372 protein-coding genes, 1 tRNA gene, 1 other RNA gene, 3 pseudogenes and 1 riboswitch (1 of these 378 cut by a window edge) are annotated in these 461,373 nt (G+C 41.4%); of the genes and pseudogenes, 177 read left to right on the top strand and 200 right to left on the bottom strand.

What is annotated here, in order from left to right; genetic code table 11:
* The 4 genes from BW976_RS00275 to BW976_RS00295 all read right to left on the bottom strand — a co-directional run.
* Nucleotides 1-1,115: the start of a TonB-dependent receptor plug domain-containing protein gene (locus BW976_RS00275; protein WP_139332144.1), read on the bottom strand. It extends 1,180 nt beyond the left edge of the window; the window shows 1,115 of its 2,295 coding nt (coding positions 1-1,115); the start codon lies at nucleotides 1,113-1,115; the stop codon falls past the left edge of the window.
* A gap of 280 nt (nucleotides 1,116-1,395) precedes the next feature.
* The gene (locus tag BW976_RS00280; protein WP_076369260.1) at nucleotides 1,396-2,427 is read right to left on the bottom strand and encodes a FecR family protein; all 1,032 of its coding nucleotides are present in this window, start codon (nucleotides 2,425-2,427) and stop codon (nucleotides 1,396-1,398) included.
* Between the two features lie 13 nt (nucleotides 2,428-2,440).
* Complete coding sequence (locus tag BW976_RS00285) at nucleotides 2,441-3,034, bottom strand: RNA polymerase sigma-70 factor (protein WP_076369262.1); 594 nt, start codon at nucleotides 3,032-3,034, stop codon at nucleotides 2,441-2,443.
* A gap of 1,541 nt (nucleotides 3,035-4,575) precedes the next feature.
* Nucleotides 4,576-6,978, bottom strand: coding sequence for a TonB-dependent receptor (locus BW976_RS00295; RefSeq protein ID WP_084192053.1), 2,403 nt, complete (start codon nucleotides 6,976-6,978; stop codon nucleotides 4,576-4,578).
* 345 nt (nucleotides 6,979-7,323) lie between these two features.
* Between BW976_RS00295 and BW976_RS00300 the strand changes: the two genes are divergently transcribed.
* From BW976_RS00300 to BW976_RS00310, 3 genes are all read left to right on the top strand, one after another.
* Entirely contained in the window at nucleotides 7,324-10,050 is a 2,727-nt protein-coding gene (locus BW976_RS00300) for a TonB-dependent receptor (RefSeq protein WP_076369268.1), read from the top strand.
* 13 nt (nucleotides 10,051-10,063) lie between these two features.
* Nucleotides 10,064-11,269: a right-handed parallel beta-helix repeat-containing protein gene (locus BW976_RS00305; RefSeq protein WP_175614001.1), complete on the top strand. Its 1,206-nt coding sequence runs from the start codon at nucleotides 10,064-10,066 to the stop codon at nucleotides 11,267-11,269.
* Between the two features lie 90 nt (nucleotides 11,270-11,359).
* Nucleotides 11,360-14,098, top strand: a complete 2,739-nt coding sequence (locus BW976_RS00310) for a bifunctional YncE family protein/alkaline phosphatase family protein (RefSeq protein WP_076369272.1) — start codon at nucleotides 11,360-11,362, stop codon at nucleotides 14,096-14,098.
* Between the two features lies 1 nt (nucleotide 14,099).
* Here the strand turns inward: BW976_RS00310 and BW976_RS00315 are convergent, their stop codons facing one another.
* Nucleotides 14,100-14,723, bottom strand: a complete 624-nt coding sequence (locus tag BW976_RS00315) for an outer membrane beta-barrel protein (RefSeq protein ID WP_076369274.1) — start codon at nucleotides 14,721-14,723, stop codon at nucleotides 14,100-14,102.
* A 474-nt stretch (nucleotides 14,724-15,197) separates the two neighbouring features.
* Between BW976_RS00315 and BW976_RS00320 the strand changes: the two genes are divergently transcribed.
* Nucleotides 15,198-15,503, top strand: a complete 306-nt coding sequence (locus BW976_RS00320) for a TonB-dependent receptor (protein WP_076369276.1) — start codon at nucleotides 15,198-15,200, stop codon at nucleotides 15,501-15,503.
* Nucleotides 15,504-15,591: 88 nt separating this feature from the next.
* Here BW976_RS00320 and BW976_RS00325 read toward each other — a convergent pair whose 3' ends face one another.
* Both BW976_RS00325 and BW976_RS00330 read right to left on the bottom strand, forming a co-directional pair.
* A complete protein-coding gene (locus BW976_RS00325; RefSeq protein ID WP_221283236.1) occupies nucleotides 15,592-15,975 on the bottom strand; it encodes a fatty acid desaturase in 384 nt (127 codons plus the stop codon).
* Between the two features lie 147 nt (nucleotides 15,976-16,122).
* Nucleotides 16,123-16,314 (bottom strand): helix-turn-helix domain-containing protein, encoded by a 192-nt coding sequence (locus BW976_RS00330; RefSeq protein WP_139332145.1) that lies wholly within the window; start codon nucleotides 16,312-16,314, stop codon nucleotides 16,123-16,125.
* Nucleotides 16,315-16,803: 489 nt separating this feature from the next.
* On the opposite strand from BW976_RS00330, the gene BW976_RS00335 reads away from it, so the two are divergent.
* Genes BW976_RS00335 through BW976_RS00355 form a run of 5 tightly spaced genes read left to right on the top strand, consistent with a single transcriptional unit; the run spans nucleotide 16,804 to nucleotide 20,088 of the window.
* Entirely contained in the window at nucleotides 16,804-17,229 is a 426-nt protein-coding gene (locus tag BW976_RS00335) for a QcrA and Rieske domain-containing protein (protein ID WP_076369280.1), read from the top strand.
* Between the two features lie 11 nt (nucleotides 17,230-17,240).
* Entirely contained in the window at nucleotides 17,241-17,678 is a 438-nt protein-coding gene (locus tag BW976_RS00340; protein ID WP_076369282.1) for a thioredoxin family protein, read from the top strand.
* Entirely contained in the window at nucleotides 17,665-18,621 is a 957-nt protein-coding gene (locus BW976_RS00345; protein ID WP_076369284.1) for an FAD:protein FMN transferase, read from the top strand. Before BW976_RS00340 ends, BW976_RS00345 begins: the two co-directional genes overlap by 14 nt.
* Nucleotides 18,622-18,624: 3 nt before the next feature.
* Nucleotides 18,625-18,852: a DUF4266 domain-containing protein gene (locus BW976_RS00350; protein ID WP_076369286.1), complete on the top strand. Its 228-nt coding sequence runs from the start codon at nucleotides 18,625-18,627 to the stop codon at nucleotides 18,850-18,852.
* 15 nt (nucleotides 18,853-18,867) lie between these two features.
* The gene (locus tag BW976_RS00355; RefSeq protein ID WP_076369288.1) at nucleotides 18,868-20,088 is read left to right on the top strand and encodes a DUF3570 domain-containing protein; all 1,221 of its coding nucleotides are present in this window, start codon (nucleotides 18,868-18,870) and stop codon (nucleotides 20,086-20,088) included.
* A gap of 69 nt (nucleotides 20,089-20,157) precedes the next feature.
* Here the strand turns inward: BW976_RS00355 and BW976_RS00360 are convergent, their stop codons facing one another.
* Nucleotides 20,158-20,835 (bottom strand): cytochrome b/b6 domain-containing protein, encoded by a 678-nt coding sequence (locus tag BW976_RS00360; RefSeq protein ID WP_076369290.1) that lies wholly within the window; start codon nucleotides 20,833-20,835, stop codon nucleotides 20,158-20,160.
* Nucleotides 20,836-21,011: 176 nt separating this feature from the next.
* On the opposite strand from BW976_RS00360, the gene BW976_RS00365 reads away from it, so the two are divergent.
* From BW976_RS00365 to BW976_RS00375, 3 genes are all read left to right on the top strand, one after another.
* On the top strand, nucleotides 21,012-21,686 hold the full coding sequence (locus tag BW976_RS00365) for a response regulator transcription factor (protein WP_076370557.1): 675 nt from the start codon (nucleotides 21,012-21,014) through the stop codon (nucleotides 21,684-21,686).
* Nucleotides 21,686-22,936, top strand: coding sequence for a sensor histidine kinase (locus BW976_RS00370; protein WP_076369292.1), 1,251 nt, complete (start codon nucleotides 21,686-21,688; stop codon nucleotides 22,934-22,936). The genes BW976_RS00365 and BW976_RS00370 overlap by 1 nt, the downstream gene beginning before the upstream one ends.
* Nucleotides 22,937-23,086: 150 nt before the next feature.
* Complete coding sequence (locus tag BW976_RS00375; RefSeq protein ID WP_076369294.1) at nucleotides 23,087-23,845, top strand: hypothetical protein; 759 nt, start codon at nucleotides 23,087-23,089, stop codon at nucleotides 23,843-23,845.
* Nucleotides 23,846-23,872: 27 nt separating this feature from the next.
* Here the strand turns inward: BW976_RS00375 and BW976_RS29960 are convergent.
* Nucleotides 23,873-25,258 (bottom strand): annotated as a pseudogene (locus BW976_RS29960) (outer membrane beta-barrel family protein).
* Here BW976_RS29960 and BW976_RS29965 point away from each other — a divergent pair.
* Nucleotides 25,203-25,334: a two-component regulator propeller domain-containing protein gene (locus BW976_RS29965; protein ID WP_394333008.1), complete on the top strand. Its 132-nt coding sequence runs from the start codon at nucleotides 25,203-25,205 to the stop codon at nucleotides 25,332-25,334. The pseudogene BW976_RS29960 and the gene BW976_RS29965 sit on opposite strands and share 56 nt — an antisense overlap.
* Nucleotides 25,335-25,614: 280 nt before the next feature.
* On the opposite strand, the gene BW976_RS00390 is transcribed toward BW976_RS29965, so the two are convergent.
* The 5 genes from BW976_RS00390 to map all read right to left on the bottom strand — a co-directional run bounded on the left by BW976_RS00390 (nucleotide 25,615) and on the right by map (nucleotide 28,211).
* Nucleotides 25,615-25,824, bottom strand: coding sequence for a TonB-dependent receptor plug domain-containing protein (locus tag BW976_RS00390; protein ID WP_245834585.1), 210 nt, complete (start codon nucleotides 25,822-25,824; stop codon nucleotides 25,615-25,617).
* A 106-nt stretch (nucleotides 25,825-25,930) separates the two neighbouring features.
* Nucleotides 25,931-26,551: a dihydrofolate reductase family protein gene (locus BW976_RS00395; protein ID WP_076369300.1), complete on the bottom strand. Its 621-nt coding sequence runs from the start codon at nucleotides 26,549-26,551 to the stop codon at nucleotides 25,931-25,933.
* Between the two features lie 25 nt (nucleotides 26,552-26,576).
* Nucleotides 26,577-26,777 (bottom strand): dihydrofolate reductase family protein, encoded by a 201-nt coding sequence (locus BW976_RS00400; protein WP_076369302.1) that lies wholly within the window; start codon nucleotides 26,775-26,777, stop codon nucleotides 26,577-26,579.
* A 199-nt stretch (nucleotides 26,778-26,976) separates the two neighbouring features.
* A complete protein-coding gene (locus tag BW976_RS00405) occupies nucleotides 26,977-27,333 on the bottom strand; it encodes a nuclear transport factor 2 family protein (RefSeq protein WP_076369304.1) in 357 nt (118 codons plus the stop codon).
* 116 nt (nucleotides 27,334-27,449) lie between these two features.
* Nucleotides 27,450-28,211, bottom strand: a complete 762-nt coding sequence (gene map / locus BW976_RS00410) for a type I methionyl aminopeptidase (RefSeq protein ID WP_076369306.1) — start codon at nucleotides 28,209-28,211, stop codon at nucleotides 27,450-27,452.
* Between the two features lie 94 nt (nucleotides 28,212-28,305).
* Here map and BW976_RS00415 point away from each other — a divergent pair, with 94 nt between their 5' ends.
* A complete protein-coding gene (locus BW976_RS00415) occupies nucleotides 28,306-29,157 on the top strand; it encodes a helix-turn-helix domain-containing protein (RefSeq protein ID WP_076369308.1) in 852 nt (283 codons plus the stop codon).
* A gap of 27 nt (nucleotides 29,158-29,184) precedes the next feature.
* On the opposite strand, the gene BW976_RS00420 is transcribed toward BW976_RS00415, so the two are convergent.
* From BW976_RS00420 to BW976_RS00465, 10 genes are all read right to left on the bottom strand, one after another.
* The gene (locus BW976_RS00420; RefSeq protein ID WP_139332146.1) at nucleotides 29,185-31,572 is read right to left on the bottom strand and encodes an alpha-L-rhamnosidase-related protein; all 2,388 of its coding nucleotides are present in this window, start codon (nucleotides 31,570-31,572) and stop codon (nucleotides 29,185-29,187) included.
* A gap of 141 nt (nucleotides 31,573-31,713) precedes the next feature.
* On the bottom strand, nucleotides 31,714-33,420 hold the full coding sequence (locus tag BW976_RS00425) for a hypothetical protein (protein ID WP_076369312.1): 1,707 nt from the start codon (nucleotides 33,418-33,420) through the stop codon (nucleotides 31,714-31,716).
* Between the two features lie 162 nt (nucleotides 33,421-33,582).
* Nucleotides 33,583-34,992: an APC family permease gene (locus BW976_RS00430; RefSeq protein ID WP_076369314.1), complete on the bottom strand. Its 1,410-nt coding sequence runs from the start codon at nucleotides 34,990-34,992 to the stop codon at nucleotides 33,583-33,585.
* A 50-nt stretch (nucleotides 34,993-35,042) separates the two neighbouring features.
* Nucleotides 35,043-36,836 (bottom strand): DUF885 family protein, encoded by a 1,794-nt coding sequence (locus BW976_RS00435; RefSeq protein WP_245834586.1) that lies wholly within the window; start codon nucleotides 36,834-36,836, stop codon nucleotides 35,043-35,045.
* Nucleotides 36,837-36,887: 51 nt separating this feature from the next.
* Nucleotides 36,888-37,790: an AraC family transcriptional regulator gene (locus BW976_RS00440; RefSeq protein ID WP_076369316.1), complete on the bottom strand. Its 903-nt coding sequence runs from the start codon at nucleotides 37,788-37,790 to the stop codon at nucleotides 36,888-36,890.
* Nucleotides 37,791-38,086: 296 nt separating this feature from the next.
* Nucleotides 38,087-39,328 (bottom strand): NAD(P)/FAD-dependent oxidoreductase, encoded by a 1,242-nt coding sequence (locus BW976_RS00445; protein ID WP_076369318.1) that lies wholly within the window; start codon nucleotides 39,326-39,328, stop codon nucleotides 38,087-38,089.
* 48 nt (nucleotides 39,329-39,376) lie between these two features.
* Complete coding sequence (locus BW976_RS00450) at nucleotides 39,377-40,378, bottom strand: 4-hydroxyproline epimerase (RefSeq protein ID WP_076369320.1); 1,002 nt, start codon at nucleotides 40,376-40,378, stop codon at nucleotides 39,377-39,379.
* An 8-nt stretch (nucleotides 40,379-40,386) separates the two neighbouring features.
* Nucleotides 40,387-41,325 (bottom strand): dihydrodipicolinate synthase family protein, encoded by a 939-nt coding sequence (locus BW976_RS00455; protein WP_076369322.1) that lies wholly within the window; start codon nucleotides 41,323-41,325, stop codon nucleotides 40,387-40,389.
* 531 nt (nucleotides 41,326-41,856) lie between these two features.
* On the bottom strand, nucleotides 41,857-43,242 hold the full coding sequence (locus BW976_RS00460; protein WP_076369324.1) for a SusD/RagB family nutrient-binding outer membrane lipoprotein: 1,386 nt from the start codon (nucleotides 43,240-43,242) through the stop codon (nucleotides 41,857-41,859).
* A 26-nt stretch (nucleotides 43,243-43,268) separates the two neighbouring features.
* Nucleotides 43,269-46,304 (bottom strand): SusC/RagA family TonB-linked outer membrane protein, encoded by a 3,036-nt coding sequence (locus BW976_RS00465; protein ID WP_076369326.1) that lies wholly within the window; start codon nucleotides 46,302-46,304, stop codon nucleotides 43,269-43,271.
* Nucleotides 46,305-46,627: 323 nt separating this feature from the next.
* Here BW976_RS00465 and BW976_RS00470 point away from each other — a divergent pair, with 323 nt between their 5' ends.
* The 3 genes from BW976_RS00470 (at nucleotide 46,628) to BW976_RS00480 (ending at nucleotide 53,069) form a co-directional block, all read left to right on the top strand.
* Entirely contained in the window at nucleotides 46,628-49,021 is a 2,394-nt protein-coding gene (locus BW976_RS00470; protein WP_084191987.1) for a glycoside hydrolase family 127 protein, read from the top strand.
* Between the two features lie 26 nt (nucleotides 49,022-49,047).
* Complete coding sequence (locus BW976_RS00475; RefSeq protein ID WP_076369328.1) at nucleotides 49,048-51,450, top strand: glycoside hydrolase family 127 protein; 2,403 nt, start codon at nucleotides 49,048-49,050, stop codon at nucleotides 51,448-51,450.
* A gap of 68 nt (nucleotides 51,451-51,518) precedes the next feature.
* On the top strand, nucleotides 51,519-53,069 hold the full coding sequence (locus BW976_RS00480; RefSeq protein ID WP_076369330.1) for an MFS transporter: 1,551 nt from the start codon (nucleotides 51,519-51,521) through the stop codon (nucleotides 53,067-53,069).
* Here the strand turns inward: BW976_RS00480 and BW976_RS00485 are convergent.
* Both BW976_RS00485 and BW976_RS00490 read right to left on the bottom strand, forming a co-directional pair.
* A complete protein-coding gene (locus tag BW976_RS00485) occupies nucleotides 53,066-55,639 on the bottom strand; it encodes a M1 family metallopeptidase (RefSeq protein WP_076369332.1) in 2,574 nt (857 codons plus the stop codon). The two genes, BW976_RS00480 and BW976_RS00485, sit on opposite strands and share 4 nt — an antisense overlap.
* Nucleotides 55,640-55,703: 64 nt before the next feature.
* Complete coding sequence (locus tag BW976_RS00490) at nucleotides 55,704-56,558, bottom strand: LysR family transcriptional regulator (protein ID WP_076369334.1); 855 nt, start codon at nucleotides 56,556-56,558, stop codon at nucleotides 55,704-55,706.
* Between the two features lie 179 nt (nucleotides 56,559-56,737).
* Here BW976_RS00490 and BW976_RS00495 point away from each other — a divergent pair, with 179 nt between their 5' ends.
* A complete protein-coding gene (locus BW976_RS00495) occupies nucleotides 56,738-57,607 on the top strand; it encodes an alpha/beta fold hydrolase (protein WP_076370563.1) in 870 nt (289 codons plus the stop codon).
* A gap of 66 nt (nucleotides 57,608-57,673) precedes the next feature.
* Here BW976_RS00495 and BW976_RS00500 read toward each other — a convergent pair whose 3' ends face one another.
* Nucleotides 57,674-58,732, bottom strand: coding sequence for a proline iminopeptidase-family hydrolase (locus BW976_RS00500; RefSeq protein ID WP_076369336.1), 1,059 nt, complete (start codon nucleotides 58,730-58,732; stop codon nucleotides 57,674-57,676).
* Nucleotides 58,733-58,746: 14 nt separating this feature from the next.
* On the opposite strand from BW976_RS00500, the gene BW976_RS00505 reads away from it, so the two are divergent.
* From BW976_RS00505 to BW976_RS00515, 3 genes are all read left to right on the top strand, one after another.
* Nucleotides 58,747-59,202, top strand: coding sequence for a hypothetical protein (locus BW976_RS00505; protein WP_076369338.1), 456 nt, complete (start codon nucleotides 58,747-58,749; stop codon nucleotides 59,200-59,202).
* Between the two features lie 218 nt (nucleotides 59,203-59,420).
* Nucleotides 59,421-59,906, top strand: coding sequence for a VOC family protein (locus BW976_RS00510; protein ID WP_076369340.1), 486 nt, complete (start codon nucleotides 59,421-59,423; stop codon nucleotides 59,904-59,906).
* Nucleotides 59,907-59,935: 29 nt separating this feature from the next.
* Nucleotides 59,936-60,322, top strand: a complete 387-nt coding sequence (locus tag BW976_RS00515) for an iron chaperone (protein WP_076369342.1) — start codon at nucleotides 59,936-59,938, stop codon at nucleotides 60,320-60,322.
* A 27-nt stretch (nucleotides 60,323-60,349) separates the two neighbouring features.
* On the opposite strand, the gene BW976_RS00520 is transcribed toward BW976_RS00515, so the two are convergent.
* The 3 genes from BW976_RS00520 to BW976_RS00530 all read right to left on the bottom strand — a co-directional run bounded on the left by BW976_RS00520 (nucleotide 60,350) and on the right by BW976_RS00530 (nucleotide 62,962).
* A complete protein-coding gene (locus BW976_RS00520; RefSeq protein ID WP_084191988.1) occupies nucleotides 60,350-60,736 on the bottom strand; it encodes a cupredoxin domain-containing protein in 387 nt (128 codons plus the stop codon).
* A gap of 105 nt (nucleotides 60,737-60,841) precedes the next feature.
* Entirely contained in the window at nucleotides 60,842-61,138 is a 297-nt protein-coding gene (locus BW976_RS00525) for a hypothetical protein (RefSeq protein WP_076369344.1), read from the bottom strand.
* A 48-nt stretch (nucleotides 61,139-61,186) separates the two neighbouring features.
* The gene (locus tag BW976_RS00530) at nucleotides 61,187-62,962 is read right to left on the bottom strand and encodes a glycoside hydrolase family 9 protein (RefSeq protein WP_084191989.1); all 1,776 of its coding nucleotides are present in this window, start codon (nucleotides 62,960-62,962) and stop codon (nucleotides 61,187-61,189) included.
* Between the two features lie 403 nt (nucleotides 62,963-63,365).
* Between BW976_RS00530 and BW976_RS00535 the strand changes: the two genes are divergently transcribed.
* Entirely contained in the window at nucleotides 63,366-63,707 is a 342-nt protein-coding gene (locus BW976_RS00535) for a hypothetical protein (protein ID WP_076369346.1), read from the top strand.
* A 35-nt stretch (nucleotides 63,708-63,742) separates the two neighbouring features.
* Here the strand turns inward: BW976_RS00535 and BW976_RS00540 are convergent, their stop codons facing one another.
* Nucleotides 63,743-65,461, bottom strand: a complete 1,719-nt coding sequence (locus BW976_RS00540; RefSeq protein WP_076369348.1) for a beta-N-acetylhexosaminidase — start codon at nucleotides 65,459-65,461, stop codon at nucleotides 63,743-63,745.
* Between the two features lie 476 nt (nucleotides 65,462-65,937).
* On the opposite strand from BW976_RS00540, the gene BW976_RS00545 reads away from it, so the two are divergent.
* A complete protein-coding gene (locus BW976_RS00545) occupies nucleotides 65,938-67,107 on the top strand; it encodes an alginate lyase family protein (protein ID WP_084191990.1) in 1,170 nt (389 codons plus the stop codon).
* Nucleotides 67,108-67,184: 77 nt separating this feature from the next.
* Here the strand turns inward: BW976_RS00545 and BW976_RS00550 are convergent, their stop codons facing one another.
* The 6 genes from BW976_RS00550 to BW976_RS00575 all read right to left on the bottom strand — a co-directional run bounded on the left by BW976_RS00550 (nucleotide 67,185) and on the right by BW976_RS00575 (nucleotide 75,999).
* Nucleotides 67,185-68,606: a TolC family protein gene (locus BW976_RS00550; protein ID WP_076369350.1), complete on the bottom strand. Its 1,422-nt coding sequence runs from the start codon at nucleotides 68,604-68,606 to the stop codon at nucleotides 67,185-67,187.
* A gap of 27 nt (nucleotides 68,607-68,633) precedes the next feature.
* Nucleotides 68,634-71,831, bottom strand: coding sequence for an efflux RND transporter permease subunit (locus tag BW976_RS00555; protein WP_076369352.1), 3,198 nt, complete (start codon nucleotides 71,829-71,831; stop codon nucleotides 68,634-68,636).
* A gap of 24 nt (nucleotides 71,832-71,855) precedes the next feature.
* Nucleotides 71,856-72,998: an efflux RND transporter periplasmic adaptor subunit gene (locus tag BW976_RS00560; RefSeq protein WP_076369354.1), complete on the bottom strand. Its 1,143-nt coding sequence runs from the start codon at nucleotides 72,996-72,998 to the stop codon at nucleotides 71,856-71,858.
* Between the two features lie 292 nt (nucleotides 72,999-73,290).
* Nucleotides 73,291-73,896: a TetR/AcrR family transcriptional regulator gene (locus tag BW976_RS00565; RefSeq protein WP_076369356.1), complete on the bottom strand. Its 606-nt coding sequence runs from the start codon at nucleotides 73,894-73,896 to the stop codon at nucleotides 73,291-73,293.
* A gap of 191 nt (nucleotides 73,897-74,087) precedes the next feature.
* Nucleotides 74,088-74,612, bottom strand: coding sequence for a DinB family protein (locus BW976_RS00570; RefSeq protein ID WP_076370571.1), 525 nt, complete (start codon nucleotides 74,610-74,612; stop codon nucleotides 74,088-74,090).
* Between the two features lie 175 nt (nucleotides 74,613-74,787).
* Nucleotides 74,788-75,999 (bottom strand): MFS transporter, encoded by a 1,212-nt coding sequence (locus BW976_RS00575; RefSeq protein WP_076369358.1) that lies wholly within the window; start codon nucleotides 75,997-75,999, stop codon nucleotides 74,788-74,790.
* Between the two features lie 159 nt (nucleotides 76,000-76,158).
* Here BW976_RS00575 and BW976_RS00580 point away from each other — a divergent pair, with 159 nt between their 5' ends.
* Nucleotides 76,159-77,319 (top strand): putative sensor domain DACNV-containing protein, encoded by a 1,161-nt coding sequence (locus BW976_RS00580; protein WP_245834587.1) that lies wholly within the window; start codon nucleotides 76,159-76,161, stop codon nucleotides 77,317-77,319.
* A gap of 289 nt (nucleotides 77,320-77,608) precedes the next feature.
* On the opposite strand, the gene BW976_RS29170 is transcribed toward BW976_RS00580, so the two are convergent.
* From BW976_RS29170 to BW976_RS00620, 8 genes are all read right to left on the bottom strand, one after another.
* The gene (locus tag BW976_RS29170; RefSeq protein ID WP_175614003.1) at nucleotides 77,609-78,265 is read right to left on the bottom strand and encodes a hypothetical protein; all 657 of its coding nucleotides are present in this window, start codon (nucleotides 78,263-78,265) and stop codon (nucleotides 77,609-77,611) included.
* Between the two features lie 163 nt (nucleotides 78,266-78,428).
* Nucleotides 78,429-81,017, bottom strand: a complete 2,589-nt coding sequence (locus BW976_RS00590) for a BamA/TamA family outer membrane protein (RefSeq protein ID WP_076369360.1) — start codon at nucleotides 81,015-81,017, stop codon at nucleotides 78,429-78,431.
* 51 nt (nucleotides 81,018-81,068) lie between these two features.
* Nucleotides 81,069-83,423, bottom strand: coding sequence for a hypothetical protein (locus BW976_RS00595; protein WP_076369362.1), 2,355 nt, complete (start codon nucleotides 83,421-83,423; stop codon nucleotides 81,069-81,071).
* Between the two features lie 224 nt (nucleotides 83,424-83,647).
* Nucleotides 83,648-84,271 (bottom strand): phosphatase PAP2 family protein, encoded by a 624-nt coding sequence (locus BW976_RS00600; RefSeq protein WP_076369364.1) that lies wholly within the window; start codon nucleotides 84,269-84,271, stop codon nucleotides 83,648-83,650.
* Nucleotides 84,272-84,274: 3 nt separating this feature from the next.
* On the bottom strand, nucleotides 84,275-85,144 hold the full coding sequence (locus BW976_RS00605; RefSeq protein WP_076370575.1) for an SdiA-regulated domain-containing protein: 870 nt from the start codon (nucleotides 85,142-85,144) through the stop codon (nucleotides 84,275-84,277).
* Nucleotides 85,145-85,154: 10 nt separating this feature from the next.
* Entirely contained in the window at nucleotides 85,155-87,200 is a 2,046-nt protein-coding gene (gene ppk1, locus BW976_RS00610) for a polyphosphate kinase 1 (RefSeq protein WP_076369366.1), read from the bottom strand.
* A 38-nt stretch (nucleotides 87,201-87,238) separates the two neighbouring features.
* Complete coding sequence (locus BW976_RS00615; protein WP_076369368.1) at nucleotides 87,239-88,498, bottom strand: Pycsar system effector family protein; 1,260 nt, start codon at nucleotides 88,496-88,498, stop codon at nucleotides 87,239-87,241.
* Between the two features lie 464 nt (nucleotides 88,499-88,962).
* Complete coding sequence (locus BW976_RS00620; protein WP_076369370.1) at nucleotides 88,963-91,980, bottom strand: glycosyltransferase family 117 protein; 3,018 nt, start codon at nucleotides 91,978-91,980, stop codon at nucleotides 88,963-88,965.
* A gap of 546 nt (nucleotides 91,981-92,526) precedes the next feature.
* Here BW976_RS00620 and BW976_RS00625 point away from each other — a divergent pair.
* On the top strand, nucleotides 92,527-93,969 hold the full coding sequence (locus BW976_RS00625) for a gliding motility protein RemB (protein WP_245834588.1): 1,443 nt from the start codon (nucleotides 92,527-92,529) through the stop codon (nucleotides 93,967-93,969).
* A gap of 112 nt (nucleotides 93,970-94,081) precedes the next feature.
* On the opposite strand, the gene BW976_RS00630 is transcribed toward BW976_RS00625, so the two are convergent.
* From BW976_RS00630 to BW976_RS00670, 9 genes are all read right to left on the bottom strand, one after another.
* Nucleotides 94,082-96,211 carry a hybrid sensor histidine kinase/response regulator gene (locus BW976_RS00630; RefSeq protein ID WP_076369374.1) on the bottom strand — a complete coding sequence of 710 codons (2,130 nt, stop codon included), beginning with the start codon at nucleotides 96,209-96,211 and terminating at the stop codon, nucleotides 94,082-94,084.
* 266 nt (nucleotides 96,212-96,477) lie between these two features.
* Nucleotides 96,478-97,185: an aquaporin Z gene (gene aqpZ, locus BW976_RS00635; RefSeq protein WP_076369376.1), complete on the bottom strand. Its 708-nt coding sequence runs from the start codon at nucleotides 97,183-97,185 to the stop codon at nucleotides 96,478-96,480.
* A gap of 353 nt (nucleotides 97,186-97,538) precedes the next feature.
* On the bottom strand, nucleotides 97,539-98,525 hold the full coding sequence (locus tag BW976_RS00640) for a helix-turn-helix transcriptional regulator (RefSeq protein WP_076370577.1): 987 nt from the start codon (nucleotides 98,523-98,525) through the stop codon (nucleotides 97,539-97,541).
* Nucleotides 98,526-98,600: 75 nt separating this feature from the next.
* Nucleotides 98,601-99,557 (bottom strand): hypothetical protein, encoded by a 957-nt coding sequence (locus BW976_RS00645; protein WP_076369378.1) that lies wholly within the window; start codon nucleotides 99,555-99,557, stop codon nucleotides 98,601-98,603.
* A 76-nt stretch (nucleotides 99,558-99,633) separates the two neighbouring features.
* Nucleotides 99,634-100,254 (bottom strand): hypothetical protein, encoded by a 621-nt coding sequence (locus BW976_RS00650; protein ID WP_076369380.1) that lies wholly within the window; start codon nucleotides 100,252-100,254, stop codon nucleotides 99,634-99,636.
* An 82-nt stretch (nucleotides 100,255-100,336) separates the two neighbouring features.
* Nucleotides 100,337-101,293 carry a hypothetical protein gene (locus tag BW976_RS00655; RefSeq protein WP_076369382.1) on the bottom strand — a complete coding sequence of 319 codons (957 nt, stop codon included), beginning with the start codon at nucleotides 101,291-101,293 and terminating at the stop codon, nucleotides 100,337-100,339.
* A 16-nt stretch (nucleotides 101,294-101,309) separates the two neighbouring features.
* A complete protein-coding gene (locus BW976_RS00660) occupies nucleotides 101,310-102,056 on the bottom strand; it encodes an HmuY family protein (protein WP_076369384.1) in 747 nt (248 codons plus the stop codon).
* Between the two features lie 30 nt (nucleotides 102,057-102,086).
* Nucleotides 102,087-102,752 (bottom strand): HmuY family protein, encoded by a 666-nt coding sequence (locus BW976_RS00665; RefSeq protein ID WP_245834589.1) that lies wholly within the window; start codon nucleotides 102,750-102,752, stop codon nucleotides 102,087-102,089.
* A 12-nt stretch (nucleotides 102,753-102,764) separates the two neighbouring features.
* Nucleotides 102,765-105,113, bottom strand: coding sequence for a TonB-dependent receptor (locus BW976_RS00670; RefSeq protein WP_084191992.1), 2,349 nt, complete (start codon nucleotides 105,111-105,113; stop codon nucleotides 102,765-102,767).
* A 334-nt stretch (nucleotides 105,114-105,447) separates the two neighbouring features.
* On the opposite strand from BW976_RS00670, the gene BW976_RS00675 reads away from it, so the two are divergent.
* From BW976_RS00675 to BW976_RS00695, 5 genes are read left to right on the top strand one after another with little or no spacing between them, the layout of a single operon-like run.
* A complete protein-coding gene (locus BW976_RS00675) occupies nucleotides 105,448-105,999 on the top strand; it encodes an HmuY family protein (protein WP_076369386.1) in 552 nt (183 codons plus the stop codon).
* A 17-nt stretch (nucleotides 106,000-106,016) separates the two neighbouring features.
* Complete coding sequence (locus BW976_RS00680; protein ID WP_076369388.1) at nucleotides 106,017-106,850, top strand: heme/hemin ABC transporter substrate-binding protein; 834 nt, start codon at nucleotides 106,017-106,019, stop codon at nucleotides 106,848-106,850.
* Nucleotides 106,851-106,869: 19 nt separating this feature from the next.
* Nucleotides 106,870-107,913, top strand: coding sequence for a FecCD family ABC transporter permease (locus BW976_RS00685; protein WP_076369390.1), 1,044 nt, complete (start codon nucleotides 106,870-106,872; stop codon nucleotides 107,911-107,913).
* A 2-nt stretch (nucleotides 107,914-107,915) separates the two neighbouring features.
* Nucleotides 107,916-108,725, top strand: coding sequence for a heme ABC transporter ATP-binding protein (locus BW976_RS00690; RefSeq protein WP_076369392.1), 810 nt, complete (start codon nucleotides 107,916-107,918; stop codon nucleotides 108,723-108,725).
* A gap of 2 nt (nucleotides 108,726-108,727) precedes the next feature.
* Nucleotides 108,728-109,753, top strand: coding sequence for a hemin-degrading factor (locus tag BW976_RS00695; protein ID WP_076369394.1), 1,026 nt, complete (start codon nucleotides 108,728-108,730; stop codon nucleotides 109,751-109,753).
* 335 nt (nucleotides 109,754-110,088) lie between these two features.
* Here BW976_RS00695 and BW976_RS00700 read toward each other — a convergent pair whose 3' ends face one another.
* From BW976_RS00700 to BW976_RS00710, 3 genes are all read right to left on the bottom strand, one after another.
* The gene (locus tag BW976_RS00700) at nucleotides 110,089-111,567 is read right to left on the bottom strand and encodes an amino acid permease (protein ID WP_076369396.1); all 1,479 of its coding nucleotides are present in this window, start codon (nucleotides 111,565-111,567) and stop codon (nucleotides 110,089-110,091) included.
* Between the two features lie 531 nt (nucleotides 111,568-112,098).
* On the bottom strand, nucleotides 112,099-113,787 hold the full coding sequence (locus BW976_RS00705; RefSeq protein ID WP_076369398.1) for a sodium:solute symporter family transporter: 1,689 nt from the start codon (nucleotides 113,785-113,787) through the stop codon (nucleotides 112,099-112,101).
* 151 nt (nucleotides 113,788-113,938) lie between these two features.
* A complete protein-coding gene (locus BW976_RS00710; RefSeq protein WP_076369400.1) occupies nucleotides 113,939-114,820 on the bottom strand; it encodes an inositol oxygenase family protein in 882 nt (293 codons plus the stop codon).
* A gap of 272 nt (nucleotides 114,821-115,092) precedes the next feature.
* Between BW976_RS00710 and BW976_RS00715 the strand changes: the two genes are divergently transcribed.
* Nucleotides 115,093-116,127: a LacI family DNA-binding transcriptional regulator gene (locus tag BW976_RS00715; protein WP_076369402.1), complete on the top strand. Its 1,035-nt coding sequence runs from the start codon at nucleotides 115,093-115,095 to the stop codon at nucleotides 116,125-116,127.
* Between the two features lie 16 nt (nucleotides 116,128-116,143).
* Here BW976_RS00715 and BW976_RS00720 read toward each other — a convergent pair whose 3' ends face one another.
* Nucleotides 116,144-118,429 carry a GH92 family glycosyl hydrolase gene (locus BW976_RS00720; protein ID WP_076369404.1) on the bottom strand — a complete coding sequence of 762 codons (2,286 nt, stop codon included), beginning with the start codon at nucleotides 118,427-118,429 and terminating at the stop codon, nucleotides 116,144-116,146.
* 625 nt (nucleotides 118,430-119,054) lie between these two features.
* On the opposite strand from BW976_RS00720, the gene BW976_RS00725 reads away from it, so the two are divergent.
* The 17 genes from BW976_RS00725 (at nucleotide 119,055) to BW976_RS00805 (ending at nucleotide 148,413) form a co-directional block, all read left to right on the top strand.
* A complete protein-coding gene (locus tag BW976_RS00725; protein ID WP_076369406.1) occupies nucleotides 119,055-119,483 on the top strand; it encodes a hypothetical protein in 429 nt (142 codons plus the stop codon).
* A gap of 536 nt (nucleotides 119,484-120,019) precedes the next feature.
* Nucleotides 120,020-121,243, top strand: a complete 1,224-nt coding sequence (locus tag BW976_RS00730; RefSeq protein ID WP_139332148.1) for an O-antigen ligase family protein — start codon at nucleotides 120,020-120,022, stop codon at nucleotides 121,241-121,243.
* A gap of 70 nt (nucleotides 121,244-121,313) precedes the next feature.
* On the top strand, nucleotides 121,314-121,814 hold the full coding sequence (locus BW976_RS00735) for a hypothetical protein (protein WP_076369410.1): 501 nt from the start codon (nucleotides 121,314-121,316) through the stop codon (nucleotides 121,812-121,814).
* A gap of 20 nt (nucleotides 121,815-121,834) precedes the next feature.
* Complete coding sequence (locus BW976_RS00740; RefSeq protein WP_076369412.1) at nucleotides 121,835-122,203, top strand: hypothetical protein; 369 nt, start codon at nucleotides 121,835-121,837, stop codon at nucleotides 122,201-122,203.
* 340 nt (nucleotides 122,204-122,543) lie between these two features.
* A riboswitch (SAM riboswitch) is annotated at nucleotides 122,544-122,653 on the top strand.
* Nucleotides 122,654-122,775: 122 nt separating this feature from the next.
* Entirely contained in the window at nucleotides 122,776-123,345 is a 570-nt protein-coding gene (locus BW976_RS00745; RefSeq protein ID WP_076369414.1) for a TlpA family protein disulfide reductase, read from the top strand.
* A 378-nt stretch (nucleotides 123,346-123,723) separates the two neighbouring features.
* Complete coding sequence (locus tag BW976_RS00750; RefSeq protein ID WP_076369416.1) at nucleotides 123,724-126,906, top strand: SusC/RagA family TonB-linked outer membrane protein; 3,183 nt, start codon at nucleotides 123,724-123,726, stop codon at nucleotides 126,904-126,906.
* 5 nt (nucleotides 126,907-126,911) lie between these two features.
* The gene (locus BW976_RS00755) at nucleotides 126,912-128,351 is read left to right on the top strand and encodes a SusD/RagB family nutrient-binding outer membrane lipoprotein (RefSeq protein WP_076369418.1); all 1,440 of its coding nucleotides are present in this window, start codon (nucleotides 126,912-126,914) and stop codon (nucleotides 128,349-128,351) included.
* 831 nt (nucleotides 128,352-129,182) lie between these two features.
* A complete protein-coding gene (locus BW976_RS00760) occupies nucleotides 129,183-136,226 on the top strand; it encodes a type I polyketide synthase (RefSeq protein WP_076369420.1) in 7,044 nt (2,347 codons plus the stop codon).
* Between the two features lie 27 nt (nucleotides 136,227-136,253).
* Nucleotides 136,254-140,537 carry a type I polyketide synthase gene (locus tag BW976_RS00765; protein ID WP_076369422.1) on the top strand — a complete coding sequence of 1,428 codons (4,284 nt, stop codon included), beginning with the start codon at nucleotides 136,254-136,256 and terminating at the stop codon, nucleotides 140,535-140,537.
* Nucleotides 140,525-140,824 (top strand): acyl carrier protein, encoded by a 300-nt coding sequence (locus BW976_RS00770; protein ID WP_076369424.1) that lies wholly within the window; start codon nucleotides 140,525-140,527, stop codon nucleotides 140,822-140,824. Before BW976_RS00765 ends, BW976_RS00770 begins: the two co-directional genes overlap by 13 nt.
* Entirely contained in the window at nucleotides 140,815-141,576 is a 762-nt protein-coding gene (locus tag BW976_RS00775) for an alpha/beta fold hydrolase (protein ID WP_076369426.1), read from the top strand. Before BW976_RS00770 ends, BW976_RS00775 begins: the two co-directional genes overlap by 10 nt.
* 28 nt (nucleotides 141,577-141,604) lie before the next feature.
* The gene (locus BW976_RS00780) at nucleotides 141,605-142,810 is read left to right on the top strand and encodes a nucleotide disphospho-sugar-binding domain-containing protein (RefSeq protein ID WP_076369428.1); all 1,206 of its coding nucleotides are present in this window, start codon (nucleotides 141,605-141,607) and stop codon (nucleotides 142,808-142,810) included.
* 20 nt (nucleotides 142,811-142,830) lie between these two features.
* A complete protein-coding gene (locus BW976_RS00785; RefSeq protein ID WP_076369430.1) occupies nucleotides 142,831-144,036 on the top strand; it encodes a glycosyltransferase in 1,206 nt (401 codons plus the stop codon).
* A 34-nt stretch (nucleotides 144,037-144,070) separates the two neighbouring features.
* The gene (locus tag BW976_RS00790; RefSeq protein WP_076369432.1) at nucleotides 144,071-145,354 is read left to right on the top strand and encodes a condensation domain-containing protein; all 1,284 of its coding nucleotides are present in this window, start codon (nucleotides 144,071-144,073) and stop codon (nucleotides 145,352-145,354) included.
* Nucleotides 145,351-146,631 (top strand): condensation domain-containing protein, encoded by a 1,281-nt coding sequence (locus tag BW976_RS00795; protein WP_076369434.1) that lies wholly within the window; start codon nucleotides 145,351-145,353, stop codon nucleotides 146,629-146,631. The genes BW976_RS00790 and BW976_RS00795 overlap by 4 nt, the downstream gene beginning before the upstream one ends.
* Nucleotides 146,628-147,899, top strand: coding sequence for a phthiocerol/phthiodiolone dimycocerosyl transferase family protein (locus BW976_RS00800; protein ID WP_076369436.1), 1,272 nt, complete (start codon nucleotides 146,628-146,630; stop codon nucleotides 147,897-147,899). Before BW976_RS00795 ends, BW976_RS00800 begins: the two co-directional genes overlap by 4 nt.
* On the top strand, nucleotides 147,892-148,413 hold the full coding sequence (locus tag BW976_RS00805; RefSeq protein ID WP_076369438.1) for a hypothetical protein: 522 nt from the start codon (nucleotides 147,892-147,894) through the stop codon (nucleotides 148,411-148,413). The genes BW976_RS00800 and BW976_RS00805 overlap by 8 nt, the downstream gene beginning before the upstream one ends.
* A gap of 6 nt (nucleotides 148,414-148,419) precedes the next feature.
* On the opposite strand, the gene BW976_RS00810 is transcribed toward BW976_RS00805, so the two are convergent.
* The 11 genes from BW976_RS00810 to BW976_RS00860 form a co-directional block, all read right to left on the bottom strand.
* Complete coding sequence (locus BW976_RS00810) at nucleotides 148,420-151,713, bottom strand: GH92 family glycosyl hydrolase (protein WP_084191993.1); 3,294 nt, start codon at nucleotides 151,711-151,713, stop codon at nucleotides 148,420-148,422.
* An 8-nt stretch (nucleotides 151,714-151,721) separates the two neighbouring features.
* Complete coding sequence (locus BW976_RS00815; RefSeq protein ID WP_076369442.1) at nucleotides 151,722-152,849, bottom strand: acyltransferase family protein; 1,128 nt, start codon at nucleotides 152,847-152,849, stop codon at nucleotides 151,722-151,724.
* Nucleotides 152,850-152,864: 15 nt separating this feature from the next.
* A complete protein-coding gene (locus tag BW976_RS00820) occupies nucleotides 152,865-155,744 on the bottom strand; it encodes a beta-galactosidase (protein ID WP_076369444.1) in 2,880 nt (959 codons plus the stop codon).
* A gap of 62 nt (nucleotides 155,745-155,806) precedes the next feature.
* Nucleotides 155,807-158,011 (bottom strand): alpha-N-acetylglucosaminidase, encoded by a 2,205-nt coding sequence (locus BW976_RS00825; RefSeq protein ID WP_076369446.1) that lies wholly within the window; start codon nucleotides 158,009-158,011, stop codon nucleotides 155,807-155,809.
* Between the two features lie 136 nt (nucleotides 158,012-158,147).
* A complete protein-coding gene (locus BW976_RS00830) occupies nucleotides 158,148-159,623 on the bottom strand; it encodes a RagB/SusD family nutrient uptake outer membrane protein (protein WP_076369448.1) in 1,476 nt (491 codons plus the stop codon).
* 4 nt (nucleotides 159,624-159,627) lie between these two features.
* On the bottom strand, nucleotides 159,628-162,930 hold the full coding sequence (locus tag BW976_RS00835) for a TonB-dependent receptor (RefSeq protein ID WP_076370583.1): 3,303 nt from the start codon (nucleotides 162,928-162,930) through the stop codon (nucleotides 159,628-159,630).
* Nucleotides 162,931-163,181: 251 nt separating this feature from the next.
* A complete protein-coding gene (locus BW976_RS00840; protein WP_084191996.1) occupies nucleotides 163,182-164,273 on the bottom strand; it encodes a FecR family protein in 1,092 nt (363 codons plus the stop codon).
* A 93-nt stretch (nucleotides 164,274-164,366) separates the two neighbouring features.
* Nucleotides 164,367-164,906: an RNA polymerase sigma factor gene (locus tag BW976_RS00845; RefSeq protein ID WP_076369452.1), complete on the bottom strand. Its 540-nt coding sequence runs from the start codon at nucleotides 164,904-164,906 to the stop codon at nucleotides 164,367-164,369.
* 138 nt (nucleotides 164,907-165,044) lie between these two features.
* Nucleotides 165,045-165,773 (bottom strand): esterase family protein, encoded by a 729-nt coding sequence (locus BW976_RS00850; protein ID WP_076369454.1) that lies wholly within the window; start codon nucleotides 165,771-165,773, stop codon nucleotides 165,045-165,047.
* A gap of 32 nt (nucleotides 165,774-165,805) precedes the next feature.
* Nucleotides 165,806-166,417 (bottom strand): GDSL-type esterase/lipase family protein, encoded by a 612-nt coding sequence (locus BW976_RS00855; protein ID WP_076369456.1) that lies wholly within the window; start codon nucleotides 166,415-166,417, stop codon nucleotides 165,806-165,808.
* Nucleotides 166,418-166,536: 119 nt separating this feature from the next.
* Entirely contained in the window at nucleotides 166,537-167,625 is a 1,089-nt protein-coding gene (locus BW976_RS00860) for a phosphatidylinositol-specific phospholipase C1-like protein (protein ID WP_076369458.1), read from the bottom strand.
* 231 nt (nucleotides 167,626-167,856) lie between these two features.
* Between BW976_RS00860 and BW976_RS00865 the strand changes: the two genes are divergently transcribed.
* Nucleotides 167,857-168,735 carry a nucleoside phosphorylase gene (locus BW976_RS00865; protein ID WP_076369460.1) on the top strand — a complete coding sequence of 293 codons (879 nt, stop codon included), beginning with the start codon at nucleotides 167,857-167,859 and terminating at the stop codon, nucleotides 168,733-168,735.
* A gap of 29 nt (nucleotides 168,736-168,764) precedes the next feature.
* Here the strand turns inward: BW976_RS00865 and BW976_RS00870 are convergent, their stop codons facing one another.
* Nucleotides 168,765-169,394, bottom strand: coding sequence for an HAD family hydrolase (locus BW976_RS00870; protein ID WP_139332150.1), 630 nt, complete (start codon nucleotides 169,392-169,394; stop codon nucleotides 168,765-168,767).
* A 64-nt stretch (nucleotides 169,395-169,458) separates the two neighbouring features.
* Between BW976_RS00870 and BW976_RS00875 the strand changes: the two genes are divergently transcribed.
* Together BW976_RS00875 and BW976_RS00880 are read left to right on the top strand one after the other, a co-directional pair.
* Nucleotides 169,459-169,532: transfer RNA gene (locus BW976_RS00875), tRNA-Ile, on the top strand.
* A gap of 189 nt (nucleotides 169,533-169,721) precedes the next feature.
* The gene (locus tag BW976_RS00880) at nucleotides 169,722-170,867 is read left to right on the top strand and encodes a TIR domain-containing protein (RefSeq protein ID WP_076369464.1); all 1,146 of its coding nucleotides are present in this window, start codon (nucleotides 169,722-169,724) and stop codon (nucleotides 170,865-170,867) included.
* On the opposite strand, the gene BW976_RS00885 is transcribed toward BW976_RS00880, so the two are convergent.
* The 4 genes from BW976_RS00885 to BW976_RS00900 form a co-directional block, all read right to left on the bottom strand.
* The gene (locus tag BW976_RS00885; protein ID WP_175614004.1) at nucleotides 170,857-171,933 is read right to left on the bottom strand and encodes a TIR domain-containing protein; all 1,077 of its coding nucleotides are present in this window, start codon (nucleotides 171,931-171,933) and stop codon (nucleotides 170,857-170,859) included. The genes BW976_RS00880 and BW976_RS00885 overlap by 11 nt on opposite strands.
* 315 nt (nucleotides 171,934-172,248) lie before the next feature.
* The gene (locus BW976_RS00890) at nucleotides 172,249-173,679 is read right to left on the bottom strand and encodes an arabinose isomerase (RefSeq protein WP_076369468.1); all 1,431 of its coding nucleotides are present in this window, start codon (nucleotides 173,677-173,679) and stop codon (nucleotides 172,249-172,251) included.
* Nucleotides 173,680-173,719: 40 nt separating this feature from the next.
* Entirely contained in the window at nucleotides 173,720-176,683 is a 2,964-nt protein-coding gene (locus tag BW976_RS00895) for a glycosyl hydrolase (protein WP_245834590.1), read from the bottom strand.
* A gap of 57 nt (nucleotides 176,684-176,740) precedes the next feature.
* Nucleotides 176,741-178,213, bottom strand: coding sequence for a GH39 family glycosyl hydrolase (locus tag BW976_RS00900; RefSeq protein WP_217696189.1), 1,473 nt, complete (start codon nucleotides 178,211-178,213; stop codon nucleotides 176,741-176,743).
* A 341-nt stretch (nucleotides 178,214-178,554) separates the two neighbouring features.
* On the opposite strand from BW976_RS00900, the gene BW976_RS00905 reads away from it, so the two are divergent.
* Both BW976_RS00905 and BW976_RS00910 read left to right on the top strand, forming a co-directional pair.
* Nucleotides 178,555-179,442, top strand: coding sequence for an AraC family transcriptional regulator (locus BW976_RS00905; RefSeq protein ID WP_076369474.1), 888 nt, complete (start codon nucleotides 178,555-178,557; stop codon nucleotides 179,440-179,442).
* Between the two features lie 9 nt (nucleotides 179,443-179,451).
* On the top strand, nucleotides 179,452-180,981 hold the full coding sequence (locus BW976_RS00910; RefSeq protein ID WP_076369476.1) for a glycoside hydrolase family 32 protein: 1,530 nt from the start codon (nucleotides 179,452-179,454) through the stop codon (nucleotides 180,979-180,981).
* Nucleotides 180,982-181,053: 72 nt separating this feature from the next.
* On the opposite strand, the gene BW976_RS00915 is transcribed toward BW976_RS00910, so the two are convergent.
* The 4 genes from BW976_RS00915 to BW976_RS00930 form a co-directional block, all read right to left on the bottom strand.
* Nucleotides 181,054-184,110, bottom strand: a complete 3,057-nt coding sequence (locus tag BW976_RS00915; RefSeq protein WP_076369478.1) for an efflux RND transporter permease subunit — start codon at nucleotides 184,108-184,110, stop codon at nucleotides 181,054-181,056.
* Nucleotides 184,107-185,183, bottom strand: coding sequence for an efflux RND transporter periplasmic adaptor subunit (locus BW976_RS00920; protein WP_076369480.1), 1,077 nt, complete (start codon nucleotides 185,181-185,183; stop codon nucleotides 184,107-184,109). Before BW976_RS00920 ends, BW976_RS00915 begins: the two co-directional genes overlap by 4 nt.
* A gap of 5 nt (nucleotides 185,184-185,188) precedes the next feature.
* Nucleotides 185,189-186,574 (bottom strand): TolC family protein, encoded by a 1,386-nt coding sequence (locus BW976_RS00925; RefSeq protein ID WP_076369482.1) that lies wholly within the window; start codon nucleotides 186,572-186,574, stop codon nucleotides 185,189-185,191.
* Between the two features lie 142 nt (nucleotides 186,575-186,716).
* Nucleotides 186,717-187,328 carry a TetR/AcrR family transcriptional regulator gene (locus tag BW976_RS00930; RefSeq protein ID WP_076369484.1) on the bottom strand — a complete coding sequence of 204 codons (612 nt, stop codon included), beginning with the start codon at nucleotides 187,326-187,328 and terminating at the stop codon, nucleotides 186,717-186,719.
* 445 nt (nucleotides 187,329-187,773) lie between these two features.
* Here BW976_RS00930 and BW976_RS00935 point away from each other — a divergent pair, with 445 nt between their 5' ends.
* The 13 genes from BW976_RS00935 to BW976_RS00995 all read left to right on the top strand — a co-directional run bounded on the left by BW976_RS00935 (nucleotide 187,774) and on the right by BW976_RS00995 (nucleotide 205,068).
* The gene (locus tag BW976_RS00935; protein WP_076369486.1) at nucleotides 187,774-188,361 is read left to right on the top strand and encodes an RNA polymerase sigma-70 factor; all 588 of its coding nucleotides are present in this window, start codon (nucleotides 187,774-187,776) and stop codon (nucleotides 188,359-188,361) included.
* Nucleotides 188,362-188,467: 106 nt separating this feature from the next.
* The gene (locus BW976_RS00940) at nucleotides 188,468-189,610 is read left to right on the top strand and encodes a FecR family protein (protein ID WP_076369488.1); all 1,143 of its coding nucleotides are present in this window, start codon (nucleotides 188,468-188,470) and stop codon (nucleotides 189,608-189,610) included.
* Between the two features lie 228 nt (nucleotides 189,611-189,838).
* On the top strand, nucleotides 189,839-193,321 hold the full coding sequence (locus BW976_RS00945; RefSeq protein WP_084191998.1) for a TonB-dependent receptor: 3,483 nt from the start codon (nucleotides 189,839-189,841) through the stop codon (nucleotides 193,319-193,321).
* Nucleotides 193,322-193,345: 24 nt separating this feature from the next.
* A complete protein-coding gene (locus BW976_RS00950; RefSeq protein ID WP_076369492.1) occupies nucleotides 193,346-195,256 on the top strand; it encodes a RagB/SusD family nutrient uptake outer membrane protein in 1,911 nt (636 codons plus the stop codon).
* 36 nt (nucleotides 195,257-195,292) lie between these two features.
* Nucleotides 195,293-196,522 carry a DUF5000 domain-containing lipoprotein gene (locus BW976_RS00955; protein WP_076369494.1) on the top strand — a complete coding sequence of 410 codons (1,230 nt, stop codon included), beginning with the start codon at nucleotides 195,293-195,295 and terminating at the stop codon, nucleotides 196,520-196,522.
* A 28-nt stretch (nucleotides 196,523-196,550) separates the two neighbouring features.
* The gene (locus BW976_RS00960) at nucleotides 196,551-197,777 is read left to right on the top strand and encodes a DUF4998 domain-containing protein (protein ID WP_076369496.1); all 1,227 of its coding nucleotides are present in this window, start codon (nucleotides 196,551-196,553) and stop codon (nucleotides 197,775-197,777) included.
* Between the two features lie 342 nt (nucleotides 197,778-198,119).
* Complete coding sequence (locus BW976_RS00965) at nucleotides 198,120-198,485, top strand: transmembrane 220 family protein (protein ID WP_076369498.1); 366 nt, start codon at nucleotides 198,120-198,122, stop codon at nucleotides 198,483-198,485.
* 55 nt (nucleotides 198,486-198,540) lie between these two features.
* Nucleotides 198,541-199,407: an EboA domain-containing protein gene (locus tag BW976_RS00970; protein ID WP_076369500.1), complete on the top strand. Its 867-nt coding sequence runs from the start codon at nucleotides 198,541-198,543 to the stop codon at nucleotides 199,405-199,407.
* A 10-nt stretch (nucleotides 199,408-199,417) separates the two neighbouring features.
* Complete coding sequence (locus BW976_RS00975; RefSeq protein ID WP_076369502.1) at nucleotides 199,418-200,404, top strand: TatD family hydrolase; 987 nt, start codon at nucleotides 199,418-199,420, stop codon at nucleotides 200,402-200,404.
* A gap of 1 nt (nucleotide 200,405) precedes the next feature.
* On the top strand, nucleotides 200,406-201,290 hold the full coding sequence (gene eboC / locus BW976_RS00980; RefSeq protein ID WP_245834591.1) for a UbiA-like protein EboC: 885 nt from the start codon (nucleotides 200,406-200,408) through the stop codon (nucleotides 201,288-201,290).
* A gap of 42 nt (nucleotides 201,291-201,332) precedes the next feature.
* On the top strand, nucleotides 201,333-202,517 hold the full coding sequence (locus BW976_RS00985) for a 3-dehydroquinate synthase (protein WP_076369506.1): 1,185 nt from the start codon (nucleotides 201,333-201,335) through the stop codon (nucleotides 202,515-202,517).
* Nucleotides 202,514-203,725: a metabolite traffic protein EboE gene (gene eboE, locus BW976_RS00990; protein WP_076369508.1), complete on the top strand. Its 1,212-nt coding sequence runs from the start codon at nucleotides 202,514-202,516 to the stop codon at nucleotides 203,723-203,725. The genes BW976_RS00985 and eboE overlap by 4 nt, the downstream gene beginning before the upstream one ends.
* The gene (locus BW976_RS00995; RefSeq protein ID WP_076369510.1) at nucleotides 203,722-205,068 is read left to right on the top strand and encodes an alkaline phosphatase family protein; all 1,347 of its coding nucleotides are present in this window, start codon (nucleotides 203,722-203,724) and stop codon (nucleotides 205,066-205,068) included. The genes eboE and BW976_RS00995 overlap by 4 nt, the downstream gene beginning before the upstream one ends.
* 213 nt (nucleotides 205,069-205,281) lie before the next feature.
* Here the strand turns inward: BW976_RS00995 and BW976_RS01000 are convergent, their stop codons facing one another.
* Together BW976_RS01000 and BW976_RS01005 are read right to left on the bottom strand one after the other, a co-directional pair.
* Nucleotides 205,282-206,667, bottom strand: coding sequence for a DNA/RNA non-specific endonuclease (locus BW976_RS01000; RefSeq protein ID WP_076369512.1), 1,386 nt, complete (start codon nucleotides 206,665-206,667; stop codon nucleotides 205,282-205,284).
* Between the two features lie 389 nt (nucleotides 206,668-207,056).
* Complete coding sequence (locus BW976_RS01005; RefSeq protein WP_076369514.1) at nucleotides 207,057-208,259, bottom strand: proline dehydrogenase family protein; 1,203 nt, start codon at nucleotides 208,257-208,259, stop codon at nucleotides 207,057-207,059.
* Between the two features lie 58 nt (nucleotides 208,260-208,317).
* Between BW976_RS01005 and BW976_RS01010 the strand changes: the two genes are divergently transcribed.
* The 10 genes from BW976_RS01010 to BW976_RS01055 all read left to right on the top strand — a co-directional run bounded on the left by BW976_RS01010 (nucleotide 208,318) and on the right by BW976_RS01055 (nucleotide 217,751).
* Nucleotides 208,318-208,524 carry an RNA-binding S4 domain-containing protein gene (locus tag BW976_RS01010; RefSeq protein WP_076369516.1) on the top strand — a complete coding sequence of 69 codons (207 nt, stop codon included), beginning with the start codon at nucleotides 208,318-208,320 and terminating at the stop codon, nucleotides 208,522-208,524.
* 2 nt (nucleotides 208,525-208,526) lie between these two features.
* Nucleotides 208,527-209,585 carry a 3-dehydroquinate synthase gene (gene aroB / locus BW976_RS01015; protein ID WP_076369518.1) on the top strand — a complete coding sequence of 353 codons (1,059 nt, stop codon included), beginning with the start codon at nucleotides 208,527-208,529 and terminating at the stop codon, nucleotides 209,583-209,585.
* 1 nt (nucleotide 209,586) lies between these two features.
* Nucleotides 209,587-210,510 carry a sterol desaturase family protein gene (locus BW976_RS01020; RefSeq protein ID WP_076369520.1) on the top strand — a complete coding sequence of 308 codons (924 nt, stop codon included), beginning with the start codon at nucleotides 209,587-209,589 and terminating at the stop codon, nucleotides 210,508-210,510.
* A 71-nt stretch (nucleotides 210,511-210,581) separates the two neighbouring features.
* On the top strand, nucleotides 210,582-210,917 hold the full coding sequence (locus BW976_RS01025; RefSeq protein WP_076369522.1) for a hypothetical protein: 336 nt from the start codon (nucleotides 210,582-210,584) through the stop codon (nucleotides 210,915-210,917).
* 72 nt (nucleotides 210,918-210,989) lie between these two features.
* Entirely contained in the window at nucleotides 210,990-211,451 is a 462-nt protein-coding gene (locus tag BW976_RS01030) for a PH domain-containing protein (protein ID WP_076369524.1), read from the top strand.
* Nucleotides 211,452-211,713: 262 nt separating this feature from the next.
* Entirely contained in the window at nucleotides 211,714-212,616 is a 903-nt protein-coding gene (locus tag BW976_RS01035) for a prephenate dehydratase (protein ID WP_084192001.1), read from the top strand.
* Nucleotides 212,617-212,702: 86 nt separating this feature from the next.
* Nucleotides 212,703-213,830: a chorismate mutase gene (locus BW976_RS01040; RefSeq protein WP_076369526.1), complete on the top strand. Its 1,128-nt coding sequence runs from the start codon at nucleotides 212,703-212,705 to the stop codon at nucleotides 213,828-213,830.
* A gap of 9 nt (nucleotides 213,831-213,839) precedes the next feature.
* Nucleotides 213,840-215,132, top strand: coding sequence for a 3-phosphoshikimate 1-carboxyvinyltransferase (aroA, locus tag BW976_RS01045; RefSeq protein WP_394333009.1), 1,293 nt, complete (start codon nucleotides 213,840-213,842; stop codon nucleotides 215,130-215,132).
* 173 nt (nucleotides 215,133-215,305) lie between these two features.
* Nucleotides 215,306-216,400 (top strand): chorismate synthase, encoded by a 1,095-nt coding sequence (aroC, locus tag BW976_RS01050; RefSeq protein WP_076369531.1) that lies wholly within the window; start codon nucleotides 215,306-215,308, stop codon nucleotides 216,398-216,400.
* 115 nt (nucleotides 216,401-216,515) lie between these two features.
* Nucleotides 216,516-217,751 (top strand): MFS transporter, encoded by a 1,236-nt coding sequence (locus tag BW976_RS01055; protein WP_076369533.1) that lies wholly within the window; start codon nucleotides 216,516-216,518, stop codon nucleotides 217,749-217,751.
* On the opposite strand, the gene BW976_RS01060 is transcribed toward BW976_RS01055, so the two are convergent.
* Both BW976_RS01060 and BW976_RS01065 read right to left on the bottom strand, forming a co-directional pair.
* Nucleotides 217,748-218,266, bottom strand: coding sequence for a DinB family protein (locus BW976_RS01060; RefSeq protein WP_139332151.1), 519 nt, complete (start codon nucleotides 218,264-218,266; stop codon nucleotides 217,748-217,750). The two genes, BW976_RS01055 and BW976_RS01060, sit on opposite strands and share 4 nt — an antisense overlap.
* Nucleotides 218,267-218,659: 393 nt before the next feature.
* Nucleotides 218,660-220,171, bottom strand: a complete 1,512-nt coding sequence (locus BW976_RS01065) for an alpha/beta hydrolase-fold protein (protein WP_076369537.1) — start codon at nucleotides 220,169-220,171, stop codon at nucleotides 218,660-218,662.
* A gap of 935 nt (nucleotides 220,172-221,106) precedes the next feature.
* Between BW976_RS01065 and BW976_RS01070 the strand changes: the two genes are divergently transcribed.
* Nucleotides 221,107-222,687 carry a L,D-transpeptidase family protein gene (locus tag BW976_RS01070; RefSeq protein WP_076370585.1) on the top strand — a complete coding sequence of 527 codons (1,581 nt, stop codon included), beginning with the start codon at nucleotides 221,107-221,109 and terminating at the stop codon, nucleotides 222,685-222,687.
* A 124-nt stretch (nucleotides 222,688-222,811) separates the two neighbouring features.
* Here BW976_RS01070 and BW976_RS01075 read toward each other — a convergent pair whose 3' ends face one another.
* From BW976_RS01075 to BW976_RS01085, 3 genes are all read right to left on the bottom strand, one after another.
* Entirely contained in the window at nucleotides 222,812-223,597 is a 786-nt protein-coding gene (locus BW976_RS01075; protein WP_076369539.1) for a murein L,D-transpeptidase catalytic domain family protein, read from the bottom strand.
* Between the two features lie 403 nt (nucleotides 223,598-224,000).
* Nucleotides 224,001-224,582, bottom strand: a complete 582-nt coding sequence (locus BW976_RS01080; protein ID WP_076369541.1) for a nitroreductase family protein — start codon at nucleotides 224,580-224,582, stop codon at nucleotides 224,001-224,003.
* A gap of 287 nt (nucleotides 224,583-224,869) precedes the next feature.
* Entirely contained in the window at nucleotides 224,870-227,302 is a 2,433-nt protein-coding gene (locus BW976_RS01085; protein ID WP_076369543.1) for an alpha-ketoacid dehydrogenase subunit alpha/beta, read from the bottom strand.
* Nucleotides 227,303-227,460: 158 nt separating this feature from the next.
* Between BW976_RS01085 and BW976_RS01090 the strand changes: the two genes are divergently transcribed.
* Nucleotides 227,461-227,859: a DUF1573 domain-containing protein gene (locus tag BW976_RS01090; protein WP_076370587.1), complete on the top strand. Its 399-nt coding sequence runs from the start codon at nucleotides 227,461-227,463 to the stop codon at nucleotides 227,857-227,859.
* A gap of 134 nt (nucleotides 227,860-227,993) precedes the next feature.
* Entirely contained in the window at nucleotides 227,994-229,220 is a 1,227-nt protein-coding gene (locus BW976_RS01095) for a pyridoxal phosphate-dependent aminotransferase (RefSeq protein ID WP_076369545.1), read from the top strand.
* A gap of 141 nt (nucleotides 229,221-229,361) precedes the next feature.
* On the opposite strand, the gene BW976_RS01100 is transcribed toward BW976_RS01095, so the two are convergent.
* Complete coding sequence (locus BW976_RS01100) at nucleotides 229,362-230,282, bottom strand: NADP-dependent oxidoreductase (protein WP_076370589.1); 921 nt, start codon at nucleotides 230,280-230,282, stop codon at nucleotides 229,362-229,364.
* Nucleotides 230,283-230,545: 263 nt separating this feature from the next.
* Between BW976_RS01100 and BW976_RS01105 the strand changes: the two genes are divergently transcribed.
* The 4 genes from BW976_RS01105 to BW976_RS01120 all read left to right on the top strand — a co-directional run bounded on the left by BW976_RS01105 (nucleotide 230,546) and on the right by BW976_RS01120 (nucleotide 235,723).
* Entirely contained in the window at nucleotides 230,546-232,945 is a 2,400-nt protein-coding gene (locus tag BW976_RS01105; protein WP_076369547.1) for an ABC transporter permease, read from the top strand.
* 96 nt (nucleotides 232,946-233,041) lie between these two features.
* Nucleotides 233,042-234,025, top strand: a complete 984-nt coding sequence (locus tag BW976_RS01110) for a helix-turn-helix transcriptional regulator (protein WP_076369549.1) — start codon at nucleotides 233,042-233,044, stop codon at nucleotides 234,023-234,025.
* A gap of 90 nt (nucleotides 234,026-234,115) precedes the next feature.
* The gene (locus tag BW976_RS01115; protein WP_076370591.1) at nucleotides 234,116-235,180 is read left to right on the top strand and encodes an alkene reductase; all 1,065 of its coding nucleotides are present in this window, start codon (nucleotides 234,116-234,118) and stop codon (nucleotides 235,178-235,180) included.
* 51 nt (nucleotides 235,181-235,231) lie between these two features.
* A complete protein-coding gene (locus BW976_RS01120; protein WP_076369551.1) occupies nucleotides 235,232-235,723 on the top strand; it encodes a cupin domain-containing protein in 492 nt (163 codons plus the stop codon).
* 61 nt (nucleotides 235,724-235,784) lie between these two features.
* Here BW976_RS01120 and BW976_RS01125 read toward each other — a convergent pair whose 3' ends face one another.
* The gene (locus BW976_RS01125) at nucleotides 235,785-236,537 is read right to left on the bottom strand and encodes an SDR family NAD(P)-dependent oxidoreductase (protein ID WP_076369553.1); all 753 of its coding nucleotides are present in this window, start codon (nucleotides 236,535-236,537) and stop codon (nucleotides 235,785-235,787) included.
* Nucleotides 236,538-236,646: 109 nt separating this feature from the next.
* Between BW976_RS01125 and BW976_RS01130 the strand changes: the two genes are divergently transcribed.
* The 3 genes from BW976_RS01130 to ssrA all read left to right on the top strand — a co-directional run bounded on the left by BW976_RS01130 (nucleotide 236,647) and on the right by ssrA (nucleotide 238,634).
* A complete protein-coding gene (locus BW976_RS01130) occupies nucleotides 236,647-237,009 on the top strand; it encodes a winged helix-turn-helix transcriptional regulator (RefSeq protein ID WP_076369555.1) in 363 nt (120 codons plus the stop codon).
* 105 nt (nucleotides 237,010-237,114) lie between these two features.
* Nucleotides 237,115-238,176: an acyltransferase gene (locus BW976_RS01135; protein ID WP_076369557.1), complete on the top strand. Its 1,062-nt coding sequence runs from the start codon at nucleotides 237,115-237,117 to the stop codon at nucleotides 238,174-238,176.
* Nucleotides 238,177-238,265: 89 nt separating this feature from the next.
* Nucleotides 238,266-238,634: a transfer-messenger RNA gene (gene ssrA, locus BW976_RS01140) on the top strand.
* Between the two features lie 722 nt (nucleotides 238,635-239,356).
* Here ssrA and BW976_RS29970 read toward each other — a convergent pair.
* The 4 genes and pseudogenes from BW976_RS29970 to cysM form a co-directional block, all read right to left on the bottom strand.
* Nucleotides 239,357-240,145 (bottom strand): annotated as a pseudogene (locus BW976_RS29970) (recombinase family protein); the annotation flags it as partial.
* Nucleotides 240,129-240,329, bottom strand: a complete 201-nt coding sequence (locus BW976_RS01155; RefSeq protein ID WP_076369559.1) for a hypothetical protein — start codon at nucleotides 240,327-240,329, stop codon at nucleotides 240,129-240,131. The gene BW976_RS01155 and the pseudogene BW976_RS29970, both read right to left, overlap by 17 nt.
* A gap of 490 nt (nucleotides 240,330-240,819) precedes the next feature.
* Nucleotides 240,820-241,095 (bottom strand): PH domain-containing protein, encoded by a 276-nt coding sequence (locus tag BW976_RS01165; protein WP_076369563.1) that lies wholly within the window; start codon nucleotides 241,093-241,095, stop codon nucleotides 240,820-240,822.
* Nucleotides 241,096-241,291: 196 nt separating this feature from the next.
* Complete coding sequence (cysM, locus tag BW976_RS01170) at nucleotides 241,292-242,173, bottom strand: cysteine synthase CysM (RefSeq protein ID WP_076369565.1); 882 nt, start codon at nucleotides 242,171-242,173, stop codon at nucleotides 241,292-241,294.
* A gap of 212 nt (nucleotides 242,174-242,385) precedes the next feature.
* On the opposite strand from cysM, the gene BW976_RS01175 reads away from it, so the two are divergent.
* Nucleotides 242,386-243,816 carry an aminotransferase-like domain-containing protein gene (locus BW976_RS01175; RefSeq protein ID WP_076369567.1) on the top strand — a complete coding sequence of 477 codons (1,431 nt, stop codon included), beginning with the start codon at nucleotides 242,386-242,388 and terminating at the stop codon, nucleotides 243,814-243,816.
* Between the two features lie 49 nt (nucleotides 243,817-243,865).
* Here the strand turns inward: BW976_RS01175 and BW976_RS01180 are convergent, their stop codons facing one another.
* The 28 genes from BW976_RS01180 to BW976_RS01315 form a co-directional block, all read right to left on the bottom strand.
* The gene (locus tag BW976_RS01180; protein WP_076369569.1) at nucleotides 243,866-244,489 is read right to left on the bottom strand and encodes a hypothetical protein; all 624 of its coding nucleotides are present in this window, start codon (nucleotides 244,487-244,489) and stop codon (nucleotides 243,866-243,868) included.
* Between the two features lie 2 nt (nucleotides 244,490-244,491).
* Nucleotides 244,492-245,265: a DUF4099 domain-containing protein gene (locus tag BW976_RS01185; RefSeq protein ID WP_076369571.1), complete on the bottom strand. Its 774-nt coding sequence runs from the start codon at nucleotides 245,263-245,265 to the stop codon at nucleotides 244,492-244,494.
* Nucleotides 245,266-246,444, bottom strand: coding sequence for a zincin-like metallopeptidase domain-containing protein (locus BW976_RS01190; protein ID WP_076369573.1), 1,179 nt, complete (start codon nucleotides 246,442-246,444; stop codon nucleotides 245,266-245,268).
* A complete protein-coding gene (locus BW976_RS01195; protein WP_076369575.1) occupies nucleotides 246,347-246,865 on the bottom strand; it encodes a M23 family metallopeptidase in 519 nt (172 codons plus the stop codon). The genes BW976_RS01190 and BW976_RS01195 overlap by 98 nt, the downstream gene beginning before the upstream one ends.
* The gene (locus BW976_RS01200) at nucleotides 246,862-247,269 is read right to left on the bottom strand and encodes a hypothetical protein (RefSeq protein ID WP_076369577.1); all 408 of its coding nucleotides are present in this window, start codon (nucleotides 247,267-247,269) and stop codon (nucleotides 246,862-246,864) included. Before BW976_RS01200 ends, BW976_RS01195 begins: the two co-directional genes overlap by 4 nt.
* Nucleotides 247,270-247,735: 466 nt before the next feature.
* On the bottom strand, nucleotides 247,736-248,155 hold the full coding sequence (locus tag BW976_RS01205; RefSeq protein ID WP_076369579.1) for a hypothetical protein: 420 nt from the start codon (nucleotides 248,153-248,155) through the stop codon (nucleotides 247,736-247,738).
* Nucleotides 248,155-250,152, bottom strand: coding sequence for a type IV secretion system DNA-binding domain-containing protein (locus tag BW976_RS01210; RefSeq protein WP_076369581.1), 1,998 nt, complete (start codon nucleotides 250,150-250,152; stop codon nucleotides 248,155-248,157). The genes BW976_RS01205 and BW976_RS01210 overlap by 1 nt, the downstream gene beginning before the upstream one ends.
* Before the next feature lie 59 nt (nucleotides 250,153-250,211).
* Nucleotides 250,212-255,647, bottom strand: a complete 5,436-nt coding sequence (locus BW976_RS01215) for a helicase-related protein (protein WP_245834592.1) — start codon at nucleotides 255,645-255,647, stop codon at nucleotides 250,212-250,214.
* A gap of 25 nt (nucleotides 255,648-255,672) precedes the next feature.
* Nucleotides 255,673-255,927, bottom strand: coding sequence for a hypothetical protein (locus BW976_RS01220; RefSeq protein ID WP_139332152.1), 255 nt, complete (start codon nucleotides 255,925-255,927; stop codon nucleotides 255,673-255,675).
* Nucleotides 255,905-256,699, bottom strand: a complete 795-nt coding sequence (locus BW976_RS01225) for a DUF4138 domain-containing protein (protein WP_076370593.1) — start codon at nucleotides 256,697-256,699, stop codon at nucleotides 255,905-255,907. The genes BW976_RS01220 and BW976_RS01225 overlap by 23 nt, the downstream gene beginning before the upstream one ends.
* Before the next feature lie 51 nt (nucleotides 256,700-256,750).
* Nucleotides 256,751-257,932 (bottom strand): conjugative transposon protein TraM, encoded by a 1,182-nt coding sequence (gene traM, locus BW976_RS01230; protein WP_076369587.1) that lies wholly within the window; start codon nucleotides 257,930-257,932, stop codon nucleotides 256,751-256,753.
* Between the two features lie 6 nt (nucleotides 257,933-257,938).
* Nucleotides 257,939-258,352, bottom strand: a complete 414-nt coding sequence (locus tag BW976_RS01235) for a hypothetical protein (protein ID WP_076369589.1) — start codon at nucleotides 258,350-258,352, stop codon at nucleotides 257,939-257,941.
* A complete protein-coding gene (traK, locus tag BW976_RS01240) occupies nucleotides 258,330-258,944 on the bottom strand; it encodes a conjugative transposon protein TraK (RefSeq protein WP_076370595.1) in 615 nt (204 codons plus the stop codon). The genes BW976_RS01235 and traK overlap by 23 nt, the downstream gene beginning before the upstream one ends.
* 82 nt (nucleotides 258,945-259,026) lie before the next feature.
* Nucleotides 259,027-260,184 (bottom strand): TraJ family protein, encoded by a 1,158-nt coding sequence (locus BW976_RS01245; RefSeq protein WP_076369591.1) that lies wholly within the window; start codon nucleotides 260,182-260,184, stop codon nucleotides 259,027-259,029.
* Complete coding sequence (locus BW976_RS01250; RefSeq protein ID WP_076369593.1) at nucleotides 260,181-260,963, bottom strand: hypothetical protein; 783 nt, start codon at nucleotides 260,961-260,963, stop codon at nucleotides 260,181-260,183. The genes BW976_RS01245 and BW976_RS01250 overlap by 4 nt, the downstream gene beginning before the upstream one ends.
* A gap of 61 nt (nucleotides 260,964-261,024) precedes the next feature.
* Nucleotides 261,025-261,687 (bottom strand): hypothetical protein, encoded by a 663-nt coding sequence (locus BW976_RS01255; RefSeq protein ID WP_076369595.1) that lies wholly within the window; start codon nucleotides 261,685-261,687, stop codon nucleotides 261,025-261,027.
* Nucleotides 261,684-262,355 carry a hypothetical protein gene (locus tag BW976_RS01260; protein ID WP_076369597.1) on the bottom strand — a complete coding sequence of 224 codons (672 nt, stop codon included), beginning with the start codon at nucleotides 262,353-262,355 and terminating at the stop codon, nucleotides 261,684-261,686. Before BW976_RS01260 ends, BW976_RS01255 begins: the two co-directional genes overlap by 4 nt.
* The gene (locus tag BW976_RS01265) at nucleotides 262,352-263,029 is read right to left on the bottom strand and encodes a hypothetical protein (RefSeq protein ID WP_076369599.1); all 678 of its coding nucleotides are present in this window, start codon (nucleotides 263,027-263,029) and stop codon (nucleotides 262,352-262,354) included. Before BW976_RS01265 ends, BW976_RS01260 begins: the two co-directional genes overlap by 4 nt.
* Nucleotides 263,026-265,452 (bottom strand): TraG family conjugative transposon ATPase, encoded by a 2,427-nt coding sequence (locus BW976_RS01270; RefSeq protein ID WP_076369601.1) that lies wholly within the window; start codon nucleotides 265,450-265,452, stop codon nucleotides 263,026-263,028. The genes BW976_RS01265 and BW976_RS01270 overlap by 4 nt, the downstream gene beginning before the upstream one ends.
* The gene (locus BW976_RS01275; protein ID WP_076369603.1) at nucleotides 265,430-265,726 is read right to left on the bottom strand and encodes a plasmid transfer protein; all 297 of its coding nucleotides are present in this window, start codon (nucleotides 265,724-265,726) and stop codon (nucleotides 265,430-265,432) included. The genes BW976_RS01270 and BW976_RS01275 overlap by 23 nt, the downstream gene beginning before the upstream one ends.
* Before the next feature lies 1 nt (nucleotide 265,727).
* Nucleotides 265,728-266,033 (bottom strand): DUF4134 domain-containing protein, encoded by a 306-nt coding sequence (locus BW976_RS01280; protein WP_076369605.1) that lies wholly within the window; start codon nucleotides 266,031-266,033, stop codon nucleotides 265,728-265,730.
* Between the two features lie 224 nt (nucleotides 266,034-266,257).
* Entirely contained in the window at nucleotides 266,258-266,548 is a 291-nt protein-coding gene (locus BW976_RS01285; RefSeq protein WP_076369607.1) for a DUF4134 family protein, read from the bottom strand.
* Between the two features lie 3 nt (nucleotides 266,549-266,551).
* Nucleotides 266,552-266,836 carry a hypothetical protein gene (locus BW976_RS01290; RefSeq protein ID WP_076369609.1) on the bottom strand — a complete coding sequence of 95 codons (285 nt, stop codon included), beginning with the start codon at nucleotides 266,834-266,836 and terminating at the stop codon, nucleotides 266,552-266,554.
* Nucleotides 266,833-267,183: a hypothetical protein gene (locus tag BW976_RS01295; protein ID WP_139332154.1), complete on the bottom strand. Its 351-nt coding sequence runs from the start codon at nucleotides 267,181-267,183 to the stop codon at nucleotides 266,833-266,835. The genes BW976_RS01290 and BW976_RS01295 overlap by 4 nt, the downstream gene beginning before the upstream one ends.
* Nucleotides 267,180-267,806 carry a ParA family protein gene (locus BW976_RS01300; RefSeq protein WP_076369613.1) on the bottom strand — a complete coding sequence of 209 codons (627 nt, stop codon included), beginning with the start codon at nucleotides 267,804-267,806 and terminating at the stop codon, nucleotides 267,180-267,182. The genes BW976_RS01295 and BW976_RS01300 overlap by 4 nt, the downstream gene beginning before the upstream one ends.
* A gap of 20 nt (nucleotides 267,807-267,826) precedes the next feature.
* Nucleotides 267,827-268,819, bottom strand: a complete 993-nt coding sequence (locus tag BW976_RS01305) for a relaxase/mobilization nuclease domain-containing protein (protein WP_076369615.1) — start codon at nucleotides 268,817-268,819, stop codon at nucleotides 267,827-267,829.
* Between the two features lie 264 nt (nucleotides 268,820-269,083).
* Nucleotides 269,084-269,605, bottom strand: coding sequence for a plasmid mobilization protein (locus BW976_RS01310; protein ID WP_245834593.1), 522 nt, complete (start codon nucleotides 269,603-269,605; stop codon nucleotides 269,084-269,086).
* Between the two features lie 80 nt (nucleotides 269,606-269,685).
* A complete protein-coding gene (locus BW976_RS01315; protein WP_076369619.1) occupies nucleotides 269,686-270,627 on the bottom strand; it encodes a hypothetical protein in 942 nt (313 codons plus the stop codon).
* 1,355 nt (nucleotides 270,628-271,982) lie between these two features.
* Between BW976_RS01315 and BW976_RS29975 the strand changes: the two genes are divergently transcribed.
* On the top strand, nucleotides 271,983-272,399 hold the full coding sequence (locus BW976_RS29975) for a MauE/DoxX family redox-associated membrane protein (RefSeq protein WP_084192003.1): 417 nt from the start codon (nucleotides 271,983-271,985) through the stop codon (nucleotides 272,397-272,399).
* On the top strand, nucleotides 272,396-272,701 hold the full coding sequence (locus BW976_RS01325) for a hypothetical protein (RefSeq protein WP_076369623.1): 306 nt from the start codon (nucleotides 272,396-272,398) through the stop codon (nucleotides 272,699-272,701). The genes BW976_RS29975 and BW976_RS01325 overlap by 4 nt, the downstream gene beginning before the upstream one ends.
* Nucleotides 272,702-272,723: 22 nt before the next feature.
* On the opposite strand, the gene BW976_RS01330 is transcribed toward BW976_RS01325, so the two are convergent.
* From BW976_RS01330 to BW976_RS01360, 7 genes are all read right to left on the bottom strand, one after another.
* Nucleotides 272,724-274,103 carry a TlpA family protein disulfide reductase gene (locus tag BW976_RS01330; protein ID WP_076369625.1) on the bottom strand — a complete coding sequence of 460 codons (1,380 nt, stop codon included), beginning with the start codon at nucleotides 274,101-274,103 and terminating at the stop codon, nucleotides 272,724-272,726.
* 30 nt (nucleotides 274,104-274,133) lie between these two features.
* Nucleotides 274,134-275,531 (bottom strand): RagB/SusD family nutrient uptake outer membrane protein, encoded by a 1,398-nt coding sequence (locus tag BW976_RS01335; RefSeq protein ID WP_084192004.1) that lies wholly within the window; start codon nucleotides 275,529-275,531, stop codon nucleotides 274,134-274,136.
* 14 nt (nucleotides 275,532-275,545) lie between these two features.
* Nucleotides 275,546-279,088 (bottom strand): SusC/RagA family TonB-linked outer membrane protein, encoded by a 3,543-nt coding sequence (locus BW976_RS01340; RefSeq protein ID WP_076369627.1) that lies wholly within the window; start codon nucleotides 279,086-279,088, stop codon nucleotides 275,546-275,548.
* A gap of 173 nt (nucleotides 279,089-279,261) precedes the next feature.
* On the bottom strand, nucleotides 279,262-280,308 hold the full coding sequence (locus BW976_RS01345) for a FecR family protein (RefSeq protein ID WP_076369629.1): 1,047 nt from the start codon (nucleotides 280,306-280,308) through the stop codon (nucleotides 279,262-279,264).
* 293 nt (nucleotides 280,309-280,601) lie between these two features.
* A complete protein-coding gene (locus BW976_RS01350) occupies nucleotides 280,602-281,210 on the bottom strand; it encodes an alpha-ketoglutarate-dependent dioxygenase AlkB family protein (RefSeq protein WP_076369631.1) in 609 nt (202 codons plus the stop codon).
* A 3-nt stretch (nucleotides 281,211-281,213) separates the two neighbouring features.
* Nucleotides 281,214-281,708 carry a helix-hairpin-helix domain-containing protein gene (locus BW976_RS01355; protein ID WP_076369633.1) on the bottom strand — a complete coding sequence of 165 codons (495 nt, stop codon included), beginning with the start codon at nucleotides 281,706-281,708 and terminating at the stop codon, nucleotides 281,214-281,216.
* Nucleotides 281,705-282,016 (bottom strand): hypothetical protein, encoded by a 312-nt coding sequence (locus tag BW976_RS01360; RefSeq protein ID WP_076369635.1) that lies wholly within the window; start codon nucleotides 282,014-282,016, stop codon nucleotides 281,705-281,707. The genes BW976_RS01355 and BW976_RS01360 overlap by 4 nt, the downstream gene beginning before the upstream one ends.
* A gap of 44 nt (nucleotides 282,017-282,060) precedes the next feature.
* Here BW976_RS01360 and BW976_RS01365 point away from each other — a divergent pair, with 44 nt between their 5' ends.
* From BW976_RS01365 to BW976_RS01375, 3 genes are read left to right on the top strand one after another with little or no spacing between them, the layout of a single operon-like run.
* A complete protein-coding gene (locus BW976_RS01365; RefSeq protein WP_076369637.1) occupies nucleotides 282,061-282,783 on the top strand; it encodes an ImuA family protein in 723 nt (240 codons plus the stop codon).
* An 18-nt stretch (nucleotides 282,784-282,801) separates the two neighbouring features.
* Nucleotides 282,802-284,283: a Y-family DNA polymerase gene (locus BW976_RS01370; protein WP_245834594.1), complete on the top strand. Its 1,482-nt coding sequence runs from the start codon at nucleotides 282,802-282,804 to the stop codon at nucleotides 284,281-284,283.
* Between the two features lie 12 nt (nucleotides 284,284-284,295).
* Nucleotides 284,296-287,502 (top strand): error-prone DNA polymerase, encoded by a 3,207-nt coding sequence (locus BW976_RS01375; RefSeq protein WP_076369641.1) that lies wholly within the window; start codon nucleotides 284,296-284,298, stop codon nucleotides 287,500-287,502.
* Nucleotides 287,503-287,504: 2 nt separating this feature from the next.
* Here BW976_RS01375 and BW976_RS01380 read toward each other — a convergent pair whose 3' ends face one another.
* Nucleotides 287,505-287,741 carry a KTSC domain-containing protein gene (locus BW976_RS01380; RefSeq protein ID WP_076369643.1) on the bottom strand — a complete coding sequence of 79 codons (237 nt, stop codon included), beginning with the start codon at nucleotides 287,739-287,741 and terminating at the stop codon, nucleotides 287,505-287,507.
* A 3-nt stretch (nucleotides 287,742-287,744) separates the two neighbouring features.
* Nucleotides 287,745-287,933 (bottom strand): DUF2188 domain-containing protein, encoded by a 189-nt coding sequence (locus BW976_RS01385; RefSeq protein ID WP_076369645.1) that lies wholly within the window; start codon nucleotides 287,931-287,933, stop codon nucleotides 287,745-287,747.
* A gap of 221 nt (nucleotides 287,934-288,154) precedes the next feature.
* Here BW976_RS01385 and BW976_RS01390 point away from each other — a divergent pair, with 221 nt between their 5' ends.
* The 3 genes from BW976_RS01390 to BW976_RS01405 all read left to right on the top strand — a co-directional run bounded on the left by BW976_RS01390 (nucleotide 288,155) and on the right by BW976_RS01405 (nucleotide 290,473).
* Nucleotides 288,155-288,349, top strand: a complete 195-nt coding sequence (locus BW976_RS01390; RefSeq protein ID WP_076369647.1) for a hypothetical protein — start codon at nucleotides 288,155-288,157, stop codon at nucleotides 288,347-288,349.
* A 4-nt stretch (nucleotides 288,350-288,353) separates the two neighbouring features.
* On the top strand, nucleotides 288,354-289,142 hold the full coding sequence (xth, locus tag BW976_RS01395; protein ID WP_076369649.1) for an exodeoxyribonuclease III: 789 nt from the start codon (nucleotides 288,354-288,356) through the stop codon (nucleotides 289,140-289,142).
* 374 nt (nucleotides 289,143-289,516) lie between these two features.
* Complete coding sequence (locus BW976_RS01405; RefSeq protein WP_076369653.1) at nucleotides 289,517-290,473, top strand: NADP-dependent oxidoreductase; 957 nt, start codon at nucleotides 289,517-289,519, stop codon at nucleotides 290,471-290,473.
* A 263-nt stretch (nucleotides 290,474-290,736) separates the two neighbouring features.
* On the opposite strand, the gene BW976_RS01410 is transcribed toward BW976_RS01405, so the two are convergent.
* The 7 genes from BW976_RS01410 to BW976_RS01445 all read right to left on the bottom strand — a co-directional run bounded on the left by BW976_RS01410 (nucleotide 290,737) and on the right by BW976_RS01445 (nucleotide 299,566).
* Entirely contained in the window at nucleotides 290,737-291,465 is a 729-nt protein-coding gene (locus BW976_RS01410) for a DUF72 domain-containing protein (protein ID WP_076369655.1), read from the bottom strand.
* 1 nt (nucleotide 291,466) lies between these two features.
* Entirely contained in the window at nucleotides 291,467-291,838 is a 372-nt protein-coding gene (locus BW976_RS01415; RefSeq protein WP_076369657.1) for a TraR/DksA family transcriptional regulator, read from the bottom strand.
* Nucleotides 291,839-292,013: 175 nt separating this feature from the next.
* Nucleotides 292,014-293,120 (bottom strand): DUF748 domain-containing protein, encoded by a 1,107-nt coding sequence (locus BW976_RS01425; RefSeq protein ID WP_076369661.1) that lies wholly within the window; start codon nucleotides 293,118-293,120, stop codon nucleotides 292,014-292,016.
* Nucleotides 293,121-293,891, bottom strand: coding sequence for a non-homologous end joining protein Ku (ku, locus tag BW976_RS01430; RefSeq protein WP_076369663.1), 771 nt, complete (start codon nucleotides 293,889-293,891; stop codon nucleotides 293,121-293,123).
* Complete coding sequence (locus BW976_RS01435; protein WP_076370599.1) at nucleotides 293,888-294,160, bottom strand: hypothetical protein; 273 nt, start codon at nucleotides 294,158-294,160, stop codon at nucleotides 293,888-293,890. The genes ku and BW976_RS01435 overlap by 4 nt, the downstream gene beginning before the upstream one ends.
* A 130-nt stretch (nucleotides 294,161-294,290) precedes the next feature.
* The gene (locus tag BW976_RS01440) at nucleotides 294,291-297,143 is read right to left on the bottom strand and encodes a PAS domain S-box protein (RefSeq protein WP_076369665.1); all 2,853 of its coding nucleotides are present in this window, start codon (nucleotides 297,141-297,143) and stop codon (nucleotides 294,291-294,293) included.
* 35 nt (nucleotides 297,144-297,178) lie between these two features.
* Nucleotides 297,179-299,566 (bottom strand): PAS domain-containing sensor histidine kinase, encoded by a 2,388-nt coding sequence (locus tag BW976_RS01445; protein ID WP_076369667.1) that lies wholly within the window; start codon nucleotides 299,564-299,566, stop codon nucleotides 297,179-297,181.
* Between the two features lie 503 nt (nucleotides 299,567-300,069).
* Between BW976_RS01445 and BW976_RS01450 the strand changes: the two genes are divergently transcribed.
* Nucleotides 300,070-302,118, top strand: a complete 2,049-nt coding sequence (locus BW976_RS01450) for an alkaline phosphatase D family protein (RefSeq protein WP_076369669.1) — start codon at nucleotides 300,070-300,072, stop codon at nucleotides 302,116-302,118.
* 151 nt (nucleotides 302,119-302,269) lie between these two features.
* Here the strand turns inward: BW976_RS01450 and BW976_RS01455 are convergent, their stop codons facing one another.
* The 8 genes from BW976_RS01455 to BW976_RS01495 all read right to left on the bottom strand — a co-directional run bounded on the left by BW976_RS01455 (nucleotide 302,270) and on the right by BW976_RS01495 (nucleotide 306,989).
* Entirely contained in the window at nucleotides 302,270-302,728 is a 459-nt protein-coding gene (locus BW976_RS01455; protein WP_245834595.1) for a hypothetical protein, read from the bottom strand.
* Between the two features lie 159 nt (nucleotides 302,729-302,887).
* Nucleotides 302,888-303,691: a cupin domain-containing protein gene (locus BW976_RS01460; RefSeq protein ID WP_217696190.1), complete on the bottom strand. Its 804-nt coding sequence runs from the start codon at nucleotides 303,689-303,691 to the stop codon at nucleotides 302,888-302,890.
* A 52-nt stretch (nucleotides 303,692-303,743) separates the two neighbouring features.
* Complete coding sequence (locus BW976_RS01465; RefSeq protein ID WP_084192006.1) at nucleotides 303,744-304,394, bottom strand: GMC family oxidoreductase; 651 nt, start codon at nucleotides 304,392-304,394, stop codon at nucleotides 303,744-303,746.
* A gap of 3 nt (nucleotides 304,395-304,397) precedes the next feature.
* Nucleotides 304,398-304,589, bottom strand: a complete 192-nt coding sequence (locus tag BW976_RS29980) for a GMC family oxidoreductase N-terminal domain-containing protein (protein WP_076369673.1) — start codon at nucleotides 304,587-304,589, stop codon at nucleotides 304,398-304,400.
* A 228-nt stretch (nucleotides 304,590-304,817) separates the two neighbouring features.
* Nucleotides 304,818-305,252 (bottom strand): carboxymuconolactone decarboxylase family protein, encoded by a 435-nt coding sequence (locus BW976_RS01475; protein ID WP_076369675.1) that lies wholly within the window; start codon nucleotides 305,250-305,252, stop codon nucleotides 304,818-304,820.
* 30 nt (nucleotides 305,253-305,282) lie between these two features.
* Entirely contained in the window at nucleotides 305,283-305,756 is a 474-nt protein-coding gene (locus BW976_RS01480; protein WP_139332156.1) for a nuclear transport factor 2 family protein, read from the bottom strand.
* Between the two features lie 345 nt (nucleotides 305,757-306,101).
* Nucleotides 306,102-306,392, bottom strand: coding sequence for a hypothetical protein (locus BW976_RS01490; RefSeq protein ID WP_139332157.1), 291 nt, complete (start codon nucleotides 306,390-306,392; stop codon nucleotides 306,102-306,104).
* A gap of 156 nt (nucleotides 306,393-306,548) precedes the next feature.
* Nucleotides 306,549-306,989 carry a DoxX family protein gene (locus BW976_RS01495; protein WP_076369683.1) on the bottom strand — a complete coding sequence of 147 codons (441 nt, stop codon included), beginning with the start codon at nucleotides 306,987-306,989 and terminating at the stop codon, nucleotides 306,549-306,551.
* A 422-nt stretch (nucleotides 306,990-307,411) separates the two neighbouring features.
* Between BW976_RS01495 and BW976_RS28835 the strand changes: the two genes are divergently transcribed.
* Nucleotides 307,412-307,651: a hypothetical protein gene (locus BW976_RS28835; RefSeq protein WP_084192007.1), complete on the top strand. Its 240-nt coding sequence runs from the start codon at nucleotides 307,412-307,414 to the stop codon at nucleotides 307,649-307,651.
* Nucleotides 307,652-307,747: 96 nt separating this feature from the next.
* On the opposite strand, the gene pdxR is transcribed toward BW976_RS28835, so the two are convergent.
* A complete protein-coding gene (pdxR, locus tag BW976_RS01505; RefSeq protein ID WP_175614005.1) occupies nucleotides 307,748-309,226 on the bottom strand; it encodes a MocR-like pyridoxine biosynthesis transcription factor PdxR in 1,479 nt (492 codons plus the stop codon).
* A gap of 69 nt (nucleotides 309,227-309,295) precedes the next feature.
* On the opposite strand from pdxR, the gene BW976_RS01510 reads away from it, so the two are divergent.
* The 11 genes from BW976_RS01510 (at nucleotide 309,296) to BW976_RS01565 (ending at nucleotide 319,154) form a co-directional block, all read left to right on the top strand.
* Entirely contained in the window at nucleotides 309,296-309,964 is a 669-nt protein-coding gene (locus tag BW976_RS01510) for an FMN-dependent NADH-azoreductase (protein WP_076369685.1), read from the top strand.
* Complete coding sequence (locus tag BW976_RS01515) at nucleotides 309,961-310,860, top strand: EamA family transporter (RefSeq protein WP_076369687.1); 900 nt, start codon at nucleotides 309,961-309,963, stop codon at nucleotides 310,858-310,860. Before BW976_RS01510 ends, BW976_RS01515 begins: the two co-directional genes overlap by 4 nt.
* Nucleotides 310,861-310,960: 100 nt before the next feature.
* Nucleotides 310,961-311,434: a hypothetical protein gene (locus BW976_RS01520; protein ID WP_076369689.1), complete on the top strand. Its 474-nt coding sequence runs from the start codon at nucleotides 310,961-310,963 to the stop codon at nucleotides 311,432-311,434.
* A gap of 371 nt (nucleotides 311,435-311,805) precedes the next feature.
* Nucleotides 311,806-312,726 carry a helix-turn-helix domain-containing protein gene (locus BW976_RS01525; RefSeq protein ID WP_076369691.1) on the top strand — a complete coding sequence of 307 codons (921 nt, stop codon included), beginning with the start codon at nucleotides 311,806-311,808 and terminating at the stop codon, nucleotides 312,724-312,726.
* Nucleotides 312,727-312,889: 163 nt separating this feature from the next.
* Nucleotides 312,890-313,897: an aldo/keto reductase gene (locus BW976_RS01535; RefSeq protein WP_076369695.1), complete on the top strand. Its 1,008-nt coding sequence runs from the start codon at nucleotides 312,890-312,892 to the stop codon at nucleotides 313,895-313,897.
* A 243-nt stretch (nucleotides 313,898-314,140) separates the two neighbouring features.
* Nucleotides 314,141-314,998, top strand: a complete 858-nt coding sequence (locus BW976_RS01540) for an SDR family oxidoreductase (protein ID WP_076369697.1) — start codon at nucleotides 314,141-314,143, stop codon at nucleotides 314,996-314,998.
* A 66-nt stretch (nucleotides 314,999-315,064) separates the two neighbouring features.
* Entirely contained in the window at nucleotides 315,065-315,697 is a 633-nt protein-coding gene (locus BW976_RS01545) for a nitroreductase family protein (protein ID WP_076369699.1), read from the top strand.
* 21 nt (nucleotides 315,698-315,718) lie between these two features.
* A complete protein-coding gene (locus BW976_RS01550; RefSeq protein WP_076369701.1) occupies nucleotides 315,719-316,714 on the top strand; it encodes a VOC family protein in 996 nt (331 codons plus the stop codon).
* A 62-nt stretch (nucleotides 316,715-316,776) separates the two neighbouring features.
* Nucleotides 316,777-317,820 carry an alpha/beta fold hydrolase gene (locus BW976_RS01555; RefSeq protein ID WP_084192009.1) on the top strand — a complete coding sequence of 348 codons (1,044 nt, stop codon included), beginning with the start codon at nucleotides 316,777-316,779 and terminating at the stop codon, nucleotides 317,818-317,820.
* Nucleotides 317,821-317,852: 32 nt separating this feature from the next.
* Entirely contained in the window at nucleotides 317,853-318,431 is a 579-nt protein-coding gene (locus BW976_RS01560; RefSeq protein WP_076369705.1) for a Crp/Fnr family transcriptional regulator, read from the top strand.
* A gap of 213 nt (nucleotides 318,432-318,644) precedes the next feature.
* Entirely contained in the window at nucleotides 318,645-319,154 is a 510-nt protein-coding gene (locus tag BW976_RS01565) for a DinB family protein (RefSeq protein ID WP_076369707.1), read from the top strand.
* Nucleotides 319,155-319,174: 20 nt separating this feature from the next.
* On the opposite strand, the gene BW976_RS01570 is transcribed toward BW976_RS01565, so the two are convergent.
* Entirely contained in the window at nucleotides 319,175-319,855 is a 681-nt protein-coding gene (locus tag BW976_RS01570) for a response regulator transcription factor (protein ID WP_217696191.1), read from the bottom strand.
* 2 nt (nucleotides 319,856-319,857) lie between these two features.
* Complete coding sequence (locus tag BW976_RS01575) at nucleotides 319,858-321,309, bottom strand: sensor histidine kinase (protein WP_076369711.1); 1,452 nt, start codon at nucleotides 321,307-321,309, stop codon at nucleotides 319,858-319,860.
* A gap of 122 nt (nucleotides 321,310-321,431) precedes the next feature.
* On the opposite strand from BW976_RS01575, the gene BW976_RS01580 reads away from it, so the two are divergent.
* Nucleotides 321,432-323,816: a TonB-dependent receptor gene (locus tag BW976_RS01580; protein ID WP_175614006.1), complete on the top strand. Its 2,385-nt coding sequence runs from the start codon at nucleotides 321,432-321,434 to the stop codon at nucleotides 323,814-323,816.
* Between the two features lie 53 nt (nucleotides 323,817-323,869).
* Here the strand turns inward: BW976_RS01580 and BW976_RS29175 are convergent, their stop codons facing one another.
* On the bottom strand, nucleotides 323,870-324,031 hold the full coding sequence (locus tag BW976_RS29175; protein WP_175614007.1) for a hypothetical protein: 162 nt from the start codon (nucleotides 324,029-324,031) through the stop codon (nucleotides 323,870-323,872).
* 198 nt (nucleotides 324,032-324,229) lie between these two features.
* A complete protein-coding gene (locus tag BW976_RS01585) occupies nucleotides 324,230-324,862 on the bottom strand; it encodes an RNA polymerase sigma factor (protein WP_245834596.1) in 633 nt (210 codons plus the stop codon).
* Nucleotides 324,863-325,272: 410 nt separating this feature from the next.
* Between BW976_RS01585 and BW976_RS01590 the strand changes: the two genes are divergently transcribed.
* From BW976_RS01590 to BW976_RS01620, 7 genes are all read left to right on the top strand, one after another.
* Nucleotides 325,273-325,485, top strand: coding sequence for a helix-turn-helix transcriptional regulator (locus BW976_RS01590; protein WP_076369717.1), 213 nt, complete (start codon nucleotides 325,273-325,275; stop codon nucleotides 325,483-325,485).
* Between the two features lie 157 nt (nucleotides 325,486-325,642).
* Nucleotides 325,643-327,370 (top strand): hypothetical protein, encoded by a 1,728-nt coding sequence (locus BW976_RS01595; RefSeq protein WP_076369719.1) that lies wholly within the window; start codon nucleotides 325,643-325,645, stop codon nucleotides 327,368-327,370.
* A gap of 251 nt (nucleotides 327,371-327,621) precedes the next feature.
* Nucleotides 327,622-328,434 carry a carboxypeptidase-like regulatory domain-containing protein gene (locus BW976_RS01600; RefSeq protein ID WP_076369721.1) on the top strand — a complete coding sequence of 271 codons (813 nt, stop codon included), beginning with the start codon at nucleotides 327,622-327,624 and terminating at the stop codon, nucleotides 328,432-328,434.
* Nucleotides 328,431-330,512 (top strand): tetratricopeptide repeat protein, encoded by a 2,082-nt coding sequence (locus BW976_RS01605; RefSeq protein WP_076369723.1) that lies wholly within the window; start codon nucleotides 328,431-328,433, stop codon nucleotides 330,510-330,512. Before BW976_RS01600 ends, BW976_RS01605 begins: the two co-directional genes overlap by 4 nt.
* A 124-nt stretch (nucleotides 330,513-330,636) precedes the next feature.
* Nucleotides 330,637-331,209, top strand: coding sequence for a hypothetical protein (locus BW976_RS01610; RefSeq protein WP_076369725.1), 573 nt, complete (start codon nucleotides 330,637-330,639; stop codon nucleotides 331,207-331,209).
* A 64-nt stretch (nucleotides 331,210-331,273) separates the two neighbouring features.
* Nucleotides 331,274-331,501: a hypothetical protein gene (locus BW976_RS01615; protein WP_076369727.1), complete on the top strand. Its 228-nt coding sequence runs from the start codon at nucleotides 331,274-331,276 to the stop codon at nucleotides 331,499-331,501.
* Nucleotides 331,502-331,654: 153 nt separating this feature from the next.
* Nucleotides 331,655-332,923, top strand: coding sequence for an Hsp70 family protein (locus tag BW976_RS01620; RefSeq protein ID WP_076369729.1), 1,269 nt, complete (start codon nucleotides 331,655-331,657; stop codon nucleotides 332,921-332,923).
* Between the two features lie 15 nt (nucleotides 332,924-332,938).
* Here BW976_RS01620 and BW976_RS01625 read toward each other — a convergent pair whose 3' ends face one another.
* The 3 genes from BW976_RS01625 to BW976_RS01635 all read right to left on the bottom strand — a co-directional run bounded on the left by BW976_RS01625 (nucleotide 332,939) and on the right by BW976_RS01635 (nucleotide 335,301).
* Nucleotides 332,939-333,394 (bottom strand): cupin domain-containing protein, encoded by a 456-nt coding sequence (locus BW976_RS01625; protein ID WP_076369731.1) that lies wholly within the window; start codon nucleotides 333,392-333,394, stop codon nucleotides 332,939-332,941.
* Nucleotides 333,395-333,410: 16 nt separating this feature from the next.
* Nucleotides 333,411-334,346, bottom strand: coding sequence for an alpha/beta fold hydrolase (locus tag BW976_RS01630; RefSeq protein ID WP_084192010.1), 936 nt, complete (start codon nucleotides 334,344-334,346; stop codon nucleotides 333,411-333,413).
* A gap of 109 nt (nucleotides 334,347-334,455) precedes the next feature.
* Nucleotides 334,456-335,301, bottom strand: a complete 846-nt coding sequence (locus BW976_RS01635; protein ID WP_076369733.1) for a methylated-DNA--[protein]-cysteine S-methyltransferase — start codon at nucleotides 335,299-335,301, stop codon at nucleotides 334,456-334,458.
* A gap of 200 nt (nucleotides 335,302-335,501) precedes the next feature.
* Here BW976_RS01635 and BW976_RS01640 point away from each other — a divergent pair, with 200 nt between their 5' ends.
* Nucleotides 335,502-338,549 carry a lantibiotic dehydratase gene (locus tag BW976_RS01640; RefSeq protein ID WP_076369735.1) on the top strand — a complete coding sequence of 1,016 codons (3,048 nt, stop codon included), beginning with the start codon at nucleotides 335,502-335,504 and terminating at the stop codon, nucleotides 338,547-338,549.
* Here BW976_RS01640 and BW976_RS01645 read toward each other — a convergent pair.
* Nucleotides 338,546-339,277 carry a LytR/AlgR family response regulator transcription factor gene (locus BW976_RS01645; protein ID WP_076369737.1) on the bottom strand — a complete coding sequence of 244 codons (732 nt, stop codon included), beginning with the start codon at nucleotides 339,275-339,277 and terminating at the stop codon, nucleotides 338,546-338,548. The genes BW976_RS01640 and BW976_RS01645 overlap by 4 nt on opposite strands.
* Complete coding sequence (locus BW976_RS01650) at nucleotides 339,274-340,371, bottom strand: sensor histidine kinase (RefSeq protein ID WP_139332159.1); 1,098 nt, start codon at nucleotides 340,369-340,371, stop codon at nucleotides 339,274-339,276. Before BW976_RS01650 ends, BW976_RS01645 begins: the two co-directional genes overlap by 4 nt.
* 92 nt (nucleotides 340,372-340,463) lie before the next feature.
* Between BW976_RS01650 and BW976_RS01655 the strand changes: the two genes are divergently transcribed.
* The 3 genes from BW976_RS01655 (at nucleotide 340,464) to BW976_RS01665 (ending at nucleotide 343,224) form a co-directional block, all read left to right on the top strand.
* Nucleotides 340,464-340,655 (top strand): hypothetical protein, encoded by a 192-nt coding sequence (locus BW976_RS01655; protein WP_076369741.1) that lies wholly within the window; start codon nucleotides 340,464-340,466, stop codon nucleotides 340,653-340,655.
* A gap of 21 nt (nucleotides 340,656-340,676) precedes the next feature.
* A complete protein-coding gene (locus BW976_RS01660) occupies nucleotides 340,677-341,849 on the top strand; it encodes a hypothetical protein (RefSeq protein ID WP_076369743.1) in 1,173 nt (390 codons plus the stop codon).
* Between the two features lie 193 nt (nucleotides 341,850-342,042).
* Entirely contained in the window at nucleotides 342,043-343,224 is a 1,182-nt protein-coding gene (locus BW976_RS01665) for a hypothetical protein (RefSeq protein WP_076369745.1), read from the top strand.
* A gap of 6 nt (nucleotides 343,225-343,230) precedes the next feature.
* On the opposite strand, the gene BW976_RS01670 is transcribed toward BW976_RS01665, so the two are convergent.
* The gene (locus tag BW976_RS01670) at nucleotides 343,231-343,458 is read right to left on the bottom strand and encodes a hypothetical protein (RefSeq protein ID WP_076369747.1); all 228 of its coding nucleotides are present in this window, start codon (nucleotides 343,456-343,458) and stop codon (nucleotides 343,231-343,233) included.
* A 281-nt stretch (nucleotides 343,459-343,739) separates the two neighbouring features.
* Here BW976_RS01670 and BW976_RS01675 point away from each other — a divergent pair, with 281 nt between their 5' ends.
* From BW976_RS01675 to BW976_RS29180, 3 genes are all read left to right on the top strand, one after another.
* The gene (locus BW976_RS01675) at nucleotides 343,740-344,207 is read left to right on the top strand and encodes a ferritin-like domain-containing protein (protein WP_245834597.1); all 468 of its coding nucleotides are present in this window, start codon (nucleotides 343,740-343,742) and stop codon (nucleotides 344,205-344,207) included.
* A gap of 86 nt (nucleotides 344,208-344,293) precedes the next feature.
* Complete coding sequence (locus tag BW976_RS01680; RefSeq protein WP_076370608.1) at nucleotides 344,294-345,289, top strand: SDR family oxidoreductase; 996 nt, start codon at nucleotides 344,294-344,296, stop codon at nucleotides 345,287-345,289.
* Between the two features lie 293 nt (nucleotides 345,290-345,582).
* A complete protein-coding gene (locus tag BW976_RS29180) occupies nucleotides 345,583-345,744 on the top strand; it encodes a hypothetical protein (protein ID WP_175614008.1) in 162 nt (53 codons plus the stop codon).
* Nucleotides 345,745-346,043: 299 nt separating this feature from the next.
* Here BW976_RS29180 and BW976_RS01685 read toward each other — a convergent pair whose 3' ends face one another.
* The 9 genes from BW976_RS01685 to BW976_RS01725 are packed head-to-tail and all read right to left on the bottom strand — an operon-like array spanning nucleotide 346,044 to nucleotide 351,453.
* Entirely contained in the window at nucleotides 346,044-346,226 is a 183-nt protein-coding gene (locus tag BW976_RS01685) for a hypothetical protein (RefSeq protein WP_076369749.1), read from the bottom strand.
* Nucleotides 346,227-346,237: 11 nt separating this feature from the next.
* Nucleotides 346,238-347,041 (bottom strand): PRTRC system ThiF family protein, encoded by an 804-nt coding sequence (locus BW976_RS01690; protein ID WP_076369751.1) that lies wholly within the window; start codon nucleotides 347,039-347,041, stop codon nucleotides 346,238-346,240.
* On the bottom strand, nucleotides 347,038-347,754 hold the full coding sequence (locus tag BW976_RS01695; RefSeq protein ID WP_076369753.1) for a PRTRC system protein B: 717 nt from the start codon (nucleotides 347,752-347,754) through the stop codon (nucleotides 347,038-347,040). Before BW976_RS01695 ends, BW976_RS01690 begins: the two co-directional genes overlap by 4 nt.
* A complete protein-coding gene (locus BW976_RS01700; protein ID WP_139332161.1) occupies nucleotides 347,751-348,833 on the bottom strand; it encodes a hypothetical protein in 1,083 nt (360 codons plus the stop codon). Before BW976_RS01700 ends, BW976_RS01695 begins: the two co-directional genes overlap by 4 nt.
* 55 nt (nucleotides 348,834-348,888) lie before the next feature.
* Entirely contained in the window at nucleotides 348,889-349,104 is a 216-nt protein-coding gene (locus tag BW976_RS01705; RefSeq protein WP_076369757.1) for a PRTRC system protein C, read from the bottom strand.
* 20 nt (nucleotides 349,105-349,124) lie between these two features.
* Entirely contained in the window at nucleotides 349,125-349,691 is a 567-nt protein-coding gene (locus tag BW976_RS01710) for a PRTRC system protein E (RefSeq protein ID WP_076369759.1), read from the bottom strand.
* A 5-nt stretch (nucleotides 349,692-349,696) separates the two neighbouring features.
* Entirely contained in the window at nucleotides 349,697-349,942 is a 246-nt protein-coding gene (locus tag BW976_RS01715) for a hypothetical protein (RefSeq protein ID WP_076369761.1), read from the bottom strand.
* 12 nt (nucleotides 349,943-349,954) lie between these two features.
* On the bottom strand, nucleotides 349,955-350,332 hold the full coding sequence (locus BW976_RS01720; protein ID WP_076369763.1) for a hypothetical protein: 378 nt from the start codon (nucleotides 350,330-350,332) through the stop codon (nucleotides 349,955-349,957).
* A gap of 50 nt (nucleotides 350,333-350,382) precedes the next feature.
* Complete coding sequence (locus BW976_RS01725; protein WP_076369765.1) at nucleotides 350,383-351,453, bottom strand: DUF932 domain-containing protein; 1,071 nt, start codon at nucleotides 351,451-351,453, stop codon at nucleotides 350,383-350,385.
* 540 nt (nucleotides 351,454-351,993) lie between these two features.
* On the opposite strand from BW976_RS01725, the gene BW976_RS01730 reads away from it, so the two are divergent.
* A complete protein-coding gene (locus BW976_RS01730; RefSeq protein WP_139332162.1) occupies nucleotides 351,994-352,311 on the top strand; it encodes a hypothetical protein in 318 nt (105 codons plus the stop codon).
* 159 nt (nucleotides 352,312-352,470) lie between these two features.
* Here BW976_RS01730 and BW976_RS01735 read toward each other — a convergent pair whose 3' ends face one another.
* From BW976_RS01735 to BW976_RS01755, 5 genes are all read right to left on the bottom strand, one after another.
* On the bottom strand, nucleotides 352,471-353,937 hold the full coding sequence (locus BW976_RS01735; RefSeq protein WP_076369769.1) for a sensor histidine kinase: 1,467 nt from the start codon (nucleotides 353,935-353,937) through the stop codon (nucleotides 352,471-352,473).
* 17 nt (nucleotides 353,938-353,954) lie between these two features.
* The gene (locus BW976_RS01740; RefSeq protein WP_076369771.1) at nucleotides 353,955-354,746 is read right to left on the bottom strand and encodes an alpha/beta fold hydrolase; all 792 of its coding nucleotides are present in this window, start codon (nucleotides 354,744-354,746) and stop codon (nucleotides 353,955-353,957) included.
* Between the two features lie 266 nt (nucleotides 354,747-355,012).
* Nucleotides 355,013-356,281, bottom strand: a complete 1,269-nt coding sequence (locus tag BW976_RS01745; protein WP_084192011.1) for a DUF2252 domain-containing protein — start codon at nucleotides 356,279-356,281, stop codon at nucleotides 355,013-355,015.
* On the bottom strand, nucleotides 356,223-356,681 hold the full coding sequence (locus BW976_RS01750; protein WP_076369775.1) for a low affinity iron permease family protein: 459 nt from the start codon (nucleotides 356,679-356,681) through the stop codon (nucleotides 356,223-356,225). The genes BW976_RS01745 and BW976_RS01750 overlap by 59 nt, the downstream gene beginning before the upstream one ends.
* 4 nt (nucleotides 356,682-356,685) lie before the next feature.
* A complete protein-coding gene (locus tag BW976_RS01755) occupies nucleotides 356,686-358,896 on the bottom strand; it encodes a hypothetical protein (RefSeq protein WP_076369777.1) in 2,211 nt (736 codons plus the stop codon).
* A gap of 198 nt (nucleotides 358,897-359,094) precedes the next feature.
* Here BW976_RS01755 and BW976_RS01760 point away from each other — a divergent pair, with 198 nt between their 5' ends.
* The 4 genes from BW976_RS01760 to BW976_RS28965 are packed head-to-tail and all read left to right on the top strand — an operon-like array spanning nucleotide 359,095 to nucleotide 361,582.
* Nucleotides 359,095-360,036 (top strand): manganese catalase family protein, encoded by a 942-nt coding sequence (locus tag BW976_RS01760; protein WP_076369779.1) that lies wholly within the window; start codon nucleotides 359,095-359,097, stop codon nucleotides 360,034-360,036.
* Complete coding sequence (locus BW976_RS28960) at nucleotides 360,006-360,203, top strand: hypothetical protein (protein ID WP_139332163.1); 198 nt, start codon at nucleotides 360,006-360,008, stop codon at nucleotides 360,201-360,203. Before BW976_RS01760 ends, BW976_RS28960 begins: the two co-directional genes overlap by 31 nt.
* Nucleotides 360,204-360,237: 34 nt before the next feature.
* The gene (locus BW976_RS29770) at nucleotides 360,238-361,401 is read left to right on the top strand and encodes a DUF892 family protein (protein WP_245834598.1); all 1,164 of its coding nucleotides are present in this window, start codon (nucleotides 360,238-360,240) and stop codon (nucleotides 361,399-361,401) included.
* Nucleotides 361,402-361,423: 22 nt separating this feature from the next.
* Nucleotides 361,424-361,582: a lmo0937 family membrane protein gene (locus tag BW976_RS28965; protein ID WP_139332164.1), complete on the top strand. Its 159-nt coding sequence runs from the start codon at nucleotides 361,424-361,426 to the stop codon at nucleotides 361,580-361,582.
* Nucleotides 361,583-361,628: 46 nt separating this feature from the next.
* On the opposite strand, the gene BW976_RS01775 is transcribed toward BW976_RS28965, so the two are convergent.
* Nucleotides 361,629-362,633, bottom strand: a complete 1,005-nt coding sequence (locus tag BW976_RS01775; protein ID WP_317042912.1) for a glycoside hydrolase family 130 protein — start codon at nucleotides 362,631-362,633, stop codon at nucleotides 361,629-361,631.
* Between the two features lie 270 nt (nucleotides 362,634-362,903).
* Nucleotides 362,904-363,410, bottom strand: coding sequence for a DUF892 family protein (locus BW976_RS01780; RefSeq protein ID WP_076369783.1), 507 nt, complete (start codon nucleotides 363,408-363,410; stop codon nucleotides 362,904-362,906).
* 86 nt (nucleotides 363,411-363,496) lie between these two features.
* On the opposite strand from BW976_RS01780, the gene BW976_RS01785 reads away from it, so the two are divergent.
* The 10 genes from BW976_RS01785 to BW976_RS01830 all read left to right on the top strand — a co-directional run bounded on the left by BW976_RS01785 (nucleotide 363,497) and on the right by BW976_RS01830 (nucleotide 377,792).
* The gene (locus BW976_RS01785; protein ID WP_076369784.1) at nucleotides 363,497-363,829 is read left to right on the top strand and encodes a hypothetical protein; all 333 of its coding nucleotides are present in this window, start codon (nucleotides 363,497-363,499) and stop codon (nucleotides 363,827-363,829) included.
* A 127-nt stretch (nucleotides 363,830-363,956) separates the two neighbouring features.
* Nucleotides 363,957-365,402 (top strand): SDR family oxidoreductase, encoded by a 1,446-nt coding sequence (locus BW976_RS01790; RefSeq protein WP_076369786.1) that lies wholly within the window; start codon nucleotides 363,957-363,959, stop codon nucleotides 365,400-365,402.
* 98 nt (nucleotides 365,403-365,500) lie between these two features.
* Nucleotides 365,501-367,201, top strand: coding sequence for an FAD/NAD(P)-binding protein (locus tag BW976_RS01795; protein WP_076369788.1), 1,701 nt, complete (start codon nucleotides 365,501-365,503; stop codon nucleotides 367,199-367,201).
* A gap of 1 nt (nucleotide 367,202) precedes the next feature.
* On the top strand, nucleotides 367,203-367,760 hold the full coding sequence (locus BW976_RS01800; RefSeq protein ID WP_076369790.1) for a DUF1543 domain-containing protein: 558 nt from the start codon (nucleotides 367,203-367,205) through the stop codon (nucleotides 367,758-367,760).
* Complete coding sequence (locus BW976_RS01805; protein ID WP_076369792.1) at nucleotides 367,757-368,296, top strand: hypothetical protein; 540 nt, start codon at nucleotides 367,757-367,759, stop codon at nucleotides 368,294-368,296. The genes BW976_RS01800 and BW976_RS01805 overlap by 4 nt, the downstream gene beginning before the upstream one ends.
* A 559-nt stretch (nucleotides 368,297-368,855) precedes the next feature.
* A complete protein-coding gene (locus BW976_RS01810; RefSeq protein ID WP_084192012.1) occupies nucleotides 368,856-371,204 on the top strand; it encodes a PAS domain S-box protein in 2,349 nt (782 codons plus the stop codon).
* A gap of 547 nt (nucleotides 371,205-371,751) precedes the next feature.
* A complete protein-coding gene (ligD, locus tag BW976_RS01820; protein ID WP_076369798.1) occupies nucleotides 371,752-374,508 on the top strand; it encodes a DNA ligase D in 2,757 nt (918 codons plus the stop codon).
* Between the two features lie 195 nt (nucleotides 374,509-374,703).
* Entirely contained in the window at nucleotides 374,704-374,862 is a 159-nt protein-coding gene (locus BW976_RS28970) for a lmo0937 family membrane protein (RefSeq protein WP_139332165.1), read from the top strand.
* Between the two features lie 345 nt (nucleotides 374,863-375,207).
* The gene (locus BW976_RS01825) at nucleotides 375,208-376,503 is read left to right on the top strand and encodes an NRAMP family divalent metal transporter (protein ID WP_076369800.1); all 1,296 of its coding nucleotides are present in this window, start codon (nucleotides 375,208-375,210) and stop codon (nucleotides 376,501-376,503) included.
* Between the two features lie 32 nt (nucleotides 376,504-376,535).
* Nucleotides 376,536-377,792 (top strand): TolC family protein, encoded by a 1,257-nt coding sequence (locus BW976_RS01830; RefSeq protein WP_076369802.1) that lies wholly within the window; start codon nucleotides 376,536-376,538, stop codon nucleotides 377,790-377,792.
* Between the two features lie 108 nt (nucleotides 377,793-377,900).
* Here BW976_RS01830 and BW976_RS01835 read toward each other — a convergent pair whose 3' ends face one another.
* Complete coding sequence (locus BW976_RS01835) at nucleotides 377,901-378,260, bottom strand: response regulator (RefSeq protein WP_076369804.1); 360 nt, start codon at nucleotides 378,258-378,260, stop codon at nucleotides 377,901-377,903.
* A 101-nt stretch (nucleotides 378,261-378,361) separates the two neighbouring features.
* On the opposite strand from BW976_RS01835, the gene glgX reads away from it, so the two are divergent.
* The 15 genes from glgX (at nucleotide 378,362) to BW976_RS01910 (ending at nucleotide 394,159) form a co-directional block, all read left to right on the top strand.
* Nucleotides 378,362-380,491 carry a glycogen debranching protein GlgX gene (gene glgX / locus BW976_RS01840; RefSeq protein WP_076369806.1) on the top strand — a complete coding sequence of 710 codons (2,130 nt, stop codon included), beginning with the start codon at nucleotides 378,362-378,364 and terminating at the stop codon, nucleotides 380,489-380,491.
* Nucleotides 380,484-382,229, top strand: coding sequence for a malto-oligosyltrehalose trehalohydrolase (gene treZ, locus BW976_RS01845; protein WP_076369808.1), 1,746 nt, complete (start codon nucleotides 380,484-380,486; stop codon nucleotides 382,227-382,229). The genes glgX and treZ overlap by 8 nt, the downstream gene beginning before the upstream one ends.
* A complete protein-coding gene (gene treY, locus BW976_RS01850; protein WP_076369810.1) occupies nucleotides 382,222-386,112 on the top strand; it encodes a malto-oligosyltrehalose synthase in 3,891 nt (1,296 codons plus the stop codon). Before treZ ends, treY begins: the two co-directional genes overlap by 8 nt.
* Nucleotides 386,113-386,199: 87 nt before the next feature.
* Nucleotides 386,200-387,000: a hypothetical protein gene (locus BW976_RS01855; RefSeq protein WP_076369812.1), complete on the top strand. Its 801-nt coding sequence runs from the start codon at nucleotides 386,200-386,202 to the stop codon at nucleotides 386,998-387,000.
* A gap of 239 nt (nucleotides 387,001-387,239) precedes the next feature.
* Entirely contained in the window at nucleotides 387,240-387,416 is a 177-nt protein-coding gene (locus tag BW976_RS01860) for a histone H1 (RefSeq protein WP_076369814.1), read from the top strand.
* Nucleotides 387,417-387,618: 202 nt separating this feature from the next.
* Complete coding sequence (locus BW976_RS01865; RefSeq protein WP_076369816.1) at nucleotides 387,619-388,053, top strand: YybH family protein; 435 nt, start codon at nucleotides 387,619-387,621, stop codon at nucleotides 388,051-388,053.
* A gap of 179 nt (nucleotides 388,054-388,232) precedes the next feature.
* The gene (locus BW976_RS01870; protein ID WP_175614009.1) at nucleotides 388,233-389,339 is read left to right on the top strand and encodes a S1/P1 nuclease; all 1,107 of its coding nucleotides are present in this window, start codon (nucleotides 388,233-388,235) and stop codon (nucleotides 389,337-389,339) included.
* A gap of 204 nt (nucleotides 389,340-389,543) precedes the next feature.
* Nucleotides 389,544-389,786: a hypothetical protein gene (locus BW976_RS01875; protein ID WP_076369820.1), complete on the top strand. Its 243-nt coding sequence runs from the start codon at nucleotides 389,544-389,546 to the stop codon at nucleotides 389,784-389,786.
* Between the two features lie 123 nt (nucleotides 389,787-389,909).
* Complete coding sequence (locus BW976_RS01880) at nucleotides 389,910-391,106, top strand: winged helix-turn-helix domain-containing protein (protein ID WP_076369822.1); 1,197 nt, start codon at nucleotides 389,910-389,912, stop codon at nucleotides 391,104-391,106.
* A 286-nt stretch (nucleotides 391,107-391,392) separates the two neighbouring features.
* Nucleotides 391,393-391,560 (top strand): hypothetical protein, encoded by a 168-nt coding sequence (locus BW976_RS29185; protein WP_175614010.1) that lies wholly within the window; start codon nucleotides 391,393-391,395, stop codon nucleotides 391,558-391,560.
* A gap of 74 nt (nucleotides 391,561-391,634) precedes the next feature.
* A complete protein-coding gene (locus BW976_RS01890; RefSeq protein ID WP_076369826.1) occupies nucleotides 391,635-391,898 on the top strand; it encodes a hypothetical protein in 264 nt (87 codons plus the stop codon).
* Nucleotides 391,899-391,983: 85 nt separating this feature from the next.
* Nucleotides 391,984-392,541, top strand: coding sequence for a YciE/YciF ferroxidase family protein (locus tag BW976_RS01895; RefSeq protein ID WP_076369828.1), 558 nt, complete (start codon nucleotides 391,984-391,986; stop codon nucleotides 392,539-392,541).
* Between the two features lie 66 nt (nucleotides 392,542-392,607).
* A complete protein-coding gene (locus tag BW976_RS01900; protein WP_076369831.1) occupies nucleotides 392,608-393,111 on the top strand; it encodes a DUF892 family protein in 504 nt (167 codons plus the stop codon).
* Between the two features lie 320 nt (nucleotides 393,112-393,431).
* Nucleotides 393,432-393,866: a response regulator gene (locus BW976_RS01905; protein WP_076369833.1), complete on the top strand. Its 435-nt coding sequence runs from the start codon at nucleotides 393,432-393,434 to the stop codon at nucleotides 393,864-393,866.
* Nucleotides 393,867-393,877: 11 nt separating this feature from the next.
* Complete coding sequence (locus tag BW976_RS01910) at nucleotides 393,878-394,159, top strand: circadian clock KaiB family protein (protein WP_076369835.1); 282 nt, start codon at nucleotides 393,878-393,880, stop codon at nucleotides 394,157-394,159.
* Here the strand turns inward: BW976_RS01910 and BW976_RS01915 are convergent, their stop codons facing one another.
* From BW976_RS01915 to BW976_RS01935, 5 genes and pseudogenes are all read right to left on the bottom strand, one after another.
* Complete coding sequence (locus BW976_RS01915) at nucleotides 394,160-394,738, bottom strand: response regulator (RefSeq protein WP_175614011.1); 579 nt, start codon at nucleotides 394,736-394,738, stop codon at nucleotides 394,160-394,162.
* Nucleotides 394,735-395,064: an ATP-binding protein gene (locus BW976_RS29985; RefSeq protein WP_084192013.1), complete on the bottom strand. Its 330-nt coding sequence runs from the start codon at nucleotides 395,062-395,064 to the stop codon at nucleotides 394,735-394,737. The genes BW976_RS01915 and BW976_RS29985 overlap by 4 nt, the downstream gene beginning before the upstream one ends.
* A gap of 86 nt (nucleotides 395,065-395,150) precedes the next feature.
* A pseudogene (locus BW976_RS01925) lies at nucleotides 395,151-395,405 on the bottom strand (inorganic diphosphatase); the annotation flags it as partial.
* A 599-nt stretch (nucleotides 395,406-396,004) separates the two neighbouring features.
* Entirely contained in the window at nucleotides 396,005-396,439 is a 435-nt protein-coding gene (locus tag BW976_RS01930) for a hypothetical protein (protein WP_076369843.1), read from the bottom strand.
* 14 nt (nucleotides 396,440-396,453) lie between these two features.
* A complete protein-coding gene (locus tag BW976_RS01935) occupies nucleotides 396,454-396,729 on the bottom strand; it encodes a VapE domain-containing protein (RefSeq protein ID WP_084192015.1) in 276 nt (91 codons plus the stop codon).
* 273 nt (nucleotides 396,730-397,002) lie between these two features.
* Here BW976_RS01935 and BW976_RS01940 point away from each other — a divergent pair, with 273 nt between their 5' ends.
* The 3 genes from BW976_RS01940 (at nucleotide 397,003) to BW976_RS29190 (ending at nucleotide 399,261) form a co-directional block, all read left to right on the top strand.
* The gene (locus tag BW976_RS01940; protein WP_245834600.1) at nucleotides 397,003-397,848 is read left to right on the top strand and encodes an AraC family transcriptional regulator; all 846 of its coding nucleotides are present in this window, start codon (nucleotides 397,003-397,005) and stop codon (nucleotides 397,846-397,848) included.
* Nucleotides 397,849-397,926: 78 nt separating this feature from the next.
* Nucleotides 397,927-399,051 carry an FAD-dependent monooxygenase gene (locus tag BW976_RS01945; RefSeq protein WP_076369849.1) on the top strand — a complete coding sequence of 375 codons (1,125 nt, stop codon included), beginning with the start codon at nucleotides 397,927-397,929 and terminating at the stop codon, nucleotides 399,049-399,051.
* A gap of 42 nt (nucleotides 399,052-399,093) precedes the next feature.
* The gene (locus tag BW976_RS29190) at nucleotides 399,094-399,261 is read left to right on the top strand and encodes a hypothetical protein (protein ID WP_175614012.1); all 168 of its coding nucleotides are present in this window, start codon (nucleotides 399,094-399,096) and stop codon (nucleotides 399,259-399,261) included.
* Between the two features lie 772 nt (nucleotides 399,262-400,033).
* Here the strand turns inward: BW976_RS29190 and BW976_RS01955 are convergent.
* The gene (locus BW976_RS01955) at nucleotides 400,034-402,487 is read right to left on the bottom strand and encodes an ATP-binding protein (protein WP_076369851.1); all 2,454 of its coding nucleotides are present in this window, start codon (nucleotides 402,485-402,487) and stop codon (nucleotides 400,034-400,036) included.
* The gene (locus BW976_RS01960; protein WP_076369853.1) at nucleotides 402,484-402,675 is read right to left on the bottom strand and encodes a hypothetical protein; all 192 of its coding nucleotides are present in this window, start codon (nucleotides 402,673-402,675) and stop codon (nucleotides 402,484-402,486) included. Before BW976_RS01960 ends, BW976_RS01955 begins: the two co-directional genes overlap by 4 nt.
* Before the next feature lie 145 nt (nucleotides 402,676-402,820).
* Here BW976_RS01960 and BW976_RS01965 point away from each other — a divergent pair, with 145 nt between their 5' ends.
* Nucleotides 402,821-405,670: a hypothetical protein gene (locus BW976_RS01965; protein ID WP_076369855.1), complete on the top strand. Its 2,850-nt coding sequence runs from the start codon at nucleotides 402,821-402,823 to the stop codon at nucleotides 405,668-405,670.
* Nucleotides 405,671-405,699: 29 nt separating this feature from the next.
* Here BW976_RS01965 and BW976_RS01970 read toward each other — a convergent pair whose 3' ends face one another.
* The gene (locus BW976_RS01970; protein ID WP_076369857.1) at nucleotides 405,700-407,157 is read right to left on the bottom strand and encodes a hypothetical protein; all 1,458 of its coding nucleotides are present in this window, start codon (nucleotides 407,155-407,157) and stop codon (nucleotides 405,700-405,702) included.
* 166 nt (nucleotides 407,158-407,323) lie between these two features.
* Between BW976_RS01970 and BW976_RS01975 the strand changes: the two genes are divergently transcribed.
* The gene (locus BW976_RS01975; protein ID WP_076369859.1) at nucleotides 407,324-408,181 is read left to right on the top strand and encodes a Swt1 family HEPN domain-containing protein; all 858 of its coding nucleotides are present in this window, start codon (nucleotides 407,324-407,326) and stop codon (nucleotides 408,179-408,181) included.
* A 115-nt stretch (nucleotides 408,182-408,296) separates the two neighbouring features.
* Nucleotides 408,297-408,713: a hypothetical protein gene (locus BW976_RS01980; protein WP_076369861.1), complete on the top strand. Its 417-nt coding sequence runs from the start codon at nucleotides 408,297-408,299 to the stop codon at nucleotides 408,711-408,713.
* Here BW976_RS01980 and BW976_RS01985 read toward each other — a convergent pair.
* A complete protein-coding gene (locus tag BW976_RS01985) occupies nucleotides 408,680-411,106 on the bottom strand; it encodes a hypothetical protein (protein WP_076369863.1) in 2,427 nt (808 codons plus the stop codon). The two genes, BW976_RS01980 and BW976_RS01985, sit on opposite strands and share 34 nt — an antisense overlap.
* Before the next feature lie 566 nt (nucleotides 411,107-411,672).
* On the opposite strand from BW976_RS01985, the gene BW976_RS01990 reads away from it, so the two are divergent.
* Entirely contained in the window at nucleotides 411,673-415,410 is a 3,738-nt protein-coding gene (locus BW976_RS01990) for a hypothetical protein (protein ID WP_139332166.1), read from the top strand.
* 75 nt (nucleotides 415,411-415,485) lie between these two features.
* Here BW976_RS01990 and BW976_RS01995 read toward each other — a convergent pair whose 3' ends face one another.
* From BW976_RS01995 to BW976_RS02020, 6 genes are all read right to left on the bottom strand, one after another.
* Nucleotides 415,486-415,800, bottom strand: a complete 315-nt coding sequence (locus BW976_RS01995; RefSeq protein WP_076369867.1) for a hypothetical protein — start codon at nucleotides 415,798-415,800, stop codon at nucleotides 415,486-415,488.
* Nucleotides 415,797-416,393 (bottom strand): recombinase family protein, encoded by a 597-nt coding sequence (locus BW976_RS02000; RefSeq protein WP_076369869.1) that lies wholly within the window; start codon nucleotides 416,391-416,393, stop codon nucleotides 415,797-415,799. The genes BW976_RS01995 and BW976_RS02000 overlap by 4 nt, the downstream gene beginning before the upstream one ends.
* A 159-nt stretch (nucleotides 416,394-416,552) precedes the next feature.
* Nucleotides 416,553-417,206, bottom strand: coding sequence for a recombinase family protein (locus tag BW976_RS02005; protein WP_076369871.1), 654 nt, complete (start codon nucleotides 417,204-417,206; stop codon nucleotides 416,553-416,555).
* Nucleotides 417,206-418,030: an AAA family ATPase gene (locus BW976_RS02010; protein WP_076369873.1), complete on the bottom strand. Its 825-nt coding sequence runs from the start codon at nucleotides 418,028-418,030 to the stop codon at nucleotides 417,206-417,208. The genes BW976_RS02005 and BW976_RS02010 overlap by 1 nt, the downstream gene beginning before the upstream one ends.
* The gene (locus BW976_RS02015) at nucleotides 418,023-419,456 is read right to left on the bottom strand and encodes a Mu transposase C-terminal domain-containing protein (RefSeq protein ID WP_076369875.1); all 1,434 of its coding nucleotides are present in this window, start codon (nucleotides 419,454-419,456) and stop codon (nucleotides 418,023-418,025) included. The genes BW976_RS02010 and BW976_RS02015 overlap by 8 nt, the downstream gene beginning before the upstream one ends.
* A gap of 47 nt (nucleotides 419,457-419,503) precedes the next feature.
* Nucleotides 419,504-419,824: a hypothetical protein gene (locus BW976_RS02020; protein WP_076369877.1), complete on the bottom strand. Its 321-nt coding sequence runs from the start codon at nucleotides 419,822-419,824 to the stop codon at nucleotides 419,504-419,506.
* A 203-nt stretch (nucleotides 419,825-420,027) separates the two neighbouring features.
* Between BW976_RS02020 and BW976_RS02025 the strand changes: the two genes are divergently transcribed.
* Nucleotides 420,028-420,642 (top strand): recombinase family protein, encoded by a 615-nt coding sequence (locus tag BW976_RS02025; RefSeq protein ID WP_076369879.1) that lies wholly within the window; start codon nucleotides 420,028-420,030, stop codon nucleotides 420,640-420,642.
* A gap of 167 nt (nucleotides 420,643-420,809) precedes the next feature.
* Nucleotides 420,810-422,540 carry an O-antigen ligase family protein gene (locus BW976_RS02030; protein ID WP_175614013.1) on the top strand — a complete coding sequence of 577 codons (1,731 nt, stop codon included), beginning with the start codon at nucleotides 420,810-420,812 and terminating at the stop codon, nucleotides 422,538-422,540.
* A 261-nt stretch (nucleotides 422,541-422,801) separates the two neighbouring features.
* Here BW976_RS02030 and BW976_RS02035 read toward each other — a convergent pair whose 3' ends face one another.
* Complete coding sequence (locus tag BW976_RS02035) at nucleotides 422,802-424,058, bottom strand: hypothetical protein (RefSeq protein ID WP_076369883.1); 1,257 nt, start codon at nucleotides 424,056-424,058, stop codon at nucleotides 422,802-422,804.
* Between the two features lie 261 nt (nucleotides 424,059-424,319).
* Here BW976_RS02035 and BW976_RS02040 point away from each other — a divergent pair, with 261 nt between their 5' ends.
* On the top strand, nucleotides 424,320-425,927 hold the full coding sequence (locus tag BW976_RS02040; protein WP_175614014.1) for a dienelactone hydrolase family protein: 1,608 nt from the start codon (nucleotides 424,320-424,322) through the stop codon (nucleotides 425,925-425,927).
* A gap of 104 nt (nucleotides 425,928-426,031) precedes the next feature.
* Here the strand turns inward: BW976_RS02040 and BW976_RS02045 are convergent, their stop codons facing one another.
* Together BW976_RS02045 and BW976_RS02055 are read right to left on the bottom strand one after the other, a co-directional pair.
* Entirely contained in the window at nucleotides 426,032-427,030 is a 999-nt protein-coding gene (locus BW976_RS02045; protein WP_175614015.1) for a glycosyl hydrolase family 18 protein, read from the bottom strand.
* A gap of 897 nt (nucleotides 427,031-427,927) precedes the next feature.
* Nucleotides 427,928-428,290: a helix-turn-helix domain-containing protein gene (locus BW976_RS02055; RefSeq protein ID WP_076369890.1), complete on the bottom strand. Its 363-nt coding sequence runs from the start codon at nucleotides 428,288-428,290 to the stop codon at nucleotides 427,928-427,930.
* 155 nt (nucleotides 428,291-428,445) lie between these two features.
* On the opposite strand from BW976_RS02055, the gene BW976_RS02060 reads away from it, so the two are divergent.
* The 9 genes from BW976_RS02060 to BW976_RS02100 all read left to right on the top strand — a co-directional run bounded on the left by BW976_RS02060 (nucleotide 428,446) and on the right by BW976_RS02100 (nucleotide 439,484).
* Nucleotides 428,446-430,500, top strand: coding sequence for a Mu transposase C-terminal domain-containing protein (locus BW976_RS02060; protein ID WP_175614016.1), 2,055 nt, complete (start codon nucleotides 428,446-428,448; stop codon nucleotides 430,498-430,500).
* A complete protein-coding gene (locus tag BW976_RS02065) occupies nucleotides 430,500-431,258 on the top strand; it encodes an AAA family ATPase (RefSeq protein WP_076369893.1) in 759 nt (252 codons plus the stop codon). The genes BW976_RS02060 and BW976_RS02065 overlap by 1 nt, the downstream gene beginning before the upstream one ends.
* A 518-nt stretch (nucleotides 431,259-431,776) precedes the next feature.
* Nucleotides 431,777-432,946, top strand: a complete 1,170-nt coding sequence (locus BW976_RS02070; RefSeq protein ID WP_076369895.1) for a polysaccharide deacetylase family protein — start codon at nucleotides 431,777-431,779, stop codon at nucleotides 432,944-432,946.
* A 95-nt stretch (nucleotides 432,947-433,041) separates the two neighbouring features.
* Nucleotides 433,042-433,896 carry a helix-turn-helix domain-containing protein gene (locus BW976_RS02075; protein ID WP_076369897.1) on the top strand — a complete coding sequence of 285 codons (855 nt, stop codon included), beginning with the start codon at nucleotides 433,042-433,044 and terminating at the stop codon, nucleotides 433,894-433,896.
* A gap of 83 nt (nucleotides 433,897-433,979) precedes the next feature.
* Complete coding sequence (locus tag BW976_RS02080; RefSeq protein WP_076369899.1) at nucleotides 433,980-434,672, top strand: hypothetical protein; 693 nt, start codon at nucleotides 433,980-433,982, stop codon at nucleotides 434,670-434,672.
* A gap of 39 nt (nucleotides 434,673-434,711) precedes the next feature.
* Nucleotides 434,712-436,271, top strand: a complete 1,560-nt coding sequence (locus BW976_RS02085; RefSeq protein WP_076369901.1) for a DHA2 family efflux MFS transporter permease subunit — start codon at nucleotides 434,712-434,714, stop codon at nucleotides 436,269-436,271.
* Nucleotides 436,272-436,317: 46 nt separating this feature from the next.
* Complete coding sequence (locus BW976_RS02090) at nucleotides 436,318-437,142, top strand: siderophore-interacting protein (RefSeq protein WP_076369903.1); 825 nt, start codon at nucleotides 436,318-436,320, stop codon at nucleotides 437,140-437,142.
* Nucleotides 437,143-437,728: 586 nt separating this feature from the next.
* Nucleotides 437,729-438,604 (top strand): AraC family transcriptional regulator, encoded by an 876-nt coding sequence (locus BW976_RS02095; protein ID WP_084192019.1) that lies wholly within the window; start codon nucleotides 437,729-437,731, stop codon nucleotides 438,602-438,604.
* 118 nt (nucleotides 438,605-438,722) lie between these two features.
* Entirely contained in the window at nucleotides 438,723-439,484 is a 762-nt protein-coding gene (locus BW976_RS02100) for an SDR family NAD(P)-dependent oxidoreductase (RefSeq protein WP_076369905.1), read from the top strand.
* Nucleotides 439,485-439,866: 382 nt separating this feature from the next.
* Here BW976_RS02100 and BW976_RS02105 read toward each other — a convergent pair whose 3' ends face one another.
* Nucleotides 439,867-440,820, bottom strand: coding sequence for a helix-turn-helix transcriptional regulator (locus tag BW976_RS02105; protein ID WP_076369907.1), 954 nt, complete (start codon nucleotides 440,818-440,820; stop codon nucleotides 439,867-439,869).
* Nucleotides 440,821-440,939: 119 nt separating this feature from the next.
* On the opposite strand from BW976_RS02105, the gene BW976_RS02110 reads away from it, so the two are divergent.
* Nucleotides 440,940-441,836, top strand: a complete 897-nt coding sequence (locus tag BW976_RS02110; protein ID WP_076369909.1) for an ankyrin repeat domain-containing protein — start codon at nucleotides 440,940-440,942, stop codon at nucleotides 441,834-441,836.
* A 242-nt stretch (nucleotides 441,837-442,078) separates the two neighbouring features.
* Here the strand turns inward: BW976_RS02110 and BW976_RS02115 are convergent, their stop codons facing one another.
* The 3 genes from BW976_RS02115 to BW976_RS02125 all read right to left on the bottom strand — a co-directional run bounded on the left by BW976_RS02115 (nucleotide 442,079) and on the right by BW976_RS02125 (nucleotide 444,292).
* Complete coding sequence (locus tag BW976_RS02115; RefSeq protein ID WP_139332168.1) at nucleotides 442,079-442,552, bottom strand: hypothetical protein; 474 nt, start codon at nucleotides 442,550-442,552, stop codon at nucleotides 442,079-442,081.
* Between the two features lie 157 nt (nucleotides 442,553-442,709).
* Nucleotides 442,710-443,342, bottom strand: coding sequence for an NAD(P)-dependent oxidoreductase (locus tag BW976_RS02120; protein WP_076369913.1), 633 nt, complete (start codon nucleotides 443,340-443,342; stop codon nucleotides 442,710-442,712).
* A gap of 86 nt (nucleotides 443,343-443,428) precedes the next feature.
* Nucleotides 443,429-444,292: a helix-turn-helix domain-containing protein gene (locus BW976_RS02125; RefSeq protein WP_139332169.1), complete on the bottom strand. Its 864-nt coding sequence runs from the start codon at nucleotides 444,290-444,292 to the stop codon at nucleotides 443,429-443,431.
* A 336-nt stretch (nucleotides 444,293-444,628) separates the two neighbouring features.
* Here BW976_RS02125 and BW976_RS02130 point away from each other — a divergent pair, with 336 nt between their 5' ends.
* Nucleotides 444,629-447,112 (top strand): alpha-L-rhamnosidase C-terminal domain-containing protein, encoded by a 2,484-nt coding sequence (locus BW976_RS02130; protein ID WP_084192020.1) that lies wholly within the window; start codon nucleotides 444,629-444,631, stop codon nucleotides 447,110-447,112.
* A gap of 110 nt (nucleotides 447,113-447,222) precedes the next feature.
* On the opposite strand, the gene BW976_RS02135 is transcribed toward BW976_RS02130, so the two are convergent.
* The 6 genes from BW976_RS02135 to BW976_RS02160 all read right to left on the bottom strand — a co-directional run bounded on the left by BW976_RS02135 (nucleotide 447,223) and on the right by BW976_RS02160 (nucleotide 457,606).
* Entirely contained in the window at nucleotides 447,223-448,041 is an 819-nt protein-coding gene (locus BW976_RS02135) for a sugar phosphate isomerase/epimerase family protein (protein WP_076369919.1), read from the bottom strand.
* 47 nt (nucleotides 448,042-448,088) lie between these two features.
* Complete coding sequence (locus tag BW976_RS02140) at nucleotides 448,089-450,476, bottom strand: alpha-L-rhamnosidase-related protein (RefSeq protein WP_245834601.1); 2,388 nt, start codon at nucleotides 450,474-450,476, stop codon at nucleotides 448,089-448,091.
* A 155-nt stretch (nucleotides 450,477-450,631) separates the two neighbouring features.
* The gene (locus BW976_RS02145) at nucleotides 450,632-451,444 is read right to left on the bottom strand and encodes a phytanoyl-CoA dioxygenase family protein (protein WP_076369923.1); all 813 of its coding nucleotides are present in this window, start codon (nucleotides 451,442-451,444) and stop codon (nucleotides 450,632-450,634) included.
* A gap of 304 nt (nucleotides 451,445-451,748) precedes the next feature.
* Nucleotides 451,749-452,909 carry a glycoside hydrolase family protein gene (locus tag BW976_RS02150; RefSeq protein WP_175614017.1) on the bottom strand — a complete coding sequence of 387 codons (1,161 nt, stop codon included), beginning with the start codon at nucleotides 452,907-452,909 and terminating at the stop codon, nucleotides 451,749-451,751.
* Nucleotides 452,910-452,950: 41 nt separating this feature from the next.
* On the bottom strand, nucleotides 452,951-454,495 hold the full coding sequence (locus BW976_RS02155; RefSeq protein WP_076369925.1) for a RagB/SusD family nutrient uptake outer membrane protein: 1,545 nt from the start codon (nucleotides 454,493-454,495) through the stop codon (nucleotides 452,951-452,953).
* Nucleotides 454,496-454,519: 24 nt separating this feature from the next.
* Entirely contained in the window at nucleotides 454,520-457,606 is a 3,087-nt protein-coding gene (locus BW976_RS02160; RefSeq protein WP_076369927.1) for a SusC/RagA family TonB-linked outer membrane protein, read from the bottom strand.
* Between the two features lie 683 nt (nucleotides 457,607-458,289).
* Between BW976_RS02160 and BW976_RS29195 the strand changes: the two genes are divergently transcribed.
* Nucleotides 458,290-458,448, top strand: coding sequence for a hypothetical protein (locus BW976_RS29195; protein WP_175614018.1), 159 nt, complete (start codon nucleotides 458,290-458,292; stop codon nucleotides 458,446-458,448).
* 66 nt (nucleotides 458,449-458,514) lie between these two features.
* Here the strand turns inward: BW976_RS29195 and BW976_RS02165 are convergent, their stop codons facing one another.
* Nucleotides 458,515-459,438, bottom strand: coding sequence for a helix-turn-helix domain-containing protein (locus tag BW976_RS02165; RefSeq protein WP_139332170.1), 924 nt, complete (start codon nucleotides 459,436-459,438; stop codon nucleotides 458,515-458,517).
* A gap of 379 nt (nucleotides 459,439-459,817) precedes the next feature.
* On the opposite strand from BW976_RS02165, the gene BW976_RS02170 reads away from it, so the two are divergent.
* On the top strand, nucleotides 459,818-460,360 hold the full coding sequence (locus tag BW976_RS02170) for a VOC family protein (protein WP_076369931.1): 543 nt from the start codon (nucleotides 459,818-459,820) through the stop codon (nucleotides 460,358-460,360).
* A gap of 318 nt (nucleotides 460,361-460,678) precedes the next feature.
* The gene (locus tag BW976_RS02175; protein ID WP_076370616.1) at nucleotides 460,679-461,242 is read left to right on the top strand and encodes a Crp/Fnr family transcriptional regulator; all 564 of its coding nucleotides are present in this window, start codon (nucleotides 460,679-460,681) and stop codon (nucleotides 461,240-461,242) included.
* Nucleotides 461,243-461,373: the final 131 nt, after the last annotated feature.

The raw sequence follows: 461,373 nt of genomic DNA on the forward strand, positions 1-461,373 counted from the left end.
ATCCCTGTGATCCATTGAGATTTTGCATCAGACTGATCCGCATCAATGTTGAGCTGGTTAGAATAATTACTATATAAAACGGACAGATTTAAAAATAGCCGGCTATTAAATAAATGGTTCCACCTAAATGTGGCAATTTTATTTCCCCAGGAATTATCATAATTATCAAAAGCCCGAAGTTTATCAAACCCATAATATCCTGATAGATATATTTTATTATTGGTATTAAGTTGATAATTTAGCTTAAGGTTAAAATCAGAATAATTTGCGTTATAAGGAAACGGGGCAAACGCTTTTAATAAATTAGTAAAGCCTTTTCTAAAAGTAAAAAGGTATGAACCTTTATCGGATACAAGTGGACCTTCTACTGCGAGCCTTGCAGACAACATACTTAAACCTCCTTTAACATGGAAAGTTTTATTATCTCCGTTTTGCATTACGTTATCAATAACGGATGATAAACGCCCCCCGAAATTTGCTGGAATTTCATTTTGATAAATTTGTACCTGGTTAATTGCATCCGGATTAAATATAGAAACCAAGCCAAATAAATGCGCAGGATTATAAACAGGCGCTTCATCCAGAAGAATTAAATTTTGATCTTTATCGCCCCCTCTTACAAATAAACTGCTGCTGCCTTCGGCTATGGTTTGGATACCATTCAATAACTGAACAGATTTGATTAGATCAGGTTCGCCTCCTTCTGATAAATGGCTCCAAATAATATCCTGATTTAACGAGCTACCGGCAACAGGATTCACAAACAGATCATTATTTTTCGCTGCTACCTTTACTTCTTTTAAAGTATCTGTTTGTTTCTCCAATAAGATATTAACAGCCATCGACTGCCTGACATTGAAAACAATTTCCTTCTTTTTATATCCTAAATGAGAAATATGTAGGGTATCATTTCCACCAGGTAACTCCAAAGCAAAATAGCCGTAATTATTTGAGGAAGTAAGGTGTTTTGAGGAGTTAAAGATAGAACCGCCGATAATATACTCACCAGTTTCTGCATCTTTAATAAAGCCTCCTATTACGAAAAGAATCTTTTTTTTTGCAGCAATAACAATAACGTTTGAGGTAAGGTGGTACTCAAGAGGGCTGTCTTTCAATATGAAATTTAAAACTTCATAAATTTGAGCCCCATTGAACCGATGGGTTATTTTTATGTTTTGAGGTATTATCCCAGGATCAAAAGAAAGGTTGATTTTTTTTTCAACTATTAATCTGGTAAGCGCATCACTTATAGAGCTTCTTTCAAAAGTTATATTTAAATTATTCGTTTGCCCATATAGAGGCAGTTTAAACAAAAGACTAAAGATCAGAATAAATCTGAACCATAGTTGTTTTTTAAAATAGCAATAAAGATGGGGCTGCACTTTAATTAATACATCAGATTTTTTTGCTCGTCAAATAATAAATTCCGTTTTTATTTTCAAAATCTATATTCAAGGACCCACTAATTACTTTAAGAGCATCCTCAATTGACTCATTGTTAAATGAAGCAGTCAATTCCTTGTTTTCCAAATCCTTGTCTGATAAACAAATACGGATCTCGTAAGCGTTTTGTAACTGCTCAACAACTTTTTCTAAGGGGCATTTTATAAATCTAAACTTTTTGTCAAGCCAGGAAGTGGTATTTAAGTCCTTCTGGGGAACCACCTGTATGTTTTTTGAAAAGACATTATAGATCGCTTCCTGATTTGCCATTAGTTTAATTGAATCTTTATCCGTTTTTTCTGAGAGGGCTACCTCTCCTGAAATAACGGAAACAACAGTAGCTAATTTCCCATTTCTAATATTAAATATAGTGCCAATATCCCTAATTTTCAAAACACCCGAATAAACCACAAACGGATATTTTTCATTATGAATTACTTCAAACAAAGCTTCACCCTTAACAAGTTTTAATTCTCTGGACAGAGAGAAAGCTTTTTTGGAATAGCTAACTTCAGAATTGCTGTTTAACTGAACCTTGCTCCCATCAGGTAAAACTATTTTCAGATGTTGGTTTACTTTTGTTTGAAGAATAGTAATATCATTATTCCTGGAACGCCACATTACCAGAACAATACTTAGAGCTACCACTAATGTTGCAGCGATAGAGGCAATCCAAAACGTATGGTTATGTTTTGCCGAGTATAAATTTCCGTTATTGTGGTTAGTTAAAGTTACTACTTTTCTATCTTCCGATAACTTTTTAAATCTCACCCATGATTCATCTGTATTTAAACGATTTTGATGAGCCAATGAATCCAAATCATGATTGATGGCAACAATTTCGTTATAAAGTTTTACATTTTCGGCCGACAATGCTAACCAGGCATCAAGCTCCTGCATCTCACCAGGCGAAAGTGAATTGCTAAAACTGTTTACGATCAGTTCATATGGAGTGCTATCAAAATTATTTTCCATCATCTGCATATATGACTGTAAATCATTCAAAAAGTACTATAATAAAAATCAAAATCCAGGCTTTACTTGAATTTATAAATTCTCTGATTTTTTTATATCCATAGGTTAAATGGTTTTTGACAGTTTTTATAGAGATATTTAGGGTATCTGCTATCTCTTGCTGTTTAAGTTTATCATATTTACTCATTAGCAATACTTTCTTACAAATTGGCGGTAATTGTTCTACCGCTTTTTCTACCAGTTTTAAACGATTTTCCAGTTCATCAAAATTATTTTCTTCCCACTCTATCGTTTCGGAATTTTCGAGAAATGTTTTCTGTAGTGAGACTGTTCTCTTCGACTTTTTGATAAAATCAAGTGATGCATTAACTACCGAACGGAACAGATATGCTTCGATATTTTTTATAGAAGATAGTAATTCCAAATTATCCCAGATTTTAAGAAAGGTATCATGAACAATTTCTTCTGACTGTTCATGATCATTAGTATACCTAAAAGATACCAAATGCAATTTTTTATAATTTGATTTATAGAAATGCTCAAAAGACGATATGTCTTCCTTGTAAATACCATCGTATTTAGTTGAAGTGTTATCATCCTTATTTTTTACAATCATATAAACGGCTAAGAAAGCACTCTGGGGTTTTAATTGAATTAAAACGCAAATGTACTGTAGAATAATATTTTACTATAATAAATATTTTTTAAATATCTATATGACTAAAATTAGCTGCCCCCGTCTCAACGAAAAAACGGAAGGAAAAAACTTCATTTTAAAAGATAGGGGCAAGTATGATGGGATCACTACTGATTCTATTATTTATATATAACGCCTGTTCTGAAGGCAAAATACCCGATATAATAAACGCAATCAAACACATCTTGGCGAGTAGGAAAACGCTGATCTTACTAAAGTAATCGCAGCGGATAAAAATGCTGATCGAAAAAAGGCAGGACTCGGTATTGAGAATTAATGAAAAACAGGCGATCCTATCCATTAATTATGAGGCTAAAAATACGCTAAGGCCGGGCGACAAGTCGGTCATTCATCAATCTGCTTTGGACATTTGTTGCAAATGATACTGGGAGATATCCCTTGTTTAAAATCGCTTCCTTCTAAGTCACAACATCGCCGACAAGAAACCTAGCGTCAACCCTAAAACCACATACAGTCAGCAGATAATATCTCCATAATAGGAGCCGATATGTAAATTATAAATGTACCCACTTAAGGCCTGTTAAAACTCAAAACAGTAAAATCTCTCCCCCTATTTTATAAAGCCCTTAACTTTCAAATCTTGGATTATGGGCTCTATAAGCCGTAGAAAGCTCTCTAAGTGTTCAAAGTATTCCCGCTCAGGGATACGGATAGAAAAAAAAACAATTTAACACACTGTAAATAAGACAGTTAAATAGTTTTTTTTTGTTAAAACTCTTCTTATTGCAACTAAAGCCTGTATTTGTATCAATATTCTATTATTTAATAAAACACAAACTACTGATAATCAACATGTTAAAAAGAAAACAGATTCGACTCCGCTTAGGGGAATTGGCAATCATAAATTTACAATAATCTTATTTACAGCAAGTTATATATTTCATCATTTTAGTCTACAAAGAAATTAAGGGTCATTCGATTGTAAAATTGAACAACAATAAACCCATAAGACTATTTATTAAGTTGACTGGTGATTGTCTATTGATTACTTGCAATAGCCCGGGTAAACAAAAGAATATTCTGATTGATTGTGGCTATCCTAACATTTACCGGGAGTATTTGTTGCCGAAATTGCGTAAGGTAAGTTTGCGTGGCGCGCAGATTGACCTGTTTATTGTGACACTTATCGATGTCGATCATATTCCAATAGGGCTACTTCGGCTTTTAAAGCATCTAATTTTACATCAATATTTAAGCTGGACGCGAACTTTTCTTTATAAATCTCTTTTAGACGGTCCCTTATCAATTCTTCTCCGATACTCTCAATTACTTGAAGACATAGAGTCGGTGTCCAGTATCTTTCTCCCCGCCTATCTTCATTAGCAGTTCTTTGTACAAATACCATTCTTAAGTCTGACTTTGAAATTTAATTGGGATCGGATAAAAAACAAAAGCCCTGCTCTTTGACAAGAACAGGGCTTAAATTGATCAGGGCTAATTTAAAATTTATAGGCCAGTGTTGTCAAAAACTGACGCGGCGCAATTGGTGTGATACTGTAATTATCATGAATCAGATAATTGAGTGTATTGGTAATATTGGACACCTGCGCCAGTAAAGATAATTTTTTATAAGTATAACCGGCCGAAAGGTCAAGCGTAGCATAGCCACCTACCGGCAACAAACGGCTATATGCCTGGTTTTGACCAACTACGTTATTGTAGCCCGCTAAACGGGATCCCGTATAAAAAGCTGAGGCGCCAACCTTAAATCCTCTGAGTGATGAATTACTAAATGTGTAAAAAATGCTGGCATTTGCGGTATGCTTAGGGTTAATTACTAAAGGCTCGCCTTCAATATTAGAACCTTTTAAACCAGATGTTTTGGTATACCTCGCATTGTTATACGCGTAACCAGCAATAAAATAAAAGTTTTTGCTAAGGTTACCCGTAACATCAACTTCTACACCGTCACTGGTAGTTTGTCCGCTAAATGTTTTTATAGTGTTATCACTGTTAACAGTTACACCATCAGCCTTGAAAGGTGCTACCACAGCCAGGTTGTTATTAACAATGCGGTAGATACTGAAGTTGGCAGATAACTTTCCGTTAAAGAATTCATTTTTTACCCCGGCTTCATACTGATCCAATGTAGACGGTTTTAGGCCCTGGCCTGTACTTACATCAGTACCTGTGTTTACAATAAAATTGTTGCTGTAGCTAGCATAAATAGATGTTGTTGTTACCGGTTGGTAGATCAATGATGCTTTTGGCGAATAGGCACGATCATATCGTGTGGCCGCAACACCCAATCCATTGGTACCTTTTTGAAGATAATTAATATTTGTTTGATTGGTTTGCTGCCACGACCAGCGTACACCAGCCAATACTTTGAATTTATCTGTTAAACTAACTAGATCCTGCACATAAGCACCAAAGCGATAGACTGGTGCTGTGGTACGGTTCGTGTCAACTGCATTCGGGATATCGGTACGCTGGGTATATTTGTTCAAATCTATTGTATTGATCTTGTCATAAACATAACTGCTGATGTTTTGGCCATTGATGCTATAACCGTTCGTCACATTAACAACCTTAGCGGCATCACTACCTATCAAAATCTGATGACCGATACTGCCTGTTTTAAATTTTCCGGTCAGGTTTAATTGGGCCGTATAATCTCCCTCATGAGTGTTGGCGCGCGCCAAGCCCCGGTTCCATTCACCGGTGGCACTTACACTATTTGGCAGGCTCGATTGATAGGAATCAATATTGGTTCCTTGTGCAGAGGTGATGAGATTTAATTTCCAGCTATCGTTGATGGTATGATTGATGGTCAGGGAGCTGGAATACTGGTTCATGTGGCTATAAGCCCAGGAAGTATTGATAAACTGTGAGCGCGGTACCATTGTCGGGATGGCCTGCCCGTTATTCAGCGAACCAATACCCCAGTCTGGGGTAAGGTTTGATTTTAAATAATCTCCCTCCAGGATAATGGTGGTACTTTTTCCTAAATTATACAATAAGGAAGGATTCACATAGGTACGTTCTGTTTTTACCCCATTGCGATAGCTGCCTGCATTTTCATAGGTTGCAATAGTACGGAAAGCCAGGTCTTTGGATAGCGGTCCGTAAACGTCTACAGTAGGTTTATAATAGTTATAGCTGCCATAACGCATAGATACTTCTCCACCAGTTTCAAACTGAGGTTTTTTGGTTATCATATTGATGATCAATCCACCTGAAACATTACCATACATCAAGGCTGAGCTGCCTTTAAGTACTTCAACAGATTCCAGCGTACTTGCCTCCGGGAAACCGGCGGTGTTTACCAATACCCCATTTTTAAAAATGCTGCCTGCACCGCCGGTGATACCGATACTATAGCCGCGAGCCGTGAAAGTTTCACCTACTCCGCCCCGGGTCTGGGTCAAAGTAACTCCACTAACATTCCGTACAGCATCACCCAGCCGGTTGATCTGCTGATCTGCTATTACGGTACTGCTCACTACGCCTGTGCTTTGCGGCAAATCGAACGGGCGGATACCAGATTTATTTAGTGATACCGGGCGGTTATTTAATGTTTTACCCGAGGTAATACTTACTTCCTTTAATTGAGCGGAACTCTCTGCCAAATTAAAATCCGTATTACTGGTTTTACTTGCGCTAACAACTACTTCCCGGCTTGCCCCGGCAGTACCTACGAGGGTCACTTGCAAAGAATAGGTCCCTGCCGGAATATTTTGAAGGATATAAGTACCGTTTTCATTGGTCAGGGTAGTTTTATGTAATGACACCAGGGTTACGGCGACACCCGGGGCCGGCTTGCCATCGGTAGTTTTAATGATTCCCGAAATTTTACCGACAAGTGTTTGCGCATAAGTCACAGCCAGATTACAGGACATGCATAAAAGTAAAAGGCTAATTTTTTTAAAGTAAGTTTGCGTCATTATATTTATTTAGATTGATTCTAATTTTCGGCAAATATAACAACACGGGTGATTTTTACAATTATTTAGACTAAGTTTAATTAAGAACAAATCCAATAGACCAGTCAATCCTACCGGTGAAGGGAATGCTATCCAGGTTAAATTATTCCCTCATTAATCACCGAATAATTGTCTTTATCCCCTTTCCAGAACTCAAATATTAAATTTTGATTACCAATAAGTTAACATTTAAATTACTGTAGTTTATTCAGCATTTCTCCCAAATTGGCCAAGTGATTTGCAAAAAAATCACTTGAACATATGAGGAATAAACTTTACCTGATTGTTGTTTTTCTTTTTCTTTCTTCCGTAGCCGCGGCCCAAAATGCTACTATGAAGGGACAAATAATGGATGAAAACACCAAAGAACCACTAAGCGGTGCCTATGTGCACTTTGATGGTATAAAAGGGGGATCAATTACCGATGCTTTTGGACATTACCAGATCAGCGGTGTATCACCGGGATCCTATAAAGTCAAAGTAAAATACATTGGTTACAAGGATTATGAGCAGCATATTGAGCTTTCTGCAGGGCAAACGCTGACTTTAAATATGCCGCTTACCGAAAAAACCGAATCACTAAAAGCGATAAGTGTGTATGCCAAAGCTAACGCGGAATCTGAATCGTCTTCCCGTCGTTCGGAGAAAAACGCGGGTAATATTACCAATGTAATTTCGGCACAAGCCATGCAAAGATCGCCGGATATTAATGCAGCTAATGCACTGCAACGGGTTTCGGCAGTAACCATTCAGCGAAACAGTGGTTCTGATGAAGCATATGCCATTATCAGAGGGTTGGAGCCACGCTATAATAATACGTTAATTAACGGTGTAAAAGTTACTAGTCCGGACCCTATATCTAGATTTGTATCGCTGAGCATAGTCCCCTCAGATCTTTTGGAGAAAATTGAGGTTAGTAAAACCTTAACCCCGGATATGGAAGGCGATGCCATAGGCGGCACTGTGAATCTTGTGTTTAAAGATGCGCCAGAGTACGAATATTTTACTGCTAATGGCGCTATTGGTTATAGCGCTCTATTTTTCAACAGGAAATTTGATGATTTTGATCACGGTGCCGTTCAAAAACAAAGTCCGGCTGATAGATTTGGTTCATCTTATAAAGCAAATCCTGGTAATTTCTCCAGAGCTAATCTGGACTTTAAAAAGAAGAATGCACCCCTAACCTCATTATTAGGTTTCACTTATGGCCGAAGATTCCTAAAGAATAAATTGGGTTTTATTATTGCTGATAGCTATCAGAACCAGTATTATGGTACCAATTCACAGTTTAATATTGCTCAATTGGATACACGTCCCGGGAAAAATTTCCAGCCCGTAATATCTGATGTAGCGAATCGCACCTACTCTACCCAACAACTGAACAATGGTTTGTCAGCTCACCTAGATTACCAAGTTGATGACAAAAATAAGATAAGCCTGGATAATGTTTTCCTATATACCCATATCGCTCAGACCCGATTGAGTATTGATACTTCTATTCTAGGTGGTAATGGAGGGAGATTAGGGCCGGGTACGGGAACCGTGTTTAATGATAACCGGTCAAATATTCAGAATCAATATGTAGAGAACTTGAAATTGAACGGCAAACATGTGCTTTCAAAACATTTTCTTTTTGACTGGACAGGCGTTTATTCCAACGCCACACAAAATGCACCAGACCGGGCAGATATATCCATCAATCACCTGATCAATCCGGATTTGACCAGTACACCTGATTACTTCGATAATATTTCCAGGATATGGCAAAAAAGTGGCAATAAGGATCTGAGCGCGATGGCCAATCTGAGTTATAAAACGGCACTGGGAGAAAAAAGTTCTGTTGAACTGAAGGCCGGAGGTTTGTACAGGCACAGTACCCGATATAACACGCAAAACGAATATACCTTAAGACCAACTCCTACGGCAAATGGTGTAAAAAGCCCTTTTACAGATATTTATGCTGCTGACTGGCTGGTATATGATGTAACCGGCTCCTTAACAAGCGATAAGGCCAACTATACCGCTTATGAAAACATTACTGCCGGGTATGGAGAATTTAAGTTAACACTTGAACAATTGGATATAACCGGCGGTGTACGTATTGAAGGAACGGAGCAAGGATATGATACACATCCGGTAGTTTTAGATATCAGGAGTAATGCAAAAAAAACATATACCGATGTTTTGCCTAGCTTAAATTTGAAGTACAAACTAAACGACAAAGCAAACCTAAGGGCATCTTACTTTAAGTCCATTGCTCGCCCTGCATTATATGAGCTGGTACCTACCCCTACCTTTGGCGAAAGCACTGATGTTACCGGTAATCCTTACGTACAACATACTGAGGCTGATAATTATGACTTGCGATATGAGCTATATCCGGGTAAGGAAGAACAGTTTTTTGTGGGCGGTTTTTATAAAAACATTAAAAATCCAATAGAGTTTGCCCTAAATGCCCTTTCCGGCGGTCAGCTTAACACCTCACCACAAAACTTCGGGACTGCTAAAGTTGCCGGCGCAGAGGTTGTATACAGCAGGTATTTTGGTGATGTTGGGGTATCCGGTAATTATACCTATACTTATTCTAATATCAATACCACCAAGATCTACACTTCTACCGATGCGTCTGGTGTTACCACTTCAGTACCCAAGTTACAAAGCAGGCCACTACAAGGCCAGACCGGAGATGTGGTTAATCTTTCCTTACTATATAAAAATGACAAGCAAAAAGCATTTGTGCAATTAGCTTATACCTATACCAGTAAAACCCTCGACCTGGTTTATGGCAATTACGGTTATGATTATTATCAGCAGCCGCAGTCTTTTTTAGCCTTATCTGGAGAAAAACAAGTGAGCAAACATTTTGTACTCATCGCAAAAGTCAATAACTTATTAAATACACCAACTACCATTAAGATCAGCAACCTGATACAATCCAGAGATGTATCCAATGTGAGCTTTAATGTTGGTTTCCGTTACGCACGCTAAGCATAAAATCAAAATGAAAAAAAGATATCATTATTTGTTAATAGTTGGCTATTTGCTAACCATTATATTGAATTCCTGCAAAAAACAGGAAGTAACCACATTTACTAAGATCAAGATTCCTGCCTCCAGTCCAATTGCCCCCGGCAATATCAGTGGTTTTGTTAAAGGGACTTTATTAACGGGCGAAACTTACACGGTAACTGGTGATGTAACTGTTAAAAAAGGTGATACACTGGCCTCGCAGCCGGGAGCCATCGTTATTGTTAAAAATAATGCACAATTCACTATCCAGGGTGTATTACAATTACTGGGTAGCAAGGATCAGCCTATATTTTTCAATTCTGATCTAAACAAACCCGGCACCTGGGGCGGTTTTCAGGCGGATAGTGCACAAGCCATCACCATTAAATGGACACACATAGATAATACCGGGGGACCGGACGCTTCAGGAAGTGCCAGAAGAACCATCGTTGTTAACAATGCTATCCCCGTTGATATTGAAGATTCCTGGTTTACCAATGGACAGGATGACCTGATGGGACTTTTCCACGCCACTGTAACCATACTCAGAAATACCATTAGCTCATCAGGAAGTACTGATGGCGAGGGCATCAACTTAAAGTCAGGCGCTAAAGGAGTTGTAGCCTATAATGTGGTATTCAGTCAGGCGGGTAGTGGCATTAAGCTGGAAACCAGCGCCAGCATCCCATTCCCGCAAACAGAGGTGGATGTTTATAATAATACCCTGGTATCTAACGGGTGGCGAAGGGGTTCTGCCGAACCGGGGCGTGCCGTTTCTGTTGGAGTTAATGCTATCGGGCATATTTATAATAATATCATCGTTAATTGTTATCATGGTATTGAGCTGTTCAATGATGGCGATCTGGTGCATACCACTTATGGAAATAACCTATTTTACGCTACTGTTGATACCTATGCTGATTTGGTTGACCCATCACAGAAGATCAATATCAGGGATAATTTTTACCCGGCATCCGGCTTGGGTAAACCACAACCTACAGATCTCATTTCAAAAAAAATAGGTAATTATGATCCCTTGTTTATGAAGTTTGACGGTACAGTTGCTGCACCAAACGGTTATCCTAATACGAACGATTTTCGCTTACAAAGCTCCTCACCGGCTTTTAGCGCAGGGAATACCAAATACAACCTTGATCTGGGGGCCTATACCTCTGATGGTAAAGGCAATCAACACTAAGTAACAATGACGATTTATTTGGCATTCTTTAAGTTTTAATTTAAGCTAATACCATAATTTTACTTCACAGTAAAATCAGTACTGTAACTTATGATTAGAAAATACTTTTTGTTCGGCATGCCAACCGTTGGTTTGTTTATTTCGCTTATGGCGTGTCACCGTTTAAACAGTAATAAACAGTCTGCCGGAAATGAGCAGGTTAATATGCATAGCGCCTATGATGATAGTACGCTTAATCGTAGTATACTGCCTGTTTTAATGCCCTACAACAGGATTATTGACCCAGCAGGTAAAGTAATAGCTTTTGGCGACGCCGATGATGAAAATCACAGCATGGATGTACGCCTTATACCCGGCAGCAGGCTTATTGCTGTAGAAGACAGGTATGGGATAACGCTTATTGATACCGTTGTAAAAAAGGTTGTCACCCGGTGGACCTACAAGCAGAGTACACAGTACAGAGGACTTACAAGCACCTATTCGGGTTTGAAGGTTTTAAAGACTGATAATCAGACACAGATTTTTTGGAGCGCGGCGGCAGGTAAGGGTAAAGATTCTAAATCGTACGTTTTTCAGGCCATTTGGGATGGCGAAAAGATCAGCATTAAAAATACTTTCAGTTTCAAGGCCGAGGGGGAATCGCCATTAGCATTGCCAAATGATCTGGCTATCAATAATGAAAACGGAACCAACTATTTATACGTGGTTCTAAACGGTAATAATCAGTTAGTAAAAATTGACCTGACAACCAATAAAACTGTCTGGACAAAAGCCACAGGTGTAGCTCCTTACGGCATTGTAATAGCTAAAAATAAAGCTTTTGTTACCAATTGGGCCGGTCCCGAAGCAGTGGATACTATAAACCGGGAAACAGCAGGCGTGCCTTACGGTAAAACCTATATTGATCCAAAAACCGGGGCAACCGCACAAGGTACCGTTATGGTAATGGATTTGAATAAAGGCAATATTATTAAAGAGATACCCGTTGGATTACATCCCAACGCAATCATTAGCAGTACCGATGAAGCTTTTGTATATGTTGCCAACGGAAACAGCGATATAGTTTCGGTTATATCCGCAAATTCCCTTCAAAATGTCGACGCCATAGATATAAAATTAAATCCTGGCAAAAAAAGCTATATAGGTGATACGCCAAATGCCCTGGCTATAAATACCGATGGCACGGTTCTATATGTGGCTAACGGTTTGGATAATGCGGTAGCTGTGGTAAAACTTGGTTCAAAAGCAGCAAATAAAACATCTGGTAAAAGTGAAGTAAAGGGATTTATCCCAACTGAGGCTTATCCGGGAGGCCTTGCCGTTGATGGCAATACCTTATTTGTAACCAACCTGGAAGGCGAAGGCTCACGTATTAGCAGCAAGGAAATTGGACAAACAGGTTTAGGCGGTGAAGTGGCAGAGAACGGCCCCGCAGCATATAACTCTCACCATCAAAAGGCTACGGTTTCTATTATCAATATTCCTGATGCTAATCAGCTACAACAATATACAAAAAAGGTACAGAACCTTAACCTGAGCTTCAGACAGCAAATAGCCAACCTACTGCCGCGTAAAAATGTCCCCCCCCGCCCAATACCTGAGCGTATTGGGGAGCCCTCGGTGTTTAACCATGTGCTGTATATTATAAAGGAGAACCGGACTTATGATCAGGTTTTGGGTGATATGCCCGAGGGCAACGGAGCTAAATCTTTATGTATTTATGGCGATAGCGTTACCCCAAATCAACATAATCTTGCACGGAATTTTTTACTGCTTGATAATTATTATGTATCGGGGAAATGTTCGGCCGAAGGGCATCAATGGACCGATGCTGCTATGGTTACCGATTATGTCGAAAAAAGTGTACGATCATGGTTCAGGAGTTACCCGCACGTGCAGGAAGATGCATTGGTTTATGACGGTAATGGCTTTATCTGGAACAACGCCGCCGATCATGGTAAAACGGTTAGGATATATGGTGAGGCCTGCGCAGTTCATTTTGACAATAAGTTAAGCTGGACAAATATTTATGATAATTATAAAGCCGGTAAACCCTTCGTGTTTAACAATACGAGCACCATATCGCGGGTTAGGCCTATGCTATCGCAAAACTATCCGGGCTCTGATGAACATAAGATCAATGAGCAACTCAGGGCAACCGCCTTTATTAAAGAGTTGAATGAGTATGAAAAAAAGCCAGGCGACCAATTACCCGAGCTGATGGTTATGGCTCTGTCGGCTGATCATACTGTAGGTACGAGGCCAGGCTACCCAACACCAAACGCAATGGTAGCTGATAACGATCTTGCTCTTGGCCGCATTGTTGAGGCTGTATCCAAAAGTCGTTTCTGGAAAAACACGGTGATATTTGTTACTGAAGATGATTCACAGGCGGGGTGGGATCATGTATCTGCCTACCGTACCACGGGCTTTGTGATCAGCCCGTATAGCCGGTTAAAAAGCAAAGTGAGTAAAAACTATAACCAAACATGTATAGTACGTTCTATCGAGCAGATACTGGGTTTACCGCCCATGAATATTATTGATGCAACAGCATTGCCCATGTTTGATTGTTTTACCAATAAACCCGCTCATTATACCTATCAAAGCCTCCCTAACCTCATCCCCTTAAATAATATCAATCCTAAATTAGCTGCGCTTAAAGGTGCTGCCCTGCATTTTGCGCAACTATCCTCCAAAACCGAGTATGATCATATTGATGGTGGAAATGATGATGTAATGAACAGGATATTATGGTATGCGGCGAAAGGAAAGAAAGTATACCCTGCTAAACTTGCCGGTAAGGATACAGATGATGATAAAGAATAGATTAAAACAAAGTTGTTGTAAAGCCTATATTGAAATTTAAACTACTTGGGTTAAGTAATTTGTAGCTTCCATGTGGAGAGAGATAAAAATAAGAGGATTCAAGTGTTAAGGCAAAATGTTCTGCCAGGTAATACTCTATCCCATAGGTGAGTTTTATACTTAAATGGCGGCGACTGATCTGATCTATACTTATGGTTTCGGGGTTAAAATTAACCCGGTCATAACTATTGATAGCCAACCCGGGTTGCAAAATACCAAACATTTTGATGCCCCCTACTTTACGACGATAACCTAAGCCTAGAGAAAAGATATCTGCGGACAGTTTTCCGGTATTTACATTGGTGGGCGAATTGGAATAAACCTGCTGATAATGATTGTGAACAGCATCATAGTTAAATCTAAAAAATAAGGCATTCCCGTTAACCGGTCTGTATTCCAATGCGGTTGTCAGTAACGTACCGTTTTTTAAGTGAAGTCGGGAGTCATCAAACGGCAGGTTCAGCCCGATGGAGCCTGGGAAATAAATTCTGGAGGTAACGCTTTCTGTCTGCGCGTAACTCCTGCTACCAATTCCAGACAGCAACAATAACACGATGACTTGAATAAGCAATCGGGCTAATTTCATCTTTAACGAACCGGGCCAAAGAACCATTACTTACACTCCAGTTTTATGAATCAGCTCATTATCGGCAAATAACACCTTACTGATCCAAAGGGGAATAATAATCAGCTTTAAATAAGCAAGTTGAACAATATCCTGGTGTTTAGAGATCGTTGAAAGAACCGTCATTGATTAAATTGGATTAATGTTAAGCAACAGGCATGGATATCGTCATTGAAATTAATTTATCAATTCAATGACGATATCTTAATGTAACAAACATATAGACAGATTCTGAGCAAAAGTTGAATTACCCCGGCTTTCTAACACTTTAATTTCATAGTTCGAAAATTACTCCATATAAAACCAGCAGCTATCGGCACTCAAGATGATTGATGTTAACAATTTATTATCAATTATAACTTATTCGTGGCTCTTCATTCAGCACTATTTTCATTTAAAGCATTTTAAACACAGCCTTTAACACCTAAAAACCAATTGAGCTTTGATGTAACCTATGAGATTGAGGGCAGTTTCCGTTTTGGTGCCGAGAGTTTTTATACCGGGCCGCAATTGTTAAGCGATGATACCACACTAAAGGGCTATGCAACCTTTGGTTTATTAGTTCAAAAAATATGGAAACACATGGATGTTTTTATCAATGCCGAGAACCTTACAGATCAAAGGCAGACCCGCTGGGGGAATATTTATACGGGGAGCATTACTAAGCCAAACTTCAGGGACATTTACGCGCCATTCGATGGAGTGGTCGTCAATGCCGGGATCAGGATTAAATACTGCTGAATTGATTACTAACTACATTTATACATTTGAAGTTAAATTTTCAAATTTTTTAATCTGAGATTTATTGTTTTGCTCTATCGAGGTTATATTATTGTTTTGCAAATTCAAAACGCTGAACCCTTCCCTTTAAAAACGTTATTATTTCTTTATCTGAATCAAAACAATCGCCAATATTTACAAAATACTTTGCCAAAAGATCATAGCGTTTAATCAACAAATAGAACGAAACTTCGATAAAATCAATCTTATAAAAAACGACTGCATTGTTTATACTGTAATTTATAATGGTATGCTGAAAATATGCAGGATGTTCTGTCCAGTGTAAATTCTGCTTTAAATGATGAGAAATATGGTACCCATCATTCCAGCATTGCCAATTGTATTTTGAATTTATACAGGTAATACTATTCTTATAGGAGTTGCCATGATCAAACGGATCTATAAAGGCATGTTGTGCCCAATTGCCAAACATGGCAACAAACCGATAGATATTATTTCATTATAAAATCTTCGCAGGTCTGAGGAATCAGAATGAGGTGAGAGTTTATATCATCAATAGAAGACCATAATTCGACTTTTGTTCTATTATATTTCTAAAACTCGGTTTGTTTTGATCTGATTAAACATTGAGACAAGCCCGGTAAAAATGCTTATTATAGCCAACAGATCTTTTTTCAACCAAGCCAGCTTCAACCAGCTTTTTTAATTTGGTATTAAAGGAACTGATACTCAATTCATACCCTTTAAATCTCATTCCAAACCAAAGTGTTTCCGCGTCTTCCTCGGCTGAAAGGCCTTTTATATAGGACATGATCTGATCAGTTATCCGGTTATAGTTTTCCTCTTGTTTAGTGATTCGGGATTTGGAGGATCTATATTGCGGTTGATTGACCATCTGATTCTTTTTACTTACCTGCACAGTGACGAATTTTTTGAGGCCACCCTAAGTTAGCTTCCAAATTTGAAGCAAATCTGTAGTTTACAAATTGACTAATTAAACGACGATCAGATCCATGTGTTTTTGAAATACTAAATGGCAGCTAAGACCCAACGATGTCATGTTAATACACTTTCTAATAGCAATACATTAAAAACAAGTCTGTTAAAATCTGTTAAATGGCTTCAATTTCATGTCAACTACAGAATCTACTGATAATATTGCTGCTGAATCAATACTACTCATACGATTAGCATGGTGTTTATCCATACTAATGTGCTTTCGCTTTGGTCTGTACTTAATTAAGTTATTTGGAGGATTAAGCTATACTATACAGGTTTCTACAATACTAAATTTTCAATTATGGATAGAAAAGAATTTCTTTCAGCTATCGGACTTACTGCTGCATCTTTCGCATTGATCAATTGTGCAGGATGCTCCAAAAAATCTGACAATGGCACTTCCGGCGTAAACGGCCCTTCAGACATAAATTTTACACTTGACCTTACTATATCAGCTAATGCTGCATTGTTGACAAATGGGGGCTATTTGGCATCTAACGGTGTTATTGTTGCCAAAACAACTGCAGGTACTTATGTCGCTGTTCAGCAATCCTGTACTCACCAGAGTTATCCATTGATTTATCAAGGCAGTAACCAGCAGTTTTACTGTAATAACCACGGCTCAGCTTTTACAGAAGCAGGTGTTGTTAAAAATTCGCCTGCAAACCGTAACCTAACTGTATATCAAACTACATTAACCGGATCATCACTGAGGGTGTTCTCTTAAAAGTAATAAAAATGAAATTATTAACAATTTTTCTTTTCTTATTTACAACCAGCCCTGTCACATGGCTCGATGATTTCAATAAAGCACAAACTGAGGCAGCAGCAGCACATAAGCTGATCCTTGTGAATTTCTCCGGATCTGACTGGTGCGGCCCATGCATACGGTTGAGAAAGGAAATTCTGGAATCAGAAAAATTCAATGACTTTGCTACAGATCACCTGGTGTTGGTTCGTGCCGATTTCCCCCGGCAAAAGAAAAATCAGCTGAGCAAAGAACAGGTAAAACTGAATGAAGCCCTGGCGGATAAATACAATCCCGATGGCAAGTTTCCATTTACCCTGCTGGTTAATGAGCATGGTAAAGTACTAAAAGAATGGGATGGCTATCCTGATGAATCTCCAGATCAGTTTATTAACCAGATCAAACCTTTTGCAAATGCCAACCATTGAAACGATAGAAAAAGCACAAACCGTGCACAAGCGAATCTTAAAGCTGATGGGAAACCGGTTCGAGATCAGCGTGGTTAGTGATCATATAGATTGGGCTGATAGCCGTATTGACTTAGCAGTTGCCGAGATCCGCCGAATCGAAAAGTTGCTAACGACCTTCAGCGACGATAGCCAAATCAACCAGATCAATGCAGCTGCAGGTATCAGGCCGATAAAGGTTGACCTCGAAGTTTACCAACTAATCGAACGTTCCCTTAAAATATCAGAACTGACCCAGGGTGCATTCGATATTACGTACGGTTCAATAGATAAAAGCCTCTGGAACTTCGACGTCAATATGAAAGCCTTACCTGATGCTGAAACCGCACTTAAATCCGTTGGACTGATCAATTATAGAAATGTTATTCTTGATCCTGCTAACGTAACGGTTTTCCTAAAGGAAAAAGGTATGCGCATTGGCTTTGGTGGTATCGGAAAAGGTTATGCGGCCGACCGTGCTAAAATTGTGTTGCAACAAAATGGCGTAGGCAGCGGGATCGTGAATGCGGCCGGTGATTTAATCACTTGGGGAACTCAGCCCAACAGTCATCCCTGGACGATAGCTATTGCGGACCCGGATAAGCAAATGACGCCGTTTTCTACGCTTAATATCAGCAATATGGCTATCGCTACATCTGGTAACTATGAAAAATATGCCATTATCAACGGCAAAAAATATTCCCATACTATCGACCCTAAAACCGGCCTGCCAGTAGGCGGGATCAAAAGCGTAAGCATCATTTGTCCCAGCGCCGAGTTTGCTGATGCCATGGCCACTTCTGTAACAGTTATGGGTATCCGTGTTGGGCTCGATTTGGTGAACCAATTACAACAGATAGCGTGCGTCATTATTGATGATGATAACCGGCTTTACACCTCCAGAAACATTAACGTTAAAAATTAACAAATGAAAAAACCACTCCTGATTAAATTATTGCTGGTCGGCAGTATACCGGCGCTTGGATTAAGCTCATGCTCTTCAGTAAAGGCCTATCAAAAGAACAGGTTGAACGACGCCGAAATGGAGTTATCTGCCCGAAAGTCACAGAAGTTTGAGCAAAGCTTTCAGCTGTACCGTGAAGGTGCTTCGGGAGCTAATGGCGGAAAAAGCGGTGGTGGCTGTGGATGTAACTAAAGGCGGGTTACTGATATGAGAAAAATATATTTATGTGTTGCCGCTCTATATTTAGGGATCGTCGCTTCGCATGCGCAAACCAAAGCCTTGCCGGTTAAGGATAGTAGCAATTACGAAACACGGAAGCTTAAAATTGAAGAGATCAACATTATTTCGGCTTATTACCACCAAAATGGCAACAATTCTGCAGTAACAGGAGGCATCGGCACCGAAAACCTAACTGATTTTGCCAATACGTTTGACTTGCAACTTTCAAAATATGGTGCCAGTGGTAAAAAGCACACCTTTACCTTTGAACTGGGTGTGGATCATTATACTTCGGCATCATCGGATAAGATCGACCCGAACAGTATCTCCTCTGCCTCCAGGCAGGACACCCGTGTCTATCCATCCTTGAACTGGACGGTTTCGAATGACAAAACCGGCAATGCTTTCGGGCTAACAGGATCTTATTCGCATGAGTTCGATTATCAGTCTTTCGGCGGAGGAATAAATCTTATACGGGTATCTAAAGATAAGAATACCCAGTTTGATTTTAAGGGAATGGTTTTCCTGGATACCTGGAAAGTAATTTTGCCGGTTGAACTACGACCGCCAGGGTACGGTTCTGGATCAAATAAGGATGATAGACCTGTGGACCATAGTCCGCGCAATTCATTCAGTACTTCTTTTTCTCTTTCGCAGGTACTTACCACGCGATTGCAGGCCTTACTGATCATCGAGCCCTCCTACCAGCATGGTTTACTGGCCACTAAATACCAGCGCGATTATTTTACTGATGGATCTGAACGGGTAGAAAACCTGCCGGGCAGTCGGTATAAGCTTCCTATTGCGGTGCGGTTTAACTACTTTCTGGATGATCATTTCGTGATCAGGACATTTTACCGGTATTACATGGATAACTGGGGCATCCGGGCACATACTGCCGAAGTTGAAATACCCGTTAAGCTGACTTCATTTGTATCGGTGAGCCCCTATTATCGATATAACAATCAGCAGGGTACACGCTATTTTGCTACTTATGGACAACATAAGCCTACGGATACGTATTACACCAGTGATTATGATCTGTCTACCTTACATAGCAATTTTGTGGGGGCCAATATCAGACTATCCCCTCCTACTGGAGTATTTGGCTGGCAGCATTTCAATTCACTGGAAATCAGGGCCGGCCATTATATGCGTTCCACCGGCCTGAATTCGAACATTATAACCCTGGCCATGAAATTTAAATAGTTAGTTTAGCGATGCTCTGGTAGTTAACCTGAGCATCGCTTTCTTGCTAAACTTATGATCGGGAAATAATCACTCATGATCGCTTCCGCCGTTAATCATGTCAGATACAATTCCTTGACTATCCTTACGTTCCGCTAAAAAAACACCGGCAAGGTGAACCACAATAAAAGCAAGGATCAGGTACATACAAAAGCCATGAACATATTTAACGCTATGCCTGATAGATTTGAAAGGTGCTAACAGATCTTCAAAGGCCAAAAACAAACCGGTTACAGCCATAACCATGAGCAAAATATAAAACACAGCATAAATAGCTTTTACGGTAAACTCGTGTTTGGCCACCTCTCGGTTCTTTTTCATGGTTTGAAATTGCCGGTAAGCGCTTTTCATTTTACGAATGAACTTTTGATCAGCCAGTTGAAAAAACTCAAGAGCTAAGCGGAATAAAAGCAGACCAACTAATACATACCCAAAATAGATGTGTATTTTCCAGACGCTATCGCCAAGCGCGTGTGCAACTGAACCAGCCTGCTCATCGCTAACCGTGGCACCGGCATTCTTTAATTCAGTTTTGACCAAAGCCGATACAGGCCTTTCATTGATAATGGTTGAATTGATCAATACTGTAAGTAGTGAACCGCTGATAACGATGGTATTTGCCCAGTGCCATATACGTAGCGAGGTCGAATATTTTTTAATATGCCCCTGGTACCCTACATCCTGACGAACTGGTTCTATTGTTGCCATATTGGTTTTAAATTAGTGAGGTTGGGTTGTGCTTTTTTCAATTGCTTGTAAATTATCACAAGAAAATGAAGTAAATCTGTAGTTGCTATAGTGCTTTCCAATTTATAAAACAGTAAACCTTGTAAGCTTCAGGTTATCTTCAATTTTGATGTTTACATTTGAATAAAAAGCAAGTATTGAAAATACTGGTAATAGAAGACGAGCAAAGTTTACGTGAAAATATCACAAACTATTTAAACGTGGATGGTAATATCTGCGAGAGTTGTGGTGCCCTGAATCCGGCTTTGCAAAAACTATCAGACTATGATTATGATTGTGTTTTGCTGGATATAGGGTTACCTGACGGAGAAGGTTTCGGTGTTTTGGAGTACCTGCGAACCAATCATAAGAATGAAGCGGTCTTGATTATTTCTGCAAGAAATTCCTTGGATGATAAACTAAAGGGACTGAATGTTGGCGCTGATGATTATCTGACCAAGCCATTTCACTTAGCTGAGCTCAAGGCACGCCTGGCAGCCGTTTACCGCAGAAAGGCTTTAAATACTAATAATAAGCTGTTATTTAACGAGATTGCCATCGATCTATTGGGCCGAACGGTTGAAGTTAACGAAACCGCTATTATCTTAACCAGGAAGGAATATGATATGTTATTGTACTTTATTGCCAACAAGGGTAAAGTTATCTCCAAAAATGCCATTGCCGAGCACCTATGGGGCGATGAGATGGATATGCACGATAACTTCGATTTTATTTATACCCACATTAAAAATTTGCGTAGGAAACTACTCGACGCAGGGGGTAAAGACTATTTAACTTCCATTTATGGGCTTGGTTATAAATTTACAGGTTAATGAAATTATCTGAACATTATACCAGAACGAGTATTTATAGCACCTTAATGGTCTTATTAGCGGGGGCTGTTATCTATTACTTTGCTATCAAATACATTGCCCAGCAACAACTGGACCGTGGTCTGCAGCAACAATTAACAGAAGCGGAGGAGTATGTACGAAGCAGCAATCAGGATCCACAGCAATATGACCTCGACAAAGATCACGCGGTATTTATCAAAACTAATCAGTGGCAATTACAGAAGCGTTTTTTTGATACTACCTATTTTAACCCAAAAGAACAGCGGAAAGAGGCTGGGCGTGCGGTTGAAGATCTGGTTAAGTTAAAGGATACGGGTTACAAAGTTATCATCACTATCTCTAGAGCTGGGCAAAAATATCTCATAGAGGTTATTACCATTATTACACTGGCTTTGCTGGCAGGTTTGCTATCGGTACTTTTTATCAGTAATAAATATTTTCTCAATGGCCTTTGGAAACCATTTCAACTAACATTAAAGGAAATAAAGCAATTCAACATCGCTGATGTTGACCAGTTTAAGGGTAAACCGAGTAAAGTGGATGAGTTTGCTGAACTTAACAAAGCTATCCGGGAGATGTCCTTGCGGGTAACACATGATTACCTGAACCTGAAGCAATTTACCGAGAATGCCTCGCATGAAATGATGACTCCATTGGCTGTAGTGACCACAAAGTTGGATACGCTGATCCAGGATGAAACATTAAGTGCCGAACAATTAGCGCAGATCACGGACATCTACAGCTCGATCAATAAATCCAGCCGCCTTAATCAATCGTTGTTATTACTGGCCAAACTGGAAAATAAACTGATCGCTGATGAAATACCAATTAGCCTTGACACTGTGTTATCTGAAAAAATGCTGCAATTTCAGGAACTGATGCAAACTAAAGACCTTTCGTTTAAACATAACCTGCAGGCTAAGCAAGTGTTGGCCAGCAAGTACCTGATCGATATTTTATTAAATAATCTGTTCAGCAATGCGATCAGACACAATAGCTCTGGCGGCGTAATTATTATCGAATTGAACGGAGAGCAATTATCGATTAAGAATACCGGCACCACCCATTCGTTAGATGAACAAATGATCTTTGAGCGTTTTCAAAAGGGCAAAGATTCACAAGGCACTGGACTCGGATTAACATTGGTTAAAAATATTTGTCAGCATTACGGGTATATAATTCATTATTATTATGAATCGGGATGGCACACGTTTACTCTGAAATTTTAACAAACTTTATTCAATCGGCGGTAATAATGTTCCTGTTTTGTCACTTTTTTTATACAATTAAAATTTAGCGGTCAACTTCAAGTTTGCTTCAGATTACAGCTATAGTTTTAAAGCGAATGTGATTTACATGAGTTTTAAAGCCGAATATCAATGATATATATATGCTTGCTGATTCTTGCCCTTTCTTCTCTTAATCTTAAAGCACAGGATAATTATGAGATTCAGGTTTATGGTTCTGAAACAGTTGAAAAAGGGAAAACCATGGTTGAACTACACAGTAATTTCACATTAAATGGAAGTAAGACAGTCACTAATGGTGAGCTTGCGACAAACCATGTAGAACATGAAACGATTGAGATAACCCATGGCTGGACAACATGGTTCGAGACCGGCTTCTATTTTTTTAATTCCATAGGTGATGCTGGCAGAACGGCCTATGTTGGTTCACATATCAGACCAAGGGTCGCTGCACCACAGAGTTGGAACTGGCCCGTGGGTGTGAGTATTTCAACTGAATTTGGTTTTCAGAAAAGTGCATTTTCAGCCAATACAAGTACGCTCGAGATAAGGCCTATCGTTGATAAAAAATGGAATAAGCTATATATTTCTGTTAATCCAACGCTGGAGAAAAGCTTCAAGGGGCCAGATGAGAACAGAGGATTTACCTTTTCACCCAATGTTAAAGGCAGCTATGACGTAACCAAAGTTGTTGCACTTGGATTAGAATATTATGGAAGTACCGGTCCCTTTTTCCATTATGATGCTTTCCGGCAACAGGATCATCAATTATTTGCAGCGACGGATCTGAACTTTGATCCTAAATGGGAATTTAACGGCGGTATAGGATATGGTTTTACACAAAATGCAGATAAGGCCATTATCAAAATCATTATAGGCAGGAGGTTTTAAACTGGATACAACTTTACACATTCAGGGTCAGTTACCGGTGCGTTTCTGTTCATCTGAAGAACCGGAGTCGATATGCACCTTGTTGGTCTTCCCGGGTCCGAAACGGCAGGAAAAATTAAGGCTGATGTATCGCGAATAATCCCTGAAATAAGAATATTGATACAATACGAGATTCCGATCAATCCCGTAATGAGCTTCGCTTTGCAAGATGTTATTGGCATTGAGTGAAAGGGATGCTTTTTTGTCAAACAGTTGCCGCTTGATTCCTATGCTCAAGCTAGAATAGGCCCCGAAAGTGGAGTTGACATATTGCCGCTTGGAACTGTATTCAAAGTCACATTCCGCCCACAGGAGTTCATTGAGCTGAAAACTATTATTGGCGGTCAGGTCTATAGAAGCCAGACCGGAATTATTTAAACTATAGCCCCGGGCCTGCCCGGTAAAAGCATTTTAATAAATGGAAACCGTATTGTCGGTTGTCCACCAGCTGGTTATTTTTTTGGTATAAACGAGATCAATATCCCAGGCGCGCGCACCTTGTATATTGATCGGCCTTCGAGTGAGCGTGGTTTGATTGCTGTCCACGAAAGGCAGGGTCCGGATATAGTCTTTATAAATATCATAATTCAGGGTTATGATGAATGTACTTTGCCAAGCCTAGGATAGTTCCCCGTGTCAGGAGGTCTGAGGTCGGAGATGGGGATTGCCCAGGAAAAACAGCATAGCTGTCTGCGGCCTACGGAAAGGTACCAGTTCATGATAATCCGGCCGTTCCGTTCTTCTGCCCAGGCGCAAGACCAGGGTATTTTTTTCATTCAGCTTTTCGTTAAGGAACACGGTCGGAAACAACTGTAAATAGTTCTGATTAATAGACCTACCTGATTGCTGATCATTTCCTTTGGTAACCGTTTGCTCCGCACGCAAACCGGCCTGTAGCGTTAGTTTGCTATAGGTTTGGTTTAGATTAACATAGACTGCATTGATATTTTCGGAGTTGACCGTGTAATCACTTTGCGAAGGATCCGTAATGCTTTGGCCGCCGGTTTGGTTATAATAGATGTTGTCATTAATAACTTTCACATAACTGGATTTGAGGCCCGCTTCGAAACTGCTTTTGTTTTTCAATGGCCGTGTATAATCCACTTTGGTTCCATAAATATCCAGCTGTCTATGTTGTCTTAACAAGACATCGGTTTCACTGAGAAAGTTATTATTGAAATCTTCAAGGGTGTTAAAATTATACTGTAAAGGAAAGTTACGGTATTCCGAATGGTCGGCATCGATATTGATGGACCGACCTGCTGTATCCAGCTGAGGGAGAAGCTGAATACCTGTCGTGTAATTGAAGGGATTATCCTTGAACAAAGAGGTAATTACCTCCCACGGACCTAACAACACCACTCGCAATATCATACAAGATAGAAAGGGCAACATTTGGATTGCTGCATTTGACGGTATTTTTCGATACGATGGAAAATCATATTACTAATATTACCAGTAAAGTAAGTTCGGAATACTTCTTTTCTGTTTTAGAAGATAGGTCGTTATGATGGAAATACTATTACTGACTTTAAAGGGAAACAGGATCGCAAATAATTTGTATAGCTAATAACTTAATTAGCGGCTATGAAACACTTTAATACCTTAAGACAGCAATTCGCTTTAAATCGTCCATAAATTGGTTCGATATTAGTACGGCTTGTGTACATACCGGTTCTATTTATAACCCATAATAACTTGATTATTATGGGTTTATTTTTTTATTAAATTCATAAGACTGCGCAATGACTGCTAAAGTCATTTATTACTAAAATTACCACACCCCCAAATGCGTTACACCCGTATAGCGTTCCCCGCGGCCCTCGTAATATCTCGATACTTTGTATGTCATTAAACAAGGGTGGCGCGGAAAAATAATAAAATTGATAAACACCATCTATATAAGTGGCTATGGCCTGCTCGTTGGAAAAACCTATCACCCCGCAATGTTCAGATTTTGAAAACCGTCAGCTGAATTTGGCAAAAATGTTCCATTAACCCCCGTCAGCCCCCGTTGCGGCAATGTCTTGTTAGCGATAGTTGTTATTATTTCTTCGTCAATTTGTATCTTAAGTGTGTTGTTAAGTCTGATGGTATTACTTCTACAATCTGAAGATCATATTTGTCTTTGTCAATGCCGTCGAAGAGCCGAATACCACTTCCTAAAAAAACGGGAGAAATGTGAATAAAAAATTCGTCCACAAGACCTGCATTGAGATATTGTTGAATAGTATCCGCACCACCTTGTATTCTTATGTCCTTTCCTTTGGCAGATTGCCTTGCTTTTTCTAATGCGCTTTTTATTCCGTCATTGATGAAATAAAAAGTTGTTGTCCCCTTTTGAACCCAAGGTTCCCGTTTTTCGTGTGTTAGAACATAAACATCTGTTTTGTATAAATCTTCTTCCCAATGAACTTCACCCTCTTCAAACATTCGTTTTCCCATAATGTAAGAACCTGTTCTTGCAAACACATCATCAATTAATTTACTATCTGCGCCGTATTCTTCACCGCCTTCCATATTGATGTGTTTCCAAAATGCTTTTTGTTTAAACATCCACATGTGGATTTTTGGAGAAACGCCTCCCATTGGGTTGCTTGGGCTTCTGTTATCGCCGGCGAAAAAGCCATCAAGAGATATCCCGCTGTCAAAGATAATTTTGTTCATAATTTTTATTTATTGTTTGTCAAATTTAATTTTTGTCTGTTGGTTTGATCGTTAGCCCTGTCGCCGACTTTACCGATTTCACTTGTAATTTCTCTTGCTGGTTAATACCATCAAACAACTGTCTACCTTCTCCTTCAACTATCGGATGAACCACAAAATGATAGAATTGAGTATGGTCGCAGTGGCCATCTAAGGTTGTGTTGGTTGCGTAAATTACATTTCTCATTTAATTGGTTTTGATTTTCTGATCCGGTTTATGTGAACCTCAAAATTAAAATATTTCATCCATCGTGGCCAGGGTTATCCGCGACAAAAAAAGGGGGTGTTTACGTCAAAAGCTCTATCGTCAAATTAGTGATAAATGGAGGACTTTGTTGTTGATGTAAGGTAACAACGCCGATCATAGCTGAATCTTCCTCAAGTTTTCACCTTGACTTGTTCTCGATGACGAAAGCTTTTAATTCGGCCATCTTACCATCTCGAAAACGCCAGACATCACAATATAAATAATCAACCATTTTCCCGTCTTCGTCCTTCATACTGATTTTGCCGAGTGCTGTAACAAGCTCCCCTTCGGCGATTAAGTTTTCTACCATGAACTTCGGCGCCTCCATGTATGCTATTGCCATATATTGCCGAACGGCTTCTTTCCCCCGTAGGGTCTTGTCGCCTACAAATATCCATTCTGTATCGTCGGTGCAAAAAGACAGAAAACCCTCATAGTCACCTTCTGTGATAGCTGCATTTGCCTTTTCCAGTATTGTTTTATTATTCGAGTTCATGTAGAATTTCTAATTTTATATTTACCATTAATACTTTTTAAAACGTTCAGGAATAGTAAAAGGTGTTTAAAGGTTCTTTTGTTTTTGGTAATTTTTAATATTGCTTAGTTGCCAGTTCATATCCCATTCCTCGCCGTCAAAATCATGGGCTTACCAGACGTTATCAATATGGTGTGTTCGTGCTGGGCTACAAATCCACCTCTATTACCAACAAACGCCCAACCATCTGAAGCTGTTTCAATAAATGCCGACTTGGTTGAAATAAATGTTTCTATAGCAACAACAGAATCCTTTCTAAATCGCCTGATTTTATCAAAACGATCGTAATAATTCATTATCCCACTGGGCTCTTCATGTAAGCTTCGCCCAACCCCATGCCCACCTAAATCCCTGATAACAACATATCCCGCCTTTTTGGCTTTGGTTTCTATCAGTTTTCCAATATCAGAAATTCTTACTCCCCCGCTAATGTGCGAAATTGCATCCAATAATATTTCTTTGGAAGTATCAATCAAATGTTGTAAACCCTGAATATCTTCTCCAACAACAAATGAGCATCCATTGTCAGACCAAAAACCATCCAGCTCTGCGGATACATCGATATTAATGAGGTCTCCATTTCTCAGAATGACTTTGTCTGAAGGAATGCCATGAGCAAACTCGTTATTGACGCTGATACAGCTATAGCCGGGGAAGCCATAGGTTTCGAACGGGGCAGACTTTGCACCAAGACTCTCTAACAGTTGTCTTCCGTATTCGTCTATACCTTTTGTAGACATGCCTATTTGTGTAAAGGCTTTCATTTTCTGTAAGGTAAGCGCAACAGCCTCACTTACTCTCTTTATGCCTTGCAGCTCTTCTTCCGTTTTTACAACCATGATGCAAAGTTCGGGCTCTTTAAACTATGCTCATAGTAAATATTAGACATAGGTATTATTCGCCGACCATTAATATTTCCCGTAAATTTGCGACATGCCAATAAATTATCTGAAAAAGATACAATTAGGGGAATTTAACGCAGATGGTTATAGAATTAGTCCCGCGACCGAGCTTGAATCTGTGGTCGAAGGCTTTTATATTTTCGCCAGAGACCCCATGGATAATACACATCTTATTTTCAATGATGGGTTTCCCGTGCTTGTATTTTTGCAAAATCGCGAAGATACCGTAATGGTAACAGGACAAAGCAACGCATTTGAAATTAAAGCGGCATGGGCAAGCGCCGGCTCCATTAAGAATATTTATGTAAAATACAATAATAATACCGACCCGATTTTTATAGTTCGTTTCTATCCGGGTGCTTTCTACCGGTTGTTTGGTTTAGACGCTCTATATTTTAGATATAACCCAGTTGCCCCATTTGAATACATTGCCAGGAACAATAACTTTAGTATAAAAGGGTTTTTCGAGCACAATTCTATTGAAGAAAAGGTAGCATTTGTAGAAACATATGTTCAGCATTCTTTTACGGAGATCGATACTCCTGAAACCTTACATAAAACATTGAATTATATCCATAAAATAAAAGGGAAAAGTACTGTACGAAATGTGACCCATGATGCTGGCGTAAACTATAAGTGGCTGGAAAGAAGCTTTGTGCAACATATTGGACTTTTGCCCAAAGAGTACATTCAACTCCAACGTTTTATTCATGCTTACCTGGAATTGGTTGGAAATGAGGATGTCAATTTGATGCGAATCGCCATATCAAACGGATACTATGATGCAAACCACTTTCTAAAAGATTTTAAGGCCTATACCGGAAAAACACCATTGGAGTACCTGAAGTTTCAATCACATGCTGATCTCCGTCAAATAAGTTAAACATGAGCTTGTGTTAGTAACGATTCACTACTCCTCATCAACATTAATTTTCTCCTTCAAATGCAACGCCTTGTAATGCACCAGCAACTCCCCTTTACTATTACTGCTTACTTTTTGTAAAAAACGCCCATTAACAGATATCTTATACTGAGTATTAGAGCTTAGTTCACTGATAAGGTAAGCTAGCGGTGTAGCAGATGACTTGGTTATGCTTTGCTCCCATTCCATTTTCTTTTGCCCCCAGTTATTGAATTTTAATGTTAAGGGTTTATCTGTTGTAACTTGCAGAGCAGCGTGCGGATTGCTGCCATTAAAATAGTACAACTGATTGGCGGTTGCGTTAAAACCAAAACTTTTAGGACTAATCACTTTAAATGTTTTGTTGGATATTGAATAATTGTCATTATCAAGGTTTATGATTAAGCGCTGCCCCCTGAAATTATATTTCAGTTCGGTACCTGCAAGTTCTGGTGTGATATGAGGATCGAGGTAAAAGCGGTTATATAGAGGATTTACCCCATATACAGCCTGATACAAACCTACGATGGACAAGCTATTGCCTGATAAAATATCATCGCCCCGGCCATCCTGTTTCAAACGACCGTATCGCTGGTAGGCTAACCCATCTTTACCGTATTGCTCCAATACATTTTTGACATACTTAACTGCGATAGCGGGATCATAACTGGCGTAAGCTTTAACTCCTAAAGCGCCCCATGATAAAAACAGGTCGCCGTTTTCATATTCAGGAAAAGGGTACTGATATTCTTTCCCTTCAGCTGGAGTATATGAGGTCATGGCTAATGGCCAGAAGAAAAGTTTTTCATGCCTCATTTGTGCCTCTATATTATCCAGAATAAGCTTTTGCCGGGTTTGATCTTCGCAAATACCATAGGCAATGGCCATAAAATTAACCGGGGTAACCATATTACGGCCATGTATGGAATTGTCCTTATCCCGCCAGTGAACGTAACATTTCTTTTCTTCATCCCAAAAACCACCCTCACTGGTGGGTTTATTGAAGCTTACTTTGAGTTTTGATGCGAAGGCTTCGTATTGGTCGGCTTTAGCAGTATTGTGAAGCAAACGTTCTACTGCGGCCCATTTTACCAGGGCATGATAAAGTTTGGCATTCACAAAGGCATTTTCATAGGATGCCCAAATGATATCAATCCAATCGCTGCTGTGTTTTTGCCCTGTAAAATCGGTCATCATTTCAACCAGGCCATTACCATTGCTATCTCTTTTCAGGATCCAATCTAAAGCTTTTTCGCAGGAAAGCTGGTGTGTTTTCACCCATTTCTCATCGCCAGTCATATCATATAATTCGGCCACATTGGTTACTAAATCTGGGTTCGAATCCATGAGTATACCCCATTGGGCCTCATAAAAACCCTCTTTGTTCCATTGGCCCGGCATCGCGTCTTCATTGGTGTAGGCCCAACGTGGATAAACGCGCCCATCTGGCTTTATGGCGTGATCCCGATAAAAATCAAGACAGCTTTTATATCCATTCAAATAATTGGGATCGTTAATACCTAGGCCTAACTGAGCAATATATTGCTCGTGTAAACATATTGGGCCATAAGGCGTTGCCCAGCTATTGCCTCCAAAATGGAGAGAATCAATAACACCAATGCGGGCTATGGTACCCAATACGGCACTCACCTGACCTGCGTTTACACCAACTAACTTACCCCGGCCATATTTTTCCTGATAATCAAAATAACTAAACGTTAAACTCTGCGTGCTTTTACCACCGCTTATATTAAAAGGTGCCCATACATCCGTACCTTTCCTGATAAACCGCCGCCGGTTGGTGCCACTGTCTAAGCGTGGTAACATTTCCTGGTCGGCAACAGTAATTGTATAAGCCATCTGGTCTTCATTCGTACGGGTATACTTCATTGCCACTTCTTTATCAGGTGCGTCAACCGTAATATTTAACCCATTATTGGTTTTACGGTTCCAGAAGCTTGAAGACCGCGTGTGAACGCCATATGTACATAGTTTCTCATTAAACAGGTAAAACCAAGCAATACCACCATAGCCTTGATAAGCCCCCTCCCAGGTGTTAATTCGATCAAAATTAATAACGGGCATAGCGGCTTCCTCTACCTTTACTGCTTTGGAAAAAGATCTTTCTATACGCCACTTAATTCCTTCTTTCTGCTTCAGGAAGGTCCAATTTTCATTAATAGTCAGCTCTTTATCACCATAGCTGATTCTGCTGATCTGAATACCGTCCGGGATACTCGATAATATGGGTTTACCTTTCAACTGCAGGGAAGAATAAGTAATACTGCCCACCTTAACCGATGTAAAGGCCCCGTCCGTTCCACTAACCACCTTCTGCCCATTAACTATAAGCGAAGTAATACTGGCTTTGTTCCCGTAGTTAACTACCATCGACATATGAGAACTAGTTATAGTGATCGATTTATCATCATTAAGTCTCGTTTTCGATATGCCGTTGATAAACGAAAAAAGGAACAGGAAATAAATAAAAATAGTATATACTTTTTTTATAAACATAAACAGCTATGGTTTTAAAATTCAAGGCTTTTTGATGGCGGAAAGATCAAACAGGATAGTATTTATTTGTGGTTTTAAGCGGAATAAAATCCCGTTACCTGGCTCTGAAAAATTACCTTTGATCGATCTAAAAATGTAATCCATACCTTCAAAACGACACGTAATCTGCTTATCGGTGATTTTTTCAAAAGGCAGTTTCGCATCAGCAGCGGTAGTCATATCAAAATACCAGGTATAAGCATGGTCGCTGACTAAAGTCATTTTCAATTCCTTTTCATCCATATCCATTTCAAAAGATCCTTTAACAGACATTAACGGCCAGGATACATGTAAGTGACCGGGTTGAGTTTGACTGTATACCGGATCTTTTCCTTTTACCAATACTTCCTGACCATCAATCAACACTTTTAACCTTAAACCAGCTATTTGATTGGGCTTACTCCAAATATAACCATCTATAACGGGTAAGGTAAAAAAGGAACACTCATTAGATGTTGCTACCTCATTGGTATAAACAGAAGGAAAACTTTCATCAAAAAGGTGAAGATCACGGATACGGAGATTGCCGTTTTCCCATAGCAGGTTGATCCGATAAAAACGACTATCGAACCACACTGTTTTCAAATCGCTTCCCTCGATATCCTTACTTACAGCGAATGAAGTAGCCGGGGTAACTTTATATTTCTCTTTAAACCAGCGCCCGGATGCTTCCATAGTTTCCACCCTGATCTTATGCTCGTCTCTTAGCTTTGCCAGCAAAGGCATCTGAATTTCAAAACCTTTAGCCATAGCATCCCAGGTAAAGGAATTTTCCTGACCCGCCTGTGTATAATTAAACCCAAGACATTTATCCTCCGTAAACGATTTTAAAAACCAGTTTACCCAAGTAGAATCACCACCTCCGAATTTATAAACAGGCTCCAGGGTTACCACTCCCTGGCGCGTCGTTCCCAAACCATTATCATACTGACGTATAGGATCGGATCCAAGCATCCGGAAGATGGGTACCGGAATTTGATTCTTTTCGTTTTGTGCCGGCATATAAGAGTTGATCTTACTCGGGTAATAGGCCTGGTTCCAATACCCCCCCCACAAGGTATAGCCATCTGTACCGTATTGATCCTTGCAATTACTGGAGGCTACAATATGGTACTTTTGATACATATAATTCAGGCTATAGCTATCTATAAACCAGGAACCAACCGATTTAGGATAATATCCAAAGATCCCTTTAAATTCGGTCATGTATACATCAATCAGCTTTACACGTTCTTTTGGCGTGTAACCTGTAGAGAAACCAATATTAGCACGCCAGTCCCAGGGATATCGTCCGCGCCACTGCAACCCAGCCTTCTCTACCTGGGGTTGTGGAATTTCCCACCAGGCCCCTATCTCAAAAGAATCACGAGGTAAGGTCTTCAGTAATTTTTGATATCTCGGGTCAATAAGAGCGTCATATTGCAATAAAAAGGTGCCCCCGAGCTTATACTTTTTCATGATCTCCGCCTGCTTAACCACAGTCTGATATAGTACATCCTCGGTAATTGCTGCATCGCGGGGTTCCAATAAACGTATAAAATTGACGATATTGACAATCCTGGGCGTTGGCTGATCTTTCAGAGGTGCCTTTTCTTGTTTGGTCTGACTTTGAAATGAGCTTAACATGCAAACGCACACCAGTCCTATTATGATAGATCCTCCAAAAACTTTGCTGATTTTATTTTTCATTAAGATAGATTACGGGATAGCGATGGAAGCCATTTTTATTGCGCTATCTTAAAAAAAGATACTGGCTAACTTCATCGCATAGTGTTTATAATGGTTCAGGCTAATGTAATCATAGCTCAAGCATCCACTATCCCTGTCTGTCTTTTTGAGTAATCTGATAAGTCAAATCGTTCTCTGCTTACTAGCACCAATAAAATAATATACGGGTATACCGGCAAGCGCGATGATCAGTCCCGGCCAGGTGTATTGAGGTTTGTATTTAATAAGCAGCAGGCAGAACGCCAACCCCATGATCATGTAAATAAAAGGTAAAACGGGGTATCCAAAAGCCTTATATGGCCGTTCGGCATAGGGCATTTTTTTGCGTAATATAAATATACCGCCGATGGTCAGCACATAAAAAACAACCACCACAAATGATATCATATCCAACAGATCGCCATATTTACCACTCAGACTCCATAAACAAGCAAAAATGCATTGCAGCCATAAGCCAAATCCAGGGACTGCATTTTTATTAAGTGTACCTACCTGCTTAAAAAACAACCCATCTTTAGCCATTGAATAGTACACACGAGCACCGGACATAATGAGGCCATTATTGCAGCCAAAGGTGGATACCATGATCAGTAAGGCTATAATTATGGTACCCGAACTTCCAAATATCTCTTGTGATGCGGTAACACCCACCCTATCCTTTTCTGCCACAGCTATATCATGCAGCGACAATACGCCGGTATACATGATATTGGTTAAAATGTATATCACCGTAACAATGAGTGTACCCAAGGCAAGACTTAAGCCAATGTTTCTTTTAGGATTTTTTATTTCGCCGGCAATAAAAGTTACGTTATTCCAGGAATCACTACTGAATATCGAGCCAACCATGGCTGAGGCGATGGCACCCAGCGCGGCTATAATGGTATAGGATGCTATAGATCCATCAGGTTTTAAACGGTGTATGCTCCAGGCATTATGCCAGTTGCTGCTCCATACAGAAGCCTTTAATGCAAACAAGCCAAAAACAATCAAACCCAGTAAACTAAGCAATTTGGCCATAGTGAATATGGTTTGTACTATTTTACCACTATTGATTCCCCGGGTATTGATATAGGTTAATAATAGAATAACCACAATAGAAAGTAATTGAGCAGGTGATATAGTTATAAAACCAAGATCAATGGCAACCAGATCTTCACTGATCTGCGGCAGCAAATAGGCTGTAAATTTTGCGAAGGCAACACCAACGGCTGCTATAGTTGCAGTTTGTATCACCGTAAAAAAACTCCACCCATATAAAAAACCAACTAAGGGGCTATAAGCTTCTTTTAAATAAACATACTGGCCACCGGCCCTGGGGAACATCGCACTTAATTCGCCATAGCTTAGTGCCGCTGTAAGTGTCATAAAACCGGTGATGAGCCAAACCAATATCAACCAGCCTGCACTGCCCACGTTACGGGTAATATCTGCGCTTACAATAAAAATGCCTGAACCTATCATGCTGCCGGCTACCAGCATGGTAGCATCAATCAGTCTTAACGACGGTTTAAATGAGGTGCTGTTATCCATATAACTAAATGATTAGGGCATTAATGGGGAATGATTAAATAATAACAGCCTTATTTATTAAAGTCATAAAATTTCCAGCTGGTGGTAAAATCCTTACTTAAAGGCTGATTAGTTAACGTAGCTCTTAACATTTCAACAGGAATAAGATTTTCTTTGATAGCCGCGTCATGAAATTGCTTGTAGGTCATTTTACCGCTATCCACCATCTCTTTTTTAAGCTCCATGAGCTGTAGGCCACCTAACAAATAAGCTACCTGGTAAAGCGGACTATAATCGCCCTTAAATGATCGCCGTACTTCACCTTCGGCGTTGGCCCTTTCATGTCCAACTCTATCCACTAAAAAGTCAATACATTGTTGCGGTGTCCAGTTCCCTAAATGATAATTGAGGGAAAATATGATCCGTGCACAACGGTGCATACGCCAAAACAACATACCAACCCGTTCTTCGGGTGTTTTAGCGAAGCCCTTATCATAAAGCAGCAGTTCCCAGTATAGTGCCCAGCCTTCGATAGCAAAAGGGGTGGTAAAATCCTGACGGTATGATTTGTATCGGCTGTTCATAAAATATTGAAGATTATGGCCAGGAATAAGTTCATGCTGTACCGTACCCCTTGAAAAATAGGGATTGTTACCCCGCATACTCATTAACCTGTCCTGTAGCTGCATGGTGTTTGTGGGGTAAGAAATACTGATCTCTTTCCCACCTGTGAAAAACGGGTTTACCAACTGCCGTTCGGGCGACATCATTACCATTCCCCAAGTTTCCTCGGCAAGCGGAGGTATGGTGATCAAATCGCGTTCTTTAATAAAACTAATGGCATCATTATATAGCTTCACAATTAACGCTGGTTGATGCCCCACAGGTACATAACTGTTTTTTACCTTTTCCAGCGCCTTTTTCCAGTCGTTACCAAAACCCATTTCCTGAGATGCCTTGAGCATTTCCTTATCGCACCAGGCAAACTCTTTGTTAGCCAGCTTGATAAGTTCCTCCGGAGTATAAGGAATCATCTCAGCTTGTAACTGATTAATTAGCTCCTGCCTGCCAATTGGCACACCTTTTATGCCACTACCATCTGCTTTTTGAGTAGTGTTAATTTTGCCTTTACTTATAGCAAGGTCACTATACTTTTGTAATGCTTTATCCAGAACTTTGTAGGGCTCGGGTACCCACCAGGTAAAATTAGGATCGTAGGTGTTGTAAAAATTATAGAAATCCTTTAACCTGCCTTTTAAACCCAATAATGCATCCCGGGTCATTTTTGCCAGGGGCATGTCTAAACCCTGAAGATTATGATATGTAGAAGAATCTGTTTTTAGTTCTTTTAGAATAGTATTAAGTTCATCAGCTACCTTTTCCCCTTCCAGATATGTGCCGCGACGTCGTTTTTGTTCCAGTGCATATATCCCATCAGCAAACGAAATATATTTTGTGATCTGCTTATACTGTTCATCCTCTTTTTTTAAACCAAGCAATTCAAAATTTATCTTCTTTTTAAGCAGTATATAATCAACCTTACCATATATACTCAGTGCAGAAAATTCAGTTTTATCAAGCTGTTTTAAATAATCGTTATTAACTTCTGTCAATCTTTTCCGCTGCTCGGGTGAATTGAGCACATCCATTTTATACTGATATTCGGCATGCTCATTAACATTATATGGTGAATAGAAATCTTTAATAGCACTAATATCCTGGCCATACCGGGTGATCAAACCGGCCGTTTCGCTGGTTTGTTCATAAAGAATATTTGGTGTTTGCGCCTTACCTTTGAAGGCATATATGGTTAAAGAAAATGTAATTAGGAGTGTGAAATAGCCTTTAGATGGAGTTGTAAACACTATGTTTTTTATTAAAGGGTAAAGTGAACGCAAATTTTTCTCCAACTATTTTTAACTGGCAACCCTGTTCAGGTTTACCAAATTATTGTTGTAAGTATCCAGGTAACCACGTGGGGAGCTGCCAATAACGTACTTAAAAACCCGGTTAAAATTGGTAATGCTGTTAAACCCGCATTTATAGGCAATGGAGTTGATACTTTCAAATTTATGGGCGATCAGTTTTTTACAGGCTTCGTTGATCCTGATCTCATTTAGAAATGAAATAAAAGTATGACCGGTGTGCTTTTTAAAATAGCGGCAAAATGATTCAGGAGTCATATAAGCAACTTTGGCCACATCCTCCAGCGTAATAGGATCGCTGTAATGCCGCATAATAAAATTATAGATCTTTCCTATACGTATACCCTCATTTTCGGTAATGCCCGGAAGATTACCGTATGTCGATAATGGATCTAATTTATCTTTTAAATTAGTTAGTCCCTTAAGCAGGTATAAAAATTGCACCAGCTGATCAGAACCTGAAGCACTTTTTAAGGTGGTCATTATTTGTGATATTTCACCAGCACTACCATCTGGAACTTTAAATCCTTGCTGGTGCTGCTGCATAAATATCCTGCCCTGAGTCATCTCCGGCAGATCAAAAAAGGGAGCCAAGGTACCCTCCGGATCAAAAAATATAGTTAAAGCCTCTACTTGTTTATTGGTATTATGTGCAAAATACTCCGGGTTACTTTTAAATACATGCGGCAAATTTGATCCTAAAAAAAACACATCTCCAGCCGAATAATCATGCATATTGTTTCCAGCTATCAAAGTTCCCTCACCTTGCCTTATCCAGGTGATCTGGATTTCTTTATGCCTGTGCAGATATGGATAATGATGAGGTAGACAAACTTTTTCCACTATCACACTTTTATCATGTGGCAGCGGGATGGTAAATTGTAAAACTTTCATCTTGATATGAGTTAATTCTTCCTGAATTTACATTTACTTAACTTAAAAAACTAATAATTGAGTAAAACAGGATAATATCCGGTTACTATTTGCTAATTTATTGTGATAGGCCGGTAAAAATTGCTTTGAAAACTGATAGTCAATTCGCTTTTTATTGTTAAATAAACAATTTTAAAATATACAATTATGAATATCAAATACGTCTATTTATAATTGTTTACTGAACAATTATAAATAGACGTATAACGGATACTTTGTCAATAAAAGTATAAATAGTGTGAGATTGTTGGATCTGCCTATCGGTCAGGAGCAAACTCATTGATATTAATGGATGTTGGTTTGCCCGAAATAACTTCGGTCACCAATAAACCTGTGGCCGCACCCAAACTTAAGCCCATCATACCATGCCCAGTGGCTATAGTAAGGTTGGAATATTTATTACTCCTGCCTATATAAGGCAATCCATCGGCAGATGATGGTCTGAAACCAAACCATATATCTTTTTGCTGGGGAACAACTGGTTTAAGTCCGGGAAAGTATTTCGGTACGGATTCTACTATACCTTTTACCCTGTTCATATTTACCCGGTTATTGATCCGGTCAAGCTCCATTGTTCCTCCGTAACGCAAACCTCCGTTCATGGGTGTAATGGCAACCCTGGCTTCGGCCAGCAAAGCGGGGATCTGCATGATTTCGGCATTATCCTGAACATTAAAGGAGTAGCCCTTGCCTGGCATCAGCAAAATTTTCAATCCTAATAATTTGCCGATTGATGGTGACCATGAGCCACCTGCCACGACATATTCATCTGCGGTAAATTCTTCCCAGGATGACCATACCCGGCTTACTTTACCGTTTGAAGTTTCAATTTTTGTAACCTCTTTATTAGTGACCAGGTTAACGCCCACAGCCCGTAAATATTTAAGCAAAGCAGTCATCAACTTATTGGGCGAAAGATGCGCATCGCAAGCGTAATGTACGGCGCCTAATACATCCAGGTTAAGTTTGGGTTGCAGCTTCATACAATCAGCCGGGCTAAGCACCTTCATATCCAATCCCAATTGTCGCCCTTTTTCGGCCATGTGAGCTTCTTCCTCTCCGGCCTTTTCGGTTTTATAAAACATCAGGATGCCCTTTTCAACCAGATCAAATTCAAAATCGGGCTCTTTGCTCAACTCCTGATAAAGCTTCTTACTAAGCAGCGAAAGTTCGGTTAAAGGAATAGCCGACTTTTCTACATGCGCGGCATTAGCCTTTTTCAGAAATTTAAGCCCCCATGATATTAATTCCGGATTTAGCGAGGGTTTCACATAAAACGGACTTTTGCTGCTAAACATCCAACGGATACCCTGACTTACCATGCCCGGCGTAGCTAAGGGTATAAAATGACTTGGTACAATCATACCGGCATTTCCGTGGGAGCAATTGTCGGTCATATCCCCTTTATCAATCACGGTAACCTGGTGCCCGGCTTTATGTAAATAATAAGCAGAACTCAAGCCAACGATCCCACCGCCAATAATCAGCACTCTAGCCATAATTGTATTTTGAACTATTGAAATATTTGATTTTAGAAATGAAACAGGTTATATCACCTGGAAACCGTGTGCGTAAGGATCATCATCATCTATCTTGATGGTATTGTAGCCATAAACTTTGGCCCAACCTTCCACACTCGGAATTATGGCATCTATATCATTGATCTTAACCACCTCTTCCACCCTGCCTGTAAATTTACTACCGATGATACTTTCATGTATAAATGGCTCACCAACCTGCAGTTTTCCCTTGGCATGCCATTGCGCCATACGGGCAGACGTACCAGTGCCGCAAGGCGATCTGTCGATAGCCTTATCGCCATAAAATACGGCATTTCTGGCTGTAGCATCATCTGATAATGTAGCCCCGGCCCAAAGGATATGCGTACAGGTATTTATGGTAGGATCCTGCGGATGGATAAACTCATATTTTTCATTAATGCGTTTGCGTAACACCTGACTCCAGGCAATCAATTGCCCGGCAGTATAATGTTCGATCCCTCCGAAATTGGGTTGCGGATCAACTATAGCGTAATAATTTCCGCCGTAGGAAACATCAATAGTGAGCATACCTAAATCAGGACACTCTACCTGTAAATCTGTTGCTGCAAGATACGCAGCCACATTTTTGAGCTTTACCGAAGTAACCTTTTTGCCCTCCTGTTTATATTCAATTAAAACCAGTCCCGCGGGTGCTTCCATTCGGATAATGCCGGGTACTTTGGGTTGTATCAGCCCTTCTTCTACAGCAATAGTGATGGTTCCAATGGTACCATGCCCGCACATAGGCAAACATCCGCTGGTTTCAATAAACAAAACCGCCACATCGTTTTCCGGATCATGAGGTGGGTAAAGGATACTGCCCGACATCATATCATGCCCCCTTGGCTCAAACATTAAGCCCGTCCTGATCCAATCATACTCCTTTAAAAAATGCTGGCGTTTTTGGCTCATGTTGTCGCCTTTCAGGGTCGGGCCTCCCCCAGCCACCAATCTTACGGGGTTGCCACAGGTATGCGCGTCTATACAGAAAAAAGTTTTACTGGCCATATATTGTATTATAATGCAACCTCAGTTAACTTACCCCAGCTGCCTACTGGCAATACCGGACGAACAGCCAATGCGTCGCTGATAATCTTTTGAACTTTTTCACGTTCTGCACCCACTAAAGGTAAACGTGGGGCACGCACATTTTCGGTACCTATGCCGGTAGCTACTTCTGCCAATTTAATGTATTGTACCAATTTAGGATGGATATCCAACTCCAGCACCGGTAAAAACCAACGGTAAATAGCCAATGCTTCATCATATCTTTTAGCCTTAACCAAACGGTATATAGCCACAGTTTCTTTAGGGAAAGCATCAACCAACCCGGCTACCCAGCCATCGGCACCCATCACTAAGCTCTCCATAGCTAAAGGGTCAACCCCTGTTAGTATTTTAAACCTGTCGCCAAAGCGGTTAATCATCCGGGTAACATTTGACACATCACGGGTTGATTCCTTTACTGCCTGTATATTATCATAGGCTGCAAGCTGCTCAAACATATTCAACGTGATCTCCACCTTGTAATCAACAGGGTTATTGTAGATCATGATAGGTAACTCTGTGCTTTTAGCAATGGTAGTGATATAGGTTATAGTTTCGCGCTCTTCACTGTTGTAACGCATTGGTGGCAATAACATTAAGCCATCCGCGCCATTGTCTAATGCTTTTTGTGCGCATATAACGGCAGCTTTGGTTGTTTGCTCCGCGATATTCAATATTACAGGTACTTTTCCATCTACAAAAGCTACGGTGTGGGCAAGCAGGGCATATTTTTCCTGGTCGCTTAACACACTTGCTTCACCTAAAGATCCGCCCAGTATAAAACCGTCAACACCGGCTTCCAGTTGAGCATTTAAGTTAATATCAAAAGCTTCAAAATCCAGTTCATCATTATCGGTAAACTTGGTAGTTACAGCGGGTAGTACGCCCTTCCAATCAAAAGTTATCATTTCTAAATGTTTTTTACAAAATTAGCCCGGCATCCCATATTAATAAGCCATTAATTTAACAGGTACTAACCATATTTTATCCAACAAAACCATTTTTAATACACACACCATGATAAATCATGATGCAAAAAACTTTTTAAACCTTAAATTTTAACAAATTTCTGATCGAAAACAGGGTAAAAACAGCTCAAAACTGTTCGAAAAACATCGATTTTAACACTTTTTAACAAATTTTAACGCGGTTTTAATATGTTTTTTTTACTTTAAAAAGTATTAAATTACTGATAATCATATAATTAAATAAAAAAAGACCTATTTTGAGACCTTTTTAATCTGAACTAAAACGGCCCGGTTGCATTTTTATATACAACCGGGCCGTTATCTATACAAATATACTAAATTAATTAGCAAGATTCAAGTAACAACAAAACGCAGATGACTCACCCGATCTGCGCTTAGCTGGATCACCCACTCTCCGGTTACGCCGCAAAGAGTGCCTTCAAAAACGGCAAGACCTATTGCCTTACCCTTTTATTGCGCATCCCACCAAACCCTATCCGTTAGTTTGGCGCTTTGCTGCGGTTGTGGGTTTGAAATAATTTCGGTTTGCGGATATAATACTCTTCTCGGAATAGTAGAAAGCGCGTTTGGTACCGCTGGCAATACCGGGAACCCTGTACGCCTGAAATCGGTAAAGTTTTCCAGTGAAAGGAAATTCGCTATCCCTTTTTCTTCGATGATCAGCTGCTCCGCATTAGCGTTAGTCAATGGCCTTGAAGCGATATAGGTATTCGCGTTAGCCGTGCTCACCCCCAATTTTGTCATGTGCGATGATATGGCGCTTTGATAAATGGACTGCGCACTGCTAAAACCAGAAAGTATGAGCGTGGCTTCGGCTTTTATAAACAAGGCTTCGGAGTAATTTACAATATAATTGCTTGCCCCGGTAGCGCCGTAAAAACTTCCCGGGCGCGAGTATTCTTCCAGCTGGCCAATAGTGTTTAACCCTTGATCTAACCCGGTATACAAGCCGGTGGCAGTTGCAGGGGCAACCATAATGGTTAAACGCGGATCATTACGTGTTTTAAAACCATTAACCGCGGTGCTGGCCATTACAATAGTGCTGGCTGATATAAAATTCTGTTGCCACGGATTTTCTGCACCGGCAGCGCCACCGTAGGCCATTTTAAAATCATCATCATTTGATTGCATTCCGTTTTGAAGCGCTGTAAGGGCTAATTGTGCCTGTGTGGCAGCCGTATATCCTGCCGCTTTGGTCAGGTGCATATAATAACGGGCTTTTAAAGTATAAGCCAGCTTTGTCCATTTACTCATATCGCCTGCATAAAAGAAATCATCTCCACCCGGAGTTATAGTGCCGTTTTTGGCAATGTCGGCAATACCTCCATCCAGCAAGCTTTGTATGGTAGTATAAATATCTTTTTGGGCATCATATACGGGTGTAAAATTAGCAGTTCCCTTAAAAGCCTGCGAGTACGGAATATCACCCCACAGATCTGTTCCGGTGCCCAGGCAATAGGCGGTTAAAATTTTGGCAATACCGGCATAGTTTGTTTTTCCATCGGCAACGGCCTTTGCATTTAGCGTTACCAGGTTATTTAAACAGATCACATAAAGCGTCCTCCAGTCATCATTCATATCGGTATTATACATTAAATAAGTGCCTGCATTAGGCGCAACCTGATTTAGCGCCGCCACCTGCATATATTCCTGTACAATTACAGCTACATTGCCTGCATATAATTTTGATGATAATGCTACTTCAAGCGGGGCAAGTATCTGGGGCTCGGCCACATCAAGGGGCTGATTGGGGTTGGTATTTACGTCAATATATTTTTTACAACCTGAAACACTTATCAGGATACATGACATTAAAATCATTGATATTTTTTTCATGATATTTTTTAATTGATAAATGATGATTAAAGGGTAAGCTTCATGCTAAAATCGATAGACCTGGATGTGGGTACAGAAAAGGAATAAATACCCTGCGAACCATTTGATGAACCGAACGAACTTACTTCAGGGTCGCCGCCGGTAAAGTGTGGCGCGTATATCCACAGGTTACGCCCGGTTACGCTAAAATTAACGGTTTTGAAAGGACTCCCTCTCAACCATGATGGTTTTACGGTATAACCCAGACTTACATTTCTTAATTTGATATAGGTGCCGTCCTGTATTACAGATTCGGTTATACCATTTATACGTTGATAATAAGCTTGTCCGTTAACAGCAGTAGTATTAGGTTGCCCGGTTGCTTCGCTAATTCCCGGAACCACCCGCAGCCCCCTGTTTTCAGTTACTTTAGGCGTTCCGTAAAAATATCCGTAACCATCCACATTGTTCTGGATATCGCCGCCTTTTTTCACATCAAAGAAAAAGCTAAAATTAAACTGTTTGTATTTGAGGTTATTGGCAACTCCACCTGTCCAATCAGGGTTAATATTGCCTATAATACCTTGTGTATCATCGGCATAAGGCAATCCGCTGGCATCAATTAATAACTTACCCTCTGCATTGCGTGCATAGCGTGTACCATATATGGTTCCATAAGGCTGACCTACAATAATTGTAGTAAAAGTATTTCCAATCTGTTGCAAATCGCCATCAATTGCCAGAACCTTATTCCGGATACGGCTGTAGTTGATGGTCATGTTCCAGGTAAAGTCCTTTGTTTTTACCGGCACCACGTTCAATAATAGTTCAATACCTCGGTTTTGCATTATTCCGGTGTTTACAGTAGTACCGTCATAACCTGTTGATGGTGCAATACTCACTCCCGGAATCAAACCATCCTTTGTTTTTTTGGCAAAATAAGAAGCTTCTAAACTTATCCTGTTATTAAAAAAACCGGTCTCAAACCCTGCTTCAAATTCATTTATCCGCTCATTTTTTAAATTAGGATTACCCAGCGTAGGGCTCAGTAAAAATCCTGCCTGGCCGTTGTAAGGGAATGAAATATTACGAATAATGTTATCTTTACTTTGAGTAAGATACGGAGTAGTAAGTGAATAAGGAACCACATTACTGCCGCCAACCGTAGCATAGGATATTCTGAATTTACCCAGGTTCATGATATCCTGAAATTCTTTGGAGAAAAACTCAGAGAATATAAAACTGGTTGCTACAGACCCATAAGGGTAAAAATTATGCGCTGTTGATAGTACAGAGCTTCCGTCATACCTGCCGGTTAAAGACAGGATCAGGAATTTTTTATACTCAATATTTGACTGAGCGTAAAAGCCGACCCTTCGTGTATTGTATTGATTTTCAATAAAAGTGACAGTCGAAGCCGAGCTGATATTATTAAGATCCGCTACAGAAAGCCCAACACCATTGGCATAAGCGGTTTCTGAATATTGAGAATAAATATTGTTCCCGATAACGCCATCAATATTAAAATCACCAAACTGATGATTAGCGCTTACGATCAAGTCGTTATTAAATTGCCTGAAATTGGTATTATTAACTACAATACGACCGGTAGGATTAGATACTGACTGGGCCGATTCATGATATCTATCCTGTTCGGTATATACATCAGCGCCAAATCTTTCAGTTACGGTAAGCCATTTTAATGGTTTATAATCGGCCGTAAAGGTTGGCAAAAAACGGTTTACACCTGATTTATTAGAAATATTATCCAATACCCAGTAAGGATTGTTTCTGGAATAACGATACAAGCGCTGGGTGCCATCTGCATTTTCATAAGGTAGCAGGTTGTATGATATCGGGGCTGTAAAAATAGTCCATACAGGGCTCTCTAAAGCATAACCTTCGGGCAAGCGGTTATTTTGCGAATTGGTATAATTTAACTGGAATGTTGTAGTTAAATTTGGAAGGATCTGAGCGCTGTATTTGGCAAATACGGCGTTCCGCAGAAACTTGGTAGTTGGCACCGTACCCTGCTGATTAAAATTAGAATAAGATATATAGTAGTTAGAAGCAGCCCCGCCACCGTTTATACTAAACACATTATTGTAGGTATGCCCGGTTTTAAAAAACAAATCGGACTGGTTGTACTTTTTTGCCGGCTGACCATTTATTTTTAAGGTATCCATCAATGGGCCCCAGGAAGTGCTGGTTTTCATATCATCGCCATTATAATAAATACCATTTGTACCCTGGGCATATTTGCTTTGTATTTGCGGCAGCAGCGGGTTTTCGAAGGAGAAATCAGAAGTAAAATTAATGGTCGGTTTTTTATTGGTTGAGCCGGTTTTGGTAGTAATGATAATAACACCATTTGCACCCAACGAACCATATAAAGCCGTAGCCGCGGCACCTTTTAACACGTTGATATTTTCAATTATGGAAGGGTCAATGTCGGCTACCCTGCTGGAACCAGGCCCTGAATTGAGGTTCCCGGTTTCACTGTTATCGATCGGGATACCGTCAACAACCATTAAAGCATCATTGTTTCCGTAAAACGATGATGCACCACGAACAACTATACGCGTTGAACTACCTGGGCTGCCAGATGAGCTGGTGATCTGTACACCGGATACTTTTCCGGCTATATCATTAACCAGGTTAGGATCTTTGCCCTGCACCAGGTCGGTACCTTTGATCTCCTGGCTGCTGTAGGTTAATACTTTTTTGTCGCGCTTAATTCCCAACGCGGTAACCACTACTTCGCCAAGTGTTTTATTGTCTTCTGCTAAAACAATATTAACCTGATTAGTATTGGCTACCTTAACATCTTTCGCGGTAAAACCAATAGCTGATACACTGAGAATAACAGGAGCATTGCCATCAATAGTAAATATACCCTCGGCATTGGTGATAGTGCCTTTATGAGTACCTTTTATTTTAACAGATGCGCCTGGTATAGACAGGCCTTTTTCGTCTGATACCTTCCCTTTTAATGTAATTATTTGCGCACTGGCATTATAACCAAACACAAAAATGCCTAAAAAGAGCAAAATAAGCCTTTTGAGTAATCGTTTTAGCTTCATAAATTAATTCTTGGGGGTTAAAAAATTATTACTTAAGTCTGATTTCTTCAGATTATGTAAAAATATTTACCCCAATAGTTAATTTTTTAGCAAAAATTCACCACAACTACCCGCATATTACCATCATTTCAATAAACAACTATAAAAATTATAAAATTTCATTAAAATAACAACACATATTAACTAACTCCCTAAATACACACCCTATTATTGATCGAGACTCGTAAAGTAACAGTATAGTAACCCAAACCAGTTAAAATCCGGTTATCACCAGCAAAATATCATCAATAATTATTCATGATATTCGGGTAACTTTACGCTATATGTTTAATTGTTATAATCACACGAAATCTGCTGCTTTATTAATAAAATGGGGTTTATCCTTTCTCATTTGCTTTACGGCAGTAATAAGCGTACAGGCACAATCATATGTACCCGAATGGAAGGATAGCCGGATAAAAGTAAAATCGGATATAGCGATACAAGCCTATTCATTTGATTTAAAAGAGGTTCAACTACTGGAAAGTCCTTTTAAACAGGCGATGCAGGTTGATGCCGCATATTTATTATCTATTGAGCCCGATCGTTTGCTATCCGGGTTTCGCTCCCACTCCGGCTTAAAACCTAAGGGTAAACTGTACGAAGGCTGGGAATCATCCGGTTTAGCAGGCCACACGCTGGGGCATTATTTGTCGGCCATTTCCCTGCATTATGCTTCGACCCGGGAACCAGAATTTTTAAAACGAATAAACTATATAGTTGCAGAACTTAATGAATGCCAGCTGGCGCGTAAAACAGGTTACGTTGGCGCTATCCCGAAAGAAGATACAATATGGGCCGAAGTTGCCAAAGGCGATATCCGATCCAGGGGTTTTGATTTAAATGGTGGCTGGTCGCCCTGGTACACTGTGCATAAAGTGATGGCCGGGCTTTTGGATGCCTATTTATATGGTCATAATACCCAGGCGCTTAAAATATGCCAGGGCATGGCCAACTGGACGGGCGAAACTATTAAAAACCTGGACGATGATCAGCTACAGAAAATGTTATTGTGCGAATATGGCGGTATGCCAGAAACCCTTACCAATTTATATGCTATAACCGGCAACAAGAAATACCTTGATCTGTCTTACAAATTTTATGATAAGCGAATTTTAGATCCACTGGCTCAAAAACAAGATATTTTACCGGGCAAGCACTCCAATACCCAAATACCTAAAATAATTGCCAGCGCCCGACGGTATGAACTTACCGGTGATAAAAAAGACCAAACCATTGCCAATTTCTTTTGGGAAATCATTACAGACCACCACTCCTATGCCACCGGAGGAAACAGTAATTATGAATACCTGAGCGAACCGGATAAACTAAACGATAGACTGACAGACAATACCACTGAAACCTGCAATACTTATAATATGCTTAAACTCACCAGGCATTTATTCGCGGTTGCACCGTCAGCGGCATTGATGGATTATTACGAGAAGGCCCTGTATAACCACATCCTCGCTTCGCAAAACCATGCAGATGGCATGATGTGTTACTTTGTATCGTTAAGAATGGGTGGCAAAAAAGAGTATAGTACTCCCTTTGACACCTTTACTTGTTGTGTTGGCTCGGGTATGGAAAATCATGTAAAATATAACGAAAGCATCTACTTCAGGGGTGCCGATGGTAGTCTTTATATTAACTTATTTATCCCGTCGGTATTAAACTGGAAAGAGAAAGGCGTTACCGTTAAACAAGAAAGCAATTTACCCGCAAGCGATCATATTACTTTTACTGTTAACGCAATCAAACCCACCATTTTTGCTATCCGTATCCGTAAACCTAAATGGAGCGGTAATGCAAACATCCGCATCAATGGTAAGCTACAGCAACTTAAGCCTGATATGCAAGGCTATTTTGTTTTAACCCACAAATGGGGCAAAAACGATAAAATAGAACTGAATACCCCTGAAAATATCTATACGGAAGCGATGCCCGATAACGCGAACCGGCGCGCCATATTTTATGGCCCGGTATTGTTAGCTGGTATCTTAGGAAATACCGAGCCCGATCCGCTGAAAGGTGTGCCCGTTTTTGTGACCAACGAAACCAACCCCAATAACTGGTTGCAAATGGTTGATAAAAAACAGCTGAATTTTCGCACGGTAAATATTTCACGCCCTGATGAGGTTAAACTGATCCCTTTTAATCAAACCAAAAACGAATACTATTCGGTTTACTGGGACGTATTTACGCCTGAAGCATGGGCCGTTCAGCAAAAAGCCTATGACGAACAAAAGAAAAAACAACAGGAACTGGAAGCCCGCACCACTGATATTTTACGCGTAGGTGAAATGCAGCCTGAACGCGATCATAATTTCAGTGGTGAAAATGCCACTACCGGCGAAGACCATCAGAAAAAATGGCGATCGACCGAAAACGGCGGATATCTTTTATATGAAATGAAGGTGGATGCCAACACCCAAAATACGCTAATCAATACCTATTGGGGAATGGACAATCGGGGTCGCACTTTTGACATTTTGATTGACGGCGTGAAACTAGCCACAGAGGATCTGAACCAGTATAAAGAAAGCCGTTTTTATGATATCAGCTACATCATTCCTATAGAGTTAACCAAAGGCAAACAAAAGGTAACTATTAAGCTATTGCCCAAAAAAGATAATAGCGCGGGTCCGGTTTATGGCAGCAGGATGGTAAAAAATTAAATAATCAAAAAGAAGAAACTAAGCATATGATCAATAAAAGAAAAGCGGCCTGCGTGTTATCATTATTCATGATGGCATTTACAGGTCAGCTATTTTCGCAACAAAAAGATTATCCTATACAGCCAGTGTCGTTTACCAGTGTTCACGTGAACGATAATTTCTGGCAGCCAAAAATGGAAGTTAATGCCAATGTTACCATCCCTTATGTATTGGCGCAATGCAAGGCTAACGGTCGCATGGACAACTTTTTAAGAGCCGCCAAAAAATTGGATGGCGATAAGCTAAGCGAATTTCCTTTCGATGATACCGATGTGTATAAGGCCATTGAAGGAGCCTCCTACTCCATGCAAAACAAAGCCAATCCTACGCTGGATAAATATATTGATACACTGATCAGTGTGATAGGCGCAGCCCAGGAACCGGATGGTTACCTGTACACCTTTCGTACGGTAAATGCAAAAAAACCGCATGAATGGATTGGCGCCAAACGCTGGGTACAAGAGGAAGTACTGAGCCATGAGCTGTATGATTGCGGGCATTTGTACGAAGCCGCCGTTGCCCATTACCAGGCCACAGGTAAACGAACATTGCTTAATATCGCCATAAAAAATGCCGATCTGCTGGTTAAGGTTTTCGGTCCGGGTAAACTGGAGGAATATCCCGGCCACCAGATCGTAGAGATCGGCTTATCAAAAATGTACCGGGTTACCGGCAACAAACAATACTTGGATCTGGCTAAATTTTTCCTGGATGTACGCGGTCCTAAAGGCGATGCTTACAACCAGGCTGATAAAAAAGTGGTCGACCAGCATGAAGCAGAAGGGCATGCGGTAAGGGCAGCTTATATGTATACAGGCATGGCAGATATTGCCGCACTAACCGGCGATACCAAATATTTAGCCGCTATTGATGATATATGGGGCGATGTGGTTAACAAAAAACTCTATATCACGGGTGGTATAGGTGCAACCGGTAATGGCGAGGCTTTTGGGGATGCTTACCAGCTGCCAAATATGTCGGCTTATGCAGAAACCTGCGCGGCCATTGGTAATGTGTACTGGAACAACCGGATGTTTTTGCTGCACGGAGATTCAAAATATATTGATGTATTGGAACGAACGCTTTACAATGGCCTGCTTTCGGGTGTTTCTTTAAGTGGCGACCGTTTCTTTTATCCCAATCCGCTGGCATCAATGTCACAGCACCAGCGTAGCGCCTGGATCAGCTGTGCCTGTTGTATCAGCAACATGACCCGCTTTTTACCATCGTTGCCGGGCTATGTTTATGCCAAAAACAAAAACGACCTGTATATCAACCTGTTCATGGGCAATTCCAGCAATATTAAACTGGCTTCGGGCAATGTGAACATCATACAGACAACCGATTATCCATGGAAAGGTAAAGTTGATATTACGGTTAATCCTGAGAAAAGCCTTGATTTTACCTTAAGGATACGCATACCGGGTTGGGCTAAACAGGAGCCGGTACCGGGTAACCTATACACCTTTATGGATAAAAAAGTATTGCCGGTTATGTTATCCATCAATGGCCAACCGCAATCATTTATTACCGAAAAAGGCTATGCCGTATTAAAACGAACCTGGAAAAAAGGCGATCAGGTTTCTCTTTTGTTACCGATGAAAACCGAAAAAGTATTAGCAAATCCATTAGTTAAGGATGATAAAAATCGCTTTGCATTTGAACGAGGCCCGGTTGTTTACTGTTTGGAAGGCCCTGATAATAAGGACAGCCTGGTGCAAAATATCATGGTTGACACAAACGCCATTGCCAACGCAAATTATCGTGCCGATTTGCTCAACGGCGTTGATGTAATAAGCGCGGCAGGCAAAAGCACCAAGCGCCAGTTAAACAGCGATCAACTGATTGAAGCCAACCAGCAGGTAAAAGCCATCCCTTACTATGCCTGGGCAAACCGTGGGCCAAGTGAAATGACCGTATGGATTCCTTACGAAGCTTCGGCTGCGCGGCCCAAACCTGCGCCAACTATAGCAAGTACCAGTAAGGTAACATCATCATTAAAAAACACAAAAATGTATGCGGCCATCAAAGATCAGTATGAACCCGCCGACTCTAAGGATGCCAGTTACCCTTACCTGCATTGGTGGCCAGCCAAAAACACCGGCGAATATGTTCAATATGATTTTGATACCGCACACACGGTTGGCGAATCAAAAGTTTACTGGTTTGATGATGGCCCATGGGGCGGCTGTCGTATACCTGCATCATACAAAATATTGTATCTGAAAGATGGTCAATGGGTGCCGGTAAAAAACACGATACCGTATATCATTAGTAAAGACAGCTTTAATACGGTGACTTTTGAACCGGTGAACACCACCGCTTTACGAATGGAAATTCAGCTGCCAGTAGATAATTCTTCCGGTATACATGAGTGGGTTGTTAAATAGCAGCAAAAAGCCCTTAGCACATATACTAAGGGCTTTTTTATTTATTACATTTACATATAACCTATTTTATGGCAACAGTAGCATTAGGCAGTTCTGCCGGTAAATGGATCATGGTTTCCTCCATCATGGCCTCGGCTATGGCTTTTATTGACAGCACGGCACTTAATGTAGTGTTGCCATCACTGCAACAAAGCCTGAATGCCACAGGCACCGACTTATTTTGGATACTGAATGCTTATCTGTTGATGTTGGCCGCCCTGATCATGATAGGCGGCGCTCTGGGCGACAAACTTGGCCGGAAAAAGATCTTTATGACCGGTATCTTTATTTTCATTGTGGGTTCTGCAACCTGCGGCTTTGCTCCCGATGTTAAATTATTGATTGCATGCAGGATGTTACAGGGCATCGGCGGCGCACTGATGATACCTGGTAGTTTGTCCCTGATCTCCTCATCTATTAACGAAAAAGAGCGTGGTAAAGCCATTGGCACCTGGTCGGCCTTTACTACGGTGGTTACTTTAGGCGGCCCTGTTTTAGGAGGCGCTTTTGGCGATGCCGGTTTGTGGCGTTATATATTTTTCATCAACGTTCCGATAGGTATAGTAGCACTTTTTATCCTTTGGTTTAAGATAAAAGAGAGTCGGGACGAAACAAACACTCAGACTATCGATTTTCCCGGGGCTATTTCAATTGCGCTTGGTTTGGCAGCGCTTACTTTTGGCTTTTTGCGCGTACCGGCAGTTGGATTTGGTCATTGGCAGGTATATACTTCGTTAACAACAGGCATAGTGCTATTGACCGTTTTCATCCTTATCGAAAGCAAAAGCACCCACCCTATGATGCCTTTAACGCTATTTAGAAACATGACTTTCAGTGGCGTTAACCTGCTTACTTTTTTCCTGTATGCCGGGCTCAGCGCAGCTATGCTGTTTCTTCCCTTAAACCTGGTACAGATACAGGGTTATAGCCAGTTACAATCAGGTCTTACTTTTTTACCATTTACCATATTGATGATCGGCATGGCCCGTTTTGCAGGAGGCATGGCAGATAAGCATGGCCCCAGATTATTATTGATAAGCGGCCCTGCAACTGCTGGTATTGGCTTACTGATCTTATCTTTTGTTAAACAAACTAATGGCCCGGCAGATTACTGGACTACCTTTTTTCCGGGTATTATTGTTTTCGGTACCGGTATTGCATTCACGGTGGCGCCACTTACAGCCGCGGTGATGGGTTCGGTAAGTGATCATTTTTCGGGAACCGCTTCCGGCGTGAACAATGCCCTTTCGCGTATTGCCAATGTTTTCGCCAATGCTATTTTAGGGGCTTTGGCGGTTTTATTTTTCACAGGGGCACTGCAACAGGACATTCAGAACATCCCTTTAAATGAAAAACAAAAACAAACGGTGATGGCACAAGCCACTAACCTAGGCGATGCCAAAGTACCCGCAGATTTTAACACTCATAATCAGCAGATTATTAAAAAGCTGTACCATTCTGGCTTCATCAGCGTTTATGCCCGGGTAATGCAACTATCTGCTTTGCTTGCTTTTTTAGGCGCGTTGATGTCGTTCCTGTTTATTAAAAACAGTATGGTAAAAAAGGAGACGTCCTCCTAATTTAACAGCTTTTGCGCCCTGAATAAGTTGTCGGTATTCTGCAGTATTTTAGCTTTGAGTTTTGGATTGTAATGAGGATGTGTATTTAAAAAGTCATTAACAACTTTGGCAGCTTGCTTATCCTGATAGTAACCAAAAACAGCCTGCAACCATGATTGTGGGAAGAAAATATCACCTGTTTTCTGTATCTCCTCCACCATCTCCAAGCTTTTTGCCAGATATTTCTCAGATGTTTTTTGCCTTAAGGGGTGATGTAAATAAACCAATGCCGTGGTTACCCATGCTTCTTTTTGCCTGTTCTTCACCTCTTGCAAACTGTTAAAAAACGCGTCCCGCTCCTGTTCATTCAATGATAGGGCCGGCATTAAAAACTCCAGTCGCTTTTTACGATCGGCATTGGCTATTCTTGTTTCCTGCATCTGCAATACGCCTGTCGCCGAATCGCTTTTTAATGCGATACTCAGTGCCAGGGAGGTGTAATCATCCTCATTTAATTTGACACCTAATGGTGGTTTTTGCAGCTGCCAGATGGTGTAGATATTCTTTTTGGCTGCATCCGTTAAATAAACATCCTGATACGCCCTGAAAAGCACTTTTTTATTATTAGGCTTATCCTGTTGCTGCAATGCCGACCATAAACCCTCCTCCAATTCGGCAGCCATAGCATTGCGATCTGCAGGCGCGATAAACTCCCAGTAAATATTGCCGATATAACCGGTTAGCAATCTCAAATTAGTTTCTTCCTTTTCTAAAGTTAATCCTTTCGAAAAGATGCTCAGCAACTCTTGCGGTTTAAAGTAACGGCCTGCTAACATGTTTTCATAAGCCGAAATATAAAGCGAGGCCCTTTGTAAAGGATTATTGATCCGGAATAAACTATCCGTGCTCCCCTTATCTACCGGGAACAAACCATACCCTATCCCATTTGAATTAAAAACCATGTATAATGGTTTATCAAGGCCCACGACTTCTTTCAGGTCAATACTGGGCCCTTTCATATTCACAGTGATATTTTTAGTGTAAGATGGATAAACCATGGTTATATTGAACGATTGTGGCCAAACCCGCATGGCTCCAAATTCCGGATGCTGCGTTATCTTAAAATCGCTGATCTTATTTCCCGTATAACTTACCTTTTCGTCAAATACCGGTCGGCCGGGTTGGTTCACCCACACTTTATTCCAGGTGTACAGATCTGTTGTGGTGTGTTTGCTCAGAATAGCAATCAAATCATTCCAGGTAGCGTTGCCATAAGCGTATTTTTTCAGATACTCTTGTATCCCTTGTCTGAATTTTTCTTTTCCCATCAACAGCTCCAACTGCTGCATCATAATGGGTGCTTTGTGATAAATGATATTACCATATAGTGAACCGGCATCTTTCAGATTATCCAGTTCCTGCCGTATGGGATTGGCACCTTGTGTACGGTCGATACTATAAGCCGCAGGGTAATGATCCTGTAGGAATTTCAGATCAAAAGTTTCGCTGCCCATCAGCTTTTCGGTTATTTTATCGGCCATAAAATTGGCAAACACCTCTTTCATCCATACATCATTGAACCACTGCATAGTTACCATATCGCCAAACCACATATGCGCGGTTTCATGCGAGAACAGGTTCGACCGGGATATGATCATATCTTTGGTGGCACCATCATCCAGAAATACCGCTGAAGCTTTATACTGTACCTCGCCCGGGTGCTCCATACCGCCAAACTGAAAATCGGGTATAGCTATAAAGCCTATTTTCTGAAATGGGAACGGAATACCCGTCCACTGTTGCAAAAAGTCGATAGCATCTTTATGTGCTGTAAAAGTTGGATTAATACTTAATTTAGTTTTGGTAGTATCTGTTTCGCGGTATAAAAATTCTGCCTTTCTATTTCCCACAAGCTGTTTAACAGAATTGAATTTGCCGGCCGCAAATGAAAATAAATAAGTACTCAGCTTGTCCGACTTATTAAATCTGTAAGTTGTTCTGCCGCCCTGGCTTATAGAATCGGCAATAGCTACGTTGGCCAACGCCCTCCATCCAGCCTGTACGGTGAGCGTGAGCAGGTAGTTGGCTTTCAGATCAGGCTGATCAAAGCAGGCAAAAACCGTGCGAGCCCTATCGGGTACAAACAAGGCGTATAAATAATCGTCGTTACGGTTCAGCGACTGATCGCCAGTAGTAAATTGAAGCGAAATTGTATTTTTACCTACACGCAGAAATCCAGGTGCTATCAGCAAATGTTCCTGCTCCCATTTTACAGGGACCTGCTTGTTATTCACCTGTATAGCATGAACTTTACCCGGACTTTGTTTCAGATCAAGCTGTAAGGGTTGATCGTTATGCTTTAAAACCAGGCTGATTGATTCCTTCGCCTCAATACCTTTATTTTTATCGGCAGGGATATCAAAATTAAGGGTGTATTGAATGTCACTGATCACCGAGTGCCTGTACCGGGCCAACGCCAACGATACACCAGGTTCAATTGCCGGGGCACTTATTTGAGCATAAGCTGTTACCGCATTAAAAATTACTAAAAATAAGATGATACCGCGTGTGTATATTTTTTTAAAGACCATAGGGATACATAACAGCCCGAAAGCAGGATCATCAAATTTATAAAAATGAACTTACTGTTCGCTATCAAAACAAGCTCATAAATACTTTCATGGCATTTGATTGCGGCAAGTCATTTCGATAAGCCATCAATGTGGTTAATACACCCGCTTCGCCCTCAATCCGATACGTTTTTAATTTCCGGTTATAATACATCTGGCTGAACAGATCCTCGGGCATTATGGTTATACCTATTCCGGCTTCCACAAAATTCACTATTCCTTCCAAAGTGTTCATTACGGTACACTGATAGTTAAAGATACCCTGATTTTTTAACCAGTCCTCCAGTTTGGGGCGATAGCTACAACCAACATCAAAAACAACAATTTTAATCTGACCTTTTTTAATATACTCCGACAGATCGGGATAATTTGCCGCGGTAGCGATAGCCAGTTTTTCTTCTTTGATGAGATGTACACCCAACTCTGGCGCAGTAATGGGAGCAGCTACAAAAGCGGCATCAAGTCGGTAGTTCAACACATCGTTAATCAGATTATTAGAGTTATCGGCCTTAAAGCTCAACATCACATCGGGGTACTTATCGGTAAACTCCTGTATTACTCCAGGTACTTTGAGCGCCATGGTGGTTTCAATACAGCCAATTTTAAGTGAGCCTGACAATTTATGAACATCTGATAGTTCCTTTTTTAAAGTTTCAGTAAGATGATTCAGCCTTTTACAGTACTGTATAAATATCTCTCCTGCCGATGTGAGTTCTACCGTGCGGGATGTTCTTTTAAACAACTGCACATTAAACTCCTCCTCCAGACTTTTTATACGCGCCGTTACGTTCGACTGAACTGTAAACATGGCTTCGGCAGCTTTGGTAAAATTACCATGAGTAGCCACCGCCTCAAATATTTTAAGATCATTACTATTCATAAATCACTTTTTATGATGTTTTATATTATTATTAATCGTTTTTAACAATCAAATATAGAATATAAATTTGATCTATGAAATCAATCACACAAACAAAATGGCAGTTCATATTACTGCTTTTCCTGGCCGGAATTTCATCCGTGTATGCCCAACAAATTAATTCTACAAAAAATAATCAAATGAAAACCACAGCAATCCACTACAACAAGGTTAAAGTAAACGACCTGAATATTTTTTACCGTGAGGCCGGTCCTAAAGAAGCTCCGGTGATCCTGCTGCTGCACGGATATCCCACTTCCTCATTTATGTTTCGTAAACTGATACCTATACTGGCCACCCAATATCATGTAATAGCGCCCGATCTGCCCGGCTTTGGTTTTTCAGATGCCCCCGATCCTAAAATCTATAGTTATACTTTTGATAACCTGGCCAAAGCGATGCAGGGCTTTATTGATAATTTAAAGCTCAAACGCTTCGCGGTTTATATCTTTGATTATGGCGCTCCTACCGGTCTGCGCCTGGCGCTGGCTAATCCCGAAAAAATAACAGGCATCATATCACAAAACGGTAATGCCTACGAGGAAGGATTAAGCACTGCGTGGAACCCGATACAGAAAGCATGGAACGATCCATCTCAGGTGAACCGCGATGCATTGAAAAGCTTTGTATCCTTGGATATGGTTAAGTTCCAATATGAAACCGGCGTGACTGATAAATCACTGATCGAACCAGAAGCTTATATATTAGATAAACACATTCTTGACCTGCCTGGTCATGTGGAAATTCAGGTAGACCTGATGGTTGATTACAAAAGCAATGTGTTGTTGTACCCCAAATTCCAGGCCTATTTCAGGGATAAAAAACCAAAGTTACTGGCTGTATGGGGTAAAAACGACCCTTTCTTTTTACCCGCCGGTGCCGAAGCCTATAAAAGAGATAACCCGAACGCAAAGGTAAAGTTTTATGATACAGGCCATTTTGCACTGGAAACCCATGCACAGGAAATTGGCGCCGATATTTTGGAATTTATGAAGGATCTGCCTAAGTAAGCTTAAGTCTGTTACAAAAACAAAAGGCCCGGCATGGTATACCGGGCTTTTTGTTTTTGATCAAGATTACAGCTTCATTTTCTTCTCGCCATCATCCACACCTTCAATAAATTTTATTAAACCGTTCATATAAGTTTGCTGATCATCATACATACTCATGTGACTGCCATTGGCGCAGTATAGGTAACTGCCATTTTGAAACTGAGTAGCCATCCACTGCATATGTGCGGGATCCATGGTATCGTATTTTGCTCCTATACTTAATGTCGGAACCGAAATTTTGGGAAGATCAGCCTTACGATCCCATTTCAGTAATTTGCCGGCAATGCCAAACTCACTCGGGCCCTGCATAGTTACATATAACGATTGATTGATCTTGTTGAAAGCCCGTAAAAGAGGCTCGGGCCATTGTTCAAACGGAAAACGGCATATGTGCTTTGAGTAATAATTGGGTATCAGTAACTGCATATACTCTGGGTTTTCAAAATCGCCTTTGGCTTCAATCGCTCTGATACGGGCCAGCACCTTGGGGTCTAATTGCTTAGCCAAAACGCTATCGGCATATTTCCCATAATCGGGGCAGCTGGCCATCATGTTAGAGATGATAAGCCCTTTTAAATTCTGCTGATATTTAAATGCGTATTCCAAGGCGAGGATACCACCCCATGAGTGGCCCAACAGGTAAAAATTGTCCTTATCTAGTTTAAGTGCCTGCCTTACCTGCTCCACCTCTTCTACATAACGGGGCAAACTCCACATAGCTGTATCTTTAGGATTGTCGGAATTTCCGGTGCCCAGTTGATCGTAATAGATGAGTTCAATACCCTCGGCCGGTAAAAAACTTTCCATGCATTCAAAATACTCATGGGTAGCGCCTGGCCCCCCGTTCAACAGTAACACTTTAATTTTAGGGTTATTACCTATTTTCTTTGTCCATACGTTAAACTTTCCTTTTGGCGTACTGATGGAAACCACTTGTACCCCGCCTAATTGTACACCTTTTGTGGTATCTTTTAAAAAGGAATGCAGGCTTAATTCGGTCTTCTGCGCAGCATTCGGGTCTTTGCATGCTGCTAACCAGGTAAGCGCAACAAAAAAAACGATCCTTAATTGTTTTATTTTCATAGTAAGTATTTGATATGACAGCAGGGTATAATCAATTGTACTATTTGTTATTTTTGAGTACTATCAATTGTATTATTTATTATTTAAAAGCAATAACCTATAAACGTTATAGTTATTATGGCTATTGTACAAAACCAGTAATATATTTTGATAAAGATTATTTCGCCATTCGTATTTTAAGCAAAGTGCTGTTGGTTGATTGCATTAAAGTTTATACATTTGCTGCATTACAGTTTCACATCAAAAACATGAAAAGAATATTAGGGCTTTTAATCACAACAATAGGCATATTAATAGTGGGCGGATTTTTCGTTTTCACACCAAATCATGCGTTTAACCCAGCTGATTCTGTCAGTGGAGTTCAGGCATCTGCTGGCATCGTTTACGGCGGATTTATCACCTTTGGTGTTGGTATGGTTATCTTTATATCAACTTTGCCATTCGCCGGAGAAAAATCAAGAAACTCTTAATTGATATAAATTCTTTTTCGCTATACAAAGGGCGGTCTGTTAACAGACCGCCCTTTGCTTTTTAAGACTATTCCCCAACCTTATTTCGCGTTACGCAATTGCCCCCGCATATTGTCACACTCACCCCCTTTTTTAATGTAATGACTTCAGGTAACTTTGATATAACAAAACAAACTAGTAGCGTAAATCACATTAAAACAAATTAAGGAGAATATATTATGCAAAAGATTACAACATGCCTTTGGTTCGACGGTAAGGACGGTAGAGTTCAGGAGGCCATCGATTTTTATACTTCGATATTCAAAAATTCAAAAATTTTAGACATCACCTATTATGGTGAAGGCCATCCACAATTGAAAGGACAGATCCTGGTTGCGAGATTTGTATTGGATGGTCAGGAACTCATGATACTGAATGGTGGCCCGGGGTTTCCATTCACTGAAGCGATATCACTATCGGTTGATTGCAAAACGCAGGAAGAGATCAATTTTTACTGGAACGCTCTACTTGCCGACGGCGGGAAAGAGAATCAGTGCGGCTGGCTGAAAGACAAATTTGGCTTATCATGGCAGGTAGCCACATCAGAAATAGAGCAAATGCTGAAAGACAAGGACACTAAAAAAGCAAACAATGTAATGATGGCTATGATGCAAATGGTTAAAATTGATATTCAGACATTGAGAGATGCATACATGCAAGCCTAGTTGATATCAATTCATTATATTTATCTGATATGAGAGGCTCAGATTTTCCGCCACCACGCAATGCCGATGAATATATTGCGCAGCAACCAGCATCATTCAGGCCTACGTTAAAAGAGTTGAGGCATATTATATTAACTACTGCTCCGCAGGCAACAGAAGTGATAAGCTACCAGTTGCCTTGTTACAAGTATCATTATATGCTGGTGGGGATTGGGGCAAATAAAAAATACTGTAGTTTTTATACCATGAGCCCCAGTTTGGTAAAGTCAATGAAAGAGGAACTTAAAGACGTCAAGGTATCAGGCTCTACACTACATTTTGCGCCGGGTGAATCCTTGCCTGTTGAACTTATCAAAAAGATCATATCAGAAAGAATGATGCAGAACGAAATGCTTGCTTTCTCCAGAAAAAAATAATTGAACACCGTTTTTAAAAAACGGTGTTCAATTATTTTTTTCAGTCACAACCACTTTGGCGGGCACCATCATAGAATGAATCATACAATGATAGGTATAGGTACCCGCTTTAGTAAACTTAAAAGTGTAAGTCTGGTTTTGCTGAATATTGCCGCTATCGAATGCACCAGAACCGTCTGTTACCGTGTGCGTCGAAACATCTTTGTTTGTCCAGGTTACTGATCCACCGGTTTTAAGGTTCAACACAGCTGGCGAAAAAGCAAAGCTTGCTATGGTTGCACTACCATCAACTACCGGTGTATCTCCATTTTTTGAAGTAGGGTTGTTGGTGTTTGATGACGATGTGCTTTTCCCGCAAGCAGTAAATAAAAGGACGCCTGCAAAAGCAATAAGTGTAATTTTGATAATTTTCATGATTTGGTTTTTTTATGTGCTGGAGTGATATATACCATACACGTATTAAAAAGCAAATCGGTTGTCTCAAGTGAGGCAACTATCGTATAGCAAATCAGAGTACTCTTAATGCGTTTTAGATTGATACTCTTTATTTGCCATTTCTAGGCTACCTTTTTCATTTACAGCATAATTTGAAATGGCTTTAGTCTGTACCGATTGATCGTCTTTATTTTCTCTTCTTTTTGGCCCTCGTAATGGTATTATTAAAATGCATAGAAAAATAAAAACCTTAATTATAGCTACCAACATAATCAGAAATTTTTGCAGCAATGATATAGCCACATTTACAATAGGATAAAGCACATGATTGGTTGAGCTTTGCAGATATTTAGCACATGGTTGATTAATCCTGGCTAACAAAGGCTAAGATAAAGAAATGATGAATAAATTAAAAATTTTGCCTAATTGTTATTCGGGCTGGGCCATAGCAGTGATAGCTTGTAGGAACCATGCCGCATGGGGCAACCATTGTTCTGTCCATCGCCATTCGTTGCCCTTGTCTTCGGTTTTAAAATCAATGCTGCTTCCATCGGGATTACCTTCTTTACCGGTAATGCCATTAGATATCCCGCCTTTGCCTGATCCGTGACCAAAGCTTGAGCTCATGTAAGGCACATTGTTTTTGCCAAACTGGTACATAAAACACACGGAATATGGGTTGCAGCCCAATATCCACGATAACTGATCGGATGCATAAACAGCAAGATCTTTTTTTACGCCCCAGCCACCTTTTTGCGGGTAAACCAAACGGCCTCCTACTATCGCAGCCGTAGCTAACGACCCCAACCGGGCGTTTTCACCCTGCCACCACCAGCCCGTTTCATTTTCATGAGGGATAAAAAAGCCATCTTTTATTTGATCGCGCAGGCGGAAGGTTTGCCTGGCATAACCAAAGGGATTACTCACCTCATTTGTTACCCTTAGGTTATAATCAAGTGCCTTTTTAATAACGGTTAACGCTGCAGCTCTTTCATTTTGCTCTTTTTCTTTACTTAAATACCGGCACAAAGCAATAATAGGTAATCCGGCATCAGACGCATGCCAGAACGGACGTCCCTGATCATTACTGATAAAGTAACCAGCGGAACTCATCCGTTTCTCGATATTTTGGGCCCGTTTGCGGGCTTCATCCTGATAAAACGAGCTATCGGTAGCTATCCAAAGTTCGGTTGCTGCCATTAAGGCACAATAATCGTCTATGATATTTTCTTTACCGTCATCGTCATATTTGGTATTATTAAGGAGCAGATGGGCATAAGCACGCTTAGCTGCGACAAGATACTCGGCCGATTTATAATCCCCATCCTTTTTCAAAGTCGATATACGGGCCAGAGCTGCTATTCCCATCCCACCACCTTCGCGAAAAGCGCATTGATATTCGTCCGTTGTAACACTGTTTGCTCTTAGCCCTACTATCCGGCGGGCTTTGGGATCTTTACTGAAATAGCTAAAAACGGTCATATAAAAATAACCTTCTTTGGATAACGAACGCATAATATAATCGCCGCCCCATAAAGCCTCATTGGTCATGCTATCATCGGCATGAAGCTGATGCAGTAAACCCGGTATAGTTTGCACCGCGTTAATCATTGACCACGTTACCAGCGGAATTTGCTGTGGCGACATATAATTAGCATAAGCCAGGTGCGAAAAATATTTACTTACATCTCCAGAAGCATCGCACCAGCCTCCACGCACATCTGCAGTTTTGTTGCTTCCATAAAGTATTACAGCCTTATCAACATCAAGTTCGGTAGGTGTATTGGCCCGTTGCTTATTATAATAACTAATGATAGATGGAATCGTATTCACTGCAAGTGCATTCTCGCTTACCTCAAAACCATCAGAAAGATAAGGCTTGCCGTTAAGGTTTATGCTTAGTTTATAGTTACCACTTTGTTTAAAGGATGAAAAATCCGCCTGATAAAAAAAGGCGTTCTTAACCCAATCATTAATTTGTTCGGGGCCTTTTAGCGTACCTGTAAAAACGAATTTCCCCGAGGAATTGATCAAATTAAATGATAACCCGCTTAATTTAATATCATTACGGATAACCGCCATTTTTGCTCCCCGAATATCAAAAGCAACCTGGTTAATATAAATTACAGGGGCTGCTTGAGTAATAAAAGCAAGCATAATGGAAAAACAGGTCAGGAATGTTTTGAGTTTAGAGGTGCGGTTCATTTTTTCTGCTAACAAAATTTATATGTGCAAATTACTAATTAATATTCCGCTGGTTTTAATGAGCTCTTTTAAATAGATGTTTGTTTGACCCTATATTACCTCTACAGTACACTATTAACAATTGCAAAACTCATCAAACAACTTATCATCCTCAATTTTCTTCATGAGAAATATTTGGACGGAAGTTTATTGAATAACATAGCCCCTTTACACATTAATTTACTTAGCTTTGAACAATCATGCGGTAACATTATGGAGAGCCTGCAGCTCACGGTTACTTTTAATTTAACAAACAATAGTTTTCAATAAATAGGATCAGGAAATATTGCCGGTTCTTATAATCGTTTTAATGCCCTTGTAGAATAATACCTCACAAGGGTTTCATTTTTTATAGAAGCATAGTATGGAAGAAAGAAAGTTTTTAGCTACCTGGCAAAGGTATATGCCGGTTATTCGTTTGCATTTGAAAAAGAGCCTGAATGAGGATCAGCAGTTTAAATTGAATATAACAGATTTTGAATCGGCTGGTGGCCGCAGTAAAACAGGATATACCTTTAACATCAGTATGGAAAATGGTAAAGTGACCAATAACATCAGCGGCTCACCTGTAGCGCGTGACTTGTACGAAGCTATCCGGACCGACGAAGCCGTAAAAGCTTTATTGCTGGATAAAAATGTTAAAATAAGTGTAGGCAAATCATTTATGCTCACCATAAAAACAACCCATCTTTCTACTTACAGATAGGTTTTAGAATATAAGAAAAGGAAATAACCCGTAGGTTATTTCCTTTTTTTATGAGGTCTTTTTGAGCTTTTGTGACCCTTTTTAGAGCTTGTATGTTTCTTTCGGCTTATTTTTCCATGTCCCCGTTTTGAAGTATGGCGAACATATGATCGCGCTTTAACCGGTTTAATACGAGGAACAAAATCAACAACCTCCGGATGGAAAGATGGATCAAAGGGGTTATAATAATAAATACCGGCAGCGTCGTAATTTTTAAAATCGGCTTTTAATTTATCGGTAAATGCCAGTTCATTCTTTTGTTCTGCTGAAGTCCATGCAGCCTCGGCCAGCCCTGCTATACGCGGAAACAGCATAAAATCAAGGCGTTTTTCTGATTCTATCCTTTCTGTCCAGAGATTAGCCTGTATCCCTACAATAAGTTTCGAATTCAGTTCCTCAGCGGACACTTGTCTGTCTGGAAAATTATAAACATCTGTTACTCTGTTTAATACGCCATTCCAATTTCTGCCGGCCACAAGCCCAGTATCCTGCAAAAAATCAAAGTAAAGCGGCAAACGCGGGCAAAGCACCACCTGGTAATTTTTTTGAAGCGCCAGATGCAGCTGGCCAGGAAGGTTTTGCCTCCACCAAAAAATGATCGTTTTATCAGGGGGTAAATTTCCACCGGTGGCTTCATCCCATGCCAGTATTTTACTATTCAGACTGGTAACGGTATCCGCCATCCGTTTAAAGAAGTACTGCTCCAGCTGGTTAACACCATCAAAATTCTTTTTTTGCATCATACGGGCAATAGCCGTATCCAAGGACCAGGCCTTAACACCATAAGCAACTTCATCCCCACCTAAATGGATCATGTGTGCCGGAAATAATGAATTGGTTTCTTTGATGATATCGGCCAGGTATTGATAAGTTTTTTCATTGGCCGGGTTGAAAGTAAAATTGGGATAACCGGCAACACTTCCACCTGAAAATTCCGGATAAGCTTTATTTGCGGCTGTTGCATGACCCGGCATGTCAATTTCTGGTATTACCGTGATAAACCGTTGTACTGCGTAAGCTACAATGTCGTGGATATCATCCTGTGTATAGTATTTGGCTTCCACAGATGTATCGCTGTAATTGCCTATACCTCCTATGGTTGCCAGTTTAGGATATTTTTTGATCTCGATGCGCCAGCCCTGAACATCGGTCAGGTGCCAGTGAAACTTATTCAATTTATAATAAGCCATCCAGTCAAGCAATTGTTTTACCTTTTGTTTGCCAAAAAAATGCCTTGACTCATCGAGCATAAGGCCTCGCCATTGATAACGTGGTGCATCCGCTATTCTGCAGTCTTGCAAACATAAATTATTGTCATTATCTGCCTGCTGATCCTTTATAAGCTGCAATAATGATATTAATCCATAAAAAATACCCTCTTTATTTGATGCCGAAACAGTAATATGTTCTGCTGCTATGTTTAATGTGTAAGCACCTGTTATTGATGATGAGCTAGTTAATACCAGATCAATCAAGCTTCCGGAACCTGTACTATTTTGTACAAGAGCAATACCTTTCGCTTTATATACTTCTTTCTGAAAATAAGTAACTAAGGCCAGCAACGTAGTATCATTAGTGCCAATAGTGGTGCGGTTATTCAAATAAAATTGACCAACTCCCCTGCTAACCGACTGTGGTTGTGGGATAATGTTTAAGTTTTGGGCTTTTACGCAAACAGAAAATAAAAGAAGTGCTGCTAATAGTTTAAATTTCATTCAATAAAAGTTCAAATCAATGCGGGTGCCGCTATGATAGCAAAAATATGGCTATTTCAAGGTAATTTATTTGCAATAAGTTAAAATCGGTAATATAATCGGGGTTTATGTAATTAAGCTGCCAGTTCCTTCTGAGCAACCACACCCCATATATTTTTCGTATTATATAATAATATTTCGCAGTCAATAAATACACTAACTACAGCCTAAATATGCCCCCAACAAATACACTATCCATAGGGGTACTTATAGATAAATTCAACTTTTTTATAGCTAAACCGCAAACGTTTTCGTAAATAAATCACTCATCAACAGCTTGTTGTAACATATATATCATATAGATTTGAGTCACCAATATTTACCGAATAATAATAATTTTTCAATAAAAATACTGAACGGAGCCCCTGCAATTTCCGAACAGGATTATTATGCTCTTTTGCAAACCATTTAATAAACCATATACTAAATTTCAAATTATGAAAAACAAGAAAATCAGCTCTATGCTGATCGCCATCGGCATGGTTGCTGGAAGTATATTTTTGTACCAATGTAAAAAATCATCAAATCCGGAAAATGTGGCATCCGACAATCCTGCTAGTTCCGGAAAGCTGTCAACATCAGCAGTAACTACCTTTGTGCATCCCGGCGTATTAAACACACAAGCCAGCTTAGATCTGATTGGTGGCCAGGTAAATGGAGGCGATGCAACCCGTACAGCCTCCTACCAAAAAGTACTGGATTACATTAACAGCCATTCCTATCCTACCTCGTTTCCATCTACAGTAGTGGTAGGATCAAACGGAGCTACTACCCCGTCCAAAGATCAGATCCGTAAAGATGCCGAACTGGCATATGCAACAGCTTTGCGCTGGGCCAAAACAGGCACAGCCAGCTATGCGCAGCAAACCATCGCTATCTTGAATGGCTGGTCATACAATTTTCAAGGTTATGGCTTAAAGGATTCCTCCACCAATCCTAATCAGCCAGATTTGGAAGCTTCATGGACAACGCCAAGCTTTGTGGCCGCGGCTGAGATCATCAGGTATTACAAAGTTAACGGAGTAGGTTCGGGTTGGTCGGCTGCGGATATTAACCAATTCAGTAGTTTTCTGAATCTGGTTAAAAATAATTATATTAACAACACCCCTACCACGTACAATAACAACTGGGATGCCTCGGCAGGATATGCAAAAATGGCTATTGGTGTATTTTTGAACAGCGCTACTGTATTTCAAAATGGTGAAGATATGATCAAAAACTATCTGCCTATAGTTATACAAAGCGATGGTACACTCCCTGAATTATGCGACAGGCAAGATTGTGTTCATTACCAGTACACTTTAACTGCATTGGCATATGCAGCTCAGATTGCCGAAATCCAAGGCGATAACTCCATCTGGACAGCCAACTCAAGCAGGATCAGTGCAGGATATGATTTTATGAGGAAAGCTTACAATCAATCTACAGGCTGTAATTACTGTACAGTTAACAGCCCCGTATTTCCCGGAACAGAGGTTGCTTATAATCAATATAATACCGCTAACTTAAAATCATTAAGAGAGATTAATCCGCCAAATGGTGTACCTAATGATAATACCTTTTTAGGATTTACAAGCTATACACATTTCAATGTATCCGGCTTATAAAAAATAAGCTTTAAAGCAAAAAAGCGGCCCTGTAATATTACAGGGCCGCTTTGCATATATATGGGGTGGAGTTATTTTTATTTCCAGCCACCGCCAACGGAGCGGTATAGGTCTGATACAGCGTTTAAACGTGCATTCTTTACGGTTGCCAGATCAAGCTCACTTTGCAATACATTGCTTTGAGCAGTGATCACTTCCAGGTAAGTAGCCTGTCCGTTTCTGAATAATAAGTTGGCATTGCTGGTAGCTTTTTGTAAAGTACTAACACGGTCAGCAATAATGCCTTGCTGTGTTTTCAGCTTTTCAATCTTCACTAAAGCGTCAGATACTTCACCAACAGCATTTAAAACAGACTGCCTGAACTGTAAAACAGTTTTTTCGCGATCAACCAGTGCAACCTTGTACTGGGTTTTCAATTGTCTATGCTGAAACAATGGTTGAGCTACAGCACCGGCTACAGTACCGAACAAAGAAGCTGGGATAGTAAACCAGTTGCTTGCTCTGAAGGTATTTAAACCACCTGTTCCGGTAATAGTTAACGATGGATACATGTTAGCCTGTGCTATGCCTACGTTTGCATTAGCAATAGTTAAGGCTAACTCCGCGCTTTTCACATCCGGTCTGTGGCTTACTACTACAGATGGTACGCCTGCTGATAGATTTTCAGGTATAGCTACCTCTTCTAAACGAACGGTACGTTCAATCCTGTCAGGAAGTGAGCCAGTTAGTATTTTTATGGCATTCTCCTGAATAGCGATATTCTGTTCAAACCCCGGAACCAACTGAGCTGCAGCTAAGCGCTGAGCATCAGCCTGTTGCACAGCTAATAATGTAGTTTGACCTGCATCAAATTGTAAACGGATAATACGCAAAGTACTGTCATTAAGCCTTACATTCTTTTGTGCTATAGCTAGCTGATCATCCAGCATCAATAAATTATAATAACCTTGTGATACACTGGCTACTATGTTAGTTTGGAGCAATTTTTTAGCTTCGGCTGTTTGAAGGTACGATGCCAGCGCCGATCTGCTTTGATTGCGGATCTTGCCCCAGATATCGGCTTCCCAGGTCAGTGCAAGGTTAGCATTGTAATCCTCGATGTGTTTGCTGCCAATATTGTATTGGGTTAAACTTAAACCGGTAACACTGTTATTTGAAGGACGGTTGGTATTAGCCGTTACGTTCAGGTTAAGCTCAGGAACATAGTTCCATTTTACCTGTTTAAACAGTAACTGTGATGCTTCGATGTTTTTAACAGCGATCTGCATATCGTAATTTTTAGCGATAGCGCTATCAATTAATTTTTGCAGCGTAACATCTGTAAAAAAACTCTTCCATTGAACATCAGCAATACTGCTGGTATCACTGGTGTTAGCTGCATTTCTGAAATTAGCAGGCAGCTCTGCTTTTGGAGTGGCCACATCCTTTGATACTTTACAGGCGCTTATAAAGGCAGCCATCAGTATTAAAAAGGAGTATGGATTTATATATCGTTTCATTTTCTTTTAATTTTTAGCTATGCCTGATTAATTTTTAGCCAGTTCAAAGTCTGTTACATGAACATCTTTACCATTAGTATTCGATGGCGCTTTTGGTGTTCCTGAAACTTTTTCCTGCAAGTATTGGAATATCACAAACAGTACCGGTATGATGAATAAACCCAGGATTACGCCTGAAAGCATACCACCTGCTGCACCTATACTGATGGAGTGGTTACCTTGTGCAGATGGCCCTGTAGCGATACTCATCGGGAACAAACCGAATACGAATGCGAGTGATGTCATGATGATTGGCCTTATCCTTAACCTGGCTGCTTCTATAGCTGAATCAACCAAAGTATGACCTGCTCTTCGTCGTTGTACCGCATATTCCACAATAAGAATGGCGTTTTTGGCTAACAGACCAATGAGCATGATCAGGGCTACCTGTACATAGATGTTGTTTTCAATACCGGTTAAACCTAATACCACAAACACACCAAATATACCTGTAGGGATGGAAAGTATTACCGCCAATGGCAAAATGTAACTTTCATACTGTGCTGATAATAAGAAATATACAAATATCAAACAAAGCATAAATATCACAGCCGATTGCCCGCCTGAGGAAATTTCCTCACGTGTTTGGCCAGAGAACTCATAAGCATAGCCATTTGGCAATTGTTCTTTAGCTGTTTCCTCTATTGCCTTAATAGCATCACCTGAGCTGTAACCTGGTTTAGGAATAGCCTGAACCTCTATAGAGTTAAACAGGTTGTAACGTGAAGCAGTTTCTGAACCATAAACACGGGTTAGTTTAACGAGTGTGTTAATAGGCACAGTTTCTCCTGCCTTGTTTTTAACAAATACACGATCAATAGATGTAGGGTCGGTCCTATCGGCAATATCAGCCTGAACTATCACACGGTAGTATTTACCAAAGCGGTTAAAGTCTGAAGCTTGCGCAGTACCAAAGTAAGCCTGCATTGTTGCTAAAATGTCTCTGACACTTACGCCTAATTGATTAGCCTTTTCATCATCAACTTCTAACTGTAATTGAGGATAATTGGCTTTATAAGAAGTAAAGGCATAAGCAACTGCCGGTTTTGCCATTAGCTTTCCTATAAAGTTATTGGCTACGCCGCTAAATTTATCTAACCTGCCATTGGTTCTATCCTGGAGCTGTACGTCCAATGCTTCTACGTTACTAAATCCAGGAACAGTTGGAAAGCTGAACACGAAGAAGGTACCGCTTGGTATGCCAGCTAATTTCCCTCTTATTATATTTTGTATATCATCAATATTCTTAACGGCGCCCCTGTCTTTATTAGGTTTTAACAACAGGAAGATCTGACCCGCTGATGGGCTGTTGGATAGTGTTAAAAAGTTAAAGCCAGACAACGCCATCACAAATCTTGCTGATGGTAAAGCTCTCAACTCTTTTTCGGCCTGGTTAATTATTTTACTGGTATTGGCTAATGAAGTTCCGGATGGCGATGAGACAGCGATAGCCACAAAGCCCTGATCCTCAGTTGGAATAAAGCCTGTTTTTGTTTTGTTCACCAGGTAAACTGTAGCAACAATTATTAATGCAAGCCCAGCCATACTGATCCATTTATTACGGATAAGAATTTTTAAGGCCCCAACGTACCTGGTGGTCATATAATTAAACCCTCCATTAAAGCCTGCGTAAAATTTATCAACAAAGCTTTGCTTAGGTGCTTCGTGGCCATCTGCAGTATGCTTATTCTTTAAAAATAAAGCAGCCAGGGCAGGACTTAAAGTTAAGGCGTTAACAGCCGAAATAATGATGGCTATAGACATTGTTAAGGCAAACTGCCTGTAAAATATACCTGTTGAACCTGTCATGAAACTAACCGGTAAAAACACCGCCGCCATAACCAATGTAATAGATATAATCGCACCGCTAATTTCGTGCATAGCCTCGGTAGTTGCCTCTTTCGGGGTAAGACTCGGGTCGTGCTCCATTTTGGCATGCACCGCCTCCACTACCACAATCGCGTCATCCACCACAATACCGATGGCTAATACGAGGGCGAACAAGGTTAAAAGGTTAACAGAGAAACCGAAAAGGTTCATGAAGAAGAAGGTACCAATAATGGCCACCGGAACCGCTATGGCCGGTATCAATGTTGACCTGAAATCTTGCAGGAATATAAATACTACGATAAATACCAGTATAAAAGCCTCTACCAATGTATGCTCCACCTGGTCAATTGATTCATCAAGGTCGGTTTTGGTACGATAAAATTGATTGTATTTGATACCTACCGGGAAATCCTTTGATAGCTTTACCATCAACTTATCAATGGCAATCTGGATTTCGTTGGCGTTTGAGCCCGACAATTGTATAATACCAATAGTAATACCTTCGTATCCGTTTAAACGGTTCACACTGCTATAGCTATAAGCGCCCAGTTCAACACGAGCTACATCTTTTAAACGTAACACAGAACCATCTGCATTTGCACGGATAGCAATATTTTGATACTCCTCTGGCGTAGTAAGCTTACCTTTATATTTAATTACATATTCAAATGCTTCATTACTTCGCTCCCCTAACCTACCAGGCGCTGCTTCCAGGTTTTTGTCCTGTATGGCGGTCATTACTTCAGCGGGAGTAATTTTGTAAGTAGCCAACTGAGTAGGATTTAACCAAACACGCATGGAGTAATCCTTAATACCACCAAATACACTGGCAGAACCAACACCCGGAATACGTTTGATTTCGGGAATGATATTGATCTGTGCATAGTTGTTTACAAAAGTCGCGTCGTATTTTTTAGGATCTTCTGAGTAAATACCCATAGCTCCAATAAAGCTATTTTGCTGTTTGGTAGTAGTTATACCATATTGTACAACTTCTGCAGGTAACTGGCTTGTTGCTTGTGAAACACGGTTTTGAACGTTCACCGCCGCCTGATCGGGGTTGGTGCCTTGTTGAAAGTAAACCGTGATACCCAATGTACCGTCATTACTGGCAGTGGAAGTCATGTAGGTCATGTTTTCCACACCATTAATTGCTTCTTCCAATGACGGAGTCACGGAACGTAAAATAGTCTCGGCATTAGCGCCCGGATAAACAGCTGAAACCAATACCGACGGAGGTGCGATATTCGGAAACCGCTCTAAGGGCAATTTTGTTAAACCAAGCACACCAACGATCACCAATAATATGGAGATAACTGTTGAGAGTACTGGTCTTTCTATAAATTTCTGAAACATGACTTTAAAGTTTAAGTGTATGTATTATTTTTTTGTTACAGCGGCGTCAGCTACTTTACCTGTAGCCTTTTGAGGTTGGATCACCATACCCTCCTGTAATTTATCAACACCGCTTAACACAATCTGGTCGCCTACTTTTACGCCGTCTTTAACCAGGTAATTGTCGCCGTTTTTACCAACAATATTAATTTCCTGTTTTTTCACCTTGCTGCTATCACCCAGGGTAAATACAAATACCTTATCCTGCATATCAACAGTTGCTGATTCAGGTATTATTAAAGCATCTTTATGTTCCAGGCTCAAGCGAACTTTACCGGTGTTACCAGAGCGTAACAAACCTTGCTGGTTAGCAAAAGTTGCACGAACGGTAATAGCGCCGGTGTTTTTATCAAACTGGCCGTCGATCATATCTATTTTACCTTGTTTAGCATACTCAGTACCGTCTGCCAATAATAAAGATACTGCCGGCAGTTGTTTTAGTTTATCGCCCAGGGTTTGACCAGGATATTGCTCTTTAAAGTTTACAAAATCTTTCTCGCCTAATGAGAAATAAACGTGTACCTCATGTACGTCTGATAGTTGAGTAAGTGCATCAACATCTGTTGGGGCTACTAAACTTCCTTGTTTTTTAATTAACCTGCCAATGTAACCACTTACTGGCGCTTTGATCAGGGTATAACCCAAATTGATCTGAGCGGTTGATATGTTTGCCTTAGCTTGTTCAATGTTTGCTTTCGCAACCTGATTGGTGGCTTTAGCTGTTTTTAACTGATAGTCAGAAACTACTTTGTTTTCAACTAATGGAGTTAACTTATCAATTTCCAGTTGTGAATTAAGCTGGGTTGCTTCGGCAGCATGTAAAGCGGCAATCGCGTTATTTAAAGCTGCGCGGTAAGGTTGCTCGTTAATTTTAAAGATTGGCTGGCCTGCGCTTACAAAAGCGCCTTCGTCAACAAATACTTTATCTAAAGCACCACTTACTTGTGGACGTATCTCTACATTAATAGTACCTTCTATTGATGCAGGGTATTCCTGGTAAGTAGTTTGTGTGCCTGCTGTAACAGCGGCTACGGGTAAAGATGGCGGTGGTGGAGCCTGCTGTGTTTGAGGCTTTGAAGAACAACCATATAATGAAAGTGCTAAAAGCGCTAAAATGAAACTTTTCATAAATAATTAATTTTTGATGATGATAAATGATAGAGATTGAAATGACCTAATGGTCTGCATATATGTTGATTGAGTTATGTTCATGTGTATATGATCTTGTTGTATGCAGCTAACGCCCCTGGTAAGCTGTGCTTGTTTTAACAGTTTTAAGCTTCTTAATGCTGTTAATGAGTAATAGGTAAAAGTTGATGTCCATGATTGTATATATTTATGTGCTTGATGGATAGATGTTTAAACTTTATATGTTTAACAGTGTTAAATAATTTAACACTGTTTTAATATGGGCAAATTTTTAAACCCTTTCTATTGATTTAATGATTGTTCCAATGGCATCTTTTAATACTTGTTGGTTCATTTCATCAGAGTAACCTCTACGCAGGATATTAATTGATATTAATCCGTGTACTACAGACCAAAAGGTATAATACTTTAAACAGACCATATCCTTGGTTGGGTGTTCAATGTGCATGAGTTCAATAATAGCCTGACTGAATTCATTGTACGGCCCTTCTGATTCTTCGAGAGTTGCCACCATATCGCAGCAGCAATTCATTTCTACCCCGAACATCAGTTGATAAAGCTCCTTATTCTCCATTGCGAAATCCCAATAAGCCAACCACATGGCCTCTAACTGTTTTGCCGGCAATTCATGTTTGGCTCTCACCTCTTGTAAGTCACGGGTTAGTATCAGGTAACCTTTCCGGGTAAGCTCTAACAGGATAGCTTCTTTGTTGGCAAAATATTCATATATAATAGGCGCAGTGTATTCAATCACATCGGCAATTTTACGCATGCTCAAAGCTTGCCAACCCTCCTCTTTTACAATCTGGAGAGAAGCATCCAGAATATTAATCCTGGTTTCTTCTTTTAAGCGTTGTATCCGTTCTTTGCTTGCCACTTTTTTACTTAATTAAATTATTTAACAGTGTTAAATGATTTTACAAAAACAACCGGGTTTTATTTCAGTTCCCGGTTTTTTCTAACGACTGTTAATTCATTTAACAGCGTTAGGCAAAAGTATAAAGGATCTAAACTTTATTTACCATCCTTTTGTCAAATTCATTTCATTGAATTGTCACGTAAATCGCTTTATACGTTTGTTTTACTCAATAGGTAAACCAACTGCCCTAAATGATATCCCTGGTGAATGGTTCTGTTAATCAGAATATTCAGTTTGTTACGATGTGGCTCTCGCTCAAAATCATCAACTGATATAGCACTATGTTTGGCGAACCAGGCTTCTGCCGGTAATGCTTCCATCTGTTGTTTAAGCAGTGTGTTCACATTAGTCCAGTAAGATTTCAGTTCTACTATAGATGGTCTTTCGAGCTCTGCGGCTTCCGGATTTTTCACAAACAGATTATCCAGCTCAGGATGGAGCCTTTCACCCAGTTCCAGGTAAGTGAACATACCATCGCTAACGGCGGTGAGATGCCCCAGCAGATACACGCCGCTGTTACGACCGGGTGCTGTTTGCGCCGCCAGTTGCTCGTCGGTTAATTTATCCAATAAAGTGTTGAGTCGGGTATTTTGCAGTTCCCAGTTAGATATAGCTACTTTAATTGCTGTGTTCAGCAGTGATAGCGCATTGGTTTCGGTTATAATATTGCTCATGTTGTGGTGGTTTTTGATGATTAAAAGCCTAGTGTTTTTTACCGGACTTTTAATTTGATACAATTATAATTCAAATCCATATTTTTTGGCCCATCTATCTTTGATCTCAGCACGAGATTTTACAAACTCATGATCTGTTCCCTGGGCCACGGCATCCAGCGGAAAGCGCAATGGATTATTGGACAACCTCAGCTTCGGTTTGTGGTTTGAGTTTTGATACCATAACAATGATCAACGCTCCGAAACCCGCCACTATGCCAAAAGCCCAGCGCAACCCTGCCGCCTGTGCTATAAAACCAACCGCCGGCGGTATAATCAAAAAGCCAAGATAACCTACGGTTGATATGGCAGCTAATGCCTGCCCGCTATTCATACTTTGCGATTTGCCTGCCATACTAAATACCAAAGGCACCACACAGGATACCCCCATCCCCACCATAGCATAACCTATATATACTGTATAATTATGTGGTAAAAGAACAGAAAAAAGCAACCCGGCCAATATTAAAATACCACTAAAACTAAGCACCTTCTTTATACCTGCGGATGCCACCAGCTTATCACCCGTAAAACGCCCGATGGTCATGGACACCATATATATTACAAATGCAGCCGTTGCTGCTGATTTTGAGGCATGGAGTACTTTTTGAAAGTAAATGCCGCTCCAATCGTACATGGTATTTTCACAGGCCATGGATGCGAAGCAGATCAGTGAGAATTTGATCAGGTGCTTATCGGGCAAAGTAAAAACCGACCGGTTGATTTTATTAACGGGCTTTTCATAGTAAGCATGGGGATAAAAGATCAGTGTTATAATGATCATGCTTATCCCTACAAACAGTAAATGGTAAGATGGGGCTACATTAAAAGATACCATCAAATATCCTACAGCCGCACCTGCAAAACCGGCCATACTCCAGATACCATGAAATGTAACCATGATAGACCGGTCATAAAAGCCCTGTATGCTCACAGCCTGTGCATTTACCGATAGATTAAATATATTACGTGCCGAGCCAAAGAAAAACAACAATACTACCAATTGCCATACATAAGCTGTAAAACCTGGTAAGCAAAGTAAAAGGTTAAAAGTAATAGCTCCCACCAACATAATGCTCCGGCTGCTGAAATGCTTTAACATTTTTGCGGTTATGGGTATGGTAAGCATCAAACCAATAGGCAATGCAAATAATACCGCACCTAACTGTCCCTCATTAAGATGTAATTGTTGCTGTATGGATGGTATGCGTGAAGCCCAGGATGAGTAGCCAAACCCCGAAATAAAAAAGAATACCCCGCAGGCCATTCGTAATTTCAATTTCCCGCGAGCTGTAACCTGATCCATACCTGTATTAAAGGGGCAAAAATATAGATAATTTACAAGCATGAGGTAATATTACCAGCTTATTAATATACTCTGATAATCATGCGCTTTGTATAATACCGTAATAAGTTTATCCGTCAAATGCAATTTTGACCTATTTGTTTGTGTCAGCAGGTAAATAGCATTATTTTTGGTAACACAACAAGCATTCTATTAAAAAAAATGAAAACCAGCAGCATGTCCACTGAACCTACTTATAAAGCTGCCCGGGTTGTAGCACCTTCGGTTGAAAGACATTTTAAATATTTTCATTCATTGGTTAACACCGAGGTTGATGCCAATGTTGTCGCCCCTACTCCTGATATTAGTATCATTGAAAATATAATTGATATAGCCTTTTGGGCAAGCTTGCGCCGGGAAGAAGGATATTCGCCCAAGTTTACGTTGGCATTTTTACCTCCTGAAAGCGCTGGGCAACCTTTGTTGTTTGGTCACAAGATACCGCTTGCCCCAAATATTCTCACCAAATTCGCCTCCGCTGTTCAGCAGCCAGGCATACATTTAGGGGTATGGGTTGAAGACGGCGAACTTTATCTTTGGGGCACTACGCTGGCCATACCCGCTTATTGCTTTGTATTGGAAGTGATAGAACCGGGGCTGTTGGTGATCAAGCACCGCAGGGTTGACGGTTTTGGCAAATTTGTGAACATCGTTATATTAAAAGGTGATGACATTAAGGTAGTAGATGAACAAGGCTCAACCCTTTCCGACTGCCCTACCATCCTCACTTCCATGCTTGATTTTACACTACCATCCTCCTGGAACGATCCGGTGAATGTACTTGTACAATTGGCGGCTTCTATGCAGGCACATCGTCGTGGTGGAATCTTATTGGTAGTTCCTTCAGGAAATGATGACTGGAAGGAATCGATCATTACACCGATATCTTATCCGGTATCCCCAGCTTTTTCTGGACTAACCGACCTCATGATACATGAGGGGATAGAAAAATACCACACCTCCTGGCAGGAAAAACTGCGCCGGGCTGTAGATACCATCGGTGGACTAACCTCTATAGACGGAGCAACAGTAATAAACGACAAGCATGAGTTGTTGGCCTTTGGCGCTAAGATTGGCCGGTCCTCTAAAAGCGTTCGTGTTGAGGAGATTATCGTTACCGAACCTGTAGTTGGTTGCTCTACTCAAATAATCCACCCGGCACAAAATGGTGGTACGCGGCATTTATCAGCAGCTCAATTTGTATTTGATCAAAAGGATGCTATAGCCCTTGTAGCTTCTCAGGATGGCCGGTTTACCGTTTTTGCTTGGTCGCCGGTGGTGAATATGGTTCATGCGCATCAGATAGATATTCTTTTACTCTGAGCTTTTAGGCGAAAGACTTACGAGGTTTTAAAAACTAAGTCTTAAAATCACTTTATTACTCAAAAAGTGGGCTTACATGGTTTACACTTTTTATGGTTCAAATTGACTTAAATTATTGATAATAAATAATTTAAGTCAATTTTATGCAAAAATCATGTAAACCCACTTTTTGTATAAATATTACGGGTTAAGCGTCAATTTAGTAGTTGGCACAACTTAGTACGTACGCCTATATAACATAGAGAAGTATTAGTAAGCAAATAAAAGCTTACACCATTCTTCAAGGATTTTAATTAAGATGAAGCGCTTTCTTAACCGCCATCAAATCCTTTGTATTTACTTTTAAAGCAGAAACTGTTATAACTGACGAAGCCGGAACCAAAACTATTTGAACATCAAACTTTAACTGTAAAATAAATTCCTTATCTGGATCCTCAATATGCATCCTTACACCTTGTTTTTCGGTTGTAAAGTAAACGTTGTTATAATACGCAATTAGCGGATTAGTATTGCCATTAGCTGGATACCATATACCTGCTTTGTCTAAAGGATTTCTAAAATAAGTAAAAATCAGCCCGCCATTATACGCTTTCTTATATGCAGAGTCGGGAAGAGTAAACAATTTGCTATATTGATAATATAATTCACTCCTGATAGCTAACGTAGTTGTATCAACTGATTGGTTTAAGAAAATATAACTTGATACGTTAGCATTGCCTGTGGCACCAGTTGCTCCGGTAGCACCTGTGGCACCCGTGGATCCTGTTGCCCCGGTAGCACCTGTAGATCCTGTTTCCCCTGTAGCGCCTGTTGCACCTGTAGCCCCAGTTGCACCTGTTACTCCAGTGTCCCCTTTAGCTCCAGTTGGCCCCAGTGCCCCGTCTTTTCCGCAAGACTGTAATAGTAATACCGCAAATAATAAATAAAGAATAGATTTTAATTTCATGTGATAAATTTTCGGCAATTATAAGCAAACTGAGTGGGATATTTTTGCTATAAAATCCGAATATTATACAGGCAATTTTTTTTTATAATAAGTATAAAAATGGCAATACTGCTCTACCTATTTGAGGTTTTTCAAGCTTATGCAAATTGAATTTGGCCAATCATCAAAATCTGAATCCTATAGATATATAAGGCAGCGCCCCTTCTTTAGAGAAACCAACCACCCCCTCAATTAATACCAACTGAGCAGGTATCAGATAGATACCTCCGCCGTAGCCATCATGCCATTGATCAGATGATTCGCCAGGTTGCCAAACGCGTCCTACATCATTAAAGCCGATGATACCTAAAGAGCCCGGTAAAAGATATGAGCTAAAGTCGAGCACTTTCAAACGTAATTCCAGGTTATTGTAAGCAATGGTTTTGCCCGTGAACCTATTGGTATGAAATCCTCTGAAATTTTGCGCCCCTCCCAGTTTCATCAACTGAAAATAAGCTGCATCGCCTACCGTAGTACCCAATCCTGTACGGTTAGCTATTACTAAAACAGAATCCCTATCAGGGTTTAAATAAAAGCTAAACTCAGAAAGGACTTGTCCGTAGGTATTATGACTACCGGAGCCACCGCCCGAGAATCCACTGATAGTTGTATTCCATAATACACCCTGGGTAGGTATAATCAATTTGTTACGCGTATCCAGTTTGGCATTTGCTATTACTCCTCCGTAAACTTTGGTTCCGAATACCTTTTCATTTGGGTATGCTTGATTATAATCATTCAAAAAACGCCCATCGTTGTTTGATGCCTGACTATTATAAAACTGCCCGGCTATACCCGCGCTTATATTCCAGTTACCATAAGTGTGATGTAAAGAAACATCGCCGGTAACATAATCATACCGGTTACGATAATAGGATATTTGATGATCTCCTTTATTTTCAAAAACCGTATTGTTGCCTATTCCAAAGAAGTTACTGAGGTTATTTGGCCCCCTCGACAATATATTAATACCAAAATCATTATTACCAATCAGCTTTTTCCACTCAGCTACGTAGGTGAACAATAACGACTTTCGCTCGAGCGAGTAATTGGTTAAAAATTCTTCCCTGAAGGAATAAGGTTCTTTCCGGAAACCATGTTTTTCATAGGAAAAACCGCCAATAAGCAGTATACCGATATCGTTACTGTAATTAGCTAAAATAATAGGTTCAAAACGGTCAAATTTATAGCTGGTTTTATCGTAGCTGTTTACCGTGGTATCAGTAGAGGTTTTATTTTTTGCCTGGGATGGTGGTGGCAGCTTATTCTGCTGATCGGAACGATCATAGATGTATAGATTGCGTTTATTGTGCAAACTATCATTCACCGCAAAACTATCCATTCCATCCCCCCCAACCATACGCACTTTTATGGGCGAAGGTTGGCTACCGGTAACCGAAAAAACATCATCACCAGCAAAACCATAAAGCCTAACTTCTTTGGTTACAGCGGGTGTAAATGAACGGTGATAGGTTACCTTATCAATGCTGCCATATTTTTTAATCTTATTAACAGTTACAGTTAAATCGCCATTTGACTCATTATGAATAGTGAATTGATCTGTTTTATCACTTGCCGGGATCTCTACCTCGCGCGATATAAAACGATAATATTCGAGCGCTTGTTTAGCAAGCCCGTTCCGGCGTGCTATCATCTTGTTGGCTATCTCCTTACCCGAAAGCTGATAAATGGTATCGGGCATCAATTTCATAGCCTTGTTGATCAGCTCATCGGTCAATTTAGATTGCACAAAGCCAATCTGTTTCTTCCAATCATCCTCACTCAACTGGTTTAAGAAGTAACGGTCGAAATAACGGGCATTAAAATTCCAGCCGTTGATATCCCTGATCTCATTGCTATAACCCTGAAACTTTGATTTTAACCATTGATGGGCCACTATCCAGGGTAATACACCTGATGTTTTGTAATAAACCTGGTCGCGGTCGCGCGGTACGGGTTCATAAACAGTTTCGTGCTTGCCATCTATTTTTTCCCAACGCCATTGATCCTCGTGCCTGTCCCAATCACCCAGGAGCATATCCAGTAGGCGTGCCCGTAAAACCGTTTTTTCATCAACCCGGTTATCGTTATCCTCCTGCAACTTTCGCTGCACTTTTGGGGTATTGTCGGTTTTGTCGGCATCAAGAGGTTCCCGCTCTTCAAATAAAAAAACCTGGTTGGCAAAATCCTTCCGGTAATCACCCAGAGCGGGATCATTCGGCACATAAACAATTTTAGGATTAGAATGCGCGACACCTAATGCCTGGGCTAGCGGCGGCACTGTAAGCGCCGAAAACGGATGTGCCGCTGATACCTGATCCTGCAATATATCCTTAGCAACCGTGGGCCTAAGATCTACCGGTAAGCCCTTTTCGGGATATTTTTGAATAGTTCGTAAAACCCATTGTTGACCGGTAGGATCCTGCAAACGCAATGACTTGGTTTGCTGCCCACCACCCTTTTGCAGGATTTTCAAACCACCTTTTTCTGTAGAAATATGAAATACAGGTAGCTTAACCGGTGCGGCCCAAAGCTTCCGGTAACTTTCGCCCAGGAAAAACCGGTGTGTTTTGCTTACATCATTATAGGTAGGCTCAATAGCCAGTTTTACACTATCGCCCGTAACCTGTGCTTTTAAACTTTCTGAGCCTAACAGAAAAACTCCCGTTAAAAACAGGAATATTAATTTAAACACGTTTTTAGCAGGCGGCATGATATGGTTTTATTTAGCAATAGTAGAACCATTGCATATTACAAAATAGTTTTATTTTTCTAAAGCTATTTCGTAATTAACACCAACCCTAAGCGCTTTTAAGCCGGTAACACCTTGTAATTCTTCCAATTCAAGCTGCTCCAGATCATCCAGTAAAATGTTCTCTTCCTGTAAGTATTTAATGTACTCCATGTATTCGGCCGCTTCTGTCTGGTTAAAATAAACCATGGCAATTTTACCAGGTTGAGTTAGTCGTTCAATGGTTCCGGCTATTAAAACTTTATCAATGCGTTTTTTCACCACCTCGTACCGGATATTATAGGCACCTTCTACATCGAAACGCCTTTCATCGTTCCTGAAACTAATGTCTATAGGGTTTGAGTGTATAAATATCAACTGTGTGGTTTGTAATGGTCTTGAAAGTTGATCGGTTAATCCATATGCAAGCCTGGCAATTTCGGCCATTGATTTAAGCTGCCACAAGCGAATGTTCTTCAAATACAACACATCAAACATCTTTTCCGGCGCTATGGATTGCCCTATATAAATATCATATTCCACCCCATCAGTGCGAAATTTTTCAAAATAGCATGGATATGATCCCTGTACTTCTTCCTGTGCCTGTTCCAGGTAGTGATTGATGGAAGTATTGATGAGCTGCATAGATGCCTCCAGGTTACGTCTGTTGGTGTATGACAAACCATTCTCTTCGCTCAAAGAATCAAAATAACGGTCGATCACTTCTTTTTCATTAGGATAATTTTTCCGGAAATGGTCAAGAAAGGGGTTTACCTCATCCTGTAGAAAACCATCCAGCATTAACTCGTCATTTGTGGTTATAAAGCCGTTCACTTTCTCCAACCACTCCTCGCATTTATAAATCATCCTGTCGGTCAATGTAAGATGGATATGTTTTTTTAATACCGTAAGCGTTTCCATAATAATGGTGAGCAGGGATTTTAGATCTTCCTGCAAAGCACTATTACGCTCGATGGTGGAATTACGAATATCCACAGCACCAAATAAAGGATACACATCCTCAAAAACTATGGTCTCAATTTCCTGATTCTTCTTTTTCCGGTTACTTTTTCGCAGATAATTCCAGGCAACCTCGTTAAATTTCCATTGAACAGATGGTTGCAGCGAGGTAAATTTATCTTTGATGATAGTTTCTATACGAAAGGTGAACTGATCTATACTGTTTTGCAGCAACTGAGCCACCAACGGAATAGCAGCTTGCAATTTTGACAACAACTTTTCATAAAACACGATCTCCTGATAAGAATATACTTCCATAATACCGGCTATCTCTTTATTGTAATAAACCGGAAAAATACCATACGATTTAATACCCGCCTGTTTTAAAACATTAAGAAAGGGATGTTTAGATATCTTTTCGTCAGTAAGTGATCTGAAAAATACAGGTTTCGGATTAAGCTTATAATCATTGGTAATAGCATAAAATGTTTCTTCAGCCAGGTTAAACTCCTTTGCAGATGAAATGAGCACGCTTTGCGAACATTCATTGGTATCAAATATCAACTTGTCATTAACCGTTAAAAAGGGCAATAAGCCAAATTCAATAGCCGGGTTTTCAGAAAGCGTTTTAAGCGAGTCAATAATCAAATCGTACTGATCGGTTTCATTATTGGAATGATTAACCAGCTCATTACGGATGCTTTCTATAGCATGAGGCAGTGTTATATCCGTAAGGGTTATCACGGTAAAGCCCTCAAACTTAAAATTGGAGAGCGGCAGTATATCTTCTAAAACATCTATTCCTTCATAATTATTAATATAAGGCTCAATGATATCAAAATTAATCTCAGGCAAGTCACCAACCAATTTTATATTAACAAACTGCGTGCTGGTCTGGATGTTATAGTACCTTGAAAGCCCGGTTCCGGGATCGGAGTAAGCGAATAGGAGTTCATTTTTTGATACCGTTGAAAAGCCATATAAGCGCTCCAGTATCAGGTTATATATAAACCGTTTTTGCCGCTGGCTAAACAGTTCACCCTGGCTCATATTTACCGCATGCAAACCTGAATGGTGGCTGGAATGGAAATCAAAAAAAGCGTCGGTACTAAAGAATATTTTTTCGGGTACGGGTGTGCTCAAAGCCCAAAAAAATTCTTTTTCATTTAAAATAGGTGGTGTAAGTATACTGTAGATCAGTTCGAGCATTTCCCGATACTTTTCAGCATCTTCGGGGTGCATATTCAGATCAATACAGGTGTCTTTTTCGAATTTGTCTAATACATACCGGTAAAACTCGCTTTTAAGTGTTTTTTCGGTTTGTACGCGCTCCTTCAAATGCTCCACGAATGGATTAAATGACAGGCAGGTATCTACCTGGCATAAAAAACAGTCATCCTTATTTATATTTAAAACTTCGGTGTGCATTATCGTTATAAAATTACCCTGTTAAAAATCTAAAAACTGTTGAAAGATACGGGTACTGCCCTTCTTCAGTTTGGCTGGTTATTCTTTTTGTTGGCGCAGTTTTGCCACAATGTCTATAAATACATTTGCCTTATCAAAGTTATAACTATCAATGGCTTTTGTAAGTAACAGATTTGTAATTAAACAACTGGTATTGAACTCACTATCAAAACCAAAGTATTAATTTAGTCATATTTTTTAGGTTTCTGATACTGCTTAAACAGCTTTTGATTAAACCAACGTCCTGCATACGCCGAACCAATACCCACCGCTGCCCCAGCCAGTACATCGGTAGGATAATGTTTACCCAAATACATCCTCGAATAAGCTACAGATGAGGCCCAAGCGTAAGCTGGTATCGTTACATACCATTTTTTATATTGCATAGACAATGTTGTTGCCGTTGCGAAAGCCAAACTAGTATGCCCAGATGGGAACGACTGGTTATGGGTAGGACTATTAACAAATATTTCATCAGGGTACCTGTCAGCTGGGCGGGTACGGTTAACGCTTATTTTTATAAGCTGGGTAACCAGCACACTTGCGCCCAAATTGATAAAAGTTTCGGTAGCATTTTGTTTTACTGCGGCATTATTACTTGCCAAACCATAAATTAAAGTACCAAACGAAGCAGCCCCAGCAACATAATATGCCGAATTACTGGTATTGCGCCAATAAAGAGAGGTTGGATATCTTGGATTAATACTTTTTAAAATATCAACATCCAAATTTTGTGCTAAACTGCGGCCAGGATTTATAAAGACAAAGAGCCATATAAAAAACAGGAAAAGCCTTTTGTCTTTTATCATTAATTACTTTGTATAGTTAAATTTCAATACGTTGCCTGCGCTAACCAAGTCGCCCTCGTTTGATATATACAGATTGTTGCGATCATCAAACGCAATACCTTCAGGCTGATTAAATAACTTCGGATTGAGGGGATAAACGTTTTTAACATTCCACGCAGCATCGGTAACCACCAGCACTTTATTAACAGATGACAGAACATACCATTCGTTTGTATTTAAGTTTTTAGCCAGGGCAGATGGGCGAAATGCGCCTTTCTTTTTACCGGTTAGCTGCTGCTCGATAGTTTTAACATTTATACTAAAACCACCGGCAGGTTTAGTAGTTCCATCACTTTGCAGTTGTAAAATATAGCCACTGCTTACCTTACGCTTATCATCATCACAATTTTTACAGAGTATGTATAGGCGATTTGTTTTCTCATCAGCATACATGCCTTCGTATTCTCCGGCTGGTATCAGGTCTTTTATTTTTTTAACATCCGGAATCACTTTATTTCGCACCTGATTAAAAGGAAAGGTGAACAATGTGCCGTCACTCCGTAATATGATCATGTAATTATTACAGATAGCAATATCTTCATAATCGCCAGATTTGGCGAAACGGCTTTCATTTACCTTTTTATCGCCCAATTTTAAATAATACACGTTTCCATTCTCATCCTCCTCTGCATATAACGAATCACTTTTACCATGCCTAAAAGCAATCCCTGATATCTCTGTTAAATTAATGGGCATGTTATATTTTACCGGTTTACTCAAATCGTAGCCTTTGGGATTTACTATAGCTTCTGGTTTACTAGCGCAGGACATGCCTAAAAATACCGCAGAACTGGCAAACACCATCATGATCAAAGCAACAATCTTTCCCTTCATGTTGTTGTTTTTAAGCTTTCTCATCAATTTTGTGCTGTAAAAGTTCATATATACCCCGCTGTGATTGTATCAGGGGCTCATGATTTGCAATGCTTATGTTTTGCAAATCTTCATTGAGCATCACTGCCTGCACGTTATCATTTAATTGCAGGTCGATGATCTGCATGATCTCGGCCCTGATAACCGGATCATAAACCGGGAAACATACCTCAATACGTCTGTAAATATTCCGGTTCATCCAATCGGCAGAGCCCAGGAAAACCTCGTGTTTGTTATTGTTATGGAAAATAAATATCCGCCCATGTTCCAGGTAACGATCAACAATACGGCGTACCGTAATGTTTTCACTCATCCCTTCAACGCCTGGTATAATACAGCAAATACTGCGTACAATAAGCGATATTTTCACACCGGCCTGTGATGCCTCATATAATTTGGAGATCAATATACGCTCTTCCAGGTTATTTAGCTTGATGGTGATAGCACCCTGCAAACCTTTCTTAACATGATTAATCTCCCGGTCAATCAGCTCGATAAAGCGTTCCTGTAAATTAAACTGGGCTACCAACAGATGTTTAAAATCGATAGGATAACCTTCGGATGTTTTTGCTTTTTTACCCAGGAACATAAACAACAACTCCATTTCACGCAATAAGGCTGGGTTGGCAGTCATTAAAATATGATCGGTATAAAAGGCCGCGGTGCTTTCGTTAAAGTTACCGGTGGCCAGCAGACCCGCGTATTTAATCCGGCCGTCCACCGATCTTTTGACCAAAGCGATTTTAGCATGAACTTTTAACGCCTTGTCACTATAGATAATCTCCACGCCGGCAGCCTTCATTTTTTTGGCCCATTTGATATTGTTGGCCTCATCAAACCGGGCTTTAAGCTCCACCATTACTCTCACTTTTTTTCCATTGCAAGCCGCACTGATCAAGGCGTTTACAATACGTGAATCACTGGCTACCCGGTACAGGGTAACTGATATTTCCTGTACGTCCTTATCAATGGCTGCCTCGTTAAAAAAGCGAAGTATATTATTATACGATTGATAAGGCGCGTGAAAGATATGGTCATGATCTGCAATATGATCAAACAACGATTCCTTATCAATCAAACCTGCATTGACGATCGGTGGCCACGGGGTATAACGTAAACCAGGCAAACTAACAGGCAGCCCCATCAAATCCTTCAAATTATGGTATACGCCCCCCTCAACCACGCTTGAACCCTGCAAACCCAACTTTTCGGTTATGGAATGCAGCGTACGCAATGGGATGCCAGGCTGATGTAAAAAGCGCGTGGCCATGCCCATATCCCTTTTGAGTAACTGTTTTTCGATCTGTTCAGACAGGTCGCCATGATACTCGTCCTTTAGGTCGAGCTCAGCATCACGGGTTATTTTGAAGCTATAACACCCGCTTACTTTCTCGTTAGTGAACAGCCTGTCAAGATTATATCTGATAATATCATCCAGAAATATAATATACTGCTGATCATCTGCCTGTACGCTATAAAAACGGGGCAGTTGATTGGAGGGTATATTAAGCAGTATTGTTTTTTCCTTTTCACCCTTTACATCCAAGGTAATTAAAAAATACAGACGATTGTTTTCGGGGAAAAACTTTTTACCTGTCTCGGAAAGATCAACGGGCTGCAAAAAAGCCATCACCTGGCTAAAAAAGTAATCGGTTACTTTATCCTGAACCACTGCGGGAAACGGTTCATTGAACAGCAGATTTACCTTATTTTGTTTTAGTAAAGGAATAAGTCTGCCGGTAAATACTTGTCCAAACTTTTGTTGCTGCCGTTCAATTAATTGCTGAGCCTCCAGTAAAACGTCTTCTTTTTCGTGTGTAGCACCTTTAGCCAGCTTGTTAACAGCCAGTATAACAGGCATCCTTACCCGGTAAAACTCATCCAGGTTAGAAGAAAATATCGAAAGGAAATTCACTCTTTCCATTACAGGCAACTCTTCCTTTTCGGCCTCTAATAAGATGCGTTCGTTAAATAGCAGCCAACTCAGGTCCCTGTCAAAAAATGAGTAATGATCCATAAAAGCAGAAATTTTGTTTAGCGTGATACGGTTTACTCTTATAACATTGATGAAATAGCGTATGCTATAACAGAAATAATAAGCCCGAACATGAATATATTGTAGGATGCCCTCAGTAACCTGTATTTTTTACCTAAAACAACTCCCTGAGAATAATTATCACGAATAAGGCTACCGTACAGAAAATCCTTATCGTCCATCATTTTTTCCATGCCTTCACTGTATTGCTCAAACGGCATCCGGTAAAAGTTTCCAAAAAAGAGCAGGTTTACGCTTTTCTTTTCAATGTCATCATGCGTAAACACTCCGCCTGGTATTGACGGCCGGGTGGCCAATATCGAGAATATCATGGTGAGCAAACTTACACTAAGCAGCATAAAAGTAGGTATAAGCAGGTTGGAATGCTCATCAAGCTTACGCAAAACCAAACTGATAATAGCCGATAAAATAATAGAGTTTACGGTGATCATAATATGCGCCTTGTTATCGGCCATATTACTTAAGCGCTGATGGTTGGATGAACTTATGCGAAACATGGTTTCAATTCCCTTTTCTGGCTTTTCATCCTTGTCTTTCTCTTTATGCTTTTTATCATGATGATCATGTTCATCTTTATCAGCTTTTACAATGGCTATATCTGTGTGGCCAGTTTCGGTTACCTCTTTTTCTTCAGCTTTTTCCTTTTTTTCGGCTTTTTCTTCCACATCGGTTTGTTTGTCTTTTAATTTAGCCAGGTTCTTTTCCTTTTGGTCATTAAGCAGCAGGCGGCAGTAATCGGTAAAATAATGATGCGATTCTAATAGCGCAATATTACCGATCCGCCAGGTTTCTTTATCAATTTCAACGTGTCTGCAGGCTTCCAGCTCCTTGCGCATCATCTTGCTTTTTTCCCTAAAATCATCTGTGCCCAGGTGAAACAAATCAGCATCGCACAAAATTTCTTCCAGCAGATTGGTTGGTTTTTGGGGCATTTCGGTAGCCATGATACAGGTATTTACCCTATCAATTACCGCGTTATCTACTTTTTTTTGTTTCAAGAAATGGGTTGCATTCTCGCTGCTTTTTACCTCATGGTTGCTTTTATCCACAAAGTAGCCGGTATCATGAAACCATGCTGCAGAAAGTACTATAAAAAATTCCTCGTCAGACAGTTGATAATGATTAGCAATCTGTGTAGCAGCGGCAACTACGTCTTTGGTATGTTTAAGATTATGATATGCAAGTTCGGGATCATGGTGCACATCAAAATATGATATGACTTCATGTTTTACCTCTTCTAACAACTGTTGAAATTTCATGATAGCTTTTTATGGTTAAAGTAATCAAATTTATTTTAAAAATTAATATTTCCAACAGGCTGTTAAATGTTCCCGAGATATTATTTGATGCACCGGTCTGAAAACTTTTTAAACCTCAAATTTTAACACTTTTTTAGTTAAAACAGGATAAAAATGACCGTTTTTTATCCGTTTTAACAAAGTTTTAACGCCATTTTAACACTTTTTAACAAATCTTTGACGGGTTTTGAAAGGTTTAAAAAGTATTAAATAATTGACAATCAAATAACTACATAACAAACGGTCGATTTTTAGGCTATTTCATCTCTTAACAAAACGGCCTTGTTTTCTTTTTACCAGAAAACAAGGCCGTTGTAGTTACAAATATACTAAAATAAATAGCCATATAAAACACCCGGTTAGTGTAGAAAATAAAAAAGCCATCTCATAAAATAAGATGGCTTTTTGGGTATAGATGAATTATACTATTGTCCGCTACCCAAGATTGGGGCAAACTTTTTCATATAATCATTTAACTGTGCCGTTACCTTTTTATTGATATCGGCCTGTTTGTTTTCTTTGGTAAAATCGGCTATGCCGTTTAGCAATTGCAAACTGATCTGCACATCGCGCATGTTTACGCTGCTTGAATTATCTCCCAGTAAGTGATAGTTGTAATCCAATTGATCGGTAACGTAATCATCAATGCTGTTGGTAAGTCTTTTACCTAAAACCACGTCATTAAGTTGAAATGCCAGCTGAGCCAGGAATAATTTACGACCGGCTACATCAATATATGGTGTAATATCGGGCATTTCCTGATCATATTTATGCAGCGCTTTCAAAGCCAGATCATTATGACCTTCCTGCATCAGGTTTTGTATCAGATCGATAAATGTAGAGGCCATTACCGGATAAAACATTGATGTTGACTCATGATCCAGATAACGGGCATTTTTAAAGTTGCCGAATTTAAATTTGTTCATGATGTTGTTATACATCACCATGGTATTGGTTTTGCCTAGTTGATCGCGTTTGGTGGTATCTTTTTGAAAAGGGATCAGGTGGTAGGTAAAGCCTTCTTTATACAAATAGGGCTGTAAACCAATCAGGTTGTCGTTACCAATGGTCGTGGTAAAACAAATTGGCCTTTTCCAATGGTTGTGGGCCAAAATATCCAGCATCGCCAGGTTATCTTTAGTGACGTAGTTTGATGTAAATTTCCAGTCCATCACTTTGGCTAGCCTATCTTTTTGATCAGCAGAAACCACACCATTTTTTATTACCTCATCAGGATCAATGGTAATTTTAAAGTTTTTGGTTGGCAAATAATTACCCCAGTCGCCACTTTGATATTGTACCTGCGTAGCCCGGTTATCTGAGGATATAAAATCAAATACCTCTTTTACTTCTACCGGACCGGCTATTTTCTGGTCGTTATAATAAATAACGTCCCTCACCCCTTCCTTATATTTATCATAAGGCATGGTGATAGGCAATGGTTCTGATTGATTCATTTTTCCCTGCATCTGGCGGATGTACCAGTCGCCGGTAAATAAGCTCAGGTTAACGATACGTACATCCGGACGTATGCCTTCTACCTCCTGATCGTACCATAACGAGTAGGTATCATTATCGCCATAAGTAAATAATATGGCATTTGGCGGGCACGATATCAGGTAATTATAAGCCATATCATGCGCGGTCCATTTGGTGGAGCGGTCATGATCTTTCCATTCTTTGCTGGCCAGTAATACCGGAGCCAGCAATAAACAGATTACGGTTGACCCGATAGCCGCGGTATTGGCATTGATGTATTTACGTGCAAATTCGGCAATGGCAATAACGCCCAGGCCTATCCAAATGGCAAAAGCATAAAAGGAACCTACGTATGAATAATCACGCTCACGGGGCTGTATGGATGGCTGATTAACGTACAGCACAATAGCAAGCCCTGTAAAGAAGAATAGCAGCAATACAATAAGCGCGTCTTTCTTTTTGCGGTTAAGGTGATAAAAAGCACCTATTAAACCAATAAGAAGCGGAAGGGCATATAGCGGCGTATAAGTTGTTCCTTTAGTTATTGATTTGGGTAAGTTTTTATCAAAAAGACCGGTAGTCCAATTACCGTCGATACCAACCATACTGGTTTGTCCATCGGCATCATTGGTACGACCTACAAAGTTCCACAGGAAATAGCGCCAGTACATCTGGTACATTTGCCAGGTGGCCATAAATTTCAGGTTATCACCAAAACCCGGCGCCTGGCCATCAGGAATACGCAGCCATTCTTTATAGAACTGAACATCATTTGCTTCGGTGCTGTACATACGCGGGAATGGCGTAGTATGGCTGTATTCGGTCTCGATCTTTTTACCGGCATTCTCATACTGAGTTTTTCCTTTGCGGTAAATGATGCTGCCTTCTTTTTGATCGGTAACGGTAGCATCGTAATAAGGGCCGCTCAATAAAGGAGTTTCGCCATATTGGATACGATTTAAGTACCCGTAAAGTGTAAAAGCGTTATCGGGGTGTGAGTTATTCAAATCGGGGTTTGCACTGGCCCTAATGGGTATATAGGCAAAAGCGGCATAACCCAGGTAAATAAAGGCAACACATAATAAAGCCAGGTTAAGCGTTGGCTTTTTAGTGCGGATACTATATATAATGCCACCTACAAGTGCCACAACAATTAATAATATAAAGAAAAACGCACCGCTGCCGAAACCTAATCCAAGTGAGTTTACAAAGAAAAGGTCAAAATAGGCCGCAAATTTTATAGTATATCCCCTGATGCCGTATTGTACCAGCCCCAGGATAACAACACCTGCTAAAAATGCCAGAATACCATTTTTAACAGTAATATTTTTGCTCCTGCGGAAGAAATACACCATGGCGATAGCCGGAATGGTTAACAAATTAAGCAAGTGGATACCAATAGATAAGCCTATTACATAAGCTATAAAAACCAGCCATTTATCGGCTCCTTTTTCATCGGCATGGGCATCCCATTTTAATATGGCCCAAAATACAATGGCGGTACACAGGGATGATAAGGCGAATACAATCGTTTCAACCGCCGAAAACCAAAAGGTATCGGTATAGGTAAAGGCCAACGCACCAACCAGGCCCGCACCCATAATCAGGATCAGGTTTGATTGCTCAACCACATCATCGCGTTTATTTAAAAGCATTTTTTTGGCCAGAGCAGTTATCGTCCAAAACAGGAACATGATAGTTGCTCCGCTGGCTACTGCCGAGCCTAAATTGGTAAAATAAGGCACCTTGGTATTATCGCCAAATGATAACAAGGAAAATAATTTACCCAGCATGGCAAAGACAGGGTACCCTGGTTGATGGGCTACCTGCAAACGATAGGCACAAGAAATAAATTCGCCACAATCCCAAAAACTTACGGAGGGCTCCAATGTTAAAATGTAGGTCACAGAAGCTATAACAAAGCAAAGCCAGCCTAAAAGATTATTGATTTTTTTGTATTGCATTTAATATGTAGTATGGGTTTTTAGCGCGCGCAAATATCAGGATTTTTATAGCTTATTAAAAAAAAACAATTCCGTGCCATCAAATTTAACATAAATTAACTTTTACAATCAACACAGCAAAGATTTTAATAAGAGGGAGCAAGGTTTTGGGGAGCAAGGATTCTTTCTTTGTCTCTTCAATATTTGCTCTTTGTTCGCAAAATCCTTGTTTGTTATTTCGGGCTTGCTCCAACAATCTTTATGCTAAAAATCAAAGCTCAATTATTAATATATCACTTTATCAAAACAAATAAGATATTATTTCCTTAGTCAATAAGTTCATCCAATTTTCATGTTAATATAAATAATGCTTACTTTGTAGCGATGCAAAAACTCTACTTCTTTCAATCAATAAAATTATTTTTGTTAGCGGGGATCCTCCTCCTTTCAGTTCAGATAAGTAATGCACAATCTGTTTATCTGCCACAATCCTATTTGCTTTATCAAAAATTCAATGGTGATATATATAGTACAAAAAGTTCGTTTCACACGTCTTTACGCCCTTTTTTGATTGACAGTCTGATCAACCACACCTATGATTCTGTGATGAATGTAGGTGTAAGTGATCAACGTAAAACATGGTTTAGCCGTAAGTTGTTTAATGAACACCTGTTTGATGTACAAACAAAAGATTATACTTTTTACGGGGATGTTATAGCAGATTTGCAGCTTGGAAGAGATTTTACTGCTAAACGATCAACCTATTTAAATGCCCGTGGATTCCAGTTTGGCGGCACGGTAGGTACTAAATTCTCGTTTTACACCAGTGGATTTGAAGACCAGGCCAAGTTTCCGGATTATTATAACGACGTTGTAAACACAAATGGTTTTATACCCGGCCAGGCTTACGCCCGTCATTACAATGGCCAGAAACAAGACTCCCAGGATTGGTCGTACGTTACTGCAATAGCTTCTTACACACCTATAAAACAGTTAAATATTACTCTGGGCCAGGATAAAATGTTTGTGGGCGATGGCTACAGGTCCTTACTACTCTCAGATTATGCCGCGAATATGCCTTTGCTAAGGATCACCGCCAACCTTGGGAGAGTACAGTATATGATGGCCTGGGCATATCTCGAAGATTTGCAGGCACCAAAATTTGACCAACTGGGAAGTAACAGGCGAAAATGGGCCCTGTTTCATTATGTAGACTGGAACGTGAGCAACCGCGTATCATTGGGTTTCTTCAACGCGCTGATTACGCCAGAAGCCGATGCACAGGGAAACAGACGAGGTTTTGATGTAAACTTTATCAATCCCCTGGTATTCTCCAGCGCCTTAGGGTCATCAGGATCTCCTAAGGACAATGTATTTATGGGCTTTACAGGTAAATATAAAATATTTGATAAAACAGCCATTTATGGTCAGTTAATGCTCGACAGATTTAAATTCAACAACTTCTTTTCGGGCAATAACCTTGATAATACCAATGGCGTACAATTGGGTATACGCGGGGCCGACATATTTAAGGTTAACCGTTTGAATTATCTTTTTGAGTTTAATACTGTAAAACCAAATACCTACACCAATACCAATACGCTTAATAATTATACCTTTTTTGGCGATCCTCTTGCTCATCCTTTTGGGGCCAATTTCAGGGAATTTTTGGGTATCATCAATTACTCTATTGGCCGGTTCGATTTTCAGGGCCAGCTTGATTATGGTAAATACGGACTTGATGCCAACGCAACAGACAACAACGGAAAGTTACTAACCAAACCATATCCGGTTAACCCTAACCCAACTCCGGTTATTGGTCAGGGCATCAGCACACAGCTTTACTATGGCGAAGGTACGGTATCGTTTCTGGTAAACCCTAAAACAAATCTCCGCATTGAAATCGGTGGCCTGTACAGACAGGAAAAGAATGCACTAAATGATAACAAAACTACCCTAATTACATTTGGGGTAAAAAGCGGCTTCCGGAATTTATACCACGACTTTTAGTATCAAGTAGCTAGTATTAAGTATCGCGACAAAATACCAGCAAGTCGAAAATCTTTATACTTGATACTTGATACTTGATACTTGATACTAGCTACTTGATACTAACTAAAATTCACAATTTCAACGCGTTAATGATCTGCCGCACCAACTCAGCTTCTGCAAATGGCTTGGTCACAAAACCCGAAAATCCCTTTTTCGATAGTGTTTCAGCATCCGATGGTTTTGAAGTACCGCTGATGGCGATAACAGGTACTTGATTTAACGGAGCTTTTAATTGCCTGATAGCTGCAATAAGTTCGTGGCCATCCATGGTAGGCATCTGAATATCGGTTAATATAACAGTGATGGTTTCTTTGCTCAGGATATCTAACGCGGCCCCTCCGTTATTAGCCTGGTAAAATTCAATGTTCCACTTGCTGGTCATCATTTTCAGGAACATCAAACTTAGCTCATTATCGTCTACAGCAAGGATACTGATGCCGTTAAGTAACGATAGCGGATCATCTATTTTTTGTTTGTCAATAGCAACGCTGCCTGCTTCATAAGGTATATAAAAACTAAATGTGCTCCCTTTGCCAGCAACACTTTTTACACTGATCTGCCCATTTTGCAATTGAAGCAGTTGTTTACAGATATACAGCCCAAGTCCTGTTCCGGTTTGACCTTTTGCCGAGCTGGTTTGATAATATTTAGAAAAAAGATTGGCCTGTTGTTCAGTACTAATACCGGCACCTGTATCGGTAATATCAACCACCAGCATGCTTTCCTTATTTACCGATACCAGGGAAGCTTTTACCGTAACACCACCTGTATTGGTATACTTAATAGCGTTGCTCAGCAAGTTAACCATCACCTGTTTAAGTCTGAAGCTGTCGCCTAAAACCAGAGCGCTCTTATCGCCTTCAAAATGATATTCCAGGCTGAGTTTCTTTTTAGTTGCGCTAAACTCCATGCTTTCTATCACCTCTTTCAATACAAAATCGGCATTGAAAGGATCACGGTTGATCTTAAACTCGCTGTTCTCCATTTTAGCGGCATCAAGCGTATCATTCAACGTGCGTAACAACATATCTGAAGATAACCTGATAGAACCCAGCATATCTGCCTGCCGCGGTGACAAATTAGTTTGGCTGAATATATACAGAAAGCCTTTTATAGCAGTAAGCGGATTTCGAATTTCATGGCTCATGTGTTGCAGCAGATCCATCTTTTGCTGGGCAATAGTAACCGACCGTTCATTTTCCTGTCGCAACAAGGTTTCTGATACCCCCAGTTTAAGTATAAATACAATAAGTAACGCGGCAAATATCAACACCAGGAACAGGGCAGCCAGATAAAAATTGTTTATTAACCGGGTGGTTTCCTGGTAGCTCTTAAATGTCATCCCTTTAAACTCATTGGCGATGTTGTAATTAATGTCCTTTACGCCGTTTATAATATTTTCGAGCTCATTACGGATACGGATATTCAGGGTTGTTAAATCTTTTTGTGTAGCCAGCAGTTTAATGTTCCGTTCCTGTAGTTGTTTTAGTTTTTGATTATAATTTCTTTTATCCTGATAAGCTACCTTGCGGGTGGCCGAGTCAACCAACAGGTTTGTACGACTGTGGTTAACCACGATAATACTAGAGGAAGTAGTACCATTTTTATTAACAATGGCGTCTTTTATCCGCCCGAAAAGCCCCTTCTTTTTGCCTAAAATGTCTTTTTTTATAGTATCTGTTTTGTTTTCAATATTCTTTTTCCGGGCTCCGTTATCCATACTGATGCTAACCGGATTTTTACCAGCGACTTCATTAAAATCAGCGTAAACGGTAAGCAGGGAGTCGAAATTATGTTTGAGCTCATATAATTTGCCCGATAATTCTAACTTTTTAACGTGCCAGTACAATACCTTCTGATGCTGTTCTTCGGTTAAACCCGGCATATTGGCATGATCCTTCAGCAGCGTATCAATCAAGTTAAATGCCTCTGATAATTTACTTTTATAAGCCTTACTTTTTTCATCGTCGGTACTTAACAGCGATTCCTGAAAATCATCCTCGGCCTCATGCAATAATAATAAGGCCTGCTGCGGTTTTGATTGATCGTATTCAACGTCATGAGCTAATTTGGAAAGATCCTGTAATTTATTGGAGATAGAATTACGTACAAAAAGTGCTATGATAGCCAGGATAATGATCAATGCCAAAAACGCCAGCATGATCTTCCTCGTGATTTTTTGAGTATATGTAGATTTCATTAAAGCGAAAAGCTAAGCAACTATGATGCCGATATTTAATTGGCAAAATTAAAAGCAATAATAGCATTTATTAAAGCCCTGAGACATATATTTTTAACCTAATGTGAGAATAAGTTTAAAATATAAATAATTAAATAAAAATATAGCTCATAAACGAAAATCCGGAGGGGTGCAATGATAGCCATGCATGACCGATATATATGGTAAAAGGTAATTCTATAGAACCAGGTCAAACAGGAATATTCCTGCTGACCCAGTTGTGTATTTTATTTTCTTTCTAATAAGAGGCGCCATACTGCGGCGCTTAATACGGCACCTAATATAGGCGCCACAATAAATAACCATAATTGGCTGATGGCGGCCCCACCTACCAGCAATGCCGGGCCAATACTACGCGCAGGGTTTACAGATACCCCAGTAACCATGATACCAACTATATGAATAAGCACCAGACTTAAACCTATTGACAAGCCGGCGAAACCACCATGTATATTTTTGGTAGATGTTGAACCAAAAATTACCAGCAGGAAGATAAAGGTAAAAACAGTTTCGGCAATAAAGCCGGATACTAAATTGTAATGACCTGGCGAAAAAGCATCATAACCATTTTGCCCTAAACCATTAGCTGCTACACTATACCCATCTTTCCCTGATGCTATGAGCAATAAGATACCAGCACCGGCAATAGCGCCCAACACCTGGGCAATAATGTAAATAACAGCTTCATTTGCTTTCATACGGCCGGCAACAACCATACCTATAGAAATGGCCGGATTAATATGGCAACCTGATATATGACCAATAGCATAAGCCATTGCCACAACCGATAAACCAAAAGCAAAAGAGATACCCAACAAACCAACACCACTTGTGCCATTGGCACCCGCAATTACCGCGCTGCCACAGCCCATCAAAACCAATACCAGTGTGCCGAAAAATTCGGCAGAAAATTTTGAAAAAGTGCTTGTTTCCATGTGAATTATAAATTAGGTTAAAGGATCAGGTAAATAACAACTAAACTGCAACCTGGGTTTAATTATAATAACCTGTGCATAGTTATTATAAAGCTACGCATTGTTATATTGCAAATCCGCATCAAATAAAATAAGTTTTAAATTAAATGTTTAATAGTCAACCAAACTCCGAAGGTGTAAAAGCACCATCTCATCGTCATCAATAATCATGCAATCAATCGACATAGGCTTCTGAATATAAGCTAATCAAGGCAAAAGTCAGGCCATGGTGTAACAGGTTAATAATAGACTACGGGAATAAAAATACGGGTATTTTATTCCTCATAGCGTTACAAAGAACAGCAAAAACCTATTTAACTTCTAATCTCACTAGGCAGTATCCCAAAATATTTTTTGAAGGCTTCTGACAGGTGCGACTGGTGTTTAAAACCAACCTCATAAGTTACCTCTCTGATGGTCATTTTTTGATCAACAAGCAGGTGCCGGGCGCGTTCCATCTTTAACCTGGTAACATAACCATAAATGGTTGTGCCGAAATAAGCTTTAAAACCACGTTTTAATTTAAACTCATTAAGAGATACCATGCGTGATAAAACCGGCAGCACAGGCGGATTGGCAAAATCCTGATCTAAAATATCCCGGGCTTGTTCTATTTTTTCCTGTTCAAGATTGGTATACTTTCGCACTTCATCGTGCTGGTCATTCTGCAATTGTTCCATCTGGAGCATCAGTAACTCTAATATTTTTGATTCGGTATGCAAGCGTTTGAGTTCGCCGGCCCGTTTGCACTCTACAATATCGTTGATGGTTTGTTTCATTTCGTGCGACACCAGCAAGTCCTGCGCCGATATGGAAGTATATTTTCCATTCTTAATCTCCTGTACAAAGTCAGCATGCAACAACGAATCCTGATTAATGAGGTGAAAATAATATTCTTTTGATAACACTATCAGAAAGTAGTTGTAAACCACATCGGGTTGCAATTCATATCTACCAGACAGCGAGGGTATATAGCGAATATTATGCCTTGCTCCTCCCCGCATTTTTTTTGTACGCTGTTTATCATCCATCGTCTGCTTTTGCTCATAAAATATAAACTGCGAGGTTACTGTTTCACCCTCAATTTCGAAAAGAATGCTGGCTGGTTCGTTGAATTGCATATGCACGTTCATCAGGAACAAACCACCCGAACTGATCATATGATTTGAAAACTGGTTTACGGGAGGCCGTTTAATGGTCATACTTTTTTCGGCCAACGGCGTTTGCACGTTATAGCTGTCGGGCAGTTCTTCTATAAACAACCAATCTTCAAAACCTTCTATTTTTGATTTAATATGCATCTGGTAATTTAACTTTATAGCCCGCATCCCAAAAGATGCAGGCTATGTTTTCATAGATATATGTAGGTGTTGTGTTTATTCTGTAACCTGAACCCCATCGCCCCAGCGATCGACAGAGCCGTAACTATTTCCGGATTTATCAAAAATATTGATGCTCTGGATATTAAGCAGCGGGAAATCTGCTGGAATATGTGCGCGAATACCAGTATCCGTTATGGTAATGTCAAATGAGTAGTTTTTGCCATCGGCGCTATTATATACGGATGCTTTACTGTCTAATATATTTTTATAATACTTTGATGAACCATCGGCGCTTGTAATAAGCAGGTCCTGCCCACGCTTTACCGTTTTTATATTCTCCGGAATGGCCAGGATCAGGTAAGGGATATCAATATGAAATGGCCCTTTTATTACCGCCTGTCCGTTTGTAACCAGTTTTATTTTATAATTACCGGTGTCAACCGACAAGGGTAAATTAGCAACCAGGTGGGTGGCTGTAAAAGTGGTAAATGAAGCACCTGATATTTTTATTTCTTTATTGTTTTTATCAATCAGTGATAATTGGGTACGACTGGTATCCGGAACCAGGTATTCACCCGATAGATTTACGTACGACCATACTCGGATGGCTGGATCGACATCAAAAACCGGCTGCGGGTTATTGAGCATAGGTTTAAGCGTATATGTTTTCACGCTGCCGTCCTGCGCTTTTACTTTAAATGTAGTGCTGTTTTTAAATGCCACTTTAGTGCCCGAGGCCGGCTCAACAACAGCCTGATCAGATACTGTTATTTGCGGAGTAATAAAATCGGGCACGGCCTGAAACGGGGGATAATACACGATGATATCATTACCGAGTATGGTTGCTTTAAGGCTTACACCTGTAGCATCCTGTATGGTAAACTGCTCAATTTCGTTGTAAGGGTATTTTACATATTCCTTTTTACAGGAAGATACCGCCAAAACTGCAATAACCAATAATATGGAGAAAATACGGGTAATGCCGGGCCTTCCGGATTTAAAGTAGATCATTATTCAAATTTTATTTTAACGGATCTGCATCCTGGTAAAACAGGTAAGCCCTGTTGGACTTACCTGAATAATTGTATTATAAATTGTTGATAATACCTGTTTTAATGGTATATACACCTCTGTTATTAGTAGCAGTACCCTGGCCAACAGCGCCGGTAAACTGAATTACATAATTAACATTGGTAGTAGTATTGGTAACTAATAAATAGAAGCCAGAGATTGGCGTAACACCACCCGGAACTACATAATTATACCAGCCGTTTGGTGTAGTGCCACCAGTATTTTGACCAACGCTGGCAACAGCAGCGGCCGTAAAATCACTGATTTTTAAAGCTGAAAAAGTAGCAGAAGTGTTATACAGGTATTTAAGTGAGTAACCTGTTGGAACTTTCACAACAGAGTTATTAGTGCTGGTGAAAAGTACGTTGGCACCAACGGTATTGCTGGTAGTATCCTGCGCACCGGTAGCTAAATTTACATATACGGTACCAAAAACAGCCGGACCCGAAGCCGGGTTACCCCATCTGCCGGTTATAGTATAAGTATTGCTGCTGGGTACAGCGCTTACAGACAGTTTTGAATCGGCAGAAGAGCTTTGCAGTTTAGTGCTGTTGTCTTTAGTGCAAGAAACTGCAAGGATAGCAACGGCTGCAATAGCCGCTGTTGATTTGATTACTTTTAGAAAATTCTTTTTCATGAGATAATGTTAAATTAGATTGTGAATTAAATTATTGATTTATGTTAGTCGCTTCGTACGCAAGCGGGATAACCAGATGGTATTATTTAGCCGTTACAGTGAGCGCGCCAGTTCTGTTCACGGTAGGCCAGCCCTCAAATTCAAAACTGTAATTAGCCGTGTAGTAATAAACCCCTACCGGAAAATTATCCGGTATTTTCAAGGTCATGTCTGTAAAAGTGGAGCTTTGTATAGCCAAGCTATAGATTACGCCATTCACCTTAACCGATGCCGATTTTAAACCCACAAACACACTGTTAAATGCAGTAAAGCTTATGGTGCCTCCTTGCTTGGCCTCGCGGACAGGTATCAGCAGGTTGGGTTGTTGATATACAACATGCACGGGTTCCGTTATTTGTGCGGAATGCCCCTGGAAGGTGACTTTAACCTTGTAGTAGCCCGTATCAATATCACTCGGTAAAAGGATATTGTTGAGTACATAGTCATTATCTGATGGCATCAACGTTAGCGGTGATCCTTTGGGATATGTTACCGTTTTACCTGTTTTTTGATTGGTAAGATCGACCTGAACTTCGGCTCCGTTGCGGCTTTCAAAACTTCCCAATATCGGTGGCAATGCCAGTGGCGGCGAAGCTTCTACGTTTTGATTAAATGCCCAACGTACAGTTAACGAAGGTATATTTTGCTGGATAATCTTAAGTTTGTAGGTATTGGTGCTTCCGTCTTTAGCTTTTACAGTATAAGTAACGTTTTGCGCATCAACAGATACCGGTATCACTTTTTCAACGATAGCAGCTCCATCTGATACACTTATCTGTGGATCTATCACGGCAAGACTATAGTAAAACGGCACGTAAACGGTAATTGATTTTTCTACCTGGTCTATGGCGCCATAAATAACCGTATCAGTAAGGTTAACTACTTTATATTCTGTGATCTTGTTTTGGGGTTGTGCGGGCAACTCAATCGTTTTTTTGCACGAAGCGATAGAAACGGCAAGTAAAATGGCAATAAAAAATTGTAAGGGTTTTAAATTCATCGGGGTAGATATGTAATTATTTGATCTCAAATTTGGTACTGCCTTTTGGAACGATCACATACTCAAATGTGAAATACATGTGCGGCGTATCGCGGAACCATTTATCGGCCGTAAAAGCGTCTTTATAACAACTGATCATTTTGATCTTAGCATAGTTACCCGCGGCTGTGCGGACTACCAATGTGCGCGATTCGGGCATGGCGTAAGCCACATGCTGTTTGTTGTAGCTGCCATCGCCCCTGATGGTTCCTCCAAAATCATATAGATACCAGCCAGTACCTTCGCCAAAAGCGCCCAGATCATCGGTACCAAAGGTTTTTGAAGTCGAAAACTCAGTATCGGCAGGCACATTGGTTACCGCCTCAAACGGTTGCTTTAAAATGATGATCCCACCTACCGAATTGGAACTATAGCCCGGGTTAGCCTGATCTTTGCCGTTATTGCTGCCTATAAAGCTGTCATATAAACTGGAGAAATTTATATCCCAACGGGCTGTTTTTTGATACGATGACGGTTCCTGTTCTTTATTTTCCAGGCTAAAATATATGGGCGGCAGTTCTGTTGTAGGGTTGCTGTCGTCCGACTGGACGTATAGGTTTTCAACCCGCTGTAGTTTATAAAATGGTACAGATCCGGTTTGTACAGGTGTATCTGGTTTGGGATCTGGCGCAGGGTCGTTGCTTTTTGAACAGGAACTAAAAAGCATACCGGCAATAGTAAGCACGCCAAGCCATTTAGTCAGATTATTGGTTATAGATCGCATGATAATATATAAGTTGGTGTATTTATTTAATTAGTCTTTGGTTGACAGGTTGCGGCTTCCATCCTGCTGTACAAAATATCTGAAGGTGAAGTATGGGGCAGGCCAGTTCAGATCTGTCACTACTGCCGGGGCTCCTTTATACATGCTCACCATTTCGAGTTTAGCAAACTTGCCATCAGCAGTAACCAAAACATACGTCCGGTTCTTTACCGGAACGGCCAGGTGGGTTTTCAGATCGTAGAAGTACCACCCATTGCCGCTACCACTATCCCAGCCGGTAGCTGTAATACCGTTTATAGCAAACTCATCATCGGCGGGAGCCTGAGTAACCTGGTCATAAGCTTTGTTTACCGCAACCATCTTACCTTTTCCTGTACCTCCAAAACCATAGCTGGCGTCATTGGTACCGCTATTAATAGATACATAAGAGTTGTATTCTTTGGCGAATGCGATATCCCATTGGGAGGTTTTCTTTTGGCCGCTATCTATCTTGGCATTGGTGCTAAAACTGAAATAAAATGTTTTGAAACCAGTGCTGATGGTTTTACCAACATCGCCGGGCAAATCATTTACTACGGTGCTTTTTCCATCCTGTAGCTGGGGCTTTACCTGATCCTTTGTACAAGAGCTGATTAATAAAGTTGAGGTAACTGCAATAAGGAGCGTTTTGAAGTAATTATATTTCATCGTTTTCATAAATCTTTGTTGTTAGAAAAACCGGTAATTAAATCCAGCCAGTATCATTCTGCCGGGTTGACCGGGCATCAGCATATCCCTGTAGTTGAGTATATTGTCGGCAGTAAGCTGTACGGCAAAGTGTTTATTAAGGAATGTTTTTTGCACCGATGCATTAAAGAGGAAAAAACCATTCACATAAGTATCATAAGGGTCAAGGAAACCATTTGACCGGTTTGATTCCTGAAAGCCGTATTTACCGCGATAGTTTACCCTGAACGTTCCCGTAATACCCTTAGGTTCATATTCATAACTGAACCTGATATTGGCCATATGGCGCGAACGATTGGTTAGTCCGAAATAATCAGAAACTTTGGAGCGGCGGTCTGTGCCCAGGTTAGGATCGTATACTTTGGCATAGTTTCCTGTACCAGCCTTTATCGAATCGATAACACCCCTGTCTTTGGCATAAAGCAATTGGTATCCGCCTGCAATGGTTAAACCTTTGGCAGCTATCCAGCTAAAACCAACATCCAACCCGGAAAGAAATGCTTTATCAATGTTGAAGTAGGAAAATACCTGCTGCCCTCCTTTTTTGGACGCCACCTGATCGGTATTGATGAAATTATGAACGTTATTATAAAAGCCGTTTACATCAATTTTAAAGGAAGAAGTAGGTGTTAAGGTAAAACCTGCGCTATATGACACTGAACGCTCTGGTTTTAATGTACTCACTTTGGAAGCATTTGGAAACACAGAGGAGATTTCGCCGGCATCCTGCAGTTTTTTTAGCTCTGCCGCAAATTGTTCGGTGCCCAATACGGTATAACCGCCACCTGCAAAATTGGTAAACACTAAATATAACTGCCCGAAGTCCGGTGTTTTAAATCCTGTTGCCACGGCTGCTTTTAAAACCAGCATTTTTACAGGTTGATAATTGATACCAAAGCTTGGCGTAAGGCTGCTGCCGTAGCGACTATGGTGCTCTACCCGGAAACCACCGATCATGCCTACCTTGTCAGATACCTTCCAATCGCCCTGGCTGTAAAAGAAAGAGTTTTGTTGATGTTTGCCACCCTGGTAAGCATCGTTATCCATTGTTTCATACTGAGTACCGATACCGCTGGTAACCACCAGGGAATTAAACCATGTTTTTGAGGCCTGTACCTCGCCCCGGTGCAGGTATTGTACAAAATTATTGCCTGGTATTACCTCGTTGGAAGTAAGATCAGTAATGTTTTGCCCGGTAGAATAACGGGTAAGATAGTATTGCGATTTAATTCGCAAACCGCTGCTTAAATTGGTATTCAGTACCGCCGATCCGTTCAAATCATCCTCGTCCAGGATATCCTTTGTGGGGCTACCTGTATAAGATTTATCATTTATCGAATGGCGGGATGCAAACCGACCGGTAAAGTTGAGGGTGTTAACCGTACTCAGCATATACTTTGCTCGCCCCTGAAGGGTATAGCTGGTATATGGTGGTACGGTTTTGCCCTCTGATAGATAAGGATTTGAGTTAAAGCCATCAGTACGGTAATAATTTCCGGCGATATATCCTGAACCTTTACCATTGGCAAAGGGGCTTTCGCCTTCCAGGTTTGCATCAAGCGTATTAAAGGTTCCATATCGTACACCGGCCATGCCCTGGCTTCGCGATACGTGCTGGCGCGTTACAATATTAACTACGCCAGCCATCGCATCGCTACCAAATAAACATGAAGAAGCTCCTTTGATGATCTCGATCCTTTCGATATTGGCCACGGTAATGCGCGACAGATCAAAATTGCCCGAGTTACGGCCAGTCATCGGTTGACCGTCTATCAGTATCATCGTATAACCACTGTCAAAGCCCTGCATCTGCAAACCAATGGCCCTTGCTCCTGAGCCAATATCGTTCACAATGGCCAAACCGGTTTGTTCTTTCAACACCTCATCCAAACGCCTGCTACCCATTTGCTCAATTTGCTTACGCGTGATGATCATAGATGGCATCGGCGTACGTTGAAGATCGATGAGGTTATCCGGATTATATTTTTTTGTATTGACGTTTACCTCATTGAGCATATTCATATCAGCTTCTATCCTGATAGGTAAAACCAAATGTTCATTTGATTTTATAGTAGCCTTTACCACTACAGATTTGTAACCAATAGCATTTACCCTGATATGATAAGCACCGGCAGCTATATTGTTTATAGTGTATTGCCCTTTTTCGGTAGATGCACCACCCTGCCCGGTTTGTATAATAGTAACCGCTGCGCCTGCTACCGCATTGCCTTTATCATCGGTAACCGTACCCTGCATTTGGGCGGATGATGATTGAGCTTGGATATTGTTAAAGTGCAGCAACATGACGAGTAGTGGTAAAAAGTATTTCATTAAAGGATCTAAGATTTCTTATTTTTAACCAGTCTAAATAAGAACAAGACAAAAGTGCTTAGTTTATTTGATACTTTATTACCGGAATCCGGATTATTTTTTACGACTTTGGGACTATTATTTCGGTAATTATATTAACAGGCGGGCATATTGTTGATCGAAATAAGTAGCTCAATTCCATACAATACATATCAAAAAAGTTAATAATCAAATATTTAAATAAATATCACTACCTTATAATCCCCGGTATTAACCTCAAATTGTAAAGAGCCCGATTTCATAAATAAGCATCATCTTATTTGGAATAATTATAAATAAGAGGTTCATTTGTGTTATGGAAAACAACACGCCCCGCAGGAACATTTTTGTCCTGATTTTAACTATACTATTATATAGCGGTCATTTAATGGCGCAAACCAGCTCCGGAGAATTTAAAATGGTAAATGACCTGGATGCAGTTAAGCAGAAGACCTATTTCAGCTTTGATAAAGGCCAACGGGTTGAAAGCGCAGATACGACCGGTAAAGACTGGGATCTCGTTTTTGCGCGTACAGTGATCTTAGTAAATAGTGGCACCAGCGGCACCGGAAATACAACCGCCCAACTGTTAAAGGATACCTCTTTTGATAAGATTCAAAAAGCTCCGACAAGCGGATACCTGGAGGATAGCCAGAAAACAAAAGCTATAGCCTGGGGCAGCAATAATGGATGGTATACTTATGATATGAGCAACCACAGCATCACGCCCATACCCGGTCGTATCATTATTGTACATACAAGTTCCGGAAAGTATGCTAAAGTGGAGATACTGAACTATTACAAAAATGGTGATGGCGATTCGGGCTATTACACTTTCAAATACGCTTTTATTGAGCCGGGAAATTAATTGTAAAACACAGACACATGAAAAGATCTTTTTATTTCCTGTTATTTATAGTGGGGTTTATATTGCATTCAAAAGCACAGGCACAGCCTAAGCGAATTGTCACTCTAAATGGCGCTTTAACTGAAACTGTGGATGCGCTTGGCTTGGGCAAAAATATTGTTGCCGTTGATGTCACCAGCACTTATCCTGCTTATGTGAATACTTTGCCCAAGGTAAGTAAAAACCGCTCCGTATCAGCCGAGGGGCTGATATCCTTTAATCCGGATGTTGTATTGGCCCCGGAGGGTTCGGTATCCAAAGAAATTGAATCACAAATTAATGCTGCGGGCATCAAATTGGTACGTATAAAGCAGGTTTTCACTATTGATGGCACCTATCAGTTTATAAGGGATGTTGCTGCAGCAGTAAACGCTACAACAAAAGGCGATGCATTGATTAAACAAACCAAAGATAAGGTGGCTAAAGCTCTTGCATTGGTAAAGCAACAGCCTAAAAACACCAAAGTGCTGTTTATTTATGCCCGTGGCCCCGGAGTTATGATGGTGGCAGGCAAAAACACGCATATCGACGCGATCATTAGCCTTGCCGGCGGTAAAAACGCCGTAAATTCATTTAACGATTTTAAGCCCTACACTACCGAAGCGCTTGTGGAAGCTAATCCCGATGTCATCCTGATGTTTGACTTTGGGTTTAGCAGCCTTGGTGGAATGGATAATATCCTGAAAATTCCGGGTATGGCACAAACCAATGCGGGCAAAAATAAACGTATTGTACAAATGGATGCCGATCTGCTCATCAATTTCAGTACCAGGCTTGACCAGGCCATTTTACAATTACACAGCAAAATTTAGTGTTAAATTATTTAAGTACATGCCCAAGGGACTCATATATATTATCTTATCTGTCTGCATAGTAATTGCAGGTATCGTTTCAGTCGGGTTGGGTGCAGTACACATCCCCCCGGGAGAAGTGTTTCTGTTGATCATGGGTAAACTGGGCATTTATCATATGCAACAGGTTAATGAACAACACAACGTTATTATTTTTATTGTACGGCTCCCCCGCTTGTTGCTGGCCATATTGGTTGGTGCAGCGCTCGGTATTTCCGGGGCGGCTATACAAGGAATTTTCCGGAATCCATTAGCCGAACCAGGACTTATCGGTATATCTGCCGGGGCAACATTGATGGCCGTAGCCATTATAGGTTTGGAGGCTACTTTATTAACCAGTTTAAGTAATCTTTTTGGCTACTATCTTTTGGCATTCGGCGCATTTGTTGGAGCAGGCATCACGGCATTGCTTATTTACCAAATATCAAAGCATAACGGTAAACCCAATGTAGCCACCATGTTACTGGCCGGTATCGCTATCAATGCACTTGCAGGAGCGCTTACCGGGCTAATCACTTATTTAGCCAGCGAACAACAACTACGCAATATTACCTTTTGGATGCTGGGTAGTTTAGGTGGTGCCACCTGGCAAACAGTAACCTGCCTGGCCCCCTTTGTACTGATCCCGGTTATCCTGCTACCAGCATCGGGCAAGGCGCTTAATGCCTTTGCCCTGGGCGAAATGCAGGCCGGCCACCTGGGGCTTGATGTAAACAGAACCAAGCTCAGGGTGATCCTATTATCAACTATGGCTATTGGAGCATCGGTTTCGCTTACCGGTATTATTAATTTCATGGGCTTGTTAGTGCCACACATCATACGCCTGGTAATGGGTGTAGATAATAAACATGTTATCCCTGCCTCTGCATTACTTGGGGCACTGATACTGATCATAGCTGATATCATAGCCAGAACGTTGATAGCGCCCATTGAATTACCTATTGGTGTGATCACAGCACTAATTGGCGCACCGGTATTTCTGTATATACTCATCAGGGATAAACGAAAATTAACCCTTGCCTAAGTATGCTGACTGTTAACAATGTAACCTACCAAATTGGGCAAACCAAACTACTGAAAGATATATCCTTCAGTATAAAACCAGGTGAAATGGTAGCCATACTGGGCGCAAATGGCGCGGGTAAATCAACTCTGCTGAAAATACTTTCAGGCACAAACAAGCCTGAAAGCGGTTCGGTATCGCTTCATGGGAGAGCTTTAAATACCTACACACAGCTCGAACTTGCCCACCAGCGAACCGTATTAACACAGCAAAATGTAGTGAGTCTGCCATTTTTAGTAAAGGAAATTGTGATGATGGGGCGTTATCCGCATTATCAACATAGTCCGGCTGCAAAAGATTTTCAAATTGCACAAACCGCCATGGAGGCAACAGGGGTGCAAACATTTGCCGAACGATCATACCCTACCCTCTCCGGCGGTGAGCAACAGCGTGTACAGCTGGCCCGGGCGCTGGCCCAGGTATGGGAACAACCTCATGCCTTACTGCTGATGGACGAGCCAGTGGCAGGTATGGATATATTGTATCAGCAGCAAACACTGGCCATTTTAAGATCAATGGCGCAAAAGAAATTCATCGTAGTAAGCGTGCTACACGATATGAACCTGGCCGCACAATATGCCGATCGCATCATCATGATGAAACGTGGCCGAAAATGGTATGATGGCACACCGGCCGAAGTATTGAACCCAAAATCGGTTTATGAAATATTTGAAATTGAGGCCGATGTATTTACCAACCCGTCTACTTTAAAACAGATAATTATGCCCCACGAAATAACATTTGAACAAAATAAAACATCTTTAAAACTATAAATATGGAAACATTAACTAACACATTAAAAACGAGATATCAGGAATATAAACTGGCTAATCCTAAAAGACGTATCCGGGAAATAGCAGATGATCTGATGGTAAGCGAAGCTGAGTTACTGGCTACAGGACTTGGTGAAACCGTAACATTACTCAAAAAAGATTTTGAGAACATCCTGCAACAGGTAAATAGTCTGGGTTATGTAATGGCTCTTACCCGGAACGAATATTGTGTAAGCGAACGTAAAGGTGTTTACCAAAACATCTCTTTTACCCCGCACGCCGGTTTAGTGTTTGGCGAAGATATTGACCTGCGTTTGTTTTTGCAACAATGGCATTTGGGGTTCGCAGTAAAAGAAAACGGTCGCGAAAGCCTGCAGTTTTTTGATAAACAAGGTGTTGCCATACATAAAATATATCTGACTGATACCAGCAACAAAGCTGCCTATGATCGACTGGTATTACAATTCCAGGATACCGATAACCACGAAATTATTGTAGATACGTCAGAAAAGCCGGCATCTGCAGAATTACCTGATACTGCTATTGAAACCGTCGCGTTTCAGGGTGCCTGGAAAGCTATGCAGGATAGCCACGAGTTTTTTGGTTTATTGAGAAAATTTAAACTCAGCCGCACCCAGGCATTACGCCTGGCTCCTGCCGGATATGCCAAAAAGGTTGATCTGCAATCATTCCAAACTATTGCCGAAACATGCTCAGGGCAGCAGATACCTGTTATGATATTTGTAGGTAATAAAGGCTGCATCCAGATCCATAGTGGTAACATAACCAAATTGGTACCTATGGGGCCGTGGTTCAATGTACTTGATCCGGAATTCAACCTGCACCTGCGCGAAGATTTTGTAGCCGAGGTATGGCATGTCATTAAACCTTCAACAGATGGCGACGTAAATTCCATTGAATTGTATGATGCTGATGGAGAAATGATACTGCAAATGTTCGGTAAGCGCAAACCGGGCATTCCCGAACTAACAGAATGGCGCGAGCTGGTAAATCACACCTGTAAATAATATACCTGTGAAAAGCAAAAGAGGCTGTATCATAAATCATGATCAGCCTCTTTTTTATTTGATCAATCCGGATACTCCATCACGAATTGATGTATAGTCTTGGGTTGGATTGACTTCATTAACAAAAGTGGGTTTACATGGTTTACACTTTTCATGGTTAACATTGACTTAAATAATTGATTATCAATAAATTATTTAAATTTTTAAAGAAAATATGTAAACCCAACTTTGTATGAATATTATCGGCTAAATTTCAATTCATCGGTGACACAACACCAAGAGTGGTCAATTTGATTTATGATACAGCCTCTTTTGCTTTAATACTTTTTGGACCTTTATAAATCGGGGTTTAAAGGCTCTTTACCATTGTTCAAAATACCATTACGTATCACAGAATGCTTTTTACTGTAAGTAAAATAAACTACCAAACCTATCAGCATCCAAACTGCTAAGCGTATCCAGGTATCAAGCGGTAACGATACCATCATTAAAACACAAATAACAATACCAGCAATCGGTACAAAAGGTACCCAGGGTGTTCTGAAAGGCCGCGGAGTAGTTGGATCTGATTTTCGCATCACCATTACCCCGATACAAACCAGCACAAAGGCAAATAATGTACCTATTGATACCATTTCGCCCACCACCCTTACAGGTACAAAAGCGGCAAATAAACTTACAAATACCGCAAATAATAAATTGGATTTATAAGGGGTTTGAAATTTTTTGTGAACCGTTGCAAACGTTTTAGGTATTAATCCATCCTTTGCCATGGTATAAAATATACGGGATTGACCCATCAAAAACACCAGTATTACAGAGGTGTAACCTGCCAATATAGCCACTATGATAGACTGCTGTAACCAGGCATAAGGTGTTTTGGCGATAGCTACAGCAACGGGTGCTGCACTATCTTTAAACTCCTTGTAATTGGCAACACCCGTCATTACATGCGAAAACAGCACATACAATATGGTACATACCACAAGAGAACCAATGATTCCTATCGGCATTCCGCGTTTAGGGTCTTTTGCTTCCTGGGCAGCGGTCGAAACTGCATCAAAGCCAATAAAGGCAAAGAATACCACACCGGCGCCCCGAAGCACACCCGACCAGCCGAACTCTCCGAATTTTCCTGTATTTGCAGGAATGTACGGCGTATGGTTAGCCGGATTAATAAAGGCCCAGCCAACGGCTATAAAAACCAATACCACAGCAACTTTAAGCACAACCAAAAAATTATTGACAAAAGCCGATTCTCTTGTACCGCGAATCAGTAATAATGATAAGCATACAATGATAAATACAGCCGGAAGATTCATGATACCATGAATCACAGTACCATCGGCAAGCGTGGCGCTTTCCCAGGGCGACCTGGTAAATTGAGGCGGTATTTCCCAATTAAAATAATGCAAAAACTTGGTTAAATACTGCGACCAGCTGATGGACACCGTTGCAGCGCCTAATGCATATTCCAGTACCAGGTCCCACCCAATTATCCAGGCTGTAAACTCGCCCATTGTTGCATAGGAGTAAGTATAAGCAGAACCTGCGATAGGGATCATACTCGCAAATTCGGCATAACATAGTCCTGCAAATGCACAACCAATGGCACCTATGATAAAGGATATAGTAACAGCCGGCCCAGCATTATTGGCGGCAGCCAACCCGGTAAGTGAAAATAATCCGGCACCAATTATTGCGCCGATTCCCATGGTAACCAGGTTAAAGCTACTTAAAGTGCGCTTTAACGTACCTGCACCTGTTTCCGAGGCTTCTTTTAGTAATACATCTAATGGTTTCTTAAATCTCATAAAGCTTAAATAAAATTGTCTTCAATTGTTAATTGTTTGTTCTTAAACGCAATTAAATTTATTGGAATTTGAAGCGCCGAATATAATAATATGATAGCTAAGTATTTCTAACAAAATGGTTTAAATATATCAAATCACGGTTTTCCGTTAGGTAGTGGCCTACTCCGGACAAGGCAGCGTATCGAAAACTAAAAAGAGATTGTCTTATTAGTAAAATCGAGGCTCTGAGAATCATATATACGAAAACGCTCTCCACCACCTATTCGAAGAAATCAAAGAAAAAGAGGCTGTTCCCATACTTATGAGACAGCTTCATGGCGAAATTTAGTTCCAGTCCAATAATGCTAAATATTCTAATAAACAGGCTGTCATCGAACGAGGGCCGAGGAGAAAATGTCTTCTGAGCGAAGCAAAAAATCTTATACAGCCTGAAATATTCGCCTTCAGTCACGTGTAAGATTTCACTTTCGCCAACTATGCTCCAGATGCTTCGGCTCTAAAGGAAATTACATTTTTTTACGGTTGTCTCCCCTACCAGAACCTCACGTAAATAGCTGATAACAGTATCAATATCACCGCTATCAGCATAACCGACGAAGGCTTTAATTTAAACATGGTTCTTTCAATGGTGATAGCTTTGGCATTGATCACCTGTCCTCTAAGACTAATGCCCACCATAACCAGGCAGGTAATCAGGAACGACCAGCTCAGGGAGATAAAGAATGGGATTTCATATTGCCCTGATGCGTTATGAAACGCCGAATACAATATAGTTTCTGGCCCGAGTAACTGAACGGCAAACTGGTTGAAAAATACAGAAGAGGCAAACCCTATCAATATTCCAACAACAGCAGCTTCGGCAGTGGTTCTTTTCCAGAACATACCCAGCAGGAAAGTTGCCAATACCCCCGGACTTACAAAGCTTGAATATTTCTGTACAAAAGTATATCCGCCTGCGCTACCAATACCTAAAACATCGTTCCAGGTAAACATCACAGCTATTAGCAAACTCATTAAAATGGCAATTCTGCCAGTCCAAACCATACTGCGCTCACTGGCATCTTTCTTCATATATTTTTTGTAGATATCCAGCGTAAAAATGGTAGCGATACTATTCACCTTACCAGCCAACGAAGCTACGATGGCAGCCGTTAATACCGCTAATGACAAGCCTTTTAAACCCGATGGTAAAAAGGACAACATAGCCGAATAAGCTCCATCCTTACCCCCGGCTAATTGCTGCAGGTGGCCATTTTTGTACAGCACAAAAGCTACAATACCCGGCAGCATTACAATTACCGGCATCAGTATTTTTAGTAAACTGGCAAATAAGATACCAGTACGAGCTGTGGTGATATTAGCACCCAGGGCTCTTTGAGTGATATACTGGTTACAGCCCCAATAATTTAAATTGCTGATCCATTGCCCTGAAACATACATGGCAAAACCCGGCAAAATCAGGTATTTGGCTATGGTTTCTGAGGAAGCGCCAGCTGTTGGTTTTTTAAATATGAGGTGAAAGTGGTCGGGCGCGTTTTTTAGCAGCAAGTTAAAGCCCGTAAGCGCATTGGTACCAAAGCCGAATTTCTCGCTTACGATGGTTAATGACAAGTACGTAATAGCCAATCCACCAATAATGAGTACGCCTACCTGTATAACATCGGTATAACCCACTACCTGCATACCACCCAGGGCAATAATAACCCCGAATATAGCCAAGCCTATCATGATCTGGTGAAAATACTCACCACCCAGCAATCCGTTGATAGCTAAGGCGCCAAGGAATAATATGGCGGTAAGGTTAATAAATACATATAAAAGCAGCCAGAAAATCGACATCACCAGTGCTACTCCGCCGTTATACCTATCCTGCAGGAACTGCGGCATGGTGAATATCTTATTCTTAATATAAATCGGCATAAAAAACACGGCCACAATGATCAGCGCTGCTGCACCAACCCATTCATAAACAGCTACGGCTATCCCGGCAAAAAAGCCGTCGCCACTCATACCGATAAACTGCTCTGCCGAAATATTGGAGGCTATAATGGAGGCACCTATAGCCCACCAGGTGAGTGATCCTTCGGCCAGAAAAAAGCTATGTGAGCTATTATTGGTTTCTTTTTTACGGCGATTATAAATGTAGTATCCGTAACTGGCAACTATGATAAAATAGAAGAAAAAGACCAACAGATCGGCCGTAGAAATGTGTTTCAGCATGAGTATTTTTTTGCAATAGGATATTTAGGCCGGTAATTTTTCGGGGCCGGTTCAATTTTTCAAATCTATGAAATAAAATGAATTGACATAACCGCCGGTGATATAACGCCACCAGCGGTTATGTTAATGGGGTATTGGTAGAAAAACCCGCTTAGAATTTCAGCGTTGCCGGTAAATATTTGGCAACCAGATCTTCATAGTACGGGCGCAATTTTTTCCAATCCGGTGGCACGGGGCTCTTGGAATAAAGATCATATGGATTGAACAGATCAACAGATTTAAATAACTGGTGATCATGCGGGGTCATTAAATGGCTGTAAGCATTTTCCCTGTGCTGCGGATAAAATGAGTGATAACGAAGCATGTACAACGCCTGCTCAGGCAGGTAAGGCTTCATGATATGATAAATATACTCATCGTGTCCCCAGGTCATGTGTACGTTTTCTAAACCGCAATTTGGCTCATAAACACCATATTTAGTGTTGTAACGAGGATCATGATGATCGGGGTTTTGATCAAAATATTCCGAGTATACGATCTTGTCAGAAAAAGCGCAACCTACCGGGTAGCTATCACCAACCACTGCCCATTGAGGTTCGCCGAAAAGGCATAACACTTTGCCCAAGTCATGGAATAAGCCAGTGAGTACCATCCAATCCGGACGGCCATCTGCACGAATAGCTTCTGATGTTTGTAACAGGTGTTGTAACTGATCCAGATCGGTATCCGGATCGGAGTCATCAACCAGTTGGTTTAAAAAATCAAATGCTTCCCAAACTGTCATCTCCTGTTTATCAAACGACAGATATTGCTGTTTCTTTTGCAGCACAAAATCATAAGTTTGGTTGATGTGCTGTAAGCGGTAAAACTCCCTTACGCTATCTTTTGTAGTAGCCTCGTAGTCGCGATATGCTTGCGTATCCCGGCCGGCGGCTATCGCATCAGCATCGGGGTAACGAACTAATAAATCATCTTCCCATTCTTCTATGGAATTTAGAGGGCCCTGTTCGGGCGTTCCGATTATCTTGCTCATGATGTTATAATTTAAAAGGAAATATAATTGGTAAACAATCCTTTATAGCTGGTTTTTATAGCTGTGTTATACAAATTTGTCCATTTTTAAAATCAGATTTATCAAAAACGCCGTATTTATTTGCTTAAACGTTTACTTAAACTGTATAAATGACAGCTAAGTTATCACCACTTATTTTAAACGCTATTTTTATTACCTTGCTAAACTTTTTTATAGTTTAGCGATAAAAATCAATTAACAGATAGTTAAAATTCCGAAAAACCAATTCCCCAATGGCCGAAGCAAAAAGCAACAAAGTAAACATGAAAACACTAGCTAAGGTGTTAAATGTATCTATTGCAACTATATCAAAGGCACTCAGGGACAGTCATGACATTGGTGAGGAAACCAAACAAAGGGTTATAGAAACCGCCAAATTGCTGCACTATGTACCCAATCCTTATGCCAGCAGTCTCCGGAAGCGATCAAGCAATACTATTGCTATTATCATCCCCGAAATTGCTGATAGCTTTTTTAGCCAGGCCATCAATGGTATCGAGAGCATTGTTGGCCAGGAAAAATATCATGCGCTCATCTATTTAACTCACGACAGTTACGAGCGTGAAGCACAGATGTTTAACGACCTGAGCAGCGGCCGGGTAGATGGGGTACTAATGTCTGTGGCCAGCAATACTAAAGATATCAAGCATATACAAGAATTACAGCAAGCTGGAGTACCCATTGTTTTTTTCGACCGGGTTTGTGAAGATATCCCAACCGCCAAGATCAAAACCGACGATTTCAACAGCGCTTATATGGCCACCAAACACCTGCTTGAACGGGGTTGTAAAAACATATCATTGGTTACTATTGAAGGCTACCCCTTCATTTTGCAGGCCCGTGAAGGCGGATACAAAAAAGCGCTGGCCGAATATCAGATCAAACATCAGGAGCAAAACGTAATCAGCTGTTCCAATAAGTACAACCAGGAAAACATAGCATTTCTAAAAGAACATATCGCCAAAATTAAACCAGACGGTATTATTGCCACGGTTGAGCATTTGGCTACCACCACTTACCTGGCTTGTGAGGAGTTGAAAATGAATATTCCTAATGATGTCAAAGTGGTTTGTTTTACCAACCAGATCACCGCGGCCATATTGAACCCACCACTCACTACAGTTTTACAACCAGCATATGATATGGGCCGCAAAGCCGCCGAACTTTTATTTGGTCATCTGGCGGGGAAGCCTATCCAGTTGGAAAAGGAAAATATTACGCTGCCCTCCAAACTGGTAGTCAGGGACTCCACCCGAGCCACTGACTAACCAGATTTTCAATTTCTTATAATTTCTGCGGTTTATCGGTCATGGTGAACGCCAGCGTTCCGCCTTCGCTGATTTCTTTGTGCGAAATGGTATAATTCTTTATTGGTGTACCGTTAAAGCTTACTGATTTCACATATTTATTTTTAGCTGAAAGACCTGTGGCTTTAATGATCAGCTTTTTGCTGTGCTGCAGATTCAGTACTATGTATGGGAACTGCGGCGCGCCAATGCTGTAAACGCCTGATGCAGGGGCAACCGGGTAAAAACCCATCACATTGAAAATGTACCATGCCGAAGTCTGGCCGCAGTCATCATTTCCGTTGATGCCGATGGCCGCGTTCCTGAAGTTTTGTGTTGAAGTATGCTCGCGCACCAACTCCTGTGTTCTCCAGGGCATGCCACAATAGTTAAACAGGTACAGGTAATGATGACCTGGTTCATTATCCGCTTGATAGTGGCCGCCGCTAAAATTCTGGCTTAACTTATCAGCAAAGGCCTTTTCACCACCCATTAATTTGATCATCCCTGGTATATCATGCATGGCGCCGAAGGTATAGGTCCACTTGGTACCTTCGGTGAACCCAGAATCTGGTTTGGCCGAAAAATGCCCGTCTGAATTACGTGGAGCCATAAAACCGGTTGCTTTATTATATACGTTCGCGTAGTTTTTGCTCCAGGCGGTCAACTGTTTATAGTCATCTTCCTTACCCAAGCCTTTGGCCACCTGGGCCACGCAATAATCGTCGATAGAATACTCGATGGTGCGTGAAACAGATTCCCGGGTCTTGTCTACAGGTATATAGCCCAGTTTATGGTAGTTGGTTAAACCGCCGCGAGCTTCAAAGCTTGTCCACGGGTCACGGTCGCCCCAGCGTTTGTGGGTATCGCCATCCGGGGCATTGTAGGAGTCTTTATGCAGGGCTTCGTAAGCCAGTTTGGTATCAAAACCACGGAAACCTTTTACATAGGCATCAGCCACAACAGCATCGCCATGAGTGCCTATCATAATATTGGTATAGGTTGGATTTGGCCACATCGGCATCCAGCCACCCTCCTGGTACATTTGCAGCAGCGATTGCACTATGCCATCAACCCTCTGCGGTTGGGTAAGGGTTAGCAGCGGATGCAGTGCCCTGAAGGTATCCCACAATGAATAATCATTGTATGATTCGCCTTTGTGCACCTTATCATCAAAAGCGCTGTAGTATTTACCATACTCAGAAAACTGCCTCGGAAACAGTAGCGTATGGAATAATGCGGTGTAGAAGATCGTTCTCTGATCTTTGCTTACCCCACTTACCTGTATCACTTTTAAGGCCTGTTGCCATTGTTCGCGCGTGTTTTTTACAACCCGGTCAAAGTCCCAGTCAGGGATCTCCTTTTTAAGGTTTTCCCGTGCCTGCTCAATACTGATAAATGAGGTAGCTACTAAAACCCTCACCTCGTCATTGGCTTTGGTACGGAAGGATATAAATGCCCCCATGCGGGTACCATATTGCTCGTGACTGTCTTTGTTGATCACCTGCTTATCCCAGGTGCCATATTTTTTGATCTGCTTGTTAAATTTGATCACAAAATACCCTTTAAAATTCTTTAATTCAGGACCTAACTGGGCTGATTGCCTGTCGGGGTTATAGCCTGTTATTTCATTATTTATGGTGTCTACGTGTACATAGCCTTTTAGCTTTTTGATCCTCTCTGTATAGTCATTGGCCCAGTCCTTTAAATCGGGATTCAGGTTGATGCCCTGGATAATGATATGAGCCTGATCTGCCTTGGGGAAAGTAAACCGGAACATACCACAGGTATTAGCACCCGCGATTTCGGCTTTGATCTTTTCGGTACCGGTAATTTTCAGTTTTACCGAATAATAGTAGGGCTTGGATACTTCATCCTTATGGCTGAAAGAAAGCACACGTTCCTTAGGTAAAACACGCAGTTTACCAACCTGCGGCATCACCGAAACATAGCCATAATCACCCATCCAAACCGTGGGCTGGTGACTGGCCGTGAACCCAATAACCCGGCTATCCTCATAGTGATAAACCATATAGCTCATTTTGTTTTCGCGGGTTTGGGCTACAAAATTGGTCATGGCAAAGGGTACGTTTACGCAGGGCATGGTGCCACCACCGCCGTTGCCTTCCTCAAAATTCTTGGCAAAACCTTTTAGAGAAGTGCCTATTAGTGGATCAACATAATCAACCTCATCCAATTGCTTTTTGGCGGTGGTTTGGGCGAAATTATCCGCGTAAAAAAAAGTTAGTAAGCCTAACAGACAAATACTCCGTTTTAATTGCATAGTGAACAGAAGGTATAATTGGTGAATGACCTGCTTACAGATCGAAAACAAATCTCTTATTTTTAAGGTCATATTTCTCAAAACGTTTGAATTATTTACTTAATCGTTTTCACTGATTTTTTGTTTAACAACAATCATCAGCCACTTCATCTGCCCTGTATAAAACTTTTTAAACCTTAAATTTTAACATTTTTCTGCTCAAAAACGAGGTAAAAACAGCTTAAAATCGATCGAAAAACCCTCATTTTAACACTTTTTAACAAATTTAAACATGATTTTGGCGAGTTTTAAAGAGTTTAAAAAGTATTAAATAATTGACATTCAAATAACTACATACCATACAGCCGATTTTTGGCATGGTTTTGTTCTTAACCAAACGGCCCGGTTCCCTGCAAAAGAGAACCGGGCCGTTGCCTGATACACAAATATACAAAAACCATCTTGGTTCATCAAAAGAGATCAGTATTGTTCAATTAAACGTCCTTGCGGGAACTTAGTTGACAAAGAAAATAGAAACCCGGGAAATTATAATTTAAACTTTGCTACGATATAAAGAACTATAAATTGGAATAATAATTTATAGTTCTTTATATATCATATATTTAAAAAATATATCTCATCTAACATGAAAAATTCATACTCATTATTTACCTTCTTAATTTTATTTATAACCAGTTCGTGTCATAGCCATAATACGGCAAATGTTGATATAACTGAAAAACTTAGATCGTCTCCGACTTTCAACAAATATTTAGAGTTAAATATTCACTTGGCTAATGGCCTTAAAAATGGAACCTATAATTATGCGCATTTAAACAAAACGTATATAAGAGATCATAATGCTGATTTTGTGGACAAACTACCCGCAGATCAATTATATACCATTTACGCGAGTGCCGGAATGACAAATACCAAAGATTATATTGATACACAAATTAGCCTTAATAAATATTACGAACAACTGATGAAAGAATATCCGGAGTTGTTAGGGTTAAGTATAAAAGACCGTGTGAAACTTTTTAAAAAGGTAAGAATCCTGGAAAAGAATAAATAAAGTAGAGCTTCATGCAAACTCAGAATTGGAGTTCTTTCATATATCACTCGTGCATTCGTTTTATTCTATACTTATATTTAATAAACAATACGGTTTTTATCGTTTTTGCAGATCAATTTGATATAAGAAAATATTATTTTTCAGAGATTAAAATCATTGCATTTAACCTCATTTCATCCTCGATCTTATATCTCATAATAATTTTAAAAGGCAAACAATTATCTTTTAAAATCACCTACAAAGCCATTGCTACAGTATGTATAATTTTACTGTTGTTATTACATTCTTTACAGGACCATACATTTACCAATAATTGGATACTCTTTTATATCCTGTTTTCCAACATCATATTTATGTTGTTGATCAGTAGTGATCATATTAATTACCATAAAAGAAAAGCGATCAACATTGGCATCGGAATTATTTTAATTACTCTTGTGTTCGCTGTTGTTCATAATCAGGATCGGCTATTTATCGAAACATTCTCCAACAAGATCATTTTTAATAATTACCTGTGTCTGATATCAGTTATATTGGTGTCTAATAACTTAAAAACTGGTTCTGCATTAGTCAAATGCATAATAGCTCTTTTCATTTTATGCGCTACAGGCTTTTCCTTCTATAGTAATGCGCGCAGTGCGTTAATTATATACTTTTTCTTAATTGTATTTACTCTCTACAACAACTTTTCCTTAAAAACTAAGGCATTAAGGTTCATATTGCCTGCTTTTATCGGTTTATTCATTTTTATCGCCATAGTGGACAAAAAGGCCTCAACAGAAGGTCGATTATTTATTCTGAAAAATGCCTTAAAACTCAGTGGCGATAATTTTTTTCAAGGAGTTGGGTTTAACAAATTTCAATCTGTATATAACCAGGAGCAGGCAAGGTACTTTTACCATTCGAAGGGAACAGGCAGGGAAAAGTTTTTAGCAGGAAACGTTTATGTTTGTAATAATGAACTTATACAAATGCTTGTTGAATTGGGATTTCCGGTCACTGCCCTTATTTTATTGCTGGTTATTTTGACATTGTATTATTTAAAATGTTTTACTTTACGTAAGGAATATCTTCCCAACCAACTATTATATTTTTCTATTTTTTTCTTTTGCATAATATCCTCGCCACTAAGAGTCCCCGTATTCCTCATATCGATTTTTACTTTTACTGGTTATTTTTCAGACGACTTCACCAAACAAATCCCGGATTCCTATTCGCACATTGTAAAATTCACCTTGTTAATTATTGTTCCAATAAGCATTACATACATGTTGATCAGCGGATATGGAAGATTTAAAATACTGGAAAAATGGAAGTTGGTAGATGAAAATAATATTATGGTTTTTGAACGAGCTCCTTTTTATGATCAGATTTATCCGGATTTATATTGGAATCGTTTCTTCTTACTTAATTATATAACTGTATTAAATGAAAATCAGAAATACCCCCAATCTCTGGCAGTTATTAATAAGCTATTAGAAATAAGAACAAATACCACTTTAATATTGCGCAAAGCTCATATTCAAGAGAATCTTTACAATTATAAAGCCGCTTTGGATGACATGCAATTAGCGATAAATATTGCACCTAATCGTTTTTTGTCAAAATATGAACTTTTGAAATTGTATCTAAAGTTAAAGGATACAACAAAGGCACAAGTTATTGCCCGGGAAATTGCTGATCAAAAGGTAAAAATATTAAGTGATACGATCAGGGCTATAAAAGACAGTAGTAATATTTTATTAAATAGAACTAATTAATTGTTTTTTAATTAATTAGTTCTATTTAATATATATATATATATTTGAGAATAATCCATAACTCTAATATATGAAAAGAAAATACCTTTATTTTTGCATTATTATCTGTGGGTTTTCCTTATCCTGTACCAAGGATAAAGGCACATCCGCAAAGGTTTCTATTTCCAGTCAGCTGGATAACTCGGCAACATTTAAAAAATACATGACTTATGAATCGAGTTTGGAAACGGGTTTGGTAATTGACAAGTATAATATGTCAAATGTAGACTTTAAATACATATCCTCACATGTTAAAGGTGTACACTCACATCAGGGATTAATCGATGTTTATACAAAAGCAGGAATGGATAATGCCGCTGATTACCTGGCCAATTCCCTTAAATCAAATCTTTATTATTTGAAGCTAAAAGCTGAAGTAAGCGATGTGAGTACCTTAAACTCACGTGATTTTGCTACACTCTCTCATAAAGTTTATTACGAGGATATGCATGTGAAAAAGTTGGATTATGTTAACCTTAAAGAACAACGCAGGGTTATCAGATTGAACAGGTTAAACTTGAAAAATAATTGATTTAAAATGAATTTATTAACATGAAAAAAATAATTGCATTAGCATTATTGGGCTTTTTACTGCTTTCAACAAGAACAATTGCTCAGAATTGCACTACCGCTTGCCAAAACCAATTCCAAACTGCCGCCTATCAATTGGGGCTTCAATACCAGGCAGACCGTAATGACTGTATATCGAGCAGTATGCCTGCGGATGCTGCGGCTGAGATGGCCGAAGGTATCACAGAAGAAGGTGGTGATGGTAATTCAACAGGCTCTGGTGATTATGCAGCCGACGAATGGGATGCTGCTATTGAAGATTGCCAAACAGGCGCGGGTTACTCCTTCGATGATCAATTTAGTTATCTTGAAGATCAGCAAGAGGTTTGTAACGCCCAGTGTCCTCACTGATAAAAGACAAGTAGTCAAATGATCATTAACAGATGATTTGAAATTTTTATAACATAAATATAGTAAGCAAATGGACACAACTATTTGCTTATTTTTTTAACATGCACCTGGTAGTTTTATATTAGTATTGGATTTTAAGTCCGTTTAGATTTGAATTTCCGATATTCTATCATCCTCAAAAAAGCCAACCACATTTCCTTAGTTTAAATAGATTATCTCTCCACCCTTTTGCCACCAAATTGTAAGAAATAAGCGAAAATCATTAAATAAATATAATGTCTATGGATTTAATAGAATTATTTATATGTTTGCACCCGAAATCGTTCTTTATTTCATTTTTTAATTATCCAGAAAGACTGAGGGAAAGGCCCTGTGATGTCTTAGCAACCTGTACAGATTGTTATAAAGGTGCTAATTCCTATCTGTAATTACTTGCAGAAAAGATAATGATACGTCCACATAATTACAGCTATAAGCTGTTCCCGATATTCTCTCCTATTCTTTCTGTTTAATTGAATATGTTATTTTTTTATCGCCGGCTTATTTATAGCTAGCCCTATTTAGCTAATTCAATGAACAACAAATTTTTACTTATAGTTTATCTTTTCCTGTTCACCGGCGTTGCTGCCCGTGCACAATCGGCGCAGGCTGTTGACTCAGCTAATATCGACCGTGGCTACCTGGTTAAAGTTGGCGAACAGGCTCCCGATGATTTTGAATTGGTACTCACCAACGGTACCAAAACAACCTTAAAGCAGTTACGCGGCAAAATAGTGATACTACAGTTTACTGCCAGCTGGTGCAGCGTGTGCCGTCAGGAAATGCCCCATTTACAAAAAGACATCTGGGAAACCTACAAAAACAAAGGCCTGGTATTAATTGGTGTCGACCGTGATGAGCCACTGAACAAAGTGCAGAAATTTCACCAGGATATGAAGATCACCTATGATCTGGCGCTTGATCCCGGTGCAGGTATTTTTGGAAAATTTGCCAATAAAAAGAGTGGTGTTACCCGCAACGTGGTCATCAACCGTGATGGCCGCATAGTGTATCTCACCCGCCTGTATGATCAGCAGGAATTTGCATCCATGGTTAAGGCGGTCGACGCTTTGGTGAACAATAAAACCGCATCTATAAACTAACATAATAATAAAATAACTATCCCCAATCTTGTTATAACACATTGCTATATCGATTTAACCAACAATCACCACGCACATGAAAACAAATTACATATCCTTAAACAACATTTCTATTTTGAACATTTACGTTTTAACATCTTCTTCTATCATGAATACCCCTACATTATCTATGCAAAATAGGTGTTGCTGCTGCTAATACGCAGCGTTGTTTAGGTCGGTCAGGCTTTTGTCTCAGGCAACACAGCACAATCCAACAATCAAAAATTTTACAGTTTAACGGAATAGTATTATCCGCCCGGATCGTCTGATCTGCGGATGGTTAGAGCCTTTCATTTTCCGGGTACTGTATGGTATCGTTAACATTCACAATCAATTACCATGTTTAAAAATTACAAACTATTACTGGCAATACTATTGCGTTTTATCATCATCCAAACGGTTGCGGCGCAATCTGTTAAAATAAGCGGGGTGGTAACCGCCAAGTCAGATGGGCTCCCTTTGCCCGGCGTAAGTGTTTCTGTTAAAGGAACAACCAATGGCGTACAAACCAGCAGCGATGGCAAGTTTAGCCTAAGCGCGAAAGTGAACGATGTGATCAGAGTAACTTACATCGGTTTTACCACTAAAGAAATACCGGTTACCGGGGCCGATGCATCGCTCCATATTATACTGGACGAGCAGGCCAACGCCTTGAACGAGGTTGTGGTCACCGCACTCAATATCTCAAAGGATAAAAAATCACTAGGCTATGCCGTTCAGGGTTTAAAATCAAAAGATATATCGGAGGCTAAGGAAACCAACCTGGTGAACGCGCTGGCCGGTAAAATAGCAGGTGTAAACGTAACCAACAGCCAGGGCGATATGGGTTCATCCCGTATCATTATCCGGGGCGAAACCTCCGTAGCCGGGAATAATCAGCCGCTGTTTGTGGTTGATGGTTTACCTGTTGATAATACCCAGCAATTGGGTGTGGGTGGTTCAAGAGATTTTGCCAACCCTATTTCGGATATCAATTCCGAGGATATTGAATCCATTTCGGTGCTCAAAGGGCCAAATGCAGCAGCTCTTTATGGTTCACGTGCAGCGGCAGGTGTTATCCTCATCAAAACCAAAACCGGCAAAGGTGCCAAAGGTCTGGGTGTTACCATTAATTCAAACACCTCGTTTTCCAACTTATTGGGTCTGCCCAAATATCAAAATGAATACGGACAGGGCTCCAACGGTAAATTTAGCTATGTAGATGGTAAAGGCGGCGGCGTTAATGATGGTGTTGACGAAAGCTGGGGCCCGGCATTAAATGGTCAGCTGATACCTCAATTTAACTCCAACGGCACACCCGTACCATTTATAGCACACCCCGATAATGTGAAAGATTTCTTTTTAACGGGTGTTACCCTTAATAATGGCATATCATTGGCCAGCTCGGGCGATAAATATGATTTCCGCCTGTCATACAATAACCTGCATCAAACGGGTGTAATTCCCAATACCGAGCAGGGTCGTAATTCATTTTTATTGAATGCCACCTATAAAATTACACCGAAGTTAACCTTAACTACCATAGCCAACTATATCCGGGACGATGCCGATAATTTACCCGGCGCGGGCGGTAAACGAGCTACCAGTACCATGCTGCAGTTTACCTGGTTTGGTCGTCAGGTTGATATCAGCCAGTTAAAAAACTATCGCGATGCCAATGGCAACACTTTTAACTGGAATAATAGTTACTACAGCAACCCTTACTTTCAGGCTTATGAAAATACAGTGGGCCAAACCCGCAACCGTTTTATTGGTAGCGCGGAGTTAAACTATAAAATTATCGATGGCCTGTCGGCGAATTTCCGTACCGGTACCGATTATTATAATGATCGCCGTAAAATCAGGATAGCTTATGGCACCAACGGTACGCCATTTGGTTCGTACGAAGAGGATGCTTATGATTTTTCCGAAACCAATACCGAAGGCAGATTGCAATACACCAAAAAGCTGAATGACGATTTTTCGCTCGACGCATTAATCGGTGGTAACATCCGTGCCAATTCCTTAGAGAATAACGACCAGAAAGCGCCTAAACTGGCGGTAAGCGGCTTATATACTTTAAGCAATTCACGCGATCCGCTCATATCGTCAAACACTTTCAGTAAATATAAAACATACAGCTATTTTGCGTCCGGACAAATTGGTTTCAGGAACTATGCATTTATCAATGTTACGGCCCGTAATGATTGGTCGTCTACCCTTCCGGCATCCAGCTTATCTTATTTTTATCCTTCTGTTAATGGCAGTTTGGTATTATCCGAAGCACTGGATATTAAGAGTGACATATTAAGCTATTTAAAACTACGCGGCGGATGGTCAAAAGTGGGTAAGGCAACCGATCCGTATCAGTTGATCAACACCTATGATTTTACTGCTCCGTTTAATGCGAACCCGCAACAAAGCGCAAACAACGTAGATCTGAATCCTAATTTAAAACCAGAAACCACCACCTCGGCCGAAGCAGGCTTTGAACTGGGCTTTTTTAACGACAGGATCCGTTTAGACGCGAGCGTTTATAACACCAACAGTAATAACCAGATATTAAAAGTTAACGTAAGCCCAACCACGGGATATAACCAAAAACTCATCAACGGAGGTACTATTAATAACAAAGGCTTAGAGGTACAATTAGGTTTGACGCCGGTAAAACTGAAAGATTTTAGCTGGGATATCAATGTAAATTACTCCCGCAATAAGAGCAAAGTGGTTTCGCTGGATAAAGAAGGCCGCCTGCAAAGTTATATCTTAGGATCTGACGGTACAGTACAGGTACTGGCCGCAGTTGGGCAACCTTATGGCGCTATTTACGGTAATGCGTTTCAGCGCAATGCCAGCGGCCAGGTAGTTGTAAATGCCGACGGAACACCTGCCATTAACCCAACTATACAGTACCTGGGCAAGTTTACACCAAACTGGTTAGGTAGCATCAATAACAGCTTTACTTACAAAGGCATTAACTTAAGCGTTTTGATCGACGCGCACATTGGCGGCTCTATTTACTCAGGCACCAACAGTACAGGCACTTACACCGGTATACTAGCATCTACCTTGCCGGGTCGTGGTACGGCTAACGGAGGCATAAGCTATTATTACCCGGGCAACAATACCTCAGCGCCTGCGGTTCAAATTAGCGGCAATGCCCCGGCTGGCGTGGCAGTGTATAATGATGGTATCATTTACAACGGCGTAAAAGCCGATGGCAGTAAAAACACCACCATTTTATCGGCACAATCTTACTATAAATCGTTAACCAATGCCGATGAGCCATTTGTTTACAGCGCTACCTATATCAAATTAAGGGAAATAAAACTGGGGTATACCGTACCTCAAAAATGGGCCCGTAGCATTGGCTTCCAGGGGGCATCGTTCGCAGTTGTAGGTCGTAACCTGCTCATCATCCACAAAAACGCGCCAAATATCGATCCGGAAACCGCTTTTAATACGGGCAACGGACAAGGGCTGGAAGATTTAACCCTCCCTACTGTAAGGAACATTGGTTTTAATATTAACCTTAAATTTTAATTATCATGAAACTTAAATATACATCCATCATATTATCAGGCACGTTATTATTGTTATTGGCATCGTGCAAAAAAGAACTGGTAAAAGTTAACGTAAACCCTAATGCCACCCAAAACCCACAGCCTGATTACCTGCTTACAGGGGTTATTAAAAATATGGCCGATACTTACTGGGGTGTAGAAGACAACATGGGTTCAAGCTTGCTTTTTGTACAAAACTGGTCCAAAATACAATATACAGATCCCGACCGTTATATATTCACCAACGCATCTTTTCAGGGCTTATGGACAACTGCTTATACCAAAGGGGTTATCAATTTGAACCAGATTATTAAGCTGGCCGATGCTCAAGCCAATCCCAATTACAAAGGTGTTGCTTTGGTATTGCGCTCATGGGTATTTACCCTGTTGACCGATCAATATGGCGATGTACCTTATAAGCAATCCATCAACATTGATCAGTACCTTACTCCGGCATACGATGCACAAAGAGATGTTTATTTTGCCTTGCTTGATGATCTGAAAGCAGCACAATCTTCTCTTGATCCATCAGGTAAAGCCATTTTAGGCGATGCGATATACAGTGGCAACATTGCCTCATGGAAAAAGTTCGCCAATTCGCTGCGTTTGCGTATAGCGCTTCGTATTGCTGATCGTGAACCCGATAAAGCTAAACAGGTATTGGCCGATATCCAAGCCGAAGGCAGCGGATATATCAGCTCCAACAGCGAGATAGCACAATTGGTTTATGTTGATTCACCAAATCAAAACCCTATCAGCAATTTGTTTGATACCCGGGACGATTACCGGATCAGTAAAACTATAGTTGATCAGTTATTTGCCCTTAATGATCCGCGGTTGCCTGTTTATGCCACTCCAACCCAGGATGCAACTCCGCAAACCTATGTGGGCGTACCCAACGGTTTACTGGTTGGTGATGCAAGCAGTTTAGGTCTTACTAAAACATCAAAACCAGGCGCCTATTTCCGGGCACCGCATGCTCCAGCAGTAATTATCAGTTATGCCGAAGTATTGTTTGACCAGGCAGAGGCCGTAGCACGCGGTTTTATAGCTGGTAATGCAGCCGATTTCTATAATCAGGCGGTTACAGCCTCACTACAGCAATATGGAATCGGCAACACCGCCATTTCAACATACATTAATTCCGCAGCGGTTAAATATGATGCTTCGAATTACAAAAAGTCTATAGGCAACCAAAAATGGATAGCTTTATTTGGCCAGGGGCTGGAAGCCTTTGCCGAATGGCGCCGCTTAGATTACCCGCAGCTACAGCCCGCCGTTGCCGGCACCTTAAACGGAAAAATACCTGTACGGTTCATTTACCCCGGAACCGAACAATCGCTCAATGGCGCAAGCTATAAAGCAGCCGTTGCCAACCAAGGCGCCGATGTACTCACCACCAAACTGTGGTTTGATGTAAACTAACAATACCATCCATCAACAACAAAGGCCGCTTTATGCGGCCTTTGTTGTTGATGGATATCTGGTTTAAAGCAGCATCAAGGAGCTTGTCGACTACAAAAACTCCGATCCGGCATAGCTTAAATCATCAAATCAGAATAAAAAGCAGAGCTAATAGCTCTAAAAAAACTCTTCATTAACCGGATTTTGACAAATACTTACACATTAGTTTATTTTTTTAGCACCAGAGGCAATATAAATTTCAAATAGTACCACAAATAACTTTTGTAAGCCCTTAATTGTTATTATATCTGAAACCCCTGATGTTCAAATATTTGCTAAATGAGCGCTATAGTACTAAATATTAAATAATTGAATATCAACAATTTAATAAAATAATTTTTTATATTTAAACCAACCCTTCCAAAGTAAATCCTGCTTTAAATAAACATTAACAAATTGGTCAAAATTGTACCCAATAAAGATATTTAACTCAAGAGAATCTATTTTTTAACCAATAATTATCATTATTATTTACGGTAAATCATTTAACCTCAATGATAAACAACATAATATTAGGTTGTTAACATATGTTTAAGGACCATTTTTTCATTTTGTTCTTTTTTTGTTCATTGTATTCACTGTGCATAAATATAAAAATATAGTGGTATTATTGTATAATTAATAAGATTAAGATGTCTTTGTTGTTAAATTATTACTTTTTGATTAAAGTATAAGATTGATTTATTATTTTCATCTGCCATAATATTTAGTGTTCTCTATATCCTCATCTGGGATTTGTATGGTAGTTTTTGCAGATAGCCATCTATTTTAACATTTTATCTACCCTATATCATGAAAAAACGTGCAATAATTGGATTAACCCCCTTCGAAAAACCCGATGTATCGCTTGCACTTGATCTGCATCACGCGGGAGCTTTTCCTGTATTGAGTCTCGGGCTCAATAAAACCCTCGCCGAAGAAGCGCTTGAAAGCTTAGTAAGCCGTAGCTCAATCGATTTTGGAGTTTGTTTTGCGGGAATTGATATCAGCGATATCAAACTGCCCGAACAGGTGAGCATGATCATCGTGCCATTCGGAGTAAAGATCAAACAGCCCAAAAACACCCAGCTTATTTATCAGGTAAATGACCTTGCTTCTGCAAAACTGGCTAAAGCCCAGGGCGCTGATGGCATCATCATTAAAGGTAACGAGGGCGCTGGCAATGTGGCTTATGAATCTTCATACATATTATTCCAGCGCGTTATACAGGAGGTAAAAGACATCCCGGTTTGGGTACAGGGTGGCGTAGGCATTCATACTGCAGCAGCATTATCTGCGCAAGGAGCAGCTGGTATCGTACTTGACAGCCAATTGGCCTTGTTTCCGGAATGCTCGGCACCAAAAGAATTGAAGGAACTTTGCACCAAATTAAGCGGTACCGAAACCAAACTGATCGACAACTGCAGGGTGTTGGTTCGTCCAAACTCCCCTGCCCTGCCAGAAAACACTACTTATAACGATCTTAAAGCTTATTTCACCGATCTTAATCCGGAGAAAAGCTATATCCCCATGGGGCAGGACATTGCCTTGGCTACCGATTTGGTTAACCGGTACAAAAAATTGGACAAACTGGTATTTGGCATCAAAGAAGCCATGTACGGTCACCTGAACCAGGCACGTGCGTTAAACGTGATCAGACCAAATAATGCTTTAGCAAAAGATCTTAACATCACCTACCCTATTGCCCAGGGCCCAATGACCCGCGTAAGCGATGTAGCTCCCTTTGCCGATGCTGTAGCAGAAGCCGGTGCTTTATCGTTCATCGCGTTATCATTATTAAAAGGGCCGCGCGCCAAAGAACTGGTGATGGATACCAAAAAACTCGCCGGTAAAAAAACCTGGGGTGTAGGGATCCTTGGTTTTGCACCGCAGGAACTGCGCGATGAGCAAATGCAATACATCCTGGAAGCAAAACCACCTGTGGTACTGATTGCCGGTGGTAGGCCATCACAGGCTAAACCGCTTGAAAAAGTGGGTATAAAAACATTTTTACATGTTCCGTCGGTTTCCTTGCTGGACATGTTTTTGAAAGAAGGCGCCCGCCGCTTTGTTTTTGAAGGCCGTGAATGCGGTGGTCACGTTGGCCCCCTATCCAGCATGGTACTTTGGGAAAAACAAATTGAACGCCTGTTAAAAGAAGATAAGCCCGAGGAGATCAGCGTATTTTTTGCCGGTGGTATACATGATGCTTTTTCATCTGCTTTTATAGCGGTAATGGCGGCACCATTAGCGGCCAAAGGCGTAAAAGTAGGTGTACTAATGGGTACTGCTTACTTATATACTAAAGAAGCGGTTATTACCGGTGCCATACAGGATAAATTCCAGGAGCAGGCTATGCAGGCTAAGGATACCGTGTTGCTGGAAACAGCACCGGGTCATGAAACCCGTTGTCTGAATACCGCATTCGCCGATTTCTTTAGTACAGAGAAAGCCAAATTACAAAAAGCTGGTATCGACAAAAAAGAAATCTGGGAGAAACTGGAAAGCCTTAACGTTGGCAGGTTGCGTATAGCCGCCAAAGGTATTGAACGCCGCGGTGACGAATTGGTAACTATCGACGAAGCCGACCAGCTAAACCTGGGCATGTATATGATTGGTCAGGTGGCGGTAATGCACAACAAAGTTATTTCCCTGCTGGAACTGCACCAGGATGTTGCCGAAAACAATTATCAGCATATCTTGAGCGCGGCTTTACCTGCCGCCCCAGAGTCAACCGAGCGTTCGCTTGACGTGGCTATCGTGGGTATGGCTTGTATCTTCCCCGAAGCAAAAAATATTGAAGAATACTGGCGCAATATTATCTTAGGAAAAGATTGCGTTACCGAAGTACCCGATGAGCGCTGGAATAAAGCATTATATTACGATCCTGCATCTACCGCAGACGACATGTCGCACTCCAAATGGGGCGGCTTTATTCCAAAGATCGATTTTGATCCGCTTGAATTTGGGATACCACCGCAGTCACTAGCCGCCATTGAGCCAACACAACTGTTAACCTTACTGGTTGCTAAACAAGCTATGGAAAACGCCGGTTATAGCAACGGTAATTTCGACCGTGATAATGTATCCGTGATTATCGGCGCCGAAGGTGGCAACGATTTGGCCAACAGTTATAGTTTCAGAGGATATTACAAACAGGTATTCGGCGAAATCCCGCCTGAAGTGGACGCTGCTCTGCCAAAAACCACTGAAGATTCCTTCCCGGGTATTCTGGCTAATGTAATTTCTGGCCGTGTCACCAACCGGATGGATTTTGGTGGTCGTAACTTTACAGTAGATGCCGCCTGTGCATCGTCATTAGCTGCCATTGATTTGGCTTGCCAGGAATTGTTCCTTGAAAAATCAGACATGGTACTGGCCGGCGGCGCTGATTTGCACAACGGTATTAATGATTACCTGATGTTCTCAAGCACCCATGCCCTATCGCGCAAAGGTCGCTGCGCCACATTTGATGGTGAAGCTGATGGTATTGCTTTAGGCGAAGGTGTAGCCATGATCGTGCTGAAAAGACATGAAGATGCCCTGCGCGATGGTGACCGCGTTTATGCCGTGATCAAAGGCGTTGGCGGATCAAGCGATGGCAAAGCACTAGGCTTAACCGCTCCCCGCAAAATCGGGCAGGTTCGTGCACTGGAACGTGCTTACGAACAAGCCGGCATCACCCCGTCATTATTAGGATTGGTTGAAGCGCACGGTACAGGTACCGTGGTTGGCGATAAAACTGAATTAAGCGCGTTGACAGACATGCTGAATCAATCAGGCGCCCTGGCAGGTCAAACACACCTGGGCTCGGTAAAAACACAGATCGGACATACCAAGTGCGCCGCTGGTTTAGCCGGATTGATCAAAGCTTCCTTAGCGGTTTATCATGGTATAAAACCACCAACCATACATTTAAAAACACCAAACGGATTTTACAATCCCGAGACCAGTCCGTTCGCTTTCCATACCGAAGCCGGTTTATGGATGGATGATAAACGTTACGCAGGTGTGAGTGCCTTCGGTTTTGGCGGAACCAACTTCCACGCCGTAATTGAAAGCAGCGGCCCTTCATCGGTGCAAAACCCGGTGTTAACATCATGGCCATCGGAGCTTTTTGTTTTCCGGGGTGATACTTATGATGAAGCCAAAACAAAACTGAACTCAGTAAAAGCTTTACTGGAGATCAATGGCAATATTAACCTGAGAGACATCGCTTTCAGCCTCGCGACAGCCAATACCAAACCGGTACAACTAAGTATTGTTGCGGATAATGCCGACGATCTGATGATGAAGGTTGAACTAGCCCTCTCCGGCATCGAAAGCAAAGACACCTATATTGTTAAAAAGCAGGAAGGTAAAGTAGCGTTCATGTTCCCGGGACAGGGAAGTCAGCGCATCAATATGGCCCGCGATCTGTTCGTGGTATTCCCGGCCATGCGTACTTTGCTGAAACAATACCCTGAATATGAAAAAGTACTGTTCCCGAATGCCGCATTTGATCCGGAATTGGTAAAAGACCAAAAAGAAGCTATCAAAGATACCCGCATGGCACAACCATTACTGGGTATTGTTGACCTGGCTTTGGCCAACTTCCTGAAAAACATGGGTATTGAACCCGATATGGTTGCAGGTCACAGCTATGGCGAGTTGCCGGCCCTGTGTTTTGCCGGTGCTTTCGACGAAAGCGAATTGGTAAACCTGAGCGCCAAACGTGCGCAATCTATTTTAGATGCCGTTGTTGATGGCGATGCCGGTGCTATGATAGCCGTAAATGCTACACAGGACGAACTACAAAAGATCATTTCGGGCTTAAAAGATGTTTACCCGGTTAATTATAACTCTCCGTTACAATGTGTATTAGCGGGCACTACTCCTGCCATACATAACTTAATGGAAACACTTAAAACGGCAAAAATATCAGCCAGGAAACTAGAAGTTGCCTGCGCGTTCCATAGCCCGCTGGTAGCCAGATCAAAAGAACTGTATACTGAAGTAATTGCCGGGGTAAACTTTAACGACCTCAATCTGCCGGTATGGTCAAACACCACCGCAGCAGCATACCCTGTTAAAGCAAACGAAATAAAAGAACGCCTGACAGACCACCTGGTAAAACCGGTAAAATTTGTGGAAGAAGTACAGCAAATGTATGCCGCAGGTGCCCGGATATTTATTGAAGTTGGCCCGGGAAAAGTATTAACCGGCTTAACCAAAGCCTGCCTGGGTAAAGATGAAGTATTGTTATTTGCCGAAGATAACAGCCGCAACAAACTCACCCACCTGCTTTGTATGCTGGCCGACTATATGGCCACAGGCCGTAACATCCATATTGAAAAACTATTTGAAGGCCGTGATGCTAAATTGTTAAATCTGGACGAACCAGCTTTATACAAAAAAAGCGCCGCTGTTTGGTACGTAAATGGTCAGCAAGCTATTCCGGCTAATGGAAAGCTGCCCGCAAACGGTGCCCTGCCTATCACTGAACCTATTAAAATGAAAAACAACGAAGTACGAACTGAAACGCACACTATCGTAAATTCAGGTGCTGAATTGATGATGCAGGAATACCTGAACAGCATGAAAATGCTGATACAGGCCCAGAGAGATGTAATGATGTCCTTTTTAGGGCAAAACCCGGGCAGCCCAATGGCTTACCAACAGGCACCGCAATATCAGCAACAAGCTTATGTTCAGCAACCTATCCCGGTAGCAGCTCCCGTTGAAGTTAAACAGGAAGTGAAAGCCATCGCACAACCGGCTGCAGCACCAGTTGCCGTACAAAAAGATGTTAAACAGGTATTATTACAGGTAGTAAGCGATAAAACCGGTTACCCGCAGGATATGCTAGGTATGGAGATGGACCTGGAAGCCGATCTGAGCATAGACTCCATTAAACGGGTGGAGATCATCGGTACTTTACGCACCGAACTGGGCGGTTTTAGCCATGGCGACAAGAGCGAAGATACCATGATGGAGCAACTGGCCGGTATTAAAACCCTGAGCGGTTTGGTAAGCTGGATCAACGAAAATACAGCGCAAACTACCACGGTTGCGCCTGCCACAGTTAACATAGAAGTCAACGTACAGGCTACTACAAAAGCAAAATTTTCATTAGAAGATTTGAAAGCGGCTATATTATCCGTAGTAAGCGAAAAAACGGGCTATCCGCAGGAAATGCTGGGCATGGATCTGGACATGGAAGCCGATCTGAGCATCGACTCGATCAAACGCATGGAGATCATTGGCGATCTGAAACTGCAAATAGGTTTTGGAAAAGCAAATGAGCAGGCAGATGATATGATGGAAAAACTGGCAGCTATTAAAACATTGAACGGCTTAGCCAATTGGATAGCTGAAATAGAAGCAGAAACCACTGGTTTGGTTACCGAAGCCAAAAAACTCATAGAAGAACCAGTTGCCGAAACAACAACTGATGAAACGCTGTCGCGCCTGCGTTTTGAGCTTACTCCTACCAAAGCATCAACCGCAGAAGATGCTATTATCAAAGGGCAACGCTTTGCTATCACCGACGACGGCGGCATACAAGCCATCAAGATCAAGCATTTACTGGAACAACGCGGCGCTATAGCCGACATTGTATATGCCGGCGGAAACCTGCAAGGCTACCAGGGTTTGATCATCCTCAATATGTTTGCCTCGCAAAAAACAGTGGGTATCATTGACCATTTCGCATTGATCAAGAAACTTGATTTTGAAACCGTAAAATGGGTTTATATCATATCAGATACCATGTTGCATCTGAATGAATTTGAAGACATCAGCCTATTAAGGCGTTACCAGGGCTATCCGGGTTTCTTCAAAAGCCTCGATCGTGAATTTGAAGATACTAAATGTCGCGTAGTAAGCTTAGGCACTCCGATGACGGCGGAAGAAATAGCCGATATCACATTAAAAGAACTCCTTAATCCCGATAAACCATCGGAAGTGATCTACCAGGGTCATCAAAGACATATAATGGAACTGATACCTTCACAGCTGATCACCGGTTTGGAAGAATCACACATTAAATTGGATAAAAAATCGGTTGTGATCGTATTCGGCGGAGCGCAGGGCATCACTTCCGAATTGATGATCCACTTTGCTAAGGATTATCCTTGTACTTATATCCTGGTAGGCCGCTCTGCCGATCCAAGAAAAGCGGGGGCAAGTGCTGCCGATTCACTGGAATCAAAAGACGAGATCCGCGCTTATGTGATCAAACAGGGTGTTATTAAAAAACCTGCCGAAATTGAACAGGAAACTGCCCGCATCTACAAAAACAACCAGGTAATGCGCACCATTGCTCAAATGGAAGCAGGCGGTTCAACCGTAGTATATAAATCACTTGACCTATGCGACGAGCCTCGCTTAAGCAGCTTTATTGATGATACTTATGAAATATATGGCCGTATAGATGGCGTAGTACATGGTGCCGGTTTATTGGAAGATAAACTATTCCAAAGCAAAACACCGGAATCGTTTGGCCGCGTTTTCGATACTAAGGTAAAACCATTGCGTATCCTGGCTGAGCAGCTACGTCCTGAAACACAGTTTGTAATCCTGTTCTCGAGCATTGCATCGGTTTATGGTAACCGCGGACAAACAGATTATGCCGCTGCCAACAGTGTACTGGACAAATACGCCTGGGCATTGAACAAACGCATCAATGGTAAAGTAATGTCTATTAACTGGGGTCCGTGGAAAGGCGCCGGCATGGTATCGCCAACCCTCGAAAAAGAATATGAACGCCGTGGTATAGCATTAATACCGTTGCAACATGGCCGCGAGATATTTTTAAATGAATTAAAATACGGCAAAGAAAGCCAGGTATTAATTATGGCAGGCAACAATTGGTAATTATACATCAGCCAAACCATTCCACACATGAAGAAAACCGATGTAGCAGTAATAGGGATGTCATGCATTTTTCCGGGAGCGGGCGATGTTGAAACCTTCTGGCAAAATATAATTAACAAAGTTGATTCCACTCAAATAGTGCCACCGGATCGGATAGATCCGGTGCATTTTAGTAAAGGGGAAGCGGCTGTGGATCGTTTTTACTGCAACCGTGGCGGTTTTATACCCGACTATGAATTTGATCCGCGTCGTTTTGGAATCCTGCCCGTAGCTGTTGAAGGTACAGAGCCGGATCATTTGCTGACACTTGACTTGGCCTATAAGGCCCTCGAAGACGCCGGCGTATTTGCTAAAAACATTACGCTCGATAAAACGGGTATCATTATTGGTAAAGGTAATTATACCGGCCCTGGTGCAACCCGGGCCATTGAAATAGTGCGCACCGGCGAACAGATCGCCTCCTTACTTAAAGAGATTCTGCCCGGTTTGGGCGATGCCGAAATAGAAAAAGTAAAACAGGAATTTCAATTGCGTAAAGGACGCTTCAGCGCCGATACGGCTATGGGGTTAATCCCCAACCTGGTGGCATCATTGGTGGCTAACCGCTTAAACCTCGGCGGCGTGGCATTCACCCTGGATGCAGCCTGCGCCAGCTCGCTGATCGCTATTGACCATGGTGTACAGGAGCTGAACAGTGGTCGTTGCGATATGATCATAGCCGGAGGTGTACACACCGGTCAAAATGCCGCTTTCTGGAGTATATTTTCGCAATTGGGAGCTCTATCCCGCCAGGAAAAAATAAAACCTTTTGACGTAGCAGCCGATGGCCTGATTATTGGCGAAGGCTGTGGCTTTGTGGTTTTAAAACGCCTGGAAGATGCCATAAACGATAAAGACAAAATTTACGCCGTTATAAAAGGCGTTGGTGTAAGCAGCGATGGCAGCGGCACCAGCGTGATGAGTCCGGCGGTAAAAGGTCAGCTTAAAGCTATTGAGCAAGCCTGGGAAAACGCAGGTGTACCCACAGATAGAATTGGTTACCTGGAAGCACACGGTACAGGTACCCCACTGGGCGACAAGATCGAACTGCAAACCCTGGCCCAGTTTTTTGGTCACCATCCCGAACTGCCAGATGCGGGTATAGGATCGGTAAAATCAAACATTGGTCATGCCATGCCGGCAGCGGGTATAGCAGGTTTCATTAAAACCTGCCTGGCATTATATCATGATACTTTGCCACCCACCCTGCATTGCGAAACGCCACTGGCCCAAATGGAAAAAACCAGGTTCTCGCCTGTACAAGCATCACGTAGCTGGTCGGCATCAGGTTTGCCTAAATTTGCCGGTGTAAACGCCTTTGGCTTTGGTGGTATTAACGCTCATGTGGTATTAGAAGGCTTTAACGCTCCTAAAAAAGATGAAGTATTATTACTTGCCCGTGAAAGCCACGAAGCATTGATTACCGCGTTGGAGACAGGAGATTTTAGGGAAGGAAAAGGCAACTTCCGCATAGCCTTGTTTGACCCAACACCCGAAAGAATAAAAAAAGCAACCAAGATAGCCGCCAAAAATAATCCCTGGCGCAATAAACAAGATATTTGGTACACCAACGCCCCATTGCTTAACGATGGCGGTAAAGTAGCCTTCGTATTCCCTGGTTTGGATGGCCTGGCAGGCGGTGAGGTTTCTACCGTATCCAATTATTTTAACATCGCACCGGATAATGACACTAAAGCTGACGGCCTGTTGAGCGAAGCACTGGGCATACTGAACAAAAGCAGTATCCTGGATTCCGCACTTAAACAGTTAGGTGTAAAATCAGACATGAACGCCGGGCACAGCCTGGGCGAATGGCTGGCAGCACGTTCATCTGAACTGGCCGAGGAAAGCTCGGTACTGGAACTGCTGGATGTATTGAATCCCGAAACATTTGAGTTGAAAGATTCTCGCTTTATAGCGGTGGGTTGCGGTATTAATCAGCTGGAGCCTATCATGGCCGGCATTAAAGATGTATACCTATCGAACGATAATTGCCCACAACAAGTGATCCTTTGTGGCAGCAAACCCGCGCTTGACGAGCTGGTACCCATATTAAAAGCTAAACAGATATTTCACCAGATACTGCCTTTTCAATCGGGATTCCATTCCCCTTTTGTGGCTGACAAACTGGATCTGATATTGGACGGGATGCGCAATATGCAGTTCCGCAAAACAACTACGCCGCTATGGTCGGCCACTACATTGGAGCTTTATCCTGAGGGTTTTGAAGCTATCAGGCAACTAAGCGCTGAACACCTGATCAAACCGGTTCGTTTCCGTGAGCTTACCGAAAAACTTTACAGCGAAGGCGCCCGTGTTTTTATACAAGTTGGCTCTGGCGGCCTTATCGGTTTTATCGACGATACTTTAAAAGGCAAAGGTTTTAGCACCATAGCATCAAACGTACCTACACGTCCTGGTTTAAACCAGCTGCAACGGGTATTGGCAGCGCTATTTGTGGAAGGCAAAGAAGTTGCGCTTGACTTTATGGGTCGTCAAAAGAAATCTTCGCCAGCTGCAACAAAAGGTATCAAACTGGAATTAGGATCACCTATTGTACATAACCTGGCTGGATTAAAAAATCTTGCCCAAGTTAAACAACAGGTACCTGTAAATCATGAAGCAATGCTGGTTGACGTTGCCGATCCAATCATGCGGGCTTTCAGCGAAAACGTGGCCGAAATGGTCAGCATTCAGAATGAGATGATGCAGTTTTTCCAAAACAGGCCTGCACAACCTGTGGTGAGAACAACCACATCGATACCTGTTCAGGCACCACCTCCACCTGTAGCGCCTCCACAAACGATAACTAATGCTCCTGCAAAAAGGGTTCCTTTTTCTAAACAGTTGGATGTTAGTTTGGATAATTGCCCTTATTTGATTGACCACTCCCTGCTGCGTCAGCCCAAAGGCTGGCATAGTGTGGCGGATATGGATCCGGTGATACCAATGACCATGATATTTGAAATGTTTGGCGAAATAGCTGCCGAACAGTCGCCCGGCGAACAGGTGCAAAAGATTATGAACATTAAGGTGTTCCAGTGGATGAACGTGGTAAAACCATTCCGTGAAACCGTTACCGGCGAATGGAAAGATCAGCAACGCGTTTACCTCGATCTGGATAAATTCGCCAATGCCGAAGTTCAGCTGGCCCGCGAGCTCAGCCCGGCACCAGACAGGCGTTTTGATGTTGGCGAACTGCTGGATATTCAGCGCACCGCCGAGCAGATCTATGATGCGCATATGTTCCATGGCCCGCGCTACCAGGGTATTCGCTCTTTAACGGCCGTAGGCAAAAAAGGCATTACCGGTATTATTGAAGGCGACGCTGGTAAAGGCTCTCTGCTGGATAATGCCGGGCAGCTATTCGGCTTATGGCTGCAATTAACATTGACTAAAGACCGTATCGCGTTCCCTGTAAAAATCCAGGAGATCGAGTTCTTTGAACCAATGGAAGACCAAAAAGGTCAATTTGAGTGTACCTGTGTATTGACAGAGCTGAATGATGAATTTGCCACTGCTGATTTCGTGATGAAACGCAACGGTAAGATCTGGGCCATTATTTCTGGCTGGCAAAACCGCCGTCTGGAAATTGATGAACCGCTTTGGAACGTATCCATGTCGCCATTGCATAACCGTTTATCGGAAGAAATCGCGCCCGGTATATTTATGTTCCATCAGGCTTACTCACGTGTGGTATCCTGGGATTTTATCCTGAAACGCTATTTTAACCAGGCCGAGAAAAAGCACCATAACACCCTGATGCCCAATAAGCGGAAGATTTGGATGATCAGCCGTGTGGCTGTAAAAGATGCAGTCAGGAACCTGCTCAATAAACAAAAACAACAGGCCTGCTACCCTATCACCTTTGAAATAAAGGCCGATGAGTTGGGTAAACCATATCCAAGCGGTGGTTTGGCAGATGGTATCCATATTTCCATCGCTCATAAAGGTACTGATGCGGTGGGTATCGCTCAATATGACAAACCTGTAGGTATCGACATAGAGACTATAGAAGATCGCGGTGCTGGCTTTTTTGATATGGTGTTTACCGATGCAGAAACAGCTTTGTTAAAGGATAAGGATAAAGCCGAATGGTCAACCCGTTTTTGGGTAGCAAAAGAAGCTTACGGCAAGTACCTGGGCAAAGGCTTGCAGGGTAATCCCAAAGCATACGTGGTTCAGGAGATCAAAGGTGATGAACTGCGCATTAATGACATTTATATCAAGACACTAAAACATAAAAACTACATAATCGGATGGACACAGTAGCATCAACAACAAAAATGAACCGGGACGAAATATTTGATCTGATGAAACAATTCATCACCGAAGTTATAGGTGAAGAATTTGTAGAGGAAATGGATATCACCCCCGAAAGTTCTTTCACTAAAGACCTTGAAATGGACAGCATCGAGATTGTATCCTTTTCCGAAAAAATAAAAGCCCATTTTGGCGACCAGATCGATTTTACCGGCTGGCTGTCATCCATGGATCTTGATCAGCTCATCAATCTGAACTTAGGTATGATCATTAATTACATTTACGAATGCCAGTAATCAAAGTAAATAACAGGGATGTACATATCCAGGAACTGAACAAAGGCGCGGCCGAAACCGTGCTGATGATTCATGGTATGTTCAGCAACCTGTCTGTTTATTATTTTAATATAGCCCCCATTCTGGCCGAGCATTTCCACGTGGTGATGTACGATCTGAAAAGCCATGGCATGAGCGAACGTACCCTGCACGGATATGACCTCAACAGCATGACTGATGATCTGAACGCCCTGATGGAAGCATTGTACTTAAATTCGGTGCATTTGGCCGGCTATAGCTTTGGTGGATTAATCGCCTTGAAAATGGCATTGCGTTTTCCTGATAAAGTAAAAAAACTGGTGGTTATTGAGGCGCCTGATCCAAAGGATGAGAAAGCACGCGGTATTATTGACGATTACAGTCGCGAGTTTTTGGAGCACTATGTGGAGAATTTCACCGATACCACCAAAGTAAAAATGGGTAAACGACAGATGGAACGTAACCACCGGATGTACGAGTACTTGTTTTATCAAACCAGCATCAAAAGTGATATGATAGCCGAAAAGGATTTCCTCGACGAGCCGCAGATCACCCTTTTGAACAAGGAAACGCTACTGCTTTACGGAGCAGACTCCAACTGCCTGGAAACCGGCAAAGAGCTCAATGAAAAAATAAAAACGTCAGAGCTTACCCCTGTGCCTGGCGACCATAACATACCAATACAAGAACCTGTATTGATTGCTAATATGATCAATACATTTTTCATGAACTAAAACCTTACCCGCGAAAAACATTTACCCTATGGCAAAGTTTGTATTTATTGTACCTCCTTTAACCGGGCATATCAACCCCACTTTAAGCATGGGCGCTGTTTTATTGGAACGCGGCCACCGGGTAGGTTGGATAACGCTCGACGAATCATTAGCTGCTAAACTTCCCACGGGTGGTGAACTGCTGCACATCAGCTATGATGAGAATGACGAACAAAAACAGGAAAGTGAACAATACCTGGATATCATCACCAAAAAAATAGTTTACGGTATCGATAGTCTTAAATTCCTGTATGAAGAAGTGTTGATTCCCCTTAATCGTCATAGCTATGATGGCATTATCCATTTGCTCGATCAATTTGAACCAGACCTGGTGATCACCGACCACCAGATGTTTGCGGGTGCTATTGCAGCGTTGAACAAAAACCTACCCTATGCCACATCAGTAACTGCACCTGCTGCTATCAAAGTAATGGAGGAACTGCCTAAAGTGCATGAATGGGAAATGAATCAGGTAATAGGCTTACAGCGGGAGTTTGGGGTTGATGCTACCACCCCCATAGTTTGTTCTGATCTGTTAACTATGGTATTAACCTCACAGGCCTTTTTTGGCGATATGGAGCTGACACCAAATTTCCGTTTTACCGGACCTGTAATTAATCGCCCGACTACCAAAACGGCCTTTGATTGGGATAAGCTGAAAGAAAGCAGCAGTCCTAAAATACTGATAAGCATCGGCACTACTTTTGACCACGAGCATAAAAAGAGCTTCTTTACAAAAGTAGTTGAAGCTTTCGGCGACCAAGATATTACCGCCGTAGTGGTTTCTGATCCCGATCTGTTTGATCAATGGCCTGCCAACTTTATTGTGCAGCGCCATGTGCCCCAGCTTGATCTGCTACCCCATTTAGACGCCGTAGTTTGCCATGGTGGTCATAATACCGTTTGCGAAACCCTATCTAATGGCTTACCTATGGTGGTGATCCCGATTGCCTATGATCAATCACATGTGGCTGGTCGTGTAGTGCGTACGGGCGCAGGTGAGCGTTTGAACTTTAACCGATTTAAGGCCCATCACCTGAAAGAAGCCGTTAACACCGTATTGAATAACCCTGCTTATAAAGAATCCGCAGAAGTGATCAAACAATCATTCCTGGAGGCCGGCGGCACAGCAACCGCAGCCGACCTGCTGGAGCAGATCGCCTCAAAACAATCTTTGGAAGTACTAAAAAACTAACAATATCATCATCTACTACCATGGCAAAATTTTTATTTGTTGTTCCTCCATTTTTCGGGCATATCAGTCCAACATTAAGTATCGGTGCAAGCCTTATTGCCCGCGGTCACGAAGTAAAATGGCTGGGTATTACACCACTTGCCGATAAGCATATCCCAGCAGGCGGCGAGTTCATATACCCTGCTGCCGAACTGGAACAACACCAGGACGAAATAAACCGTATCCTGAAACGTCAGGACGATGGCCCGGCTTGTTCGGGTCCGGAGGTGATGAAATTAGCTTTGGAGGAAACCTATGTGCCTTTTGCCCGCATCATGATGCCGGGGCTAAGCAACTTTGTGGATGCCTGGAAACCAGATGTAATCATTAATGATTGTATCACCTTTGCCGGTGCCTTATGTGCACACATCAAGGGTATCCCATCGGTAACAACTACACCTGTACCGCCGGATGTTATGGGTGACACTGCCAACAGCGCTCCTAAAATTTTTGAATGGCAGCAAAACCTGGTAAAAGGCTTGCAACAGGAGTTTGGTGTTTATGGTGATGAAATCGTTATCCACTCGCATAAACTCAATATGGTATTTACTTCACAGGCTTTTGCCGGTTTTGATGAAGTATCGCCGCATATGAAATTCGTGGGCCCGGTAAAAGGCCGGCCAAACAACGCTGCTTTCGATTGGGAAAGGCTGGCCAAGGCTACTACCCCAAAGGTTTTTGTATCTCTGGGTACATTACTGGTTGACATCCGCAAGGAATTTTTCCAGAAACTGATAACCGCTTTTGCGGATCAGCCGGTAACCATAGTAGCGGCCACCAATCCTGATATTTTTGAGGTATGGCCCGATAACTTTATCGTAAACGGTTTTGTGCCTCAAACCGAACTGATGCCACATATAGACGCGGTGATATGCCATGGTGGCTTCAACACCGTAAATGATACATTTATCAACGGACTGCCTATGCTGATCACCCCTATCGCTTATGATCATTTTCACACCGCAAAACTGATCGAAAACTCAGGTGCTGGTGTTAGCATACGGTACAAACGTTTGCGCATAGCTGATCTGCGTGATACTGTTTTTGAGCTATTACAGAATCCGAAATATCGGGAGGCTGCCATAAAGGTAAATGAAACCTTTGTAGCCGCCGGTGGTAATGATAAGGCCGTACAATTATTGGAAGATTTTGCTGCCGCAGAATCTGTCCTGGCGCCTTTGAACTAACCACCAACCTAAACCTTTGACCAATTTATTGCCTATGAGAAGAAAGTTACTTTTGATTGAACGCGTTATGCATGGAGATGGGAACTACGTATTTAACGCGCTTTTACCGGTACGAGTACGCGGTAATTTTTCAGAAACAGACATCCGGCTGGCGCTGGTAAGTCTGCAAAAAACACACGCCATGCTGAATGCAGTGGTACAAAATGATAAAAATGGCGAGCCCTGGTTTGTAGTTAATAACGAACGCCCGGTTAATATCCCAATACGTATTATGGAACGTATAGATAATAATAATTGGCAAACAGAATCGGTAAAAGAGTGGTCGGTACCTTTTAAAAGTTACCAGGAGCCACTGATGCGCCTGGTATGGATCAAGGGCGAACCGGTTTCAGAGCTTTTGCTGGTGATGCACCATTGTCTTTTTGATGGCCGTTCGGCATTGGTTATGCTCGAAGAATTTTTACAATTTCTGGATGATCCTGATGCCCGCATCGCTGTTGAAGTACCCATAGCTGATATTGGCGATATTGTTCCGCCAACGATGCTGAATAACAAGATACACCAGTTTATGGCCAAATTGCTATTTGGTATGGCTTCAATAGCCTTGTCGCTCATACCATCTAAAGACAAACCAGTAGAGAAAAAAAAGGATTTTCTGATCCATTGGCGGCTTGATCAGGAGCTTAGCTTGGCGCTGCTGGCCTGCTGTAAAGCCGAAAATATTAAGGTAAACACCATCATGTGTGCCATTCTTTTAGATGCCTTTAAACAAGTTCTGCCGAACAAAGCGCTTAATAAGATCATGTGCCCGGTTGATATCCGCAATTTTAACCCGCAGATAAAAAAGAACAATATTTTTGCCTTTCCTTTAATGATATTGGTAACAGCTTTTCCGGGTCTTGATTTTTTCAGCAACGCGCGGGCTATGCAAAAGGACATCGAACACAAGATGGCTAAACTTGATCCGTATAAACTCATCATGTTGTTAGAAGCTGCTCACGGGTCATTGCGTAAAATAATCCGATTCTTACGAAACCAGAAAGCAAATAAGGATTGTATGTTTTCTAACCTGGGTAAATTGGACATTCAACAACATTATAAACATTTTGAGGTAGAAACTATATTTAGCCCATCGGTTATGGTACCAGAAGGACACGCTACCGCGTTTACAACAACCACTTATGGCGGAGAAATGGATTTTTCCTTCATCAGCAATGAAGGAAGCCTGACATATGAGGATGCAATGGCTATCAAGGATAAAATGATGGAAACTATTTCGACATTAACCGGGACAACAGAAAAACTGAGTGTGGCATGAGAAGAAAACTATTATTTGGCGAAAGAATGTTACACGGCGACGGCACGCTGCCTTTTAACGGCGTGATACCGTTTAGACTACGTGGCGTTTTTGCAGAGACCGACCTGCAATATGCCTTAGGAAAGATACAGGAAAAGCACCCCTGGCTAAATGCCTTTGTGCAGAATGATGATAAAAACAGGCCCTGGTTTGTTATCGATGAAACAAAAGCGATTAAGATCCCTGTAAGAACGGTAAACCGGTTAAGTGATAATGATTGGCAAATAGAATCGCACAGGGAGTTGCTTACACCATTTGATACAGCTATAGGTCCTCTTTTACGCGTGGTATGGATAAAGGATGAGACTGTATCTGATATGATCATTACCATCCATCATTGTTTATGCGATGGCGGTTCGGTCATGAGCATATTAGCTGAATTGCTGCAGCTTTTGGATGATCCAGGCGCTGATATTGGCAAAGAAGATCCGATAAAGGGTGTGGAAGATATTATTCCACCGGCTATTTTAAACAACAAAACGAAACGAATAAAGGCTAAATTGATTGGAGGCCTGGCTGCGGTAGTGCTAAAACTGATGCCGGTAAAGAAAAATCCGGTCGATAGGAAAAGAGATTACCTGATCCACTGGAAGTTTGATGAAAGCCTGAGTAAAGACCTGATCGTTTATTGTAAATCGGCGGGCATTACGGTAAATACCATGTTATGTGGTGTGCTGTTAAGTGCTTTTAAACAGGTAAGGAAAGATCAGGCGCATAACAAGGTATCGTGCCCGGTTGATATCCGGAGATTTGCCCCCGAAATTAAGAAAGACCAGCTATTTGCGTTTGGTTTGATGATAGTGGTTTCGGCACATGCCGGTCTGGATTTTTTAGATAACGTTAAAGCCATGCAAAAGGATGTTGATCAAAAATCGGCTAAGCTCGATCCTTATGCTACCATGATGATGATGGAATCGGCACACTCCGCGATGGATAATTTCACCAATTTGCTAAAAAACGGCAAGTCAACTAACGATTGCATGTTCTCTAACCTGGGCAAAATAGACATCCCGCATCAATACCGTTCGTTCGAACTGGAAACTATATTCAGTCCGGCGGTGATCGGTCCGCTGGGCAACACCACTACCATGGTAACCTCCACCTATCGCGGCCAGATGGACTTTTCGTTTATTGCCAGTGAAGGGTTTATTCCTTATGAAGATGCCCTGGCTATAAAAGATAAAATAATATCAATGATCAAAGAACAGATTAGTAATATAGCGGTAGCCGTAGCATGAAAAGAAAACTAATGATGGTGGAAAGAATTATGCACGTAGACGCTTCTACGCCGCTTAATTGTGTATTTACAGTCAAAATAGTCGGGAGCATTAACCCGGAAAATCTTCATATCGCCTTAACTAAGGTTCAGCAAAAGCATCCGTTATTAAGGGTACGTATAGATGAGGAGCAGGAAGGCGGCCCCTATTTTATTACCAATAAGCATGTACGGTCAATCCCGATACGCATCACCGAGCGACTTACCGATGATGATTGGCTAAAAGAATCGAAAACGGAATGGTATAAGTTATTTGACGGCGACAATGTACCTTTAGCCCGTGTAGTTTGGATAAGATCGGCATCAGTGTCAGAACTATTGCTGGTAATGCCGCATTGTGTTTGTGATGGCGGCACCTGTGCAGCATTGCTTGGCGAGATACTGAGTTTACTGGATAACCCGGAGCAGGAATTGGATACTTATACGTCATTCAATTCAGTACAGGAATTAATGCCAGAAAGCTTTGATATTGCCAAAAACAAACGCAAAGGCCGGATATACTCGTTTTTGGGTAGATTATTCTTTCTACTTAAAAGTACCCGGAACAAATTTGGAAGCGGCCGAAACTATGCCATCCACTGGAAATTGGATGAAGAACAAACCGTTGCCATAGCCGAAACCTCTAAAAATGCGGGCACTACGATACATGCGGTTTTATGTGTTGCCTTCTTAAAGGCCTTTCAGGAAGTGAGAGGTGTTAAAGCTAGAGGAAAGGTGATCAGCCCGGTAGATATCAGGCGCTTTATCCCTGCCATAAAACCGGATACTATGTTTGCCTTTGCACCTATTGTGGAACTGACCCTTGATAAAGATCATAACAAAGGTTTTTGGGAACAGGCACGCAAAATAAAAACCGATCTGACGGCCAAAATTGAAACCATGAACGCCTATGAAATGTTGTGGATGGGCGAATACATGCACAAAACAGTAAAGCGAATGATTGGTTTTTTAAAGACTACAGATGGCTCGCATGATGTTACCTTGTCAAACATGGGCAGGTTAACTATTCCTGAAAAGTACAACTCATTTGAGGTAGAAACTATTTATAGCCCAACCGTTGCTTTCCCCTGGCGCAACCCGAATACATTGGTGGCAACTACTTTTAAAAACAGGATGGATTTCACCTTCATGTCAAACGATAATTTCCTTGAAGAAGCCGAAGCTTTAAAAATTAAAGCCGCTGCAATGGAACTATTGTTTGCCAACTTACAGCAATTATCGCATGCCTGATAAACCTATACATAAAACAACCTTAAGACGATTTGCGCAAAAAAAGCTGCTGCAATACATTATCCCTAATATTTTTTTCAATACCATTATTGCCTATGCAAGCTTCGCTAAATTAGGGTATACCCATTTGTTTGAGGGAGAACAAAGCCTGGCCAGGCTTACGCTGCCAATGTCGTTATTTCTACCCTTTATACTCACACTGGATATACTCAAAAAAACGATACTAGCTGTTGAACAAGGGGCACTTGACCTGGCTATCAGTGATGATCTGAACAAAAATAGGTTTGCTATGCAAACAGCTATCATCAATGGTGTTGGGACGTTATTGATTGTTTTGGCCATGATGTTTACCGCACAACTAAGTTTACCAGCCCACTATAAATTCAATGGGCCAATAATGGCTTATCTGGATGGCTTACTGGCCGCAGCATACTCCATTATCTTCACTTATTTCCCGATCAGGAAACTAAAAAAGTATATGTCTAAACAAACCAAAGTTCCGGTATCTGCTTAAAGCGTATTACTTTCCGGGTTGGTTTTTATAATTGCTTTGCTCTTTATTAAAAACATCCTGGATTTCAACAGCTGATAATGGCTGGGCATAAACTTTGATCCCGTCCATATAACCATGAAATATTCTTTCTGAAGGAAACTCTTCGTTACGCCCTATCTGCCATTTATTTGCTACAGACAGGTTCACCAGTCCTTCTACCATCGATGTACCCGCTAATTGACCATCGATATAAACAGACAGCACATTACCATTACAAACACCGGCTATATGGTGCCAGTTTTGTTTCCAGTTGGCAGGAAGGTTTACGGTACAATCGCCCCGCCCCCAGCCGCCGGCAAAAAAGGTCAAGGCTTTATTATCGTTCATCTGCAAAACATGCGTATCGCCTTTGGTAAGCATATCAACCAATCCGGTTTCTTTTCCTTCGGGATAAACCCAGGTCATCATGGTAATAGTTTGCCCAAGCTCATCCAGACTGGGTGCATTAGGAACTTCTACAAAACAATGATCGCCTAGTAATATTCGTTTCCCATTTTCAACAGTTATGGATCGAATAATATACCCATCATTACCAAATCCAGACTTATCGGCAATAAGTTGGTCGCTGTCATTTGTTGTAAGTGAAAGATTAAGCAACAACGAGCCTACACTATCACTAAATACTTTATATACAGATTTTATATCATTCACTATTAAATATTTAACACCATTTACTTTATCCCTAAATGAGTGAGACAATGCTTTACTTTCACCCGGAGATAATTGTACATGATCGGTATACAAAAGGGAATCGTTCAGCTTTACTGGTATAACAAATGTCTGATTTTTACCTGCCAAGTTTTTCACTGTACAGTTTATTTGCTGCTCCCAGCCACGACGTATTAATGGCTTAGAGGTGAATCCGGATATTTCAAAAGGATGTAATACAGGTTGCACAGGATCAGTAACTTCAACAGTATTATTACCTGCACTATCTAGCCCTACTCTTACTTTCCCCAGTCGATATAATCTACAGCTGATAGAATCGGTAATTGTGCTCCCTTGCGGAATAAGATAGTTTCCGCTGGCGACCACTTTTGCATTAGCATATATTCTTATATTCTTTGTGCCTGTCGAACCTGTGTTTTGCGCTGTAAATCGCAGCCACAATTGTTCATTCGGCTCTACCTTGTTTTTTTGCAGGCTATAATTAGTCACTCTTATATCCGATGGGGTTTTGGTTTCGGATAGGGATACAGGATCTTTATCAACTGGCCAGTTGTTGTGATGAGCGTTATTGGTCATCGTAAACTGCATCATTCCGCCCCCAGCAATAGTTGAATGAGGCAGAACCAACTGTTCATAGTCCTTGCCATTAACAATTAATGAACTTACGTATTTGTTCTCTGCCGACTGGTTTTTAGCCTGAATCGTCCATGTTTTATGATTAGCCAAATGCAATGTTACCAATTGAAACAAAGGTGCCCCGATAGCATATTCTGGCTTACCTGGGCTGACCGGAAAAATCCCCAGCGCATTGAATATATAAGCACTTGACATCGCCCCCAGATCATCATTGCCGGGCAAACCATCTGGTTGATTTTTATATCGCGACAGCATAATGTTCCTGCACCATGCCTGCGTAAGATCTGGCCTGCCCGCTGCATTAAACAAATAAGGAACGTGTATAACCGTTTCATTATCAAATAATATAACATCGTTTCTTAAAGCAGAATCTAAACGATTAGCAAAAGCATTATTCCCCCCCATCAGGTTTACCAGGTCTTTGGCATTGTGAGGTACAAAATAGGAATATACCCACTTGTCGCCTTCTTTATAGCCAGACATGCCCGGGTTCAGCTTAAAATCATTTCCGGATCGGGGCAACATAAACAAATCATTCGGGTGAAACAGATTCCGGTAATTGAAACTCCTTTGCTGTAAAAGCTGATAATCTGCATCATTATGCATCACCTGTTTAGCATACTGCGATAGTGCCCAGTCATCATAGGCATACTCTACCGTACGGGTTACCGATTCCGAGTTGGTATAAGGCACATAGCCCATCCGGTGATAAATGCTTATATCTTTCTGCACAAAAGGCGAATCGACAATATTGCTTTTCATGGCTTTATAAGCCAATCCTTTATCAAAGCCGGTAATACCTTTTAAATAAGCATCTACGATAATAGGTATAGCATGATTACCGGTCATACTTTCTGTAGGTAAATGACCTGTTTGCTTATAAATATCCAGCATGGATAAAATAATATCATTCTGTTTTTCAGGATATAGTAAACTTAACAGCGGATGCAGTGACCGGAACGTATCCCACGGAGAAAACCCGCCATATTGATATTTACCCAAAGTATGATAAACAATACCATCCTCTCCCCGATAATTACCGTCCACATCAGAAATTACCCAAGGAATTAATAGCGAATGATAAAGGGCAGTATAAAAGACGGCTTTATTGGCCTCGCTGTTATCCGTAATATCAACGGCAGAGAGTTGTTTGGCCCAATCATTACCTGTGCGCGCGACAAAAGCATTAAAGTTTAATTTAGCTATTTCTTTATCGATATTGCTTTGCGCCCCTGTAAAGCTTACGGTAGATGTACTCAGCTTTAACTCAATAACCTTTGCTGTTGAAGCAGTTTTAAACGTAAACAGGTAACCATCTTTCACGTTTTTCTTTCCAGTAAAAGCTTCGCTAAAATTGATCACCGTATTCAGCGCAGAACCATGTATCACTTTTCCGGAAACAATGGTAATATCTCCTGCATTACCTATATAAACCTGGGCCTTTGTTTTAGCTGAGAATACAAAACGCAGTATTCCTGTGCGGATAGAAGTGCTTGCTTCAGTTACGATGTTATTATCCGTAAATTTTACCCGGTAGTATCCTGGTCGCGCTATCTCATTCTGATGCGAAAAACGGTTTTTATTTATGCCGGGTTCAAAAACTTGCCCAGCAGCAACCGGCATAATGAATAAACGCCCTGATGAACCTTCAGGAAAACCGCTATGATGGCCAAAACAGCTGAAATAATAAATAGATGAATCGGCATAGTTATACCCTCTTGCGCCTGTAATTCGTGTTTCTGGACTAATCTGAATAAAACCCGATGGCGCTACTGCACCGGGATATGTACCACCATCGCCACCCCAATGGGTAAGTACACCGCTTTTGGTAGTTCCGATGAATGGATTTACATATGATAGGTTTGATCGGTTTTGTGCATTTATGTTAGAGGTGATCGCAAGTGATAACAGCAACAGTCCGACAGTCTTTTTAATTAAGAAAGATGTTTTATGCATACAGAAACTTATATTTTGATATAGACCTTTCTTTTATCCATCATATAACCTACCAGCCAGCAAAACATCATATAACAGATTGCAAAAACCAGTGTACCAAATGCTCCTGGGAATAGCGGTTGGTAAAATACCTGGTTTATCCAATCATAAAAACTCAGGTTTGGCTTTACCCAAACGGTCGAAATAATAGTAAGTAGCAACTCCGACAACAGGTATATCGCCAGCGAGTTTCGACCAAAAACCAGGAAAAAGTTAGTACTTCGTTTGATGTTCTTTATTTCTATAGCGTAGATCAGTACGCCAATAATCACGAGATCAATACCGATAGTAAGAAGCGTAAATGTGCTTGTCCATAACTTTTTTGCCAGCGGAAAAAACTGGGCCCAAAACAGCGCTATACCAATCAAACAAACCCCTGCTATCAATAATTTAGCTACCGACTCATAGTTACGACCCTTGCGCTGTATATAGGCTCCGGCCAGATAACCGGCTATTACATTCACAATAGCGGGTAAAGTACTCAGCAGTCCTTCAGGATCAAAAGCTATTGGGCCGCCTTTGTCGTGGTATAAATGTGCGTTACCCATGATCAAAATGTCCAAACGAGTACCTGCATTACCTAACATAGTTAACTCCTTTCCTGGCTCGCCAAGCAATAGCAAAAACACCCAATATCCTAACAAAAGCAAAACAGAGATAATAACAGCTATGCGTTTTGAGCAATAATGTACAATCAACGAACCAAAAAAGTAACAAAGCGCAATACGCTGCAATACCCCCATAATACGGGTACTCCCTAGTGGATTAAATCCCCACCCTCCAGCTTCGCGGTGAAAGAAAGGGAACCAGTACATCAGGTAGCCCAGTAAAAATATGATCAGCGTGCGTTTGCCTATCTTACGAAGGAAAGCGCTATTGCTTTCAAACTTATTTTTAGAAAAGCTTAGCGCGTTTCCTACTGCGAAAAGAAAAGAAGGAAAAACCAGGTCGGTTGGTGTAAAACCAAACCAGGCGGCATGATCTAATGGTGCCCATTGCACCGCACCCGAACCGGGGGCGTTTACAATAATCATGAAACATATAGTCATGCCCCTGAAAATATCGAGTGTTATAAACCTGTCTTTTGCTAAAGCCATATCTCTTAATTTTTATTATAATTTCCCTTGAAGCGTATAGGTTACTCTACCTGCCCCTTTTTCTGATCTGATACCCACCTTATCGGGCCGGTTACCATTTTCGTCATAAATTACCACATGGTTTATACCTGTTTTTAACCAGCACTCGGGTATATACATGCCAATGTTACCAACCTTTTCGGGATATCGCCCCAGGTTATGACCATTCACCCAAACCGAACCGTAGCTTAAGCCATCTGTATGAACCCTCCATATCAAATGCTTACCCGGTGATTGCGGCACGGTAAATTGCGACCGGAAAAACTGCGGTCCCGCAAATGAGGTTTTAGGTGCTAATTTATTCCAGCCATCAGCAGCGTCCGGATTACCAGGACCACCAAACATTTTCCAGTTATTTAGTACTATCCCATCACCTATGCTGTTGATTTTTACAGGTTGATCTATCCCTCCTTCATTGGAATAATTTTCGATGAACAAGGTAACTACTATTGATTTTTGAAGCGTAGTGGCATCATTAACTTCTACAGCAAAAGGTGAGTTCCAGCCTTTATGCTGTGCAACCTGTTTGCCATTAATAAACACAGTAGCGTCTTCGTCGACACTTCTGAAATTGATCATGAGCTTAGATGGATTGCCTTCCTGAACCGGGATAATAGTTTGAAACCAGCCGAAACCCTCCTGCTTGTTAAATACATCGTCGCCAATTTTATACTTTTTCCAGGTGGTGGTGTCAAATACCGGGATATTGTTTTTTACGTCGACAGCTTTTTCGGCTTTAGTAAAATACCAGTTAGTGGTCGTAGAAATAAACGGACCGCCTTTTTTCAATTGAACCTGACCAGATAAACCTTTTTTATCTACATAGGTAATCGCTCCTACGTAGGCAGCCAATTTATCGCGGCCCTCATGCGCGGTAAATACCGCCAGTGTATGCTTCCCCTTTTCCATATCGAACGTTACTTCACCATCCCGGACTTTCCATTGGGTTGCTTTCTTACCGTCAATAAACGCTGTAGCACGATCTCCGCCGTCAACCTGCATGGTATACTTTCCTGATGATGGAACATTCAGTGTGGTACGATACCAGGCATCGGCTGTCAGGTTATCATCAGCGCCCATTTGTTGGGGATCGGCAGAACTAAACCAGTTGGAATCGTCATAAGCTGGTGCCGCATAAACAGAAGCATTTTTGTTCTGCCATGGAGATAAAGTTATAGTAGAAGCAAACTTATTACTCAACTGATATACATAAGTTAACACAGTAGATTTATTCTCCAGATACAAGTGTATTGAGCCATCTTTTTTTGCCATCAGCGGATATTCGCCTTTTGCCGACAGCTGCGTTTTTTGCAAGCTAAGATCTGCAAGATACGATGTACCGCTCACGATAACAGGAATCGCTGATCCTTGTACTTCAGTTACCCAGGTTTTATCCATGGTGGATGCATCTCCTACTAAAATCCGGACACGCTGGCCCGACACTTCAAAAGTATATTCGGTCAAGCTTCCGGCTTGTACAGCCGCCGCAAGGCTGATACTACCATCGGTTATTTTAAATGATTTAGCTCCTTGTGCAGCAGTTGGCATACCATTTACCTTGAAATATAAAAGTGCCATATTTTCTTTACTGGCTTCCACGAATATAGTTGTGGTATTACCTTGTTTAACCATGCCGTAAACTTGGGTAAGTGCCCAGTTAAGCGTTATCACATTATTGATGGTATAGTTATGTACCAGCGGGTAGATCTCGTCTGGGGCAATAGTTATATCAGTTACCAGTATATCGTTTCCAGCCTTAACCCTGGCTTTTATTGCTTTTTTTGTCGGATTATCTAAAAATACGAGATCACCAATATCGGCCGACCTTGCTGTTACTCTTAGATTGCTATCTACAGCAATATCTTTATAAGCGGCAGTAGCATCGGTACAATTCTCCAATACATCCTGAAAGCTACGGGCAAACAGGGCCGCATGTTTAAAACCGTAATATATAGGTCGCAAATCTCCGGCTTGGCCAACAGCCGAACCATAATCGTAAGATGCCGCGTCCTCGTCATTATTGGTATAACCAAAATTTGATCCGCCATGAGCCATGTAATAGTTATATCCACCACCACCATGCGCTATTATTTTCCAGGTACGCCGGGCATATACCGCAGAATCAGTGAGCTTTGCCCCATACTGGGAGTACCATACACTCCAAAACTCGGTAGAAAACCAGGGATTAGGACGTTTTGGGTCATCCAAAGTGCCATCACCTGCAGGGTCGCTGGCATGGTGCAAGCCGCTAAAAAAGTACGGCACCTGCAAACCTAAACTCAGCGCTTTGCTTTGCAAGTGCTTAAAATAATTATCGGGCACTATTGTTCCCCAACCATTATTATGCTCGTTCTCCAGTTGCACCATGATTACCGGACCACCTTTATTAATTTGCTGATTAAAAACTATCGGCAATAATTTATCAAAAAAACGGTCGACGTATTTTTCGAACTCTTCGTTATCCTCTCGTACGCGTAAGCCGGGCTTAAATTTCAACCACAGCGGATAGCCGCCCAGATCCCATTCGGCACAGTAATATGGACCTACTCTAACAATGGCATACATATTCAAGTCCTTAACTATAGTTAAGAACGCATTCAGGTCATGGTCGCCACTGAAGTTAAATTTACCTTCCAATGGTTCGTGAAAATTCCACATGGTATATACTTCCACGCAATTGAAACCGCCGCGCTTTAACCGCAATAGGCGATCGTACCACAGTTGCCGGGGTATGCGCGCATATTCCAATCCAGCCGAAGCGATGAAAGTACGTTTACCATTTATTAAAAAGCCTTTGCTATCAAAATTGATAAATGGTTTGACTACTTCGTGAGTTGGGAATATGTGATCGTTCATAGCCTGCCCATAGCCTCTGTTACAACAAAGTGCGAGTAATAATATAAAGTAAATACGCATCATCACTTTTGAATATATGCTTGTTGAATGGGGGTATGATATTTTCCAAATAACTGTTTTGAAAGGTCAACGCTGTTACCTTTGGTAGCATCAGAATAGGAGTTATCATGCTTATTTACCCATTGCCATTCCCAGTCCTTCACTTGTTTATCAAAAGCAGGTTCGTCAAATGGAGCACCTGAGATTAGAGATTTATTTAACTGGTCAAGAAACAGTTCCCAACGGGGTTTGTAATATCCTTTGATTAAGCCAGCCCATTGACGGTTGGAATATTCTCTTAAGCCACTCTCCTTATCACCCCAAAGGGTAACCAGGTCACGGGCATTAAACTCATACAGGTTCTTTTCTTTTTCGGTGATACCATTGACTCTTGCTTCAGTGATCCATTTGCCCAACAGGAAATCTTTACGGGTGCTTAACAGCGCATCCATATCATCCATGAGTTGTAAAAACTGGGTACTGTATAATTTAAAGTTGGCTTTATCCTTGCTTTGATATGCAGCAACCATTTGCTGCTGTAGCGGACTCGCATAGTTTGCCAGTACCTGACGGGTTATATCAGCCAGATCATACTGAAAGCCGTCACTTTGCTTCAGGCTGTCGGTAGCATTTATAAACAGGCCCCAGGCTTTAAGTAATTGCGCAGGATCATAATCCACTTTGGTTAACACCCTGTCGATAGTCCTTTTAAAAGTTGGACGGGCTACTATGATAGATTCAGGGCCGCCTTCGGTTAAGCCGCCGGAATATACGGTGTTTAATAAAATATGCCACGCTTCATTTACTTGAGTGTTGTTTTGGCCATAACGTCTTTGCGCGTAATTGACAAGCCATTTATCTACATCAATCGGGGTATCATTCCATACATTCTCCAGCATAAGGGCAAACAGTGCTGGATTTTGCTCAATACCTTCAGGGGTGATGCCTATACCACGCATATTTTTTGATTCGGGGTCATGCAGGGCTATAGCCGGATCGGCGGCTACGTGGCGCATTCTGCCGAACAGGCTAATATTACCGCCAAAGTTTTGCAGCATGCTCCAGATCCAGGGTTTGCCGTAGTAGGCCTCGGTACGGTTCCAAACCGGGTGGGCGTCGCTGTAGAGATCCAATACGATCATTTGTTCGTTAGGCACGGCGTTTAGCAGCGCCTTGATCTGCTGTGGTTGCCAGAATTTATTATTATAATGGAACATCCAGCCTTGCATCACCCAAATTGCTTTGGGATCAGCTGCGGCCATGGAATTAAAAACCTTTTTGCTCATGCCGTCCAGGTAAGTAGAGTCATTGGTTGGCGGCACGTTTTCATTAAAAGTATCGGCAGAGTACAGGTGATCTGTACCAAACTCTTTGGTTTGCGCCTCTATATATTTTTTACCGATGGTTTCAAACATCGGATCGTCGGGGTCAAGGATATATACATCCGGAAAACCGGCATCCCAATTGGTCTTTTTAATCTTAGCACCAGGGAACTTATCTTTAAATGATGGCGGCACATGCCCTGTAAATGAAGACAATACAGGTTTCATACCAAAGGAACGCTCACGCTCCAATATCTTTTTTTGCAGTTCTTTGTGAGTATCCATCCAATGCTGTGGCAGTGGACCACCCCAGGCATCAATGTTACCCATCCAGAACCAGGCGAAATACGCAGGGCCGCTAAAAAACTCATCTAGTTGTTTATCCGTAAAACCCATGCTTTTGTATACGTTTTGCCAAACGGCTTCTTCGCCGGTAATAGCCAATGGCAAATTAATGCCATTTAGAGCCATCCAATCAATTTCTCTTTGCCAACGGTCCCAATCCCACCAGGCCATGGAATAATTGTAAGTACAATAGTTTAAATAATAGCGATACTGGTAAGGTGTAGTTTTATGCACCAAGCTTTTTACCATAGGCAAAGTTGCCGGAAGGTTAAGATTGATGCCATTCCAGCTGATATCGCAAAGACAGTACTTTTTAAGATAGTAATTTAATGCTGAGGCTATGGATAAACCATTATTCCCTCTCAATACTATTTTACCGCTCCTGCTGTCAAGTTCAAAAACATCTTTACCATTTTGCTGTGGGATAGCTTCTATTGTAAACGAACTGCTTTTACCGGGGATGACCCGCTCAATAAAGGCGTATGAGGCCTTTTGATCAACCTGGGCACTGGCTTTTAAGCCAAATGCTATAACAACAAGTACAAGTAAATGCTTTCTCATTTAATAATTTTATGGAATAGTTATGAAGATATTAAAGTAAGTGTAACCACTTCATTATAAAACACCGGTAATCAGAACAAAGTATTCTGTAAAAGAATTTCTTACCCTGATTACCGGAAATTTATTTTATCATCTTTTAAAAGTTAGGGTTTTGTATCAAAACTCCCTTACTCTTATCAATTTCAACCTGCGGAAGCGGGAAATAATAATTTTTAGGACGAATAAATATGACATTCTTAGATTGATCTATCGGCGCTTTAGAAACAGAAAGATTGTATATCGCAGCAATATCTACGATTTTGTCTTTATCCCAACGCATCAGATCCTGATGACGCTCACCCTCACCTGCCAATTCCATACGACGCTCATGGATCAACTCTTTCATACCTGCACCAGCAACTGGTTTTAATAAAGGCGAAGCCCTATGCCTGATCTGATTAATCAACGCGTCGCCAGCCCCTACTCCTTGTGTACGAATAAGGGCCTCTGCTACTAACAGGTAGGTATCTGCCGAACGCATTAACGGTACCGCAAAAGTGTGATCGACACCACCACCTGCACTTGCGGAGTTAAATACCGCGTATTTACGGAAAACGTAACCCGTTGCAGACAGATCTGATGTAAAGGTAGTAAGTCCCTTACCATCGCCGATATCTATCTGATCACCAACGCTTAAAAGAGTGGCTGCTTTACGCGAGTCATTAGCTTCAAACTCATCGGCAAGCCCTTGCAATGGCTGACTAAAGCCGTAGCCGCCCCACGGTCTTGGAATGTAATACACCGTAAAATCATTCTGCACTACGTTTTGTACTGCCTGGATAGAGAAAAGCAACTCTGTACTATTTTCATTGGCGCGGGTAAAATTATCCTGATAATTAGCAGCCAGCGCATAATGACTATTTGAAATCACCTGCTGTCCAGTCGCTATCGCTTCAGGGAATTTTTCCCAATACATGTATAGTTTAGTTAATAATCCAAGGGCGGTTCCTTTGCTTACACGACCACGGTCTGTTGGGCCATAGCTTTCAGGAAGTAAAGAGACAGCCTGTTTTAAGTCAGACTCAATTTGTTTCCGCACATCTTCTATTGGAGATTTTGGAACGTTAAATAGTTGCTTAGTATAATCATCTTCGGTAATGATAGGCACATCACCATGGATCACCATTAAGCGCCAATAACCAAAAGCCCTTAGAAAATAAGCCTCGCCCATGCTACGTGATTTAACATCAGCAGAGATAGCGGTGATCTTAGGTATATTGATAATACAGTTGGTAGAACGGTTTATTTCTTCGTACCTCCATTTATAAGGATACCTTATGGCTGCGTTTGAGGCGTCATAAGTTAAGTTTTCTATCGCTTCATCTTCACCGTGATCGCCCGAACGCCAGTAATCATCAGACGGAACATCAAAGGTGGTTTCAGCATGACCTATATAGTCTTCCTCCTCCAACAAGCTGTAAATTCCTGATACTGCATTAACAGCATCAACCTCGTTTCTGAAATAATTATCAGAAGTATAAACACCCTGCTGTTTTAAATCAAGCGCTTTTTTGCAGGCACTGTTACACAGTACCAAAGCAAGAAGTGTGTATAATGTTATTTTTGATTTCATGATGTTATAATTTAGCTGTTAAACCAAATGTGATAGTCCTGAGCGACGGATATTGGGCCACGTCTACTCCCCTTTGCTCGTTACCATCCGTATAACCCAGCTCTGGTGTATAACCTTTGTATTTAGTGATGATGAATACATTTTGACCCGAAGCATAAATCCTTAAGCTGCTTAATGCTGCCTTTTTAGCCCATACTGCGGGTAAAGTGTATCCTAATGTTACATTTTTAAGGCTGAAGTAATTCCCACTTTCCACAAACAGGTCAGACGTGCGGTAGTTATCATTGCTACGGTCTAATGTCATCCGTGGGATGGTATTACTGGTTCCAGGGCCTGTCCATCTGCCCATATCCTCCGCATAAAGGTTAAACGGATAAGTTGGATCAATTCCCTGCATTCTATCGGCATTGTATAAACTAACACCAAATACGCCGGTAAAATTTGCAGACAGATCAAACCCTTTATAAGATATGCTTGCCTGTAAGCCGGCGGTAACGTTAGGATTAGGATTGCCCAGATAAGTTCTGTCGTTACCATCAATTACGCCATCCCCATTTATATCTACAAATCTTACATCACCAGGCTTAATACTACTCTTGCGTGGATCGTTCTTCAGGTAAGGGTCATTGTCAATCTGGGCTTGGGTTTGGTATAAACCATTGGTTTTCCAGCCATAAAAAGAAGCAATAGGCTGTCCTTCATAGGTTCTGGAAATTTCCTGGCTCGAACGCCCGTAAACAACAGAGCCAATAAATGCTCCTGCTCCATAAAGTTTGGTAACCCTATTTTTAATGAAGGAGGCATTTGCACCTATGGAGTATTTTACTTTGTTACCGCCCTGATAGTTAACATCTACCTCAATACCGTGATTGTTCATAGTAGCTATGTTTTTATCGGGAATAGTTACACTTCCAACGGTAGATACTTCCGAGGACGGAACCAGCATATCTTTGGTGTTTTTATTGAAATAAGTTACCGTAGTGTTTAGTCTGTTATTTAAAAACCCGGCTTCTAAACTAATATTGGTCATTGCAGCCCGCTCCCAGGTAATATCTGGATTAGCCAGATTGGTAACAGCGGAGCCACTTACACCAGTACCACCAAAAGCATAACCGCCATTTTCATAAGTACTGCCAACCTTTATTAAGGCTAAATATTGAAAAGGGTTAACATTTTGATTACCTAATTCGCCATAACCACCTGTTAATTTTAAATTGCTTATCCAGCTGATATTTTTAATAAACTCTTCGTTTGATAATCTCCAGCCCAATGAAAATGCAGGGAAATAACCCCATTGTTTACCCGGAGCAAACTTTGATGATCCATCGGCACGAAAAGTTACCGTGGCCAGAAATCTGCCATCATAATCGTAAAACAACCTTGCAAAACCAGATTGTAGTGATGACGGAGCCGCCAAGACATTTGAATTAAACTGGCTATTCCCCTGATTTAACACCCTTTGATCGGGTGAAGTATCATCATAACCTAACCTATAGGCCGTAAAACCATAGTTTTTAAAGTTTTGATAAGAATAACCACCGGTAAATGTAACATGGCTCTTACCAAATACTTTATCATAAGTAAGAAAGGACTCCAACAATTGTGATGACAATTCACCTTCAGTTTCTGTTAATTGCGATGTGGTATTTTGTCTGGCCTGATTAACATCGGCTATGTTAAAATTGTAGCCGCGGGTTATAGTACCATCAAAAGCATAATTAACACGCAATTTCAAGTCCTTAGTGAATGAAACCTCTGCAAAAGCATTAGCCAATGCTCTGTATTTCTTGTTGAAGCGGTCTGCCTCTTGAATGGTGGCATATGGGCTGTTTACATCTCCCAACTGGTTTGCAAATGCTTTTGAGGTGCCGTAAGTGCCATCGGGGTTAACTAAAGGGATAGCGGGATTAAAACGTAGCGCTGAAAAAATCAATCCGGTTTGGGAGTCGTTGTTATTAAATCCATTGTTATCGGCATAAGTTAACTGGATATTTTCGCCCAATTTAAGCCATGGCTTTATTTTATGTTCTGAATTGATGCGGGTACTAAAACGCTTAAAATTGGTTTTATCTATAATACCATCTTCATTATAAAGAGAAGTTGAAAAGTAATAGTTTGACTGATCGTTACCTCCTTGTATGTTGATATCACCATTGGTTACGTGCCCGGTTTTCATAATGGCCCGTTGCCAATCTGTTCGCTGGGTAGCATAATACGGGTTATTCCATGGAGTGTCAATCGCGACGCCGTCGTTGGTATAACGTTCCCTTTTCAGTTGATACAATTGCGGAGCAGTTAACAGATCAATGTATTTGGTTGAATTAGAAAAACCGCTGTAAAAGTTAAAGGAAGTTGACAGTTTTTGGCTGTATGACCCTTTTTTAGTAGTGATCAAAACAACACCATTAGCAGCCCGGGTACCATAAATAGCACTTGATGAAGCATCTTTTAAAATGTCCATAGAGGCGATATCATTCGGGTTAAGGTCACTAAGAGCACTGGGATCACTAGTAGCAACCCCATCAATTACTATTAACGGATCGGCATTATTAATAGTACCTGTACCACGAATACGGATACTTGGGGCTGCGCCCGGCGAGCCATCGTTACGAACAATACTTACACCACTGGCCCGGCCATCTATTGCTTGAGCAGCGCTGCTTACTGGTAAATTTTGAAGATCAGCGCCTTTAACACTGGCCACAGAACCGGTAATATCAATTTTTTTACTGGTGCCATAACCAACTACAACAACCTCATTCAAAGCTGATGGCAAGGCATCCATCGTAATAGTTAAACTATGATTGCCTGCAATAGACACTATTTTTTTGGCATAACCGATATAGGTTAACTCCAAAGTACCATCGTCTGGCGCATTAATACTGAATGTACCATTAACATCCGTAGTGATACCCACATTGGTGCCTTGTAGTTTAACGCTTACACCTATCAAAGGTTCGCCTGTTTTATCAACCACTTTACCTTTAATGATAGCCTGACGACCCGCATCTTCCTGGTTAGATATGATCACTACATGATCGTCAGCCATTTTGTAAGAAAGTTTATTATCTATAAGGCTGCTTAATATCTGACCGATAGTAGCATCCTTCACATCCAGATCAACCTTGCCCAATTTTTTGATGGAGGCGTAGTTGTAAAAGAAACGATAATCACTTTGTTTTTGAATTTTGGTTAATATGCTGCTTACTTCGGTTTGCTTAATACTGAGTGTAAACTTTTGTTGAGAATACACCGTGGCCGAAACTTGCATACATGTAACCAGCATAAGAAGGAAAACTGCTTTCATCAGCAAAATAACTTTTAGACATACGGGGGCACCCTGAAGCGGAAATACCCTTCTTGTTTTTTTCATTACATTTGTTTTGAAAATTAATGGATAGAGTAAGCACTGTGTTACAACACCTTACTCTTGTTAATAAAAATCCGATTTGTTTTTACAGGGAGGAGTGCCAGCTCTTCCCTTGTTTATTGTGGATGTCAGGAATCTGATAAGTAATGTTTCAATGTCATACGCGTTAGTTTTAGGGGTTAGTTAAATTAATTTTGTTTCTCTTTTTTCGACAGATAAACTGTATTTCCGTCCATGCGATAATTGAACGGAGTTGTTACTTCTATGATCCGAAGAGCATCTTGCAATGACTCTTTATCCAACAGACCACTTATTTGCTCGGTTTCGAGCGCCTGGTTTTCAAATACAATCTGCACATTATATTTCCGTTCTATTTGTTTAGCAACATCTTCAAATAGTTCATTGGTAAATAATATCCGGTTATCAAGCCACGCGGTTTCTTTGATCTCATCGGCTTTAACGGCGGGCAAGGTAATTACCTGGTATTCTATTTTTGCTTCTTTAATACCGGCAGCCTGTGAATGGGTTTGAAGTTGATTGTTAGCCACTAATAGCTTTTCGTTAGGTAATAATACGATATCTTTTTCCGGATTATTTTCCAATTCAACTTGTACCTTACCTTTGAACAAAGTAGTTTCGATATTTCTGTCGTTATTATATGCTTTAACATTAAATACTGTTCCGAGTACTTTTACAGTCAATTTATGGGTATGTACCAGGAAAGGCCTTTTGGCATTGTGCGTTACTTCAAAAAAACCTTCGCCGGTAAGACTAACATCTCTGGTATTTTTTGCAAATGTTTCGGGATAGGTTAGTGTACTTCCGGCATTCAGCATTACTTTAGTTCCATCGGGCATGACCAACTTTCGGGTTGTTCCATAAGGAACCCTGACTTCGTGCATAACCAACCTGGTGGCTTGATCTGCTCGTCGCAGTTTCCATGTATACAATAAACCACCTGCTATACCTAATACCAAGACAGCGGCAGCTGCCCATTGCCAGTTAAATAAAGACTTTACCTTGTTGCTATCATTAAAAGTACTTGAATTTTCGTCAGAGCCTTTTATTTTATACCAAAGCTCCTCAAGCTTTGTACTGATATCTTTTTGCTTTACTGCGTCGGGTTGCTTTACATTGCCTTTTAAGGCTGCAGTAACCTGGTGCATCTTTTTTGATTCTGGAAATTGCTCAAGAAACGTATTAAGTTCGGCTAATTCTTCTGTAGTGGCGGTTTTGCCCATACTTTTAGCCATTAACTCTATAAATCTGGATTTGCCCATAATAATTGTATACCCTCTAAGGACACACAACTATTGTTTTTTCTTAAAAGAAATTAAAAAAAATTTAAAATAGATTTATCTGATGCCGGCATTTTATTTTCCGGTAAGCGCATCATCCAATTTTTTAAGGGCAATGGCCAACTGAGCGAAAACGGTTTTATTAGAGAGACCGAGAATAGCAGCCACTTCATTACAAGAGAGATCGTCCTCCTTAACCATTTTAAATATTAATTTGCAACGAGGGGGTAACAGGTTAACTGCGTTCAAAACCCTTACCTCCAATTCTTTGCTAATGAGCAAGTGAGAAGGATCAACAGATAACTGAAAATAATAGGTTTCAGTAAGCTGAAGCTCCTTAATTTTTTGGCTAGATGTGTTTCGTAAATGGTTCAGGCAGGCGTTTTTTATCAGTACATATAAGTAAACCTGCAAATTCCTTATTTTATATAGACTCTCACGTCCCATCCATATTTTCAGAAACGCATCATTTACAATCTCCTGCGCCACTTCTCTGTCGCCTAAGAAAGAATAGGCAAACTTATTGAGCCTGGGTTCATGCAATTCGTAAAGCCCACTAAATGCTGCCTCATCACCATCAATCTGAATACGACGAATATGTTCCTGTGTACTCACAACGGACGACGTTTACTAACAGCCTAAATTAATTAAGAAATACCTTGATAGGCAAATGTGTAAATTTATTACAACATAATAGAGTATTATATTGGCATATTTATACATTTAATGCAGTACGGCCCAGTTTTACCTACCTTATAAGTAATTGATTACCATTTGCCGCCACGCACGAGCCTGGTGGGCTTCGTTGTCCCAGAGATACAATGAATTATTAATGCCTTTCTCCGTTAATAAATGACTTAATGTGTAGTTGTTATCCAATAAAACATCCTCCTTCCCTACTGCCAAAACTATACACAGTTGTCTTAGCATTTCCAATTTACTTTCATCTGTTAAATTAGGAATATATTGTAATGGCATGTTAAAATAAACATTCTCATCCCAATAGCCCTCTAACAAATCTTCATAATGTCCTATTTTAGTTGCAAGATCATACCTGCCACTCATGCCAACTACTTTATTAAATATACCGGGATGCCTTAATGATATGTTTACCGCATGATAAGCTCCCAAACTACAACCCGCCGCAATTTTAAATGAGTTGGGGTTTTTAATATCTATATATGGCACAACTTCTTCGAGGATGTACTGCTCATATTGTATATGCCTTAATATTTTTACCGAAGGGTGAAACCATGAGCTATAAAAGCTTTCCGTATCGCAGCTATCAACACAATAAACCTGAATATATCCGTTTTCGATTTTATGACGCAGTGACTCGATTACACGCCAGTTTTCGTAATCATAAAACCGGCCCATTCTTGCAGGGAAAAACAGAACAGAGGCGCCGCTATAGCCAAATATCAGCATCTCCATATTTCTCTGAAGAACCGGGCTATACCATCGCGTGTATTCTCTGTTCATACTATATGCAAGATGCCTCTATGTTATGATATTTATATTAATTCTGCATGAAAGTTCTCCGAAAGGCGGGCGTAAATAGCTTGTTTCCACAGAGCATACCCCTTTTTACTTAGATGAAGGCCATCTGCCTGAAAGTATTCTTTATCAGGATATCCATCCTTATTCAGCATCTTATTATATATATTGATGAATTTCCAGTTATCATCCCGTTTGATAATCTCATTCTCAATAATATTATTGGTATATCTAAGCGAATTAATGAGATCCCAGCGTGCTATACTGGGTTTTATGGATACATAATAACAAGGAATAGCATCAAATCTTTGCGCTATCTGATTAGCGAGTTGTTCAAAAAAAATAAATATTTCTTCGGGATGTCTTCCATCGCCCAGGTCATTATCACCTGCGTATACAACAATAGATTTAGCATCATAAGGAGCAACGATACGATCAAAAAACCAGGAGCAGGCAGCAAGTGTTGAACCGCCAAAACCCAAATTAGCCGGCTTAAATGGCTTAAAATCGTCAAATAACGTATCCCATAACCTTATCGACGAGCTTCCATAAAACAGCGTTGATGGTTCATATATCAACTTCAACCTTTCTTTCTCAAGTCCTTTAACCTCTTCTTCGTACCAATACATACACTTAGCTATAATATAGGGATAAAAGTATAAAATTACAGCTAAATGCCAAGATATGCCGGAACATTGCACCTCATTTATTATTTCGAGCAGAGTAAAGTGGTCATTATAATCCCCCTTTACTTTCCTGTACCATTGTTCAGGGTATTATTGAATGCAGGGTTTAATCGAAAATATTTACTTCCTTCTTCAAAATTCACCACGTAATCAGATTTAAAATGGGTGCTCTTTAAATAATAATCAGTAGTTATAATTTGCGCCCCGGAATTGCAGGCCGCAATAAAATCAGTTTTATCATTTGTACGGGCCTGCTCAGTATCCGAGTCGGCACGGGTACGGATGATGTAGCCTTTTTTAACCAAGTCTTTTATTTCAGGATCCTTAGGATTATTTCTGATCATCATGGCAGCCTCAGGATTGCCGGGATCTGTATTAGTAAATAAAACCCGGCCCTTTAAGGATGGATGGCCTTTGATATATAAATCCCTGTCTTCCTTGGTATTATCCATTATAAATACAAATTTACCACGTGCTGCTTTTAATTTTGGCCAGTTGCCATGCAATACCGCGCTTTCCAATGTCGCGTATTTACCTCTGATCATGTCTGGAGTTATCAGGCTATTCCCTAAACCATCCCGAATATTTTTATCCAACTCATCAAGGGTTTGTTCTGTGAACTTTTCCGGAGCAGTTCGGTTCGGATCTTTTGGGGTTTCATCCTTAGGTTCCAAAGTTATAAAGATTGGGTTATGATCAGGATGAGCATCCGACCATGTTTTTAGCTGTTTTAAACCATCTTTAAAAGTTAAACAATGACTGCGAAAATCAAGATCAATGATATGAAATACCTTAAAGCCGGGTTGTTTCATTTCACTTTCGGGATCAAACGGCGGTTGATCTTTCACCCAATCCAAACCCTTCGGGTGTGCATACTTACCGCCTTTTGAATCAGCGTAAACATCAATTTCTAAATTTAAAAGCCCCATGTTCAATTGATCTGATAAACCAATGTGCTCGTAATCGATCTTTTCTGCTGCTTCGGGATTTTGTTTTTGAAAAGCCTTAAACAGGGTTGGATAAATAGCTTCTTTATAGCTATTATGCGATCCTATTACCTGTATTTTATTCATAGGCACATTGTCATCACCATCACTCCACTGGCGCAGAGGTAAAATCAATATCAAAAGTACACTTAATAGGGTTTTCATATTTATTACAGAGTTGTTATTTGCTTTAGCAATTTACGATGATATACTTTATTAAGGTAGTATAACCCAAGTTAAAAATTACACCAAAATTGCTCCTCTTATATTTCATTTAGATTAACTGTTCATTAACAATAATAATAACTAAAGGTTGTGGGATGTGATATTAACCTCGGCACTATAACGCCCTACTGATTTTATTTAATTAATTTTAAACAACCAATAACAAACCGAGTGGAAAGAATTTCAGAAACCGATCTTATTTTAAATGATGATGGTAGTATTTACCATTTAAACCTCCTTCCGGAAGACATAAGCGACACCATTATTTTAGTTGGCGACCCCGATAGAGTGCCCAAGGTTAGTCGTTTTTTTGACACTATAGAATTTAAAAAAGGTAAGCGTGAGTTTATTACCCATACGGGTCGCATTGGAAGCAAACGTCTTACGGTTATTTCAACAGGTATAGGTACCGATAATATAGACATAGTTTTAAATGAACTGGATGCTCTTGTAAATATTGATCTTAGAACACGTTCTATTCATCCTCAACTTCGCAGTATCGATATTATTCGTATCGGTACTTCCGGCGCAGTACAACCAGATATTCCTATTGATAGTCTGTTGATATCATCCGGTGCTTTTGGTTTTGACGTGCTTATGCATTTTTATGAACACCAGCTAAATGAGAAAGATGGACAGCTTTTACAAGAATTTCATAAACATACAACCCACTCCCACTTAAATCTTAAACCCTATTATGCACCGGCAGGAAAAAAACTGCTCAAACAATTGGGAAACATAGCTTCGCACGGCATAACACTTACCGCTCCCGGCTTTTATTCGCCTCAAGGAAGGCAGGTACGGGCAAAATCATCAACGCCAAATCTTTTATCCCTCCTCTCGTCCTTTAAAAGCTCAAATGGCTCGTTAATTACTAATCTGGAAATGGAAACCGCCGGAATATATGGCCTTGCCGCTTGCTTGGGTCACCAGGCACTCTCATTTAATGTTATTCTTGCTAACCGTTCAACAAACCAGTTCAGTAATAATCCGCTTAATGTAATGGATCACTTTATCGAATTGATATTAAATACTATCGCCAAAACTTAATTCATGAATATGTATTAAAAGTGGACAGATTATAATTTCTCTCTTTCAAAAAATTGCTGTATAGTATCCGGTGTTGTCATTAAAAATGTTTGTATACCTAATTTTTGCGCAGCTGCTAAATGTTGAGGACTATCATCAATAAACAGTGTTTCAGATGGATTAAGGTTATTTTCGTTTAACACCATCTCAAAAATTGCGGGTTCGGGCTTACGTTTACCTGTTAAATGGGAGTAGTAAGTTTTTTCAAAAATATGCTCGTTACTATCAAACCCAAAGCCAGTTTTCAGATAGTTCATAATATATTCGTAATGGATTTCGTTGATATTACTTAACAAAAAAGTACGGTACTTATCTTTTAAACCTAGCAATAATTCATGGTTTCCGGACTCAATTCCGACCAGCATGCTGTTCCAGGCTGCATTAATTTGATCATTAGTAAGCTCAGAATTACCCGTTTTTTGTCTGATATAATCTCTGAATTGATCGGCAGTGACCTCTCCTCTATCAAATTTGTCAAAAATTTCATCTTGTTGTTTATGCCCAAAAAAATCAGCAGCATTATTGATACCCAACTCTTTCCAAGCTGCTTGACCCCTTAAAAAGTTAAGACTAAATATAACGTTACCGTAATCGAAGATGATATTTTTAATGTTTTCCATAAAAGCGTTTTGTAATTTGACGGCAAATATGTAAAATTGCACCCGCAAACAAAAACAAATAACCGCGCCTATAGCTCAGTCGGTTAGAGTAGAAGACTCATAATCTTTTGGTCCCTGGTTCGAGCCCAGGTGGGCGCACAAGGCTTAACACTTAAAGCAAAGCCGGAACCGGCGGGGAAAGATTTCTCCGCCGGTTTTTATTTCTTCCCATTTAATCCGTAACAATGATGCAATTACATTCTAATCTTGTGTATATATGCAACAAAATTCTAATCTTGAAATTTTTACCGAAAGACCAACATAGTAAACCAATAGGAAAAAAAACAGATGTTCAATAAAGTATTCATCGCTCATGCCAAGGAAGACATCGAACAAGCCAAGAGCTTGTTTGAATATCTCAACAAATCTACACCATTCAAACCTTGGCTGGACAAAGAAAACCTATTGCCGGGCCATAACTGGCGTGAAGAAATCAATCAGGCGCTTCGGCTCGCTGATTTTATTATTATTCTGTTTTCAAAAATTGCCATAACAAAAACCGGTTATATACAGAAGGAATTCAAGCTCGCTTTAGATTATTTTGAACAACGACCCGAAGACAGTATCTATATTATACCTGTTCTAACCGATAATTGTACAATTCCGGAAAAATTTGCCAAATATCAATGGGTAGACTTAAACGACTGGGATGCGTATAACCAAATTCACGCTTCACTGCGACAACAACGGGACATCTATCTAAAAACGGAGATGCTCAAGATTGCCCAAAATCTGTCTTACGAGTATACCAGCCATAACCTGGAGGAAACCCTCGGGGATACGATATTTCATAAAATCAGCATCAGCTATCCTCAATTTACCAAGACTACTATCAAAAGCCTTTTACATCTCAATACTTACATCCTAGCCGATGTTTACCGAATGTATAATGGATTTCTTCATATCAGCCCACTTAACGAACCAAACGGTAACCCTAACCATCCCGGTAACGAGAGCCGAACGAATTACAATTTTGAACTGATCACGCCTGGAATGATCAGTCTCACCGTCTATAATTACAGTTATATCGGCGGCTTACATGGTAATTATGGCACTGTTGGAATGAACTTTCGGCTCAATCCACTATTGGAAGTGTATCTCAAAGAAATTTTGGATTATCAAGACGAAATCCTGCTGTTATTCGCGCAGCTCTGTAAATCAAAACTTCTTGAGCGAGCATCTGAGGTGTTTGACGTAAATGACGAAAACGAATTCTTTTTAAAGAACTTCGATGAACAGATCAATTGGGAATTTCTTGGTAACTTTTATGTTGGCGATAAAACACTCACGGTTATATTTGTGCCCTATCAGGTTACCGCTTATTCATACGGGCAACACGAAATCACTGTAACATTTGAAGAAGTACGAAAAGTTTGTGGCAGCCTGATCGGTCTAGATTGGCTTGAATCCCTGATACTTCCTGTCAAGGCTTGATCCGCAAGTCCAGTTTGTTCAAAGGGATATCTATATTGGCAGCGCCCTGAAAGGCATGAGGTAATAAATTGTTGGACATTAACCTCAACAAATCCGAATTAAAGACAAAATCCATGTCTTTGGCACCCCAATTCTCAAATTCGTCCCGGATGCGGGCAATCAGATGTCCGTCCTCCTCTTTTAAATATTCGTTGGTATACTTACCATATACGTCAATCACAAAGTCATTGATATTGTCGAATTTTACTACATCACTTAATGTCAATTTTCTAACAGGATTAAATGAAAAGTTTTTTGTCTCAATGCGGTGATTTGGGTGCGGCCCACCCCAATAAGAGCTAATATGTAAAATTAAACTAAGATACCGCTCGGAAATAAAATGGATTTCATAATAACTCGAGAAATATAAATGGCCTTTTAAATGCTCCGGCAATACGGCATAAGTATCCTTTTCGCTCATAAACGTTGAATAGGTACTCATCTGATCCATTATAGCATGTTGAATGAATGTATTAACATACTCTGCATTAAAAAACGGATTTTGAGGAAATTGCGGAAACTCTACACTGCTTTTAATATTTAGTCCCGCAGGAAGATCCAACGGCAAAGTTTTGGTATAGTGTGTATCTAAGAGATCTTTGACGTAAGCATTTTTAAGATATTCCACTCTTTGGGCGTCAAGTGCCTTAAGGATATCCTCAAAAGCACTTTCCCCATCATAGCGTACCCACTGAAATTTATTCAAACTATCCGGCACCTCGCAATCGTCGATCAGCACCGGGATAATATAAATGTCCGATTCCAGTTTGATTTCCCAATTCTGTAAGGCCAACCGATATTCCCTTTGGATATAACCGCGTTTAGAAACCGAAGTGGCTGACAGCAGCAATATTATGAAATCAGCTTCTCTGAAAGCTTTGCGGATTGCATTATCCCAATTGGAACCTGCCAACAGTTTTTTCTTGTCCAACCAGGGATTATAGTGATTACGTTGCAAAAAATCATAAAGTTCGCTCGCAAACTTGATGTCCTCTTTCGCGTAGCTGATAAACACTTTCCTATACATAATATTTAAAGTGGCAATATCGCACATCATTTTGAAACACAACAAAAATATCCTAAATATTTATCACCTATTACAATAATAATATGATGCAACAGCTGCTCCCTTAGGTTCATCATAATCTCTCAAAAGGTTTGCAACAAGCTTCATATCATCCAAAAGATAGCAGAAAAACCGCACATTTTGGCATCCAAGATAAAAGGTTACTTTCCTTATTAAAATATTCTAACGTCATTTGGGTGTTTTTTAAAGCCATCATACTTTACGATCATCGGTTTTAATATTGATCAACTCTACTAATCTGGCGTCCCAAACACTTCAACAAACCTTTACCATATCCATGCCTAATATTTCGGATAGTTTTTTAAGCTTAGTACTGATATGTCCCACCCCTATGGCACAATGATGAGCCGGCCCGTAACTATTCCAATCGTTAACAAATTTACGAGAGCCGATAGGAAATTTATATCTGCTGTTGGTATTGCCAATTTGAAGAATAGGTCCATCCACAGACTCACCTTCGGCAACCAGCATCATGAGTACGCCGTTCCCTTTTTCAAGAATGGAAAGACAAGTGACCGGCCCACATTTAACAGTCATTTCAACAGAAAGCCCCTGTCCTACTTTACCATGGTAAACCTGTAAAGGCCTCACTTTGGTCCGACCCTCTGCAATGGCAATATGACCCGGACCATCGTGCCCCATCAAAACCACATCATCTTTGTAATCCATGGCGTAATACTCTGTAAAGGAACCACCTGCGCCAAAGCTATCCATGATCTTCATTGCCTGCGCGTTCTTTATTTCAAACTCACCTGCCACAGGTATACCATTTGCAGTAAGTAATGAGTTACCTAAAATAATAGAACTCATGGTCTCTTCATTATCAAGGTTACCGGTTCCTTTATGATAATAAGCAAATGCCCCTAGCTGATACCTGGCTATTAACCTATCCATAGCTACTGATGTTTTGGCGGCCCTTAACAATTCTGCATGTGAGCAGTCATCCTGTACGTCAAATTTCACATAAAACTCAGCCACACGTTCCTCTGCTTCGCCCTGGGTAACAGTATTCTTAATAGCAGTAAGCTCTTCTACCTCAATATGTTCAAAGTGACCGCCAAAATATTTTATTTGTAAGGTAAGGTCGGTATAGATATCCAGCATACCCGAGTAGTAGTTCCCCATGCACCCCATTCGATTATTTTGCATGATGTGTGCTACATTAGCGGCTTCCACCCATTCCATAATTTCCCTATGACTTTCTTCGTCATCTTCAAGCATACCTGTTACCTGGTGAAAATTAATACCGGTACGTTTAAAAACATTAGCTATCTCGGGTACTGGGCAAGCAGAACAATATCTTAACCAAACGCCTGTCATCATTGTACGATCATTTAGCTGATTAAAACTTTGATAATCAATACAAGCATCTGGAGAAAGATTGAGTACAATAACAGGTACATTTAGCTTTTGTACCACAGGTAGTACAGTTGAGGATAGTGCATAAGTACCGACATACAAAAACACCATGTTCACATCTTCCTGCCTGAATTGCTTACCTGTTTCGAAAGATTTATTAACGGTGTCTACTATTCCGGCATTAATTACACGTACCGGCATATTGGTAAATTTTAAACACAATTTTTCCAGGCAGCCTTCTAAATAAGTTTTGAGTCCATCAAATTGCTCCCAATAAACATCTAAACCTATTCCAAATACCCCGATAGTTAAGTTGCTGTTGATCATATTAGATTATGATATTACCTGTTGTAATATTTTATGAATATTAATAATTACTTTCCTGAATTGTTACAGGCCCCACCAGACCTGATTTTATTAAGGGGGAATCTTTTTTATAATAATTATAGGTTGAGAACGTGTATCTGTGGCTTGTTCTCGGTTTCCCCTGGATTAACCAATCGGGCCAATGCTCATTTACTACACCATCATCCGGAAAATTGGCATCACCAATCAATCTGTTTGCCCATAAATTGACTACCTCAATTTCAAGTTTATTGTGCTTTTTCAAAGCAGCGTTGCTAATATCTACACGCCAGGGTGCCGTCCAAACTACACCCATATCTTTGCCATTGACTTTAACGCGGGCCATCTGGTTAACTTCGCCTAAATGCAGGTATATGCTTTTATTCATCTTACCTGGTTTTACAGGCATATCAAAATCCTTGTAATATGTTGCCGTACCAGAATAATGCCTGATACCATCTTCTGCTCTTAATGTCCAATCTACTAACTGATCAAAACGGATACTTTTTGGGCCACCCCATTTAGGATCGAACGAGACCTGCCAGGGACCGTCAAGTGTTTTGATTATGGTACTTACAGCAAGGTTTTTATGATCGGATGGATTAGAAACCCCATCCTTAGTAAATACAATGAAACAACTTTCATAAGCCTCAAGCTTTAATGGCACAGTTGTTAGTTGGCCGTTTATTCCATATTCAGGTAATTGCCGAATTTCACCAGTTACAGCATCCCAAAGCTGTGGATTCCCTTTGATACTTCTAAAGGTGGCCGTTGTTTCAACAGATACGCCCGTTCGGTTAGCCACAAAATAAATATCTGCGTCATTAGTAGTACGGTGAGTGTAACGTAATGTACCATTGGAAGTAAAATCCGGTTCAACGCCTATCGATTTTAATAGTTGAGCTGTGAGTTCATATTCTGGATAGAGATCATCGATCTTCTTATCTAAGTCGCCCCAAAAAATCACTTTACCTTTTCCATATTCATGTATTGTTTGTTGCCCGGGCTCCTGTAAAGTACCCCAAAGTGTTTTGGCTAATGTACTAACCTGTTCATCACATAAAGGATAGCCTGATAATCCCGGCGACTTTAAAGGAGGTTCTCCCACCACCACAGCACCATCATATACAAGTGATGTAATTTTCCGTAGTAAAGCAGGGGTCATGGTTTTAATAGCCGGTAATACCAGCAATCGGTAACTAGCTCCGCCTGGAAATACAAGCATGCCATTTTGTACACTTGCTTTGTAAAGCTGACTGGGTGCACAACCATCAAAGTTATAACCCTTTCTATCGGGCATAAACACATCACCATCCATTGCCGATGAAGGTGGGCGAAATACATGAGGCGAGCCTTCCGGCGTTAAATAAAGTAAATCAGCAACAGTACGGCCTTGCTGTAAAATATACTGGCAGCGCGATATGTATTCATGATAACTGCCAACCATTGGCCACCAGGTTTGGTTCCTGTCCCAATGCACGCCATAAGGCCCCATGGTAGCACCGGGTCGCAATGAGTCGGCCAGGAACTGGTTTTGAAAGGTGTGGTATACAAATCTATTTATACCCGTGGCAAAAGCCCAATCACCCTGGTTTTTCATTGACCCGGGATATTGTTTCCAAACATCGTCCTGTGCTGTGAAAGCCTCTGCCGGGATCAACGATTTTCCGTTAATATGACCTATTGAAGTAGATTCGATACAGCTGAATGATGAATTGAAACCCCATCCTTTACTCCAGAATTCGCACATAGGCATATCGGCAATATTTCCTAGTTCAAGATCCGCCGTAGGGTTCATATCATAAGGCTCGATGGATAGCTGTAAGCCATAGCGATGGGCATATGTTTTAACTTGTTGTGCATGGTATTCTAACACCAGTTCTTGCGCTGTTTGTCTAAGATCCCATAAAAAACGTTCGCTTACTTCATTGCTTTCAACAATATTACCTGCATACACCGGATAATAAGGTAGCGGGTCGTATCCTCTGCGTTTTTTAAATTCCTCACGAAAATGAGGAGTCCAGTTTTGAGCCCCCATTTCCCAACTGTCTATGTGCAGTCTTTTCAAACCACCTTCATCTTTTGAATCGGGGATGCCGGCTTTGCGCATCAGTTTACCTACATAATTATCCAGATGAGCGTTAAGTGCTCCTGTATCAAATTTATCAGCCTCAAAGCCCAGACCGGGTACTGGAGCCGGCCGGGTAATAGCACCATTGTTCCTGCGGCCAAAACGCATGATAGTCCAATTGCCTTTTGGCGCTACCCAGTTGAGCGTGCCATCGGGCTGGAGCTTACCTGTAAGGTCTATAATTTTAGATCTATCAACCACCGTGTTTTTAGGAGGCTCAACGTATTCGGCTGTTGTTGGCAGATATTGTTTAACTCCCCTTACAGATGAATAAGGTGCGCGATAGAACAATGCTTTTTCGTCCACATCAGCTATTTTTTGACCTGTTGCCGATGGGGTCGGATAAGCCAATACAGCTACATCTTCGTAAAAATCATTCCATTGCTTTTTTAGTTCTGGCGTAAATGCGCCTTCACCAAAATAGGGTTTCTTCGGTAAGGGGATGGGTAAAATAATGAGTTGCTTTTTGCCTCCCATTATATTGACGGAACTACTAACTAAATGCTGCATAGACTGCTTTACAGGTACCCAGGGACCACCACTCCCTGTCCAGCCGGGTCCTATACCCAATGTCATTTCAATACCTAAACGTTTGGCTTCTTTTACAGCATGAGCAAACATACGTTGCCATTCTTCGCTTAAAAAATCAACAGGGCCTCGTGGGATACCAACATTTACCTCCAGAAAAATAAAGTTACCTATCCCAGCTTTCTTCATGGCCTCCAAATCAGCAGTGATAGATCGCTCCGACATATTGCCATCCATAAAATACCAATATACACCCGGCTTAGCGCTGTTAGGCGGATGAATAAATTGTTCTTTTAGTTTGCTTATCTGTGCATTAGCAATACTCAAACTATTGAAAATGATTATAAGGAAAAATAAAAACCTATTCATTATTATTTATGTCTTTTATTTACCAGTAACAATCATAGCAACGGCAAAAGGCTTTAACTCAATAAAATCGTTGTTTAATGTTGATTGAGTTGGCTCATTATCTCCGAGGGCACTATCCAGCATACTCAATTTCGCACCTTTAACATCCTGCGGTACTTTTATCCTGATGGTTTTATTACGTTTATTAAGGATCAGTATTTTTTTATCTCCCCCATCTGTAAATCCTTGCGCCACAATATCATCTCCATTATTTCCCTCTATACTGGTTCTTACCAATTTACTGCCCGGCTTAATATTATCTTTTATGAGTTTGAGCACCCGGAAACGGGCATTGGGTTTATTATTTTCATAATTAATCATACTTACATCCGGATACTGTGAGGGAAAGCCTACCAGTTGAGATTCGCCTATAACATCGATACCGGCTTTGGTAAGCTCTATAAAGAAATAGGCATACACACTTGCCGATAGGTTCCAGTAAGCCGGGATAATTGGCTGATTACGCATTTCGCCGCTTACAAACGTACCCAGTTCATTAATATCCGTTTTAGTATCGGGGGATAAACGTTTGCGAATATTTTCGATGTAAGTTACCGTGTTTATAAAATGTTCTGCTTTATCAAATACTGAATACTCATACGCATCGAATTTTTGATTACTGTTAGCATTAGCATAACAATGGTAGGATATCATATCCAGCCGAATGCCGGGTTTATGATTAGCCGGATTCAGAAAATATTCAAACCATTCAGGTCTTTCATATGCAAGTGCCATTCCTACAAATTTAACATTAGGCAACACAGCTTTTATGGCGGTTACCATAGCGTCATAAATTTTAGTATAAGTTTGTGGTGACATGCTATGTTCCAGATCGGGTTCATTTAATACTTCCCAGTATGGAATTTCATAATGATAACCTGATTTATGATATTTCCCCAGTTCATCAGTAAATCCGCCTTTGGTGTACCAACTAATAAGGCGCACATAATAATCCGTCAACTCTTTAAGGGTGGTATCTCTTAATTCAGTACCACCACCATAATTCCAGACAACCTGGTTGGGGTCCTCGGGATAAGCAACAGGTTTCTCAGTTTTAAACATCCATTGTGGTATGGTACTAAAATTCATAATTACGGAATGCCCTTTAGTGGCTTCCAGAAAATCAATAGTCATTGGATCTATCAAACTAAAATCCCACGATGTTTTGGTGGCTGTTGGGGCATCCAATTCGGCTACTGCCAGCTTAGGGTACGGGAACCAGGGCACATAACGCACATAATCGGCATTTAGATTGCTTAGGGCCTCAAAAGAGCCATCGTGCATTGAGGCCTTCCGGCGCAACATGGGATTGCCAACTACCTGCAATGTAGGGGTTGACCTAGAAACCATAACTACTTCATTCCAATTAACCTTTAGCTGGGGAGTTTGTGCTTTACTTATACTAAAACACAGTACTCCTAAAACCATACTTATTAATTTTTTCATCATTGCGATTTAGAATAATTTACATGTACCCGTCGAAAAGGCAGAAGCTCAGAGATCCTCACCGGTAATTCTTACCTTTCTCACAACTTAACCAATATGTTAATTGCCTGAATTTTGCTTTAAATTATAAGCAAGAAAGAGTTTAAAATTGATTATCAAAAGTATTTCAATGATGATGAGTTGAAATACAGGTTTTGATATTTGAATTGTATTTTTTGATATGGGCCTTGTTAGTATATAAATTGTTCCTATTTTTAATACTTTATAAACCACTACTATCTGGCATTCTCGCTATATTGGGCAAACGTGTCCTTTGCCAGCAAACATTATAGTAGCATAATTAAATGATCAATTATTACAAATACCTGCCGGTAAGCCGTGAAGATGAAAACTGGGGGCTATGTGTTTTAAATACGGGCTGTACCCATATAGGGCCCACAGGTTCATATCCATTTAAAACCCATCCTGCTCATCATTATTTTAACTGGGATATGGGGCGCGTATTAAATGAGTACCAAATTATTTATATTACAAGAGGTAAAGGAACTTTTGAATCAGACAGCTGCAAACTTCGCGAGATAAAAGCAGGCACCATTATTATTCTTTTTCCTGGAGAAAGGCATCGATACAAACCAGATAGCGAAACCGGTTGGGATGAATATTGGGTAGGTATAAAGGGAGATATTATAGATAACCTGGTGAAGAAAAACTTCTTAAAGCCTGACAATCCAAGTATTTATATTGGCTTCCATGAGGGAATATTTAAACTATTCAACAGCGTTATTGAGGTAACTAAAACAGAAAACACAGGATACCAACCACTTATTTCAGGAGCAGCATTGCACCTGATGGGGAATTTTCATTTTATTTTGAAACAAAACGCGGTAGAATGCGAAGAAAAAGAAGTGATCATTAATAAAGCAAGACTGTTATTCCGTTCAAATATCGTAAATGACTTTTCGCCAGAGCAAGCTGCCGAAGAATTACAAGTGGGTTATTCCTGGTTCAGAAAAGCTTTTAAAAGCTATACCGGACTTTCACCGGGTCAATATTATATCCAATTAAAAATAGAGCGGGCCAAAGAGCTTTTGAACAATCCGGCTACTCCTATAAAGCAAATTGCTTATGATTTGGGCTTTGACAGTTATTTCTACTTCTCTAAAATGTTCAAAGAAAAAACCGGCATTACCCCAACCGATTATCGAAAAAGAGCCATAGGTGTTATATATTAAAATTCAACTATGAATAAAGCTAAATTAATAATCGTACTCCTGTTTGCTATATCTTCAAGATCATTTGCCCAACAAGAAACAGCTACACCGCAATGGCGGCCGACCTATCATTTTACGCCCCCGACCAACTGGACCAATGATCCCAATGGTTTGATATACCTAAATGGAGAATTTAACCTGTATTACCAACATAATCCTTTTGAAAATAAATGGGGACACATGAGCTGGGGCCACGCTACGAGTAAAGACCTCATACATTGGAAACATTTACCGGTAGCCATTCCTGAAATTTTGAGCAAGGACACCACTACCTGGATCTACTCAGGATCTGCAGTACTTGACAAAAACAACACCAGCGGTTTTGGCTTAAATGGTCAAGCTCCTATTGTTGCCATCTTTACTGCCGATCAGCCTAAACAGAAAAAAGAATCACAGTTTATTGCCTATAGTAATGACAATGCTTTATCTTACAATCTATACGCAAATAATCCGGTTATTGATCTGCAAATGCACGATTTCCGTGATCCTAATGTATTTTGGTATGAACCAACTAAGCAATGGATCATGACGGTTGCTATGGTTGATGAGCATATGGTACGCATTTATGGTTCAAAAGACCTGAAGAAATGGACAAAACTAAGCGATTTTGGCCCTGCTGGTTATACTAAAAATGGTTGGGAATGTCCATCACTCATCCCACTGTCGGTTGACGGGGATCCAACTCGCGTCAAATGGGTGTTATTTGTATCATCTGGTGGAGATCATGGGCCATTAATGCAGTATTACATAGGAGATTTTGATGGTGTTACATTTAAAAATAACAATCCTACGGATAAAGTGCTAACTGTTGATTATGGTGATGCTTTTTATGCAGCTATAGCCTGGCGTGATGCTCCGGGAAATAAAAAAATATTATTAGGCTGGCTCCAAAATGGTCGCAAAGAAACTTACCCATGGAAAGGTCAGATGTCAATACCTCATGATCTTTATTTAAAAACTACAGATGAAGGTTTGAAATTGATACAAATCCCCTCAACCATCATAAGTAATTCGCTTTCAAAACTATCAAAGGGTAAAAAGCTTATCAAAGAAGACATATCGCTTACTGGGCGTTTGGATTTATCTGGGAATAACAGTTTCAACAATAATGCTAATTGGTTAGATGTAGAATTTAACCTGGGCGATGCCAAAAAAGTTGGGGTTATCGTAGCAGAAAAAATGGGCAGCGATCAAAAAATCACAGTTGGTTACGATGTCATTAAAAAAGAACTATATGTAGACTGTACCAGATCGGAAAGTGGGAATAAAGATACACGGAACTTAATTCAAACAGCTCCAATGAGATCTGTAAATGGCGTTGTACGGATGCAAGTACTGATTGATAAATCGTCACTGGAAGTCTTTGGTAACAGCGGAGAAAAAGTAATATCAACCATGATTTACCCTAATAAGGACGCTACCGGCATATCTTTATTTTCTGACGGTAAGACCATGGTTAGATCTTTAAAAGTATGGGATCTAAATAACGCCAATAAATAATTGGAAGCTATATTACTATAATTATAAGGATACGACAATAATGACTGTCGCATCCTTATAATCTCAGACTTATTATTCTCCTTTATCGCTTTTTATAGCTGGAGGGATCAACTCGTACACAATTGGTGTTACAATTCTGGATAGCAATGTAGAACTTATTAATCCTCCAATAAGCACAATGGCCAATGGTGATATTAAAGGATTGGTAGATGTTGCGATCGGAATCAATCCACCTATGGCAGTAAGAGATGTCAATACAATCGGTAAAAAACGAACCTCGCCGGCTTCGCGGATCGCATCCTGAAGCCCTTTGCCCTGCTGTCTTAACTGGTTGGTAAAATCTACCAGCAAGATGGTATTTTTCACTTCGATCCCAGCCAAAGCAATCAGTCCGATGATGGCTACAAATGACAGCGAATTACCTGTTACCCAAAGTGCAACAGCAGCCCCCACCACACCTAACGGTATTACCGAAAGGATGATCAATGTACTTTTAAATGTTTTAAATAATAAAACAAGTACTGCAATAAATACAAATACAGTGACCAGGATAATGCTCATAAAACCACCAAAGGAGTTGTTTTTTGATTCAACCTCGCCACCCATTTCATAACTATAACCAGGCGGGAGTTTTAGTTTATCCATTTTTTGAGTTACATCATCTATTACGCGACTAACCAAAAAACTCTTCTGCACATTGGCTTGTACAGATACAACCCGCTTTTTTTCCTGGTGATTAATAACGGCTGGAGAAGCTTCCAATTGCAAATCTGCCACTTGTTTTAGGGGTAAGGCATTGCCCTGGGCATTATTTACATATAGATTCCTAAAGGCATCAATACTTGGCCGCCCCTCCTTTACCCGCGTAAGCAAAACGGTATAACCGTATTTATTATCATTATTGTAATAGGTGCCCATGTCCAGGCCGGTAACAGCTAATCTTGCAATCTGATCTACAGCTAAAGAGTTTACGCCTAATTGTTGTGCTTTATCTTTATTGACCGCTATGCGTATATCGCTTTTTAATAAGCTTACCGGATTGTTTATATACATGGTTCCCGCTGTTTGGTGCAGTAACTGTTCAACCTTTAAAGAATAAGCCCGCAAGGTGTCCAGATTATCGCCGAACAGACGTACCTCGATTGGTGCAACCACAGGCGGTCCTTGTTCAAAATTCTTTACCTCAACTTTAGCACCCAGATAATGTGCCCAACGATGCTGTAAGCGTTGTATTAAGGCTAATTTCTGATCGGGTCTGGTATCATTATCCAACTGAACAAAAAGCTGGGCAAAATCACTGCGGTTATTTTCCGAATTTACATTATAGTAAATACGCGGATTACCATGCCCCACATTGGTTGCGTAATATTGAATAAGTGGCTCTTTCTTTAATTGCTTTTCAATTTCCTTTGAAACACTATCTGTATAAGGCAGGTTTGACTGGTTAGGTGTAGTAATGTTTATCAGAAACTGCGGCTTTTCTGACGATGGGAACAAACTGAACCCAATAACACCAAACAGATAGATGGCAGAGACAAACAATACAACAGCTACGCCGATAGTTAAAAATGGTCTTTGAAGTGCCTTATCCAACAAGCGGGCATAGCTGCCATGAATCAGTCTTTTCAAAGCACGCATCAGGAAATTCCCTTCGGGATTACCAGTATGATTTTTTAACAGACGACTCGATAAAAATGGAATAATAGTTAAGGATACTAGCATAGATGCCAATACACAGAAAATAACTGCTAGTGGTAAACACCGGATAAAATCGCCTGATCCTTCAGGTAAAAACACCAATGGCATAAAGGCGATAATCAGGATAACAGTACAACCTACCACAGCTTTACCGATCTGGCCAGTTGCTTTTAGGGTTGCTTCCAGACGGCTATGCCCTTCCAGCATCCAGCGTTCTATGTTTTCTACCACAACGATGCTATCATCTACCAGAAGCCCTAACGCAACTACTAACCCTACAATACTCAACTGATTTAAATTAAACCCAAACAATTGCAGTAACACAATACCAATGGCCAGCGAAAGCGGGATGGAGATCATAACAATAACAGCCGGACGTAAACCTAAAGGCAGTAAAGTAACTGCAACCAATAAAATAGCGATAATAAAATCGTGACTTAAACCGGTTAAACGTCTGCTCACATTATCAGCCTGATCAAAATTTTGCACAAGGTCTATATTACCGGGGAGTAGTTTTTTAAAACTGGTGAGCACTTTGCTATAATCCGCTTGTGTTTTATTGATATTCTCTCCATCTTTCTGAGCAGCTGTTACAAATACACAGCGATGCCCGTTCAACCGGGTTATATGCTTTTCTTCGCCATAGCCATAATATACACGGGCAATATCTTTTAATAAAATATTTTTACCGTTTGCAGCATAAACAATCGTGCTGTTCACCGCATCAAGCGTACGATAATCATTACTCTTGATATTAAAAGTAAGATGTGCAGCATCGATACTTCCTCCGGGGACACTGGCCATTTCACTATGTAAACTATTAATCACGGCACTTACAGGCAAGTGCATTTGCGCCATTTTTTCGAGGTCAAGCTCTATGCGAACCTGCTGTCCCGGAAGTCCAAAGATTGCCACCTGTTTTAGGGATGATACCTTCTCCAGTTCGTCCTGCAGTTTCTCAGCAAAGTGCTGCAATAAGCTACGGGGAGCATTTTCTGATACCAAGGCAACCTGCAATACATTAACGTCTGTTGGCTGCTGTTTTTGAATCTCAATATTCGTAATATCCGCAGGAAGTTCACTTCGTTTATTATTTACTTCCCGCACTATTTCCTGATACTTGGAGTCGATATTACTGCTGTATTTATATTCAACCCTTAATACAGCAACCCCATTGGATATATTGGTACGGATGCGTTTAATATCATCTAAGCCACCTATTGTTTTTTCTAAGGGTGTTACTACCCTGTCTTCAATATCACGCGGACTTGTTCCCGGGTAATTAACAATAACCAAAAAAGCAGGAGGATGCATCTCCGGATCTTCCGAACGGGGCATATTCAACATAGTAGTTATACCCAGGGCAATAATCATGATAAAAATCACCAACGTAAACTGGCTGCTCTTCACAGCATATTCTGATATTTTCATTTGGCTATAGTTTTAGGTGATTGAACAACTATAGCACTGTTATCGGTAAGATAAGCCGACCCCGAGATGATCAGGGCTTTAGCATTCTCTAATCCTGCACTAATGGTAACCGTGTTTTTATTGATTCCCGCAACAGTTACTTTTACTTTGCGAGCGGTTTTATCGTTGTCGGTTACAAATACATAACCACTGGCACCATCACCATCTAACAATGCTTCATAAGGAATTTGCCATTCAACACCACTTGCAGTTGTATGGTTGGGCGTAATGATAGCCTTACCAAACATCCCGGCTGCAATAGCTTTTGGCTTTTTACTAGTGAGGGTGATGTCGGCACTAAAAGTACCGGTAACAGCATCCACCCCCTCTGATTTACGACTTACTACGCCTTGAAGTATTTGTCCGGGCAGCGCAGTAGTTTGAATTTGAGCATGGTCGTTCAATTGCAACCTGGCCCATTCACTATCACTAATACCCACGCGTAAAATCCATTTATTGGCTTCTGCCCCATTAGTTTGCAATACCGAAGTACCAGCAGATACCAATTGCCCGGCATTAGCCAATTTGCGTAGTATGTAGCCATCCTTGGGAGCACGTATTTCTGAGTACTGGCGATTATATTTTGCCATGTTCCATTGTTGCTGCGCCTGTTGCAATACTGTTTTATTATTTTGTAATTGCTCCAGTGTAGCTACACTATCCTTATACAAATTTTGAATACGCTGATAATCACGCTGCGCTTTTTCTACAGAAAGACCCGCCTGCTGTACCTGCGCGTCAATTTCAGTAAGGTTAAGGGTAGCCAGCAGCTGGCCTTTTTTTACCGCATCGCCTTCTTTTGCATTCAGGCTGTTAATGATACCCCCTGTTTTAAATGATAGCATTACCTCATCATCTGTAGTAAATTGCCCTGATACGGCCATGGTAGCACTGTTATTCTGTTGCTTTAACAATATAGTTTGTACGGGGATGGTATCAGCTCCACCATTTTTACTGATCGCAACCGGATGCGATTTGCAGGCGTACATCAAAGGGATGCACATTAATAAACTGGTATATTTAAAGGTTTTCATATAATTTATTTCTGATTAGGATTGTTAATGGGATAAGTAGCTTGTTCACGCTCAAGTTCGGCAAGGGCTATTTGTACATTGGCTTCCGCATCTGCCATTTGTAAGCGTGCATTAGTGAGTTGATCTTGGGCATCTAACAATTCAAGGTATAGCAATTGCCCTGCCCGATAGGCTTTTAGCTGGTCGTTATAGTACTTACTAGCAAACAATAACTGAGCGGTAATACTTTTATAGGCTGCGGTAGCAGATTGATAATTATTATAGGTTTGATCTAACTGGAGTTGCAAGGATTGCTCGGTTTGATCAAGCTGGGCAATTGTTGCGTTTACGTTGGCTCTTGATTGTTCGGCACGATGTTTACGCTGCCCACCGGTAAAAATGTCCCATTGCAGGTTTACTCCCCATAAATAATACCGGGTTTTATTATTGATGTTAAAATCAAATCCTTGTGAACCAAGGTCAACAAAAGTATTAACCTTAGGAATAAAGCCCGATTTCTGCAATTGATAATCAAGCGTATAAACGTGCTGCATCGTACGCAGTTGCTTTATTTCTTCGCGACGGCTGGTACCAAGGGTAGTATCAGGAGCTGTAACTATATCGGCGACCGTCGCTTTTTCGATCAATATAGAATCCTGTAATGAGCGGTTCAATAGAAAGTTAAAATACGATTTCGCATTCTTCATATTATGCTGTGCCTGTATTAAGGCTGATTTATTTTTTTCCTGTTCTGTTTGTGACCGAAGCAATGCAGTGCCATTACGTATACCATTTCTCAGCATGCTTTCGTTTTCCCGGATGTTCTCTTTTATCAATAACATAGCGCTGTTATAGGTTGCTATGCTTTGCAATGATTGATAGTATCGATAGTAAGCTGTTTTAATATCTTTTACCAAAGCCCGTTTATAAACATTTACAGCAGCCTGCTGACTGGTAATAAGCTGTTGTTTGATGAGCTTATTATAGCGGATCTCGGCGTTAATCAATGGTAATGAGGTGCGTAATTTGGCATCGTAAAAGTTATTGGGGTTGAGCAGAAATGATTCATTTTTAAGCTGCGGAAACTTGTTAGAATTGGTTAACTGATTAAGCGCGGTATAAACCGGATTAACCAGATCACCAACCGGTACATCTATGGTGCGCCCCCCCGCAGATCGGGTATAACTTCCAAGCAAACTCACCGTTGGTAAATACATGGCCTGAGCCTCTTTTAAGGCCGCCATGGCTTTATCCAGATCAAACTGCTGCTCCTTCAAGCCCTGATTTTGTGTAAAGGCTATGGCCACGTAATCATCAAGTTGCTGGTGATTGCTTTGGCCTAACGCACTTATATGGCATAACAACAAAAAAGTAAAGATGGGAATTAAACCCCTTGTGAACAATGTATACATAATGAACAATGTTTAGTTAAAAGACAAAAAAATTTATTTCAAATACTACTTAAGATCGAATGCCTGGCATACTACTACGTCAACAGGAGTAATATCCAGCGTTTATCTAATGAACGATGTTTATTAATAGACTAAATTTTTTTTATTTTGTTACAGCTGCTAAATAATCTTCCATAGTTTTTATCAATACCTGAGGTACATCCTCCTCCGATTCAACCATAATTTTCAAACGGCAGCGTAAATGAAGGGATACCAATCCATGTACAGTACTCCATATTTGTAAAGTAGCCTGCTGCACATCATTAATCCGAAGAAGATCTTTACTGATACAATCTGTCAGGCACTCTATCAAAAAATTCAGGCAGTTGGCTCCGTTAACTTTATGGAGTTTTTCGTCTACATTCATAGGTGAACGGATGATAAACATCAAATCATAGAGCTCGGAGTTATTTAAGCCAAAGTTAATATAAGCCCGACCTATTTGGCTAAGCCTTTCGAGTGGATCGGTACTGGTTGCTTCTTTTTGAAATACTTCCAGTAAACGCCCATAAGCATCAGCTTGTACTTCATACAACAATTCATCCTTATCCTTGAAATACAAATAAATTGTCCCTGGGCTGTATTCTATGGCATCCGCTATTCCACGAATGGAGGTTTTGGCATAACCATCCTCCAGGAACATTTTCATGGCAGCAGCCGTGATCAGCTCCCTCATCTCCGTTTTTTCACGTTCTTTTCTTTCTGTAACTCCCATGAATGATAAAATACCTTGCAAATATAATGAACAATGTTCAGTATGCAAATAACGCTATACAGATGTATTAAAGACATTCAATTTGAGTATATTAGGAAGCATTTAAAAGTCGGCTGTGATTTAACGATTTTTATTATCTTAGCCGTCCTGACTTGTTCATTTATAACCAATTTCGACTGTCACAAGCAAAAGTAGTTTACTCATTATCAATGACTTTACTATTGGCTTAAAATTTAAATATGTTACCTGAACAAAGGTATTCAGGATATAATTAGGGTTGAGGCTGCGCGTGATTATATAGTTTATATTTATTTAAAATTAAAATATGGGAAAAGCTTTACCTCAAACTAGGAATGTGATTTATTGGAATGATCTGTATGTAACCCTGTCTCGTGGCTATTAATTTTTCCTATTGAAATTTTCAAGCTTAGGGCCCCCTCCTTATATGTCAGATTATAACAATTATACTGATGAACTACTTACCTTTCACTTAAAAAAAGGTGAACAGGCTGCGTTTACCGAAATTTATAACCGGTACTGGAAACAAATGCTGGCTATTGCGTGGAATCACTGTAAAGATAGCGCTGTAGCTAAAGATATTGTACACGATGTATTTATTTCACTATGGGAAAAATGTAACCTGTCTGATATTCGAAATCTACCTGCTTTTCTTGCCGGAGCCATTAAATTAAGTATATATCATTACTATCAGAAGGAACAACGTCGTAGTGAATTAGCGCAGCAACATTTGGATTTTGAAACTATGGCTTATACAGAAGATAAGTTAGATGCCCGCTTCCTGCAACAATATATTGATAGTATAGTAGAAGAACTTCCGGAAAAATGCCGCCTGGTTTTCCGGTACAGCCGTGAAAACGGCATGAAAAACTCAGAGATAGCAACTGAGATGCAAATTACAGAAAAAGGGGTCGAAGCCAATCTTACACGTGCCCTTAAGATCATCCGTGGTGGTCTCAAGAAATATGGCGGACTAATATTGATATCTTTTCAATTATACCGTTCCTTCTTTTAAAATTAATCTATTAAGTAACATTTGAATAAAAGTTAAAATTTATTTCAAAGAGGATATAGGGTAAAACGTTTTTCATGTAACATACCATTATAAAGCGCAATACCAATTGAACCGCCAAACCATTTATAACTTAATACAAAAGCACCAGGAAGGCCGGGCTACTGCTTCAGAAAAGCAGGCTCTGACCAACTGGTACAATAAAGTTTCGAACGAGACATCTGAATTTCCGGAGGACGAAGACAGTGTTCGCGAAGAAATATTGACCCGGCTTCTGAGTGAAATCAACTTTTCAAAATCAAAATCTTTTCGATATAAAAAGTGGGCTGTTGCGGCATCTATATTAATGATATTATCAGCTGGCACCTTTTTTTTTGTTGGCAAACACAAGCAAAACGTAAATTCAACAACCGCACTTAACCAACAAATTAAACCTGGCGGTAATAAAGCCTTCCTGGTATTAGCCAATGGGAAAAAAATATTCTTAGCCGACGTTAAAAACGGCAAAATAGCACAGCAAAAAGGAAGTCAGATCATTAAAACGGCTGATGATCAATTAATATATAGCGCTAATTCAGGTACACCTAATGATGGCTCTATACAATACAACACGATAGAAACACCAAGAGGAGGACAGTATCAGCTGCTTTTGCCTGATGGAACCCGCGTGTGGCTGAATGCCGCTTCATCCTTGAAATATCCGGTAAGTTTTAATTCATCTAAAGAAAGAAAGGTTGAGCTAAGTGGTGAGGCTTACTTTGAAGTGGCACATAATAAAAATATACCTTTCAAAGTGGTGACCAACAAGCAATTGGTCGAGGTTTTGGGCACTCACTTTAACTTGAATGCCTATCCCGATGAGCTCAGTACCAAAACCACGCTTTTAGAAGGAGCCGTTAAAGTTACCGCAGGAGATAAAAACACAACACTAAAACCAGGGCAGGAAGCCGACCTAACAACCACACTCAAAGTATCGGAGGTTGACCCTCGTGACGCTATAGATTGGAAAAATGGATTCTTCAGATTTGATGATGAGGATCTGGAAATAGCTATGCGGCAAATAGCCAGATGGTATGACGTAAAAATTATATATGAGGATGAAAGCGTTAAAAAAGAACCATTAGCTGCTGTAACTACGCGTTTTTCCAATATATCCACCTTATTAAAAATGATAGAGCAAACTACTGGTGCCAGGTTCATCATTGAAGGCTCTACTATCAGAGTTACCAAAACAAAACAAACCAAATTATAACTTAATCAATTTAAACCGGGAAGAAAATGGAAGATTCTACTTAACGAAAAAGGAATAGTTTAAAAGCATGATCAGAGACACTCGCGATGTCTCTGATCTTAAAGCTTATTAAACTAAAATGCTATTGGAGATAACAATTTTAACATTAACCAGCCTAAACAAATGTACAAAAATTTTACTACAAACATTTGTACGCATTCGTGCTACACCAAGAAATTCCTTCTTATAATGAAAATAACGAGCCTTATACTCCTGCTGGCATTTATGCAGGTCAGTGCATCGGTCTTTTCACAAAAAATAACTTATAAACAAAATGATGTTACGCTGAAACAGTTGTTCAGTGAAATCAACAGGCAAACAGGATACAACGTTTTTTGGTCGCCAAAGGGATCACAAAAAACTTATACCCTTGATGTTAATTTCAAGAACACTCCTCTTGATGACGTACTTAAAACAGCTCTTAAAAATTTACAACTATCCTACATTATTGATGGAAAATCCATCATCATTACTAAAGAGGCAGCTGGTGTGGAGGCTTTTAGCACAAACACATCAATATTAGCTGATATTACTGTAACAGGATCAGTTAAAGATAGTAAGGGAGTGCCGTTAACAGGAGTAAGTATTTCTGTTGTGGGTAATTCCAAACAAGGTACAGTAACAGATATTAACGGTAAGTTTATTTTAGATGTGAAAGAAGGTGCTACAATTAAAATAACCTTTGTAGGTTTTAAATCGCAGACTTTTATAGTAACACCTCAAACCAAGCTCTTTAATGTTACACTGGAAGAAGATGTACAACAAGCTGATGAGGTAGTGGTTACCGCCTATGGAAAAAAGGAAAGAAGAGAGGCCATTGTTGGCTCTGTTACCACAGTAAAACCAGGCAATTTAAAAATACCCGCCAGTAACCTCACCAATGCATTAGCAGGCCAGGTTGCAGGGGTTATAGCCTATCAGCCCAGTGGGCAGCCTGGGGTAGATAACTCAACATTCTTTATCAGGGGTGTTACTACCTTCGGTTACCGGCAGAGCCCTTTGATACTGATAGATAACGTTGAGTTAACCGCATCCGATCTGGCCCGTTTAAATGTTGATGATATAGAAAGCTTTTCTATACTAAAAGATGCGAGTGCTACCGCCTTGTATGGGGCACGCGGTGGTAACGGTGTTATCCTGGTTAAAACAAAAGAAGGTAAGACAGGTAAATCGCAGATTAATTTCAGGGTTGAAAACGCCTCATCGCAATCTGTCAAAACCCTCCAGCTGGCCGATCCAATTACTTACATGAAGCTCTTTAATGAAGCCGTACGCACCCGTTATCCTTTAGACCCGTTACCTTATGACCAGAACAAAATATTAAATACAGAAGCCACTATCAATCACGCACCGGGAAGTAACCAATATGTATACCCGGCAGTTAACTGGCTCGACATGCTATTTAAAAACCGTACCAGTACACAACGGGGTAATTTAAGTGTACAAGGTGGCGGTGGTGTTGCCCGTTACTATGTTGCCGGTTCATATGATAATGATAACGGTATTTTGAGAACTGATATCAGAAATAATAATAACAATAATGTTAAGTTTCAAAATTACCAGATACGCTCTAACGTCAACATTAATATAACCGATAAAACCGAGCTGATTGTACGTTTAGCGGGCACCTTTAATGAGTATAACGGCCCCCGCACCAACGATGCAAACTTCCAGACCGATCTTTACAACTTGGTAATGCATACCAGTCCGGTTGATTTTCCAGCTTATTTTCCACCCGATTCTGCCAATCTTCGTACTAAACACATTTTGTTCGGTAATACAGCCGCTTCAAACGGGGGCTTAGGATCTACTCAATATATCAACCCGTATGCTTCCCTCCTTTCCGGACATCAAAACTTTTCGGAATCAAGGATGCTTGCGCAATTGGAACTAAATCAAAATTTAGACTTCCTTACATCCGGACTGAATTTCCATGGCATCTTCAGTACCAACAGGTATGCATACTTCAGATCGCAGCTTTATTATAATCCCTTTTATTATACTACACAAAATTATGATAAGACAACCAATCAGTACACATTACTCTGGATAAACTCGCAACCCGGACAAGCCCAGGAATATCTTTCCTACTCCCGCGACCCTTATTCAGATAACCTGCAAACCTTTGTTTATTTCCAGGGTGTACTGGATTATAACAGGTCGATCGGAAAAAACAACAATGTCAGTGCTTCTTTAATAGGCACCCGCCAACAACAATTATATTCCAATAATATTGATCCGCGCACTAATACCTATAGTTTACAATATTCATTACCATACCGTAACTTAACGGTGGCGGGACGTGCTACCTATTCCTACAAGAGCAGGTATTTCCTTGAGTTTAACTTTGGATATAACGGATCCGAACGATTTTCGGCAAATCACCGGTTTGGATTTTTCCCAACAATAGGTGCTTCATGGATCATATCTGATGAAAAGTTTTGGGGTGATCTGTATGATGTGTTTGATCGCTTTAAACTACGTGCCAGCTATGGGTTGGTGGGTAACGACCAGATTGGAAGTCAAAGGTTCTTTTATCTATCAGACGTAAATCTTAATGGAGGTAACTCTGCTTCATTTGGAACAAATAACGCGTACTCCCATAACGGGGTTAGGATCAATAGTTATGAGAATGATGATGTGACATGGGAAACCTCAAAGCAGACTAACCTTGGCCTTGAATTTACCTTATTTAAAAAGTTTAATGTTATAGCCGAAATTTACAGAAACGACAAATACAATATACTACAAGATCGCTCCTCTATACCATCAACAATGGGCCTTGAATCTGGTATATCTGCCAATGTGGGCAAGGTACAATCACAAGGTATCGATATCTCTGTAGATGGAAAACAATCGCTTACCAAAGACATTTGGTTATCTGCCCGGGGAAACTTCACATACTCTACCAATAAATATACACAGTATGAACAGCCCGACTACAAAGAGGGGTACCGCAACATTATCGGACAACCGCTTAATCGGGCATACGGCTATATAGCAGAACGTTTATTTGTAGATGATAATGAAGCGAAAAACTCACCTTCACAAATATTTAGCACTGGTGGAACACCTCCGCAGGGTGGCGATATTAAATACCGCGATTTGAATGGTGACGGTAAAATTGATGCTGCCGATCAAACTTTTATCGGATATCCAACAGTACCGCAAATAGTTTATGGTTTTGGTATATCCACAGGGTTTAAAAACTTTGACCTTTCTGCTTTCTTTCAGGGACAAGCAAACGTATCATTCTTTATTGATCCTGCCCGGACAGCGCCATTTATCAAAAGCCCGGATTCATACTTTACCGGAAATACGGCATTGCTAAAAGCTTACGCCGATGACCATTGGTCTGAAGATAATCAAAACCTATATGCATTATATCCAAGGCTTGGGCCAAATGGTGGTGTAATAGAAAATAACAGGCAAAACAGCACATGGTGGTTACGCGACGGCAGCTTTATGAGGCTTAAATCACTGGAAATTGGTTATACATTACCAGCACGCCTATTAAAAGCCCTATCCTTAAAAAATGCAAGGATATATTTTAACGGATTAAACCTGTTAACCTGGAGCCCCTTCAAATTATGGGATCCTGAACAAGGTGGCAATGCGTTTGCCTACCCAGTTCAAAAGGTGTTCAACGTGGGTTTAAATATCAACCTTTAATATTAACTGACTATTACTTGAAATATGAAATCACACTACAAATATTTTTACATGGCACTGTTAGCTTTAACTTGTGTGTCATGTAAAAAATACCTCGATGTTACTCCTGAGAATGTTGGTACGATCGATTATGCTTTCAGGAACCGTAATGAAGCTGAGAATTATTTATTTTCCTGTTATTCCACCATACAGCAATTAACATATGTTCAAAACGATGCCGGTTTTACCACTTCATCAGAAATCATTTTCCCCAATAACCTTACAGATAATCAAGGCATTGACCCAACAGGCTTTAATTTAATCAGAGGTACACAGAACAGTGCTAATCCCGGGCTTAATTATTGGGATGGATCAAATGGCGGGCAAGCTATTTTTCAAGCATTAAGAAGATGTAATACTATGCTTGAAAACATTGATAAGCCTATTGATCTTGGCCCGGATGAAAAGAAAAGGTGGATAGCTGAAGTAAAATTTTTGAAAGCTTATTATCATTTTTACCTATTCAGGCTATACGGGGCAGTTCCAATTATTGACGTAAACCTTCCGATCAATAGCTCTGCAGAGGCCGTAAAAGTAAAAAGAGCTCCGGTAGATTCTGTAGTGAATTATATAGTCAGATTGCTTGACCAGGCTGCCCCTGATTTGCCTGCGGTAATATTAAACCAGGCAAAAGAGCTTGGCCGCGTAACCACACCTATTGCACTCTCTGTAAAAGCAGAGGTACTGGCAACTGCTGCAAGCCCTTTGTTTAATGGTAATCCAGATTATATCAGCGTAAAAAACAAGGATGGACAGGCACTCTTTAGTTCAACTTATGACGCTAAAAAGTGGGATAAAGCTGCTGCTGCCTGCCTTGCAGCAATTAACGTTAGCGAAACAAATGGCGCCAAACTACACACTTTTATAGCGCCGGCAAACATTACCAAACTTTCAGACTCATTAAAAACTGTTTTGGATTTGCAAACTTCCATAACCGAAAAATGGGATGTTAATACCGAATTAATATGGGCGCTGAATCCAACTTTTCCAGATCAAACTTATTGTGGCCCAAGGCTAACCGCTAAGGCTGCTGCCAACCCTTCATTCCAGGGTACTTTTGCAGTACCAATCTCTGAGCAAGAGTTATTTTATACTCATAATGGTGTACCAATTAATGAGGACAAAACGTGGGATTATGCCAATCGCTATACCATAAGAACAGGCGATAATGCAAATAGGTTTTATATAGGTAATGGATACGAAACTGTTAAAGCGCATTTTGACCGCGAACCAAGATTTTATGCAGATCTGGGTTTCGACGGAGGTATATGGTTTGGCAATGGCATGGTCAATCAGGAAACTCTATATTATATTCAGGGGCGTGGCAGTGCAGCCCTTTCAGGTCCAACAGATAACGTAAGGCTAAACATTACGGGTTACTGGCCTAAAAAATTGGTAAATTATTTAACCGTTTATGACGATGGTTACACCATTGCTGATTTTCATTTACCACTTATCAGGTTGGCTGGTTTATATCTGCTTTATGCCGAAACATTGAACGAGCAAGGTAAAACTTACGCCGAGGTTGTCCCATGGCTTGACAAAGTACGTCAAAGGGCTGGGTTGCCGGGTGTGGTTACCGCCTGGTCAAACTTTTCGACAAACCCTGGCAAATATGCTTCACAGAATGGTTTACGTGACATAATACACCAGGAAACCAGGATAGAGTTAGCTTTTGAGTGTGAGCCCGGATGGGATCTGCGTCGCTGGAAAGAGCTGCAAAGTGTACTGAGCAGGCCATTGCAGGGTTGGAATATTTTTGAAGCTTCTTCAGCAAATTATTACCGGCCGCGAACCCTGGTATCACCAATTTTTAATGTCAGAAACTATTTGTGGCCAATAACAGATAATAACCTGATCATTAATAATAACCTGGTTCAAAATCTGAACTGGTAGTATCAAAAAACATAACAATCATATAATTGAAAAATTATGAAAAGTATTAAAAATTATTCACTACTACTTCTTTTACTGGCAGTGGTGCTAAGTGTGATTTCCTGTAAACGAAATGATGGTGCCAGGGTGCCTATTTCAACCGATAACTCAAAACCAGGAGTAATTACTAATGTTAAAGTTAATAACTATAATGGTGGGTCATATATCACTTACCAGTTGCCTAATTCTCAGAATATACTTTATGTACTGGCAAAATATCAGATCAGGGATAATGTGCCAAGAGAAACAAAATCATCCTATTACAGTGATACGGTAACCGTTGAAGGTTTTGCCAAAGAGCAGGATTATGATGTAACATTATATACCGTAAGCAGGGCTGATGTACTGTCGGATCCCGTTACGGTGAAGGTACATCCTAAAACACCTGCTTATATATCCATCAGATCCACCACCACCATGACAACCGACTTTGGAGGAGTTAATGTAAAAGCATTTAATCCCCTGAAAAAAGAAATTGGAGTAATTGTTACGGCGTTTAACAAAGCAACAAATACGATGGAAATTCAGGATCAGCATTATACTACGGCAGATACCATTGATTATTCCGTACGTGGTTATAGTACTGATCCAAGAAGTTTTGGAGTGTATGTTACAGACAAATATGGCAACATTTCTGATACGCTAAAAAAGAGCATAACACCGTTGTTTGAACAGTTGCTTGATAAAAGTAAATTCAGTCCATATAATTTACCAAGCGATACCGAGATCGGGTATGGTTGGGTGCTTCCTAATTTATGGGATGGAAAAACAGACGGCAATTCTGCAGGCTGGCATACCAACCCTGGTCACACCCCCCCTTTTGTATGTACATTTAATGTGGGACTCACCTATAAGTTAAGTCGCTTTATTATATGGGAAAGACCAGATCAATATGCCTTTGGGCATGGTAATCCTAAACTATTTTCATTGTGGGGGTCAAATGTTGCTTCGCCACAGGATGCACAATTACCTGTATCCTCAGCAGTAGGCACTGTAGTTGGAGACTGGACAAATCTGGGAAATTTCCGTTATCCAAACCCACCTTCAGGTTTACCTCCTGGCGCTACTAATGCGGCCGATAATGCTTTTGTTTTGGCAGGTGTTAATTTCAACATTTCTATCTCGGCCCCTGCCGTTCATTTTATACGTGTAGCCGTAGGTCAAACATGGTCAGGAGGTAATTTCGCTCACATCATGGAACTATCATTTTACGGAACGCCACAATAGATCAGTCGCTTATTAAAACATAAAAGACATGAAAAAAATTAAATATCATATATTATTCATTTTTTTAATACTGGTTACCCTTTATAGTTGCCAGAAGAATAATCTCGGAAATGATTATAAAAACTATTATACCGGGCACGAAATTGTGTATACGGGCGCAGTGGCAAACGCTGTTGTACAGCCAGGTAATTTAGAGATCGGGCTTAAATGGAAGGCAAGTACCGACCCCAGCATTACTAAATATGTGATTTATTATAACAACAAGGCCGATTCGCAAATCGTAAATATTTCAGGTAAAGCAGATACCATAAAAACAGTCATCAAAGGGCTTGCTGAATACACCTACTCTTTTACCATATATTCTTATGATGCTAAAGGCAATAAGTCAATTCCATATGAAGTGAATAATGCAAAAGTTTATGGCCCTATTTATATATCCACGCTGCTTAACCGGGGATACAATGCAACTAATCCCTATGCTGTTAGTAAAACTGGATACGTAACACTCAATTTTATACAGCCCGATACAATTAATATTGGTACAATTATAAAATATACCAATAGAGCCGGACAAAGTGTACAAAAGGTGCTTAGTCCTGATAGTTCCTCGATAACTTTCCCTGATTATAAAGGAGGAACAGATATTACCTATAACTCCTCGTATATACCCGATCGTAATGCTATTGATGTATTTTACGCACCAAAATCAGATGTGTTTCCGAAAATTGACGGTAGTGTACCTTGTGATAAATCATTATTCAAAAAGGTAAAACTACCTAATGACATGAACCCGTATAATTCAGGTACTGATATTGACCGGCTTTGGGATGGCAGCACTAGTCCAAACGGCTTCCCTAACCTGTTTCATAGTGATGGTGCCAACCGCTTGCCGCAAACCCTTACATTTGATATGGGTAAGATTTATACAAAACTTACCAAGGTAGAGGAGATAGGTCGTAATTGCTGCCATAATCCGGATGATTTTGAGGTTTGGGGTATTGCTGATATAACAAATGCAGCAACAACCCTAGCTCCGAATGACCCTGGATGGACGGCCGAAGCTATTTCTAAAGGGTGGAAACTACTAAAAGAAGTTAAAAGAACCGACGATGGACAGGCTCCTTTTAAAACCGATCTGGATAATAATCCGCCTCCGGTACGTTATATCCGCATCAGGGTAAAACACAACGCCGATGGCGAGGGAAGCTATACCAACATTACTCAAATAACCATGTTTAATAATGTACTGAATTAATACATTAAATGTGTTGACTAAACAGCGCTCTTAATACACCATGCATTAAGAGCGCTGTTTGTTACCGCAACTACGCTTCTACGAATTAGTCGGTTCTTATTTTTCACGTACTACCCTCCAATATAGAATCCCATCCTCTGGCAGATATTGAGCCCAAACAAACATTTGAATGTCAAAACCTAAAGAAAATCTGCCTGGATTTCAACTAAAAAAATTGAAATTTTCATTTCACACTTTTTACCCTCATATTAGCTTTTGCAATCGATAACAAGCCAAATATCATAGCCTTTTGAATGTGTGGTTTTCAGTGTCGTAGTTGCATACCATATTAATTCAAACTTTATGATCTTAATTATCCTAAACATCATTTTTTGTTTATCATTTTTGGTATTTGCCTACCTTAATTTAAATGATGTTGATCCCTGGCTTTGGGTACCAATCTATTTAAGTGCGTCCATCAGCTGTGGTTTAGTTGTCTTTGGTAAATATTACCCTACTATATGGCTTTTATTAGTGGCTTTTTATTTAATTTATGCTATCATCTTATTTTTTGCTAAAGATGGTGTGCGCGACTGGATAACAAAATATAAGAAGCCAAGCCTGGTCGAAACTATGCAGGCTACCAAACCTTATATTGAACAAACGCGTGAATTTTTTGGCTTATTGATCATTTCAGCGGCTTTGTTAATCAATTATTTTGCTACGTAAGTATTTCACTGCCCTATTCGTAACATTTCATTATTCACCCATGATTTGATTTTTTATGCCTATTTATGATATAGCAAAAATGGAGGCCTCTATGGCAGGTATTATTAAAAATAATGTTTCCCCTGATACCTGGTTGTGGCTTCAACAATTTAATAAGTTGCCTAATGATTATTCCGCCCTCAATACAGCGTTTATGATCATTCCCCGAAAAACCGGAAAATCGGCCATATCCATAGATAATCTACAATCTCATCTATCTCCAGACACAATTATAAACCCATTTAAAAACTGGACTATTGACAGGCTATGCCGCGTATGGCTGCTTTTACAATGGGATACAACGGATAAAGACAAATATTATCAAACCATCGAAAATTTGTTTTTGTCTGCAGAAATGAATGAGGTGGTAGCATTATATTCTGCACTCCCTTTTTTTGCTTACCCTGAAATATGGACAAAGCGGTGCGCAGAAGGTATCCGGAGCAATATCGGCTCCGTTTTAGAGGCCATTATGTATAATAACCCGTATCCATTACTATATCTGGATCAAGCCGCCTGGAATCAACTGATATTAAAAGCCTTTTTTACCGAAAAAAATGTACCATTAATAATTGGTATTGATAAACGGGCCAATAAAGAGCTGGCATTAATCCTTAGTGATTATGCCCGTGAGCGATGGGCCGCTGGTCGTAAAGTAAATCCGGTATTATGGCGATTGGTGGCCAAATTTATTGACGAAAAAATTTTCGAGGCCATCAAAATTGGGCTTGCTCGTGATGATATGGCCGAAAAAGAAGCCATAGCACTGGCTATCTCAGAATCGGGCTTTGAGCCTGCAAAGCAATGGTTAAGTAATATTCCTGAATTGAAGTCGGTAGTAACTGATAAGGCATTAAATTGGGATAAAGTATCTATAAATTAAAAATATACTTATGTGTTGTAGTCATTCGATAGAAAAAGACAAGGAGGAGAGAAAAACCCTTGAAGCATTTGATTTAAGTTTGGTAAAAGGGATGAAGTTTTTTGATCCCCATGTTCACATGACCTCCCGCACCACGGATGATTATCAGGCAATGGCCGATGCCGGTGTTGTGGCCCTTATTGAACCTGCATTTTGGCTGGGCCAGCCACGAACAGGACTGGACAGTTTTAGAGATTATTATAGCAGCCTGATCGGTTGGGAAAGGTTTCGTTCATCCCAGTTTGGCATCAAACATTACTGTACAATTGGTTTGAATTCAAGGGAAGCTAATAATGAAGCTTTAGCCGAGCAGGTGATGGAGCTTTTACCTTTGTTTGTTTACAAAGATGGCGTGGTTGGTATCGGCGAGATAGGTTTTGACGATCAGACGGCTGCTGAAGAAAAATATTATCGCCTACAGTTGGAGCTGGCTAAAGAGGCAGGGTTGCCTGTACAAATCCATACCCCTCACCGCGATAAAAAGAGAGGCACACAACGCAGTATGGATATCGCTCTGGAACATGGCCTGAATCCCTATCAAGTAATTGTTGATCATAACAATGAAGAAACCGTTAAAGAAGTACTTGACAGGGGCTTTTGGGCAGCTTTTACCATTTATCCATTCACAAAAATGGGTAACGAACGCATGGTTGATATTGCCACACAATATGGACCGGAACGCATCATGATCAACTCAGCCGCTGATTGGGGTATCAGTGATCCGCTTGCGGTTCCTAAAACTGCCGCCTTGATGAAAATGCGTGGCTTGAGTGATCTGGATATTGAACTCATAACCTATCGCAATGCCATAACCGCATTTGCACAAAGTGGCCAGATCGATGAGACTGATTTCGCGACTTCGAAAAACATTGATCAAAGCGGAAAATTTGAGGGCAATACTATTTTACGCGGAGGGCAGCAACCACGTATCGATAAATCTTCTATCATTATCAGCTAAGTTGAAAAAGTTATTCATTTATTTACGAATGATGAGGCCCGCCAATATCATCACCTCCGTGGCCGACATATTAGCCGGTATGGCCATTGCCGGTGTGTTTACAGCAACGGTTACAAGTCATTGGCTTTCTATCATATTGCTGTGTTTTTCAACAGCTTGCTTATATGGAGGCGGTATAGTTTTTAACGATGTTTTTGATGCCGATTTAGATCGCATAGAGCGCCCCGAACGAGCCATACCAAGCGGATTAGTCACCTTAACAGAAGCAACGCTACTGGGTACGATACTGCTTTTAACAGGTATAATTCTGGCAGCATTGCATAGTTTAACATCTGGGATATTTGCTTTAGCTATTGCGTTTTTTGCTTTATTATATAATAAAGCGGGGAAGCATCACTCCTTTTTTGGCCCTTTAAGTATGGGCATCTGCCGGGGTTTAAATCTGTTACTGGGTGTTAGTATAATTCCTGCTATGCTCTATAGCCATTATTGGCTTGCCATTATCCCTGTTATTTATATATTTTCTATCACCATGACAAGCCGGGGTGAAGTACATGGCGGTAATCAGAAAAACCTGTATATAGCGGCTATTCTTTACGCTATAGTTATAGGTTCCATCTTGTATTTTTCCTTTATAAACCAACAGTGGTTATGGTCGCTTATTTTTCTATTGCCATTTGCATGGATGATATTTAAACCATTAACCAAAGCGATACAAGAACCCATAGGTAAAAATATTGGTGCAGCAGTTAAAGCCGGCGTTATATCATTGATACTGATGGATGCTGCCTGGGCAGTTACTTTCAGCTCCATTTATCCGGCTTTAGGCATTGCTGCCTTGTTACCGGTATCTATATGGCTGTCCAAACTTTTTGCTGTTACCTGATTTCATCATGTTCATTAATAAATCTTCTCAATACCATATGATATGGATACGCTTCACCAATCCTTTACTGTAAAATTCAGTTATGATGTTTTTTTTACATCAGCTCTTTTTGACCCTAATAATAAACTCATCAATGATTTTTTAACTGGTAGCAACCTCTCCACTTCTATAAAAAAGATTCTTTTTGTAATTGACGAGGGTGTAACCAATACCCACCCTGCTTTGGTCAGCCAGATAAAAGATTATTTTATTCAACATAATCAAACACAGCTAGTACAGGATATATTGATTATTCCAGGTGGTGAACCAGTAAAAAATGATACCCGGTATCTCGACCAGGTTCTGGAAGCCGTTAACAATCACGGGATAGACCGGCATTCCTTTGTAGCGGCCATAGGTGGAGGCGCTGTCCTTGACATGGTTGGCTACGCTGCTACTATTAGTCACCGAGGCGTTAAACAGATCAGGATACCCACTACTGTTCTATCACAAAATGACTCCGGCATAGGGGTTAAAAACGGGATCAATTATTTTAATAAAAAAAACTTTCTGGGCACATTCTCCCCTCCTGTCGCGGTTTTTAATGATGAGTTATTTTTGAGCACACTATCAGACCGCGACTGGCGGTCGGGCATAGCAGAAGCCATCAAAGTTGCCCTGATCAAAGACCAAAAGTTTTTTATCTGGCTGGAAGAAAATGCCGACTTACTGGCACAACGCAACAGAGCTGCGATGAACTACCAGATATGGCAATGCGCCAAATTACACCTGGAACATATCCGCGGTGCCGATCCTTTTGAAAGCGGCTCTTCCCGTCCGCTTGATTTTGGACATTGGAGTGCGCACAAATTAGAGTATCTCACCAATTTTGAGATCAGGCATGGTGAGGCCGTTGCTATGGGGATCGCTTTAGACACGGTATACTCCAATTTATCGGGCCGTTTATCAACCGAGGAATCAAACAGAGTATTAAACCTGATCCAAAAACTAGGATTTGAGCTTACACATCCTTTGCTTCAAGTTCAGCAGGATAACAGCCCTATATTATTAGGCTTACAAGAATTTCGAGAACATTTGGGCGGACAATTAACTATCACACTGCTGACAGCTATAGGTAAAGGCGAAGAAGCCCATGAAATTGACCCCGCGCTCGTTAAAAAAGCAAGTGAAATTTTGCAGGAGCTCAACCAACAAACAGCGCACAATTTTTCATCTTCCATCTTATGAGAATAGACTATGGTCACTTAACTTTCTGTACAAATATTTATGTAGGCGAAAGCTGGGATACCCATTTTGCCGTTTTAAAAGAAAGCTTTCCTCTAATTAAGAAGGACCTTTCGCCTCATGAGTCTATGGGGATAGGGCTACGTCTTTCTAACCAGGCCAGTATAGAAATATTAGAGGATGATCATCTCCTTGAATTTAAACAATGGCTGCAAGCGGTTGGTGGATATGTTTTTACCATGAATGGCTTTCCTTATGGCGGCTTTCATCATACCCGGGTAAAAGATCAGGTACATGCACCCGATTGGACTACTGATGAACGGGTAGGCTATACCACCCGGTTATTTAATATCCTGGCCCAATTATTACCTGAGGGTATGGATGGTGGAATTTCAACCTCTCCTTTAAGTTATAAGCCCTGGTTTACAACAGCGGAAGAAAGTGAGGATGCTAAAAACATCGCTACAAAAAATATCCTGTCCGTGGTTGAAGCGCTTCATCATATACATGAATCTACCGGCACTTTATTACACCTCGATATTGAACCTGAACCAGACGGTTTTCTGGAATCAGGACCGGAATTTATCAACTGGTTTGAAAACGATCTGCTTGCGAAAGGAAAATCCTATTGTTCAGAGAAATTACACATAACTGAGGATGAAGCAGAGAAAATACTGAAAAGACATGTTTGTTTATGTTATGATGTCTGTCACTTTGCTATTGGCTATGAGCCGCATACGGCCATCATTGAACAGCTCAGGGCGAAAGGTATTAAAATTGGTAAAATTCAAATCAGCGCGGCATTAAAGGCCCTGCTTCCGACATCACCGGTTGAAAGGCTAAAAGTAACTGATGAACTTTCAAAATTTGATGAACCAACCTACCTTCACCAGGTTATTGCTAAACGTACTGATAGCTCATTAATACGTTATCCTGATCTTTCAGAAGCATTAGCAGATAGCCATAACCCGGATGTTACGGAATGGCGGGCACATTTTCATGTCCCAATTTTTGAGGAAGATTTAGGCTTGGTTAAATCTACCCAAACAGATATTACGGAAGTACTTTCGCTTCAAAAGAGCAATCCCTTCACTAATCACCTGGAAGTGGAAACCTATACCTGGGGTGTTTTGCCCTCCTCATTGAAAATCCCTCTCAATGAATCCATTATCAGGGAATTAGCCTGGGTTAATACAAAAATGTCATCATGAATAAAACAGTAGTAATTGATATTGTAGGCTTATCATCTTCAGTAATAGGACAGCACACACCCTTTCTTCAGCAGTATATCGCTAAAAAAAATCTAAGGACCATTGAGCCATTATTGCCTGCAGTTACAACCGCGGTACAATCAACTTATTTAACGGGTAAATTTCCTTCAGATACTGGTATTGTGGGTAATGGCTGGTATGATCATGCCGACAGTGAGGTGAAATTCTGGAAACAATCAAACAAACTTGTTCAGGGCGAAAAGATATGGGATAAAGCCAAAAAAGAAGACCCATCCTTTACTTGCGCCAATATGTTTTGGTGGTACAATATGTATTCATCGGCAGACTATTCGGTAACCCCCCGACCAAATTACCTGGCAGACGGACGTAAGCTCCCCGACTGCTACTCCCATCCGGCCGAATTACGCGATCATCTACAAAATAAATTGGGCCAATTTCCTTTATTCCAGTTTTGGGGCCCCGGTGCCAATATTAAGTCAACACAATGGATTGCTGATGCGGCTATGATGAACGAAGAGTTGCACAACCCAACACTCACATTGATCTATCTCCCCCATCTTGATTATTGCCTTCAGAAATTCGGGCCCGATCTGGCCAAAATTGGTAAAGAACTGCAGGAGATTGACGCGGTGGTTGAACAACTGGTCACCTTTTACCAGAACAAAGGTGCTCGTATTATCCTGCTTTCTGAATATGGCATTGCCCCGGTAGATAATCCCATCCACCTTAATCGTATATTAAGGGAACATGGCCTTTTACAAATCAGAACAGAGCGTGGATTGGAGCTATTGGATGCCGGTGCATCCAAAGCATTTGCAGTGGCCGACCACCAGATAGCTCATATTTATATTAATGATAAAACGGTAACCGAACGGGTAAAAACCTTATTGCAAAATACACCGGGAATAGAGTTGGTGCTTGACAAAGCGGAACAGGTTAAACACCATATCCAACATGAACGCTCGGGCGATCTGGTACTCATGGCGGCTGAAAAAAGTTGGTTCACCTACTATTTCTGGCTTGATGATGCCAAAGCACCTGACTATGCACGAGTGGTTGACATTCACAAAAAACCGGGCTATGATCCGGTAGAAATGTTTATGACCTCAAAATTAAGAGCGGGCTATAAACTTTTAAGAAAAAAAGCAGGCTTAAGGTATGTGATGGACGTTATACCGCTTGATGCTACTTTAATAAAAGGATCACATGGCCGAATTGGTATCCCCGAAGCTTATAAACCTGTTATCGTTACTGATAATAATGATATCAAAAACATCAATGCGACTGATGTTTTTGATATCATATGGCAGCACCTGCATTAATCAGGATATTTAACGTGAGTTCTATATAAGAAATGAGGGCTCAATACCAATAAAAAATGTCATTTCGAACGAGGTACGAGGAGAAATCTTTTACGATATGCTAATTTGAACAGCATTGCGTAAAAGATTTCTCCGCACCCCACCACTTTGTCCGTCGCTGTTTGTCGAAATGACACGGGGGTTCTTATACCAAACTCACGTTAAATTAGATGATTAGTTAGCTGTACCTGCATCCCGCTTTGTTTCCAGTGCGGCACGTATACTGGCCGGTAAATTAGAGAATAAGGTATAGCCAGTAGCATTTTCAATATCTTTTACGGTGGTTATATACTGCGTCCAGTCCGAGCTAATAGAGTTGATATTAGGTGTATTTACGGCTATTACCCGGGTGTCACTGGTAATACGGCTCAGGTCATTATTCCCATTGGGGATAACCACGATCACTTTCCATATATTGGAAGGCACAACAACATGTCCATTATCAACAGTAGTAGCAGAACCACTGGAACCAGTACCACCCGAACCATAGCTACCCATCACAACATAGATTTCACTACCTGCAGTTACCAGTGACCGGCCATAAGCTTCCAGATTGGCCCAAGTGTGCTCATTATTATTGGGGGCTTGTGGAATCATATTATCCATTAAAAAAGTAGCTTGATTAGCCGCTGTGGTAGAGCTTCGATCGGCGCTGGGGCAGTTATGGCCCCGGTCAAAGCCCGAACCGGAATAACTGGTATTAGATACTTCATACCAACCGGCGGGTAAATTGGTATCCGCACGAAAATCATTGGAGCGATCGACAGAACCCAGGGAAGTACTCCCCACGTACCAGCTTACCCAATTAGGTACACCTTTATCACGATTGTAGCTTTCGGTATAATAAGTCTGGTCGATCAGGTAATTATCCGCATTAGCAGTACTGTTAGTAGCACCGGTTGGATTTCCCAATAAGAGATTGGTATTATCAGCGGTTGAACTTCCAGATCCCCCACCAGTTCCACCTCCGGAACCTCCGTCAAAGCTATTGATGATAAAATCATCAATATTAATCCGGTTAGTGCCACCAGAAGTCTTTCTCAATTGAAAACGCAATGAGCCAGATTGATTAACGTTAAAAGTAGCCGTATTTAAAGTGGTGCTGGAAACGGTTATTTCAATCCCCCCCACTTGTGTATAACTACTTCCCCCGTCTGAGGAAACCCATAACTGAAACGCAGAAGCTCCATCAGTACCATAAACCGCGTAATTCATAGTCACGGTTGATGCTCCAGTACTCACATCAAAGTTCATACTTAAAGTGCCCGTATTACGGATACGAACAGAGCGGCTACCGTTTTTTTGATCAGACGCACTGGTTCCTATCAAAGCATCATTAAGATTCCAGGAACCGCTATTCAATGCGACATCGGCAGCTGCATATCCGGTCTTTGATCCGGACTCAAAATCTTCATCAAAAGCTTGTACCACAGCCTGAGTTTTTGCTTTGGTACCGATCGCTGTAGGATCTGTTGAAATTGGGGTTACTAATGATTTCTGGCAGGATACCAATAATAACGAGGAGATAAGGAGAACAAATGAGGTCCGTTTTAATTGCATGATATTTTATTTAGTCAATAATGCAATAAATTTAAGTTAGGTAATATTAGCCCCCTGTTAAATGATTGTTCTTTAATTATTAAGAAAATTGAGAAATATCCCAATAAACTACCTTCAATTGAATTCCACAACAGCTTCCATTGTCATGTCATTTATGAATTAATGTTTAGCCAATAATATTTATACAAAAACATGGTTTACACTTTTTTGAAGAAATAAAACATAAATAATTAATTATCAATAATTTAATCACATGTCAACCCTAAAAAGTGTAAACCATGTAAACCCACTTTTTTGTCGATTGAATACTGATGACAGCATTTTTAGCGGCAATAAAAAAGCCACCCCCTTTTAAAGAAATGGCTTTTGGTATTATTATAAAAATATAGTTATTGTTTCCGTCTTTTCCGTTCTTTCACAATCAAACTAAGCTCGCGGCTCATTTGGCCGGCTATAGCCGTGTTTTCCTGCGCACGTCTGAATAAATAAGGCAATACAGCCTTTATTGGGCCATATGGTACATATTTGGCTACATTATATTGAGCGTCGGCCAGGTTAAAGCTCAGGTTGTCACTCATTCCTAACAGTTGCGAAAAATACACGTGAGGGTGTTTATGATCAATTCCTTTCGCATCTAAAAGCTCGGCCAGTAAACGGCAGCTTTCTTCATTATGGGTACCGGCAATAAAGGCAATTTTATCGATATGTGTGGTACAGTAATCCAAAGCAGAATCGTAATCCAGATCAGTTGCTTTTTTATCCGGCTGTATTGGCGACGAATAACCTTTTTCCTCTGCACGTCTGCGTTCTTTTTCCATATAAGCGCCACGTACAATTTTGGCCCCTAAAATAAATCCTTCACTCAGGGCAATTTCATGGTCGTTTAGTATAGACGCCAATTTATCATGCCTGTACATTTGATAGGTGTTATAAACTATCGCCGTTTTAGTGTTAAAGCGGCTCATCATGGTTAGTGCCAAAAGATCAATAGTTTCCTGTATCCAACTCTCTTCGGCATCAATCATCACCGGTACGTTATTGGTATGAGCTTTATCGCATATAGCCAAAACGCGATTTTGTACTCTCTGCCATTCCTTTTCTTCCTCTGCGTTAAGCGCTAATTTAGCATCCAGTTTTTCCAGTAATGCAAATCGCCCGACACCGGTTACCTTAAAAACAGTAAGCGGTACAGCCTTGTCTGAAGTTGCACGCTCTATAGTACGGATGATTTCATCGCGCGTACTGTCAAAAACAACTTCGTCATCCTCCCCTTCTATGGAATAATCTAATATGGTGCCTACTCCACCGCTATTCAAATTCTTAATGGTATTATTACACTCATTAATGGTTTCGCCGCCACAAAAGTGTTTAAATATGGTGGCCTTGATCAGGCTTTTGATAGGTAACCCAATTTTAATAGCAAAGTTGGTTACCGGAGGTCCTATCTTTACTAAAAAATTAATATTGATTATCCTGAATAACCAGTATGCCCGGTTAAGGTCAGCATTGGAGGAGTGACGGAAAGCGATTTCTGTATTTTCAAAAGAGGGCTTAACCTGTTGAGTTTTATTGTTCGTTTGGTTAGAAAGCATTTGCAAAATTATAAAATGATATCTCATTATTCCATGAATAGTTTATTTTTGCCGCTCCATGACTGAATTTAAATTAATAGGCGACCATATACCGATGATACAACTGCTAAAAGCTGCCCACCTGGTATCAACAGGCGGAGAGGCACAAATAGTTGTAAGTGAGGGAGAAGTAAAATATAACGGCGAGGTTGATTATCGAAAACGCCTTAAAGTTAAGCGCGGCGATACGGTTGAATTTAGGGGAAATAAAATCTTGGTAATATGATAATGGATACCATTCAAAGCGACAACTACCCTATATATTTTAACAATAGCATTGACGAACTGGTTAGCTTTGTAAAAAAAGGAGCCTATTCTAAATTCTTTATTTTAACCGACGAAAATACAGGCGTTCATTGTTTGCCAATTGTAAAAAGTAAATTAGACGAGCTGGGTGACTACGACCTTATCGAGATAAACGCCGGCGAGGAGAGCAAGGATATTGATTTTTGCATTGGCGTATGGAAAATGCTGATAGATTTTGGTGCCGATCGTAAAAGTTTAATGATAAACCTTGGAGGTGGCGTTGTGACCGATTTGGGGGGCTTTGCGGCATCAACATACAAAAGAGGAATTGATTTTGTGCATGTACCAACTACGCTGCTCTCACAAGTGGATGCCTCTGTAGGTGGTAAAACAGGTATCGATATTGATAGTATTAAAAACATCATAGGCACTTTTACTCAACCCAAAGCTGTATTTATTGAATACAACTTTTTGAAAACCCTTCCTCCACGACAAATACTTTCGGGCCTGGCCGAGATGCTTAAACATGGTCTGATAGCCGATGCTGCTTATTGGAATGAATTGAAATCAAGTGATCTGAAAAAACCTACCGTTCAATTGGTTTATCGCTCTGTTGAGATAAAAAATGTGATCACTATTGAAGATCCTAAAGAGAAGGGTATCCGAAAAGCTTTAAATTTTGGCCATACCATTGGTCATGCCGTTGAAACCAATTCCCTGATCAACGATAAAGATCCACTATCACATGGCGAGGCTATAGCTATTGGCATGATCTGCGAATCATACCTTGCCTATAAAAAAACAGGATTAAGTGCTGAGGAATTAAGCGAAATCACTCACGTGTTCAGTGATCTTTATCCAAGATATACTATAGCCGAATCGAGCTTTGATAACTTGTTTGCTATCATGCAAAAGGATAAAAAGAATCAGGATAATAAAATAAATTGCACTCTGCTTACCAAAATTGGGCAATGTAATATTGATAATATCTGTACAGAAGCCGAACTTCGTGAAAGTTTAATGTATTACATTAATTTGTAAAATGTCTGAGTTAGATCCCCGAAATAAGGCCGCGCTGGTACTGATGGGTTTGCTGGTTGTATTAACCCTTGTTGAAATGGGATTAAGCTACTGGGAAAATCGCAAGTACTATGAAAAACGCGATACATTTGTTAATATCTACCTTACCTCAATAGCGGTAGTTACCAATCTTATTGTTAAGACCAGTACTTTTTTCATGCTGAGTTTCGCCTATCAGTTCAGGCTTTTTCAAATACACAATGTCTTTCTGTATTGGTTTGTGCTGGTTGTGGTACAGGACTTTTTATACTGGGTGTTACACTACACCGGCCATTATTGCAGGCTCTTTTGGGCCATGCATGTGACGCATCACTCATCAGAGCATTTTAATTTAACCACGGGTTTCCGGTCAACAGTTTTTGAGCCATTTTACCGTACTTTTTTTTATTTACCTCTGGCGCTGATAGGTTTTAATGCAATTGATATTTTATATGCATACCTCATCACCCAGCTTTACGGAAACATAGTACATACGCAATATAAGGTAGCACTCCCTAAATGGTACGGGTGGTTATTTGTAACACCGGCGCATCACCGGGTACATCACGCCTCGAATATTCCTTACCTTGATAAAAACATGGGTATGATGCTTATTATCTGGGACAGGCTATTTGGCACTTTCAGAGATGAGAATCTGCCAGAACCGGTTAAGTATGGCCTCACCAAACAGCCGGAAGATATGGGGCCCGTTAATATTATCTTTCATGAGTGGAAAGCGCTGATTCATGATGTTAAACTTGCACCTGGTTTCAAAAACAAATTGGGCTATCTGTTAAACCCACCTGGCTGGAGCCATGATGGCAGTTCACAAACTGCCCGTGTGCTGCAAAGGGAATACGAAATACAGCAGCTCAGCCTGCCTGAAGAGCAGAAACATTCTGCTTAATATAAATACCAACTATTTAGCTTGGATACTATATTTGGATACGGGCAAACTAATGCCTGTATGCTTACCTTATGCCACAATTTGTATCAAAACTACAGCATAACACCTATGAAAAAGGTGAATTTTCTGACAAACAACCAAGAAATCTCGATGAAACCATCGATCTGATAAAAAACTTCCCATGGGATATTGAACGCCCGCTAACCGATATACAACTAACAGGCCCATCTGTTACCATTCAGGATAATGAGCTGAACTATTTAAAACTGGGCTTATATTTTGGCGGCAAATTCTGTGTGTATTACCTGGATAAAGACAATCACCTGTACGAATACCATGTGCCCGACTTAGATTCGGTCAGTAAGCTTATAGCAGACTTCTTTGCCTCAAATTTAGATCTTAAGTAGTTTGAGAAACATTTTTTTAATGTTGGTAACCGGGCACATTTTATCACCCAAAGCTTTGTTTATACATTAAGCATGTGGAAGTTTGTCATCCTGATGGCCCTCTTTTTTATCTACCTGTTTTTGATCTCATTATCCGTTTTCACCACTAAGTTTAATGATGGATCTTTATTCATAACCGGCTTAATGCTACTTTTATCCGGATCGTTCCTGATTTATACATTATTCGTATACTTTAAAAACCGGCATCTATACCTGCAAATATCCAAAGGCAACGGCCAATTCTCTTTTGGCCTTGATGAACAGCATATCGTAACGTATAATAAAAGTGATATCAAACAGATCCTATATTATGCAGGTAAAGGCAACAGCAGCCGTAATTTAACTGGTGAGGTAACAGTATATTTTAAAGATGGCAGTGATATTAAAATTCCCAATCTGCTCATTTCGGTTGTTGATCTCCTGGCAAAATTTAAAGACCATACAGACAATTATACTGTACCTGTTAATTTTATAACCCAAAATATATTCCAATAGCTGTAAAATCAATTTAAACAGAATAAAATTTGTTTCAATCCAACTATTTTACAAAAAATAAAATTTTCTATTGACAAAAACATTTTTTACCGTACATTTACAACGTAATAAAAAAACAAATGAAATTTACAAGCGCATATTACTTCGGTTACTACTTTTACTTTAACAGTATGAGCCGGGACTAATATGTACTTAACACACACATAAAGAACTTAAAAAGTCCCGGCACAAAATGCCGGGACTTTTTGCTTTAATAAAGTTTATGAAGATAGAAAGACCAAGAGTTGCAATCCAGGGAATACGCGCTTCTTTTCACGAAGAAGCGGCTTTACGCTATTTTGGAGAAAATACACAAACCATTGAATGTAACACATTTAAGCAGACTTTTGAGACTCTAAAAAACAGGGAGGCTGATTATGTGGTGATGGCTATTGAAAATAGCATTGCCGGAAGTATATTGCCCAATTATACCTTACTGCTTGATTATGGCTTCCCGGTAGTTGGCGAAATTTATCTGCCTATCCAATTACATTTAATGGCATTACCCGGTGTGAAATTCGAGGATATTAAATATGTGACCTCCCATCCTATCGCTTTACGCCAGTGTGTTGATTTTTTTGATGAGTACCCTCATCTTAAAATAGTGGAAAGTAATGATACCGCGGCTTGTGCCAAACGTATCAGAGAGGAGCAATTAACTGATACTGTTGCTATTGCCAACGCACTTGCTGCTAAACTTTACGGACTGGATGTGCTGGAGCGTCGGATAGAATCCAATAAAAAGAACTTTACCCGTTTCCTGATCCTTACCCACCATGATAACGTGGAAAAGAAGAGCTCCAATAAAGCTTCCCTCTGTTTTCAGGTTAGCAATAAAGTGGGAGCATTGGCCAAAGTGCTTAATATTTTTGCCGAAGAAGGTGTGAATATGAGCAAGATACAATCCATGCCCATTTTAGGTAAGCGCAATGAATATAATTTTTACGTAGATATTGAATGGGACGAACCAAAACAATACGATGTATCCATAAGACAAATACTTAAATACACTCATAACTTTAACATACTTGGTGAATATGAAAGGCATGACGATGAATTAGCAACTCCTAAACCTCAAAAAAACGACCGGATAAGAAAGTATATCAATATCCGCAGAAATATTTAAGACCCTTAATTAATAACTAAAGATTTAAACAAAATATAAAAACACACCGGTAAAAAAATTAAAATACCGGACAAATAACAAAAACGATGAAACTGAATTTAAACATACAGCCGCTTCATACCTGGATCAAAACCGGAAAAGAACCATTGGTAATAGCAGGCCCATGCAGCGCCGAAACTGAAGATCAATTAGTGGCTACGGCTCATTTATTAGCTCAAACAGGTCGCATCTCTGCATTGCGTGCAGGTATCTGGAAACCACGTACCCGTCCGGGTGAGTTTGAAGGTATTGGCAGCATCGGTCTGGAATGGCTTAAACGCGCAAAAGAAGAAACCGGATTACCTACCGCTGTTGAAGTAGCGACAGCTAAACACGTAGAAGAAGCATTAAAAGCAGGTGTAGATATTTTATGGGTAGGTGCCCGTTCAACTGTTAACCCTTTTACCGTACAGGAAATAGCTGATGCCTTACGTGGTGTTGATGTTCCGGTAATGGTTAAAAACCCGGTAAATCCAGATCTTTCTTTATGGATTGGTGCTTTAGAGCGTATAAACAATGCAGGTATCACTAAACTGGCAGCTATACACCGTGGATTCTCATCTTACGAAAAATCAGCTTTCCGTAATGAGCCAATGTGGGATATCGCTATTAACTTAAAAACACTGGCTCCTGAGCTGCCGATTATTAACGACCCGAGCCATATTTCAGGCAACCGTGATCTGATTGGTTACATATCGCAAAAAGCATTAGACCTTGACATGCAAGGCTTAATGATCGAGTCTCATATCGATCCAAGCGTAGCCTGGACAGATGCTAAACAACAAGTTACCCCTGCTGCCTTAGCCGATATTATTGATCACCTTGCTTTACGTAAACCAGAGATCCGTAATGCCGAACTAAACGACAAGCTTGCCGAACTACGTACCCAGATTGACAAAATTGACGACCTGGTTATCCAGAAAATTGCTGAACGTATGCAAATTGCAGAGAAGATTGGTAACTACAAAAAAGACAACAATATTACCATTTTACAGGTAGGTCGTTGGGATGAGATCGTTCAGAAACGCACCAACTACGCAAAAGCATTAAAGTTAAGTCCTGAATTTACAGAGAAATTATTGGAGCTTTTACATAGCGAGTCGATCCGCAGACAAACCGAGATCATGAATATAAATGAGGCCGGACAAGCAGCAGAAAAACTTACCCACGTATAATATCAAATACTGATGCAAAACGTCATCCTGAAAAAAAGTAATAAGCAAATAAGCGGCACGGTAAATCTCACTGGCTCAAAAAGTGAGTGTAACCGTGCGCTAGTGATTGAGGCTTTAAGCAATGGTAAGGTTAAGGTAGAGAACGTATCTGATGCCGCCGACGCAGTATTGCTGGCGGGTATATTGCGGTCGGCAGTGGGCAGCGACCAGTTGGCTGCTGTCCATGGACCATCGACCATAGACCATGGACCACAAACCGTCGACATCGGCCCTGCCGGTACCGCCATGCGCTTTTTAACCGCTTATTTTGCCATACAGGATAATGAAGTCATATTAACCGGCAGCCAAAGGATGAAAGAAAGACCAATAGGTATATTGGTTGATGCGCTGAGAGAGTTAGGTGCCCATATTGACTATGAAGAAAAAGAGAGATATCCCCCTATAAAGCTAAAAGGCAGTTTCGGGCAGCAAACTAGTAAGATCAGTATTAAAGGTAACATCAGCAGTCAATATATTACCGCTTTGTTACTCATCGCTGCACGGCTGCCTTTTGGTTTGGAGCTACATATCGAAGGTGAGTTAACCTCGCGCCCTTATGTAGAAATGACGCTTGCCATGTTGGAAACAGCTGGTATACAGCACCAATGGCTAGATAACGTTATTTCCATAACCAATCAGGAGTTTACTACTACATCCATACACGTTGAACCAGACTGGAGTGCGGCATCATACTGGTATGCTATAGCAGCACTGGCCGATCAGGCGGATTTGTTTTTGACAGGACTGACCCCGTATAGCTTACAGGGCGATAGCGTGATCACCGAGATCATGGCCAATTTTGGTATCACTTCGCAATTCAAAGATGGCGGTGTTCAGTTAATTAGGGAGAATAAACCCTTCAGCCACAAAATATTCGACCTGAAGGAATGTCCTGACCTGGCACAAACCATTATTGTGGTATGCGCAGCCTTAGGTCACGAAGCTGCATTCACTGGGCTGGAAACGCTAAAAATAAAGGAAACCGACCGTATTTTAGCTTTGCAGACCGAGTTGGCAAAAATGGGTGTAAAACTAATTGAGAACAACGAAGTATATCAATTAGATTGCAGCGGAAAATTTATTCCGGATCGTATGTTTATCAATACCTATCATGATCACCGTATGGCTATGGCATTTGCACCGCTTGCCTTGATTATTCCGCAATTGGAATTTGAGAACGGGCCGGTAGTTGATAAATCATACCCAGCATTCTGGACCGACCTGGCCAAACTTGGCTTTGAGGTTCAGGAAGTGGAAGGATAAGGTAATGGTAAAATAACCAAACACGTCGTTACGAGTGATAGTGTGGCAATCCCTTACATACAGAGCGGCTTTGCTAATTGGGGATTGCTTCGTACCTCGCAATGACGGTTTAAATAAATAGATTTGCGGAAAAAGATCTCAAATCTCATATCTAACATCTCATATCTAATACAATGGCAGGCAACTCATTCGGGCAAATATTCAGGATAACCACCTTTGGCGAATCGCACGGCGAGGCTATCGGGGTAATTATTGATGGGTGCCCCGCGCAACTACCAGTTGACCTGGATTACATTCAGGGCGAACTGGATAAACGCAAACCCGGTCAGTCAAAAATAACTACACAGCGTAAAGAAAGCGATAGTGTTAAAATACTTTCAGGCGTATTTGAAGGTAAAACTACAGGTACACCCATAGCTATGCTGATCCCTAATGAGGATCAGCGCTCCAAAGACTATAGTCATAATGTGGACGTATTTCGTCCCTCCCATGCCGACTATACTTACCAAACAAAATATGGTATCCGTGATCATCGCGGAGGTGGCCGTTCGTCAGCCCGCGAAACCGCTGCACGTGTTGCAGCCGGGGCTTTAGCCAAGCTTTTACTAAAAAGCCAGGGCATCGAGATTGCGGCCCATGTAAGCAGCGTGGGCACTATCAACGCCCCAAATGTGAGCATTGATAGCGTACAGGAGTTTATTGACGAACGCGAAAAAAACATTGTACGCTGCGCTGATCCCGCCACTGCCGAAGAAATGATCGCCTTTATCGACAGTGTGCGTAAAGACGGCGATACCGTTGGCGGCAAAATCAGCTGTCATATAAAAAATTGCCCTGTAGGCCTCGGTGAGCCCGTATTTGACAAGCTTCATGCCGATCTGGGTAAGGCCATGCTGAGCATTAACGCAGTTCACGGCTTTGAGTTCGGATCAGGTTTTGCCGGCAGCGAAATGCGCGGATCAGAACATAACGACATCTTTGTAAAATCGCATTTAGGCGATGTAAGTACCATTACTAACTTCTCTGGCGGTATACAAGGTGGTATCAGTAACGGCATGCCTATTGAGTTTAAAGTAGCCTTTAAACCGGTGGCTACCATTATGAAAAGCCAAGCCACTATTGATAGTGAAGGCAATGCCGCCGAAATATCGGGCAAAGGCCGTCATGACCCTTGTGTGGTACCTCGCGCCGTACCCATTGTTGAAGCTATGGCCGCACTGGTCTTAGCCGATCATTGGCTCAGGAACCGAAACTCTATTTTAAGTTGAAAGCGCAAGGCACAAAGCCTTAAGCTATTTAATAGTTTTTCATAAAAGCCCAAAGCCAAAAAAGCTTTGGGCTTTTCGCTTTAAGCTTTCTGCTTATAATTATCTTTGTAAACCTATGCTAACCTCCGTTTTCCAATTATACAAACAAGCTTACAGCGGACTATCTAAAAACAGCTGGTGCCTGAGCATAGTGATGTTCATCAACCGGAGCGGGACTATGGTAGTGCCGTTTATGAGCATTTATACCATTCAGCAGCTGCATTTTACCATCGTCCAATCGGGCTGGGTGATGGCGTTTTTTGGTATCGGGGCCATTTCCGGCGCGTTTATTGGCGGCAGGTTAACCGATAAAATAGGCTTTTACGACATCCAGGTGAGCGCGCTGCTTATTGGAGGCATATTATTCCTGGTACTGGGTTATCAGCGTACTTTTTTGAGCATGAGCATTGGCACTTTTGTACTCAGTATCTGTAACGAATCCTTTCGTCCGGCAAACTCTACAGCCATAGCCCATTACAGCAACGACGAAAATAAAACCCGCTCCTACTCTCTTAACCGGTTAGCCGTAAACCTGGGCTGGGCCTTTGGGGGCGGATTGGGTGGTTTCCTGGCCTCATTCAATTACCATTTACTTTTTTGGGTTGATGGCTGCACCAATATTTTTGCCGCGCTTTTACTGTTGAAATTGATGCCGCGTGCAACTATCCGAAAAACGGTTAAAGACCTGGCAGATAAAGCCATAGCATCCACATCCGCCTATAGAGATGGCGTTTACCTGGTGTTCATTATATTAAGTACCCTATTTGCCATCTGTTTCTTTCAGTTCTTTATTATGCAACCGGTTTTTTATAAGATCCAATGGCATTTTAATGAGCGCTTTATAGGTTTTCTGCTGGCATTAAATGGCATCCTCATTGTGTTGATCGAAATGGTATTGATCCATAAACTGGAGGGCAAAAGAAACCCGCTTACCTATATTAGCGTTGGCATTATTATAGCAGGTGCTAGCTTTGCCCTATTAAATTTACTGCCACATGCCGCATGGGTAGCTATATTGATCGTAGTAATGATCACCCTGGGCGAGATCATGAGTATGCCCTTCATGAATGCCTACTGGATAAACCGTACTACCAATAGCAACCGCGGCGAATATGCCGCACTGTACAGTATGTCATGGTCGGCGGCACAGATCATTGCACCAGCAACTGGCAGCCAGATCATCGCTCATGGAGGTTTTACGATGCTCTGGTGGATATTGGGTTCGGTATGCCTGTTATCCTCAACTGGCTTTTTTATACTGAAAAAACTCACGCCTCATACTAAACCAATCATTATTGAGAAGGCTAATTAACCGTTGTTTTTCAACACCTTAACCGTAACCAAAAGCTGCCCCAAATGCCGCATGGTATGTTCGGCGGCATGTACGTACAAACCTATTACGGTTGATGGCAGTTGCGCCCGGCCCACCCCACGAAACTGTTTCAGGGTTTGTTCATCGGTTATCATCAATTGAGCAATGACTTTATCAACCTCATGATCAAACCGTTTCAACAAATCAACTGTAGTTAAATTGGGGACTACTGTTCCTTCAGATAAAAGGTAATCCAGCTGTTCTGTCCTAAGCGCTTCGCCTTTGGCATAGGTAAAAAGCCGGTTAAGCACCCCTGTTAAATGTTGCAGATGAAAGCCAGGCGACGCCATGCCTGCTACTTTTTGCCATAATAGTTCGTCCGCGAAACCGGCCATCAGTTCCTGTAATTCTTCCCTGGCTTGTAGTAGGGCATGTGCTACAGGTTGGAGGAGTGCCGGCACATCATCCAAAGGTCCGCGGAGCCAGACTTCGGTCTTGTTTTTTGCTGTCATCATTTTCAGAAAATCTGTTCGGTTTTAGGCCTCACAAAACTTTTTAAACCTTAAATTTTAACACTTTTTTAGTCAAAAACTGGGTAAAAACGCTTCACTTTTGGCCATTTTAACTAAACTTTAACGCTATTTTAACACTTTTTAACAAATTTTTGATGGGTTTTGAAAGCTTTAAAAAGTATTAAATAATTGATATTCAAACAACTAAATACCAAACGATCGTTTTTTGTGCTCTTTTTCCCCTTAACTAAACAGCCCGGTTTCCTATCGAAAAGAAAACCGGGCTGGTATGTATACAAATATACGCATTTAAGTCGGGAGTCTCAAGCACTGAATCATAAGTATCACTACTTGGGACTTAAGGTTCAAGACTTAGATTCAATCTCCGTCAGGCAATTATTTCGCATCCCCATAACGCAGTTCCATGGGTATTATGCCGCCGTTGCCGTTTTCGGGAGCATATAGGATATCGAGCGATGGTTTGCCATGCTTCTCCAGGTATTCAACCTTCATGCTGTAAAACCCTTTTTGCAAAGGCAGCAAGTATGATTTAATACCCGCTGTTTGCTGGGTAAGTATCAATTGGTTATTGATGTACATCCTGGACTCACAATCGCCTCGTAATCCAAAAATGTAATAGCCTGCTTGTGTTATTTCCAATTGCCCGCTAAACACACACGCGAAGTTTTGCTGTTTGGGTAGCTTGGTTAGGTCGAAGTCTTTACCTGCCCAGCCTTTTTTAAGGGGCTTTAACTTTTTAAAATCAGGCAGGGTATTCCAGTTGCCCTCGTAGTAAGCATAATTCCAGCCGCCTGAGGTAAAATTTTTGAGTTGAGTACCGGCGGGCAGAGCATTACCTATAGTGAAGTTCGCACTTCCCTGCTGTTCATACCCTGGGCGATAGGTCAATTCTTTCAAATTTAATTGTGTAATATTATTAAGCGTTAAATCATTGCCATCCATTTTTGGCGATGCCATGGTAGGCACGCTACCATCGGTGGTGTAGTGCAGTTCTTTCACAAAATCGCCCTGGAAACGCATCTTAAAAGGCTTGTCCTTCATCAGTACGCCGCCCGCGGGATAAAAACTTAAACCCTCTTTGCTATACCCGTGATAGGTTAATTTTAAACCATCATACATCGTGCGGAAGATCATACTGTTATGTGTTTCGTCGTTATACAGCATCAGCTTGTGATGAAAACCTACAGGAGCCGCCTTTTGGATTATCGAATCCATAATATTTACCCGCTGTTCTTTGGCGGACTCTCCCTCGCGCCCGGTAATTAACAAAGTGGTGTTGTTTAAGTCGATCTTACCTATGCTATCCCGTACCAGTCTGGGCAGGTAATCCTTGTCCCACCAAAAGCTTGGATCGGCCAGCAGGTACGATTGAAAAAGCCGGGGTTCCTTTATTAGTGTATACATACCAAACAGCCCGCCTAATGAACCGCCGTAGTAAGTATTCATCCCGGTGGTGCGGTATTTTTTGTTAATGTAAGGCATCAGCTCGGTTTTTATAAAGGCAATGTAACGGGCAGCCCCACCCGATTGCGGATCATAGTCTGTCCGCGTGGGCGTAAGATCCCGTCCGCGCATGTTTTGGCCCTGCAGCATGGTATTCGGCAGGCTCACCATAATATTAGCCGGTATAAACTGAATCTCTAAAAACCGCTCAATATTGCCTACTATCTGTGTATTCCATTCGCCATCGGTAATATAAATAGCATCGTACTTGGCGGCGGCGGTATCGCTGTAAGCCTCCGGCAGTACAATCTCAATTGATCGCTTTTCTTTGAGTATGTTGGAGTAAATACTATCGCGAATAATATTTAATGGCTTCAATTGCGCCAAAGCGCTACTTGTTAAACAAATCAACAGGACAGAAAGCAAGATGATAGGCTTTTTCATAAGGATGTATTAAAGGCAAACATTATAGAAGGCAACCCAAATTAAGACTACACCAGGATAAAAAACGTTACAGCCAAAAGACCATTTAGACTTATGGCTGATGTTTTTACCCTATGGTAGGTTATCACAATAGACAGAAATAGATAGTTCAGCAGCGCTCGTTTGCATCTACAGCAGGAACTGCTGAGTATATATTATCAATTATTCATACAGGTCCAAATATTAAATTATAAAAAAAATACTTATATTGGTATTATATAAGTATTTGATAATAAAGAGAAAAGAGATGCTAAATTTTTAATTTATTTATTATACACTACAATACGCATCATAAATTAAACCAATTATATATTATTCAACCAATGAAAAAATCAAATTTAACTTCGGCATTTGGAAGATTGCTCAATCGAGACCAGATGAAAAATGTAAAGGGAGGCGTAAAAACCCAATCCTATTGTCAGCGCACACTCTGTGAGGGTACCGACAATCAAGGTAACTATTCTTCCGGCTCGTGTAATCTTTATTGTACCTGTATTTCGTATAACGAAAACCATCAGGTTATTGCCCTGAACTCATCTGATTGCGGGGCATAAATGGTGGCCACTCTATTGGAGTCATTATCACTATATAAAAAACCTGCTTATTACTGCAGAGGTACAAAATTTGCGTCTCTGCGGTAATTTAAACTACGTTAGTTACGTATAACCTTATCTTAAACCTTTCCACTCCTGACTTAGAACTTTAATACCATATCTTTGTATGGAAATATAGAAACGGCTGGCTAAAATGCTACAGCTTATGATTTATAAATAAGCATGTATCTCCTGTTTATCGGCCGTTTTGATACAAAACAGCGGTTTTAAAAAATAATCGTTGTCATTTGACTTTGTGGTATGGCTATTGCTAACGCAAGGATAATTAACTGTACGATTATCATGACTTTTACCTTCACAAAAAAGACCTCTGTTTACCTGCTTATATTGGGTCTTTTTGTATCCCTGTTTGCTTTTCAAAGCTGCAAGAAAAAGCACTCGGCCATAGCCGATCGACTTTTTAAAGTAACCCAGAATAAAATATATGAAGACGTTGACCCTGATACACTGGCTGCTGCGTTGAAAAAAGAGATTGAAAGTCAAAAATCACAGATCGCGAATGAAGAAGTGATTGAGGCTTTTGTAAAGGGGAACGGTTACCAACCCGTTTTAGTGATGGATCATTTTTTTAACGGTGATCTGGATATATTGCCCGACTATTTTGACAAGATCACCGAGCACGGATTGAGCAAAAAACCATATCATATTGCAGCTATCAGAACCCTGGTTGCCAAGTTTCATGACAAAAATGGCATTATGTCAACCGATGAAGCCTATCATGAACTTGCCCGGCTGGAGTTGCTTACCGCAAGTTCGCTGATCAAATATTCCAACGCCCTGCAATACGGGGTGGTGAATCCCCGAAAAATATTTTCCCGGTACTTTACCGCTACAAAACGCCCTGATAGCACCAGTATGAAAAATGTGTTACTGGTAAAAGACCTAAAAACTTATCTGGATAGCATACAACCGGCCGACCCACAGTACAAAGCCCTGCAAAAGGCGTTTCTGAATAATACTGTAATAGATGGTTTATCCGCCGAAGAATCTAAACGGTATTTTTTGGTAAACATGGAACGCCTTCGCTGGAAAAATAAGCCAACAGAACAAAAATATGTCATAGTAAATATCCCAGATTTTAAACTGGATGTGATGGAGGGTGGTAAATCTGTTTTAAATATGAAAGTTTGTGTGGGCCAGGGACGTAACATGGATGGCAGGGCCAGCCTGATATCCTATGCCGACAGCGACCGCTATGATAAACCTTTCCCGCGGGAAACACCACAGCTAAGCAGTGTGATCCATAGCGTTGAGGTAAATCCAACCTGGAACATCCCGCGGAGCATAGCCACCAAAGAGATCATTATTGAAGCTGCCGAAGACCCTTACTATTTATCAAACAAGAATATAGACGTTTACAAAGACGGCAAAAAAATTGAAGACCCGGAAACGATAGACTGGTCGACCGTTACCGCGGATAACCTGCAATATGATTTTAAACAGCGTCCGGGTGAGGATAATTCATTAGGGAAGATAAAATTTCTGTTCAAAAATAAAAGCAGCGTTTACCTGCATGATACTCCCGCGAAATCGGCCTTCAGAAAATCTATGCGTGCGGTAAGCCATGGCTGTGTGCGCCTGGGTGACCCCCAGGGCCTTGCCAAGAACCTTTTTGGAGAGGGAGAAGATTACGATACCATTGCCAAAGATATGAGCGAGGATAACCCCGAACCTACCAATATTGGTCTGCCTAAAAAAACACCGATATATATTACCTATGTTACCTGCTGGGTAGATGACACCGGGGTATTACAATCCCGCCAGGATGTTTACGGACTGGACATTGTTCTGTACGATCATTTAAAACCTTTAATGGGGGAAAATTTGAATCCAAAATCTGAGATGTTAAACGCTAAACGTTAAGTTAGCTTAACAACAGAAGCTGAAAGCTTCAGGCATGCGTCCCACGAGATACGTTACACTAATCTCGCGGGGAGCAAAATATTTTTGTCTTGATCCTTGACTCTAATCTCTTGATTCTTTTCACCTACAGTCTGGCCAGATCAAAAGAAGTTGAATCTGCCGCTATAAAATTCAGCGGGCCGGTTTCGTCTAGATATTTGGAATTGTAAGTATCATCATTACCATTAATAAACAATACTGTTTTGTCTTTGATGGTATTGATCACCTGGTCTATAACCTTGGGTGATACCGCCGGGCAACCAAAACTACGGCCCACGTACCCTTTACGGTTTATAGCAGACTGCCCAACGTAACTTGCCCCATGAACAACGATATCGCGCATGCGGGCGTTACTGTTAAATCCTTCATCAAGGCCATCTAAATGCAAAGAGCGGCCATGTTTGCCCATGTAAACATTGTCGGTAAGGTAAAAGCCCAAACTGCTTTGATGAGAATCGTTCCTGTCAGAAAAACTGGTAGCCATTTCATCACCACTTCCCTGTCCGTGGGCTACCCATGTATTGAGCAACAATTGCTTGCTGAAGAGGTCAATGATCCACATACGTTTTTCACGGCTCGACTTGGTAAAATCGACCACTGTTAATACAGAACTGCTTTGTGGTAATTGGTGGCTGAGCTTTAAATTGGTATAACCTGTAACCGCTTTTTCAAATACATCAAATGCCAAACCGGTTTGCTGTAAGCTGGCCGCCTGGTATAAATTATTCACGTACTGATTAAATAATTCTTTTGCATTTAGAGTTGAATTTACTTTTCCATCTGATTTGTTCGCACCTGCGGATCTCCAACTAACAATGGTTGTAGCTAAAAATAGAACCGAGAATGTGACACACCATAAGTGTTTCCTCATACTTGTGTTGAGTTTAATTTTAAACAATAATTTAAATTAGCAACAGGTTAAGTCGGTAACTGACCAGAATTAGGAACCGGCCAATTACAAATGTATAATTTTTTACTTAACTCAAAATCATTTTAAGATATTTTTTTACTTAAATGAAAATAAGTTTAAGATAAAGCAATTAAGCTCCGATTTATACGGACAAAAACGGTTGAAGGTTAGCAAATATTGTTACGAGAGGAAAAATCGGAGAAAAAAACATGTCATTGCGAGGAGGAACGACGAAGCAATCCCATAGCTGTTCTGAGATTGGCCAGAACGCGAGGAGATTGCCACGTTGCGCCCGCAATGACATAAAGGCTTGTGTTTTATATTCACCAATGTGTAAATGACATGGTGATTATTACCTTATATTTTATTTAACCCAGTTGATCTTTTCTTCAAGCGGAGTATTTCTTTTGCCTTCGGGGTATTGATCGGCATAGCCCAGGTAAAGTACGCCAAGCACATTATCCTCTTCGCGTAGTTGTAGAAACTCTTTCATGCCAGGTTTTAAAATAGCGCCGCCTGTGCTCCAGAAAGAGGCCGCATTAAGGGCCGTAGCGCCAAGCAGTATGTTTTGAATAGCGCTTGATACTGCGGCAACTTCTTCAAACGGAGGTATTTTAGGCAGGTCGCCGCGCTTCATGGTTACGATAATTACATGCGATACCTTATCACCCTGATGTTGCAGGTTGTTATAAGTAAGCTCGTTAAAGTTTTCGGCCTCAACGCCTTGTTTATATATCTCGGCATGTTCGCTACAAAAATCGGCAGGATTTTCGTACACAATAAAACGCCATGGTTCGGTATAACCGTGTGTCGGCGCCCAATCGGCAAGCTCCAATAAAGCAGCAACCTGTTCATTGGGTATTTTTTGCCCGTTCATAGCAGCCGGTTTAACCGAGCGGCGTGTTTTAATAATGTTTGATATGGTGGTGAATGTTGTTGAATTCATGATGTATGTGTATAGTAAAGAACGGTTGCAAACTTAAATATTTAAGCGCAAAAACTGAGCGAAAGAGATTTGTTTCGCTAAAGAAAAGGCAATTATGTTTTTCAGCTGAAGGCTGAAGCCATGCTACTCAGGGGCTGAAAGCCCCCGAGAGCTTGAATATAAAATCGCGTCATTGCTGTACGAAGCAATCCCCGATTAGCAGAACAGATCTGTATAGCATAGAGATTGCTTCGTACCTCGCAATGACGCGTTGAGAGTAATTCACTAATTAATCACTAATTCACCAATTAAAATATCGCTGGATATTTAGCCGGGTTAGCTTCGTTCATCATAGCGTAAACCGCTTCAATCACATCATCTACAGATGGTTTGCTAAAATAATCGCCATCGGAACCATAAGGCGGACGGTGTTCTTTAGCCGTTAGCGTTCTGGGTTGTGCATCAAGGGAATAGTAACCATTTTCGGTTTCTACTATCTTTTGAACAATATAAGCTGATGCCGCTCCCGGTACGTCTTCATCGATCACCAATAATTTGCTGGTCTTTTTTAACGAAGTACCGCAAACATTATCAATATCAAAAGGATACAGCGTTTGCGGATCGATAACCTCGATGTGTATACCCATTTTTTCGAGCTCGGCAGCAGCTTCCATTACAATACGCAGAGTTGATCCGTAAGAAACCACAGTGATATCAGCACCTTCTTTCAATACTTCGGCCTTACCCAGGGGAACGGTAAATTCGCCTACGTTTTCAGGAAGCTTTTCTTTTAAGCGGTAACCGTTAAGGCTTTCGATCACAATAGCAGGCTCATCACCTCTTAACAGCGTATTATATAAACCTGCGGCCTGAGTCATATTGCGTGGTACACAGATATGAAAACCGCGCATCGAATTCACGATCAAACCCATTGGCGAACCGGAATGCCATATCCCTTCGAGCCTGTGGCCGCGTGTACGGATAATCAGCGGCGCTTTTTGTCCGCCTTTGGTACGGTAGCTCAAACTGGCTATATCATCGCACAAAACGGTCATGGCGTATATCAAGTAATCGAGATATTGGATCTCGGCAATGGGGCGTAAACCGCGCATGGCCAAGCCCATACCCTGCCCTATAATGGTAGTTTCACGGATGCCGGTATCAGTAATACGCAAATCGCCATATTTGCTTTGTAAACCGGCAAATCCCTGGTTAACATCGCCAATAGCGCCTACATCCTCGCCAAAAGCCACAATAGTTTTATCACGTTCAAAGTGGGAATCAAAACAGGCATTTAATATTTCACGGCCATCCAGCACACGCGCATCTTCACTATAAATAGCCGGCACAACAGGCACATTTAAAGGAGATTGTGGTGTTTCTGAAAATAGTTTGGAATCATAACGCTCCTTATTTTTGATGGTCTCTGCTTTAAGCCAATCTATCAATACTTGTCTTTCCGTTACCGTTTCATGTACGGTTAGGCGGAGGGCCTTACGCACGGAGCCTACGGTATCTTTCCGGCCGGCATCATAGCTTGACCGTAGTTCGGCAGCAATATTAGTCAGTTCCTCTTTAACAGCTACAGTGTAGGCCAAATTATCAATTAAGCGGGCGGTTTCCTCAACTTCAACCTTAATGATATCACTCAGTTCGGCGGCGGCTTCGCGCTGGCATTCCCGCACATATTTTTTAGCTTCGGTTTCCAGGATTTCCAATTCAGCTTCAGTAGTAATTGCCGAAGAGATCATCCATTCGCGCATTTTAAGCAGGCAATCGTGTTCCTCTTCCCAAGTGAGGCGATCTTTTGATTTATACCGCTCATGTGAGCCCGAGGTAGAGTGTCCTTGTGGCTGTGTCATTTCTACTACGTGTATCAATACAGGTACATGCTGTTCGCGGCATAAGGTAATAGCACGTTCATAAGTTTCGCAAAGGGCGATATAATCCCACCCCCTTACTTTAAATATCTCATAACCGTTGGAGCCATTTTCGCGCTGAAAACCTTTCAGTATCTCAGAAATATCTTCTTTGGTGGTTTGCAGTTTCGCGGGAACAGAGATGGCGTAGGCATCATCCCAAACCGAAATGGCCATAGGCACCTGCAGCACACCCGCCGCATTAAAAGTTTCAAAAAATAAGCCTTCGGATGTGGAGCCATTGCCTATAGTTCCAAAGGCAACCTCATTACCACCAACAGAAAACTGTTTCAGATATTCCAGCTCTTTATTCTGACGGTATAACTTTGACGCATAAGCCAAACCCAGCAAACGGGGCATATGACCACCGGTAGTTGAAATATCTGACGAGCAATTCATCGTTTCGGCCTGATTAACCCAACTACCATCAGGATTCACAAAACGGGTAGCATAATGGCAATTCATTTGCCTGCCGCCAGAGGCGGGATCTTTTTCAATATCGGGGTTGGCATAAAGCTGGGCGAAAAACTCTTTCAGGTTACTCATACCGGTGGCAAACATAAAAGTTTGATCGCGATAGTATCCTGCACGCCAGTCGCCCGCGCGGAAGGCTTTGGCCATGGCTAACTGGGCAACTTCCTTGCCATCGCCAAAAATGCCAAACTTGGCTTTACCCGTTAAAACCTCTCTCCTGCCTATTAAACTTGCCTGACGGCTTTCGTAACCAATACGATAATCGTCAATCACAATTTTCTTGAAATCATCAAAACTCAGTTCTGCAGTATTAAATTTACTGGTTGCACGTAAGGTAGATTCGGGCATATATAATTTCGTTTAGACGGTAAAATTATAAAATTCTATTCTGTATTTTGCAAACTAACAATAAAACATGGAGTTTAACTAATAGTTTTTAATTTGGGTTAAACCTTATATATTTGTTTTACGTTAAACCTTATATATTTGTATTAATCAAACAACATATGAAACAGATACTAATGATTTGCGCAGTAGTTTTAGGTTTTGCCTTTACTGCATCGGCACAGGACAGCCAAAAAGCTGAGTTTAAATTCAATGAAGAAAAACACGACTTTGGCAAGATACCTCAGGGTACTCCTGTAACCACCGTTTTTGAATTTACCAACGTTGGTAAAGAACCTCTTATTTTGACAGAAGTAAGACCAACTTGCGGTTGCACTATTGCCGATTACACCAAAACTCCGGTAAAAGGTGGTGAAAAAGGCACTATCAAGATCACTTATAATGCTGCTGCCGCTGCGCCTTTCAACAAAACTATTGTTGTAAAATCAAACGCGGTTACGCCAGAGAAGTATCTGAACATTATTGGTGAGGTTGTGGCCAAGCCAGCATCGAGCAAATAAAGCACAGCAAGTTGCCGATGATACCCCTTGCTGAACAAGGGATAAAAAATATTAAAAAAAGACCCTTTTTGAGGGTCTTTTTTTGTTTAAGGAAGTATGCAATAACAATACTTTCTTTTTTATTAATTTTGCACATGCCAAAAATATCTCAAAAAGGGCAGCGAATGCCCGCATCGCCTATACGTAAGTTAACACCTTATGCTGATAAAGCTAAGCTAGATGGTAAAAAAGTTTATCATCTGAACATTGGCCAGCCCGATATTGAAACTCCCGAAGGCATGCTGAATGCCATTAAAAATATTGATTTTAAGGTTTGGGCCTATACTCCGTCTGAAGGCACACTGGTTTATCGCAAAAAACTTACAGAATACTATAACAAACTGGGTTACAACATTACCCCCGACAATATTATTGTAACTACCGGTGGTTCTGAAGCTATTACCATATCCATGATGGCCTGTCTTGATCCGGGCGATGAGGTGATTATCCCCGAGCCTTTTTATGCCAATTACAACGGCTTTGCCAACCAGAGCGATATTGTGGTAAAACCGATACTTTCTTTTATTGATAATGGTTTTGCCCTGCCCCCTATCAGCGAATTTGAAAAACTGATAACGGATAAAACCAAGGCTATCATTATCTGTAATCCTAACAACCCTACAGGTTATTTATACTCGAAAGAGGAGCTGGAAGCACTGAAAGAACTAGCCCTGAAATATGATCTGTACCTATTTTCGGACGAGGCGTATCGTGAATTTTGCTATGACGACAGAACATTCATTTCGCCTATGCACCTGGATGGGCTGGAAGAGAATGTGATTGTGATGGATACCGTAAGCAAACGTTACAGTGCTTGTGGCGCCCGTTTGGGTTGTTTGATCACTAAAAACAAAGCGGTTTTAACTGCTGGTTTAAAATTTGCCCAGGCCCGTCTGAGCGCCGGTATGGTTGAACAAATTGCCGGTACCGCAGCCGTTGATACTCCTGACAGCTATTTTGAAGCCGTAAATAAAGAATATACCAGTCGCCGTGATACCCTGGTAAGTAAACTGAACAAAATAGATGGCGTTTACTGCCCTAATCCTGGTGGCGCTTTTTATGTAGTAGCCAAATTGCCCATTGATAATGCCGATAAATTCTGCCAGTGGATGCTGGAAACCTTCAGCTATAATAACCAAACCGTGATGATGGCACCGGCCACCGGCTTTTACAGCAGCCCCGGAGCCGGGCTTAACGAGGTACGTATGGCCTACGTATTAAAAAATGAAGATCTACAAAACGCCATGATCTGCCTGGAAGAAGCCCTAAAAGTTTACCCGGGACGCGTAGTAAACAATGAACAACTTGCTGAAAGCAGGTAATTAAAATACACTATAACACTAACAACAAAACCCGGCTTAAAAGCCGGGTTTTGTTGTTTTATAAATAAACAAGAGATTCGAACCCTCGCCTAAATCACATATTATCGAGTAAGCTAAATCTCAAAACGGAGACAAGAATTATTAACTCACCTGTAATACTATTTTGCCATTAAGACCACCAGCCGTAACCAAGTCCTGTGCCTCAGCAGCGGCTTCCAGGCTCAATACTTTGGCTATCTGCGGAGTAATTTTATTTTCCTCAACTAATTTTTTACCAAATGCTAATTTTTCAAGTTTTGGTACAGAATTGATAAACTCGGCAGTGATACCATATTTTTCCGCTTCTTCATTTGAAGTAGGCATAACAATGCTAATTAACCTGCCTCCTTTTTTTATCAGCGCATACGATTTTTGAAGCGTTTCGCCTCCTACTCCATCTATAACCAGGTCAACATCATGTACTAATTTGCTAAAGTCTTGTGATTTATAGTCGATTGCTTCGTCGGCGCCCAATGATTTAATGATATCTTTACCCTTCTCCGAAGCTGTGCCAATCACATGCGCACCCAATGCTTTGGCCATTTGAACCACCGCGATACCAACCGCACCTGATGCTCCATGAACCAACACCTTTTGACCCGCTTGCAGATCCGCCGCCTCTATCAGTACGCTGTAGGCGGTATTTAACGGAACAGCCAAGGCTGCAGCTTCATTCAGGCTTACATTATCCGGGATCAAGGAGACATTTTTTTCATCTATCACAATATATTCAGCATAGGTACCGCCAAATGTGGTCGCGAATACCTGGTCTCCTTTTTTTAAGCGGCTTACATTTTCTCCGGTCTCTTCTACTGTTCCGGACAAATCAGTGCCGGGAACGAATGGAATTGGAATTGGTATAAATTGCTGCATGGCACCCGAGCGAATTTTCATATCAAACGGATTAATGGTTGTAGCCGCTATTTTGATGAGAACCTGGCCGGCTGCCGGTACAGGCTTAGCTATGTCTTCTATTTTCAAAACGGATGAATCTCCGTACCCTGTCATTTGAATTGCTTTCATGTTTTTTATAGTTATACACAAATGTAACCGATTAACATTCATGCCATATCTCTTGCAGGTAAATAAAAGTCAATCAACGTTTTTTTAATAATACAATAGTTTTTATCCGTTTTTGATACACAACAAACAATACCCCGTTCGTTTCTGATACAGTACAACGCTCTATAATATACATAACTAATTAATAATCAACAAATTAAAATATTGGCATACATTTTAAGACAGTAGTTTAGTTTTCCTAACCCTAATAGAACGTTAAACCGATGATCAAGAACTATTTTAAAATAGCCTGGCGCAATATCTGGAAAAACAGCGTTTTCTCAGCAATTAACATTATAGGTCTGGCTGTGGGTATGGCCGCATTTATGGTCATTATGATGTTTGTTGCTTACGAAAAGAGCTTCGATAATTTTCATACAAAAAATATTTACCGTTTAAATGAGGTACAAACGGTGGGTCAGGAAGGTACTACACAAAAAGTTGCCTTATCCATGTTCCCTATGGGGCCGGCCTTAAAAATGAAGTTTCCGGAAATAAAAAATTTCACAAGAATAAACTGGCACGAAAAATACCAGATGACTTATAATAATGAGCGGATGTTTTTGCCAGAGGCGTTTGCAGTCGACTCTACCTTTTTCCAGATCTTTGATTTTAAACTCATCAGTGGCGATCAAAAAACTGCGCTTAGTAAACCCAATAGCATTTTACTTACCGAAAAAACAGCCAAAAAACTATTTGGCGATGCCAACCCTATTGGCAAAACCGTAACCCATTATGGCGATGACACCGTTTCTTTTGCCGTTACTGGAGTGCTTGCTAATGTACCTCAAAATTCACAATTACAATTTGATGCCCTATTCTCATTCAGCAGTATTTATAAACCCTGGATGTTTAAGAATTGGGGCGGCAACTGGTTAAATACTTACCTTGAACTTGCACCAGGAACTAACCCGGCATTACTGGAAAAGAAATTCCCATCCTTTATTACAGAGCACCTGGGCAAAGACGGCACCAAATACATGAAGTTGTTTGTTCTACCATTAAAAGATGTACATGCCCACTCGGCCGACATTGGTTTAGATTATATCAATTATCAGAAATTTGATAAAAAGTCGACCAACCTGTTTGCCATTATCGCTCTGATTGTGCTGATTATAGCTTGTGTTAACTTCATTAATCTTTCAACAGCCCGTTCGGCCGAAAGGGCTAAGGAAGTAGGTATCCGCAAATCCATTGGGGCCTATCGTTTTCAATTGGCTATTCAGTTTTTGGGAGAAACGGTACTGATTTCGTTTATCGCGCTGGTTCTTGCTATTGGCCTGGTTGAGCTGGCGTTGCCCTATATTAATAACCTGAGCGATAGAAAAATAAACTTCAATGTATTTGGCAGTCTTGGTGCCATATCTTTTGTATTTGGAGGCACGGTACTTATCGGCCTCATATCTGGCATTTACCCCGCCATTTATTTATCTTCGTTTCAGGCAGCCAAGGTTTTGAAGGGTTCTATACAGGTTGGAAAAGATAAAGGATTGCTCAGGAATATCTTAGTTATTACCCAATTTAGCAGCGCTATTTTCCTGATGATAGCCACTGTATTTGTATTAAGGCAATTAAAATTCATGCAAAAACAGGATCCCGGGTACAATCGTGAGCAAATAGTCAATATACCGCTGGATAGGATCACCACCAAAAAATACGAGCTTTTTAAAAATGAATTATTAAACAGCACTTTAGTATCGGGCGTAACTGCCTCGCAAGATATTTTAGGAAGCCATTTAGATCAAACAGGCGTATCATTTAAACCAGCCAACGGACCGAAGCAAGAGTTTGGTACAACCCTGTTGGTAGTGGATGATAATTATCTTGATTTGTACAAAATAAAACTGGCTGCCGGTCAAAATTTCTCTACTGATAAAAAGCTCAACGGCAGGGAATATATTGTGAATGAGGCCCTGGCAAAATCACTGTTAAAAGATCATCCCAAAGCTCCATTATCTTCACTGATAGGCCTACAGTTTGGCTTTGACTCCTTAGGCACCATTAAAGGTGTTGCCAAAAACTTCAATTTTAACTCCCTGCAATATAAAATTGAACCGATGTTTATGGTTTGCGCGCATGCCTGGGATTTCAGAAATATATCTGTTAAGATCAACGGCAGTAATACCGCCGCGGCTATAGCATTTATCAAATCAAAATGGGATAACCTTTACCCTGATTATCCATTTGAATATCAGTTTCTGGATGATCATTTTAACGAGGTTTACAAAGCCGATAACCAGGTGAGCCAGATTGTAGGCATCCTTGCGGGCCTGGCTATTTTCATTTCCTGCCTGGGCCTGTTTGGCCTGGCATCCCATTCTGCCGAAAAAAGAGTAAAGGAGATTGGGGTACGGAAAGTACTGGGTGCATCTGTACAACGTATTGTGCTATTACTTTCAGGTAATTTCTTAAAACTGGTGTTGATAGCCAATATCATCGCCTGGCCATTAGCCTGGTATGCCATGGATAAATGGTTAACGGGCTTTGCTTATCGCATCAATGTTACCTGGATAACTTTTGCCACTGTAGCATTTATATCGGTATTGATAGCACTGGTCACCATAAGTTTTCAATCTATCAAAGCAGCAATTGCCAGTCCGGTAAAAAGCTTAAGAAGCGAATAAACTATCAGCACTGTTATACTTGATTACGGAATAAGGGAATATTCGTTATATTGGACTATGTATAATAGTAGCCCTAAAATATAATATATTCAAAGAATGTTTTTTGAATTTACGGTTCAGCCCGGTTTTAATTTTGTAAAAAGCTTTGGCGAAAAGTTTAATATTCCTGTTTTTAAAAATAGTTTAAAAATACCGGATGATCTTGGCGAAGGTTACATCAAAATGATCGATATAGAGCCCGGTTTTAAATTGGTGCTGCATCATTATACCCTGAAACAGGATTTTCATTTAAAACGCCATTCTCCCGAAGAAAGTACGGAAGTTATTTCTATCGTATTTAATAGTAATGAAACCCCTACCGGTCTTGCCGCCGATAGGGAAAATGCTATTCAATTTCTAAAAAACAATGGCTCATCAATTCAAATAGCATCTACAGCATTAGGTACAGAAACTTTTTTTCCTGCATATAGCGAAGTATATTTTGGGGTGATCGGTATCAGGCGCCAGGTGCTTTTATCTCTACTCCGTATCGACCAGGTAAGTGGCCCCCTGGAAACGATCCTTTTCGGGAATACCATGTTCTTTTATCACGAAAAGATGAACCCCGAGGTACAACGGATTCTAAAACAGATCTCCGAAATCAATGACCAGAATAAACTGAGCGATCTGTATTATGGCATAAAGGCACATGAACTGATCTACCTGCTATTTGATAAATTACTTGACAGGGGAATTGAAAAGCAAAGCCCCGTTAATAAAGCGGATATTGATAAATTATATGTGATCAGAACCGCGGTACTTGCTGACCTGAGCCAGCCTCCACAACTGAACGCTTTAGCCAAATTTGCCGGGATGAGCGAAACAAAAATGAAGCAATTGTTTAAGCAAACCTTTGGCGATACAATTTACAACTACTATCAGAATGAAAGGATGCAGGAAGCCGGCTTTTTATTAAAGCATGCGGGCTATTCGGTTTCTGAAACGGGCTATCGTCTTGGCTTTTCAAACCTCAGTCATTTTGCCCGGCTTTTTGAGAAACATTATGGCATCACCCCAAAAAAATACACTGCCGTCGGATAGGACTATTTTATAGTCGTTAAGCGATATTTTAACCGCGTGGGCCAACCTAAATTTGATCTGTCAAAACAAAACAAATTGACAGATTTAAAAATGAAAACGATTTTAACAGCATACAAAAAGAATGGTTTTGCTTTAAAAAACCATATTGTCATGGCACCGATGACCAGAAGTCGTGCTATTAATAACATTCCCAATGATTTAATGGCTACCTATTACAGCCAACGTGCAGGTGCTGGTTTGATCATCACCGAAGGAACCTCCCCTACACCCGAAGGTTTAGGATATCCCCGTATTCCGGGTGTTTACGCAGATGAGCAGATTGATGGCTGGAAGAAAATAACCAAGAGGGTGCACGAGGCCGGCAGCAAAATTTTCCTTCAGCTGATGCATACCGGTCGTATCGGACATATTGATAATTTACCCGAAGGATCCGTTCTGTCAGGCGCTTCGGCTATAAGAGCCGCTGGGCAAATTTATACCGATACAGCAGGGATGCAGGATCATTCGGAACCCACTGCATTAACAACCGATGGTATAAAAACTATTATAGAAGGTTATGTTAAAGCGGCAAAAAATGCCATAGGAGCCGGTTTTGATGGCGTGGAACTACATGCTGCCAACGGGTATTTATTGGAGCAGTTTTTAAACCCCAACGTAAACAATCGTACCGATGGATATGGCGGCAGTATAATTAACCGTGCCAGGCTCACTGTTGAAGTTGCAGAACAAGTTGCAGCAGCTATTGGTAAAGAAAAAGTGGGTATCCGTTTTTCACCATTCTCCACCCTGGGCGATCTTCAAGCTTACGATGAAGCCGAGGTTCATGAAACCTATACTCATCTAACAAAAGCTATGGATCAATTTGATATACAGTATATTCATATTTCTTCAAACCCTGGCATACCGCAAAAAACCTTTGATATCATCCGTTCTAATTTTTCGAACACCATTATTTTATGTAACGGCTTCACTGCAGAAACAGCTGAAGATCAGCTTCACAAAGGATTTGCCGACCTGGTGGCTTTTGGCAGAAGTTTTTTAGCCACCCCCGATTTTGTAACCCGTATTGAAAAAGGCCATTTATTGAACCAGGTTGATTTTGCTACGCTTTACACACCTGGGGAAAAAGGGTATATAGATTATCCAACACTTTAAAAATAAGTAAGATATATTTAAGGTAATAATTAACACTAAAACCATTTCGTAATGACAAACCATATAACAATCGTAAACGAAGATCAGGGAGAAAGCCTTTCTGTAGTGGGTGATGCCTATCGCATCCTAATTTCTGGCAAACAAACCGGAGGGGCTTATGCTGTTATTGATATGCTTGTGCCACCAGGAGGTGGTCCGGGTCCGCATGCCCACGCGGATATGCAGGAATTATTTTATGTAGTAGACGGTGAAATAGAATTTAAGACCGAAAAAGGAAAATACACTGCGAAAAAAGGTGCCTTTGTAAATGTCCCCAAAGGTGGAGACGTACATTGTTTTAAAAATACGAGCGGTGAAGTGGCCCATATGCTGTGTACCGTTATCCCCGCCGGTCTGGATGCCTTTTTTGAAGAAATAGGGACCCCGGTTGCGGCAGGCACATTTTTACCGCCACCTGTTCTGACTGATGAGGATCTGCACCGGCTAAAACAACTGGCAGAAAAATATGGTCAAAAGCTATATCCTCCGGATTATTTAGATTAAAAAATAAAAAAGTCACTAACAAATGGATAGTGACTTTTTTATTTTCAACCTTCCACAAAAATCAGAAAGCATAATGACGCATCCCCCCGTCCACAACACCAACAGTACCGGTGATATATTTTGCCCGGGGCGATACCAGGAAGGTAGCCATATTGGCTATGTCCTGTGGTTCACCAAAATCGCCCAGGGGTATTTCACGGGCGGCAAATTCCTTGCGTGCTTCTGCGGTAAAATTGCGGCGCACATTAGCCGTATCCAAAAGGCCAGGCTGAAGACAGTTGATCCGGATGCCATACTTACCCAATTGTCCCGACAGCTGCTTTGACCACATTACTATACTCGCCTTAGCAACCGCCGAAACATTAACACTACGCAGCTCATAAGTACTGGTGATATTTAGGATGCAACCCTGCTTGCGCTCCATAAAATGAGGTAATAATTGCTGGGTCAATTGCCGGTGACAGTCAAAATCCATCGTCATCGACTCGTTCCAGGCCTCCTCCGCCCCGATAACCTCCAAGGGCTGGCTGCGCCCAGTATTATTGATCAGAATATCAACCTGTCCCAGACTTGATAATGCTACTTCAGCAATTTTCTGCGGGGCATCAGGTGCAACAAAGTCCTGTATCAATATCATCGGCTCCACGCCTCCTGCAGCTACTACTTCTTTCTGAAGGCTTTTTAGTAATTCCTCATTTCGGGCGGCAGCCAGTACTTTTACACCTTCTATAGCTAATTCTTTTGCAATTGCCCGACCTAGTCCCTGGCTAGCGCCAGTAACTACCGCGGTTTTTCCTTTTAAATACAGATCCATAATTTTATACTATTATCTTTTGTTAAAAATTTCTTTGGCAAAATTAACGGGCGGCATTAAATTTACAGGGTATACGATTAATTGTATGGTACTAACAAAAAAGTAACTAATGGCAGGCAGAAAGCAAAATTCAACCTATACCCGTAATGAAGTATGCATTATCGATTGTGACCTTACCTATGCTGTGCATAAGCTGGGAGGCCGCTGGAAATTATTGATACTGGATAAGCTATGCAAAAAGAAAATGAGATTCAATGAGATCAAAAAAGAGTTTTCCTATATATCTGAACGCATGCTAACCTTACAATTGCGGGCGCTGGAAGAGGACGGTCTGATTATAAGAACCGTTTTTGCCGAAGTTCCGCCAAGGGTTGAATATGAACTTACAGAAATGGCCTTTGAACTGGGCCCCATCCTGAAACAACTAAGTGACTGGGGTGGCAAACAAAGGAGTTCGGTAAAGAAAGACTAAATTCGTTCAGATCATCTCCATTTTATAATTGCTGTTTTTATATTTACCTGAATTAGTAAAAAATAATGTACCCAGCACCTAAACTAGATATTACCGTTCTGACAGATGAAATTTAATCAGGAGAGTGCTCAGGATGCGCCGCAAAACATAACCTGGATAAATAATTTACGATTGATAGCCATGTTTGCGGTGGTGGTGTTACACACTGCCTCGCCCCTACTTTTTTATCACGAAGGAAACTCCATGCAGGATTGGCTGGTTGCTGATATATACAATGCATTGGTACGTTTTGCCGTACCGGTTTTTGTAATGATAACCGGTGCTTTATTGCTTCACCGGGATTATGAATTGGGTGATTTTTTGAAGAAACGACTTGGCAGACTTATACTACCATTCCTTTTCTGGAGCACGGTGTATGTGCTTTACAGATGCTATAACGAAGAGTTTGCTTTTACGGACAGCGTTTGGGCAAACACCCGACTGATCTTGCTTCAGTTTCAAACAGGAGCCTATTATCACCTCTGGTATGTATATTTATTGATAGGCCTGTACTTGTTTATACCTATTATCGGCAAATTTGTAAAGCAGGCGTCGGAAAAAGAGCTACTATATTTTCTCGGCATCTGGTTTATAACAGTAATAGTCAGCAAGCCCTATTTAAGTAGCTTTGATACTGCTATCGACCTTCACAATTTTACGGGGTATATAGGGTACCTGATACTGGGTTATTATCTTACTTATAAAAAATTCCATATTCGTGGCTTAGTATATATCGCGGCAGCATCTTTCATTGTGATCGCATTAATCATTATTGCGGGCACCCACCATCTGCTGTTAAAAAATCATGACCTAAGCACATTCTTTTATGAACCGATAAGCCCATTCATCATCCTGCTTTCGGCAAGCGCATTTTTGACCGCTAAACATACTGTGGTGAAGTTAAATCCTGCTTTGAATAAAATAGCCCAAAATGCCGGACAATTTACGCTGGGGATCTATTTCAGTCATGCGTTGATATTAACCCTTTTTGACCTGACCGAAATTAATTACGCTATTTTCACTCCAGTATTAAGCATTCCCGCTATAGCCGTGTCATGCTTTTTACTATCGTGGCTTTTAGTTTATGTAATGAGTAAAATACCCTTTATAAAACGTCTTGTTGGATAGAAGAGATTCGTTAACTGCAAACTATTTTCTGTATATTTGTACCCTTAACTGCAAACTGCCCACTGGCTAATGCAAACTCTAATAAAAATGGGGTCGACCGGAATTGACAGGATGGAGATAAGTAAGTAAGCATGCAGCGCGTTGGGTGAATTAGCGCTTAAATCTGAACGCTCAAACTTACAAATGGCGAAAATAACTACGCCTTAGCTGCTTAATTTAGAATTAACTAGCTTTTGTCCCGCCGGTTTTCCGTTCTGTTGAATCGGCAATCGGGGCATCGAAAAACGGAACTGGCCAGCTTAATGGTGTGCATAGCAGGCGAGATAAAGCACCTAAGGAAGACGGTACAGGTAAGCGACTGACCTTCCCCTTCCCTACAATTAAACAGAAGCTAAGCATGTAGAAAGCTTACCTTATACCATGTTTGGACGAGGGTTCGAATCCCTCCGGCTCCACCCGAAGGGATAATCGTTAGATTATCCCTTTTTTTATCGATTTCAAGCAATCCCTTTTCTTTCATTATCAGATAGTTACGATCTAATCCTTGTAACATAGACTGTGTTCGATAGATGCCATTTTGGTAGTATAAGTTGCTGTCGAACACGGCAGAAACGAGTGCTCGTTTTCTAATCGTATCTGATAATTCATAAATACCCCTCATGTCATTAAGCTTGTGAATATGATCCTGAAACAATTTCAATCCTTCAGACATATTTTTGCCCAATCGTTCAATGATGGCTCGTAGGGTAAATATTTCACCATTGTAGGAAGATGACCAACGTTCATAAGTATCACGACCAATTTGGTTACTGATCCACTTTTCCTCCACTGCATAAAGTTTCTCTTGCACCTTCTCCAAATCTTCCTTTTTTTGCTTAGCCACCTCCTGATTCTGCTTAAATTTATCGTTCAAAGAAGCTTCTGCGCTTTCTTTTATAAACTTGATTTCATTCATTGGTAAACTCATCAGCTCATAAATTTGAAGAAGCTGATCATGTGCCTTCACAGCGCTGAGATTAAGGTGCTTGGAAAACTTACATTTATAATAATAGTACCAATTATTGTTCCTGTTTTTGGAAGGAGCCCCAGTCAAGGGCTGACCACAGTGGCATTTTAATATACCCCTTAATGGAATTTCATCATCGAGAGTTTTTTTACTCCTATCAGGCTTTTGCATTTTTTTCTGAACGGTATCCCAAGTCAATTTATCAATAATAGGCTCATGCCTTGCCGGAAAAATTCCGCCAGGGTATTCTTTAAAGGGTTTTACTTTAACCAAACCAGCATAGGCAGCATTTGAAAGTATTCTTTCAATTGCCACATTGCCTTTTCGATTGAAGCCCATTTGAAATACCTGTTCCTTTATAATGTTTAACGGAACATTCCGCAGATAATTCTGGAAAATAAAAAGCACGATTTTAGCTTGTTCCTCTACGATTTCTAGTGTACGCTCCTTTCCGTCACCAATTTTTTTGTAGCCGAATGGTGGAAGATTACTTAAAAACCGTCCCTCCTTCGCACGGGCAGTATAATTACCCCCGCGAATTTTTATGCTTCGGTTAATATTATCTTCTTCGGCAAGCAAGAGTTGAAGACCTGTGCGGAAGTAACTTCCTGGCGTGTCATAATCAAAAATAATCCCTTCCGTAACGCTGACAATTTGAATGTTGTATTTACGCTGAAGTGTTTTGACAAGGGTCATGGCTTCACCTGCATCGCGGCTGAATCTATCTAATTGATCGACAATCAAATAATCTACATCCTTTTGATGCTTCTTAATAAACTCCGTTAATTTAATAAAATCGGGACGATCAAACGTCTTTGCGCTATGTCCCCTGTCTATAAATGTGTCAACTAATATAATTTTATTGTATTCAATATATTGATCAGTGTAAAGTTCCTGGCGCTCAACGGATCCGTTACTTTGTCCAAGGTTACTGAATCTCAAATATCTAATTGCTCGTTTCATACAAATCTCTTAGGGTTGCTTCAACTATTATTTCTGCTATTAAATTTAGCAATTTTAATTTTTTTTCCCTATCATTCTCAGAAGTATTTTCATTTATTTGTTCATCCAATGACAACTTTGGGGTCTTCTTTTTTATTATCTCTCTTTTTTGTGTGGTCGACTTTTTGAGTGTTCTTTTGGACATAAATAATTGTTAAAGTTCGAACCGCAATGCAGACCATTAATTCATTGCGCAAAGGTTATTTTTCAATAACAAAGAAATCCCTGCCGAGAAACGACAGGGATTTATATTATTTTAATCGGATATTAAATCTTATTAATGTTCAATAATTCCTGTTAAAAGCCGAACTACGCATATATTCATTAAATCTGCGCTGGTATTCGCGTTCTTCATTTAATCTTCGATTAAGTACAACGCACCTCCATGCACATAGTCCGCATGCTATAAAAGCCACGGATAAGCAGGTCAAAGTTTCCTTTTGGGCTTCCGCTTTTGCAGCCTGGGTCATTTTTTGCTTGGTATTCTTCCTCCCTATTGCTCCGAAAAAGGCAAATGAGATAATCAAACAGGCTAATAATATATTACGTACAATGGCTTTCATCACACTGATTATTAATTAAAAATACTAAATTAATTAGTAAAATTAAAGTATTTTTAATTTAGTTTGTAAATTTTATTTTTTTTTCCGCGCTTCCTGCACCCTCTCGCGGATGATATCCGTGATATCCGATTCTGGGACACCCAGGAAGTGGATAACGGCATTTTCAGGATCCGTAGTTTTCAGGGTCAGGTACATCAGTCTGGCCAACTGTAAAATAAAAGACTGAGTAATAATATAGACCTTCACTCTGAACATTTCCACCTGATCAGTTATTTTAAAGAAAATACCGCTCGTTAACCGGATATACTCTGTAGTGATCAGATATTGAAAACTACGAATGTATAACAACCGGTACCAGGCTGCAACAGAAGCCGCAAGACTGAAAAGAATAACCTTCTTTTTTCAGGTAACACAATATGTAGTTATAAATAGCAATCAATTTGTTCTATTTACAGTTTTGTAGGTCCAAATTGAAATTATGCCACCTGTTTTACTGTCTTGAGAAATCCGAAAATTGCATGTTTTCAGATTTCGGTAATTATCACTAAATAACGTCGCCAAATAAATTTGAGCTTAAATACCGGTCGCCCCGGTCGCAGGCAATAAACACAATTACACCTTCTTCAATTTCATCTGCGACCTGGAGGGCAACGTGCAGCGCACCTCCGGTACTCATTCCGGCGAAAATGCCTTCATTCCTGGCCATCTGTCTCGTTCGCATTGTTGAATCCACTTCAGTTATATCGACAATGCGATCTACTTTGGACGGATCGAAGAACTTGGGCATGTATTCGGGTGACCAGCGTGGGATGCCCGGAATGGCTTCACCAATACCCGGCTGGCAACCGATAGCCTGAATAGCAGGGTTCTGCTCTTTCAAGAAAATAGAATTGCCCATGATCGTCCCTGTAGTTCCCATCGCACTTATAAAGTGGGTGATTTTGCCATTTGTATCTTTCCAGATTTCAGGAGCAGTTGATTTAATATGCGACTTATAGTTGTCGTCATTGTCAAATTGATTTAACAGAAAGTAACCCTCCTCGTCGGCTTTCTTTTGCGCATAGCGCCTCGATGCCTCCATATCTTCCTGTAAAGTAAAGGTTGCTCCAAAGGCCTCTATGGCTAATGTACGCTCGCGGGTAGAATTAGCAGGCAAGACGATTTCCATTTGTAAACCGAACGTACTCGCGATCATCGCCAAAGCAATGCCTGTATTTCCGCTTGTTGCTTCTATCAGTTTGTCGCCTTTCTTCAATTCACCTCTTTCAATTGCCGATCGAATCATATTCAATGCAGCTCGGTCTTTTACGGAACCAGCTGGGTTATTACCTTCCAATTTAGCAAAAATCTTTACGCCCGGTTTCAGGTTAAAGCTGGTTAGCTCAACCAATGGGGTATTACCGATTGTTTGAATGACATTTCTCATCGTATATTGAATTAAGGGATTTTAAAATTTATGGTAATTATTAATTTAGGGACTATTATATAGCAATAAAGCCAGTAATCCAACCGGCTAAGTGATAGGATTTACTATCGCCGCCGTTTTCATTCATTTTCATATTACAAATGTAGACCAGTGTTTTTGCGGAATACAGTCCCAGTTTTTCTTTTTTTAATGGACACAGTTATATTTGTACTATGAGTAAAGAGTTCCTTTATAACCAGATAGCGAACAGCTTGGCTGGTCAAATCAAAAGTGGAGTATTCAAGCCGGGTGATCGGTTGCCTTCTGTCAGAAACCTTTGCCAGGAACATGGAATAGGGAGTAATACTGCCAAAAGAGTTTTTATGGAATTGGAAGCACAGTCCCTGGTCGATACAAAGCCACAATCCGGATATTACGTCAAAAGGCGAAGCTATCGGGAATTGCCACTTCCTGAAGTAAGCCGGCCAACGATCGTTGCCCGCGAATATGAACCGAATAAATTGCTAAGTATGGTGTATTCGAACATGGGACGAAACGACCTTACCCTTTTCTCCATTGCAGCACCTTCAGGAGCCCTACTTCCTTTAGCCAAACTCAAAAAGGAAATTGCCAATGCGAACAGTTCGCTTATCGGTGGAGGTACAGAATATGAATTGGTCCAGGGTAATGTTAACCTTCGAAGAATGGTGGCTGTCCGCTCTTTGGGCTGGGGAGGAAACCTGAGTGAGGATGATATTATCACTACCGGGGGAGGAATGCAGGCATTATCTTTCTGTTTGATGGCAATTGGGAAACCTGGTGATACCATCGCGATTGAAAGTCCATGTTATCCGGGTATATTACAGCTTGTCACGAGCCTGAACTATAAGGTGATTGAACTGCCAACACACCCTGTAACCGGTGTAGAGATTGAAGGATTAAAAAGGGTGATAGATGATATTGATATTTGTTTGCTCATTCCCAACTTCAACACTCCGTTAGGGTGTTGCATGCCTGATGAAAATAAAAAGGAAATTGTTTCCTTATTGTCCAGGCACAACATACCTCTCATCGAAGATGACGTTTACGGCGATCTCTATTTCGGTTCCCAACGTCCAAAATGTTGTAAGGCCTTTGACACGGAGGGAAACATAATTTGGTGTAGTTCGGTTTCCAAGACTTTGGCTCCAGGATATAGGGTTGGTTGGATTGCACCAGGAAAATATAAAGATGAAATTATGCGAATGAAGCTCGTCCACGCTATTTCCTCAACAACCATTGTTCAGGAAGCAGTCGCCAATTTTATTAAAACAGGCAAATACGAAAGCCATCTTCGGCAGTTTCGACGCACTTTGGAAAGTAACTGCACCAATTATATCGATGCGATCTCTGAGTTTTTTCCGAAAGGCACTAAAATAAGTAGACCGCAGGGTGGGCTTACCATGTGGGTTGAACTGGACGAAAACATTGATACCATTAAACTTTATGATCTCTTGATCAAACAGGGCATCAGCATTGCTCCTGGCAGGATGTTTTCATTGCAGGAGCAGTTTCATAACTGTCTCCGCTTATGTATAGGCCTACCCTGGTCGAATGATCTGAAACTAAAATTAAAACAAATCGGATCGCTCGCATCTACGAATTATGTAAAAAACATGCGGTAATATTCCTTAAAATCTTATACTGTTTCTCAATTCGCGGATAAATGGTCCGTTACGTTTTCAAGGAGAGAAATTCCCGATTCAGGTCTGCGTCATTTTTTAATTGATCTAAAAAGGTTAATGATTGAGGCGGCTTACCGGTTCGGAAACGCGGGCGGATGCCGAAGGCTTCCTGAAAAGCGTGCAATGAGATCAGATCCTGACTGAAAATTTGCACCCAATTATCACGATATACAAGAATTTTAGTATTTGAATGAATTATTCTGATAGGGATGTTTTTTATGGCTGCTGCCAATTTAATATCGGTAATACGCCCTATCAGGTCTTTGCCAAATACCAGTGTAACCTTTCGGCCCGGGAAATTTTGCCTGATCCAATGAGCCTGCGCTGCATGAAATCTGTTCCCGATCGCCACAAATGCCAGTTGCTCGAGCCTGGGGTAACGGGGCCTGGTCAATGTGATAAATGCCATAGCTTCCATTACCGAATAAGTAATGATCAAATGGGTCGCATTTTGAGTTCCGGCAAACCATATATTTTGCGTAGCAGGAACTCTGTGGAAATCTACGTCAAATTGTTCATGCTGATCTCCGTAAGAAAAGGAAAGGTTGGAGGGCACATTAAAGAAGGCCTGGATCTCCGAAGAAATGCCAAGCCTTGTCAGGATCTGATTCATTGTTACGATCTCCCCTTGCGTTTCAGAGATTGTTCGAATTGATGAGGCTTAAACCCGCGCTGATTCTCAATGTCTTTAAGCGCCATATAATATCCCGGACTTAATTTTTCAGCGGATTTTTGTTCGCGTTTCTGATTGAACAGCGCATTTAATCCTTTATAAACCATGTAAGAAAGCCCTCCGTCGATCAAGATGGAAGCTACCAGCGCCAGTTTGTTGGAGCGAATACCATGGTGGTCTGTGCCTGAATAATTAAATTTAGTGCCATCGGCGATTTGCACCTCCTTACCCTTCCGATAAGCGGCCTTTTGCGCCAGAGTCAAAAACTCATTATTGACCATATCCGGTGCCATAATCTTTTCCGTATCCGACACGATATATTCTTTGGTTTCCGGATCATATTCAATCAGCATTTCTTTTTTATTACCATGATTATCGACTGTAATTTTAAGCAAACTGGCAACTTCACCTTTGCGCAATTGCTGGGCTTCTGTGTCGTTCAGGAAATCCGGTATAATTGGATTGCGGTAAATAGGGTGAATCAACAAGTCCAGTTTGCCTGCCTGATTCGGCTTTAGGGAAATCTTGGCATTGATGGATTTGATCTTAATGTCATCTGATTCGAGGTCATGCAGTTCCAACAAAGCCGTGCGCCGGCCTGAAAGCAATGCTTTCAAATCATCGAGATTTAAGAGGAGCTGGCCGCCTGCGGCCAGCCCGATGGTTTCCAGATCCTGGATCGGAAGCTCATCTCCATGAAAACTAACCAAGTTCATTTATCGTCCTACTTTTTGGCTTTGTTCCTGTTCTACTGCCTCGCCTTGCTCCTCATCCATTACCATTTCCTGTCCAAGGGGATTGGTTTTGGCCTCCAATAAGGATTTATAAAGCCCGTATTCCGGCTTTAACACCTTACGGCTCCCTGTCGAATCTTCCACCTTGATACTTTTGGTTTTATAGGTTTCCAACACTTTATAGGTGGTATCCATATAGGAGATCTCGTCGCCCTGTTTAAAACCTGGTGTTTCCGATGCTTGTTTTTGCTGACGCTTTTGTGAAACACCCAATAAGAGATTGGCTATTTTTTGCGCATCCCTGGAAGCTTTGGCTATTTCAAAGGGCTCGTCCTTTAAGATTTTGACAAAATTGTTCATGTAGGCGGCTTGCTGCCCGAAATTATGGCCGATCTTTAATTCACCACCGATCAATATTCCCGCAATGGCGGCACGTAATTCTTCACGGGCGTAATCAAGGGAACCAAATTTGCCTTCCATCGTACGATTCAAGCGATCCTCATGGCCTGTCCAATGTGTCAGTTGATGGATGGCAGCTTGCAGGTATTTGGTTTCGTTCTCAAAATTTTCCGGCTCGGGCATGAAGATAGCGTCTCGTTTTTGATCATAGTAGGCCTCCTCGCCGCCGTGAATAATCACCGCCTTACTGTCATCAATTAATTTTGCGGCCCGTTCAAGGGGTGAAAGTGTTTGGCCTGATTGCTGTTTGGCCAAAAACTCTTCCAATGGCTCCATATCCTTCAACTGGCTGCCATTAAACAAAAAGGCTCTACCGGGCTGCGGTTTGTCAAATTCTACCGTTTTGGTTTGGGTCACTCCATCTTTTTTAATTCGTTTCCCTTCGGCAGTACGGATCGCCTGAATCTCGCTGGTTTTGGGAAACTCTATTATCGTACCTTTTTCATCTTTTTTTACCCAATTGCCTCCATAGCGCGCAGCTTCCGCTGACATCCACCTTGGATCGTCATGACGCTGCATGCCTAAGATAATTGCATTCATGGCACTATAGCCTTTTCCGGTTGTGGGGTTAACCGGTGTAACAAAAGCCGGCAAGCCGTTTTCTTTAATCGATTTTTGAAACAAGGAGTTTCCTGCTTTGATTTCCGTTATCAGCTTTTCCGAAAGCTGAATAGGAAGTTTTTTGAAATTTTTGTCGTTCATTTTCTTGTTTAATTAGCAGTTCATATAAAAATTCAATTGGATTGATGTATTTGCGCCTGTAGCAAATGCTGAAATGCAGGTGCTCCCCTGTCACATGGCCAGTTGACCCGGTGATGCCGATCGGCTCACCTGAGGTTACGCTGTCGGCATTTGCTATAAAAATTTGACTGAGGTGACTATAAACCGATTCGGTCTCCCCATGTGCCAGCCTGATGTAAATTCCCAGGCCGTTATCGAAACCGGTGGATTTCACCAAGCCATCAAGGATGGCATACACTGTGTCGTGCCGGGCTTTGAGGTCAACACCTGCATGCATGGCATATTTGCCCGTAAGCGGGTGGATGCGGAAACCGAAATCTGAATTAATATGGAGATGTTTGAGGGGCAGGCAGACCAGGCAGAAGCTAATCAGAGTCTTCATCGGCCGTAGGTTTTGGACAGCTCCTGTTTTTGCGTTGGGTTAATGGATTCCAATACCCTTTCCTGAATTTCTGGATTATCGTTTGCTATAGCCAGTGCGGAATACAAAGCCTGGGAAGTCCCCCTGTCCTGTAACAGCATGATTTTGTACATGGCCTTGAAATCATCTAAGGGTATCGATGACCCGTTATTAGTGAGATCGTCAACAACCGCCTGTTTGTCTTTTAGGGTCATTACTTGCGCGGCGGGAAAGTAAGCCTCCCCGCCTTCAGGAAACCTCACATAGTTTTCCTTTTCTGAAAAAGTCATAGTCAGCACACCTATGTGTCCACGTTTTGTGCCGGTATCGTTTTCCAAATCCGGCAATACCAGGACATGTGTCCCGATTAAGTTTTCATTTTTCATAATATTTAATGTTTAAGATCTTTATCTGCCTATTTTCCGCCTTGGAGCATCCTCGATGATTTCGCTCAGACGAATTATGGCAACGCTATGGAATCCGGAGTCGTCCCGCAAAGAGGTAAAGGCATTCCGCAGTTCGCTGTCCGACCCGGATGTTTGAAGCAAAGCGAGGGATTTCAGATTTTCAATTACGTGCGTCCAGAAAAAAGCCTGTTTAGTTTCCGCCAATTCATTAAGTTCATCAGCTGTTTTGAGGACAAATAAGGTCTCGGAACTAAAATAATCCACTTCCTCATCCTCGAATCTTACCCAGATTTTGTCCTCTGTAAAGTCAGTAAATTCAATTGTGCCAATTTACCCGCGTGGTCAGAAGTCTGCAGGACCGGGCTAACCATGACCGTTAAACCCATAATTTCTTTCTGTTTCATGATTATTGCTGTAAGTGTTTGTTGATTTGGTAATGCTAGGTTTACCGTTTCAGACCACGGTTTTGACTTATTCCAAGGCGTTGGTCTAATCCAATTGTTGCTGCATCGCGGATAGCATCATTTTTTTTAACCAGTTCCATTGCGGTTCGGATATGCTTTTCCGTTCCATGATCCAACAGGAGGGCAATATTTTTGAGGTCTTTAAAATCGTCAACAGAAAGTGTCAGCGCATTTTGATGCATAAAATCATAGATATTGCCCGGTTCTTTGAATGTCAGCAGGGCATCGGCACTATATAAACCAACTTGATGGTCGTCAAAGCCCACATAGAATTCATCCATATTCAGGATCGCTGCCGTTATAAAACCAATCTCACCCTGTTTATTTGCCGGATCGTCTTTAAGATCGGGATGTACCATCAGAAAATCAGGCAACTGTATTTCACTTGTATCTTCTTTCATTATTTCATAGTGGCTTTAACTGGTGAAACAGGCGATGGCAACTTGAAAGCGAGTACCATTTCCTGTATTTCCTGGCTGATATGATTAAAGTTCTGCCGGAGCTTTTCATCTAATTTTCCACCGAAGTCATAAAAAGACGGCAAGGGTTTATAACCTTTTTCTTCCTGTTTGATGGCTTCCATATCAAGATTGATCCGGCAGTTAATTGCGGAGGTTTCAAAAGCGCCCGTAAATTTCTCCTGTACATCGGCGGCAATTACGCCGACCATCTCGCCAGAATTGAGCGAGGCAATCTTTCCTGCTGGAATCAGGGCTTCCAGCTTTTCGTTCAGGGAGGTAGATGTTTTATTCCTGTCGATAGAGAGGCCTTCGCCTATCTGCTTGGACTTTCCTAAAAGTCGTTCAAGCCACTCCAAAGTATCTTTGTTGCGTACAGAACCGGATAAAACATTGCCTACAACAGATACCATTGTCGCAGCAGTATCTTTGCCGTACTGCTGATTAAATTGCGTTAATTCTTGTAGCCCCATTACGAATGCGACTTTATTACTCCTCGCCGTTGCGATTAGGTTCTCCGCTTTATTTACAAAAATTGTGGGAATTTCGTCGACGATTAACGCGGACGGGAGGTTTCCTTTAGAGTTTATCAATTTGGTCAGCCTGTTCAGCACAATGGAATAGCAGGCCGAATTGATATTCTGCGTACTCGGGTCATTTGCTAATACCAGCATGCCGGGGTTTTCTTTGGCGGATATTTTTAAATCAAAGTCATCACCCGAAAAGACCCAGAAGGTTTCTTTCGTTGCCAGCCGGCTGATAAAGATCTTCAGCGTACCTATTTGTCCTTCCAACTGGTCAAATGCTTTCGCATTGTAAGCGGTCATGAATGGTGATAACAGTGAACGCAGCTCCGGCTCAGAGGTCAGGGCATTAAATATTTCCTCATAGGAGCGATTCAACAGCGCCAGCACATGTGGTAAACTGGAATAAATTCCATGTTTATATTTGCTCATGAAATACACGCATGCTGCCAGGAAATTGATCGCAGATTGTGTAAAGAATTGGTCACTTCCCCCGGATCGGTCTCCTTTTTTTAGCGCTTCCACTAATGCTTCAGCTGTTTCTGCCGCATCTGCCAGTGACTTGATATAATCTGCCCTCCAGGGGTTGATCCTGCGGCTTTTTTCAATATCGTTGAGGTTGATGACGTGAAATGCAAAGCCTTTAATCTTACCATTTTGTTTGGCCAGCAGATAATGATAGTACGCTATCTGGCCGAGATCGGGAAACTTAAAATCGTACAGGCATACTGCAAATTCTTTGGCTATCAATTGCCTGATGAAGGGGTTAATGATGGAGAAGCTTTTTCCGCTTCCGGGGGTGCCAACTACCATCGTTGCTCTAAAAACGTTGCAGATATTTATCCAGCCATCCCTGACCTTGCCTTTATAATAGAAAAGCATTGGGATGTTGACCGAATAAGGTGTTTCTACTTTTTTTACCGGCTGCATGAAGCTTTCGGCCTCGGTATTCCATTTATCCTTGCCCAATCCGGATTTGATGAATTTGGAGATATTATCCATTGACAGGCTCACCATCAATGCCCCTGCAAATGAGCTTATCATGTAAAACAGTTCATACCAGGTGGTATAGGCAAATGCGAACGGAGCGGCGCGGCACTGAAAAACAAGACTGCCGAAAAACAAAAACAGACCGATTGCAAGCGGATAGATGATGTGCTTTTTAGGGTCGAGGTCTGTTTTCTTTTTTGCCAGCGTACCGACGCTCACCAGGCAGATCAAACCAAACGTGGTCAACTTGCTATAGACCAGGTTGGAGTAAATAATAAGGTGACTGATCTTATCCAGTGGGGTAAAGAAAACGCCCCAGAAAGGGGCATCACGGTATATAAAAATGGCAGCTTCTAATAGTATGGATAAGTAAATAGCGCACTGCAAGAACCCGTGGAGTTTTTGCTGCTCTCTCGTTTCTTCCATAAAGAAATGGATTAAAATAAAAAGCCACCGGATTTTTCGGGTGGCTTGGGGACATTCGCTTAGCGTTTAGGGAATACGGGGGTAACTTCTATTATTTCTGTATCCTCTTTGATAGTTAATTGATTAACTTGTACCTGCTTTTCTCTTTCAGCTATTTTCTGATTGATCTCCATTTCCAGTTTCGCCATGTCCCTTTTTAAGGAAGCCAGTTCGTACTCCTGTTCAAATGGCCTTTGGGAAAGCTCGCGGACTTCGGGAATCTGTTTGTTAATCCCGTCCAGCTCCTTTTCGTAACGTTCTGCCATTCCAACAACCCTGTTGATCGCATCCAAAAAATACCGGGCTGCATTTTTAGGGTTATCGATATGGGGTGCCCCACCGTTTTGCATGTACTTAATACCGGTTGAACGACTTTCGGCATAAAGCGAGGTTACGTGAGTGATCCTGCTGGAAAATCCTTCTTCAACTGTTTGCAGCTTGCGCCTGATAAAAAGATCGAAGCCATACAATTCCCCTAAATGAAGATCAGGTTGGCCATAATCGCTTGGGGACCAGTTTTTATATAACCCGATCAGGTGATTGCCAATCGCGACATTGTCCGCCAACAGGATATCCTTTAATTTTAGCGGATTCAGCTTGGTGCCGTCTTCATCAAATTTCAAGACCTTCCTGTAGCTGATTTCATCTTTACGGACCAGTTCCAAGGTTGATTGAGTATCCTGACTTTTCTTTTCGAGGTCTTCCAACAGGTAACGGCTCCGGGCTACTTCTTTGAAGTGAGCGCCTTTATAGCCTTCCAGTTCTGCAATCTTTTTTTCAAGCCGCGTCTTTTCGAGTAAGGAAGTGTCGCCTGATAAAATCGCGATGTATTCGGAAAAGCTCATACCGCTCTGTTCGTCCATTGCCCCTTCATCCAGCGTACGCACCGATAATTCATTATTCTTCATCTGGCTGATGAAAATCTGCTTGTTTTTGAGCAGGTTGAATTTGTAGTTATCCAGTGATTGCTCCACGGCGTAAATGAAATTCCTAACCTTATTACTGTAAAATTGCTTGGCCAGCCAGTTGCCTTGCCGGGCACCACGGCCATCGCGCTGCTCCAGTTCTGAAGGTTTCCAGGGAATATCCAAATGATGCATGGCAACGATGCGTTCCTGCACATTCAGACCTGTTCCGGCTTTTTCGGTACTGCCAATCAGAATCCTGATCTCCCCGACGTTCATTTTCCTAAACAGCTCCTTCCGCTGTTTATCCGTTGCCCAGTTGTGTATAAAGGTGATCTGCTTAGGCGGGATATTGAAATCATTTACCAGCTTATACCGCAAGGCATCATACACATTAAACTCATCGGTTTTCGGTGTGCCGATATCGCTAAAGATGATCTGTGTGCCCTTATGCGGGGTGCTTTCATGATAGGTCTCGGCTACGTTCCGGGCGCAAATATTAACCTTATTGCCGGGGTGGTCGCCATATTTATCCGGGTTGACCAAGCGCATGTCCACTGCCATTTTCTTGGCATAATTGGTAGCAATTAACATCCGGCCTTTATCCTCATCCCTAGTCAGGGGACGCCTGCCGATTAACGTAGCATCACCAGTCTTGGCAAATTGCATCAGTCTTTTAATGAAGTCCTGCTGGTCAGGGGTTGGCTTGATATTGACTAAGGTTTCGTCAATTTCCGGCTTGTCAAGATTGATATGCTTGGCTGTTTTATAATCGGTGATCTGGTTATAAAACAAGGCCAGCTCAGGCACTTTGATAAAGTGGCGAAAACGCTCTTTTGCCCTGATCTCGTTAGTTACTGTAAATTCAAAATCGACTGTTTTTCGGGCATACACCGCTGCCCAGGCATCAAAATTGGATATCCGCTGCCTTTCCAGTTCCCGCGGGCGGAGGTATTTAAAGATCAGGTACATTTCCGTCAGGCTGTTGGAAATTGGTGTTCCGGAAAGAAAAGTAGCACAAAGATCCGTGTCGTAGCGGTCTTGTAAGGTTCGGATCGCAAAAAGCATATTGAGCGCCTTCTGACTTCCGGCTATGTTCCCCAAACCTGCGACTTTGGTGTGCCTCGTAGTGAAGGTGAGGTTCTTAAACTTATGTGATTCGTCAATAAATAAATGGTCAATATTCGTTTCCCGAAAATTAATGCCGGTATCCTTACGGTTTTCTATGGCCTTCATCACGCTTTTCAGCTTAGCTTGAAGGTTTTCCTTCCTGATCTCTAAGCCTTTCAGCTTTTCTTTAGTAATTTCTTCTCCTGTACCCTGAAGAGCCAATAAATCCAGCTCCGTGTTGTCCAGTTCGATTGTTAAGATCTGCCGCTGAATGTCCGGGTCCTGCGGGATTTTCCCAAACTGGTCATGGGTTAAGATGATGCAGTCCCAGTTGTTGTTTTTTATCTCGTGAAAGATCCGCTTACGCTTAGCCGGTTCAAAATCATTTTCTCCCGGCGCCAGTAATTTGGCTTTGGGATAAGCAAACCGGAACGTATCGGTGATTTGCTGTACATTGGTTTTTAAAGCCAATATCATCGGTTTATGGACGATACCCAGGCGTTTCATTTCCATGGCAGCTATGATCATCGTCAAAGTCTTGCCTAAGCCTACTTCATGGTCGATCAGTCCGCCATTGTTTTGAATTACCCGCCATGCCGCATTGCGCTGCGATGGATAAAGATCATTTATCCTTAGGGCTTTGAAATTCAGTCCCGGAAAGGTCAGGTGGCTACCGTCATATTCCCTAAGCGCATAACAGTTATAAGTGTCGTTGTATAATTTTTCTAAATACTTTTTATCCTCATTCGGAAGTTCCAGCAACCAAAGCAGGTAACGCGCCCTGATGTTATCGATCTTACGATGCGCGTTTTGAATCGCTTCCGTATCCGGGACCCGGACAACTTTTCCATATTGTTCAACCGGGTATGTAAAATGAGGGTTAGTATTCAGGAGCGCATATTCCAGTAAAGTATGCCCGGTGATTTTGTTGCTTTCCTTTGGGGTAACCGAAAACTCTTCATTCGTAATTGTGTTACCTTTTTTTTCATAACTTACCTTGTAGTCATCAACGGACACCAGGTAGCTTATTTTGGTATCCAGTTTGAAAAGGTCAGTTGCAAAACGCTGGTAATAATCAATCGGCACCCAGCGTTCCCCAAGGTTAAAATCAAGCCGTTCAAATGGGACTCTTTCGGGCTGCACGCGCCGGATAGCCGCGAGGCTTCTCGCGAACTGTAGATTTTGCGGTTCTTCCTCTGCCAGCTTTTCTGCGGCCTTTAGTTTTAGAACAACGTTCCCCGAGAGGTAATTATCTGTTGTTTCCCAGTTTAGCGTTTGTGGATTTAAGAAGATCTGATTATCCAGTTGCAAAATGATCTCCTCGGCTGTTAAGCCGGTTATCTGTCCGATAATGGTGAGATCGACCCGGCCAGCATCGTTCAGGCAACGCGCCAGCGCTTCGGCGGGGTCATCTGTTTTCAGCATTTCTTTTTGCTGAAAAAGCGGCCCGTAGAAGATATCGGAGCGTACAATTTTTTCACCCTCCCTGATTTCGAGAGAGGAAAGTATCTTAAAACCTAGGGCCACATCATTTAAGATGCGGTTCCGGTTAACATTTTTGTTCAGCTCACCATGCCTGGCAATGAAACCGTCATAATAGAAGTTCAGCGATTTGCGCAGCTCCGGGAACTGAATAGCATGTTCGTTTTCGCAACCGGATAGCTCAAGGTAAATATCCCGCAGTATCAGGTAATCCTCGTAAAAAGACAATTCCGGCTGCGGATCAAGCGCATCAAATTTGGCCTCAAAATTATGAGGCTCCCCGATTAAACCAAGCTTACCACCCAAAATCACCAGGGTGTCTTTGATATAAAAAGATTTCAGATCTGTAAACACCTTGGGTTTATCAGGCAGTAATTTAAAAGCCGGTTCAAGGCTGGAATCCCCTTCGTAACGATAGTCATGACCGAAGTTCTTTAACTTTATTGACAGGTTATCCAGTTCCTGGCCAAGCGTGAGGCCGGTCATCCATTTTCCGGGGAATGAAATCTCGGATAAGTTACTGTATAACTTGTACGCGAACCTTTTATTACTTTTTCCACGGGCGGTCAATAATACAATGCTGTCATGCAGAGGCTTTGTCGTTGTTCGGATAACACTAACCAACCTGGCTGTTCCAGCGTCCACGAATTGCTTATCTAAATCATCCAGATAGGCCAAAGCCTTGTTATCCTGATCCGTTTGAACAGGCGCATCAAACAACCCTAACTGGCCGAAGCTCAATCCTTTTTTATCCTCAGATTTTGAAGATTGCGGTACCAGTAAAAAGGTAAATTGTTTAAGGTTGGTTTCCTTTTGGTCAAAGGAAATTGCTTCCCATTTAGCATAGTTGAAATTGGAGAAGCCGGCAATTAATTGTTCTTGAAGTAAAGGAACGATGTCCTGCATTTCGCCATTTTGCCAGGCCACCTGTGATGCTTTGCCTCTTGCATTGATATCTTCAATAATCTCGTCGGCATATACCAATTCATTTTTACCGGCTAACCAGGCATTTAGGTGATATTTACCAATTGAATTTTTAACTTCTACCGTTTCAATCAGCAGGCTTTCTGCTTCGCTGAGAATTTCCTTGGTATCGTTTTTCTGTACCAGAATCAGGTGCATCCCGACCTCTACATTGGCGTTTTCCTTCATCAGATTTGCTGGAAGTACGGCAACACTTAGGAGGTCAGCGGAGGTAAACAGGTATTTTCGTGCGGTCTCGTTGGAAGGATTATTTAGGAAGGCATCTGTAACGATATATGATAAAATGCCACCATCCTTGATTTTATCCAGGCCCTTGGCAAAGAAATACGTATGAACTTTTGAGGAGATGCCACTTTTATTATAAGCGGGATCGTGTACAGCAATTTTACCAAAAGGTATATTACTGATCACTAAATCCGACTGCGCCTTTTCGGCCGCTGCTGTTTCTTCCAGTTTTTTGATCTGTACCTTTACGGGCAAGTTATAAACTGAACATAAAGCCGTTAGTACTTTGCCGGTTATAATATCCTTTTCAACAGCATTGATTTGTTGGAGACCTTCAAACACGGTAACCGCCTCCTCAATAAATACCCCGGCTCCGGCACTTGGCTCATACAAGCGTTTCGGTAAAATGTTGGCCTCCCGCATGGCGGAATAAATTGCTCTGGGAATATAGCCTGGTGTAAAATAGGCTGTTTGGGAACTACTTTTGAGCGAATCAAAGGCGGCCTTGTATTGGGTTACCGTTAGTTTTTCTTTGAGCAGAGCATGTAATTCGATGACCTGCGGATAAAGTTTGATATCAGCGGCGGAGGCGCCGAATTTTGTCCATTCTGATAATCCGCCGGGTGGGAACAAAACAGCCTTTAAACCCCCGAATCCGGCATATTTCTTTAGTTTTTCTATTTCTGTTTCGGAGAGCGGCTGGCCAGTAAAGTCCAGCGCGATTCGGATGGCCGCAATATTATCTGCCATCTTCCTTACCGGATTAAATGCCATATTACACCTCCTGTAAATAATCTGCTATGGTGCCGATCACTTCATACTTTAAGAAGCGGTCGTCCTCGTCGAGGCCTTTAATGAGTGGCGCACAGAGTTCGAGGATATTCGTAAGCTCGTAGTGGAGAATACCATGGTTGGAAAAGCGCAGATATGCTCTTAAAAATTCCTCTTCCAATACAAGCTTTACGTAATCGTAGCCTATGGAATCAGTCATATAAATGGTATTGTAATTAATTGGGCAGTGTATCCGCATCCAGTATGTCCTGATAGGATATGCTTAGGGTGACGACACGTCCGGAAAGCTGCTTTTCGCTTAATTCTGCCCTAAGCACTTTATTACCCGGGAAGGACATCTTTTTAAAAACAAAGATGTTCCGGTAATTTTTGGTAAAAGCAGCTTGGTTCAACAGCACAAACTCCGGTTTAACTTCTACCGATTGGTTATTGGCGGCTTTGGTGACTTTTTTATCAACCACATCAAACCTGAAATCGGCAATGTCATATTTGAGATTGGTTCTATTATGATAGCCTATATCCAGGAAGATATAATCCCCAACGGTGTAAACATGGTTCAGTTGCCCTTTGATCCCAAAGGCTTTAACTTTCTCTGCGTGTTTTTCGGGCCGCGAGGCAATCAAACTCAGGGCCAAAACTTTCAATTGGTTCTGTGAAAGCCCGATGCCGGAAATATCGAGCGGGCGCATATCCCCGGGAACGATATTTATTGCTGCCGGAACGCCGGGATAGCCTGGCAATAATCGGTATTGGGCAATAAATTTTTCACCGGCCACGGTAACCACCGAGCTCGAAAAGGATTTGGTAGAGTCACGTAATTTTAGACGCAGGACATTTTTAAGCGGCAGGTCGCCGATCAGTTCTTTGGTGGAAATATCCACGTATTGAATCGGCTCAGGAGAAATGAAATGAATCGTCAGGTTTAGCGGCAGGTAAATTACCGGCAATTTATCCTGGGCATGCAACATTGGGGCGCATAGCACCAATAGAAAGAATAAGATCGTTTTCATGATTTTTCGTGATTTAATTTTTTTTTGATGAGCACTCATGAGTGCTTAGCTTTAATAGGTTTTTTGAACGTTCTGCGACGCATCGGTGTCGATTAAATAGAGGTAGGAATTATATTTGAGCTTCGCTTTATTTTTGCGAATGAGGTCCGCAATGGCGGAAGAGGTCGATTGAAATACCTTATCAAGCGAGCTCATGATAAATTGGCTGTTGCCGGAACTGCCATCTATGGTTACACCCTGCACGGAGTTACCACCCAGATCCTTGGTAAAATCACGAAAAGCGGATGACGGGACATACAGGCCGGGCAATCCGTCCATATCGTATATCTCCAATTTAACAGGGAGAATTTTCCCCTCATAAAGAATGGAAGTTACTGCCAATGTAACCCGCTGTTCAGCAAATCCACTGACCTGCGCGAAAAGGCAGGTTCCTTTTTTGATGCGGTTATTACCGGCCTTGATATCCTCCAGGAGTTTCAGGCGTAAGCGCGACCCTGCATATCCAGTTATATTTTCGTCTATTACGGCACTGATAAGGGCGCCCTCCTTTTCCGGCAAAACAGTATTAAAGTCTGATGAAACAGCATCCACTTTCTCAACCGTTAATTTGACTTGGTTTTGTTTTAGCTTAGTAGCCTGGTCTGCCGCGTGCTTTTTCTTCAAATCTTCTTTGTAGGCTGGGTCGTTCTGCTTATTGATACTGTCCATGATGGCCATTTGTGCTTTGAAAACCTCCATTGGATCTTTTTCCCTGGTCACCTTCTCCGCCTGTCGCGGCGGGTTAACCTGCCTGTTGTTCATGGCTTCAATCGCCTTGGCGACCTGCCGGTCAGGTGATAAGCCGGTTGGCTGATCCTGCTTGATTCTAATGTTGTTATCAGTGGCAAATTTTAACTTCATAACCTGCTGGATAGAATCCAGCTTTTTCTTTTCCTGATTAGAATAATCATTATTAAAGGAGGGGTTACTTGAATTTTCGCGGGGAATTACATTTACGGCGGTCATGCCGTCCGCTTCCTTGTAGGTATTCCGGTAAGCATCCAGTTTATCTGTCAATTGTTTTTTCCGGACATCGGTTGATACCGCGCCCACGGAACCGTTCAGACCAGCATTTTCTTTGACTGTTGGCTTTGGCCTGGAAGTGCTACTATACCACGCGTAATAAAAAAGGCACAAAAAAGGCAGCAGGATAAGCGGCAGCACATACTTGGGCTGCTTAAAATTAATTTTCATACGATCTTATTTGAGTGTTTGGTGAATTTTGGACAGGCGGTCAAGGGTGCTATCCAATAAGGCGCTATCAACGGACGAAAGCTGCTTTTTGGCAGTAAGGCTATCTATCAGTTTTTTAAGTTTTATGGTTTCCCGCATATTGCCGGTTGCCAGTAAGATCTGATTAAAGCCGTCCGCCACCGGATTGACCCTGCTTACCACAGCTGCTTTTTTTTGCTCCGAATGGCGAAAAACACTGAATGATAATATCAGTGATGCGGACAGCAGCAAGACCATGCCCCCAAAAAAGAACTTCGGGTATGCAGCCCAAAGCCGCTTACACATATCCGCCGCCCTGCTGAAATAACCATTAAATTCCTTGTGTATTTCACTATACAGTGTATCCCTTGGATCTCTGTTAGAATGTATTCTTTTCCACATCTTGCAGGTCTTTGTTTTCAAGGGTTTTCCAATTGATAATAAGCACCCCATGTGGGTTATTATCACTTCGCGGGATATCTTTAAGATATCCTTCTGTTATTAGGGAACGGACAACAGTAGAACTGCGGCGGTCAATTTTCAACTTACCGTAATAGCGGAAATAATGTTTCGGCATTTCTACCTTGATGGAATCAGTTTGCAGCGTTAATACGGAACTTGAAGAAAGGATTGAGTTAAAGAAACCATTTTCCTTCAGGTTATTGTACTGCTCCATACCGGATTGGTCTACGAGGTACATGGCTTTTTTCATCTGGTATTCCATGTAATTATCATCCGGGGTTAAGGAAAAGAAGAGGGAATGAAAAAGGTCAACATCGGCCCTGTATTCGGCAGGCCGGTTCATCTGCACATCAGTCTGCCTTGCGAGAATGGGAATATTATTATCCAATATATATATGCTTTTTTGGGCATTGGATACCATCTTATAGGAATAGAAGCAATTCATGCCGACGATGAGCAGTGAGGTGAGCAGGCTACCACCCGCAATGAACGTCGCAAGCCTGATCTTGGCTTCAATATTTTTTATGATCATGATAAACGGCGTTAAATAAAAAAGGCCGGCCCGCATTTACGGGTCAGCCTGAAATCAAAGGAGAAAGGATAGAAAAGAAATTCTAAAAGAAGCTACCGGTAGCCTTTCTGGCCATACTTACAACAGTTCCCGCACTGCGACCAAAAGTGGAAGTGGCAGAGCTGATACCAGAAGTGGAGATGATCCAGGTAGAGATACTTGGAACGGTGAACATGCAGATAGCTCCGATAAGGAATACAATAATGACGGTACCAAATGAGAGGATACCGTTTCCGGCGAACCAGGCCATTTTTTGAAGATTTGCACTCAGTCCATTTTCACCCACCAGCTCCTTGTATTTGCTGATCTCGGAAGTAAGCGCATATTCCTGCATCAGCCCGGTCATATACATAATAAGGTAAGCTATACCGCTATAAAGATTTACGGAAATAAAACGGGCTACCCAGGTGCTAAAGCTATCGCGGAAAGCCGGCAATATGCTGACTGCTACGGCGAAGGGGCCAAGGATAATCAGTATAGTCGAGTATATAATCTGTATCATAAAAATAATATAAACTGCCAGGCGTAAAATCCATAACCCCACCAGCTCCAAAAGTTGGGTAAAGAGTAATTGCATACCTATGGTCAACCTGTTTTTCAATTCCATCAATGGTGCGACCACTGTAGATATGCCCTCCTTAACAGTGCTGGTTACCGAATCCCATGCCTGATCGTACCAAGTGTCGCTTTCTTTCTCAGCGACATCAGTTTGAGCCTGATAAGTATAGAGGGAATTGGCTACGGCAAGCATAAGATTTGACCGGTTTAACCGGAGATTATCTACGGTGGCTTGCTCGCTGTCAAACATTTTTTCCGTTTGATTGGCAATCAGGTCTGTAGGGAATGCAATCATTTTAACGAACGCGCCCCACCATAATATGATCATGGCCAAACCAAATGGGCGTAGCAGGGGCATAATCTCCAATTGTTTGTCGCCGACCATCATTTCGTATGACTTAATGGCGAAGAAGATGATCATAAAAATGGCGGCAAGCGCCTTGGCGTCCGTAATAAACATATCGAAATGTGTCCAAACGGAATCCTTAAGGCCTTTCAAAAACACCATGACACCAGCCTCATAAACACCATCACCCTGCAGGAATTGCAATGTTTTAGTATTGTCGGTATCGGTGGTGGTTTGTGCAAATACTGCGGTAATACACAGGCAGAGCAGTATTGCTAAAGTAATTTTCCTTTTCATTGCAAGTGTTGTAAAACTTGGTTGGCGATCTGGATGTCCGTTTGTGGCGTCCAGTTGCTGACCGTCACCTGGCCAGCTTGTAGTTTTTGCTGCTGGGCGGTCATATTAATGGTTGCCTGAGCCGATGAAGTCCGGATTGCCCATACACCCGTAAGCCTTCGGTATTCCATCAAATAACGGTGGTAAGCCATAATGCGGGCACCACGATCCATGGTGGTTGTGTGTGCTGCATTGATTCGTTCTTTCAGCATATCCAGTTCGTTTTTATACCAGCTGTATAAGCCTTCAGAAACAAGTCTGGTACTGACCTGCGGAGAAAAGCCAGCTAATATGGAAGTCATTGAATAATTAAGCACTGGTTTTAGTTCATTTTTATAATATAATTGCCAAAGAGGATCCGCATCCGATACCAGGCCGGTCTGATTAGCGATTTCAGATAGCGCCGTGTTGCGTACGGTATCTGATTGAAGTTTATATTTATTATCTGTGGTGTTCATGACACCAACTAATGCAAGTCGTTGCGTCTGGGGACCGGAAACGCTGAGCGGACGTAAATCAGTTTTATGGTAACTGGGATGAAATAAACCCCATGTCAGCCAATAATAAGGGTTGAGGCTGAGAAACCCGGCTTTCGGCTCAAATTTATTCTGGTCCCACTGCAGGTAAACCATTCGTTCCTCCTGATAGCGAACAGCTTTGTCCTGCGCGACGGCCTGGCCGAAACATTGGTTTATTAATGAGATTATTATAAATGGTAATGGTATTAAAACGTTTTTCATGATTCTAATTGTTTTTGGACGGCATTTAAGCTATTATCCGATTACATCGAATTGATGGTCATCACTTTAAGTATTTAGCGTTTTGAATGATTTGATCAACAATCCGGGTATCCTGATTGATAAAATTGGCAAATGGATTAAGAGAAGCGATCATGCCCCGTTGCTTTGCCCAATACATGGCTTTCCAGGTACCATAGGCTAAGCCATCCAATATTTGTAATTGAGTAATTACCTTGCGTAATAACTTGTCACGGGAGTTATAGTCGGCCAATACATTATTACCTTCCTTCAGGATATAGCCGGAAACATCCGTCACCAGGGCAAGAGAACGCGTTCGCATTTCTGAGGTTATATTTCCGGCAAACACCAATAGATAAGGCTCGGTTTTCGCCATCTCCAGCGCCTGGTTGATGTAACCAGTCATATCAGCAATAATGACCGCCATGTTTTTAACCGCGAGGCCATCCTTTAAAGCCGAATTAACATTGGCAAGCCCATTATAAATCATGGTTTGTGCCAGAATTACGGAGCCTACATTCGTGTTAAGGTTGTTGATATTGTTATTGATCTTGCCGAGATATTGATCATGCGTTGTTTCTGCGCCGCTTCTGACAACGCTATTTTGAGAAACCGCTACGAGGTGTTGGTAATCTATGACATATTCCTGTGCACCTGCCCTTTGAAAGCCGATCAGCAAAAAGACGGCTATGGATAAACTTCTCATTTCAGGTATTTAGCGTTTTGGATGATGTCGCTGCCAATGGACCTATCGGCATCAATAAAATTTTGAAAGGGGTTTGCCGCCCTTAGAAGCGAGACCAGGCTGGAATACTGCATCATTCCCAGCATATTGCCAGAGAGGTTCTGAATATTGCTAAGTTCTGAGATCACATAGTCAAAAAGAATTTTCCTATCAGAAGCCTTCATTTGGTTCACATCACCCAGCGACAGGGTGAGGCCGGTAACATAGGCCACAAGGCTTTTCGCCTGTGAAGCAAATTGCAGGGCGGATTGGTAACCAATCGCTATTAATGCAGGATTTTTTTGTACCAACCGGACAATTTGAGTTTGGTTGCTGATGATGCGTTCGACCATAGGGGTTGCATAAATACCGATATCCGCAATATTGATGGCTGTGCCAAGCGTATTGTACCGCTGTTGCAACGTCCGGTACATAACTTTCATTTTATCCAGTAATGTGAGGTTAGCCTGTTCGTTTGCCGAGGCGGCTGCCTGTTGATTTTTTGCTTTTACCTGTAGCTTGTTTTCAGATTCCGATTCGTCAACCAATTGGTGAAGGGCGGGAATATCCAGGATTTTATGTTGCGCGAAAACTTGTTGGCTCAACATCATTAATGCGAGCGCCAGGATCATGATGATATTGTGTTTCATTGCTTCAGGTATTTAGCGTTTGTCAATACATCGTTGGCGATCCGTACATCCTGGTTCTGCCATTCGGCCCAGGGATTAAGTGAACGAAAAATACCATTGATCTTCGCCCAGTACATGGCTCTGTTCATGCCATAGGCAATACCGCGCAGAATACGCATTTCATCAGCTATATGATTTAACATCCTTCCACGCTCGCCGGAGTCCATCAGATTGTTTCCACCTTTAAGTACGAATGCGCTGACATCCGCTGCGAGAGTCGCTGCCCTCGTTTCAAAATCCCGAGCGCCTTGTTCTGCGAAAAGCAATAAGGCGGGGTCGGATTTGGCCAGCGTGACAGAGGCCTCCACATCGTTAACAATATCACTTCCGCATTCGGCAATCTCCTTAATAGTAGTTAGGTTATTGATCACTGAAGCAACCTGGCTCAGGCCCTGATAAACCTTTTTTTGCAGGTCGTTAACGATCACGAGCTGGCCGGTTACCGCAAGCTGGCCTTTTTGAATCAGGTCAAGTTTGTTATTGGTGGTATTCAACTGGCCATTGATTACGCCGGCGTTTACTGCGATAGCGGCAGATACCGCAGGGTCAAAGGTTAGTGTCTGCGCCTGCGAATGGCAATAAATAATGCAAAGCATGATGACTAAAATTGCTGATTTGAATTTATTGGTTTTCATGAAGGTTGATTTTGGTTAACCTGTGAAATGAAAGCAGGCAGGGATTTTCCGCTGCCTTTGAAATCATTGACAAAGGCATCAAGCCCGTCCTGGTAAGACCCGAAGCGATTGGTGTAGTTTTCTACCGCTGACTTTTCCGGTTTTTCTGTTGTATAAGTGAGGTATTGGTGCAAAGACACTTCTACGCCATAAACTTCGCCCACAGCGCCGCGACGGATATATACTTCTTTGAACCGGCTCCGATTTTCTGTATTATCCAGCTGATTAATGGTAAAAATCTTCCGGCGTTCTGTTTCGTTGATAGACAGTAGTGAGGCGATTTCATTATAATTGTCCTTGAATTTATTTTGATCGAGCAGCACAACGGTATCTGAATTGTTAATGATGCTATCCTTTACAATCGGATTGCCCAGCATATCATCTAATTCCTGGGTAACTTCGATAATCTCGCCCCAGAATTTCCTAACAGTTTTATTCAAATACAAAAGGAATGTTGCCATAATCGGTGAGGTCAGCGCCCGCCATGCTTCTTCGAGGATAAGCGCTTTTCGCTGATGCTTCCGATTGCGCATCTTTTGAATGAACAAATCCATAATAATCAGTGTGACAATGGGAAACAGAATAGCATTATTCTGTAAATTGTCGATCTCATATACAATAAAACGCTCCGCAAACAATGAAGCATCGGTAGCCTCATTCAGAATACTTTGATATTCTCCGCCACGATAAAACTTCTTTAGCACATAACGGAATTCATCTACATCGAATGGGATATGTTCTTCCTGTTTGATCTTTGGGATTTTCTCCAGCGCAAACTCATAAAAGGAATTAAAATTCAATTCCGGTTCTTGCTGCTGGAATTTGACCACAAAAAAAGCATTGATCGTATTTGACAACACATCCCGCTCCACAGTGGAAATGTCACCGTCCGATCCTTTCCATAATAAGGCGATGAGGGTTATTAGAAAATCCTTTTTCTCAATGTTATATTCTGCCACAGTCATGGCAAAAGGATTCATCGTAATGGGCTTTGCCTCGCTATAGGTAATATATTTCCCCTTATAGTAGGCGCACAGCCCCGAATAAGAATGGCCCACGTCAACAATGACCACATCCATGTTATACAACATGTATTGCTCCACGAGCGCATTCATGAAAAAGCTCTTGCCCGAACCACTCGGCCCTAAAACAAATTTGTTCCTGTTATTAATGCGTCCTGTTCGCATCGGCAGGTCGGCAGGATCAATACCTACGGGTATACCCTGCCGGTCAGTAAACCGGATCAGAAAATCAGAAGGTTCATCTTTAGGTAAAGACTCCTTAAAAAAGAAACAGGCAGCCGCATCACAAGTAGTCAAAAACCAGTCGTAATCTTTGATCTCAACAGCATTTCCCGGTAGTGCACTCCGAAAAAGCTCTAACTGGTTATAACCGGTCTTGCTGGGTTGAACCCCCAGATTGAAAAGTCCACCTTCCACAAAATTGGAAGCCTTCTCCAGCTTACTGAGTTCGGCAACGACCATCACATTGAAATGACAGTTAACTACCATCTGATTTTCACGTGCTACGTCCTTCAATAACAGGTCAATATCCTCTACGCAGAGATCGTTAGCCGGATCAGGAATACCTGAATGTTTTTTCTTTTTCGCTTCCAGTTTGCGCAGCATGGCGCTTTGTCCGACCACATCAATCACCTGGTGATAAATGATGACTTTACAGCCAGGCACTTTAAACAGCAAGGATAAAAAATCGACCGGGAACCCCCTTAACGAATCCTTGTCATTCAATTCGATATGGGTTGCGACCTCCGGTGGAAGATCTACGATGTCGATATTGACCAGGCTAATACTTCTTACTGCCTGTTCCCCCATTTGTACTTCATTGTCATTCGGACTGAGGTTATTTAAGGAAATCGGGCCACCTGAAAAATTCATGCTGAGCATTTGTAAAAGCAGCAGGTTGATTTCCTTTTCCTTGAGAACAATTGCTGTAGGCAGGATATCATGAATCTTGCCGATGGTTTGATAAAAATCCCGGAGTACTCTGGGGTCAAAAACATAGAATGAGCTTTTTTTGACCCTACGGGTAATGGTCAGGTAAGTGGCAATCTGCAGAAATTCGCGACCCTCGAAGTGCTCATTGTATTTTTGCTGCAAATACTCGTTAGCCTCGGCCGTTTTAAATAGGTTACGGCTAATGATATCGTGCTTTTGTAACAGGAATCCATCGCCAAGAACTTTGACAATGTTTATCAAAGTATTGTGAAACTCATCGTAAGTGGCAGGATTGGCCGCGTAGCGGATCACCGGGTTGATGATCTTCAGGATAACCGAAAAATCTCCGGCCGCACCGATCAGTAAATCAAATTCACCCTTCGTATCAACCCCAATAAAGGGCATTTCAAATAATGTTTTTGCGGCCATAGTGATTGAATTGAGTGATAATGAAAATCTTATGGGCGCGGCTTTTGGAGTGTAAACCCTTTTTTTGTTTGAACGCGGTAAAGAGCAGACCGCCAACGATAAAGCCGATTAAGATCAGGGCACCCAGCCACATATTAACCAGTGACATGGTTAGCGCACCGAATACAAGCCCGATAAGCAGGGAGGCAATACCCCAGTAAATGAATTTGCCTTTGAACCCTTTGAATATAAGGGGCCGTTGCAGCCCCTTATAAACCGGATACTTCCTGGCCATATTAGAGGCCGAAGAAAGCTTTGATCACCAACGCGGATACGACAAGAAAGACACAGGATCCGCCCCACCCCATTAATTCCTTATTGATATCTTGATCACCGCTGTTCCACTTGGAGTAGACGCGGATTGCACCAACGATACCAACGATGCCGCCAATCACCAATGTGATATTGGTTACGGGGGCTACATAGGTCTTTAAGGTGGAGGTTGCTGTGTTCAAACCATTAACGCCGCTTTGCGCAAACACAGGAACAGACAGGGCCAGCAATATCGCCGAAGCCCAAAACTTTTTTGTTTTTGAGAACATTAATTTGGAGAAAAAATAAAGGCGGAGATCTTTTATAGCCTGCAGAGCGCGGGCTGGGGATGCTAAAAGTGCGTTCAGATCACGAACAACGCTCCGATAATTTTTAGCCGGGGAAATGACAGATCAAGCCTGCCGGGAAAATCCTTATGGAAATAAGTTTGAAGAAGTTAAAGACAGGAATCTTTTACAGCTTCCAGGCGGGAAGCAACAAGAAAAACAGGCATTCAGATTCCGAACAATGCCCGCAGAAAAGGACCCGATAGGATCATAAAAAAAGATGCAAAAAACCACGCCGCAACGGCAGAATCTATCCGATCCTTACCCATCTGCCAGTTATGATAAATCCTAAGGCCGCCTAAAAGGCCAAATAAACAGGCTAGAACCATACAACAATCGAAGGCGGAAAAAAAGGAGGAAGACAAGTCTTGCTGCGCCTGCTGCATTTCGTTAATGCCGGGTTGTGTAAACGCCACTGCACTAAACAGGCAGCAGCATACGGACAGGAGAAATTTCATTCATTAGTAGCTTACAGATTTGATGTACTCGACCGATTCCTCACGGGCGAGATGGAATAGCTGTTTAAGGCTTACACCACCTGAAAAAGTTACGGACGATTCCTTACCTGAAGCAATGATCTCGTCTGCAAATGATTTAACAGGTTGGATATCCTCAACAAAAGTGAGTTCATGTTTTTCACTTCCTGTATCCCCGCGATTGGTTCTTAGGATATCCCAAATGATGAGCGCCACATAATATAGGGTATAAATACCAAGCAGCCAGAGTGCAAATTTTATCCACGTCATAATTCTGAGTTTTGTATGAATTGTTTGATAATTGTTTTTAATTCCGGGTAGGTTTCAATAAGGTGCCTGACTGAAAAGGCTACAAACCTGGTTGCATCGATGCCGGTAGCAATTTTAAATTGATTTAAAAAATCTACTGTTGGTTTGTTAAATCTGAAGTGGACCATGCTTTTATGGTTACTATTGTCATACTCATTCAGGGCTTTAAGTATGGATGAGTTAATAACTTTGTTAACCTTTTTCTTTGGCACAGAATTGTTTTCAACACCCTTTTTGACTTTAACTGTTGATGATTTTTCCCCAGGTTTGACCATTTGCTCCCGAAGCTGGTCAGCTAATGATTTCATTTTTTCCATAATCGATCAGCAAATATTTCTTCAAAAACCGGGGTGATGATTCCGTAGAGGGACAAGGGAGTTTGAAAGGTGGTAATACGTTGAAAGTCAATCCGGTCAGGAATCATGGCCGTTATTTTCCCGAACCTGGAAAGTTGTTCATTGACTTCGGTCATGATCTCAAACTTTACATTTGCTTTGATGCGGTTGGGAATAAAAACCACCTCCGCATTTGGGTTTATTTTTTTAAGAACGATAGTAAATAAGACAGTGGATTCAAAGGTGAACTCATCATAGGCAAAGGGGCAGATCACGAGGTCGGCCGATTTAAATACCGGTATCAGACCATCATCATCCAATTTGCCCGGCAAATCGATAAGTACGGCATCTTTCTTATTTTTGGTTAGCACCGGGATCAGTGGTGGAAAGCTATCTAGGTTAGCTGGTAATACGTCATAAGGTTCTGCGTTTTCCAGCACTTTGGCCTTCTCAAATTTCTGCGAAATGGATTGTTGATAATCCATATCGATAATGGTCACCGGCCAATCTTTAGCCAGACTCAGGTAGTTCCCTGATAGGACGGTGAGTGTACTTTTTCCAACGCCACCCTTTTGGTTGCCAAATAAACAGATCATAAATTTTCATGTGTTATCCCTTAGCGGGTATTAGTTCTTGCTTTCTTTTGTCTCCGGCGCTTCATGCCGAGCACCTGTTGATCATCCACATCGTCAGAGATCATGACAGGCCTGATATTAATTGGTTCAGGTGTAGATTCGGCATAATAAGTAATTGCCTCGTTGAGCAAATACTCATTAATATTTACACTGACCGAATCGTTTAAAAATTCATATTTAAAGCTGTTATTTAATAAGTATTTCAGGCTTAGTATTTCACTTCCCTTAAAAACCTGTTTGGTGGCATGATCGATGACTGTATAACCGTAAGGCTCTTTTCCTTCGGCGGAATGAAATATTAGATCTATACCGTATTTGGTGTGCATCAATTGAACAAAATCAACATTTCCTTTATGAGTAAAAAACAACTCTTTAAGTTCAGCTATCCTAACTTTGTCTGGCATGTGAGAACCTAATCTTTTCATTAGTTTCTTTTCATCGAGATAATCCCGTCCAAGAAAGCCCTGGTTCTCCAGGATCAAATAAAATTGAGCCTGGGTGCTGAAACGGTATTGCATGGCAAAGTCGTAACCCAATACCTTATTGATGCATCTTACCGCACGAACCTGCTCATAATCGCGGTCAACCTGTTTGCCATCTTTACATACACGTGAACTAACGATATGGACGTGGTTATTTTCGGTGTCTTTGTGAAAAACGATAAGATACGGCTGATCGCCATATTGCATTTCCTTCAGCCACATTACAGCGGCCTTTGTCAATTCATGTTTGTTATAATTCCTGCTGTTGGCAGAAATAACCGCGTGAAACTGTGTGTTTTTGATCGCCCGGTTCTGTGCCGAAACCATTAAGAGGTAGTTAACTAGGTCCTGCGGGCGTGGATTATTAAGCGCATGAATTGCTCCGAAGTTGGCAATTAACATCAATTCGCCTGTATTACAGTCCACCTTTTCCGTGTTATATTTTACACCTGCAAATGTTCTGGAAGGTTTTTCAAGAATGTGGGCAATCATGGCTTATAGAAATAAGAAAGCCTAACGGTATAGCCCTATAGCAATATATCCATAGAACATTCGAGCGGCCTATCGAAAAATCATTAGCACTTTATATCGATAGAACAACCTACCGCTAAATCACTGGATCAAACGATCAATGTATCTTGCTATCTAACGATCATGTGATCCTTAAATCTTTATACCAATAGATCTGTGGATCATCATATCCAGGTATCAACCTATCCGTAGATCACTGTATCAATTTCAACAATAAGGGGGCGGCTAAATTCCCATCGCTCTTATAATTTTGCGAAGCGATATTTCCAGCAATTGCTGCACCTTGATATAATCCTCAAACAGCGCATTAAATTTTGAAATGGTTACCGGATTTAGCGCTCCCTGCAGCTTAAGGGTATTGGCGTGTTTTGCCAATTGGTTGATATTGTTCCCAATCCGGCCCAGCTCAGCACCAACTTTATCCAGGTGTTGGATCAGTTCCCTGGAATTAATGACGATTTCCTTGACGCCTGATAAAACCCGAATCCTTATCAGGTCTGTTTTGGTGATGCCCAGTTGTTTTTCTAATTCAGCAACATCGTTGTATTCATCTTCTGTAAACCTCGCAATAATTCTTTTGCTCCGCTTACCCTCCCTTAATTGAGGCCTTCCGGTTAATTTCTTTGGGTTACCCATGAAAAAATGAGTTGCGAGTTTTTTTATCTCCCCCCTGGAAGGGCAAGAGACTTTTTGTATGACAAAAAGACATCTTGCCGTTGCAAAAGCAACGGAAATCCTGATTATCAAATTGCAATTTTAGAATATTAAATAACAAGTTGGGTGAACACTTTCCTAAAGCCTTAATGTTAGCGAAAATAATACAGGTTCTACCTCTCAAAGGGAACACGAACGTTAGAAAAGAAATCGGTTTTGTTCTCCTTCACGCTGGCCGCCATTTTAAGCTGCGCCTTGATTTTATCATTATAATCGTTAAACCCCTCATATATCGATGACCTGTCTGTAGCATAAGGTAAAGCCTTTATAAAATCTTTGCTGGCCGATTTACCCGCCTGATCGCGGTCAAAGTAAATATCCAGAGAAGAAAAGGCCTTTGCTTTGGTTATACCTTGATGTAATAATGTCAACGTATTTAAGACGATAATGCTGTGATCTGCTTCCGGGTTCTCAAATCGCCAACTCAAAAAATTAATAAAACCCTCAAAGATTGCGGCTTTTTTAGTATTTCCAGGAATAACAGTAATGCCTTTGTGCCCCATACAACCTTTAAAGTAGCGATTGCGGACTTCCCATGAATTGTGTTCATTGAGCCAGCCTGCTGCAAAGTAGTGCTTACGAATTTCATTTTCATCTTCTATATAGTAATATACTTCACTCAGATAAAATTTTGCTACCGCAAAAACCCCGCGGCTTTTCAGATAATCTTTAATGGCAGGATGTCCACCTAATGGTTTCACCCGTTCCACGACATAGTGAACCTTAACAGGTTTACGCGGCCTTAAAATCCTTGGTTCAACCGGTTCGATCGAACAGACCTGTTGAATTTTTTTGACGACTTCGTTAAATCCTAAATTCTTCCAATAGGCTAAACCGAAGTCGATAATATTCCCGCCTTTCCCGGCTCCGTGGTCAAACCACACACCAAGATCATCATTTACGCTAAAGGAAGGGTTGGCATCGTCATCCCGCAACATACTAATGTACATTTTTTCACGCCCCCGTTTGGGAATTGGTTGATACCCCAGACGGCTTAAAAGGTCAACAAGAGAGCCCTGTTCTTTGAGCTCCTTAGCAGTTAATAAATTAGACATAGTTTATAGGTTTGGATTAAATAAAAGCCGGGTGGGAGAATGTTGTGCTAACTCTATAAATGCCGGCAACAAATAGAAAGACATTGGAAAAAAAAGATATTATTTATGAAGTGTATGTTTTGTACCGGCAGCGGGTAACGAACCCGTAGAATTCACTTCTGCCAGTATTTAATTCGGGACTACTCACGTCAGTTTCTACAAACCGGGCTATTCGCCTGCCTATGCGTTTTCGGAATTTTGATATGATCTCACCTTCGCAATATTTTCTACTTTCCGGTAGAATAATGTTTTGTCCCCTGATGTCAAATAACGATTTGATCAGCTAACTGATCGTGCATCGCTGCCAAGTGCAGGTCAGCCAAATGGCCGCTTGATGCATTAAAAGCATCAAATTGAAACCGGCAATCATTTTCAGAAAGTTGGAAGCAGTTTTGAATTTTGTTCATTGCTTTCCGGCGATCATCAAATCATGGAAGCAAATCACGTTTTTTGAGACACACGGAAACAGGGAAAGGGGGTGAAAGAAAACTTTCACCCCCCAGGGATTTCATGAATAAAAAAAGGCACTAACGCTTATAAGAATACAATTGAAACAGAAAAACCAGGATATAAAAACCAAATAATATATTGACTATCAATTCATTAAAATTTAACAACAATATCTTTTGAGTAAATTTTGAACTTCGGCCGATCCGAAAGGTGTTGGCTAATGGCTGAGAAAACAGTTTGTAATTATTTTGAAAATAAACTCAATAGGCTATTTCCTGCTCGTCAATCCAAGCATTCGCGTCAAAGACATGTTACGAATGGATTAAGAATACGTAGATAGCCTAAATGATATTTAACTTAAACGACTTCTACAAAAAGCGTTATTGATGATTCTAAAATCTTCTTTTCAAAATCAGGATCGGTGACTTGTTGATTCATGCTTTGTTTTCAGGGGGGTATTAGGGTAGTGCGTTATTATGAACAATTTTCCATCCCTTAATGCAAATTCATGCACGATCAAGGCGTAATCTCAAATGCCAACGCCCTAAAATCATCCTAAAACCCTAATTTATCCGATAATAAGCACTACCCTTTTCTACCTGTTTTAGAGCTCTTAGTTGTGTTTACTTTGTTCCAGAATTTATAGCATAAGTCAATTTCCATTCACTAATCTCTTACTCGCTTTCGGGGTAATACAAAAAAGAAGGGCATTTGTGACAAAGAGTATTTTAATCAAATTGCGGGTTACGTACCTGCAGGTGGCTGAAGCCACCATCTAATAATGATCCCACTCACAAACTTAGCTTATGGAAAGTAGAGCATTAAAAATACAGCGATTTCATTTATCAGACGTTTCAAGGGAAAGAATGGTTACCGGTATCAAGTTGATTTGTATGTTTTTATTCCTGTATACCGCATATGCGAAAATAGTCGATCACGAGCGTTTTTTAAACGGTTTGAAAAACGTGCATATCATTACTGGATTAGCCGTGTATATATCCTGGTTTGTTCCGTTGAGTGAAATCCTGACATTTTTTTTGTTATTAGTTCCACAAACTTTAAAATGGGGCTTTTATGCCTTCATTACGCTTATGACCATTTTTACAGGTTATATAATAAGTGCGCTGCTTTTGGAAAAAAAGCTCCCATGTCATTGTGGCGGGGTCATCGAAAAGTTGAGCTGGACCCAGCACTTATGGTTTAATCTCGCATTTATACTTCTTGCCATAATTGCTGTTTGGCTTTTTAAATCAAAACAAAATTTTAATAATTACAAAAGATGAAAAACATCAAACAAATCGCTTTAGGCCTGGTAGTAGGCGCTTTAGCAATCGGATTTAGTTCGTTCACTGCAGTGCGTAAATTACCTCCTCAAACTTTCGAGTTTGTACATTTAGCGCACACGACTTCTAACCTCCGGACTGACTATGTTTACAGGTCAGCCCCTGTCGGATGCGATAACTCGGTTAATAATTGCACTTCTTTATGGACCGAAAACATTACCGGAACTCCGGCAGAGGGTGACAACCCAATTCCAAGTGCATCCCAGGGTGCTATTACTTTGGGTGATTATAAAGGACAGTAACCATCATGAAATAGCACTGAGGTTATTTAACCTGAGTGCTATTTATTGTCTTATCTTCCTTAAAAACCAATACATCTGTCATCCGATCAGCCGCTATAAATTTCAGTTTATATTTTTCCAATTCTTTATTTACGGCATTGACATCAAGCATACTGCAGTTTAAAATTAAATCCACATTTCCGTTCATTTTTGTTTCGTCAAAAACCGCCCTTTCCGAATTTTGCCAGAAATAACCCTCCAATAAAGCTATAAAATGGCTTAAAGGCATATTGTGCTGAGTATATGAATACGCATTGTGTTTTTCGAAGGGCGTACCTCCGGTTGTCTTTAAGCTGCCGTTTTGGACCGTTTCGATAAGCACATCGCTTGACAACATACGTTTTTCCAAACCAACGGATAATTTAAAAGGTTTGCCGAAGTACCTGTCCAGATCTTCCGCTAATAAAGCGTATTTATCTTTCCATTTCCTGGCCGATTTCCAGATTAATTCATATGTATATCCGTTTGTTACTAACCATGCATCAAAAGGAGATCCATGTAATGGTGAAGTTATCTTGTTGTATAAAACGGAATCTTTAATTTCAACCGCATACCTACTTTTACCCCAGAATAATAATGGTGATTTATTATACTTCAATCCCCAATAAAGTCTGTAAAAATTTAATATGGGTGCATTTGTAGCTACAAAATGGCTGGAATCAAAGTACATTTTAGACACAACATTGGGAACATATCCATCGAGGATTGATTGATATAAAATTTGATTATCAAGTATCGGCTCTACATGAGTTGAACTGTCATCTTCTTCTGTTTTAAAAGGAATGCCGGTAACAAAAATTGTTTTGTTGAAATCAACTTCTCGCTTGAGTTCTCCAATGGTATTTTTTATTCCCGGAGTTACTCCGTCAATTGCTAATCGAATATTCTTTTCATTGATTTCTTTACTTTCAGTAGTGGCTATTACAGTACCGTTTTTGTCGATCCAGACATAATATGGAATAGAACCGTGCACAAAAAGACTATTTAGAATCTTGTCATTGATCACAGAGGATATGCTAATGTGTTTTACTGATTTGAGCCTTGTTAAAAATGCCGCGGCCATTGTTTTATCTTCGTAGGTCACCGGCAATATTTCAACCTCACCCGCGAATTTCTTCTGTAGAGAATCGGTCTTAGGCAACATGGCTACGCAAGGGCTACACCAGGTTGCCCAGAAGTCAAGAATTAATAATTTGCCTTTAAAATCCGAAAGTTTGGTAGAGGTCGTTTTATAATTTAAAACATCTTTGATAATGATATCGGGGACTTTGTCACCTATGGCCAGCGGTTTTGTTTGCGCATTGCTGTTCGATGCAAAATTTGTTAATAATAAAAATAGTACTGCTAATAGATTATTTCTCATCTTGTTTATATATAATGGTTTAATTAAAATTTATCTGGGATTTTGTTGTAATCCACTTAAGGCTATTTCATCGGGTGGTATAGGAAAGACGTACAGATTGCTATTGGGTGGCAACGAATATGTTTGTCCGTTAAAAACCCGGGTAAGAGTAATCGCGGTAGCCGCATCTTTATTCAATCGCTTTAAATCCTCCCATCTAAGTCCTCTAAAGACTAGCTCTTTTCTTCGCTCCGTCAATATCTGGGATAATGCATCGGTACTATTTCCGGCAGTATAGGGAACAAAAGTTCCGGTGACCCACCTGCTTTTTAAGAGGGTATTGAGATCCTGCATGGCCATAGTGAAGTTATTTGCCCTGGCAAAGCATTCCGCTCTTGTTAAGTACATTTCGTTGGTTGTGATCCCTCCAAAAAGTGAAGACGGATCGCCACTATAGGATCCTTTAGAGGTAACTATGCCAGATACTGTCTTATAATAAACAGCCTTCCTCAAGTCGTTGGAACTGTATGATTTATATAGAATGGAGTCTACAATCAGCCTTGGACTGCTGTTATTGAAAGCGGAATAGCTCCCCAGTTGATGGTGATAAATGACCTCTGCGCTAAATCTGGGAATCGGGCTGCTATTATTTGTTGCCAACTGGTTAAAATCCAACAATTTATTAGTGAGCTGTAGCGATGAATCGGCATATAATAACGCCCTGCTATAATTACTTTGGGATAAATACACCCGGCTTAACAGGCCGTATACCGCCGCTTTGCAGGGCCTTGTGGGATACAAAGAAGAAACAGGCAGCAATGGTTTGGCCAAACTTAGGTCACTTAAAATTTGATCGTAAGTCGCCTGTATGGTCGCTCTAACAGATTTGACAGTGATATCCGCATTTGTCCTCAAAGGGATTCCCGGGTCCGTCTTGGCTGTAGCCGGATCATACGCTTTTGCAAACTCTTCAACTAGGCCTAAAAAGTCATAGGCCCGATAAAATAAGGCGGTACCTTTTACATTATTCCAACTGGTCTTACTTGAAGCATTGTAAGGTATTTTGGCAATACCATCTAAAACGATGTCTTCATTTAATATCCGTTGATACCCATCAGTCCAGTCATAACTTTTTTGACCGGCAAATAAATCAGGGCTCCATATATAGGCATTTCTTTCCTGTGGCGTACTCAATGCTTGCCAGGCGGTATATGACAGATAAAAGTCGCCGGCCCCCACTTCGTTTAAACTTGGCTGATTAAAATTAAAGAGTGTATTTGCCGTATTGTTATCTAAAAGGGCCTGGTAGTCCGTAATCGTGCTTGGTACAACCAAGGCCAAATTTGGTTTTGCATCCAGAAAGTCCTTTTTACAGGAGAATTGAATTAAGACGACAGCCAAAAAAGCAGCTTCTATGCTCTTTTTCAAATATTTGTTCGTTGATTTCATCGTGGAAATTTTAATTAGAGATTTGCTTTTACGCCTAATGAAATAGATTTTGGTGAAGGATATCCAGTTGGATAATCAGGATCCAGGTTGAGCTTATTGGCTCTCCAGAGTATGCCGATATTATTAGCGTATAGGTATACCTGGATATTAAACGGAAGATTTCGGTATACCCTCTTATCGAAGGTATAGTTCAGGCTAACATCCTGTAACCTGATATTATCACCTTTAACAACAGTAGCATCAGAATATTGGTAGAATACATCTCTGCTTGAATTAGCGGGATATACCATTGATGGTACGTTGGTGACCTTTTCGTCACCTGGCTTTTGCCATCGTTGTGCATATTCCTTGTTTCCTCCTAACCAGTTGTTAAATAAATTGGTGTAGTTGAGCGCGCTTTTTCTGAAAAAGTAATCGAATTTATAACTGATATTAAAATTTAAAGAGAAGTCTTTGTATACCAATCTATTATTGATACTGCCGAAATATTGGGGACGGGCAGGCCCGTTGTATACTAGATCATTTTTTGAGGCGGGTTGGATTAGCGTGCCGTAATCTTTACTTATTTTACCATTTATATAGCCTTGCGGATCGCCATTAGTCGGGTCTAGGCCTGCCCAGCGGTAACTCCAGACTCCGTATACTGGGTAACCAACAATGGGGTATATATTACCGCTTGCGCCATCAGCTGTAATTAATGAGGATGCAATGCTTGGCGCATTATACGTCGTTACCTTATCCCGGGCATGGCTGAACAATAACGTAGTAAACCATTTGAAATTTCCATCAATATTCGTTGAAGTCACTTGAATATCAAAACCGCTGCCCTTCATATTCGCGAAATTGCCTTCAATGGTTGTTAAGCCAACACTTGGCGCAACGGACTCATTGCCAATAATATCTTTGCCGTTCTTTACGAAATACTCGAAGCTCCCGGAGAGCCAGTTGTCTTTAAGCCCAAAATCCAATCCAAAATTTGCTATTCCCGCCTTCTCCCATCTTAATTGCGGATCTCCGACATTCGCTATGTAAGCCTGTGGTAAATGTGTTAAAGAACTATTTATGGGATAATATTGGAAGGTTGTAACCCCAGTTATATTCTGATTTAAATTACCGTTATAACCATAAGTAGCGCGTAAATGCAAGACGGGAAGCCATGCCGAATGATAAAACTGTTCTTTGTCCACATCCCATTTCCCTCCCACAGACCATAATGGAACGGACTTTAAGTTTGTTGAGACACCAAAATAATTCGACCCGTCAATTCGGGCGCTTGCCGAAAACGTATATTTCTTAGCATAGGTGTAAGCAGCGTTACCAAAATACGAACGCAGACGGGTAAGTGCACCTGAAATCCCGCCCCCATTTGGTATTGGACTATAACTTAATCCTCCCGGATTTAAAGGAAAATAATCCACCAGGTCTACCGCGGTGCTGTTACCTGTTTTAGGATCGTATCCGTATACACTCGCACTAGTATTGCCGTCTGTTTTGGCTTGACTTTGTTCTATTCCTGCAATCGCATTCACTTCGCTGTTGCTCCAACTTCCAGCGTAATTCAGCTGGCCTCTTGCGTTATAAGCCGTAACAGTCGTTAAAGATTGGGACAGCACCCCACCCAGGGGGACATAATTATAATTGACAATACCTTTCGCATCTACGCTTGCAAATTGATTGATAAAATTTCTTGTAGTGTAGGTTTCCTGACTTTCAAAGTCCCTAAAATTGCTGGTATACTGTTCATATTGATATTTTATATCCAGGCTAAGTCCTTTGATAACTGTATATTTTAAACTTGGAGATAAGCGGATATCTCCATATTTCGTAGTATTGTCGCTAAGCCCAAGATCAGTAAGCGGGGCATACGACCAATCAAGGTACCCCATGGAAGGAGCTACTTTGACAAATGCAGGATTTAAATTTTTAGTAATCGTTAACGGATTTCCCGCAGCATCAGCCAATTGCGCATACGGGTAGATATTGCCCTGGAGCACATTAGAAATGGTATTGTCAGTTTTGGTATTGGATTGATTATAATTTAAGCCTACGGCTACTTGTAAGTTTTTTATAGGGTTAAATGCGATGTTAGAATTTACAGTCAGCCTATTAAATTTATTGTCTTTTTGAGTGGGAAGGTCATTGTCGTAGCCTGTTGAAAAATAATAGCTTGTTTTTGTATCACCACCTTTTATATTGACGGAATATTGCTGATTTACAGCACGCTGGTACAAATATTTTGACATATCATTTAACAGATCATTCTTACCCAATGCGTCAATTTGTGATGAGGCCATCGCTGAAGAAATGGCTCCGCCTCTTTGCTGTGCTAAGATTTCAACGACAGGCGATATAAATGGATAACTAGTCGTATTGGAGAGGTCCGTGTCATATTTCCCCTTTTGAAACAGGAACTTTTCCACACCGATATAGTCGGCTGAACTCATGTATTGCGAATTGTAATGGAGATCAGGCTTTTGAAAGACAGTGACATTGGAATTAAAGGACACGCTGAGGGGTTGATTGAGTTTTCCCTTTTTGGTTGTAATTACAATTACTCCGTTACCTGCTTTAACTCCCCATATAGATGCTGCGGCAGCGTCTTTTAAAACGGTTATATTTTCTACATCATTTGGATTTATGTTATTAATATCTCCGCTGTAAGGAAAATTATCTATTACAATCAGAGGCTGGTCATTTGCGAAAATGGTGGAACGTCCACGGATGCTTAAGTCCAGTTGCCCATTTTGGGTATTGGTTGTATTTCTGTTAAAAAGTAATCCGCTGGTTATCCCGTCTAACTTGGAGATTATATCAGTAGCAACCCGGCTATCGTACATTTCCTTTAAAGGTTGCGCAAATGAGCCTGTAACCCTTTCTCTGGGTAATGTTTGATACCCTGTTGAAACCACGTTAACCACGTCCAATTTGGAATCATCCAAGTTCAAAGCGATGGTCAGATAATTTAAATCATTACCTACAGTTATTTCTTTTGTCCTGTAACCGATAAAAGAAACCTGTAAAATAGTGTTTGGAATAACATCGTCAAGTACAAACGCTCCATCTTTATCAGTTATGGCCAGTTTATTTTCGCCTTTTATTCTGATAGTGGCGCCCTCCAGTGCTTGTCCCTTATTATCGGTGACCTTCCCTTTTACTCGAATTAGTAGTAAGCGTTTATTTTCGGAAGGCTTCAATTGGGGCTTTGGCAAATCATGCCTTATTACAATCTTTTCATCTATAACTTGATAGGAGTATGAATATGGCGCAAGCAAAAGAATTAAAACGTCCTTAAGAGGTTTGTCCTTAACATGAAGGCTAACGGATGTCTCTGTTAATTCTTTAGTGACACTGTACATGATGGTTACTGAAGCTCTACTGGCAATTTTATCTAAAGCTTGTTTTAAGGTTACTTTATCAAAGCTTATGGTAATCTTCTTCTCGAGGCCTTGTGCTTTGGCAATACCTTCTGCAAGAGACGAAATACACAAAAAGCCGTTAACAAAAACGATCAACAAAAGGAGTCTAAGGGTTTTTAAGGATGGTAAAATTTGGAACATAGTTTTACAATTAGAGGGTTTGTTGTTATTTAAATAGCTCGAGTTTTTAGGCAATAGCATCTCCGTAATGCAGGATTTCACTTTCTTGCAGTTCGGGGAAATATATGATCGATGATATTGGTTACCTGGAAATAGTGCTTATTCCAGGCTAGGATATCGTTGATTGCGTCTTATCATTCAGAACATCCTCCTTTCAAAATGTATCGGCCATCTTGAAAAATGACATTTGCATTGATGGCAACAGCCAGCTGTTCCAAAACAATTGATATTGGTTTTTTGGTATCAAACTCCCCAGAAAAAAGACAGCTTTTAGATTTGTTTTCAATATCAATTTGAAGATTGTAATACCTTGAAAAGTCCGATACTACATCATTGACAGATGCACTGTCGTAATTTAAGATACCGTCCTTACGTTTGAGTATCATTTGAGCATTTGGATACGCAATACTTTTTAAAGTGCCATTGTTTTTATTAAACAGGCTTTGTTGATTGGGATGTAGCGTCACCTCTTCTCGTGTGCTTTTTGCAAAGCTCAAGCCTGAAACCTTTACGATCCCGGTCACAACAGTAACCTTATAGTTCGTTTGCCCTTGATAGGTCTGAACTTCGAATGAAGTTCCCACTACCCTGGTATCCATGTGATCACTATGAATAATAAAGGGGTGTATTTTGTCCTTGGCTACTTCAAAAAAAGCTTCGCCTTCCAGCTTTATCTCACGAAAATTACCTATTAACTGATCTGGAAATTCTAATGTGCTGGAAGGGCTAAGCCATATCTTAGTGCCGTCAAAAAGAACAATCTGTTTGCGTTCGGATCGGGCGGTTTTGATAATTGATAATTTTACCGGAACAGCGTTTTTTTTAATAGTAAACAGAAAATCGTTGAACAACACGGCTGCCAAAGCACTTACCAGCAGCCAAAAGGCAGCGACCTTTAACCATCTTGGAATTACTGGCAGAATCTTACGCGGTTGTTGCACATTATCCTCCCTGATCTCAGCAATTAACGCTGATTTAATTTTCAATAAGACTGCATCTTCCCTTGAATTGGTAATTGTCCCTTGTTGTTCAAAATTGAGCTCCGCATTAATCAAGTGCCTGAGAGATTCTTCGTCCTGTTCCGTTTCAAAATATTTCAAAAGCTGTTTCACCTCGTCAGGCGAACATCTATTTTGAAGGTATTTTACAAAGAGTTCAATGATTGCCGATTTATTTTCCAATGTTGCGCTTTATTATAATACGCGGTAAAACGAATCGATAACTATCAATAAGTAAAATATTTTATCAGGGAGTATTGGATGTTTAAATGCGCTTACAGCGTTATAAGCTGTTCAGATGCTTTCTTCTAAGAAAACAATGATTGCAAATCCAGACAAATTCATATCACTTACAAGAAACCCGGTGCATCAAACGATATAGGATAGGAGAAACTCCCTGGGTCAAATTTGCATCTATAAAAGACCTGATGGCAACGTGGAGTTTGCATGAGGGGCCTAAAGTTTCATAATTTGACTTATAAAACTACCCGGAAAGTCAGGTTAACCCGAGCTTTCATAGGCCTGGTGGATTTGGCAATGCGATGTTCCCAGTATTCCTGCAATCCGGCCTTCATCAGTAAGAACGAACCATGTTCCAGCCGGACAGAATAATGCGCACTGTGATCTGCCTTACTACGGATATCAAAGCTACGTACCTGTCCAAAACTGACAGAGGCGATAACCGGGTTCTTTCCTAAAACATTTTCCCGGTCGCTATGCCAGGCTACGGAGTCATTGCCGTCGCGGTAATAATTGAGCAGTACGCTATTGAACCGGATGCCGGCTATCGCTTCCACTTTTCCCTTCAGTACCAGTAATTCCGGTGTCCAGGGATTGGGGTTGGATATTTTTCCGGATACGGAATAATCTGTACCGATATCACCATGCCAAGAAGTGAGCCGTGGAGTTAAATATTCTTTATCCCACATCTTCTGCGTGGTTTGCTTCCAGGGTGTGTGGGTGATCAATTGTTGCAACAAGCCATCACTTTCCTTTTCGCTTATAAAACCGGCATAATATTCCAACAATTCCTTTGGCAATCCTTTGCTCTGCCCTGCTTCTGCAAAAAAACTTAACTGTTCCATAATTTAATGCCGTTTATAATTATTCATCCTTGGGTACTTCCCGCTTTCATACCAGGGCTTTAGGGGCCGGTTATTAGGAAAACCATATTGTTCTCGATACGCTTTGCGCTCAGCAGTGAAATGCCACCAACGTTTACTGTCATCGCGGTTTTCAATATAATGCACCAGCAGGCTGTAGGAATCCTCTACGCAAGGGTCTGCCCAAGTTCCGCAGTGTCGTTCAAAAGCATCAAACAATTCTACCGCTGATTTTCCTTTGAGTTGCTCTAGTGTATAATAGCCCTGACTGATTAGCTCTTCTGCAAAGTTGATACCAAGCGAGGGAATACTTTGAAACTCTGCCAGCGCATTTAGCTCCCGGGCACGTTCGGACGATGCCTCCAGCAGGGTAGCGATTTCGTCAGGCGCATAATCCTGTAACAATTTCTGGTTTACCTTTTTGACCTTAAGCAATTGTTTTTCCGACATGGTCAACCGGTAGTTAATTGTTTTTTTCATAACCTTTCTACATAATGGATAATAAAATCAGCCACCTGCTCCTGCTCGGCGATGGATAATTCGCTGCCGTCATAGATCCAGTAACCCTGTGCATCAAACAAAATGCAGCCAAGCTCGTCTGGATTTTCTTCAAAAGCGATATATAGCCGGTAACATTGCGCGGCGTTTTCATGGAAACGATCAGGCACAACTCTAACCACTTCATCGGGACCGTTAAGGAGTTTGACAAAGGCTTTGGCTTCCCGGGTTAAATAGCTGTTGGCGATCATATTTGCTTGCTCCAAAAAATAATTTTCAAATATAAACAAAATGCTAATATTTTTAGTATTAGTTTTGTAATCCAGTTTTATTTATGGTCAGTACCCGCAAAAATATCGTCAGTGAGCTGCAGCAAAAGATCCTGCAATGGGAAGGCTATAAACCACCGGTTACGGGTGCGCGGTCTTTGGTTGGCCTGGGCCCGCTGGAAGCGGCTTTTCCAAACGGGGTCTTCCCGGTAGCAGCTGTGCATGAACTGGTTTGTAACTCTGCAGAACAGGCAGCTGCAAGCGGCGGCTTGGTTACCGGCGTCCTGTCAGCTTTGCTTGGGCAGGGCGGTATCTGCGTCTGGATTGGCCGTGCGCGGCGTTTGTTTGCACCGGCATTAACGTTTTTTGGAATTGAGCCGCATAAGGTCATTTTTATCAGTTTATCAAAGGATAAAGATGCCCTTTGGGTAATGGAAGAAGCGCTGAAATGTCCGGGTTTAACTGCGGTGGTTTGTGAAGTCCAGGAGCTGGATTTCAAACAATCCCGGCGGCTGCAATTAGCAGTAGAGCAAAGCCGGGTAACAGGCTTTGTCCTGCGAAATGCAAAAGATAAATTGGGCTCAACGGCTTGTGCGGCACGCTGGCAGGTAAAATCTTTACCAAGTGCCGGCCTCAACGGGCTGCCAGGCCTCGGCTTCCTGCGCTGGCACGTGGAACTGCTGAAAGTACGCAACGGACAGCCAGGCAGCTGGTCGCTGGAATGGAACGAAGGCCGCTTTGTACCTGTTGAACAATTGATTGTAGTGGAAGAAAGACAAGCGGGGTGAGTGATGCAAAAAAGATATATGGCCATATGGTTCCGGCATTTGCTGACAGACGGGCTGGCGCTTCACCAGCCGGCCTTGAAAGAGTCGCCTTTCGTTTTGGTCATGCCGGTCAAAAACCGTGTGATTATAACGGCTTCCTGCCTTTTGGCTGAACGGCAGGGTGCTTTTGCCGGAATGGCTGTGGCAGATGCACGGGCCGCAGTACCCGAATTGCTGGCGATTGACGATACGCCCGGCAAAGCGACGAAGTTGCTGCGGCTGCTGGGATTGTGGTGTATTCGCTATACCCCTACTGTTGCTGTTGACTTACCGGATGGCCTGATCCTGGACATCTCCGGCTGCACCCATCTTTGGGGCGGTGAACGGGGCTACCTCAAAGAAATCGTATTAAAATTAAGAAACGCAGGGTTTGATGCACGCGCAGCCATTGGGGATACCCCGGGCGCTGCCTGGGCGGTGTCACGTTTTTCGCTATCCAGACCGATTATAGAACCAGGCGAACACATCCGCGCTTTGTCTGGCTTGCCACCTGCGGCCCTGCGGTTGGATGCTGAAGTGCTGGAAAAGCTGAAAAAGTTAGGTTTTCGTACCATTGGCAGCTTTCTGCAAATGCCGGCTTCGGTTTTACGGCGGCGTTTTGGCAAAGACTTGTTAATCCGTCTGGATCAGGCAATGGGAAGAGTGGATGAAGTGTTGGAACCACTGGTCCCACCAATCGCGTATGTGGAGCGCCTGCCCTGCCTGGAGCCGATAAAGACAGCGCCGGGTATCGGGATCGCTATTGAAAAGTTACTATCTGCTTTGTGCCTGCGCCTGCAGGCGGAAGGAAAAGGACTCCGTAAAGCCGTACTCAAATGTATCCGCGTAGACGGACGTACAGTGCAGGCAGGAATCACCACCAACCGGGGTTCACACAGCGTTTCGCATCTGTCAAAGCTTTTTGAGCTGCAGATCGCGAAGATCGAACCGGCTTTAGGAATAGAGCTATTCATACTCGAAGCGCCGAAGGTAGAGGATATGGACACCTTGCAGGAGCAGTTATGGGCTGTCGATAAAGGCCTGGCAGATACGGCACTGGCAGAACTTCTCGACCGCGTTTCAGGAAAGGTCGGCGCGGCAGCGATTCAGCGTTTTTTACCAGCGGAACATTATTGGCCGGAACGCTCTGTGAAAGTCGCCGTCTCGCTTACAGAAGAACCAGCAGCAGCATGGCCGGTGCAAATGCGCCCTATCCGTTTGCTGGCTGCACCTGAAGCCATCGAGGTCATGGCTTTGGTACCGGATAACCCGCCCAAAACGTTTATCTATAAAGGAAAGCGTCATGTCATTGCCAAAGCCGACGGACCTGAACGGATCGGGCGGGAATGGTGGCACGATGGTGGCGAGCACCGGGATTATTATGTAGTGGAAGACAGCGATGGGCAGCGTTACTGGGTGTTCCGCTCCGGCCATTACGATGGCATCGATGTACAATGGTATTTACACGGTTATTTTGCTTAGGAGGTTAAACTCATGGACTACGCGGAATTACAGGTAACCTCCAATTTCAGCTTCCTGCGCGGTGGCTCACATCCCCATGAACTGGTGGAGCATGCTGCGGCTTTGGGTTATTCCGCCATTGCCATCACCGACCGGAACTCTTTGGCAGGGATCGTCCGGGCACATATGGCAGCCAAAACCACCAATATTCGCTTTATTCCGGCCTGCCGGCTGGACCTGATGGATGGCGTCAGTTTACTGGCTTATCCTACTGATATAGTGGCTTACAGCCGGTTGTCGGCCTTACTAACGAAAGGTAACCTGCGAACAGAGAAAGGCAAATGCGAGCTATATAAAGCTGATGTATATGAATATATGGAAGGTATCCTGTTTGTAGCGGTGCCGCCTGACCAGTTAAATAGCCGATTTGAACTGGATGCTACTTTTCTAAAAGATTTGACAGAATACCGGGAACATTTTGGCCGGTCACTTTATTTAGCCGCTTCCTTTAATTACCAGGGGCAGGATGCCAAACGGTTGTTCCGCCTGGAGGAAACAGGTGTTCCTCTGGTGGCAACAGGCGATGTTCATTACCATCACGCCACCCGTCGCGAATTGCAGGATATACTTACCTGTATCCGTGAAAAATGCACTATTCATACCGCCGGGTTTAAATTGCACCCGAATGCCGAGCGTTTTTTAAAAGAACGACAGGAGATCTTCCGTTTATTCCGTGGGTATCCGCAGGCCCTTAAAAATTCATCCTTTATTGCTCATGCCTGCCATTTTTCACTGGACGAACTAAAATACCTGGAACCGGAGGAGCAACTGATAAACGGGCTGACATCCCACCAGCAGCTGACCAAATTAACTTGGGAAGGCGCAAAAGTTTGTTTTGGGCAGGAGATCCCGGAGAAACACCGAAAGCAAATTGAATTTGAACTGGATTTCATTCAAAAACGGAGGCTGGCCTGGTATTTTTTGAGAGTTTACCATTATACGCAAAAAGCCGAAGAACTGGGTATCCTGCACCAGGGACGCGGCTCAGCAGCCAATTCTACGGTTTGTTTCTGCCTGGGCATTACAGCGGTTAACCCGGCTAAATCCCGTTTGCTGTTTTCCCGCTTTATGTCGGAGGCGCGTGACGAATGGCCGGATATCGATGTGGACTTTGAACACGAACGCCGCGAGGAGATCATCCAGTTTATTTACAGTGATTACGGGCGTGACCGGGCAGCCATCGTGGCAACGGTTACGCAGGAACGCCATAAAGGTGCGATCCGGGATGTGGGTAAAGCCATGGGCTTATCTGAGGATACGATCAAGCGCATTGGTGGGACTATCTGGGATTTCCGGGAAGAGGGTTTTGATGAAAAACGGCTGTCCGATCAGGGATTAAATCCCAAAGACCCGCTGATCTTAAAAGTGCTGCAGCTGACCTGCGAGCTAATCGGTTTCCCACGGCAACTGGGCCAGCATACGGGTGGTTTTGTCATTACCGAAGGTAAGCTATCCGACCTTTGCCCGGTATTAAATGCGCGTATGGAAGAGCGTACGCAGTTGGAATGGAACAAAGATGACCTGGAAGATCTGAAAATCTTAAAAGTGGATGTCCTCGGTTTGGGAATGCTGACCATGATCCGCAAGGCTTTTGATCTGGTATTGAAACATTACGGCAGGAGATTAACATTAGCCAATGTGCCTCAGGATGATCCGCTGGTATATGACATGATCTGTCGGGCGGATACGATCGGGGTCTTCCAGATTGAAAGCAGGGCCCAAATGTCTATGCTACCCCGTTTAAAGCCGCGCGAATTTTATGACCTGGTAATCGAAGTGGCTATTGTAAGGCCTGGCCCTATCCAGGGCGATATGGTACACCCCTATTTACGGAGACGAAATGGCGAAGAACTGCCGGAATATCCCAAACCGGAACTGGAAGAGATTCTGAAGCGCACGTTGGGTGTACCGTTGTTTCAGGAGCAGGCTATGGAGATCGCTATCGTAGCAGCCGGCTTTACCCCTGCTGAGGCCGACCAGTTAAGGCGAAGTATGGCTTCCTTCAAAGCCAACGGAAAGCTTCACCTCTACGAAAAGAAAATGGTTGATGGGATGACGGCACGGGGTTACGAAGAAGATTTTTCAAGGCGGGTGTTTAAGCAGCTACAGGGCTTTGAAGGCTATGGATTTCCTGAAAGCCATGCGGCATCATTTGCTTTACTGGTTTATATATCCTCCTGGCTAAAATGCCACTATCCGGATGTCTTTTGCACGGCGCTGCTCAACAGCCAGCCAATGGGTTTCTACCAACCGGCTCAAATTGTACGTGATGCACGTGATCATGGCGTTCAGGTCCTGCCGGCCGATGTGAATTATTCCGAATGGGACAATACACTCGAACAAAAAGGAGGTAAATTCTATGCGGTGCGCCTCGGTTTCCGTCAGGTTAAAGGACTGAAAGAAGCTGATATGGAATTACTGGTGGCGATGCGGGATAAAGGCTACCAGCATATCGATCAGTTGCGCGCAGCAGGCGTGCCGGAAGCTGCTCTGGAAAAACTGGCCGACGCGGATGCATTCCACTCCCTGGGTACAGATCGTCGCATGGCCCTTTGGGAAGTTTCAGCACTGGCTGACCGGCCGATCGCGCTCTTTGACGGGCAACTGTCCGAAACAGTTCTGGAATCGCCGGTAGATTTGCCACCGATGACAAGAGGCGAGCATGTGGTACAGGATTATATCTCGACTGGGCTCTCATTGAAAGATCACCCGATTGCACTGGTACGGCCAAGGCTTAATCAAATGCGCAATGTGCGCGTAAGAGACCTGGCCAAAATGAAAGATGGCGATACGGTACGTTTGGCGGGCCTTATCACCGTGCGGCAGCGGCCGGGGACAGCCAAAGGTGTGCTCTTTATGACGCTGGAAGATGAAACGGGTTCAGCGAACCTGGTGGTGTGGCAAAAGCTGTTTGATCAATACCGTAAAGAGATCGTGCAGTCACGCTTACTGATGGTAACGGGAAAACTGCAGATTGCCAATGGCGTAACGCACCTGGTAGTCCATTGTTGTTTTAACCTGACCGCCCTGTTACGCAGTTTAACCGAAACGTCGGGTGATATACTGCCGCAAACGCTGGCACGGGGCGATGAAACGACCAAACCAATCAATTATGATGGGCGTTCAACACCTGCTATATCCACCGAGGGGGCTTTTCATAAAGGCAGGAATTTCCATTGAGTTTACTTGGATTGATCAAACAAATTGTTCTGCTTAAGACCTGGCGTAACCTCTTCAAATGGATACTTGCCTTTGATATGCCGATTAAACCAAATGCCTTTGACCATGGTAGATCGCATTTCTCTGAATACTTTTTCGGGCACGTTCAGGTAATTATAAATCTTACCTGAATGGTATTGGATAGTCAGCGTTTCCGATAATTTATCATATTCATAAGCGGCAATGACTGCTGATGGCATAGCTCAATCTTTTGCTTTCGCGGTTTTTTCTCTCGCGAAATGCAGTCGCGCCTGTTTGAGGCCGGTGGCAATGGCTTCGCCTTCGTTCCCGGTTGTTTTTAATACTTCATTAGCGATCTCCGTCGCTTTTTCCCGTATCTTCTTCGGTTGATTTTTATAAGACGGCGGGTAATCTCCATTATACCAGGGCATAGATCCTCCTTTTTAAGAATTTAACAAATTAGTAAGCGATTTGATTTAGGAATATCTTCATGTACTAAGACACGGCTTTCTACCGGAACAAAAATACTGTCCGGTGGTTATATTCTATGGAAGAGGAATTGAAGTTACAAACGCCCACAGCTAGATTATTGAAATGGCCTTTATTGGGATACCATTCAGAACATCATAAATGAATATATTAACCAGTTATTATGACCAAGCATAACACTTTTCCCGGACAGCAACCGGAATTACCGGTACCCGGAAAAAAACCGGAAATAGAACGTCCTTACGATCCCAAGGAACCGGAAGTGCCACAAGAAGAGCCGGAGGGTGTACCGGAAGAATTACCACCAAGAGCTAATCCGCCGGAGGATCCGCCACTTAACCCAGGGAGTTTAAGTTAAGCAGATGAAGATCGCTAGTTATAATATCAACGGTGTGAACGGCCGCCTTCCGAATTTACTTCGCTGGCTGGCGAAGGCAAAGCCTGATGTTGTTTGCCTGCAGGAGCTGAAGGCACCGGACGAGCGTTTTCCGGAACAGGCGCTACTCGATCTTGGTTATCATGCCATCTGGCATGGCCAGCAAAGCTGGAACGGCGTAGCCATCCTGTCACACTATGGTGAGATTCGGGAGACACGGCGCGGCCTGGATGGTAACCCCGAAGACTTGCACAGCCGCTATATCGAAGCCTTTATTAATGGCGTAGTAATCGGTTGCCTGTATTTACCGAATGGCAATCCTTTTCCTGGGCCAAAGTTTGATTATAAACTTGATTGGATCAAACGACTTACAAAGCACGCGAAGAAGTTACAGGAATTTAATCTGCCGGTTGCGCTGATCGGCGATTTTAACATCATGCCGACCGACCTGGATACTTATAAACCGGAGAAGTACAAAGAAAATGCGTTATTCCGACCGGAAGCACGAAAACTCTTCAACGTTTTATTGAAAGAAGGCTGGACGGATGCGATCCGAAAACTTTACCCGGATGAGCGAATCTATACTTTCTGGGATTACTTACGGAATGCCTATGAAAGGGACGCGGGTTTACGGCTGGATCATTTTTTATTGAATGATCATTTATTGTCCCAACTCCAGATCGCAGGTGTCGATAAGGAAGTTCGGGGCTGGGAACACAGCAGTGACCATGCGCCAGTGTGGATAAAGCTGAAAGATCGTGTCCATTTATCATGACCAAAGGCGCTAAGGATTTACAGTAAGCTCACGAGAACCGTTTCACGTTTGTCCACACATTCCTCCCCTTGCATTTTTGTCCTAAACAAAAATGTAATTGGTTTTATTAAAAAATAAACGTCTTCTTATATTTAATGAAAAACACCGCAAGGTCGTTTATCACCGATCTTTTTTCAAAACTTTTTATACGAAGGAAGTTGATTAACTTCAAAAAAGATAACAGCTTTCAAAGCGCTACAAGCTACACCTACCTTGCTATCTCCGGCGGGATTTTAATGCTAAAAGTAAATTTTTTAATTTATATGCAAAAAACAGGAAACAATGTACGATACTTCCCGTTGGTCATATAGTATAGGTTATTTAAATATTTAGACATGGAAAATTCAAAGGATAAAAATATCAATCATGCTGTACGTTATGATCACTTCGGACATGTAGATGTGTTATATATAACTGCATTGCCAAAACAAGCTCCAAAAGACGGCGAGGCGTCAGTAAAGATAAAAACAGCCGGGATCAATCCTGGTGAGGCTTCTATAAGAGAAGGATTCCTTAAAAAAGAATATCCTTCAACGTTTCCATCCGGACAGGGTACAGATTTTGCAGGAGTTATAGAAGAGTTAGGCGCCGGTGTAACTAAATTTAAAGTTGGTGATGAAGTGATCGGTTTCACCAATAATCGCAATAGTCACGCAGAATATGTGGTGGTAAGTGCCGACCAATTGGTTCCACGCCCCGCCAATGTATCCTGGGAAGAAGCAGGAGGCTTATTTATTGTTGGGTCGACAGCCTACGCTGCAGTTAGAGCCGTGTCTTTGAAAGCCGGCGAAACCGTGATTATTTCAGGTGCTGCGGGAGGAGTTGGATCTGTAGCTGTTCAAATTGCAAAAAAGAGCGGCGCCATTGTCATAGGTATAGCCAGTGAAAGCAATCATCAATGGTTGAAAGATCATGGTATTATACCGGTGGCTTATAAAGGCAATATAGGAGAGCATATAAAAGCAGCGCTTAACGGTAAAAATGCTGATGCATTTATCGATCTGGCTGGAAAGGGCTACGTGGAATTAGCCATAAAACTGGGCATTCCCGCCAATCGCATCAATACAATAATTGATTTCGAAGCCGCCGAAAAATACAAAGTAAAAACAGACGGCAGCGATGCAGCAGGCAATGCAAAGGTGTTAAACGAACTGGCAGGTATGGTTAATGACGGCGACCTTGAAATACCGATCGCTAAAACCTATCCGTTAAATCAGGTGATAGAAGCCTATCGTGAACTGGAGCAACATCATACACATGGGAAAATCGTGTTGATCGCATCTGCAAATTAATACGGAATTGATAGAAACTAAGGATCTTAAATAGAATCGGCAGAGATTCTTTCAAACTGTTAACGCTAAACTTGCACAATTGATTGAAAACCGTCAAATGTGTAAGTGAATCGCGCCTAAGAGGTTCCGGCTTTACATTTTAATTTTTGATTCATAAATTGTGTTCAATGAATTTCGCCGGAGTAGAACATGCCCAAAGCGTCTTTCAATTCGGACATTATCAGATAAACAAATGACGACATAGGATCTATAATGCTTGTTTGTTAATCCAAACAACGTTTAAGAAAATCCCAATTATTCAGCGCGTCGCCGGCCGTATTATTAAAGTAGCAATACACGGTCTTACCGTCCTGCTGCCATTCCTGGATATAGGTAGCGTATTCATAAAGAATGCCCTCGCTATAACTACCCTTGTAATTACCGCTCGGCCCATGGAAACGCAGGTAAACCAATTCATCCGATGTTAACTCCATGGGTGTAGGTGCTTTGGGCATGTCCTGAATCACCATAATAGCCTGATACCTATTTAGCAACTCATACACACTATCTTTATACCAGGAATTGTGGCGGAACTCAACCGCAACCGGCCAGTCGAAGGTATAAAGGAGGTGCAAAAGCTCCTGCAATTGCACTAAGGCACTCACCTGTAGGCTAGGCGGAAATTGTACCAATAGACAGCCTTTCTTATCTGCGGCACCACTGATGACTTGCAGGAAACTGATCACATCTTCGGCTTTGAAAATCAAGTTCTTTTGATGGGTGATCTCCTTCCAAAGCTTAAACGTAAAACGAAAACCGACTGGCACATCAGCTGCCCATTTGCTGACAGTTTTTGCCTGCGGCAACTTATAGAAAGAACTATTAACTTCCAGGCTATTCTCATGGTGCGCATAAAAAGCAAGCCGCGACTTATCAGCGTGTTCAGCAGGAAAATCCCGCTTGGGCATAGAGATCTTCAGGCCACTTGTCCCGCCATAAAACTGCGGCGGCATATTAAGCCTGCTTTAATTTAGCCTCCATGCTCATAGTCGTATGCGGCACGGCCCGCAACCGCTCTGCAGGGATTAGTTTACCTGTACCGCGGCAAATGCCGTAAGTCTTATTTTGTATACGTAGTAACGCAGCTTCCAATTGTTCAATAAATTTCTTTTGACGCGCCGCCAGTTGGTTGGTCTGTTCCTTTTCATACGTGGCTGAACCATCCTCCAACGTCTTACCTGCAATGGCAGCTTCATCGCCATTGGAGCTCGCCGCGCTAAGCGAGTCCGTAAGCTCATTCAATTCTTCACGAGCCATCCGGATCTTTTCCTCGATCAGCTTCTTAAATTCGACCAGTTCGTTATCGTTATATTTCGTTTTTGTCATTTCCTTTTGCGTTGATGATTATCAACACCAAATGATGAATTTAGTTTAGGTTTTTCAGTGCCAGGACAAAAAAATATTTCTGTTATATACTTAATCCCGTCAAAACCCCATCGCCTTCCGGGCACATTGCTATTATTTGTAAAATAATCGGCTAATAGGCCTAAAATTAATTGGGTCAATTAGATTTAGCCGGTTCTTTAAATTTTATCTCATTGGTCAGGCTCTCATGAAAGGCCTGGACAAACGCATTTTTAAGTATACCTACAAATGTTGCCCATCCGCTTGTTTTAGGATCTTTGACACTTCCTTTTATAGGGATGATTGTCGCAATTTTTTTTGTTTTCGGATTAGTAACCACTTTAGCGAAAAGACCAACCACCGCTTTTTTAACTACCCGGATGATTCCACCTTTTTTCTTGATGTCCTTCTTAACGTCCAATACTTTTAGGTCTTTAATAAAGGGCTTCACATATCCGTTCATTTCTCCGTCTTTCAATTTCAGCTTACTAAAAATATCAATTCCGCCCCGTTCAACATCCATCTTAGCATTTGCTTCAAAAAAGCCATTCAGGCTCAATAAATTGGCACCGATTAGTTGCATACCCATCTCAAAGTCAGGTATATCTTTTAACACATTTACTTTTGCGTCCATTTTCAGTTTACCATTACCGATGGATATTCCCGTAAGGTTAACCTGGGATGGCAATGGATCAGCTGCTTTCTGCACGTTTGCCAGGTTCAGAGCGGTTAACTGCATTTTTTCTATATGCAGATCAGTGTTTGGCTGCTTATCAAGATCACGGTAATCAAACCGGCCGTCATTCACCTGAAGTTTATTGATGGTCATCGGCATCAGTGCTTTAACGGTTTTCGTCCAGCTATCTTTGGAGGGTTCCTTCGCAATTGATTCCGTAGTAAGAATATTCACAACAGGCTGGTCCAATGTCACTTTTCCTACCAATCGACCTTTAAAAAGCGCAGACCACTCAATGGAGAGATCAGCCTGCCTGATTTGGAGAAAAGGGTATTTCTCCAGATCGGTTTTCTTTTTCAGCAGCAGGATTTTAATTACATAAGCGCCCCGCAATAGATGAATATCTATATCATCAACATGTCCTGTATAACCAGGTAATTCGTTTAGCTTTTTATTGACATAATTTTTAACGATCCCAGGCAAGGCCAGTCTGACGACGATGATCGCAAGGATAAGTATCGTAACGATAACGTAAACGAGCTTAACCTCTTTTAGGAACCGGAACCTTGAAGGTGCTCTCTCTTTCATTTAAGCTCCTTTTTTCACCTGTAAACTATTCATCAGCTGGTCATACAGATCATCGCTTTTCGCTGCTTTGGGTTTTAGTTTTTTAATTGTCGGACGTTTGCCTTTGGCTTTCGCTTCGATCAGCTTCAGTAATTCTGTATGATATTCATCTTTGTATTTTGACAGGTCCAAATCTTCCGCATATTGGTTGATCAGTGCTAAGCCCATATCCAGTTCCTTTTTTGTGACCTCGACTTTATCATTGAGTTTTAGCTCACTTTGATCGCGTATTTGCTGTTCAAAACGAATGCGCGTTACGACAATAGCTTGATCAACCGGGTGTACAATACACATACTTTCCGTATTTCGCAATACGAATCTGGCTAATCCCGCTTTCCCCGATTTCTTCAATGCTTCCAGCAATAAAGCATAGGCTTTATTATTCTTGGTTTCCGGCTCTGTATAATACGAGGTCTCGTAAAACATTGGGTTCACTGAGGTGATATCCACAAAATTTTCAATTTCGATCACCTTGCTTTTTTCCGGTGCTGCCGCCTCAAAATCCGCATCTTCTACAATCACATAATCATTCTCGTACTTATACCCCTTGACGATCTTGTCATAAGGCACCTCCTTTTTAGTATTCTCGTTCACCCGTTGAAATTTGATATGGGCATGATCGCGACTGTCCAGCATGTCCAGATCAAGAGCGGATGTTTGGACCGCCGAATATAATTTTATAGGGATGCTAACGAGCCCAAACCCTATTGATCCTTTCCAAATACTTCTCATTGCTCTAATTTCTTTATATTGTCGTTCACACTTTGCGGGTGATGCGCTTCGATCTGATCAGCCAGTAAATGCAAAATTTCCTCGTTGACATTCCCTGGGTTTTGACAAATGTGCAGGAAGTCGTGATCATCCGGTGTAAAACTTGCAACGTAAGTCCCGTTCTCAAATACCCGGTACTTACATTTACCCTCCTCGTGATGTACATATTCACCTACCTCAAAATGATGTACTTCTTTTTCCTTACTAATCGTAATCGGATAGTTTTCCATAATCATACAACCTTTTGAAATCCCTTTTGTTTAAGGAGTTATGGAACCAAATGAAGAACTGAACGGCTGCCCGCTGTGGAATTGGATTATGCCTGCCGTTAGTGGTCGATTACTCAGCGTTTCGATTATATCAATTCAATGGAATGCTGAAATAAAAGGTTGATCCTATACCCACTTCGCTTTCTACCCAGATTTTTCCCTCGTGGCGCTTGATAATCTCCGCGCTTAGGTATAGCCCGATCCCAAATCCTGAAATATGTTTGGTACCGCTATCTTCGACGCGGTAATAACGGTCAAATAACCGCTCTGCGTCTTTTGGTTTAATCCCTATTCCTTCATCCCGAATGCTCACCTTCGCATGACCATCTACAACCTGGCAATTAACAGTTACGAACTTTCCTCTAGGAGAATACTTGATCGCGTTGCTGAGTAAATTTGAAATTACTGAGCCGATCTTATCCCGGTCTCCATTAACCTGCACTGGATCACAGGGTGCAAATTGTATTTCGTGACTGCTCATTGTCATTTTGATTTCATCAATTATTTCCAATAGCAGCTCCTCTAGTTTGAATGGCTGTTTAACGATCATTAATTTACCAGATTCCAGGCGCGAAATGTTCAGAAAGCCATTGATCATATTACTCATTTTTTTAACCTGCGTATTTGCCTTATCCATGGCCCCGGTCAGAAAACTGTCTTCATTGTATTTTAATTTCGTATTTACTATCTGAACGAGCGCTGTCAGGGTGGTTAGCGGTGTTTTTAACTCGTGGCTGACCATCCCGATGAAATCATTTTTGCGGATTTCATCCTGTTTGTTCTCCGTTATATCATGTAATACCCCGGTAAAGAAATCCTTACCATCATAATGCTGCATGGTACCGATACCCCGTACCCAGCGAATGCTGCCGTCATGATGACCAATCACCGGGTATTCCATATCGAAGCGCTCTCCTTTGGTAAATGCAGCTTCCACCATATCAGCTGCCTGTTTCCGGTAATCGGGATGGATCTGGTTAATAGCCGCATCATAAGGAACTTCCTCATCCTTCCGAAACCCAAAAAACTCTTTCAGTCTGGGTGATGGATAGAAGATCCTGTCCGTGGCATTAATAAAATATGTACCGAGGCCTGCGGCATCTATCGCCATACGCAGGCTCTCTTCGGCTCTCTCCACTTTTTTTGCGGCCAGATGTTGTTCGGTAATATCCATTACTACACCGGTAAACGCGGAAAATGCGCCGGAAGGGTCTGCCTTTAAATTACCAATCGCACGAAGCCAGCGTAACTGGTTATCATGAAAGCCAATTACCGGATAAGTCACATCATAGTCCCCATTATGGTAAATAGCATTTTCGAGCTTTTCCGCAACATAGCCTCGGTATTCTTCGGTAATTTGGGCCAGGGCACCTTCTATATTTAATTCCTCCTCCGGGTAATAGCCAAACAGTTCCTTTAGGCGCGCATCTGTTATGAATTCCCGGGTAACAGAATGAATATACCAGGTACCAAATTCGGCGGCATCGATAGCCAGACGCAAGGCTGCTTCGCCTTCCTCAATTCTCTGATGAGCAGTGAGCAATTCTTCATTTACAGCAGCAAGCTCTTCATTAGAGGCGGTAAGTTCTTCGTTCATTGCCTGAAGGTCGTTGGAGAACTGTTCCAATAGTTTACGAGAAACAACCCGGTCGGTAATCTCAAAAGACATGACCAATACGCCCGTCCTTTTACCGTTGATATCACTCAGTGGCTGGTAGGTGTAATCTACGAAAGTTTCCCTTTGCGTTCCATCCGGAGCAGCAAAAATAACCGGGCTTTCCTTCACGTCTATAACTTCACCGGTTTTCATCACCTGTCTAAGTTGACCAGGAAATGGCTGGCTGGCTAATTCAGGTAAAATTTCCAGTAGCGGTTTACCAATAACCTGCTCTTTGGTTTTATTCCAATAGGCCAGGTTAGCTTTATTAACAGACTCTACGACCAGGTCATTACCCCTGATAACCACCACCGCGGCTGGCAGGATACTAATGATCTGCGCTAGTTGCTGTTCGTTATTTTTTCGGTCGGTAATATCAATGCAGGAACTGATGTAGCCGGCGAATGTTCCATCTGACCGGAACCGTGCCGGTATGTTGGCCAATAGCCAGCGGTAGTCGCCGGCTTTACTTAATATCCTGAACTCGCCCTTTACCGATGCCTGCTTTTCAGCCGCAGCCAGGTATGTTTTTAGCCAGCGGTCCTTATCATCGGGATGGATCAGTTCTGCCCAGCCGAATTCCAGCAGATCGGCTTCTGACTTACCAGTAAGATTTACCCATGCTTTATTAAAGTAAACCCCTTTGCTGGTTTCGTCAGCCATTGCGATCATCACATCTGTATTTTCGGACATATTTCTAAACCGCTGCTCGCTTTCTGACAATTCTGCCACGCGTGCTGCAACCCGTGCTTCCAGATCGGTATTGATATTTAACAGGTTGTCCTGTGATCGCAGCAATTCTTCATTAGCTGCAGCAAGCTCTTCATTGGAAGCGGTCAGTTCTTCTGCCAGGTTTTGTTCGCGTTCCTTACCTTCCAACATTAATAATCTGTTGTTACAAAGCTCCGTTACATCCGTTGCAGTGTGTAATATGCAATAAACTTCCCCGGTTTCATTTTTAAGGGCACGATAAATAAAATCGTAATAAAACCATTTCAGCTCGCCATCAACTCTTAGCTGGGCGGCAGTATTCTTTGCTTCATAAGTTACACCGGTGCGCCAGACATTTTTCAACAGGTCGAAAAAAGGTTGACCGATCAATTCAGGAACAGCTTCTGAAAAGGTTTTGCCAATTACACTTCTGTCTTTCCCCCAAAATCCGATCATGGCATCGTTGGCCATCTCTATCAACAGGTCTTCAGTCGAATAAATGGCAGTAGCATCCTTAGATAGCGCAAGTATCGCTACCAGGTCATCATTATTGAATTTACGGGTATAAGGTGTCATTGGCAGCTAATTCTTTTAAGGTTATCTTTCCGTGCCTAAATCGATTTTATTTGTTTTTGTTCATTTATCCACGCCTCTGCTAATTTGATATCTGTGAAATATTGCGTGGTAATAATACCGGCCATGATGTCAATGCTTTTCTTTGCGGACAGCTGGCTGAAGGTACTGGGTGAAAACACCAGTGCAAAATATTTTAAACCGGCTTTTTCCATCATAGGGAACCAGATATTCCCCACCCATTCGGCAGCCTCTGACCAGTTGCCCAATACATGCGTGTTGTCATTGACCACACGGTCACTCTTATTTTTCTCCAGGATCTCCCACATGATCAAACAGCCTCGTTTAACAGATTCTATATCGTGAAAACCTGTCCAGTCAACGTCCAGCCGGTTATGCATTTTGTTGTAATTAATGGATATATACCTGTCCCGATAATAGGTTGCTGTCCGCGTCACCTCTTGTTTTTCTGTCTGAACTATTGGTAACCTGAAATAAAATGTGGAACCCTCGCCTACTTCGCTTTCGATCCAAAAACTGCCGCCATGACGCCTTAATATCTCAGCAGAGATATAAAGTCCCAACCCTAGACCTTCAAAGCGCATGGACGTATTATCCACACGGTAATACCGGTCAAATAATTTATGAAGGTTTTCTTTGGCAATCCCGATACCGAAATCTTGTACGGAAACAACAATATTATCCTGGTCCATCGCACTGTTGATAAGTACTTTCGTTCCTGCGGAGGAATACTTGACTGCGTTTGATATAAAATTATTGATGACTTGTTCTAAACGGCCGCGATCGCCATCATAAGTAATATCAGGATTGCCGTTGAGAATAAGCTGATGCTGGGGCGCGGTGTGTTTCATGCTTTCGACGCTATCGTTCAGCAGTTCGGCGAAATTGAACTGTTCCATCGCATAGCTAACCTTTCCGGCATTGATCTTAGTCACGTCCAACAGATCAGCAATCAGCCGTTCCAGCCGTGCGATATGATCGGCTGATTTGCTAATAAATGGTTTTACTTTTTCCGGGACCTCCAGTCGTTTCATGATCTGGTTATAAGCTTTGATGCTCGTTAACGGCGTTTTAAGCTCATGGCTGGCGATGGAAAGAAACTCGTCTTTTTTATACTCATTCGCTTTACGTGAATCGATATTGGTATTGGTTCCAAACCAGGATGTGATCACGCCGTCTTCGATGAATGGTACAGCACGGGCAAGATGCCAGTAATAGTTACCATCGGAGAATTTCAAGCGAAATTCAGTCATATATTCTTTTCCACTGGCCAGTGATTGTTCCCATTTTGTCTGGCATCCGGTCAAGTCATCCAGGTGAACAAAGCCCTGCCAGCCTTTTCCTACGATCACATCTGTATCATAACCGAAGTCGTCACATACGACCTGGTTAACATAATCCAATTCACCATTCGGCTTTGCAGTCCATACTTGTTGTGGCATGGTGTTCAACAGGAAATTATGCCGTTTGTCGCTAGCTTCAACCTTTCGTTTGACCCTGATCGTATCGGTTATTTCGATCACGAACACCAGGATGCCATCTACTGATCCATTCAGATCTTTCCTGGCCTGGTAGATAAAATTGAAATAGCGATCCTCAACCGGGCCATCTGACGTCCTGGCCAGCGGAATGAGTAATTCATTTCCTTCAAATGTTTTCCCGCTAGTATAGACGCCCTGCAAAACGTCCCAGATGGCTGAATCTTTAACTTCTGGTACCGCTTCAAGTAGCGGTTTGCCCAATAATTCTCTTCCGGGGAATAATTGCTGGTACAACGGATTAATCAGCTCAAAGGTCAGTTCAGCTCCGCCAAGAATACATATGCCAGCGGGAGCCTGCCAAAAAAAGTTTTTAAGCCTGTCACGCTCGATGATCGTTTCCGCCTGTGCTTGCTCGGCTTGTTCAATCGCTTTTACTTTTTCTGTGGTTTCAACACAAATTACCAGTACGCCGTTAATATGACCTTGCGTGTCTCTTAGCGGGCTATAAGAAAAATCAAAATAGCAATTTTCAGGAAAGCCGTTTCTTTCCAGCGGCACCATGAAATTGGGGAAGCCGACTGTTTTCCCTGCCATTACTTCCTCAAACATCGGCCCAATGGTGTCCCATATCTCCGCGAATGTCTCACTGCCGGAAATCCCTAAAGCTTGTGGGTGTTTGCTCTTTCCGAGGATGGGCCTGAATGCATCGTTATAAAATTGTAAATATTCCTGTCCCCAGCAAATCAAAACCGGGAATGCAGTGCTCAGCATCATACTGACGGTTTGCTTCAACGCTTCCGGCCAGGTTCCGGGCGCCCCTAGTGAGGTAGAAGACCAATCCTTAGCGCGGATCTGCTCACCCATTCGGCCACCGTTACTTAAAAATGGGTATTCAGCATTCGATAAGGAAGAATTCTGTGCCATAATTTAATTACTGATGAAGGAAGAAACTAAATTGGAAACAAAATGTTTTGAGTAATTATTGATACCACAAAATAATACTAATTTAAATCCGCCCGTCGTATATCAAGTTGCTCAGGTGTACATAGACATTATAAAAATGCAGTTTTGAGGAGCAATGGAAAATCACAGATTCGATGTGCACGAAAAATATTTGTTGCTATGGAATTCAACATCAAACAGATTGTTTGAATGAGCTAATGACTTTATTATACCATCAACAAGCAGTTATAATTTCAAAAAAATTGTGTCATGCAAAAGTCCGGGACAGCACGGTGAGTAAACGCTAATTCAGCTATCTGAAGTTTGTAACTTAGGATATCAATACATGTAGTTTGCGGAAAACTTCAATATTTCATGCAAATAACTTGAAATTAAGTTATTTAAGCCTATTGCGAGTTAATAAATAAGTTTAAATTGTGCATGCTGTAAATCCCGGATAAAAAAAGTTATAAAATAGAACTCTAATGAATTTAACCCGCCGTAAATTCTTACAATCCCTGTCCATTGGCGTCGTCCTAACAACAAAAAAAGGTTGGGCAAACAAGTTCCCCACTAAAGCAGTTGAGCGCAGGGACCTCTTTCCACAGGGTGTAGCATCAGGTGACCCAACAGCTGACACAGTCATCTTGTGGACGAGGCGTCCACCAGTAAACGGAAATTTCGCCAGCAAGCTGATCGTTGAAATATCGACCAGCCCGGAATTCAATAAAATCCTGGCGGGCGGTACTGCAAATATTAGTGCTGATTCAGATTGGACCTGTCGTTTCCTGGCTACAGATCTCAAACCCAATCGCGAGTACTGGTACCGCTTCATTGATGATCGTGGTTTCGCAAGCCGGATCGGTCGCACTATGACAGCACCCAGCGATGATTCGGATACACCTATTCGTTTTACCTTTGTATGTTGTCAATGCCCTAACGAAGGTGCCATGAATGCTTACCGAAAGATGATCTTTGAAGATGAGGCACGTCCGAAAGAGCAACGGCTTAATTTTGTGTTGCACCTGGGCGATTTTATTTACGAGGTGACCTGGTATGCCGAAGATAATCCGAACGGAAACCGTGGTCGTCGCATCAGAAACCTGTATAAATTTCCGCAAGGTCGAAAGGTTAGCAATTTCCATCTCCCCGTTACCCTGGAGGATTATCGTACACTCTACAGGGCCTATCTTGAGGATCCCGACTTACAGGACGCCCGTGCCCGTTGGCCATTTGTCTGTATTTGGGATAATCACGAATTTGCCTGGGCAGGATACCAGAGCCAGTATGTGGCAGGTGGCGGCTTCAGCGCTCCTGCACAAAACCAAAAAGTCTCTGCCAACCAGGCCTGGTGGGAGTTCATGCCTGCAATGGTCAAACAGCCGGGTAACCCCAAGATGGAACATTTTAATGCTCCCGCAGTGGTGGATACACCCATGGAAAAATTCAACGAAGACGGACTTTCAGAAGAGCCTAATAACCTGAAGGCGATCAATAGCCTGAAGATCCAGCGTGTATTGCGTTGGGGCAAAAATGTAGACTTACTGCTGACCGATAATTGGTCATTCCGTTCTCCCGATATGTCGACTGATGATTTTAATGTACCAGAGTACCCAAGGGTAGACGCGCAGATACCTTTTGAGATCATGAATTATGGTCGTCATTACAATGGAGATAAACCACCGGAAACCATACAATTCAATGGCAAAGCTATTCCGAATCCTACAAAAAATGTTCATGCCCAAACTTACCTGGGTAGCGAGCAAAGAAACTGGTTCTTAGAACAACTCGGGGCTTCTAACGCGCGCTGGAAAATATGGGGACACGGTTTTGGCACCATGGAAGTACGTAGTGATTATCAAAATTTACCCGGCGAACTAGGCGCTAAGTGGCCTAAAGATGTAGGATATGCTTTAATAGACAACCGGTTCCTTCGTGATAAAGACATCATATTTGATTTCATACACGACCATAAAATCACAGGTTTTTGTGTGGTCGGAGGCGATCGTCATGCGTTTCACGCCGGTTTAGCGTCTAAGGCGCTGCCGCCGAAGAAATACGAACCACTGGGCGTAGAATTCATTACCGGTTCCATATCGCAGCAGACGCTCTTTGAAGTATTGGAAGTAACTATGGCTAAGGACCATCCGAAACGCGTACTGCACCTGATTGATCAGCCGGATGGCACCGTGATCCCTTCTATGAACGTTGCCGCTTTGCATGGGGTGCTTTCGACGCTAAAGCTAAAAGAGACCGGAGATATGGAGCAAGCCCGTGCCGTGCGCAATCCGGATGTGGCGCCGCATTTGTCATTGCTCGATTTCGGGGGCCATGGTTATGTATTGATGACTGCCACTTCGGAGCAACTTTCGGCGGAGTTCGTATGCATCCCCCGTCCATTGGAACGCAGCGAGCGTCCTGATGGTGGTCCTTTGGCCTACCGTGTTGTGCATCGCACAAATTTGTGGAACGCAGACGAGACACCTAAGCTTGAACAGGAGATCCTTGAAGGCAACCCACAGTATTGCATCTGAGTTATTGCCCCACCCCCACCCGCTTAAGCGTCTATGCTTAACTGAAAAATAAATGCGAGTGTCCACATGGATATTCCGGAGCCGTGGATCATAACATTCCGAAATCGCGGACCAATAGTTCTGCAACACTTTGACCATATCAAATCACTGATTAATAGTTGCCATTTTTTAATGTGATAAACACAAGGCGCTGCTCTAAATGCCACGGAATCGCCTGGTCAAGGCCTACGGAACGTCCATATTTCTCCCTTGCAGTGAGGGAATACAAACTGGAGAACTGATCGTAAATGCATTCATAGATCTGCTTAAAATAATCTGGATCTATTTTGGAAAGCCGCTCTGAAATGGAGCTTCTACGTATCCGTTCACCCTCATCCAGATTAAAAAGCACCTTAAATACAGAATTATTGAAGGTATCTTCCAAAGTTCGCTGGCTTAGTTTTTCATTATCCAAAATGCTATACAAGAGAAGATAGAATAGTTTATTGCCATGAAGAACCTTGGCATAATGATCGATCTTGGTCGTTAGGGATAAATTTGATATCAGAGCCTCAGGAATGTATTCCGGGAGATGTTTTGCACTAATAATATGATCTTTAAATTTCGGCATATCTCATTGATTATCAGCCATTAGGATACTAATTTAAGATCAAAAAAACAATAATAACTAACTGGAAATCAGATGTTTGCAATGATAAATAAACCGATTTATAACAAAAAAGTCGGAAGAAAATCTTCCGACCATGACTGGCTTTAGGCCCCCTTATAGTTATTTAGATTTGCTCGCTGGGTTCTTTGAAAATGTCTTCAACAAACCCAATAGCTGTTCCCTGTGATCGTTATTCATGTGTTCAGGCTTTCCTTCCTTAGTAGATTTAACATATTGCCAGAAATCAGAGCTTTGATTAAAACCATATTCAGGCGCTAATGATACAAACCGGACATTTTCTTTAAAAGTAAGTTCTCCTGGTTTTTCATTCCTTTTTAAAACGCGACCTGCCCTCACAAAGTATGGAAGAATAGAAACGTCTTTTGTGTCAGGCGTCCATACTATGTATAATATCTGTGTTTTCCCGGAAGTATTAATAAATCCGTGCATGAAAAATCTGTTACCATAAAAGAGTTCCTTTGGACGCATAGGCACTATATCCACTATGTCTTTAGGAGCGTTTTCACCTGGTATTTTATTTAAATCAGGATAAGCTGTTTCACCCATATACATAGTAAATCCACCATTTGGTGCATAGAACCATTCATCTGTCCAATGGTGAATGTGCGGCGGCGGCCCCTGGTTCGGCGGAACAGTCACTTTGGCAAACAGGTATTTTCCATTAGTAGATTTTCCTGTCTGAATAAAATCAAATATCTGGTATGCAGGGCCTAAAACAAGAGGTCCATCACCAGACGATGGAATTTCCGGGAAATCAAAAGGTTTATAGCTTTCCGGAGCAGGTGTGCAGACAGCTACTTTAGCTTTAGCTTTCACTTTAGTTGGTGCGGTGTAAGAGAACAGGGACATCGCTCCAATGACAAGAACAGAAGCGCCTGTCATCAATAGGATTGTTTTTTTCATGATATTTTTGGTGAATTTTTTCATTCAAAACTATCCGATATTTGGGTTATATTTACATACCAGTTTTAATAATAAACAGGGCCCAGATTGGATATTCGATAGCTCCTGCCGATAGAACGACCTCACGTGCAGCCTCAATTATCATGATCTCCCCGTTTCGCAGCAACTCAACTCCAGTACAATGTGAGCCTGTTAATTGTAGCTTTAATGCTTTCGTATTTGTCAGAATGGTAAGATTTTGCTTAACCGATATCGAAGGAAGCTTTAGATAAGCAGTTGGGCTTGACCGGCGGTTTTCACGGAAATTCACACTCATCGGTCCAACGCCTTGAGGGGATTGTCCATTCATGTCATCCAACAAAGGCATGCCCATCGCCAAGCAGGAATCTGAAAATGCGGCAATTAACGGATGCGGATCTTTAATATTCTCGATAGCAATGGGACCACCCGCACCGTGGAAAGCAGAGGCTCCACCTTCCCAGTCTTCTATTTGCCTGAATAATGGTAGCACTGATTCGTAATCCCAACCAGGATTGCCGGCTGCAGCCCAGCTGTCATAATCGTGTTGTGTGCCTCTCGCCCACATCATGGCATTGATACTACCTGATCCACCGAGTACTTTTCCTCTCGGTGCCAGGTTGATCCTATCTTTTAGTAAAGCCCCCGGTGCATAGGTGTAGGCATAGTCGTGGGCTGAACCAATATTTTACGCCCACATTAAGGGATGTTCAATTTCCTGTATAGCAGTATCCGAGCCTCCTGATTCGATCAGCAGTACAGAAGCTTCCGAATTTGCGGCAAGGCGGCCTGCGACAACGCAGCCAGCTGATCGTCCTCCAATAATAATATAATCATATTGACGCATAACAGCGTCATTACTTAAAAGTGTATCGTTCATAGGGGGTATTTATATTGTTTAACATGATAGACTTAACATAGAATGACATCGGAGAACTTGATCGGCAGCGGGCAGATATGACCGCAGACAAAGTGATTCCGGGATGCTAAAAAGTAGTTGTAGTTTGAGTGCTTCGTTGAGTTTTGATTAAATCGCGGCTACTTGAAATGGGTCAGTAAAAAGCCCTCTTGAGAGGGCTTCTACGATAATCACCATCATGAACAATTATCAAGCTGGCAACAGTTGGGTAGTGATACCGATTCTGTTCCAGGCATTGATCGTGATGATTGCCAGAATAACGTCCGCCAGGTATTTTTCATCAAGAACGGCTGCTGCGGTAGCATAGGTTTCATCTTTTACATGATTCTGGATCAATGTAACCTCTTCAGTGAGTGCCAGGATCGCCCGTTCTTCCTCCGAAAAAAACTGAGTGTCTCTCCAGGCATTCAATGCATAGATGCGCTGCTCTGTTTCGCCAGCTTTCCGTGCCTCTTTCGTATGCATATCAATGCAGAAAGCACAAGCATTTATCTGGGAGGCCCTAATTTTGATCAGATTTTTGTGGGTTTTGGTCAGTGATGTACTTTCAATGAATTTTTCCAGTCCCAAAATGGCTTGATATCCGGCAGGTTCTACTTTGTCAATTTTAATGCGTGTACTCATTTTTGTTATTTATTAAGGTCAGTTATTATTTTATTCAAAAGATCTTTCTACTTCATGTACATCTTCCAGCATGAGAAATTTGGTGATTTTGCCGTTTTTAACGGTAAAGCGCTGGCAAAACTGATTCGTAAATGTTTTCCCTGTAGCAAAAGGAATTCGTATCATTACCCCAAAAACAGCAGCCTCAGAGCCCTCAACGAAGACGTATCCAGGTTCAACCTGTTCTTCACTGTCCATGTGTGCGTCGAATAATAAAGTGAGCGCTTTTGCAATATCCACCCTATTATTCAACTGCCCGGTCCAGGGTAATACTTCAGAAACTGGTATTAACCAGTCTATATCGTCTGCGCACAACGACGCTATTCCCTCCGCATTTTTCTCATCAACATTTATATAAAAGCTGTTTAGAACAGCCAGTGTTTCGTGTTTATCTGCTTCCAAGTTCATTTTCGGGTTGTAATTATCAAGTGGTTCTTGGCCACTTAATTCGCTGTTTCTATTCAAAATTAATGCTATTATGCTCCGGAATACCGCCCCAGTCTTAAAATAATCAGCGGCCCAGCTTGTAATTGTGATGCTATCTTCCCGCTATTGCATTGGAATCGTAACACCCGCCACCAACTTTGTTTTATCCGCATCAAAGTAATAAGCAGGCATAAACCAAAGTGTTGATTTGATGTGGGGTATAGTGTATCTGAAATTTGGCCCTACGCCGTGCTTACGCCAGGCTGTTGCGCCTATTGTAAACTCATTGGTGCATTTATAAAACAGGTTCGCCTTATATAAATAATTCGATTTTCCTGCGCCCACCTCCCATAACGCCGCAAACGTAGTTCTTTCATTTCCAGTCTAGATACTGGCAATATATCGGGGGCTTGTTGTACCATGTTCGATACCCGTGCCGAGCCCGAGAATTAATGATGGAGCCACCTTATAACTGGCTCCCACCAACGCTTCGCCCCATTGATGCTCCAACAAACCAAAATAAGTGAGTGAAAACCGGTCTGTAAGCTTTTTGGAACCGAAATAATTGATGTTCGGTTCATGTTTTCCTCCTACTGTATATCTGTCGTAAACTTCCAGTTGCGCTATCGCGCCCAACGGAAGCATCACTGCTAACAGAACTAAATATTTTTTCAAGTTAATGGGATCCTAAAGGGGAGGCATTATGGAAACAATAGTATCCCGGTCATCCTATTACATTTTTTGCAAAGACGCGCCATAAGGCCAAACAACAACAACTCAATTGCCGGCATGGCTGAATGACCAGGAATACTATGTTTGTCTTTTTGTCAGTTATTCAGATTTCTTAAACAGGTTATCCAGGCTCCAATTGTAAACCGGGATCGTAGAAAGCAGCAGGCTGCCGGAACAAGTACCGAAAACTGCGAAGTTAATTGGGGCTTTAATACCCAAAAAGACGGTCATGGACAGCGCAAAAATCAAGGTTAGCACGCAACTTGCAATAGCGGCATACCGGGTTTTGAAGCCGATTATTAATAAAATACCAATAGAGGCCTCAAAAAAAGTGGCGAGCCCACCCATGACATTGACCACGGGCCTGTCAAGAAATGGAATCAGTGTAGCCGTATAGTCTATAAATTTGTTCCAGGCTCCCCATTCTATATTTCTCGTATCAGTGGGCAATAGGCCCAGTCTGTCTGAAACAGTTGTTAAAAAGCCAACACCTAATGCCAAACGTAATAGCAGCTGGGGTATTTTAAATGAATTTTTCATAATTTTTTTGTTCTTTAATGGAATTAACGATGCAAAGATATATTACCTCTGGGTCGTATTTACATACCAGATTTCAAAATTTGCTGGACCCAGCAAATGAGTGTTGTACCTGTTTTACAGTGCTTACTATTAGTTAATTTCTTTGCAAAAAAACCTTGCGGTCACCCGATGCTATTTAATCATGATGTGTGCAGACAATTTTTTATATGGTAACTGTTTAACAACTTCACGATTTGCGAGGCTTTCCTGGAGTATCCTGTGTTTCTCTTGATCTAAATCAACTTCTTTCTTATCCTTATCAATGCACAGGCTACACCTATCGGTGAACTTTGACCAGATACTTACACTAAATAATCCCGGTAATCATTGAATGATGGCGTAAAACTTTAGTGCCGCGTAACTTCTATTAAAAATTACTAAACATGAAAAATGCGAAAGAACTGTTAAATTCATATCTTGAAAATATAGGTGATGTGGATCAACTCATAGAATTCTTCGCTGAGGTCGGCGCATTTGATTACCCTATCTTGCAAGTAATGGAGGGCCGGCAGGGGCTTTACGACTTATTTAAAATCTCCCTCAGCCGTTCCACAGGTTCAGCTCTAAAAAAATCAAGATACTTATTGAAACACCTGAACAGGTTTTCGCTGAATACGAAGTAATGGTGATTGCTGCGAGAACAGGAAGGCCATACCATCAAACCTATTTGGGCAGGCTGGTTAATGAAAATCGTAAGATCAAACTTATTCATGAAGGCTTTATGCCTGCGGCAAGCTCTTTTTCAAGATCGTTAATGCCCTGACCATTTCTTCCTCCCGGAGTGACGCGAATCCCATTCGCAGTCCATTTGGTGAAAAACTTTCATTTTGGTAGTATGATCCGTCTCCGATATACAGGCCATTTCCTCCGGCAATGTAGGAGAGTTTCTTCAAATCAATTTTTTTGTCAAAGTTCACCCAAACCCCCAAACCGCCTTCCGGCGCTTTGAAATCTACTACATCATCTAACTGCGCTTTAAGCATTTCGCAGAAAATGTTCCGGCGCTGTTTATAGATTTTTAACGACTTCCGGAAATGCCGGTCCATTTCTCCATCGTTATATAATACGGAAAATGCTTCTTCCAAAAGCGTATCACCTTGTTTGTCGATCAGCTGCCGGATAGTTGAAGCAGATTCGATAAAGCCCTGCGAAGCAACCATAAAGCCTATGCGTAACGCCGGTGCAAAGGTTTTGGAGATCGATCCGATATAGATCACGTTATGGTGATGGTCTATACTCGCGAGCGGCACATACGGCTTATTGTCATAGTGAAAATCAAAGTCATAATCATCCTCGATAATCGCAAAAGAGTGTTCTTTAGCTAAATTCAGCAATTTCATCCTGCGATCCATACTCATGGTTACCGTCGTTGGGAAATGATGGTGGGGAATGATATAAACTGCTCTGACTTTACTTTTTTTCAAACGCTTTTCCAGGAAATCCACATCCATACCGTAGTCATCTACGGGTATGCGTAACAGGTTTGCTCCGGCAAATCTGAAGGTATCATCAGCAGAGCCGTAATTGGAAACACCAACTGCGATCTGATCCCCTGGCTCCACCAATAATTGGGTAGCAAGGAAAATACCCATCTGGCTCCCTTTGGTGATGAGAATATTTGTTGTTTTGGTTACCAGGCCCCTGCTATGGGCTAAATACTGCTGCAATGCCGTGCGCAGGTGTTCAGATCCCATCGCGGTACTGTACTTGAGAAAATTCTTGCCCTGATATCGCCTCGACAGGCTTCGGTATTCGCGCATCAATAAATCGACCGGCGCAAGCCGAACGTCCGGAAAACCATCATCTATGGCCAGCACGATATGCTGAAGGTTTTCATTTGGCAATATCTTCCCGAAATCCTGTTTCCAGCGGAAAGAAGCGCGATCATTTTCTTCATTGCCGGTGTCCGCATGGATATATTTCGAACGTATAGGCAATTTTGAGAGCACGAAGATGCCTTTCCTTTCCAACGATTCCGCCCAACCCTGACTGATCAGTTCTTCATAGGCCAGTTTCACTGTATTTCGGGCAATTCCAATCAAATCTGCCAAAATACGGGAGCTCGGCAAAGGATCCGATGGTTGAAGCGTGCCATCGGTGATCAACGAAATAAAAATATTGCAAACCTGGATATGGAGGGAGACCGATGAATTCCGGTCAACCTGAACTAACGTTTTATAGGGCAGCATCTGGGCCATATTTAATATGAAAACTGGGGTGTAAATATAATCCAAGTTACCAATAATTTTGTGGTAAAATAATTGAAAATGAAAAAGATATTGATAATCAATGCCAGTGCAAGACAAGCTCTTTCCAAAAGCAGGATGCTCACTAATGCATTCGTTGAGGAATGGGAAAGCCACGAAGGCAATGCTCATATAACCTACCGGGATTTAGCTGCTAATGACATACCTTTTGTTGACGAAAACTGGGTAGCAGCGGCGGCAAAACCCAAAGCATATCGCACAACAGAAGAAGCAGCCACATTGCATTTAAGCGATGGGCTGATCGCGGAAATTAAGGCAAATGATATGATCGTCATCGGTACCCCAATGTATAACTGGTCCATACCAGGGGTACTAAAGGGATATATTGATCAGATCGTCCGCGTGAATGAAACCTGGAGGATCAACCGGGAAGATCCGTCCAACCCATATCTGGGTTTACTGGAAAATAAAACGTTGATCTTATTGCTTTCGAGGGGTGGTTCAGGTTATGAACCGGGTGAAGCCAATGCGCACATGAATTTTCAAAGCACCTATTTGAAAACGGTATTTAACATTATGGGGATCAACGATGTTCAGACGATTGCCATCAACGGAGAATCTCAAGATCCAGAACGATTGAAGATCAGCATTGCTGATGCAGTTCGGGATGTAAAAAGCCTTGTAAGCTCGTACCTCGTTGATTCATCACCTTTGATTGAAGCGCAATGATAAGCGATAAACTTAAAGGGGGAATTTATGTAGCCTTGGGCGCATCCAGCTATGGCATGCTCACAACCTGTGTGAAGATGGCCTATCACGAGGGTTTCAATGTGGCCGAAGTGACGGTATCGCAATATGTTCTTGGGGCATTGGGCCTGTTAATCCTGAATTTATTCCGGAAAAATAAATCAATGATCCTAAGTAACCGTCCCAGCGCCAAAACTGCGCTGCAATTGGTAGCTGCTGGCGCTTCACTCGGCCTGACAAGTTTATTTTATTACCTGGCAGTACAGTATGTTTCGGTCGGCGTGGGCATTGTATTGCTCATGCAGTCAGTGTGGATGGGTGTCATAGCAGAAATGATCGTTCATAAAAAAATGCCGGGATCAAGAACACTACTGGCAGTCATTATTATACTCGGTGGAACGGTGTTGGCAGCTGCAATTGGTCAGCAAGGTATCCGGATCAACTGGATCGGCATCGGCTGGGGTTTGCTGGCGGCAGTTTCCTACACAGCGACGATGTATTCATCTAATCGTGTTGGCCTCCATTTTCCACCTTTAAAACGGAGTTTATACATGATTCTGGGTGGGCTCATCATCATTCTGTCGATCTTTCATGCGCATCTTAATCAGGACTTTTCATTCAGGATCTTCGTTCGCTGGGGTATAATACTATCGCTTTTCGGGACAATCTTACCGCCGATCCTGCTAACGAAGGGGATGCCGCTTACCGGCATGGGCTTGGGCGCTATTATCGCATCGCTGGAAATCCCGGTGTCCGTTTTAATGGCTTTCGTACTGATCAATGAGCACGTGAGTGGCTTGCAATGGTTAGGTGTTGTACTGATTCTCCTTGCAGTCGTGCTGATGAACGTTGGGAACCGAACGCCGATTCCCGGTTGAGAAATTCAAACCAGCCCCGGTGAATTGATATGACAACGCCATTTGGTGACCTATAAAATTTTGAAGTCCAAATTTATTTAACCTTTTAAAAATGAATACGATGAAAACAATGCCAATTTTATTACTCATGTTATGCGTCATCGGGGCATGCGGCCAGCAAGCAACTCCCAGGGTTTCAGCCGCTGAAGTTTTACAAACTGCGGGTGTTCAAATGACAGCATTTATTAACCGGGACGAGAAGACGATATCTGTCTTGTACGGGGATTCTGCGGCGTTTGAAAGCACGAAAAGCAATTTTAAACATCATACGTCTGAAGAACATTTTACACTGATTACTTATAAGTTGAAAAATTTCTACTACGACTACGATGCGCAGGCGCGCGGCGAGGTAGAAAGGGTAGAAAAAGTTTCGGATCTGGACCCGGAGAACGACGCCAAATTTTCGTATATGATCCCGGTTGGAAAATGGCCGCGCGATAGTTCGGGTACCCGCTTCAGGGACAGCGACCGAATCAAATTTATTTTTTCCCATAAAGCATACGAATACCCCGAAATAGGTGAATTAAATAAATAAGTATCAAATCATTCAGGAGATGCAGGCGATAATCAATCAGTTTTGGTATTGTATGCAAACATATCCGTCAAGCTGCGGCTCTATCGCAGAAACAATTGTTCTCTTAAGCGATGATTTATGGCTGGCGACGTCGTAACTCATAGCACTACGTTGTCAGCCCTTTTTGTTCGTTAGCGTTTGGACGAACTTCGCGATAGTTGAAGCTATGCTGAACAGTTTCGGCGAACAGGAAACCGATCGATTATAAATTAATATCAGTGCATGAAGTTATTGAGAAGCCGTAAATATATTTCCGTTATTCAGCTACAAAATTCAGTATTTGGGATACAACGCCCGCTAACGAAACAGGTAATTTTATCACCTCAAAAAAGATGAAAGCTTCCCACCAAAATTTCAAGACTATCAACTCAGTTAGCGAATATCATGCGTTACTGCAACTCGATAAACCGGAGCATCCGTTAATGAGCATCGTCAATTTTTCAAAAGTCAAATACACCAATCCGGGTCCCGAGATCACATTGGTCATGAACCTTTACTGCATTACCATAAAACAAGGTGCTGATTGCGTTTTACGATACGGGCCATTGCACTACGATTTTAATGAAGGCGTGATGTTATTCATCAAACCCGGGCAGGTGATCAGTGTGCAGCACACTTCGGAGAATGCCAAAGAAGGGTATATGCTCCTTATTCACCCCGATTTTTTAGGCTCCTTCCCCCTGGGGCTGAAGATTAAACGGTATGGTTATTTTGAGTACGCCATTCACGAGGCGCTCTTTCTTTCAGACAGAGAGAAAATTCACATGAACACAATCATGGCCGGAATCGAAATCGAGTATCATACCAATATAGATATGTTCAGCCAGGAAGCAATCGTCACCTTTACCGAGCTGCTGTTGGTCTATGCTAACCGGTACTTTAACCGGCAGTTTATAACCAGGAAGTCTAAAAATGAACAGCTATTGATGCAAGTCGAAAAATTGCTGGATGATTATTATACGGCGGGCCAGGTAATAAAAAATGGCTTGCCAACCGTGCAATACCTTGGCGAAAAACTGAATTTGTCCCCTAATTATTTGAGTGACATGCTACGGGTAACCACTGGCAAAAGTGCACAAAGTCACATCCAACATAAGATTCTGGAAGAAGCAAAGCTTTTATTAAGCACCTCAAAACTATCGGTCAGCGAAATTGCTTACCAGCTTGGTTTTGAAAGGCCCCAATCTTTAAGTAAACTGTTCAAAGCTAAGGTGGCTATCTCCCCGTTGGAATACCGAGCTTCATTTAATTAGCGTACTGACTATCCGGCCGCCGTGTTTTAATTTATTCCTTAAACTCTGTTCTCCCACAAACCTGATCAGCGATTTGGAAACATAAATCAGCGATATAGCGAACCGGTTATACTCCGCACCTCGGAACTTTGGCGCAGTAAATTTTAAACAAAACCTTTGTAAAATGAAAACAACCAAATTAGGTAGTCAAGGTCTGGAAGTGCCCACTATGGGGTTCGGCTGCATGAATCTTGCCGGAAGTGATACACAATTCATCTATGGGAAAGCCGATGAAAGTGAAGGTGTCGCACTTATTCAACGAGCAGTAGAACTGGGGGCTACGTTCCTGGATTCCGCCGATATTTACGGGCCGCACCGGAGTGAGCGCATGATCGCCAAAGCGCTTGCGGGAAAACGTGATCAGGTTATCATTGCAACGAAATTCGGATTTGAGATAGATGACCATGAAAAGATGACGGGAAAAATGAACGGGAGCAGCGCATATGTAAAAATGGCGGCCGAGCGCTCTTTGAAAAATCTGAAAACTGATTATATCGACCTTTATTATTTACATCGGCTTGATCCCAATACCCCTATCGAAGAAACCATGAGCGCAATGGCAGAATTGGTAAAAGAAGGAAAGGTAAGATACCTGGGCCTTTCGGAAGTGTCAAAAGAAACTCTCCGTCGCGCCCATAAAATTCATCCCCTAACTGCATTGCAAACTGAGTACTCTTTGTTCGAGCGCACCCTAGATGAGGACGGAACAATCAATGTCCTTGACGAACTGGGGATAGGTTTAGTTCCTTACTCGCCGTTGGGACGAGGCTTTATTACCGGTGAATTGAAAAGCCCGGATGATCTTCCCGCAGAAGATCCCAGAAGGAGTTTTCCGCGCTTTCAAGGCGAAAATTTTTACAAGAACCTGGAACTTGTCGATGAGCTGAATAAAATTGCGATTGAGAAAGGCGCAACTCCTGCGCAACTTGCTTTAGCCTGGAGTATTACCAAAGGATATGTGCCGATCCCGGGGACCAGGAAAATCAAATACCTCGAACAAAATATGGACGCTGCTGATATCACCCTGAGTGCCGATGAAATGCAACGTATCGAATCGATTTTGCCGTTGGGAACAACACTGATCGGAAACCGTCTCGACGAAAACATGTCAAAGACGATCGATAAAAACTAAAAGATCATTCAGAAACGAATGACCTGATTCAGCAATTATAGACTGGCCGTAAAGAAAGTTGCAGCGCATGCCCGGCCGATCGCCGGAAATACTGGACAGATGGCAAAATCGAGCATTTACTGGCCATGACCTGGCAAAAACGTTGATATAGATCAAGACGTTTTTTATCATACATCAATGCACAGCGAAAAGCGTCCCTATAGTTTTGCATCAACAATCTGATACAATTTAAAACAGAACAAGATGTCAAAAAAAATCTTTATTACCGGAACAAGTACTGGGTTTGGAAAGCTAACTGCGATCACCCTTTCACAAGCTGGCCATACCGTAATCGCCGGCATGCGCGGCACTAACGGCAAAAACGAAGCCGTAGCAAACGAGCTAAACGCTTTACCTAACATTGAAGTTGTAGAAGTCGATGTGACTGACGATGCTTCAGTTAAAAACGCATTCGAGCAAACCTTAGCTAAATACGGAAATATAGACGTATTGATCAACAACGCCGGTATTGCCGGATTTGGGCTGTTCGAAGCTTACACCATTGACCAGATCAAAAATATATTTGACGTCAATTTCTATAGTGTAGTCCGCACTTACCAGGCAGTATTGCCAAGCATGCGTGCGGCTAAAAATGGCCTGATCATTAACCTGACCTCTGGCGCCAGTGGCCATACCTTACCTTTCATGGTACCTTACCTTGCTGCAAAATTTGGTGTGGAAAGTATTACCGAAGGTGCACAGGATGAATTGAGCGAATATGGTATCGAAAACGTAAGTATCCAACCGGGTGTATATCCAACCGAAATGAATACTGGCGTTAAAACCGGCATCAATGCTGACAAACCGGAAATCATCGCTGAATACGGCGAGGCTGCAACAGCAAAATTCAACGCTATGGGCGGCGCTTTATTCGGCAAAATGGCTGAATTTAAAATGGACCCGCAAGCCATCGCTGATGGTATTCTGGAACTGGTTAACATGGAAAAAGGTACACGTCCACTGCGCTTTCCATTGGATGCCATCGCACAGGGAACCGATAAGGAATTTATCGCGGCAAGAGCCGAAACCAAAGCTAAATGGCTGGGTAAATACACCGGCTAATTTAGTTATACAGTAAAGCCTTTATCAGCCGGTAAAGGCTTTACTTTTTACCTCAGCATACAAATCATGGATATTATACAAGCTTTGAACTGGCGATATGCCACAAAGCGGATGACGGGACAAACCGTTCCGAAAGAAACAATCGCGAAAATTATAGAAGCTGCGCATTTAGCACCATCGGGGATCGGTTTACAGCCCTATGAAATCATTGTGGTAACTAACCCGGAATGGAAAGCGAAGATCCTGCCGGTGGCCATGAATCAGCCCCAGGTGACACAATCTTCGCACCTATTGGTGTTTGCAGCCTGGCAGAACTATTCTGCCGAACGCATTCATGGAGTGTTTGACTATCTGAATGAGCAACGTAATCAACCGGCTTCGGTATCGGACAACCATCGAAATTTCGCGCTCAAATATTTCGGCCAACTTTCAGAGGAAGAGCAATTTCATCATGCAGCAAAACAAGCGAACATCGCTTTAGGCCTGGCGGTTGCGGCAGCGGCGCTGGAACAGGTGGACGCCACCCCAATGGAAGGCTTTAATGCCGCGGCACTGGACGAACTATTGGGTTTGAAAGCCAAAGGTCTCAGGAGCTCCATGCTCATGGCCATAGGCTATCGCGATGAGGAAAATGATAAGAACCTGAAGCTGAAAAAGGTCCGGAAGCCGTTATCACAACTCGTGACGGAACTGGCCTAACCATAAAAACAGATATTTATTATGAAAAAGTTAGCCAAAAGGGCACCCATCGGGACTGGTTTATTACTTAGCCTGTTCTTATTTTTAGCTACCGGTAAAAACGTACAAGCGCAATCGCACGGTTTAGTTGGTGTCGATCACGTAGGAATGAACGTTCCTGACATGGATAGCGCAGTTAAATTCTTTACCGATGTAATGGGCTGCGTGCCGGTTACCACCATCGGCCATTTGCCAATGGACGCTGCCTGGAAGAAAAAATATAAGATCCATCCCCATTCAGAATTGGAAAGGATCGTTTCGTTAAGGGCGGGTAACGGTTCAAATATTGAGCTGTTCCAATACCAATCCACCGAGGCCAATAAGGAGCAGCCTTATAACGACGATATGGGATTAAACCACATCGCCTTTTATACAACGGACATGCCCGAAACCGTTGCTTTTCTGAAAACGAAAGGGATCAACGTCCTGAATGATCCGATAAAAAATATGGCAGGGCCAACTGCCGGCGAAACCTGGGTTTATTTTCTGACACCGTGGGGTGCTAAGATCGAGCTTATCTCTTATCCCGACGGAAAAGCTTATGAAAAAACAAGCCCTGCCGTAAAGCTATGGTCACCGAAGGATGCAGAAGCTCCGCTTAAAATCACGGAGATGCCTGCTGCTCAAATCAATGCTATCGTTGAGAAGCATCTTGAAATCTGGAATGCAAAAGAAAGCCAACAACGTACTGACGCCATTAAGGAAGTGTACAATGACCAACTTGTTTTTGTCAGCCCCGGTTTTGAATCTGTCGGCAACGATAAACTAAATAAGTTTATTGACGATCTGCATGCCAACAATGCGGGCTATGTTTTTACACATCAGCGGCCGATTGAAAGTCATCACAACCTGGCGAGGCTATTCTGGTCGTTCGGCCCGCCGTCACACCCTGATGCCATCACGGGTATGGATCTGTTTATAATAGAAAATGACAGGGTGCAATCATTATATGTATTCCTCAATGCTCCAGGGAAATAAGCATCCCAACTAAAAATTCAAATCAACAATGCCTGCTGAGCAGGCGCTAACAAAAAACACAAATGAAAATCAACGCTAATCCGGCGAATTGCTATGCCATGCCATCTTTTAACCTCTTATTTAAAAAATGCCTTACCCTGTTGTTAATGATCACATTGGGATTATCGGCAGGAACAGTTTATGCGCAATCAACAGCAAAGTACAGCAAGGCGGAATTATCAGATGCCGCGCTCATCAAATCACTACCTGGCTTCAAAAACGCCTACGCTGAAGTAAATGGTGTTAAATTACATTACGTGATCGGTGGCCAGGGTGAACCACTTGTACTGTTGCCAGGCTGGCCGCAAACCTGGTGGTCTTTTCACCAGATCATGCCGCAACTGGCAGCGAAATATAAAGTGATCGTAGTAGATATCCGGGGTATGGGTAGCTCTGGCCGCCCGGAATCTGGCTATGATAAAAAGAACATGGCCAAAGATATTAACGATCTGATACATACACTTGGCTTTCAAAAGGCATTTATCTCCGGTCATGACATAGGTGCCCAGGTGGCTTTCGCCGTAGCTGCGAATTATCCCGAAGTGACCGCCAAACTGATTTTGATGGACGTTCCGCATCCGGATGATACATTCGCCGCGACTTTGATGCTGCCTGCGTTAGGTACACCTACCGATAAGCTGGACGAAAACCATCCTTTCCTGTGGTGGTTTGCCTTTAACCAGATGAAGGGCATGCCAGAAAAATTGTTGGCAGGCCGCGTGCGCCTTGTTCAGGATGCGGTATTTAAATATTTGCTGTATAACGAAGCTGCTTTGAGCGAACTGGATCGCGAAGTTTACGCTGCCGCCTATGACAGCCCGGGAGGCGTTCGTGCCGGAAATGCATGGTACCAGGCGTTTCCGCAGGATATCGCCGACTATAAAAATTACAACAAAGTAACCATGCCGGTTTTAGGTATCGGCGGTCCAGGTTACAATTGGCTGAATTATGTACTTCCAAATAAGGCTACTGACGTTAAAGTAGTAAAGGTGGAAGGCAGCGGGCACTTTGTAGCCGAAGAAAAACCGAAAGCTACGGCTGATTTTATGATTGACTTTTTGAAATAATATGTCGCATCTTTGTGTCATTAAAGTGATTCATGTTCGAAATATTTCAAAAGTATATCAGTGACCAGATTACGCTTAGCGAAGAAGATTACGAGCTGATCAAATCAGTTTGTATTTTCAAAAAACTGCGTAAAAGGCAATACCTGCTTCAGGATGGCGATATCTGGAAATTCAATGCTTTTGTCTGTAAAGGTTGCCTGCGTAATTACAGGGTGGATGAGAACGGCGGCGAACACATTATGGGTTTTTCCAAAGAATGCTGGTGGACCGGTGACCGCGAAAGTTTGCTGACGGGGAAACCATCCGCTAATAATATCGACGCACTGGAAGACTCGGAAGTGATTTTAATAACTAAACCGAGCTTCGAAATGCTTTGTGCACAGCTACCAGCCTTTAATGATCTAATCAACGGCATACTTAATAAAAGCTTCATCGCCAGCCAAAACCGGATACATTCAGCGATCAGTTTTACTGCTGAACAAAAGTACCGGAGTTTCATGGATAAATATCCGGACCTGACGCATAGAGTGCCCCAACACATGATCGCGTCATTTTTGGGAATTACACCGGAAACACTAAGCCGGGTCAGGAAAGAAGTCGCAAAAAAGTAAGTTGTATTCAATATTTTGAAAAGGCCATTGATGAAAATCAATGGCCTTTTTTGTTTAACAGCGCCCCATGAATCATAGCCTTCGTCAATAAAAACCTTGATATAGATCAAGTTGCTTTTTATTATTTATCAATGTGCAGGATAAGCCAAATGGCGAATTTTAGCATCATCTAAACCGGAAATTCACAAGACGGGTAGATCAAAATTTGTATCAATGGAAAAAGAAACGGAAATAGCCCGGTTGGCTGGGGAGTTGGAAAACGTGGTAGAGCAAACAATTGCTGCCTGGCAATTGCAAAACAGGAAGGTTAATGGCTTATGGAATAAATTGAGCCCCGAGGAAATACTAACCCCGCTCGCGCCCGGCAGGAACCGCGCTATTTATTTGCTGGGACATGTTATCGCCTTTAATGATATGATGTTTCCCAAACTCGGTTTTGGCGAACGCCTTCACCCTGAGCTGGATCATATGTTTGTCGGTTGTTCTGATGGATGCGCGAATAGTTATCCTGCTGCCACCAGCCTGAAAGCATACTGGTACGAGGTAAATGAAAAGCTCGCTTCCAATATGCACAGTTTACCGCCAAGCCAATGGTTAACGCAGGTAGCAACAGTTGAAAAGCCCGTTTTTGAGCGAAATCCGCTTTATAACAAATTAAGCATCGTCATCGGGCAAACTGTTCATTTGAGTTATCATATCGGCCAGCTCAATTTGTTGTTTTAGCAATTATGCAGGTTAATTGGTCAGCAAACCAATTTATAACCTATTCCCCGAAGACTGATGATCTGGATCTCAGGACTGTCAATGAGCATTTTCCTGATATGGGACATGAAAACATCCATGCTCCGGTTATTATAGAAATTATCGTCGCCCCATATACTCATTAAGGCGTCCTGGCGGCGAAGGACATCATTTTTCCGTTCGATCAGCATCCTTAATAATGAGCATTCCCGGTAGGAAAGCGAATGCTCCGCGCCGGAGGTCACCAAAATTTGGTTCCTCACATCTAAAATGCAGCTGCCAAAGGGTAACCGGGTTTCCGCATCAGCCGTCAGCCCCGATTTGCCAAACCGGTGCAACAGCGCCTCAATACGGATCAGCAATTCTTCCATGCCGAATGGCTTCTTCAGATAATCATTACCGCCGGATTTAAATCCTTTAACTACATCTGCGGGCAAGCTTTTAGCACTTAAAAAGATAATCGGCAATTGCGGGTTGCGTGCCCTGAGTTCAGCGGCGATCATATACCCGTCTTTTCCCGGCAGGCCAATATCAAGTATCACGATATCGGGTATAATCCGGCCAAAAGCATCAAGGACGTTTGCACCATCGTCTATCACACTCACGGCGTAGCCGCTGGATGAAAGCCCGTCACTGACAATGTGGGCCAGGAATGGTTCATCTTCTGCGTAAAGTATTTTCATATTCATTTGGCCGCGGGAAGTGTAATTACAAAGGTAGCACCTTTATCGGGTCCACTGATAACCATGATTGAGCCACCGTGGCGCTCCAAAGTCTGTTTGACATAATACAGGCCAAGGCCGGAACCCTTAACCTGATGAATTGCACCCTTATCCGGAATCCTGAAAAAACGATCAAAGATCACCTCCTGGTACTTTTCAGCTATTCCCGGCCCGTTATCCGCGATACGGATGATAACATTTTCTTCAGCTTCGCTCAAAGCGATGTTAATCTTCGTCGGTTTGACCCCATATTTGATCGCATTATCGATCAGGTTATAGAAAATATTGCTCAAATGGATTGGATCAGCAAGGACGAAATAGGGCTCGGCGGTATCTTCAATTTCAATCGATGAATACGTTTTCGCCATTTGCAGTTTCATCGCGGCAACTACCTGTTGTAAACCAGCCTGCACTTCATATAATTGCAGATTCAAACGAAGTTCCTCCGCATCCTGCTGATTGATGTTCAACACTTTCTCCACCATCAGGTTCAGGCGCTGTAGTTCGAACCTGCCTATTTCGATGTAGTTTTTCAGTTTCTCCGGGTCGCTCGCGAGGTCATACCTTCCGATGGATTCTAGGGCGAGGCTAACCGTCGCAATGGGCGTTTTAAACTCATGGGTCATGTTGTTTGAAAAATCCGCCTTGGCATCGGCGTAAAGTTGTTGTTTCCGATATAGATTAATGACATAATAGAAAGCCAGGCCCGTGAGGAACAGCATCAGCAAGGCCGAAATCACATGGTACCGCATCTTATACCAAATGTCACGGTCGAGCGAAATCAGCATCAATTGATATTGATAATGGTGCTTAAAGTTATAGGAATGCTTTGGACTTACATACGCTGCATGGGTACCCGGAGCCAACGTATTGGCAATTTGCTTACCTGAAATAAAGGTGCTGATGCGGTAATACGGAACGGCCGTAACGCCCATCTGGCCCAAACGCTGGGCTATCGACTTTAACATACGGGGTAAAGCAACAGTATCCTTCTTTAAAACGGCGAGAGGCAGCAGCCCCACCAGCTCCGGTGCCACTTCCCTTCGGGATTTCGGCGGGGTATCCGTCACCTTAAAATCCATGTTCACATGGGTAGTATCGCCCTGCAGGTTAATCGTGAAATTCGCATCAAGCCCATAAATATTCATGTCATCATAGGCCATCCGGATTTGCTGCCATTGGCGCGAGAGGAAAAATGCTCTCATCTGGCGCTGATTGCCGATCGGTCGTAACGACGCGAGACTGAGATACAAATTAGTCTTCGCCTGGTCGTTCACCATCTCGTCGATTTGCTGGCTGATTTGTTGTTTTTGTGATTGGAACAGTTGGTATAACCACGCGGACTGCAATCCGACGGACGCAAGCAACGCCAGCGTGATCAGCGGATAGGTAAAGGAGGTTTTAAACCATTTCATTGTCCAAAGTTCCTCATTTTCTGGCGCCCGTCCGTTATAACCTTTAACGATTTAACCTTATTTAACTCAACTTAACTCCTGTTTAGGTTGTCCCGGGATACGTTTGCGGCATAATGAAAATCATGAAACGAATCCTATTTATTTTATTTCTTACTTGCCCGCTACACTTGCTTGCGCAGTACAGACTGAATGGTACCATTGTGGACGGCGCAGGGGAAAAACTGGACGCCGCAACGGTTTCCCTTTGGCATGACGGAACACTCATCAGCACACAATTTGCTCATCTCGGTCAATATGCGTTTGACGTAGATAAACAAATAACCTATCAGTTAACGATATCGCTTATCGGTTACAAAGCCGTAAAACTCGATGTTGGGTATCCATTTCATGCCGTTAATACAGTTCTGATGGCCGACAACACCCAATTAAAAGAGGTCGTCATCGCCTATAAAAAACCGACGATTGAGCGGAGGAACGACAAGGTGATTTTCAATGTTGAGAATAGCCCGGTGGCAGCAGGAGGAACGCTGCTGGAAGCAGTTGGGAAGGCACCAGGTGTCCAGGTGAGCTCAACAGGAGCCATATCGGCCTCAAATAAAGGCGTAACCGTTTATATGAACGACAAACCTGTTCGGCTGACTGGTGACGACCTATCGACGTATTTGCAGGGTATCCCCGCCGACCAGGTTAGCAAAATTGAAATCATGGTAAACCCATCTGCAAAATACGAAGCTCAGGGCGGAGCTGTGATCAACATTGTCTCCAAAAAAATTAAAGGGGAAGGTTTTAACGGCAATTTAAATGGCAGCTACACCCAGGGACACCTGGCTTCGGGCAAAGCCGGGGGCTTGTTCAATTACAGTAAAGGCAAATGGGGTGTTTATGGCAATTATAGCTTTACCGACCGTAACCAGCGCAGGGCCATCAATAATGATATTTTGTATGAATCGCAGCCCGGCAATGCTTACTGGGATATCAATAAGATCTTGTTGCCAGTTGCACGAACCCATAATTACACTTTCGGCCTGGATTACAACATAAACGCCAATCAGGTTTTCGGCATCCTGATTACGGGCAACAACAATACCCTGACCAATAACAGCAATGCATTGACAACGATAACCAATGGCCAGAAAACTACGCCGGATTCATTGTTGAACACATTAAACCGCAACGCGGGAAACACCCGACAATACAGTTTCAACGTCAATTACAAAGTAAAATTTAAAAAACGGCAGGCAAGCCTGAATACCGATATCGATTATGTGCCTTACCATACTGGGAGCACGCAGTCGATCGATAATACGGCTACAAATGCTGCCGGGATTCCAACATCCGCACCATTCCGCAGCATCTCTCCCTCGATGCAGGATGTCGATATCTGGTCTGGCAAAGTTGATTATGATACCCACCTGAATAAGCAATTTGAACTGGAAACCGGCATCAAATATAATTCCATCGTAACACGCAATAAATTCGATTTTTTCAATGTGGCATCGGGACAGCAGATGCTCGACCCCAACAGGAGTGATTATTTCAAATATTCGGAGCAAACAGCCGCCGCCTACGGTATCCTTACCGGGACAATCGGAAAACTGGACGTTAAGGCCGGACTAAGGGCTGAACGAACCCGGACGACTGGCATTTCCTATTCGGCAGACTCCGTAAATAAAAACAATTATCTGCGCCTCTTTCCCAGCGCCTTTCTAACCTACAGGTTTAGCGAGGACAATGTGCTTGGGATTGATTTTGCGCGCAGGATTGATCGGCCGGGTTATTCCCAGCTAAATCCGGCAAAAATTTATGCGAGCCCATACGCTTATTCAACCGGCAATCCTTTCCTGCTGCCCGCAACTTCTACTAACATCGATTTGAATTATACCTTTAAATCGAACTACACGCTGACCGCCAGTTATTATGCCGTTAGCAATCTAACTAACCAGATCACGGTGCAGGATAATTTAAAACAAACCTTCTTCACCAACTGGGTAAATACAGGCAAGATCCGTGATATCGGGCTACAATTGATGACGACGAATAATCCTGCACCCTGGTGGGAAATCAATAATTACATAGAGGGCTATGCCCGCCTTCAGGATTTGCGATACCTTACCGGGCACATCGAAAACAGCTTTCATTATTACATCAAATCAGATAATGCCCTGACACTTTCCAAAGCTAATGGTTGGAAAGCCCAGGTCAGCATGTTTTATGTGGGGCCTTTACAAACGGGCACTTATCATTTCAGCAAAACCTGGGATGCCAGCACCGGCATCAGTAAGTCACTTTGGAATAACCAGGCAACAGTAAGGTTTGCTGTAAACGATATCTTTTTAAGTAATCCTATTCATATTCGGGTGGATTACGCAAATCAGCATAACGGATTTCTCTATAGCAACGATTCCCGAAATGCGACAATCAGTTTAAATTATAAGTTCGGCAGGAAAGTAAATGAAGCACGCAAGCGGCAAACTGCTGCCGAAGATGAAAAACAGCGAAATCATTGACAACAGGATTTAGCCGGTGTAATGTAGGAAATAAGCTTGGAATGAATCTGTTATCAGTCTTTAATGCCAGCAGGAAGCCGGATGTGCGGTCTTTTGCTGGCATTTCGGACTTTCAGGATAGGCGGGTCATATTTTTGCCGGTCATTAAAAATCCGTTCCCATTGATGCGCCAAAATTTTAAAGATAGCTACTTTGGCAGATTTTGAGAAATTCATTGTAGATAAGGTGTTTATTATAACTAAAAAATAATACTAAAAATTAAGCGTTTGCGTGAGCTAAGTCAATCAAACGATATATTAGGTAAGAGTAAAGATAACGGGAATATTCACATCTCACCACTTATAATCTTCAACGTTATAGTAAGAAACTATTTTGCAAGCCGTGTGTTGAACGGCGTTTAGAAATATAAAACACTACGTCAAATACTTAATCAATTCTGAAGCAAGTAAAAAAATCACAAACTCTCGATTTAGGTTAAAATACTCTTTAACTGATTTGTTTGCTTTAACAATCTGATTATTAATTGTAGAGGTGGAGATTCCTAACAAATTGCTCACTTCTTCATGAGTCTTACCCTGAAGTTTACACAGTATATAGACCTGTTGTCTTTGGGTTGGCAAACATTCAATAGCCCGTTGGAGCATGGCATTGGTTTCTTTCGCTATTATTAACTCTTCCGCATTAGTGTCAAAATCCACATAGTCCGATATTAATTTATCTATTAACCGAGCATCTTTAGCAACTTTTCGGAAATATGAATAAACTATATTCTCTGCTACCTTATAGAGAAATGATTTGAATGAGCCTTCTAAATTGATCTTCTCCTTCTTCTCCCATATCTTCATAAAAAGATCCTGCAATAACTCCTGCGCAATATCTTCGTCTTTAACTAAACGCAGAATAGTCCGGTACAAAGGCTTGCTAAACTTATCGTATAAAACGGTAAATGCTTGCTCGCTTCCCTGTTGAAGTTGCTGGAGCATTAGATTAAGATTTTCCTTGTCCGAAGTCATCGCTTTGCCTTTTTGAATTAAAATCAATGGCAAGCCTTTTAGAATTAGTGGACGGGTATTGTTAAATACAATAGGGCCGGTAACCCGCAAAGTCTATTGTAGCTAGGCTCTGGTAAGCCAGCCATAACTTTCGAAATGGCCCTCAACAATAAACATAAGCGAGCACCAGCCCTATCACATGTATAGGGTATTGATGCTGCACTTACGCTCGCTGAGGTTAAATTTACCAGATTTAGCTGCGAGGCTCGTATGCAATACTTATCTTTTTAGAATAGATTGCAAAAGTATACTATTTAAATTTGTTTAAAACTTATTCGAATTTACAAAAAATAATGTAATACTTAAATTTATTTAGTTTTTACAATATTATATTGACTTTTTACATTAATAATTAAAAAAAGTCATTAATTTCTGCTTGTTATATTTGTTTTACATCGCTAAAAATGAGTAAAACAACGTATAATCGTATAAAATCTGTCTTGGCTGAAAAAGGAAAAAGTAACATAGATTTAGCCGATTCTCTAAATATCACTCCAGAAACTGTTTCTAGTTGGTGCACTAACTCCGCCCAACCATCCATCAAGAGATTATTTGAAGTTGCTAATATTTTAGATGTTGATGCAAGAGATTTACTAATTTCCACAAAACACAGTTAACTTTCTGGTAAGAAAACAATTGGGACATTCTAATATTTAGTTAACACTATCCATAGGCCATAGTTAAGAAGTCCATTCTTGAGAAAATGAACTCATATGTCCATGATGAAGATACTTTAATATTTTTTGCTACCTGAAAAATTCCTAATTTCCAGCGATGGAAATCCTTGTCACTCCTGAATACCGAAATCTCTTTCCTTTCGAAAACGAAACAATGGAAATGCTGTTATTTGACATTCCGTCCATTTCGGTAATTGAGTTGTTGGCCTTGATGGATGCTGAACTTTATGCGCATCAAGAGGATGAAGATTCCCAAGTCAAACTAATGGATCTAATGCTTAACAGACAACCGCCAGCTGTTATAGGTAACATCATGAGCAATGCGCTGAAAGGGCGACAAACCCACGTTCATTTCTTTAGCCAGCATTATAACATGCACCTCCTTCATTATGAGCTTATAAATTACCGCGAACTGCCCGTGCCCGAGGGAGATTTAACCCCGGAGCAGGAATTGAGGATTTTCAAAGCTTACTTCCTTGCCGCTCAGCTTGCCGGAAATACACTCGTTTACAAATCAGAGGGTTTACCGGAGTTCAACGAAGACTACTTTTCCAAAATGCTTTGGCCAGGTCTGGCAGATCAGTTTGAATTCCATTTTCGTATCAATCCCTATTATTTTATGATCAGGGGAGTGGTTCTGTTAAACCACTTACAATTTCATACACCTTATGGTGCCTATGTCGAAGCATATTTGCGGCAGCATCAAAAGCCAACGGTTTTAAATTACTTTCTGGATATTTTCCAGATGCTTATCGCAAATACTAAATCATTAAACGATCCCAATAGAGATTTCGCCGCCTTTTCAATACAAAGATCTCCAGGTTTTGAATCACTTTTTCGTCAATTTACGATGGATAGGCATCACTACACAAAAACTTACAGCGGAGGAAAGCAAAATTATGCCGGACTGAAATCGAAACCGCTTTATCAACTTGACGAAAAAAAATGGTTAATCCTCAACTGGGGTTTCCTAGCGAATAAACTATATGAGGGGCTGGTCTTTGATTTTTATTTAGAATCAGGCATTGCTTCAGACCCCAAATTCTCTGGAATAACTGCTTTCAAACAATTTATATCCCAAGAGGTAACCGATCAGAAGTTGTTTCGAAAATTACTCAAGGCTGCGTTTGACCATCGCTACGGAACCTTACTGTTCGATGACGGGCAAATAGCGGGCTTTCCTGATGCCTATTACAGGCAAGGAAACCGGGTTTATCTCATAGAGCTTAAAGATGCTTATTTCCCGTCAGAGGCGGCCGGCTCCTATTCTTATGAACAAATAATCGCGGCTATTGATAAAAAAATAAATAATAAGGGCAAAGGAACTGGCCAGATAATAAAACAGCTTACATATCTCTCGAAGCAACCGTATGAAGAAGCGGGTCGTTACAAACACACCCGAAACCTCGAGATTTATCCTGTAATTGTGTATACTGACATTCTATTTAATATGCCGGGCGTTAACTACTATGTCGAACAGTCTTTCCGGCGCCAAGTAAAGGAACATGATCTCGAAAAACATTTCAAAGTGGTCAAACCTCTGACACTGATGAACATTAGCTATTTAATTGAAATCTTTGACCAATTAAAGAAGCCGGAAACTGACTTGGGAAAACTGGTCTGCTATCATCATCAGCAAATCAAAACCCGAAAAAAAAGGCATGATAGAACTAATTCGATGTCCGACCATATCACTATCTACGATGTGTTTGAACACGTAGTTTCGCATATTTTTCCTGAGCCTCAGGACTGCAGCGATTACATTCGCACCGTCACCCATACGCTGGACCTGGATGAGGGGGTTCCCGGATGGAAACCCAGATAATAACCAGCTTAGCTAATAACCATCTTTTCAATTTTTATTCTTTAGACAATGGGACTATTTTAATGAGTCCGAAATATCACGATAGCAATAACCTATAAAATCTTCAGGATATTGATTTGATATAGGTCAATTACTTTACACATTGAACTGATTCTTGTTTTTTTATAAGTAATTTTCCCCTTCAATTTCATTGTATTAATTGTATTATTAGTACAGCAATGACTTTGACAATAAAACCTATTTTATCATAAATGACAACCCCTAAGAGTAAAACTTTCAGCAATAAAAATCAAGGAATAAGTATTATTATGGGATCGATATGCATTATTGTGGTCTTCTGTATTTTATTATTTAAAAACGAGTTTTCTAATGATCTACGGCTCTATTTGAGAATTTTATTTGCGTTAGGCATTGCAGGGCTTTCTGCTGCATTACTCGGGAATCTTAAAATTAACACGATGCATATTAACGGTGTAAGAGCTGCCGGTGGGTTTGCCATGTTTGTTCTCGTTTATATAATTAATCCCGTTGGATTTAAACAAGAGAGTTTCGACATCACATTCATGCTAAAAAATAAAGAGGGAAAATCAATAAAAAATATCGTTGGTAATATCGATCTCTACCTAGGGAACGACAAAATAAGTAAAAAAATTGCCGAAGATGAAACTGCCGAGTTTAAACAAATACCAATTTCGTATAATGATAATATTACTGAAATTGAGATTCAAATACCAGGCTGGCAATTTCCCAATGGAACTAATTATTCGAAAATAAAACTTAATCAAAAAGACGCTATAATAAATATAGAGCACGATGATAGTTTGTGTTGCATTACCGGAACTGTAACAGACGAAGAAGGTAATTATTTGCAGGACGTAGCAATAATGGTGGATGGCATTAACGCCACTACAAATAAACTAGGCTTTTTTGAATTGAAAATACCGGCTGAGAAGCGAAGGGAAGAACAAAAAGTGATTGTGGCAAAAACTGGATATAAATCTTTCAATGATAGTGTTTATCCGGCAACTAAAGCCCCCCTAAGCATATCCCTTCAGAAAAAATGAAACTATTACCTCTATTAACAGTATTAGTCCTGCTGGGAAACAGTACTTATTCTCAAAACTCTATTTTAAGAGGACGTGTTACTATTCAAAATAGTGGTTTTATACCTTTGACAAATGCTCAGGTTAGAAGCGAAGGGGCGACAGCACAGACAACCGATTCCCGCGGATCATTTAAGCTCATTTATTCCAATAAAATACCAGGTAGCTCTATACACATAGATATTCAGAAAACTGGCTATCAGGTAGTGAATAACAAAGACCTGTCTACAAAAATAAGTATTGATGAATTGGACACCTTAAAAATTTGGGTTTGTAAAACAGATGAATTGGCGAAGCGTAAGATCCAATTTTACAACATCAATGTGAAACAGATCACAGAAAAATATAATTCCATCATTAAAAATTTGACCTATCAAAAAAAGATAACAGCAGATACGCTGCAAAAACTTGAAAAAAGCAAAGTTTTGTTGATAGCCAATGTCAAGGAACTCGTTGATGAATTTACCGTTAAAAACCTTGATGAAAGCAGCGAATTAAATAAACAAGCCTACTTACTCGTGCAGAATGGAAGGGCGGATGAGGCAATTAAAATTTTGGAAGATAAATCATTGTATGAAAGTTTAGATATCGCCAGAAAGGAACTTGCCGAGTCAAAAAAATTGGATAGCATATCACATGCGAAACTTCAAAATGCAAAAGAAGCAATTGAACAAATCGCTGAAAGCTTTAGTTTAAAAGCAAAACTGTTTGAACAAAATTTCGATTTTGTTAATGCCGAAAAAAATTACAAAAAGGCTATGCTCGCTGATACTTCCGATTCGTTCAATACAGTTCAGTATGCCAAATTTTTAAATGCTCAAAATCGGATGTTTGACGTGATACCGATTCTTCGAAAAGCCCTGATCATCACTTTGGCTGAACAAAGCAAAGCATTCATATACGACTTATTAGGAGACACCTATTTGACTTTAAATAATATCGATTCAGCTAAAAGCAATTATTTTAAAGCCTTAGACATCTATAACGATTGGTATCCTACTGATCCATGGATTTATGACGGGCACTTAGCGATTGAATTAAATAATATAGGGCTATTGTATACACGATCCGGACAATTCCAACCAGCGAAGTATTATCTGCAAAAGTCACTCGAGTTTTACGATAGGTTAGTTCAAATTAGTCCACTAGAATATACTCCAAATCTTTCCTTAACAACAGCCACATTAGGAGAATCCTATATGAATATTGGGGATCTAGATTCTGCAAAATTCTTCCTTAAAAAGTCTTTGCAAATATTTACTGCGATGGATACGTCACTAATGTCCGGTAATCAACAAACCCTTTCAGCGATATATGACGATTTAGGCATCATATATTCTCACATGAGTATTTTAGACACTGCTCTCACTTATCATTTGAAGGCATTGCCTATAAGAAGAAAATTGGCCGGTGAGAACTTTGATCGACACGTACATGATCTAGCAAATACATTAAATAACTTGGGAAACGTCTATAACGCGGAGGGGAAATATAACGAAGCGGTCGCGAAATTCACGGAATGCTTGGACTTATTAAAAAAAGTCAGCACAAATAATCCAGATGAAAAATTCAGGATTGCGCTAACGAACATAAATCTTGGAAATTCATACAAACATTTGGAAAAGCCTGAGACGGCGGAAAAACATTATAAAATGTCCTTAGATTTTTTTGCTAACGTTCAATCGAACAATTATTATACCGAGCAATATGCAAAAGCATGCTTCATAATCGCAGGCTTTTATAAGTACCAGAAAAATAATCGGGAAGCTGCTGACCTTTATGTTAAGGCGTTAGGAATCTATAAAGTGATGGGGAAGAACCATCAACAACTCGATTTCTATTATTATATGCGAGTTGTGTATAATCTTTGCGATATCTACCAAATGGAATATATTCGAAATAAAGACATCAAGTACAAAAGGTTAGGATTTGATCTCATTAATGATTACAATAAATTGATTACGATTCAAGGCATCAATCTGCCATCTGAATTTTCAACAAGAATAGATGAGTTTAAGAAAATCTTTAGTGATAAATAAAACCTCCTCATAAAAAGGAATTCGCTGAAAAATTATAATTTTATATTAATTAAGTGCTGCCCCCTCTTGTCTACACGAAAAAACTTTAACTTTACGTAAATACCTTATCACTAAATTATCTGCAATGAGAAAATTTAATTTCACAATAATTACCTCATTTATACTCCTGTTACTTTCCTTTACGGCGGATGCTCAGCTTAAAACCAAAGTGGTCAATGGCCAGATCGTTATCGATGATGGCTCGATGGTCTTTAGAAGAGCTCAATATAAGTCCTTAGCCGACAGCCTGGATAAGAACATAAAAGCCCATCCTAACGATACCACCAGCCTATTTTTCAGAGCCCTGATCTATTTGCGTTCTAACGATGCTATGGCGAAGCCTGCTCAAAGAACAAAAGGCGCGCTGGAAGACCTGACTGTTGCCAGGAATATGGCAGAGAAAGCGAACGACCTAAAAATGAAAGATTTCAGATTGAAGGTACTTAGAGCAGGTATATACAAAGAATTAGTATATCGCTTTACAGGAGATGAATCGTGGATGTTTAACAGCAAACAGATAGCAGAAAGAAAAAGCCTGTTCGACAACTATAAAGTACTAACCAATAAATACTACAACGAACTGGCGCTATTGGATAGTAATAACGCATACGATTATCAAAAATTAAAGGTGAAAGATAATTATCCTTTGAGTAAATAGTTATTATATCTGGACCATCAGAGAAATATGATGACAGTAAAATTTCGTCCAATACTATCCTTACATGATTAGTTTTGATGAATACATTGTACTCCCTGAAGATGAAAAGGCTGCTATAGCCATGACACAAGGTAACTTTGTCGACTTTCGTTATGAAAAGAAATTTCGGGTGGCTTTATATCGTCTGAGGCACTTTTATGCGGAGGTTTATTATGATGGTGCCCTAAACACGATCGACCACACCCGTGCGTTTACCAAAATCAGCCAACTCGCGCCTTATATTAACTTGTAATATATTTAGATTACAGGGCTTTTAATGCTTAATTAGTCCCTGTAGATTCTGTAATCAGGAATTCCTTCAAAAAATAACTTTCATCTCTTCAGTAAGCATTTTTTTTAATAATTTCGCCGCCCTTCAAATTTTCATTGTTATATATCCCCTGGTATGAAGAAATTTTTATATGGAATTGATTTTGGGACAACCAACTCGGCCTTGGCTATTTATGACGAAGAAACAAAAGAAATACACAGCACCATTATCATCCCTTCGCTCATTTATTTCTACGATCAACCAGGTGCGGTAAATGCCATAAATTATGTCGTGGGCGAAGAAGCCATCACGGCTTACCTTGCAGATAACATGAAGGGGCGCTTTATCAAATCCATTAAACAGATCTTATCAAGGAGCAGTTTCTCAGAGACCCGAATTCAAAATAAGAAATATAATGCATCCGATCTGGTGGCAATCATTTTAAGGGAGCTGAAACACCACGCAGATCGATTGACCGGGCAGGATTGCCGGAAAGCTATCATTGGCCGGCCTGTCTTTTTTGATGATGATGACGTGCAAAAAGATACATTAGCGCAGACCCGGCTAAATAAAGCTGCAGCAATCGCCGGTTTTACGGAGGTCCGTTTTCAGTTTGAGCCTATCGGTGCGGCCTTTGCCTACGAGAAAAGCCTGGTAAAAAAGGAAAATGTATTGGTAGCAGATCTGGGCGGAGGAACCACAGATTTTACTTATTTAGTGCTTGATCCTGAAAAAGTCAGGAGTAAAGACAGGAAGAATGACATGATGGCCAATGGTGGGATCTATGTAGGCGGCGACAGCTTCGATTCCGCTTTCATGTGGGAGAAAGGTACACCATATTTCGGTAAGAACACCCAATATGAAGCTACTCCGGGTAAGGTGCTAACTGTACCCAAATCTCTTTTTGCAAACATCTGCTCCTGGGAACAAATGAATTTCTTCAATGGCCTGCGCATCAAGAAGGATATAGAGGATTACTATTATTTCTCGGGCAACGACCCGCTGTTTAAGAACCTGATCACGCTTATTGAAAATAATTTAGGCTATTCGGTATTTCAATCCATTGAAAGAACGAAGATCACACTCACCAGTACGGATTCTGCAAGGTTCAGCTATGACAAAATGGAGATCCATATTGATGAGGAAATTCCATTGCCGGATTACCAACTGATCATTGCAAAAGACGTGGACCGGATCGCAAACTACCTGGATGAGTTTATGAAACAAAATAGTATCGATCCCGAAAATATAGATAGTCTTTTTTTAACCGGAGGTACTTCCATGGTAGCCAGTATTCAAACACTCTTTAAAAACAGGTTTCCCCATGTTAACCTGAATTCGGGAGATAACTTTAAAAGCGTGGCCAAAGGCCTGGCTTACAGTGGTTACCTCTTTGAAGATTAACCATATTGAGCGAAACTACGGAGCCGGTTCAAACATGGCTAATCCAACAGCGTGTAATAGCGGTGCGTTGTCGCAACTTACGTATTTCGCCATGTTTATTTGATTGGTGTTCACATTGTAATGCCAGCTCCATACAGGCACATACACGGCATCCCCGGCTTTCCAATCTACTTTTACGTCTTCTATCATGGTAAAGCCCTCTCCTGCTATGATATACATAATCGTTTCATAACTATGCCGGTGTCTGCCGCTTTGCTGCGCAGGTTGTAAGGTACCGACGGTAACAGCCATTGTTTTTGACGGAAGGTCGGCTATAAAAAACGGAGGCCGCGCTATTTCAGTAAAGTCAGCGTCTTTTTGTTCAACATCATGGTGAATTAAATTTTCCGGTATGGTGACTACGGGACTTGTAGCTTTCTGATAAAAATCTCTTGTAGTAATTTTACCTTTTTCGTTTGTGCTTGTGTTCATATCTATTTGATTGAAATTATTGAATAGTATTCCTTTTAAAAAAGCTTAAAATGAGTTCGGCAATCTGCTGCGTATTGCCATTGGTAGCCGCCCAATGTCCGCCATTGAGCAGATGAACTTCTGCTTTGGGTACGTCTTTCAAATAAGCAAGAGCGCCGGGCACTGTAAAAAAAGTATCCTCTTTGCCCCAGGTTATTAAAACAGGTGGTTGATACTTTTTCAGGAAGGCGTGCCATACCGGGTAGCTTTTAACATTATTGCCATAATCAAACCAAAGCCGCATAAACAGCTCCAACCTGCCGGGCGTAAGCATGACCGTTGCATTAAGCATCCGGCTATCTATGTTTATGGCTGTATCAAGCTTTTGCTGATCAAATGGGATCAGATTGGCGTTGCGGTAAAAATTTATCCAGTTTGTTTCGTATTTCCTATTCTTATTCTTCCAGTATTGCTGCAGTTCCCCGTTGGGATCCTGCGCTTCCGGAAAACCTTCCATATAGGCGTTGCCATTTTGAATGATCAGGGCTTCAATATTTTCAGGATGTTTTACTGCCATTCTGAAACCAACGGGCGCCCCGTAATCCTGCATATAAAGGCTGTATTTGTGAATGCCTAGTTGATTTAACAGCGTGTAAACCGTATTGCTGATGTTATCGAAAGTAAAATCATATCCGGCGGGAGGCACGTGCGAATAGCCGTGTGCCGGATAATCCGGCGCTATTAAATAAAAATCATTTTTCAATAACTGCATCAGATCCCGGTACATGATGGATGAACTGGGGAAGCCATGGAGCAGCACAATTACCGGGTGTTTGGGATCGCCCGCTGATCTGTAAAAAAGCCTGACACCATCAACAATCGCCCAATGATTGGAAACGATGTTTGTTTGTGCTGATGATCCGGAGACGATTGCTATAAAAAAGCAAAAAGCAATGACGATTCTTTTAAACATTTTGACTGGCCTTTATGCCGGTACAAATGTTGTGAAGGCTTCGGGGCTTATCAACCTGATTCTTGCGGGTTTGATATTTTTTGAGGGAATGTACTTTAGAGAATCGTAATTATACAGCCAAGCTTGCCATCTCCCAGGCAATCATGGTTCGTTTCCGCACTTTGCCATACTGAAAATCGCCTACGGTACCATCTTTACTTATAATGCGATGGCAGGGAATAAGATATAAAATGGGGTTTTTACCTGCTGCGGAGGCCACAGACCTGATGCCGTTCGCATACCCCAACTGTGCGGCAACCTGTTGGTATGAACGTACTACGCCAAAGGGGATGTTAACCAGGGCTTCCCATACCTTTACCTGGAAATCAGTCCCCTGCACCAATAGGTTGAGCTTTTCCTGAGCGTTTTCGCCGGGCTTAAATATTTTTTGAATATAAGACTGGGTGATATCTGGCCGATGGTTTAATTGGGCAAAGCTCCACTTCTTTGAAAAGACTTCATACTCTTTGCGGTCGCTATTTTCATCTATAAAATGAAGATCGCAGATCCCCCTATCGGTAATGGCAATAAAGCAGATGCCAAATGGCGAAGCATGATAGCCGTAAAAGATCTCTAACCCCACTCCTGCTGATTTAAATTGCTGGGGACTGACGCCTTCAATATTAACGAACAGATCATAAACCCGCGACTGGCTGGAAAGTCCTGCCAGGTTTGCCGCTTCAATAACGTTTTGGGTTTGGTGAATACTGTTTTTAAGGTAATCCAATGTGAGGTATTGGAGAAACTTCTTAGGCGTCAGGCCGACCCAGTCTAAAAAGATCCGCTGAAAATGAAAGGGGCTGAGGTTTATTTTTTCTGCCACCTCATCCAGGTCGGGTTGTTGCTTAAAATTAGCTGTCATATAGCTGATAGCCTTTTCAATCCGGTAATAGTTTACAGTTAGATCCCTGGTCATTTCACGTAAAAATAACAAGTTAATAACCAAGCGGCAACCCGAAACTTGCGAAAGTTCCTATAATTAAGCGGGCGGTTAAATAATTATATCAGTTAAAAGTAAACTATTACCATAGCGATTTAAAAAAGCAAAATCGGAATATTAATTAATAATTAACCCCGTTTACGTACAAGGCACAATTAACCTGATACTTTCACGCAATGAATTATAATTTCCTAAACCGTCTTATCCTAAGAAGTCCTTACTACAGCTATCAACATTACTCCCTGCGAGCAATTTCCGATGTGATCCAAACGCCTTCTTTTCAAACTGCCTTATTTTTGGCCAGCGCTGATCTGTATGCGTTACTTGAAAGCAAACAATTTGAATATCAGGCATTATCCGAAAGGGAGCGGCTTGCCCTACTCCGGTACTACAACCGGATGTGTTTCAGGCCCACGCCATTTGGCAGCTTTTCCTCGTTTTCTACCGTGTCATGGGGAGAAGGCGGCACCATAAAACTGGATAACCAGCATCCGAGCCTGCATTTGAACATAGATCAGGAAGTAGTTAGCCAGCTGGCCGGCACGTTGATGGAGATTGACCTATCAAAAGACTATTACAGCTGCAATCCAACGCTTTATCAATCCGGAAAAGATTTCCGGTTTATTACCACGACCTATTCGACGGACAAAAGCAAGATCTACTTTGACCTGCAATCCATGGAGAGCAACGCCTTAATCGCTGAATTATTGAAAACTTATGCCACCGGTTATGTTCAGGGTACACAAATACTGGCGGAGATGGAACGCATATGGGGTTGTGACCGAAGCACGGCATATGATTACCTGCAGTTTCTGGCAGGCGCTCAAATTTTTATACCCAAAACCACTAATAACATTATCGGCGCTGATTACCTTGAAAGGCTATTGAACCTTGAAAGCGAATCTCTCAACAAATCCTTGCTTAAAAGTGTATTACGGCGGCTAAAGTCCCCGCGAATTGATCGGGTGGAGTATTTAAAATCCATCAAATCAAGTATTAACGCCTTTTTAAATAGTTCCGGCCGTCAAACAGCGCCGCAAATATTTTATGCGGGCCTCGAGCTGGGTGTCTTTTCAGGCGCCCTTGATCAGAAGTACAAGGATAAGATTTCTGACGGGATGCGGGCACTCTCTCTATTGGTCACGTCCTCCCAGCCGCCCATGCTGGAACAGTTCATTCGCGATTTCTCTCAAAAATATGATAAACGGAAAATACCGCTGCTACAGGCCCTTGACCCTGATATTGGGATTGGCTACGGTCCGATATTGAATCCCGCAGCGATAACAGATCTGCTCCGGGACATTCGCTTTAAAAAGCAACAGGAGACGAAAGTTTCGATGGAATGGTCAAAGACTCATCAGCTTTTACTCAGGAAATGGAATGAAAACCCACTTCAAACAGACCCGATCCAGTTAGATGATGCAGACCTGCAGGTCTTGTCTCCAGGCGAAACGTTGACAACGCCCCCGTCTTTTTCCGCTTTGTTCCGGGTCATTGAAGGCGGGTTATTCCTGGAAACGGCAGGAGGTGCAACAGCTACCGCTTTAATCGGCCGGTTCACGGCATGGAGTGAGGAAATTCACCAGGTAAGCCAGGAGCTGGCTGCGAGCGAAGAATTGGCAAACCCGAATGTTATCTTTGCCGATATCGGGCAATTATCCGATCCCCACGCCGATAATATCAACAGGAGAAAACACAGCTACGCGCATGAAATCGCGATCAATGTTACCTCTACGCTGGGGCCTGATCAACAGATCACGCTAAATGACCTGTGGGTTTCCATCAAGGACGATAAGCTTATCCTCGAATCTAAGAAGCATCAAAAGACCATCATTCCCAGGTTAACTTCGGCATTTAATTATAGCAGAAACAGCCTGGCGCTCTTCCGGATGCTTTGTGACCTGCAATTTCAGGATATCCAGGGTTCTTATGATTTTTCTTTAGCGCATTATTTTCCAGGAATGGCCCATTATCCTAAGGTGATGTACAAACAAACCATTTTAAGCCCGGGAACGTGGCACCTCTCCGACCGGGATGTCCGAGAAATCACGCGGTCTTCACCGGAAAACGCGATAACGAAATGGAACGCACTCCGGGAACAACTCAAACTTCCTTCCGTAGTGGCCATCAGCAAATCCGACCAGCAACTGGTTTTCCATTTGGATAAGAAGGACGAAGTGCTTTTTCTGATCGACTGCCTGGAGGGTACGAAACAGGTTTTATTACAGGAATACTATCTGCCGGATGAAAATACCGTCAGAGACCAGAAAGGTAATGCGCTGGTCAATCAATTCATTGCCTCTATCTATCAAAACCAGGTCGTTTATCCTGGCGCCGAGGCCTCAGCCCCCCCTGCCGCTCACCATAAAAGCAAGTCAGACTATATTATCGGGAGTCAATGGCTTTACTTAAAACTCTACTGCAGTCCGGCTATTGCCAACCATATGCTTACCAAAAAGCTCCTTCCGTTATTAGCGCAGCTTGATAAGACAGACTTGCGTTCCTGGTTCTTCATCCGTTACCGCGATTCCGGCTACCATATCCGCCTGCGGCTTCATATCGCAGAAACGGCAGTCGGACCGATTTTGCTTAAACTTAAAAAGCGCCTTTCGGAAAGCATTCATTATCACCTGATCAGGGAATACCAAGCCGACACCTATCGCAGGGAGATGGACCGTTACGGTGCAGACATGATCCTGTTGATCGAAACTTTTTTCCATGGCAGCAGCGAGCTGATATTGAGGTATATCAAAGTGTCTGGTCTAAAGTCATTTCGGTACAGCTATCATAGCCTGGCGTTCGTGTCCATCCATCATTTAGTCAGCAGTTTTATCCCCCAAATAACAGACCGCATTGCTTTTCTGGAGCAGATGGTCAGCCTGTTTTATGCAGAGTTTGCAACTGATAAATCGCTGAAGATCGACCTGGATCAGAAATACAGGCAATTGAAAACCGAAATAGCCTTGCTTTTAGGCGATGAGCAATATTACGTCAAACTGAAACTCGCGCTTTGGGCGGACTTCTTTTCGGAGAAGGTCCAGGCGATTTTAAAACGTGCGGCTACCTTTCAGGCAAAACGAAGAAACCAGTTACTGGCGGATATGATCCATATGCATCTTAACCGGCTTTTTGTCGACCGGCAACGGAACCAGGAACTCATCATTTATTACTGTCTTTTAAAATATGAGGTCACCTTAAATGCCATCAACAAGAAGCAGACCTAGGGTTTTCTCCGGGATTTTAAAAGCACCTCATTCATTTTTTCCAGGAATGGCTCTTTATAGAATCTCCCCAGATTCAAAACAGTGCCATTTTCCAGCGTTACACGCGTTTGTTCAACCGCCCTGATCCTGTCGGTGTTGATGATGAATGACTGATGGATCCTGGAAAATTGCGTCATGGGCAGGTATTGTTCAATTTCGGTTATGGTCAGGTAAGGCATGACCTGACCGGATAACAGGTGGATTTTGATGTAATTCTGAGCCCCTTCTATATAAAGAATGTCATTAACGGTTACTTTAACCATCTTCCCTTTCATTTCCGTTTTTACAAAGAAAAAATCCCTTTTCTCTTCAGGCTCTGGTTTAGCAATTATCGCCATGCGCTGGACCCGCTGGACGCTTTTCCTGAAACGCGCGTAGCTTATCGGTTTCAACAAAAAATCGAAAGCTTCCTTTTCAAATGCTTCCAGCGCAAATTCCTGAAATGAGGTGGTAAAGATGATCCTGGTATACAGGTTGGCCATCCCGGCAAATTCCATCCCGGACAGTTCCGGCATCTCCACGTCCAGAAAGGTAATGTCGGGCGGGTTGGCCCCGGTAACCTCATTCAGGGCGGTAAGTGGGTTCGTTGAGAAACCCTGCAGCTCCAGGCCGTCAGTTTTCGAGATATATTCAATAAGCATTTCGACGGAATGGCGTTCATCATCGATCACGTAACATTTTAAACTCATAGTTGCATCGTTAGTTCCACGCCAAAACTGTCGTCTTCATCTTCAATATGAAGCTGATATTGATGCGGATAATTATATTCCAAACGCTTAATTACATTTTTAATTCCAATCGATCTTAGGCGCCTGTTTTCAGGCTCGTGCTTTTTGAGATTCCAGCTGTAAAACCTTAGCTCGTTCTGGTCATTCACGGTAATGTGCAATTTAGCTTCCGTATGCTTCGTTTTAAGGTTACCATGCTTAAATATATTCTCCGTAAGCGTCAACAGGATGAGCGGGATGATTTGCTGCGTCTCCAGATCCCCACTGGTGCTGAAATCAATATACAATTCATAATCGAACCGGAGCTGGTTAAGTTCAATAAAGTTCCGGATCTGTTCTATCTCCTTATCCAGGGTGGTTTTACCGCGAATATCAACGTCATCCAGGGAAAACCGCATAATATCGACCAGTAACAATACGCACTGTGAAGCTTCAGCCGAATATTTATAGTAAGTATTATGAATGAAAGTAAGCGTATTAAAGAGGAAGTGCGGGTTAATCTGCTGTTGCAGGTAGGCATTCATCGCTTCTGCCAAATTCCGCTCCACTTCCGCTTTCTCCTTTAGAATGACCAATTGATTTGTTTCTGTCTGGTGTACCCGTTTGGTGAATACGATCATCCTGAGAACGGCCCAGTACAACGTGCTTACCCCGGCCATATAGATGCCGCGGAAAAGATTCGGGATCAATAATTTCTCGATATATAACCTTGTGGCGGGAAAGTGCTCTTTCGGAGCGGCCAGGAGTTCGTCCATAGCGTATTTCAAAAACAGGTAGACTGCTAATTCCAATGCAATGAAGATCGGTATGACAATATAAGACCGCTTATATTTTATCCCGGCCGATAATAGGACATGCGCATGAAAATAGAACAGCATGATATTCAAGCCATAATAGAAGACATAATCTGAAACAGGGGAAAATTCGCCAACGCTGAACCGTATAAAACTCACCTCGTAGGTGATAAAAATCACCCATCCAAGCACGTGTCTAAACAATAATTTCCATCCCAGTTTCCCGGTGTTGTAGTCTCCTAATTGTAATCTGAATGTCATTGGCCGTAATCTTTCTACACCATCCTGTCGTGCATGTAACAGAGTTGTGACAATCACACTTGTACTCCTTATTTGATTAAAAAGTTACCGATATGAAAAATAATAAGGAAAAAACATTCAAGAAAAAAATCAACAAGATTTACAGCTTCCGGCTTTCAGAAAACGCGAACTCATCTGAAACCACGGTTGGCGATCCGACCAACACGGTCATCACAGTGCTGACAACGGTTAGCAGGCCCACTCATTTAAACCAGGCCTCCGATCAGGCGCTGCTCCGTTTTTAAAGTCATACCTGCATCTATCCTATGTTACAAGATGAGCTCAAGTCGCTGGCAGAATGGGCCGCCGGTTTTTCGTTAACGAATACCGGCGGCGATCCGCTGCCGTCCGCTTCTTTGGCAGAGCAAAGTTCCGGGTACAAATCAGAATGCATCCGCATCAAAAAAGTCTGGACGGATCTGCTGTTGAGTCAAACAAAAGATATCGTTATCAAAAGATACATCTCCTTCCAGCAGCAGTTGATCTGCGAGCTGGCAGACCATATGTACGGGCTAACAACATCCGGTAAACCGGCAAATGCAAGCGTAGACGGATCCGGGACTGATCTGGCTGCGTCATTGTTGACCTGCGTTCTCGACCTCCATGATTTTTTAATACAATACTTCCGTAGCTATATCAATGAAAACGGGAAAATACCAAATGCCATTTTACCCGCCACGCGAAAAAAGATAGCGGAACCGGCAGTTGACCTAAGCACAGCGCTGCAAACTGCGGAGATGGACATAGATCTGAAAACCTGCATTTTGGATTATTTAAGCAGACTTGCCGGCACTGATTACCTGCCGCCGGGAACCTACCGGGAAATGGAGTATGTGCTTACCTTTATGGAGAACCTGCAAACTGTTATCGCTATCGGAGGCGCGGAGGATCTGACGCATGATGTTACAGAAATGCTTTTTTACATCAACTTTAATCATAGCAGTTTCATTCATTGGTACCGGGAAGATCTGGAGAGGAAAAAGGCATTACTTCAGGCTGCGGATCAGACCGCCCTATTGATGAAAGGGCTGCTGCAGCTTAAATCAGCGCCGGTCGCGACAACGATGCAATATGATCCGCATCTCCCCCCGGTAAACGTGCTGCTTGAAACCTGTCTGGCCGAGTATATCAGGCAGTTGAATTTCCAGGGAGAGTTTTCGGATCCGGAACAAACCGATAAGCTGGAACTGAAACTGACGGTGGCGCAGATGGCATTATTAACCAGGCTGCTTTACGATGAAGGTATTTTTCCTTTAAAAAACATTAAAGCCATATTGAAATTTTTCACGCTTCATTTTACGAGTAAAAAACAGGAACATATCTCCTATGCGAGTATGAACAAATTGTATTATAGCGCTGACCAGTTCACCGCTTACGCTGTGCGGGAGCTTCTTTTGAGCATGGTGGCAAACATAAATAAAATGCATTTTCCCACTTAAGCTACGGTCACGATACCTATTGTGAACAATGATCCAACCTTTTACCAACCTTTCTAACCTACCTTAATTTGAAAAATCACATACTGTTTCCCAAATGCACTTTTACTGTGCAGATCCCTTTTTCGCGATTCGATATCATATGCAGGGTGCTGAGATCAGCCATTGCCCGTAGAAACCTTATCTGGAGTCGCTTATGAATTATATATCTACCCAACTTCAGCTGTTTCTCCGTGATACCGTCCATCCGCAAAACTTAGCAGGTCAGCAAATTTCAGAAGAAGAGTTCTCCAGATGGAAATCGTTTCTTAAAGAAGAAATATCGGGAACACTGCTGGCCATACAAAACTCAACATCAACCAGTAACGGCAAAGAAGCAAAAGACCTCAGGGCCGCAGTCGCTATTGTATATCATCTCAGTAACACAGTAAACAGGTACCTGACCAGGTATTTACCTGTTTGGAAAAGGCATAACCAGGCAAAGGAGATCAAAACGCATTATAAATATACCATTGCTTTACTGAATAGGTTACAATCTTCCATTTACGAGTGGTATCCTTCTATAGAACCGGCATCACGGGTGACCAATTTTGCTTTGCCGCAAATAAAAATGGAGCTAAGACAGCAAGTAAAAACACTGGAAGGGAAACTAACCGGGTCCGGAATTCAGCAGGAGCTTCAGGACCTGGTGACACCAGGCTTTATCCAATTGATCAATAAAAAGAACCTGACTATCGGACAGGTAAAATATATCGAAGAGTTACTGGCAGATATTTCGATGGAACCGCTATTGAGTACACAGTTGTTAACCGGTTTATTGATCGTCCGCGATTTCAACTTGCCTGAGTTTTTTCTTTATTGCGTAAACAATATACAGGACAAACTCGATGACCTTCCGGGACTTCACGAACAAAAAGAATTCTTGCTGCAGGAAAAAAACATGCTTTATGATCTCGCTTTAAGGAGCGCAAAAAGCGCGAATGTTCAATCATCGATGCTATACCGGGAATTAAATAGCTTTCTGGATGAAAAATACCTCTTCCTCAAGCAGCTGGTCAAGGTCAGAAAAGATGCCATGCGGGATCAGCAACAGCCCCTTTCAGGTCTCAGATTTAAGATCAACCTGTCTGTGCCGCAATTCGGGTTATTCATCAGAATGCAAATGGAGCGGGATATTTTATCAAAAGAAAAGGTCGGGGATATTTTTGAATTTTTCGCCCATCATTTTTATACGGCAAATACGGCGTTAATATCCCCGGAAAGCCTGCAAAAAAAGTCCACCGATGTGGAATTTACGACCGCACAGAAAATGAAAGGGCATTTGATCGGCATGCTCAACTGGCTCAATACGAATTACAATTTGTCAAACTACAATTAAGATTCCTTACAAATTATTCTCCTGAAACTGCCTGAGCAGGCCCTGCTCTTTTAAAAGATTAAGCAGCTGGGTATACCAGGTAAAGCTGAACTCATGGTGCAGTTTCAATTTGGCAAGATTTACCTTCATCACATCCTCCAGATTAAACAACTGAAGTTTTTCCGCTTGCTTAATGAAAAGGCTATTCATGCCTAATTTCGAAAAAGAAATCAATAGGTTAGCTTCCTCTACCATAACATTGCAGCTCTAAATTATCAAAGTGTCAAATTAGTCTTTTAATATGAAAATGTAAACGCAATCTGTTAAAATTCAATCGCTCACTTTGTTTTTTCGACCGCCAATAGGAAATATGCTCAACTAAACAGGCAGGCCATCACCCCAAATTTAATTTCGAAGTAATTTTTCTAATTACTGTTTAATTTAAAATACAGTATGGGATCATTTAAAAACCCGCCTGCTGTAGCCGGTTGTTGTTTGATCATGGCACGGTCTTGGCGTATCACCAAAAACATACTATGATCAAAAAACCTATGGAAACTACAGAAAAAACAACCGACCTATTAAACGACCTGATCGAGATCAACAATGACCGGGCTGCCGGTTTTGAAAAAGCAGCAGCCGATCTGAATGATCAAAACGCGGACTTAAAGGCGACCTTCAGGCAACTGGCAGAGCAGAGCCGAACAAATGTGATAGCGCTGGTCGCTGCGGTAGGCCGAAACAACGGTGACCCGGAGACCGGAACCAGTATTTCAGGTTCCCTGCACCGCGCCTGGATTGACGTCAAAGCGCTATTTGGAGGCAGCGACCGCAAGAGCATCCTGGAAGAATGCGAACGCGGAGAAGACGCCATTAAAAAAGCTTACAGAAACGCTTTGGAAGAAACCGAACTGGATCCCGAAGCCCGCCAGTTGTTACAGGATCAGCAACAAGGCATCAGCGCCAGCCATGATACGATCAAACGCTTGCGTGATACGCAATAACATCAGGTTCGATATTTAAAAATAGCCGCCCCGATGGGATGGCTATTTTTAAATACCAGGTTTACATCTATCTAAAACATCAACACATGAAAGACCATCATAAAATTACCCGCCGTGCAGCAGTTAAGGGAATAGGAACTACCATCGTCGCAACGGTTATCTCAACACCTTTAGCTGCAGCCGCAAAATCGTCAGCGCCACAGGGGCTGGAGGACCCAGCCGCAAAATATCCCAAACCGCCGTTTAAGGGGCAATCCCAGCCATGGCCCGGACTAGCCAGTAAGATGGATCCGCGGCCGGACCATGGGGAAACAAGTTATAAGGGTTCCGGCCGTCTAGCCGGCCGCAAGGCGCTGATCACCGGCGGAGACTCCGGCATGGGACGTGCGGCGGCTATCGCTTACGCCCGTGAAGGTGCCGACGTAGCGATCAACTATTTGCCTGCCGAAGAGCCGGATGCCAAAGAGGTGATCGCATTGATCAAAGCTGAAGGCCGAAAAGCCATTGCTATTCCCGGAGACTTACGGGAAGAAGTTTTTTGCCAAAAGCTGGTCTCGGACGCCATAAAAGAGCTGGGCGGTTTGGATATTTTAGTGAGCAACGCCGGACGGCAGCAGGCACACGATTCCATTTTGGACATTACCACCGAACAGTTTGACTGGACCATGAAGACGAATATCTATGCCCCCTTCTGGATCATTAAAGCCGCCCTCCCGCATTTACAGCCCGGCTCGGTCATCATCGCCACGACTTCGGAACAGGCATATGACCCAACCCCTGACCTCTATGACTACGCCCAAACCAAGGCTGCTACCATGAATTTTGTAAAATCGCTGGCGAAGCAACTTGGAAAGAAAGGTATTCGTGTGAACGGCGTTGCGCCGGGGCCGGTTTGGACACCTTTGCAGGTAAGCGGCGGTGCCAGCCAGGAAAAACTGAAAAACTTTGGCAGTCAAACGGTTTTCGGAAGGCCGGGACAACCCGCGGAGCTCGGTTCCATTTATGTCCAGCTTGCCGCGGCCGATGCGAGCTTTGCAACAGGACAAGTCTATGGCTCTTCAGGGGGCGCAGGGCAGCCATAAAGCAGCAATGCAATTAAGTTTCATGACGGGCGCTGCAAAATGCCATCGTTAGTGCAACATCCTACAAACGGAGTAATACAAATTACGCCGTTTTTTTATTTAATGATCCCTACACTACTTTCGAAACCATATTTAAACTAAGAAATAACTATTTTAACTAAAAGTGTTTGTTTTTCTAAACAGCTGACGAGATCGGAGCGATCTGCCAGGGGCTGTAAACAGGCAGGAAACATTCTTTTTTAGCCATTAGGGGTTCTTTCAGGAGTTGGCATACAATTAGCATAGATGATCATATGAAGATATTGACATTGAAAACCCGCACCAGGCAAACAGCCACTGAAAAAATGATCAGTGCCATATTAGAAAGAAATATCGATGCTTTTAAATTGACCAGCAGGCAGTTCATTCGCAATAACCAGTTGTATTTTCCCGGTTATTCCGGCTTAATTGCCTAAATACTACCTCACCAATTCTTCGTTTTCAAAGGCAACAAGGCTATGAAGATGCAGGGGCACTATGCTATCAGTTAAAACCTATAAACTGATAGCTGATAAATCGTCAAGATCAAGCGCATCTTATCATTGAAAATCAGCCCGCTTTTTTAATATTTACACTTTCTTTTTGAAGAAAATTGATGCCTGTGTTGTCAGAAATCAGGGAGGCACTGCCGTTCTGATTTTTGGCAAGTCAGGCGTACCCCATTGCCAAACCGGCTGTTGCGGATGAAAGGAGCATTGGCGGTTTGGCGCGATTTTTACCCATCCCGCAGCCGGATGAGCTTTTGATAAACATCCTCCCAATAGGCTTTCAATCCCTCATCCAAAACGCTGAACGAGGGGTCAACATGCTGATAGTGACGGTAATCATCCGCCTGTAAGATGGCAAGTTCCAAATCAGTCACGGTAATTTCCTTACCGTTTAAATCAATTATCTTCATCAGAATTAGTTTTAGGCCACTTTCAGGGCAGCTGTTTTAAAGTTTTTGATGTCGAGGAACAGGCCACGGTGGGCGATCATGCCATCGCTGAGCAATTGCCACAGCAATTCCGCACCGAACACGGCCAAAGCCGTGTTGATATATAAATCCTGCTTCCGGAGGGCTTCCGCCTGTGAGCAGCTCGGCTCGTCGTTATCGTCCACGGCCTCTAACAGCCCTTTAAACTCGTCCGTCACTTTGGGCAGGACAGCCACGGTATTGAAGCGCTCCGATTCCGGCTGCTTGATCCCGGCAAGGGTAGCTAAGAGCAGCTGCCCTGTAAAACGGCTGTTGCCTAAATCCATCCAGTAAAAAGGCTTGGCACGGTCATTCCGGCTGTTGTTGCAAACCTTGCGCAGGGCAGCGGCAATATCAAACCGTGCGCTTACGGTGTCGACACAGGTAATAAAGATATTCGCCTTTCCAAAGGAAGGCAAGAGGTGAAGCGTTTTGGTACTGTAGCGTTCGGGGATTGCCTTCCAGTTCGTACCGTTACAGCGATTGATGCGGTTGATTAAAACCACAGCTTTAAAATGTCCTATTTCAGATGGGGCGAATAGCTGCCGCCCGAGGTTTGCCCCGGTGATAATGTCATCATCAAAGACGTTGACCTGCAAACCGGGCCGTCCGAGAGCAATCAGGGAAACGTGCATGCGGACGAGTTCCGTCAGCATGCGGTGACCAGTCCCTCCCGCTCCGATGAGGTTAAAGGTGATGGGATTAGTTGGATTGAGCAGAACGTCATCCGTAAAGTGCATGGCGGTTAATGTTTTCATTTGATGAGGTCTTTAAGGGTTAATTTGATAGGGATCAGTTTGTCAAGGGGAAAGGGTTCACCTGTGTTTACAAGGCTTTGCCACAGCTGAACGATATTGCCTTTTACGGGGCTTCCCCCGCCAAGCGTATGACTAAAAAAGCTGTTAAAGAAGTAGGTTTCCCACAAGCGGATAAACGCTTCAAGGCAGCAATCTTTGGGAATTTGGATGCTGACTGTGCCGAGGCACACTTTGCCATCCTCGTAGACATTAAAATAAGGGGTTTTATATAAGTTGGTATGCAATTCAGCGGGTGTGTCGGCATATAAAGCATACACCTGAAGCGTTCCCCGCTGCGCTTTCCAGATCATGGGCGGGATATTCGCCTCCCCGCTGGGGATGGACAACGTATCCTTAAACAAAAGCCGCACCTTTTGGGCAGGCGTTTGCCATAAGACAAAAGCGTTGTGCCCCCGGTTGATGTACAGTACATTTTTGGGCAACAGGCCGACCGGGTCTAAAAATCCCGTCTGCAAATCCTCGGAAGTGTCCAAAGCCCGGGCAAAGGCCATGCTTTCCTGCAGAGACAAAGGATGGGCGTTAATGGGTCTTCCGTTAGGGTCGAAATCAAAGGACTGCACGTAAATATCCTTTTTTACAGGATTCCGGCAGATCAGCAGGGCTTTAAACGGCTCGTATAAATGCCCGAATTGTTGGGCGATATCTTTTCTCATAACAGGTCGTATAAAATATTAGAAAGGTTTTCAATGAGTTCAAAAAGGCGGTATTCGAATTTCAGGTCTTTGATTTCAGAGGCTGTGCCGTCATGCACCCGTACGGCTTTGGGAATGGCGATTTCCGCAAAGTTCCCTAAATAGTCGTTGATCTGCCGTTGAATGCTATCAAACACCCATCCCCGGCTATCCCCGATAAAGGAGACGAAAGCTTCGGGTGTGGCTACTTCCTCCTCGTCAAAGGAGGAGTCAATGTTTTGGAACACCCAATTACCGGGAAAGTCAAGCGACAGCTGTAACGCTTCTTTGGCGACAACCAGGCATTCCTCCTCCAGTTCATTTTGCGGATCAAACTTTTCGATGTTCTCCGCAAAGTGCTCTAAATGATAGCGGTTATAAATTTTTCGGTGCATGATGTCCCCGCAGATTTCATTTCTGACAATGTCCGATAAATCCTCCTCATATTCGTCCGGCTCTTCCCCGACCGATTCCAGAAAAAACTCCCTGTTCATGGCGTATTCGTCAAAGAGGTAACTGCCTTCGTCCCTGTAATAGGGAATCCCGGCCTCCCGGTAGAGGTAGCTGATGACGGCAAGCAATAAATTACCGCAGGCCTTGTTTGCTTTAACCCGCAGAAAGCGGTAAAGCGGGATTACGGGGATATAAAAAAGCGATCCGCCAAACTCGTAGGCCTGCTCCGTAGCTAAAACCACCCGCCTGTCCCCTTTAGTCCGGGTGATCGTCAGTTCCGTTTCTTCCGGCTGTCTGTTTAATTTCCGGCTGATGTCCCGATGAGTTAACAGGATGTTGTAAGGGTACGGTACACCTCGTACTTCCATCGGTGTTAACCCATGCAGGTTGCAAAGAAGCGTTGCAGATTCATAAAATGCATTTTCCGTTTCCGCCTGCGGGGGCAGCTTCCCGGCAGCATGGCAAAGGGGAAGAAAGCTGTGGTTCAGAAAACCATCGGTACTTCGCGGAGCGGTGCTGACCGGGCTTTGTCTGTTAAGACCGCCTGTGCGTCCGGCAGCCTGTCGAGGTTTTGGGCGAATGTTCCTAATTGCTGGTAGAGTTTGCATAGTCTTTTTGATTTTGGCGGGCTGATGAAACCCGCCTTTATGTTGGCTGCCATGATTATCCCTTTGTTCCTAATGTGGTGACAAACTGGTATTCCGCTTTGTCGTTCTTAAATTCCGGCCCTACTATTTTGGCGGTGGCGAGGATAGCATAGATGGTGCTGTAGAAATCGCACACCTCTTTGGGGCTGAGGTTATTATCGGGATCAGTTAAGATTATCTCCTGCCCGTTTTCCTTATGGATAAAAACCCGTGGTAATAAATCGCTGAACATAATTGATGTCTTTTTTAATTTTATAATAATTTGATTTGTGCCAATTGCTCCTTTTTGCGGTTGAGGTCATTCCGCAGGTTTTTGAGTTCCGTTCCCTTTTCGGGGTATTCTTCCAAAGCGGGAATCAGCAGGATGGCCTCCTCATATTTACAGCTTGCGTTCAACTCGCCAATGGTTTTCATAGCGGTTTCGTAGGCCTTTTTCTTTTCCAGTTTAGGGTCGGGCATTTCCTGATCGGGTATCTTCGCTAAGGTGGTTACCGCTGTTTTGACGGCCTTATCGGTCAGGGCAGGTTTGGAGAGGGCCTTCGCTCTGTCCAGACCTTTGCGGTAATCCTCCATGTTATGAAAAATACCTGCGGTCTCCTTTACAGGATTGGCTATCGTGTCAAAAAAGGTGCTGTCCATTTCTTCGGGCGTACCACTTAGAATAAATGGCGGGACGACTTTGGCAGCCTGTGTCCCGTTGTTATGGATATTGAATAAACCCATAATTTTGATATGGCCTTGTTCATCGGTGGTGATGCCGATCTTCCAAACTCCGGGAACGTTAAGGCTTGCTATATTTTGAAAAAAGTTAGTGGTCATGTCGTTTAATTTTTAGTATTCATTTGTTCGTAATCACCAGCCTGTTTCATCAGGCGTGTACCCTTGCCCCGCTCATAAACTGCATGATAGCCGTTAGTTTCAAGGATGCTGCGGATATAGTTTTGTGCGCTCCCTGCCTGCTGTGCATCTGCTGCAGTCATATCCAGTTGCGCCAGTTCAGCAAAAAAACGGAGGCTTTTGGCTAATGCTTTTAAAGCTTTCCTTTCAGTCTTGACTGATAAATTGCTCATTATCTGTGCTTATTAAGGGTTAAAGAAAAAGTCCACAGCCATTTTAAATTTGGGGTCGCTGTGTTTACCCTGTCCGGTATAGGTGGTCAGGCAATGGTGCAGAAATAAAGCGCCGTAGCCATCAAATAACTGGTCAGCAAAGAGGCTGCTGCTTTTTTCGAGCTGTTTACCGTACCGTTTTATTTTGCGTGCGGTATCTTCGGAGAGCTGAAACCAAAAATCCACCCCGAACAGTTGGTCTTTCCAGACCTTGCGCACCTCTTCAGGGTTCACCCTCATATAGGCGGATAACTGCTGTACGTAGGCCAGAAAACCGGGCATTTCGGAAATCAGCAGAGCGTGTAACAGCTTTGCTTTCTGAACATTATTTAATTTATCTAAAGTTTGCATAATGATCGTATGAAGGTTAAAAAGCGGGGGATCGCTCCCCCGGTAACAGGTTAATTAAAGTTTAAAAAGTTGGTGTTGAGGTGTTGTCCGAAGTCCCGGCAGAGGTCAAAGGCGACCTGCGCCCGTTGCTTGCCTGTCCCCTCGATGATTGATTTGAATTTGGCCTCTTCGTCTTTGTAATTCCGGATGTTCTGAAAGTAGCCCGTAACGGAATTGTATGCGCCAAACAACGTCCCTGCGGTGGTTTCCATTTGCTGGGTTGGGCTGCTCATGGCATATTCATAAACCCTATCTACCATGTTGGTGTAGGTACTGGAAAGTTCATCCTCCTTACCTGTCATCAGGTTACTAAGCACCTCCTTATTCGGAACCATAGCGACCTGTATCAGTTTCTTTAGTTCCTTTTCGGTGATGCGCACCTTTGACCAATGATTAAAAACGTCCTGTAGTTCATCGGCCAAAGTGTTGCTCATTCCCATGAGCTTATATGCCTCTTTAAGACGGTCGTTGGCAGAAGCGGTGTGGCGTATCTTAATCGCCCCGGTGTGGTTGCGCATGGCAGCGTTAAGGGTGTTATTACAAACGATCCTGACAGGTGTAAAAGCAGCGGTGATGCTGCCAAAACCATCGTGCGAAGTAGTCAGGAAAAGGTATTTCTCAATAAAATCGTCGTTACCTACCCGGATATAGCCCGGCAATTTGGCGGTGATAAAAATGCGCTCACCCTTTCCCAAAGCCCCTGCGGTTTCGTATAGCATCCCATCTCCCCCGCCTACAATCGCATCAAAAAACTCGAAAGCATTGACGTTCTGTACAATTTCGTAATCCTTGCCTACTACTCCCAACACCTGTTCGGTATCACTACGGACGGTCGCAAAGTAATTCGGCACTTCTATTTCGGGTATGAGTATATCAGCATCGGGGTCGCCCAGATGGTTTTCGGTATCATACGTAAACAAAGACCGTTTTTCGACGGTATAGTCCAGTCCCGCATATTTGATGGCCTCTGCGCTTGTGGGATACTGTTCTACGTTTTTACCTAAACCATGCCATGCCCTTTCGTTCACGCTAAAAAAGCTGTACTCATTGCTTGCTGCGTTGTAATTTAAATTGTGTCCCATGATGTTGATTTTTTTAATTTTAAATGATTCCTGATTTTGTTTCGTTTTCCTTTCCTGATTGCCCTGATTGATTATTTTTAAAAGAAAAAGGGAAAAAAGAAAGCAATTACGAGTGCCGGATCATTAGCGAAAAGGAAACGGAATAAGTGCCGGAGGCTGGAAAAGCGAGGGACGAGCTTTTCCATTATGCCGTAGTCTTTTTGCCAACCCAACAACGACATCCGGCAGGACATTGGCTGCGCTTTTTACCCGTTTCGCCTAAAAATAGACGATTAAAAAAATAATGCCATTGGAGCCGGAGGCGATCCCGTTAGGGATAACAATGGAAATCCTTTGAAAAAGATTGCAATGAATAGCCCGGGCCGCAGGCAACGGCCAGGCGGGAGAAATATGAAAATTGCAGGTACGGGCTTGTTCGGACCCTATACGGTATCTTCCGGGGAATTGAACTAACCGTTGTGTTCGTCGGAGAATTGCTTATTGTTTGCTATTTTTATGATCGTCACCGGTAACTTAAGCAATCACGATAAAACCTTCCTTATGGGACAGATCATATTTTATTCCGGCACAAACGAAACGGGGGATATTATGCAGACTATTGATGACAGCGCGGGTCAGCATTTACGCCCGATGAAGAGCGGCGATATTCGTTCGTTAAAATTACTGAACCAGGTAAGGAGAGGCTGTTTGATCAGGCTTTATGCGTCGCCGGATGAAGACGCCCTTAAGGGGCGTGGTACTATTGAAATAAAACGAGCCTCTTACCTGGACTATGCAGTCCATACTTTTGATCACCTTATTGAAGATGAATATATCCGAATGAGTTTTAAACTAATAACCTGTTCTTTGGACATATAGGCTTTAATCGAATAAAAATAATCGTTCCCGGCCACTACCTCTCCTGTTTGTTTATTGACGACGTATAATTGATTGCGCAGGAAAAATAAATACTTTTCAGACTACGATTGAACTAAGACATAAAATCCGGAACCTGGCTGGCATCTATTTTGCTTATATTTAAGCAGGCAATGTAAACCAAAAAGTACTGCCTTTTCCCGGTTCACTTTCAACGCCCATCTCGCCATTGTGCTTTTTAATGATCTCAGCACAAATATAAAGGCCGAGTCCCAATCCCGTTTTCCCGCCATTATTGCTTTCCACCTGGTAATAACGTTCAAACAGATGAGGGAGTTTTTCCAGAGGTATTCCAGGCCCCTGATCAGTAACAGAAACTTTAATTTCCTGTCCGGTTTTTTCATAGCTAACCTCAATTATTACACTTTCAGGAGCGTATTTGATGGCATTGTTTATAAGATTAATAATCACTTGCTCAATACGGCCTTCATCTACGTCTGCCTCAATGGATGGATCACCTTTAACTAGGATATCAAAATCTGTTTCGTTTTTAATATGATTACAACAATCGTTGATCACCTCAAAAATGATCGATCTTTTTTTATTTAAATACAATTGACCCTCATTAATACGGCCAACGTTTAGCAGATCATCGATCAGTGAAATTGTTTTATTTACATTTCTGTTTGCCCGGTCGACCAGTTTGTGCATCATAGGATCGGGGTGACTGCTTTTCATTTTTTCCATCAACTGCAAAGTTCCTTTCAAACTGGTAATGGGCGTTTTTAGTTCATGACTGGCTATGCTGATGAAATCATCTTTCGCCTTTAACGCTAACACATGTTCTTCGGTGCTGATACAAGAGCCAAACCATTTGGTTATAACACCATCTTCGTTGACATAACGAACAGCTTTAATCAAATGCCATTCGGAATTACCCAAGTAATTATCCAGCCTTATTTCAATATGCAGATCACTACCAATCCTGATACTTTTCCTCCAGGCTTCAATGAATTTTTTACGGTCTTCCGTAAATATCCTTGAAAGCACCGACGACGGTTTAAAGCCCTTTTCAGGTAGATTAAAATATTGAATAAAGCGTTGATTGACATAGTCGATATTACCATTGGCAGTAGCTGTCCATATCATTTCAGGAATAAGATCGGCTAAAAACTGAAAAGTTCTTTTTTCTTCTTCTGCTATCTTTTTAGCTTTCAGCAGTTCCGCCTCGTAAGACTTGCGATCTGTTATATCATATACAGCTATATTAATGGCGAGCACGGTGCCAGACACATCTTTCATGGCCTTAGCGCTTAACAAAACAGGCAAGATTGATCCGTCTTTTTTTAAAATTTCATAGCTCAGTTCTTTTACGTGCCCCTTAACACCGATCATCGGTTTAAAGAACATCTCGAAATGGATCTTACCGCCTTTTGACAATAAGTCCGTAAACTTCTTTTTATACAATAACGATTTAGATGTGTAGCTGAGCCAAGTCAGCAGGGTATTATTGAGCTTGATGATCGTTCCATCCGGCAATAAGGACACATAGCCGCAGGGAGCCTCCTGATATAAGATTTCACTATCAATTAATCCATCTAAAAGATCCTTATCTACTTGAACTGACACGGTTTATCTAAATTCTATTATATAAATGCCTTTATGGCTCTAATCGTTTCTTCAGGTTCACTGATATGCGGACAATGGCCGGTAGCCCTCATAATGAATAATGAATTATCAGCAGTATGCTTGTTTACATAATTTCCTACCTCAAGCGGCGCGATAATATCTTCAGAGCATTGTAAGGTAAGACTTTTTATACGGAGTTTATCCAGATCAGCCCTGTTATCCGAAAAGAAGGTGACCCTTGCAAACTCCCTGGCAATAACCGGATCGTTAGAACAAAAGCTGTCCGTCAGGAATTCCCCCAGCTCCGGACGATCAGGGTTACCCATGATAGCGGGAGCCAATGCACTCGACCATCCCAGGTAATTGCTATCCATGAATTCAAATAAATTTTCCAGATCAGCACGCTCAAATCCTCCTGTATAATCCTCGTCATTTAAATAACGGGGCGATGGACCTATAAATACCAGCTTTTGAAAATAAGCAGGCTGTTTTATCGCGGCAAGTATACCGATCATACTGCTGACGGAATGCCCTACAAAAATAGAATCCTTTAATTGCAATGCTTCGCAAATATCCAGCACATCCTGGGCATAGCCGTTAAGGTTACCATATTTGAATGAATCATATTGGCTCAGGTCTGATTTTCCCGAACCTACATAGTCAAAAAGCACTACTTGGTAATCATCGGTAAAAGAATCAACAATATATTTCCAGGATTGCTGGTCGCAACCAAATCCATGCGCGAATAATATAACCTGATCTCCTTTACCTATGATCTGTACATTATTTCTCTTTAAAATAGATTCCATATATCGATAATCCCACATCTTTTTAGGTGACAATAAAAACGACTGAATGAATTAATTGTTTACGTTGGCCACTTCAATTCAACAATCTTACATTTTAAAGACGTATATAATTTAATTTAAACGTCAGAAAAAGACTAAATAGCTTTTTTTATTATATAGTCGATCTTCCAGTTAAAGATAAACCAGATAGCTGCATGTCTAGGTCGTAATCAAATTTTTTATTATTGCCTTTGGCCAATTCGATCATCACGGTGACATTCTTTTGTTCAAGCCAGTTTTCCATCTTTATATTCTTTAACATATCGCTTATAATATCGTTTAACTTGTTCGGCATAAGCGAGTGCATATTCCAGCAGGGGTGCCTGCCACTCGGTCGAACGGCCAAAGGCGATCAGGTCATCTATATTAGATGAGCCCTGCAGCCCCCCACTGCGCAACTGAGAGGAGGCGGTTAAAACACCCATATCGTCAATAACCTGATACATTCCCCGATAGTCGTCCTTCAATAGCTTGAATTTAATCGTGTCCTTAACCGGTTGTAATTCCTGGATCAGAAAGCTTTCTCCACGGAAACTGGTTGTACTCAGCAGCGCTGCCGACACGTTCTGCATCCGGCGCTGGATGCTGGTCACCCGTTCAGCGTCACTCTCCCATTGCAATTGCTGCACCGCAACATGCGGCAACGGCGATGCCGCGCGACACTGCTTCATATCGAGCATCAGGTAATGCTGCCTGGTGTTCGTGCTCTTCAACAGGAAGAGGTAACGCTTGAGTCCAATACTGCCAGTACCCGCCAGTCGAAAGACAACGCTTTTAACTTTATAATTATAGGGTCCGTCACTACTTGTTGATATCCATTCCTGAATATGCGCCGCCAATTCTGCCTGTAATTTTTTATCGAGTTTGAAATGGCGTTCATCTTCCAGGGAAAAAATACGCTTTTTACGATCATTGATCGTCCGTTTTCGAAGAAGGTCCTTATAGGTACTTTTTTCGGCCTTCTTTAAAAAATCGCAAACAATGCCACGCGCGGTTCGGGGTTCTATACTTTTGGCCTTGCCCAGTTCCAGCGTGGCGGAATAAGACCTCAGGTAGAGCTCTGCCATCCTCCTGGCCTTTCTTGGTCCGATCTTCACTTGGTCGAATGCGATGAAAATACTGGTGACCATACGCACCAGTTCATAAGAGGCAGGTGCCAGTAACGCTTCATCAAAATCGTTCAGATCAAAATAAACCAGTTTATTGTCTCCCCGGTAACTGCCAAAATTCTCAATATGTAAATCCCCGCAGATCCAGGCCAGCGGCGATAAGGGCAAAGGTGTAGCGTGTGCCAGGTCTTCATAGAATAAATGACAGGTACCCCGAAAGAACCGGAAGGCACTCTCAGCCATGCCTTCATATTTCAGTTCCAGCATATCTGGCAGTAAGCCAGCATTAAACGCGATCAGGCGTTCAAATAGTTCAATTAGATCCATGTTATCGGGATTTGGAGTTTCGGCTGCCGGACTTCCGCCTTTGGTTTTCTTCGGCAGCATCTATGGAATGTGTACGGGTGATATCATGCTCTTTTTCTGCCAAAGCCGATAGGCGAATATAAAACCGTCGCAGCTCATCCAATTCCTTTTCAGTCAGACTCTCGATATCCACGATACGGTTACTGGTACCCTCATGCGAGGCCAGTAATTCGTTCAATTTCAGGTGTATGGCCTTAGAATCCTTATTTTGTGATTTCTGGATCAGGAAAACCATCAAAAACGTAATGATGGTCGTACCCGTATTGATCACCAGCTGCCAGGTCTCGGAATAATGGAACAAAGGTCCGCTGACCGCCCAAATAAGTACAGCCGCCGCGGCGCTGATAAAAGCAGCTGAACTGCCGGCAGCGGTTGTAGACCAATTGGAAAATCGCTCAAATAAGTTAATTTTTTTTTTCATAATATCATTTCCAGTTGATATGAATTTCGCTATCACCGGCAACGGTGAACTCAAGGTGTCCCTCCTTGGTTTTCTTTCCTTTGATCGTTTCTTTGCTATCCTGAAGCGTAACGGAAAATTCCGGCATTTTACCTTTTTTGGTTTTGACCAGCATCACACGACTGGTCAATCTGCCGTCACCTGCTAGTTTAAACCTTGCCGGCCTGTGTTTCTTCGGTGAAAATCCATAGGTTGGATAATCCGTGTAGATCATAAACGACTGATCCTCCACCTGCATATAATGGCGCGGCAGGATACCAAAAGCATTGCCTGCACCATAAACTTCCTGGCCAACCTCACCGGATTTTTCCCAGCCGTCATGCATATCCTCCAATGCAATCCACAGGCTAGCGTCCACTTCTCCCGTCTTCACTTCCTCCGACAGCATTTCCTTAGGCAACATCGGTGGGTAATAATACACGGCCCGCTCTACAACGAACCGGATATACTCGGCCAGTAAAAGCCGTACAGCCGGCAGGATATCCTGCCCTTCGGCGTGTTTCAAATAATCATGAAAAGCGCAGAAAACTTCCTGTTCTTCGTAAACTGCCGTATAAGGTGCATCATTTAGTGGGAAAAGCGCAAAGAACGACGGGAAATTTCGTCCGTATCCATAGTTGCAGTCCCAGAGCTGGACATTTTTGAACAGGTTCGCCAAACACAAATAGCTCAATTCTTTATATACTACCTTTTTGGTCACTTTATAGAGCCGTAATAATGCTCCGGCTGAGAACGCAGTATTATTGGCCTGGTAAAACAATTCAAATCCCAGGCCCCTCAGTTTTAACGCGGCTTTTTCAGCTTCTGCCAGGTAGCGTTTTTGGCTGGTCAGTTCCCAGGCTTGTAACATGACATGCGCATATAGTCCCGCGACATCTTTTTCACCACCTTTGCCAGGTTGAGTTTCCGCTTTGATCACTTCCAGCGTATCCATTTTATAAAACACCGGCCAGGTATAATTAAAATGGTGGGCCACCTTAATAGCATAGCCCAAAGAATCGACGAACAGTTTTTTTGCGACCTCATCGCCTTTAAGTGCCAGTCTGGACAGATTAAGCAGTGGGTGGTTCAGGTACCAGGAATCCATAACCAGGGGCTTTTTATGTTCCTCCTCACCATCCATGGTGTCCGCCACTTTCGGGTGCCAGCGCATAATGGTTCTGAGTTTCTGATCATAAAAGGCGGGCAGGCCATCCTTGATCTTTTTCATGATCGCTAACTGAGAATCGTTCCATTCCACATAATCGAGCAGAGGCAACAGCACCGCTAATTGTACCATGATCTCCGGCGGCGTTGCATAATCACAGACATAAGCATTCAAATAATGATTTCCATCCACCTGGTTCCAGCAACCCGGACTTTCGGTCAGATCCTTTAAACCTTTTTGCAGGGTATCCGGCCAGTGTTTATAGGTGGTTGCCGGCTTGGGCAATTGTAGATAAATAGCTGCCAGCAAATCTAAATACTGCCTGACCATGGCCGGTTCATCGACCGGTACCTCTTCTGATAGCGCGATATAAGCATCGCCTAACGTATAGATTTTATTAGCCTCCAGAGCTTTGTTCTTTAACGTTGGCGGTAGGGCAAAACCGATCTCCGGCCATTCACCGCCTACGGTATTTCCAGCAGAAGTTTCTGTCTGTTGATTGTAGTCCGCCAGTGCTGTCAGGTTTTGCAAATACAAAACCGAGCCTGCCTTTGGCCGGCTCAGGTTAAAGTAAAGCAGCCCGGAACGGTTGCCCACCTGACTAACTCTGATATCGCCTTCGGCTAACAGATCGCTGCCGGCAGCCCCCAGCGGTATGATATCCCTTGGCCAAAAAGGGAACAGCAGCGGAGCCGAAGTTTTAAGTGTAGCTTTTAACCGAAACACCAGGCTATTCCCGACAGGCAATTGAAGGCCTGATTGATATTCGCCGATCAATGACGAAATATGGAAAGTGACTTTTTTGTCTTTTTCCGCGATCTTCTTGAGCTGCAGTTTGTCGTTGGGCGAATAAGCCATCCGGAAAGCAATTCGGTTACGTTTTGGCCAGGACGCAACGAGCCAGCAGGAATCGCCGATCAAATAAACTTTAAAATGATAACCAGCCACATCCTTTTCGTAAATGGCGGTCAGATCAGGACTGTTCAGTTGGGCATTAACAGTCAAAAGCCAGGGTGATAGTGCATTCATGGTAAAAAATTCAATCGGTTAACAATCAATAATTACTCGAACGCTGCTAAAAAAAGCGCCAATAAAAAAATGTAAGTACATAAACTCGCCGCAAATATAAATTGTTTTAATTATCCTAATAAAATAAATATTTAATTCAAACCATAATTTTGGACTTAAAATTGCAGGTATAGTAATTCACCATTAAAAGCTATTATTATGTTTCACCACGTCAAATCTTTACAATTCAATGCAAGGGTATCCCGCCCTGATCCGCGCTTTGCCAACCTGTTATTGGAGCAATTCGGCGGCGAAAACGGAGAGCTGGCCGCGGCTATGCAGTACTTTACTCAGGCATTTGGCGCCAAGGTGCCCTACCCCGATAAATACGATATGCTAATGGATATCGCGACGGAGGAGTTCAGTCACCTTGAGATCGTTGGTGCTACTATACAGATGCTGTTGAAAGGCGTAAACGGAGAACTGAAAGATGCCGCCGACAATTCGGAGATCATGCAGGTAATGAATGGAAAAGCAGCTAAAGAAAGCATCATCCACGAGGCGCTGACAGCAAATCCGCAGTTCGTTATGATCACCGGCGGCGGTGTAACCCCGCGAAACAGCCAGGGTATTCCATGGTGTGCGTCCTATATTCACTCCAATGGCGACCTAACAGTCGACCTGCGCAGCAACCTGGCTTCCGAGTCAAGGGCCAAATTAGTCTATGAGCACCTGATGAAATTTACAGACGATCCCTATATCCATGAAACATTGTCTTTCCTGATGACCCGCGAAATAACTCATTATAAGATGTTTGAAGCAGCACTGGACAGTATTCAACCGAATTTTCCGCCTGCTGTGCTGGCTGCTGATCCGAGATATCTGCAACAAGCCTATAATTTTTCTGAAGGCACCGTTCGTGGGCCCTGGAATGAAGGCGAAATAAAAGGAATGGGTAAAGATTTTATTTATGTAAAGAATCCGCTTGATTATGTACAGGAAACGGAGGGTCAGACCAAATTACCCGAGGACTACACCAAAGACCTGAAAGCAGCGGAAAAACTCGATAAAGAGATGAGCGCTATTAAAAGCGCCGAAGTGAAAAACGCAGAGCCAAAGGGTGTTGAAAAATGGAGCAGCTACGAAGCCGCCCAGGTTTAATAGGCGATGGACAGTATTTTTTGCCGAAAGGCCAACGCGTCAAAACGCCCGAAGGATCGGGAGAGGTGGTCGAACTCATTGGGGATAAGGTAGTGATCAAGCTGGATAATGGTTCGAGCACTACGTTTCCTGCTGACAAGGTAGAGGATGACAGCAGTGCTGGATAAAAACAAGTAAAAACTAATTAAAAATAAAATACCTATGGAAATTTCAGAAAAATCCCTGTATGTGATCAATGATCTGATCAAGATCAACAATGACCGCGTAGCCGGTTTTCAAAAAGCAGGCACCGACCTAGAAAACGCCAACAACGGACTGATTACTGTCTTTAGTAAATTTGCCGATGAAAGCAGGCAATATGTTGGCGAACTCACAGATATTGCCAGGCGATACGGCGGGGAAGTTGCCGAGGGCACTAGTACTTCCGGCGACCTGCACCGTGCCTGGATCGATATCAAAGCCACATTTACAGGCCATGATCTGCTTGCTATCCTTAATGAATGCGAGCGTGGGGAAGATGCAGCAAAAGCGGCCTACCGTGACGCACTTGCCCCGGAGAGTGAATTAACTCCTGAGTTGACCCAGGTCATACAAATACAGCAACAGGGAATCAGGGAAGGTCATGATTTGATCAAGTCTTTGCGTGACCAGGCGAAATCAGCAGCCGAAACACCGGAAAGCGATGAAAATCATGTAACATCCGGAGAATCGGTTCACCAGGAACAACAAGAGCAGTTTACAGAACAACCATCCTACGAAGGGGCGGCCGGTGAGTATCAAGCCCCGAGAGCTTACGTTCCCGAGCCGGAAAGCCTGGAACAGGAGAACGACTGGGAAGAAAGTCAGGATGCGAGTTCAGGTAATTCTAAATTGTCGAAATTCTTTATCAACGAACTTAAAGACCTGCTTTGGGCTGAACGTGAACTGGTGGACACCTTGCCGGATTTAGCGGAAGCGGCTACTTCAAATGAATTAAAGAATGCTTTTGAAGAGCACCTGACAGAAACGGAAGGTCATGTGGCACGGTTGGAACAAGTTTTCGGCATCCTGGGTTTGGAATTAGAGAGTCGTAAATGTGAGGCCATGGCCGGGATCGTTGATGAAGGTGATGATATTATCAGCGCGACTGAGGAAGGTACAGCGCAACGTGACGTAGGTTTGATCTTTGCCGGGCAAAAAGCGGAGCACTACGAGATCGCCTCTTATGGCGGCATGATCGCCTTAGCCAAAACATTGGGTTACTATGAAGTTGCCGAACTGTTTGTGCTGACGCTGGACGAAGAAAAAGCAGCCGACGCTAAATTAACGGAGATTGCCGAAAGTCACGCTAATTACGATGCCAGTATAGAACAAGGTAAGGACTAATCATCTATAAAAACATGAAACCATGAGATCAATTTTGTATATCATAGCAGTTATCCTGATCATAGGATGGGCTATTGGTACTTTTGCATACGCAGCAGGCAGCCTGATACATGTTTTATTGGTGATCGCCGTGATTGCCTTTATATTGGGTCTTCTCAGAAAAGATGCGCCGACAGTATAATCATAAAAAGCCCGGCTTGCATGGCAAACCGGGCTTTTTTAATAATTTATTGGAGCATACTCAGAATAACGTTGATGGAAAAATGCGCTCCGCAAACAAACTCATCCGCTGCGCCATAATAAATGGTCAGACGATCTCCATCCACCACGTGCCCGTTGGTAAATACTACATATCCAAAAAAACCGCTTAATTCATAAGCTTCAGTCGGCACCATGATCGGTTCGATTGTCCGTGATATCACTTTTGATGGATCATTAATATCCATCAGAAAGGCGCCGAGACAGTACTGCTGCTCTGTATTTGCGCCATGATAGATCTCCAGCCAGCCCTGTGTTGTCCGGATTGGCGCGGCACCTGCGCCAACACGGGCATTGTCCCATGATCCCGACCTGGTTTTGATCAAACATTGGTGGTTGCCCCATTGCCGTCCGTCGGAAGATTCGGCAAGCCAGATATAATTGCCGCCGATCTCTTTACTGCTTGGGCGATGCAGGCAATAATATTTACCTTTAATCTTTTCTTCAAATATCGCGCAATCTTTATTGTGAGGCGGCAGGATCATCCCGCCGGATTGAAAATGCTGCCAATCTTTGGTTATTTTCAGACCTACGCCGACACCACTGTCAGATACGGCGGTATAGGTCATGTAATAAGTGTCGTCTATTTGGCTTACCCGGCAATCTTCTATACCGAAGCGTTCCAGATAGCCTTTTCCGAATAGCGGTAGATACCCCTCCTGTTCTGAAAAATGCAACCCGTCATCACTTGCTAATAGGCGCAGGTGGGATATCGTGGTCAGATAATCAAGTCCTTTGTAATTGATCACCCGCGCATCGGTTGCGATCATGTCCGGGTCGTTTAACGGCACTTCAATGATCTCTATATTACCCGTCGCATTCAGGGCAGGAAAAAAGAGCACGCCTTCCTTTTGAGATACACCTTCAGCCACCCGTACCAACAGCCAGGTCTTACCTTTAAAACGGAACACTCCAGGGTTAAGCAAGCTGATGACTTGCAGACCATCTCCGCTTGGCTTCAGATCTTTTGGCAATAATAACGGGTTTTTCGGGAAGCGTTGGGCGATGTCTTTCATCTTCTTTCAACAGTAAAATCAGGCTGCTGTTTTAATGATAAGCAAAACGATGTGTAACAAATGCCGTTTGTAAAAAACATGGAATAACCCTCAAATTGCTGCGTTTAAAAGATCAAATTGAGGCAGCTGAATCGAAATCCGAATCGTGATTTTTATGAAAAATATCTATCCCGGAGGTTTCAATTGATGTTTTGTGACTTAGTATAGGTTTTATTCCCCGGGCCTTTATTAACTCTGTAAATATTCTTCTGCAACAAAATGGAAAAGGCTAGCATTGTCTTTGACTATGTCCAGGCATTCACGGACAAGTTGAGCGTAAGGCTGATAGACAAGTTTTAACGCCATCATATTCAGCATCTGGCTGGCACCGACCTGTAAGTTTTCTATCACTGCCATATAAAACAGGATGGACATATCACTTTCAAAATGTTTGTCATCGTTAAATATCACCTGATTGTGTGCTTCCTCGATAACAGCGTTCATGCCTAAACAATCATGGGTTAGCCAGGATTCCTGCATTAACTTAAAGATCGTTTTTAAGGCGATCATTTGCCTTTTAGTGTCATCAAGATCCTCTTCTAATGCCATTTTAAGATTATTAAAGGTGGCCTGGTTGACTAATTGCGGCAGACGGTCGGTTAGACTAACCTTTGCATTGTAAAGGATACTAAGCTGCTTAATAAAAACAGTGCGCAGCTTAATGCTACTAAGCGATTGATTTGCCTGTGATTTCATGTTAGTGAGTAGGTAGCTGGAAGTTATTGGGAGTGGATATAATAATTAATAGTATTAGCGGAAAGGTAGTGCTTTATTTTCGATTAATGGAATTTGCGGGCAGGCTTGGCACATCAGCAAATGGAAATATTCGTAATATATTGATTAAAAAGCCATTTAAACATCACTCTTATAAAGAGTATGATGTGAATAATACTGTTTCTGGCACCATTTTAGACATATTGAAGCATGGGCAGGATATTATGAAAGGTAGAGGGTCAAAACTGAGTGACACTGAAATAGTACAGTTGGTTCGGTTAGCAGGTCAGGCAGGCGCAGAGGCTTTATATGACAGGTATTCTGCGGCCCTGTTTTTATCAATCATTCGTATTATTTCTAAAAAAAACCGGCAGAGGATATTCTTGTACAAGCTTTTGTGAAAATTTGAAACTCATTTTATCTTTACGAACCTGATAAACAAAGACTTTTCTCCTGGATGTTAGCTATTGCCAGAAATATGGCAGTTTGCACTATTACCTGTAATACTAATAAAACCGTTCTTCCTTTATGAAAATATTGCTTACCGGCGCCACCGGTTATATTGGACGCAGATTGTTACAGGTGCTTTTGGAAAAAGGCCACGAAGTGATTTGCGTAGTCCGGGACAAGCACCGGCTGGATATTAAAAAGTATAAGCCTGAACAAGTAACACTGGTGGAGGCTGACCTGATGAAACCAAAGACCCTGGCGGATCTTCCCAAGGATATTTCCGTCGCCTATTACCTGGTGCATTCAATGAGTATGAGCGGAGGTGATTTTAGCAGGGAAGAAAAAATATCCGCGGAGAATTTCGTTGCCTACATCGATACTACCCAGGCAGAACAAGTTATATTTTTGGGCGGAATCACTAATGAACAGCGGTTATCCAAGCACTTGGCATCAAGAAAGGTGGTGGAAGATGAGTTGCGCAAAAGTGTTGTCCCTTTGACCGCGCTGCGTGCAGGTATTATTGTCGGTTCCGGCAGCTCCTCTTTTGAAATCATTCGTGATCTGGTGGAGAAATTACCAGTCATGATCGCTCCGAAATGGTTGAAAACAAAATGCCAGCCGATCGCGATCCTTAACGTCATCCAGTTCCTTACAGGTGTATTGCATAAAAAAAACACCTATAGCAAGCACTTTGATATTTACGGGCCTGAGACATTAACCTATAAGCAGATGCTGATGGAATTTGCACAGGTCAGGAAATTGAAACGCCGGATCTGGACCATACCTGTCATGTCACCTAAATTATCTTCTTACTGGCTTTATTTCGTGACCTCAACATCCTATCCGCTTGCCAAAAACCTGGTAGAAAGTATGAAAGTTGATGTAGTGGGTGAAAAGAACGATCTGCCGAAAAGCTTACATATTGAGCTTATTCCTTATAAAGAAGCCATTAAAATAGCATTTGACAAGATCGAGCAGAATATGGTTCTTTCTACGTGGAGTGATGCGATGAACACAAGCATTTTTGATAAAGGTCTGGCGCAGCATATTGAGATACCCAGGTTTGGGGTTTTTAAAAATACACAGTCAGTTGAAGCGAAAGATCCGCACCTTGCTTTAGAGAAAATCTTCGCCATCGGCGGAAGGAATGGCTGGTATTATGCGAACTGGCTTTGGGGCTTCCGGGGCTTTTTTGACCGGCTCTTTGGCGGTGTGGGCTTGCGTCGCGGCCGCAAAAATGCCTCCGAAGTGTATCCCGGAGATACCCTGGATTTCTGGCGGGTGATCTATGCCAGTAAAGAAGAAAAGCGTTTATTGCTGTACGCCGAAATGAAACTCCCCGGCGAAGCCTGGCTGGAATTTTGTATCGACCAAGATAATTGTATACAGCAAACAGCAACTTTCCGGCCGCTGGGCCTGGGCGGACGTTTGTACTGGTACGCTATGTTGCCCTTTCATTTTTTCATCTTTAAGGGGATGCTTCACAAAATTGCTGAAATCAAAGCTATAAAGAAAAATGGTTGATTTTAATACTCCAAAATACAGTGCGATTAAACCAGTTTCCCAAACATTTATATCCGAAGCGTGTTAGTCTTAAGCACTTCAAATAGACAGGAAATAAATTGCAGAATCATAAACGTATTGCCATTCTCGGCGGGGGGCCGAGCGGCCTGTTCATGTTTAAAAGATTGGTGGACTCCAAAAGAACGGATGTCAGCATCATCATTTTTGAACAAAAAAACCGGTTAGGTGCCGGTATGCCGTATAGTGCCGAAGGCGCTAATGACGAGCATATCACGAATGTATCTGGTAACGAAATCCCCTTACTGGTTACCCCCTTGGCCGATTGGATAAAAAATGCACCAAAAGACACCCTCGATAAATTTCATATTGATGCTGAACGTTTCAACGAATATAAAGTATTGCCCAGGTTGTTGTTTGGTCAATACCTGACGGCTCAGTTCAACCTGCTGCAAAAACAAGCAAAGGAAACGGGCATTGAATTCGAGATACGTTATAACAGCCCGGTAACTGATATTATCGATCAGCCTCAACAGGAACATGTTTTAGTAGAAATAAATGGCAAGGATCAAATTGAATTTGACCAGGTGATTATTTGTACGGGCCATAACTGGCCGGTTAAACATGAAGGCGTGGTACCCAATTATTTTGACTCTCCTTATCCACCTGTTAAGCTGGCGCTGAAACTGGACCATCCGGTTGCTATTAAAGGTTCCTCCCTGACCGCGGTTGACGCGATCAGGACACTATCCCGGTATAACGGAACTTTTTTAAAAGACCAAAACGGCCGTTTATCCTACCAGACCCTGGAAGATAACCCGGACTTTAAATTAGTCCTGCATACCCGTAACGGGATGCTGCCGGCGGTAAGATTCCATCTGGAGGATTCCCATTTAACCAGTGATTCCCTGCTTAGCAAGGAAGAGGTTGCTGTACATATCAAAAACAATAATGGTTTTCTTTCTTTGGACTATGTATTTGAAAAAGACTTTAAGGAACCCATTCGTGATAAAGAACCCGCATTCTATGAACAGATCAAAGACATGCGCCTGGAAGAATTCGTAGCTAAAATGATGGAACTGCGCGAACGCCTTGACCCGTTTCAATTGCTTAAGGCGGAATATGAAGAGGCCGAAAAATCAATCAAACGAAAAGAATCGGTTTACTGGAAAGAAATGCTGGGGGTGCTGAGCTTTGCTTTAAACTATCCGGCAAAACATTTGTCAGCAGAAGATATGCAGCGACTGCAGAAATCCCTTATCCCGCTGATCTCCATTGTGATCGCTTATATCCCGCAAAGTTCAAGCGAAGAATTACTGGCTCTTCACCAGGCCGGTGTGTTAAGCCTTATTCCGGTTGGGGACGACAGTGAAGTAGAGGCCGCAACTGAAGGTGGTGCGATCTATCATTACACCGACGAAACCGGTCAGGAACAAACGGTTTACTTCAATACGTATATTGATTGTGTTGGCCAGCCGCACTTAGCGTTTGAAGACCTTCCGTTTAAAAGCCTGCTCCATAACAAGACCGTCAGCCCGGCGCGTCTGAAATTCAGCTCAGCGGCGGAGGGACGTAAGGCATTGGATGAAGGAAAAGAGGTATCACAGGACCAAAACGGTGATTATTATTTAAAAGTACCTGGCATCACGATCAATGATCATTTCCAAGTGGTAGATACCTACGGTGCTTTCAATGACCGCATCTATATCATGGCGGTACCTTATATCGGTGGTTACAACCCAGATTATTCTGGCCTCGATTTCAGTGAGGAAGCCTCCGCTATCATTATTAAAAAATTATAGTATGAAACTGTATTTATTATTACTGGGGGCGGAAGCACCCGGGCGAAATATAGAGCAACATGATTATTTTTTCGGTATTGCTGATCACCTGGCAGAGCTTGTGCCTGCGGTTAAAACATTCTGGCCCGAAGCTGGTAACAGCTTGCACATAGATGGATGGCGGGAAGTAACTAAAGTAGATAATAGTTCCATAAGGGTTGAGTTGCAAAGTGACGAAGCCCCGATCGCGCTAAAGAAACTATTTTTTTTAAATCTCGGTGGTTATACCAGCGGCAAGCTTGAAGAACAGCATTATACCCTATTGACCGTTCAGGAAAACCGTACAAAGGCTATCCAGGCCGCTAAGACGAGTGTTTTTTTTAAAACCAATTCCTTAAAAGGTATTGCTACTTCCCATATCGATGAAAAGTATGGCGTGGATGTGGACAATATCTACCAGATAGAGGATTTGCTACTGCCCGTATTCAAAGAAAAATACCGTATAGTCATCAGTGACGATACAGAACTTTCCGGGGACGAAATTCACCTGGGCTATTTTAAACTGGATAAGATCAAATGACACCAGTTGAGCTATTAACCAACTGGGTGAAATTAAAACACACGGGGCAGCTTATAAAACGCAGTGGGGAACCTTATTTTAATCACCTGCTCGCTGTGGCTGAAATGGCAAAGTCTGCAACCCCGATGGGTTATGAGATCGGTCTTTGCCACGATCTTTTAGAGGATACGGGTACGGATGCAGAAGAATTGCTGGAAAACCTGGTTCACTTTGGCTACGAGGATATGACAGCCAGTTATATCACAAGCCGTGTTGTCGAACTGACCGATGTTTACACAGCATCCACTTACCCGGATTTAAGTAAAATCGAACGGAAGGAGAAAGAAGCCACCCGCCGGGCTACTGTCAGTCCTGGCGCCCAAACGATTGAATATGCTGACCTGATCTATAATATCGGCTGGATGTTACAATATGATCAAAAACACGCAGAAAAATACCTTAAAAGGAAGCGGGCTCTGATCGGACAAATGGTAACCGGGGATTCGGGATTGCGTCAAAGAGTATTGGCTGTTATTGATAAGGCATTAATAACCTAATCTGGTTTTAATTCTTTTATTCAGCTCAAAGCCTTGTTGCATACGCAGTTCATCCCATAGCCCGGATTATGATCAGAAAATATAGGTCCACTGATTCCCCAAATTGCGGAATCAGTGAAATTGTCATCATAATGCAGATAACACCTTTCTTATATTTCAACGTAGATTAACCAGCTAGTATTTGGCGTGTTTACCGTTCTGTCCTTCCCTCACCCAGTTGCCGGTATACCGCGCGTCTGCTGACATCTTTTTACCCGTTTCGCCTGGAAATAAAAAAGATTAAATAAAAAATGCCGCTGAACCCCGTTATGGGATAGCAGCGGCATCCTGCGGAGCAGATACAGCGGAAAGCTCGGGCCTCAGGCAATGGAAAAGAATGCGGATATCCGGGAATAATTCGATCAGATTTGATAAATAAGCAGGCGGTCGACAGGTGCTTAAATCAACGTTAGTTTATAAGTAATTAATTAGTTTAATTAGTAGGTCATTTTTATGCGTTTTTTGCTATTAAGGAAAGGATTTTTTTATTTTAGCTGTAAATTTTCAGCCTCCCGTCCTAATGCGCCTCAACTTTAATCGAAATCTCCAGATCGGCTATGGGATCTCTATCCTGATGCTCGTTATTGTTGGCTTTATTTCCTACCGGACTGTCCATCAATTGCTGGATAGCAATCACGCGGTGGAACATAGCAACCTGATCATACAGAAGCTCGAAAAAACGATATCGGTGATGAAGGATGCAGAAACGGGTCAGCGTGGCTATTTACTCACCAACCGCAGGCAGTTCCTCGAACCTTATAACGGCGCATACCAGGAAGCCAATGGCCTTGTCAATCAGGTAGCAGTCTTAACGAAGGATAATCCAGGTCAGCAAAGGAATATGGCAGCGATCCACGGGATCCTGCTGCAACGCATGACCATTCTGCAATCGCTTATTGAAATGCGGCAGCAGGATAAGGCTATCACCGCTAATGATCTGGATGCCGGTAAAGCGGCGATGGATGCGTTACGCCTGGCTATCAACAAAGCAGAAAACGACGAACAGGTTTTACTGGATCACCGGATAGCGCAGTTAAACCGCTATACTTTGCAGACCCCTTTATTTATCGTTCTGGCGATCCTGCTGGGTTTACTGATCTCGGTTCTATCGTATATTAAGGTGACCCGCGACATCAAAGAAAAAGACCGGCTACAGGCTGAACTCTTCCTAAAAGAACAGGAAACAGCCGCATTCAACGAAGAGCTCACCGCAGCAAACGAGGAAATCACGGCATCGAACGAGGAGCTCACCGCCATCAACGAAGAATTAGTAGAGGCGCAGGAAGAAATAAATACACTGAACCGCTCGCTGGAAGAAAAAGTAGCAATAAGAACCAAGGCGTTGCAGGAAAGCGAAGAGGAAAGCCAGGCCCTTAACGAGGAATTGACGGCGATCAATGAAGAGCTCGCCGCTGCCAATGAAGAATACCGGGCCACCAATGAAGAATTGGAGCGTGCGCGGGATCAAATGGAAAAGAGTGAAGAGCTGTTCCGCGCCATTGCGCATAATATTCCCGGCTCATTGATCATGGTGGTCGGGCCGGACCATAACGTATTGATGTTGGAAGGAGACCTGCTTGACGAGCTCCATTATAAGGGCGAAGCACATGAGGGTAAGCATCTGGCGGAAGTTACCTCACCCGAGCGATACGCGGCCAACCGTGGATTGTATGAACGGATGCTGGCGGGAGAGCAGTTCCGGATTGGTCGCAAAGGCGATGGCGATGCGGACTACCAGGTGGATTTTGTGCCGTTGCGGAATGAGTCAGCAAACGTTTATGCCGGCCTGATTATCGCCCTTGACATCACTGATCTCAAAAAGGCCGAAGAAAGAAGCGCCAAACTGGCGGCTATTGTAGAGTCCTCTGATGACGCTATTATCAGCAAAACGCTGGATGGGATCATTACCAGCTGGAATCACGGTGCGGAGCGCATGTTCGGCTATAAGGAAGCGGAAATGATCGGCCAGTCGATCCTCAAACTGATCCCTGAAGACCGGCATGACGAAGAACCTGAAATCATTGCAAGAATAAAAAACGGCCAAAGTGTGGAGCATTTTGAAACGAAAAGACTGACCATAGATGGCAAACTGATGGATTTATCACTGACGATCTCCCCTATCAGGGACATCACCGGAAATATAACAGGCGTTTCAAAAATAGCCCGCGATATTTCTGAAAGAAAAAAAGACGAAATCCGGAAAAATGATTTTATCGGCATGGTAAGTCATGAACTCAAGACGCCGCTGACCTCGCTGACCGCCCTGATACAGGTGCTGAACCAGCGGCTCAAAACCCATATAGATCCATTTGTCCCCTCTGCGTTGGGAAAAGCCAATGTTCAAGTCAAAAAAATGACCGGTATGATCAATGGCTTTTTAAATATTGCCCGGCTGGAATCCGGCCAGATCCAGATCGAAAAACAACAATTCAACCTGGAAGAACTGATCAGTGAGGTGATTGACGAAGCAACGCTGACAGTTTCCAGCCATACTTTTTATTTTGAGCCTGGTGCATCTAAAATTGTTGATGCTGACCGGGAAAAGATCGACTCGGTTATATCCAACCTATTGAGCAATGCCGTCAAATATTCACCTAAGGGTAAACAGGTCACGATCAAATGCGGTATAACAGGCAGCACCGTTCTGGTTAGTGTTGAGGACGAAGGAATGGGGATCAAATCAGACGACCTTGTTAAACTGTTTGAGCGTTATTACCGCGTCAACAGCAACCACACTCAGCATATTTCCGGCTTTGGCATCGGTTTATACCTGAGCGCCGAAATTATCCGGCGGCATGATGGAAAGATCTGGGCGGAAAGTGAAAGCGGCAAAGGCAGTACCTTTTTCTTTACTTTACCGCTTGGATAAACCTCCGGAACTGTATCCCTTCTGTTAATTTTAAATCGTTCAAGACAACGGTAAGGATCCGCGCGACACCTGTGAGCTAAAATCAAATCGTTTTAACAGCGCTAACGGCGCTACAAATTATCGCTATCAGTCCAAACAATTTAATCAATGTTAAGTTAAAAATGTAGCAGCAGTTTAGAGCCGATCCTTGCGGTACCCTATTCGCCTAAGTTTAGCGCCAACATTTTACGTCACTTATAATGACCTACTTGGAGTTTAACCACCAACTTGTTTTGGAATTGCAATTGACAAAGCAAAACACCTTACTTATGTATAACAACTTGAAGGGTGCGAAGGGTTACCTTGATCATTATGAATGTGATCTGTATATGGAGGCAGTTGATGAATTTCATTCACTGGCCAATCAAACAGAGCACTAGATGAACCTGTTTCTCAGCGGAAGCATTTGCCCGTATGATGACATGGATTAAACAGGTGTCCGTCAGCAGGTATCATAGTAAGGAATATAAGCGAAGATGTAGAACCTACCCAATAAAAAAATAGCGTTATGAGTCTGAAAGAGTATGTCAAAAAGAGAGATTTCACAAAAACAGCAGAACCCAAAGCCGGAAAAAGCAGAGATAAGGATCATCTGATCTTTGTTGTTCAAAAGCACGATGCCAGCAGGCTGCATTATGATTTCCGGCTGGAGATGGATGACGTATTGAAAAGCTGGGCTGTACCTAAAGGTCCGATGCTTGATCCTAAAGTAAAACACCTGGCCATGATGGTGGAAGACCACCCACTTGATTATCTCAATTTTGAGGGAATTATCCCTAAGGGCGAATATGGCGGCGGCACCGTCATTGTTTGGGATGAAGGCACTTATGAACCTATTGAAAAGATCAAAGGAAAGAAGGCACAGGAAAAACACCTGTTGAAGCAATTAGCCTCCGGTCAGTTAAAGATCAGGTTACATGGCGAAAAGCTAAATGGTGAGTTCGCCATGGTTAAAACGCATGGGATGGGAGAAAATGCCTGGTTGATGATCAAACATGATGATGAGTTCGCCAGCAGTAAAGATGTTACTAAACAAGATAAATCTGTATTGTCCGGGAAAACCATCGAAACGATGGCCAGCACGAGCGAAAAAGTTTGGCAACACGGGCACGAAGAGAATCTTGAAAAAAAATCACAAAAACCAATCAAAAAGGCAGTAGAAGAAACCGGTGAAAAGTTAAACAATCAAGTTGAAAGTGCTGAAACGAAAACATTGAATGTCGCTGCTATATTGAAGACCGCCGCTAAATCCAAGGTACCGGCTGGGATCAAACCCATGAAGGCGACTTTGGTAGATGAACCATTTGACGACCCTGGCTGGTTATACGAAGTAAAATGGGATGGTTACCGGGCCATCGCCATACTGGATAAAAAAGAAAGCGCGCAACTGATCTCCCGCAACAACCTGCCTTTTGATAAGTACTATCCTATTAACGAGGCGTTAAAGAGTTGGGATATGAGCGCTGTGCTCGACGGTGAATTACTGGTATTGAACGATAAGGGCATATCCGACTTTGGCGCCATGCAAAATTGGCGCAGCGAAGCGGATGGAAACCTGGTTTATTACATCTTTGATGTCCTGTGGTATGAAGGTAAGAACCTGATGAATTTGCCGCTCAGGGAACGGCAAGCCGTTTTGCGGGATATTCTGCCTACAGACAATGACCATATCCGCCAGAGCAGTGTGTTTGAAGCCAGTGGCATCGAATTCTTTGCTGCTGCAGAACGCATGGGACTGGAAGGAATCATTGCCAAAAAAGCAGACAGCACATATACTTCGGACCTGCGCAGCAAGGAATGGCTAAAAATAAAAGTACAACGCAGGCAGGAAGTCGTGATCGCGGGCTTTACTAAAAATGAAGGTACCAGTAAATCTTTCAGCGCGTTAATACTGGGAATTTATAAAAACCATGTTTTACAGTTTGCAGGCAAGGTAGGAACGGGCTTTTCCGATAAAATGCAAAAAGAAATGATGACGCAATTCAAACCCCTGATCACGGATAAGAGTCCTTTTGATCATGAAGTGGACGTCGATAAGCCATCCCGTTTTCGTCCAAAAAGAATGGGTGCTAAACCAACCTGGCTAAAGCCTGAACTGATATGTGAAGTAAATTTTGCAGAAGTGACCGGTGACGGAGTGTTCCGGCAAGCTTCATTTAAGGGAATGCGTAGCGACAAAAAAGCTAAAGACATAGTTTTAGAAACACCATTGGATACAGAAGAAACGGTGGCAGAGGCGGATAAAAATCAGCGACAGAAGTCCACGAGAAAAACGGATACTAAAAGTCAAAAGCCCGGCCTGGCATTAGCACCGATTAAAAATACCGACCGGAAAACCCTGCTTAACCCAACAGAAGATACCCAGGTCAAAACCGTTTGTGGACATCAGCTGAAGTTTAATCATGTAACCAAGCTTTACTGGCCAGAAGATAAGATCACCAAAGGGCAAATGTTGAATTATTATTACAGGGTCGGCGAATTGATGATACCTTATCTGAAAGACAGGCCAATGTCCCTCAATCGTTTTCCGGGTGGAATACACGGACAAAGTTTTTACCAGAAGAATGTTACCGACAAGGCACCGGACTGGGCCAAAACCTTTGCGCATACTACGGATGATGGAAAAGAAACCAATTATTTGGTTGGCACGGACGAAGCCAGTTTACTTTGGATGAACTCCTTAGGCTGTATAGAGATCAATCCCTGGTTTAGCCGGGTTCAATCGCCCGACAATCCGGACTATTGTGTCATTGATCTTGACCCGGATAAGCATACGTACGACCAGGTTGTACAAGCAGCCCTGGAAGTAAAAAAAATTCTGGATGCTGTAGATGTTCCCTGTTATCCAAAAACTTCCGGATCTACAGGCATGCATATTTATATACCATTGGAAGCGAAGTATACCTATCACCAATCACAAATGTTCGCCAACATGATCGTCAAACTGGTACATCAACAGGTCCCGGATTTCACCAGTTTGGAACGCAGTATCGCCGCGCGTGAGGGTAAAATGTACCTGGATTTTTTACAGAACAGACCGGGTGCTACTATTGCCGGCCCCTACTCTTTGCGCCCTAAACCCGGAGCAACGGTTTCCATGCCGCTCAACTGGGATGAAGTCAAACCGGGACTGACTATCCAGCATTTTAACATTCATAATGCTATGGACCGGTTGAAAGAAACCGGAGATCTTTTTAAAGGGGTTTTAGGTAAAGGAATCGACCTGGAAAAGACGATCAAAAAAGCACACCGTATTTTTAAATAGACAGAAACAACATATCAGGAATCGGCCCGCATTTTTCGTTACAGGTGCAAAAGAACTTTTTTTTATTGTCCTGTAAATTATACCCTATAGCTATTTTTTGTACAATTGGAATAAATAAAAACGGAATTTAACGGCTATTTCAGAATGGTATTGAGTTTGCATACCTGAATTATCATTTACACTAAAAGAAAAATTATGAGATCGATATTGTATATCATAGCTGTTATCCTGGTTATAGGATGGGCTATCGGAACATTCGCTTACGCGGCAGGAGGTTTAATTCACATTTTACTAGTGATTGCCGTAATTTCTTTATTACTGGGTATCCTGCGAAAAGATACTTCGGTTGTATAAAAATAAACATATCCCTGAGGTATTGTGCAGCCCGGCTTGTTTAAACTAGCCGGGCTTTATCTTAAAAAAGCAACTCATGACCAGTCTGGGTTGAAATTAGCGGGTATAAAGTATATATACACGATAAACAACTACATAAGTCAAAATCCCCGGCCTGTGGCTGTCTGGATTCTGTGATTGGTAGACGGACTATTGTTTATCAGAGAAAACTTTAAATAGCGCTTTATTTACACATGATGTAAAACCTTTAAGTCCCGATTGTTGTTGTGAATCAACCTGCTACTTTGCCGATCAGAAACCACTGTTTATCCCGCTTCCCCGCCTACCGATAATGAAATCAATTAAATGAAGAAGAACACCAATACTAACCCGGGAAAAAAAAGTATTTGGAAATGGTTAACGGTATTGGGCCCTGGCCTGACTACCGGAGCAGCCGATGACGACCCGTTCGGCATTGCTACCTATTCGCAAACAGGTGCACAGTTTGGCTATGGACAACTGTGGACGGCGCTATATATGCTGCCTTTTATGACGGCGGTACAGGAAGCCTGTGCCCGTATTGGGCTCGTGACCGGAAAAGGTATCGCGGCAGTGGTAAAGGACAACTATAACCGCACTGTACTGTATGGCGTGGTCGGGCTGGTCGTTATCGCCAACACGATTAACATTGGAGCAGACATTGGCGCTATGGCTTCAGCCGCCCAATTATTAATTCCCATACCATTTACGGTACTGACACTATCATTCACGGCACTTATCCTGTTACTGGAAATATTTACCAATTATAAGGTATATTCCCGGATCCTCAAGTGGCTTGCGCTGACACTGCTATCCTATCCGATTACCGTTTTTATTATTCACCAGGACTGGCCAACCGTACTGAAAGCTACGGTAACGCCGCATTTTGAATTTAACTTCGCTTTTTTATTCATCATTACCGGCGTATTCGGCACAACAATTACCCCTTATATGTTTTTTTGGGAGGCTTCGCAGGAAGTAGAGGAAGAAAGGGAAAAGGGACTGCTCAGAAAAGGGAAGCCAGCTATTAGCTGGAGTCATATCCACAGAATGCGGAAAGACAATACCGCAGGCATGATTATTTCCGAATTTACCACATGGTGCATTCTTTTAGTGGGCGCTACCGTATTACATAATAGCGGCATAAAAGATCTTAAAACGGCTGCTGACGCCGCTAAGGCATTGGAACCTTTAGTGCATTCTTTTCCCAACGCGGGCTATTTGGCTAAACTGATCTTTTCGGTTGGTATTATCGGCCTCGGTCTCCTGGCTGTGCCTGTATTATCAGGATCAGCTGCTTACGCAGTTTCTGAGGCGGCAAACTGGAATGCCAGTCTTAATCTTAAGTTAAAAAGAGCACATGGGTTTTATGGCGTAATTACCATTGCCACCGTAATCGGGCTGATCATCAATTTCGTTGGGATCAATCCGGTAAAAGCCTTAGTTTTTACTGCGGTACTCAATGGAGTTGCGGCTGTTCCGTTGTTATTTCTGATCGTTAAAATTACCGCCAGTGAAAAGATTATGGGAGAATATAAGAGCGGTTGGCTATCCAAGGCGCTGTTATGGATTACTTTTATAGTGATGGGTGCTGCTTCGGTCGCGCTTTTCTTTACTTTATAATGTGAGATTTCATCATCTATTAAGCTTCGGTTATGAAAATTAAATACTTCCTTGTGGTCATATGTTTGATGGTTAGCCAAATAGTTTGCGCACAAACTGATACGTTAAAAATTTCTTTTCAGCAAGCGGAGAGAACGTTTCTGGAAAACAACCTTGGCCTGATTGCAGAACGCTTCCATGTCGCGGCGGTCAGGGCTCTGATCGATCAGGCTAAGCTCTGGGACAATCCCACTCTCGCTACGGATCAAAACCTATATGATAACACACATACTTTTTTTAATCATGCCCATGGCAATGGTGAAATTTATGCGGTACTGAGCCAGGTTTTTCTTACTGCCGGAAAACGAGGTAAAGAAATTCGAATGGCTCGTGATCAGGCAAGCCTGGAGGAGGCGCAATTTCGTGTCCTGATGCGAAACCTCCATTACAATTTACAGCTGGACTTTGCGCAGCTGGCCACCTTAAACGAACAAGCCAAGGTGTTTCGTTATGAAATGACGGCTGGTGATAGCCTTGTCAAAGCTATTGAGAACGCTTATAAAACTGATAAAACCAAAGAAAAAGATGTGATCCGTTTGAAGGCATTACTTTTTAGTGTGGAAAACGATCAGGTAGATAACAGCAGCCAGATCAATAACCTGGAAGCGGAACTCAAAAGCTTGCTTCGAACCAAATCCACTGTTTTTATTCTGCCATTGGTGAAAGTTATCCCGACTGAGGAAACGGAATTTAATATTCCTGAGCTGATCAGGAAGGCTCAGCAGAACCGCGCTGATTTTCAGGCGGCGCAGTATACCGTGGATTATGCCGCGGACAACCTGGCCTATCAAAAATCTTTGGCGATCCCCAATGTAACGGTCGGTGTTGACTATGACCGGATCAATAGTTATGCGCCGAATTACCTGGGTCTGCAAATCGGTCTGCCGCTGCCCGTATTTAACCGGAATCAAGGTAATATCAAGTCAGCGCGTTATAACCTTGAAAGCCAGCAAAACCAAGTAAAAGACAATGAACTCCGCCTGGAAAATGGCGTTATCGCCACCGTGCAGCAATACCAATTAAGCAAAGCACTGCTTGTCAATAAACATTTGGAATTCAACGAACAGTATGATCGTTTGTTCAAAACTCTTTTAGTCAATTATAAAAGTGGGAAAACCGGATTAACCGATTTTGTAGATTTCTTTGATTCTTATAAAGACACCAAGTTAAAAATTCTCCAGCAACAATTTAATTTGCAAAAGGCAATCGCGGATGTCAATTATACGGTCGGTACTACAGTCGTTAAATAGCAGGTAGCTGTTCTAGCAAATCATCCGGATCTATGCTACTTTTGGGGGACGGTACGACAGGAGGTATCAATGCGCCCTAAGATATGGAAAAATTGAACTCCAGGTTAATTAGTCATTCGCTGCATCCGAAATAGATGTTAAAATATCCCGGATATCTACAGGCTTTCTGACCATGGAGAAACTGCCGAACTTCGCGGCGAACTGCTCCATTTGCGGAAACTCAGACACCAAAATAATATGCAGATCTTTTGATGCCGGATCTGACTTTAAACGGTGACATAATGCCGCGGCGTTGTCATTCTCCATGATGAAATCAATGATTAAAATGTATGGATCAATCCCTGTGATCCGGGTAAATAAGTGTTCGTGATTTGCTATGGTCTGAACCTCAAAACCATTTGTCTCCAGCCCGGTCTTCAATTGTGTTAAAAGCTGCTCATCGGTTGAAACTGCCAATATCTTTTTCATCCTTTAATAACCTGATCCTGTTATTTTTGTTTAGGGAAATATTGTGTTAAAACATTTATTTAATTAGAAAAACATTTTCGCCGGTTTTTGATTTTGTTGGTATGAAAACTGAAACTTATCCCGGTAAACCTTATCCGCTTGGCGCCACATGGGACGGAGCAGGCGTAAACTTCGCTCTTTTTGCAGATAACGCAACGGGCGTTGAGTTGTGTCTATTCAACAATATCAACGACGAAAAAGAAGCTCAAAAAATAGAGATCAAAGAACGGACCCACCAGGTCTGGCACATTTACATCCCCGGCGCCCAACCGGGGCAATTATATGGCTACCGGGTTTCAGGGCCCTTTGAACCTGAAAAAGGGCAGCGGTTCAACTCCAATAAACTGTTGATAGATCCTTATGCAAAATCAATCGCGGGCCGGATCGAATGGCATGACGCGCTTTTTGCTTACGAAATCGGCAGCGAGCGACAGGACTTAAGTTACAGTGAGCTGGACAGCGCGCCGTTTATTCCAAAATCAGTCGTCATAGATCCTAACTTCGATTGGGAAGATGACCAACCGCTAAGAACCCCCTACCACCAGTCCATCATCTACGAAACCCACGTGAGAGGCTTTACGATGATGAACCCGGAGATCCCGGAAAATTTGAGAGGGACCTACGCCGGGCTGGCACATCCGGCAACGATAAAATACCTGCAGGAACTCGGCGTAACAGCAATTGAGCTGATGCCGGTTCATCAGTTTGTGAATGACAGGGGACTGCTTGACAAAGGCCTCGCCAATTACTGGGGTTATAATACCATTGGCTTTTTCGCACCTGATGTAAAATATTCGGGCAGCGGCGTATTGGGCGAGCAGGTGAGGGAATTTAAGGAGATGGTTAAAACCATGCATAAAGCGGGCATAGAAGTCATCCTGGATGTCGTTTATAATCATACCGCCGAAGGTAACGAGCTTGGCCCCACCCTCTCCTTCAAAGGGATTGACAACGCATCTTATTACCGCTTGACAGAGGATAACAAACGGTATTACATGGACTACACAGGTACCGGAAACACTTTAAATGCGATGTTGCCGAACGTATTGCGCTATATCATGGACAGCTTGCGTTACTGGATCACGGAAATGCATGTAGACGGTTTCCGTTTTGACCTGGCTGCCACCCTGGCGCGCGAGTTACATGAAGTAAACCGTTTGAGTCCATTTTTTGACATTATTCACCAGGACCCGGTCATCTCTCAGGTTAAGCTGATCGCGGAACCCTGGGACATTGGCGAAGGCGGCTACCAGGTAGGCAAGTTTCCACCAGGATGGGCAGAGTGGAACGGCAAATACCGGGATTCGATCCGTGACTACTGGACCGGAGCGGACAGTATGCTGGGTGAATTTGCCCAGCGCCTTACAGGCAGTCCGGATCTTTACCAGGATGATTATCGCAAACCTACAGCCAGTGTCAATTTCATTACTGCTCATGACGGCTTTACACTAACAGACCTGGTATCTTATAACGAGAAACATAATGAGGCCAACGGAGAGGATAATAACGACGGGGAAAGTCATAACCGCTCCTGGAATTGTGGCGTTGAGGGTCCTACTGACGATCCGGATATTATAGCATTAAGGAAGAAACAAAAGCGGAACTTGCTGGCCACCCTTTTTCTCTCTCAAGGAGTGCCTATGCTGGTCGCAGGTGATGAATTTGGTAAAACACAACAAGGCAATAACAATGCTTACTGCCAGGATAATGAAATTTCCTGGCTGAACTGGGAGCAGCAGGATCAGGAGTTACTGGTCTTTACCAAAAAGCTGATTAGTTTGCGGAAAGACCATCCTGTTTTCCGGCGCCGAAAATGGTTCCAGGGGCAGCCGATCAAAGGTAAAGATCTCGAAGATATCGCCTGGTTCCTGCCGGAGGGCGATGAGATGTCAGATGAGAACTGGAACCATGATTTTGCCAAATCTTTGGGCCTGTTTTTAAATGGCCTCGGCCTGCATCACGAGGGTCCACAGGGCGAGGCCATTGTCGATGATCATTTCTATTTAATATTCAATGCTCACGATGGTCCGCTGGATTATGTGGTCCCGGTTAAATTGCGCGGCAGAAAATGGCGCAAGGTTTTGGATACTGCTGACGATGATATTAAAGACCAGCCTGTAGAAAATAACGAAATTGTAACGGTACAGGGCCGCTCGGTGGTTCTATTACAACAGCCTTCCAGCCATGAATAAACCTATTCCAGGGATTCGGTTCGAAAACGGCGAAGCATTGATTGCTTTGTGGTCTCCAACTTGCAACAATGCGGCAATTCTAATAAACCAAACGGAAAAGCTCAGCCTTTACAAAGTTGATTTTGGTTATTGGGCGCTTAATACGCGGGCTATAAAACCAGGTGATACCTACCAGTTCTTACTTGATGATACGCCTTATCCTGATCCCGCCTCTTTATCTCAGCCCGACGGGGTAAACGGCCCGTCAAAAGCGCTGGATTTAGGCCCATATCAATGGAAGGATCGCAATTGGAGCAATCCACCACTGGAAGACTACATTATTTATGAACTTCATACCGGCACATTTACGCCCCAAGGGACCTTCGACGGAATAGCAGACAAACTCGATTATTTAAAGGAGCTTGGTATTACAGCCATTGAGATCATGCCCGTTGCACAATTTCCGGGCGAAAGAAACTGGGGATATGACGGCGTTTATCCTTATGCGGTTCAAAATTCTTATGGGGGGGCCGAAGGACTGATGGAACTGGTTGATGCCTGTCACCAAAAAGGGATAGCAGTAATACTTGATGTAGTTTATAATCACCTGGGGCCGGAGGGCAATTATTTTGCTAGCTACGGTCCATATTTTACAGATAAATATCATACACCCTGGGGAAACGCCATTAATTTTGACGATGCCTGGTGCGACGAGGTACGGCATTACTTTATTGAAAACGCGCTGATGTGGTTCCGCGATTTTCATATTGATGCTTTGAGGCTGGATGCGGTACATGCCATTAAGGATCTTAGTCCAAAGCATATTTTACAAGAGCTTAAAGAACGTACACCGAAAGGGCATCATCTCATCATCGAATTTGACCTCAATGATTCCCGGTTCATTGATCCTATAAAAAAAGGAGGGTTTGGGATGGATGCACAATGGATAGATGAATTCCATCATGCTCTTCGGGTAACCGCCGGAGGCGGGCAGGACGGTTATTATGCTGACTTCAATGGCATCGTCCATCTTGCCAAATCTTATAATAGCGCTTATGTCTATGACGGTATCTACTCCCCACACCGGCTGAAGACCTTTGGCATTCCTGCTCAAGATAACCCTGGCAACCAGTTTGTCGTTTTCTCCCAAAACCACGACCAGGTTGGTAATCGCATGCTTGGCGAACGGAGCAGTATGCTATTCAGCTTTGAAATGCAGAAATTGATGGCTGCGGCAGTTATGGTTAGCCCGTTTATACCGATGCTTTTTATGGGTGAAGAATGGTCGGCGCAGGAACCGTTCCTTTATTTTGTGAGTCATAGCGATCCGGACCTTATAAAAGCTGTGCGCAAAGGCCGTAAGGCAGAATTTGCCGCTTTTCATCAGGATGGCGAGGCCCCTGACCCACAAGCAAAGGAAACTTTTGAGCAATCAAAACTGGACTGGCAAAGAATAGATTACACGATGATTGACTATTACAAAAATCTGATTGCTTTGAGGAAACAGTTTCCCGCCCTTTATCAACTCAATCGTAAACTCGTCACAACAACGATAAATGAAAGCGACCAAACCCTCTTGCTGGAGCGCGGGGACCCACATCAAAATATCAGCTGCCTGATGAATTTTTCCGGGGAGCGGCATCAAACCGGAGTCCTAAGTAAACTTTTTGATTCAGCGGATCAGCGCTGGAACGGACCCGGTTCATTAAAGGGTTATATCCAGCCTCAGTCCATCATTATTTACACCAACCATGTATAACCCAATCAGCACCTATCGGATCCAGTTCCATAAAGGCTTTACCTTTACTGATTTGGAGCGAATCATACCCTACCTGGAAAAGCTGAATATTAAAACAATCTATGCCTCTCCTATTTTCGAGGCTGTTCCGGACAGCACGCATGGTTATGACGGGCTGAACCCTTTAAAGATCAATCCGGAGATCGGTACCATTCAGCAATTAAGAAAGATCAGCAAAAAGCTGAAGACGAAAAACATTGGCTGGATTCAGGATATTGTACCCAACCACATGGCTTTTCATCCGGATAACCACTGGCTAATGGATGTGCTGGAAAAAGGGCCAAACTCATCTTATAAACATTATTTCGACCAGAGCCTGAACGATGAATTATTCAAAGGCCCGATCATGGTGCCATTTTTAGATGGTGACCTGGATAAAATAATCGAAACCGGTGAGCTTACCATTAAGCGCACCGGCAAAAAGCTATTTTTTAATTACGCCGGTAACAACTGGCCGCTTAGGGCGGATTCTTATCCGGATAAGCTGGAATTGGGCCCCGGCGAATTGAAACAAATTGCAGATAAGCAGTATTACCGTCTTTGCAGCTGGAAGGAAACCGATCAACAAATTAATTTCAGGCGCTTTTTCACGGTAAATGGCCTCATTTGCCTGAACATACAAAAAGAAGAGGTCTTTGCGCATTTCCACCAGTTCATCAATGAGCTGATTAAAGAAAAAATATTTGACGGCTTACGAATAGATCACATAGATGGGCTTTTTGACCCCACCGGTTATTTGAAACGATTGCGACAGCTTTGCGGCAGCGAGACCTATGTCATTGTTGAAAAGATACTGGAACCCGGTGAAGTGATGCTGCCATGGCCAGTACAGGGAAACACCGGCTACGATTTTTTAGCCACCGTCAATAACTTGCTCACCAATCAAAAAAGCAGGTCTGCCTTTACTTCCTTTTACCGGGAGCTAGCCGGGAATAAATTATCTGTGGCAGAGCAAATCAAACGGAAGAAGGCTTTTATTCTTAAAAACCAAATGGGTGGCGAACTGGATAACCTGGTCAGCCTTTTACAATCCGGGCTTGAAATTAGTGGAGATTTAAAATTCAAAGAAATTATTGCGGAATTTTTAGTTCGCTGCCCCGTTTATCGTTTTTACGGCAACCAGTTTCCGCTGAATAAAGACGAGCATGCTGCCGTTATGCAAATATTTGAAGCTATTTCTATGGACTGGCCTGAATTGAAATCCGGTGTACAGGCTATACAGGGTTGGTTGGATAAGGGAAATAAAAAGGCATTGCATTTTTATCAGCGCTGCATGCAATTTTCTGGCCCCCTCATGGCCAAAGGTGTGGAAGATACGCTGATGTATACTTATAACCGCTTTATCGCACACAATGAGGTTGGTGATGCGCCGGCGGCTTTCGGCATCGCCACAGGAGAGTTTCATGACCAGATGCAATTACAGGAAAAAGCATGGCCGCTTTCCATGAACGGAACCTCTACCCATGACACCAAACGTGGGGAAGATGTGCGGGCAAGGCTGAATGTATTGACAGATTTGACGGAGGAATGGTTTAAAATGGTCAGGGAGTGGCAGACCATAAATCATACTTCCATTGACCCTAATGACGAATACTTTATCTATGAAACCTTAGCTGGTACCTACCCTATGCCTGGTGAGGCAGATGACGATTATGGCCAACGAATGGAGCAATACCTCGAAAAAACCCTGAGAGAGGCCAAACAGCGTTCGAACTGGGCAGAGCCAAATATAGCCTACGAAACGAATGTAAAACAGTTTGTCAAAAACTTATTAAATAAAAAAGGAGCTTTCTGGAAAAGCTTCAAACCCTTTCATCAAAAAATAGCCGGATTTGGCGTGATCAATTCTCTTGTACAACTTTTGCTAAAGCTAACGGTACCCGGCACGCCGGACATATACCAGGGCTGTGAGCTTTGGGATCTGAGCCTGGTAGACCCCGATAACCGCAGGCCGGTTGATTATAAGCAGCGGGAGAGTTACATTGATGACCAGGATGATTTCCGGCAATTATGGAAAACGAAATTTGATGGTCGTATTAAACTTCGGTTATTGCAAACTGTATTGAAGGAAAGAAAGGATTATCCCCTTGTGTTTTCGGATGGTGAGTATATCCCGTTGAAAGTAGAAGGACGGCACAGCAACCAGGTGATTGCTTTCGCCAGGCGGTATCGTGGCTTGTGGTTCGTTACTGCAGCTCCGTTAGGCATAGCCGCCCTTAAGGAGGACCAGCTATTTGATTGGGCAGATACACGGATCATGCTGCCCGAAAATATCCCAGCCACATTTGAAAACGTATTGTTGAATGTTACAGAAAAAGCATCCGGCGAAATTCCGCTGTCATCACTTTTTAGTAAACTGCCAATGGCCTTGCTCAGGTTTGAACTTCCTGCCACCGATCGGGGATCAGGTGTATTAGCGCATATCACTTCGCTACCTTCGACTTTTGGAGCAGGTGATGTAGGACCGGGTGCAAGGAAATTCGCGGATCTGTTACATCAGAGCGGGCAAACATATTGGCAAGTTTTACCAATCAATCCTGTGGCTGCAGACAACAAGTTTTCGCCTTATAGCTCCTGGTCAGCCATGGGTGGTAATATCCGGCTTATTAGCCCCGAATTATTGCAGGAGGACGGGTTATTAACAGCTATCGGTTCTGCCAATAAAAATGAGCTGCTCGACCAGGCCTGGAAAAATTATAGAAATGGTGATTGTCCATGGTTAAGCGCTCCATTTAAGGATTTTTGCTTAACAGAAGACCATTGGCTGGATGATTTTGGCTTATATAACGCGCTCAAGAAACACCACAACAACCTTCCCTGGCACAAGTGGCCTGAAGAGTTTAAACTAAGGAATGCAACAGCATTGACAAAATTCCGGAAAGACCACCAACAATCTATTGAAAAAGCTAAATGGTTGCAATTTATTTTTATGCGTCAATGGCAGCAATTGAAAGCATATTGTAACCGCCTTGACATTCGGGTTTTGGGCGATCTGCCGTTTTATTTAAGCTATGATTCCGTCGATGTGTGGGCCAATCCTAAATTATTCCGGCTAGAGAAGGACATGCGGATGGAACAGATGGCAGGAGTACCTCCGGATTATTTTAACGCGAACGGCCAACTTTGGGGTATGCCAGTATATGACTGGAATGAATTGAAAGCCCAAAATTATCTTTGGTGGGTACAGCGGATACGGAAGAATATGCAACTTTTTGACCTGCTCCGGCTGGATCACTTCCGGGCCTTTTGCTCCTTTTGGGCGGTACCCGCCGAAGCGGATAGCGCAATCCATGGTAAATGGATCAGCGGCCCTGGTGCTGATTTCTTTAAAGTATTGCAGCAGCAAATCGGCACGCTGCCCTTTGTAGCCGAGGATCTTGGCGATATCGACGAAGATGTTTATCAATTGCGGGATCAATTCAAACTACCCGGAATGAAGGTTTTGCAATTTGCTTTTGGAAAAGACATGCCGGCTTCACCACATATCCCCCATAATTATACGCCAGGTGACATCGTATATACCGGTACACACGATAACAATACCCTTAAGAGTTGGTTTCAAAAAGAGGCAGATCAAATGCAGCGCGATTGTTTAAACGATTATACGGGACTGAAAGTTAATACGACCAACGTCAACAGTGTGTTGATCAGAATGGCTTTCTCATCGGTAGCCAAATTGGTTATCGTACCCTTGCAGGATTGGTTGAGATTGGACGAGCACGCAAGAATGAACACCCCTGCGGCAACTGAAGGAAACTGGTTATGGCAGGCAACAAAACAACACTTGAAAAAATTCCCGGTCGGAGAATTAAAAAGACTTACAACACAACACAATCGCTTGTAAAAATTTCTTACAAGTTAAAACCAATCTTATTAGCAATTGTTATATTCTTAAAAAAAGGGCAAAAAAATTAAGCATATCACAATACCCATGAATGAAATATTATTAATCAACGACCAATCTTCAGGTGCGGTTCATACAGCTTCATTTGCATTGGATTTGGCGCAACGCTTGAATAAGAATATCGTGTTGGCAAACATTGTATATCAGCCAAAGCGACTACAATTTGCCAGTGCAGGTGGTTTTGAGCCCGCCAATCATGATGAGTCCCTGCTCCAGCATTTAAATGAACTGAGCCATTACAAAGAGGGTTTCCGACCAATTGTTGAGTTGTTGGACGCTGCAGATTTTACCGAAAGAGACCTTATTAATTATATCAATCAGCGCAATATTTTCATGGTCATCCAACCTGCAACAAAAGATACATCACGTATAAATATCCAGTCGATACTGAACAGGATCCTTTGCCCTTTATTATTAATACCAGACACCTTTCCTGTTAAAGCGCTGAAACGGATCATGTACCTAACCGATCTGCGCTATTGCCAGGTTCCTATTGTAAATTATTTAAAGAAGTTTACCAAAGAGGCGTCAGCCAGTATACTGATCGCACACATCTGTGCAGCCGGTCTTCCGGATCTTGATAAAGCTTACGCGAATGATCTTTTCACAAATGGGATAAGTACACGGGTTCAAACAAACTCCATGTTTTTCAGTCATATTAAGGAAAGAGATATGCCGGCAACGGTTGACACCATGGTACATGGCATGCAGGCTGATTTATTGGTTTGTCAAAACAACGGATATCACTTTAATCAGCTTCTTGGCGGTCGGTGCCTTCCTTTCCTCCCCGACCATGTTATTGTGCCGTTGCTGGTTTTTCCCTCATGATTTGGAAACAGTTTGGTAATTAAGGATCATTATGTTGATTTATCGTGTGTTGTAAAGCTATTTTACGACAAGCAAGAGCCAATAGACGAAAAATAGTGATCAGGGAAGGTGCGGACAGACAACATCAAATGCCGGGTTACGACTAAGTCATCAATGCGATCTTCAGCCTCCCGGGATATCCCATGCTCTGGTTAAATAAATTTATATTTTTGCGGCTGAAAAATTTAAAAATCAGGTTAATGGAAAAATTCAATAAGGTTAAGACCTTGCTCGAAGCGTCAGAAGCGGACTTCGCGGCGTTCTATAAAAAAGGCAATAAGGCAGCGGGCACCCGTGTTCGGAATGTCATGCAACAATTAAAAACACTGGCACAGGAAATCCGCCAGGAGGTTACCGAACAAAAGAATAAAGCGTAATTAAAAGTAGAAATACTGTTTTGGGTAAGCCCGGCTGCGAGTCAGCCGGTTTTTTTTGTAAAAATATAGATCATTCCACGGTCATTGGCATTACCCAATGTTCCCACAAAAACAACAGAGGACTTAAATTCATGCTTATGGCATTAATGGCAACAGTTTTGCAGCTGATATATGACCACAATTAAAAAGAGGAGAACAGGATATGGATTTAGAGAACGAAAAGCGGCAAATACAGTCTTTAATAGCTGCAAAGATCAAATTGATCTATAACAGGAATATAGACGAACTATTGGCAAATTATGCGGCTGATGTTGTGTCCTTTGACTTAATGAGTCCTTTGCAGAACAACGGCATTGCGCCAATGAAAAAAAGGCTCGAAAATTGGTTTGCAGGTTATAAAAGCCCGATTAAGCAGGAAACGGCTAACCTGAAGATCATGGTTAGTGAAGAAATTGCTTACAGCCACTGTCTTACCCGAACCTTTGGAATCAATTCCAATGGGGAAGAAATGGATATGTGGTACCGTACCACAACGGGGTACAAGAAAGAAAATGGCCGATGGCTGATCACACATGATCATAATTCCGAACCGATCGATATGGAAACCGGTAAAGCCATGTTCGGTCTGAAACCATAATTTGCGACACGGTCAACCTAGTAGGGAAATGGCCGCCCGGAGGAAATATAACGGTACCTCCATCCATGGAAGAGGCTGATTATTTTTTGCGAGATAATATAACCCTGACAATCACCGTTCCGGACCAGTGTTTATATTTTTGCATTGCCTGTTTCCTGGCTATTAGCTATGTTAGCGGCATGAGAAAGATGATAGTGCCGGGGATTGCTCTGGCTATGACACTGACCCTGGCATCCTGGGGATTTAAGGGCCACCGGGCCATCGCTACAATAGCCGAAAAGCATTTAACGGCAAATACTGCCAAAGCAGTCAGCATTTACCTGAAAGGCGCGAAAATGTCGGAGGTTAGTACCTGGGCGGATGAAAACAAGGACAAAACCACTGCTCCCTGGCATTACCTGAACCTGCCTTTAGGTTTAAGCCATGAACAATTCATAGATGCGGTGAGCAAACAAGGGAGCGATAACGTTTATTCCGCTATCCTTAAAGAAGAAGCCATATTAAAAGACAAGACGTCAAGCCCGGATCAAAAGAACGAAGCCCTGAAATACCTGATCCATTTGGTGGGCGACGCCCATCAGCCGATGCACGTCAGCCGGAAGGAAGATAAAGGCGGTAATACCATTCAATTGCAATTTGACGGGCAGGGCACCAACCTGCACAGCCTTTGGGACAGCAAGCTGATCGACCATGAGGGCCTGAGCGAGGCGGAGATCGTTTCAAAGTACGATTGGGCTAATCCGGCACAGATCAAAAAATGGCAGTCGGACAGTCCCATGGAATGGCTTTGGGAAAGTTACCAGGTCAGTACAGAACTTTATGCAGACATCAAACCGGGCCAGCGCGTGGACGATACGTATTATCAAAAATATATCCCCACCGTCCACCTGCGCATCGACCAGGCCGGCATTCGTTTAGCCGGAGAGCTGAATAGGCTTTTTAACGACACTCCTCTAAAAACAGTTCCTTTCCAGGCCCCGGCAGCTCCTGCCGTTAATCCGCAGGCCAACGAGGTCAAGCTGGAGGACATCAATAATTACGTAGGTAAAGCGGTAAAAGTAAAAGGCAGGGTATATGGCAGCAAAGACATCGGCAGTATGACACTCGTGAATCTGGGTGCGGCCTATCCAAACCAATTGCTGACCGTAGTCCTGAAAGAGAATGCCAAAACACTGACGGATAAAGTCAAAGATCAAACGATAAGCGTACAAGGTACGGTGATTATGTTCAAAGGTAAACCTGAAATTGTCGTTACCGACAGTGTACAACTCCGGTTCGAAAAATAATATGCCCCACGGCGAGTATAGTATATGCTCTCCCCTCTTGTTTAGCTGCAACAACAGGCGAATTAACGGCTAATGTTGCGGCTCCAGGAGTAAAATAACGAATGTATAAACTGACACAGGAGTTGACTTTCCCGAGGTTTTAATCTTAAAATATGTATTTGATTTATCGTTTAGATCAATGGAATCTTTTACTAATTTCGCCCCATGACTACCAATTTCAAGATTGATTTTGATGACGCAGAATTTGAGTTTGTCAGTATGAACAGGGTAAGGCTCCAACTTTTCCAGGTTTATGTGTTGCATGAAGGTAAAAAGCAGCGCTTTCATATGCAGATCAATGACCAGGCAGCTTTTTATATAACAGATATGCAAGTTTGCCCGGAGGTTTACCGTTCCCTCGAAAATACCTTAAGTGACGCTATTCTAAAGTTGGGAGAAGTTAAATAAGTAATTCACGATGGCCACCTTGCATTTTGACTCAGCCGAACGACCAGATACCGGCAAAAGACATTAGCAATTTACGACTCATCTACAGCTTTAAGCCTGATCCAAATTACCTATTTTAGCATAATGAAACCCATTGTCCTTACCAAATCGCAGGCACGGAGCATTATTATTAATGCCGCCGGACTCGCCCGAAAGGCCCAATTCGGAACAGGGATTGCGGCTGTTTATCAGGTTATTGACCATTTGGGTTTTGTGCAACTTGATACGAATTACGTGGTGGAACGTGCCCATCACCATGTCATGGCAGCCCGTGTACCGGACTACCAAAAGGAATGGCTGGCCGAACTTTGCGAAGACGGCAACGTCTTTGAATATTTTACTTCGGATGCCGGCTTTCTTCCCATGCGCGACTTCCGTTTTTCATTGGCGGTCAAAGAAAGTTTTATAGTCAACGGAAAGCCAGTAAGTCCGGCGGAGACACGGCTTATGAGGGATGTACTCGACCGGGTGGAACGTGAAGGCCCGTTAATGGTGGGTGATTTTGACGATGACAGACCTGAAGCAAGTACGGGCTGGTGGGACTGGCGGCCGGCAAAGGTAGCACTCGAACGACTTTATCTGGAGGGTAAACTGATGGTCAGCCGCACCAAGGCGTTCCACAAGGTCTATGACCTGCCGCTGAATTTGGTGCCTCAGGAAACAGATCTGACCATGCCGGTACCCCAGGAATTTGCCCGTTATATTATCCGCCGCACATTGGGCGCATTGGGTATAGCCTACGTTAAGGAGATCGCGTGGCGGGCGCGGCGCGTGAAGGGAAACATGGTCAAAAAGGAATTGGAGGAAATGGTTGCAAATGGAGAAGTACAGGTAGTGATGATTGAGGGACTGAAAAGCGCTCCATTGTATATGCTAAGCAATCAACAAACAGTAGTAGATCTGTCCGGCGAGGCATTCATTCTCTCGCCATTTGATATCCTGAATGTTTTCCGACACCGGTTAAAAGATTTTTTTGATTTCGACTACCAGGTCGAATGTTTTGTCCCCGCTGCAAAGCGTAAGTACGGTTATTTTTCACTTCCGGTGCTTGTGGGTGATGTTTTTGTTGCCCGGATGGATGCCAAAGCCGACCGCAAACATAAAATACTCATTGTTCATAACTTGCATTTTGAAGATATAAAGCTCGATGGAGCGGTGATTAATCAAATTGTAGAAGCCCTTAAAGCATTTATTCAATTTAACGAATGCAGAGACATTATCTTTAAGAAAACCAATAGTAACACTTACCTGAAAACGATCAGCAAGAGTTTTTCCGGATAACCGGCCCGGATGAAAGCGATAAAGATCCTGAAAGAACAATTCATGTTAGCCAAGTGGGTACACGTTCAGGATTACAGTATTTCAGTATAGATAAACACAAAGACGGCGCAGTGTTATACTTCCAAAACCTGACCGCTTTAATTGATTATGCGCAGGCTACGGAAACATCTTTGGGCAATGTGGTTGGTGGAACATGGCCGGAATTAGGCTTTGCTCTTCCTCCTACGCCGAAAGATAAACCCATTCCAGCGCATAAGAGATTATACTTTCTGACGCCTTCTTCGCATTGAGCCCTGAAAACCCGAAAGATGAAATGATGCAGGCTGAGCAGTTCCTGAACCTCCTTGCAGACATTTACCTATATCTTCCAAAACCTGCCACCGAATATTACAGCTGGCCGGATATAGTAGATAAGGGTTTGCATGATCTGGGAATAAAAGTCCACTGGAAATGAAAACATTATATTTTATTTTAAAAATGGCCGAAAGGTGATGGTCATACCGGACACCCAGGCACACCTTAACGGGCATGCAATTATTACGCACACATAGCGTATTCAAAGACAACGCTACCGGTAACCTGCTGCTATCCCGCAGCAAAGAAAGCACCCTTCACCTGGAGCATGTCAAAGATCCAAATTACTTAGGCTTCATTACTTTTGAATTGCCTGGAACACTATTTACTTACACCGCTGACGGAAAACAAGAATTGAATTCAGATGAAGTTACAGAACTCATTGAGCAACTGAGTGATATTCGGGATAACCCTTCTTTGTGGACTGAGAGAGATTAAATTTTGGTACAAGGTTTGCATAGTTCAAAATGATAATCAATGCAGTGTGATTATATATAATTAACCATTTAAAAACTGAAACAAAATGCCTACAAAAACAAACAAAAAGGCGGTTGCAGCAGCTGCAAGCCGCACTCCAGAAGCAGAAAGTGCTTTAAAAGAGTTATTCGTTGATGAGATCAAGGACATCTATTGGGCCGAGAAACATTTAGCGGCAGCTTTGCCAAAAATGATCAAAGGCGCAACTTCCGAAGATCTGAAACAAACGATCAACACACACTTGGAAGAAACCAAAAACCAGATCACCCGCCTGGAAAGTGTATTCGAATCAATCGGCGAAAAACCGGTCGCTAAAAAATGTTTAGCTATGGAGGGCCTGTTAAAGGAAGCCACCGAGTTGTTATCCGATACCGATAAAGGTACCGAGGTTCGTGACGTGGCGATCATCTCTGCCGCTCAAAAAGTAGAGCATTATGAGATCGCATCTTACGGCACACTGCGCACTTTAGCCGGAACTTTAGGCTACAGCGAAGCACAAGGTTTGTTAGATGAAACTTTAGCAGAAGAAAAGAACGCAGATTCGTTATTAACTCAGGTGGCTGAAAACTACGTAAACGAAGCTGCCGCCGCAGAGGCTGAATAATAAATAAATAGTAATAATAAATCAAACGGAGGGGTCGCCTCGGCGGCCCATCATTATAAAATTACTATGGAAGCGAGAACGCCCACCAAAGAATTAGATCCGAAAGAACTCAGGCATTTTTTCATCAGCCATTTGAACCGTATCTATTGCACCAAAAGCCAATTGGTTGAAAGGCTGCCGGAACTTGGAAAGAGTTCCCATTTCACCGATCTCCGGCAAGCCATAGATGAAACGGTCGAGGTCGTTCAAAACCAAATTTTTCGGATGAAGCAAATCTATATCATGCTTAATTCCCGGTATCAGCCGGAAAGCTGCATTGGTTTGGTCGGAATTTTAGATGAAGCTTTTCAATCCATCGGCATCCCTGATGAAGGTGGGGAGATTCGCGATCTATCCATCTTATTTTATATGCATAACATTGAAAGTATCGAAACTGCATCTTTTAAGGTGATGATGCTCGTTGCTGGCAAACTGGCTGAGCCGGATATTAAGCAGCTGCTGTTGGAGTGCTATGATGAAGCAAAAGAAGACAAAATATTATTCAGAGAAATAACTGAGAACTATCTCTAAGTCCTCGAAACCTTTGTTCTTGTTGCCCCTGATCTCTTTTGAATCTGACACTAAAATCTGGTTCACCTTCCGTAATCAGCTATAGTTCTCCTACATGGCCCTGACCTCATTCATTACTGCCTGTAATTTTTCCAGCCTGTTTCTACCGGGCCCACGATCACTAAATAATTAAAACCAAAATAATTTCAAACGCATAAAGAAAATCGCAAAACAATTCCCGCTTTAATTGTTATTAAGTAGACATTCCTATCTCGATAGCGCACCGCTTAAGTTTCCATTCTCTTATCCTGCACGTGTTTATATAGGCAAACAACTTGTTTATGACTAATAAACACATTCTAATTCTTGATGATAACGAAGCCATACTGGAAGTCGTTACCGAAGCCCTTATTTATGAAAAGTTTGAGGTGATGGATATTTCCTGGGGATACCAACTGCTGGAGGCCGTAAACGATTTTAACCCCGACCTGATCTTAATGGATTACCGGTTATCAGATACAAATGGCGGGGATCTTTGCCGGGCTCTAAAAAGTAATCCTGAGCACCGCCATATTCCGGTCGTTATATTCTCCGCCTATTTCAACCCGAATGACACTGACCAACCCGGCGAATGCGATGGGATATTATACAAACCATTTGATTTGGAACAGTTGTTGAAAATTGTGCACCTGTATATTGATCCCGGTCCGCATAAACAATGGACTAACGACGCTAAACACAATCCTGATTTGCAATTAGATAAAGGCAACTTATAAAAAGATATACCGTGGAAGATAAACAACACGTGCTGACCCTCTATATTGCGGGAAAGACACAAAAAGCCGAGCGTGCAATCGAAAATATTAACAAATATTGCGAAGAACACTTGCAGAACAGGTATTCGTTGGAAGTGGTAGATTTGAAAGAACATCCTGAACTGGCAGCCAGCCATCAAATTATAGCGATTCCTTCATTAATCAAAAAATTGCCGGAGCCTATACGCATATTGGTTGGTGACCTTTCAGGTGAGGAAAAAGTACTGGTTGGGTTAAATATTAAAACGGCTTAGCTAAACTGATGTCGCTTTTTTCAAAACTTCGATAACGACCTCTTTGGATATATTTTTCGGAATGTATTTTCTTAGGGTGAGGTAAAGATGATCAAGGTCGAAAGGTTTGGGGATATAGTCATCAAATCCAAATGCACTATATTCGTTATTGATGTTGTGATTGCAGCTCATTGCAATTACAGGAAGGTGGGGGTATATATCTTTGATCCTTTCGAGAATTGTTAAACAAATTTTGCCATCCAATCGGAAGTCAAGCATCACTACATGCGGACGATGTTGTTCAATAAGTCCTATAAAATCTGCTGTGCTGTCAAGTAATGCGTAAACCTGGTAGCCTTCCTGCTCCAGCGCATATTTTAAAATTTCTAAAATGTCCTGGTCGGTTTCCTGAATAATAATTTCCATCTGATCTTTTTTGTCCAAAAAAAGAAAGAAACTTTTGCTACGAGCTGGATGCCGTTTTTGGTTATGCGATGTAAATATACTCATTAATAAAATGAAAAACGATCCTAAAGGGGGAGGCTGAAATAAACACCGAACCTTGCCCACTTTCACTTTCCCCCCATATGTCGCCATCATGACCATGAATAATTTCCGCGCTTAAATAAAGGCCGATCCCAAAACCCGAGATATGATGTGTTTGATTTAGTTTCGACCCGGTTATAACGGTCATATACCTTTTCTTTGTCCTGTGGTTTCAGCCCAGTGCCTTCATCTTTAACACTTATTTGGGCGGTCTGTCCGACAAGCTCACGCTTAATTTCGATAGCCTTTTCCTTTGGCGAATACGTAATGGCATTATTGATCAAATTCGTGATAACAGAATTTGCAGGAACGGCTGACCTTCCAATTCCGGAGGCGCGATGGTCAAAGGCAATGCTAAAACATTTTTTGATTTGCCCCAGATCCGGAGGATGAGATCTTTGGCGGAATCAATGATTAGTTCGCGGCCTCTTAAAACGCCAATTGCTACTGGTGCCTCCTGGATGAGTTACTTAAACCGGGCTTCACTGCTCGCTAGCCCGTTGTTAGCAATCGAAAGCTGTGCGTTTGTCTTGCAATTCTGCAGCATATTTTTCCAGTAATTTTCTGGCGGCCACACGATAATACGGCAGTCGATCCGGCAACCAGGAAAAGTACCGCTTTCAGAAACCACGATGATATCCAGCGGATCGCCGTCCTCACCTTTGGTGCCGGGGATCATGCCGAAATCAAACAGGAACACCAAACCCGCCGACAGGATCTTGCTGAGCTGAAATTTTTACTTTCAGGTAGGGGAAACAGGCCCGCGCTTGAAAAATTCGGCATACATTAGCACCTTGCCCAATTGTTGAAAGCCTCTGATTTTTATATCTTCTTATAAGATCGAAAAAAACAAGATTGTGATAAATAAAAAACGTAATAGAACGTGATTGCAATAGAAAGATCACAGGTACGCACGCGCCCCACTTTGCCTGCCCTGCATTCTTGTCAGATTAGGTAGAATTGAAATAATTTCATGTTTAAAGCTTGGGTGTGTTTTGTATCATTTAACATGCAAACAACAAATTACAACTTATTGAAAATGAATAATTTACATACAAAAAAAACGTAACATACTGTAAATTAAGGCATGTTCGACAGTCGAACATTTTTGTTGTGAAATTAGCTATGCATATGAATTTCTTTACTGTTGTCATTTTATTTGATGAATGGTGCGAAAAACGATTTTATATTTAAAATTTTTCTGGTAGTAGGCTACTACACGACTACACTTACTACAATTTGTAGTAGGTAGCAGGATGTAGTAAATACTCCAATAACAGCCTACTACACTTCATATAGCCCGTATAACAGCAACTTATCTTATTGTAGTAATGTAGTAGGGTCATTATACTTGATATAGTATATTTTTACAGGATAGGTATAACTGCCATACCCTCTAACGGCATGTTGAACAAACCCTAATTTTTTCAATGCTTTACCCAAACCTTGTTTATTGAGCTTTATCCTGCCGTTAACTTTATCGCTTAGATAATCCAAAAAATCTGTTGCTGTATATTTTGCATCATAATCGGTCGGAATACCAGGAGCGTAATATTTCTGTAGGAGTTCCATTTCTGGGCTTATAATTCTGAACTGTTCATTGGCTAACTCATTTTGTTCAATCTCTTCTTTGGTCATATCATATTTAAAACCTTGCTTCCATAAATAATAGGCATGGCTCCAAACTATATTGATATCTATTTCCTTTTTATATGTCCAGTCGATTTTATGAACCTCAAAGCATAACCAGCGCACGTTAGCCTCATCGGTTAAAATTCGGTCATATTGGTTGAACCAAAGAACGAAATACGCCGGGGTGTCATTTTTGTTCTACGCTCATAAGGATGCCGGACATTGACCAGGAGTTTGCTCATCACCGATTTCAGCGCATTAATTTCAAAGCGCGAAAGCGTTGACAGTTCATCCAGTATTCCGATGAAATTGGAACTTAATGCTATCAGACTATCCTTATCTACACTAATATTTTCTACAAAATACTTTTTTAAGCGTTCCGGCACTAAAAATCTGCTGAAGGTGGTTTGCAAACACTAATAACATGAATTTTAATTTTTTCATACGCGAACTTTTTAATGGGGAAATCAAATACAAAAAAGCTTTTGCAAATTTAACTGGCAAAATATCACCAAGTGGTGAGTTCGTAATATTTAGTTTAATTTTTCGTTCGACATAGAATACGGTACAACACCTGAGGTTTTCATGCAATTTTCAGTAGGCTTACTACGAAACGTAAAAGTTATCTTTGGACAGTGAATTGAGAACCGATGCGCAAAAAGACCAAATCCATTCCTGTAAATACGATGACCGACAATATCGGCGCAGGTATTGCCATTGAAAGAATATCTTTCCATGATTTACGCACCCTGGACAATTCAACTTTAGACTCTTTTGAGGAATCAAAATTAGCACACCGTGAAGACCGGCATTCCTTCTTTCTCCTTGAAAACGGTATAGTTCACATGGAGATTGATTTTCAAAAATATGAAATTAAGTCCCCGTCTGTCGTCTACATGCACCCTGATCAGGTACATCGTATGATAGGTTTTGAAAATATAACCATCAGTAGCTGGGCACTCAATAATGAAAATCTGAATCCTGGACATCTGCAATTGCTGGAAGACATCGCACCAGCAAAACCGTTAGTTTTAAACGCAGCGACGTTTTCCATTATTTCCGAAGCGGTATCACTTTGTATAAAATTTTCCGAACGTAAAAAGGACAAACTATATCATTTGTTTTTAATTGACAGTTGCAACGCATTAGTAGCACTGGTTGCTTCACAATATTTAGAATTAGCTGAATCAACGGGCACTCTTTCACGATTTGAGCTTATTGCCAAATGCTTTAAATCAGCATTGGAACGTGATTTTATCACAGTGAAGCGTCCAGCAGCGTATGCTCAAAGCCTAAATATATCCACTCCCTATTTGAACGAATGTGTTAAAAATGCAACCGGATACTCCGTTTCATACCACATCCAACAACGTATTGTTTTAGAAGCAAAACGTTTGCTCTATCATTCCGATAAATCGGTAAAAGAAATTTCAGCTGAACTGGGCTATGAGGATTATTCCTATTTTTCAAAGCTGTTTACTAAAACTACAGGGATGACTCCATTGACTTTTCGACATAAAAACCTCGATTAGTACAATACCTACTTTGTTTTGACGTTGTTTACCCTAATTATACGATGTTCCTTTGTACTGACAATAAACTCGTATAAAATGGAATCGTTAAAAGAAAAAAAAGTACTGGTTTCGGGTGCAAGTTTTGCCGGACTTTCAACCGCTTACTGGATGAATAAGTTAGGTTACAAAGTAACCGTTGTTGAAATCGCAAAGGAACTTCGAAAGGGCGGCACACCTGTTGATATTCGTGAAAATACCGTAGACATCGTTAAACGTATGGGAATTTTCGAGCAAATCAAATCAAACAGGTTGAATATGGAAGTAATGGAATTTAAAAATACCGATGATGTTACGGAAGGTTCGATCACGCTAAAAAAAGAAGGGGAACAAATCCTTGTCGATGAATGCGAAATTGAGCGGGATATATTGCTAAATATTTTATTTGATTCCTTGAAAAATGAGGTAGAATTTATTTTCAGTGACAGCATCACTGCGTTAAACGAATCAAGAGAAGATATACAAGTTACTTTCAAAAATGGTTCGCAACGATCATTTGATTTGGTTTTTGGCTGCGACGGTTTACATTCGACTATAAGAAAAATTTGGTTTGGTCATGAAACTGAATACATGCATTTTCTTCAAGCTTATTTTTCGATCACCATTGTCAACAAATCGCTGATCAAACAAAATACCTCACAAATGTATAATGTCCCAGGCAAGGCTGTTATGCTTAATGCTTACAACAATAAGACGGATATCGTTCTTTGTTTCTTTTCAGAAAAAGAGATTACTTACGATTATCGTGATGAAGAACAACAAAGAGACATCATTTTGAAACAGTTTACCGGAGGAACCTGGAGAACTCCAGAATTACTTGCGGAAGTGCAGCATTCAAAAACTTTTTATTTCGATAAACTCTGTCAGATAAAAATGTTATCGTGGACAAAAGGTAGAGTGGCGTTGGTGGGCGATGCAGGCTATTGTGCTTCGCCAGCTGCGGGAATGGGTGGATCATTGGCAATAAATGGAGCGGCCGCATTAGCTGATGCTTTTCAGAAACACAACGGGGATTTTGAATTAGCGTTTCAGGATTACAACAAAAACTTCCGTCCCTTTATTGAAGAAATTCAAGAAGGAGCTGTAAAATTTGGATTAGAAATGCTTGTACCAAGAACCGAAGAAGCTATTCGGGAAAGAAATACACAAACGGAGACTTTTTAGCCTCTACGGAGATCTAAGTATTAGTAGTTCAAAAAAACTTTTATGATAGAGATCTTTAAAACCAATGTCAGGTCCCCAGCGCAGGCAACTGATGTGATAGATCTGCTAATTCAGCATTTCCCAACAGCAGAAATCAATTTTGACCTTGATGATTTTGACAATATTTTAAGAGTTAAAGGTGAGGAATTTTTTCCTTCTGCTTTCATGTAACCTACTGGTCAATCATGGCGTAGAATGCTGCTTATTATGACGACTAAGGTCGAAATTGATAACGTTAAGCTATTTTTTGCGGCATTTAAAAAATATTGAAGAACGACTTCCTCGCAATTTAGGAATCAGGATAGACGACAGCAACATAATATATAATGGACAGCAAAATTTTTACTTTTGTATCATGACAAATATCACTTTACATCTACTTACGGATAGTACCAATTTAGGCTTGTACAGCAATATGAGGTGTTTCAAATAAATTGTATCTTTTTAAAATTAGTAAATTTAGTCCAATAGATGCGCTTTTATACCCTATAGGGTGTTTTTTGGCTGTTTAGTGTTTAAAACAATTTGTATCCTTTTACATGTCATTTGATTGTTAATAAAACAAAATATTTTCCTTCTTCTATATAATTCTTAATATCAGATAGTTGCATTTATATTCTGATTGCTATTACCTAATTTATCGTTCTAATCGTACAGGTATTCTGCTGCCTATCATTTTAATTTGTAAAACTTGGTCAACAGACTCTTATCTGCTAAATTCGAGGGCAAAAAAACTTCATGCATAAAAAGATTTTTCAATAGAAAAGAACTTTTGATTTTCAGGGTGCCCAGAGGGATCGAATCCTCAGCCAAATGATTAAGAGTTATCGTTGGAATTTCTTATATTTTATTGAAAATCAATATGTAATCATAGTTATTTGATATGGCATTAGGGACAACTTCCAAGGATTTTAAAGGTGTTTGTATAACCTTTCTCCTGATATCATTTTTTCACGAGGTTAAGATTGATCGTGCCGCAGGAACAACGCAGCTGCTGACGTACGTTCTTATCGGAAACGACATACAATAGCGATCTGCATTCCACATTTTTACAATAAAGTGCTTCGGTCAATTCCTTGAAAGCCGCATATACAGGAATGAAATCTGTACCTTCTAGGTTCGGCCATTCTGTATAATGGACGCTGGGATTGATCTGCCATTGGTCAGAGTTCGACGTCGTGACCAATTGTTTGAAGTCGGTTTGCATTTTGGCGATGACATCCGCATCCGAAGTTTTACCCCAGGACCGGGCAGCTTGTGAGGCATCGCCAAGGAGCCGTGTATATTGGGCGGTCGCCTGCGGTAAGAGGTCATTCAACGTATGCAGGCCGTCGGCGCGGTACTCTACCCGCGCATGCAGACTATGGCACATCTCGCCCGATACATACTCTAGGTAATGCCGCATCAATGCCGCCGCGCTGCGGACGTCATCCATCTTTAAATAGTTCCATATCTCATTCCAAACATCGGTATCGTTCCACTGGTTCGGGCCGCTGTCGACGCTCCATTTGCGGAATAAGATAGAGGATTTGCGTTGGATGAGACCCGCGGTCGCCATGTGCTTCAGCCAGACCTGGTCGTGGGTGGTAATAATGAATTGCGTCTTCGGGAATTTCTCTTTCAACAGCCGGCAGACCTCGCGGCGATGACCGGTATCTACGGACATCAGTACATCGTCCAAGACGGCGAAGGTGAAATTATCTTTTAGGATGTGCTTCATCAGCGCCAGGTACAGGCATAAGCCCATGCCATCCTGGTGGCCTTCGCTGTGGTATGCTCCAGGCGGGAAGAACCCACGGCCGTAAAAGTCCACATCGAAACCCAACTTGCCCATAGATGGCGTTAGCTGCGCGGTGAATTCCGACTCGTCATCGTCATTGATAAAACGATAAAGCTCCACAAAATTACTCTCGACATCTTTATACAGACCTTCCAGGGTGCTGGTCACGACCTTACCGTAGGTATCCAGTACACCGCTGCTGACCTTATATTGTTCTTCTGCCTGCTTATGTTTCAGGGATGCAGCCCGGTAAGCGACCAGCCGCTCCTGGGCGATGATCAGAAATGTGCGCGCGGCGTCCTGCTGGGTCGGTTCGGGTATCGCAGAGATACCCTTATGTAAACTAGCTACCACATCAGTAGCGGCAGCAGGGCAATTGCCGTACCCATCCAGTGCTTCCAGCAGATCAGCAACGGGCAGAAATGCCGTGATGCGGGTTAGGCGGGTCTGCAGTGCAATGATGAACTCGTCCAAGGCTTTCACATCGATCGGCGGTTGCAAAGCATGCCCGTTATCTTTCACACCGCGGACCGCGGTGATCAGGTCACGCAGTTGCTGGCTATAGGGTCCCAGCCCTGCTTCGAGTCCTTTTCGGGTCTCGGAGATCGCTTCATAACCATTCAGTTTTTTCTGCACGGTCGCCTTGATCTGTTCCAGGCCGACCGGCGTATCACAGACCGGACAGTCATCATCTTCGACGAGAGTGAGCGCATTGCGCAGGAAACCTTCCCGGGTAAGGCTGCTGGCCAGGTCCGGATTGTCCTGCAGCTTTTCAAGCTTCCCCCGCAAAGAGGTCAGCGCCGTGCCTTTGCCGAGGATAGCATAGCCTTTTATGGCTGCGTCCAATACGACCAGGGCGATCTGCGCGTGTGGCTTCGAGATGTTGCTGGCCTTTGCTGTAGCCACGGTGGTCCCGTCGCTCAAATTCGTTGTCGGGGTAAGTTCGATCAGTACTGGCAGGTTCAAGAGGCTGCGGTTGGCGTTCACCGCGGCCAGTACCTTCTCTGCGCTGAGATCAGTAATGCCCAAAGCTGATAATAAACCTTTCTTTGCATCATCTTTGCCCGTCTTTAAGGGCGTTACGTCCCGCTTATGCGCGTTAGCTACTTTTTGCATCAGCACGCGCACCTGCTCGATCTGCCCCAGTTTCAGGAGTGCTTGCACTTCTTCGGAGCGGTCGCCTGGTGTGGAGATCACATATTTGATCAGTTCCCGACGGGACAGGGTGAATTCCGCGTGGTCGGCTACTTCCTTAAAGATCGCTAGGACATCCGCTGTTGCTGGCGTAATGGTCGGGTTTTGCATGTCACTGACCACCCGTTCAATGGTCGCTTTCTTGTTCAGCGATGGGATGAAGACGGTAATAACGACCTTAGCTTTAGCCGGATTGGTGCGGCTGTCCACATGTGGTGCATGCTCTTTGATGGTAATACCGCCGGTGCCACTGCCAGATAGCCGGGAGATGTTACCGGTTAGGCCGAATTCCAGCGCATCGACGATCCCGCTTTTGCCGGTGCCGTTCTTGCCGCAGATCGCGAAGTTCTTGTTGTTAAAATCCAGTTCCAGGTGCCGGACGCCTCTAAATTCGAACACCTCGATTTTTTTTACGGTGATCATAGCTCAGCACTTTTAGTGAGGGCGTTCTTTAGGGCCGTTTCATTGATCGCGTTGCCGCTGTTCAATAATTGTTCGAGTTCGTTGGTCACGACAGTCGGTGCCTCACTTTTGCGTAGTTCATCAATAAATTGTCGGAAGATTAGCTGCGGAACATCGGAAGAATGCGGTTTAGGTTGTTCTGAATTCATGATAATAAAGGTTGCCCGGTTTGTCTAAGTTAACGTTTTCTGCAGTACCATCAAATGAATCAATTACGATTTGCGAATATCCTATCACAAAAGAGGTAGAAAATAGAATTTTAATCTATAAGCCACCTTTAGTATCTTTAAACTAATGGAATCTATGCTTTTTTCGGAAGAATTTTTAAAACCACATTTAACAGGATTCCGGCTCTCTTCATTCGCTGATATCGAATATAAACGCGCGCTTCTGAAAACTTGGTTCAGCAGTATGACAACGGGTAAAATTGATTTATTTAAAGAGGAAGAAATTAAGTCTCGTTTTGTGTTGGAGATTTTCGGGGATATACTGGGATTCAACTATAAAAATCCAACTAAATGGCTGTTTAGAGAGGAATTGAAATCTAAAATAGACTCTACAAAACCAGATGCCGCATTGGGTGTATTTCAAATAACAGATCATGGTATTGAAGGCGACGTCAATGTAGTTGTTGAAATAAAGGATATAAAAACGGATTTGGATAAACGACAAAACCGGGCTGGCATGAAATTAACTCCCGTCGATCAGGCATTTCTATATGCGTCGAAAATGGGAGGACATTGCAATTGGGTAGTTGTTTCGAATTTTAAAGAGATAAGGTTTTATAATTATCGAACCCAGGTATTTTATCAAAGTTTTACACTGCAAGATTTACAGGATGAAAACAATTTAATGGCTTTTCTATTTCTTTTTCATAAAGACCGGTTGACCAATTCTTATAAATCATCAACAGATAAGCTATATGAATTACGGCCACCGGAGAAAACCCGATTTATAAAGGAGACGCATATTGTGGATCAAATTTATTTATCGATAAAGAAATTTCAAGGGTTGGGATTTATTGACCCTGACTTTATATGCAATATTAAGCCATTTAATATTTTAGACGATCATGTTTGGCATTACAAAAACGGCCGGATGATCAGCCTAAATCAAGAAATCGCCAGCTTTTTAAACGACGTGAAGATTGTTGACGGTGAATTTATTTTTAGCCACCAACTAATAGGTCAGTTAAAAATTGCAAATGTTACTGAGGTGGAGTATAAATTGAAATATATCCTTGATCAGTTAAAAAATTGTGGCGTTACTGAATTGGGTGCTATCAAGGACCTTTTAACTATTCGTAGAAAAAATGCTTCGCAGATGGGTTTTAGTATGCGACATCTTACCCACGTAAAAGATGAAGAACTCGTTTTAATCGACACCGAAATTATCCATAATACAAATTGTGATTGTGTAAATTGTAACTATCGTAGTTTGGATTTCAAAGCTTTTCTTCAAAAATTAAAAAGGGCTGAAACCGAGCCAATACTTGAGCCCCTCGAACTGGCTTATGCTCATTACATGATGGCCACTGATAATTTCAAAAAATCATATCATTTGTATAAAAAGGCGGAGGAAGCATCTCGTGGTCATGAAAGTAAAATAAATGAATATTTTGTATCAAAGATTAATCAAATCAGCCTACACAATCTTGTTGAATCTTATGATGAACAACATGATAAAACCATTCTAAAAGACATAAAAAGCATTGATTTGGATCGTAGCATCCATAATGAGTTAGATATTTATGTTGATAATGATGTTCGTAAATACTTGTTAGAGATCAAGGAAAATAAGGTCTACCTAAAGATTAAAAACAAAGCGAATGAGTTAATAGATAAACTTGAAAAGGGTAGCCAAAACGCCTCAGATCTTAATAGTCTTAGTTGGCAGTACAATTTACTTTATTCTTATTTTCATAAGGGCTATCTTGTATTTGATGCCTTCAGCGATTTCAAAATTCTTGTATCAAGGATTATGAAAACATTTATAAAAAGTTTTGCAGAAGGCCAACTTAACAAGGTTACTGCATTTCATATCACAGAGGCTATTATGTATATGCATGCAAAGGAGCTTCAAGATATCCTTATGAATTCCGGTGACCTGTTAATGACACCTGAAGACAAAGCAGATCTGGTAAATAAGACGGAGAAATTGCTCAGGAGCTATTTCAAAGATGGTTTTTTGGGACACTATTTAAAAGAAGATTTGCTTACTGCCCACCTGGTAAATTACCACTTTCAAGAAAAATTCACCAATATATTCAGTAACCTGTTTACTGTTCTGTCAAAAGTTGATCTTAATGATTTTCAAGTTAAAGTCCTTGTTCATCCTATTATAGGGTTTGTTTTAACCGAAGATATACTCGCATATTTTGATTTGACCGAATTAGGAAAGTTTATAGAACGGCACGGGGGAGCGTTTAAAGCACATGAGTTACTCGAGTTACTTAAGAAAGCGATAAATAACGATAGTTATGGGACACATAAATATCATACCTTATTAAAGTCCGTAGCTGTAGCGTATCATAAGTTTCACCCTGACTCTCTAATTCAGGATATAGGTTTGGTTAAGCGGGCGGTGGCTAATGCCACGGATCATAAAGGGGAGCTGCATCCGGCACATTTAATACCATTATTTCATATATTTTCCGAAGAAGGCAGGTTAATATTACTTCAGGAATTTGAGAATTCACTAATCAATGGTTTCGAACATTTTCTATACATCGACGCTTTAGGAAACGAATTATTTGATTGGGAGTACAAAGACTTTTTTAGCAGGTTTGTGCAGCAGGTGAATGCACATAAACGTGGCGGCCTAACAGGCTTTGAGAATAACCAACCGCAATATAACGATGTCTACATGATTAATCTTATCTATCAGGTAATGACACGTAAGATTCCGAGATCACATCCTGTACTGCAACAGTTAACAGGATTATCAGAATTTGAGATTTGGGCACTTGATCCTAAAAATTTCAATTATGAGAATTTTGATCCTATGTGGTTGCTGACCATAAATCATGATATCATGCTAAGCCAGTTCCACGATCTTCCTGAAATGGGGAATAAATTAAAGTTGTATCTAGCGAACAACTATCAGGAAGATCTGTCCAAGATATACTTCAAATATTTTATATAGGAAGCATAAACCAACCGGCCCACCTAAGTTTAGATGACAAAAAACAGTTTTCCACTATAAGGCGAAGTGTAACGATACTTTATCCAGTCAGAGTAATGTATGATATGACCGCTATAGCCTATATGCTTGAACATTAGAACCATTAACATAAAAAGCAATTTATTTACAATTACTTCCAGTTCTTCTTGTTTTTCCGCAAGTTCATCTTCCCCAAATGGTGAGGTGCCATGCAGGAATTTATTTCGCGTATTTAGAATGGCGACATCCTCGTCAGGTAAGATGATATCAAATAGCTCGAATGGTCTTGACAATTTTTTCGCATTAGTGGGGCTATTTAAACTGTTGATCTTTGCATCAAGAATACCCTTGCCGTATTCGGTAAGAAATGCACCATATTCATTTACAACTCCGCGTACCTTGTTAATTATTGTTTTTGCCAAAGTTTTGTCTTCTATTGGATTTATACGGTCCTGGTTTTCTTCGTAAATAATCCCCGCAATTGTTTCAATTCCGATAGAATAAATGCCACCCTTTAACAAAACTTGTTTTGATTGGTGCCCTTCAATAATAAACCGGCAGCAGCGGGCGTACACCACATTTTCATTTACCATTTGGCACAATGATGAGAAGACTTCCATGCTCATCGGAATGCAGTGGTGATGATAAGACTTTGAACTGGTGGTATTTTCGAGATGTAATCTGAAAGCGTTATGATTCAGAAGGGTAATATTCGTGATGGCGGAAGGCTCTTTTTTTTCATAGATTAGGCGCTGTATAGCATTGTAATCCTCGTTAATAACATGATAATAATATTCTCCCAGATACAAATTACCAGACACCAGGGCATAGCCTGTAATAATACTGTTTGATGCTTTTTTAAATAAATCCAATGATGTTGGAGCTAGAGACTCAATAATCAAATGATTCCCGTTATCATCTAATGATTTGTATAATTGAAATTTTTGGTCGTCAATTGTTACCTCCGTTAGTCCCGACGGCAAATAATGATTTTCTATTTTTAATCTTTTGTCACTGAGAGCAGTAAACCCCGGATTATTGTCAACTGGAATGACTAGGCGCAATAATTGATTATCAAATTCTTCAGTACGGCCCTTTTGAAAATGCGTCAGCCTAAACTTTAAGAGAGAAGGCGTATTTAATGATCTGCTTATTTCCAGAACGGATTTAGCCCTAATAAAGTAAGTATCTTCACCAGATTCTAAATAAATGTCTTCAAACGCCCCGTAACCTTCGCTTTTTTTGCCTTCAACAGGCTCAACGAGATCTTCACAATAAACCTTGCAAAGAAAGTCTTCATTCGATTTTTTTTCAATCGTTGCCAGTTGATGATTTAAGGGTGTTTCCGGGCTTATAATTTTATATACTTTTTCAGATTGCAGTTGATTTATCGCTTTTAGCGACCGATAGATATTTTTTTCTATGTCGAAGGGTATCTCATCGTTGGTATTTTCCGGGTTAGGTACCATAATAATTCCATTTTAGTTGACGTTTAGCGAAGATATTATTTTTTATGCGGTGTGGACTTCCCGACCATGGTTATATGGGTTTTTAATAAATATCTAATGATAAGATTGCAGCGGACCTAAATCATGATACTGTTTATTGTATATTCGACGTATCAATCCAAACTTTATGACATCTTATACTAATGAGGCCCCGGATGATTTGCAGGTGTTTTTGAATAAGCTGAAATTATATCTTGACAAAGCTTATTCTAAGCCTGATAAAGAAAAATTAAAAAGGCTGCTTGCGTCTGCTAAAATCGATATCCAAAAGACTGGCCGATGGGGTTCGATACATGCTCATGCTGAAGCAAAAGTCGTTTTTTATGTCTTATACAAGAATCTCGAATTAATAACACCGGGAGTTAAAGAAAATCTAAAAAATATAACCTACCAAATGCTTCAAGCAGAAAACTGTGGTTTGGAAGTTACTGATTTGGAGTTTTTTCCAGTCGCCAGTCCTGAGAATGTCAGTGTGGAAGAAGAGTTAATGGAAACGATCGAGGCTGCAAAGCAAGTTACTAACGGAATAAATTTACCGGCTGAACTGATCGCCAAAGGCAAAGAAATGAGCGAGGCATACTTGTATATCTACTTTGTAGAGAATGCTTTACGCTTATTTATAGAGAAAATTCAAGGACAGAAACCATTAGATTTTCCCCGTGATGTAACACGCACTATAGAAAAGAATAAAAATAACGAAGCGCAAAGTCGTTTCTTGCCGCTTCGAGGTAATTCCGATCTGTTCTACTGCGATTTTGTGCAGTTGCAACAAATTATTGTGCACAATTGGGAGTATTTCAAAGAATATTTTCCTCAGCAAGACCAACATTGGCTCAGGGTGAAAATTGAAGATATGTATCGGGTACGAAACTTGATAGCTCATTGTGGTTATATCAGTAAAGAGGAACTGCAAATGATCAAAAGTAATTTCAAAATGATTTTGCGGCAATTGAAGTTTCAGGATAATGACAAAGACGGTTTCTGAAAAAACAGAATATGATAAAATGGCACAAGTATCAAGAAGATGATCCTATAGAAAAATAGGATACTGCCCAAAGGATAATTGACTGTTTGGGTACAAACATGCAATTATACTTTCAATGTATCAACCAGCCAGAACGCACGAGGTTCGTAAAAAAAGAGTTAGTAAAATGGGCCACAAGTTAGGCTTTAGAGTGCATGCAAATGGACTTACAGCGGCAGATTTGAAAGAGATCGAGGTGGAGTTTGTTAATGATGAATGGTTGTTTGATCTGCATTGGTTCACAAATGGAGTTGAGCCTTATTCGGTTCAATCTTTACCACTGGTCGTTGAGTGTGAGTGGAACCCACGAAGAAAAGGCGATAGTAAGACACTATACAGTGGGATAAAGTATGATTTTCAAAAGCTACTCATTGCAAATGCTGATTTGCGTCTCATGATATTTAAAATAGCAAAAGAGACTGAGTTGGAAGTACTTGGAGGATACTTCAACAGCGCAATTCAAAAACGGTCTTTTAATCCCTTAATAATTTGACCGATACCCTGCCTAACTGCCAAATGTTCTTCGCGCTTTTTTTCGCAGATTTCCCACCAATTGGGAATGTGCAAATATTCCGTAATGCTGAATTCCGTAATCGCACCTAAATAATCATTGAATTGATGGTAGGGCTTAATTTTATCTTTATAAGTTCTGAACCCGTCAAAATACTGCTCCGGCAATAATTCTTTTCCTGTTAAAATTAATACCGGGTTTAAAGGCCGGTTGTTGCTTCTACCTCTTTGAAAATATTTTACCAGTTCGCTGATATAACCAATTTCTTGTTCATCTAATTGTTCATTTAAGGTAGCTAACGTAAGTACCGAGCCAGGAAATGCATCACCTAAAACCTTCATTCTTTCAATATCTTTTTCTGTAAATTTTTTGTAAGTCTTACATTCACAGAACACTAAATCGGGCTGTTTATATTCATCGCGTGAGTTTTGGATCAATAAACAAAGGTCAATTTCTTTCGGCGGGTTTTTTATCCCGGATTTTCCCTTACTGAGCTCAAAGCCGAAAAGCGCAGAAGATTTCCCCCTGGTGTCGCCGAATTCTGATTGAAAAAGACTAAGAGCTGCAAAAACAGCCATTACCCCATCTGCTTTGTTGGTACGCGTAAATGGTCCAATGCCACGATATGACCATGCAATTGAGTCAGGATCAGCCATTGGTAAAGCATATTGGTTTCGACAGACCGGACAAGTGATCTTTTCGCTGAGTGCACCGGGTAAGAAAAAGCCATGTTGATCGCATACCGCACATTGGATGCGGGCACCCATTTCAATAATTTTATGTTCAAGTAATCGATTCACAAAATATCGCGCGTCATCCACTTTTTTAATACCCATCGTTTTTTTGATCTCGGCAACTAACTGCACGTGAGAGATTTCCCTGCCGCCTTCAAAAAGTTCGATAATCTTTAACGGACCTACCCGTAGAAATGACCTTCCGAAGCGTAGTCCTCCGATATTTTTAAGCACTTCTTTAGCCAATTTACTGTTTGCTGTTTCTTTGAGATCATATCCTGTATTTTTGAAGTAAAACCTAAAAAAGTCAAGAGCTTTCGGCAATGACAACATAATGCGGTCATCAGAGCGGTTAATAGTTCTGTGAACGCCCGCACGTGAAAGCCGCCATTCTCTGAAATCAATTGGCGCAGCAACTTGTCTAAGTTGGTGATTCGTTATTCCGGTGAGTAGTTCCGCGTGTTCTGCGTATTCATCATGCAGTGATATTTCGAGAACAATTTTATAGGCAGATTCTCTCGAAAGGTTATAATGCGCTTCAAATGGAAGCTGCTGCGCTTTAAATTCAATCCGTTCCTCAATGACGTCGTAATGATCAAAATGAGAATGATAAAATGGAATTTCGCTTTTTATTTGATCGGCATCCTGATATTCGTAAGAGGCCCAGAACCGTGGGAACCAGCCCTGCCAGGAATAAAGCCTTTGCGAACTGTTTTGAGAATCAGCAGGCAGAACTTTTGTCCATGCAGCGTCAGCTTCATTTTGCGGAAGAATATTACCCACTAAATTTGTAACCATGCTCATATTACCTTTTTGTGATTTTGTGACCCATTCTGCAAAACGAGCTATGTATCCTTTTATATAAGGATTCTCTGCAAGATCTATTGCAAATGGAACAACTTGCCACCCGGCTGCACGAAGGTTCCAATAATTTATAACGTCCTGAAGGCGGTCAGACCGCATAAAATAAATTGCAGCACCTCTTTTATAAGGTTTGGTCGACCAACTGTTTAGTTTATAAATGTTCATATCAAGAACATCAACTACAGGAGTATCACGATAATTTTCCATTGAGGCCCAATCTAAAACAGGCCTCCCGAATGCATCATTACCATCATATATGTCGGCAATAGCACTTTTAACAAACTCTGGCAGGGCTCCGATGAAGGCTTTCAAAAGCAGATTATCTGCTGCAATTATAGGCAACGCCAGTGTCAACTTATCACTACGGACGAACTTGAATTCATTTTTTAAAAGATGACTTGCTATCTCCGTTACCGAGATAGCATGATCATATTGACCGTTGATTAGCTCCTCCAAATATTTTTCAATACTTTTTACATTTCGTTCCCCCGATAGAGCCGAAACTGCCGGTTCTGTAATATCCGCATCAAAAAGAATTATATCAGGGTCATAGTTCTCAATTGTATTTTTGTAATAATCAATTGTAGAGATGCCAATATTGAATTCAATCCGATAGTTTACCGGAAGTTCTTGATAATAAGCAAAGATTGGTGAATGGATACCACCCCATAATGACCAGGCGAGTTCCATTGCACGACTGAACCTTTCCTGATTGTCGGGTTGTATCAGAAACAGAAATCTGATCGGTGCTAATTTTTGATTGATACCAGCGTTCATGCACTAATTGGAAAAGTTTAGATATATAAGATGCCATTGAATAATAACTAAGAGCCCTTATTTTTCAAACTTAACAACAAAAAGATAAAAACTAAGCAGATTAGCAGATATAACGTTATTATTAAACTTATTAAAGCTTGTCACAGAAAATAATTTAAAAGAAATTTGTGTCATACTTTTATTCTAAACCATCACACATGCAACATTTTGATGAGGCCCGTAAACTTGGCGAAAAGCTTTATTTTTATAAACCCTATCCACGAGAATCCGCATTTAACCCAATCATTAAGCGTGAGGATATGTGGGGTGCATCGTTTTTCTTAGCAGCAGTTCTCGAAAAAACGTTCCCAGCCGAAGGATTGGTCATTACAAAGGAAAAACTGAAAGAACTCCGCGACCAGTTTTTAAGCGACACCGGAAACGAAATCGATCTCGACGATCTTTTTAGTAAAGGTTGGCTAAGATGGATATTGGGGAGGGTATGTGTACCCAAAGCTATATGGTTTGGCCCCGATAAACTGGATACTATTAAGCAATTTCAGAATGAAATCGTTTTTCTTGAAGGCATGACCAATGAGGAACGTGTAACCAACAATACATTTGAGAAACTGCTGGAATTTGCCGGTGAATATGGAAAAATCAAAGGTGTTACGCTTGACCTGGAACAGGCCAAAGACAAATATTTTAAGATTAATCAAAATGACCGATTAGAATATTATAATACGCGGTTAGCGATCTACACGCTTGAAAATCTGCCGATTTTTGAATTTCTTTTGGTGTTCGGAGCATTTAGTAAAAATTCAGATCTGCTGATAAGCGCAACGGTCTTGGCAGCGATACATGAACACCATTCGGCCTTATTTACAAATACGCCAGCACTTACAGCGTTAATAACTAACAAGGTCTTCCAGTCTTGTGACAGCGGCACAAATTATAGCGTACACTGTTATTATCATGAACAGAATATGGGGAGCGATGTTGTACAGCATGCCGCTACGCTGCTTTGGGAAAAACTGATCACAATGGACAGTTTTAAAGATGACACCGAGCGGTTACAATTTTGGTATTACCGTATAGTATATCACAACGACCATAATAGTTTATGTTCGACCATGCCGGCCGGGGCAAAAGACCGGTTTCTGAACGCCGCTGTAGCAACTGTCTTAAACGAAACCGACCTTGAAAACGGAAAAGCGGAGTACGATAAATTACGACTGGATCATCATCACACTGACAGGGAATCAATCATTCCTGAATACTATGTCCATAGTGAACTATCCTCCATACCTGATGATTTATATGAGGTTTATCAAACCCTGATTGGGCTTAATCATGGACACGGTGCCGATTTGATCATTGAACAAGGCTGCCGTCATGGCATCACTTATCTGATCACCGAACTTGTTGCGAATGACAAGCCTTTTAAATTCGAGAATACTTCTAAACTACTTGAACTTGCAGACAGCAAACCTTATGCATTTTGGTACACATGTTTTTTGTTGTATTACTGGCATCCTGAAATCCTGCCATTTCTAATAAAAGAAGAAAAAACGGCCGGCCTGGGCTTTCGGTTATTGTTTGAAGCAGGTATAAATAAAGTGGCAGATTCCGGGAAAGTCAAAGCATGTCTTATACAGGAAAGTTTCGGGTTATTATTGAATGTACTATCTAATGATAGCATAATTCCCGATGATCGAAAAGCGGTAGTAATTTTCCAATGCATTGAATTCAGCACCGGTAAAAAATTCCAATCGATCAGTAATAACAGAGCGTTCCAGGACAAACATCGGGCAGAGCAAATGGCCCTTTCCGATAAATTAAGAGAGCTTTTCGCTGCTGAGGAGTTACCAGGCGTTGTTTATTCAAAAAGGCTGAAATTCAAAAAGCTTTTTTACCCGAAGCTGCTTGATAAATTATTTGACCTGATTGGGGGAATGGAACCTGAAAGCAATGGCAATGGCCTGATTGGTCTGTATCACCTGCAACTTGACCTGATGGCATGGGTTATCAATTTGAGTTTAAGGAAGGATCAGGAAGGTAAGCAAATAAAGAAAAACGAGTGTATTGTAAAGTACTTGCGTGGATTTGTAAACTCCTACCTTAAGTTTATCAATTGCAAAGAAGTACAAAAACTGAGTATTGATGATGGCATGAAGTGGAAACCGGGGTTACCCAGCTGGGTTACCCGCGTTGAACAAGACGATCTGATAGACTGGGGAAAGCTTTTTCTTCTTATGGAGAAAAATTATCTTTTTGATGAATTCCTTTCCCCGGATAGCCTGAAATTCAGCAACGCCGAGAGCGAATATGATGATGAAAATCAACTGGCAGGCAGAAAGCTACGTAACCATATTTCCATCCTGATTAAAGGATATAATGAAATCCAGCATATATCGAGAACGGCTACTATTACAGGTTACCCGGTTGGGCAAGTGCTTAATAAAATCGAAAGCAAACTTGCAACTTTGATTACCAGGTACAGCAAATTTGAGCCCGCTTCATTGAGATATGATATCTTCAATGAAAGCTTGGAACGCTGGACTTTCGGCGGAAAAAGCGAAGAATTGTTGCCATTGATCGGGAGTGTAATTAATAAGTTTTCTAAAGAAAACCGGCAGAGTATCATTCGGGAGCTTACGAAATCCGATCATCTTATACGGTCATTGAAGATGATTGAATATATTGTCGGCGAAGACGAAAAGAAGACGCTGTTAAATGTCGTTCTCGATGAACAAAATATCCAACAGATCATGGATAAACTTTCCTATGCCGATAAACAATTTGTTATTCAGAGCCTTACCCAAAGTCCGGAATTTATTAAACAGGCAGAAGATGCTTTAAAGGATACCGAAAACACAGAGGAAAGGAGACGTATTTCTCATCATCAATTTGAGGATGAGATTTTTCATCTCCGGGCGAACTTATTGATTGCCTATCATAATCATGACCTTGAAAAAATCGAATCGCTGCAAGGACCCGAAAGAGATCAATATAGCGGGAGACAATTTTCTGCATCACAGGAGAAGAAATTTTATGAAGGGTTGATCTATCTCGATAAGAAAGAAGCGGAAAAAGCTTATGCAATTTTTAACAATTTATTGTCATTAAATAATACGGATAAACCGACTTTTGCACTTAATCGTTTCGCGTCACATTTGGTATGGGCCGGACAGATCGCCGATCAGCAGGAGCGATTGAAGAAATACAATGATGCTTTAGACGAGTGGAACGGCTATCAATCACAAATCGGACAATCAGATAACATAGATTATATCAGCGAAAAGATTTCAATCAATAAATTGGAAGCCTACGAGGCATTGACCGACGATGAAAACTTTGATAGGCTCTACCACGAGCTGGAAAAAGAGACGCGTTTTAAACCTCACTTTTTGCAAATCAGAATAAAGAATCTGATGAGGCGGAAAATGCAGGCTCAAGCTGAGGCACTTTTACAGGATGCAAGAACCGTGCATGCCTTAGGTACTGGTGGCTTTCCGCCATTTATAGCTAATCTTGAAGAATTGGCCAATACCCCGGAGACGATTAATTTTCTTGCCGAACAGCACAACAGGATACTGTCATTACCACCTGATAAACTGGTGCAGGTTATTACAGGAAATGGATTGGCTGTAGAGACAATTGCTGAGTTTTTATTAAGCGAACTTTTGGAAGCTTGCAATCAAATGCTATTGAAGATCAACTCAGTTTCTGACGTGCATTACGAGGATAAGTATTCCGACCTGCTCATGCTTGTTTTAAACGGCAGATTGCAACATTTCCATTGGAAAGTCAATACGCTCAGGGGCGGTTTTTCAGATAAACAGAGTGATGAAGCGGACGAAAAAGCAAAAGATGACTCTAAGGCAAAATCTAACGTGGGTGAAATTGATTTTGGATTTTACGCTTCAAAGGGTGAGTTGCTTGGGATTTGTGAGGCTTTGATTGTCGAAGGTAGGAACACTACAGAGGTACAGAAACACAATCTCAAAGTTTTTAATTATGATCCTGCCAGAAAAATATACTTTATGGCTACGTACTATCAAGGTGATGCGGAAAACTTCAACGCGGCCTGGAGTAGTTATAAAGACGTTGTACAAAACTTTATAGAGTTCCCTGCGGATTATGAATTGAAAGACAAATTGAAGGAGATTGATCACGTCAAAACCAATGCTTCCTTAAAACTGGCAACAAGTGAACATGGAACCGAAACGATATTGTATCACATATTTGTAAATATCAATTACAAACTGGAACTGACAAAGAAAAAAGTTCGCGAGGTGAGGCAAGCAGAGGGAAAAAAATAACGCCCTTTTGCACTTGCTGCTAAAGGGCATAGCCTAAATTTGAATTTTGCTCTATAATTTCTGCTATATATTATTTTATAGAGTTGAATACTGGCTAAGTTCGATCTCAATCATTTTTCTTAATTCAATAGAGTAAATTTTGATTGCCCCTCGTTTTAACATCCAGTCATTATACTGGTAAGAGCTCTTTAGTCTTCTTATTTCCTTAAATCTTTTATAAAATAATGCTTCCTTTTCAAGATCTCGCATTGAATCAGGACGTTTAGACTCTTTATAATATAAGCGGAAGTAAACCCCTGCTAACCCATTGAATAAGCTTTCAAAGCCTTCATCAATGAGAAATATCTCCATACCCAGCGGATCGTATATAGGATAATTATCTTCTTTCATGACGTTACTTTGTTAGCGCTGGTAATTAGGTTATTGATTTGTTTTAAATACCTGTAAAAGGTAGCTCGACCAATACTTAAGTCTGTCAAAATTTCGTCTACAGTTTTTTCTCCTGAATTATATAATAGTGTTGCTGTCTTGGCTTTTGCTAGTTTCTCTTTAGATAACCCCTTGGGTCTGCCACCGATTTTCCCTCTTACCCTCGCAGCTGCCAAACCAGCCTTTGTTCGTTGTCTGATGATATCCCTTTCAAATTCAGCGATAGATGCAAATAAGTTAAAAGTAAAACGCCCGGTAGGGGTGCTGGTGTCTATACTGTCATTTAGACTTATGAAGTTTACATCCAGTTTTTGAAATTCAGCTACAAGATCAATTAGATCACGAAGCGATCTTCCTAAACGATCAAGTTTCCAAACCATAATTTTATCGCCAGGCCGTAACATGTCAATCATTTTCTGAAGCTCAGGCCTATGGGTGTTTTTACCAGAAATGTGTTCTTTAAAAATTTTACTACAACCGGCTTTCAAAAGATCGTCTATTTGTAAATCCAAATTTTGTTCTTGAGTGCTCACTCTGGCGTATCCGATGATCATAACGTATCATTAACTTAATCAAAGATAAATAAAAGGAGATTTATTTATGGTACGTTTTTTTGAGAATACTTATTGTGAATTTTTATAGTATGATGAATCCGAAATTTGTGAACTTTAGAGTTATATTGTCACTTTTCTTTATGATTATTTTGCCGTTTTTTACCGATCAGTTTTACAATCCGACACATTCGGATCAATCTTGTAATATCGATAATAATTAGATTTGCTGATTTTTAGTTTTGAAAGTATGATTGATAAAGACAGACATGTGTTTTCCTGGCGAAAGCTTTGAGCCAGCATAACCCTTTCTTTTAAGTCCAGCATGGATTCAGGCTGCCCCTTGTAGTGATTTGTAGGTACCCCTTTTTTTCTTCCAATGATATGCCCCTTTGACCTGGCGATCATCTGTCCTTCTTTTGTTCTTTCACTTCGTGCAGCTCTATCAAAATCAATAAAGACGATTAACGCATCCAACACAGGTTTTATATACTCTTCAGAAATATCAATATCACCAGATATACATTTAATATGGATTCCTTTCTCAAGTAAAATTTTCAATGAAGTTGTCATTTCCTTAAATGAGCGTCCTATTACGGCTATCTTCCAGAGGATCAGTTCATCACCAATTTTTATTTCTTTTAAAAGATTATTAAACTGTGGCAGGTCTTTTTGGCGATTTTTCTCAATAAAGATTTTCTTGGCACCTGCATCTTTTAATACACTAAATTGAAACTCGGGATGCTCATTCTGTAAGCATTTCATACCATACCCATAAATCATCATGATGGATTTATTGAATAGCCAATCATTCATTAATGATCACCTATAATTAAACATTTTCTTGCCGCTTCTACAACCTCTTTAGTTATACCTTGTAATTTATTGATCTTGAGGATCCGGGTAATTTGGCTGAATAACCGGTCTATCAATCTGAAATTACCGCCGGTAACCCGCATGATAATATTTAATGCCTCTACGTCGGAAAAATCATCCGGATTATATATTAGGCCCAAATTTCTCCAGATCTTAGGAAAGATAAACTTCATTTCATCCTCACTTAGCCTTTTAAACTCATGACTAAAACCAATCCTGGAATAAAGTTGCGGATACCTGGAAAATTTCTTTTCTATACCAGGCATCCCAATGAAAATCAAGCCAAATAAATGCTGGTCATATAAATTTCTTACCTCTTCCAGCGAGTTGATATTAAGCCTATCTGCCTCATCTATAATGACCAAGGGGCATAGTCCCTGTGAATTAACCACTCTTTTATAAACATCGGTCTCATTATTGGCTTTTGATAAGGCTACACCGTATCCAAATGTACGCCGAACGATATTGGTTTTAATAATTTTAGGCGTATTGGTAACCGGGGCAGTAACTACTATCCCCTTGCAGCTTTCAATCATTTTCCTTCTTTCCGGGGAAATATCGTCTATGGCGTTTTCATCAGTTATTTCGTCGTCCCAGTTTGTATAATGAGAAGCGGCAAGCGATTTTCCCACGCCTGGGTCACCATAACAAATTCCGATATATCTGAAGTCGGTGCAGGATACAGCGAATTCTTTAAATCGTTTGAACTCCTGGGTCAAAACAAAGCTTTTAAGCGCCTTACCTGGTATTTTAAGATCATTCATTGTCGTAGAGTTTTAAGGATGATTTCTTGTGAGGATCTTTTTTTATAGCCGGTGTACCGGGCTCAATCGCCGCCTTTTCTGCTTCTTTTTTCTGTATGATGCTTTTAACCAGGAGCTGCGATTTCTTTATCTGGAGATACAATCCATTTTTAATTTTATTGCGGGCTGTTTGAATATCCTTTAAGCTGACGACCATTTCGGCGATATCCTGGCAAACAGCCTTGCATAAAAAACTTTCCTGATAGTATACCTTTATTTCAGCCAGATCTCTGGGATCATACCTGATAGTGATGAGTTCACCAACAAACCCCGCCAATGTTGGGGCGATATACCTCATTCCCTGGAACTGTATGCCATCCCTCTGAACTTTTCGTGGCTTATGTATAGTCAAAAGCAGCAAATCAAGCATTGCAGATGATTCGGGCATCTGCGGAAGGAAACCCGCTGACCACATTTTTATTGGGGCTTGCCCCGTAGAGCTATGGTTATTTACATGATAGGTATTCAGGATGAAATTCATGATAGCTCCTTCCAACTGTGCCAAACTTAGCGTGGGTTTTGAAACAGGCTTACCCTTGATAGAAAAGCCGGGTAAATCAATTAACACGCATTCGTTCAGGGTTTGAAAAAAGCGCTCGATCTTACCGCGTCCCTGGGGCCTGCCGACCATGGAGTTGAGCATTCTGATTTTTAGGGCAATACATACCTGCTCGATATGATGGGACATAAAATCACTTCCATGATCCGTATATAAAATTTGTGGTATACCACAAATTTCCCATCCAGGGTCTTCTTTTTTTCCAATGGCCTGACGTAACGCGAGGGCAGTATTAATAGCACTTGGAGATTCAAGTGAAATAAAAATCCCGGCGATAGCCCGGCTATAATCATCCATAATGGTCGTCAGCCATGGTTTCCTTTCTTTGCCATTGGCATCAATAATATAAATATCAAGTTCCGTATGATCCGATTGCCATATTTCATTTGAGGTACGACACTCCCTTCTGAAGATCAGCTCATACTTTTGTTGATAGGCTTTACTTCCCTCATGGGCAAGCATTAATAGCGCCGGGTTAATTTTCCTAATAATACCGTAAATGGTTTCATAAGATGGCGGTTTAAGATCTTGTCTTTTAGAAAGGGCTACTATTTTTCTATAAATGGCGGATATGGATAATGGAGGTTTCTGTAAGGCAAGACCTCGGGTAAGTTCTTGAAATTCCTCATTCAATATTCTTACATTTCCACGATCACTTCGTTTTGCCCTTTCTAACCCCGGTAATCCTTTTTTTGAGAATTGATTAAGCCAGTGACGAATTGTACGGATCGGGATATGCTCGGTTTTGGCTACTTTCGTAGCAGAGATATTGCCATCCAATATGAGGATGATCAGCCTGTACTTTTCTATGGGAGAAAAATTTGCCATGATCTTCAGTTTTTTGAATCACCAGGGTGTACACTGAAAAATAGAAACTATTGTCCATTTATTTTAAAGTCCCTGTATTCAGTCAATTCAAGCGCTATCATTTTTCTTAACTCGATACAATAAAGATCCACCGCTTCCCTTTTTTTAATCCAGTCGGTAGGTTCATAGGATCTTTTAAGCCGAACCATTTCACGAAAGCGTTTGTAAAATTCTTTTTCCCGATCAAAGTTCCTTACATCTTCAGAACGTTTAGATTCTTTATAATAAAGCCGGAAGTATACACCTGAAAGACCATTAAAAACGCTTTCAAACATTTCTGCAATAACAAAAATATCTAAACCCAGGGGATCATAAATTAAATCATCCATTTTTATTCCTTTGATCTAATAAATTTTATTGTAGTACTAAGTTAATGGTCATAATGAACATTCCCTAATGTTTATACATCAGAAAAAATTATAAAATAAACCTTCCTATAAGCTGCAATATAAATTAGATAGAATCAACATATATTTGTTATCAATAATTATAAATTAATTATCTTTATTACACTTTCATCTAATTCCATAAAATGGCTCGAACAATTGCTTATTTACGTGTTTCCACCATAGATCAGAACCTGGAAAAAAACAAGGCCGACATTCTTCATTTAGCCAATGATAAAAATCTCGGGAAAGTGGAATTTGTTGAAGAAAAGATTTCAGGAAAAGTATCATGGAAACAAAGGAAGATCGGCCCGTTACTGGATGAGCTTAAAAAGGACGACACTATTTTGCTAAGTGAGTTTTCAAGACTTGGCCGTAGTATGTTGGAATGCATGGAAATCATTTCCATTGCGGTAGAAAAAGGCATTAAGATTTATACGGTAAAAGGTGGCTGGCAATTGGATAACACTATTCAAAGCAAAGTGATGGCCATGGTCTTTTCTATGGCTGCAGAAATCGAACGTGACCTGATCAGCAAAAGAACGAAAGAAGCGCTTCAATCCATAAAATTGTCCGGAGGCCAGCTCGGCAGGCCAAAAGGGCCGGGGAAAAGTAAGCTTGATGCTTTCCGTATGGAAATTGAAGCATTGCTGAATAATGGCTCTTCTCAAAAATTCATTGCCAATAGATATCGCGTCACGGAACCGACATTTTGTAATTGGATGAAGAAAAATAAGATTAGGAAACCTATAAGCCACTAAATAAAATCAACATTAGATCAAATTATTTTTAATATTTAAAAATGGTTGAAATAGATTCAATTTTATAATTTGCTTTCACTATCCCTTTAAGATATTTCCTTATTAGACAATTCATTATAATGAAGTTTCTCGTTCAGGTTCAGAAGTTAATTAGTGTATTTTGTTTGATGACTGTAATTGTATTGGGGCTCATCTATACGCCATTGGTAAATAACTGGAATGCAACCCCGGAAGTCTATTATTACTTCATTGGAGCGACTTTCCTTTCACTGTGTTTTTTGCTAACAACTATCAGAAACAGTGAGTTTAGATTCAATGTAATAGATGTTCTATTATTATTCTTTTTGGTCTATGTATTTAATTATGAATTATTATCTCACGCTACGTTATCATTTTATCTTAGTGATGAGTTTATTTCAGTTATAGCTGCTTTATGCATATATATCAGCTTCAAACAAGCTAATAAGATGCTTCCTGGGTGCTTGCCCTACATCATAGCATTAACGGCTATAATGGAACTTCTCTGGGGAATGATTCAATTATCTTTGATGGTTTTAGATCATAAATTTATATCGGGCAATATCACAGGTTCTTTGGGGAACTCTGGGGTCTATGCCATATATTTAGCGTGCTGTCTACCATGTATTAATCATGTTTTTTATCTAAATAAGTCCACCTCATATCATAAATGGATAGCTAATGGTATTACTACCACAGTATTGATCTTAGTTCTAATCGACAGATCGAGAACGGGATTACTCCTGGTCATTATGACATTGTGGTTTATGCATAAGCTTACATTGGTTACCATATGGGATAGATCAGCCAAAAGTAAATTATTTACAAAGGCATTCCTTTATATACTGGTCGCTGGGATCATTACGACACTATTGTGTTATAAATATCCATCTTTCATCGGCAGGTTATTTATTTGGAAAATCTGCTTCAACATGTTTTTAGAAAAGCCATTCTGGGGTTGGGGAATGTCCGGACTGGAGAGAAATTATCTATATCATCAAGCCCATTATTTTAAAACGCATTTAATAAGTGGACAACCGTATAAATATGTTGCTGGGCAGGTAATTAACGGCATAAGTGAATATGTAATGATCCTGGTACAGTTTGGCTTGATAGGATTATCTTTATTTATATATTTGGCTTATAGGGGCTATAGAACGTTTGTAAAGGAAACGCAGCTAATAACATGGGAGGCTCTTACCTTAGTTTTGATCTTACTCGGGTCGTTGTTTTATTACAGTCTACACGTTACGAGCATGCTAGTTTTAGCAATGGCATCCCTGGCCGGGCTTGCTCTCCCTCTGTCTTTCCGAATCAATAATCGGGCATTTCGTTACGTAGCCATATGCGTTATAATCTGTGTATTTACTGTTTTTCTTTCCTATATTTTATCCCAGTATAAAGCCACCAAAATATGGAGAGGGGCGAGTAAAATGGATCAGAATCAGAAAAACACTTCCTTTGACGTAAAACCGCTTTCGGATATCCATCCTGAGCTTCGTCACCGGAGTAATTTTTTGTATAATTATGGTGCAATACTTTTCAGCGTGGGGAATTACAACGAGAGTGTTTTTATCTTGAACGAATGTAAATTTTTACATCCTTCAGAAGAGGTTCTGTTATATCTTGGCAAAGCCTATGAAATGAGAGGTGACAATAATAAAGCAGAAGCTTGTTACATTGAAGCATCTTTTATGGTTCCCTCGAAATTTTACCCCAAGTATTTATTGGTTGAACTTTATATAAAGATGGGGATGATAAGGCGTGCGGTAAATTTAGCGAGGATGGTGTTGCAAATGCCGATAAAAGTTCCGTCTGCCGAGACAACGGTAATAATAAGTGAAATGAATAGGATAATTAATGCATATCCTATTCATTAACTTAAATACTTTGAAAAATCCAGGTTATGAGATATTAATTTGTAGGAGGCTCATTTAAATACTTCTTTAGGGCCTTGACTAACAACCGGGTAACATAGATAAAAATCACAAGTAGCACGATAAAAAGACAACTACAAAATATTACCCATATTAATGATAAAGTTTCTGCTGACATGATAAAAAATTATTAATGTAAAGTTTGAAATAGGTATATAAGTACATGTATATTTAAACAACATCAATTCATGTTGTTTTTATTGATCAGGGGGCTCGATGAACATAAATTGAATATACTCCTGTAGAAGTATTGTAGGTTCCATCGATCGTTACATTATCGTGCCAACCCTGGTTATAAACTCCGTAAACGTCATATCCGTTAAATGAAAAATTGATTGTTTGATCAGTAACGGAGGTTGTTGACGTTAAAGTCTGCCAGCCAACAATCATGGATTCTGCACCAAACGTCGCCGCGACGTTAGCCGTCACCGTTGGCGTAGTAGTAGTAACCCCATTCTTTGTATTAGTCGTTATTGTATAGGTTATGTTTACTTGCCAGCCGCCATATAACCCTCCGAAGGGGGCAAATTTTGCAACGCCAGTTGCCGGTGTTTTGCCTTTTTTAAATCCAGGGTCAGTGCCAACTCCACCTCCAGGTGCAGGGACAGAAGCTTCCATTCCATTATTTGCAGGGCCACTACCGCTGCCTCCCCCATTTGGGCCAGGAGTATAATTGAACCCATAAGAAGGATTATTACCCATCAAAATGTACAGGCTGTAAAGACCCAATACCGAACCGCTGGTCGTTGTTGAACTCACAACTACTTCCGGTAGTTGATTGACACCAGACCAGGTAAAAGACCCGTCGGTGCCTCCATCTCCAATGCCGTCTCCGCTGCTGCCCGTTCCCGTACCAGGATCTCCACCACCACCCGGATCACACTCTGCATTCGTTGATAATGTTTGGCCTAAAACCTTGAAGTTCTTTACGGCGTTGGTGGCTATTTTAATCGGTTTGTTTATATTCAAAACCGTTATATTACCCCTTTCGTCAATTTTTTGAGCTGCATATATCCTTCCATTTTTTATATTGGATTCAATATGTTCAGTTTCATTAATGGAACTACTCGTAATTTTTCCAGATCCATTGTTTACATTGAGTTGCACCCACCGGGTATTAACAACACTGTCTCTCTTACTATATAATAAATATTTAGAGTCAGTAGATTTGCTTTTAATCCATAAAAGGGAAGGAACGCCATTTGCAGTTATTACTTTGACGTTAGTCCAGTCCAGATCATTAAAAACCTGAGGTGTAGCCTTCAATTTCAAATCAGTGTAGGCTGAGTTTTCCAACGCAGTTTGTTTATTAGCAGGTTGATTCCTCGCGGTTACACTTTGTTTCTGGTCTTTTTTACAGCTGTACAAGAACAAAAGTAGCCCACTCAAGGCTATAAAAATAGTTCCAATGAATACACGATTTGCGTTAAATCGCAAAAGAGAATAGCGCTTTTTTTTCATTTTTTTAAAGGTTTAGAAATTATCGTTTAATTTAAATAAATTATAATATGAAAAAAAATATTATTAATATTTATTTAAAAAACCATAGCATGTAACAGGATTATTACAACAAGCACTATATTACAAAGACCAGCGGAACGTAGGAATCTAAAGCAGAGAAGAATTCAAAGAGGCGAATTGTATAATATCCATTTGCTTGTTTATACCTTTAGATAATCTACAAATAGGGTTACTGACATCAATCTAAAGATGCAAATAAAAATGAGAACAACTTTCAAAGCTATAAAATCACACATCTTTGCAATCGCAAAAATAGTATTCATTTGCACATTAATTTCATGTCAGAATAAAGATATTAGGTATTTGCCGACTTTCAAGGAAATCGATAGTCGATTTTTAATTGACAAAAATGACATTTATATATCTATTCATGATAAAGACCGTTATAAGATTGTCAATATAAAAGATCCTCAGACTTCAATAATTGCTTCAAAAAATAGTCTTTTCCATCCTTTTATCTTTAAAAACAGGCTTATTGCCCTGGAAGATATTGCAAACAAAGGTTATTATACGGCCACCGACGATATTATTAAAAATCTATGTGGGCCTTCTGGATTTGATCAATTGTATTCGCTCAATAATGGCCAGCTCCTTATATTTAAGGAATTAAATGATCCCAGTGTCTTTTTGCTTGATTCCGTCAAGATGAAAAAGGTTAGGATTGTTACAGCTATAGGTAAAATGAACGGTGCGGTTTACCACAAGAGTAGTAACAGCGTCTACCTTAGTTTTGACAACCTATTAGAGTCAATAAATCTGGACACATATAGACAAACAATGATTGCTCCGGAATTCCGGGGGGCAAAAATAAACCTATCACTTTCCGAAAACAATTTATACTTCACTTCGAATTCTTCTTGGAATTATTATGCTATTTATAAGTTAGATTTATTGGAGCCGAAAAGCAATCCTATGTTAGTCTATAAATCAAACCATGATCTTTGTCAGCCTGTACAAAATAAACGTTATCTTTATTTTACAGAGGTGGTCAATGCCGAATACATTCTTAAACGAATGGATTTAGTAACCCGCAACATTGCAACTCTAACAAAAAAGGGGGTTGTTTACGATTTTCAATTCACGAATGATCGTATGTATTTTTCTTATTCGGATCTCAATTTCCCCAAATGTCTGATAGGCTACCAGGAGACAAAAAAAAGTTATCAGCATATCCCAGTCAAAAACGATTCAGTAAATGGATTTAGTTTTAAGAGCTTTGATATGGCAGGCTCACATGGTTTCGAGATTAGCAAGAATCGGGTAAAGACGAAAGGGATAGTGATATTTCTTCACCCAGGCTTTCAAAGCAATTATTCACCGAGATTTGACGACTTAGTTAATAACGTGTGCATCAATGGCTATCGGGTAATTAGCTTGAATTTTCCGACTTCTTCCGGTTACGGCAAGCGTTTTCTCGAAAGCGATTACGACAGTGCAGTAGGTAGTGTTTCGCGATGTACTGAGATATTGAAGGAAAAATATAAATTGCCCTTCTTCTTTATATCTGTGAGTGCGGCAAACCCACTTATGGAAACGCTATGTGAAAGCGCGTCTGTAAACGGCGCCGTTAGCCTATTTGGAATACCCAAGATATCCATCAATACTTCATCAAAAATTCCTACACTTTATATCTTAGGAAAACAAGATAGGCTAATCAACGCCGATCAACGAGAAAAACAAATAAGAAATGCAAAAAACAATAACTTTTCTTGTATTATGTATCCGGAGGAAGGGCATTGGTTCAGAGCCGATAAGAATTTAAATTCTGCCATTGCCGCAATAATAACTTTTTTTGAAAATCACAGCTAATACATATCAACAAAGCGGATTCTTAATTAATTGGTTTTGATTTATCAAAAAAATCAGATAAAAATTATTTCCGACATAAATAAGGGGTCTATTGTTAAGATATTTTAATTTTTTTCAAGCCAGTATCGATCAAATTCCCGCCACTCAGTATCTGTAGTTCGCCAGTCACAATAGAGGGCAATCCCATCAAGAATGCGCTTTGGGGGAGAAACCGACACTAATCCACTCTTTATTACGCTGATAGAATTTGGAATATTTTCAATGTCCATGTGTCGATAACCATGTAATTGGGGTTCATTAATGAAAGTTCCAACTGCTATTAAATACTTGATTTTGTTTTGTGAATATAAAAAAAGAATATCCTTGGAGAGAAGTTCGCAATTATGTTTGAACACTTTATTATCGGTGATACCTGTGTCAAAATATAGAAATGCAAGTTGGTCGATATACTTCGTTAAAATCTTCAATTCTGGCAGTGTTGTTTTCATTTTCCATGGCTTTGTTTCTGGAGAAGTAGCTACAACAACGGAAGAAATAAAAATTTTAGGCATCGATATCCTTAATCGTCTACAAAAGTCATTAACGTTTTTCCCATAATCTTCTTTGTTTGCATTATTATGATTATCAACAAAGTGATCTAAATAAGGATCCCCAGATAAGATATATTCAAAATCCAAGTGAATTCCGGGTACTCCAAGTCTTTTTATCAATAGTTTAGTATCTGATATGGCATTATTTACCCATAGGGAGTCCTGCAACTGGACGGTTTTGTTTTGTATACCACCTACCCAGGGCAATATGATTAGATCTGGGTTATTTTGCTTTAATTTTTTTACAACATTGACAGCCGAGTCCGTAAATGGATACTCAGGTAAATGTCCGTTGCTTAGGAAGGGTCCAGCGAAAAGATAAACATATTTTATATGATGATTCTTCATTTGTTGGCCAAAGCTATCAACCATTTTCGAAGTTAACCTCTCTTTAGTTGTCGGGTTGTAACCGCGCAGATATAAACTTTGACACCACATGGCATTGTTTTGTCCGTATAATAAACTTACTTCATTTGAATTTTTGCAGCCTTGAAATATTTGTATAGATGACAAGAACAATAAAAAAAAATATAAGGGTTTATAACTTATTAATCGAAACCGCATGCTTTTGAAGATAAAATAAATTGAAATATACTTATTAATGAATATTTCCACAATTTAATATCGAGTTCAGATGCTTAACTAATGGATATTTATCTTCCGTTTTGAGTTTTAATAGGCTCAATATCTCGGTAGGACAGGCAAAATAATTATAAAGAAAAGTGACAAAATAATTCTAAAGTTCACACGAAATTTGTGGCGATGAATTTTGAAAAGTTGTATCGGAAAAACGAGGGTTATTTTGAGAACGGGTAACTAATAATTCAAGTAATGTTTGAACTTACATATACCAGAACTGCGAAACCAGGATTCAGCTTTTAAGACTAAAATCCAAACAGCATGTATGTCAAAATTTGATTTTAAAATAACTAATTGGAAGTTTCGATCATGCTCTAATTTAATCATTCTAATTTTATGATGATATCTCTCGGGACTCACGTCATCCGGATGCGAGTATAGATCGCAATGCAAATACAAAAAAGAGTCACTTAACAAATGGATAATATAAAATCTACCATCAATTATTAAGGGGGCAAATTCTGTTTCAATTATTTTCTTTGACCTCATTGATATTGGATAATTAAGCAAATATCAACCGGGCATAAATAAATATGGCGTAGGTCAATACTTATCCGTGTTAGAGGTACTGGTATACCCGACAAACGAAATAAGCAAGCCCACGCCAAAGCGTGAGCGTTGCGCTTATTCTCCCGTCTGTCTTAAAAATTACCAGTTTTCTAACACGAGATTCTTAGCGAACGCAAAGCATTCAATATTTTACTACAGCAAAGGCTGTTATTTTAATTCATATACAAAGATAATTAAAAATGCCTCCTTCATATTATTAACCTATTTAAAAGTAACAGACTTAACTTCTTTATTACCGGTAAATCTGTCAATAACCTCCTTGATGATGATAAGATCATACTCAGGCAATTTCTTCAAACGTTCCAATGAACATTCCAAATCATCGAAATCAAACTTTGCCTTCAACGTAATCCCTGCTAAATCTTCAAAAGGCATTTCTAACGCTCTACTAAGCTTTTTTATTATTAAATCTGATGGCTTGGCAGTATTTTTTTCGTATCTGTTTATTTGAACATTTGATATACCAGATAAATGTGCCAATTCAATTTTTGTAAGCCCTTTCTCAACTCGTATGCTTTTTAACTTATCACCAAAATTCTCCTTCTCAAAAAACTGATTTTCCATTGTTGTCAAATTCGTTATTTTACTGTACATTCCAAGTTTGAATCTACTGATTATTAGTCAATTGTGAAATGCACAATAAAGTATATGCGATATATAATGATGTATATCGAGTGTTTTTAAAATATTTTCAATTAGAGTTCCTAAAATATTTGATTATGAAAAAAAAGATTTTGTCGATAAACGGTAGGGTGGCAGGTATAATGCTATATACTGATATTTACTATTTGAAAATCGAAGATCTAACCACTTATTTTTCAATACCGTATTCCATTATTAAGGATTTTATATGTGAAAAAAATAAAAGTAATATTTTAAATATAGGTCGGTCTAATTGGATTAGCCTAGACGAAATTCCTGTTTCTATCAAAGAGTATAACTCTTTCCCTACTAAATACGAAATTGAAGCTTTAAGAACTATTCTAAGTGGAAAAGATATTGACAAACAAGGTTTTTTTAAACTAATCAAGGAGCAACTCAATATCGAATTAAAAAGATCTAATCAATACAATTTGATGGTTTTAAGATGTGACTTACAAACGAATGAAAATCAAATACGCAGTATTTCAAGATCGTACGCATTATTCAATTTTTTAAAAACTTGCAAATTAATGAATGGGGTAGACAAGTTTTTGTTATATAATCAATTTAAGAATGAGGATTTGATTTATAAAACAAATTCTAAGGTTGCTTTTTTAAGAAAATACAGGGAATTTCTTAAAAATGACATAAAAGCATTCCTTCATAAAAATATACAGAATCATAATGCACAAAAAATCACCCCCAAAGATGAAAAGGTCATAATGAAAAAATATGGTGATGGGGTTAAGTATAGTATGTCTGAAATTTTAAAATTTGTTAATACAGATCGGATTATCAGAGGAAAAACCAAAATCTCAGCCGCCGCTGTACGGCGCACAATATTAAATCATAAAAGCCTGGTCGCTGCAAAACTAGCTCGATATGGACATGTGGCACTTGAGAAGGTTATAGGGCATGCTTCCAGAATTCAACCAATGAGCATCGGAGAACAATATCAACTCGACGGTACCAGATTAAATTTTTTATTTTGTAATGAGAACGGTGATATCGGGTTTCTTTATGCAGTGGTGGCTTTAGATGTCTACTCAAAGAAAATCGTAGCTTTTTCTTTAAATGAAAAAGAAAGCTTCACTCAGTATATAAGTTGTCTTAAAACGAGCATCAAAAAAGATAACTTCATTCCATATGAAATTTTGACCGATAATTTTAGCGGACTTTCTAATGACCAATTTTTAGATTTCGAAAATCGCTTATCATTTTTAGGATGTACGGTGAGAAAACATTTACCGGGTCAACCTATGGACAAGGGACATATTGAAAATTGGTTTCATATAATAGGAAAAAAATACCTAAAGCGCATTCCTGGTTATTTAGGTGATGGGTTACTTAGTGGAGATAAAGATGGAAAACCGACCCAAGAGATGATACAGGAAGCAAGGAAGCGAAAGAACATTAGAACGAGAGCTGAGGTATACACCATGTTTGAAAATGAAATAATCAATTTTAATTCGACTTACGTATATAAAAACTCAACTCCAAACAATTTATTTAATGATTCAAAAGCTGTCCATGTTATTAGTCTCGACAGCGACGGCTTTAGATATATGTTATTCAATTCAACTAAGAGATTTATAAACAATCAATTAATTAAAATTGAAATAAACAGAAAAAGATATGAGTATTTAATATGGGATGATCAGTTTTTACTAAACTACCTTTATAAAGAAGTTATAGTTAGGTATGACCCTGACAATCCCCAGATCGTATATATATACAATAAAGATAACTTCACTTTACTATTAGAAGTAGATGTTCATTTGCCTTATCATTTGGCAAAATGCAATCAAACCAAGCGGGATGAGCTAGCAATTTTTCAAATAGCCAATAAAAGAAAAGAGCTGAAATCGAAGCTAAAGGCGGCAAAGAATGATTTTATAATGAATTATGAAGATATACCTTTAAATGGATTAATTTATACCCAAGACTCTAAAAATGTAATCCATTCAGCAGAGGAGAAATTAATTTTATCAAGAACTCTCACTAAGAATGATAAAATCAAACGAAGAAAAGTTTATCCGATTTTGACCCAATATGATCCCTCAGTAGGGGAGGATAGCTTTCAGCTTTTAGATAGGTACGCAAATATCAAAGGACGCGGAGGATTGTTATAATGGATAGTGATATCAATCTTAACGATTTTGATTTGAAAAAAATAACAAATCTTGATCTTGAATTTTATATGGAAACAACGAACTTTTTAATTACTCAGAAAGCATGCACTGAGTGTTTGAGATTTTCGAGAATGATTTCGATGCTAGGTGGCCCCGGATTTGGAAAATCAAATGCTTTAACATATTTCGCAAATAACAATGCTAATACTTATTATGTCTTAGTAAGTGAAAGCATGTCACCCAGAGAGTTATTAATCAAAATTTTGGAAGTAATGGGCTTTCAAAATAAACATAGTAGTTCTAGTGTTTATAATTTAATTCAAAGTATTGGTTACTTTTTATCAACAGAAGCTAAAAAATCATTATTGATAATTGATGAGGCAGGTAGATTAAGTAACAAAAATTTAATGAACTTTCACGATTTAAGGAACTCGTTAAATAAATCAGCTGGAATTATGTTTGTCGGTCCATTTTATTTTAAATCAAAAATTGAAAATATGGTTAGAAAAAATGTACAGGGAATTCCTGAACTGAATAGTCGTATTAATTCTTGGATCAGTTTAGAATGCCCAACACTTGCGGAGCAAGCCGAGTATTGTTTTCATCGAGGTATTTTAAATAAACGAATTGCTAATTCTTTAATCATTAGAGATCAGAATTTAAGGAAACTTAAAGAACGAATAGATGAAATCGGAATAACTGTAATTGAAATGCTTGAAAGTAAAGAAAGTAATCATTCTAAAAATGGATTGGAGTGATTATCGTTAGAAGTTAACAATTGCGATACAATTCGTTTTGCTAGCGGGATACAATTTGTATGAAACACTACAAATAGATCGGGCATTTTTAGGCATCTGTTTCAATTCTCTAACCAAAGATAGATTTTTGAATTTGTCGTATCCCTAAACGTTAAATTTCAATAAGTTTCTAATTCTCGCTCACAATACATGCGACCGAAGTATATCACCAACTGTGAATTAATATATGAGATATAATAACTAATGGCCTTAACGCAATATCACAGGGCGGTTAATACTATAATTAGTCTGACATGACGTCGAGAGAATTTTTGTAACAGAAATTCATTTAGCCGTAGATTACACAATAAGTAAAAACAAATCACAAGTTGATCTTAAATGAACATCCATTTTAATAGCTAAATTTATAGCTAACCATTACCCGAAACCCAATGTAACGTCATTGTTTTATGCGACTAAACACCCACCAACATCTTCCTGATTTTTCTAGCTGTCTACTGCTATTGAGCGGGTTATTTATGGCAAATCTGGCTGGCGCATTACCCGGTAGATCAAAGCCACCAATTAAAAAAACAGCATACATCAACATCAAGTTACGATCAGCCGCTAAGGCTTCGGTACAACTGGCGGCATTAAAATATAATAAGCATGTAGCCTTTAGTTTTACCCTTGATGACGGTTACCGCTCTGCCTATACCTGCGCTTATCCGCTTTTAAACGGTGGTATGGTAAGCCCGTCCATTCCGGATGAATACCACAATAACCAGGGCGGCGACGGCGAACATTCCAATGGGCTCTTTTATTCTGACGGCTGCGGGCAAAAGATTCCCTTTAAATTGGCACTGGCCATTAATGCGGGCATCGTATATGATAAACCCGATAACAGGGCCCGCCTATCCTGGCCCGAATTACAGGAATTATATCATGCAGGCTGGGATATTTTAAACCACAGCTGTCATCACGCGACCAAACACGGTACCGATTTTTATAACGAAGTCGCGCAAAACATAACAACCATAAAAGAAAAACTCAGCTTCACCATGACGCAATTCGTCGTTCCCGGCGGACCGAGCGATCCGGGCTATGAGTATGAATACGAAAAAGACGCTTTTAAAACCGGCTCCAATGCCGTAGCTTCCTACGTGGGTCTGGGTCCCGTAATCAATGTAGATCAGCCGGTAAAACTAGATTCCATGATCTACGCCCGTGACCTTTTAAAAAGTTATAAGGACAGTATTGATTTTGCCAGTGTGGATAAAGACATTGCTAAAATCGATTCCCTGATGCAGCAACCGCACCCGGTTTGGTACAATGCATTCACCCATAATGTGGGTAATGGCAATTTATGGTCGATTAGTTTGATATATCCTGAATTTAAGTATTACATGACGACAATTGCCAACAAATATGGCAGCAGCGGCTCTGATCAGCTCTGGATGGCCCCCTGGCAGGAGGTTTATGAATACATTTGGCTAAAAGATCATACCATCGTCACTACCAGGCAAAAAGGTCGTAACCTGGTTGTTAAACTGCAACTGCCTCAAATACCTCCAAATTTCAGAAATAAGGCGTTATCGCTGGTTGTTAAAACCGGAGATACTTTTAGCATAGTTTCCTATAGTTCTGATTTGAAGATCAACGATAACGGCACAAAGAAGCGCCAGCTCATCAACTTAAAAATCAATTGACAGGCGGATTATTAGAGTACGGCGTCTTCACAACCTGAAATCCGGACGACTAAAAGCAAACTTGAATAGAATTGCAATTTTTTTACTTTTGTAACATGACAAATATCCCTTTACACTTACTGGCAGACAGGACGAATTTAGGCTTGTACCTGAAGTATTTTAAAAAGGGTGAAGTTGTCGTTGATGATGAGGCGATTTTATCTGCACACAGGGATGATCATTACATGTTCTTTTTACTGGAAAACGGTTCCGGATCTGTCATGATCGACTTCATTGACATGCCCCTACCCGAGCATTCCCTTTATTATATACTTCCTACCCAGGTACACCAGCGTATCAAAAATTACGCTGCTGATGGTTGGGTTATCGCTGTTGATACCGCTTTGATACCGCCCGAATGCAGGACTGTATTTGAAAGCACCTTAATATTGCAGCAACCTCATGTATTAAATGCTGCCTACCTTCAACAATTTCGCGACCTGCTGGCGTTGCTTTTCGTTAAATATATGGAAGATAATGCCGGTCCGTTTTACATATTGGCCATACATTCACTGTTGCAATCCTTTTTTGCCATTGCCGCTACTTGTTATAATGGCGATGCCGACATGAATTTAAAAGTTTCGCGCCCGGTGCAATTAAAATCCCAGTTTAAAGACCTGCTGACAACTGAGATACGTACAGTTAAAAGCCCGGCAGCATTCGCGGCTAAGCTTAATGTATCCGAGGCATATCTGAGCGAGATCCTAAAGAAAACGACAGGGTTCCCGCCAAGCTACTGGATACAACAGGAAGTGATCATGGAAGCTAAACGGTTATTATATTACAGCGACCTCACAGTTAAAGAGATTGCCCATACTTTAGGCTATACAGACCATTCCTATTTCTCCCGTTTATTCAGCAAGATTACGGGCACCTCCGCCATTGCTTTCCGGGATCAGTACCGAAAATAGTCCTATCATTACGCCAATACCTCTATTTCAACAAGCTTAAAAAGGCTGTTTCTTTGTAGCATTCAAAATTGTCTTACAAGGATATGTCTATTATACAAATAATTGAAGATGCTTTAAAAAATGTTACCGGGCAACAATTAGTCGGTGCAGGAAGGGTATTGGAAGTACGCGCCTGGAAGGACTCGCCCCTCATCGAGATTGACCTTCATTTACCAACTATAGATATAAATGAATGGACTGGTTTGATGAAGATCACATTCCTCATCAGTGATGTTTGCTTTCGTGATTATGTTCCTTTTGGTTGGGATGCCGATACGGCGACCTGTTCATTACTCATTAACGTGGCACGGGATACTTCCGGTGGTCAATGGGCAAATTCACTGCGCAGCGGTGATCCAGTGCGATTCATCAAAATTTTAGTTTTACCTGAAACATTGCATCCTACCAATCTAATCGTCGGGCTAGGCGATAGCAGCCATCCGGCATTTCCGCTGGCTTTACAGCAATTAACATCGCCAGCATCCCGGCTTGATGGTGCCGTAAGTTTTGACAGCCCGCAAACGGCTAAACTGTTCAGTAGCTATTTTAGCACGCCGTTAACCACTGTTAAGCATCAGCGTGATCTGATTAACTGGCTGCTACGCCAGAATTACTGCACAAATCACACTTCGTTTTACCTGAGTGGGAATCAATGCTTCACTGGCGACATTCAAAAACTGTTGAAGAACTTGGGACACCGGAATATTCATATATGGCCTGCTGGCTTGTCCGCTTAATATCTCACAAATCTTAAATCTTTAGTACCCCAAGTTTTTATGGAAACCGGTTTTAGAAAATGGGTCATCGTCGTAACGATCATCACATCAACAATCATAGAACTCATAGATACCACTATTGTCAATGTCTCTATCAACACCATGAGTGGAAATCTCGGCGCATCACTCGAAGATACTGCCTGGGTGATCACCTCTTACGCTATTGCCAACGTTATCGTTATTCCCATGACCAGCTTCCTGGCCGAGAAAATTGGCCGGAAGCAATATTATATCGGATCGATACTGCTGTTTACCCTCGCTTCGGCCCTGTGCGGTTTTTCCACTAATCTCTGGGAACTCGTGGCCTTTCGTTTTCTTCAGGGTATCGGCGGCGGAGCGCTCCTGTCCACATCACAAGCCATACTTTTTGAAACCTTTGCGCCGAAGGAACGCAGCACTGCTGCAGGCATCTTTAGCCTGGGCATTATCATCGGCCCATCTGTCGGTCCGGTGCTGGGTGGCTATATCATTGACAACCTGAGCTGGCAATGGATCTTCTATGTAAACATCCCAATCGGTTTGATGGCCGCGTTCTTGTCTTACGCATACCTCCGCCCGAGCAAAGCATCAACCGATAAGCGAAGTATAGACTGGCTGGGCATCTTCCTGCTGACCGCGGGTGTCGGTTCGCTACAGGTAGTGTTGGAAAGAGGTGAAACAGATGACTGGTTTTCGGCAAGCTATATTGTCGTACTCAGCATTCTATCTGTTATTTCACTGGCATTGTTGATCTGGTGGGAATTGAAAATAGAATTTCCCGTGATCAATCTGCGGGTACTAAAAAGTACTACGCTGTCCATTTCCGCTTTAATGACCTTTGTCCTGGGGTTTTGCCTGTTCAGCGCGATTTTCGTATTCCCTTTGTACGCTCAGCGAATTATTGGTTACACAGCTTTCCAAACGGGCATGATGATGTTGCCCGGAACGCTCATGGCTGCGCTGGTTTCGCCATTCCTGGGCAAGATATTACAAAGCGGCGTGCGTCCGCAATATATTATCATTACCGGATTTCTTTTTTCTGCCATATTCGGGTTCATGATGTCCGGATCTAACCTGGAAACCGGAAGCGCTTACTTTTTTATTCCGCTGATCTTTCGCGGGTTGGGTAATGCCTTGCTGATCGTTCCGCTAACTGCGCTGGCCGTATCGGAGCTTAAACCCCATGAAATTCCGCAGGGTGCAGCCCTCAACAATATGATGCGGCAAATGGGCGGCTCTTTTGGCATTGCCCTCATCAATACGTATATCGCACACCGCGCCGCCGCTAATCGTACCGCGCTGATCACCCATGTTACGCCAGGCGATCCAATTACGCAGCAACGAATGCAGGCTATCATAAATAATCTGGTTGCTCACGGCTCCAATTATTATAAGGCCATGCAGCAAGCCATAGCTGCCCTGGAAAACACAGTGGTTAGACAGACCTATCTTTTGAGTTATATGAATGCATTTTTACTGTTGGCCATTTTAAATGCTACCTGTATTCCCTTGGTACTGGTCACTATTAAAAAAAGAAAAGTAATAAAGGCCGGAAAAGTAGAGGTGTCAGATGCGCATTAAACCGATAGGACTCATTTATAAATTAAACACACCAAACACAAAGATAATGGAAACATCAAATGAAATAAAAAGACCAAAATCAATTTGTATGAATACAGTGGTTTGCGGTATACAAGAAACCGCTCCTCATTTAAGACGAATCAGTTTGAAGCATGAGTTACTGAAACAAATCGGGCCTTTGGCCCCGGGTGGCCATTTTAAGGTTTTTATCCCGTCTACTAAGGACGGTCAGGCTTTTTTGCCGGATATGTCCAGCGGAAGGGCCGTTTGGCCAAATGAAAAAATCAAGCCCCATATCCGTACTTATACGGTAAGAAGTTTGGATAGAATAACGGGAATTTTGGATGTCGAATTTGTGCTTCACGGCGATATTGGGCCGGGTTCTGCCTGGGCCGGAAATGCTTCGATCGGCGACTCATTGGGAATAGGCATCAAATTATCGGGAAAAATACGTGAACCGTCGGACTGGTATCTGTTTGCAGGCGACGAAACCGCTCTTCCTGCGATAAGCGCTATGCTGGAAAATTTACCTGCTGAAACAACAGGTCTCGCCTTATTGGAGGTAGAAAGAGAAACCGATACATTTTACATCAATACCAAAGGCGCCATTGATATATGCTGGCTGTTCCGGAACGGCGTACCGCCTGAACAATCAGATCTGATATTATATTCGGTGAAAAATTTAGTATTGCCTGAATCTGCGCTAAAATCACGCTATGCCTGGATTGCCGGCGAGGAAAATATGGTACGAATTATGCGTAAGTATGCGATAGAACAACTCGGGCTGAACCGTGAAGAATTACATGCGACGGTTTACTGGAAGGCGGGTTTTAGCGAAGACGACTATCATCAAATCAGGAGAGCCCAATGATATTTTAAGCTATCTTATATCTATAAACTATAATCTGAAACCTATTTAAAGAATTTGAAGGGTACAGTAACATTATTTGAAATCAGAGTGCAGACAGGCCATAATATTTTCAGGATATTTTGCTTCTTTTTTACCCATCTCTCGCTTTGGATGCCTACGTGGCGAAAAACAGAGTGGTGTGTTCCTGACTTGCAAGGTGTACAGCATGGCGGCAAAAAAACGACCACATCGTCCTAAAAAACGACTTTTTATTCAAGAACATTCATTATATTTGAATAACGAGTTCATTGACTATCATTTATACGGTTAACAGGCTACCAAACAAAAGCACATTATAGGTGCCTTATTCGGTGCCCCTTCCTGTTTATTTTCGATATAACGTACTGAATATTATAAATATAAATGGTCAGATAATTGTCCTTCCATCCGTTAACCTATCTAAAGTTTGCTATCTTCCTCTTATATAACCTAATACGAAACAAATTAACGAAAAGTGAGTAGTATATAATAATTAGTTTCCAACCCCTCTATTATTTATGGCTCCTTTATTCTTTTCATTCGGAAACTTGTTAAAGCATTTATATCTATGATCAACAAATCCGGAATTATAAAGGAATCTTTTACTGAAGTAATACCCACTTTAAAAAAAGCAGATTTGTTCAGTGTTTTTGAGCGACATGTATTTGATCGTAAAAGAGTACCTTACAACCGGAGGGATTTTTATAAGATTGCTGTAACATCAGGAACCGATACTTTGAATTATGCGGATAAAACTGTTGAGGTTGATCAGCCCGCGCTGATTTTTTCAAATCCAATGATACCTTATGGCTGGGAAGCCAAATCTGCTGATCAGGAAGGCTTTTTTTGCCTGTTCACTGAAGAATTTCTTGCGTTTAAGGACCATCGTCAATTGTTAAAAGATTTTCCCGTTTTTTCAGTTGGTATGGGCCCGGTATATTTTTTAGACAAAATGCAGCTCGATTATATCAGCTCCATATTCAGAAATATGCTTCGGGAATATAATTCGGATTACAGCCACAAATATGATCTGCTGCACAGCCATGTAAATCTAATTTTTCATGAAGCGATGAAAATGAAGCCTGCTGTTGAATATATTAAACACAATGCTTCCGAGCGTATCGCCACACTGTTTATGGCCCTAATGGAACGGCAGTTTCCAGTTGATTCGCTGAAAGCAATTCTAAAACTGAAAACCGCAAATGATTATGCAAAACAGTTGTCTGTGCACGTTAATCACCTAAACCGCGCAGTAAAAGAAGTGACTGGCAAAACTACCACAGAGCATTTGAATGAACGTCTTATAAACGAAGCGAAATTATTGCTTCAGCACACCAATTGGACGATTAATGAGATCGCCTATAGCCTTGGTTATGAATACCCAACCTACTTTACCAATTTCTTTAAAAAACAAACCGGCATTTCACCCAACGCGGTAAGATAAAAGACCTACATGTTTGAATTTCTATGCTTTCTGTTTGAATACCTTTAAAGCCGGGTTACTTACCCATGTACTTTTGTATCAGCGGTAGCTTAGCAAACACCGCTTAATCTATTTAAATATGAAAAACACATTGGAAGGCAAGGTAGCCGTTGTAACCGGCGGTGCGTCAGGAATTGGCTTGGCTATAGCAAAGACATTTACGGAAAACGGCGCAAGCGTTATTATTACCGATTTGCAACAGGAGAATCTGGATAAGGCTGTGGCCGTAATCGGCAAAGACGGTATAGGAATTGTCGCAAACGTATCGAAGCTGAAAGACATGGAAGCTGTATATCAACAGGTAATGGCCAAATTTGGAAAACTTGACACCGTTGTTGCTAATGCCGGTCTTGGCGACCACGGCCCTTTGGGCACCATTACTGAAGAACAATATGACCGCACATTTAACACCAATGTAAAAGGTGTACTATTCACTGTTCAACCAGCAGTACCGTTGATGAAACCAGGCGGTACTATCATCATCATTGGATCAACCGGATCTGTAAATCCGCCACGTGGAATGAGTATTTACGGTGGGTCGAAAGCGGCCGTGCGTAATTTCATTAGGAGTTGGGTTCAGGATACAAAAGGAACTGGAATACGCTTCAATGTTTTATCGCCAGGAGCCATTGATACCGAATCTTTGAGAAACGCACTGGAAAAGGCACACGGTAGAGACCAGGTAGAGGCAGGCGTAAAATCAATGGGAGCAGATACCCCTGCCGGTCGTATCGGTACAACTGATGAGATTGGCCAGGTGGCATTATTTCTGGCAAGTGAAGCGTCCAGTTTTATCACCGGCGTTGAGATATTCGCAGACGGTGGCCTTACAGCCATATAACTATTTAAAGTTCTTTTGTGAAATACCCAAATGGTATTCACTTAATCATTAAGGGTTTTGATTTCGCGAAACCCTTAATGGTTTATAAACGACCCTGATAGAAAATTGCGTCAGAGATTTATTAATGTACATATTTTTAACGGGCAAAGTGTGGCCGGAATACTTCAAAGGAGTTAAGACTTTAAAATGTGAATTTTTCTCTAAACCCTTTATGGCTATTATGTCCTCAGTACATAATTTGACCAAATGGCATAGTAAATAAAAACGTTGAACTTACTTTCATTGAATAATTTCAAAGGATAATTCTCTAGCTCATTGAAAACGTGACAGAATCAATAACCAACTTGTTCATGAAGTAAATATAAAAATGAACTCAATTAGTTTATTTTATGGCTACGCTCCACTTCTTCGGTTTCATACCAATATATCCCTCAAACACTCTTGAAAAATGGCTGAGATTGGTAAACCCAAGCCGAAAGCCGACTTCCGAAACAGTTAAGCGCTCATCTTTTAATAATCGTGCTGCCTCTTGCATCCGTAGTGACTGATAATATTCAAAGACGCCTTTGCCAAATGTTTGTTTAAAAAGTTTACGCAATTTAGTTTCACTCATGCTGGCTTCTACCGCGAGTTTAGCGATATTGGGAGCAGTGGCTAAATGTGACCGGAGATAATCCTTAATTTTATAAACCGCTTTTATATCATCAATGTGAAATTTACTTACCGACTCATCTTTTCTCCCCATGAGTTGATTAAATAAATAGCAAAGCAGTTCTTCACACTTTATTTTAAAATACAGCGCTTCAAGACCTTCATTTACATTTTCACTGATCAGATCATTGGCACATTTGATCATAGCAGCGGTGACATTTGATTCAAATGCAAAATGTTCTTTGTTCTCTGCTATTCGTGCGATAATCGGATGCCGGATATTAGCTGTCATATTTTGCAGGTAACGTTGGTTCACCGCTATATAAATACTTCTGAAAAAAGTATGCGACGGAAATGTCAGAACAGATGATACTGTTTCGGAGAAAACAGCAACCTTGGGTTGTTGATATTGATTGATAACCTGCTCGCTTTTTTCGAAGGGCTCAAATACATCATTAAATGAGAACAAAATGTATTTATCTGCTCCGAACTTATTAATACGCTCCATGACCATCTGCTCTTTCAGATAATAATTACCAATCATCACCCGGAAATCACCTTCAATTCGCATAAAGGTGATAAACCCGCCACCTTTTGATTTTGGAATAGTTATCGTATTGTCTTTCGCCGCGACGCCAAGTGCTGCTGCAAATTCTTCTATCAAGCCTGCTTTTTCTCCGATCATGCCTACTCCTGTTGTTTACGACTATTTTTAAACCGAATCAGGTTATTTTAATTGCAAATCTATATACTATTTTGCAATAGTAATTATATGCGGGATCCATAACATTCTAAATAATCAAAATGACAAATTTATTTTCAAAACTTACTGAACCGGAACTATCGATTTTCGAAGCCATTAAAAATGGTTATATAGAAGAAATTGGGAAAGCTCTAAGTCAAGGCGCTAATGTCAATGTCTTTGGCGACCAATATGAAGTTTATACCAGCATATCTCCACTGGAATATGCTATTTATTGTAATGCGGATAAAAACGTAATTACCTTTTTAATAGATCATGGAGCAAAAATTGATGAAGTAAATGAGGCAAGGAAAAGATCTATATTGGAAATTGTTATTTGCTTTTACAAGGACAATACAATAGTAAATTATTTGTTGGAAAAAGGAGCTCAATTTCCAACAGACCAACATCGCGATGCTTTTAATGGAAATCTAAACGGGCTACGAGTTATTCAGAATAACCTAAACGATATAAAAACACCAAGCGGATGTACACTGCTGCATTATGCAGTAGCCTCCGGTACAGTGAACGTTGCAGAATGGTTATTAAAAGAGCGCGGAACGATCATTGATGAGAAAGATATTTTTGGACTAACCGCCTTATCGTGCGCTGCAACCAAAGGCCATGTTGATGTTGTAAAATGGTTAGTCAAAGAAGGCGGAGCAAAAGTTAAGGAAAGATCCAGACGTGGATTAACCGCATTACTTTGCGCTGCACTTAAAGGTCAGTTGGAAGTTGTACAATGGCTGATAAAAGAAGGCGGAGCAAAAATTGACGAGACTGATAATGCTGGCAATACCGCCTTATTATGTGCTGCTATAGCTGAAAACCTAGAAGTTGCACAGTGGTTATTAGCACATGGGGCGTCCTTAGAGGAGAGAAATGAACAAGGAAAAACAGCTGTGGATTTATTTCCAGGTGGGGAGATCAAAAAATATTTAGTTCAACGACATCCCTAAAATGTCATTGAAAAATTCAACAAATCTTTCGTGAAGAGTATTCATTTGGATATAGCCATTGAAAGTATATTGAACGTTTTATGATTGGTCTTGATAATTACTGACCAGCTCATTTTAGATTCGTATGGTAAAGTTTACGTCATCAGTTAAACTTAGTGTTATTTGTATATTTACTGCTTTAACCGGGTTTTAAAATAATAGATAGCCCCGGAATGAAAACGCAAGACTATCTATTAAGAAACCTAAAGGTTCTTTAGCGTAACTTTTTTACGGACCAAAAATTCTATACATCCGATTAATGGCAGCATAATGATCAGTACCCATTTGATGAAGGTAAACCAGGGTCCATAGGTCAATGAAAAATCAGACAGATGAGGAAATGACCCGGCCATTGAAAAATGATCTATATTTTCCGCAGTATCCATTAACCACATTAGTATCGGTGCAATGTTGATCCAGGCCATCTTAGAATTGGATCTAAAAGCAAGTGATAAAAAACTAATGTAACAAATCGTCAGTGATAAAACCGGGAAGTAAAAATCCAGGTGAAGATAAAAATTCTGATAGGCTTCCCTGCCCTTCGGCCCAAGTGAGGTAAATAACTTTTGTGCATCTGCAGGTGTCCATGTCAGGATATATTCATCCAAAATTTTGTCTGCCAGTGTTCGCTGATTGGTTACAGTGTCAATGCCATGTGGTACGAGGTATCCGAACATTAAGGCCGCTATTGAAAAGAATAAAATACAAATCTGCCATTTCCCAAGTGACTTGCGGAAAATACTTGAAAGGCCGGTATCATTTTTTTTTATATTTCGAGGAGATTGCATATAATATCTGTTATTAAAAGTACTTTGATAATATTAATTTATTCTGTTAATTGGTAAGGCTCACATATCTCCCCAGATAGGTTGGATTTTCTGCCTGATCAAGCAGAAACGTCGCAACATCATGTCTAGAAACAGTGCCAATTTTCATGTCTTTTTGCAATTCGGTATAAATCTTGTAATTCCCAATTGCTGGTTTATCGTTCAAAACCCCGGGTCGCACGATCTCCCATTTTATACCACTTTCCGATAACAACTTTTCCATTCGCGTTTTGTCATCATATTCATTTTTAAGAAAAAGACGAAAAAGAATTTTCATGATTAAATTATGATATTTTCCACTCGCCCCGGCGCCAAACCCCGTCACTATGAATACAGCACCTGTAAAATTTATTTCGTTTACAGCTTGGAGAAAAGCTTTAGCTGTTTTGCTAAAAAGTGTGCCGGGGTCATTGTTTCTACCTCTTTTTCCAATGGAAATGATAACGGCGTCAGCATGCGAAATCGCTTTTTTTACGTCGCCACTAATTGTTGCGTCGCCGCTGATTTTGGTAATGAATGGATTATCAGGTATTGTTTGCGTCGTTCTTGATAATGTAGTGATATAATGCTTTTTATTTAATGCAAGATTCACAGTGTTAAGGCCTATTCCGGATGAGGCGCCAATAATTGCTAAGTTCATTGCTCGTATTGTAAAATTTAATATTTACTTGCAAAGAACGATTATGTCTAAATCAAAGAATAGGATTCAAAAAGGGAGGTATAGCACTAATCACGGAATTGGTATCGAAATTCCAACGGCGTGATATTTTCATTTTTTTTGAAAAGGCGTGAAAAATAATTGGGATCATCATATCCTAAACTGTAGCCAATTTCTTTAATACTTTGATCGGTAAAAAATAAAAGCCGCTTTGCTTCGAGTATAACATACTGCTGGATATGTTCGGAAACTGGTTTTCCCGTAGTTTCTTTCAATGTATCGTTGAGATGTGAAACAGTTATAGAAAGTGCGCTGGCATAATCCGCAGGCCGCTTCCAATTTTTGAAGTGTGTTCTTAACAAGGTACTGAATTCACGTTCTATTTTTACACTTTGGTTTACCTGGCCAGTTTTGTTATCTGGTCTGGATATGCTGTAACCGATTATTAAATTCAAAATTGCTGTTAAAATAGCATGAACAGAAGTATTGATAAATGTATCTTGTTTGTCATGCAGCAAAGTATTAAGCAGGTCAATCAGTTTTAGCACTTGTAAAGGGACGCCGGTTTCGTTATTATAAAGAAAAGGGTCAAGCCCCCAATTCATTAGAATTTGCGTAAACTCCTTAGTAATTAAAGAGGGATCGAAACCTATAAAATACCCTTTTGGAGATGTAAGAAATGTCAAATGATGCACTTGCCCCGGCACCAACATGATCAATGCGGGTGCGGAAATATCAAAGTCTTTAAAATCAACCATCAGCTTAAACTCTCCCTCCATAGGAACAATGATCTTATAATAATTGTCGCGATGTGGAATGAACAGATTATGTCCGCAATCAATATCATCTTGCTTAATATCCATAACAATAACTCCTGCAGGAGTTAGCTGTGAAATTTTAAATTCTTCAATGATATTAGAATACTTTTTCACTCAGGTTTTGTATTTATAAGTCTGAAGTACCGATAATTCACATCAAACTTAATTAAATGTGCAATAAGTAGAGAATGGTAAAGGAACATACAATTCTGTTATCATGGTTTGACAATACGAAGCTATTGACAGCCTGGCCCTCATATCGGCAAACGCCGTCGACTTAAGCAAACCTAAAACAATTTTAAATATCAAAAAGCACAAAAAAAAACACAAAACGGACACTAAACACCTAGTCAATGGAACGTAATTTTGATGTTATAAACCGTTTATATTAGCTTCTGTCCAAATTATTCTTAGCTGGGCTATGCTGTCCCGGATCAAACCAACAATAGTATGAGAATTTATTTTTTGATGTTTTTACGTAGTGTACTTTTTGCACCGCTAATTCTTATCTGTTCGTTCAGCCTGTTTGCCCAGGTTAGTAAATATCCGGCTATATCCGGTCGTCTTACTGGCGCCCCTGTCACTTCGTCGCCCGACCCGATCGTCCGTATGAGATGGCTAAACCCAACCGCCGCCCATGATCTGGAAACTTATCAATTACGGCCGGTTAAATGGACGGTCCCTGACCCTGGGAGTTTTAACCTACAGCAGTTTCAATCAAAAAACATTATTGAGGTAACCGGTAAAGGTGATATCGGTTTTGATTTTGGCAGAACAAATGCTGCCTGGCTGGAATTCGATTCGGACGACCTTGCTGATAGTGTCACCCTGAGTATCAGCGAATATAATGAACCCGCTATTGTGAACACCGGCGCAATACATCCTATAAAAACACTCGCCCCTGTTAAATATGGACACCTATACCGGTTGGAGTTAAACCCTGAGCTTTATGAAGGTGTAAGGTTTGGCTGGATCCATGTACTTTCACATCAGAGGAACTGGCACATCAAAAACCTGAGATTGGTTTGCCAGGTAAAACCTGTTAATTATAACGGCAGTTTTTCCTGTAGCGATCCTGAATTAACCAAAATATGGTATACCGGCGCTTATACTGTAAAGTTAAATCTGCAAAAAGATTATTTTGGCGCCATCCTGATGGAAAGAAGCGATCGCTTTTCGTGGACGGGCGACGCTTATCCCTCACAAGCCGCATCGATGGTGGCGTTCGGCAATTATGATTTTGTTAAAAAGAACCTGGTAAACACTGCCAAATTAGATAACGGTATTGCAAGCTATGCCCTTTACTGGGTTCTAAGCGTTATTGATTATATCAACTATACCGGTGATGTGGCATTTTTGAAAGAAAATATAGCTAATGCCTCGCAAAAACTTGACAACGCATATCAAAATTTTAACAACCCGGTTAAGCTTGGATTTTACGGATGGGACGAGCGTTTAGGCGCCGGATTTGAAAACCCCACCAATACTGAAACAAAGCATGCGTATGCCATGCTTTCTATAAGGGCATGGTTCGAGTTTGGCAACCTGATGAAAAAATTTGGCGAAGAAAAACTAGCCGATAAATATCTGCATTATGCCACTGGCAAAATGGATGAGGAACGCAAAAAAAGCTCATGGCTAAATGAATTTGGCCTGCATGCCTCCGCTGACGCAATCAATACTATGCTTACTACCCCACAGGAAGATTCTGCATTTTATCAGCACAATTATATGGATAGGGCAAACCGGCTATCCTATTCGCCATTTAACGAATTTTTCATTATCGGCGCCATGGCTAAAATGAATAAATATAACGATGCCATAAGTGCAATTAAAGATTGCTGGGGGGGACAGATAAGTTATGGCGGCACAACATTTTTTGAAGTATATCGTCCAAGCTGGAATTTGATTCTTGGAAAAAATGATGCACCTGTAAATAACCAATGCGGTTATACCAGCCTTACCCACCCATGGAGCGCTGGGGTAGTAAAGTGGTTATCAGAAGAAGTGCTTGGCATAAAACCAACAAGTCCGGGCTTTAAAACGTTTCAGATCATTCCACACTTGGCTGATGGTTTAACATCCGTTAAAGGAACAATACCTACATTGTCAGGAGATATTTCCGCGGATTTCAATGCGGCTTCCGGCATTAATAAAATAGCAGTTCCTAAAGGCACCCTGGCTGAAAAAATTTCAATCCCGACAGGCCAAAACGCAGTTTACAAAATCAGCATGAATGGCGTTGTTATATGGATCAAAAGCGCTTCTGCTGAAGCTAAACAATACAATACACGCATCAGCAATGGTTATGTTTTTTTAGAGAATTTAAAACCTGGAAAGTACAATTTTAAGGTCACTTATAAAAAAGCTTATCAACCAACTGCAGTTAACTCCCTGCCCTGGAAGTACACCATTAATTCATTTAAAGAGGATAGCCTGACCGGCGGGCAGTGGAATGGAAAATATGGCACTGATGGGTTTATCTTATTCAACTATTTTAAGGCAGGTAAACACTTGCAAAAGCTTCCCGTTTATGTTGACTCTATTGTATTAAGACAAGATAAAAACATTTATATGGATCTGCCGGCCGCCAATGCTACATTAAGAGATACTACCGGGGCTTATAAATCGCTGGGCGCCATTGCAACCCAGGATCATATACCTTGCCTGCAAACAATGACGATAGATATCCATGCTTCAAATAGCGTCCCGCATCAAATGGCTTTATATTTTTTGGATTGGGATAACAAAAATAGGCGTTCAGCTATTGAAATTTTTGATTTGAAAACGTTGAACCTGTCAGCTCCTGTGCAACTCGTAAAAAATTATAAGGGTGGCAAATACGTAATCTTCAATTATTCCGGCAGTACCCGGATCAGGATTAATCAGGTCAGAGGGGAAAACGCGGCGATAAGCGGCTTGTTTTTCAAATAGAAAATTACCAATGCTGCTAATGATGAAACTGGAAAGAGGGATTTAGTTGCTATTAATAATACGATTAATAGCAGGAATCATACATACATTAAAACATAAAAAATTCGGGTTCAGGAGATCTGATAACGCTGCCTGAGCAAATCCTTCATAAAGCAATTTACCTGGAACTGATCTGCAACTGGTGTGCCTGTAAAAGGCAAGGCAGGCATGTATGGGGGTGGCCCAAACTCGGTTGTTATAGTTAAAAAGGGCCGCTTAATTTCATTGTTGTATGCAACTATGCTATCCCACCATCCCAGGAAGTGATCAAGCGCATATTTCCATTCGGGTGCGGCCGGGTTTGCCACTTGCGGGCTCTGTTCAAAGCCAATGCGGCCATGGATATGCCTGGCTCTTGTTATCGCATTATTTAGCGTACCGGCAAAATTTTCGAGCATGCTTTCTGTAACACAAACCCAATGCGAAAGATCAGCCGTTAAAAGAAGCTCTTTTCGGATCTCAAGAAATCCATCTATCATTTGCGGGCAATAGCCGAACCTACCGCGGTGTGTTTCGTGCGCAACCATGACTCCGGTTTTCGCTGTGAACTCCTGCGCAACGTCGATCAATTCAAGATTTTGCTGAAAAGAAAAATAGTCTCTGCCCGTATGAGAATTAATAAGCAACGGGCCGGGCTCGGCACATTGATGGAGATTAGCTAAAAAGGATTCTCTGAATTCCTTAAAGGTATTACCACTTGCAGCGTGCTGATGTGATACGATATTCATCCCATGCTGCTGCAGATAATTGAATAATACCTTCTTATCATTATTATCCACCGGTATCCATGTATCGATGCCGTCATAGCCTGCCAGCCTTATCTTCTCAAGAAAGGCTTCCAGCTTAATATGTTCATGGCCCCATAGTGGGCAAAGTATTTTAATATCCATTTAAAATGAATCTAGAAAAATATAGCTTTTATTTTTATCAAATAGCATCATGCAGCTTTCTTAACCGCAAATTTTGTGGCTTTTGTACAACGTTGTTTTATAGTAAACTTACCAGTTCCATCTGTCTTTATATTTTGACCGATGCTATTGACCTCGACCTTATAGTTTACTCCCGGCTGTAAGCCTTTAACCGTAAATTGGTAATTATCAGTCGATGTCATCGTCCACGAAAACGCATTAGGCGTCCACGAATGTATCTGCATGGCTATGTTTTTCTTTGATCCGGCATTTACCTGAAGCAATATATCATCTTTGTTGTCCGGGTAAAAGGTCAGCAGCGTGCCGTTCTTAGTCGCGCCAAAACCATTGCTGCTTTTTATTGAAAAGCCGGCAGTGCTCATGATATAATCATGCACACTTAATTTTAACTGATATACTGTATCCCTAAGGGTATACGAAAATTCAGCGCCATTTAGAGATGCCGACATATTGGGCTCAATACCCATCCGATTCCATTTAGGGCGGATACCATATATATCGCGGTACAAAGCCGTTATAGTCGTCGAAATCCCAGCTAAAATATCATCACCCTGACCGGCTTGCGTAACCCTGTCGTAACCTTGCGACGAAAGTCCGTCATTTTTGTATTGTTTCAGGATGTTATTAATGTATTTAAGCGCTATTCCTTTATTGTAACTGGCATAAGCCCTGATTCCAAGATATCCCCAGGTAGGGAAAATATCGCCATTTTCATATTTCGGAAACGGCCAGTTTCCGCCAGAAACTTCTTCTCTTCTGAAAGAATCAAAACATAATGGCCAGTGAAACAGATTTTCTTTAACAGCTCGTGCTTCTATCTGATCCAGGATCTCCCCTATCCGTTTTTGGTCATCACAAAGTCCAAACGCAATAGCGGCGAAGTTCACTGGCGTAACCAGGTTGTCGCCGTGAATAGAACCATCATCATCGCGCCAATAAACATATTGTTTTTTCTCAGGCGACCAGAATCCGCCTTCAGCGATAGGCTTGTTAAATGCATTTTTCAATCGTTTTGCCACTCCCGTATAGTAAGTAGCTTTTTCTCTGTTACCCAACACTTTTTCGCAATTTGCCCAAAGCGTTAGCGCTTCGTACATCTGGGCGTTGACAAACGAGTTTTCATAACTTGCCCAAACAATATCAAGCCAGTCACTGCATTTCTGTTCTGAAACGTTGTTATTCATCATTTCAAAAATACCGTTATGATTAGTGTCGCGTTTTATCAGCCAATCGAGTGCTTTTTCGCAGGTGCTCTGATGCGCACGCAGCCATGTGGTATCGCCACTCAGATCAAATTGTTCGCTGGTATTGATCACAAAATCAGGTTGTGAATCTATGGTATATCCCCACATAGCTTCATAATAACCGGTTTGGGCATTATAAGTCCCGGGCATCTCATCACCCGGCACATTATGCCAGCGCGATAATACACGTCCGTTGGGTAAAACGGCTTCATCACGCTCCTGGTCAAGTGTTGCCGACATGTTTTTTGTGTAGTTCTTGTCGTCTACAGCCATACCTATCTGCGCGAAAAATGGTTCGTGCAGGCATTTCCAATTAGATACCCAACCATTTGCACCAATAATATTATTGTCTACTACACCATATCTTCCTGTCGTATTCAATAGTTCACGTACAGCGACAGCATCTATCCCTGGCAGCTTACCTCTTGAGTAAGCTTTAAAATAGTCAATATACTGAAGATCAACTTCCAGCTTAACGGTAGCCTTTTTAACTTCAAACGGAGCGAATATATCGGCTTTTCCGGATACAAAGCGGCTCAGGTTATACCGTTGGGATAACGAGCTATCTGTCACATATTGTGTACAGGTAAATTCATTTTTGGCGCTATGTGAATATTTTGTAGCGATATGATACCCTTTATCTATTTTAGTACTTATGCGCAGGGCATTTCCCGATTCGGCATTCCAGAATGTTACACCGCCTGTGTGTACACCGTAGGTATCATCAACCTGTTTAAGATATTTACACCAAACCATTCCGCCGTTATCTAAAATGCCGCCCTTCCAGACAGACATGTTGGCAAAATTATATTGCGGCATTGCCATATCTTCAAGGCCAGTGCTGTTGCCATACTCCCGTGTAATATTCCAGCGGATCTTATCGTCTACTAAGCGAAATTCCCAGGTTTCGTTAATAGTGATGCCATTGTTACCATATTTTAAACCCGAGAGCTTTATTACACCGTTATCCTTTGTCAGCTTGACACCAGCCGATTTGCCATTTGAGAAAAACGCTTTGTCTTTCGTTTTGATCCCGGTGTAAATCCCGGCAGGAGATAAAACATTCTGCCCCTTTATTCTCAATTGCTTTATTACATACCCCGACGAATAAACGACTACCAATGACAATTTTTTATCAGGAGTGGATATCATAATTGTCTTTGCCGGAGCGGAATATTTTATGTCATTGGCCGATACCAGTTGTGTGCAAAAAAACAGACTCATAAGAAATACCACCGAGATATTTCGAAGCAAGATTAATAGTGCCCGCATATAATTATAAAGATTTTCGAGATGTAAATTAGCGCTTATATTTTAGTGTAGATCAGTGGTGTAATCTCATTATCATTTAAAAGATCACCTACTTTTAAGCGCGATATGGCCTCTTCAGACAAAATATTAGGTGTGCCGTTAAAAGCATTACCATCCGGCATATAAGCACAAGTCATTGCCCTGCGAAAACCTGGGGTCATGTTTGCATGTGCTCCGTGAATAGTGAGCCCATTATGAAACGAGCAGCTGCCTGCTTTCATTGGAGCAGCGATAGATTTAGAAGTTTTAAATTCAGGATACGTAGTAAATATCGCGCCCATGTTTTTACCGATACCAGGATTTTCAAAAGTGGTTTTTTGATAGGATTCCGGAATAAAAAACAGACACCCATTCTCATAAGTAGCATCATCAAGGGCCACCCATATCGATAATGCCCGCCTGTCGCTAAACGACCAATATGGTGTATCCAAATGCCAAGACGTTGGGTTCGCCCATGGTTTTTTTATTAATGCCTGGTCATGCCAGATCCTGATACCGTCAACACCCGCTAATTCGGCGGCCATTTTACCCAGGCGTTCATCAAGCATTATTTGTTTGATCTTTTCATTGTCCTGCCAAAGGTTAATCAGCTGGTCAAAAACATTATCATAATATGATTTATCGTTTTCATCGCCTTTACCATAAACCTCTTTACGGTCGGGCATTTTATTGCCGTTTCTTTTCTTAACGGCTTCATCCAGGGCTGTGCGCCAAAAGGCCAGTTCATCCGGTGACAAAAAATTCTCTATTACTAAAAATCCGTCACGACGGTATTGCGCAATATCCTGCGACGATAGATTGTTGTTCATATTTGGTAGTCTTTGGTTTATATTTCAAAAGTATCTTTAAAACCATTCGGGCGTTATAACAGGATGAACTATTTTTTGTACTTTTTGATATAAATTCAGCCCAATAAGACATTCAAAAATTCTCTTTTATAATCCGGCTTTTTTTCGATTCGTATTTAAACTGCTTGTTAAAATTTGACAATATTTTTGAAACCCAGACTTTCAGAAATAGTTGTCATGCCGCGATCTGTTTCGATATGTACTTGTGGGCTTTTTATATTCTTAGCGATCTTGTTCTACTAAAATAGTCGTTACTCCGTCTGACCTAATTCTTTATTTTTATCGGTAAACTGATCCAGGCTAAGCCAATATCTCTGTGCATGTGGCTAATGCTGTTACCCGCCGCCGCATCATATAGCATAGCAAGCTTATTACCTACTTTTATAACCGTCGGCATCCCAATTGCACCTTTCGACCAGCTGCAATTTTTTCCATCAAGCACAATGGCTTTGTTCCGACTTTTCCAGTGTTCCAGGTTTTTGGACCAATAGACCCATATGGCGTCTGTATACTCAGTGCCATCTGTATTGATACCAATATGATTGGTAAACAGGTACCAGGTTTTATTTCTTGCATCAAAAAATAGCGACGAATTTTCTACCTGTTCTGTTAAAGGCAATACGGGTTTGTCATTAATTTTCCAGAAATTGTTTAAATTGTTTGTTTTAGCTAAGCCAAGTGTTCTTTTGGTTCCTGTGCTGTCCTGTGTAGCTCCACTAAAAAACTGCAGGAATTGGCTTTTATATTTTACAATAAATCCGGGACTGGCAGTAACCGTATAAAAACTATTTTTTTTCTCCAAAAACGGTTTCACGTTATACTGTTTAATCCATGGTCCTTCTAATGACTTTGATTTTGCCTTCATCGTTAAATATGGAAAAGCAGGGATTCTGTCCGGTGCTGAAGTAGTATGAGGGGTTCCTAAGTAAAACATGTGCCATTCTCCTTTTTCTTTAATTACCCATGGTGCAGAAGCACTTTTAGAATCTGCTTTAGAGGAATCTCCAAGTGTAAGAATAGCACCCTTTTTTACCCAATTCTTTAAATCTTTACTTTCTGCAAGACAGGCCAGCCAGCCATCTTTGCCGGCTCCATCATAAAATAAATAATACGTGTCTCCAATTTTGTTAACTATAGCCTCCCTCGCGCCGTAGGTATCACAACTATCCGGTCCATTGTCATGGCTTAAAACAATACCTTCATCAACACATAAAATCCTTTGTGATGTTGAAGGGCGCCCATCTATATACGTTCCTTTTTGCGCAAGTACCGCAGTAGAATTACTAATTAAAACGATAAGAAAACTGAGTGGATAAAAAAAACTTCTATTCATAAAGCCAAATTTAACTACAGGACCTATAAAATTGTTTAAAGCCGTTAATAAGCGACAAATTAAAACAGGTAAACAAAAGTGATATTTTACCATTGTTTACCTGCTTAAAATTTGATAAGGTTAATGCGGGGTATTTAATAGCCTGGATTTTGGGTTAGTTTATTATTTATTTGTATTTCACGAAACGGAATAGCATATATCAACCTGTTGGCCGTAACGTTAAAAGTTATAGGTAATAGCCATCCATATAGCGATTTCATGGTTACCCCTTTAGCATTCATTACATCTATAGCCGTGCCGGTACGAATCAGATCTGTCCAGCGGTGGTTTTCGAATGCAAGCTCATGCCGCATTTCGTTAGATACATTTAATGCTGTGGCTGCAGCCAGGCCCGGCAAACCGGCTCTAGCTCTAACCTGATTGAGATAAGGCAATGCTTCCCCATTTTTATTTTCATCAACAAGACATTCTGCTAAAAGTAAAAGGGCACCAGAATAACGAAAAACCGGCCAGTTATCATTGGTGTTGAAAGGTACCTGAAAAGGTGGGTGTAAATATTTTTTGATAAAGTAATAATAGCTCAATCCAGTTGTTGGTTTGTAACCAACAGGACTTTTCACTGCTGTTGTAGTTAAAACCTCATTCGCAACGGTGCCCTCAGCAACTGAAATGGATGCAGGCAATCTTAAATCACCGGCCTCATAGGAATTAACCATTTCCTGTGTTGGAACGTTCCAACCGCCGCTGCCAAGGCCTCCACCCGAGTTGGAGCCTGCCAGCCCTAAAATAAACTGGGAATTTGTGGTCTTTGGAATAAACCTCCAGATAAAATCACTTTGCTGCCCGTCATTCCCTTGTTGATACTGGACTTCAAAGATCGATTCCTTGTTATTTTTATTATTAGGATCAAAAACATCCGCATAATTGCCCAACAGGGAATAGTTCATTTTTGTGACATCTATTAAAGCGGCTTCTGCTTTTGCATAATCTTTAGTCGGCTCAGACATATAAGCATACGCCAACAGTGTTTTGGCCGAGCCCTGAGTAGCTCGTCCTGTTTGGGGGAAAGTTTTCGCCACCGGCAACAGCGGTAGGGCTGTATTAAGATCTGATATGATCTGGCCATAGACCTGATCAGCAGTGCTTCTTGGCAGGAATGCCCCTGTAACATCAGTTACTTCAACAAGTTGCAAAGGTACGCCACCATAGTGCTGAACCAGATCGTAGTAATAAAATGCCCTTAAAAACAACGCTTCTCCTGATATTTGATCTTTTTCTACTTGTGTAAGGGTAGATTTGGGAAGCCTCGTTAAAATAGTATTCACTTTTGAAATTCCGGAATAATCATTACCATAACGATTCCCCGGAGAATTTAGCTCCTGGCTGGATATGTTGTTATCTATAAATTCGGCCATCGCTTCAGTACTCGTTTCAGCACCCCGATCTGCAGAAAAATAAGTGAAGAATGTATTGTCGGAACGCATTTCATCCATATAAATCCCCATAAAGGCAACCCCGCGCAGGTTTGTATAGGATGCAACCAGTGCCTGGTCAAACTCACTTTTGTTTTTATAAAACGAAGCCGAGCTTAAAGAAGTTTGCGGTACCAGATCCAGGAAATCTTTCTTACAGGAAACCAATCCCATGACCGCTAGTAATATATAGGTTAACTTTTTCATGTCTATTTGATTAAATTTATTCAATTAAAAATTTGCATTCACGCCCAATGAAACTGTCCTCGGGATGGGGTATCCTGTAAAATCACGACCCTGGTTCAATCCGTTTAAACCGGCAAGTCCCGCTTCCGGATTCATACCTGGGTATTTGGTAAAAATGAATGCATTTTGCGCACTTCCAAATACTCTTAGGCTTTTAAAAGATGAGCCTTTTTTGAGCGGCAAAGTATAGCCAAATGTTACGTTTTTTACGGCAAGGTAGGTGCCGCTGAAAACTTGAAAACTGGTAAAGTTGCGAAAGTCCGCTGTGGTGCCACTTTGTGTACGTGGCCATATACCATCGCCGGGATCCTGCAATGACCTCCAGCGACCTGCAGCCGCTTTAAGCACATTGAAGACACCGTCCAGGTTTCCTGTTGACTGAAAGGAGTCATCGGCGATCTTATTTCCGACTGTTCCCGACATGGTGATGCTCAGATCAAATGCTTTATAGCTAAAAGAGTTGGTTATGCCATAGATAAAAGTAGGGTTCGGGTTGCCAATAAACGTTCTGTCATAGCTGTCAATTTTCCCATCCGGAACACCATTTGGTCCGCTAACGTCTTTAAAGCGTGCTGTCCCAACCATTGCCGTGGCATCATGCGGTTGGGTATCAAACTGCTGTTGGGTCATATAGACCCCTGTGTTGATATAGCCGTAAAACATACCGATTGGATGCCCTACTGCTGTTCTGTTATCATCCCAGTATTCATTATATCCGCCTATTGGCGCATTATTTGTGCCTAGTTTAATAACCTTGTTCCTGTCGAACGAAATATTAAAATTGGTGTTCCATTTTAATCTTCCTGTTAAATTTTTCGAGCTGATGGTAAACTCATGCCCCCAGAAATTGAACTGGCCGATATTTGAAGTGATCGTTGAAAATCCCGATTGAATAGGTACATCTATCCCATATAAAAGACCGTTCGTTTTTTTCCAGTAATAGTCATAGGTAAAAGCTATCCGGTTATTAAATAGTTCCAGGTCTAAACCAAAATCATAACTGATGCTTGTTTCCCATGTTAAATTACTATTACCAATGCCATTAAGCGACTTCCCAGGAGTTACTGTGTTGCCAAAAACATAATTATCCGTATTCAACGAGGCTAAATAGGAGTAATTTCCGATATTATTATTCCCGACTTTACCATAACTACCCCTTAGTTTAAGAAAACTGATCGGCTTTATATTTTTTATGAAGTCTTCATCAGAAGCCACCCATCCGACTGAAACTGATGGAAAATTACCGTATTTGGTGTTTGTGCCAAATTTGGAAGAACCATCTCTTGCAAAAGCCACCTGGAGCAGGTATTTTTCTTCATAGTTATAATTAAGGCGTCCTATATACCTGAGGTATGACCATTGTTGCGCATCAACATTTCCAATTCTGGTTGTTGCCGCATCAATCCACTGAATGTTATCGTCAGGAAACTGTGTACCAACAATATTGCTGCTTTCATAAGAATATTTTTGGACGGTATAACCTGCAAGCACATCAAAATTGTGTTTGCCGCCTATTGTTTTTTGGTAATTAAATGTATTTTCACTCAGCCAGGTAACAAAATTACTGGTTGAATAGCTTCCTGACGCCGGTTGCGGCGGAGCGCTTCCTAATCCCCCCTGAGCAGTAGAAGGTGTAAACTCCCTGTTAACGGTATTATCCGTGTTTACATTTATGGTGGTTTTGAACTTTAAACCGTCAATGATCTTTGCTTCCGCAAATCCATTCGCCAGCACCCTTGCCGCCTTGGTCCTATTTACTATTTGTGTTAAAACAAGGTAGTAATTGGGATTTGGAAACATGCCGGGTTGATTAAATGAAAGGGGATAAGTTCCGTCTGCATTTTTATAATTAATAGTAGGGTCCATCAAAAAGGCGTTCTCAATAATGTTACGCCCATTATCCAGGCCAGGAACTACCTGGTTGCTGCCATAAGAAACCTCAAGGTTTGCACTCAGGGTTAACCAACTGGAGGCCGTATAGATATTATTTGTTCTGGCCGTGATCCGCTGGTCATAGGAGTTGAGCATAACGCCATCCTGCTTGTTATAATTGATGTTCACAACTGATTTTAAATCTTTTGTTCCCGAACTAAAAGCAAGGTTGTAATTTTGGCTTAGCGCATTTCGTAACAGTACGTCAAACCAGTTGGTCCCAGATTTGCCCGCATATTGGCTCGGATTCTGGTATATAGCCGGCACACCACCGGTATAGTTCTGGTACTTCGCTTCATCTTCATAATATTCTTTTTTATATTCAGCAAATTGTTCCCCGTTCATCAAATCGGGCTTTCCACGATCCGGAACCGACTGAACCCCCGTATAGGAACTGAATTGAAGGCTTTTTTGACCAACTTTTGCTTGTTTGGTGGTCACCAAAATCACGCCGTTGGCTGCTCGCGATCCATACAGGGACGAAGATGCTGCATCTTTTAAAACAGTTACCGATTCTATCTCATCTGGGCTTAAGGTTTGAAGTCCGCTTTCAGAAGGAAAACCATCAATTACAATCAGCGGACTATTCCCTGCATTTATAGAAGCTGCACCACGGATACGAAAGGTCATCTCAGATCCGGGTGTACCCGAATTCTCATTTATTTGAACTCCCGCAAGTTTACCCTGTAGTTTTTGGCCGATGTTTGCCACCGGCATATCTTTTACTTCCGAGGTATTTATTTGGGCGATAGCGCCTGTTATCGCGTGTTTGCTCTGCGTTCCGTAGCTTACTATAATTACTTCTTTTAAGCCTTGAGAAAGTGATGCCAGCCGAATATTAATCATTTCGGAATTTTGAACAGCGACCTGCTGTTCTTTATAGCCAAGGTATCTGAATATTAAAATTCCGCCCACGGGCGCGCTAATTTTAAATTTTCCGTCTTTATCTGTCTGGGTACCTATTGTCGTACCTTTTAATGACACAGAAACACCTACCAGTGATTCGGTATTTACTGAATCTTTTACAGCCCCGTTTACTGAAATCTGAGCTTGGGAAAGGAAGGACATAGCCATCAGCATCGCCAGGATTAATATCCTGCTATACTTCCTCGGGTTGATAAGTAAAATTCTTTGTTTCATATTATAAGTTAAGTTTATTGATTAGGTAGAGGCATAGTTATTCCAGGCCAAAAAAAATGTCTTTTTTGGGAATAAAGTCTCTAAAAATATTGGAAGGTGCTTTTGTCGAACGGTTAACTATTTAAACCTTCGCAAAAATTATTAGACTCGTCAGGGGCCGTTTGATTGATTCTCCAAAAGATAAATTAATACTTTGGAATACCCCATTGTAGACTGCATCGTCTTGATTGAGAACCTGTTACAATTTGATGTATATTTCTTCATGCTAAAAAGGTTAAACAGTTTGTTGGCTACAGTAAATTCTATTGGCATGCTAAGGAGAGCAACGGTAAAATAATTGTTACACCAAACTTAAGGCAACAGCAAAAGCTTTCAAATACACAATTTGAACTATAATTTGTGCTTTTTGGCAAATTTTAGTTAATCGTAATAACTTATAAATCAAGGGCAACTAATGGATAGGGTGCATTTTTAGAATCCACCTAACTACGGCGCCTTATGTTGGATAGAAATGGAGTTTAAATTAAATAGCAGGGGGTTATAATTACATTCCTAGTGCAATTAATTTACCCAACAGCATAAGAAAATAGAACACCGAATTACCCCTATTAAATTATTATCAAATACTTTTGGCAGTAAGCTCTTGTGCGGTACCGCCGCAACGGATTTCCAATTATTGAAAATTGAGTTGGATTTTGGCGCATAGCCCTCGTGAAGCTATTGCGAACCACAACGGCACTAAAATTCCCGATCGAAAAGAAGTTTATAATAAAGGCGGCGAGGCTGATAAATCATATCATCAAAATGCTTTGATCAGCTCAATAAGTTATGGTGAAGCATAACTAATCATAAAGCTTATCACCGAACGGTGCATTGCGAAAAGCAAGTAGTGGCAAACCTATGGTTGCTCATTTTGAGCGCTTTGTTACATGAAGATTTTCCTTATCGGTAACATTTTCTTCATTAATTCTATAAAATTTGGGCGACACGCCATTCTTCTTTTTAAACAGTTTGGAAAAGTAGAAAACTGATTCAAACCCTGTATGCTCAGCCACTTCAGTAATATTTAATATAGTTGTGGTCAACAAGTTTTTTGCGCGCTCCAGGCGAAGGTTAAGATGATAGTGATTTGGTGACTCACCGGTAGTCTTCTTAAATAATTTCCGGAAGGAGGAGTATCCCATTGGTAATTCCTTTGCCAATTTTTCCATATCCAGATTATCCTCAAATGATTCCTGAATAATATATTTTGCCTTGGCTATCAGCTTACCTGCCCTATCGTTAATGTTCTCATGGTGCTGAGAAATATTGTTAATCAAGCCCAATATTTGCATAGTAATACCTGCAATTTGCTGATGATAGCCAGGTAACGAGGTCTGCACAGCTTCAATCAGGCCCCTAAAAAGAATAAGTACATCTTTATTAGGGCCTAAAAAAACAAAGGGTTTTTGGCGATCAAAAAAGTCCGCTGCCATTAACTTTTCAACATATGATCCATTGAACCCAACCCAATATTCTTCCCAGCCTACTTTAGAATCGGGCTTGTAGCGGTGCAAAACTCCTGGATAAAGAAAGAAGCAGGTACCAGCGGCTACTTCAAACGGATCTGTTAAAGCAACACCATAAACACCTTTTCCTTTTGAAATGAAAATTATATAAAAGTCATTTAAAATGCGTCCTCTGTTCCAGGTTAATTTATGACTTTGTGGATGCTCCTCGTTGGGATAGGTATCTTTAGGATCAACCTTTGAGTATCCCACAGAGGTTACATACATTCCCCAACGCTCTTCAAGCAAACTAACATTTAAATATTTAAAATAGTTCTTCTGCAATTGTCAATCTATTATATACTTTATACTAATTAAAAGACGATTCAAAAAGAGCTTTAAAACCTTGACAGCCCCTTTAGGCTATTTGAAAGTCTTCGCCTGTGATTTCACCAGCATTTGTAAAATCTAAAGCAGCACTTCAATCGTGTTTAAAGATTAATTTGATAGCAAGTGAACGCTCCTGTATGATTGAAGTCATAAAAGAATCATAATTGGTTTTGCTGTTTACCGATGGTGGCTATAGTCAAAATTACTTTTTATTACGAATAGATCACATCGCTAAAAACAGTTTTTTTTTGTACTTTCTGATATTTCGTCTATGCGCTGAGAAACAAAAAGAATAGATTGTTCTTGTGACTACAACATACATCAATAACGCTACATGAAAAACAAAAAAATGCCCATTACGAATATTTGGTCTAAAACGTTCCAAATTTGTTGGGTAACCAATGATTTCGATCATGCAAAAGATTTACTCAAAGATAAATTTGATATCCCACAGTTCATGGTCATGCATGATCTGGTACCGATTGATCAAATTTATGAAGGAAAAGCAACAACTGATTGTAAAATGACTGCTGGCTGGGCTAACGGTGGCAACTTTGATTTAGAATTGATTCAGCCTACCGGCGGCCCTATTCTCGAAATGTACGGGGAGCAACTGTCCAAAGATAAATTTGATATGAAATTTCATCATATGGGAACGCGGTTCGATGATGATTTAGACGGTTATTACCAGGCAATTGAAGCGCTTCAAAGTAAAGGCTTTGAAATGAAGATTTCAGCTGGTATTAAAGATTTGACCAAATATTGCTATTTTGATATGCGGGAACTGCTCGGACATTACCTTGAGCTTATATATTTTAACCAGGCGGGTGTTGATTTGATGCAGACATTATTAACGAATGATTTTAAGGGTGAGTAGTTAATTAAATATCATCCGGCTGTTTCACCCAATCCTCATTCTCCGCAAAGAGATAACCAGCTAAACTGCATAATCGCAATCTTGCAGGTATCAAGATCCGTTTAATTTAATGTCTTCTTAAGGATTTTGCGTTAGTGATAAATACAGATCAACTAACCCTACAGTATGCGGTCAGGAAATTAAGTAATCTAAATGATGTACATCATTTAAAACTACTTAATAAACTATAAAAAGCGTTTGTAAATACATTATAATTAAATAAGGTAAGTTTGCAGTAGAATAAAAGCTTTGGGCTATCTTTTTATGTCCTCTAACACAATGCGGGAAAAACTAAAGGCACATATAGAAAAAGTAGTACCGCTTACTGAAGAAGAGTTTGAATTTGTGTTAGCACAATTTACCATCAAAAAATTCAGGAAATACCAATTCCTTATTCAGGAAGGTGAAGCGGTAAAGTATTCTTATTTTGTGGTTTCCGGACTTTTAAAGCTTGTGCATACCGATGATACAGGAAAGCAACGCATTGTTTCCTTTGCTATGGAAGATTGGTGGGAAAGCGACTATTACGCCTATTTTACCCAGACTGAAGCAACAATGTCTCTAGATTGCCTTGAAGATACTGTGGTCTTCTGCCTTTTGCTCGAAGACTACAAAAAGCTATGCGATGGTCTACAAAAAATGGAACGGTTCTTCCTTGAAAAAGCGAATTTTGGTTTTATTGGATCACAGCGGCGCATCATATCCTGGTTAACCTCAAATGCGAAAGAGCGTTATGAACAACTCCTAAAGCAATACCCCTCACTTGTTCAGCGGGTACCTAAAAGCCTTCTTGCTGCCTATCTGGGTGTTTCCCGCGAAACACTGAGCCGATTATCTGCTTAGTGTGACAAACCTCACTTTATAATCGTGAGGATTGTCAACGTCCATTACCTGTGTTATTCACCAACTTTGCAGTGCATATTTTAAACTGCATCATGAAAAAACCGCAAAACTTTTAGCATTCATATTAATAA

This window comes from Mucilaginibacter lappiensis, from assembly GCF_900155965.1.
In the GTDB taxonomy this organism is placed as follows: domain Bacteria; phylum Bacteroidota; class Bacteroidia; order Sphingobacteriales; family Sphingobacteriaceae; genus Mucilaginibacter; species Mucilaginibacter lappiensis.

Bases quoted from the DNA above. Each gene is read 5' to 3' on its own strand.
- BW976_RS01835 (WP_076369804.1), bottom strand. From the start codon at position 378,260: ATGAAAAAGATATTGGCAGTTTCAACCGATGAGCAGCTTTTAACACAA.
- BW976_RS01450 (WP_076369669.1), top strand. From the start codon at position 300,070: ATGAATTTAACCCGCCGTAAATTCTTACAATCCCTGTCCATTGGCGTC.
- BW976_RS01870 (WP_175614009.1), top strand. From the start codon at position 388,233: ATGAGAAAGATGATAGTGCCGGGGATTGCTCTGGCTATGACACTGACC.
- BW976_RS00395 (WP_076369300.1), bottom strand. From the start codon at position 26,551: ATGAACAAAATTATCTTTGACAGCGGGATATCTCTTGATGGCTTTTTC.
- BW976_RS02070 (WP_076369895.1), top strand. From the start codon at position 431,777: ATGGCAAATCTGGCTGGCGCATTACCCGGTAGATCAAAGCCACCAATT.
- BW976_RS00375 (WP_076369294.1), top strand. From the start codon at position 23,087: ATGATATATATATGCTTGCTGATTCTTGCCCTTTCTTCTCTTAATCTT.
- BW976_RS00860 (WP_076369458.1), bottom strand. From the start codon at position 167,625: ATGAAAACCCTATTAAGTGTACTTTTGATATTGATTTTACCTCTGCGC.
- BW976_RS00295 (WP_084192053.1), bottom strand. From the start codon at position 6,978: ATGTCCTGTAATCTGGCTGTGACTTATGCGCAAACACTTGTCGGTAAA.
- BW976_RS00930 (WP_076369484.1), bottom strand. From the start codon at position 187,328: ATGGGAGTTACAGAAAGAAAAGAACGTGAAAAAACGGAGATGAGGGAG.
- BW976_RS00920 (WP_076369480.1), bottom strand. From the start codon at position 185,183: ATGAAAACCTTTAAATATACCAGTTTATTAATGTGCATCCCTTTGATG.
- BW976_RS00325 (WP_221283236.1), bottom strand. From the start codon at position 15,975: ATGTTTGGCAATTGGGCACAACATGCCTTTATAGATCCGTTTGATCAT.
- BW976_RS01540 (WP_076369697.1), top strand. From the start codon at position 314,141: ATGTCAAAAAAAATCTTTATTACCGGAACAAGTACTGGGTTTGGAAAG.
- BW976_RS01560 (WP_076369705.1), top strand. From the start codon at position 317,853: ATGTTCGAAATATTTCAAAAGTATATCAGTGACCAGATTACGCTTAGC.
- BW976_RS01985 (WP_076369863.1), bottom strand. From the start codon at position 411,106: ATGAACGCTGGTATCAATCAAAAATTAGCACCGATCAGATTTCTGTTT.
- BW976_RS29175 (WP_175614007.1), bottom strand. From the start codon at position 324,031: ATGAATTTCTCAAAATCTGCCAAAGTAGCTATCTTTAAAATTTTGGCG.
- BW976_RS01615 (WP_076369727.1), top strand. From the start codon at position 331,274: ATGATTAGTTTTGATGAATACATTGTACTCCCTGAAGATGAAAAGGCT.
- BW976_RS01445 (WP_076369667.1), bottom strand. From the start codon at position 299,566: ATGGCACAGAATTCTTCCTTATCGAATGCTGAATACCCATTTTTAAGT.
- BW976_RS01545 (WP_076369699.1), top strand. From the start codon at position 315,065: ATGGATATTATACAAGCTTTGAACTGGCGATATGCCACAAAGCGGATG.
- BW976_RS00885 (WP_175614004.1), bottom strand. From the start codon at position 171,933: ATGTATAGGAAAGTGTTTATCAGCTACGCGAAAGAGGACATCAAGTTT.
- aqpZ (WP_076369376.1), bottom strand. From the start codon at position 97,185: ATGGAAACAAGCACTTTTTCAAAATTTTCTGCCGAATTTTTCGGCACA.
- BW976_RS00825 (WP_076369446.1), bottom strand. From the start codon at position 158,011: ATGAGAAAGCATTTACTTGTACTTGTTGTTATAGCATTTGGCTTAAAA.
- BW976_RS01780 (WP_076369783.1), bottom strand. From the start codon at position 363,410: ATGAAATCACAGGCAAATCAATCGCTTAGTAGCATTAAGCTGCGCACT.
- BW976_RS00925 (WP_076369482.1), bottom strand. From the start codon at position 186,574: ATGTATACATTGTTCACAAGGGGTTTAATTCCCATCTTTACTTTTTTG.
- BW976_RS00880 (WP_076369464.1), top strand. From the start codon at position 169,722: ATGTTCAATAAAGTATTCATCGCTCATGCCAAGGAAGACATCGAACAA.
- BW976_RS01010 (WP_076369516.1), top strand. From the start codon at position 208,318: ATGACTGAATTTAAATTAATAGGCGACCATATACCGATGATACAACTG.
- BW976_RS01755 (WP_076369777.1), bottom strand. From the start codon at position 358,896: ATGAATGCACTATCACCCTGGCTTTTGACTGTTAATGCCCAACTGAAC.
- BW976_RS00750 (WP_076369416.1), top strand. From the start codon at position 123,724: ATGTTTAAAAATTACAAACTATTACTGGCAATACTATTGCGTTTTATC.
- BW976_RS01975 (WP_076369859.1), top strand. From the start codon at position 407,324: ATGACATCTTATACTAATGAGGCCCCGGATGATTTGCAGGTGTTTTTG.
- BW976_RS01030 (WP_076369524.1), top strand. From the start codon at position 210,990: ATGTGGAAGTTTGTCATCCTGATGGCCCTCTTTTTTATCTACCTGTTT.
- cysM (WP_076369565.1), bottom strand. From the start codon at position 242,173: ATGAGAAATGTCATTCAAACAATCGGTAATACCCCATTGGTTGAGCTA.
- BW976_RS00675 (WP_076369386.1), top strand. From the start codon at position 105,448: ATGGAAAACAACACGCCCCGCAGGAACATTTTTGTCCTGATTTTAACT.
- BW976_RS01880 (WP_076369822.1), top strand. From the start codon at position 389,910: ATGAAACCCATTGTCCTTACCAAATCGCAGGCACGGAGCATTATTATT.
- BW976_RS01695 (WP_076369753.1), bottom strand. From the start codon at position 347,754: ATGAGAAAAGATATCGCCCAACAATTCGGGCATTTATACGAGCCGTTT.
- BW976_RS02120 (WP_076369913.1), bottom strand. From the start codon at position 443,342: ATGAACTTAGCAATTATTGGCGCCTCATCCGGAATAGGCCTTAACACT.
- BW976_RS00505 (WP_076369338.1), top strand. From the start codon at position 58,747: ATGACAGCAGGGTATAATCAATTGTACTATTTGTTATTTTTGAGTACT.
- BW976_RS00785 (WP_076369430.1), top strand. From the start codon at position 142,831: ATGGCAAAATTTTTATTTGTTGTTCCTCCATTTTTCGGGCATATCAGT.
- BW976_RS00650 (WP_076369380.1), bottom strand. From the start codon at position 100,254: ATGAAAAAGAATTTTCTAAAAGTAATCAAATCAACAGCGGCTATTGCA.
- BW976_RS01210 (WP_076369581.1), bottom strand. From the start codon at position 250,152: ATGGAAGAAACGAGAGAGCAGCAAAAACTCCACGGGTTCTTGCAGTGC.
- BW976_RS00995 (WP_076369510.1), top strand. From the start codon at position 203,722: ATGAATAAAACAGTAGTAATTGATATTGTAGGCTTATCATCTTCAGTA.
- BW976_RS01070 (WP_076370585.1), top strand. From the start codon at position 221,107: ATGACTTTTACCTTCACAAAAAAGACCTCTGTTTACCTGCTTATATTG.
- BW976_RS00975 (WP_076369502.1), top strand. From the start codon at position 199,418: ATGTGTTGTAGTCATTCGATAGAAAAAGACAAGGAGGAGAGAAAAACC.
- BW976_RS01130 (WP_076369555.1), top strand. From the start codon at position 236,647: ATGGCAGGCAGAAAGCAAAATTCAACCTATACCCGTAATGAAGTATGC.
- BW976_RS00855 (WP_076369456.1), bottom strand. From the start codon at position 166,417: ATGTATTGGTACGAAGAAGAGGTTAAAGGACTTGAGAAAGAAAGGTTG.
- BW976_RS01740 (WP_076369771.1), bottom strand. From the start codon at position 354,746: ATGGAATCTATTTTAAAGAGAAATAATGTACAGATCATAGGTAAAGGA.
- BW976_RS29975 (WP_084192003.1), top strand. From the start codon at position 271,983: ATGGTTACCGGTATCAAGTTGATTTGTATGTTTTTATTCCTGTATACC.
- BW976_RS00955 (WP_076369494.1), top strand. From the start codon at position 195,293: ATGAAAAGTATTAAAAATTATTCACTACTACTTCTTTTACTGGCAGTG.
- BW976_RS01675 (WP_245834597.1), top strand. From the start codon at position 343,740: ATGATCAAAAAACCTATGGAAACTACAGAAAAAACAACCGACCTATTA.
- BW976_RS01135 (WP_076369557.1), top strand. From the start codon at position 237,115: ATGAAATTTAATCAGGAGAGTGCTCAGGATGCGCCGCAAAACATAACC.
- BW976_RS00800 (WP_076369436.1), top strand. From the start codon at position 146,628: ATGAAAAGAAAACTAATGATGGTGGAAAGAATTATGCACGTAGACGCT.
- BW976_RS01945 (WP_076369849.1), top strand. From the start codon at position 397,927: ATGGAATCGTTAAAAGAAAAAAAAGTACTGGTTTCGGGTGCAAGTTTT.
- BW976_RS01645 (WP_076369737.1), bottom strand. From the start codon at position 339,277: ATGAGTTTAAAATGTTACGTGATCGATGATGAACGCCATTCCGTCGAA.
- BW976_RS00580 (WP_245834587.1), top strand. From the start codon at position 76,159: ATGAAAACCAGCAGCATGTCCACTGAACCTACTTATAAAGCTGCCCGG.
- BW976_RS00690 (WP_076369392.1), top strand. From the start codon at position 107,916: ATGCTGACTGTTAACAATGTAACCTACCAAATTGGGCAAACCAAACTA.
- BW976_RS01665 (WP_076369745.1), top strand. From the start codon at position 342,043: ATGAATTATATATCTACCCAACTTCAGCTGTTTCTCCGTGATACCGTC.
- BW976_RS02155 (WP_076369925.1), bottom strand. From the start codon at position 454,495: ATGAAAAAGTTAACCTATATATTACTAGCGGTCATGGGATTGGTTTCC.
- BW976_RS00760 (WP_076369420.1), top strand. From the start codon at position 129,183: ATGAAAAAACGTGCAATAATTGGATTAACCCCCTTCGAAAAACCCGAT.
- BW976_RS01610 (WP_076369725.1), top strand. From the start codon at position 330,637: ATGAGAAAATTTAATTTCACAATAATTACCTCATTTATACTCCTGTTA.
- BW976_RS00890 (WP_076369468.1), bottom strand. From the start codon at position 173,679: ATGATCAACAGCAACTTAACTATCGGGGTATTTGGAATAGGTTTAGAT.
- BW976_RS01425 (WP_076369661.1), bottom strand. From the start codon at position 293,120: ATGAAAGAGAGAGCACCTTCAAGGTTCCGGTTCCTAAAAGAGGTTAAG.
- BW976_RS01055 (WP_076369533.1), top strand. From the start codon at position 216,516: ATGCTAACCTCCGTTTTCCAATTATACAAACAAGCTTACAGCGGACTA.
- BW976_RS00605 (WP_076370575.1), bottom strand. From the start codon at position 85,144: ATGAAGGGAAAGATTGTTGCTTTGATCATGATGGTGTTTGCCAGTTCT.
- BW976_RS02095 (WP_084192019.1), top strand. From the start codon at position 437,729: ATGATCAACAAATCCGGAATTATAAAGGAATCTTTTACTGAAGTAATA.
- BW976_RS01265 (WP_076369599.1), bottom strand. From the start codon at position 263,029: ATGAAAACCAATAAATTCAAATCAGCAATTTTAGTCATCATGCTTTGC.
- BW976_RS00710 (WP_076369400.1), bottom strand. From the start codon at position 114,820: ATGAGCAAGATAATCGGAACGCCCGAACAGGGCCCTCTAAATTCCATA.
- BW976_RS00835 (WP_076370583.1), bottom strand. From the start codon at position 162,930: ATGAAAGCAGTTTTCCTTCTTATGCTGGTTACATGTATGCAAGTTTCG.
- BW976_RS01860 (WP_076369814.1), top strand. From the start codon at position 387,240: ATGGAAAAATTCAATAAGGTTAAGACCTTGCTCGAAGCGTCAGAAGCG.
- BW976_RS00545 (WP_084191990.1), top strand. From the start codon at position 65,938: ATGAAAAACAAGAAAATCAGCTCTATGCTGATCGCCATCGGCATGGTT.
- BW976_RS00815 (WP_076369442.1), bottom strand. From the start codon at position 152,849: ATGGCTTTAGCAAAAGACAGGTTTATAACACTCGATATTTTCAGGGGC.
- BW976_RS01660 (WP_076369743.1), top strand. From the start codon at position 340,677: ATGTTACAAGATGAGCTCAAGTCGCTGGCAGAATGGGCCGCCGGTTTT.
- BW976_RS01955 (WP_076369851.1), bottom strand. From the start codon at position 402,487: ATGATCACCGTAAAAAAAATCGAGGTGTTCGAATTTAGAGGCGTCCGG.
- BW976_RS01970 (WP_076369857.1), bottom strand. From the start codon at position 407,157: ATGGTACCTAACCCGGAAAATACCAACGATGAGATACCCTTCGACATA.
- BW976_RS29770 (WP_245834598.1), top strand. From the start codon at position 360,238: ATGGAAATTTCAGAAAAATCCCTGTATGTGATCAATGATCTGATCAAG.
- map (WP_076369306.1), bottom strand. From the start codon at position 28,211: ATGGTTGTAAAAACGGAAGAAGAGCTGCAAGGCATAAAGAGAGTAAGT.
- BW976_RS01295 (WP_139332154.1), bottom strand. From the start codon at position 267,183: ATGAAATCATTAGCTGACCAGCTTCGGGAGCAAATGGTCAAACCTGGG.
- BW976_RS00490 (WP_076369334.1), bottom strand. From the start codon at position 56,558: ATGAATAGTAATGATCTTAAAATATTTGAGGCGGTGGCTACTCATGGT.
- BW976_RS01205 (WP_076369579.1), bottom strand. From the start codon at position 248,155: ATGAAAGAAGATACAAGTGAAATACAGTTGCCTGATTTTCTGATGGTA.
- BW976_RS00910 (WP_076369476.1), top strand. From the start codon at position 179,452: ATGAATAAAGCTAAATTAATAATCGTACTCCTGTTTGCTATATCTTCA.
- BW976_RS02175 (WP_076370616.1), top strand. From the start codon at position 460,679: ATGCGGGAAAAACTAAAGGCACATATAGAAAAAGTAGTACCGCTTACT.
- BW976_RS01315 (WP_076369619.1), bottom strand. From the start codon at position 270,627: ATGTCTAATTTATTAACTGCTAAGGAGCTCAAAGAACAGGGCTCTCTT.
- BW976_RS01325 (WP_076369623.1), top strand. From the start codon at position 272,396: ATGAAAAACATCAAACAAATCGCTTTAGGCCTGGTAGTAGGCGCTTTA.
- BW976_RS00745 (WP_076369414.1), top strand. From the start codon at position 122,776: ATGAACAACAAATTTTTACTTATAGTTTATCTTTTCCTGTTCACCGGC.
- BW976_RS00810 (WP_084191993.1), bottom strand. From the start codon at position 151,713: ATGCATAAAACATCTTTCTTAATTAAAAAGACTGTCGGACTGTTGCTG.
- BW976_RS01125 (WP_076369553.1), bottom strand. From the start codon at position 236,537: ATGGATCTGTATTTAAAAGGAAAAACCGCGGTAGTTACTGGCGCTAGC.
- BW976_RS00915 (WP_076369478.1), bottom strand. From the start codon at position 184,110: ATGAAAATATCAGAATATGCTGTGAAGAGCAGCCAGTTTACGTTGGTG.
- BW976_RS01620 (WP_076369729.1), top strand. From the start codon at position 331,655: ATGAAGAAATTTTTATATGGAATTGATTTTGGGACAACCAACTCGGCC.
- BW976_RS01605 (WP_076369723.1), top strand. From the start codon at position 328,431: ATGAAACTATTACCTCTATTAACAGTATTAGTCCTGCTGGGAAACAGT.
- BW976_RS02080 (WP_076369899.1), top strand. From the start codon at position 433,980: ATGTCTATTATACAAATAATTGAAGATGCTTTAAAAAATGTTACCGGG.
- BW976_RS00805 (WP_076369438.1), top strand. From the start codon at position 147,892: ATGCCTGATAAACCTATACATAAAACAACCTTAAGACGATTTGCGCAA.
- BW976_RS29180 (WP_175614008.1), top strand. From the start codon at position 345,583: ATGAAGATATTGACATTGAAAACCCGCACCAGGCAAACAGCCACTGAA.
- BW976_RS01760 (WP_076369779.1), top strand. From the start codon at position 359,095: ATGTTTCACCACGTCAAATCTTTACAATTCAATGCAAGGGTATCCCGC.
- BW976_RS01525 (WP_076369691.1), top strand. From the start codon at position 311,806: ATGAAAGCTTCCCACCAAAATTTCAAGACTATCAACTCAGTTAGCGAA.
- BW976_RS00405 (WP_076369304.1), bottom strand. From the start codon at position 27,333: ATGAACTCGAATAATAAAACAATACTGGAAAAGGCAAATGCAGCTATC.
- BW976_RS00960 (WP_076369496.1), top strand. From the start codon at position 196,551: ATGAAAAAAATTAAATATCATATATTATTCATTTTTTTAATACTGGTT.
- BW976_RS02135 (WP_076369919.1), bottom strand. From the start codon at position 448,041: ATGGATATTAAAATACTTTGCCCACTATGGGGCCATGAACATATTAAG.
- BW976_RS01060 (WP_139332151.1), bottom strand. From the start codon at position 218,266: ATGATGACAGCAAAAAACAAGACCGAAGTCTGGCTCCGCGGACCTTTG.
- BW976_RS01600 (WP_076369721.1), top strand. From the start codon at position 327,622: ATGACAACCCCTAAGAGTAAAACTTTCAGCAATAAAAATCAAGGAATA.
- BW976_RS02005 (WP_076369871.1), bottom strand. From the start codon at position 417,206: ATGAATGATTGGCTATTCAATAAATCCATCATGATGATTTATGGGTAT.
- BW976_RS00305 (WP_175614001.1), top strand. From the start codon at position 10,064: ATGAAAAAAAGATATCATTATTTGTTAATAGTTGGCTATTTGCTAACC.
- BW976_RS01595 (WP_076369719.1), top strand. From the start codon at position 325,643: ATGGAAATCCTTGTCACTCCTGAATACCGAAATCTCTTTCCTTTCGAA.
- BW976_RS01590 (WP_076369717.1), top strand. From the start codon at position 325,273: ATGAGTAAAACAACGTATAATCGTATAAAATCTGTCTTGGCTGAAAAA.
- BW976_RS01830 (WP_076369802.1), top strand. From the start codon at position 376,536: ATGAAAATTAAATACTTCCTTGTGGTCATATGTTTGATGGTTAGCCAA.
- BW976_RS01040 (WP_076369526.1), top strand. From the start codon at position 212,703: ATGAAACTGAATTTAAACATACAGCCGCTTCATACCTGGATCAAAACC.
- BW976_RS02065 (WP_076369893.1), top strand. From the start codon at position 430,500: ATGGATAGTGATATCAATCTTAACGATTTTGATTTGAAAAAAATAACA.
- BW976_RS28970 (WP_139332165.1), top strand. From the start codon at position 374,704: ATGAGATCGATATTGTATATCATAGCTGTTATCCTGGTTATAGGATGG.
- BW976_RS01475 (WP_076369675.1), bottom strand. From the start codon at position 305,252: ATGAGTACACGCATTAAAATTGACAAAGTAGAACCTGCCGGATATCAA.
- BW976_RS01410 (WP_076369655.1), bottom strand. From the start codon at position 291,465: ATGCCGCCGCAGTTTTATGGCGGGACAAGTGGCCTGAAGATCTCTATG.
- BW976_RS01960 (WP_076369853.1), bottom strand. From the start codon at position 402,675: ATGAATTCAGAACAACCTAAACCGCATTCTTCCGATGTTCCGCAGCTA.
- BW976_RS01495 (WP_076369683.1), bottom strand. From the start codon at position 306,989: ATGAAAAATTCATTTAAAATACCCCAGCTGCTATTACGTTTGGCATTA.
- BW976_RS01965 (WP_076369855.1), top strand. From the start codon at position 402,821: ATGGAATCTATGCTTTTTTCGGAAGAATTTTTAAAACCACATTTAACA.
- BW976_RS01625 (WP_076369731.1), bottom strand. From the start codon at position 333,394: ATGAACACAAGCACAAACGAAAAAGGTAAAATTACTACAAGAGATTTT.
- traM (WP_076369587.1), bottom strand. From the start codon at position 257,932: ATGAAAATTAATTTTAAGCAGCCCAAGTATGTGCTGCCGCTTATCCTG.
- BW976_RS00520 (WP_084191988.1), bottom strand. From the start codon at position 60,736: ATGAAAATTATCAAAATTACACTTATTGCTTTTGCAGGCGTCCTTTTA.
- ku (WP_076369663.1), bottom strand. From the start codon at position 293,891: ATGAGAAGTATTTGGAAAGGATCAATAGGGTTTGGGCTCGTTAGCATC.
- BW976_RS00830 (WP_076369448.1), bottom strand. From the start codon at position 159,623: ATGAAATCAAAAATAACATTATACACACTTCTTGCTTTGGTACTGTGT.
- BW976_RS00500 (WP_076369336.1), bottom strand. From the start codon at position 58,732: ATGAAAATAAAACAATTAAGGATCGTTTTTTTTGTTGCGCTTACCTGG.
- BW976_RS01570 (WP_217696191.1), bottom strand. From the start codon at position 319,855: ATGAAAATACTTTACGCAGAAGATGAACCATTCCTGGCCCACATTGTC.
- BW976_RS02115 (WP_139332168.1), bottom strand. From the start codon at position 442,552: ATGTTCGGATACCTCGTACCACATGGCATTGACACTGTAACCAATCAG.
- BW976_RS01825 (WP_076369800.1), top strand. From the start codon at position 375,208: ATGAAGAAGAACACCAATACTAACCCGGGAAAAAAAAGTATTTGGAAA.
- BW976_RS01575 (WP_076369711.1), bottom strand. From the start codon at position 321,309: ATGAAATGGTTTAAAACCTCCTTTACCTATCCGCTGATCACGCTGGCG.
- BW976_RS02110 (WP_076369909.1), top strand. From the start codon at position 440,940: ATGACAAATTTATTTTCAAAACTTACTGAACCGGAACTATCGATTTTC.
- BW976_RS00280 (WP_076369260.1), bottom strand. From the start codon at position 2,427: ATGCAGATGATGGAAAATAATTTTGATAGCACTCCATATGAACTGATC.
- BW976_RS01875 (WP_076369820.1), top strand. From the start codon at position 389,544: ATGACTACCAATTTCAAGATTGATTTTGATGACGCAGAATTTGAGTTT.
- BW976_RS01110 (WP_076369549.1), top strand. From the start codon at position 233,042: ATGTTTTTTGAATTTACGGTTCAGCCCGGTTTTAATTTTGTAAAAAGC.
- BW976_RS01990 (WP_139332166.1), top strand. From the start codon at position 411,673: ATGACCAATGAGGAACGTGTAACCAACAATACATTTGAGAAACTGCTG.
- BW976_RS01300 (WP_076369613.1), bottom strand. From the start codon at position 267,806: ATGATCTGTTTATTTGGCAACCAAAAGGGTGGCGTTGGAAAAAGTACA.
- BW976_RS00620 (WP_076369370.1), bottom strand. From the start codon at position 91,980: ATGCAATACAAAAAAATCAATAATCTTTTAGGCTGGCTTTGCTTTGTT.
- BW976_RS01355 (WP_076369633.1), bottom strand. From the start codon at position 281,708: ATGAAAAAAACAATTAACTACCGGTTGACCATGTCGGAAAAACAATTG.
- BW976_RS00460 (WP_076369324.1), bottom strand. From the start codon at position 43,242: ATGAAAAAAATATCAATGATTTTAATGTCATGTATCCTGATAAGTGTT.
- BW976_RS01745 (WP_084192011.1), bottom strand. From the start codon at position 356,281: ATGCTGCCGAAGAAAACCAAAGGCGGAAGTCCGGCAGCCGAAACTCCA.
- eboE (WP_076369508.1), top strand. From the start codon at position 202,514: ATGAGAATAGACTATGGTCACTTAACTTTCTGTACAAATATTTATGTA.
- BW976_RS00655 (WP_076369382.1), bottom strand. From the start codon at position 101,293: ATGAATTTAAAACCCTTACAATTTTTTATTGCCATTTTACTTGCCGTT.
- BW976_RS00300 (WP_076369268.1), top strand. From the start codon at position 7,324: ATGAGGAATAAACTTTACCTGATTGTTGTTTTTCTTTTTCTTTCTTCC.
- BW976_RS01185 (WP_076369571.1), bottom strand. From the start codon at position 245,265: ATGAACTTGGTTAGTTTTCATGGAGATGAGCTTCCGATCCAGGATCTG.
- BW976_RS02030 (WP_175614013.1), top strand. From the start codon at position 420,810: ATGACTGTAATTGTATTGGGGCTCATCTATACGCCATTGGTAAATAAC.
- BW976_RS01080 (WP_076369541.1), bottom strand. From the start codon at position 224,582: ATGAATTCAACAACATTCACCACCATATCAAACATTATTAAAACACGC.
- BW976_RS01650 (WP_139332159.1), bottom strand. From the start codon at position 340,371: ATGACATTCAGATTACAATTAGGAGACTACAACACCGGGAAACTGGGA.
- BW976_RS01515 (WP_076369687.1), top strand. From the start codon at position 309,961: ATGATAAGCGATAAACTTAAAGGGGGAATTTATGTAGCCTTGGGCGCA.
- BW976_RS01455 (WP_245834595.1), bottom strand. From the start codon at position 302,728: ATGCCGAAATTTAAAGATCATATTATTAGTGCAAAACATCTCCCGGAA.
- BW976_RS00440 (WP_076369316.1), bottom strand. From the start codon at position 37,790: ATGAAAGTTTTACAATTTACCATCCCGCTGCCACATGATAAAAGTGTG.
- BW976_RS00430 (WP_076369314.1), bottom strand. From the start codon at position 34,992: ATGGATAACAGCACCTCATTTAAACCGTCGTTAAGACTGATTGATGCT.
- BW976_RS28965 (WP_139332164.1), top strand. From the start codon at position 361,424: ATGAGATCAATTTTGTATATCATAGCAGTTATCCTGATCATAGGATGG.
- BW976_RS01535 (WP_076369695.1), top strand. From the start codon at position 312,890: ATGAAAACAACCAAATTAGGTAGTCAAGGTCTGGAAGTGCCCACTATG.
- BW976_RS00285 (WP_076369262.1), bottom strand. From the start codon at position 3,034: ATGATTGTAAAAAATAAGGATGATAACACTTCAACTAAATACGATGGT.
- traK (WP_076370595.1), bottom strand. From the start codon at position 258,944: ATGATCATAAAAAATATTGAAGCCAAGATCAGGCTTGCGACGTTCATT.
- aroB (WP_076369518.1), top strand. From the start codon at position 208,527: ATGGATACCATTCAAAGCGACAACTACCCTATATATTTTAACAATAGC.
- BW976_RS01565 (WP_076369707.1), top strand. From the start codon at position 318,645: ATGGAAAAAGAAACGGAAATAGCCCGGTTGGCTGGGGAGTTGGAAAAC.
- BW976_RS00640 (WP_076370577.1), bottom strand. From the start codon at position 98,525: ATGCATATTAAATCAAAAATAGAAGGTTTTGAAGATTGGTTGTTTATA.
- BW976_RS00590 (WP_076369360.1), bottom strand. From the start codon at position 81,017: ATGCCGCCTGCTAAAAACGTGTTTAAATTAATATTCCTGTTTTTAACG.
- BW976_RS00795 (WP_076369434.1), top strand. From the start codon at position 145,351: ATGAGAAGAAAACTATTATTTGGCGAAAGAATGTTACACGGCGACGGC.
- BW976_RS00575 (WP_076369358.1), bottom strand. From the start codon at position 75,999: ATGCTTGTAAATTATCTATATTTTTGCCCCTTTAATACAGGTATGGAT.
- BW976_RS00685 (WP_076369390.1), top strand. From the start codon at position 106,870: ATGCCCAAGGGACTCATATATATTATCTTATCTGTCTGCATAGTAATT.
- BW976_RS00555 (WP_076369352.1), bottom strand. From the start codon at position 71,831: ATGTTTCAGAAATTTATAGAAAGACCAGTACTCTCAACAGTTATCTCC.
- BW976_RS01705 (WP_076369757.1), bottom strand. From the start codon at position 349,104: ATGTTCAGCGATTTATTACCACGGGTTTTTATCCATAAGGAAAACGGG.
- BW976_RS02075 (WP_076369897.1), top strand. From the start codon at position 433,042: ATGACAAATATCCCTTTACACTTACTGGCAGACAGGACGAATTTAGGC.
- BW976_RS01720 (WP_076369763.1), bottom strand. From the start codon at position 350,332: ATGCAAACTTTAGATAAATTAAATAATGTTCAGAAAGCAAAGCTGTTA.
- BW976_RS01180 (WP_076369569.1), bottom strand. From the start codon at position 244,489: ATGAATCAGATCCTGACAAGGCTTGGCATTTCTTCGGAGATCCAGGCC.
- BW976_RS01635 (WP_076369733.1), bottom strand. From the start codon at position 335,301: ATGACCAGGGATCTAACTGTAAACTATTACCGGATTGAAAAGGCTATC.
- BW976_RS00840 (WP_084191996.1), bottom strand. From the start codon at position 164,273: ATGGGCAAATCCAGATTTATAGAGTTAATGGCTAAAAGTATGGGCAAA.
- BW976_RS01225 (WP_076370593.1), bottom strand. From the start codon at position 256,699: ATGAAAACGATCTTATTCTTTCTATTGGTGCTATGCGCCCCAATGTTG.
- BW976_RS00905 (WP_076369474.1), top strand. From the start codon at position 178,555: ATGATCAATTATTACAAATACCTGCCGGTAAGCCGTGAAGATGAAAAC.
- BW976_RS01550 (WP_076369701.1), top strand. From the start codon at position 315,719: ATGAAAAAGTTAGCCAAAAGGGCACCCATCGGGACTGGTTTATTACTT.
- BW976_RS28835 (WP_084192007.1), top strand. From the start codon at position 307,412: ATGAAAAATGCGAAAGAACTGTTAAATTCATATCTTGAAAATATAGGT.
- BW976_RS00515 (WP_076369342.1), top strand. From the start codon at position 59,936: ATGAGAGGCTCAGATTTTCCGCCACCACGCAATGCCGATGAATATATT.
- BW976_RS02130 (WP_084192020.1), top strand. From the start codon at position 444,629: ATGAGAATTTATTTTTTGATGTTTTTACGTAGTGTACTTTTTGCACCG.
- BW976_RS01190 (WP_076369573.1), bottom strand. From the start codon at position 246,444: ATGAACGACAAAAATTTCAAAAAACTTCCTATTCAGCTTTCGGAAAAG.
- BW976_RS01980 (WP_076369861.1), top strand. From the start codon at position 408,297: ATGTATCAACCAGCCAGAACGCACGAGGTTCGTAAAAAAAGAGTTAGT.
- BW976_RS00420 (WP_139332146.1), bottom strand. From the start codon at position 31,572: ATGTCGATGGTAGTTAACTACGGGAACAAAGCCAGTATTACTTCGCTT.
- BW976_RS02040 (WP_175614014.1), top strand. From the start codon at position 424,320: ATGAGAACAACTTTCAAAGCTATAAAATCACACATCTTTGCAATCGCA.
- BW976_RS01350 (WP_076369631.1), bottom strand. From the start codon at position 281,210: ATGGAACAGTTAAGTTTTTTTGCAGAAGCAGGGCAGAGCAAAGGATTG.
- BW976_RS01245 (WP_076369591.1), bottom strand. From the start codon at position 260,184: ATGAAAAGGAAAATTACTTTAGCAATACTGCTCTGCCTGTGTATTACC.
- BW976_RS00695 (WP_076369394.1), top strand. From the start codon at position 108,728: ATGGAAACATTAACTAACACATTAAAAACGAGATATCAGGAATATAAA.
- BW976_RS01365 (WP_076369637.1), top strand. From the start codon at position 282,061: ATGGTCAGTACCCGCAAAAATATCGTCAGTGAGCTGCAGCAAAAGATC.
- BW976_RS01215 (WP_245834592.1), bottom strand. From the start codon at position 255,647: ATGGCAGATAATATTGCGGCCATCCGAATCGCGCTGGACTTTACTGGC.
- BW976_RS00340 (WP_076369282.1), top strand. From the start codon at position 17,241: ATGAAATTATTAACAATTTTTCTTTTCTTATTTACAACCAGCCCTGTC.
- BW976_RS00345 (WP_076369284.1), top strand. From the start codon at position 17,665: ATGCCAACCATTGAAACGATAGAAAAAGCACAAACCGTGCACAAGCGA.
- BW976_RS00350 (WP_076369286.1), top strand. From the start codon at position 18,625: ATGAAAAAACCACTCCTGATTAAATTATTGCTGGTCGGCAGTATACCG.
- BW976_RS01035 (WP_084192001.1), top strand. From the start codon at position 211,714: ATGAAGATAGAAAGACCAAGAGTTGCAATCCAGGGAATACGCGCTTCT.
- BW976_RS00645 (WP_076369378.1), bottom strand. From the start codon at position 99,557: ATGATCTACTTTAAATCCGGAAGGCCCGGCATTACCCGTATTTTCTCC.
- BW976_RS00400 (WP_076369302.1), bottom strand. From the start codon at position 26,777: ATGAGAAATGTAATTTACGCAACCAACACAACCTTAGATGGCCACTGC.
- BW976_RS29170 (WP_175614003.1), bottom strand. From the start codon at position 78,265: ATGAAATTAAAATCTATTCTTTATTTATTATTTGCGGTATTACTATTA.
- BW976_RS00535 (WP_076369346.1), top strand. From the start codon at position 63,366: ATGGAAGAAAGAAAGTTTTTAGCTACCTGGCAAAGGTATATGCCGGTT.
- BW976_RS02025 (WP_076369879.1), top strand. From the start codon at position 420,028: ATGGCTCGAACAATTGCTTATTTACGTGTTTCCACCATAGATCAGAAC.
- BW976_RS00560 (WP_076369354.1), bottom strand. From the start codon at position 72,998: ATGAAAAGTTTCATTTTAGCGCTTTTAGCACTTTCATTATATGGTTGT.
- BW976_RS01385 (WP_076369645.1), bottom strand. From the start codon at position 287,933: ATGCCCTGGTATAATGGAGATTACCCGCCGTCTTATAAAAATCAACCG.
- BW976_RS02055 (WP_076369890.1), bottom strand. From the start codon at position 428,290: ATGGAAAATCAGTTTTTTGAGAAGGAGAATTTTGGTGATAAGTTAAAA.
- treZ (WP_076369808.1), top strand. From the start codon at position 380,484: ATGAATAAACCTATTCCAGGGATTCGGTTCGAAAACGGCGAAGCATTG.
- pdxR (WP_175614005.1), bottom strand. From the start codon at position 309,226: ATGGCCCAGATGCTGCCCTATAAAACGTTAGTTCAGGTTGACCGGAAT.
- BW976_RS00370 (WP_076369292.1), top strand. From the start codon at position 21,686: ATGAAATTATCTGAACATTATACCAGAACGAGTATTTATAGCACCTTA.
- BW976_RS00665 (WP_245834589.1), bottom strand. From the start codon at position 102,752: ATGAAAACGATGAAATATAATTACTTCAAAACGCTCCTTATTGCAGTT.
- BW976_RS02060 (WP_175614016.1), top strand. From the start codon at position 428,446: ATGAAAAAAAAGATTTTGTCGATAAACGGTAGGGTGGCAGGTATAATG.
- BW976_RS00355 (WP_076369288.1), top strand. From the start codon at position 18,868: ATGAGAAAAATATATTTATGTGTTGCCGCTCTATATTTAGGGATCGTC.
- BW976_RS01750 (WP_076369775.1), bottom strand. From the start codon at position 356,681: ATGAAAAAAAAAATTAACTTATTTGAGCGATTTTCCAATTGGTCTACA.
- BW976_RS00965 (WP_076369498.1), top strand. From the start codon at position 198,120: ATGATCTTAATTATCCTAAACATCATTTTTTGTTTATCATTTTTGGTA.
- BW976_RS00465 (WP_076369326.1), bottom strand. From the start codon at position 46,304: ATGAAGCTAAAACGATTACTCAAAAGGCTTATTTTGCTCTTTTTAGGC.
- BW976_RS00335 (WP_076369280.1), top strand. From the start codon at position 16,804: ATGGATAGAAAAGAATTTCTTTCAGCTATCGGACTTACTGCTGCATCT.
- BW976_RS01095 (WP_076369545.1), top strand. From the start codon at position 227,994: ATGCCAAAAATATCTCAAAAAGGGCAGCGAATGCCCGCATCGCCTATA.
- BW976_RS01630 (WP_084192010.1), bottom strand. From the start codon at position 334,346: ATGTTTAAAAGAATCGTCATTGCTTTTTGCTTTTTTATAGCAATCGTC.
- BW976_RS00540 (WP_076369348.1), bottom strand. From the start codon at position 65,461: ATGAAATTTAAACTATTAGCAGCACTTCTTTTATTTTCTGTTTGCGTA.
- BW976_RS01005 (WP_076369514.1), bottom strand. From the start codon at position 208,259: ATGCTTTCTAACCAAACGAACAATAAAACTCAACAGGTTAAGCCCTCT.
- BW976_RS29980 (WP_076369673.1), bottom strand. From the start codon at position 304,589: ATGAACGATACACTTTTAAGTAATGACGCTGTTATGCGTCAATATGAT.
- BW976_RS01260 (WP_076369597.1), bottom strand. From the start codon at position 262,355: ATGAAACACAATATCATCATGATCCTGGCGCTCGCATTAATGATGTTG.
- BW976_RS00330 (WP_139332145.1), bottom strand. From the start codon at position 16,314: ATGTCCTATATAAAAGGCCTTTCAGCCGAGGAAGACGCGGAAACACTT.
- BW976_RS01435 (WP_076370599.1), bottom strand. From the start codon at position 294,160: ATGGAAAACTATCCGATTACGATTAGTAAGGAAAAAGAAGTACATCAT.
- BW976_RS02140 (WP_245834601.1), bottom strand. From the start codon at position 450,476: ATGATATCCACTCCTGATAAAAAATTGTCATTGGTAGTCGTTTATTCG.
- BW976_RS01915 (WP_175614011.1), bottom strand. From the start codon at position 394,738: ATGATGGCGACATATGGGGGGAAAGTGAAAGTGGGCAAGGTTCGGTGT.
- BW976_RS01285 (WP_076369607.1), bottom strand. From the start codon at position 266,548: ATGAAATTTCTCCTGTCCGTATGCTGCTGCCTGTTTAGTGCAGTGGCG.
- BW976_RS01105 (WP_076369547.1), top strand. From the start codon at position 230,546: ATGATCAAGAACTATTTTAAAATAGCCTGGCGCAATATCTGGAAAAAC.
- BW976_RS00705 (WP_076369398.1), bottom strand. From the start codon at position 113,787: ATGCTGAAACACATTTCTACGGCCGATCTGTTGGTCTTTTTCTTCTAT.
- BW976_RS01335 (WP_084192004.1), bottom strand. From the start codon at position 275,531: ATGAAATCAACGAACAAATATTTGAAAAAGAGCATAGAAGCTGCTTTT.
- BW976_RS01865 (WP_076369816.1), top strand. From the start codon at position 387,619: ATGGATTTAGAGAACGAAAAGCGGCAAATACAGTCTTTAATAGCTGCA.
- BW976_RS00360 (WP_076369290.1), bottom strand. From the start codon at position 20,835: ATGGCAACAATAGAACCAGTTCGTCAGGATGTAGGGTACCAGGGGCAT.
- BW976_RS01725 (WP_076369765.1), bottom strand. From the start codon at position 351,453: ATGGGACACAATTTAAATTACAACGCAGCAAGCAATGAGTACAGCTTT.
- BW976_RS01075 (WP_076369539.1), bottom strand. From the start codon at position 223,597: ATGAGGAAACACTTATGGTGTGTCACATTCTCGGTTCTATTTTTAGCT.
- BW976_RS01370 (WP_245834594.1), top strand. From the start codon at position 282,802: ATGGCCATATGGTTCCGGCATTTGCTGACAGACGGGCTGGCGCTTCAC.
- BW976_RS00495 (WP_076370563.1), top strand. From the start codon at position 56,738: ATGAAAACCACAGCAATCCACTACAACAAGGTTAAAGTAAACGACCTG.
- BW976_RS01155 (WP_076369559.1), bottom strand. From the start codon at position 240,329: ATGTCCAAAAGAACACTCAAAAAGTCGACCACACAAAAAAGAGAGATA.
- BW976_RS01690 (WP_076369751.1), bottom strand. From the start codon at position 347,041: ATGAAAACATTAACCGCCATGCACTTTACGGATGACGTTCTGCTCAAT.
- BW976_RS00530 (WP_084191989.1), bottom strand. From the start codon at position 62,962: ATGAACCGCACCTCTAAACTCAAAACATTCCTGACCTGTTTTTCCATT.
- BW976_RS00770 (WP_076369424.1), top strand. From the start codon at position 140,525: ATGGACACAGTAGCATCAACAACAAAAATGAACCGGGACGAAATATTT.
- BW976_RS01655 (WP_076369741.1), top strand. From the start codon at position 340,464: ATGAAAAATAATAAGGAAAAAACATTCAAGAAAAAAATCAACAAGATT.
- BW976_RS01175 (WP_076369567.1), top strand. From the start codon at position 242,386: ATGAGTAAAGAGTTCCTTTATAACCAGATAGCGAACAGCTTGGCTGGT.
- BW976_RS01640 (WP_076369735.1), top strand. From the start codon at position 335,502: ATGAATTATAATTTCCTAAACCGTCTTATCCTAAGAAGTCCTTACTAC.
- BW976_RS01995 (WP_076369867.1), bottom strand. From the start codon at position 415,800: ATGAAAGAAGATAATTATCCTATATACGATCCGCTGGGTATGGAGATA.
- BW976_RS00790 (WP_076369432.1), top strand. From the start codon at position 144,071: ATGAGAAGAAAGTTACTTTTGATTGAACGCGTTATGCATGGAGATGGG.
- BW976_RS01810 (WP_084192012.1), top strand. From the start codon at position 368,856: ATGCGCCTCAACTTTAATCGAAATCTCCAGATCGGCTATGGGATCTCT.
- BW976_RS00480 (WP_076369330.1), top strand. From the start codon at position 51,519: ATGGCAACAGTAGCATTAGGCAGTTCTGCCGGTAAATGGATCATGGTT.
- BW976_RS02170 (WP_076369931.1), top strand. From the start codon at position 459,818: ATGAAAAACAAAAAAATGCCCATTACGAATATTTGGTCTAAAACGTTC.
- BW976_RS01460 (WP_217696190.1), bottom strand. From the start codon at position 303,691: ATGAAAAAAACAATCCTATTGATGACAGGCGCTTCTGTTCTTGTCATT.
- BW976_RS01555 (WP_084192009.1), top strand. From the start codon at position 316,777: ATGAAAATCAACGCTAATCCGGCGAATTGCTATGCCATGCCATCTTTT.
- BW976_RS00850 (WP_076369454.1), bottom strand. From the start codon at position 165,773: ATGAACAGAGAATACACGCGATGGTATAGCCCGGTTCTTCAGAGAAAT.
- BW976_RS00715 (WP_076369402.1), top strand. From the start codon at position 115,093: ATGGCCGAAGCAAAAAGCAACAAAGTAAACATGAAAACACTAGCTAAG.
- BW976_RS02160 (WP_076369927.1), bottom strand. From the start codon at position 457,606: ATGAAACAAAGAATTTTACTTATCAACCCGAGGAAGTATAGCAGGATA.
- BW976_RS00735 (WP_076369410.1), top strand. From the start codon at position 121,314: ATGAAAAGAAAATACCTTTATTTTTGCATTATTATCTGTGGGTTTTCC.
- BW976_RS01685 (WP_076369749.1), bottom strand. From the start codon at position 346,226: ATGAAGATAATTGATTTAAACGGTAAGGAAATTACCGTGACTGATTTG.
- BW976_RS01710 (WP_076369759.1), bottom strand. From the start codon at position 349,691: ATGACCACTAACTTTTTTCAAAATATAGCAAGCCTTAACGTTCCCGGA.
- BW976_RS01090 (WP_076370587.1), top strand. From the start codon at position 227,461: ATGAAACAGATACTAATGATTTGCGCAGTAGTTTTAGGTTTTGCCTTT.
- BW976_RS00600 (WP_076369364.1), bottom strand. From the start codon at position 84,271: ATGATAAAAGACAAAAGGCTTTTCCTGTTTTTTATATGGCTCTTTGTC.
- BW976_RS00310 (WP_076369272.1), top strand. From the start codon at position 11,360: ATGATTAGAAAATACTTTTTGTTCGGCATGCCAACCGTTGGTTTGTTT.
- glgX (WP_076369806.1), top strand. From the start codon at position 378,362: ATGAAAACTGAAACTTATCCCGGTAAACCTTATCCGCTTGGCGCCACA.
- BW976_RS01440 (WP_076369665.1), bottom strand. From the start codon at position 297,143: ATGACACCTTATACCCGTAAATTCAATAATGATGACCTGGTAGCGATA.
- BW976_RS01255 (WP_076369595.1), bottom strand. From the start codon at position 261,687: ATGAGAAGTTTATCCATAGCCGTCTTTTTGCTGATCGGCTTTCAAAGG.
- BW976_RS00775 (WP_076369426.1), top strand. From the start codon at position 140,815: ATGCCAGTAATCAAAGTAAATAACAGGGATGTACATATCCAGGAACTG.
- BW976_RS00740 (WP_076369412.1), top strand. From the start codon at position 121,835: ATGAAAAAAATAATTGCATTAGCATTATTGGGCTTTTTACTGCTTTCA.
- BW976_RS00725 (WP_076369406.1), top strand. From the start codon at position 119,055: ATGAAAAATTCATACTCATTATTTACCTTCTTAATTTTATTTATAACC.
- BW976_RS01340 (WP_076369627.1), bottom strand. From the start codon at position 279,088: ATGTTCCAAATTTTACCATCCTTAAAAACCCTTAGACTCCTTTTGTTG.
- BW976_RS00550 (WP_076369350.1), bottom strand. From the start codon at position 68,606: ATGAAACGATATATAAATCCATACTCCTTTTTAATACTGATGGCTGCC.
- BW976_RS01700 (WP_139332161.1), bottom strand. From the start codon at position 348,833: ATGCAAACTCTACCAGCAATTAGGAACATTCGCCCAAAACCTCGACAG.
- ppk1 (WP_076369366.1), bottom strand. From the start codon at position 87,200: ATGGATCATTACTCATTTTTTGACAGGGACCTGAGTTGGCTGCTATTT.
- BW976_RS00670 (WP_084191992.1), bottom strand. From the start codon at position 105,113: ATGAAATACTTTTTACCACTACTCGTCATGTTGCTGCACTTTAACAAT.
- BW976_RS00425 (WP_076369312.1), bottom strand. From the start codon at position 33,420: ATGAAAAATAAAATCAGCAAAGTTTTTGGAGGATCTATCATAATAGGA.
- BW976_RS28960 (WP_139332163.1), top strand. From the start codon at position 360,006: ATGGAGCAGCTACGAAGCCGCCCAGGTTTAATAGGCGATGGACAGTAT.
- BW976_RS02000 (WP_076369869.1), bottom strand. From the start codon at position 416,393: ATGATCATCGGATACGCCAGAGTGAGCACTCAAGAACAAAATTTGGAT.
- BW976_RS01280 (WP_076369605.1), bottom strand. From the start codon at position 266,033: ATGTTCTCAAAAACAAAAAAGTTTTGGGCTTCGGCGATATTGCTGGCC.
- BW976_RS02105 (WP_076369907.1), bottom strand. From the start codon at position 440,820: ATGATCGGAGAAAAAGCAGGCTTGATAGAAGAATTTGCAGCAGCACTT.
- BW976_RS01375 (WP_076369641.1), top strand. From the start codon at position 284,296: ATGGACTACGCGGAATTACAGGTAACCTCCAATTTCAGCTTCCTGCGC.
- BW976_RS00450 (WP_076369320.1), bottom strand. From the start codon at position 40,378: ATGGCCAGTAAAACTTTTTTCTGTATAGACGCGCATACCTGTGGCAAC.
- BW976_RS00820 (WP_076369444.1), bottom strand. From the start codon at position 155,744: ATGAACGATCACATATTCCCAACTCACGAAGTAGTCAAACCATTTATC.
- BW976_RS01905 (WP_076369833.1), top strand. From the start codon at position 393,432: ATGACTAATAAACACATTCTAATTCTTGATGATAACGAAGCCATACTG.
- BW976_RS00780 (WP_076369428.1), top strand. From the start codon at position 141,605: ATGGCAAAGTTTGTATTTATTGTACCTCCTTTAACCGGGCATATCAAC.
- BW976_RS01380 (WP_076369643.1), bottom strand. From the start codon at position 287,741: ATGCCATCAGCAGTCATTGCCGCTTATGAATATGATAAATTATCGGAA.
- BW976_RS01940 (WP_245834600.1), top strand. From the start codon at position 397,003: ATGACCGACAATATCGGCGCAGGTATTGCCATTGAAAGAATATCTTTC.
- BW976_RS29190 (WP_175614012.1), top strand. From the start codon at position 399,094: ATGATAGAGATCTTTAAAACCAATGTCAGGTCCCCAGCGCAGGCAACT.
- BW976_RS01200 (WP_076369577.1), bottom strand. From the start codon at position 247,269: ATGAAAAATGAAAACTTAATCGGGACACATGTCCTGGTATTGCCGGAT.
- BW976_RS02035 (WP_076369883.1), bottom strand. From the start codon at position 424,058: ATGAAAAAAAAGCGCTATTCTCTTTTGCGATTTAACGCAAATCGTGTA.
- ligD (WP_076369798.1), top strand. From the start codon at position 371,752: ATGAGTCTGAAAGAGTATGTCAAAAAGAGAGATTTCACAAAAACAGCA.
- BW976_RS01785 (WP_076369784.1), top strand. From the start codon at position 363,497: ATGGAATTTGCGGGCAGGCTTGGCACATCAGCAAATGGAAATATTCGT.
- BW976_RS00415 (WP_076369308.1), top strand. From the start codon at position 28,306: ATGCCAATAAATTATCTGAAAAAGATACAATTAGGGGAATTTAACGCA.
- BW976_RS01000 (WP_076369512.1), bottom strand. From the start codon at position 206,667: ATGCAATTAAAACGGACCTCATTTGTTCTCCTTATCTCCTCGTTATTA.
- BW976_RS01670 (WP_076369747.1), bottom strand. From the start codon at position 343,458: ATGGTAGAGGAAGCTAACCTATTGATTTCTTTTTCGAAATTAGGCATG.
- BW976_RS01195 (WP_076369575.1), bottom strand. From the start codon at position 246,865: ATGAAGACTCTGATTAGCTTCTGCCTGGTCTGCCTGCCCCTCAAACAT.
- BW976_RS00720 (WP_076369404.1), bottom strand. From the start codon at position 118,429: ATGCAATTAAAACGGAGTATTTGTCTGTTAGGCTTACTAACTTTTTTT.
- BW976_RS00475 (WP_076369328.1), top strand. From the start codon at position 49,048: ATGATCAATAAAAGAAAAGCGGCCTGCGTGTTATCATTATTCATGATG.
- BW976_RS01730 (WP_139332162.1), top strand. From the start codon at position 351,994: ATGGGACAGATCATATTTTATTCCGGCACAAACGAAACGGGGGATATT.
- BW976_RS01790 (WP_076369786.1), top strand. From the start codon at position 363,957: ATGAAAATATTGCTTACCGGCGCCACCGGTTATATTGGACGCAGATTG.
- BW976_RS02010 (WP_076369873.1), bottom strand. From the start codon at position 418,030: ATGAATGATCTTAAAATACCAGGTAAGGCGCTTAAAAGCTTTGTTTTG.
- BW976_RS00315 (WP_076369274.1), bottom strand. From the start codon at position 14,723: ATGAAATTAGCCCGATTGCTTATTCAAGTCATCGTGTTATTGTTGCTG.
- BW976_RS00765 (WP_076369422.1), top strand. From the start codon at position 136,254: ATGAAGAAAACCGATGTAGCAGTAATAGGGATGTCATGCATTTTTCCG.
- BW976_RS00570 (WP_076370571.1), bottom strand. From the start codon at position 74,612: ATGAGCAATATTATAACCGAAACCAATGCGCTATCACTGCTGAACACA.
- BW976_RS01805 (WP_076369792.1), top strand. From the start codon at position 367,757: ATGACACCAGTTGAGCTATTAACCAACTGGGTGAAATTAAAACACACG.
- BW976_RS01275 (WP_076369603.1), bottom strand. From the start codon at position 265,726: ATGGCCAGGAAGTATCCGGTTTATAAGGGGCTGCAACGGCCCCTTATA.
- BW976_RS01900 (WP_076369831.1), top strand. From the start codon at position 392,608: ATGGAAGCGAGAACGCCCACCAAAGAATTAGATCCGAAAGAACTCAGG.
- BW976_RS01235 (WP_076369589.1), bottom strand. From the start codon at position 258,352: ATGTGGAAAAGAATACATTCTAACAGAGATCCAAGGGATACACTGTAT.
- BW976_RS01220 (WP_139332152.1), bottom strand. From the start codon at position 255,927: ATGCGGATACACTGCCCAATTAATTACAATACCATTTATATGACTGAT.
- BW976_RS01715 (WP_076369761.1), bottom strand. From the start codon at position 349,942: ATGAGCAATTTATCAGTCAAGACTGAAAGGAAAGCTTTAAAAGCATTA.
- treY (WP_076369810.1), top strand. From the start codon at position 382,222: ATGTATAACCCAATCAGCACCTATCGGATCCAGTTCCATAAAGGCTTT.
- BW976_RS02085 (WP_076369901.1), top strand. From the start codon at position 434,712: ATGGAAACCGGTTTTAGAAAATGGGTCATCGTCGTAACGATCATCACA.
- BW976_RS00945 (WP_084191998.1), top strand. From the start codon at position 189,839: ATGAAAATAACGAGCCTTATACTCCTGCTGGCATTTATGCAGGTCAGT.
- BW976_RS00470 (WP_084191987.1), top strand. From the start codon at position 46,628: ATGTTTAATTGTTATAATCACACGAAATCTGCTGCTTTATTAATAAAA.
- BW976_RS00485 (WP_076369332.1), bottom strand. From the start codon at position 55,639: ATGGTCTTTAAAAAAATATACACACGCGGTATCATCTTATTTTTAGTA.
- BW976_RS02090 (WP_076369903.1), top strand. From the start codon at position 436,318: ATGGAAACATCAAATGAAATAAAAAGACCAAAATCAATTTGTATGAAT.
- BW976_RS00985 (WP_076369506.1), top strand. From the start codon at position 201,333: ATGGATACGCTTCACCAATCCTTTACTGTAAAATTCAGTTATGATGTT.
- BW976_RS02145 (WP_076369923.1), bottom strand. From the start codon at position 451,444: ATGAACAACAATCTATCGTCGCAGGATATTGCGCAATACCGTCGTGAC.
- BW976_RS01890 (WP_076369826.1), top strand. From the start codon at position 391,635: ATGCAATTATTACGCACACATAGCGTATTCAAAGACAACGCTACCGGT.
- BW976_RS00630 (WP_076369374.1), bottom strand. From the start codon at position 96,211: ATGAAATCTACATATACTCAAAAAATCACGAGGAAGATCATGCTGGCG.
- BW976_RS01510 (WP_076369685.1), top strand. From the start codon at position 309,296: ATGAAAAAGATATTGATAATCAATGCCAGTGCAAGACAAGCTCTTTCC.
- BW976_RS00700 (WP_076369396.1), bottom strand. From the start codon at position 111,567: ATGAGATTTAAGAAACCATTAGATGTATTACTAAAAGAAGCCTCGGAA.
- BW976_RS00755 (WP_076369418.1), top strand. From the start codon at position 126,912: ATGAAACTTAAATATACATCCATCATATTATCAGGCACGTTATTATTG.
- BW976_RS01800 (WP_076369790.1), top strand. From the start codon at position 367,203: ATGAAACTGTATTTATTATTACTGGGGGCGGAAGCACCCGGGCGAAAT.
- BW976_RS02020 (WP_076369877.1), bottom strand. From the start codon at position 419,824: ATGGATGATTTAATTTATGATCCCCTGGGTTTAGATATTTTTGTTATT.
- BW976_RS01520 (WP_076369689.1), top strand. From the start codon at position 310,961: ATGAAAACAATGCCAATTTTATTACTCATGTTATGCGTCATCGGGGCA.
- BW976_RS01390 (WP_076369647.1), top strand. From the start codon at position 288,155: ATGACCAAGCATAACACTTTTCCCGGACAGCAACCGGAATTACCGGTA.
- BW976_RS00595 (WP_076369362.1), bottom strand. From the start codon at position 83,423: ATGCACACCGAAGTTTTAAATATAAATAAGGATGACTGTTTTTTATGC.
- BW976_RS01680 (WP_076370608.1), top strand. From the start codon at position 344,294: ATGAAAGACCATCATAAAATTACCCGCCGTGCAGCAGTTAAGGGAATA.
- aroC (WP_076369531.1), top strand. From the start codon at position 215,306: ATGGCAGGCAACTCATTCGGGCAAATATTCAGGATAACCACCTTTGGC.
- BW976_RS01120 (WP_076369551.1), top strand. From the start codon at position 235,232: ATGACAAACCATATAACAATCGTAAACGAAGATCAGGGAGAAAGCCTT.
- BW976_RS01100 (WP_076370589.1), bottom strand. From the start codon at position 230,282: ATGAAAGCAATTCAAATGACAGGGTACGGAGATTCATCCGTTTTGAAA.
- BW976_RS01405 (WP_076369653.1), top strand. From the start codon at position 289,517: ATGGAAAATTCAAAGGATAAAAATATCAATCATGCTGTACGTTATGAT.
- BW976_RS01020 (WP_076369520.1), top strand. From the start codon at position 209,587: ATGTCTGAGTTAGATCCCCGAAATAAGGCCGCGCTGGTACTGATGGGT.
- BW976_RS00935 (WP_076369486.1), top strand. From the start codon at position 187,774: ATGTCAGATTATAACAATTATACTGATGAACTACTTACCTTTCACTTA.
- BW976_RS01250 (WP_076369593.1), bottom strand. From the start codon at position 260,963: ATGAAAAACGTTTTAATACCATTACCATTTATAATAATCTCATTAATA.
- BW976_RS01025 (WP_076369522.1), top strand. From the start codon at position 210,582: ATGCCACAATTTGTATCAAAACTACAGCATAACACCTATGAAAAAGGT.
- BW976_RS01415 (WP_076369657.1), bottom strand. From the start codon at position 291,838: ATGACAAAAACGAAATATAACGATAACGAACTGGTCGAATTTAAGAAG.
- BW976_RS01115 (WP_076370591.1), top strand. From the start codon at position 234,116: ATGAAAACGATTTTAACAGCATACAAAAAGAATGGTTTTGCTTTAAAA.
- BW976_RS01290 (WP_076369609.1), bottom strand. From the start codon at position 266,836: ATGACGTGGATAAAATTTGCACTCTGGCTGCTTGGTATTTATACCCTA.
- BW976_RS00950 (WP_076369492.1), top strand. From the start codon at position 193,346: ATGAAATCACACTACAAATATTTTTACATGGCACTGTTAGCTTTAACT.
- BW976_RS00455 (WP_076369322.1), bottom strand. From the start codon at position 41,325: ATGATAACTTTTGATTGGAAGGGCGTACTACCCGCTGTAACTACCAAG.
- BW976_RS00660 (WP_076369384.1), bottom strand. From the start codon at position 102,056: ATGCGATCTATAACCAATAATCTGACTAAATGGCTTGGCGTGCTTACT.
- BW976_RS01085 (WP_076369543.1), bottom strand. From the start codon at position 227,302: ATGCCCGAATCTACCTTACGTGCAACCAGTAAATTTAATACTGCAGAA.
- BW976_RS00615 (WP_076369368.1), bottom strand. From the start codon at position 88,498: ATGAAATTTCAACAGTTGTTAGAAGAGGTAAAACATGAAGTCATATCA.
- BW976_RS01270 (WP_076369601.1), bottom strand. From the start codon at position 265,452: ATGGCCGCAAAAACATTATTTGAAATGCCCTTTATTGGGGTTGATACG.
- BW976_RS01580 (WP_175614006.1), top strand. From the start codon at position 321,432: ATGAAACGAATCCTATTTATTTTATTTCTTACTTGCCCGCTACACTTG.
- BW976_RS01065 (WP_076369537.1), bottom strand. From the start codon at position 220,171: ATGAAAAAGCCTATCATCTTGCTTTCTGTCCTGTTGATTTGTTTAACA.
- BW976_RS01330 (WP_076369625.1), bottom strand. From the start codon at position 274,103: ATGAGAAATAATCTATTAGCAGTACTATTTTTATTATTAACAAATTTT.
- BW976_RS00870 (WP_139332150.1), bottom strand. From the start codon at position 169,394: ATGGAAAACATTAAAAATATCATCTTCGATTACGGTAACGTTATATTT.
- BW976_RS02100 (WP_076369905.1), top strand. From the start codon at position 438,723: ATGAAAAACACATTGGAAGGCAAGGTAGCCGTTGTAACCGGCGGTGCG.
- BW976_RS00900 (WP_217696189.1), bottom strand. From the start codon at position 178,213: ATGATGAAAAAATTAATAAGTATGGTTTTAGGAGTACTGTGTTTTAGT.
- xth (WP_076369649.1), top strand. From the start codon at position 288,354: ATGAAGATCGCTAGTTATAATATCAACGGTGTGAACGGCCGCCTTCCG.
- BW976_RS02150 (WP_175614017.1), bottom strand. From the start codon at position 452,909: ATGGTAAAATATCACTTTTGTTTACCTGTTTTAATTTGTCGCTTATTA.
- BW976_RS00510 (WP_076369340.1), top strand. From the start codon at position 59,421: ATGCAAAAGATTACAACATGCCTTTGGTTCGACGGTAAGGACGGTAGA.
- BW976_RS00680 (WP_076369388.1), top strand. From the start codon at position 106,017: ATGAAAAGATCTTTTTATTTCCTGTTATTTATAGTGGGGTTTATATTG.
- BW976_RS01855 (WP_076369812.1), top strand. From the start codon at position 386,200: ATGAATGAAATATTATTAATCAACGACCAATCTTCAGGTGCGGTTCAT.
- BW976_RS01305 (WP_076369615.1), bottom strand. From the start codon at position 268,819: ATGATTGCCCACATTCTTGAAAAACCTTCCAGAACATTTGCAGGTGTA.
- BW976_RS00445 (WP_076369318.1), bottom strand. From the start codon at position 39,328: ATGGCTAGAGTGCTGATTATTGGCGGTGGGATCGTTGGCTTGAGTTCT.
- BW976_RS00970 (WP_076369500.1), top strand. From the start codon at position 198,541: ATGCCTATTTATGATATAGCAAAAATGGAGGCCTCTATGGCAGGTATT.
- BW976_RS02015 (WP_076369875.1), bottom strand. From the start codon at position 419,456: ATGGCAAATTTTTCTCCCATAGAAAAGTACAGGCTGATCATCCTCATA.
- BW976_RS01895 (WP_076369828.1), top strand. From the start codon at position 391,984: ATGCCTACAAAAACAAACAAAAAGGCGGTTGCAGCAGCTGCAAGCCGC.